The 456532-nt window shown below is 59.4% G+C and carries 422 protein-coding genes, 4 tRNA genes, 6 pseudogenes and 2 riboswitches (1 of these 434 only partly in view); of the genes and pseudogenes, 245 read left to right on the top strand and 187 right to left on the bottom strand.

Annotated features, from left to right (window positions below):
* Window positions 1–211: 211 nt before the first annotated feature.
* From LVY75_32930 to LVY75_32915, 4 genes and pseudogenes are all read left to right on the top strand, one after another.
* On the top strand, window positions 212–1159 hold the full coding sequence (locus LVY75_32930; protein XAZ23539.1) for an ornithine cyclodeaminase family protein: 948 nt from the start codon (window positions 212–214) through the stop codon (window positions 1157–1159).
* A gap of 5 nt (window positions 1160–1164) precedes the next feature.
* Window positions 1165–3621 carry an ATP-dependent helicase HrpB gene (hrpB, locus tag LVY75_32925; GenBank protein ID XAZ23538.1) on the top strand — a complete coding sequence of 819 codons (2457 nt, stop codon included), beginning with the start codon at window positions 1165–1167 and terminating at the stop codon, window positions 3619–3621.
* Window positions 3622–3681: 60 nt separating this feature from the next.
* Window positions 3682–4993, top strand: a pseudogene (locus tag LVY75_32920) (ActS/PrrB/RegB family redox-sensitive histidine kinase).
* Between the two features lie 68 nt (window positions 4994–5061).
* On the top strand, window positions 5062–5640 hold the full coding sequence (locus tag LVY75_32915; GenBank protein ID XAZ23537.1) for an ActR/PrrA/RegA family redox response regulator transcription factor: 579 nt from the start codon (window positions 5062–5064) through the stop codon (window positions 5638–5640).
* Here the strand turns inward: LVY75_32915 and LVY75_32910 are convergent, their stop codons facing one another.
* Both LVY75_32910 and LVY75_32905 read right to left on the bottom strand, forming a co-directional pair.
* Window positions 5641–6135: an MmcB family DNA repair protein gene (locus LVY75_32910; GenBank protein ID XAZ23536.1), complete on the bottom strand. Its 495-nt coding sequence runs from the start codon at window positions 6133–6135 to the stop codon at window positions 5641–5643.
* Between the two features lie 9 nt (window positions 6136–6144).
* On the bottom strand, window positions 6145–6315 hold the full coding sequence (locus LVY75_32905) for a hypothetical protein (protein ID XAZ23535.1): 171 nt from the start codon (window positions 6313–6315) through the stop codon (window positions 6145–6147).
* A 2-nt stretch (window positions 6316–6317) separates the two neighbouring features.
* Between LVY75_32905 and LVY75_32900 the strand changes: the two genes are divergently transcribed.
* Window positions 6318–6998, top strand: a complete 681-nt coding sequence (locus tag LVY75_32900) for a L,D-transpeptidase (protein XAZ23534.1) — start codon at window positions 6318–6320, stop codon at window positions 6996–6998.
* Window positions 6999–7076: 78 nt separating this feature from the next.
* On the opposite strand, the gene LVY75_32895 is transcribed toward LVY75_32900, so the two are convergent.
* The 6 genes from LVY75_32895 to hslV all read right to left on the bottom strand — a co-directional run bounded on the left by LVY75_32895 (window position 7077) and on the right by hslV (window position 14260).
* Window positions 7077–9248, bottom strand: coding sequence for a malate synthase G (locus LVY75_32895; GenBank protein ID XAZ23533.1), 2172 nt, complete (start codon window positions 9246–9248; stop codon window positions 7077–7079).
* A gap of 88 nt (window positions 9249–9336) precedes the next feature.
* The gene (locus LVY75_32890; protein ID XAZ23532.1) at window positions 9337–10749 is read right to left on the bottom strand and encodes a cytochrome P450; all 1413 of its coding nucleotides are present in this window, start codon (window positions 10747–10749) and stop codon (window positions 9337–9339) included.
* A 47-nt stretch (window positions 10750–10796) separates the two neighbouring features.
* The gene (locus LVY75_32885; protein ID XAZ23531.1) at window positions 10797–11744 is read right to left on the bottom strand and encodes a DUF1402 family protein; all 948 of its coding nucleotides are present in this window, start codon (window positions 11742–11744) and stop codon (window positions 10797–10799) included.
* A gap of 187 nt (window positions 11745–11931) precedes the next feature.
* A complete protein-coding gene (gene hslU / locus LVY75_32880) occupies window positions 11932–13239 on the bottom strand; it encodes an ATP-dependent protease ATPase subunit HslU (GenBank protein XAZ23530.1) in 1308 nt (435 codons plus the stop codon).
* Complete coding sequence (locus LVY75_32875) at window positions 13236–13739, bottom strand: acetyltransferase (protein XAZ23529.1); 504 nt, start codon at window positions 13737–13739, stop codon at window positions 13236–13238. The genes hslU and LVY75_32875 overlap by 4 nt, the downstream gene beginning before the upstream one ends.
* Window positions 13736–14260, bottom strand: a complete 525-nt coding sequence (gene hslV / locus LVY75_32870; protein XAZ23528.1) for an ATP-dependent protease subunit HslV — start codon at window positions 14258–14260, stop codon at window positions 13736–13738. The genes LVY75_32875 and hslV overlap by 4 nt, the downstream gene beginning before the upstream one ends.
* A 177-nt stretch (window positions 14261–14437) precedes the next feature.
* Between hslV and hisB the strand changes: the two genes are divergently transcribed.
* From hisB to coaA, 9 genes are all read left to right on the top strand, one after another.
* On the top strand, window positions 14438–15046 hold the full coding sequence (gene hisB, locus LVY75_32865; GenBank protein XAZ23527.1) for an imidazoleglycerol-phosphate dehydratase HisB: 609 nt from the start codon (window positions 14438–14440) through the stop codon (window positions 15044–15046).
* 20 nt (window positions 15047–15066) lie between these two features.
* Entirely contained in the window at window positions 15067–15537 is a 471-nt protein-coding gene (locus LVY75_32860; protein XAZ23526.1) for a DUF2628 domain-containing protein, read from the top strand.
* Entirely contained in the window at window positions 15537–16187 is a 651-nt protein-coding gene (hisH, locus tag LVY75_32855) for an imidazole glycerol phosphate synthase subunit HisH (protein XAZ23525.1), read from the top strand. The genes LVY75_32860 and hisH overlap by 1 nt, the downstream gene beginning before the upstream one ends.
* Window positions 16188–16255: 68 nt before the next feature.
* Window positions 16256–16438: a hypothetical protein gene (locus LVY75_32850; GenBank protein ID XAZ23524.1), complete on the top strand. Its 183-nt coding sequence runs from the start codon at window positions 16256–16258 to the stop codon at window positions 16436–16438.
* Complete coding sequence (locus LVY75_32845; protein ID XAZ23523.1) at window positions 16438–16992, top strand: hypothetical protein; 555 nt, start codon at window positions 16438–16440, stop codon at window positions 16990–16992. Before LVY75_32850 ends, LVY75_32845 begins: the two co-directional genes overlap by 1 nt.
* 5 nt (window positions 16993–16997) lie before the next feature.
* Window positions 16998–17744, top strand: coding sequence for a 1-(5-phosphoribosyl)-5-[(5-phosphoribosylamino)methylideneamino]imidazole-4-carboxamide isomerase (gene hisA / locus LVY75_32840; protein XAZ23522.1), 747 nt, complete (start codon window positions 16998–17000; stop codon window positions 17742–17744).
* On the top strand, window positions 17744–18532 hold the full coding sequence (gene hisF, locus LVY75_32835) for an imidazole glycerol phosphate synthase subunit HisF (GenBank protein XAZ23521.1): 789 nt from the start codon (window positions 17744–17746) through the stop codon (window positions 18530–18532). The genes hisA and hisF overlap by 1 nt, the downstream gene beginning before the upstream one ends.
* Window positions 18533–18548: 16 nt before the next feature.
* Complete coding sequence (locus LVY75_32830; GenBank protein ID XAZ23520.1) at window positions 18549–18872, top strand: phosphoribosyl-ATP diphosphatase; 324 nt, start codon at window positions 18549–18551, stop codon at window positions 18870–18872.
* Window positions 18869–19864 (top strand): type I pantothenate kinase, encoded by a 996-nt coding sequence (coaA, locus tag LVY75_32825; GenBank protein XAZ23519.1) that lies wholly within the window; start codon window positions 18869–18871, stop codon window positions 19862–19864. The genes LVY75_32830 and coaA overlap by 4 nt, the downstream gene beginning before the upstream one ends.
* Window positions 19865–19877: 13 nt before the next feature.
* Here coaA and LVY75_32820 read toward each other — a convergent pair whose 3' ends face one another.
* The 3 genes from LVY75_32820 to LVY75_32810 form a co-directional block, all read right to left on the bottom strand.
* Complete coding sequence (locus LVY75_32820; GenBank protein ID XAZ23518.1) at window positions 19878–20489, bottom strand: alpha-ketoglutarate-dependent dioxygenase AlkB; 612 nt, start codon at window positions 20487–20489, stop codon at window positions 19878–19880.
* 1 nt (window position 20490) lies between these two features.
* Window positions 20491–20928: an aminoacyl-tRNA hydrolase gene (arfB, locus tag LVY75_32815; protein XAZ23517.1), complete on the bottom strand. Its 438-nt coding sequence runs from the start codon at window positions 20926–20928 to the stop codon at window positions 20491–20493.
* Window positions 20929–21025: 97 nt separating this feature from the next.
* Complete coding sequence (locus LVY75_32810; GenBank protein XAZ23516.1) at window positions 21026–22636, bottom strand: phosphoenolpyruvate carboxykinase; 1611 nt, start codon at window positions 22634–22636, stop codon at window positions 21026–21028.
* A 336-nt stretch (window positions 22637–22972) separates the two neighbouring features.
* Between LVY75_32810 and LVY75_32805 the strand changes: the two genes are divergently transcribed.
* The 12 genes from LVY75_32805 to trxA (LVY75_32750) all read left to right on the top strand — a co-directional run bounded on the left by LVY75_32805 (window position 22973) and on the right by trxA (LVY75_32750) (window position 40581).
* Window positions 22973–23710, top strand: coding sequence for a response regulator transcription factor (locus LVY75_32805; protein XAZ25883.1), 738 nt, complete (start codon window positions 22973–22975; stop codon window positions 23708–23710).
* Between the two features lie 103 nt (window positions 23711–23813).
* Window positions 23814–25577, top strand: a complete 1764-nt coding sequence (locus tag LVY75_32800) for a sensor histidine kinase (GenBank protein XAZ25882.1) — start codon at window positions 23814–23816, stop codon at window positions 25575–25577.
* Window positions 25574–26014: a serine/threonine protein kinase gene (locus tag LVY75_32795; GenBank protein ID XAZ23515.1), complete on the top strand. Its 441-nt coding sequence runs from the start codon at window positions 25574–25576 to the stop codon at window positions 26012–26014. Before LVY75_32800 ends, LVY75_32795 begins: the two co-directional genes overlap by 4 nt.
* A gap of 153 nt (window positions 26015–26167) precedes the next feature.
* Window positions 26168–26569, top strand: coding sequence for a PTS sugar transporter subunit IIA (locus LVY75_32790; protein XAZ23514.1), 402 nt, complete (start codon window positions 26168–26170; stop codon window positions 26567–26569).
* A gap of 9 nt (window positions 26570–26578) precedes the next feature.
* Window positions 26579–26854, top strand: coding sequence for an HPr family phosphocarrier protein (locus LVY75_32785; GenBank protein ID XAZ23513.1), 276 nt, complete (start codon window positions 26579–26581; stop codon window positions 26852–26854).
* A gap of 166 nt (window positions 26855–27020) precedes the next feature.
* On the top strand, window positions 27021–28421 hold the full coding sequence (gene ahcY / locus LVY75_32780) for an adenosylhomocysteinase (GenBank protein ID XAZ23512.1): 1401 nt from the start codon (window positions 27021–27023) through the stop codon (window positions 28419–28421).
* 202 nt (window positions 28422–28623) lie between these two features.
* The gene (locus LVY75_32775) at window positions 28624–31209 is read left to right on the top strand and encodes an ATP-binding protein (protein ID XAZ23511.1); all 2586 of its coding nucleotides are present in this window, start codon (window positions 28624–28626) and stop codon (window positions 31207–31209) included.
* The gene (gene tsaE / locus LVY75_32770; protein ID XAZ23510.1) at window positions 31206–32717 is read left to right on the top strand and encodes a tRNA (adenosine(37)-N6)-threonylcarbamoyltransferase complex ATPase subunit type 1 TsaE; all 1512 of its coding nucleotides are present in this window, start codon (window positions 31206–31208) and stop codon (window positions 32715–32717) included. The genes LVY75_32775 and tsaE overlap by 4 nt, the downstream gene beginning before the upstream one ends.
* Before the next feature lie 12 nt (window positions 32718–32729).
* Window positions 32730–33461, top strand: coding sequence for a nucleotidyltransferase family protein (locus LVY75_32765; protein ID XAZ23509.1), 732 nt, complete (start codon window positions 32730–32732; stop codon window positions 33459–33461).
* A gap of 3 nt (window positions 33462–33464) precedes the next feature.
* The gene (gene addB, locus LVY75_32760) at window positions 33465–36644 is read left to right on the top strand and encodes a double-strand break repair protein AddB (protein ID XAZ23508.1); all 3180 of its coding nucleotides are present in this window, start codon (window positions 33465–33467) and stop codon (window positions 36642–36644) included.
* The gene (gene addA / locus LVY75_32755) at window positions 36637–40185 is read left to right on the top strand and encodes a double-strand break repair helicase AddA (protein XAZ23507.1); all 3549 of its coding nucleotides are present in this window, start codon (window positions 36637–36639) and stop codon (window positions 40183–40185) included. Before addB ends, addA begins: the two co-directional genes overlap by 8 nt.
* A gap of 75 nt (window positions 40186–40260) precedes the next feature.
* Entirely contained in the window at window positions 40261–40581 is a 321-nt protein-coding gene (gene trxA, locus LVY75_32750; protein XAZ23506.1) for a thioredoxin, read from the top strand.
* A 46-nt stretch (window positions 40582–40627) separates the two neighbouring features.
* Here trxA (LVY75_32750) and LVY75_32745 read toward each other — a convergent pair whose 3' ends face one another.
* The 10 genes from LVY75_32745 to LVY75_32700 form a co-directional block, all read right to left on the bottom strand.
* Window positions 40628–41980, bottom strand: a complete 1353-nt coding sequence (locus LVY75_32745; protein XAZ23505.1) for a bifunctional folylpolyglutamate synthase/dihydrofolate synthase — start codon at window positions 41978–41980, stop codon at window positions 40628–40630.
* 29 nt (window positions 41981–42009) lie between these two features.
* On the bottom strand, window positions 42010–42912 hold the full coding sequence (gene accD / locus LVY75_32740; protein XAZ23504.1) for an acetyl-CoA carboxylase, carboxyltransferase subunit beta: 903 nt from the start codon (window positions 42910–42912) through the stop codon (window positions 42010–42012).
* Window positions 42913–42951: 39 nt separating this feature from the next.
* Window positions 42952–43791 carry a tryptophan synthase subunit alpha gene (trpA, locus tag LVY75_32735; GenBank protein ID XAZ23503.1) on the bottom strand — a complete coding sequence of 280 codons (840 nt, stop codon included), beginning with the start codon at window positions 43789–43791 and terminating at the stop codon, window positions 42952–42954.
* Window positions 43792–43796: 5 nt separating this feature from the next.
* Complete coding sequence (gene trpB, locus LVY75_32730; protein XAZ23502.1) at window positions 43797–45017, bottom strand: tryptophan synthase subunit beta; 1221 nt, start codon at window positions 45015–45017, stop codon at window positions 43797–43799.
* Entirely contained in the window at window positions 45014–45688 is a 675-nt protein-coding gene (locus LVY75_32725; GenBank protein ID XAZ23501.1) for a phosphoribosylanthranilate isomerase, read from the bottom strand. Before LVY75_32725 ends, trpB begins: the two co-directional genes overlap by 4 nt.
* A 71-nt stretch (window positions 45689–45759) precedes the next feature.
* On the bottom strand, window positions 45760–46518 hold the full coding sequence (locus LVY75_32720; GenBank protein XAZ23500.1) for a M48 family metallopeptidase: 759 nt from the start codon (window positions 46516–46518) through the stop codon (window positions 45760–45762).
* A gap of 88 nt (window positions 46519–46606) precedes the next feature.
* Window positions 46607–47041: a DUF2852 domain-containing protein gene (locus LVY75_32715; protein ID XAZ23499.1), complete on the bottom strand. Its 435-nt coding sequence runs from the start codon at window positions 47039–47041 to the stop codon at window positions 46607–46609.
* Window positions 47042–47185: 144 nt separating this feature from the next.
* Window positions 47186–48460 carry a polyhydroxyalkanoate depolymerase gene (gene phaZ / locus LVY75_32710; GenBank protein ID XAZ25881.1) on the bottom strand — a complete coding sequence of 425 codons (1275 nt, stop codon included), beginning with the start codon at window positions 48458–48460 and terminating at the stop codon, window positions 47186–47188.
* Window positions 48461–48667: 207 nt separating this feature from the next.
* Window positions 48668–49510 (bottom strand): fumarylacetoacetate hydrolase family protein, encoded by an 843-nt coding sequence (locus LVY75_32705; GenBank protein ID XAZ23498.1) that lies wholly within the window; start codon window positions 49508–49510, stop codon window positions 48668–48670.
* A 92-nt stretch (window positions 49511–49602) separates the two neighbouring features.
* Entirely contained in the window at window positions 49603–50556 is a 954-nt protein-coding gene (locus tag LVY75_32700) for a glutathione S-transferase family protein (GenBank protein XAZ23497.1), read from the bottom strand.
* 193 nt (window positions 50557–50749) lie between these two features.
* Here LVY75_32700 and LVY75_32695 point away from each other — a divergent pair, with 193 nt between their 5' ends.
* Window positions 50750–51346, top strand: coding sequence for a nitroreductase family protein (locus LVY75_32695; GenBank protein XAZ23496.1), 597 nt, complete (start codon window positions 50750–50752; stop codon window positions 51344–51346).
* 61 nt (window positions 51347–51407) lie between these two features.
* Here LVY75_32695 and gyrB read toward each other — a convergent pair whose 3' ends face one another.
* The 5 genes from gyrB to LVY75_32670 form a co-directional block, all read right to left on the bottom strand.
* Window positions 51408–53843: a DNA topoisomerase (ATP-hydrolyzing) subunit B gene (gene gyrB, locus LVY75_32690; protein ID XAZ23495.1), complete on the bottom strand. Its 2436-nt coding sequence runs from the start codon at window positions 53841–53843 to the stop codon at window positions 51408–51410.
* A 133-nt stretch (window positions 53844–53976) separates the two neighbouring features.
* Window positions 53977–54354 (bottom strand): helix-turn-helix domain-containing protein, encoded by a 378-nt coding sequence (locus tag LVY75_32685; GenBank protein ID XAZ23494.1) that lies wholly within the window; start codon window positions 54352–54354, stop codon window positions 53977–53979.
* A complete protein-coding gene (locus LVY75_32680) occupies window positions 54351–54920 on the bottom strand; it encodes a Smr/MutS family protein (GenBank protein ID XAZ23493.1) in 570 nt (189 codons plus the stop codon). Before LVY75_32680 ends, LVY75_32685 begins: the two co-directional genes overlap by 4 nt.
* Window positions 54920–56035 carry a murein transglycosylase A gene (locus LVY75_32675; protein XAZ23492.1) on the bottom strand — a complete coding sequence of 372 codons (1116 nt, stop codon included), beginning with the start codon at window positions 56033–56035 and terminating at the stop codon, window positions 54920–54922. Before LVY75_32675 ends, LVY75_32680 begins: the two co-directional genes overlap by 1 nt.
* Entirely contained in the window at window positions 56028–56732 is a 705-nt protein-coding gene (locus tag LVY75_32670) for a Tim44/TimA family putative adaptor protein (GenBank protein ID XAZ23491.1), read from the bottom strand. Before LVY75_32670 ends, LVY75_32675 begins: the two co-directional genes overlap by 8 nt.
* Window positions 56733–56858: 126 nt before the next feature.
* Between LVY75_32670 and fxsA the strand changes: the two genes are divergently transcribed.
* Window positions 56859–57377, top strand: a complete 519-nt coding sequence (gene fxsA, locus LVY75_32665; protein ID XAZ23490.1) for a membrane protein FxsA — start codon at window positions 56859–56861, stop codon at window positions 57375–57377.
* 98 nt (window positions 57378–57475) lie between these two features.
* Entirely contained in the window at window positions 57476–57958 is a 483-nt protein-coding gene (gene secB, locus LVY75_32660) for a protein-export chaperone SecB (protein XAZ23489.1), read from the top strand.
* 59 nt (window positions 57959–58017) lie between these two features.
* Here secB and dnaQ read toward each other — a convergent pair whose 3' ends face one another.
* From dnaQ to LVY75_32635, 5 genes are read right to left on the bottom strand one after another with little or no spacing between them, the layout of a single operon-like run.
* Window positions 58018–58737 (bottom strand): DNA polymerase III subunit epsilon, encoded by a 720-nt coding sequence (gene dnaQ / locus LVY75_32655; GenBank protein ID XAZ23488.1) that lies wholly within the window; start codon window positions 58735–58737, stop codon window positions 58018–58020.
* A complete protein-coding gene (coaE, locus tag LVY75_32650) occupies window positions 58730–59341 on the bottom strand; it encodes a dephospho-CoA kinase (GenBank protein ID XAZ23487.1) in 612 nt (203 codons plus the stop codon). The genes dnaQ and coaE overlap by 8 nt, the downstream gene beginning before the upstream one ends.
* Entirely contained in the window at window positions 59341–60198 is an 858-nt protein-coding gene (locus tag LVY75_32645) for a shikimate dehydrogenase (protein ID XAZ23486.1), read from the bottom strand. Before LVY75_32645 ends, coaE begins: the two co-directional genes overlap by 1 nt.
* Window positions 60191–60790: a Maf-like protein gene (locus LVY75_32640; GenBank protein XAZ23485.1), complete on the bottom strand. Its 600-nt coding sequence runs from the start codon at window positions 60788–60790 to the stop codon at window positions 60191–60193. Before LVY75_32640 ends, LVY75_32645 begins: the two co-directional genes overlap by 8 nt.
* 34 nt (window positions 60791–60824) lie before the next feature.
* Window positions 60825–61646: a kinase/pyrophosphorylase gene (locus LVY75_32635; protein ID XAZ23484.1), complete on the bottom strand. Its 822-nt coding sequence runs from the start codon at window positions 61644–61646 to the stop codon at window positions 60825–60827.
* Between the two features lie 402 nt (window positions 61647–62048).
* On the opposite strand from LVY75_32635, the gene hemE reads away from it, so the two are divergent.
* The 8 genes and pseudogenes from hemE (at window position 62049) to LVY75_32595 (ending at window position 70826) form a co-directional block, all read left to right on the top strand.
* Entirely contained in the window at window positions 62049–63086 is a 1038-nt protein-coding gene (gene hemE, locus LVY75_32630; GenBank protein ID XAZ23483.1) for a uroporphyrinogen decarboxylase, read from the top strand.
* Window positions 63086–63622: a protoporphyrinogen oxidase HemJ gene (gene hemJ / locus LVY75_32625; protein ID XAZ23482.1), complete on the top strand. Its 537-nt coding sequence runs from the start codon at window positions 63086–63088 to the stop codon at window positions 63620–63622. Before hemE ends, hemJ begins: the two co-directional genes overlap by 1 nt.
* A gap of 197 nt (window positions 63623–63819) precedes the next feature.
* Window positions 63820–65085 (top strand): transcription termination factor Rho, encoded by a 1266-nt coding sequence (gene rho / locus LVY75_32620; protein XAZ23481.1) that lies wholly within the window; start codon window positions 63820–63822, stop codon window positions 65083–65085.
* Between the two features lie 103 nt (window positions 65086–65188).
* Window positions 65189–66511 (top strand): tRNA uridine-5-carboxymethylaminomethyl(34) synthesis GTPase MnmE, encoded by a 1323-nt coding sequence (gene mnmE, locus LVY75_32615; protein ID XAZ23480.1) that lies wholly within the window; start codon window positions 65189–65191, stop codon window positions 66509–66511.
* A gap of 64 nt (window positions 66512–66575) precedes the next feature.
* On the top strand, window positions 66576–68450 hold the full coding sequence (gene mnmG, locus LVY75_32610) for a tRNA uridine-5-carboxymethylaminomethyl(34) synthesis enzyme MnmG (GenBank protein ID XAZ23479.1): 1875 nt from the start codon (window positions 66576–66578) through the stop codon (window positions 68448–68450).
* 28 nt (window positions 68451–68478) lie between these two features.
* The gene (gene rsmG, locus LVY75_32605) at window positions 68479–69096 is read left to right on the top strand and encodes a 16S rRNA (guanine(527)-N(7))-methyltransferase RsmG (protein XAZ23478.1); all 618 of its coding nucleotides are present in this window, start codon (window positions 68479–68481) and stop codon (window positions 69094–69096) included.
* A 19-nt stretch (window positions 69097–69115) separates the two neighbouring features.
* Complete coding sequence (locus LVY75_32600; protein ID XAZ23477.1) at window positions 69116–69910, top strand: ParA family protein; 795 nt, start codon at window positions 69116–69118, stop codon at window positions 69908–69910.
* A 33-nt stretch (window positions 69911–69943) separates the two neighbouring features.
* A pseudogene (locus LVY75_32595) lies at window positions 69944–70826 on the top strand (ParB/RepB/Spo0J family partition protein).
* Here the strand turns inward: LVY75_32595 and holA are convergent.
* Genes holA through leuS form a run of 3 tightly spaced genes read right to left on the bottom strand, consistent with a single transcriptional unit; the run spans window position 70827 to window position 75024 of the window.
* Window positions 70827–71870, bottom strand: a complete 1044-nt coding sequence (holA, locus tag LVY75_32590; protein XAZ23476.1) for a DNA polymerase III subunit delta — start codon at window positions 71868–71870, stop codon at window positions 70827–70829.
* Window positions 71871–71882: 12 nt separating this feature from the next.
* Window positions 71883–72404: an LPS assembly lipoprotein LptE gene (lptE, locus tag LVY75_32585; protein XAZ23475.1), complete on the bottom strand. Its 522-nt coding sequence runs from the start codon at window positions 72402–72404 to the stop codon at window positions 71883–71885.
* A complete protein-coding gene (leuS, locus tag LVY75_32580) occupies window positions 72394–75024 on the bottom strand; it encodes a leucine--tRNA ligase (protein XAZ23474.1) in 2631 nt (876 codons plus the stop codon). Before leuS ends, lptE begins: the two co-directional genes overlap by 11 nt.
* Window positions 75025–75219: 195 nt before the next feature.
* Here leuS and LVY75_32575 point away from each other — a divergent pair, with 195 nt between their 5' ends.
* Window positions 75220–75879 carry a YggS family pyridoxal phosphate-dependent enzyme gene (locus LVY75_32575; protein ID XAZ23473.1) on the top strand — a complete coding sequence of 220 codons (660 nt, stop codon included), beginning with the start codon at window positions 75220–75222 and terminating at the stop codon, window positions 75877–75879.
* A gap of 413 nt (window positions 75880–76292) precedes the next feature.
* Window positions 76293–77228 (top strand): flagellin, encoded by a 936-nt coding sequence (locus LVY75_32570; GenBank protein ID XAZ23472.1) that lies wholly within the window; start codon window positions 76293–76295, stop codon window positions 77226–77228.
* A gap of 70 nt (window positions 77229–77298) precedes the next feature.
* On the opposite strand, the gene LVY75_32565 is transcribed toward LVY75_32570, so the two are convergent.
* On the bottom strand, window positions 77299–78000 hold the full coding sequence (locus LVY75_32565; GenBank protein XAZ23471.1) for a DUF1013 domain-containing protein: 702 nt from the start codon (window positions 77998–78000) through the stop codon (window positions 77299–77301).
* 232 nt (window positions 78001–78232) lie between these two features.
* Here LVY75_32565 and acs point away from each other — a divergent pair, with 232 nt between their 5' ends.
* Window positions 78233–80188 carry an acetate--CoA ligase gene (gene acs, locus LVY75_32560; protein ID XAZ23470.1) on the top strand — a complete coding sequence of 652 codons (1956 nt, stop codon included), beginning with the start codon at window positions 78233–78235 and terminating at the stop codon, window positions 80186–80188.
* A 32-nt stretch (window positions 80189–80220) separates the two neighbouring features.
* On the opposite strand, the gene LVY75_32555 is transcribed toward acs, so the two are convergent.
* Both LVY75_32555 and LVY75_32550 read right to left on the bottom strand, forming a co-directional pair.
* Window positions 80221–80664 (bottom strand): thermonuclease family protein, encoded by a 444-nt coding sequence (locus LVY75_32555; protein ID XAZ23469.1) that lies wholly within the window; start codon window positions 80662–80664, stop codon window positions 80221–80223.
* A 48-nt stretch (window positions 80665–80712) separates the two neighbouring features.
* Window positions 80713–80937, bottom strand: coding sequence for a DUF1674 domain-containing protein (locus tag LVY75_32550; protein XAZ23468.1), 225 nt, complete (start codon window positions 80935–80937; stop codon window positions 80713–80715).
* A gap of 110 nt (window positions 80938–81047) precedes the next feature.
* On the opposite strand from LVY75_32550, the gene htpX reads away from it, so the two are divergent.
* From htpX to purH, 4 genes are all read left to right on the top strand, one after another.
* Window positions 81048–82010 carry a zinc metalloprotease HtpX gene (htpX, locus tag LVY75_32545; protein ID XAZ23467.1) on the top strand — a complete coding sequence of 321 codons (963 nt, stop codon included), beginning with the start codon at window positions 81048–81050 and terminating at the stop codon, window positions 82008–82010.
* Window positions 82001–83392 (top strand): methyltransferase domain-containing protein, encoded by a 1392-nt coding sequence (locus LVY75_32540; protein ID XAZ23466.1) that lies wholly within the window; start codon window positions 82001–82003, stop codon window positions 83390–83392. The genes htpX and LVY75_32540 overlap by 10 nt, the downstream gene beginning before the upstream one ends.
* Before the next feature lie 102 nt (window positions 83393–83494).
* Complete coding sequence (locus LVY75_32535; GenBank protein XAZ23465.1) at window positions 83495–85162, top strand: heparinase II/III family protein; 1668 nt, start codon at window positions 83495–83497, stop codon at window positions 85160–85162.
* Window positions 85163–85257: 95 nt separating this feature from the next.
* Window positions 85258–86874 (top strand): bifunctional phosphoribosylaminoimidazolecarboxamide formyltransferase/IMP cyclohydrolase, encoded by a 1617-nt coding sequence (purH, locus tag LVY75_32530; protein ID XAZ23464.1) that lies wholly within the window; start codon window positions 85258–85260, stop codon window positions 86872–86874.
* 42 nt (window positions 86875–86916) lie between these two features.
* Here the strand turns inward: purH and LVY75_32525 are convergent, their stop codons facing one another.
* Both LVY75_32525 and LVY75_32520 read right to left on the bottom strand, forming a co-directional pair.
* The gene (locus LVY75_32525) at window positions 86917–88335 is read right to left on the bottom strand and encodes an MFS transporter (GenBank protein XAZ23463.1); all 1419 of its coding nucleotides are present in this window, start codon (window positions 88333–88335) and stop codon (window positions 86917–86919) included.
* Window positions 88332–93110: an NAD-glutamate dehydrogenase gene (locus LVY75_32520; GenBank protein XAZ23462.1), complete on the bottom strand. Its 4779-nt coding sequence runs from the start codon at window positions 93108–93110 to the stop codon at window positions 88332–88334. The genes LVY75_32525 and LVY75_32520 overlap by 4 nt, the downstream gene beginning before the upstream one ends.
* Window positions 93111–93386: 276 nt before the next feature.
* Here LVY75_32520 and pdxY point away from each other — a divergent pair, with 276 nt between their 5' ends.
* The 3 genes from pdxY (at window position 93387) to LVY75_32505 (ending at window position 96675) form a co-directional block, all read left to right on the top strand.
* Window positions 93387–94262: a pyridoxal kinase PdxY gene (gene pdxY / locus LVY75_32515; protein ID XAZ23461.1), complete on the top strand. Its 876-nt coding sequence runs from the start codon at window positions 93387–93389 to the stop codon at window positions 94260–94262.
* 60 nt (window positions 94263–94322) lie between these two features.
* Window positions 94323–94964: a carbonic anhydrase gene (locus LVY75_32510; GenBank protein ID XAZ23460.1), complete on the top strand. Its 642-nt coding sequence runs from the start codon at window positions 94323–94325 to the stop codon at window positions 94962–94964.
* Window positions 94965–95055: 91 nt separating this feature from the next.
* Window positions 95056–96675, top strand: a complete 1620-nt coding sequence (locus LVY75_32505) for a GGDEF domain-containing protein (protein XAZ25880.1) — start codon at window positions 95056–95058, stop codon at window positions 96673–96675.
* 52 nt (window positions 96676–96727) lie between these two features.
* On the opposite strand, the gene LVY75_32500 is transcribed toward LVY75_32505, so the two are convergent.
* The 3 genes from LVY75_32500 to LVY75_32490 form a co-directional block, all read right to left on the bottom strand.
* Window positions 96728–97549 carry a lytic murein transglycosylase gene (locus LVY75_32500; protein XAZ23459.1) on the bottom strand — a complete coding sequence of 274 codons (822 nt, stop codon included), beginning with the start codon at window positions 97547–97549 and terminating at the stop codon, window positions 96728–96730.
* A gap of 169 nt (window positions 97550–97718) precedes the next feature.
* A complete protein-coding gene (locus LVY75_32495; protein ID XAZ23458.1) occupies window positions 97719–98753 on the bottom strand; it encodes an aspartate-semialdehyde dehydrogenase in 1035 nt (344 codons plus the stop codon).
* Between the two features lie 112 nt (window positions 98754–98865).
* Window positions 98866–99012: a hypothetical protein gene (locus tag LVY75_32490; GenBank protein XAZ23457.1), complete on the bottom strand. Its 147-nt coding sequence runs from the start codon at window positions 99010–99012 to the stop codon at window positions 98866–98868.
* A gap of 153 nt (window positions 99013–99165) precedes the next feature.
* Between LVY75_32490 and LVY75_32485 the strand changes: the two genes are divergently transcribed.
* The 5 genes from LVY75_32485 (at window position 99166) to LVY75_32465 (ending at window position 105500) form a co-directional block, all read left to right on the top strand.
* Window positions 99166–100914, top strand: a complete 1749-nt coding sequence (locus LVY75_32485) for an alkaline phosphatase (protein ID XAZ23456.1) — start codon at window positions 99166–99168, stop codon at window positions 100912–100914.
* 94 nt (window positions 100915–101008) lie between these two features.
* Complete coding sequence (locus LVY75_32480; GenBank protein XAZ23455.1) at window positions 101009–101473, top strand: hypothetical protein; 465 nt, start codon at window positions 101009–101011, stop codon at window positions 101471–101473.
* A gap of 6 nt (window positions 101474–101479) precedes the next feature.
* Complete coding sequence (locus tag LVY75_32475) at window positions 101480–102169, top strand: ABC transporter ATP-binding protein (protein XAZ23454.1); 690 nt, start codon at window positions 101480–101482, stop codon at window positions 102167–102169.
* The gene (locus LVY75_32470) at window positions 102166–103419 is read left to right on the top strand and encodes an ABC transporter permease (protein XAZ23453.1); all 1254 of its coding nucleotides are present in this window, start codon (window positions 102166–102168) and stop codon (window positions 103417–103419) included. Before LVY75_32475 ends, LVY75_32470 begins: the two co-directional genes overlap by 4 nt.
* 194 nt (window positions 103420–103613) lie before the next feature.
* Window positions 103614–105500, top strand: a complete 1887-nt coding sequence (locus LVY75_32465; protein ID XAZ23452.1) for an MFS transporter — start codon at window positions 103614–103616, stop codon at window positions 105498–105500.
* An 83-nt stretch (window positions 105501–105583) separates the two neighbouring features.
* On the opposite strand, the gene lpxE is transcribed toward LVY75_32465, so the two are convergent.
* Both lpxE and leuB read right to left on the bottom strand, forming a co-directional pair.
* Entirely contained in the window at window positions 105584–106318 is a 735-nt protein-coding gene (lpxE, locus tag LVY75_32460) for a lipid A 1-phosphatase LpxE (protein XAZ23451.1), read from the bottom strand.
* A 196-nt stretch (window positions 106319–106514) separates the two neighbouring features.
* Complete coding sequence (gene leuB, locus LVY75_32455; protein ID XAZ23450.1) at window positions 106515–107627, bottom strand: 3-isopropylmalate dehydrogenase; 1113 nt, start codon at window positions 107625–107627, stop codon at window positions 106515–106517.
* A gap of 181 nt (window positions 107628–107808) precedes the next feature.
* On the opposite strand from leuB, the gene LVY75_32450 reads away from it, so the two are divergent.
* Entirely contained in the window at window positions 107809–108741 is a 933-nt protein-coding gene (locus LVY75_32450; GenBank protein XAZ23449.1) for a pyridoxal-phosphate dependent enzyme, read from the top strand.
* Between the two features lie 62 nt (window positions 108742–108803).
* Here LVY75_32450 and leuD read toward each other — a convergent pair whose 3' ends face one another.
* The 3 genes from leuD to LVY75_32435 all read right to left on the bottom strand — a co-directional run bounded on the left by leuD (window position 108804) and on the right by LVY75_32435 (window position 110320).
* Window positions 108804–109412, bottom strand: coding sequence for a 3-isopropylmalate dehydratase small subunit (leuD, locus tag LVY75_32445; protein XAZ23448.1), 609 nt, complete (start codon window positions 109410–109412; stop codon window positions 108804–108806).
* A gap of 146 nt (window positions 109413–109558) precedes the next feature.
* Window positions 109559–109978 (bottom strand): glyoxalase/bleomycin resistance/extradiol dioxygenase family protein, encoded by a 420-nt coding sequence (locus LVY75_32440; protein ID XAZ23447.1) that lies wholly within the window; start codon window positions 109976–109978, stop codon window positions 109559–109561.
* 111 nt (window positions 109979–110089) lie between these two features.
* A complete protein-coding gene (locus LVY75_32435; GenBank protein XAZ23446.1) occupies window positions 110090–110320 on the bottom strand; it encodes a hypothetical protein in 231 nt (76 codons plus the stop codon).
* A 113-nt stretch (window positions 110321–110433) separates the two neighbouring features.
* On the opposite strand from LVY75_32435, the gene LVY75_32430 reads away from it, so the two are divergent.
* Window positions 110434–111339, top strand: a complete 906-nt coding sequence (locus tag LVY75_32430; protein XAZ23445.1) for a CoA ester lyase — start codon at window positions 110434–110436, stop codon at window positions 111337–111339.
* Window positions 111339–111545, top strand: a complete 207-nt coding sequence (locus tag LVY75_32425) for a DUF1737 domain-containing protein (GenBank protein ID XAZ23444.1) — start codon at window positions 111339–111341, stop codon at window positions 111543–111545. Before LVY75_32430 ends, LVY75_32425 begins: the two co-directional genes overlap by 1 nt.
* Before the next feature lie 2 nt (window positions 111546–111547).
* On the opposite strand, the gene LVY75_32420 is transcribed toward LVY75_32425, so the two are convergent.
* Entirely contained in the window at window positions 111548–111985 is a 438-nt protein-coding gene (locus LVY75_32420; GenBank protein XAZ23443.1) for a metallopeptidase family protein, read from the bottom strand.
* A 162-nt stretch (window positions 111986–112147) separates the two neighbouring features.
* Here LVY75_32420 and LVY75_32415 point away from each other — a divergent pair, with 162 nt between their 5' ends.
* The 5 genes from LVY75_32415 to bfr all read left to right on the top strand — a co-directional run bounded on the left by LVY75_32415 (window position 112148) and on the right by bfr (window position 118962).
* Window positions 112148–113092, top strand: coding sequence for a hypothetical protein (locus LVY75_32415; GenBank protein XAZ23442.1), 945 nt, complete (start codon window positions 112148–112150; stop codon window positions 113090–113092).
* A gap of 40 nt (window positions 113093–113132) precedes the next feature.
* On the top strand, window positions 113133–114551 hold the full coding sequence (locus LVY75_32410) for a DNA polymerase Y family protein (GenBank protein ID XAZ25879.1): 1419 nt from the start codon (window positions 113133–113135) through the stop codon (window positions 114549–114551).
* Entirely contained in the window at window positions 114548–118027 is a 3480-nt protein-coding gene (locus LVY75_32405; GenBank protein ID XAZ23441.1) for an error-prone DNA polymerase, read from the top strand. The genes LVY75_32410 and LVY75_32405 overlap by 4 nt, the downstream gene beginning before the upstream one ends.
* 103 nt (window positions 118028–118130) lie before the next feature.
* Entirely contained in the window at window positions 118131–118511 is a 381-nt protein-coding gene (locus LVY75_32400) for a (2Fe-2S)-binding protein (protein ID XAZ25878.1), read from the top strand.
* Entirely contained in the window at window positions 118477–118962 is a 486-nt protein-coding gene (gene bfr, locus LVY75_32395; GenBank protein ID XAZ23440.1) for a bacterioferritin, read from the top strand. Before LVY75_32400 ends, bfr begins: the two co-directional genes overlap by 35 nt.
* An 86-nt stretch (window positions 118963–119048) precedes the next feature.
* On the opposite strand, the gene LVY75_32390 is transcribed toward bfr, so the two are convergent.
* The 6 genes and pseudogenes from LVY75_32390 to rsfS form a co-directional block, all read right to left on the bottom strand.
* Window positions 119049–119582, bottom strand: coding sequence for an RNA pyrophosphohydrolase (locus tag LVY75_32390; protein XAZ23439.1), 534 nt, complete (start codon window positions 119580–119582; stop codon window positions 119049–119051).
* A 12-nt stretch (window positions 119583–119594) separates the two neighbouring features.
* Window positions 119595–120794 carry a divergent polysaccharide deacetylase family protein gene (locus LVY75_32385; GenBank protein ID XAZ23438.1) on the bottom strand — a complete coding sequence of 400 codons (1200 nt, stop codon included), beginning with the start codon at window positions 120792–120794 and terminating at the stop codon, window positions 119595–119597.
* A 77-nt stretch (window positions 120795–120871) separates the two neighbouring features.
* Window positions 120872–122194: a S41 family peptidase gene (locus tag LVY75_32380; GenBank protein ID XAZ23437.1), complete on the bottom strand. Its 1323-nt coding sequence runs from the start codon at window positions 122192–122194 to the stop codon at window positions 120872–120874.
* The gene (locus LVY75_32375) at window positions 122184–123593 is read right to left on the bottom strand and encodes a murein hydrolase activator EnvC (protein XAZ25877.1); all 1410 of its coding nucleotides are present in this window, start codon (window positions 123591–123593) and stop codon (window positions 122184–122186) included. The genes LVY75_32380 and LVY75_32375 overlap by 11 nt, the downstream gene beginning before the upstream one ends.
* Window positions 123594–123747: 154 nt before the next feature.
* Window positions 123748–124230 carry a 23S rRNA (pseudouridine(1915)-N(3))-methyltransferase RlmH gene (gene rlmH, locus LVY75_32370; protein ID XAZ23436.1) on the bottom strand — a complete coding sequence of 161 codons (483 nt, stop codon included), beginning with the start codon at window positions 124228–124230 and terminating at the stop codon, window positions 123748–123750.
* Window positions 124231–124349: 119 nt separating this feature from the next.
* Window positions 124350–124794, bottom strand: a pseudogene (gene rsfS, locus LVY75_32365) (ribosome silencing factor).
* A 208-nt stretch (window positions 124795–125002) separates the two neighbouring features.
* On the opposite strand from rsfS, the gene LVY75_32360 reads away from it, so the two are divergent.
* Window positions 125003–125380, top strand: a complete 378-nt coding sequence (locus tag LVY75_32360; protein XAZ23435.1) for a winged helix-turn-helix domain-containing protein — start codon at window positions 125003–125005, stop codon at window positions 125378–125380.
* Here the strand turns inward: LVY75_32360 and modC are convergent, their stop codons facing one another.
* The 7 genes from modC to obgE all read right to left on the bottom strand — a co-directional run bounded on the left by modC (window position 125381) and on the right by obgE (window position 132655).
* On the bottom strand, window positions 125381–126451 hold the full coding sequence (gene modC / locus LVY75_32355) for a molybdenum ABC transporter ATP-binding protein (protein ID XAZ23434.1): 1071 nt from the start codon (window positions 126449–126451) through the stop codon (window positions 125381–125383).
* Window positions 126448–127149, bottom strand: coding sequence for a molybdate ABC transporter permease subunit (gene modB, locus LVY75_32350; GenBank protein ID XAZ23433.1), 702 nt, complete (start codon window positions 127147–127149; stop codon window positions 126448–126450). The genes modC and modB overlap by 4 nt, the downstream gene beginning before the upstream one ends.
* Window positions 127150–127224: 75 nt before the next feature.
* Window positions 127225–128016: a molybdate ABC transporter substrate-binding protein gene (gene modA, locus LVY75_32345; protein ID XAZ23432.1), complete on the bottom strand. Its 792-nt coding sequence runs from the start codon at window positions 128014–128016 to the stop codon at window positions 127225–127227.
* A gap of 493 nt (window positions 128017–128509) precedes the next feature.
* Entirely contained in the window at window positions 128510–129109 is a 600-nt protein-coding gene (locus LVY75_32340; GenBank protein XAZ25876.1) for a nicotinate-nucleotide adenylyltransferase, read from the bottom strand.
* 37 nt (window positions 129110–129146) lie between these two features.
* On the bottom strand, window positions 129147–130430 hold the full coding sequence (locus LVY75_32335) for a glutamate-5-semialdehyde dehydrogenase (protein ID XAZ23431.1): 1284 nt from the start codon (window positions 130428–130430) through the stop codon (window positions 129147–129149).
* The gene (gene proB, locus LVY75_32330; protein ID XAZ23430.1) at window positions 130423–131592 is read right to left on the bottom strand and encodes a glutamate 5-kinase; all 1170 of its coding nucleotides are present in this window, start codon (window positions 131590–131592) and stop codon (window positions 130423–130425) included. The genes LVY75_32335 and proB overlap by 8 nt, the downstream gene beginning before the upstream one ends.
* On the bottom strand, window positions 131585–132655 hold the full coding sequence (obgE, locus tag LVY75_32325; GenBank protein ID XAZ23429.1) for a GTPase ObgE: 1071 nt from the start codon (window positions 132653–132655) through the stop codon (window positions 131585–131587). The genes proB and obgE overlap by 8 nt, the downstream gene beginning before the upstream one ends.
* 83 nt (window positions 132656–132738) lie before the next feature.
* Here obgE and LVY75_32320 point away from each other — a divergent pair, with 83 nt between their 5' ends.
* A complete protein-coding gene (locus LVY75_32320) occupies window positions 132739–133605 on the top strand; it encodes an endonuclease/exonuclease/phosphatase family protein (GenBank protein ID XAZ23428.1) in 867 nt (288 codons plus the stop codon).
* Window positions 133606–133741: 136 nt separating this feature from the next.
* Here LVY75_32320 and LVY75_32315 read toward each other — a convergent pair whose 3' ends face one another.
* From LVY75_32315 to rplU, 4 genes are all read right to left on the bottom strand, one after another.
* Complete coding sequence (locus LVY75_32315) at window positions 133742–134329, bottom strand: GNAT family N-acetyltransferase (protein XAZ23427.1); 588 nt, start codon at window positions 134327–134329, stop codon at window positions 133742–133744.
* The gene (locus LVY75_32310; protein ID XAZ23426.1) at window positions 134326–134982 is read right to left on the bottom strand and encodes a GNAT family N-acetyltransferase; all 657 of its coding nucleotides are present in this window, start codon (window positions 134980–134982) and stop codon (window positions 134326–134328) included. The genes LVY75_32315 and LVY75_32310 overlap by 4 nt, the downstream gene beginning before the upstream one ends.
* A gap of 125 nt (window positions 134983–135107) precedes the next feature.
* Window positions 135108–135377, bottom strand: coding sequence for a 50S ribosomal protein L27 (rpmA, locus tag LVY75_32305; protein ID XAZ23425.1), 270 nt, complete (start codon window positions 135375–135377; stop codon window positions 135108–135110).
* Between the two features lie 34 nt (window positions 135378–135411).
* Window positions 135412–135729 (bottom strand): 50S ribosomal protein L21, encoded by a 318-nt coding sequence (gene rplU, locus LVY75_32300; protein XAZ23424.1) that lies wholly within the window; start codon window positions 135727–135729, stop codon window positions 135412–135414.
* Between the two features lie 304 nt (window positions 135730–136033).
* Between rplU and LVY75_32295 the strand changes: the two genes are divergently transcribed.
* The 3 genes from LVY75_32295 (at window position 136034) to LVY75_32285 (ending at window position 137993) form a co-directional block, all read left to right on the top strand.
* Window positions 136034–136123 (top strand) — tRNA-Ser (locus tag LVY75_32295).
* Between the two features lie 232 nt (window positions 136124–136355).
* Window positions 136356–136895 (top strand): ImmA/IrrE family metallo-endopeptidase, encoded by a 540-nt coding sequence (locus LVY75_32290; GenBank protein XAZ23423.1) that lies wholly within the window; start codon window positions 136356–136358, stop codon window positions 136893–136895.
* 39 nt (window positions 136896–136934) lie between these two features.
* Window positions 136935–137993 (top strand): hypothetical protein, encoded by a 1059-nt coding sequence (locus LVY75_32285; protein ID XAZ23422.1) that lies wholly within the window; start codon window positions 136935–136937, stop codon window positions 137991–137993.
* Between the two features lie 77 nt (window positions 137994–138070).
* Here LVY75_32285 and LVY75_32280 read toward each other — a convergent pair whose 3' ends face one another.
* From LVY75_32280 to LVY75_32265, 4 genes are all read right to left on the bottom strand, one after another.
* Window positions 138071–139090: a hypothetical protein gene (locus LVY75_32280; GenBank protein XAZ23421.1), complete on the bottom strand. Its 1020-nt coding sequence runs from the start codon at window positions 139088–139090 to the stop codon at window positions 138071–138073.
* Window positions 139091–139284: 194 nt separating this feature from the next.
* Complete coding sequence (locus LVY75_32275) at window positions 139285–140049, bottom strand: hypothetical protein (protein ID XAZ23420.1); 765 nt, start codon at window positions 140047–140049, stop codon at window positions 139285–139287.
* A gap of 9 nt (window positions 140050–140058) precedes the next feature.
* A complete protein-coding gene (locus LVY75_32270) occupies window positions 140059–141363 on the bottom strand; it encodes a PAN domain-containing protein (protein XAZ23419.1) in 1305 nt (434 codons plus the stop codon).
* Window positions 141364–141506: 143 nt separating this feature from the next.
* Window positions 141507–142079: a hypothetical protein gene (locus LVY75_32265; protein ID XAZ23418.1), complete on the bottom strand. Its 573-nt coding sequence runs from the start codon at window positions 142077–142079 to the stop codon at window positions 141507–141509.
* A gap of 138 nt (window positions 142080–142217) precedes the next feature.
* Here LVY75_32265 and LVY75_32260 point away from each other — a divergent pair, with 138 nt between their 5' ends.
* Complete coding sequence (locus LVY75_32260; GenBank protein XAZ23417.1) at window positions 142218–143210, top strand: site-specific integrase; 993 nt, start codon at window positions 142218–142220, stop codon at window positions 143208–143210.
* Between the two features lie 1117 nt (window positions 143211–144327).
* Window positions 144328–144822, top strand: a complete 495-nt coding sequence (locus LVY75_32255; GenBank protein XAZ23416.1) for a hypothetical protein — start codon at window positions 144328–144330, stop codon at window positions 144820–144822.
* Window positions 144823–145096: 274 nt separating this feature from the next.
* On the opposite strand, the gene LVY75_32250 is transcribed toward LVY75_32255, so the two are convergent.
* Entirely contained in the window at window positions 145097–145357 is a 261-nt protein-coding gene (locus LVY75_32250; GenBank protein ID XAZ23415.1) for a hypothetical protein, read from the bottom strand.
* 202 nt (window positions 145358–145559) lie between these two features.
* On the opposite strand from LVY75_32250, the gene LVY75_32245 reads away from it, so the two are divergent.
* Together LVY75_32245 and LVY75_32240 are read left to right on the top strand one after the other, a co-directional pair.
* On the top strand, window positions 145560–146228 hold the full coding sequence (locus LVY75_32245; GenBank protein XAZ23414.1) for a recombinase family protein: 669 nt from the start codon (window positions 145560–145562) through the stop codon (window positions 146226–146228).
* An 82-nt stretch (window positions 146229–146310) separates the two neighbouring features.
* Window positions 146311–147312, top strand: coding sequence for a restriction endonuclease (locus tag LVY75_32240; GenBank protein XAZ23413.1), 1002 nt, complete (start codon window positions 146311–146313; stop codon window positions 147310–147312).
* Between the two features lie 103 nt (window positions 147313–147415).
* Here LVY75_32240 and LVY75_32235 read toward each other — a convergent pair whose 3' ends face one another.
* Genes LVY75_32235 through LVY75_32225 form a run of 3 tightly spaced genes read right to left on the bottom strand, consistent with a single transcriptional unit; the run spans window position 147416 to window position 151480 of the window.
* On the bottom strand, window positions 147416–148696 hold the full coding sequence (locus LVY75_32235; GenBank protein XAZ23412.1) for a DUF3883 domain-containing protein: 1281 nt from the start codon (window positions 148694–148696) through the stop codon (window positions 147416–147418).
* Between the two features lie 3 nt (window positions 148697–148699).
* Window positions 148700–149860, bottom strand: coding sequence for a DNA (cytosine-5-)-methyltransferase (gene dcm, locus LVY75_32230; protein XAZ23411.1), 1161 nt, complete (start codon window positions 149858–149860; stop codon window positions 148700–148702).
* Window positions 149861–149863: 3 nt separating this feature from the next.
* Window positions 149864–151480, bottom strand: coding sequence for an Alw26I/Eco31I/Esp3I family type II restriction adenine-specific DNA-methyltransferase (locus tag LVY75_32225; protein ID XAZ23410.1), 1617 nt, complete (start codon window positions 151478–151480; stop codon window positions 149864–149866).
* A 182-nt stretch (window positions 151481–151662) separates the two neighbouring features.
* Here LVY75_32225 and LVY75_32220 point away from each other — a divergent pair.
* Window positions 151663–151752: transfer RNA gene (locus LVY75_32220), tRNA-Ser, on the top strand.
* A gap of 53 nt (window positions 151753–151805) precedes the next feature.
* On the opposite strand, the gene rtcR is transcribed toward LVY75_32220, so the two are convergent.
* On the bottom strand, window positions 151806–153413 hold the full coding sequence (gene rtcR / locus LVY75_32215) for an RNA repair transcriptional activator RtcR (GenBank protein ID XAZ23409.1): 1608 nt from the start codon (window positions 153411–153413) through the stop codon (window positions 151806–151808).
* A gap of 297 nt (window positions 153414–153710) precedes the next feature.
* Here rtcR and LVY75_32210 point away from each other — a divergent pair, with 297 nt between their 5' ends.
* On the top strand, window positions 153711–155129 hold the full coding sequence (locus tag LVY75_32210; protein ID XAZ23408.1) for an RtcB family protein: 1419 nt from the start codon (window positions 153711–153713) through the stop codon (window positions 155127–155129).
* Between the two features lie 75 nt (window positions 155130–155204).
* Here LVY75_32210 and LVY75_32205 read toward each other — a convergent pair whose 3' ends face one another.
* The 4 genes from LVY75_32205 to LVY75_32190 all read right to left on the bottom strand — a co-directional run bounded on the left by LVY75_32205 (window position 155205) and on the right by LVY75_32190 (window position 159750).
* Window positions 155205–156914 carry a flotillin family protein gene (locus LVY75_32205; protein ID XAZ23407.1) on the bottom strand — a complete coding sequence of 570 codons (1710 nt, stop codon included), beginning with the start codon at window positions 156912–156914 and terminating at the stop codon, window positions 155205–155207.
* Complete coding sequence (locus tag LVY75_32200; GenBank protein XAZ23406.1) at window positions 156911–157561, bottom strand: YqiJ family protein; 651 nt, start codon at window positions 157559–157561, stop codon at window positions 156911–156913. The genes LVY75_32205 and LVY75_32200 overlap by 4 nt, the downstream gene beginning before the upstream one ends.
* A 6-nt stretch (window positions 157562–157567) precedes the next feature.
* Window positions 157568–158713, bottom strand: coding sequence for a PspA/IM30 family protein (locus tag LVY75_32195; protein ID XAZ23405.1), 1146 nt, complete (start codon window positions 158711–158713; stop codon window positions 157568–157570).
* Between the two features lie 110 nt (window positions 158714–158823).
* On the bottom strand, window positions 158824–159750 hold the full coding sequence (locus LVY75_32190; GenBank protein ID XAZ25875.1) for a LysR family transcriptional regulator: 927 nt from the start codon (window positions 159748–159750) through the stop codon (window positions 158824–158826).
* 164 nt (window positions 159751–159914) lie between these two features.
* Here LVY75_32190 and LVY75_32185 point away from each other — a divergent pair, with 164 nt between their 5' ends.
* Complete coding sequence (locus LVY75_32185; protein XAZ23404.1) at window positions 159915–161444, top strand: MFS transporter; 1530 nt, start codon at window positions 159915–159917, stop codon at window positions 161442–161444.
* A gap of 177 nt (window positions 161445–161621) precedes the next feature.
* The gene (locus tag LVY75_32180; GenBank protein XAZ23403.1) at window positions 161622–161879 is read left to right on the top strand and encodes a DUF2934 domain-containing protein; all 258 of its coding nucleotides are present in this window, start codon (window positions 161622–161624) and stop codon (window positions 161877–161879) included.
* Window positions 161880–161959: 80 nt separating this feature from the next.
* On the opposite strand, the gene LVY75_32175 is transcribed toward LVY75_32180, so the two are convergent.
* The 4 genes from LVY75_32175 to LVY75_32160 form a co-directional block, all read right to left on the bottom strand.
* Window positions 161960–163471, bottom strand: coding sequence for an aldehyde dehydrogenase family protein (locus LVY75_32175; protein ID XAZ23402.1), 1512 nt, complete (start codon window positions 163469–163471; stop codon window positions 161960–161962).
* A gap of 41 nt (window positions 163472–163512) precedes the next feature.
* On the bottom strand, window positions 163513–164157 hold the full coding sequence (locus LVY75_32170) for a ThuA domain-containing protein (protein XAZ23401.1): 645 nt from the start codon (window positions 164155–164157) through the stop codon (window positions 163513–163515).
* 112 nt (window positions 164158–164269) lie between these two features.
* Window positions 164270–165307 (bottom strand): hydroxyacid dehydrogenase, encoded by a 1038-nt coding sequence (locus tag LVY75_32165; protein ID XAZ23400.1) that lies wholly within the window; start codon window positions 165305–165307, stop codon window positions 164270–164272.
* 113 nt (window positions 165308–165420) lie between these two features.
* Window positions 165421–166449: a LacI family transcriptional regulator gene (locus LVY75_32160; protein XAZ23399.1), complete on the bottom strand. Its 1029-nt coding sequence runs from the start codon at window positions 166447–166449 to the stop codon at window positions 165421–165423.
* Window positions 166450–166713: 264 nt separating this feature from the next.
* On the opposite strand from LVY75_32160, the gene LVY75_32155 reads away from it, so the two are divergent.
* The 6 genes from LVY75_32155 (at window position 166714) to LVY75_32130 (ending at window position 173633) form a co-directional block, all read left to right on the top strand.
* Window positions 166714–168054 carry an extracellular solute-binding protein gene (locus LVY75_32155; GenBank protein XAZ23398.1) on the top strand — a complete coding sequence of 447 codons (1341 nt, stop codon included), beginning with the start codon at window positions 166714–166716 and terminating at the stop codon, window positions 168052–168054.
* A gap of 91 nt (window positions 168055–168145) precedes the next feature.
* Entirely contained in the window at window positions 168146–169048 is a 903-nt protein-coding gene (locus LVY75_32150) for a sugar ABC transporter permease (GenBank protein XAZ23397.1), read from the top strand.
* On the top strand, window positions 169045–169929 hold the full coding sequence (locus LVY75_32145; protein ID XAZ23396.1) for a carbohydrate ABC transporter permease: 885 nt from the start codon (window positions 169045–169047) through the stop codon (window positions 169927–169929). The genes LVY75_32150 and LVY75_32145 overlap by 4 nt, the downstream gene beginning before the upstream one ends.
* Window positions 169930–169941: 12 nt before the next feature.
* A complete protein-coding gene (locus tag LVY75_32140; GenBank protein ID XAZ23395.1) occupies window positions 169942–170997 on the top strand; it encodes an ABC transporter ATP-binding protein in 1056 nt (351 codons plus the stop codon).
* Between the two features lie 130 nt (window positions 170998–171127).
* Window positions 171128–172111 (top strand): UDP-glucose 4-epimerase GalE, encoded by a 984-nt coding sequence (gene galE, locus LVY75_32135; protein ID XAZ23394.1) that lies wholly within the window; start codon window positions 171128–171130, stop codon window positions 172109–172111.
* Window positions 172089–173633: an alkaline phosphatase family protein gene (locus tag LVY75_32130; GenBank protein XAZ23393.1), complete on the top strand. Its 1545-nt coding sequence runs from the start codon at window positions 172089–172091 to the stop codon at window positions 173631–173633. Before galE ends, LVY75_32130 begins: the two co-directional genes overlap by 23 nt.
* Window positions 173634–173639: 6 nt before the next feature.
* Here the strand turns inward: LVY75_32130 and LVY75_32125 are convergent, their stop codons facing one another.
* On the bottom strand, window positions 173640–174143 hold the full coding sequence (locus tag LVY75_32125; GenBank protein ID XAZ23392.1) for a DUF1993 domain-containing protein: 504 nt from the start codon (window positions 174141–174143) through the stop codon (window positions 173640–173642).
* Between the two features lie 385 nt (window positions 174144–174528).
* On the opposite strand from LVY75_32125, the gene LVY75_32120 reads away from it, so the two are divergent.
* The 3 genes from LVY75_32120 to LVY75_32110 all read left to right on the top strand — a co-directional run bounded on the left by LVY75_32120 (window position 174529) and on the right by LVY75_32110 (window position 178131).
* The gene (locus LVY75_32120; protein XAZ23391.1) at window positions 174529–175458 is read left to right on the top strand and encodes a sugar ABC transporter substrate-binding protein; all 930 of its coding nucleotides are present in this window, start codon (window positions 174529–174531) and stop codon (window positions 175456–175458) included.
* Between the two features lie 69 nt (window positions 175459–175527).
* Window positions 175528–177069 (top strand): sugar ABC transporter ATP-binding protein, encoded by a 1542-nt coding sequence (locus tag LVY75_32115; GenBank protein ID XAZ23390.1) that lies wholly within the window; start codon window positions 175528–175530, stop codon window positions 177067–177069.
* 36 nt (window positions 177070–177105) lie between these two features.
* Entirely contained in the window at window positions 177106–178131 is a 1026-nt protein-coding gene (locus tag LVY75_32110) for an ABC transporter permease (protein ID XAZ23389.1), read from the top strand.
* A 53-nt stretch (window positions 178132–178184) separates the two neighbouring features.
* On the opposite strand, the gene LVY75_32105 is transcribed toward LVY75_32110, so the two are convergent.
* On the bottom strand, window positions 178185–178736 hold the full coding sequence (locus tag LVY75_32105) for an NUDIX hydrolase (GenBank protein XAZ23388.1): 552 nt from the start codon (window positions 178734–178736) through the stop codon (window positions 178185–178187).
* Window positions 178737–178947: 211 nt separating this feature from the next.
* Between LVY75_32105 and LVY75_32100 the strand changes: the two genes are divergently transcribed.
* From LVY75_32100 to LVY75_32065, 8 genes are all read left to right on the top strand, one after another.
* Entirely contained in the window at window positions 178948–180006 is a 1059-nt protein-coding gene (locus LVY75_32100) for a dipeptidase (GenBank protein XAZ23387.1), read from the top strand.
* A gap of 44 nt (window positions 180007–180050) precedes the next feature.
* Window positions 180051–181691: an ABC transporter substrate-binding protein gene (locus tag LVY75_32095; GenBank protein ID XAZ23386.1), complete on the top strand. Its 1641-nt coding sequence runs from the start codon at window positions 180051–180053 to the stop codon at window positions 181689–181691.
* Window positions 181692–181712: 21 nt separating this feature from the next.
* The gene (locus tag LVY75_32090; protein ID XAZ23385.1) at window positions 181713–182780 is read left to right on the top strand and encodes an ABC transporter permease; all 1068 of its coding nucleotides are present in this window, start codon (window positions 181713–181715) and stop codon (window positions 182778–182780) included.
* Window positions 182777–183712, top strand: a complete 936-nt coding sequence (locus LVY75_32085; GenBank protein ID XAZ23384.1) for an ABC transporter permease — start codon at window positions 182777–182779, stop codon at window positions 183710–183712. The genes LVY75_32090 and LVY75_32085 overlap by 4 nt, the downstream gene beginning before the upstream one ends.
* Window positions 183709–184542: an ABC transporter ATP-binding protein gene (locus LVY75_32080; protein ID XAZ23383.1), complete on the top strand. Its 834-nt coding sequence runs from the start codon at window positions 183709–183711 to the stop codon at window positions 184540–184542. The genes LVY75_32085 and LVY75_32080 overlap by 4 nt, the downstream gene beginning before the upstream one ends.
* Window positions 184539–185288, top strand: coding sequence for an ABC transporter ATP-binding protein (locus LVY75_32075; protein XAZ23382.1), 750 nt, complete (start codon window positions 184539–184541; stop codon window positions 185286–185288). The genes LVY75_32080 and LVY75_32075 overlap by 4 nt, the downstream gene beginning before the upstream one ends.
* 162 nt (window positions 185289–185450) lie before the next feature.
* A complete protein-coding gene (locus LVY75_32070; protein ID XAZ23381.1) occupies window positions 185451–185639 on the top strand; it encodes a hypothetical protein in 189 nt (62 codons plus the stop codon).
* A 132-nt stretch (window positions 185640–185771) separates the two neighbouring features.
* Window positions 185772–185936, top strand: coding sequence for a hypothetical protein (locus tag LVY75_32065; GenBank protein ID XAZ23380.1), 165 nt, complete (start codon window positions 185772–185774; stop codon window positions 185934–185936).
* A gap of 78 nt (window positions 185937–186014) precedes the next feature.
* Here the strand turns inward: LVY75_32065 and LVY75_32060 are convergent, their stop codons facing one another.
* The gene (locus LVY75_32060) at window positions 186015–186275 is read right to left on the bottom strand and encodes a hypothetical protein (GenBank protein ID XAZ23379.1); all 261 of its coding nucleotides are present in this window, start codon (window positions 186273–186275) and stop codon (window positions 186015–186017) included.
* A 217-nt stretch (window positions 186276–186492) separates the two neighbouring features.
* On the opposite strand from LVY75_32060, the gene LVY75_32055 reads away from it, so the two are divergent.
* The 4 genes from LVY75_32055 to LVY75_32040 all read left to right on the top strand — a co-directional run bounded on the left by LVY75_32055 (window position 186493) and on the right by LVY75_32040 (window position 197772).
* Complete coding sequence (locus LVY75_32055; GenBank protein XAZ23378.1) at window positions 186493–195030, top strand: protein ndvB; 8538 nt, start codon at window positions 186493–186495, stop codon at window positions 195028–195030.
* 82 nt (window positions 195031–195112) lie between these two features.
* Window positions 195113–196342 (top strand): OpgC domain-containing protein, encoded by a 1230-nt coding sequence (gene opgC / locus LVY75_32050; protein ID XAZ23377.1) that lies wholly within the window; start codon window positions 195113–195115, stop codon window positions 196340–196342.
* A gap of 233 nt (window positions 196343–196575) precedes the next feature.
* The gene (locus LVY75_32045; GenBank protein ID XAZ23376.1) at window positions 196576–197346 is read left to right on the top strand and encodes a hydratase; all 771 of its coding nucleotides are present in this window, start codon (window positions 196576–196578) and stop codon (window positions 197344–197346) included.
* A 186-nt stretch (window positions 197347–197532) separates the two neighbouring features.
* Window positions 197533–197772: a hypothetical protein gene (locus tag LVY75_32040; GenBank protein XAZ23375.1), complete on the top strand. Its 240-nt coding sequence runs from the start codon at window positions 197533–197535 to the stop codon at window positions 197770–197772.
* A gap of 135 nt (window positions 197773–197907) precedes the next feature.
* Here LVY75_32040 and LVY75_32035 read toward each other — a convergent pair whose 3' ends face one another.
* The gene (locus LVY75_32035) at window positions 197908–199671 is read right to left on the bottom strand and encodes a glucan ABC transporter ATP-binding protein/ permease (protein ID XAZ23374.1); all 1764 of its coding nucleotides are present in this window, start codon (window positions 199669–199671) and stop codon (window positions 197908–197910) included.
* A gap of 317 nt (window positions 199672–199988) precedes the next feature.
* Between LVY75_32035 and LVY75_32030 the strand changes: the two genes are divergently transcribed.
* The 3 genes from LVY75_32030 to LVY75_32020 all read left to right on the top strand — a co-directional run bounded on the left by LVY75_32030 (window position 199989) and on the right by LVY75_32020 (window position 205053).
* Window positions 199989–200729 carry a LuxR family transcriptional regulator gene (locus LVY75_32030; protein XAZ23373.1) on the top strand — a complete coding sequence of 247 codons (741 nt, stop codon included), beginning with the start codon at window positions 199989–199991 and terminating at the stop codon, window positions 200727–200729.
* Between the two features lie 120 nt (window positions 200730–200849).
* A complete protein-coding gene (gene pyc / locus LVY75_32025; protein ID XAZ23372.1) occupies window positions 200850–204314 on the top strand; it encodes a pyruvate carboxylase in 3465 nt (1154 codons plus the stop codon).
* Window positions 204315–204480: 166 nt separating this feature from the next.
* Window positions 204481–205053, top strand: a complete 573-nt coding sequence (locus LVY75_32020) for an NAD(P)H-dependent oxidoreductase (protein XAZ23371.1) — start codon at window positions 204481–204483, stop codon at window positions 205051–205053.
* 42 nt (window positions 205054–205095) lie between these two features.
* Here LVY75_32020 and LVY75_32015 read toward each other — a convergent pair whose 3' ends face one another.
* The 4 genes from LVY75_32015 to LVY75_32000 form a co-directional block, all read right to left on the bottom strand.
* Window positions 205096–205857, bottom strand: a complete 762-nt coding sequence (locus LVY75_32015) for an amino acid ABC transporter ATP-binding protein (GenBank protein XAZ23370.1) — start codon at window positions 205855–205857, stop codon at window positions 205096–205098.
* Window positions 205854–206534 (bottom strand): amino acid ABC transporter permease, encoded by a 681-nt coding sequence (locus LVY75_32010; GenBank protein XAZ23369.1) that lies wholly within the window; start codon window positions 206532–206534, stop codon window positions 205854–205856. Before LVY75_32010 ends, LVY75_32015 begins: the two co-directional genes overlap by 4 nt.
* Window positions 206535–206637: 103 nt before the next feature.
* Window positions 206638–207411: an amino acid ABC transporter substrate-binding protein gene (locus tag LVY75_32005; GenBank protein XAZ23368.1), complete on the bottom strand. Its 774-nt coding sequence runs from the start codon at window positions 207409–207411 to the stop codon at window positions 206638–206640.
* 152 nt (window positions 207412–207563) lie between these two features.
* Window positions 207564–208433, bottom strand: coding sequence for a DMT family transporter (locus tag LVY75_32000; protein ID XAZ25874.1), 870 nt, complete (start codon window positions 208431–208433; stop codon window positions 207564–207566).
* Window positions 208434–208642: 209 nt separating this feature from the next.
* Here LVY75_32000 and LVY75_31995 point away from each other — a divergent pair, with 209 nt between their 5' ends.
* The 3 genes from LVY75_31995 (at window position 208643) to ispG (ending at window position 212015) form a co-directional block, all read left to right on the top strand.
* Window positions 208643–209419: a DeoR/GlpR family DNA-binding transcription regulator gene (locus tag LVY75_31995; protein XAZ25873.1), complete on the top strand. Its 777-nt coding sequence runs from the start codon at window positions 208643–208645 to the stop codon at window positions 209417–209419.
* Between the two features lie 60 nt (window positions 209420–209479).
* On the top strand, window positions 209480–210673 hold the full coding sequence (locus LVY75_31990; GenBank protein ID XAZ23367.1) for an MFS transporter: 1194 nt from the start codon (window positions 209480–209482) through the stop codon (window positions 210671–210673).
* 94 nt (window positions 210674–210767) lie between these two features.
* Window positions 210768–212015: a flavodoxin-dependent (E)-4-hydroxy-3-methylbut-2-enyl-diphosphate synthase gene (gene ispG / locus LVY75_31985; protein XAZ23366.1), complete on the top strand. Its 1248-nt coding sequence runs from the start codon at window positions 210768–210770 to the stop codon at window positions 212013–212015.
* A gap of 21 nt (window positions 212016–212036) precedes the next feature.
* On the opposite strand, the gene LVY75_31980 is transcribed toward ispG, so the two are convergent.
* On the bottom strand, window positions 212037–212951 hold the full coding sequence (locus LVY75_31980) for a polyprenyl synthetase family protein (protein ID XAZ23365.1): 915 nt from the start codon (window positions 212949–212951) through the stop codon (window positions 212037–212039).
* Between the two features lie 134 nt (window positions 212952–213085).
* On the opposite strand from LVY75_31980, the gene mtgA reads away from it, so the two are divergent.
* The 5 genes and pseudogenes from mtgA (at window position 213086) to LVY75_31955 (ending at window position 216195) form a co-directional block, all read left to right on the top strand.
* Entirely contained in the window at window positions 213086–213823 is a 738-nt protein-coding gene (gene mtgA / locus LVY75_31975; protein ID XAZ23364.1) for a monofunctional biosynthetic peptidoglycan transglycosylase, read from the top strand.
* A gap of 95 nt (window positions 213824–213918) precedes the next feature.
* Window positions 213919–214642, top strand: a pseudogene (locus LVY75_31970) (DUF1868 domain-containing protein).
* Between the two features lie 12 nt (window positions 214643–214654).
* Window positions 214655–215302 carry a glutathione S-transferase family protein gene (locus LVY75_31965; protein XAZ23363.1) on the top strand — a complete coding sequence of 216 codons (648 nt, stop codon included), beginning with the start codon at window positions 214655–214657 and terminating at the stop codon, window positions 215300–215302.
* Between the two features lie 155 nt (window positions 215303–215457).
* Window positions 215458–215643 carry a 50S ribosomal protein L32 gene (gene rpmF, locus LVY75_31960; protein ID XAZ23362.1) on the top strand — a complete coding sequence of 62 codons (186 nt, stop codon included), beginning with the start codon at window positions 215458–215460 and terminating at the stop codon, window positions 215641–215643.
* Between the two features lie 144 nt (window positions 215644–215787).
* A complete protein-coding gene (locus LVY75_31955; GenBank protein XAZ23361.1) occupies window positions 215788–216195 on the top strand; it encodes a hypothetical protein in 408 nt (135 codons plus the stop codon).
* Here the strand turns inward: LVY75_31955 and phaR are convergent.
* Window positions 216190–216762 carry a polyhydroxyalkanoate synthesis repressor PhaR gene (gene phaR / locus LVY75_31950; GenBank protein ID XAZ23360.1) on the bottom strand — a complete coding sequence of 191 codons (573 nt, stop codon included), beginning with the start codon at window positions 216760–216762 and terminating at the stop codon, window positions 216190–216192. The two genes, LVY75_31955 and phaR, sit on opposite strands and share 6 nt — an antisense overlap.
* A 233-nt stretch (window positions 216763–216995) precedes the next feature.
* Here phaR and LVY75_31945 point away from each other — a divergent pair, with 233 nt between their 5' ends.
* Window positions 216996–218177, top strand: coding sequence for an acetyl-CoA C-acetyltransferase (locus LVY75_31945; protein XAZ23359.1), 1182 nt, complete (start codon window positions 216996–216998; stop codon window positions 218175–218177).
* Between the two features lie 65 nt (window positions 218178–218242).
* Window positions 218243–218968 carry a beta-ketoacyl-ACP reductase gene (locus tag LVY75_31940; protein XAZ23358.1) on the top strand — a complete coding sequence of 242 codons (726 nt, stop codon included), beginning with the start codon at window positions 218243–218245 and terminating at the stop codon, window positions 218966–218968.
* Between the two features lie 194 nt (window positions 218969–219162).
* Here LVY75_31940 and LVY75_31935 read toward each other — a convergent pair whose 3' ends face one another.
* From LVY75_31935 to LVY75_31925, 3 genes are all read right to left on the bottom strand, one after another.
* A complete protein-coding gene (locus LVY75_31935) occupies window positions 219163–219309 on the bottom strand; it encodes a hypothetical protein (GenBank protein XAZ23357.1) in 147 nt (48 codons plus the stop codon).
* 192 nt (window positions 219310–219501) lie between these two features.
* Window positions 219502–219756 carry a glycine zipper domain-containing protein gene (locus LVY75_31930; GenBank protein XAZ23356.1) on the bottom strand — a complete coding sequence of 85 codons (255 nt, stop codon included), beginning with the start codon at window positions 219754–219756 and terminating at the stop codon, window positions 219502–219504.
* 26 nt (window positions 219757–219782) lie between these two features.
* Entirely contained in the window at window positions 219783–219938 is a 156-nt protein-coding gene (locus tag LVY75_31925) for a DUF3309 domain-containing protein (protein XAZ23355.1), read from the bottom strand.
* A gap of 859 nt (window positions 219939–220797) precedes the next feature.
* On the opposite strand from LVY75_31925, the pseudogene LVY75_31920 reads away from it, so the two are divergent.
* The 5 genes and pseudogenes from LVY75_31920 (at window position 220798) to LVY75_31900 (ending at window position 227085) form a co-directional block, all read left to right on the top strand.
* Window positions 220798–223930, top strand: a pseudogene (locus LVY75_31920) (helicase).
* Between the two features lie 2 nt (window positions 223931–223932).
* Complete coding sequence (locus tag LVY75_31915; GenBank protein XAZ23354.1) at window positions 223933–224337, top strand: RNA-binding S4 domain-containing protein; 405 nt, start codon at window positions 223933–223935, stop codon at window positions 224335–224337.
* A gap of 196 nt (window positions 224338–224533) precedes the next feature.
* A complete protein-coding gene (locus tag LVY75_31910; protein ID XAZ23353.1) occupies window positions 224534–224872 on the top strand; it encodes a ferredoxin family protein in 339 nt (112 codons plus the stop codon).
* A gap of 397 nt (window positions 224873–225269) precedes the next feature.
* A complete protein-coding gene (locus LVY75_31905) occupies window positions 225270–225842 on the top strand; it encodes a CarD family transcriptional regulator (GenBank protein XAZ23352.1) in 573 nt (190 codons plus the stop codon).
* 379 nt (window positions 225843–226221) lie between these two features.
* Window positions 226222–227085, top strand: coding sequence for an RNA polymerase factor sigma-32 (locus LVY75_31900; GenBank protein XAZ23351.1), 864 nt, complete (start codon window positions 226222–226224; stop codon window positions 227083–227085).
* 53 nt (window positions 227086–227138) lie between these two features.
* Here the strand turns inward: LVY75_31900 and LVY75_31895 are convergent, their stop codons facing one another.
* Together LVY75_31895 and LVY75_31890 are read right to left on the bottom strand one after the other, a co-directional pair.
* Window positions 227139–228683, bottom strand: a complete 1545-nt coding sequence (locus LVY75_31895; GenBank protein ID XAZ23350.1) for a M48 family metalloprotease — start codon at window positions 228681–228683, stop codon at window positions 227139–227141.
* Window positions 228684–229065: 382 nt separating this feature from the next.
* The gene (locus tag LVY75_31890) at window positions 229066–230607 is read right to left on the bottom strand and encodes an MFS transporter (protein XAZ23349.1); all 1542 of its coding nucleotides are present in this window, start codon (window positions 230605–230607) and stop codon (window positions 229066–229068) included.
* 115 nt (window positions 230608–230722) lie between these two features.
* On the opposite strand from LVY75_31890, the gene LVY75_31885 reads away from it, so the two are divergent.
* The 6 genes from LVY75_31885 (at window position 230723) to LVY75_31860 (ending at window position 235831) form a co-directional block, all read left to right on the top strand.
* The gene (locus LVY75_31885) at window positions 230723–231250 is read left to right on the top strand and encodes a MarR family winged helix-turn-helix transcriptional regulator (GenBank protein XAZ23348.1); all 528 of its coding nucleotides are present in this window, start codon (window positions 230723–230725) and stop codon (window positions 231248–231250) included.
* Window positions 231251–231343: 93 nt separating this feature from the next.
* Window positions 231344–232009, top strand: a complete 666-nt coding sequence (locus tag LVY75_31880; GenBank protein XAZ23347.1) for an OmpW family protein — start codon at window positions 231344–231346, stop codon at window positions 232007–232009.
* Between the two features lie 66 nt (window positions 232010–232075).
* Window positions 232076–232726 (top strand): thiamine diphosphokinase, encoded by a 651-nt coding sequence (locus tag LVY75_31875; protein ID XAZ23346.1) that lies wholly within the window; start codon window positions 232076–232078, stop codon window positions 232724–232726.
* 3 nt (window positions 232727–232729) lie between these two features.
* Window positions 232730–234553 carry an ABC-F family ATP-binding cassette domain-containing protein gene (locus LVY75_31870; GenBank protein ID XAZ23345.1) on the top strand — a complete coding sequence of 608 codons (1824 nt, stop codon included), beginning with the start codon at window positions 232730–232732 and terminating at the stop codon, window positions 234551–234553.
* A 102-nt stretch (window positions 234554–234655) separates the two neighbouring features.
* A complete protein-coding gene (locus LVY75_31865; GenBank protein XAZ23344.1) occupies window positions 234656–235054 on the top strand; it encodes a VOC family protein in 399 nt (132 codons plus the stop codon).
* Window positions 235055–235201: 147 nt separating this feature from the next.
* A complete protein-coding gene (locus LVY75_31860) occupies window positions 235202–235831 on the top strand; it encodes a hypothetical protein (protein XAZ23343.1) in 630 nt (209 codons plus the stop codon).
* A gap of 52 nt (window positions 235832–235883) precedes the next feature.
* On the opposite strand, the gene LVY75_31855 is transcribed toward LVY75_31860, so the two are convergent.
* Window positions 235884–237725 carry an ABC transporter ATP-binding protein/permease gene (locus tag LVY75_31855; GenBank protein ID XAZ23342.1) on the bottom strand — a complete coding sequence of 614 codons (1842 nt, stop codon included), beginning with the start codon at window positions 237723–237725 and terminating at the stop codon, window positions 235884–235886.
* Between the two features lie 147 nt (window positions 237726–237872).
* A riboswitch (SAM riboswitch) is annotated at window positions 237873–237950 on the top strand.
* A 47-nt stretch (window positions 237951–237997) separates the two neighbouring features.
* On the opposite strand from LVY75_31855, the gene metA reads away from it, so the two are divergent.
* From metA to LVY75_31825, 6 genes are all read left to right on the top strand, one after another.
* Entirely contained in the window at window positions 237998–238921 is a 924-nt protein-coding gene (metA, locus tag LVY75_31850) for a homoserine O-succinyltransferase (protein ID XAZ23341.1), read from the top strand.
* Window positions 238922–239061: 140 nt separating this feature from the next.
* Window positions 239062–240084, top strand: coding sequence for a galactose mutarotase (locus LVY75_31845; GenBank protein ID XAZ23340.1), 1023 nt, complete (start codon window positions 239062–239064; stop codon window positions 240082–240084).
* Between the two features lie 114 nt (window positions 240085–240198).
* On the top strand, window positions 240199–240972 hold the full coding sequence (locus LVY75_31840) for a GntR family transcriptional regulator (GenBank protein XAZ23339.1): 774 nt from the start codon (window positions 240199–240201) through the stop codon (window positions 240970–240972).
* Window positions 240969–242000 (top strand): SIS domain-containing protein, encoded by a 1032-nt coding sequence (locus LVY75_31835; protein ID XAZ23338.1) that lies wholly within the window; start codon window positions 240969–240971, stop codon window positions 241998–242000. Before LVY75_31840 ends, LVY75_31835 begins: the two co-directional genes overlap by 4 nt.
* Window positions 242000–243151 (top strand): N-acetylglucosamine-6-phosphate deacetylase, encoded by a 1152-nt coding sequence (nagA, locus tag LVY75_31830; protein ID XAZ23337.1) that lies wholly within the window; start codon window positions 242000–242002, stop codon window positions 243149–243151. The genes LVY75_31835 and nagA overlap by 1 nt, the downstream gene beginning before the upstream one ends.
* 13 nt (window positions 243152–243164) lie before the next feature.
* Window positions 243165–243893, top strand: coding sequence for an SIS domain-containing protein (locus LVY75_31825; GenBank protein XAZ23336.1), 729 nt, complete (start codon window positions 243165–243167; stop codon window positions 243891–243893).
* Between the two features lie 111 nt (window positions 243894–244004).
* Here LVY75_31825 and efp read toward each other — a convergent pair whose 3' ends face one another.
* Window positions 244005–244574 carry an elongation factor P gene (gene efp, locus LVY75_31820; GenBank protein XAZ23335.1) on the bottom strand — a complete coding sequence of 190 codons (570 nt, stop codon included), beginning with the start codon at window positions 244572–244574 and terminating at the stop codon, window positions 244005–244007.
* A gap of 149 nt (window positions 244575–244723) precedes the next feature.
* Here efp and genX point away from each other — a divergent pair, with 149 nt between their 5' ends.
* The 9 genes from genX to LVY75_31775 all read left to right on the top strand — a co-directional run bounded on the left by genX (window position 244724) and on the right by LVY75_31775 (window position 257532).
* Entirely contained in the window at window positions 244724–245788 is a 1065-nt protein-coding gene (gene genX / locus LVY75_31815) for an EF-P lysine aminoacylase GenX (protein ID XAZ23334.1), read from the top strand.
* Window positions 245785–246837 (top strand): lysine-2,3-aminomutase-like protein, encoded by a 1053-nt coding sequence (locus LVY75_31810; protein ID XAZ23333.1) that lies wholly within the window; start codon window positions 245785–245787, stop codon window positions 246835–246837. Before genX ends, LVY75_31810 begins: the two co-directional genes overlap by 4 nt.
* A gap of 265 nt (window positions 246838–247102) precedes the next feature.
* Complete coding sequence (locus tag LVY75_31805) at window positions 247103–247354, top strand: acyl carrier protein (GenBank protein XAZ23332.1); 252 nt, start codon at window positions 247103–247105, stop codon at window positions 247352–247354.
* On the top strand, window positions 247354–248535 hold the full coding sequence (locus LVY75_31800) for an acyl-CoA/acyl-ACP dehydrogenase (protein XAZ23331.1): 1182 nt from the start codon (window positions 247354–247356) through the stop codon (window positions 248533–248535). The genes LVY75_31805 and LVY75_31800 overlap by 1 nt, the downstream gene beginning before the upstream one ends.
* Window positions 248536–248539: 4 nt before the next feature.
* Window positions 248540–249448, top strand: coding sequence for an amino acid--[acyl-carrier-protein] ligase (locus LVY75_31795; protein XAZ23330.1), 909 nt, complete (start codon window positions 248540–248542; stop codon window positions 249446–249448).
* A gap of 8 nt (window positions 249449–249456) precedes the next feature.
* Entirely contained in the window at window positions 249457–250419 is a 963-nt protein-coding gene (locus LVY75_31790; protein ID XAZ23329.1) for a DUF1839 family protein, read from the top strand.
* A gap of 16 nt (window positions 250420–250435) precedes the next feature.
* Entirely contained in the window at window positions 250436–252910 is a 2475-nt protein-coding gene (locus LVY75_31785) for a glycoside hydrolase family 2 protein (GenBank protein XAZ23328.1), read from the top strand.
* A 46-nt stretch (window positions 252911–252956) separates the two neighbouring features.
* Window positions 252957–254132: a glycosyltransferase family 4 protein gene (locus tag LVY75_31780; GenBank protein ID XAZ25872.1), complete on the top strand. Its 1176-nt coding sequence runs from the start codon at window positions 252957–252959 to the stop codon at window positions 254130–254132.
* An 88-nt stretch (window positions 254133–254220) separates the two neighbouring features.
* A complete protein-coding gene (locus LVY75_31775) occupies window positions 254221–257532 on the top strand; it encodes an oligosaccharide flippase family protein (GenBank protein XAZ23327.1) in 3312 nt (1103 codons plus the stop codon).
* Between the two features lie 15 nt (window positions 257533–257547).
* On the opposite strand, the gene LVY75_31770 is transcribed toward LVY75_31775, so the two are convergent.
* The 3 genes from LVY75_31770 to LVY75_31760 form a co-directional block, all read right to left on the bottom strand.
* Complete coding sequence (locus tag LVY75_31770) at window positions 257548–258714, bottom strand: glycosyltransferase family 4 protein (GenBank protein XAZ23326.1); 1167 nt, start codon at window positions 258712–258714, stop codon at window positions 257548–257550.
* A gap of 103 nt (window positions 258715–258817) precedes the next feature.
* Window positions 258818–259054, bottom strand: a complete 237-nt coding sequence (locus LVY75_31765) for an Lrp/AsnC ligand binding domain-containing protein (GenBank protein XAZ23325.1) — start codon at window positions 259052–259054, stop codon at window positions 258818–258820.
* 70 nt (window positions 259055–259124) lie between these two features.
* Window positions 259125–260033, bottom strand: a complete 909-nt coding sequence (locus LVY75_31760) for a LysR family transcriptional regulator (GenBank protein XAZ23324.1) — start codon at window positions 260031–260033, stop codon at window positions 259125–259127.
* Between the two features lie 105 nt (window positions 260034–260138).
* Here LVY75_31760 and LVY75_31755 point away from each other — a divergent pair, with 105 nt between their 5' ends.
* From LVY75_31755 to LVY75_31730, 6 genes are all read left to right on the top strand, one after another.
* Window positions 260139–261545, top strand: coding sequence for a VOC family protein (locus LVY75_31755; protein ID XAZ23323.1), 1407 nt, complete (start codon window positions 260139–260141; stop codon window positions 261543–261545).
* A 69-nt stretch (window positions 261546–261614) separates the two neighbouring features.
* Window positions 261615–262898: an FAD-binding oxidoreductase gene (locus LVY75_31750; protein ID XAZ23322.1), complete on the top strand. Its 1284-nt coding sequence runs from the start codon at window positions 261615–261617 to the stop codon at window positions 262896–262898.
* Between the two features lie 25 nt (window positions 262899–262923).
* Window positions 262924–264462, top strand: a complete 1539-nt coding sequence (locus LVY75_31745) for an aldehyde dehydrogenase family protein (GenBank protein ID XAZ23321.1) — start codon at window positions 262924–262926, stop codon at window positions 264460–264462.
* Window positions 264463–264668: 206 nt separating this feature from the next.
* Window positions 264669–265694, top strand: coding sequence for an iron ABC transporter substrate-binding protein (locus LVY75_31740; GenBank protein XAZ23320.1), 1026 nt, complete (start codon window positions 264669–264671; stop codon window positions 265692–265694).
* A gap of 63 nt (window positions 265695–265757) precedes the next feature.
* Window positions 265758–267425 (top strand): iron ABC transporter permease, encoded by a 1668-nt coding sequence (locus LVY75_31735; GenBank protein ID XAZ23319.1) that lies wholly within the window; start codon window positions 265758–265760, stop codon window positions 267423–267425.
* The gene (locus LVY75_31730) at window positions 267422–268459 is read left to right on the top strand and encodes an ABC transporter ATP-binding protein (protein ID XAZ23318.1); all 1038 of its coding nucleotides are present in this window, start codon (window positions 267422–267424) and stop codon (window positions 268457–268459) included. Before LVY75_31735 ends, LVY75_31730 begins: the two co-directional genes overlap by 4 nt.
* Before the next feature lie 2 nt (window positions 268460–268461).
* Here the strand turns inward: LVY75_31730 and LVY75_31725 are convergent, their stop codons facing one another.
* From LVY75_31725 to LVY75_31675, 11 genes are all read right to left on the bottom strand, one after another.
* On the bottom strand, window positions 268462–269793 hold the full coding sequence (locus tag LVY75_31725) for a hypothetical protein (GenBank protein XAZ23317.1): 1332 nt from the start codon (window positions 269791–269793) through the stop codon (window positions 268462–268464).
* Between the two features lie 255 nt (window positions 269794–270048).
* Window positions 270049–271887 (bottom strand): ABC transporter ATP-binding protein, encoded by a 1839-nt coding sequence (locus LVY75_31720; GenBank protein XAZ23316.1) that lies wholly within the window; start codon window positions 271885–271887, stop codon window positions 270049–270051.
* Between the two features lie 52 nt (window positions 271888–271939).
* Window positions 271940–272695, bottom strand: coding sequence for a DUF1028 domain-containing protein (locus LVY75_31715; GenBank protein ID XAZ23315.1), 756 nt, complete (start codon window positions 272693–272695; stop codon window positions 271940–271942).
* Window positions 272696–272697: 2 nt separating this feature from the next.
* On the bottom strand, window positions 272698–274482 hold the full coding sequence (locus LVY75_31710) for a gamma-glutamyltransferase family protein (GenBank protein ID XAZ23314.1): 1785 nt from the start codon (window positions 274480–274482) through the stop codon (window positions 272698–272700).
* Window positions 274483–274503: 21 nt separating this feature from the next.
* Window positions 274504–275388, bottom strand: coding sequence for an ABC transporter permease (locus LVY75_31705; protein ID XAZ23313.1), 885 nt, complete (start codon window positions 275386–275388; stop codon window positions 274504–274506).
* Window positions 275385–276332, bottom strand: coding sequence for an ABC transporter permease (locus LVY75_31700; GenBank protein XAZ23312.1), 948 nt, complete (start codon window positions 276330–276332; stop codon window positions 275385–275387). The genes LVY75_31705 and LVY75_31700 overlap by 4 nt, the downstream gene beginning before the upstream one ends.
* 63 nt (window positions 276333–276395) lie before the next feature.
* Entirely contained in the window at window positions 276396–277904 is a 1509-nt protein-coding gene (locus LVY75_31695) for an ABC transporter substrate-binding protein (GenBank protein ID XAZ23311.1), read from the bottom strand.
* A gap of 81 nt (window positions 277905–277985) precedes the next feature.
* A complete protein-coding gene (locus LVY75_31690; protein XAZ23310.1) occupies window positions 277986–278711 on the bottom strand; it encodes a FadR family transcriptional regulator in 726 nt (241 codons plus the stop codon).
* 207 nt (window positions 278712–278918) lie between these two features.
* Window positions 278919–280361 carry a M81 family metallopeptidase gene (locus LVY75_31685; protein XAZ23309.1) on the bottom strand — a complete coding sequence of 481 codons (1443 nt, stop codon included), beginning with the start codon at window positions 280359–280361 and terminating at the stop codon, window positions 278919–278921.
* Window positions 280362–280369: 8 nt separating this feature from the next.
* Window positions 280370–281503 carry an ROK family transcriptional regulator gene (locus tag LVY75_31680; GenBank protein ID XAZ23308.1) on the bottom strand — a complete coding sequence of 378 codons (1134 nt, stop codon included), beginning with the start codon at window positions 281501–281503 and terminating at the stop codon, window positions 280370–280372.
* An 89-nt stretch (window positions 281504–281592) separates the two neighbouring features.
* On the bottom strand, window positions 281593–281820 hold the full coding sequence (locus tag LVY75_31675; GenBank protein XAZ23307.1) for a hypothetical protein: 228 nt from the start codon (window positions 281818–281820) through the stop codon (window positions 281593–281595).
* 68 nt (window positions 281821–281888) lie between these two features.
* Here LVY75_31675 and LVY75_31670 point away from each other — a divergent pair, with 68 nt between their 5' ends.
* On the top strand, window positions 281889–283577 hold the full coding sequence (locus tag LVY75_31670) for an ABC transporter ATP-binding protein/permease (GenBank protein ID XAZ23306.1): 1689 nt from the start codon (window positions 281889–281891) through the stop codon (window positions 283575–283577).
* 91 nt (window positions 283578–283668) lie between these two features.
* Here LVY75_31670 and LVY75_31665 read toward each other — a convergent pair whose 3' ends face one another.
* From LVY75_31665 to LVY75_31650, 4 genes are all read right to left on the bottom strand, one after another.
* The gene (locus tag LVY75_31665) at window positions 283669–284988 is read right to left on the bottom strand and encodes a hypothetical protein (GenBank protein XAZ25871.1); all 1320 of its coding nucleotides are present in this window, start codon (window positions 284986–284988) and stop codon (window positions 283669–283671) included.
* Between the two features lie 95 nt (window positions 284989–285083).
* Window positions 285084–287522 (bottom strand): phosphoketolase family protein, encoded by a 2439-nt coding sequence (locus tag LVY75_31660; protein ID XAZ25870.1) that lies wholly within the window; start codon window positions 287520–287522, stop codon window positions 285084–285086.
* A gap of 104 nt (window positions 287523–287626) precedes the next feature.
* Entirely contained in the window at window positions 287627–288298 is a 672-nt protein-coding gene (locus LVY75_31655; GenBank protein ID XAZ23305.1) for a CBS domain-containing protein, read from the bottom strand.
* A 352-nt stretch (window positions 288299–288650) separates the two neighbouring features.
* Window positions 288651–288725, bottom strand: a tRNA-Gly gene (locus LVY75_31650).
* A 258-nt stretch (window positions 288726–288983) separates the two neighbouring features.
* On the opposite strand from LVY75_31650, the gene LVY75_31645 reads away from it, so the two are divergent.
* The 4 genes from LVY75_31645 to LVY75_31630 all read left to right on the top strand — a co-directional run bounded on the left by LVY75_31645 (window position 288984) and on the right by LVY75_31630 (window position 291492).
* Complete coding sequence (locus LVY75_31645) at window positions 288984–289493, top strand: prolyl-tRNA synthetase associated domain-containing protein (GenBank protein ID XAZ23304.1); 510 nt, start codon at window positions 288984–288986, stop codon at window positions 289491–289493.
* A gap of 56 nt (window positions 289494–289549) precedes the next feature.
* Window positions 289550–290521 (top strand): thioredoxin, encoded by a 972-nt coding sequence (gene trxA, locus LVY75_31640; GenBank protein XAZ23303.1) that lies wholly within the window; start codon window positions 289550–289552, stop codon window positions 290519–290521.
* A gap of 102 nt (window positions 290522–290623) precedes the next feature.
* Window positions 290624–291295 carry an LON peptidase substrate-binding domain-containing protein gene (locus LVY75_31635; GenBank protein ID XAZ23302.1) on the top strand — a complete coding sequence of 224 codons (672 nt, stop codon included), beginning with the start codon at window positions 290624–290626 and terminating at the stop codon, window positions 291293–291295.
* Window positions 291296–291303: 8 nt separating this feature from the next.
* Window positions 291304–291492 (top strand): Trm112 family protein, encoded by a 189-nt coding sequence (locus LVY75_31630; protein ID XAZ23301.1) that lies wholly within the window; start codon window positions 291304–291306, stop codon window positions 291490–291492.
* Window positions 291493–291501: 9 nt separating this feature from the next.
* On the opposite strand, the gene LVY75_31625 is transcribed toward LVY75_31630, so the two are convergent.
* On the bottom strand, window positions 291502–292716 hold the full coding sequence (locus LVY75_31625; GenBank protein XAZ23300.1) for a ubiquinone biosynthesis hydroxylase: 1215 nt from the start codon (window positions 292714–292716) through the stop codon (window positions 291502–291504).
* Window positions 292717–292800: 84 nt separating this feature from the next.
* Between LVY75_31625 and tesB the strand changes: the two genes are divergently transcribed.
* From tesB to LVY75_31595, 6 genes are all read left to right on the top strand, one after another.
* Window positions 292801–293685, top strand: a complete 885-nt coding sequence (tesB, locus tag LVY75_31620) for an acyl-CoA thioesterase II (protein ID XAZ23299.1) — start codon at window positions 292801–292803, stop codon at window positions 293683–293685.
* Window positions 293686–293910: 225 nt separating this feature from the next.
* The gene (locus LVY75_31615; protein ID XAZ23298.1) at window positions 293911–294249 is read left to right on the top strand and encodes a P-II family nitrogen regulator; all 339 of its coding nucleotides are present in this window, start codon (window positions 293911–293913) and stop codon (window positions 294247–294249) included.
* Window positions 294250–294277: 28 nt separating this feature from the next.
* Entirely contained in the window at window positions 294278–295711 is a 1434-nt protein-coding gene (locus tag LVY75_31610; protein ID XAZ23297.1) for an ammonium transporter, read from the top strand.
* A 238-nt stretch (window positions 295712–295949) separates the two neighbouring features.
* The gene (locus tag LVY75_31605) at window positions 295950–298622 is read left to right on the top strand and encodes a DNA translocase FtsK (GenBank protein ID XAZ23296.1); all 2673 of its coding nucleotides are present in this window, start codon (window positions 295950–295952) and stop codon (window positions 298620–298622) included.
* A 135-nt stretch (window positions 298623–298757) separates the two neighbouring features.
* The gene (locus LVY75_31600) at window positions 298758–299441 is read left to right on the top strand and encodes an outer membrane lipoprotein carrier protein LolA (protein ID XAZ23295.1); all 684 of its coding nucleotides are present in this window, start codon (window positions 298758–298760) and stop codon (window positions 299439–299441) included.
* Between the two features lie 99 nt (window positions 299442–299540).
* Complete coding sequence (locus tag LVY75_31595) at window positions 299541–300344, top strand: exodeoxyribonuclease III (GenBank protein XAZ23294.1); 804 nt, start codon at window positions 299541–299543, stop codon at window positions 300342–300344.
* Window positions 300345–300350: 6 nt separating this feature from the next.
* On the opposite strand, the gene LVY75_31590 is transcribed toward LVY75_31595, so the two are convergent.
* Entirely contained in the window at window positions 300351–300806 is a 456-nt protein-coding gene (locus tag LVY75_31590) for a cyclic nucleotide-binding domain-containing protein (protein ID XAZ23293.1), read from the bottom strand.
* Between the two features lies 1 nt (window position 300807).
* On the bottom strand, window positions 300808–301491 hold the full coding sequence (locus LVY75_31585; GenBank protein XAZ23292.1) for a response regulator transcription factor: 684 nt from the start codon (window positions 301489–301491) through the stop codon (window positions 300808–300810).
* Between the two features lie 141 nt (window positions 301492–301632).
* Between LVY75_31585 and LVY75_31580 the strand changes: the two genes are divergently transcribed.
* Entirely contained in the window at window positions 301633–302181 is a 549-nt protein-coding gene (locus LVY75_31580) for a L,D-transpeptidase (GenBank protein ID XAZ23291.1), read from the top strand.
* 146 nt (window positions 302182–302327) lie between these two features.
* Window positions 302328–303158, top strand: coding sequence for an aldo/keto reductase (locus tag LVY75_31575; GenBank protein XAZ23290.1), 831 nt, complete (start codon window positions 302328–302330; stop codon window positions 303156–303158).
* An 80-nt stretch (window positions 303159–303238) separates the two neighbouring features.
* On the opposite strand, the gene leuC is transcribed toward LVY75_31575, so the two are convergent.
* From leuC to ffh, 9 genes are all read right to left on the bottom strand, one after another.
* Complete coding sequence (gene leuC, locus LVY75_31570) at window positions 303239–304648, bottom strand: 3-isopropylmalate dehydratase large subunit (GenBank protein XAZ23289.1); 1410 nt, start codon at window positions 304646–304648, stop codon at window positions 303239–303241.
* A gap of 243 nt (window positions 304649–304891) precedes the next feature.
* The gene (locus LVY75_31565) at window positions 304892–305710 is read right to left on the bottom strand and encodes an amino acid ABC transporter permease (GenBank protein ID XAZ23288.1); all 819 of its coding nucleotides are present in this window, start codon (window positions 305708–305710) and stop codon (window positions 304892–304894) included.
* 17 nt (window positions 305711–305727) lie between these two features.
* On the bottom strand, window positions 305728–306525 hold the full coding sequence (locus LVY75_31560) for a basic amino acid ABC transporter substrate-binding protein (protein XAZ23287.1): 798 nt from the start codon (window positions 306523–306525) through the stop codon (window positions 305728–305730).
* A gap of 147 nt (window positions 306526–306672) precedes the next feature.
* Window positions 306673–307209, bottom strand: a complete 537-nt coding sequence (rplS, locus tag LVY75_31555; protein ID XAZ23286.1) for a 50S ribosomal protein L19 — start codon at window positions 307207–307209, stop codon at window positions 306673–306675.
* A 199-nt stretch (window positions 307210–307408) separates the two neighbouring features.
* Window positions 307409–308110 carry a tRNA (guanosine(37)-N1)-methyltransferase TrmD gene (trmD, locus tag LVY75_31550; GenBank protein ID XAZ23285.1) on the bottom strand — a complete coding sequence of 234 codons (702 nt, stop codon included), beginning with the start codon at window positions 308108–308110 and terminating at the stop codon, window positions 307409–307411.
* Between the two features lie 5 nt (window positions 308111–308115).
* Window positions 308116–308685 carry a ribosome maturation factor RimM gene (gene rimM / locus LVY75_31545; GenBank protein ID XAZ23284.1) on the bottom strand — a complete coding sequence of 190 codons (570 nt, stop codon included), beginning with the start codon at window positions 308683–308685 and terminating at the stop codon, window positions 308116–308118.
* Window positions 308686–308811: 126 nt separating this feature from the next.
* Window positions 308812–309180, bottom strand: coding sequence for a 30S ribosomal protein S16 (gene rpsP / locus LVY75_31540; GenBank protein ID XAZ23283.1), 369 nt, complete (start codon window positions 309178–309180; stop codon window positions 308812–308814).
* Between the two features lie 48 nt (window positions 309181–309228).
* Window positions 309229–309549, bottom strand: a complete 321-nt coding sequence (locus LVY75_31535) for a chorismate mutase (protein XAZ23282.1) — start codon at window positions 309547–309549, stop codon at window positions 309229–309231.
* Window positions 309550–309565: 16 nt separating this feature from the next.
* A complete protein-coding gene (gene ffh, locus LVY75_31530) occupies window positions 309566–311149 on the bottom strand; it encodes a signal recognition particle protein (protein XAZ23281.1) in 1584 nt (527 codons plus the stop codon).
* A 486-nt stretch (window positions 311150–311635) separates the two neighbouring features.
* On the opposite strand from ffh, the gene LVY75_31525 reads away from it, so the two are divergent.
* The 6 genes from LVY75_31525 to LVY75_31500 all read left to right on the top strand — a co-directional run bounded on the left by LVY75_31525 (window position 311636) and on the right by LVY75_31500 (window position 317037).
* Window positions 311636–311863, top strand: coding sequence for a hypothetical protein (locus tag LVY75_31525; protein XAZ23280.1), 228 nt, complete (start codon window positions 311636–311638; stop codon window positions 311861–311863).
* Between the two features lie 168 nt (window positions 311864–312031).
* Window positions 312032–312934, top strand: a complete 903-nt coding sequence (gene dapF, locus LVY75_31520; GenBank protein ID XAZ23279.1) for a diaminopimelate epimerase — start codon at window positions 312032–312034, stop codon at window positions 312932–312934.
* On the top strand, window positions 312931–314205 hold the full coding sequence (mtaB, locus tag LVY75_31515; GenBank protein XAZ23278.1) for a tRNA (N(6)-L-threonylcarbamoyladenosine(37)-C(2))-methylthiotransferase MtaB: 1275 nt from the start codon (window positions 312931–312933) through the stop codon (window positions 314203–314205). Before dapF ends, mtaB begins: the two co-directional genes overlap by 4 nt.
* A 15-nt stretch (window positions 314206–314220) precedes the next feature.
* Complete coding sequence (gene ftsY, locus LVY75_31510; GenBank protein ID XAZ23277.1) at window positions 314221–315750, top strand: signal recognition particle-docking protein FtsY; 1530 nt, start codon at window positions 314221–314223, stop codon at window positions 315748–315750.
* Window positions 315751–315808: 58 nt separating this feature from the next.
* The gene (locus tag LVY75_31505) at window positions 315809–316453 is read left to right on the top strand and encodes a septation protein A (protein XAZ23276.1); all 645 of its coding nucleotides are present in this window, start codon (window positions 315809–315811) and stop codon (window positions 316451–316453) included.
* Entirely contained in the window at window positions 316450–317037 is a 588-nt protein-coding gene (locus LVY75_31500) for a DUF2585 domain-containing protein (protein XAZ23275.1), read from the top strand. The genes LVY75_31505 and LVY75_31500 overlap by 4 nt, the downstream gene beginning before the upstream one ends.
* Here LVY75_31500 and LVY75_31495 read toward each other — a convergent pair.
* From LVY75_31495 to ccmA, 5 genes are read right to left on the bottom strand one after another with little or no spacing between them, the layout of a single operon-like run.
* On the bottom strand, window positions 317034–317642 hold the full coding sequence (locus LVY75_31495) for a DsbE family thiol:disulfide interchange protein (protein XAZ23274.1): 609 nt from the start codon (window positions 317640–317642) through the stop codon (window positions 317034–317036). The genes LVY75_31500 and LVY75_31495 overlap by 4 nt on opposite strands.
* The gene (gene ccmD, locus LVY75_31490; protein ID XAZ23273.1) at window positions 317639–317809 is read right to left on the bottom strand and encodes a heme exporter protein CcmD; all 171 of its coding nucleotides are present in this window, start codon (window positions 317807–317809) and stop codon (window positions 317639–317641) included. The genes LVY75_31495 and ccmD overlap by 4 nt, the downstream gene beginning before the upstream one ends.
* Before the next feature lie 2 nt (window positions 317810–317811).
* Entirely contained in the window at window positions 317812–318573 is a 762-nt protein-coding gene (locus tag LVY75_31485) for a heme ABC transporter permease (protein XAZ23272.1), read from the bottom strand.
* Between the two features lie 48 nt (window positions 318574–318621).
* Complete coding sequence (gene ccmB / locus LVY75_31480; protein XAZ23271.1) at window positions 318622–319281, bottom strand: heme exporter protein CcmB; 660 nt, start codon at window positions 319279–319281, stop codon at window positions 318622–318624.
* Complete coding sequence (ccmA, locus tag LVY75_31475) at window positions 319278–319922, bottom strand: heme ABC exporter ATP-binding protein CcmA (GenBank protein XAZ23270.1); 645 nt, start codon at window positions 319920–319922, stop codon at window positions 319278–319280. The genes ccmB and ccmA overlap by 4 nt, the downstream gene beginning before the upstream one ends.
* Window positions 319923–320182: 260 nt before the next feature.
* Here ccmA and acnA point away from each other — a divergent pair, with 260 nt between their 5' ends.
* From acnA to LVY75_31460, 3 genes are all read left to right on the top strand, one after another.
* Complete coding sequence (gene acnA / locus LVY75_31470) at window positions 320183–322873, top strand: aconitate hydratase AcnA (GenBank protein ID XAZ23269.1); 2691 nt, start codon at window positions 320183–320185, stop codon at window positions 322871–322873.
* A 232-nt stretch (window positions 322874–323105) separates the two neighbouring features.
* The gene (locus LVY75_31465; protein ID XAZ23268.1) at window positions 323106–323846 is read left to right on the top strand and encodes a thioredoxin family protein; all 741 of its coding nucleotides are present in this window, start codon (window positions 323106–323108) and stop codon (window positions 323844–323846) included.
* A gap of 273 nt (window positions 323847–324119) precedes the next feature.
* Window positions 324120–324521: a DUF2794 domain-containing protein gene (locus LVY75_31460; GenBank protein ID XAZ23267.1), complete on the top strand. Its 402-nt coding sequence runs from the start codon at window positions 324120–324122 to the stop codon at window positions 324519–324521.
* A 6-nt stretch (window positions 324522–324527) separates the two neighbouring features.
* Here the strand turns inward: LVY75_31460 and LVY75_31455 are convergent, their stop codons facing one another.
* The 4 genes from LVY75_31455 to LVY75_31440 all read right to left on the bottom strand — a co-directional run bounded on the left by LVY75_31455 (window position 324528) and on the right by LVY75_31440 (window position 329352).
* Window positions 324528–325085: an N-acetyltransferase family protein gene (locus tag LVY75_31455; GenBank protein XAZ23266.1), complete on the bottom strand. Its 558-nt coding sequence runs from the start codon at window positions 325083–325085 to the stop codon at window positions 324528–324530.
* A 111-nt stretch (window positions 325086–325196) separates the two neighbouring features.
* Window positions 325197–325925, bottom strand: a complete 729-nt coding sequence (locus tag LVY75_31450; GenBank protein ID XAZ23265.1) for a Bax inhibitor-1/YccA family protein — start codon at window positions 325923–325925, stop codon at window positions 325197–325199.
* A gap of 179 nt (window positions 325926–326104) precedes the next feature.
* Window positions 326105–328648, bottom strand: coding sequence for an ABC transporter permease (locus LVY75_31445; GenBank protein XAZ23264.1), 2544 nt, complete (start codon window positions 328646–328648; stop codon window positions 326105–326107).
* Window positions 328645–329352 carry an ABC transporter ATP-binding protein gene (locus LVY75_31440; GenBank protein XAZ23263.1) on the bottom strand — a complete coding sequence of 236 codons (708 nt, stop codon included), beginning with the start codon at window positions 329350–329352 and terminating at the stop codon, window positions 328645–328647. Before LVY75_31440 ends, LVY75_31445 begins: the two co-directional genes overlap by 4 nt.
* Before the next feature lie 73 nt (window positions 329353–329425).
* Here LVY75_31440 and LVY75_31435 point away from each other — a divergent pair, with 73 nt between their 5' ends.
* Window positions 329426–330070: an arylesterase gene (locus LVY75_31435; protein XAZ23262.1), complete on the top strand. Its 645-nt coding sequence runs from the start codon at window positions 329426–329428 to the stop codon at window positions 330068–330070.
* 68 nt (window positions 330071–330138) lie between these two features.
* On the top strand, window positions 330139–330732 hold the full coding sequence (gene thpR, locus LVY75_31430) for an RNA 2',3'-cyclic phosphodiesterase (GenBank protein XAZ23261.1): 594 nt from the start codon (window positions 330139–330141) through the stop codon (window positions 330730–330732).
* On the opposite strand, the gene LVY75_31425 is transcribed toward thpR, so the two are convergent.
* Window positions 330639–331139: a low molecular weight phosphotyrosine protein phosphatase gene (locus LVY75_31425; GenBank protein XAZ23260.1), complete on the bottom strand. Its 501-nt coding sequence runs from the start codon at window positions 331137–331139 to the stop codon at window positions 330639–330641. The two genes, thpR and LVY75_31425, sit on opposite strands and share 94 nt — an antisense overlap.
* A gap of 34 nt (window positions 331140–331173) precedes the next feature.
* Between LVY75_31425 and LVY75_31420 the strand changes: the two genes are divergently transcribed.
* Window positions 331174–331479, top strand: a complete 306-nt coding sequence (locus tag LVY75_31420; GenBank protein XAZ23259.1) for a 4a-hydroxytetrahydrobiopterin dehydratase — start codon at window positions 331174–331176, stop codon at window positions 331477–331479.
* A gap of 51 nt (window positions 331480–331530) precedes the next feature.
* Window positions 331531–331923 carry a DUF1232 domain-containing protein gene (locus LVY75_31415; GenBank protein ID XAZ23258.1) on the top strand — a complete coding sequence of 131 codons (393 nt, stop codon included), beginning with the start codon at window positions 331531–331533 and terminating at the stop codon, window positions 331921–331923.
* A gap of 82 nt (window positions 331924–332005) precedes the next feature.
* Here LVY75_31415 and LVY75_31410 read toward each other — a convergent pair.
* Window positions 332006–332567: pseudogene (locus LVY75_31410) on the bottom strand (sigma-70 family RNA polymerase sigma factor).
* Window positions 332568–332904: 337 nt separating this feature from the next.
* Here LVY75_31410 and LVY75_31405 point away from each other — a divergent pair.
* The 5 genes from LVY75_31405 (at window position 332905) to LVY75_31385 (ending at window position 337756) form a co-directional block, all read left to right on the top strand.
* The gene (locus LVY75_31405) at window positions 332905–333420 is read left to right on the top strand and encodes a DUF1176 domain-containing protein (GenBank protein XAZ23257.1); all 516 of its coding nucleotides are present in this window, start codon (window positions 332905–332907) and stop codon (window positions 333418–333420) included.
* A gap of 260 nt (window positions 333421–333680) precedes the next feature.
* A complete protein-coding gene (rlmN, locus tag LVY75_31400) occupies window positions 333681–334916 on the top strand; it encodes a 23S rRNA (adenine(2503)-C(2))-methyltransferase RlmN (protein ID XAZ23256.1) in 1236 nt (411 codons plus the stop codon).
* A 94-nt stretch (window positions 334917–335010) separates the two neighbouring features.
* The gene (locus LVY75_31395) at window positions 335011–335964 is read left to right on the top strand and encodes an ABC transporter substrate-binding protein (GenBank protein ID XAZ23255.1); all 954 of its coding nucleotides are present in this window, start codon (window positions 335011–335013) and stop codon (window positions 335962–335964) included.
* 122 nt (window positions 335965–336086) lie between these two features.
* Window positions 336087–336965, top strand: a complete 879-nt coding sequence (locus LVY75_31390; protein ID XAZ23254.1) for an ABC transporter permease — start codon at window positions 336087–336089, stop codon at window positions 336963–336965.
* Complete coding sequence (locus LVY75_31385; GenBank protein ID XAZ23253.1) at window positions 336962–337756, top strand: ABC transporter ATP-binding protein; 795 nt, start codon at window positions 336962–336964, stop codon at window positions 337754–337756. Before LVY75_31390 ends, LVY75_31385 begins: the two co-directional genes overlap by 4 nt.
* Before the next feature lie 48 nt (window positions 337757–337804).
* Here LVY75_31385 and LVY75_31380 read toward each other — a convergent pair whose 3' ends face one another.
* Together LVY75_31380 and LVY75_31375 are read right to left on the bottom strand one after the other, a co-directional pair.
* Window positions 337805–338446: a LysE family translocator gene (locus LVY75_31380; protein ID XAZ23252.1), complete on the bottom strand. Its 642-nt coding sequence runs from the start codon at window positions 338444–338446 to the stop codon at window positions 337805–337807.
* An 86-nt stretch (window positions 338447–338532) separates the two neighbouring features.
* Complete coding sequence (locus LVY75_31375; GenBank protein ID XAZ23251.1) at window positions 338533–339384, bottom strand: SDR family NAD(P)-dependent oxidoreductase; 852 nt, start codon at window positions 339382–339384, stop codon at window positions 338533–338535.
* A 189-nt stretch (window positions 339385–339573) separates the two neighbouring features.
* Between LVY75_31375 and LVY75_31370 the strand changes: the two genes are divergently transcribed.
* Both LVY75_31370 and LVY75_31365 read left to right on the top strand, forming a co-directional pair.
* Window positions 339574–340797, top strand: a complete 1224-nt coding sequence (locus tag LVY75_31370) for an argininosuccinate synthase (GenBank protein ID XAZ23250.1) — start codon at window positions 339574–339576, stop codon at window positions 340795–340797.
* Window positions 340798–340937: 140 nt separating this feature from the next.
* Window positions 340938–341579: a LysE family translocator gene (locus tag LVY75_31365; GenBank protein ID XAZ23249.1), complete on the top strand. Its 642-nt coding sequence runs from the start codon at window positions 340938–340940 to the stop codon at window positions 341577–341579.
* On the opposite strand, the gene LVY75_31360 is transcribed toward LVY75_31365, so the two are convergent.
* Window positions 341580–342026, bottom strand: coding sequence for a hypothetical protein (locus tag LVY75_31360; protein XAZ23248.1), 447 nt, complete (start codon window positions 342024–342026; stop codon window positions 341580–341582).
* Between the two features lie 204 nt (window positions 342027–342230).
* Between LVY75_31360 and LVY75_31355 the strand changes: the two genes are divergently transcribed.
* The 4 genes from LVY75_31355 (at window position 342231) to ppa (ending at window position 347689) form a co-directional block, all read left to right on the top strand.
* Window positions 342231–344318, top strand: a complete 2088-nt coding sequence (locus LVY75_31355) for a M3 family metallopeptidase (protein ID XAZ23247.1) — start codon at window positions 342231–342233, stop codon at window positions 344316–344318.
* Between the two features lie 160 nt (window positions 344319–344478).
* A complete protein-coding gene (typA, locus tag LVY75_31350; protein ID XAZ23246.1) occupies window positions 344479–346299 on the top strand; it encodes a translational GTPase TypA in 1821 nt (606 codons plus the stop codon).
* Between the two features lie 198 nt (window positions 346300–346497).
* Complete coding sequence (locus LVY75_31345; protein ID XAZ23245.1) at window positions 346498–347004, top strand: GNAT family N-acetyltransferase; 507 nt, start codon at window positions 346498–346500, stop codon at window positions 347002–347004.
* A gap of 148 nt (window positions 347005–347152) precedes the next feature.
* Complete coding sequence (gene ppa / locus LVY75_31340; protein ID XAZ23244.1) at window positions 347153–347689, top strand: inorganic diphosphatase; 537 nt, start codon at window positions 347153–347155, stop codon at window positions 347687–347689.
* A 58-nt stretch (window positions 347690–347747) separates the two neighbouring features.
* On the opposite strand, the gene LVY75_31335 is transcribed toward ppa, so the two are convergent.
* Together LVY75_31335 and LVY75_31330 are read right to left on the bottom strand one after the other, a co-directional pair.
* Window positions 347748–348059 (bottom strand): DUF167 domain-containing protein, encoded by a 312-nt coding sequence (locus LVY75_31335; protein XAZ23243.1) that lies wholly within the window; start codon window positions 348057–348059, stop codon window positions 347748–347750.
* Entirely contained in the window at window positions 348056–348445 is a 390-nt protein-coding gene (locus LVY75_31330; GenBank protein XAZ23242.1) for a YggT family protein, read from the bottom strand. Before LVY75_31330 ends, LVY75_31335 begins: the two co-directional genes overlap by 4 nt.
* 64 nt (window positions 348446–348509) lie before the next feature.
* On the opposite strand from LVY75_31330, the gene LVY75_31325 reads away from it, so the two are divergent.
* Window positions 348510–349754 carry an MFS transporter gene (locus LVY75_31325; GenBank protein XAZ23241.1) on the top strand — a complete coding sequence of 415 codons (1245 nt, stop codon included), beginning with the start codon at window positions 348510–348512 and terminating at the stop codon, window positions 349752–349754.
* On the opposite strand, the gene LVY75_31320 is transcribed toward LVY75_31325, so the two are convergent.
* The 6 genes from LVY75_31320 to hemC form a co-directional block, all read right to left on the bottom strand.
* Window positions 349735–350487, bottom strand: coding sequence for a glutamine amidotransferase (locus LVY75_31320; GenBank protein XAZ23240.1), 753 nt, complete (start codon window positions 350485–350487; stop codon window positions 349735–349737). The two genes, LVY75_31325 and LVY75_31320, sit on opposite strands and share 20 nt — an antisense overlap.
* Complete coding sequence (locus tag LVY75_31315) at window positions 350477–350962, bottom strand: TerB family tellurite resistance protein (protein ID XAZ23239.1); 486 nt, start codon at window positions 350960–350962, stop codon at window positions 350477–350479. The genes LVY75_31320 and LVY75_31315 overlap by 11 nt, the downstream gene beginning before the upstream one ends.
* Before the next feature lie 17 nt (window positions 350963–350979).
* On the bottom strand, window positions 350980–352587 hold the full coding sequence (locus LVY75_31310) for a heme biosynthesis protein HemY (GenBank protein XAZ23238.1): 1608 nt from the start codon (window positions 352585–352587) through the stop codon (window positions 350980–350982).
* A 2-nt stretch (window positions 352588–352589) separates the two neighbouring features.
* Window positions 352590–353864 (bottom strand): hypothetical protein, encoded by a 1275-nt coding sequence (locus LVY75_31305; GenBank protein XAZ23237.1) that lies wholly within the window; start codon window positions 353862–353864, stop codon window positions 352590–352592.
* 68 nt (window positions 353865–353932) lie between these two features.
* Complete coding sequence (locus LVY75_31300; protein ID XAZ23236.1) at window positions 353933–354640, bottom strand: uroporphyrinogen-III synthase; 708 nt, start codon at window positions 354638–354640, stop codon at window positions 353933–353935.
* Window positions 354641–354645: 5 nt separating this feature from the next.
* Window positions 354646–355575 carry a hydroxymethylbilane synthase gene (hemC, locus tag LVY75_31295; protein ID XAZ23235.1) on the bottom strand — a complete coding sequence of 310 codons (930 nt, stop codon included), beginning with the start codon at window positions 355573–355575 and terminating at the stop codon, window positions 354646–354648.
* Window positions 355576–355647: 72 nt separating this feature from the next.
* Between hemC and tsaD the strand changes: the two genes are divergently transcribed.
* The 5 genes from tsaD to LVY75_31270 are packed head-to-tail and all read left to right on the top strand — an operon-like array spanning window position 355648 to window position 359119.
* Complete coding sequence (gene tsaD / locus LVY75_31290; GenBank protein XAZ23234.1) at window positions 355648–356745, top strand: tRNA (adenosine(37)-N6)-threonylcarbamoyltransferase complex transferase subunit TsaD; 1098 nt, start codon at window positions 355648–355650, stop codon at window positions 356743–356745.
* Complete coding sequence (locus tag LVY75_31285) at window positions 356742–357725, top strand: NAD(P)-dependent glycerol-3-phosphate dehydrogenase (GenBank protein ID XAZ23233.1); 984 nt, start codon at window positions 356742–356744, stop codon at window positions 357723–357725. The genes tsaD and LVY75_31285 overlap by 4 nt, the downstream gene beginning before the upstream one ends.
* Before the next feature lie 9 nt (window positions 357726–357734).
* Window positions 357735–358028 carry a YciI family protein gene (locus tag LVY75_31280; protein XAZ23232.1) on the top strand — a complete coding sequence of 98 codons (294 nt, stop codon included), beginning with the start codon at window positions 357735–357737 and terminating at the stop codon, window positions 358026–358028.
* A 5-nt stretch (window positions 358029–358033) separates the two neighbouring features.
* Entirely contained in the window at window positions 358034–358465 is a 432-nt protein-coding gene (locus LVY75_31275) for an EVE domain-containing protein (GenBank protein ID XAZ23231.1), read from the top strand.
* Window positions 358466–358471: 6 nt separating this feature from the next.
* Window positions 358472–359119 (top strand): methyltransferase, encoded by a 648-nt coding sequence (locus LVY75_31270; protein ID XAZ23230.1) that lies wholly within the window; start codon window positions 358472–358474, stop codon window positions 359117–359119.
* On the opposite strand, the gene LVY75_31265 is transcribed toward LVY75_31270, so the two are convergent.
* Window positions 359116–359610 (bottom strand): hypothetical protein, encoded by a 495-nt coding sequence (locus tag LVY75_31265; GenBank protein ID XAZ23229.1) that lies wholly within the window; start codon window positions 359608–359610, stop codon window positions 359116–359118. The two genes, LVY75_31270 and LVY75_31265, sit on opposite strands and share 4 nt — an antisense overlap.
* 302 nt (window positions 359611–359912) lie before the next feature.
* Between LVY75_31265 and sdhC the strand changes: the two genes are divergently transcribed.
* The 19 genes from sdhC to LVY75_31170 all read left to right on the top strand — a co-directional run bounded on the left by sdhC (window position 359913) and on the right by LVY75_31170 (window position 378736).
* The gene (sdhC, locus tag LVY75_31260) at window positions 359913–360305 is read left to right on the top strand and encodes a succinate dehydrogenase, cytochrome b556 subunit (GenBank protein XAZ23228.1); all 393 of its coding nucleotides are present in this window, start codon (window positions 359913–359915) and stop codon (window positions 360303–360305) included.
* 11 nt (window positions 360306–360316) lie between these two features.
* Complete coding sequence (sdhD, locus tag LVY75_31255) at window positions 360317–360697, top strand: succinate dehydrogenase, hydrophobic membrane anchor protein (GenBank protein XAZ23227.1); 381 nt, start codon at window positions 360317–360319, stop codon at window positions 360695–360697.
* 7 nt (window positions 360698–360704) lie between these two features.
* Window positions 360705–362546, top strand: coding sequence for a succinate dehydrogenase flavoprotein subunit (sdhA, locus tag LVY75_31250; protein ID XAZ23226.1), 1842 nt, complete (start codon window positions 360705–360707; stop codon window positions 362544–362546).
* 15 nt (window positions 362547–362561) lie between these two features.
* Window positions 362562–363341: a succinate dehydrogenase iron-sulfur subunit gene (locus tag LVY75_31245; GenBank protein XAZ23225.1), complete on the top strand. Its 780-nt coding sequence runs from the start codon at window positions 362562–362564 to the stop codon at window positions 363339–363341.
* Window positions 363338–364162, top strand: a complete 825-nt coding sequence (locus LVY75_31240) for a nucleotidyltransferase domain-containing protein (protein XAZ23224.1) — start codon at window positions 363338–363340, stop codon at window positions 364160–364162. Before LVY75_31245 ends, LVY75_31240 begins: the two co-directional genes overlap by 4 nt.
* A 137-nt stretch (window positions 364163–364299) precedes the next feature.
* Window positions 364300–364806, top strand: a complete 507-nt coding sequence (locus LVY75_31235; protein ID XAZ25869.1) for an AprI/Inh family metalloprotease inhibitor — start codon at window positions 364300–364302, stop codon at window positions 364804–364806.
* A gap of 48 nt (window positions 364807–364854) precedes the next feature.
* Entirely contained in the window at window positions 364855–366018 is a 1164-nt protein-coding gene (locus LVY75_31230; protein XAZ23223.1) for an AFG1 family ATPase, read from the top strand.
* 174 nt (window positions 366019–366192) lie between these two features.
* Window positions 366193–367155, top strand: a complete 963-nt coding sequence (gene mdh, locus LVY75_31225) for a malate dehydrogenase (protein XAZ23222.1) — start codon at window positions 366193–366195, stop codon at window positions 367153–367155.
* Between the two features lie 36 nt (window positions 367156–367191).
* On the top strand, window positions 367192–368385 hold the full coding sequence (sucC, locus tag LVY75_31220) for an ADP-forming succinate--CoA ligase subunit beta (protein XAZ23221.1): 1194 nt from the start codon (window positions 367192–367194) through the stop codon (window positions 368383–368385).
* A gap of 8 nt (window positions 368386–368393) precedes the next feature.
* Complete coding sequence (locus LVY75_31215; GenBank protein XAZ23220.1) at window positions 368394–368885, top strand: DUF1579 domain-containing protein; 492 nt, start codon at window positions 368394–368396, stop codon at window positions 368883–368885.
* A gap of 13 nt (window positions 368886–368898) precedes the next feature.
* A complete protein-coding gene (gene sucD / locus LVY75_31210) occupies window positions 368899–369801 on the top strand; it encodes a succinate--CoA ligase subunit alpha (GenBank protein XAZ23219.1) in 903 nt (300 codons plus the stop codon).
* 167 nt (window positions 369802–369968) lie between these two features.
* Window positions 369969–372953, top strand: a complete 2985-nt coding sequence (locus LVY75_31205) for a 2-oxoglutarate dehydrogenase E1 component (protein ID XAZ23218.1) — start codon at window positions 369969–369971, stop codon at window positions 372951–372953.
* A gap of 19 nt (window positions 372954–372972) precedes the next feature.
* The gene (locus LVY75_31200; protein ID XAZ23217.1) at window positions 372973–373290 is read left to right on the top strand and encodes a YciI family protein; all 318 of its coding nucleotides are present in this window, start codon (window positions 372973–372975) and stop codon (window positions 373288–373290) included.
* A gap of 31 nt (window positions 373291–373321) precedes the next feature.
* Entirely contained in the window at window positions 373322–374572 is a 1251-nt protein-coding gene (gene odhB / locus LVY75_31195; protein XAZ23216.1) for a 2-oxoglutarate dehydrogenase complex dihydrolipoyllysine-residue succinyltransferase, read from the top strand.
* Window positions 374573–374587: 15 nt separating this feature from the next.
* Entirely contained in the window at window positions 374588–375328 is a 741-nt protein-coding gene (locus LVY75_31190) for a DUF4241 domain-containing protein (protein ID XAZ23215.1), read from the top strand.
* 14 nt (window positions 375329–375342) lie between these two features.
* A complete protein-coding gene (locus LVY75_31185) occupies window positions 375343–375855 on the top strand; it encodes a hypothetical protein (protein XAZ23214.1) in 513 nt (170 codons plus the stop codon).
* A complete protein-coding gene (locus LVY75_31180) occupies window positions 375852–376604 on the top strand; it encodes an SDR family oxidoreductase (GenBank protein ID XAZ23213.1) in 753 nt (250 codons plus the stop codon). Before LVY75_31185 ends, LVY75_31180 begins: the two co-directional genes overlap by 4 nt.
* 125 nt (window positions 376605–376729) lie before the next feature.
* Window positions 376730–378133: a dihydrolipoyl dehydrogenase gene (lpdA, locus tag LVY75_31175; protein ID XAZ23212.1), complete on the top strand. Its 1404-nt coding sequence runs from the start codon at window positions 376730–376732 to the stop codon at window positions 378131–378133.
* A gap of 102 nt (window positions 378134–378235) precedes the next feature.
* The gene (locus LVY75_31170) at window positions 378236–378736 is read left to right on the top strand and encodes a cytochrome b/b6 domain-containing protein (GenBank protein XAZ23211.1); all 501 of its coding nucleotides are present in this window, start codon (window positions 378236–378238) and stop codon (window positions 378734–378736) included.
* Between the two features lie 6 nt (window positions 378737–378742).
* On the opposite strand, the gene LVY75_31165 is transcribed toward LVY75_31170, so the two are convergent.
* The gene (locus tag LVY75_31165) at window positions 378743–379819 is read right to left on the bottom strand and encodes a TraB/GumN family protein (protein ID XAZ23210.1); all 1077 of its coding nucleotides are present in this window, start codon (window positions 379817–379819) and stop codon (window positions 378743–378745) included.
* Window positions 379820–379906: 87 nt separating this feature from the next.
* The gene (locus LVY75_31160) at window positions 379907–380842 is read right to left on the bottom strand and encodes a tyrosine recombinase XerC (protein ID XAZ23209.1); all 936 of its coding nucleotides are present in this window, start codon (window positions 380840–380842) and stop codon (window positions 379907–379909) included.
* 143 nt (window positions 380843–380985) lie between these two features.
* Here LVY75_31160 and LVY75_31155 point away from each other — a divergent pair, with 143 nt between their 5' ends.
* From LVY75_31155 to LVY75_31110, 10 genes are all read left to right on the top strand, one after another.
* Window positions 380986–381930, top strand: coding sequence for a GNAT family N-acetyltransferase (locus LVY75_31155; GenBank protein ID XAZ23208.1), 945 nt, complete (start codon window positions 380986–380988; stop codon window positions 381928–381930).
* Window positions 381931–381955: 25 nt separating this feature from the next.
* Window positions 381956–383101 (top strand): AAA family ATPase, encoded by a 1146-nt coding sequence (locus LVY75_31150; protein ID XAZ23207.1) that lies wholly within the window; start codon window positions 381956–381958, stop codon window positions 383099–383101.
* A gap of 54 nt (window positions 383102–383155) precedes the next feature.
* Complete coding sequence (locus LVY75_31145) at window positions 383156–385372, top strand: primosomal protein N' (GenBank protein XAZ23206.1); 2217 nt, start codon at window positions 383156–383158, stop codon at window positions 385370–385372.
* 78 nt (window positions 385373–385450) lie between these two features.
* The gene (locus LVY75_31140; GenBank protein XAZ23205.1) at window positions 385451–385840 is read left to right on the top strand and encodes a DUF4345 domain-containing protein; all 390 of its coding nucleotides are present in this window, start codon (window positions 385451–385453) and stop codon (window positions 385838–385840) included.
* Between the two features lie 255 nt (window positions 385841–386095).
* Entirely contained in the window at window positions 386096–386662 is a 567-nt protein-coding gene (locus LVY75_31135; protein ID XAZ25868.1) for a F0F1 ATP synthase subunit delta, read from the top strand.
* Complete coding sequence (gene atpA, locus LVY75_31130) at window positions 386662–388191, top strand: F0F1 ATP synthase subunit alpha (GenBank protein ID XAZ23204.1); 1530 nt, start codon at window positions 386662–386664, stop codon at window positions 388189–388191. Before LVY75_31135 ends, atpA begins: the two co-directional genes overlap by 1 nt.
* Window positions 388192–388218: 27 nt before the next feature.
* Window positions 388219–389103 (top strand): F0F1 ATP synthase subunit gamma, encoded by an 885-nt coding sequence (locus tag LVY75_31125; GenBank protein XAZ23203.1) that lies wholly within the window; start codon window positions 388219–388221, stop codon window positions 389101–389103.
* A gap of 23 nt (window positions 389104–389126) precedes the next feature.
* Window positions 389127–390563, top strand: a complete 1437-nt coding sequence (atpD, locus tag LVY75_31120) for a F0F1 ATP synthase subunit beta (protein ID XAZ23202.1) — start codon at window positions 389127–389129, stop codon at window positions 390561–390563.
* Entirely contained in the window at window positions 390563–390802 is a 240-nt protein-coding gene (locus tag LVY75_31115; GenBank protein XAZ23201.1) for a hypothetical protein, read from the top strand. The genes atpD and LVY75_31115 overlap by 1 nt, the downstream gene beginning before the upstream one ends.
* The gene (locus LVY75_31110; GenBank protein XAZ23200.1) at window positions 390802–391209 is read left to right on the top strand and encodes a F0F1 ATP synthase subunit epsilon; all 408 of its coding nucleotides are present in this window, start codon (window positions 390802–390804) and stop codon (window positions 391207–391209) included. Before LVY75_31115 ends, LVY75_31110 begins: the two co-directional genes overlap by 1 nt.
* 160 nt (window positions 391210–391369) lie before the next feature.
* On the opposite strand, the gene LVY75_31105 is transcribed toward LVY75_31110, so the two are convergent.
* From LVY75_31105 to LVY75_31075, 7 genes are all read right to left on the bottom strand, one after another.
* The gene (locus LVY75_31105; GenBank protein XAZ23199.1) at window positions 391370–392047 is read right to left on the bottom strand and encodes a sugar transferase; all 678 of its coding nucleotides are present in this window, start codon (window positions 392045–392047) and stop codon (window positions 391370–391372) included.
* A 243-nt stretch (window positions 392048–392290) separates the two neighbouring features.
* Window positions 392291–393481 carry an acyltransferase gene (locus LVY75_31100; protein ID XAZ23198.1) on the bottom strand — a complete coding sequence of 397 codons (1191 nt, stop codon included), beginning with the start codon at window positions 393479–393481 and terminating at the stop codon, window positions 392291–392293.
* 65 nt (window positions 393482–393546) lie between these two features.
* Window positions 393547–394554 (bottom strand): ABC transporter substrate-binding protein, encoded by a 1008-nt coding sequence (locus tag LVY75_31095; GenBank protein ID XAZ25867.1) that lies wholly within the window; start codon window positions 394552–394554, stop codon window positions 393547–393549.
* 7 nt (window positions 394555–394561) lie between these two features.
* Window positions 394562–395317 carry an ABC transporter ATP-binding protein gene (locus LVY75_31090; GenBank protein XAZ23197.1) on the bottom strand — a complete coding sequence of 252 codons (756 nt, stop codon included), beginning with the start codon at window positions 395315–395317 and terminating at the stop codon, window positions 394562–394564.
* Entirely contained in the window at window positions 395314–396105 is a 792-nt protein-coding gene (locus LVY75_31085) for an ABC transporter permease (GenBank protein XAZ23196.1), read from the bottom strand. Before LVY75_31085 ends, LVY75_31090 begins: the two co-directional genes overlap by 4 nt.
* Window positions 396106–396118: 13 nt before the next feature.
* Window positions 396119–396727, bottom strand: coding sequence for a Ykof family thiamine-binding protein (locus tag LVY75_31080; GenBank protein XAZ23195.1), 609 nt, complete (start codon window positions 396725–396727; stop codon window positions 396119–396121).
* A riboswitch (TPP riboswitch) is annotated at window positions 396718–396831 on the bottom strand. Its footprint overlaps the gene before it by 10 nt.
* A gap of 188 nt (window positions 396832–397019) precedes the next feature.
* Window positions 397020–397595 carry an NAD(P)H-dependent oxidoreductase gene (locus tag LVY75_31075; GenBank protein ID XAZ23194.1) on the bottom strand — a complete coding sequence of 192 codons (576 nt, stop codon included), beginning with the start codon at window positions 397593–397595 and terminating at the stop codon, window positions 397020–397022.
* An 81-nt stretch (window positions 397596–397676) separates the two neighbouring features.
* On the opposite strand from LVY75_31075, the gene soxR reads away from it, so the two are divergent.
* The 9 genes from soxR (at window position 397677) to LVY75_31030 (ending at window position 406522) form a co-directional block, all read left to right on the top strand.
* Entirely contained in the window at window positions 397677–398141 is a 465-nt protein-coding gene (soxR, locus tag LVY75_31070) for a redox-sensitive transcriptional activator SoxR (GenBank protein XAZ23193.1), read from the top strand.
* An 87-nt stretch (window positions 398142–398228) separates the two neighbouring features.
* Window positions 398229–398999, top strand: a complete 771-nt coding sequence (locus tag LVY75_31065) for an SDR family oxidoreductase (GenBank protein XAZ23192.1) — start codon at window positions 398229–398231, stop codon at window positions 398997–398999.
* A 101-nt stretch (window positions 399000–399100) separates the two neighbouring features.
* Window positions 399101–399442 (top strand): metalloregulator ArsR/SmtB family transcription factor, encoded by a 342-nt coding sequence (locus LVY75_31060; protein ID XAZ23191.1) that lies wholly within the window; start codon window positions 399101–399103, stop codon window positions 399440–399442.
* Window positions 399443–399513: 71 nt separating this feature from the next.
* The gene (locus LVY75_31055) at window positions 399514–400407 is read left to right on the top strand and encodes a LysR family transcriptional regulator (GenBank protein XAZ23190.1); all 894 of its coding nucleotides are present in this window, start codon (window positions 399514–399516) and stop codon (window positions 400405–400407) included.
* Between the two features lie 137 nt (window positions 400408–400544).
* Window positions 400545–401024 carry a formate dehydrogenase subunit gamma gene (locus tag LVY75_31050; GenBank protein XAZ23189.1) on the top strand — a complete coding sequence of 160 codons (480 nt, stop codon included), beginning with the start codon at window positions 400545–400547 and terminating at the stop codon, window positions 401022–401024.
* Window positions 401021–402577, top strand: a complete 1557-nt coding sequence (locus LVY75_31045) for an NADH-quinone oxidoreductase subunit NuoF (GenBank protein XAZ23188.1) — start codon at window positions 401021–401023, stop codon at window positions 402575–402577. The genes LVY75_31050 and LVY75_31045 overlap by 4 nt, the downstream gene beginning before the upstream one ends.
* A 3-nt stretch (window positions 402578–402580) precedes the next feature.
* On the top strand, window positions 402581–405460 hold the full coding sequence (gene fdhF / locus LVY75_31040; protein ID XAZ23187.1) for a formate dehydrogenase subunit alpha: 2880 nt from the start codon (window positions 402581–402583) through the stop codon (window positions 405458–405460).
* Complete coding sequence (gene fdhD, locus LVY75_31035; GenBank protein XAZ23186.1) at window positions 405460–406287, top strand: formate dehydrogenase accessory sulfurtransferase FdhD; 828 nt, start codon at window positions 405460–405462, stop codon at window positions 406285–406287. The genes fdhF and fdhD overlap by 1 nt, the downstream gene beginning before the upstream one ends.
* Window positions 406277–406522, top strand: a complete 246-nt coding sequence (locus LVY75_31030; GenBank protein XAZ23185.1) for a formate dehydrogenase subunit delta — start codon at window positions 406277–406279, stop codon at window positions 406520–406522. Before fdhD ends, LVY75_31030 begins: the two co-directional genes overlap by 11 nt.
* 104 nt (window positions 406523–406626) lie before the next feature.
* Here LVY75_31030 and LVY75_31025 read toward each other — a convergent pair whose 3' ends face one another.
* From LVY75_31025 to rocF, 5 genes are all read right to left on the bottom strand, one after another.
* Entirely contained in the window at window positions 406627–408387 is a 1761-nt protein-coding gene (locus LVY75_31025) for a PAS domain-containing methyl-accepting chemotaxis protein (protein XAZ23184.1), read from the bottom strand.
* 308 nt (window positions 408388–408695) lie between these two features.
* On the bottom strand, window positions 408696–409172 hold the full coding sequence (locus LVY75_31020; GenBank protein ID XAZ23183.1) for a chemotaxis protein CheW: 477 nt from the start codon (window positions 409170–409172) through the stop codon (window positions 408696–408698).
* Window positions 409172–410962 carry a methyl-accepting chemotaxis protein gene (locus tag LVY75_31015; protein XAZ23182.1) on the bottom strand — a complete coding sequence of 597 codons (1791 nt, stop codon included), beginning with the start codon at window positions 410960–410962 and terminating at the stop codon, window positions 409172–409174. The genes LVY75_31020 and LVY75_31015 overlap by 1 nt, the downstream gene beginning before the upstream one ends.
* Before the next feature lie 351 nt (window positions 410963–411313).
* Window positions 411314–412513, bottom strand: a complete 1200-nt coding sequence (locus LVY75_31010) for an ornithine--oxo-acid transaminase (GenBank protein XAZ23181.1) — start codon at window positions 412511–412513, stop codon at window positions 411314–411316.
* Between the two features lie 13 nt (window positions 412514–412526).
* A complete protein-coding gene (gene rocF, locus LVY75_31005; GenBank protein ID XAZ23180.1) occupies window positions 412527–413462 on the bottom strand; it encodes an arginase in 936 nt (311 codons plus the stop codon).
* 131 nt (window positions 413463–413593) lie between these two features.
* Between rocF and LVY75_31000 the strand changes: the two genes are divergently transcribed.
* On the top strand, window positions 413594–414022 hold the full coding sequence (locus tag LVY75_31000; protein ID XAZ23179.1) for an Lrp/AsnC family transcriptional regulator: 429 nt from the start codon (window positions 413594–413596) through the stop codon (window positions 414020–414022).
* Window positions 414023–414029: 7 nt separating this feature from the next.
* On the opposite strand, the gene LVY75_30995 is transcribed toward LVY75_31000, so the two are convergent.
* The 3 genes from LVY75_30995 to LVY75_30985 form a co-directional block, all read right to left on the bottom strand.
* Complete coding sequence (locus LVY75_30995; protein ID XAZ23178.1) at window positions 414030–420137, bottom strand: translocation/assembly module TamB domain-containing protein; 6108 nt, start codon at window positions 420135–420137, stop codon at window positions 414030–414032.
* Between the two features lie 109 nt (window positions 420138–420246).
* A complete protein-coding gene (locus LVY75_30990) occupies window positions 420247–422172 on the bottom strand; it encodes an autotransporter assembly complex protein TamA (GenBank protein ID XAZ23177.1) in 1926 nt (641 codons plus the stop codon).
* A gap of 173 nt (window positions 422173–422345) precedes the next feature.
* A complete protein-coding gene (locus LVY75_30985) occupies window positions 422346–422600 on the bottom strand; it encodes a glycine zipper domain-containing protein (protein ID XAZ23176.1) in 255 nt (84 codons plus the stop codon).
* 96 nt (window positions 422601–422696) lie between these two features.
* Between LVY75_30985 and LVY75_30980 the strand changes: the two genes are divergently transcribed.
* Together LVY75_30980 and hemA are read left to right on the top strand one after the other, a co-directional pair.
* The gene (locus tag LVY75_30980) at window positions 422697–422876 is read left to right on the top strand and encodes a hypothetical protein (protein XAZ23175.1); all 180 of its coding nucleotides are present in this window, start codon (window positions 422697–422699) and stop codon (window positions 422874–422876) included.
* Between the two features lie 57 nt (window positions 422877–422933).
* Window positions 422934–424148, top strand: a complete 1215-nt coding sequence (gene hemA, locus LVY75_30975) for a 5-aminolevulinate synthase (GenBank protein XAZ25866.1) — start codon at window positions 422934–422936, stop codon at window positions 424146–424148.
* Window positions 424149–424166: 18 nt separating this feature from the next.
* On the opposite strand, the gene dxr is transcribed toward hemA, so the two are convergent.
* Window positions 424167–425342, bottom strand: coding sequence for a 1-deoxy-D-xylulose-5-phosphate reductoisomerase (gene dxr / locus LVY75_30970; GenBank protein ID XAZ23174.1), 1176 nt, complete (start codon window positions 425340–425342; stop codon window positions 424167–424169).
* Window positions 425343–425720: 378 nt separating this feature from the next.
* Between dxr and LVY75_30965 the strand changes: the two genes are divergently transcribed.
* The 3 genes from LVY75_30965 to LVY75_30955 all read left to right on the top strand — a co-directional run bounded on the left by LVY75_30965 (window position 425721) and on the right by LVY75_30955 (window position 427607).
* A complete protein-coding gene (locus LVY75_30965) occupies window positions 425721–426368 on the top strand; it encodes a hypothetical protein (protein ID XAZ23173.1) in 648 nt (215 codons plus the stop codon).
* A gap of 57 nt (window positions 426369–426425) precedes the next feature.
* Window positions 426426–426716: a BON domain-containing protein gene (locus tag LVY75_30960; GenBank protein XAZ23172.1), complete on the top strand. Its 291-nt coding sequence runs from the start codon at window positions 426426–426428 to the stop codon at window positions 426714–426716.
* A gap of 102 nt (window positions 426717–426818) precedes the next feature.
* Complete coding sequence (locus LVY75_30955; GenBank protein ID XAZ23171.1) at window positions 426819–427607, top strand: class I SAM-dependent methyltransferase; 789 nt, start codon at window positions 426819–426821, stop codon at window positions 427605–427607.
* Here the strand turns inward: LVY75_30955 and LVY75_30950 are convergent, their stop codons facing one another.
* A complete protein-coding gene (locus tag LVY75_30950) occupies window positions 427608–427769 on the bottom strand; it encodes a hypothetical protein (protein XAZ23170.1) in 162 nt (53 codons plus the stop codon).
* A 104-nt stretch (window positions 427770–427873) separates the two neighbouring features.
* On the bottom strand, window positions 427874–428122 hold the full coding sequence (locus LVY75_30945) for a hypothetical protein (GenBank protein XAZ23169.1): 249 nt from the start codon (window positions 428120–428122) through the stop codon (window positions 427874–427876).
* A 144-nt stretch (window positions 428123–428266) separates the two neighbouring features.
* Here LVY75_30945 and LVY75_30940 point away from each other — a divergent pair, with 144 nt between their 5' ends.
* Window positions 428267–428776: a DUF2937 family protein gene (locus tag LVY75_30940; protein ID XAZ23168.1), complete on the top strand. Its 510-nt coding sequence runs from the start codon at window positions 428267–428269 to the stop codon at window positions 428774–428776.
* Window positions 428777–428781: 5 nt separating this feature from the next.
* Here the strand turns inward: LVY75_30940 and LVY75_30935 are convergent.
* Both LVY75_30935 and LVY75_30930 read right to left on the bottom strand, forming a co-directional pair.
* Window positions 428782–428858: transfer RNA gene (locus LVY75_30935), tRNA-Arg, on the bottom strand.
* A gap of 72 nt (window positions 428859–428930) precedes the next feature.
* Window positions 428931–430094, bottom strand: a complete 1164-nt coding sequence (locus LVY75_30930) for a M20 family metallopeptidase (GenBank protein XAZ23167.1) — start codon at window positions 430092–430094, stop codon at window positions 428931–428933.
* A gap of 156 nt (window positions 430095–430250) precedes the next feature.
* Here LVY75_30930 and LVY75_30925 point away from each other — a divergent pair, with 156 nt between their 5' ends.
* Window positions 430251–431384, top strand: a complete 1134-nt coding sequence (locus tag LVY75_30925) for a D-alanyl-D-alanine carboxypeptidase (protein XAZ23166.1) — start codon at window positions 430251–430253, stop codon at window positions 431382–431384.
* Window positions 431385–431393: 9 nt separating this feature from the next.
* Window positions 431394–432554, top strand: a complete 1161-nt coding sequence (locus LVY75_30920) for a GTP-binding protein (GenBank protein XAZ23165.1) — start codon at window positions 431394–431396, stop codon at window positions 432552–432554.
* Window positions 432555–432566: 12 nt separating this feature from the next.
* On the opposite strand, the gene LVY75_30915 is transcribed toward LVY75_30920, so the two are convergent.
* From LVY75_30915 to LVY75_30895, 5 genes are all read right to left on the bottom strand, one after another.
* Entirely contained in the window at window positions 432567–432791 is a 225-nt protein-coding gene (locus LVY75_30915; GenBank protein XAZ23164.1) for a sulfurtransferase TusA family protein, read from the bottom strand.
* Window positions 432792–432796: 5 nt separating this feature from the next.
* Window positions 432797–434023: a murein L,D-transpeptidase gene (locus tag LVY75_30910; protein XAZ23163.1), complete on the bottom strand. Its 1227-nt coding sequence runs from the start codon at window positions 434021–434023 to the stop codon at window positions 432797–432799.
* A gap of 194 nt (window positions 434024–434217) precedes the next feature.
* Window positions 434218–435171, bottom strand: a complete 954-nt coding sequence (locus LVY75_30905; GenBank protein ID XAZ23162.1) for an acetyl-CoA carboxylase carboxyltransferase subunit alpha — start codon at window positions 435169–435171, stop codon at window positions 434218–434220.
* Window positions 435172–435233: 62 nt separating this feature from the next.
* Complete coding sequence (gene xerD, locus LVY75_30900; GenBank protein ID XAZ23161.1) at window positions 435234–436187, bottom strand: site-specific tyrosine recombinase XerD; 954 nt, start codon at window positions 436185–436187, stop codon at window positions 435234–435236.
* Window positions 436188–436191: 4 nt separating this feature from the next.
* Window positions 436192–436368: a hypothetical protein gene (locus LVY75_30895; protein XAZ23160.1), complete on the bottom strand. Its 177-nt coding sequence runs from the start codon at window positions 436366–436368 to the stop codon at window positions 436192–436194.
* Window positions 436369–436516: 148 nt separating this feature from the next.
* Between LVY75_30895 and LVY75_30890 the strand changes: the two genes are divergently transcribed.
* The 4 genes from LVY75_30890 (at window position 436517) to LVY75_30875 (ending at window position 440088) form a co-directional block, all read left to right on the top strand.
* Entirely contained in the window at window positions 436517–437107 is a 591-nt protein-coding gene (locus LVY75_30890) for a shikimate kinase (protein XAZ23159.1), read from the top strand.
* Window positions 437104–438234, top strand: coding sequence for a 3-dehydroquinate synthase (gene aroB / locus LVY75_30885; GenBank protein XAZ23158.1), 1131 nt, complete (start codon window positions 437104–437106; stop codon window positions 438232–438234). The genes LVY75_30890 and aroB overlap by 4 nt, the downstream gene beginning before the upstream one ends.
* Window positions 438234–439544, top strand: coding sequence for an HlyC/CorC family transporter (locus LVY75_30880; GenBank protein XAZ23157.1), 1311 nt, complete (start codon window positions 438234–438236; stop codon window positions 439542–439544). The genes aroB and LVY75_30880 overlap by 1 nt, the downstream gene beginning before the upstream one ends.
* Before the next feature lie 64 nt (window positions 439545–439608).
* Window positions 439609–440088, top strand: a complete 480-nt coding sequence (locus tag LVY75_30875; protein ID XAZ25865.1) for a DUF2938 domain-containing protein — start codon at window positions 439609–439611, stop codon at window positions 440086–440088.
* Between the two features lie 3 nt (window positions 440089–440091).
* Here LVY75_30875 and LVY75_30870 read toward each other — a convergent pair whose 3' ends face one another.
* Window positions 440092–440373 (bottom strand): BolA family transcriptional regulator, encoded by a 282-nt coding sequence (locus LVY75_30870; GenBank protein XAZ23156.1) that lies wholly within the window; start codon window positions 440371–440373, stop codon window positions 440092–440094.
* Between the two features lie 105 nt (window positions 440374–440478).
* Here LVY75_30870 and LVY75_30865 point away from each other — a divergent pair, with 105 nt between their 5' ends.
* The 5 genes from LVY75_30865 to LVY75_30845 all read left to right on the top strand — a co-directional run bounded on the left by LVY75_30865 (window position 440479) and on the right by LVY75_30845 (window position 445983).
* Complete coding sequence (locus LVY75_30865; protein ID XAZ23155.1) at window positions 440479–441099, top strand: DnaJ domain-containing protein; 621 nt, start codon at window positions 440479–440481, stop codon at window positions 441097–441099.
* Window positions 441100–441410: 311 nt separating this feature from the next.
* The gene (gene cobS, locus LVY75_30860) at window positions 441411–442403 is read left to right on the top strand and encodes a cobaltochelatase subunit CobS (protein ID XAZ23154.1); all 993 of its coding nucleotides are present in this window, start codon (window positions 441411–441413) and stop codon (window positions 442401–442403) included.
* Window positions 442404–442415: 12 nt separating this feature from the next.
* Entirely contained in the window at window positions 442416–444317 is a 1902-nt protein-coding gene (gene cobT, locus LVY75_30855; GenBank protein XAZ23153.1) for a cobaltochelatase subunit CobT, read from the top strand.
* Between the two features lie 22 nt (window positions 444318–444339).
* Window positions 444340–445344: an esterase-like activity of phytase family protein gene (locus LVY75_30850; protein ID XAZ23152.1), complete on the top strand. Its 1005-nt coding sequence runs from the start codon at window positions 444340–444342 to the stop codon at window positions 445342–445344.
* Between the two features lie 75 nt (window positions 445345–445419).
* Complete coding sequence (locus LVY75_30845) at window positions 445420–445983, top strand: hypothetical protein (protein ID XAZ25864.1); 564 nt, start codon at window positions 445420–445422, stop codon at window positions 445981–445983.
* Between the two features lie 163 nt (window positions 445984–446146).
* Here LVY75_30845 and LVY75_30840 read toward each other — a convergent pair whose 3' ends face one another.
* Together LVY75_30840 and rpmB are read right to left on the bottom strand one after the other, a co-directional pair.
* Window positions 446147–446782 (bottom strand): VUT family protein, encoded by a 636-nt coding sequence (locus LVY75_30840; protein ID XAZ23151.1) that lies wholly within the window; start codon window positions 446780–446782, stop codon window positions 446147–446149.
* Between the two features lie 125 nt (window positions 446783–446907).
* On the bottom strand, window positions 446908–447210 hold the full coding sequence (gene rpmB / locus LVY75_30835) for a 50S ribosomal protein L28 (GenBank protein ID XAZ23150.1): 303 nt from the start codon (window positions 447208–447210) through the stop codon (window positions 446908–446910).
* A gap of 241 nt (window positions 447211–447451) precedes the next feature.
* Here rpmB and LVY75_30830 point away from each other — a divergent pair, with 241 nt between their 5' ends.
* Both LVY75_30830 and LVY75_30825 read left to right on the top strand, forming a co-directional pair.
* Window positions 447452–448225 (top strand): DUF3108 domain-containing protein, encoded by a 774-nt coding sequence (locus tag LVY75_30830; protein ID XAZ23149.1) that lies wholly within the window; start codon window positions 447452–447454, stop codon window positions 448223–448225.
* A 41-nt stretch (window positions 448226–448266) separates the two neighbouring features.
* Window positions 448267–449160 carry an EamA family transporter gene (locus tag LVY75_30825; protein ID XAZ23148.1) on the top strand — a complete coding sequence of 298 codons (894 nt, stop codon included), beginning with the start codon at window positions 448267–448269 and terminating at the stop codon, window positions 449158–449160.
* On the opposite strand, the gene LVY75_30820 is transcribed toward LVY75_30825, so the two are convergent.
* Both LVY75_30820 and gloB read right to left on the bottom strand, forming a co-directional pair.
* Entirely contained in the window at window positions 449157–449579 is a 423-nt protein-coding gene (locus LVY75_30820; GenBank protein ID XAZ25863.1) for a cupin domain-containing protein, read from the bottom strand. The two genes, LVY75_30825 and LVY75_30820, sit on opposite strands and share 4 nt — an antisense overlap.
* Window positions 449580–449597: 18 nt before the next feature.
* On the bottom strand, window positions 449598–450368 hold the full coding sequence (gene gloB / locus LVY75_30815; protein ID XAZ23147.1) for a hydroxyacylglutathione hydrolase: 771 nt from the start codon (window positions 450366–450368) through the stop codon (window positions 449598–449600).
* A gap of 54 nt (window positions 450369–450422) precedes the next feature.
* Between gloB and LVY75_30810 the strand changes: the two genes are divergently transcribed.
* The 4 genes from LVY75_30810 to LVY75_30795 all read left to right on the top strand — a co-directional run bounded on the left by LVY75_30810 (window position 450423) and on the right by LVY75_30795 (window position 453742).
* Window positions 450423–451199, top strand: a complete 777-nt coding sequence (locus LVY75_30810) for a class I SAM-dependent methyltransferase (GenBank protein XAZ23146.1) — start codon at window positions 450423–450425, stop codon at window positions 451197–451199.
* 100 nt (window positions 451200–451299) lie between these two features.
* On the top strand, window positions 451300–452397 hold the full coding sequence (hisC, locus tag LVY75_30805) for a histidinol-phosphate transaminase (GenBank protein XAZ25862.1): 1098 nt from the start codon (window positions 451300–451302) through the stop codon (window positions 452395–452397).
* Window positions 452376–453320, top strand: coding sequence for a prephenate/arogenate dehydrogenase family protein (locus LVY75_30800; GenBank protein ID XAZ25861.1), 945 nt, complete (start codon window positions 452376–452378; stop codon window positions 453318–453320). The genes hisC and LVY75_30800 overlap by 22 nt, the downstream gene beginning before the upstream one ends.
* A 2-nt stretch (window positions 453321–453322) precedes the next feature.
* A complete protein-coding gene (locus tag LVY75_30795) occupies window positions 453323–453742 on the top strand; it encodes a GNAT family N-acetyltransferase (protein ID XAZ23145.1) in 420 nt (139 codons plus the stop codon).
* On the opposite strand, the gene LVY75_30790 is transcribed toward LVY75_30795, so the two are convergent.
* The gene (locus LVY75_30790; protein ID XAZ23144.1) at window positions 453739–454755 is read right to left on the bottom strand and encodes a DUF2125 domain-containing protein; all 1017 of its coding nucleotides are present in this window, start codon (window positions 454753–454755) and stop codon (window positions 453739–453741) included. The two genes, LVY75_30795 and LVY75_30790, sit on opposite strands and share 4 nt — an antisense overlap.
* Before the next feature lie 49 nt (window positions 454756–454804).
* On the opposite strand from LVY75_30790, the gene LVY75_30785 reads away from it, so the two are divergent.
* Window positions 454805–455338 carry a gamma-glutamylcyclotransferase gene (locus tag LVY75_30785; protein ID XAZ23143.1) on the top strand — a complete coding sequence of 178 codons (534 nt, stop codon included), beginning with the start codon at window positions 454805–454807 and terminating at the stop codon, window positions 455336–455338.
* On the opposite strand, the gene LVY75_30780 is transcribed toward LVY75_30785, so the two are convergent.
* Window positions 455335–456132 (bottom strand): 1-acyl-sn-glycerol-3-phosphate acyltransferase, encoded by a 798-nt coding sequence (locus LVY75_30780; protein XAZ23142.1) that lies wholly within the window; start codon window positions 456130–456132, stop codon window positions 455335–455337. The genes LVY75_30785 and LVY75_30780 overlap by 4 nt on opposite strands.
* Window positions 456133–456220: 88 nt before the next feature.
* Window positions 456221–456532 carry the final stretch of a YdcF family protein gene (locus LVY75_30775; GenBank protein ID XAZ23141.1) on the bottom strand. 402 nt of this gene lie beyond the right edge of the window, so 312 of the gene's 714 nt are visible here — the last part of the coding sequence; the start codon falls outside the window, past its right edge; the stop codon is at window positions 456221–456223.

The raw sequence follows: 456532 nt of genomic DNA, 5'->3' as shown, positions 1-456532 counted from the left end.
CTTGCTGTTTTTGAGCGCTCGATCACACGCGCCAATTTGCCGGTCAAAATAGCCCGGTTTCGGGTCGGTTTTCGCTCGATACGGTCAAGCAGTCTCGATTTTCGGTGCCCTTCTTATATGGGAAGCATGGCCCCGAATTCCAACCGCTTGCCTCGACCGCCCCAATCGCTAGTCTGAAACAGTCATATCCAAGCCGATACGGAGTTTCAGAATGCTTGTCCTCGATGAAGAACAGACGCGATCCGCACTGCCCTGGGCGGAGCTTATCGACGCCATCGAGGCAATGTTTCGAAGCACCTGCGTCATGCCCGTTCGCCATCACCACGATATGGAGGTCCCCGGGGAAGAGAATGCCACTCTTCTGTTGATGCCGGCCTGGCTCCCCGGGCAATATACGGGCATCAAGACTGTTTCCGTCTTTCCCGGCAATGTTCGCCGAAGCCTTCCGGCGATTTTCGGAAGCTATCTGCTCTCCTCTGCAGCAACCGGCCAGATGCTGGCGGTCATCGAGGGCGGAGAGCTCACGGCACGCCGGACCGCAGCGACCTCGGCCCTGGCGTCGCGCTATCTTTCCCGGTCGGACGCCGAGGAAATGCTGGTCTGCGGTACCGGCCGACTTTCACTCAACCTCATGCAGGCACATGGGATAGCCAGACCGATCCGGCGCTACCATGTCTGGGGACGCAATAACGAAGCGGCGGAGAAGGTAGCCGAGGAGGCGCGAGCACTTGGGCTGCAGGCCGAAGCTGTGAGCGATCTTGGAGCGGCGGCGAAAACGGCCGATATCATTTCCTGTGCGACGCTCTCCAGCGAGCCGCTTATTCGTGGCGAGTGGCTTAAGCCCGGTGCCCATCTCGACCTTGTCGGCGCTTTCAAACCCAGCATGCGCGAGAGCGACGATGATGCCGTGCGTCGCTCCGCCGTATATGTCGATACGAGAGCCGGCGCGCTCAGCGAAGGTGGCGACATCGCGCAACCGCTGAAGAGCGGGGTATTAAAAGCAGACGATATACGCGGCGAGCTCGCAGAACTGATCGCTGGCACCTGCGGTAGACGGAAGGACGATGAGGAAATCACGCTCTTCAAATCCGTTGGTGCAGCGCTCGAGGATCTGGCCGCCGCCATCCTTGCCTATGAAATGGTGACGGGCGGAAAGTGAAGACCATGCCTTCTTTGCCGGAGCTTCCGGTTTCGCACATGCTGCCCGATATCAGCGCGGCGCTTGGCAAGGAGAAGCGCGCCGTACTTTCGGCTCCTCCGGGCGCCGGGAAGACGACGCTCGTACCGCTTCATCTGCTTGGCCAGGCCTGGCGCGCTGACGGGAAGATCATCCTGCTGGAACCCCGCCGGCTGGCGGCACGCGCCGCGGCAAGCCGGATGGCGTCTCTGCTCGGGGAGCAGGTGGGCGAAACGGTCGGCTACCGCATGCGCCTGAACAACAGGATATCGGCAAGGACGCGGATCGAGGTTGTCACCGAGGGAGTCTTCGCTCGCATGATCCTCGATGATCCCGAACTTTCAGGCGTCTCCACCGTCATCTTTGACGAATTTCACGAGCGGTCGCTGGATGCCGATTTCGGTCTTGCGTTGGCGCTTGACGTTCAATCGGCGCTTCGCGACGATCTTCGAATCCTTGTGATGTCGGCAACGCTTGATGTCGAGCGGGTGGCTGTGTTGCTTGAACATCCGCCTATCATCGAAAGCATGGGGCGAAGCTTTCCGATTGATATCCGCTATCAGGACCGACCAGGCGGCGAGCGAATTGAAGACGCAATGGTGCGGGCGATCGCGGGTTTTCACGCGAGCGAAACCGGATCGATCCTCGCTTTCCTTCCCGGTCAGGCGGAGATCACACGGACGGCAGAGCGACTCGAGGGGCGGTTCGGCGCCGAGACGCTGATTACACCGCTCTACGGCAATCTCAGCCAGAAGGAGCAGGATACGGCGATCCGCCCTGCGGCACCGGGTACCCGCAAAATCGTGCTTGCGACCTCGATTGCCGAAACCTCGATTACCATAGACGGGGTACGGATCGTGATCGACAGCGGGTTGCAGCGGCTGCCCGTTTTCGAGGCATCGACGGGCATCACGCGGCTGGAAACCGCGCGCGTTTCTCGTGCTTCGGCCGATCAGCGCGCCGGCCGCGCCGGAAGAACGGAGCCGGGCATCGCCGTCCGTCTGTGGCACCAGGGCCAGACGGCGGCGCTCCCGGCCTTCACACCACCACAGATCCTTTCGAGCGATCTTTCCGGTCTCGTACTCGATCTTGCCCATTGGGGCGTTCAGGACACAAAATCGCTGGCCTTTGTCGATCAGCCGCCGGAGACAACGATCAGGGAAGCCCGTGCGCTGCTGGTGCAGCTCGGGGCGCTGGACAAGGACGGCGCGTTGACAGCGCGCGGAAAGGTCATGCGCGACCTCGCCCTGCCGCCGCGGCTGGCTGCCATGGTGGTCTCGGCTGGTGAATCAGGTCATGCCAAGGATGCGGCGCTGATCTCCGTGCTTTTGACCGAGCAAGGGCTCGGCGGCACCAGCATCGATCTGGAAGAGCGCCTGCGACGGTTCAAAGGCGAAAAAGGCGAAAGGGCAGAGGCTTCGAGGCGGCTCGCGGGAAGGCTCTCGGAAGGCTTCAACAAGGTTTCAAGTGCTGAACCTGCGCTCGCAGGAAGGCTTCTGCTGCACGCTTTCCCGGATCGGGTCGCACTTCAGCGCGGCGCGCGCGGGCGATATGTCATGGCGAATGGCCGCGGCGCGGAGCTGGCGGAAACCGAGCGGCTGGCCGGCAGCCAGATGCTGGTCATTGCCGATCTGACGGGCCGGGCCGCGCAGGGGAGAATTCTGGCGGCAGCGGACATCTCCCGTGCCGACATCGAGGTTGAGCTGCCGAGCGAAATCCGGACGGACGACCAGACCTTTTTCGACAGGCAGAGCCGGCAGGTGCGGGCACGCCGGGCCACAAGGCTCGGAGCGATCATCTTCGAGGAAGCGCCGCTTCCGCGCCCCTCAGGCGAGGCGGTGGTGCGGGCGCTTGCGCAGGGATTGCAGGAACTAGGGCTCGATCAGCTTCCCTTTTCCAAGGAGGCCCTGCAACTTCGGGAGCGAATCGGCTTCCTGCACCGGACGATCGGTGAACCGTGGCCCGACATGAGCGATGAAGCACTACTTGACCGGATGGAAGACTGGTTCATCCCTTTCCAAACGGACGCGCGAGGGCTTTCGGATATTTCCGTCTCCGGGCTCTCCAACGGGCTGATGGCACTCGTGCCGCACGATCTGCAGCGCGATCTCGCACGGCTTGCTCCAACGCATTTCGAGGCACCAACGGGGCAGCGTCATCCGATCCAGTACGACGGCGAAGAACCAACGCTGACGATCCGGGTTCAGGAGCTCTTCGGTCTCAAGCAGCATCCGGCGGTCGCTGGGGGACGATTGCCCCTTCTTCTGGAGCTTACTTCTCCGGCCCATAGGCCGATCCAGACGACCCGCGACCTGCCCGGCTTTTGGGCGGGCTCATGGAGGGATGTGCGTGCCGACATGCGGGGGCGCTATCCGAGACATCCCTGGCCGGAGAGGCCTGACGAAGCGGCGCCAACGACAAGGGCAAAGCCCCGTGGTACATAATCTGCCGTCCTTGGAGCGCCGGCGTCGATGCTGTGAGAGTGTGGGCTGTAGGAGTATGGCGTGATCGAGAAGACCGAGATCCAGACACAAGAAGACAGGCTGAGCAGCCGCCGGCTGCGGTTGCAGACTTTGGTGCGATTGCGATGGCTGGCAGTTACCGGCCAGGCGGTAACGGTCGTCATCGTCGCCTTCCTCTTGAAATTCCCCCTGCCGCTGGTTGCCAGCTGCTCGCTGATTGCCGCACTCGCCTGGGTGAATTTCTATCTGATGATCCGCTATCCGCCGACCCACCGGCTTGAGCCGCCTGCCGCTTTCGCGCTTTTGGGTTTCGATCTTCTGCAGCTCTGCGCGCTGCTCTTTATTACCGGCGGCCTGGCCAATCCCTTTGCAGCACTGGTCTGCGTACCCGTCATCATTTCCTTCGCCTCACAGCCGATCCGCTACAGCACGGCATTGATCGGCTTTGCGATGGTCTGCATTACCGTGCTTGCCTTTTCGCCCTTCCCGCTTCCGTGGTTCGACGGGATGGAAATCAATGTCCACAATGTCATGCAGTTCGGTGTCTGGTGCTCGATCGCCTCGACGATGGCCTTTGCCGCCTTCTATGCCTACCGGGTGTCGATGGAAGCGAGCCAGCTTGCTGACGCGCTGGCGGCAACGGAGCTTGTGCTGCAGCGGGAGAAGCATCTTTCGCAGCTCGACGGGCTTGCCGCCGCCGCAGCCCATGAGCTCGGCACCCCGCTTGCCACGATCAGTGTCGTTGCCAAGGAAATGGAGCGCGAGCTCAAGAATAACGACCGGTTCCGCGAGGATGTGCAGCTCCTGCGCAGCCAGAGCGAGCGCTGCCGCGATATCCTTCGCCGGCTGACGACGCTCTCTGCCGAGGGCGATGCGCATCTGCGGCGGCTACCGCTCTCCTCGATGATGGAGGAGATCGTGGCGCCGCATCGAGAATTCGGTATCAAGCTGGAGTTGGTGGAGAAGAGCCCGCGCAGGGGCGAGCCTGTTACCGACCGCAATGCCGGCATCATGTACGGGCTTGGCAACCTCGTCGAGAACGCCGTCGACTATGCGCGGGAGAAGGTGACGGTCACGGTCGAACACGATCACGAAAAGGTGCTCATTGTCATCGAGGACGACGGCAAACGGTTACGCACCCGACATTCTGACGCGGATCGGCGAACCCTACGTCACCAAACGGCAGAAGGAAGATACGGCTGGAGGCCTTGGACTGGGGCTTTTCATCGCCAAAACGCTGCTGGAGCGCTCCGGTGCATCCTTGATTTTCGAAAACCGCGAACCGGAAAACGCCGGCGCTCGCATTCGAATCGAATGGCCACGCGTATTGATGGACGCAAATTCGACAAAATGACTTTGTGGGCATAAACAGGATATGAGCGGTTGACGCATTTCGGACATTCAACCGTCGGGACCGTAGCGATGACAGATCAGAATCACGAGATTTCCGCCGGCTCCAACGAGGAGCATATCGGGCCCGACCCGAGCCTGCTGATCGTCGATGACGACGGCCCCTTTCTGCGTCGCCTGGCGCGGGCCATGGAGGCGCGCGGCTTTCATGTGGAAACGGCCGAATCAGTGGCAGAAGGTGTAGCCAAGTCCAAAGGCAGGCCGCCGAAATATGCGGTGGTCGACCTAAGGCTCGGCGATGGCAACGGTCTCGATGTCATCGAAGCTATCCGCCAGCGGCGTGACGATACGCGAATCATCGTGCTGACGGGCTACGGAAATATCGCCACTGCCGTGACCGCGGTGAAGCTCGGGGCTGTGGATTACCTTGCAAAACCCGCTGATGCCGATGATGTGTTTGCCGCGTTGACGCAGCGGCCGGGAGAGAAGGCGGAACTGCCGGAAAATCCCATGTCGGCCGATCGCGTGCGCTGGGAACACATCCAGCGTGTCTATGAAATGTGCGAGCGCAACGTGTCCGAGACGGCACGCCGGCTCAACATGCATCGCCGCACACTGCAGCGCATCCTCGCCAAACGCGCTCCGAAATAATCAGACGTCGTCGACGTTGAAGGGCTTGCCGTTTGCCCATTCGGCCATCATCAGCCGCTGAGCAGCTGCGCGCGAGAAATTGAGCGTCACGGCCTTGCGGGTCGCTGGCGGCAGGCGGTGTTCAGGTGCTTCGCGCAGCATATGCGCCCCGTAACCATCTGAAAGAAAAAGGCCGCACTCTTCCGGGAAGATATCCAGGGGCACATCCTTATGTGTTGCAAAGAATAGCCTGTCGCAATGCAGGCGGTAATCCGGCCATTTGCGATCGACCTTGAAGTCTTCGATCGACGTCTTGATCTCGACGATCCAGACCTCTCCTTTTTCAGAGATCGTGATCAGATCGGCCCGGCGACCGCTCGCCAGCGGCAGCTCCGGCAGCACCGCGTGGCGCATGTCGTGAAGCAAAATCTGCATGCCACGACGCACCATCATGGCCCTGTCCGATTGCCGGCCATCGATTAACGGATTGTTATTGTAAACGCTCAAAATCGTCATGGATAACCATCAAGTGGGGTTGGCCGTTGTTGCAAAAAAGCCATGCGCTTTTAATTTGCGGCTCAGATGGATTTTGTCGCACCGCAGCAGCCTTGCAAAGGCAAAGTTAATCGAAAATAAACCATAAATAACGATGGTCGAAAGACTATCCTCCAATTGCCCAAAACCTTCACGAGTCATCCATGCGCATCCGCAATGCATTCCCTGTATTTGGCCTGCTGGCGACCCTGGCCCTGGCCGGCTGCTCCACGACGTCCGAAACCGCATCCACCGACACGGGCGCGGGTCCGACCGTTCAGACGGCACAAATCTTCAATGACGCCTATGGCGTAACGTCGGATGCCGGATACTCCCTGCCGGCGATCCCGATCGACCGCGTCAAGCCGGAATTCCGCCGCCAGATCGTCAGCTACCAGAGCGACGAACGTCCCGGCACGATCATCGTCAACACGCGCGAGCGTCACCTCTATTACATCCTGCCCAACGGCAAGGCTGTTCGCTACGGCATTGGCGTCGGCAAACAGGGCTTCGCTTGGTCCGGAACGGCCTATGTCGCCTGGAAGCAGGAATGGCCAAACTGGCACCCGCCGAAGGAAATGGCCGTCCGTCGTCCTGAAATCGCCAAGTATGTCGAAGACGGCATGGGTCCAGGACTCACCAATCCGCTCGGCGCACGCGCCATGTACCTCTTCAATGAAGAGGGCAAGGACACGCTCTTCCGTCTGCACGGCACTCCGGAATGGGCCTCGATCGGTACTGCCGCTTCGTCGGGCTGCATCCGGCTGATGAACCAGGACGTGATCGACCTCTACAGCCGCGTTCGTCCGGGCAAGACCACCTCCAAGGTCATCGTTATACAGTAAGCTAAAAGCCGAATTCGGTATAAAAAAGGCCGCCGGACCTTGGGTTCGGCGGCCTTTTTGCATCTGGCATGCTCAAGCTCAGGCGGTCTGTTTCGCCTTGAGCTCTATGCGGCGGCGATGCAGGACAGGCTCGGTGTAGCCATTCGGCTGCTCCCTGCCCTTCAGGACCAGATCGAGTGCTGCCTGGAAGGCGATCGAATCATCGAAATGTCCGGCCATCTGAATGTAGGCCGAATCGCCGGCATTCTGCTGATCGACGACGGCGGCCATGCGCTTCATGGTTTCGACGACCTGCTCCCTGGTGACGATCTTGTGGTGCAGCCAGTTCGCCATGTGCTGGGCGGAAATCCGCAGCGTCGCACGGTCTTCCATGAGGCCGACATTGTTGATGTCAGGCACCTTGGAGCAACCGATGCCCTGGTCGACCCAACGGACGACATAACCCAGAATGCCCTGAGCGTTGTTGTCGAGTTCACGCTGGATTTCTTCCGGAGTCCAGTTCGGCCGTACAACGACCGGCACCGAGAGAATATCGGAGAGCTTGGCGCGGGTGCGGTCCTTCAGACCTTCCTGTACCTTGGCGACATTGATTTTATGATAGTGCGTGGCATGCAGAGTGGCGGCCGTCGGTGACGGCACCCAGGCGGTGTTCGCCCCCGCCTTCGGATGGGCAATCTTCTGCTCCAGCATCGCGGCCATCAGATCAGGCATTGCCCACATGCCCTTGCCGATCTGCGCGTGGCCGGAGAGGCCGCATTCGAGACCGATATCGACGTTCCAGTTTTCGTAGGCGCCGATCCAGGCAGCCTGCTTCATGTCGCCCTTGCGGATCATCGGACCGGCTTCCATAGAAGTGTGGATCTCGTCGCCGGTGCGATCAAGGAAACCCGTATTGATGAAGACGACGCGTTCGCGGGCAGCGCGGATGCATTCCTTGAGATTGACCGTGGTGCGGCGCTCCTCGTCCATGATGCCCATCTTGATGGTGTTGCGCGCCATGCCGAGGGCATCTTCAACGCGCGAGAAGATCTCAACGGCGAAGGCGACCTCTTCTGGACCATGCATCTTCGGCTTGACGACATACATTGAGCCGGCGCGCGAATTCTTGCGGCGTCCGGAGGGGCCGACATCGTAAAGCGCAATCAAGCCGGTGATCATGGCATCCATGATGCCTTCCGGCACCTCGTTGCCATCCCGATCGACGACCGCCGGGTTGGTCATGAGGTGGCCGACATTGCGCACCAGCATCAGCGAGCGGCGATGCAGCTCAAAGGTCGCACCGCCGGGCGCTGTATAAGCGATATCAGGATTGAGCCTGCGGGTGAAAGTGGAGCTGCCCTTCGTCACGTCCTCCTGCAGGTCACCCTTCATGAGCCCCAGCCAGTTGCGGTAGACGGTGACCTTGTCCTCGGCATCAACAGCAGCAACGGAATCTTCGCAATCCATGATCGTGGTGATCGCCGATTCAAGCCAGACATCGGAAATGTGGGCGGGATCGGTCTTGCCGATCGGGGTAGACGCATCGAGCACGATTTCGATGTGAATGCCGTTATTCTTGAAAAGAATATGGGTCGGCGCGTTCGCGTCGCCGCGATAGCCGGCAAAATGCTCGGCATTCTTGAGCGCGAGAGCCATGCCATTGGTGGCGGCAATAACGAGAGCTCCGTTCTCCACGGCGAAAGAACCGGCATTCTTCCAGGAGTTGCCTTCAAGCGGAACCGCGGAATCGAGAAAATCACGTGCCCAGGCGATAACTTTCTCACCACGCCTGGGATTGTATCCCTTGCCCTTTTCGGCGCCGTCCGTTTCCGGGATAGCGTCGGTGCCATAGAGTGCGTCATAGAGCGATCCCCAGCGGGCGTTGGCGGCATTCAGGGCGTAACGGGCATTCATGACGGGAACGACGAGCTGGGGGCCGGCAATAGAGGCGATCTCGGCATCGACATTGGCGGTCGAAACCTGAAAATCCGGTCCTTCGGGCAGGAGATAGCCGATCTCCTTCAGGTAGGACTGATAGGCGTCCATATCCGTCGGTGCGCCGTTCCGGCGATACCAATCGTCAATCTTTGCCTGCAGCTGATCGCGCTTCAAAAGCAGTGCGCGATTCTTCGGCGCCAGATCATGCACAATCGCCGAGAAATCGGCGAAAAACTTGTCCGCATCGATTGCGAGGCCCGGCAACGCTTCCTTCACGAGGAAATCATGAAGGACGGCTTCGATGAAGAGACCATTCTTTTCAATGCGGCTCATGCGGTGTCTCCCTTGCAGTGGCAGCTTTTTCATGCTGCCACTTTGCCCGGCTTTCATTCACAGTCAATTCAGCAACAATTCGAAAGATTTATGCAGGCTTGGAAACAGTCCGGCGGGTCACGCGCATCGGAAGGCCGTTTTGGGGCTGCGTCGTCAGTTTCTGTACCGGCCAGGGATTCGTCTGATCGGTCGAATCGAACCGATAGCGATGCATCAGCACAGCCAATGCGATCACCGCTTCCTGAAGCGCGAATGTCGCGCCGATGCAAACGCGCGGACCGGCACCGAAGGGCAGGAACTGGAAGCGGCCAACGGAGGCGCGGTTTTCGGGAAGGAAGCGTTCCGGCATATAGGCGCGGGGCCGGTCCCAATGGAGCTCATGGCGGTGTAATGTCCAGGGCATGACGAGCACAGTAACACCAGCCTCGATCTCGACCCGCTCGCCCTTGGGGCTGGTCCAGGAATCATCTGCAATGGCCGCGCGATTGATCGACGGGGCCGGCGGATAAAGGCGGAGTGCCTCTTCGAAGGCGGCGCGGGTCTGCGGCATCAGATCCGGCCATTCGACCGGGTCTGCGCCTGAAGCGAGGATCCTGTCGATCTCTTCTTCCATCGCCTCGCGGATATGCGGGCTATTCGATACGCAATAGAGCGTCCAGGCGAGCGCGCGGGCTGTGGTCTCGTGGCCCGCACCGATAAAGGTCAGGATATTGTCCTCGATCTCCTCCTTTGTGAGACCATCAGGACCGGCCTGCTCCAGCAGCAGGGTCAGGAAATCGTTCGGCGCGGTACTGCGATCTGCCTTCATCTTGGCAAGCCGCATATCCATGGTGTTGCGCACGATCGCCCGGAATTTCTCCAGCACCTTCTGGCCGCCTATACGTGTCACACGTGGAACCCAGGACGGCGCCCGCAGCAGATCCATCGGATCGACGCGGCCCATGCGATGCAGCAGCTCATTGACATCATCGGCGAAGTGGCCGCTCGATGTGACGATCTCACCGGAAAACAACGTGTCTGCGAGAATGGCGAAAGTCAGCTCCGTCATGTCGGTGCTGATATCGAAAATCGTGCCGTCTTCGTCGACGTCGGCATATTTGCCGACGTATTCTTCCGACTGGCGCAGCATCTGGCTGGCAAAGCCCTTGGCATGGCGGGGCGTGAAAACAGGGGCGACAGCCTTGCGCGAGCGTTTCCAAACCGAACCTTCGGCGGTTAGAAGTCCGTCGCGCAGGATCGGGCGCAGCACAAGCTGGCGGACGTCGGACATGCGGTAATTATTGGCATTGTCGACCAGCACATGCTTGATCAGCCCGGGATCGTTGGCGATCAGCGTTCGCTGCCCAAAGAAATTGGTGTAGATCCAGGGTAGCGTATACGAGGGCTCGCCCCAAAGTTCGAGCGGGTTGCGGAAGATCGTCCTGATGATTTCGAGCCGCGATGGCGGCACGGTGCGCGGCAGCGGTGCCGGCGGTACGAAGGGGTCCGGACGCATGTCCATCAGCATAGCCTTTCCCGGGAGATATCGTCTTCCCGGCAGGCCTGAAGTTAGAGCAGGCCCTTGAGCTGGTCCAGTTTGTCGTTGATCAGCCAGCCGTAATAATTCTCTTCCGGCCAGACCATCGTGCCGGAGGAACGATTCTTGGCGGCAAGGGCTGCGGCGCGCTGGCGGGAATTGCCGACATTATAAAGTGTGGCTGTCACCCCCGGATTGCCGGAGATATCCATGCCGGCAATCTCCTTGTAGTCGTCGATCGACCGGCGGATCGAGGCCGCGACGAAGGCGAGCGAGATGTCTGGGTCCATGATCGCTTTGTAGACAGAGCCGGCATTCTTCTCGTTAAGCTTCGGATAGCCGGAAACACGGGATACGAGATCGGACAGCATCAGAGCGGTCAGCGGATTGACCTGGCCAAGACCGAAGGTCTGGCCGGCATAGAAAGGCTGGAAGAAGACAGCGCTGAACCGATTGTTGGGGAAGCTCTTGCCGTCGACCGTCTTGCCGCGGAAATCGCTTTCCCAGACATCCTCACGGCAGCTCCAGAGCGCGTAGGAATCGCTCTTGCCGTTGCAGGCGGCAAATTGCGGCCGGTCGACGAAATCATCGACAGTCTCGCCATCATAGGCAAAACGGAAGCTCTGACCGGCATAGGAAGCGGCCTTCACATAGTAGGACTGCAGGCGGTCATAGGCATCGACATTATAAGTATGTTCGCCGACGATCGCGCCGATCACATGAATGGGGTTGATACCATAGGCATTCGAAACCTTCTTGATCTTGCCCATGAGTTCATGGTCGGTCGACAGGAGGTCGTACACCTTCTCATATTTAATATCGAACGTCGTCTTGGTGCCCTTGGTGCGGCGGACCGAAGCGCCTGGAATATCCGGCTGCTCGGCATGACGGTTGCCGGGCGGGACTGCCTGCGCCGCAAGCGCAGGAACCGAGCCCACAATGGTCATCGCAATCACAAGGCTTGTCAAAAGGCGTCGCACGATCTGCTTTCCCGTCTTTCCCTGTCGTCTTCGTGTCGCGGCTGACTGGACCAGAATCTTGTCCGAATAAAGCCGTACAAAAAACAAAGCGGGCCTTTCACTAAAAAGTAAAAGGCCCGCTGTCGAGAGTTCAGATCGTCAAAGTTTCTGCGTTATCTGCGCAAAGACAGGAAACGATGTTTCCCGATCACAGGATGAAGCGCGACAGGTCGGTATTCTGCGCGAGATCGCCGACATGCTCGCGCACGTAGGCGGCATCGATCTTCACATCCGTGCCGGCGCGATCCGGTGCGTTATAGGAGATGTCGTCCAGCACCCGCTCCATGACCGTCTGCAAGCGGCGCGCGCCGATATTTTCGACGGAGGAGTTCAGATGGACGGCGACATCGGCGAGCGCATCGATCGCGTCATCGGTGAAATCGAGCGTCAGGCTTTCGGTTTCCATCAGCGCCTTATACTGGCGAATGAGACTGGCCTCGGTTTCCGTCAGGATGCGGCGGAAGTCTTCCTTGTTCAGCGGACGAAGCTCGACGCGGATCGGCAAGCGGCCCTGCAATTCGGGCAGCAGATCCGACGGCTTGGAAACATGGAAGGCGCCCGAGGCGATGAAGAGGATGTGATCCGTCTTTACCGGGCCGTATTTGGTCGAGACCGTCGTGCCTTCGACGAGCGGCAGCAGGTCGCGCTGCACGCCCTCGCGGGAAACGCCGGCGCCGGCGCCGCCATCGCGAGCCGCGATCTTGTCGATTTCGTCGAGGAAGACGATGCCGTCATTTTCAACCGAGCGCACGGCCTCGCGCTGAATGACCTCATTGTCGATCAGCTTGTCGGACTCGTCGCGGACCAGGTCGGTGTAGGAGGCCTTCACCGTCGTGCGCACCTTCTTGGTGCGGCCGCCCATCGCCTTGCCGAACATTTCCGACAGGTTCAGTACGCCGATATTGGCGCCCGGCATGCCGGGAATATCGAACCCGCCCATTCCGGAGCCGGTATCGGCTACTTCGATATCGATTTCCTTGTCGTCGAGTTCGCCATTGCGCAGCTTCTTGCGGAAGCTTTCACGCGTCGCGGGCGAGGCCGTCGCACCGACCAGCGCATCGAGAACGCGCTCTTCGGCGCTCATATGGGCCTTTGCCTGAACCTCCGTACGCTTCTTTTCGCGGATCAGGCCGATGCCGACCTCGACGAGATCGCGGATGATCTGCTCGACGTCGCGGCCGACATAACCGACTTCGGTGAATTTCGTGGCTTCGACCTTGATGAAAGGTGCACCGGCGAGCTTGGCGAGGCGACGGGATATTTCCGTCTTGCCGACGCCGGTCGGACCGATCATCAGGATGTTCTTCGGCATGACTTCGTCACGCAAGCTCGGATCGAGCTGATGACGGCGCCAGCGGTTGCGGAGCGCAATCGCGACAGCGCGTTTTGCCTCATGCTGGCCGATGATGTAGCGGTCGAGCTCGGAAACGATCTCGCGGGGAGAAAAAGTGGTCATTGTCTATCATTCTCCTGGCGGTCCAGGGCCATCAGAAGCGCCCGGCCGTAATTCGTAGTAGTTTCGCCAAGTCTTTGAAAGCCTGCCTTGGTATAGGCTCTGATTGCGAAAGCGTTGTCCGGATGCGGATCGACCAGCACGCGGTTCTTGCCCCTATCGAAAAGCGACTGGCAAAACTGCGCCATGAAGGCCGGGCCGTGACCCTTTCCCAGAAGCGCTGCGACCCCGATAAACTGATCGATGCCGCAGGTACCATCGGGCTGGCCGTCCAGTGCAGCATCGTCTTCACCATCGAGATCAGCCACCTGAATGAAGGCGAAATCCCTGCCGTCGAGCGTCACGATATAGGGCTCGACCGCCAGATCATGCAGATGCTCCTCGATCGAGGCCAGTGCCTCTTCCGGCTCGCTCCACCAGCGGCGGACATGCGGCTTCCCTAGCCATTCGGCCAGAAGGGGCAGATCAGCCACCGTGACGGAACGGAAGACATATTCCGTCATTCCGCGTCCAGCGTTTCCATGATGACATTGTGGTTCGTGTACACGCAGATGTCGGCAGCGATATCGAGCGCACGACGGGCAATGTCTTCGGCGGACTTGTCTGTGTCGGTAAGTGCGAGAGCCGCGGCAAGCGCGAAATTGCCGCCCGAACCGATAGCGGCAACGCCATGTTCGGGCTCCAGCACATCGCCATTGCCGGTAATGGCGAGCGTCACCGATTTGTCGGCGACCAGCATCATGGCTTCGAGATTGCGCAGGTAGCGGTCGGTGCGCCAGTCTTTGGCGAGCTCAACGGCGGCGCGCATCAGCTGACCCGGATATTGTTCCAGCTTCTTTTCAAGCCTTTCCAGAAGGGTGAAGGCATCGGCGGTCGCACCAGCGAAACCCGCAATCACTTCGCCCTTGCCGATTCGGCGGACCTTGCGGGCATTGCCCTTCATGACGGTCTGGCCGAGGCTGACCTGACCGTCGCCGGCCACCACGACCTTGCCGCCTTTTCGAACTGTAATAATTGTCGTCATCTAACACCTGTTGCCCGGCACGCGGGCGGTTCCAGCGGGCCGAACGCCGGCCCTGTTGAACCCTATGTAAGAGGGCCCGCGACGATTGCAAATGGCCTTCCTTTTCTGCCCCCACGCTTCTGGATATTTCGCAATCCGCCTGATAAGGAACCACCTTGATTTCAAGGAGAAAGCCATATGGCCGAGACCGCAGCAAGCCGCACGGGCAGTGTTTCCCGCAAGACCAACGAGACGTCCATTTCCGTTTCCGTCAATCTTGACGGCACCGGCAAATCGACGATTTCGACGGGCGTCGGCTTCTTCGACCATATGCTGGATCAGCTTTCGCGACATTCGCTGATCGACATGGAAATCGAGTCCAAGGGCGATCTGCATATCGACGACCATCATACGGTCGAGGATACCGGCATCGCCATCGGCCAGGCGATCGCCAAGGCGCTCGGCGACCGTCGCGGCATCACGCGTTATGCCTCGATCGATCTCGCCATGGACGAGACGATGACGAAGGCTGCCGTCGATCTCTCCGGCCGCCCCTTCCTCGTCTGGAACGTTTCCTTCAGCGCGCCGAAGATCGGCACTTTCGATACCGAACTGGTGCGCGAATTCTTCCAGGCGCTTGCCCAGAATGCCGGGATCACGCTGCATATTCTCAATCACTATGGTGCCAACAACCACCATATTGCAGAGACATGCTTCAAGGCCGTCGCCCGCGTTCTGCGCACTGCGACAGAGATCGATCCACGGCAGGCAGGCCGCGTTCCCTCGACAAAGGGCACGCTCGCCTGAGCCCCATCAGGGAGCGTCAGATGGCATCCAGCTACGTTTTTCTTGTTCCGCCTGACGGTCAGCGCGAGGATACGCGCACGATCCGTGACGGTTTCTCGTGGCTTGCCTTCCTCTTTCCCTGGATCTGGCTGCTTGCGCATCGCCTCTGGCTTCACGCAATCATTGCGTTCGCGCTGCAGGCGATCGGCGGCGTGCTGGCGGAAGAACCAGGCTTCGGGCCGGCGGGAATGGCTCTCGCCTTCGGCGTGAACCTGCTCGTCGGGTTCGAGGGACAGAATTTCCGTATCCGCGGCCTTGCCGCCCGCGGCTGGCGCGAGGAGGTCGCAATCAGCGCTTCCTCGATCGATCTTGCGGAAGAGATCTATTTTTCCAACATCGAGACCGGCGCCGATCTGAAGGTGCCCGAATGGAACCAGGCTTCCAGTCCGCAGATGCGGCCGGGTCATTCCACTTCGCTCGGTCTCTTCGGCTTTGACGGAGGGCGCAAATAATGCGCGTCGCGATTATCGACTACGGCTCTGGCAATCTGCGCTCGGCCACCAAGGCTTTCGAACGCGCCGCCCGCGAAGCCGGCATCGAGGCCGAGATTAATCTGACCGACAAGGCCGAGATCGTTGCCGCCGCCGATCGGATCGTGCTTCCCGGTGTCGGCGCCTATGCCGATTGCCGCCGCGGGCTCGATGCCGTGCCCGGCATGACGGAAGCTTTGCTTGAGGCTGTCGAGAAGAGGGCGCAGCCTTTCCTCGGGATTTGCGTCGGCATGCAGCTCATGTCTTCGCGCGGGCTCGAAAAGACGGTGACGCAGGGTTTCGGCTGGATTCCGGGTGACGTCGTCGAGATGACGCCTGCCGATCCCGAGCTGAAAATCCCGCAGATCGGCTGGAACACGCTCAATCTGAAATATGAGCATCCGCTTTTCGACGGCATTCCGACGGGGCCCGATGGCCTGCACGCCTATTTCGTGCACTCCTACCATCTGGCAGCCGAGAATGCCGGCGATGTGATTGCGACGACCGATTATGGTGGGCCGATGACGGCCTTCGTCGGTCGGGACAATATGGCGGGTTCGCAGTTCCATCCGGAAAAAAGCCAGAAGCTCGGACTGGCGCTGATCGCGAATTTCCTGCGCTGGGCGCCGTAAGGGCTGTCTTTTAATACGCGCGCCTTATTTCCCCTATAAGTGAAGGGGTGGATACAGGAGCGTGCTCAATGCCGGCTTCGCGGAAATCAGGCAAGATATTCTACAGGCTGCGGCCGGCCAGAGAGGGCCAGCCGCCGTTCGTCGATATCCGGCTGCCTGGCGGGGTGATCATCCGCCAGGTCGATGAGACCCTGCATCGCAAAGCACTCGTGAACGCATCAAAGGCGCTCAAAGAGAGGCTCGGCGGCTGATGCAGGAGACCTTTCCGGGAAAAGAGAACCCAAGACTGCGATCGGGCGAGGTAAGCGCCGGCGATCTCGCTGAAGCGGTGCTGGAATTCTACATCGAAGGCGAAGACGATCTGATCGGCCTGCTTGCTTATGCACTTTATGAGCGCCAGAAGCGGGACTTTATCGTCAGCCATCGCAAGCGCAATGCGGGCCGCTCACCAAACGACGCGGAAATCGCGGCTGTAACGAGCAACTACCTCTCCGCCGATCTGCGCAACACCTTGCGCGACCGCGCCTCGCAGATCCTGTCGAGCTATGCCGAAATCTATGTCGAAGCCATGGAGCCGCAAATCCAGCTCGTTGCCACCAATAGCGAGGCGTTGCGTCAGGTGCGCGATATCGAGAAGTCGGTGAAGAAACGCACCGGTTTCTGGCGCCAGGTGCGGGTCGGCTTCACTGTTACGTTGCTGCTGCTGGTGCTTTTTGCCGCTCTCACCATTGCCGCTGTCTTTTTTCGTTCGGATATCGTAGATGCGTGGAATGCACTGATGGTGCCCACGACGCTACGGACCTGAGACGAATGATCCTTTTTCCCGCGATCGACCTTAAGGGCGGACAATGCGTTCGCCTGAAGCTCGGCGACATGCAACAGGCAACGGTCTACAATACCGATCCGGCTGCCCAGGCGAAATCCTTCGAAGAGCAGGGTTTCGAATGGCTGCATGTGGTCGATCTCGACGGTGCCTTCGCGGGACATTCGGCCAATGGCGATGCGGTTGAGGCGATCCTGAAGGCCACGAAAAACCCTGTTCAGCTCGGCGGCGGCATCCGTACGCTCGATCATATCGAGAACTGGCTTTCGCGTGGGCTGCGCCGCGTCATCCTCGGCACCGTTGCCGTGCGTGATCCGGCACTTGTGATCGAAGCCTGCAAGAAATTTCCGGACCATGTTGCCGTCGGCATCGATGCCAAAGGCGGCAAGGTGGCCGTAGAAGGCTGGGCGGAGGCTTCCGAACTCGGCATCATCGAACTCGCAAAGAAATTCGAGGGTGCCGGCGTTGCCGCGATCATCTATACCGACATCGATCGTGACGGCATCCTGACAGGCATCAACTGGACATCGACGCTGGAGCTGGCGGACGCCGTTTCTATTCCGGTCATCGCATCAGGTGGCCTTGCGTCGATCGATGACATCAAGCGCATGCTGCAGCCGGATGCCCGCAAGCTCGAAGGCGCCATTTCCGGTCGGGCCCTTTATGATGGGCGGATCGATCCCAAGGAGGCGCTCGATCTCATCAAGGCCGCCCGGGCCAAGGAGAGTGCATAATGAGCCTGAAGGCCCGCGTGATCCCCTGCCTCGACGTCAAGGACGGCCGTGTCGTCAAGGGCGTGAACTTCCTAAATCTGGTCGATGCCGGCGATCCGGTCGAAGCGGCCAAGGCCTATGATGCGGCCGGTGCCGACGAGCTGTGCTTCCTCGACATCACCGCCTCTTCGGACAATCGCGAGACGATCTTCGATGTCGTGGCGCGCACGGCCGAACAATGCTTCATGCCGCTCACCGTCGGCGGCGGCGTTCGCACCATTGCCGATATCCGCAAGCTGCTGCTTTGCGGTGCCGACAAGATCTCGATCAATTCGGCGGCGGTCAACAATCCGGATTTCGTGGCCGAGGCAGCCGACAAGTTTGGCGACCAGTGCATCGTCGTGTCGATCGATGCCAAGCGGCGCCTGACGCAGCAGGTCGGCGGCGACAATCTCAGTGCCTGGGAGATCTATACGCATGGCGGCCGCAACGCGACCGGCATAGACGCCGTGGAATTCGCGCAGAAGATGGTTGCCCGCGGCGCCGGCGAGTTGCTCGTCACCTCGATGGACCGCGATGGCACGAAGATCGGCTACGATCTGGAGCTGACCCGGGCGATTGCCGATTCCGTCCGTGTGCCCGTCATCGCGTCTGGCGGTGTGGGTGATCTCGACGATCTCGTGGCCGGTGTGAAGGATGGCCATGCCAATGCGGTGCTTGCCGCATCAATCTTCCACTTCGGCACCTATTCTGTCGGCGAAGCCAAGCACTATATGTCTGAACGCGGCATCGCGATGCGGCTCGATTGAGATTGAAAGCAGTATCATGAGCGGATTTTCCCTTTCCGACCTCGAGCGGATCGTTGAAGAGCGGGCGAAGGCTTCACCGGATGAATCCTGGACAGCCAAGCTGGTGGCTGCAGGGCAACCGAAAGCAGCCAAGAAACTCGGCGAGGAAGCGATCGAAGCTGTGATGGCGGCCATCACCAACGATCGCGATAACCTCACCTATGAAGCAGCCGACGTTCTCTATCACCTAATGGTCGTATTGAAGATTGCTAAAATACCGTTAGAGAATGTCATGACCGAACTTGCGCGGCGGACCGCGCAATCCGGCCTCAAGGAAAAGGCCAGCCGGCAGAATTCATGAGTATCGCGACACAGATTATCGGAGTGGCGGAAAAGCTGGATCACTTCCAGACCGCCTCCTATTCCCCCTATCACTTCTTCACATCGGAACAGTGGGCGAAGTTTCGTGCCGATACGCCGATGACGCTGACGGCCGACGAGGTCAAACGGCTTCGCTCCATGGGCGACCCGATCGACCTCGACGAAGTCAGGCGCATCTACCTGTCGCTGTCGCGCCTGCTTTCCGCGCATGTGGAATCCTCGCAGCTGCTGTTCGAGCAGCGCAACCGGTTCCTCAGTCTCTCGAACGTGACGAAGACCCCGTTCGTGATCGGCATTGCCGGATCGGTGGCTGTCGGCAAATCCACGACGGCACGTATTCTGAAAGAGCTGCTTGGCCGCTGGCCGTCCAGTCCCAAGGTCGATCTCGTTACCACGGACGGCTTCCTCCATCCGAACGCCGTGCTGAAGCGCGAGAACCTGATGCAGCGCAAGGGTTTTCCGGAGAGTTACGACACCGGCGCAATCCTGCGTTTCCTGTCGGCGATCAAGGCCGGCCTGCCGGATGTGAGGGCACCCTCCTATTCGCACCTCGTCTATGACGTGCTGCCGGACGAGTACAAGATCGTTGACCGGCCCGATATTCTGATCTTCGAGGGCATCAACGTCCTGCAATCACGTGACCTGCCGGCGGACGGCAAGATCGTGCCGATGGTGTCCGACTTCTTCGACTTCTCGATCTATATCGACGCCGAGGAAACACAGATCCACAATTGGTACGTCACGCGTTTCATGCGCCTCAGGGAAACTGCCTTCCGGGATCCGAATTCCTACTTCCACCGTTATGCATCGATCAGCGAGGAAGAAGCCGTGGCGATTGCAGAAGACCTCTGGGCGAACATCAATCTCAAGAACCTGCGCCAGAACATCCTTCCGACGCGGCCACGCGCCGATCTTATTCTGCGCAAGGGCAAGGATCACCTGATCGAGCAGGTGGCACTGCGCAAGCTCTAGGGGTTTTCACGGGTCAAGGATTGACACGACGGAGCGTCAGGTTGATGCGTCCGCCGTTCTTCAGAAGCGTGGATGTTGCCGGATAGATGCGGTCGACGCCGTGGAAGCAGAGCCGCCCCTCCCCGCCGAGAATGACGAGATCGCCGCTCGACAGCTTGAAGGACATGGTCTTGTCGTTGCGGTTCACCCCACCGACACGGAAGAGGCAGGCGTTGCCGAGGGAAATCGACACGACCGGCGCCTTCAGATCGTTCTCATCCTTGTCCTGATGCAGGCCCATGCGCGCCTCGTCGGAATAGAAATTGACGAGGCAAGCTTCGGGCGGTTTGTCGTAACCCGAAACGTCACTCCAGATATCAAGCAATTCAGAAGGTATGACCGGCCACGGCCTACCGGTTGCCGGATGCATCGGTTGATAGCGATAGCCTCGCTCCTTGTCCGTGACCCAGCCGAGCGAACCGCAATTGGTCATCCGCACCGACATCGGCTTGCCGGTAACGGGCATGATCGGCACGTAGAGCGGCGCTTCTGCGACGATGGTCCTGATGATGCCGACCAGTGCCTCCTGGCGGGCACGATCCAGATATTCCGGAAGATGGCGAATGCCGCTCAAAAGTTCCGGCATGTCACTCCCCGCCGCCCAGGCGGCCACGCATCTTCTTGACTTCAGACCGGCCGGATTTTTCCTTCAGCCGTCGTTCGATCGAGCCCTTGGTCGGCTTTGTCTTCTTGCGTGGCGGCGGTGGCGGCTTGGCGGCCTCCAGGACCAGTTCCTTCAGCCGCTCGCGCGCATCCTCGCGGTTGCGGTCCTGGCTGCGGAACCGGCTTGCCTCGATCATCAATACGCCGTCCTTCGACATGCGCCTGCCGGCAAGCTTGATCGCATTAGCCTTCACTCGCTCGTTGAGTGAAGGCGAATTCGGGATATTGAAGAAAAGCTGGACGGCGGTCGACACCTTGTTGACGTTCTGACCGCCAGGACCGCCCGCCAGAACGAACTGTTCCGTCAGCTCCCATCCGGCGATGGTGATCCTGTCATTGATGTAGAGCGCGTCGCTGGCCATACCGCCTTCTAGCGCATAATCACTGCGAATTGAAAGCGGTGAAACCCGGCACAGGAGCGACCGGGTTTCACGTGAATCGACTGGTTCGGGTACCGAGTTACTCGGCTGCGACCTTGATGCCGGGCGCTGCATCGCGCACGCCGCCGTCGACATGGCTTTCGAACTTGGCGAAGTTGGCGATGAACATGGAGACCAGCTTTTCAGCCTGCGCGTCATAGGCCTGCTTATCGGCCCAGGTCGAGCGCGGATCGAGGATGCGCGTATCCACGCCTTCGACTGCGACCGGAACGGCAAAGCCGAAATTCGGATCGGCGCGAAGCTCGACCTTGGCAAGCTCGCCCGAAAGGGCGGCCGTCAGCAACGCACGGGTTGCCTTGATGGGCATCCGCTTGCCGATGCCATACGCGCCACCAGTCCAGCCGGTGTTGACCAGCCAGCATTCAACGCCGTGGCGGCCGATCAGCTCCTTCAGCAGATTGCCGTATTCAGCCGGATGACGTGGCATGAAGGGTGCGCCGAAGCAGGTCGAGAACGTTGCTTCCGGCTCGATGACCCCCTTTTCGGTGCCTGCCACCTTGGCAGTGTAACCGGAGAGGAAGTGGTACATGGCCTGCTCTGGCGTCAGCTTGGCGATCGGCGGCATGACACCGAAGGCATCGGCCGTCAGCATGATGATCGTCTTCGGATGAGGCGCAAGGCCGGTTTCGGATGCGTTCGGAATGAAATCCATCGGATAGGCGCAGCGCGTGTTTTCCGTCAGCGACGCATCGTCGAAATCCGGCTCGCGGTTTTCGTTGAGAACGACGTTTTCAAGGACGGTGCCGAAACGCTGTGTCGTGGCATAGATTTCCGGTTCGGCCTCTGCCGAGAGGCGAATGGTCTTGGCGTAGCATCCGCCTTCGAAATTGAAGATGCCGTTTTCGCTCCAGCCGTGTTCGTCATCGCCGATCAGGGTGCGTGCCGGGTCAGCCGAAAGCGTCGTCTTGCCGGTGCCCGAGAGACCGAAGAAGACAGCAGCATCGCCTGCCGGGCCGACATTGGCCGAGCAGTGCATCGGCATGACGCCCTTTTCCGGCAGCAGGTAGTTCAGCACGGTGAATACGGATTTCTTCATTTCGCCGGCATAGGAGGTACCGGCGATCAGCACGATGCCGTTGGTCAGATCACAGGCGATCACCGTTTCGGTGCGGCAACCGTAACGCTCCGGATCGGCCTTGAAGCTTGGCAGGTCGATGATCGTCAGCTTCGGCGCAAAGCCTGCGAGTGCATCAGCCTTCGGACGGATCAGCAGGTTGCGGATGAAAAGCGAGTGCCACGCGAATTCGGTCACAACGCGGGTCGGCAATGCGTGGCCCGCGTCGGCGCCGCCGACGAGATCCTGCACGAAGAGGTCCTTGCCGGCAGCATGGGCCAGCATATCCTTGTGCAGCAGCGCGAAATGCTCCGGCGACATCGGCTTGTTGTTATCCCACCAGATCTGCCCGTCGGTATTCCCATCGCGAACGACGAACTTGTCGCGCGGCGAGCGGCCCGTGTGTTGCCCAGTCGTGGCACGAAGGGCGCCTTGTGCTGTCAGTTCGGCTTCTCCCCGGCGAATCGCCTCCTCATAGAGAAGAGCTGCGGACAGGTTGTAACGTACGCTGCGTACGTTGCTGAAACCGATCGTCGCCAGCTCGATTGCCTGGTTATGAACTCCGAACGTCTCCATAGCTTTTTCCTTCGCTGAGGCGCCTTGGCCGTTAAATTATCGCGAAAGTAAAAGGAGAAATTTTAAATGGCAATAGGGATAATCTTAGAAAAGATAATGATATCAAATAATTAATCGATTTAAATTCCAATAATTCTTTTTAAATCGTTTGAAGACCTCCTGTTGAAACAACTTGTCGCACTACTGTCGATTGTGGCTTGCACTGGCTGGCAATCTACCCCTTTATCTTTGCCACAATTTGTTCCACCTTTATCCTCCATAAGCGCACCCGGTCACGAAGACCGCCTGGGGACGACCAATCCGGGAGATTGCGCACTGATGACGGAGACCAACACCATGCCGACAATCGCGCTCGTTGACGACGACCGCAACATCCTCACTTCCGTGTCGATTGCACTGGAAGCTGAAGGATATAAGGTCGAGACCTATACGGATGGCGCTTCAGCGCTGGATGGTCTGCTCGCTCGCCCGCCGCAGCTAGCAATCTTCGATATCAAGATGCCACGAATGGACGGCATGGAGCTGCTGCGCCGCCTTCGCCAGAAATCGGACATGCCCGTCATCTTCCTCACCTCCAAGGATGAGGAGATCGATGAGCTCTTCGGCCTGAAGATGGGCGCCGACGATTTCATTACCAAGCCTTTTTCGCAGCGTCTGCTGGTCGAGCGTGTTCGCGCCGTTCTGCGCCGCGCGTCGAGCCGTGAGGCAGCCGCAGCTGGCGGCGTCGCTACCGTCGGCACGCCGAAGGCGGGCGCGGTTCAGCAGGCCCGTTCGCTCGAACGCGGCCAGCTGGTCATGGACCAGGAACGCCACACCTGCACCTGGAAGGGCGAGGCAGTCACCCTCACCGTCACCGAGTTCCTGATCCTGCATTCGCTGGCCCAGCGTCCGGGTGTGGTGAAAAGCCGCGACGCCCTGATGGATGCCGCCTATGACGAACAGGTGTATGTTGATGACCGCACCATCGACAGCCACATCAAGCGGCTGCGCAAGAAGTTCAAGATGGTCGACACTGACTTTGATATGATTGAAACGCTTTACGGTGTGGGTTACCGCTTCCGCGAAGCAGCCTGACGCTTTAAAGCGCGGGAAGAGATGAATGAGGGCGGCGGGCCGGTCAAACTGGCCCCGCCCTCCGAAAGGGCCGTGATTGGCACAGTTGGTGCAGGAAAGGGATCTGGATGATGCGGAGGGCGTAAGCACCCGACGCGTCAGGGGTCGGCGTTGGTCGCATCCCTTCACCCTGATCCGTCGTATCTTCGGCAATGCCGTCTTTTCCAGCCTGACGCGCCGCATCGTCTTTTTCAACCTCGCGGCCCTGCTCGTCCTTGTCGGCGGTATTCTCTACCTCAACCAGTTCCGCGAAGGCCTGATCGACGCGCGCGTCGAGAGCCTGCTGACACAGGGCGAAATCATCGCCGGCGCCGTGTCGGCATCGGCCTCGGTCGACACGAACTCGATCACCATCGATCCGCAGAAGCTGCTCGAACTGCAGGCCGGCCAGAGCATTACACCGGTGCCAAACGACGAGGATCTCGAATTTCCGATCGACCCGGAAAAGGTGGCGCCCGTTCTGCGCCGGCTGATCTCGCCGACCCGCACCCGGGCCCGCATCTTCGATGCCGACGCCAATCTGCTGCTCGATTCCCGTCATCTCTATTCCCGTGGCCAGGTTCTGCGTTTCGATCTGCCGCCGGTGGAAGAGGAAAAACAGACCTGGGGCGAATGGTTCACGGCTCTCTTCAACAAGGCGCTGCAACCAGGCAATCTTCCTGTTTACAAGGAAGCGCCAGGTGGTGACGGCTCCATCTATCCAGAAGTGATGAATGCGCTGACGGGCGTGCGCGGCGCAGTTGTCCGCACGACGGAAAAGGGCGAGCTCATCGTTTCGGTTGCGGTACCGATCCAGCGTTTCCGGGCCGTACTCGGCGTGCTGCTGCTGTCGACGCAGGCCGGCGATATCGACAATATCGTGCATGCGGAACGCCTTGCCATCATGCGCGTCTTTGGTGTCGCAACGCTCGTGAACGTCCTCTTGTCGCTCGTTCTCTCTTCGACCATCGCGAATCCGCTGCGCCGGCTTTCGGCGGCCGCGATCCGGGTGCGCCGCGGCGCCAAGGAACGCGAGGAGATCCCTGATTTTTCCGTACGTCAGGATGAAATCGGCAACCTTTCCATTGCTCTGCGCGAGATGACGACCGCCCTCTACGACCGCATCGATGCGATCGAGAGTTTTGCGGCCGATGTCAGCCATGAGCTCAAGAATCCGCTGACCTCGCTGCGCAGCGCCGTCGAGACGTTGCCGCTCGCCAAATCCGACGATTCCAAGAAGCGGCTGATGGATGTCATCCAGCACGACGTCCGCCGCCTCGATCGCCTGATCAGCGATATCTCGGATGCATCCCGTCTCGACGCCGAGCTTGCGCGCGTCGATGCCGGATCTGTCGATCTGGAAGTATTTCTGCGCGATCTCATCGACGTGTCGCGCCAGATCCGCAGCACCAAGAAGAAAGTCGACATAGACTATGCGGTGGATCGCAAGCCGAACGTCAAGACGCGCTTTGTCGTCAAAGGGCATGACCTGCGCATCGGCCAGATCATCACCAACCTGATTGAAAATGCCCGCTCCTTCGTGCCGGAGCAGGACGGCAAGATCACGGTACGTCTGGTCCGTGCCCGCTCCCGTTGCGTCGTCTATATCGAAGACAACGGTCCGGGCATCCAGGCAGAGAATATCGACCGCATTTTCGAACGCTTTTATACCGACCGGCCGGAATCCGAAGGTTTCGGCCAGAATTCCGGCCTCGGGCTTTCCATCAGCCGGCAGATCGCCGAGGCGCATGGCGGTTCATTGCGGGCCGAAAACATCGTCGACGACGAGAGCGGCAAGCTGCTCGGCGCCCGCTTCATCCTGGCCCTGCCGGCCGACGCCGCAGCATGATCAACATCCACGCCACCGCAATCGTTATCGGAAAGACCGGCCTGCTGTTCACCGGCCCTTCGGGCTGGGGCAAGTCGATGACCGCTTTTACGTGCATGGCGGAGGCGCGGCGGCAGGGTGTTTTTTCTGTCCTCGTGGCCGATGATCAGGTGCTTCTTTCGAAACAGGACGGAGCAATCATTGCCGCCTGTCCGCCTGCCATTGCCGGGCTCATCGAGCTGCGCGGTACGGGCATCATAAGGCACGATCATATTGCCCAGGCGGCGATGCATTACGCAGTCCTGCCAGGCAGCGCCACGGGCGAGAACCGGCTTCCTGCGGAGGGGGAAACCGCCATTCTTGCCGAGGGTTTCGAGCTGCCTGCACTGCGATTGTTGCCCAACCTCCCTCTGCCTCTTGCAGTGTTGATGGCAAAAGCGCCGGAAATCGGAAGTTGAGGCCTTCCGGACGGCCCGTTACGGCCTATATATTTATATTTTTATCTTGCACTTCGGCTTTTGATCGCCAAGATGTGCCCCCACCGGTGGACGTAATTGCTGCATTGCGATATTGGGGCCACGGTTTGCGTATGCCATGGGAGCAGTAATATCATGATCGGACTTGTGCTTGTCACTCATGGCAAGCTGGCTGAAGAGTTTCGTCATGCCGTAGAGCACGTCGTCGGTCCTCAGAAATTCATCGAAACGGTCTGTATCGGACCGGAAGACGATATGGACCAAAGACGACAGGACATTCTCGAAGCCGTTTCCGGCGCAGACGACGGCCATGGCGTCGTCATTCTCACCGACATGTTCGGCGGTACACCTTCCAACCTCGCAATCTCCGTGATGAGCAGCGGCCACACCGAAGTCATCGCCGGCGTCAACCTGCCAATGCTGATCAAGCTCGCCGGCGTGCGCGGCGAGAACAATATGGAAAAGGCGCTTGCCGAGGCTTCCGAGGCTGGCCGCAAATACATCAACGTTGCGAGCCGGGTTCTGAGCGGAAAGTAAGAAACCTCCATGACACCGCTTTCCCGGGAACTCCTCATCATCAACAAGCGTGGTCTGCACGCGCGCGCTTCGGCAAAATTCGTCCAGACGGTCGATGCCTTCGATGCAACGATCACCGTTTCAAAGGACGGTATGACGGTCGGCGGTACCTCGATCATGGGTCTGATGATGCTTGCGGCTAGTCCCGGCTCTAGCGTCGTGGTCTCGGCGACCGGCAATCAGGCGGCCGAAGCGCTGAATGCCCTCGATGAGCTCATCCAGAACAAGTTCGGCGAAGAAATCTGATCTCTAGCGCCATATAAAGATATAAAGACTTCTTTATATCCCCGTTGCCTTCCCGACCGAAGCCTGCTAAACGGCGAGCATGACGTGCATTCCGCACGCGTTCGATCCGTTGCGGTCATCGTCGCGTCCTTGCGATGTTTTGAGACGTTTCAGCCTGGAGAGCCCTATGAGCATTGAAAAAGATTATGTCGTCGCCGATATCGGCCTTGCAGATTTCGGACGCAAGGAGATCACCATCGCTGAAACCGAAATGCCCGGCCTCATGTCCTGCCGTGCCGAATTCGGCGAATCCAAGCCGCTGAAGGGCGCACGCATCACCGGCTCGCTGCATATGACGATCCAGACCGCCGTTCTCATCGAGACGCTGGTTGCCCTCGGCGCCGAAGTCCGCTGGGCATCGTGCAACATCTTCTCGACGCAGGATCACGCCGCAGCTGCGATCGCCGCTTTCGGTGTTCCGGTCTTCGCTATCAAGGGCGAGTCGCTTGAAGATTACTGGGTTTACACCGACAAGATCTTCCAGTGGGCCGATGGCGGTTTCTCCAACATGATCCTCGACGATGGCGGCGACGCCACCATGTACATTCTGCTTGGCGCCCGCGCCGAAGCCGGTGAGAACGTTCTTTCCAACCCGCACTCCGAAGAAGAGGAGATCCTCTTCGCCCAGATCAAGAAGCGCCTTGCCGCTTCGCCCGGCTGGTTCACCAAGCAGCGCGACGCCATCAAGGGCGTGACCGAAGAGACCACGACGGGCGTCAACCGCCTCTACCAGCTCAGCCAGAAGGGCCTGCTGCCCTTCCCGGCCATCAACGTCAACGACTCCGTCACCAAGTCGAAGTTCGACAACAAGTATGGCTGCAAGGAATCGCTGGTCGACGGCATTCGTCGCGGCACCGACGTCATGATGGCCGGCAAGGTTGCCGTCGTCTGCGGTTACGGCGACGTGGGCAAGGGTTCTGCCGCTTCGCTTTCCGGCGCCGGCGCCCGCGTCAAGGTCACCGAAGCCGATCCGATCTGCGCCCTGCAGGCTGCCATGGACGGCTATGAAGTCGTTCTGCTCGAGGACGTCGTTTCCTCGGCCGACATCTTCATCACCACGACAGGCAACAAGGACGTTATCCGCATCGACCACATGCGTCAGATGAAGGATATGGCGATCGTCGGCAACATCGGCCACTTCGACAACGAGATCGAAGTTGCAGCACTGCGTAACCTGAAGTGGACCAACGTCAAGCCGCAGGTCGACCTGATCGAGTTCCCGAAGGGCAACCGCATCATCCTTCTCTCCGAAGGCCGCCTCTTGAACCTCGGCAACGCAACGGGTCATCCGTCTTTCGTCATGTCGGCCTCGTTCACCAACCAGACACTGGCGCAGATCGAGCTCTTCACCAAGCCCGGCCAGTACGAAAGCAAGGTCTACATCCTGCCGAAGCACCTCGACGAAAAGGTTGCCCGTCTTCATCTCGACAAGCTCGGCGTGAAGCTTACCCAGCTCAGCGAAGAGCAGGCTGCCTATATTGGCGTGAAGCCACAGGGCCCGTTCAAGGCCGACCACTACAGATACTGATTTCATCTTCGATATCCACAAGATGTGGTGGCCTCGGCATTGACAAATGCCGGGGCTTATTTTTTGGGCGCGCTCTTTCCGACGATTCCCTAACGAAGTATTGTTTTAAGACTTGATTCGTGGCTTCGGAGCTCTCCGTTTTCCGCGAAAATGGGATGTCTTGTCGTGATGCGGCACATTAAAGGACGGAGACATACCGCCGATGTCGGAAATGAAACACAGCCTGCACAGCCAGGCGGAAGGTCGCGCATATGCTGCTGACCGTCCGCTTCAGGCAGGCCAAAAATATGGGTTTGCCACGGTCACTGTGACCGCAAGGCAAAAGTGTTGGTCCTTGGCACGTATTGCAAAGCTGTGCGCTGCAAGCACTGCAGTCATCATACCGGCTTGGCCGGCTCTGGCGCAGGCGCAGCCGGGTATCGGCGCCTCTGCACATCTTTTCACGTCTTCGCAGGTTGTCGGACTTTCTGTCGTCATTGGTGTCATTTCGGCTGCATTGCTTTCCACGCTGTGGCTGGTGCGACAACGCGGCAATCTCGAAAATGAAAGCCGGGAGATTCGCTCGGCGCTTTCAGATGCACAGCAGCGTATCTCCCAATATCAGGCGCTGATTGCCGACAAGAACCGGCGCATCGTGATCTGGGACGGTGTCGCCCGGCCGGAGCTCCTCGGTCAGCTTCCACCGGAGACCGGCGCCCCACAGGATAATGAATTCCTTGCCTTCGGCCTCTGGCTGAAGGCGCGATCGGCTGCCGAGCTGGAGCGGGCGGTCGGCCGTCTTCGTGAACAGGCCGAGAGTTTCGACATTGTGATCGAGACCATCAGGGACGAGGTAATCGAAGCTCAAGGCCGGGTTTCCGGCGGCCGCGCCTTCGTGCGCTTCGTGGCGCTCAACAATCTGCGGGCCGAACTGGCAGAGTTGAAGATCGAGCGCGATCGGCTGATGACGTCGATCTCCGCCTTCCAGACCATGCTCGACGCCATCGATATGCCCGCCTGGCAGCGTGATACCGGCGGCCGCCTGACCTGGGTGAACCATGCCTATGGCGATGCCGTCGAGGCACAATCGCCCCAGCAGGCTGTCAATGAAGGCCGCGAAATCCTGACGACTGTCGCCCGTGAGCGTATCCGCGCCACGGCAACGCCGGAATCGCCTTTCCACGATACGATTTCGACAGTCGTTCGCGGCAATCGCACGTTCTTCGACGTAGTCGACGTAAAGGTCCCCAGCGGCTCCGCCGGCATTGCCGTCGATGTCTCCGATGTCGAAGCAGTTCGCGCCGAACTGGAGCGGACGCTCAAAAGCCATGCGGAAACGCTCGATCATCTGGCGACACCGGTCGCCATTTTCGACGGTGACCGCCGGCTGCAATTCTACAACCAGGCCTTCGTCGCGCTCTGGGAGCTCGACATCGCGTTCCTCGAGAGCAAGCCTGACAATAGCGAGCTTCTGGAACGCCTTCGCGCAGCCAAGAAACTGCCGGACCAGCTGAACTGGAAATCCTGGAAGGAAACGGCACTCTCTGTTTATCGTTCGCTCGATACGCAATCTGACCTCTGGCACCTGCCGAACGGGCAGACGTTGCGCGTCTTTGCGACCGCGCACCCACAGGGCGGCGCGACGTGGGTCTTCGAGAACCTGACCGAGCAGGTCGATCTCGAAACGCGCTACAATACGCTGGTAAAAGTACAGGGCGAGACGATCGATCACCTTTCGGAAGGTGTTGCAGTCTTCGGGCCTGACGGCCGTATCCGCCTCTCCAACCCGGCCTTCCGGGCGCTCTGGGGCATCACGGAGACTGAAGCCAAGCCCGGCACCCATATCCGCGGCATCGGCGAGGCTTGCGCCCCGTCCTATGACCAGCCCGATGGCTGGAAGACCTTTGCAGAGCTGATTACCAGCTTCGACGACGAGCGTCGTTCCAGCCAGGGAACGCTCGAACTGCTCTCCGGCCTCGTGCTCGACTTTGCTGTCATCCCGCTGCCGAACGCACAGACCATGCTGACCTTCGTCAACATGACGGACAGCGTTCGCGCCGAGCGCGCGTTGACGGAAAAGAACGAGGCGCTGCGCAAGGCGGACGAGCTGAAGAACGACTTCGTGCAGCACGTCTCCTATGAGCTGCGCTCGCCGCTGACGAACATCATCGGCTTCACCGATCTCTTGCGCACGCCGGGCGTCGGCCCGCTGAACGAGCGGCAGGCCGAATATATCGACCATATCGCCACCTCATCCTCGGTGCTGCTGACGCTCGTCAACGACATCCTCGATCTTGCGACCGTCGATGCCGGAATCATGCGGCTGAACTATGCGGAAATCGATCTCGCCGATCTTCTCGACGATGTCTCCATGCAGATCGCCGACCGGCTGCAGGAAAGTGGCGTTTCGCTGGAGATCACCGCTCCGGCCTATCTGGGCTCTATCGTTGCCGATCCGCAGCGGCTGAAGCAGATCCTGCTGAAACTTCTGGCCAATGCCGCCAATTTCTCGCCCGAGGGCGCATCGATCGCACTCGAATGCCGTCGCGAGGGTACTGATTTCGTCTTCTCCGTCCGGGATCGTGGCCCCGGCATTTCGCCTGATATGATCGCGACTGTCTTCGACCGCTTCGCAACCGGCGCGAAGAGCGGGAAGCGCGGTGGTGCCGGACTTGGTCTTTCCATCGTCGACAGCTTTGTCAGCCTCCACAATGGCGAAGTCAGCATCGACAGCGAACCCGGCAAGGGAACGACGGTGACCTGCCGCATCCCTTCCATCAACCTACCGCATTCCGTCGCCGCCGAATGACGCAAGGCGACATCATCTCGCTTTTTCTGGAAGACGATGCGGCAACCCTTCGCGTTGGCAATGATCTGGCTCTGGCGCTGAAAGCCGGCGATTGCCTAGCACTATCCGGCGATCTCGGCGCCGGAAAATCCTCTCTGGCGCGCGCGTTCTTGCGAAGCATTGCCGATGATGACGGGCTGGAAGTTCCGAGCCCGACTTTCACGCTGGTGCAATCTTACGATCTGCGCATTCCCGTTTCGCATTTCGATCTCTATCGGCTTGGCGATGCCTCGGAACTGACAGAACTCGGCTTCGACGAGGCGCTTGAGAGCGGCATCTGCATCGTCGAATGGCCCGAAATGGCAGAAGGCGACCTGCCTGCATCGCGCATCTCGTTGCGGCTGGAGCATGAAGGTGCCGGCCGGCGTGCGACAATCACGGCACCGGAGAAGGCCTTGGCCCGAATCCACCGTGTGCTGGCTATCCGCCGCTTCCTCATTGACGCTGGCTACGGCGATGCGGAACGGCGGTTCCTGACCGGCGATGCTTCACTTCGCGCCTATGAATATTTCCGCCTCAGCGACGGCTCACGGAAAATCCTCATGGATTGGCGGCCCCCTCCGGAAGGCCCCCCGATCTATGAGGGCAAGCCCTATCCCAAGGTCGCGCATCTTGCGCAGGACGCCTATCCTTTCGTTGCCATCGGCGAGACGTTGCGCGAGCGCGGTTTCGCGACCCCGGAAATCGAAAGGGTCGACTACGAGCAGGGCATCCTGCTGATCGAGGATCTGGGCACGGACGGTGTCCTCGATGACGAAGGCCGGCCGATCGTCGGGCGCTACCGCGAAAGCGTCGCCTGCCTTGCCCATCTCCACTCGATGAAAATCCCGCAGGATATCCCGGTTTCGGCTACGCACACGCACCACATTCCGGATTTCGACCGCGTCGCCATGACGATGGAGGTGCGGCTTGTGCTCGACTGGCATATGGCCTGGAGGCGCGGCACGGGACCGACGGATACCGAACGGGACGAGTATCTGGCAATCTGGGACAATCTGATCGAGGAGCTGCAATCGGCCGAAAAAAACCTGCTGTTGCGCGACTTCCATTCGCCCAATATCATCTGGCGCGAGCAGGCGAGCGGCATCCGCAAGATCGGCATCATCGACTTCCAGGATGCGATGATCGGGCCGACGGCCTATGACCTCGCCTCCATCGTTCAAGATGCCCGCGTCACGATCGAACCGGATCTCTGCCGACAGTTGATGGACGACTATCTTTCCTTGCGGCGCGCGCAGGGCGGTTTCGACGAAACCGGCTTCATGAAGGCATGGGCCATCATGTCGGCGCAGCGCAACTGCAAGCTCGCCGGTCTCTGGGTGCGGCTATTGCAGCGCGATGGTAAGCCCGGCTATCTCCAGCATATGCCGCGCACGCTTTCCTATCTCAAGGCGGCGCTGGAACACGAGGCACTTGCCCCCTTGCGCGAATGGTGCACAAGGGCTGGAATACTGCCAGTCGAATCATAAATCCGGACAAGCATGACCGTCAGACAAGCCATGGTACTGGCCGCGGGCCTCGGAACCCGCATGCGCCCGATTACCGACACGATTCCGAAGCCTCTGGTGAAGATCGGCGGAAAGCCGATGATCGACTATACGCTGGATTCGCTTGTCGAGGCCGGGGTCGAACAGGCTGTGATCAATGTCCATCATTTTGCCGATCAGATGGAAGCGCACCTCCAAAGCTATCGCGGGCTGGATATTCTCATTTCCGATGAACGCGATGCGCTGATGAACTCCGGTGGGGGCTTGGCAAAGGGCCTGAAACTGCTGGATCGAGAGCCAGTATTCGTCATGAACGCCGATCTCTTTTGGATCGGCGAGCCTGCAGACCGGCCGAGCAATCTACGGCGTTTAGCCGGATTCTTCGATGCCGAACATATGGACATGGCGCTGCTCTGCGTGCGCATTGAAGACACGACCGGCCATAATGGCAAGAACGATTTCAGCTTGGCCGCCGGCGGCAGACTGACACGATATCGCGACGATCCCTCAAATCCGGTCGTCTATGCCGGCGCTATCGTCATGAGCCCCACGCTGCTTGACGATGCGCCCCAAGATGCTTTCAACCTGAATATCTATTTCGACAAGGCGATCGCTCGCGGCCGGCTTTTCGGCATGATGATGGAAGGCCATTGGCTGACGGTCGGCACGCCTGATGCAATTGACGATGCGGAGGAGACGATCCGGCGGTTCCGGACGTTTGCGTGAGGCATGACGGAACGGCACAGGCCACGCATTCTGACAATTCCTTCTGGTCTTCCCTTTCTGAAGACGCTGGCAAGTTCGCTCTGTGATGGACGCCTGACACCGCTCTTCCGGCATGATCCATCCGATCCGTTGTCGCTTGCCAAGGTGACGATCTACCTGCCGACCCGACGCGCCGTGCGCGTGCTGCGCTCGGAATTCGTCGATCTGCTTGGCGGCCGTTCGGCGATCCTGCCGGTCATCCGGCCGCTCGGCGAAACGGACGACGACAGCGGCTACTTCGACGAGGCGCTGCCGGCGACGATCGATCTTGCGCAGCCGCTCTCCAATACCGCACGCTTGCTGGAACTGGCGCGACTGATCCTTGCCTGGCGCAACAAGCTGCCGGAAATCGTCCGGCATATCCATTCGGAATCGCCTCTTGTCGCGCCGGCAAGCCCGGCAGACGCCATCTGGCTTGCCCGCAATCTGGCAGAGCTGATCGATTCGATCGAGACCGAGGATCTGGCATGGTCGGAGCTCGGCAGGCTCGATACAGGCGACTATGCGGCCTGGTGGCAATTGACGGCGGAATTTCTGCAGATTGCCAGCGCCTTCTGGCCCGAACGCCTGATCGAGCTCGGCCGCTCTTCGCCGGCCCGTCACCGCAACGCCATCCTGCGCGCCGAGGCCGGCCGTCTCTCGACGATGAAACCCGCCGGTCCGATCATCATTGCCGGTTCGACGGGTTCACTTCCCGCCACGGCCGATCTCATCGGCGCCGTAGCACACCTTCCGGAAGGCGTGATCGTATTGCCCGGCCTCGACCTTTCCATGCCGGAGGAACATTGGCGTCTGGTCGCCCCTGATCTCCTGCCGGGTCAACGCGCCAATCCGGCAAGCCGTACACATCCGCAGTATGGTCTTTCGGTTCTCTTGAAGCGGCTGAAGCTCACCCGCGAGGATGTCCAACCGATCGAGGAGGCGGAAGCCGATCTGCGCTCTCGTGCGGAAGTACTCTCGCGCGCATTGACGCCATCGGACGCGACGAGCGGCTGGGGTGATTGGAAAAAGAACCTGCCGGAAGGAACCGTTGCGGCGGCATTCGCGGACGTATCGATGATCGAAGCCGCCAACGAACGCGAGGAGGCGACGGCCATTGCTGTCGCTCTGCGGCTTGCGCTGGAACGACCGGGCAGAGACGGCGAAAGTCGGGCTGCGCTTATTACGCCTGATCGCAATCTAGCGCGTCGGGTCATGGCGGATCTTTCCCGCTTCGGCATTCTCGCAGACGATTCAGCCGGTACGCCGCTGTCGGCGACACCGCAGGGCACATTGCTGCAGCTGCTCCTGGAAGCGACACTGCGACCAGGCGATCCTGTCGCCATCGTTTCGTTGCTCAAACATCCACTTGCCCATTTCGGGCTGGAGCGCGGCGTTCTGGTTGCAGCCGCGGAAGCGCTGGAATTGCTGGCGCTGCGCGGCGGCGTGGCGGAAGTGGGTATCGGATCGCTCGAAGCACTGCTTGACCACCAGCTTTCCGAACAGGCGCTCGACAGGCACTCGCCTATCTGGCGCAAATCGCTCCCATCCGGGGCGGCAGACATGGCCCGCACACTGGCACGGCAAGTGGAACGTGCCGTGGAGACGCTGGCGTCGGCACCTGGGCGGGACGGCGGCGGCCTGATGGCGGGCCTTACGCTATCGCAATGGGCGGAACGGACCGGTCGCGCGTTGGAGCGTGTCGCAGCCGATGAGCGCGGCAACCTGGCAAACCTCTGGTCGGGCGAGGCAGGCGATGCCCTGGCAAGCCTGCTTGGCGAAGTCATCGATACCGACGGCCAGATGGAAGCGGATGGGCCGCAATGGATCGATATCATGCAGGCACTTTCCGCCGGCCATGCCGTCAAGCCCGGTGCCCTCAGCCACCCTCGCCTCTTTATCTTCGGTACGCTGGAAGCGCGCCTGCAGAATGTCGATACGCTGATCCTCGGCAGCCTCAATGAAGGATCATGGCCGGGGCAGACCGCCAACAATCCCTTCGTCTCCCGCATGATGAAGACGGAGATCGGACTGGAGCCGCCGGAACGGCGGATCGGCCAACTGGCGCATGACTTCGAGATGGCGAACGGCACCCGCCACCTCATCTATTCGCGCGCCCTGCGTCAGGGTTCGACGCCGACGGTCGCCTCCCGCTGGCTGCAGCGGCTTCTGGCGCTCGGCGGAGAGGATTTCGAAGAGAAATTGCGCGAACGCGGAGCGCGCTTCGTTCATTGGGCAAACCAGATCGACCTCGGCGATAATCAGGCGCCGGCGCAGCGGCCTTCTCCGAAGCCGCCGCGGGACCTGCAGCCCAAATCCTACTCCTTCAGCGAGGTTGGTCGGCTGCGCCGCGACCCCTATGCGATCTATGCACGGCGCGTCCTGCGGCTTGATCCTGTCGACGCTTTCAATCGCGATCCAGGCGCGGCGGAGCGTGGCACGCTCTATCACAAGATCATCGATCGCTTCGTTCGCGAAGGCCACATTGCAGGAACGCCGGATGCGGCAGCGGCGATGGAGATCATCCTGACCGAGCTCTTCGACATGGAAAGCCTGCCGCCGCACATCGATGCCGTCTGGCGGCCGCGCTTCCGGGAAGTGGCACGGGCCTTCCTCAGCTGGGAAGCCGGACGTCAACCCGACGTGCAGAAGAGGCTGACGGAAGTGAGGGGTGGGGTCGAACTCGAGGGTATCGACATCCGGCTTACCGGCGTTGCCGACCGTATTGATATCAAGGGGCCGAATAGCGCCGATATCATCGACTACAAGACCGGCTACAACCCCTCTCCGACACAGGCCCGGGCCCTGCTGGATCCGCAGCTTGCGCTTGAGGCGGCCGCACTGCAGGCCGGCGCCTTTCGCGATGCCGGAAGCCTTGTCCCGAATGACCTTCTCTATGTCCGCCTCCGGCCGGGCACGCGCTTTCTGGTCGACAAGGTCAACAATGAGGAAGCCAACAGCGACAAGGCAAAATCTGCGATGCAGCTCGCCGAAGAATCGATCGACCAGCTGGTGAAATTCGTGGGCCTGCTGCAGTCGGGTGAAAAAGGCTTCACGTCGCGGCTGATCCCTGCCCAGCAATGCGATTTTGGCGGCGACTACGACCATCTCGCCCGCGTTGCCGAATGGGCAACCGCCGATCCTGAAGGTGGCGGCGATGATTGATCCGACCGCGCTTCCCGAGGGTGATGATCCCGGCACATGGATCAGCTGGACGACGATCCAGCAGGCGATTGCCTCCGATCCCGCCCGTTCGGCATGGGTGTCGGCGAATGCCGGATCCGGCAAGACCCATGTTCTGACGCAGCGGGTGATCCGGCTGCTGCTGGCGGGTGCGCGGCCTTCCGCGATCCTCTGCCTTACCTATACCAAGGCCGCCGCCTCCGAAATGTCGAACCGCGTTTTCGAGCGTCTGGCGGAATGGGCGATTTTTCCGGATGAAGAGCTGGCCGGACGCATCGCGCAGATTGAAGGTCATGAGCCGGATTCCCTGAAGCTTGCCGAAGCGAGACGGCTGTTTGCCAAGGCACTCGAAACACCGGGCGGGCTCAAGATCCAGACGATTCACGCCTTCTGCGAGGCGCTGCTGCACCAGTTCCCACTGGAAGCAAATGTCGCAGGGCACTTCTCCGTTCTCGATGACCGGGCGGCTGCGACACTGCTTGCCGATGCACGACGCTCGCTTCTGAGCGCAACGGCCCCAGAGAAAGATCGAGAGCTCGCCGATGCCTTCGCCTATGTGCTCAAACTCGGCGATGAATCCGGACTTGAAAATCTGCTCGGCGAGATCGTTGCCAACCGAAATGCCATCCGCCGCTTCATGCTCGCGGCCGAGTCGCATGGCAGCGTTGATCGCTTGCTTCGCAAGAAGCTCGGCCTCTCGCCTGACGATACGGAAGAAGGGCTGGCCGGCCGATATTGGCCGCTGCCGGGGCTCTCGGGTGCGACGCTGGAACTTTACCTGTCGCTTGCCGCGACAAAGGGGGGAGCGAAAGCGCATGATGTTGCCGAAGGCCTCCGTCGCGCCGGCCGCGAACAGGATGTGGCGGCGCGTTCGCAGATTCTGGAGAAGGTTTTCCTCACGTCAAAGGGTGAACCAAAAACGGACGGGCAATTCTTCGTCAAGGCAATGCTTGCCGAAGCGCCGCAACTTGCCGATGCGATTGCGTCGGCTCGCGCCTATGTCGTCAATTGCCGCGATCGGCTGAAAATGATGCGGATGTATGCCGCCACCCATGCTGCTCTCGTGCTTGCCGATCGCCTGAACCGGGACTACGAGGAACTGAAGAGGCAGCGTAGCCATCTCGACTTCGAAGACCTGATCACTCGCACCGCTGACCTGCTTACGAAGAGCGGCGTCGGCCCGTGGATCCATTACAAGCTCGATCAGGGTATCGATCACATCCTCGTCGACGAGGCGCAGGATACGAGCCCCATTCAATGGAGCGTCATCCAGTCGCTGGCAGAAGATTTCTTCTCCGGCGAAAGTTCACGACCCGTCGTCCGCACGCTCTTTGCGGTCGGCGACGAGAAGCAGTCGATCTATTCGTTCCAGGGTGCCCGACCCGAACGGTTTGCCGAGGAGAAGGAGCGGACTCAGCGGCGGGTACAAAGCAGCGGTCTTGATTTTTCGACCGTTCGCCTGCCGCTTTCCTTCCGCTCCACCTCCGATGTGCTGCTTGCTGTCGACCATATTTTCACACCGCCCGAAAATGCGCGCGGTCTGGGCCTCGAGCCCGTCGTACATCGTTCCAGCCGAATAGGTCATCCCGGCGCCCTCGACCTCTGGGACATAGTCGTGCCCGATGTCGTCGCGAAGGACGAGGATTGGACCGCTCCCTTCGACGCCACCCCCGAAAGCGCGCCGGCAGCGATCCTGGCGCGACGCATCGCCCATACGATCGGCACGCTCGTCGGCCGCGAAACCATCGTCGAGAAGGGCAAGGAACGCTTCATAGAAGCCGGCGATATCCTCGTTCTCGTTCGCAAGCGTGATGCTTTCGTCAATGCGCTGACCCGCGAACTCAAACGACGCGGCGATATACCGGTCGCCGGCGCGGATCGACTGGTATTGACCAGCCATATCGCCATACAGGATCTGATGGCGCTTGGCCGTTTTCTGCTTTTGCCGGAAGATGATCTCTCGCTCGCTGCAGTCCTGAAAAGTCCGCTTTTCAATCTCTCGGAAGAGGATATTTTCGCCGTTGCGGCACTGCGCGGCGATAATGAAAGCGTGTGGCATCATCTTCGCAAATATGCCGCCGACGGCCATGAGCGGCTTGGCGCCGCGGCTGCGAGGCTGGAGCTCTTTCTTGCTCAATCCCGAAGCCTTTCAGTCCATGACTTCTATGCGCGCGTTCTCGGCAGTCACGGCGGCCGGCGGCAGTTCCTGGCGCGCCTCGGCACTGAAGTCAGCGATATCATCGACGAATTCCTGACCTTTGCGCTCGACCACGAAACATCCGGTCTCCCGGGCCTGCAATCCTTTATCTCGACGCTGGAGCTAGAAGCGCCGGAAGTGAAGCGCGAGCAGGACAAGGGCCGCAACGAGGTGCGCATCATGACGGTGCATGCCTCCAAGGGCCTTGAGGCACCGATTGTTTTCCTGGTGGATGGCGGCTCCAAGGCATTTACGCACACGCATCTGCCAAAGCTTCGGCTGATCGATGCCGGGCCGGATGAGCCGCCGATACCGGTCTGGATTCCGGTCAGCGATCTCGGCAATTCGGTGACCTCGAACGATGCGGCGCGTATTCAGCTTCTTGCCGAAGAGGAATACCGGCGCCTGCTCTATGTGGCGATGACGCGTGCCGCGGATCGGTTGATCGTCTGCGGTTATCGCGGTGTCCGACTGAACAACGACACATGGCATATGATGATTTCCAGTGCGCTCAGCGAGGAACATCCGCATGTCCAGAAGACAACCTTCTCAACCCCGGATGGAGAGTGGGATGGCATGCGCTGGCGTGTGCCACAGGTCGAGCGCAGCTTTGAGCGGATGGATCAAGCTCCCGAGCAGGTGACCATTGAAACGGTCCCACCGAACCTTTTCCACCCTCTGCCCCCACAGAAGCAATTGCCACGGCCGCTCAGCCCTTCCGGTGCCGGAACCATTATCGACGAGGAGGCGGATGACCTGCTGGTGACCTCGCCACTCTTCAGTGATCCTGAAAGCAATGATCGTTCCCTTGAAAAAGGCCGCCTCATTCACCGGATGCTGCAGGCCCTACCCGATATTCCAGCGGAGGAGGAGCGGGCTGAGGCGGCAAAACGTTATGCAGAGCGCGCAGCGCGATTCTGGCCGGCGGCCGAACGGCAAGTCCTGATCGATTCGGTTCTGAAACTTTTAAAAGATCAACGGCTTCATGCGGTCTTCGCCGTTCATGCGCAGGCGGAAATCTCGATCATGGGAACGCTGACGCTCGAGGGCCGGGAGTATGCAGTTTCCGGCCGTATCGACCGTCTTGCCGTCCTGTCCGACAGCGTCGTCATTCTGGATTACAAGACAAACCGCGTGCCGCCGGCGAGCGAAGAGACGATTCCATTCTCCCACAAGGCACAGCTTGCCATCTACCGTGAAATCCTCAAACCGCTCTACCCGGCCATGCGGATCGATTGCATGCTGATCTACACCGAAAATGCGACCATCCATACGCTGAGTGAACAGGCTTTGGCTTCTGCACTTGCGGGACTCAACACAAAGTGAAATATCGGACATTGAAATTCCGGCACCGCACCCTCACATCTTGTTCAACAGCAAATTCCGGTAAAGGAGCAGCCTATGGCTACCGTTAAGGTCGATATCAACAATTTCCAGTCGGAAGTTCTGGAATCCGCAGAACCCGTCGTCGTCGATTTCTGGGCTGAATGGTGCGGTCCGTGCAAAATGATTGCTCCGAGCCTCGAGGAAATCGCCACGGAACTCGCCGGTAAGGTCAAGGTTGCCAAGCTCAACATCGATGAAAACCCGGAACTGGCCGCTCAGTTCGGTGTTCGCTCGATCCCGACGCTTGCAATCTTCAAGGGCGGCGAAGTTGCCGACATCTCCATCGGCGCAAAGCCGAAGACGGCGCTTTCCAACTGGATTTCCAGCGCAGCCTGATGATATCGACAGTTCAATACGAAAAGCCCGGCATCTGCCGGACTTTTCATTTGGGGGGTGTACCGTTTTCCGCCAGTACGTCGCCGACGAGATAAAGAGAGCCGCCAATAAGAATACGCGGTGGAGGGGCCCCAGGGTCGATGGTCGAAGCGATGGCATCCAGGGCATCGATGACTGATGACATCGGTTCGGCCACGAGGCCGGCGTCATACGCGGCATGGGCCAGGATCACCGGATCGATCATCGCTTCGCTGCCCCGGATCGGTACGCAATAGATCTTCTCTGCCAGGTCGGCGAAGGCCTTGAAATAGCCGACCGGATCCTTGGTATTGATCATGCCAGATATCAGGAACAGCGGGCGGGACTGGCGCTCTTCGAAATTCGCCATGGCTTCGGCGATCACTTCACCCGCACCCGGGTTGTGGCCGCCGTCGACCCAGATTTCCGACCGTGCCGGTGCATGGCTCAAAAGCCTGCCTTCCGTCAATTTCTGAAGACGGCCGGGCCACTCCACCGTTTCCATCGCCTTTTCCATCATCGGCTCAGTGACGGTAAAGCCCGCGGCCTTGACGGCGCGGATGGCGGCAGCGGCATTGGCATATTGATGGCGACCGGGAAGACGCGGCAAAGGCAGATCCGCCAGGCCGAACTCATCCTGATAGATCAGCCGGCCATATTCCTCATGGGCGATGAAATCCTGACCGAAGACGGCACTCGGGCAGTTCAGCCGCTCGGCGGTCGACATCAGCACGTCGAGCGCCGCGTCATATTCCTGATGGCCGATGACGACGGGATGCCCGCGCTTCATGATGCCGGCCTTTTCCGCAGCGATCAGCTCCACCCGGTCGCCGAGATAAGGCTGATGATCCAGCGAAATCGGCATGATGACTGAAACGGCAGGGTCTTCGATCACGTTCGTCGCGTCAAAACGACCGCCGAGGCCTACCTCGATAATGGCGGCATCGGCCGGATGTTCGGAGAAAAGAATGAAAGTGACTGCAGTCAGGATTTCAAAGACGGTGATCTTCTCACCATCATTGGCTTTCGCCACGCGTCTCAGAGCATCGGCGAAGACAGCATCATCGACCAACTGTCCACGCCCAGCTGGAACACCAAGACGGTAGCGTTCATGCCAGTTTACAAGGTGTGGAGAGGTGTGGACATGGACGCTGTGGCCTGCCGCTTCCAGGAGCGAACGGCAGAAAGCCGATGTCGAGCCCTTGCCGTTGGTGCCGGCAATATGGATGACGGGGGGAAGATTGCGTTCGGGATTGCCGAGCGCTTCCAGAAGGCGTCTGATGCGGTCCAATGACAAATCGTAGCCCTTGGGATGCAATCCCATGAGCTTCTCGATCTCCCGCGCCGCCTCACTCACCGCGATCTGGCCTCTGTCTGTCATCGGCCCGCCCTATTCTGTGAGAATGCTGCTCAGGCGCTCGCCGCCAGAGCAATCACACCATTGGCATCATTTGCTGCTGTCGCCGGCTTCTTCGTCAGGATCTTCAACAGGCGCGCCAGCGTCTCCGGGATATCGTGACGTTTGACGACCATGTCGACCACGCCGTGTTCCAGAAGATATTCCGATGTCTGGAAGCCTTCGGGAAGCTTTTCACGCAGCGTCTGCTCGATGACGCGCTTGCCGGCAAAACCGATTTCCGCACCTGGCTCGGCCAGATGAATATCGCCGAGCATCGCATAGGACGCCGTCACGCCGCCGGTAGTCGGATTGGTCAGAACCACGATATAGGGCTGGCCGGCTTCCTTCAGCAAATCGACGGCGACCGTCGTACGCGGAAGCTGCATCAGCGACAGGATGCCTTCCTGCATGCGCGCGCCGCCCGAAGCCGGGAACATCACGAGCGGGCACTTTTCCGCAATCGCGCGTTCGAAAGCTTTGACGATCGCTTCGCCGGCAGCCATGCCGAGCGAACCGCCAATGAAGTTGAATTCATGGACGACGGCAACGAGCTTCAGGCCCTGGACGCTGCCGAGACCAGCAACGATCGTGTCTTCCTGCTCGGTCTTGAGTCGGCTGTCGCGCAGACGATCGCTGTATTTCTTGGAATCGCGGAACTTCAGCGGATCCTGGGCGACCTTCGGCTGCGGCAAAGCTTCGTATTCGCCGTTGTCGAACAGGTCGGCAAGGCGCGCCTTTGCCGGCATCTTCATATGGTAGCCGGAAGCGGGGATGACCCACTTGTTGCTTTCCAAGTCCTTGTGAAAGACCATCTCACCCGTTTCCGGGCACTTGATCCAGAGGTTCTCCGGCACTTCGCGACGGCCCAGCATGGAATTGATCCGCGGGCGAACGTAGTTAGTGATCCAGTTCAACTCGAATACTCCTGATTGACTGGTGCCAATGTGGGGAAACTATTCGGCAGCAACAAGGCGCGCCGAACGCGTTCCTGTGGAAAGACCCCGAACCAGCGTCGCAACGGCCTGAACCGTATCCGCTGTCGCCTTCCCGTCAGCCGTCAGGCTGTTGGCCACCTGATTGACGATTGCGGTACCAACGACGACGCCGTCCGCCGAAGCACCGATGATCTTTGCGTGTTCAGCCGTTTTGACGCCGAAACCGACGCAGACGGGGAGATCGGTATGGTCCTTGATGCGCTCGACTGCGCCCGAAATCAGCGACGGATCCGGCAAGGCCGAACCGGTGATGCCGTTCATCGAGACATAGTAGACGAAGCCCGAGGTGTTCTTCAAAACGGTGGGCAGGCGCTTTTCATCTGTCGTCGGTGTAGCCAAACGGATGAAATTGATGCCCTTCTTCAGAGCCGGTACGCAGAGCTCGTCATCCATTTCCGGCGGCAGGTCGACGATGATCAGGCCATCGATGCCGGATGCCAGCGCATCATCGAGAAATTTCTCGACGCCGTAAATGTAGATCGGGTTGTAGTAACCCATCATGACGATCGGCGTCGTATCATTGGTCTTGCGGAAGTCGGCAGCGAGCTGCAGCGTCTTCTTCAGCGTCTGGCCGCCCTTGAGAGCGCGCTGGCCGGCGAGCTGGATCGCCGGACCATCGGCCATAGGATCGGAAAAGGGCATGCCGAGTTCGATGACGTCGGAGCCGGCTTCCGGCAGCGCCTTCATGATGCCGAGCGAGGTTTCGTAGTCCGGATCGCCGCCCATGAAATAGGTTACGAGCGCCGGGCGACCTTCCGCCTTCAGGTCGGCGAAGCGTTTGTCCATACGTGCGGTCATGTTTCTTACTGCCCCATTCCCAGGATCTTGCCGACGGTGAAGATATCCTTGTCGCCGCGGCCGGAGAGGTTCATCAGGATGATCTCGTCCTTGCCCATCTTGGGCGCGCGCTTGATGACTTCGGCAAGCGCATGCGAAGGCTCGAGCGCCGGAATGATGCCCTCAAGGCGCGTCAGCGTCTGGAAGGCTTCAAGCGCTTCATGGTCCATGATCGGCACATATTCGGCACGGCCGATATCGTTCAGCCATGAATGTTCCGGGCCGATACCGGGGTAGTCGAGGCCAGCCGAGATCGAATGTCCTTCCTTGATCTGCCCGTCATTGTCCTGCAGCAGATAGGTACGGTTGCCGTGCAGTACGCCCGGCGAGCCGGCCGTGATCGAGGCGCAGTGCTCGTCGCCCTGCAGGCCCTTGCCGCCAGCTTCGACGCCGACAATCTTGACGTCCTTGTCATCGAGGAAGGGATGAAAGATGCCGATCGCATTCGAGCCGCCGCCGACGGCCGCAATGACGAGATCCGGCAGACGGCCTTCGGCCTCAAGGATCTGCTGCTTGGCTTCCGTGCCGATGACGGCCTGGAAATCGCGGACCATTTCCGGATAGGGATGCGGGCCGGCGGCCGTGCCGATGAGGTAATAGGTGTCATCGACGTTGGTGACCCAGTCACGCAGCGCCTCGTTCATCGCATCTTTCAGCGTGCCGCTACCCGCCGTGACGGGCTTTACCTCGGCACCCAGCAGCTTCATGCGGAAAACGTTCGGTGCCTGACGCTCGACGTCGGTGGCGCCCATATAGACGACACAGGGAAAGCCGAAGCGTGCGGCAACGGTGGCGGAAGCCACGCCATGCTGGCCGGCACCGGTTTCCGCGATAATGCGGGTCTTGCCCATGCGCTTGGCAAGCAGGATCTGGCCGATGCAGTTGTTGATCTTGTGCGAGCCGGTATGATTCAGCTCTTCGCGCTTGAAATAGATCTTGGCGCCGCCGAGATGCTGGGTCAGGCGTTCGGCGTAATAAAGCGGGCTCGGACGGCCGATATAATGGGTGCCGAGATGCTTCAATTCCGCCTGGAATTCCGGATCTTCCTTCGCCTTGTTCCATTCTTCCTGCAGATCCAGGATCAGGGGCATCAGGGTTTCGGCCACGAAGCGGCCCCCGTAAATGCCGAAGCGGCCGTCTTCGTCCGGACCGGCGCGGAAGGAATTCGGTTTAGGCGTCTCGTTCAATTTACACTCCCTGTGGTCGTTTCAGGCATACATGCCTGATCAACCGCATCGAAAAACTCATCGATCATCTCCAGGCTCTTCACGCCCGGTGCACTCTCGACACCGGAGGCGGTATCGACACCCGGCGCCTTCGTCATTGCAAGAGCCTGGCCGACATTGGCCTTGTTGAGCCCGCCTGACAGCATGTAGTCGACATTACCGTCAAGCCAGGTGAGCAGGCCCCAATCAAAGGAAACGCCGTTGCCGCCTGGCAGTTCAGATCCTTTCGGCGGCTTGGCGTCGAAGAGGAAGCGGTCAGCTATGCCAATATAGGCTTCGACCTTCTTCAGGTCGTCGGTGGTGCGGACCGACAATGCCTTGATAACAGGGATGCCGTACATCGCCTTGATGGTCAGCACGCGCTCGGGGCTCTCGCTGCCGTGGAGCTGGAGCATGTCAGGGCGCAGAAGTGCAACGATTTCATCGAGATCATCATTGCTCGGATCAACCAAGACGGCAACGACTTTAGCCTTGCCGCGCACAGGTTCGGCCAGCTTGCCGGCAATGTCCGGCTCGACGTAACGCGGGCTTTTCTGGAAAAAGTTGAAGCCGATATGCGTCGCTCCGCGCTTCAATGCGCGCTCGACAGTTTCAGGCGTCTTCAAACCGCAGATCTTGATATCCGGTCTCATGGCAGCGAAGTGACACGAAACGGGCGAAGAGTCGAGCCAATTTGCAATGCCGGCCGCATTTAACGCGGCGCTTAATCGAACTCTATCGCGTGCAATTGACTGCCATGACGCTTCAGCCAGGATTTCGCCTCTTCCATGTGCGGGCAAAGCTTCTTGCAGAGCGCCCAGAAGTGCGGGCCGTGGTTCATTTCCTTCAAATGCGCAACCTCATGGGCGGCGAGGTAATCGATCACCGAAGGTGGTGCCATGACGATGCGCCAGGAGAAGCTCAGATTTCCTTCCGAGGAGCAAGAGCCCCAGCGGCTGCGGGTATCCTTCATGGAAATCGAGCGGATCGGTGCCTTGATGGAGCCGGCATGCAGGCGCGACAGTCTCTCGAGATCGCTGCGCGCCTCCTTCTTGAGGAAGGTCGCGATGCGTCGGCCGATATGTTCCGGCATGCCGCTGACGCGAAGCACCGGTTTGCCGTCCAGCACGACAGCCTCAGTCAGACCGCGCAGGCTGCCGGTGTGCTCGATGCGATGTCTAACACCGCGAAAGAGAATTTCGCCGCCGTCGTGCAGGCCCGTATCTGTCGAGAATTTCGCCAGCTTGGTCAGCAGCCAGCCCTGATGCCGATCAAGGAAGGCGTTGACTTCGCGGGCGGCAAGCCCTTTCGGAACCGTCATCTTCAGTGCACGGCCGCCTGGCTCGATACGAAGGGTGATCCGGGTCGCCCGATCATGCTGCTTGATCGTCAAGGGCATGAGGCGGCCGGCGACATCCAGCGTCCGCTTTTCAGGCGGGGCCGGTTTTTTCGTCGCACGGCGGATCTTCGGGAGCGGAAACATAGGAGTTTTCTATACGATTCGGCAGAAATCCGGGCAAAGAAAAACCGGCATCGGAAGCGATGCCGGCCGTAGATTTTCTGTGATCTGCTTACGGCGTCTGGTATTCGGCGACCGGTCCATTGTCGTCGCGTCGACCGTTCTTGCGATCGCGCATGAAGCGGTCGAACTCTTCCTGATCCTTGGCGCGGCGAAGCTCGCGCAGGTAGGAATCGAATTCCTCACGCATTTCATCTAGCTTGCGGCGCTCCTCCTCGATGCGATCGAGTTCGGCCTTGCGCCAATCGTCGAAGGCGACGTTGCCCGTCGAGAAATGCGGGCGGTGACGGCCATGCGAACGGCGGCAGCCTGCAAAGAAGCCATCCGTTGCCTGGTTGACGTCACGCTTGAAGCCACGCAGCCGCTCGCCGAAGATGATATAGGCAAGCATGGCCAGCCCCAGAGGCCAGAAAACCATGAAGCCGAGGATCATCAAGGCGACGGTAGCCGGAGTCCAATCCGGGCGAAGCAATGCTGACTGGTTCATCGTGCGGTATCCTCGCGTTCAGCACCCGACAGGATGCCGAGTGCTGAAAAAACAGATGGTTACCGCTGAACCGGCCTTCAAGACGATATCAGGTTAAATCGAGCAAAGCCTTGAATCGGCGGGATTAAATCAGCGTTTTCTAACTCACGCCGATTTGCCGCCCTTGATGACGCGCTGGACCGGCGGCTTCTTGGCACGGGAATGCTGCCGCGTGAAACTGACAATGCGCGGCGCGATCTCGCGGCGGAAGCGGGAACCGTTGAAAACGCCATAGTGGCCGACATCCGGCTGCAGGTAATGCATGCGCATGTGCTCGGGGATGTTTACGCAGATGGTCTGGGCTGCATGCGTCTGGCCGACACCGGAGATATCGTCGTTTTCGCCCTCTACGGTCAGCAAAGCGACGTTGCGGATTGCCGAAGGATCGACCCGCTTGCCGCGATGCATCAGCTCGCCCTTCGGCAGCGCGTGTTTCATGAAGACCTGATCGACCGTCTGGAGATAGAATTCCGCGGTCAGATCCATGACGGCCAGATATTCATCGTAGAAATCGCGATGCTTTTCCGGCTCGCCGTCGTTCTTCACGAGATGCATGAAGAATTCCTTGTGGGCGATCAGGTGGCGATCGAGATTCATCGACATGAAGCCGGAAAGCTGAAGGAAACCCGGATAAACGGGGCGCATGAAGCCCGGCTGCGGCCAGGGTACATTCATGACGACATTGTCGGCAAACCATTCGAGCGGGCGCTCCTTGGCAAGCTTGTTGACAGCCGTCGGATTGATACGGGTATCGATCGGGCCACCCATCAGCGTCATCGACGACGGAGCGAGCGGATCCTTGGCCTCTTCCATGATCGCAGCAGCTGCGAGGACCGGCACCGAGGGCTGACAGACGGCGATAACATGCGTGTCATGGCCAAGGAAATGCAGCATCTCGATGACGTAATCGATGTAATCGGAAAGATCGAAAGTACCTTCCGTCATCGGTACCATTCGGGCATCGACCCAGTCGGTAATATAGATATCAGCACTGGGCAAAAGAGCTTCGACGGTGCCGCGCAGTAGCGTCGCATAGTGGCCGGACATCGGTGCTACGATGAGGATGCGCGGGTCGCCGCTATGGCCGGCCGGCACATCGCGAGAGAAATGCAGGAGACTGCAGAAGGAACGCGTCCAGACCACTTCCTCGCGAACCGCAACCTTCTTGCCGTCGATGACGGTCTCGTTGAGCCCGAATTCCGGCTTGCCGTAACGGCGCGTCGTGCGCTCGAACATTTCGAGGCTAGCCGAAATGGTGCGACCGAGCGGTGTCTGCGAGAAGGGGTTCAGCGGATTGGCATAGGCAAAACGCATCATATCGGCTGCAGCGCGGAAGGGAGCCAACGCTGCATGGTTTAATTCATAAAGCTGGTAGAACATGGAGGGCGCCACCTTTCTCTATCCGGCAAAGACGGCGCCGATTGAAGGGCGCCGGACTCTTTCCGTTAACGCTGGCACATCAACGTAGGCTAACAGGTTTTTGTTGCACAGCAACATAACATTACAGTTCGAAAGAAAAATGCCGGGAAATTGATCCCCGGCAATATCTTGGTGCACAAAGTTTAAGCTTTTCAGCCGGAAAAACAGTTAACGATCCGCTACGAAGAGCTGCTTCTGAGTGCCGAGGCCGTCGATACCGAGTTCGACAACGTCGCCGTCCTTCAGGAAGCGCGGCGGCTTCATGCCCATGCCGACACCCGGAGGCGTGCCGGTGGAGATAACATCGCCCGGCTGCAGAGACATGAACTGGCTGAGATAGGACACGACGAAAGCGACGCCATAGACCATGGTCTTGGTGGAGCCGTCCTGCATCGTCTGCCCGTTGACCTTGAGCCACATGCCGAGGTCCTGCGGGTTCCCGACCTCATCCTTGGTGACGAGCCAAGGGCCGATCGGCCCAAACGTGTCGCAGGACTTGCCCTTGGTCCACTGGCCGGAACGCTCGGTCTGGAAGGCGCGCTCGGAGACGTCGTTGGAGACGCAGTAGCCGGCGACATAATCCAGGGCCTCGGCTTCGCTCACATACTTGGCGGTTTTGCCGATAACGACACCAAGCTCGACTTCCCAGTCGGTCTTTTCGGAACCGCGCGGGATCTGGACATTGTCGTTCGGGCCGACGATCGCCGACGTTGCCTTCATGAAGATGACGGGTTCGGGCGGCACAGTCGCGCCGGTCTCAGCCGCATGGTCTGAGTAATTCAGGCCGATGCAGATGAATTTGCCGGTGCCGGCAACGCAGGCGCCGATACGACCGGGCGACAGTTCCGGCAGGCTCTTCGGATCAAGGGCAGCTAACTTTGCAAGACCTGCCGGCGTGATCGCCTCGCCGCCGATATCGGCGACATGGGCAGAAAGATCGCGGATCTTGCCATCGGCATCAAGCAGGGCCGGCTTTTCGCGGCCCGCTTCTCCAACGCGCATCAGCTTCATGAATATCCTCCTCATGGAAAGCGGGGTGCGCCACCTATGAACGAATTATTCATCGGTGTCATTATGACTTTCCGCGGAAGCGGTACGCCTATCTAGAAAATTTCGGCGAGCTCCGGACCCATCGGGACGATCCGCGTGGGATTGAGGCTCTCGATCGAATAATAGCCGCGCTTGATGTGATCGAAATTCACGGTCTCGGCAATGCCGGGCCAATCCAGCATCCGCCGGCAGAAAGCCCGAAGATTGGCGTAATCCGACAGACGCCGCAGGTTGCACTTAAAGAGACCGTGGTAGGCGACGTCAAAACGCACCAGCGTGACGAACAGGCGGATGTCGGCCTCCGTTGGATGCTCGGCAAAGAGAAAGCTGCGTCCGTCGAACTGAGGTTCAATCCAGTCGAGGCAAGCGAAAACCTCAGCAAAAGCCTCTTCATAGGCGATCTGGGTCGTTGCAAAGCCGGTACGATAAACACCGTTGTTCAGGGACGGATAGATGCGCTCGTTGAAGGCATCGATTTCGTTACGCAGAGCGGCCGGATAGAGATCGATGTCACTACGGGCAAGATCACCAAAACCGCTGTTCAGCATGCGCAGAATATCGGAGGATTCGTTATTGACGATGGTGCCGCGCTTCTTGTCCCAGAGAACCGGCACAGTCGCGCGCCCGGTGAAGCCGGAATCCGCTTTCGTGTAGATCTCATGCATGTAGGCGGCGCCGTTCAGGTCATCGGCGGTAGCACCGGGATAATCGCCGAAACGCCAACCCTGCTTGCTGAGTGTCGGCTCGACGATTGAAACCGAGATGACGTCCTCCAGGCCCCTAAGCTTGAGGCCGATCAGCGTGCGCGAAGCCCAGGGGCAGATATAAGCGACATAGAGATGATAGCGGCCAGCTTCAGCGACAAAACCACCTTCACCCGTCGGGCCAGCGCTGCCGTCAGGCGTTACCCAGTTACGGAAGCTCGATATCTGGCGGACGAAACCACCCTTCTCATCTTTGGCCTGGACCGGCTGCCAGTCCTCGGTCCATTTCCCATTCACCAACATCCCGTATCTCCTGATCGATCGGATTGATGCTGCTTTACCGGCAGTTCTTCGCGCGCGTAAGATCAATTTCTGGAAACAGATTGTGCACTGGCCGCGATCAAACTTTGCTTGCCAAGCAAGCGGCTACGGAAATATCACTTGAGCGATATCCGCAATGGAATCCTCCATCCATCGCTAACTTCCGGAAGCCAGCATGACGAAAGCCAACAGCCGCGAATCCCAATATCCAATCGACCCCATGTTTCTCGAGCGTTGGTCACCACGCGCCTTTACCGGTGAGACTATCGAAGAAACCCAGCTTCTGACACTGCTCGACGCCGCGCACTGGGCACCATCTTCCGCGAATATGCAGCCCTGGCGGTTCCTTTACGCATTGAAGGGCTCGGAGCATTGGGAAGAGTTCGTGAGCCTGCTCGTCGAATCCAACCAGGAGTGGGCGAAGAATGCTTCAGCGCTGATCTTTGTGGTTTCGCGCAGTTTCAACGGCGCTCGCAGCGAGGGGCGGTCAAGCTATACGCACTCTTTCGATGCTGGCACAGCCTGGGGCCATCTTACTATGCAGGCCCGCATTTCCGGCTTCTATGCCCATGGCATGGGCGGCATCAAGCATGACGAGATCAAGGAAAAGCTTGGTGTTCCCGATGGTTACCGAGTCGAAGCGGGCATTGCCGTCGGTCGCATCGCCGATAAGAACACCCTTTCCGAGCGTAACCGCGATCGCGAATTTCCGAGCCAGCGCAAGCCGCTCTCGGAGGTCGTCTTCAACGGCCATTTCATCGGCAACGATTGATCGCCAAATAGAAAGCCCCGCAAGCTGATGGCTGCGGGGCTTTTTCGTGACCAGTTTCGGGTCAGATATCTAGGTTTGCAACGCTCAGCGCATTGTCCTGGATGAATTCGCGGCGCGGTTCGACTTCATCGCCCATCAGGCGGGCAAAGAGACCGTCGGCATCAGTCGCATCGGCGACCTTGACCTGCAACAGCGAGCGAACGTTCGGATCGAGCGTCGTTTCCCAGAGCTGCTCGGCATTCATTTCACCGAGACCCTTGTAGCGCTGCATCGTCAGCCCCTTGCGGCCGCTCGCAAAAATCGCATCGAGAAGAGCGCGCGGACCAGAAATTTCGACATCGCCATCACGCCGGCTGAGTGCCGGCGGCGTCTGATAGATTTCCTTCATGCGTGGTGTCAGCTGATCGATAAGACGGGCATCCTGGGAGCCGATCAGCGCCATGTCGAGCACAACAACTTCCTTGACGCCACGAACCATGCGTTCCAGGCGAATGCCGCCCTCGCTGGTGAGGTTGCCTTCCCAGCCGCGTTCGGTTTCCTCGGCGATGATGTCGAGACGCTTGGCCACCTCGGTTGCCAGCTCCTGGGCGCGCTCGGCATTGCTGACGGTTTCGGCATTGAGCGCGCCGGCGATGGCCGCCTGTTCGACGACCGCACGATTGTAGCGCGAATGCAGGTTGTCGAGCAGCGCGCGCAGGCGCAGGGCATCGTGAATGACCTCATTCAGATCCTGGCCGACACGGACTTCGCCGCTGGCGAGCTTCAACGCCGCATCTTCCAGACCCTGGCCGATCAGATAATCTTCCAGCGCCTTTTCGTTCTTGACGTACTGGACCGACTTGCCGCGCGAGACCTTATAGAGCGGTGGCTGGGCGATATAGAGATGACCGCGCTCGATCAGTTCCGGCATCTGCCGGAAGAAGAAGGTGAGCAACAGCGTACGGATGTGGGCGCCGTCGACATCGGCATCCGTCATGATGATAATCTTGTGGTAGCGCAGCTTCTCGGCATTGAACTCGTCCTTGCCGATACCGGTGCCGAGTGCAGTGATCAGCGTACCGATTTCCTGGCTGGAGAGCATCTTGTCGAAACGGGCACGCTCGACATTCAGGATCTTGCCGCGCAGCGGCAGGATCGCCTGATTTTCGCGCGAGCGCCCCTGCTTTGCAGAACCGCCTGCGGAATCACCCTCGACGAGGAAGACTTCTGACTTGGCCGGATCGCGTTCCGAGCAGTCGGCAAGCTTGCCGGGCAGCGAGGCGATATCGAGCGCACCCTTGCGGCGTGTCAGTTCGCGTGCCCTGCGGGCTGCTTCACGGGCGGCAGCGGCTTCGACGACCTTGCCGACGAGAATCTTGGCTTCGCTCGGATGTTCCTCGAACCAGGTATTCAAGGCCTCATTGACGAGGCTTTCTACGACAGGGCGAACTTCCGACGAAACAAGTTTGTCTTTCGTCTGCGATGAGAATTTTGGATCCGGTACCTTAACCGACAGGACTGCGGTCAGACCTTCGCGACAATCTTCGCCCTGCAGCGTCACCTTTTCCTTTTTCGTAATGCCGGAATTATCGGCATAGGAAACGACCTGACGCGTCAATGCGGCACGGAAGCCGGCCATATGCGTGCCGCCATCGCGCTGGGGGATGTTGTTGGTGAAGCAAAGCACGTTCTCGTGATAGCTGTCGTTCCACCACATGGCCACCTCGACGGTGATGCCATCCTTCTCGCCGCGGATCGCGACGGGCTTTTCGACAAGCGGCTTCTTGGCACGGTCGAGATAGGAAACAAAGGCTTCGAGACCTCCGTCATAGACCATCTCTTCCTGCTTGATGTCGGAGTGACGCTTGTCCGTCAGCAGAATGCGGACGCCGGAATTGAGGAAGGCGAGTTCCCGCAGGCGGTGCTCGAGCGTGCCGTAGTCGAACTCCGTCATCGTGAAGGTTCCGCTGCTCGGCATGAAGCTGACTTCCGTGCCGGTCTCGTTGCCCGCTTCGCCCGTCACCTTCAACGGAGCATCGGCTACGCCGTGGGTGAAGCTCATCTCATGAATCTTGCCCTGGCGACGGATTTTCAGCTTCAGCCAGACGGACAATGCATTGACGACCGAAACGCCGACGCCGTGCAGACCGCCGGAAACCTTATAGGAATTCTGGTCGAACTTACCGCCGGCATGGAGCTGGGTCATGATGACTTCGGCTGCCGATACGCCTTCACCGCTGTGAATATCGGTCGGAATGCCGCGGCCGTTGTCCGTCACGGTTACAGAGCCATCCGGATTGAGCGAAACGGTGACGATATCGGCATGGCCGGCCAGCGCTTCGTCGATCGCGTTATCGACGACTTCATAGACCATGTGGTGGAGGCCCGAGCCGTCGTCGGTATCGCCGATATACATGCCGGGGCGTTTGCGCACGGCATCGAGGCCCTTCAGGACCTTGATGGAATCTGCGCCATATTCGGTGTTTACGCCGTTTTCCGTCGCGGGTGCATCGGTCATTCTGTCGAGATTTTCCCTGTTGTCGTCAGCAACGGCGCGCCTTGCGAATCACCGGCTTTTTCAATGTCGAATATAGGTTTTTTGCAGCGAGTTCCCAATGGCAAGGCCCTAAAACAAGGCATAAATCAGGGGATTATGACGCTTTTCCGTCCACTTTGCCGCCATTTTCAAGAAGCGCCGATAACCGGGCGATATCGCCGCTGTCAAGGCTGCGGATTCGCTTGGCCAGACGATTGGCAAATTCGGTATATTCGGGCGGCAGGCCCGAGGTATCGACCACCACACGCGGATCGGAAGAGCCGGCAACGAGGAAGAGTTCCTCGGCCTCATCCCAAATGATGTTGAAGTAGCCTGCGATGCGCTGCAGCAGATCGAAGCTCGGCACACCGCGCTTTCCATGCTCGAGCGCCGAGAGATAGGCGGGCGAGACATTGAGCGCCGCAGCCATCTCTTTCTGCGTGACGCCCTTGCGGGCGCGCAGCTTGCGGACTGCTTCGGCAAACGGCGTCACGAGTTTTCCCCGGGTCGCCGTGAGAGGCGGATATAGAGGGCACCCGCCCCACCATGATGTTGGGCCGCAGGTTCATATGACGAAATCAGAAAACGAAATTCCGGCTTGGAAAACCAGAGCGGCACTGCGCGCTTCAAGGCGCCTTCGCTGCCCATTGAACTGCCTTTTCCAGTGATGACAAGGACATGCCGCATGCCGCGTTCATGCGCGCGGATCAGGAAATCGAGCAGAAATGAATGCGCCTCACTCTGGACCATACCATGAAGATCGATCCGAGCTTCCAGCGCCAGCTTACCCTTGGCAATCTTGCGCTTGACCGGACGCTCCAGCGGATGGTGGACGCCCGAGGGCTGTTTTGCGGGTATCTGGGCTGCTGCTTGCTGCGGGAGCGGTGTGGCCGCCCTCTGCTTTTCTACTTTTTCCTGTTCGGCGGCCGCTTCAGCCTCCGCCAAGAAGGCATCGAGGGCAGTCAATTCATTCGTCTTGCCGGGCATGGGCCGGGTACTGCGGGCGACCTTGCCCCAGAGGATCCTCTCGTCTGCACTGAGCTTGCGGTCCTTCGCCATCAGAGGAACCTCGCTGCAGCGCCATTGGGGATGAGAATTGCGAAATCGGCATCGTTGCGTACCGTTCCCGCCAACTCTCCTGCATCATAGCCCGAACCAGTGAAAATATCTCCGCGCGCGGGACCGACAATTGCCGAACCGGTGTCCAGCGCCAGCATCAGCCGTTGAAACGGCTTGCCGGCATCAAGGTGTGTCAGGGTTTCGGAGCGGATGAAAAATGGAAAACCGAATGTATGGATCAGGCGGTCGACGGCGAGCGAACGCCCTGCGGGCAGCGGCACTTTCGCTGCGGCGATCGGCCCTGCATTTACATTGTCAACCGCTGTTTCTCGAAAGAAAATATAGGACCGGTTATGCCAGAGGACTTCGTCGATCTGGTCCGGATGAGCGGCAAGCCACGCACGGATCGCCTGCATCGAAATTTTCGCGCGGTCGATCTCGCCGCGGTCGATCAGCAGCTTGCCGATCGCCGAAAACGGATGACCGGCTTTTGCGGCGTAGGTGATGCGGCCAAGTCTGCCATCCGGATAGCGTAGCCGGGCAGCGCCCTGCACATGGACAAAGAAAAGATCGACCTCCGATTTAACCCAGGCGATCTCGAGACCACGGCCTTCGAGATAGCCCTGATCGATGTCGCGGCGATCCGGATAGGCATCGATCAGTCCGTCACGCACACGCCCGAATGCGTAGGAACTATCGAGATTGCCAGGACGATTTTGATCGTCGAGGTCGACAAGATCGTCCGGTCGCCGGTAGATCGGAAACCGGTAGGTCGCGTCCCGTCTGTCGGAAACTTCGATTTCGGGTTCGTAGAAGGCGGTGACGAAACCGCTAGCACCGTCGGCCCGGACAATCCGAAACGGCTGACAGTGCTTCTCGAAAAAGGCGCGCGCTTCGTCGGCCGAAGACGGACGAAACGCCTCTGCTTCCTCCAGCAATGGAAGGAGGTCTGCTGAACTCAGCCCCAGCGACCCGCTACGATAGTGTTTCGTTTCGGAAATATGGCGGCGACAGGCAGCCATGACTTCAAAAAGGCTGGAGGGATCGTCATCCCTCCAGCCTTTCAATGCGTCGAAACTGACTGCCTGAAGGGTAAAGCCGGCTGCGTCACTCATGTTCCGATTCGGTCGCGACGAGTTTCCAGTTGGGGTCACGCGATCGCGTATCGCGAGCGAAGGTCCAGAGATCGTTGACCTCGGCGACATTTTCGGCATCGCCATCGATCAACACATCGCTCTTGTCGTAAGTCGCTGAGATCAGCTGGCTGATGATGCGCACAGTGATTTGCGCCTCGCTGCCCTTGGTCTCGGCATGGGTGATCTCGGCCTTGTCGATGCCCACGAAAGTGGACTTCATCTTCTCGCCCTTGCTTTCGCGATCGCTGATCGCCGCGTCGAAGCCGTCATAGACTTCCCGGGAGAGAAGATTCTTCAGCGTTTTGCGATCGCCATCGGCAAAGGCCATGACAATCATCTCGTAGGCCATCCGGGCGCCGTTCAAGAATTCCTTCGGGTCGAAGGAGGCATCGGCTCTGTTGAGCGCGCGCAGCGATTCGTTCAGCGGCGTGCCTGCCGGCGCGAAGGCGTCGATGGCGGAAAAGCGATCTTCCTCTTCTCCGTTCACATCGCGCCGCGGCAGGGTTACGACCTTGCCGGCATCGGCGCTATCGTTTTGCACAGCATCCCGTGGCGTATAGAGATCACGCGGCGGCTTCTCATTTCCGGTGCGGCGTCCAAGAACGGACCGAAGCTGAAAGAAAATCAGCACCGCCGCCACCAAGAAAAATAATGTGATGAAGTCGTTTGAACTCATATCCCGCCGTTCGCTGTTAACATCCCTGATTTCTAACCCCATATAGTCCGGCTATACGAATGATTCAAATCATGGCTGGTATCTTTGCCACTGCCAAGAGGAGCCCGGGCCACTCGGGATAAAGAGATGCGTTTTTCCATGCTGCCGGTTTTCGCGCTGCTTCTGCCGCTTGCCGAGATCGCCGGCTTCGTGATTGTCGGCCGCGCAGTCGGACTCGCCGCGACGCTGGCGCTTGTCCTGCTTGGCTTTGTCATCGGTTCGTTCCTCTTACGCCGGCAAGGTATCAGCACCCTGCGCCGCATGTCTGCCGAAGGGCGCGGCGGTACAATGCCCGGACGGGAATTGCTCAATCCGGCGATGAACGTGATCGCGGCGCTGCTCTTCATCATCCCCGGCTTTCTCTCGGATATACTGGCGATCCTGCTTCTTATCCCGCAGGTTCGCAACCTGCTCTGGCGGTCGATTGCGAAGCGTTTCGTCGTCGTCGGCACCAGCGGCGGAGGCTTCTCCGCATCGTCGCGTCCGGATTTTGAGAACCGGCCGGGCAAGCCGAGCGATTCAAAGGTGGTCGATCTCGATGAAGAGGACTATCATCGCCAACCGAACGAAAACTCACCTTGGTCCGGAAAAAGGCTCGGCGACTAGGGCCGAGGCACGTTAACTGCCCCGGAGGCCCAGGGTTGTAAGCCCCTCCCCGAAATGTTAGATGGCGGCACCATCCAATGCCCCTCGAGGAAAAGCCCATGGCAGACGACAACAACAGCAACGGCGCAACGAGCCCGACCCTTTCGATCCTTGCCCAGTACGTCAAGGATCTTTCCTTCGAAAACCCGGGCGCACCGCGCTCGCTTCAGGCCCGCGACAAGGCACCGGCGATCAACATCAATGTGAACGTCAACGCCAATCCGCTGTCCGACACGGATTTCGATGTCGTGCTTTCGCTGATTGCCGAAGCCAAGGAAGGCGACAAGACGGTCTTCCACACCGAGCTCGTCTATGGTGGCGTCTTCCGCGTTGCCGGCTTCCCCCAGGAACACATGCTGCCGGTTCTCTTCATCGAGTGCCCGCGCATGCTTTTCCCGTTTGCGCGCCAGATCATTGCCGACGTCACGCGCAATGGTGGCTTCCCGCCGCTGATGATCGATCCGATCGACTTCGCGCAGATGTTCGCGCAGCGTGTTGCTGAAGAGCAGGCCCGTTCCAAGGTTCAGGCCGTTCCGAACTAAGCCGCTCTTCACAGGCCCTCGAAATCAGATGCCCGGCTTTTGTCCGGGCATTTTTATTTTCAATTGAGCTGTTCGTATTTCGACCAAACCGCCTTTTGACCAAGCTTGGCGACCAGGGCCTCATGGGCCTCGGCTTCCGCTTCGCTCAATCGCGGCGCCAGGGGCCGCGGTCTCTCCATGATGGCTGCGACCACAACTTCGTCTGCCTCGGCATTGTCCTTGTTCTGGCTCGCAGATCCTGCGACGCCGAGCCCCAGTGCAGCCTGCCGGCCGCCGATCATTTCTATGTAGACTTCGGCGAGAAGTTCGGAGTCGAGGAGAGCACCGTGTTTGGTACGGTGCGAGTTGTCGATGCCATATCGGCGGCAGAGAGCGTCGAGCGAGTTCGGTCCCATCGGATGCTTGCGGCGAGCAAGAGAGAGCGTGTCGATCACGCGATCCGGCAGGATCGGCGGCTGGCCAAGCCTGGCAAGCTCGGCATTCACGAAGCCCATGTCGAAAGTGGCGTTGTGGGCGATCCACTTGCCGTCGTCGCCGAAGAATTCCAAGATCTCCTCGACGACATCGGCAAAGGGCGGCTTGTCCTTCAGGAACTCGTCTGTGATGCCGTGAACGGCGAGCGCATCCGGATGGACCTTCTGATCACCCGGATTGACGAAAAGGTGAAGCGTCCTTCCTGTCGGGAAATGATTGAAGAGTTCGATGCCGCCGATTTCGATGATGCGGTCCATGCGGTTGTCGAGGCCGGTGGTTTCCGTATCGAAAATGATCTCACGCATGTGGGACTTCTTCCTTCGCTATCCGCTTCTTCAAGTCGGCGACGATATCTGTCACCTGTTCTCTCGTCGTCTCTATGGCGTGGCTGCTATCCACGATGTAGTCGGCCCGACGGCGTTTTTCCTCATCCGACATCTGGCGGGAGAGAATCATATTGAATTTTTCTTCCGTCATGTTCGGGCGCGCAAGCACCCTCTCCCGCTGAATCTGTGGATCGGCGCTGACAACGACAATGACATCCACCCTGTTTTCCGCGCCGGTTTCAAAAAGCAGGGGGATGTCGAGCACGACCATATCTGCTCCCGCCTCTTTCTGCCGTGCCAGGAATTCACTCTCCCGCTTGCGCACCAGGGGATGAACAATCTCTTCGAGCCGCTTGAAGCCAGTTGGATCTCGAGCGAGTTGCCGACCAAGCTGCTCGCGGTCGACGACACCGTTCTTCATCGTACCGGGGAAAGCAGCGTTGACCAAAGGTGCTGCCTCGCCGGCATAGAGATCGTGTACGACAGCATCCGAATCGTTGACCGCGACACCGGCTTCGGCAAAGAGCTTCGCCGTTGTCGACTTGCCCATTCCGATGGAGCCGGTGAGGCCGATCTTCAGCATCAGTGTCTTTCCATATCGGCAATGATCAATGCGCGTAGCGTTTCATCGACGACGGGCCGCCTGCCGAACCATTTTTCAAATCCCGGAACCGCCTGATGCAAGAGCATGCCGAGGCCATCGACGATAGCAAAACCCTGTTCTTCTGCCTGTGCGAGGATCGGTGTTTTCAGCGGCACATAAACGATGTCGGTGACGACCGCGTCCGAGAGCATCGGAGAGAAATCGATGGCGGGCGCTGCCTCGCCGTCCATGCCGAGAGAGGTGGTGTTGATGAAGAGGCCTGCCCCCTTCATCACCTCGCCGAGAGCTGCGGTCGGGTGAGCGTGGACTTTCGAACCGAAGCGATCGGCCAGTTCTTGCGCCCGCTCTACGGTGCGGTTGACGACATGGATTTTCTTGAAGCCGCGGTCGCGGACCGCTTGGATGACGGCGCGACTTGCACCGCCGGCACCCAAGATGACGACCTGGTCATGCCGGTCCCATCCCGGATGGCGCTGATCGAGATTGGCGGTGAAGCCGCGACCATCCGTATTGGTCGCGAGTATTTGCCCGTCCTCCAGCCACAGCGTATTCGAGGCTCCGAGTTCTTCCGAAAGCTCATCCGGCCTGTCAGCGAGTTTGAACGCCATCTCCTTATGGGGAATCGTGACATTGCCTCCGACGAAACCGGCGCTGCCGGTTCTTAAAGAGACGATAAAATCTGCAAAGGTTTCCGGGGCGACCTCATGCGCGCGGTAGCTGCCGGGCAGATCGAGGGTCTTCAACCAATAGCCGTGGATCAATGGTGAGCGCGAGTGCTTGACGGGAAAGCCCGTGACAAACGCCTTCGGCCCATGTGTTTCACGTGAATCATCCATCGATCGCATCCAGTTCCCGGAGTTTTGCAAGAAGGGGCAGCATGGGTAGTCCGAGGATCGTGAAGTAATCTCCGTCGATCTTCTCGAACAGCTGGATCCCCTCTCCCTCAAGCTGATAGGCACCGACGCTTGCCAGCGCCTTTGATCCGACGCGCTTCAAATGGCGCGCAATAAAATCATCTGTCAGCGGGCGCATCGCCAGTTCGGCATGCGCCACATGCTGCCATAGGACCTCGCCGTCTCTGACGATGGCGACTGCGCTATTCAGGCGGTGCGTTTTGCCGCCTAGCATGCGCAGATGGTTGGCGGCATCCGCAATGTCCTTCGGCTTGTGAAAGACCTGGGTACCAAGTGACATCGTCTGGTCCGAACCGATGACGAGGGCACCACCGAAGCGCCGGCTGACTTCACCCGCTTTTGCCTCGGCTAGAACGAGTGCCACCTCATCCGGCGTAGCGCCCGATTTTTCCAGAGGTGCTTCGATTGCCCGTTCGTCAATGTGAGCGGCATGGGCTTCAAAAGCCAAGCCAGCATTTTTCATCAGCATCTGCCGGAACGGGCTCGATGATGCGAGAACGAGCTTCGGTGTCATCCAGGTCCTCGAGAGCGATTCAGTCGTTCAGCGCTTAACGCAGCTTTGGGCGCAGGGCAACGATTGCCGCTGCGGTTTCCTCGATCGAGCGCCGGGTGACGTCGATCATTGGCCAATTGTGGCGAGCGCAAAGGGAGCGCGCATATTTCAGCTCCTCCGAGATTGCGGCACGGTCGGTATAATGTTCCCGATCGAAACCAGGCGTTGAGCCGAGAAGGCGATTTTCCCGGACCTGAGAAATCCGGTCCGTCGTGGCGATGAGGCAGACGATCAAGGGTTTCGTCGCGGTGGCCAAAGCTTCGGGCAAAGGCACGCCGTAGACGATCGGGATATTCGCAGTCTTGATGCCACGGTTTGCGAGATAGATGCTGGTCGGCGTCTTCGACGTGCGGCTGATGCCGACGATGACGACATCGGCTTCATTATAATCCTCCGGCATCTGGCCGTCGTCGTGATCCATCGTGAAATTCAGTGCTTCAATGCGCGCGAAGTAGCCGGCATTCATGACGTGCTGCGCCCCGACCCGCCTTCTCGAGGGAGCTCCGAGATAGATCTGGAACGCGCCGATAACAGGTTCCAGCACATTGACGGAGGCAACGCCCATTTCCGAGCAGCGTTCATCAATGATGCTGGCAAGCTCGGGATCGACGATCGTGTAGAGAACAATGCCGGGTTCACTGTCGATCGCCTGAAGGACAGGCATCAGCTGCTTACGGTTTCGGATCAGCGGATAGACGTGCTCGATCGGCTGAGACGACTTGAACTGAGCCGAGGCGGCGCGGCCGGCGGAGATCAGAGTCTCGCCGGTCGAGTCAGAAATCAGATGCAGATGGAAGAAGTTCGTTCTGTTCTCCACGCTATTTTCCGCTGCCTGTTGAAAAGACTGGACAGCGAAGAGCTAATGGCGGGGCGGGGATCGAGGCAAGGGAAAACATGCCCGATTATCCACATCCGGAACTTTCGAGCGTCACTCGGGAGACGCTTGTGGACTGTGGGGATGATATTCATGCCTTCCGAGATGATGCACAGCTTGTCCACAAGTCGAGGGTCAAAGTGAAGGCTTGGAAGGCCTTGGAATCTTTGCCGGATTCGAAGCGATCACCATTTTCTTCAGAGGCAAAGGAATTTCGATCCTCGTCAGTGCCGCGGGCGTGACAAATCGCGCTGTCAGTGGATGGATTTTAATCCTTGATAGACACCGACTCTAAGAAATAGAAACCTTTTAAAATATCTTTGGATTTTTATAGGGAAGAAGCGCTTGACCGAAACGCGCCGGAAAATCATGCGGGTTCTCGACGGAGAAACCCTCTCGCCCCCTCCCCTCTGGCTCATGAGACAGGCAGGTCGCTATCTGCCCGAATACAGGGAAACGCGCGCGAAGGCAGGAAGTTTCCTCGATCTCTGTTATTCGCCTGACCATGCAGTCGAGGTGAGCCTTCAGCCGATACGGCGCTACGGTTTTGACGCCGCTATCCTGTTTTCGGATATCCTCGTCATTCCCGATGCGATGAAGCGCAATGTGCGTTTTACCGAGGGGCATGGCCCGGAGATGGATCCGATTGATGAGACAGGCATCGCTGGGCTCGACGGGGAAAATGTCGTCGATTACCTGCAGCCTGTGCTGGAGACGGTAAAGCGTCTGAGGAATGAGCTGCCTTCAGAAACGACGCTCCTCGGCTTCTGCGGCGCTCCCTGGACGGTTGCGACCTATATGATCGCTGGCCGAGGCACACCTGACCAGGCGCCTGCGCGTCTGTTCGCGTATAGGCATCCGCGTGCGTTCGAGCATTTGCTGATGCTGCTTGCGGATGTCTCTGCCGACTATCTCGTGGCCCAGATCGATGCGGGTGCTGATGCGGTGCAGATCTTCGATTCCTGGGCCGGTGTTCTCGGCGAGAAGGAATTTGAAGCTTTCGCAATCCGTCCGGTGGCACGCATGATCGCTTCAATCAGGTCGCGGCGACCGCAGGCGCGGATTATCGCTTTCGCCAAAGGTGCGGGCTACCTGCTCAAGACCTACCGGCAGAAGACCGGGGCTGATGCGATCGGGCTCGACTGGTCGGTGCCGCTTGCCTTTGCGGCCGAGCTGCAGAAGGACGGAGCAGTGCAGGGCAATCTCGATCCAATGCGTGTGGTGGCTGGCGGTCGCTCACTGGAGGAAGGTATCGACGATATTCTTCAGGTGCTCGGAAACGGACCGCTGATCTTCAATCTCGGGCATGGCATTACGCCGCAGGCGGATCCGGAGAATGTAAGCCGTCTTGTCGAGCGCGTGCGTGGCGCGAGGGTAGCGTAGTGGAGAAGCAAACGGATAAGCGACCAGGTGTCTATGCGCGCCGGCGCGCCCATTTTGCGCTGATCTTCTTTGCACTTCTGGCCGTCGGGCTTTTCGCCTGGAACCCTGATAATCTCTATCTGTGGATCAAGGCGCTTCACATCATCGCGGTGATTTCCTGGATGGCGGGGCTGTTTTATATGCCACGGCTTTTCATCTATCATACGGATGCGGAGCCGGGTTCGGCGCAATCCGAGACCTTCAAGGTGATGGAGCGGCGGTTGCTCAGGATCATCATGAACCCGGCCATGATGCTGACATGGATTCTCGGCCTTTATCTCGCCTGGTCAGTGTATGGTTTCCAGGGCGGCTGGCTGCATGCCAAGATTGGGCTCGTGGTTCTTCTGACGCTGGTCCATGTTTTCTTCAGCAGGGCCGTAAGCGCCTTTGAACGCGACGAAAACCGCCGTTCGGCCCGCTATTGGCGCTTCATGAACGAGGCTCCGACAGTGTTGATGATCCTCATCGTTATCCTCGTCGTGGTAAAGCCTTTTTAAGGTTGGAGGCGGCTGCGGTTAAATTTCAGTCATTTTAAGCAGCCCCCTTGCGGGCCGGGTTGTGACTCGCTATTTTCCGCGCATCTCATCTTCGTGGCATGTGTGTAGAGTTCAGTCGCCTGCGAGCCCCTTTCGCAGTACCGAATACGACCCAACATCGCCTTTCCCCTTCTAAAATAAAGAGTATTGGTCACTTCATGGCTGAAATGAAGCTTCAGGAACTTAAGAGTAAATCCCCGACGGATCTTCTGGCTTTTGCCGAATCGCTCGAGGTCGAGAATGCGAGCACGATGCGCAAGCAGGAGCTCATGTTCGCAATCCTCAAGGTTCTTGCCAGCCAGGACATCGAAATCATCGGCGAGGGTGTCGTTGAAGTCTTGCAGGATGGTTTCGGGTTTCTGCGTTCTGCAAACGCTAACTACCTGCCCGGCCCGGACGATATCTACATCTCGCCCTCCCAGATTCGCCGCTTCTCGCTGAAGACCGGCGACACGGTCGAGGGTCCTATCCGCGGTCCGAAGGAAGGCGAACGCTATTTCGCACTCCTCAAGGTCAACACGATCAATTTCGACGATCCCGAAAAGATCCGTCATAAGGTTCACTTCGACAACCTGACGCCGCTCTATCCGAACGAGCGGTTCAAGATGGAACTGGATGTTCCGACGTCGAAAGATCTCTCGCCGCGTGTCATCGATCTCGTAGCGCCTCTCGGCAAGGGCCAGCGCGGTCTTATCGTTGCTCCCCCGCGTACGGGTAAAACGGTTCTCCTGCAGAACATCGCGCACTCGATTACCGCGAACCATCCGGAATGCTATCTGATTGTTCTGCTGATCGACGAACGCCCGGAAGAAGTCACGGACATGCAGCGTTCGGTCCGTGGGGAAGTTATCTCTTCCACATTTGACGAGCCAGCGGTTCGGCACGTGCAGGTCGCCGAAATGGTGATCGAGAAGGCCAAGCGTCTCGTGGAACACGGCCGCGACGTTGTCATCCTGCTCGATTCCATCACCCGTCTCGGCCGCGCTTACAATACCGTCGTTCCTTCGTCCGGTAAGGTTCTGACTGGTGGTGTCGACGCCAACGCGCTCCAGCGCCCGAAGCGCTTCTTCGGCGCGGCCCGCAATATCGAGGAAGGCGGCTCGCTGACCATTATCGCGACGGCTCTTATCGATACCGGTAGCCGCATGGACGAAGTCATCTTTGAAGAGTTCAAGGGCACCGGCAACTCTGAAATCGTCCTCGACCGCAAGGTCGCGGACAAGCGTATCTTCCCGGCCATGGACATTCTCAAGTCCGGTACGCGTAAGGAAGACCTGCTCGTGCCGCGCCAGGATCTGCAGAAGATCTTCGTTCTGCGTCGTATTCTCGCTCCGATGGGCACGACGGATGCGATTGAATTCCTTATCGACAAGCTGAAACAGACGAAGAATAATGGTGATTTCTTCGACTCGATGAATACCTGATTATTAGCCGGATTCCTCAGATTGAGGCTGGTGAGTCGTTTATACGACCGCCAGCCTTTTCTGTTTCAGATAGATTCGGAAGCGAACCGATAGGCCGAGGTCCATGGAAGCGTGGAACGATACCATATTTGCTCTTTCGAGCGGTGCGGCGCCGTCAGGCGTGTCCGTTATTCGTGTCAGTGGCCCGCAAACCACTGTGATCTTGGAGGCATTGGCTGGTGAGATTCCATCGCCGCGAATGGCATCATACCGAACGATTCGGACTCGGAACGGTTTTCCCATTGATACCGGTCTGATCCTTTTCTTTCCCGGCCCGGCCTCTTTTACCGGCGAGGATTCAGCAGAATTTCAGATCCATGGCTCAAGAGCGGTTATATCGGCTCTGTCCCGGGAGCTGGCGGCGTTCCCAGATACCCGACTTGCACTGCAAGGCGAGTTCAGCCGCCGTGCTTTTGAAAATGGCAAGCTTGATCTTGTCGAAGTCGAAGGTCTGGCGGATCTTATCGCCGCCGAGACGGAGATGCAGCGCAGGCTGGCGCTCGAACAGAGTTCGGGAGGACTGTCGCGACTATACGATTCGTGGGCGGAACGAATTACGCGCTCTCGTGCCCTAATTGAAGCCGAACTCGACTTTCCGGACGAAGACGACGTTCCAGGCTCCGTTTCAGATCAAATCTGGATATCCCTCATAGAACTTCGCCGAGAGATCCAGGATCATCTTTCGCACGCGGATATTGGGGAAATCGTTCGCGACGGCTTCAAGGTTGTTATTGCGGGCGCACCAAACGCTGGCAAGTCGAGCCTGATGAACTGGTTCGCGCAGAGAGACGTGGCAATCGTCACCGAAATCGCCGGCACGACGCGCGACGTTCTCCATGTCGATATCAATCTGAACGGCTATCTAGTCAGGCTCTATGACACTGCCGGCCTGCGGGATACGGCCGATATCGTGGAGCAGGAAGGTATCAGGAGAGCGCAGGTAGCATTGACCAACGCGGATCTCGTACTTTTTCTGGCAGACATCGGATCATCGAATCCGATAGACGCCGCCGACTTGGAACGCGCACCTTCGCATGTTATTGTCGGGACCAAGCGAGATCTATATCCTTCGGCTGCTTCCTACGATCTTCAGATCTCGACATTGACGGGTGAAGGTCTTCCGGAACTTCGGGACTTCGTTTTCTCCTCTATTGAACAGAAGTTCGAGGGGTTGTCCCTTGCTGTTCCAACACGGGAGCGCCACAGGGATTCGCTTGCGAAGTGCCTGACTGCCCTCTCGGTGGCGATCGATCAGGCGGAGCAGAGTTTGGAGATCAGAGCGGAGTCGTTGAGGCTCTCAAGTGACTATCTGGGACGTATTACCGGACGAGTGGATGTTGAAGATCTTCTCGGCGTCATCTTCTCTGAGTTCTGTATCGGTAAATGATTCACGTGGAACACGGATCGCAGTAGATGCAGAGTTTCACGTGAAACCTTTTGTGGAGTAGCGCATGAGCGCCTGCAGTTATGACGTTATCGTAATCGGAGGCGGTCACGCCGGATCCGAAGCAGCTGCCGCGGCTGCTAGGATGGGTGCGAAGACTGCTTTGGTCACGCATCGACGCGATACGATCGGAATAATGTCCTGCAATCCAGCCATCGGCGGCCTTGGTAAAGGCCATCTCGTTCGCGAGATAGATGCGATGGACGGTCTTATGGGCCGTGTTGCCGATGCAGCTGGCATTCAGTTCCGGATGTTAAACAAGAAGAAGGGTGCCGCTGTTCGCGGTCCACGGACACAGGCCGATCGTAAACTCTATCGCCTTGCTATGCTGGATGCCATTGAAGCCATCGAGAACCTCGACGTGATCGAGGGCGATGCTTTTGATCTAGACATTAGGGACAATCGAGTCGCTGGCGTAATGATGAAGGACGGGAGGCTCATCGCAAGCCCATCTGTTGTCATAACGACCGGCACGTTCCTTCGGGGGCTCATCCATATAGGAAGCGTAAAGACACCAGCAGGCCGGACGGGAGAGCCGCCTTCGATGGGACTTTCGATGACCTTTCTCCGATTGGGTTTGAAACTGGGACGCCTTAAAACCGGGACTCCAGCTCGACTGAACGGAAAGACGATTGATTGGGAATCAGTCGGGCGACAGGCTGCGGATGATGAATTGATTCCGTTCTCCTTCATGACGGACCATATTACAAATCCACAGGTCGAATGCGGTGTAACGAGGACCACGGAAGCGACGCATCGGATCATCGTCGACAATCTGCAGAAATCGGCGATGTATTCTGGCCAGATCGAAGGTGTCGGTCCGCGCTACTGTCCATCGATCGAGGACAAGCTCGTCAAATTTGGCGAGAGAGACGGGCACCAGATCTTTCTTGAGCCAGAGGGGCTCGATGACGACACCGTTTATCCGAATGGAATTTCAACATCTCTACCGGCAGATGTGCAGGCCGCGTTTATTGGCACTATCCCAGGCTTGGAGCGCGTGGAGATATTGCACCCGGGCTACGCGATTGAATATGATCATGTCGATCCACGTGAGTTGACGGCCACGTTGGAAGTCAAGAAGCTTCCCGGACTCTTCCTGGCGGGGCAGATCAATGGAACGACAGGTTATGAAGAAGCAGCCGCCCAAGGCCTTGCCGCGGGCCTTAACGCGGCATTGTCGAGCGGGAACTCGAAGCCGTTCATATTCAGCCGTACAAACTCGTATATCGGCGTTATGATAGACGACCTGACGTCGAGAGGTGTTACGGAACCGTACCGAATGTTCACGTCTCGGGCTGAATATCGATTGACGCTTCGTGCGGACAATGCCGATGCGCGGCTTACGCCCGCAGCGATCGAACTGGGTTGTGTTTCCTCCGAACGCCGTGTTCGTTTTGCGGCATTCCAGAACGAACTGGAGAATGGGAGGGCATTGCTTCAGTCTCTGTCAGTTACGCCGAATGAGGCCCGAAAGTTTGGGCTTAACATTAACTTGGATGGCCAGCGCAGAACCGCCTATGAACTCCTGTCCTATCCCGAGTATACGTTCTCGGATTTGGGACATGTCTGGTGGGATTTGCACGCTTTCTCACGGAAGGTTTCGGAGGCCTTGAAGATTGAGGCGGGTTATTCGGTTTATATGGATCGTCAGGCCGCTGCCATAGAGGCGCAGCGGCGCGATGAGGCGCGAGCGATTCCTATGGACTTTGACTACAGTAGCCTGTCTGGACTTTCGAACGAGTTGAAGAACAAGCTGAACATCCAGAAGCCCGCGAATATAGCGCAGGCTCTGAAGGTGGAAGGCATGACACCCGCAGCGATCTCGCTTCTGTTGGTATATCTGCGCCGCGACGAAAGTGTTCGGACACAAGTCGCCTAATTGCTGCAAGGTTTGAGAGTCTTCGGGAATGGAATTAAACGGATTACGTGTTTCACGTGAAACACAAGAACGTCTGCAGCATTTTGCGGATCTCTTTACGAAATGGGCAAAGGCGATCAATCTTGTAGCGCCTTCCACAATGAGCGATATGTGGAGCCGGCATATTGCGGATAGCGCACAGATATTTCAGATCTCTCCTCAGCCTCAAACGTGGATCGATCTCGGAAGCGGCGGCGGTTTTCCTGGTGTGATTACTGCGATCTTTCTTTCGGAACACCAGCAGGGCTGGGTTCATTTGGTCGAGAGTAACAATAAGAAGGCAGCATTCCTGCGAACAGCGTTGCGAGAAACCGGCGCTCGCGGTGAGGTACATGCGACCAGGATAGAGGATGCGCCAGCAGCAATAGCTGCCTGCGACGCTATTTCCGCCCGTGCATTGGCCGATCTCGATAAGCTGATTGAATATGCGGCGCCCTGGATGGTTGGAACGGAAAATAATCACGCATATTTTCACAAAGGCCGGGATTACCAGAGAGAGATCCAGAAAGCACGTGGTCGCTGGGCTTTTGATCTGCTAGAACACAATAGCGCTGTCGAGCAAGATTCTGTTATTCTCGAAGTATCAAATCTCCGGCGCCTGGTTTAACAACGCGGATATTGCGGCAATGGCTGGCGAACGTAATCGGATTATCACCATCGCAAATCAAAAAGGTGGTGTCGGCAAGACTACCACGGCAATCAATTTGGCAACGGCTCTTGCCGCTATCGGCGAACGAGTACTGATTATCGATCTGGATCCACAGGGTAATGCAAGCACTGGTTTGGGTATTGATCGGCGCAATCGGAAGCTTTCTTCCTATGATCTGATGGTCGGCGAGGCTGGCGTCGTCGAAACCGCCTTGGAAACAGCGGTTCCCAATCTCTTTATTGTCCCCTCGACCATGGATCTTCTCGGCGTCGAGATGGAAATCTCCCAGCAGAGCGACCGTGTCTTCAAACTCAAGAAGGCATTGTCTTCAACCGAGGCGAAGTCCTTTTCTTATATCCTTCTCGACTGCCCGCCTTCCTTCAACCTGCTGACGATGAATGCCATGGCGGCTGCTCATTCGGTGCTGGTGCCTCTACAGTGTGAATTCTTTGCACTTGAAGGTCTGAGCCAGCTTCTGGAGACCGTCAACCAGGTCCGCGGGACGGTCAATCCACAACTCGACATTCAAGGCATCGTGCTGACGATGTTTGATGCTCGTAACAATCTGGCGCAACAAGTCGTAAACGACGTGCGGACCCATCTCGGTGAGAAGGTCTATCACACGCTTATCCCGCGGAACGTTCGCGTTTCGGAAGCGCCCTCTTACGGCAAGCCTGCGATTCTCTACGATCTCAAGTGTGCCGGCAGCCAGGCCTATCTGCAGCTCGCATCTGAAGTTATTCAGCGGGAGCGGCAGAGGCTGGCAGCCTGAACGCGTGCATGACAGAGTAAGCGAGTTTTGAACATGAATGATGATACATCGAAAAGACGGCTCGGCCGCGGTCTCGCAGCCCTTATAGGTGAAATGGATCAGCCTGTTCCGGCGGAAACGGAAAGACCTTCGGTCAGCGCAGACCGGATGATTCCGATCGAGTTCGTCACGCGCAATGCTCGCAATCCTCGCCGTTTTTTTCGATGACGCTGAACTTCACGATCTTGCGAGCTCGATCCGTCAGCATGGTATTGTGCAGCCAATCGTCGTCAGGACGCTCGCGCGGGATCGTTATGAAATTATAGCCGGCGAAAGACGCTGGCGTGCTGCCCAATTGGCAGGCTTGATTGAAATCCCCGTTATCATCCGGGATGTGGATGATAAAACGGCGCTGGAAATTGCGATCGTTGAGAACGTTCAGCGATCCGATCTCAATGCTCTCGAAGAGGCGCTAGGCTATGAGCAGCTCATTGCCGAGTACGGATATACCCAAAACGATCTCGGTGAGATCATCGGCAAGAGCCGCAGCCATGTCGCCAATTCGTTGCGCCTGTTGAAACTGCCTGATCCTGTTCGTGACATGCTGGCTGCCGGCAGCCTTTCTGCGGGACATGCGCGTGCGCTGGTGTCGACATCAGATCCCGCCGCGCTTGCACGTACAATCGTTTCCAAGGGCATGTCAGTCCGCGATGCGGAAAAGCTTGCGCAGAACGACATCAAGGCTCAGTCAGAGCCGCAGGTGGCTGTTCAGAAGAACCAGAAGGATTCCGATACGCTGGCTCTGGAGCGCACGCTGTCGGATACGCTTGGTCTCGACGTATCCATCAACCACAAGGCCGGTGGTGGTCAGATACGAATTTCCTATAAGTCTCTGGAGCAACTCGAGGAAGTCTGCCGGCTTCTGGAACGCCGCTGATCAGGCTTGTGGTCGCCGTGCCGACTGCAGTGTCGTGGAGAGCAATGTCTGGATAGCGATGCTGTCTTCCAATATTTGACGCTGCCTCGTTTGCAGGATGGCGGTCTGCAGGCGCTTCGTTTCACGGGTGATGGCGTCTGCGCTCCAGCTTTTTAGTGCCTGTTCGATGATCGGCTTACGTCGGAAATGAAGATGCCTGCCCTGCGTCTGCATGATCTGTGCGGGCGGCACTCTCTTTTCATCCATTTCGGCCCGCATTGTGTCGAGAAGCTGAAACTGCCGCAGGCAAGCCTGGAGAACCAGGAAGACCGAGGTCTTGGAACTGGTAATCTTCTGCATCGCATGCAGGAAATTGGTGCTGTTACCGCTTAATATCGCGTCAACTGCGTCGTCGACCGAAATCGCGCTGGCGTCCCCAATTATTTCGGTAACGTGATGATCGTCAACCGTTTCCATGCCCCTGCAATAAAGCGCCAGCTTCCGAATTTCGTTTCTGGAAGCAATTCTGTCGCCGCCGATCAGCGCCACGAGAGCTTGCCTCGCAGCAGGCGTTATGCCCAGCCCCTCGGCAGAAAGTTCATTGTCGATCAAGGCGTTTAGAGCGCGGCCGTCGTCGGCATAACAAGGGATTGCCATAGCTGTGCGAGCGGCTTCGACTGTCTTGCGTAACGCCGATCCCTTCTTCAGGTCACCCGCTTCGACGATGATGCTGGCTGCGTCAAGGGAAGCTCCGGACAGAAATGCGACAGCATCGACGAGATATTTCTCGTTTGCGGCTCCCCTCACCCATATCAGCTTTTCGCCGCCGAAAAGACCGATAGACTGGGCTTCATCGACCAGGCGACCGGGCTCTTTCTGCAGATCGCCGACGTCGAGCTTGGTGACGGAGAACGGATCATTCTGATCGATGCCAGTCTTTCCGGCGATCATACCGGCGCGCTCGGAAACAAGTCCGCGGTCGGGGCCATAGATCAGATAGATGCGGTACAGGCGTGCAGATTTCTGCAGGAATCCGTCGAATTCATGGGATTTGATTTCCGCCACGCCATGACTCCCCTAGCGACTGAGCGCGGCGGCGAGGTCTGCTCCCACGAATTCAGCGGCCTGGTTGGCGGCGCGATTTTCGGCATCGAGGATCGCGCGCTGCTTGGCGAATTCCTGACGCGGAAAGTCCACCAGGGACGTCGCGTCGCGTCTGCCCGCCTTGATAACCTGATTGTCTTTGGTAGTGCGCAAAATGAAGCTGACCGAAACATTCACGCGGCCCGCGCGAGACGTGTCCGATGACTGAACGAGCAAGGTATCTGCAACGTAGGACGAAATCTGCAATTCAACCATGTATTCCGGCTTCTCGACTTCGCCGGCGCCCCGGGAAGCCAGGAAGATCAGACGATTGCGAACTACCTGTCCGACACGCGTGCCCGCTTCGGAAAAGCCGACGGAGCCGAGCTTCTCGGTAACGCCGGTACTTTCGGAATAGAGCGGCCGAACCTGGCAGGCGGAAAGAAACGCCGTGGAGACAAGGATCGTGACGATGCCGGCGCGACGCGCAAGCTTGCGGGCGAAATCAGACGACAATGTTTACAATCCTCTGTGGAACCACGATGATTTTTTTCGGTGCCTGACCGTTCAAGACATTCTTCACCGCGTCCAATTCCAGCACGGCTTCGGTGACGGCATTCTGATCTGCGTCGCGAGAAATTGTCAATTCGGCGCGCTTCTTACCGTTGATCTGCACGGGAAGGATCACGTCGTTTTCAACGACCAGAGATGCGTCATAGTCCGGCCAGGCCGCGTGGGCGATGAGTTCCTTGTTGCCAAGGGTCATCCAGCATTCCTCGGCCAGATGCGGCGTCATGGGCGCGACGAGCTGGATCAGGATCTCGGCCGCGTTTCGGATGGCAGCCCGATAGGCTGCATCGCCCTCGCCGGCTGCCACCTTCGTCAGCGGGCCTGCCAGCGCGTTGACGAGTTCGTAGATGCGGGCAACTGCCTTATTGAACCAGAGCCTGTCATAGTCGTTCTGGACGGCCTTCAGCGTCTTGTGGGCGAGCTGCGAGATCGCCAGTGCTTCGCCTTCCTTTGCCGGCTTGGAGTCGACAACGGAAAGTGCTTCAGCGGCTTCGGAAATCAGGCGCCAGAGGCGCTGCGTGAAGCGATGAGCACCTTCAACACCGGCTTCGGACCAGATGACGTCACGATCGGGCGGAGAGTCCGACAGTACGAAGAAACGTGCGGTATCGGCGCCGTATGAGGCGATGATATCATCCGGGTCCACAACGTTCTTCTTCGACTTCGACATCTTTTCGATCGAGCCGATCGCGATTTCCTCGCCTCCATCAAGCAGATAGGCGCTACGCCTGCCGTCGATTTCCTCGATGCGGATATCGGCGGGCGAAATCCATTCGCGATGCATGCCGGCGCCGCGGCTGTAGGTTTCATGAACGACCATGCCCTGGGTGAACAGGCCCTTGAAGGGCTCCTTGACATCCACATGGCCGGTCTCGCGCATCGCCCTGGTAAAGAAACGCGAATAGAGCAGATGCAGGATCGCGTGCTCGATACCGCCGATATACTGGTCGACAGGTAGCCAGCGGTTTGCCGCAGTCGGATCTGTCGGCTGCTTCTCCCAGGGTGCCGTGAAGCGGGTGAAATACCAGCTCGAATCGACGAAGGTGTCCATCGTATCCGTCTCGCGGCGCGCATCCTTGCCGCATTGCGGGCAGGCGATGTGACGCCAGGTCGGGTGACGGTCCAGCGGATTGCCGGGCTGATCGAAAGTCACATCCTGCGGCAGCTCTACCGGCAGGTCCTTTTTTGGAACCGGCACGACGCCGCAATCATCGCAATGAATGACCGGAATCGGGCAGCCCCAGTAACGCTGACGGGAAATGCCCCAGTCGCGCAGACGGAAATTGACCTTGCGTTCGCCCTGCGGCTCATTGCCGAACAGGGTTGAGGACAGCTTGTCGGCAACGACCTGGAAGGCTTCGTCCGTCGTCTTGCCATCGAGGAAGCGTGAGTTGATCATCACGCCCTCGCCGTCATAGGCGACATCACCGACCGTGAAGCTTGCCGCATCGCCGTCCTTCGGCATCACGACGGGTACGACCGACAGGCCGTACTTGCGTGCAAAATCCAGGTCTCGCTGGTCGCCGGAGGGGCAGCCGAAGATGGCGCCTGTGCCGTAATCCATCAGAACGAAGTTGGCGACATAGACCGGCAATTCCCAGGAAGGATCCAGCGGATGCCTCACTCGGATGCCGGTATCCATGCCCTTCTTCTCTGCCGTTTCGAGGGCAGCAAGAGAGGTGCCGGCTCGGCGGCATTCCTCGCAGAAGGCCTCGATGTCCGCATTTCTTCCTGCCGCTTCCCTGGCGAGCGGATGATCGGCGGCGATTGCCAGAAAGGAGGCGCCAAACAGGGTATCCGGGCGCGTCGTGTAGACCACAACCTCGGTTTCGCCGGCAGGTGTGGTTTCCGGGACGATCTCCCAGCGGATCGTGAGACCTTCAGAACGGCCGATCCAGTTCTTCTGCATCAGCCGTACTTTTTCCGGCCACTGGTCGAGCGTATCGAGCGCGTCCAGCAGGTCCTGGCTGAAATCGGTGATCTTGAAGAACCATTGCGTCAGCTCGCGCTGTTCCACCAGCGCGCCGGAACGCCAGCCACGACCGTCGATGACCTGTTCGTTAGCGAGAACCGTATTGTCAACCGGATCCCAGTTCACCTTGGACTGCTTGCGGTAGACGAGACCCTTTTCCAGGAAGTCCAGGAAAAGATGCTGCTGTTGCTGGTAGTATTCGACGTCGCATGTCGCGAATTCGCGCGACCAATCCAGCGAAAGGCCCATCGCCTTCAGCTGTGCCTTCATCGAGCCGATGTTCTGATAGGTCCAGGACGCAGGATGCACGCCACGTTCCATCGCGGCATTTTCGGCCGGCATGCCGAAGGCATCCCAGCCCATCGGATGAAGGACGTTATAGCCGCGGGCGCGCTTATAGCGCGCCACGACGTCGCCCATGGCATAGTTGCGGACATGGCCCATATGGATACGGCCCGACGGATAGGGGAACATCTCTAGGACGTAATATTTCTCGCGCGGATCGGAGTTGTCAGTCTCGAAGACCTTCTCCTCGTTCCATTTCTGCTGCCAGCGGGGCTCAGCATCGCGCGGATTGTAACGTTCGGTAGCCATAGTATCAGAATTTCCGGAAAATCAGGGGAGGTTGGCCGAGACCTTCACCATGAAACCAACCAAGCGTCAAGTTTTGCGGGCGCTTCATGCGTTCGATCTTGGTATTGGGGCGATTTCAGAGATATCAGCCTTGGCAATGCCACGGCAGCCCAGTAGTGGATTGCCGGTGGATAAGCCGGATGTTGGGGCAGAGCGATGGAACTTCAAGAGCGGTTGAACGAAGTACGGTCCAGGATCGATGCGGCTGGGCGGGATGCAGGCCGTCAGGAACGCGCGGTGCAGTTGGTGGCCGTCTCGAAGACCTTTGAGGCCGATACCATTCGGCTGGCAATCGAAGCTGGCCAGCGCATCTTTGGAGAAAACCGCATTCAGGAAAGCCAGGGAAAATGGCCGGGGTTGAAGGCGGAAACGCCAGACATTGAGCTGCATCTCATTGGTCCGCTGCAATCCAACAAGGCTGCAGAAGCAGTTGCGCTCTTCGACGTGATCGAAACCGTGGACCGCGAGAAAATCGCACGCGCCATTGCCGAGGAAATGAAGCGGCAGGGCAAGGCATTGGGTCTCTATGTGCAGGTGAATACAGGCCTGGAACCGCAGAAGGCCGGCATCGCGCCTGACGATACGCCAGCTTTCGTCGACTTCTGCCGCGGTGAACTCGGCCTTGGCATTGAAGGATTGATGTGCATTCCGCCGGCGGATGAAAATCCCGGCCCGCATTTCGCCCTGCTCGCCAAGCTCGCAGAAAAGTGCGGTGTCAAGAAACTCTCCATGGGCATGTCTGGTGACTACGAGACTGCCATTGCCTTCGGTGCGACCAGCGTACGGGTCGGCTCGGCAATTTTCGGCGCGCGTTAACAAATAGCGGAAACTGTTTCTTCGAATCAGAGGATTCCTCATGATTCGGACAGGGATCTTGTGGCCGTTGTTTGGAAAGCGATAATATTTATTAATCCGAAAAAAGTTTTAAACGGGCGATTTTTCCCGTTAACGTTTGACTGTGGAGACTCGCTGTAATTCTCTAACCTATTTAAATTGCTAGATAATATTTGTCGCTTTCGAGCCTTATTCAAAACCCGGTCGGGAGCATTTAAAGGCCCTAACAAGAGCTTAAATTAAATTTTCCGCAACGCTAATTGAGGAATTATTAACTATGTTGGGCGCAACCATTCGTTAACGGCAATGACCTGGCTCTCGGGTTTTGCATGAAGCGTCGCCGTTACCGGACTCGTCCGGATGACCCCTTTCACTTTGATTGCGGAAAACGGAACATGACAAGCATCCTCACCAACAACGCTGCCATGGCAGCGCTGCAGACCCTGCGCGGCGTAAATGACAGCCTGAAGGACACCCAGGGCCGCGTCTCCTCGGGCTATCGTATCGACAAAGCTGCCGACAATGCTGCCTACTGGTCGATCGCGACGACAATGCGTTCGGACAACAAGGCTCTCGGCGCGGTTTCCGACGCCCTCGGCCTCGGTGCTGCAAAGGTCGACACTGCCTATACGGCCATGGACAACGCCATCGACGTCGTCACGGAAATCAAGGCGAAGATTGTCGCTGCCACGGAAAAGGGCGTCGACAAAACCAAGATTCAGGAAGAACTCGACCAGCTGCAGGAGCAGCTGGTGAGCATCGCCCAGTCGGCCTCCTTCTCCGGTGAAAACTGGGTTGCCGGCGCTTCGGGCACGAAGAGCGTCGTCTCCTCCTTCGTCCGTGACGGTTCCAATGCCGTTTCAGTCAAGATGACGGATTACATTCTCGATGCGGGTACGCTGGGTAATGTCCTGTTCGGCATGAACAGCAACGGCACGATCCAGACGACGAGCGGCATCATCGGCACCGCATTCAACGGGACCTATGGCAACACCGTTATCGTCATGCCATCGATTTACGCGCTCGATATCACCAACTTCACGCAAGGCCAGCTCGACGGGGCGCTTTCCGGCGTCGAGCTCGTGCTCCAGGCCATGACCAATGCAGGTTCGCAGCTTGGCTCGATTTCGACCCGAATTCAGTTGCAGGAAACCTTCGTCAGCGCCCTGACCGACTCGATCGACTCGGGTGTCGGCCGCCTCGTGGACGCTGACATGGAAGAAGAGTCCTCCAAGCTCTCGGCGCTGCAAACGCAGCAGCAGCTTGCAATCCAGTCGCTGTCGATCGCAAATTCTTCGGCACAGAACATTCTCTCGCTCTTCCGCAGTTAACGCCTGGCAGAAGAACGGAACAAAAAACCCCGCCATCGGCGGGGTTTATTCATTTCAGGAGATGGCGATCTCAGAACTGATCGTCTTCATCCTCGTCCTTCGGTGTCGAGCGCAGCGAGCTCAGCTTGCGGAAGACGGCATCGGCGTCGATTTCCTTTTCTTCCTCGCGCTCGTAGCTCGGCGTCAGGCGCTCGGTTTCCTGAGCAGACTGCAGCGTTGCACCGAGTTCTGCCGCGGTCGGCAGCGGACGGCCCTTGGAAGCCTTTTCCACTTCCATATCGAGATCGATCTGGCTGCAAAGGCCGAGCGTAACCGGGTCCATCGGTGCCAGGTTTGCCGAATTCCAGTGAGTGCGCTCGCGGATCTGCTCGATCGTCGATTTCGTGGTGCCGACGAGACGCGAAATCTGCGCATCCTTCAGTTCAGGATGGTTGCGAACCAGCCAGAGAATGGCGTTCGGGCGGTCCTGGCGCTTGGAAACCGGTGTATAGCGCGGACCGCGGCGCTTGGATTCCGGCACGCGGACCTTCGGCTCGGAAAGCTTCAGCTTGTAGTTCGGGTTGCCTTCGGCGCGGGCAATTTCATCGCGGGAAAGCTGGCCGGTGGCGATCGGGTCCAGGCCCTTGATGCCCTGCGCGGCTTCGCCATCGGCAATCGCCTTGACTTCGAGCGGATGCAGTTTGCAAAACTGAGCGATCTGGTCGAAAGACAGGGCTGTATTGTCGACGAGCCAGATGGCAGTCGCCTTCGGCATGAGCAGCTGTTGAGCCATGGATATAGTCCTTCTATCGTCCGCGCCGGTCGCGGTCCGTGGATTGTCACCACAATGTCCGGGAAATATGGCGGTATATAACCGCACTGTCGCAGAATTGCAATTCTTCAGAAATGAAATGACCTTTGTCTAATTGCCGTCATCAGACTACCTGATATGAATTGCGCAATTCGAGTCCCGGTCGATGCGTCGAAGCGTTGGCCGTTGCATAGCCTTGTGAGGAGGAGTTCCCATGTCGGAGAAGATCTATCCGGTTTCCAAACCGGTGAAGACCCGTGCGCTGATCGATCAGGCCAAGTACGAGCAATGGTACGAGGAAAGCGTTGAAAACCCGGACAAGTTCTGGGGCAAGCACGGCAAGCGCATCGACTGGTTCAAGCCCTATACCAAGGTCAAGAACACGTCCTTTACCGGCAAAGTGTCGATCAAGTGGTTCGAGGATGGCCAGACCAATGTTTCCTATAATTGCATCGATCGTCACCTGAAGACGAACGGCAACCAAACGGCCATCATCTTCGAAGGCGACAACCCCTATATCGATAAAAAAATCACCTATAACGAGCTCTACGAGCATGTCTGCCGCATGGCGAACGTGCTGAAGAAGCATGGCGTCAAGAAGGGTGACCGCGTCACCATCTATATGCCGATGATCCCGGAAGCGGCGTATGCGATGCTCGCCTGCGCCCGCATCGGCGCGGTGCATTCCGTCGTCTTCGGCGGCTTTTCACCGGAAGCGCTGGCCGGCCGTATCGTCGACTGCGAATCCACCTTCGTCATCACCTGCGACGAGGGCATTCGCGGCGGCAAGCCGGTTCCGCTGAAAGACAATACGGATACGGCCATCCACATCGCTGCCCGTCAGTATGTGGCGGTCAACAAGGTGCTCGTCGTGCGCCGTACCGGCGGCAAGACAGGCTGGGCGCCGGGGCGCGACCTCTGGTACCATCAGGAAATCGCCACGGTGAAGGCTGAGTGCCCGCCGGTGAAGATGAAGGCGGAAGATCCACTTTTTATCCTCTACACTTCGGGTTCCACAGGCAAACCGAAGGGTGTCCTGCACACGACAGGGGGGTACCTGGTCTATGCGGCGATGACGCATGAATATGTCTTCGATTACCACCCCGGCGACGTCTACTGGTGCACGGCCGATGTCGGCTGGGTTACCGGTCATTCCTATATCGTCTACGGGCCGCTCGCGAACTGTGCTACGACACTGATGTTCGAAGGCGTGCCGAATTTCCCGGACCAGGGCCGTTTTTGGGAAATCATCGACAAGCACAAGGTCAATATCTTCTACACGGCGCCGACAGCGATTCGCTCGCTCATGGGCGCCGGCGACGATTTCGTGACTCGCTCTTCGCGCGAGAGCCTGCGCCTGCTCGGCACGGTCGGTGAGCCGATCAATCCGGAAGCCTGGGAATGGTATTACAATGTCGTCGGCGACAAGCGCTGCCCGGTGATCGATACCTGGTGGCAGACGGAAACCGGCGGTCACATGATCACGCCGCTGCCGGGTGCGACCGACCTCAAGCCTGGTTCGGCCACGAAGCCGTTCTTCGGCGTCAAGCCGCAGCTCGTCGACAATGAGGGCAAGGTGCTGGAAGGTGCCGCCGACGGCAATCTCTGCATCACCGACAGCTGGCCGGGCCAGATGCGTTCGGTCTATGGCGACCATGAGCGCTTTATCCAGACCTACTTCTCTGCCTACAAGGGCAAGTATTTTACAGGTGACGGCTGCCGCCGCGATGAGGACGGTTATTACTGGATCACCGGCCGCGTCGATGACGTTCTGAACGTTTCCGGTCATCGTCTCGGCACTGCGGAAGTCGAATCTGCTCTCGTCTCGCACAATCTTGTTTCGGAAGCTGCCGTCGTAGGTTATCCGCATCCGATCAAGGGCCAGGGCATTTACTGCTACGTCACGCTGATGGCGGGCAATGAGGGCACAGACGAACTGCGCCAGCAGCTTGTCAAACATGTGCGCGCCGAAATCGGCCCGATTGCCGCACCCGACAAAATCCAGTTCGCGCCCGGCCTTCCGAAGACGCGTTCGGGCAAGATCATGCGCCGTATCCTGCGCAAGATTGCCGAAGACGATTTCGGTTCGCTCGGTGATACTTCGACGCTCGCAGATCCGGCTGTCGTTGACGATCTGATCGCCAACCGGCAAAACAAGGCTACGGCTTGAGACTAAGGGCCGCTCCGCTATCGGGAGCGGCCCTATTCATCCGCACAAACAACCTGTGGCTTGCGGCCGCCGTCATAGGCGCGGACCTTTCCTTCCGAAAGAAGATCCTGTGCAGGATTGCGCCCGTCCGCGAAGGTGACGTTGGCGAGAATTCGTCCGAAATATTTGTCACCGGCTATCTCCCTCAGCTGAATAGTGGCGGCGCCTGATATCATTTGTTCAAGTGCTACTCGTGCCTCGAGAGCGGCTTTCCGGACTTCAGCGCATTTCGAATGGATTTCGGGTGCGTCTATACCGCGAATGCGGACATAGACTTCCATGGTTTGCTGCGGCCAGGGTGTCGCCGCAACCAGCAGCGTATCGCCGTCAATGATCCGGATAATCTTCGCCGATACGGGACCTTCAATCTCGTCGCGTGCGGCAAAAGCCGGCACAGACGAAAGAACTAGCAGGACAATTGAAAACAGCTTGAGCATAACAGGAATAAATTCCGATCATGCTGGAAAGTCAATGGGAATATTTACCTAGAAATCGATCGCGCGGCCATTAATTTCATAATCGCCAAAGCGGGAGGGCTCAGCTCCGCCGCGTCCGCCGATCTCCGGCGGCAGTTCGGCAGACCTGGTGTTCTTCCGGCGTTCCTCAGCTTCGGCCAGCGCCCGCTTGGCAGCTGGAGAAAGCATCTTGCGCGGCGGCTCCGAACCTTCAGGCACCGGAATTTCCACATTGTCGTTATCGGCCGTCTGCATGCTGCACTCCCGCCTGAGAATATTGAAAATGGCTGGCGAATAACCAAATCATAGTGCGTCGGCGCCGGGATTTAAAGCATTACGCCGCAATCTGGAGATGGAGACCTCTGATGAACCTCATGCGTACTGCCATGTTGCTTGCCTTCATGACGGCGCTTTTCATGTTTGTCGGCTTTTTGATCGGCGGCCGGGGCGGCATGATGATCGCCTTTCTCATCGCTGCCGGCATGAATTTCTTCTCCTACTGGAATGCCGACCGGATGGTGCTGTCGGCCTATCGGGCGCAGGAGGTCGATGAGCGCAACGCGCCGGAATTTTACCGGATCGTGCGTGATCTCGCCCGCAATGCCGGCCTGCCGATGCCCAAGGTCTATCTCTATGACAGCCCTCAGCCGAATGCCTTTGCGACCGGCCGCAATCCGGAGAATGCTGCCGTCGCTGCCTCGACCGGCCTGCTTGCCGCTCTCTCGCCAGAAGAGGTTGCGGGCGTGATGGCGCATGAGCTTGCCCACGTCCAGAACCGCGATACGCTGACCATGACGATCACCGCCACGCTTGCCGGCGCGATCTCGATGCTCGGCAATTTCGCCTTCTTCTTTGGTGGCAATCGTGAAAACAACAACAATCCGTTGGGTTTCATCGGTGTGCTCGTCGCGATGATCGTGGCACCGCTTGCCGCCATGCTGGTGCAGATGGCGATCAGCCGTACCCGCGAATATTCGGCCGACAGGCGGGGTGCTGAAATCTGCGGCAATCCGTTATGGTTGGCCTCGGCACTCGGCAAGATCGCCCGCGGTGCGGCACATGTGCCGAACTATGACGCGGAGCGCAACCCGGCTACCGCCCACATGTTCATCATCAATCCGCTTTCCGGCGAGCGCATGGACAATCTGTTTTCGACCCATCCGAACACCGAAAATCGTATTGCTGCCCTGCAGGAAATGGCACGGGGAGGTTTCGACGTCTCGACGCCGCCGGTTCGCGCTGCTAATCCGACACGCAAATCGCGCTCGGTTCCCAATACCGGTTTCGGCCGCGATGACTCGCAACCGCCGAAGGGTCCGTGGTCTTGAATTCAGACGGCAAGAAGAAGCCAACGCGCAAACATAAACCTGCTGCAGAAGGCTCAGCAGCGGCGCCGGTGAAACCCGGCCTGCAGACGCGTGCGGCTGCCGCCAAGATCCTTGCGGCCGTCGTAGACAAAAAGCTGCCGCTCGATGGTGCGCTGGATCATGAGCATGGAAATCCGGCCTACAAGGCGCTTGGGGAAAGCGATCGCGCGCTGGTCCGCGCCATCCTCAACACGACGCTCAGGCATCTGCCGCGCATCGATGCCGCCATTGCCTCGCTGCTCGAAACGCCGCTGCCGGAAGGCGCCCGAGCTTTGCATCATGTGCTTGCCGTCGGTGCTGCGCAGATCCTCTATCTCGACGTTCCCGATCATTCCGCTGTCGACCTCGCCGTCGAGCAAGCCAACCAGGATCCTCGCAATCGGCGTTTCGCGAAGCTCGTCAACGCCATCCTGCGCCGTCTTAGCCGTGAGAAAGTGCGCATACTTGGCGAGATCGCCGACATTCCGCCAATGCCTCCGTGGTTCATCGAGCGGATGGCCAAAGCCTATGGAAAAGAGCGGGCACTCGCCATTTCCGAATCCCAGCTTGAACCGGCAGCCATCGACCTTACTGTCAAATCCGATGCCGCAGGCTGGGCGAAGCGCCTGAACGGCGCAGTGATACCCACTGGCGGCGTGCGGCTTTCCGCGTTTGAAGGCAGCATTCCCTCGCTTGACGGATTCGAAGAGGGGGAATGGTGGGTTCAGGACGCGGCTGCCAGCATTCCTGCAAAGCTCTTCGGTGACCTCACCGGCAAGCGCGTTGCCGACCTCTGTGCCGCACCAGGCGGCAAGACCGCCCAGCTTATCCTTGCCGGTGGCCGCGTGACGGCGATCGACCAGTCCGAAAACAGGCTGAAGCGCTTGCGCTCCAATCTCGAGCGGCTTGGTCTTGAAGCCGAAACCATCGCGGTGGATCTTACGAAATTCGAACCATCCGAGCGTTTTGACGCAATTCTTCTCGACGCGCCCTGCTCGTCGACAGGCACGACCCGCCGGCATCCCGACGTGCTCTGGACGAAAGGCGCCGGGGATATCGCCAAGCTCGCGACACTGCAGGAGCGCCTTCTGCGCCACGCAGTTACCTTGCTGAACCCGCGTGGCGTTCTTGTCTTTTCCAATTGCTCGCTCGATCCACAGGAAGGCGAAGAGGTTGTGGCTCGTGTTCTTGAGGATATGAAGAACCTGGAACGAGTGCCGATCGACGCCGCAAAATGGCCCGGCATGGAGCAGGCTATTACACCGATAGGCGAGTTTCGCACGCTCCCTACAATGCTGGATATGCCAGATGGCTTTGCGTCGGGCCTTGATGGCTTCTACGCTGCGGTACTCAGACGCATCTGATTGCTATTATATTCTAATTTCATCACAAAATAATACATCGTAGCTAATGAAATCGGTTTTGATTCATCTATTCTTAACCACGAGGGTCAATAGACAATTGATATGCAGTCCGGTCGGCGTCTTGCGAGCATATATGTTCGGGAAGCTTGGCGGCGCGGTACGCGCCGTGCCGCGCTTCTGCGTTTGCGCTTCTCGCGCCATGCCATATCGGTACCGGAACGCCTGATCGTCGCTCCGACGGATCTGAGGGGCATCGATTCCCACGTTGCCGAAGAGATCATGGACGGCCGGTTTCCGCTTGCCGGCCGTATGCTGGAAACCGACGGGAAATCGCCCTTCACGCTGACCCTTCCCTCGCGTGCGTTCGCAGTCAGGCTTCACAGTTTCGGTTGGCTACGGCACATGCGCGCCAACAAGAGTGAGCGCGGCTCGGCCGTCGCCCGTGTCATCGTCGATAGTTGGCTCTCGATCCATGGAGGCCGGATCGAAGGCATCGCCTGGGAGACCGACGTCGTTTCGCAGCGTGTCATTGCCTGGCTGGCGCATTCTCCAGTCGTCCTGCAGAACGCCGATCGCGGCTTCTATCGCCGCTTCATGAAGTCGCTCGCCTTCCACATCGGCTATCTGCGCCGCATGGCGCCCTATTCGACTGGCGAAGTCCGCTTCCGTCTGCGCATCGCGCTTGCAACGGCGTCTGTTGCCATGCCTGTGCGTGCTTCGACGGTGCGGCGGGCAGCCCAGGCGCTCGACCGCGAATTCGATAGCCAGATTCTCCCCGATGGCGGCCATATCTCCCGCAATCCACGCATCGGGCTGGAGCTGCTGCTCGATCTGCTGCCTCTCCGGCAGACCTACGTCAATCTCGGCCATGACCTGCCGCAGAAGCTGATCTCCGGTATTGACCGCATGTATCCGGCCCTGCGCTTCTTCCGCCATCAGGATGGCGATCTGGCACTCTTCAACGGTGCGACATCCACGCTGGCGGATGAGTTGATGTCCGTACTGCGCTACGACGAGACGGCGGGTCAGCCCTTCAAGGCATTGCCGCATTCGCGCTATCAGCGACTTGCAGCCGGCAAGACGGTGATCATTGCCGATACCGGACCGCCCGCGCCTGGCTGCTTCAGAACAGCTCATGCAGGCAGTCTCTCCTTCGAAATGTCCTCCGGCCGCTACCGCTTCATCGTCAATTCAGGATCTCCTAAATTCGCAGGCCAGCGCTATGTCCAGATGGCCCGCACCACCGCTGCTCATTCCACCGTGGTCCTGAACGATACATCCTCCAGCCGGTTCTCCCCCTCGGCTTTTCTGGCCCACATGATGACGGAGCCGGTGGAAACGGTTGCTGCCGAGCGCGTGGAAACCGAGGATGGCCGCGAAGGCATCAAGGCCAGGCATGACGGCTATCTCGATGCTTTTGGTGTCATTCATGAGCGAGAGCTGACGCTGAACGCGGCCGGCTCCATCGTGACCGGTATGGACCGTTTCGTGACCGACGACCGGTATCACAGCGAAGGACCGCTGCGCGCGGTTGCCCGCTTCCACATCCATCCCGCCATCGTGCCGCGGCAGAATGATACGGAATCGGTGCTGCTGACGGCCCCGGATGGCGAAAGCTGGCTGTTTTCCTCTCCCGGCAATGAAGTGCTGATTTCGGAGGATATTTTCTTCGCCGACAGTGCCGGCATCAGCAGCTCCGATCAGATAGAGGTGGATTTCGATCTGGCGGAAAAACCCGAAATTCGCTGGTTTTTGTCACGCAAGAGCTAGCGACTGTTTGCGCCGGCTCCAAGCTGTGCTAACGCGGCCTCATCAAAACGTCCCTCGCCCGGATGTCTCCCGCGAAGCCCGAACGGAGAAGGTTCATGGCCGTCATTTCCAAGAAAATCCCCGCCCCCGACAAGGTCGAGATCAAGACTGCGCTGCTTTCTGTCTTCGACAAGACCGGTATTATCGAACTTGCCCGCGCGCTTTCGGCGCGTGGCGTGCGCCTGCTTTCGACCGGTGGCACCTACAAGGCGATCGCGGCCGAAGGACTTGCCGTCACCGATGTTTCCGAAGTGACGCAGTTTCCGGAAATCATGGATGGCCGGGTGAAGACCCTGCATCCGAAGGTGCATGGCGGCTTGCTCGCGATCCGTGACGATGCCGAACACCAGGAAGCCATGAAGGCACATGGGATCGACGGCATCGACCTGCTGGTCGTCAACCTCTATCCCTTCGAGGATGTGCGTGCGGCCGGCGGCGATTATCCGACGACGGTGGAGAATATCGATATCGGCGGCCCGGCTATGATCCGCGCTTCTGCCAAGAACCATGCCTATGTCACCGTCATCACCGACCCGGCGGACTATTCCGAGCTGACCGAGCAACTGTCGGCCGATGCCGGCAAGACGGTCTATGCCTTCCGTCAGCGCATGGCGGCCAAAGCCTACGCCCGCACTGCCGCCTATGACGCCGCGATTTCCAACTGGTTTGCCGAAGCGCTTTCGATCGATACGCCGCGTCACCGCACCATTGGCGGCGTGCTGAAGGAAGAGATGCGCTACGGTGAAAACCCGCACCAGAAGGCCGCCTTCTACGTGACGGGCGAAAAGCGCCCGGGCGTTTCGACTGCCGTCCTGCTGCAGGGCAAGCAGCTTTCCTATAACAATATCAATGATACCGATGCGGCCTATGAGCTCGTTGCCGAGTTCCTGCCGGAGAAGTCGCCGGCCTGCGCCATCATCAAGCACGCCAATCCCTGCGGCGTCGCGACCGGTTCGACGCTTCTCGAAGCCTACAAGCGGGCGCTTGCCTGCGATTCCGTCTCGGCCTTCGGCGGCATTATCGCACTGAACCAGACACTGGATGCAGCGACGGCCGAAGAGATTATCCAGCTCTTCACCGAGGTCATCATTGCACCTGACGTCACCGAGGAAGCAAAGGCAATCGTCGCCCGCAAGCCGAACCTGCGTCTGCTCTCAGCTGGCGGTCTGCCGGATGCGCGTGCGGCCGGCATCACCGCCAAGACCGTTTCGGGAGGCTTGCTGGTCCAGAGCCGAGACAACGGCATGGTCGAGGATCTGGAGCTGAAGGTCGTTACCAGGCGTGCGCCGACGGCTCAGGAGCTTGAGGACATGAAGTTTGCCTTCAAGGTCGGCAAGCACGTGAAGTCGAATGCTGTCGTCTACGCCAAGGACGGCCAGACCGCAGGTATCGGTGCCGGCCAGATGAGCCGTGTCGATTCAGCACGCATTGCGGCGCTGAAGGCCGAGGAAGCGGCCAAGACGCTCGGACTCGCCGTTCCGATGACGCATGGTTCGGCAGTCGCCTCGGAGGCGTTCCTGCCCTTCGCAGATGGCCTGCTGTCGATGATTGCTGCCGGCGCTACCGCCGTGATCCAGCCGGGCGGCTCGATGCGCGACCAGGAAGTCATCGATGCGGCAAACGAACACAATGTCGCGATGGTCTTTACCGGCATGCGTCACTTCCGCCACTGAGCAGATAACGGATAGATCCCCGGCTTTGCGGCCGGGGAGTTCTCAGGCGCGGTCCGCCGGATAGGGGGTGCGGATCAGCAGCACCAGACCTCCGGCGAGGAACAGGATCAGCGTCGCCATGCCGAGATGAGCCGATCCGGTCAAATAGGTCACAATTGAAAACAGGAGCGTCGCCATGAAACTCGTGGCGCGGCCGGATAGAGCATAGATGCCGAAATAGCGGCCGGCCTCTTCGAGACTGACGCTGCGCGCCAGATAGGAGCGCGATGAGGCCTGCACCGGGCCAAAGGCAAGGCCGATCAACAAGCCATAGAGGATATAGGCCTTTTCCGCCATCGTGCCGAAAAGCCCGCCGCTGTCGGCAGTCGAAAGCGGCATCAGCCCGAAGAAAGTGTAGCCCGGGCCGGTGGAAATAATACCGATCGTGGCCAGCAACAGCATGGTCAGGCTGATGATGACGGTCACCTTTGAGCCTATCCCCCTGTCGACCCGTCCGGCGATCAGGCAGCCAAGGATCGCCACGATATTGAGGATGATCCCGTAAATGCCGATCTCGATCGTTGCCCAGCCGAACATGCCTGCCGCGAAGGCGCCACCGAGGATCAGCAGGCCGTTGACGCCATCCTGATAGATCATGCGGGCGATGAGGAAGGTCAGGATACCGCGACGCGTCCCGAGTTCGCCGAGCGTATTGCGCAATTCCCTGAGACCGAAGCGCACCGCAAAGCCGAAAGGCAGGCCTTTGCGGGCATCCGGCGTGAAGAAAAACATCGGCAGGATGAAGATCAGATACCAGACAGCCGAGATCGGGCCGGTGACGCGCGCGTCCTCGCCCGTATGAGGATCGAGACCGAAAAGCGGATCGAGACCCAGAATGGTCTTGCCGCTTTCGGGGCTGCCGGCCAGCAGAGCCACGACGGCGATCAGCACGATCATGCCGCCAAGATAGCCGAGACCCCAGGCGGTGTTGGAAAGCCTGCCAACGTCGTCCTTGCTGACGAGGCGCGGCATCATGGAATCGTTGAAGACGATCGAGAACTCTGCCGAAATCGAGGCGAGGATCATGAAGATGACGGGATAGATGATCGGCGAGCCCGGAGCAGCAAACCAGAGGCAGCAGAGGCTGACGATCTTGATGACCGCGAAGAAGGCGATCCAGGGTTTGCGCGCACCGGACTGGTCGGCGATGGAGCCCAGGATGGGGGACAGGATGGCGATGATAACAGAGGAGATCGTCGCCATGTTGCTCCACATCGTCTGCGCGGCGACCGGATCGGATGTCAGCCGCGAGACGAAGTAGGGGCCAAAAATGAAAGTCGTTACTACGGTGAAGAAGGGCTGGGCTGCCCAATCAAAGAGCATCCAGCCCCATATGCCTTTCTCCGTGGCTTTCGGCGGCTGCGTTCCTGTCCAGTCTATGCGATTCAAACGTCCGCTCCTTTTTGGGGCGGACTGTCTCATCTCGTCCGGTCGCGCGCAAGATCGGTCAGGATGCCTGCGGCAACAGTGATGCGGGCGAGGTTCGGATCGGCTCCATCGCTGAGGCTTGCAAGCTCCTCGACGATACGGTTGATGCGCACCCTGTCCTGCGCATGCCAGGCCTGGACTGGCTGCTTTTCCTTGCCGTGATCGGAAAGCGCGGAGATCACGATATCGCGACGGGCGCTAGCGATCTGGTCGATACTGCGGGCAAGAGCGAGGTTTTCATAGTGGTCGGAGGTGATGATGCGGTTGCCCGCAGCCAGCAGCCGGCCGACACGGAAAGTCTGGGTGACGGCAAAGTAGTTTTCGGCTGCGCGCGGCAGCGCCTCGCCGGTGCGAGCGGCGATCTGCATGATCTCCGGTACCAGAGCGAAGGTGGGCAGAGCCGCGATTTCGGCCGCCAGTTTTTCCGGCAGACCAGCCTGTTGGTACTCCTCCTGGCGCGCGGCGACGTCAGCTGCGGCCTGATCGGCGAAGGAGGGCCTGAGTTTCTTCAGCGTCAACTGAAGCCGGCTAATGATCTCGGCCATGTCGCCCTTGGTCATGCCGGTCTTTAGCAGCAGGCGTGTCAGCACCGTGAAGCTGTTGCCGATCTCTTCATAGATGCGGTTCTGGATCTGGCCGGAAACCTTGTTGTCCAGGGCATCCGTTTCGGCCCAAAGCCGGTTGAGATCGAAGCCGTCGCGGGCAACGATGGCGGCGCGCACGACTTCCGGAGCAGATGCTGCGGTCGCATCCATCATGCTGACGGCAAAGCCCGGCCCGCCGCGGTTGATCGCCTCGTTCGCGAGCACCGTCGCGACGATTTCCCGCTTCAGCCGGTGGCTGTCGATATCGGATGCGTTGGACTTCTGCATCTTCGCCGGGAAGTAATGGAAGAGCGTGTCGACGAAATAGGGATCGTCAGGCAGTTCGCTGGCGATCAGTGCATCGAAGAGTACGATCTTGGCATAGGAGAGCAGCACACCGATCTCGGGGCGCGTCAGTGGCCGGCCGGCAGTGTAGCGCTCGGACAGCGAGGCGTCGTCGGGAAGCGTTTCGACCTTGCGGTTCAGCTGTCCCGATGCCTCCAGGACGCTCATGAAGCGGCCGAGCTCAAGGCCGTTTGCCGTTCCCTTGCGGGCTGTCAGCGAGATTGCCAGGGACTGGAGGTAGTTGTTGCGCAGTACGAGCGCAGCCACCTCATCGGTCATGCTGCCGAGAAGCTGGTCACGTTTGGTGCGGCTGAGCCGCTGTTCGTGCATAGCGTTCGCCAGCGCGATCTTGATGTTGACCTCGACGTCGGAAGTATTGACGCCGGCCGAGTTGTCGATGGCGTCGGAATTGCTGCGTCCGCCCTTCAGGCCGTAGGCAATTCGGCCTTTCTGCGTGACGCCGAGATTGGCGCCCTCCCCGATCACCTTGGCGCGCACTTCGTCGGCCGTAATGCGGATCGGATCGTTGGCGCGATCGCCGACGTCGGTATCGGTCTCGGATGCCGCCTTTACATAAGTCCCGATGCCACCGAACCAGAGCAGGTCGACGGGGCTTTTCAGGATCGCGGTCATGATTTCGAAGGGCGTGGCGACAGCCTTGTCGATGCCGATTGCGGCCACGGCCTCCGGCGTCAGCGTAACCGACTTTGCCGAGCGCGAAATGATCATGGCACCTTTCGAGAGCACGGACTTGTCGAAGTCCTGCCAGCTCGAGCGCGGCAGGTTGAACAGGCGCTGGCGCTCGGCGAGGGTTTTTTCCATATCGGGATCGGGGTCGATGACGATATCGCGGTGATCGAAAGCGGCGACCAACCGGATCTTCGGCGAGAGCAGCATACCGTTGCCGAAAACGTCGCCCGACATGTCACCCACGCCGGCCACCGTAAAGGGCGTTGTCTGGATGTCGATATCCATCTCGCGGAAGTGGCGCTTTACGGTTTCCCAGGCGCCGCGTGCGGTGATGCCCATCTTCTTGTGGTCGTAGCCGGCGGAGCCGCCGGAGGCGAACGCGTCGTCCAGCCAGAACCCTGCTTCCTGAGCAAGCGCATTGGCGGTGTCGGAGAAGGTTGCCGTGCCCTTGTCCGCGGCGACGACGAAATAGGGGTCATCGCCATCCAGGCGCACCGTATTGTCAGGCGGGATGATATCGGCGCCGGAGATGTTGTCGGTGATGGAAAGCAGCGTGCGGATATAGGTTTTGTAAGCTTCACGACCTGCGTTGAAGAGCTCTTCGCGGCTGCCGCCGAGCGGGAGTTTCTTGGGATAGAAACCACCTTTGGCGCCAACGGGCACGATCACGGCGTTCTTGACCTGCTGCGCCTTGACGAGGCCCAGAACTTCGGTGCGGTAGTCCTCGGCGCGGTCCGACCAGCGCAGGCCGCCACGGGCGACGCGGCCGAAGCGCAGATGTACGCCTTCGACTTCGACGCCATAGACGAAGATTTCACGGAAGGGCCTGGGTTCCGGCAGGCCATCCACCAGGTGCGGGTCAAGCTTGAAGGCGAGCATCGCCTTCGGTGTTCCATCGGCATTGCGCTGGAAATAATTGGTGCGCAGCGTTGAATCGACGATATTGACATAGCGGCGCAGGATACGGTCGTCATCCAGGCTCGGCACGTCGGCAAGCTCGGCTTCGATTGCCTGATGCAGCTCGGCGAGCTTCTTGATACGTGCCTTTTCCGATAGCTTCGTATCGAGCGTGTCGTGGAACAAGCGGAAGATCGAAGCGGCGATCGCGGGATATTTGTCGAGGGTGGTTGCGATATAGTCCTGCGAATAGGCGATGCCGGCCTGGCGCAGGTAGCGCGCATAGGCGCGCAGCACATTCACCTCGCGAGCCGAGAGGCCGGCCGACAGGATCAGCGCGTTGAAGCTGTCATTGTCGATCGTGTCGCTGAAGGCTGCGACGAAGGCCTCTTCGAGCGGTGCGCCAAAACGTGCGAGGTCAATGTCCGCACCGCTGCGGGCCTCGAGTTCCATGTCGTGCAGCACGACGATGTTGATCGCGCCCTCGGCGGCCGGGACTTCGATATCGAAGGTCCGCTCGCTCAGGACGTTGAAGCCGAGGTTTTCGAGGAGAGGCACGCGGCGCGACAGCGGCAGCTGCTCGCCGCTATGGAAGATCTTCAGCGACAGGATGCGGCCGCGTTCGTCGTCCTGGCGATAGTAGAATTCGATGCGGATCGGCTCGCCGGCGGCGCATGCGGTGATGTCGGGCAGATCGCCGACCGCTTCATCCGGCGTGAAGGCTTCCTGGAAGGCGTTGCTGACGCCGAGCTTCGGCGCCTTGGGGCCGGCGAGCATCTCGAAACGGCTGTCCCAGCGCGCGGTGATCTGGCGGATCGTCTCCTCGAGCTTGGCCTGATGGATGCGCGGCGTCTTGCCGCCCGAGCGGCCGATGATGAAGTGAACGCGTGCGACACCGCCTTCCGGAAAGGCCGGATAGTAGGCGGAAACGCGGCCATCATAGACAGTCTTCAGATAAGTGCCGATGCGCTCTCGCACGATCGAGTCATATTCCTCTCGCGGCACGAAGACGATGACGGAGACGAAGCGGTCGAAATGGTCGATGCGGGGCAGCACGCGTACGCGCGGGCGGTCGGCGAGATCGTTGATCTGCTCGGCGAAGGTCGCAAGCAGCGGGGTATCGATCTGGAAGAGATCATCGCGGGGATAGGATTCCAGCGTATTGTCGAGCATGCGGCCGGAATGGCTCATCGGGTCGAAGCCGAAATGCTCCTTCACCTTCTCGATCTTGGAGCGCAGCAGCGGAATTTCAGATGCCGAGGAGGTGTAGGCAGTCGAGGTGAAGAGGCCGACAATGCGCAACTCGCCTGTCACATTCCCCTGGGAGTCGAAGCGCTTGACGCCGACATAGTCCATATAGGCGCGGCGATGGACTATGGATTTCACATTGGCCTTGGTGACGATCAGGAAGTCTGGACCGTCGAGGAATGCGAGGATTTCCGGCGTGGTCGTCACGGCGTCCTTGCCGGTGCGCAGCACGAGAACTTCGGGATTGGAGAGAATGCCGAGACCCGTTCCCTTGTCGCGTTCGACATTCGCATCCGGGCCTTTGCCGGAATAAACGTAGTCGCGCATACCGAGGAAAGTGAAGTTCTCGTCGCGCAGCCAGGTCAGGAAGGCGATCGCTTCGTCGCGGTCGACCTTCTTGCGGCTGGCGCTATAGTTCGAGAGCTCTGAAATCACCTCATCGACGCGGGCGAGCATTGGCTTCCAATCGGAAACGGCAAGTTCCACCTGCTCGAGCACTGCCTTGATCCGCTTGATCAGGTCGGCGGCCTGGGAGGGGCTGAGCGGCGAAACGTGAAGCTGGATGTGGCTAACGCGCTTAGCCGGGTCGCTCGCTACATCAGCGGAATAGAGTTCCGGGGCCTTGCCGTCCTCCAGGATCAGGATCGGATGAACTGCCATGCAGATGTCGCGATAAGTGCTGGTCACCTCGCCCATGACGGATTCGTACAGGAAGGGCTTGTTGTGATCGGTCACCGAAAGGATGGAGACTGCGATGCCATCGGGGGTGACATCGGCGACCGTGTCGATGCTGACACGCGGTGTCTTGCCGCTCCAGGCGGCGATTTCGGCTGCCGAGTGTACGGCGGAAAGCGCAAGCATTTCCGGCGTGTAGAGTTCGAGATCGTCGCCGCTTGCGCGGCCGAAGAGGATTTCGGGATCGAGATGGGGCTCACCGGTCGCGGCTGCGATCTTGCGCGCGCTCTCGATCTGCTTTTCCCGTTTCGGGTTGTTTCTGGCGGCCATGGATCATCCCCCCGATTGTTTTGATGTGGGCAAGTTAGCAGAAGGTTCTTCGAAAGAATCTCTAAAAGAGGGCCTCGAAAAGTCGTTTTCGTGCTTTTTTGGCTATGCTTACGAGAGATTTCGAAAGTTTTTGGGTCGTTTCATGCCGACGGACGGTAAAATCACTTTATCCGGCTTTTCCGTCCCGCCGCACATTTCCACGCTCGCATGAAGAATGGTTGACAGCGCCTTGTCAAAAAGATCATCAACGGCGGTCGAAATTCGGAACCGGATGCCATGTCGGAAAACGCAGCGGGCGCAGTCATCGTCATCTCCAGCCATGTCGTGCGCGGGTCGGTCGGAAACCGTGCCGCAGTCTTCGCGCTGGAAACGCTCGGCCATCAGGTCTGGGCGCTACCGACGATCGTGTTGCCCTGGCATCCAGGCCATGGCCGTTCGACACGGCTTACTTTCGCCGAGGCCGATTTCGAGGCGGCGATCGATGATCTCATCCGCGCGCCGTGGATCGGCGAGGTCAAGGCCGTCCTGTCGGGCTATTTCGGAAACGCGGCCCAAGCCCGTTCCGTCGCGAAGCTCGTTGCGTCGTTGCGCGAGAGGAATCCGGAACTGCTCTATGTCTGTGATCCGGTCATGGGCGATCTCGGTGGCCTCTACGTGCCCGAAGCTACAGCCGAGGCGATCCGTGATCACCTGATACCACTTGCTTCGCTCGCCACGCCCAACCGATACGAACTTGCCTGGCTGTCGGGCGCAGCCCTCGATGACAACAACGCGGTCATGGAGGCCGCCCTTTCGCTCGGTCCCTCGCGCATGCTGGTCACATCGGCGGTGCCGATGATGGCGGGCGGCACGGGCAATCTCTATCTCTCCGGTAAGCATGCTCTGCTTGCCGAACATCGTGTCGTCGAGAACCCGCCCAACGGTCTCGGAGATCTGCTGGCCGCTCTATTCCTCTCTCGTCTGCTCTCGGGGATGGAGGATGAGAAGGCGCTGCAGCTGGCGACCGCCAGCGTGTTCGAAGTGCTGGCGCGCGCCGTCAAGCGCGGCAGTAACGAACTGATGCTGGCAAGCGATGCCTCCAGCCTCTTGACACCCATGGCGATGGTGCAGATGCGTCATCTCTTCCATCCTGCGCAACGGCGGAAAAAATAGGGCCGATGCTTTTGCAGCGCAGCAGTTGATCTTGGCTCGCGCGCGCGCTAATCCAAGAGCATGACGAGATTTCCCAACTCCCTCCTGGACGGTTATCGCAACTTCATGAGTGGGCGCTATGCCGATGCCCGCGACAGGTATCGGCAACTTGCGGAAAATGGGCAAAGTCCGACAACGCTCATGATTGCCTGTTCCGACTCCCGCGCGGCGCCCGAACTGATCTTCGATGCCGGGCCAGGTGAACTCTTCGTCATCCGCAACGTCGCCAACCTGGTGCCGCCCTATGAGCCAGACGGCCATTTCCACTCTACGTCGGCAGCGCTTGAATTTGCCGTGCAGGCGTTGAAGGTCAAGAATATCGTCGTCATGGGCCACGGCCGCTGCGGCGGTATCCGCGCGGCACTCGACCCCGATGCCGAGCCATTGTCGCCTGGCGATTTCATCGGCCGCTGGATGTCGCTCGTGCGCCCTGCCGCCGAGCAGATCGGCAGCAACGACATCATGACGCCAGGCGAACGACAGACTGCGCTGGAGCGGGTGTCCATTCGCAATTCAATCAACAATCTCAGATCTTTCCCTGAAATCAAGACGCTCGAGGAAGAGGGCAAGCTGGAGCTTCATGGTGCCTGGTTCGACATCTCGACCGGCGAACTCTGGGTGATGGATTCTGAGACACTCGATTTCGTCCGTCCCGAAATCTAGGGATAGACCGCTTTATCGGTTTTTTAAGATATTCCACTAAGCTCGCCTACGAGGAGCAGCTGGACGTGGATTAAACATGAATTTCGAAGCGGTGAAATTCAAGAATATCAGAAGGGCTGTGCTCGCCGCCATTCTGCTGCCCTTCGTCTTCATGATTGTCGAAGGCGTCGTGTTGATCCGCTCCTCGCTCATGCAATACCACGCGCTCGAAAATGACCATCTCTTTGCCGATGTTCTTGCTCGCGGAGGATCGATTGCGGCCAATGAGATCCTAGCGGAACTCGTCGCAACGCGAGCCTATATCAACGATCGCGATGAGATCACCAGGGCGTCGATGATCGAAAGGCGAAACTCACTCGATAGCGAACTCGCGCGTTTCAACGCAAGTCTTCCAGCCGCTGGAGCAATGGATGTCGGTCTGCAGTCGCAGCTTTCCAATCTCCGTCTCGCTTATAGTCGTATCGTTGCGGCACGATCGGCAGTCGATCGCGGCTATTACGGCAAAGGCGGCAACCCCGTTCATATCTATGGGCAGGCTGGACTAAAGCAGCTTGGACTTGTCGAGTCGCTTTCGTCGAGGATCCATGATCCCGTGTTGATGCGCAAATCCAGCGAGCTGATGAGCATCCTTCTCACCTATTACGGCGAGCGGCTGATCGGCAGTCTTGGCCAGCGTTATCTCGACCGGACCGATTTTTCTGCCATGTCGCACGAGCAGCTTGTTCAAGGCGAAATGATGCTCGGCAACGGTATGGATCGCCTGCGCTTTCATTCTTCCTCGCCTGTCATCCAGGAGATTCTCGACTATAGGGCGCAGCCCGATGAAGTCTGGGCCGATACTTTCACCCAGGCAATGGTTTCCGGGGTGCTGCGACCGGACAAGGCGATCCGGGACAAATGGATCGGCATCCAGAACGAACGGCTGGATTTTCTGAGGCAGAAGATCGCGTCCGTCACCGATGACATTCATGTGACTGGGCAGAGGCTGTCGATGCGCTCTCATATCCACATGACGATCGTGCTTGCTCTGTCAGCCGGACTGGTGCTGCTCGTTGCCCTTATTGCAACGCTTGCGGTTCGCGGTATCCGTCTCGTTGCCCGCGTTACCGAAGAACGTGAACTGCTCGTCAACGAACTGCGCAATGCCGCCCAGACCGATCTTCTGACAGGCCTTTATAACCGGCGCGGTTTCGAGGCTGCTGCTTTAGCGCTTCTGATGCAGGCTGGTTCACGCTGGATTTCCGTCGTGCTGTTCGATCTCGATCACTTCAAGAAAATCAACGACGTGCATGGCCATGACGCGGGTGATGTCGTGCTGAAGCATGTGGCCGGCGTCGCAAGGGAAAGCTTCCGCTCCTTTGATCTATTGGTGCGCCATGGCGGCGAAGAGTTCATGGCGCTGCTCCCGGACTCGGCACCCGAGGATGCGGCCATCGTCGCGGAACGTGTCCGGTTGGCGATCGAGGCTGCCGACATCGAACTGCCCGGCGGCGAGCGCCTGCGGGTTACGGCAAGCTTCGGCTGCGCGGGGCGCACAAATGCCGTAAGCAATCGCAATTTCGATGATCTGGTAAAGCGCGCCGACCTGGCGCTTTATGCGGCCAAGGCCTCGGGACGCAATTGCGTTGTTGCCGGGCCGATTGTTCCTTCCACGGCACCGCAGGAAGAGCGGCGCAAGGCTGCCGGCGGGAGCCACGATATCCGCATATGAAAAACGCCGCATTCGCATGCGGCGTTCCTGACATTTCCTATCGAACGTCTCTTCAGTTGCCGTCGATCTGCTGGCCGATATAGGCGATTGCCTGCTGATAGACCGTTGCGGCATTCCATCCCTCGATGGCGACGAAGTTCGGCTCGCCCGGCTGGTAGCCTGCGCCGGCGCGCCAGCCGTGACCCTTGAGGAAATTGGCAGTCGAAGCCAGTGCATCAGCGCGAGAGCCGACCATGTCGACGCGTCCGTCGCCATCGCCATCAGCGCCGTAACGCACCACGTTGCGTGGCAGGAATTGCGTCTGGCCGATTTCGCCATGGGCAGCGCCTCGGGCTTGCGGGCTCAGATAACCCTCCGAAACGAGCTGCAGGGCTGCATAAAGCTGGTCGGTGAAATATTCCGAACGGCGGCAGTCATAGGCGAGGGTCGAGACTGCGGACATCGTATGCTGGTTGCCCATATAGCTACCGAAGCCGGTTTCCATGCCCCAGATTGCAATCAATGGGCCGGCCGGAACGCCGAAACGGCGCTCGATCGAAGCGAAGAGAGCCTGGTTGGCGGCCTTCATCGACCGTCCGCGAGAGATAACGGCAGCACCGCCGCGCTTCTTCATGAAAGCATCGAAGGAGAGCTTGAAGCTCTTCTGGCCGCGGTCGGCCGAAATCGTCGGCTTGTTGTAGCTGACATTGGCGAAGGCGCGGCTCAAGACGGACTGGCTCACACCATTTGCTGCCGCCGTCTGTTTGAAATCGGCGACCCAGGCCTCGAAACCGGCACTGGTGTTACCGCACTGGGCACCCTGCGCGAACGCCGGTACCGCATGGAGGACGCCCATTGCCGCGGCGGCCGCCAGAATCAATTTTGTCATGCGCATTGAGAAACCCCGCTCTCGATCTGCATAGCTTTCAGGCCAGGCAAGAGAATGCCAGTCACCGGCGATTTTGTCACGGTCGCCCTTTAGCGAACGCTCATACGGCGGTATTTGCCCGAAAAAGCCCCGCTCGTCGAGCAGGGCTTTAGCATATTATGGTTTACAAATGGTATCAGGCTGCCTGCTTGCGCGGCTTGACGAGGCCACGATTGACGAGCAGCTCGGCAATCTGGATGGCGTTGAGAGCCGCACCCTTGCGCAGGTTGTCGGAGACGACCCACAGGTTGAGGCCGTTCTCGACGGTCGCATCTTCGCGGATGCGCGAGATGTAGGTCGCGTCCTCGCCGGCAGATTCATACGGCGTGATGTAGCCGCCGTCCTCATGCTTGTCGATGACGAGGCAGCCCGGCGCTTCGCGCAGGATATCGCGGGCCTGATCTGCGGTGATCTCGTTTTCGAATTCGATGTTCACCGATTCCGAATGACCGATGAAGACGGGAACGCGCACCGCAGTGCAGGTCACCTTGATCTTCGGATCGAGCATCTTCTTCGTTTCAGCCAGAACCTTCCATTCTTCCTTCGTGTAGCCGTCTTCCATGAAGACGTCGATGTGCGGAATGACGTTGAAGGCTATGCGCTTGGTGAACTTCTTGTTCTCGATCGGATCGGCAACGAAGACGGCACGCGTCTGGTTGAAGAGCTCGTCCATGCCTTCCTTGCCGGCGCCGGAGACCGACTGATAGGTCGAAACGACGACACGCTTGATCTTGGCGAAGTCATGCAGCGGCTTCAGCGCGACGACGAGCTGGGCAGTCGAGCAGTTCGGATTGGCAATGATGTTGCGCTTCGTGAAGAGCGAGATCGCGTCCGGATTTACTTCCGGAACGATCAGAGGCACGTCGGCGTCGTAGCGCCAGGCCGAGGAATTGTCGATGACGACGCAGCCCTGCTGGCCGATCTTCGGGGAGACGCGCTTGGAAACCTCGCCGCCGGCCGACATCAGGCAGATATCGGTGTCAGAGAAATCGTAATTCTCCAGATTGGAGACCTTCAGCGTCCGGTCGCCATAGGAAACCTCGAGGCCCTGGGAGCGGGAGGAGGCGAGTGCTACGACTTCATCGGCTGGGAAACCGCGCTCGGAGAGAATGTTGAGCATTTCCCGCCCGACATTTCCGGTGGCTCCGGCAACTGCAACTTTGAAACCCATTTCTCAAGCTCTCTTTCTCTTCTCTCCTCTTGTCCGGTGAGGGGGGAAGCGCGACATCATCGCGACTTCCTGTCCCCGGCCGGGCCGGGGAGAGAGCGGCAGGCCAGAGACGTCAGACGGTTTTCGTCGTCGTTTTGGCCTTGGTTTTGGAAGAAACCGGAACGGCAAAATCCAGCCCGGCACTTCCTGCCAGGTTATTGCGCTCAGCGATGGCATGCTCGTGGCGAACCATGGATATTCCTTTTCCGTCGTTGCTCATAAAACGTTTTCCACAGGAGTCAAGGTTTTTGCGTATGTGGCGAGCGGAGGAGAGGGGGTTGCCATGCTGCGGCGTTTTGTCATCCCTCTGTCATTGCCGAGGGGTATCCCCGACCCGTTGTTGATGACTGCAACGAAAAACGGGGGTTTTTCCATGCGTATGCTTCTCGCCGCTTTTGCGGCCACCACGATTCTGGCTGGCGCTGCTCAAGCAGCTTCGATCTATCCGCTTGATCGTGCTACGATTCTCGCCGGTTCACCTTTCGACTTCAAGGTCGAGCTTTCCAAGCAGGTCAAGCCGGAAGACGTGAAGATCACGGTCAATGGCCAGGATTACAAGACTGTCCTCGGGGGTGAGGCACAGTTCGTCGAGCTGGAAAAGGGCAAGGAAGACAAGGCTCTCGGTTCAGCTCTCCTGCTGCGCGGCCTGAAGATTGCCGCTCCGGGCACCTACAAGGTTGAAGTCGCCGCCGGCGACGAAAAGAAGGCCGTGACCTGGGAAGTTTTCGGCACTTCCGCACAGCCGAAAGCCAAGAACATCATTTTCTTCCTCGGTGATGGTCTTTCCATTGCTCACCGCACCGCCGCCCGTATCATGTCCAAGGGCATGACCGAAGGCAAGGCGAACGGCCGCCTGAACATGGACGATCTCGATCATATGGCCTTTATCGGCACGTCCGCCACCGATTCGGTTACCACCGACAGCGCCAATACGATGTCGGCCTACATGACCGGCCATAAGGGCGCCATCAACTCGCTCGGCGTCTATGCCGACAGGACACTCGACACGCTGGACGACCCGCGCGTCGAAACTTTCGGCGAAGCCCTGCGCCGCCAGACCTCGAAGTCGATCGGCGTCGTTACGACCTCCGAACTTCAGGACGCGACGCCCGCTGCCGTCGTCTCCCATACCCGTCGTCGCGATGACAAAGCTGAAATCACCGGCATGCTGTTCGACGTGAAGCCGGATGTCATCCTCGGTGGCGGCTCGGCCTACTTCCTGCCGCAGGCGACTGCCGGCTCGAAGCGCAAGGACGACAAGGACTACGTCAAGATGTTCCAGGACGCCGGCTACAAGCTCGCGATCGACAAGACGGAACTCGCCGCTGCTGCCAGCACTAACGAAGGCAAGATCCTCGGCCTGTTCCACACCGGCAACATGGATACGACGCTCGACCGTGAATTCCTGAAGAAGGGCACTGTCGGTAAGTTCCCGGCCCAGCCCGGCCTTGTTGAAATGACCAAGGTCGCGCTCGACAAGCTCTCGAAGAATCCCGAAGGCTTCTTCCTGATGGTCGAAGCTGCCAACATCGACAAGATGTCGCATCCTCTCGATGGCGAGCGCGCTGCTATCGATACGATCGAATTTGACAAGGCGGTCGGTCTGGCGAAGGAATTTGCCGCCAGCAATCCCGACACGCTGATCGTCGTCACCGGTGACCATACGCACGGCATCACGATCGTCGGCACGATCGACGATACGATTGAAGGTACGGAGATGCGAGAGAAAGTCGCTGGCCGCAGCTTTACCAACTATGTCGATGCCAACAATGACGGCTATCCCGACAGCGTTGACGTCTCCAAACGTCTAGCCCTGTTCGTCAGTAACTATCCCGACCACTACGAAACTTTCCGCCCGAAGCTGGATAACCCATACACTCCGGCCATCCAGAACGAGAAGAAGGACTACGTCGCCAACGAAGCCTACAAGGATGTTCCTGGCGCCGTCTTCGTTCCGGGTAACCTGCCTAAGAGTGCGGCCACCGGCGCCCATACCGTCGATGACGTTGTCCTGCAGTCGACCGGCCCCGGATCGGAGGGCTTCAAAGGCTATATGGAACAGAGCGACGTCTACCGCGTTCTCGCCGACGCTTTTGCGCTCGGCGCCAAGCAGACGAACTAAGCACCTGTGTCCCAGGCCGCTTGCCGGTCTGGGACTTTTCATCGATCCTCATCCCGGTCGCTTTGCGGCCGGGTATCCGTTTCTGGAGACCGCTATGGAAAGGCTCGCTTTGGTGAATCTCAGCCGCCGTCGCCTCTTGGGCGTCATGGCCGCGGTTCCCTTCCTCGTCGCCCGGCCTGTGATTGCCGATGATTCCTTGATCAGCTTCGATGAACTCTACGGAAAATTTGGTGTGCTTGGTCTCGAATTTTCCGACAAGGTCAAGCGCCTTGCTGGCAAGGAAATCAGTATCAAGGGCTTCATGGCGCCGCCGTTAAAGGCTGAGGCGCAATTCTTCGTCCTGACGGAGATACCAATGTCACTCTGCCCCTTCTGCTCTTCCGACGCAGACTGGCCGGACAATATCGTCGTCGTTTATCTCGGCGAGAAGCAGACCTTCGTACAGCCGAGCCAGACTATCGAAGTGCGTGGCACGCTCGAGTTCGGGTCGTGGAAGGACCCGGAAACCGGCTTTGTAAGCCTGCTGCGTATCCGCCAGGCCGAATATTCCAGCGTCTGAGCATCGATGCTAGCTCTTGAAATCGAACAACTGGCCATGACGTTTCCTGGCCTTTCGGCACCTGCGCTCGCCGTCGATCATGTGTCGATCGCCGCGGGCAGCCGTGTCGTGGTTACCGGCGCCTCGGGATCCGGCAAAAGCACATTCGTCAATATCGTCACCGGACTGGAGAGGGTTTGCGAGGGCCGTGTCCGCTGGAACGGTGAGAATATTGCTGCGCTCTCCGAAAGTCGCCGTGACCGCTTTCGGGCTGCCAATATCGGGTTGGTCATGCAGGAATTTCACCTTTTCCCCGGCCTGTCCGCTGTCGAAAACGTGCTGTTGCCTGCGCGTCTCGCGCGTGCCGCGACGTCGACGATAATCGAGCGCGCCCACGATCTCCTCCACACTGTCGGTCTTGAGCGCGCCGCACAGAGGATCGAAACCATGTCGCGTGGCGAAATGCAGCGTGTGGCGATTGCCCGGGCGCTCCTGCGCAAACCTGGTGTCATCGTCGCCGACGAACCGACCGCGAGCCTCGATGCCGACAGCGGCGATGCCGTCGGTGATCTTCTGCTCGATCTTGCCATGGCCGAAGGCAGTACCCTGATCGTCGTGTCGCACGATCCCCGCCTCGCCACTCGTTTCGACCGACGCCTGACATTTCGTTCCGGCCGCATTATCGACGATTCCGCGATCAAGGGAGCGGCCGCATGATCCGCTTCATCCTTGCCGATCTGCGCCGTTTATGGGCCGGCTCTCTCGTTGTTGTACTGCTCGTGGCGCTTGCGACCGCGCTCGGCGTTTCCGTCATCCTGCAGGAGCGGGCTCTTCGTCTCGGCAGTGCGCGGGCGGCCGACAAGTTCGATCTCGTCATCGGCGCGGGCGGCAGCGAGACCCAGCTCGTGCTCTCGTCCGTTTTCCTGCAGCCGTCCGCGCTGCCGCTGATGTCCGGCGACATCCTGGCAAAACTTGCTGCCGATCCGCGCGTCGAATGGGCTGCCCCCGTTGGTTTCGGCGATTCCTTCTCAGGCTATCCGATCATCGGCACGACGACAGCGTTGACGGAAACGATTTCCGGCGGCTTTTCCGAAGGTCAAGGTTTCGCCAGCGAGGGCGAGGCTGTCATCGGCTCAAGCGTTAACCTGGCTATCGGCAGCGAGATCAAACCGATGCACGGCACGATCGAAACCGGCGGCCATACGCATACGGAACTTGCCTATCGCGTGATCGGGCGCCTACGACCGACAGGCACAGCATGGGACCGGGCCATTCTCGTTCCGATCCAGGCCGTCTGGCATATTCATGGGCTGGAAGCGGGCGAAGAGCACGACAATGACCACGCCGCCGCGGAAGGCGCTCATGAGGAAGCCGACCATCATGCGGAGGCTGAAACCCATGCCGGCCTGAATGAGAACTGGACTGCGGAAACGCCCGGTCTTCCGGCCATCCTCGTCAAGCCGAAGACGATTGCCGATGCCTACAAACTGCGGCAGGACTATCGTAATGGCACGACGATTGCCGTCTTTCCCGGCGAAGTCCTGACCAATCTTTATGCGACGCTCGGTGATGCCAAGCAGATTCTTGTTGCCGTTGCCTCTGGTGCGCAGGTGCTGGTCGCAGCCTCGCTGATCCTTGTGACTGTCATCCATATCGGCCAGCGCCGCAGGCAGATCGGTGCGCTGCGCGCCTTCGGTGCTCCCCGCAGTGCCATATTCGGTATTGTCTGGCTGGAGTTCTTTATTCTTGTTGCCGCTGGGATCGGGCTTGGTTTTACACTCGGCTACGGTGCCGCGCTCATTCTTTCCGGCTTCTTCTCGCAAAGCAGTGGCGTCAACCTGCCCGTCGGCTTCGCCCGTGAAGACGGAACGCTTGCTGTAATCCTACTTGCCTTCGCCACTGTCCTCGCCGCCTTGCCGGCGGTGCTCGCCTATCGGCAGTCTCCGGCCCAGGCTTTGCGGGGGTGAGCATTGCGGCAGGCCTGTTCCGCCATGCTGTGACCATCCATGCACAAAAAATTAGACTAAAGTCATAATCCCAAAGCATCCCTCTTTCTGACTCGTCTTTTCTGTCAAACTCTCGTCAGGCGTGTCGTGGCCAGGGGTATGCTTTGAGGAGAGTAGGCCGCGACCGTTGCTCATCACTCTGTGGAGGACAGACAATGGCAAATGTCGCAAGCGTCGACGGTGCGAAAGCCGGTCCGATGACGGGCGAGGAGAAGAAGGTCATCTTCGCCTCGTCGCTCGGCACGGTTTTCGAATGGTATGATTTCTATCTTTATGGTTCGCTCGCCACCTATATCGGCGCGACCTATTTCACCCAGTATCCGGAAGCAACGCGCAACATCTTCACGCTGCTCGCTTTCGCTGCGGGTTTCCTGGTGCGCCCATTCGGCGCGCTGGTCTTCGGCCGTCTCGGCGACCTCGTCGGCCGCAAATACACCTTCCTGATGACCATTCTCATCATGGGCTTCTCGACCTTCCTGGTCGGCATCCTGCCGGGCGCGGCCTCGATCGGCATTGCCGCTCCGATCATCCTGATCGGCTTGCGTCTGCTGCAGGGTCTGGCACTCGGCGGTGAATATGGCGGCGCGGCGACTTATGTTGCCGAACACGCGCCGAACGGCCGTCGCGGTTATTTCACGTCCTGGATCCAGACGACGGCAACGCTCGGTCTCTTCCTGTCGCTGATCGTCATCGTCTCGGTCCAGTCGATCATGGGACCAACTGCCTTCGCCGCCTGGGGCTGGCGTATTCCGTTCCTTGTCTCCGTCGTCCTGCTCGGCATCTCCGTCTGGATCCGGTTGAAGATGAACGAGTCGCCCGCCTTCCAGCGCATGAAGGCCGAAGGCAAGGCATCGAAGGCGCCGTTGACGGAAGCCTTTGGTCAGTGGCGGAATGCCAAGATCGCGCTGATTGCGCTTTTCGGTGCCACCATGGGTCAGGCGGTGGTCTGGTACGGCGGGCAGTTCTATGCCTTGTTCTTCCTGCAGAACGTGCTGAAGGTCGATCTTCAGTCGGCCAATATCATGGTCGCCATCGCACTCTTCCTTGGTACTCCGTTCTTCGTCATCTTCGGCGGACTGTCGGACAAGATCGGCCGCAAGCCGATCATCATGGCGGGTCTTCTAATTGCAGCGGTCACCTACTTCCCGCTGTTCAAGGCGATGACTTATACGGCGAACCCGGCCCTTTACGAGGCGCAGGCGACGATCCGGGCAACGGTTACGGCCGATCCGGCGGATTGCAAATTCCAGTTCAATCCGACCGGTACGTCGAAATTCACCAGCTCCTGCGATATTGCAACGGCGTTCCTGACCAAGAACTCTGTGCCTTATGACGTGGTGCCGGGTCCGGCCGGCCAGCCTGCAACCGTGAAGGTCGGTGACGATACGATCACCAGCTACGACTCCGTTGCAGCCGGTGCTGATGCGGCCAAGACCGGTGCCGCGTTCGAAAAGGGTGTCAATCTTGCCCTTCATGATGCTGGCTACCCGCTGAAGCGCGGTGCTGCCAAGGTTGCCGATGCCAAGCTCGATGCCTTCATCGCTGCCAATCCGGAGCTCACCCTCAATGCCGATGCGATACGTGCCGGCCAGAAGGAAACGCTGCCGGCCGACAAACTCGTTGCCGGCAAGCTGCTGACGGCGGATGAAGCAAAAAGCGTGACGGATATGGCGGTCTACACGATCCCCGGTGCCGGTTCGTTCGCAATGACGGCTGATCCTGCCCGCGTCAACTGGGTGGGGACGATTGCCATCCTCTTCGTGCTCGTGTTCTACGTGACGATGGTCTACGGCCCGATCGCGGCACTACTGGTCGAGCTCTTCCCGACCCGCATCCGCTATACCGGCATGTCGCTGCCCTATCATATCGGCAACGGCTGGTTCGGCGGTCTGCTGCCTGCTACGGCCTTCGCGATGAGTGCTGCCGCCGGCAACATCTATTATGGCCTCTGGTATCCGATCGTCTTCGCAGCGATCACGCTGGTCATCGGTATTCTGTTCCTGCCGGAAACCAAGAACCGCGATATTCACGCAATGGATTGAGACGCGGTGGATATCCTGAAATCAAAGACCCGGCGCCCGAAAGGCGCCGGGTTTTTCATGTGTCATTTTCTCATGCGCATCTCTTATGCGTCCGGGAAGTATCGCTTGGACATCGGCCAGCCGTCCGGCGCGAGCCTGAAAAGCAGGCCGTAGCGGGCATAGACGATCGCCGTCAGCAGCGAGAACCAGGCGCCGAAGGCGAGGCCGGCTATGACATCGCTCGGATAGTGCGCGCCGACCATGACACGCGTCATGCCGAGCCAGATGGCGCCGGCGATGAAGGGAACTCGGTAGCGCGGGAACAGCAACGCGAAGGCGGCAAAGAAAGCGCCTACCGTGGTCGAATGGCCTGACGGAAAACTCTCCAATGCAGCACGGCCGGAGAAGGGCGTGAAGGAAAGCACGCCGAGATCCTGGAAATGTTCAGGGCGCGCACGACCGATCGTGCGTTTCAGAAGATTTGCAAGCAGGCCGGAAAAGACGACAGTCGTGAACAGATAGGCGCCGATCCAGCTCACATAGAGCGCCTGGGCTCTTGCCTTTGCGCTTTTCAAGAGTTTGTAGCCGGCTCTGCCGTGAAAGAAGAGCAGGACGCTGGTAAGGATCAGCCAGGCGGAATCGCCGAAATCGGTCAACATTTCCCCAAAGCGCTGAATGGGTTCCGGTAGGTGACCGGCACCAATCGGTGCATCGAAGATCAGCATGGAAAGGATGACGGCATTCAGGGTAACGAAAAGGCATGCGCGCCAGCGCAATGGTGGCATGACGCATCTATTCCTGCGCCAGCGCCTGTCCAGGGAGACTAAAAGTGCCCGCATCCATACTACCCGTATAATCCTTTAGGAGTAGGAATAGGCAGTGAAGATGCACAGGATTACGACAGAGACCGGGTTTGCTCAGATAATTCTCTTCGATCCTGGCAATGACCGCTCTTGGCGCTGATGGATGAAACCGTGCCAAATAAAAGGCCCTCCGCACGGGTGCGAAGGGCCGAAAAGCGTTTCACGTGAAATATCAGGCGGAAAGCGCCTTGAATTCGGCGAGGATGGCTTCGCCCATTTCGACGGTGCCGACCTGGCGGCTGCCCGGTGCCATGATGTCGCCAGTGCGGATGCCCTTGTCGAGCACGTTTGCTATCGCCTTTTCCAGGTTATCCGCCTCCTTGACCATGTTGAATGAGTAGCGAAGGCACATGGCGAAGGAGGCGATCATGGCGATCGGGTTGGCGATACCCTTGCCGGCGATATCGGGCGCCGAGCCGTGCACCGGCTCATAGAGCGCCTTGCGCTTGCCGGTCTTGCCGTCCGGGGCGCCGAGCGAGGCAGACGGCAGCATGCCGAGTGAGCCCGTGAGCATGGCGGCCACGTCGGAGAGCATGTCGCCGAAGAGGTTGTCGGTGACGATGACGTCGAACTGCTTCGGCTGGCGCACAAGCTGCATGCCGCCGGCATCGGCCAGCATATGGTCGAGTTGGACGTCGGAATATTTCGCCTTGTGGGTTTCCGTCACGACCTGGTTCCAGAGCACGCCCGACTTCATGACGTTGCGCTTTTCCATGGAGCAGACGCGGTTGTTGCGGGTGCGGGCCATTTCGAAGGCGACGCCGGCAATGCGCTCGATTTCGTAGGTATCGTAAACCTGGGTATCGATACCGCGCTTCTGGCCGTTGCCGAGGTCGATGATTTCCTTCGGCTCGCCGAAATAGACGCCGCCCGTCAGTTCACGGATGATGAGGATGTCGAGGCCTTCGACCAGTTCCGGCTTCAGCGAGGAAGCGGAAGCAAGCGCCGGATAGCAGATTGCAGGGCGCAGGTTTGCGAAGAGTTCCAAGTCCTTGCGCAGGCGCAGCAGGCCGGCTTCCGGGCGAACTTCATAGGGAACGCTATCCCACTTCGGGCCGCCGACGGCACCGAACAGCACGGCATCGGCAGCAAGCGCCTTCTTCATGTCGTCTTCGGAGATCGCCGCACCATGCGCATCGTAAGCAGAACCGCCAACGAGGCCTTCATCGGTGACGAAACCGGCATTCATCGCTTCGTTCATGTAAGCGATGATCTTGCGGACCTCGCCCATCGCTTCGGGGCCGATGCCGTCGCCCGGCAGCAGGAAAAGATTGCGCACTGTCATGAAAGCCTCCGCGGAAAAACAAGCTGCGGTTTCTTAGACCCCGGAAATGGGCATTTCAAGCGAGAGAAGGGGTGAATCGGTACGCCTGGCTTCGTGTCATGTGATGTCCGACACGGTTGCTCCCGTGCTCGCAAACGGGCTAGAACGATAACTCTGCCCATTCTTTTTCGGATATTCGTCCATGTCTTTCGCGCCTCTCCATCTCGACACGCCTCTCTTCCAGACGGCACCTGATTATAGCATCAGTGACAAGCCGCTCTGGCTGAAGCTCGATGCGCTGCAGCCTTCCGGCAGCTTCAAGCTTCGCGGTGTAGGCCGGCTTTGCCAGCATGAGGTTCAAAACGGCGCGCGCGAGATCTTCTGCGCTTCGGGCGGCAATGCCGGCATTGCCGCGGCCTATGCCGGACGGGCGCTCGGCGTGCCTGTTACCATCGTCGTGCCCGAGACGACAGCGCCGGACGTGCGCCGGACGATTGCCGCAACAGGTGCCAAGGTGCTCGTCCATGGATCTGTCTTCGACGAGGCCAATGCGCATGCAATCGCTCTCGCTGAGAGCCGCAAGGCAACCTATGTGCATCCTTTCGATCATCCGCTCCTGTGGGATGGCCATGCCACGCTGATCGACGAGGTGGTGGCGAAAGGGGCCAAATTCGATTGCGTCGTTACCAGCGTTGGCGGCGGCGGGTTGCTTGCCGGAATCGTCGAGGGACTGAGGCGGAATGGGCTTTCCGACGTGCCTGTCATTGCCGTCGAGACGGAGGGAGCAGCATCATTTCATGCCAGCCTCAAGGCCAACGAGCGTATTTCGCTACCGGCCATTACATCGATTGCCACTTCACTCGGCGCACGGCAGGTGGCGCAGCATGTTTTCGATCTGCCAAAGCATCACCCGATTGAAAGTGTTCTCGTCAGCGATGCCGATGCCGTTTCCGCCTGCCGGAAATTTGCCGATGCGCAGCGCATCCTGGTCGAACCGGCCTGTGGTGCAGCACTTGCCGTTGCCGATGTCCACGCTGGCCTGCTGTCGCGCTTTAACAATCCGCTCATCGAAGTCTGTGGCGGTATCGGCGTGTCGCTCGAAAAGCTTGACCTCTGGAAAGGGAAATTTCTCTGAGACCCGGGCAAGAAAAAGCCGGGCAGCTAGCCCGGCTCGATCTAAAAGCAATTTGATAGGGCTCAGGCAGCCCAGGGGTGCGAAGCGGCGTTCTTCTTTTCGAATTCGTCGATCGCCTTGCCCTTTTCCATGGTCAGGCCGATATCGTCGAGGCCGTTCAGCAGGCAGTGACGCTTGAATTCGTCGAGATCGAACTTGATCGAGCCGCCATCCGGACCGGTGATTTCGAGGTTTTCGAGGTCGACGCTCAGAACGGCGTTGGAACCGCGTTCGGCGTCGTCCATCAGCTTGTCGAGGTCTTCCTGACTGACCTTGATCGGCAGGATGCCGTTCTTGAAACAGTTGTTGTAGAAGATGTCGGCGAAGCTGGTCGAGATCACGCAGCGGATACCGAAATCGAGCAGTGCCCACGGAGCATGTTCGCGCGAGGAGCCACAACCGAAATTGTCGCCGGCAACCAGGATCTTTGCCTCGCGGTAGGCCGGCTTGTTCAGCACGAAATCAGGGTTTTCGGAACCGTCTTCATTGTAGCGGGCTTCGGCGAAAAGGCCCTTGCCAAGGCCGGTGCGCTTGATGGTCTTCAGATAGTCCTTCGGAATGATCATGTCGGTGTCGATGTTGACGACCGGCAGGGGCGCTGCAACGCCCGTGAGCTTCACGAATTTATCCATGACCCATGCTCCATTTCAGCAAAACGTACTTTCTGATTTTGCATCTATTCCAGTTTTCCGCCGAAATGAAGAAGAATCTTTCGCCGATGGAGGCCACGCGACGTTTCGCGCGGCCTGCCGATTGCGAGCGTCCTCTTACTTGGCCTTTATTTGGATGGGGCGTTCAGGCCCCAGAGCACGCCGAACGGATCACGAAGCTGGCCGTAGCGGTCGCCCCAGAACATCAGTTCGACCGGCATGACGACTTCGGCGCCGGCAGCCACTGCGCGGTCCCACCAGAAATCGATATCGTCGATGACCAGCTGGATGGCGAAACCTTCATGGCCTTTGAAGGGATGGCCGTATTCCGGATAGGCATCAGACAGCATGAGGGAACTGCCGTTGATATAAAGGTGCACGTGCATCGTACGGCCACTCTCGTCGGGCGGCACGATATAGGCCTGTTCGGCGCCGAAAGCCTTCTTGTAGAATTCCGCAGCCTTTGCCGCGCCATCGACCGTCAGATAGGGAAGCAGGCCATTCTTGACCGGCGGCATCTTGGCTTGGTTGCTCTCCATCGCGTCCATGCTCGTCCTCCATTCGTTTTTTGAAGTGCCGGCTGAATGCTCGGCTGCTTCAAGGACGTAGCAAGGGAGTGTGAGCCGACAATGTCGGTCAGAATTTTCAGGGAAAAGCGATCAGAGATCGATGATGGTGCCGCGGCCGTCGTTCCAGATGCGCATTTCGCGCTTGCCGTCAGCGCGGGCGCGGACGGGAGCGGGCTTCATCTTCATCGAAAGGGCGCGACCGACCATGAGCACGGTCAGGATGCCGCCGACGGCGAGCGTGACCGAGAAGGTGAGAAGCAGCATGGCTACGAAAACCGTGGCGCCGGCAAGCATGAAGAAGATGGAGCGAATGTTCTGCATTGGTTAGAGACCTTTCTACGGAAAGGAATGTGGTCCTTCTTTTTTCTCTCTGCAAGCCAAGCATGGCTTTTTGTTGTCTTGCCGGGTTTTGCGAAGCTTGGCACTAATAATCCATGAGCCGAACACCACCTCTCCGTTCCCTGCGTCTGCGCCGTTCTGTACTGAGCGTGCCCGCCATCAATGCGCGGGCGCTTGAAAAGACCTATTCCCTTGATTGCGATGCAGTTATTTTCGATCTGGAGGATTCCGTAGCCCCCGATAAGAAAGCGGAAGCCCGAGACAATCTGAAAGCTTTTTTTGCCGGACCGCCGCTTGAGGGCAAGGAAAGGATCATCCGCATCAACTCTTTGTCATCCGGATACGGGCTGGCGGATCTGGAGCTGATAAAGACATTATCGCCCGATGCCGTTCTCCTGCCGAAGGTGGACGAACCGCAGGACGTCATGGCCATCGGTGATCTGCTTGCCGAAGCCTATGCGCCGGACGAATTGCGCATCTGGGCGATGATCGAGACGCCGCGCGGCGTGCTGAATGCCGCAGCAATCGCCGAATCCGGCCGCACACCGGGATCACGGCTCGATTGCCTGGTCGTCGGGCTCAACGATCTGCGCAAGGAAACGGGCGTCTTGCCGCAGCCGGGGCGGACCTATCTCGTGCCCTGGCTGATGCAGGTCGTTCTGGCAGTAAAAGCCTACGGTCTCGATGCGCTCGACAGCGTGTTCAACGATTTCCGGGATGGCGATGGCTTCGATGCCGAATGCGAGCAGGGGCGTGCCATGGGTTTTGCCGGAAAGATGCTGATCCATCCGGCGCAGATTGCAGCCGCCAACGTGCATTTCGGACCTGACGAGGAGGAGATCGCGGAGGCGGAGGCTATCATCGCCGCCTTTGCCGACCCGGCGACCGATGGGCTCAATGTCATCAATGCGAACGGGCGGATGATCGAGCGGCTGCATCTTGTCCAGGCGGAAGCTCTGGTCCATAAAGCGCACCTGATTTCCGCAAGAAAGCCCGCCTGATGAAACTCTACCGCTTCCTGACCGGTCCCGACGACGCTTCCTTCTGCCACAAGGTGACGGCCGCGCTGAACAAGGGCTGGTCGCTGTCGGGCTCGCCCACCTATAGCTTCAACGCTGCGACCGGCCAGATGCAGTGTGGCCAGGCCGTCGTCAAGGACGTCGAGGGTAAGGATTATCACCCGGACATGAAGCTGTCCGAGCAATAAGGTCAGCGTTCGGCCGCTTCTTCGGCGCTTGCCTCAATGCGTTCCATGTCATCGTCGCTGAGGCCGAAGTGGTGGCCGATCTCATGGATCAGCACATGGGTGATGATGTCGCCCAGCGTTTCGTCGTTTTCGGCCCAGTAATCGAGGATCGGACGGCGATAGAGGCGGATGCGGTTCGGCATCTCGCCGGTTTCCACGGTAAAGCGCTCCGAAATGCCGCGTCCCTCGAAAAGGCCGAGCAGGTCAAAGGGTGTTTCAAGCGCCATATCCTCGAAAACTTCGTCATCGGGGAAGTCTTCGATTTCGATGTTCAGATTGGTCGTCAGCTTGCGAAATTCGTCCGGCAGATGGCTGTAGGCCTCCATTGCCAGCGACTCGAAGGTGCTGATCGTCGGCGCATGGCGATCCCGCCAATCATCGCTCCGGTCTACGTGGGCCATGAATATTCCTTCCTTTGCCGGCCCATATAGAACCTTTATCGCCGATTTTCGAGTGCGGAATCAAAGGCAGGAATAAATTCTTATAAAATGACGGTTGACTCTTTATTAGAGCTCTGGAATCCATAGGAACATAACAGGAACAAGACGAATGGAGAGACCGCCATGGCGCAGACCGCCCTGGCGCGCGAGCGGCTTTTTGCGCTCCGCGAAACCATTGCCCGACTGGAGGGAAAGTCCGCGCCGGCGCTGGCCGCAGCGGAACGGGAAGCCTTGTCGGAAGGGCGCGAGAGGCTTCAGGAGCGCATTCTGCCGCGCCTGCCTTTCGGTGTGGAGCAGTTCGATGACGCCTTGGAAGGTGGCCTTCAGCTCGATGCAATTACCGAATTTCGCGCGGCGAGTTCTTGCGATGCAGGGGCGGCAAGTGGTCTGGCGATGGCCATTGCGGCGCGATTGCAGAAGCAGGAGGAGGAGACCAGCAGGCTGCTGCCGCTGCTCTGGATCGGTGATGTTGTCGGCACATTGGAGGCGGGGCGCCCTTATGCTCCGGGGCTGAGGGATTTCGGGCTGAAGCCGGAGAGGTTTTTCCATGCCGCGCCACGCAAGCTGGAGGATGCGCTCTGGCTGGCGGAAGCAGCCATCGAAAGTGCTGCCTTCTCGGCCGTCGTCTTCGAAGTGCGCGGAAATCCCCTGCATTTCGGCCTGACCGAAAGCCGCCGGCTCAGTCTCAGGGCGCGTGCGGTGCAGCGTCCGCTCTTTCTCCTCCGGCAGGCGGGAGAGGAGGAAGCGAGCAGTGCCGCCTTCCGCCTGCATGTCGAGCCGGCGCCGTCGGATCTGCGACCGTTGCCGGACGGATCAAAACTTTCCGGCAGCATCGGCAATCCGATTTTCCGTCTCACGCTGGAGAAGAGCCGCAATCCGGCCCCGCTCTCCTGTCTTCTGGAGTGGAATCCCCATGAACGCGAATTTCTCCCCGTCAACGAACCAAGCTTCGCTCGCCCTCCAGGCGAACAGTCCGCGCATTCTGTCGCTCAGCTTTCCGCATCTGCCAACGGACCGCATCGCCCGCAGGCGATGGGGGCTGTCCTGGCGTTCGAAAGGGCGTCCTGAAGCGGCCCCCCTCGTCTGTTCCGGCAAGCTCAACAATGCCATGCGGCTGACGGCGCTGGATGAATTCGCCGAGAAGCTGGGATTGCGGAAGGAGCAGGGCGTTGCCGAGGCGCGCGCCATGTATCCGGCGCTCGATGTCGTGGAAGAGGATCCTGCGGCCGACCGCCGGCTGCTGGAGGCGATTGCTGACTGGTGCGACCGCTATACACCGATGGTGGCGCTCGACGGCAAGGATGGGCTGTTTCTGGATATTACCGGCTGCGCTCATCTCTTCGGCGGGGAAAGGGCGCTGCTTCAGGATATCCTGTCACGGCTCTTTCATATGGGGCTTGATGCGAGAGGCGCGATCTCCTCGTCGCCTGGTCTTTCTTGGGCTGTCTCCCGTTTCGGACAGGGTGGCGTCGTGGACGACGAGGAGAGTGAGCGCATGCTGATGCCGCTGCCCGTCGCGGCCCTGCGGCTGGAAGGCCAGACTGTCGATGCCTTGAGGAAGCTCGGCCTCAAATATGTCGGTGACGTTATCCATGCGCCGCGGGCGCCGCTGACCCGCCGCTTCGGGCCGGCACTGCTGCTGCGCCTCGATCAGGCGCTGGGCCATGAAGAGGAGCCGATTTCGCCCCGGCTTCCCGTTGCCAGCCTCTCTTCCGAATGTCGCCTGGCCGAGCCGATCGGAACGGAGGAACAGATCCTCGCCGTTACCGGGCAGGTTGCCATATCACTGAAACCCTCTCTGGAAACGCGTGGCGCCGGCGGGCGGGTGTTCGAACTGGTGCTGTTTCGTGTCGATGGCCGGGTTTACCGCATTTCCGTCGGGGCCTCGCGGCCGCTTCGCGAACCGAAGCTTATAGCGGGACTATTTTTCGAGCGCCTACAGGTGATCTATGACGATATCGACGCCGGCTATGGTTTTGAGATCCTGCGCCTGAATGTATTGCGGCATGATCCGTTCAACGATGCGCAGGGTGATTTCGAGGGAGATCGACAGGGGGAAATCTCGCTTTCGAGTTTTGTCGACCGTGTCGCGGCCCGGCTTGGTGCGGATTGCCTGCAGAGCTTCCAGCTTCGGGAGAGCCACGTGCCGGAGCGCGCCGTCATCACGGTCCCGGCAATGGAGAACCTTCCGGCACGGCGCAAATCAGAGCAGAGGCGCGCGCTGCCTTTTCGTGAGGAACGTCCGCTGCGGCTCTTTGCAACGCCGGAGCCGGTCGAGGTCGCATTTGCCGAAGTACCTGACGGTGCGCCGCAGACTTTCCGGTGGCGGCGCCTGCAGCATCAGGTGGCAAGAAGCGAAGGCCCTGAACGAATTGCCATGGAATGGTGGATCGATGGCGATGATGCCGAAGCGCGGGATTATTTCCGGATCGAGGATGAGGCCGGCCACCGCTTCTGGATCTATCGCCGGGGTCTCTATGGAGACAGCCCCGATCCTCGATGGTTCATGCATGGGGTCTTTGCATGAGACCCGAACCGGCATTTTTCGAGATCGGCGCGAAGACGAATTTTTCGTTCCTCGAAGGCGCTTCGAAGCCTGAAGAGATGGTCGTACAGGCGGCCTGCCTGAAGCTCGGCGGCCTCGGCATCGCGGACCGGAATTCGGTTGCCGGCGTGGTGCGGGCCCATGCGCAGGCACAGCAGCTTGAGGAGAGATACAGGAACAGGGATGCGATTTTAGCCGAGGCGAAGAAGAAGGGAAAAACGGAGATCATTTTCGATCCTATCCGGGTTCAGCCGGGTGCCCGCCTCGTTTTTTCGGATGGAACACCTGATGTCCTTGCCTATCCGTGCAACCGGAAAGGTTGGGCAAATCTCTGCCGTCTGCTCAGTGCCGGCAATCTGAAGGAAGAAGCGGTCAAGGGAACCTGCATCCTGACGGAAGCGGAGCTTATGGAATGGGGTGACGAGATGATGTTCGCCCTCGTCCCCGACCGGGCTGTCGTAAATGATCCGGGTTGCCAGCCTGCTCTTGAAGAATATCTGGACCGGTTCCGCAAACGGTTCCGCAAGGCGTTTTTCATGGCGCTGTCACCAGCCTATGACGGCCGCGACCGGCAGGCCTTTGCGGTGCTTGCCATGCTTGCCGCCCGCAACCGGGTGCCTCTGATTGCGACCAATCAGCCGCTCTATCATGACACCGAGCGCCGGCCGCTTTCGGATATCGTGATCGCCATACGGGAGCATGTGGAGATATCGGAAGCCGGATTCCTTCTGGCACCGAATGCAGAGCGCTATCTCAAGGATTCACGTGAAATATCGAGGATCTTCCGGGATTATCCGGATGCGGTCGAGAATGCGCAGCTGTTCTTCGGGAAGCTGAGCTTTTCGCTGAATGAATTGAAGCACAATTATCCGCCTGAAAACGATCCTGGCGAAACACCACAGGAGACGCTTGAGAGGCTTACCAGAGCGGGTGCGATAAAGCGCTACCCTGATGAGATTCCGAAAAAGGTTGATGAACAGATCGCCTACGAGTTGGATCTGATTAAGCGCAAGAATTACGCCTCATACTTTCTGACGGTCCATAAGATCATTCATCACGCCCGCCATGTGCTCAAGATCCTCTGTCAGGGACGTGGTTCGGCGGCCAACTCAGTCATTTGCTACTGCCTTGAGATCACGGAAGTCGATCCCACAAAGACCACGCTTCTCTTCGACCGGTTCATTTCGATGGATCGGGACGAACCGCCCGATATCGATGTCGATTTCGAGCATGAACGGCGGGAAGATGTCATTCAGTCCATTTATAAAAGATACGGTCATGAGCATGCCGGTCTGACAGCAGCTGTTACCAGCTACCGCACCCGTTCGGCCGGTCGCGAGGTCGCCAAGGCCTTCGGTCTGTCGGAAGATGTCCAGTCGGCAATCAGCAGTCTGGTCTGGGGTTGGTCCGAGGACAATCTTTCGGAACGGGATGCGAAGGCGGCCGGCCTCGATATGAAGGATCGGGTGACGTGGAACGTGCTGAAATACGCCTCCGAGCTTTTGAGCTTTCCGCGTCACCTTACCCAGCATGTCGGCGGTTTCGTTATTACGCGAGACCGGCTCGATGAGGTGGTGCCGATCATGAAGACGGCAATGCCGGATCGCTACATGATCGAGTGGGACAAGGATGACCTCGATAATGTCCAGATCCTCAAGGTGGATGTGCTGGCGCTTGGTATGCTGACTTGCCTGCGAAGGGCCTTCACGCTGCTTGAACTACACTACGATGTAAAGAAGACGCTCGCTGATCTCGGCAATAAGGAGCACGGAGAGGAGGGTGAGCCTGTCTACGACATGATGGGCCGCGCCGATACGCTTGGCGTTTTCCAGATCGAAAGCCGAGCTCAGATGAGCATGCTGCCGCGCCTAAAACCACGCGTGTTTTATGACCTTGTCATTGAAGTGGCGATTGTCCGGCCAGGGCCAATTCAAGGCAACATGGTACATCCTTATCTGAAGCGTAGAGAGTTGCGGGATAAGAATCTTCCCATCGAATATCCAAGTGAGAAACTAAAAACTGTTCTTGAAAGAACCCTTGGGGTTCCCCTGTTTCAGGAGCAGGCCATGCAGATCGCCATTACCGCAGCAGACTTTGAACCAGCAGAAGCAGATCGGCTCCGACGGTCGATGGCGACATTCAAGAGAACCGGCACCATTGATAGTTTCCAAAAACGGTTCGTGGATGGAATGATTAAAAATGGCTACGACCCTGAGTTCGCGGAGCAATGTTTCAACCAGATCAAGGGTTTTGGTGAATATGGCTTTCCCGAGAGCCATGCGGCCTCATTTGCTCTGCTCGTCTATGCATCCTCGTGGCTGAAAGCCTATTATCCCGACGTCTTCTGCGCGGCGATGCTGAATTCGCAGCCGATGGGCTTTTATGCGCCGGCGCAACTGGTGCGGGATGCACGCGAGCATGGGGTGAAAATCCTGCCGGCAGATATCAATCTGTCGAATTGGGAGTGTACTCTTGAAGAGGCGGCTTTTGAGCCGGCAGCAATCGATTTTCGCCACGGCGAGATGCGGGATATCATCAAGACTCGCCATGCTGTTCGGCTTGGTCTTCTGCAGATCAAGGGTGTTTCCTCTAAAGATATGGGAAGGCTCATCGAAAACCGAGGTGAGCGTTACCATTCTGTACGTGACCTCTGGTTACGCTCCGGCCTGCAGAAATCTGTCATTGAGCGGCTGGCAGATGCAGATGCCTTTCAATCCATCGGACTATCACGACGTCAGGCGTTGTGGGCGGTGCGAGCACTGGATGTGAAAAGCGCGACTGAGGAACTGCCGCTCTTCGAGAAGGTTCGCCACATCGATCTTCAGCCTGAGCCGGCTGCCAAGCTCCCTGACATGCTGCCGGGCGAACAGGTCATCGAGGATTACCGCTACCTGTCGCTCTCTTTGAAAGGGCATCCCGTTTCCTTCCTGCGTGAAGAGCTAGGCAGGACAGGGGTGACGCGCAATGTCGATCTGCTTCGCGTTACGAATGGGAGGCGCGTGATCATCGCGGGATTGGTGCTGGTGCGCCAGCAGCCGGGTTCCGCGAAAGGTGTGATCTTCATGACGCTGGAGGACGAAACCGGCGTTGCCAATGCCATCGTCTGGAAGAAAGTCTTCGAAAAATACCGCGCCGTGGTCATGGGCGCCCGGCTCGTGAAAATCTATGGCAAATTACAAAGCCAGAGCGGCGTCATCCATACCGTTGTCGAACATATCGAGGATATGACGCCGCTGCTCGGTATCCTTCAGCGAGAGACGAAACGCTTCGGCGCCAGCGAACGCTCGGACGAGGTGTTGCGCGCGACACAGGATCACCGGCAGCGGAAGGAGGCGGATAGCCTGGCGCGGGACAACCTGCTCAGGAAGATCGGCGAGAAAAGGCCATCAGAGCGGGCGAAGGATGGCGACATCGCGGAGACCGCGAGCGTGATGCCGCGCGGGCGCAATTTCCACTGATGGGTCTTCGCAGCCTGGAAATTGATGCTTCTTAAGGACTTAAAGACAAGCTCGCCAGTGTGTGATGTCCCGCTGCCGAATCGTGATCGGATGAGGGTCGCGAATTTTCTTGACAGTCCCTATCTTCTTTTGCAGAAAACACGATAGTAAGTGTCATGTTTGGAATGAAGACGTGCTCGTCTGCAGTTGCAATTACATAACCGACAAGGAAATCCGGGACGTTATCAACAATCTTCTCGATGAAGATTGCTGGCAGCTTATCGTACCTGCGAAGGTCTATCACGCCATGGCCAAGCGCGGCCGTTGCTGCGGTTGCTTCCCGAACGTTGTCGATATCATCATCCGGACAACCGAAGATTATCATGCCCGTCGCCACTCGACGGAGGCCGAAATATTTGATTTCATGTCCCGCTTGAAACAATTCCACGAGGAAAACAGGAGAGCGGACATTGAAAGGCGACAAAAAGGTCATCGAGCGGCTTAACGAGGCCCTCTTTCTAGAACTCGGCGCAGTCAACCAGTATTGGGTTCACTATCGCCTTCTTGAGGACTGGGGTTATACCAAACTCGCCAAGAAGGAGCGCGCCGAATCGATCGAGGAAATGCACCATGCCGACCGCCTGGTCGCGCGTATCATCTTCCTCGAAGGCCATCCCAATCTGCAGACGCTTGCACCGCTGCGTATTGGGCAGAACGTCAAGGAAGTGCTGGAAGCCGATCTTGCCGGAGAATACGACGCCCGCACCGCCTACAAGAAGTCTCGCGACATCTGTCATGACGCCGGCGATTACGTTTCCATGAAGCTCTTCGAAGAGCTGCTGGCAGACGAGGAAGGCCATATCGATTTCCTCGAAACCCAACTCGATCTGCTCGAGAAGATCGGTGAAGCCAAATACGGCCAGCTCAACGCAGACTCGGCGAACGAAGCCGAGTAATTCACCATCGACATCCTATCTCGGCCGGTCGCCTTTCAGGCGGCCGGCTTCGTTTATTGCGCATCGATGACAGCTTCGTTTGACGCTCAGTCTTCCGGGATCAGGCCGGAAAGATGACGGAATTCCGCCACGACCCATTCATAGACAGTGCGCTTGAAGGGAACGATCAGGCCCGGCAGTTCCTCCATCGGCTTCCACTCCCAGGCGTCGAATTCCGCCTCATGGTCGCCGGGGGGCGGGTTGATGGCGACCTCGCTTTCATCGCCTTCGAAGCGGAAGGCAAACCAGCGCTGCGTCTGGCCGCGATACTTGCCCCTTAAGCCGATGCCGATCAGTTGCGGCGGCAGGTCGTAATTGATCCAGTCTTTCGCCTCGGCAAGCAGCGTCACGGTCCGGATGCCGGTCTCTTCGTAAAGTTCGCGATAGGCCGCTTCCAGCGGGTCCTCGCCCTTGTCGATGCCGCCTTGGGGCATCTGCCAGAGCTGCGGCGAGCCGTCATATTCAGAATTGCCGTCAGGGATGCGCCGTCCGGCCCAGACAAGGCCCTCGCGGTTCAGGATCATTACGCCGACGCAGGGGCGATAGGGCAGGTCCTCGGCTCTTACAGTCGCCTGGCTCATGGTTCTCTCCGCTCAGGGATTCTTGGGGTCGTTGACGAGTGCTGCAACGCCGACAATCTCAATGCCGCGCATGGCCGCTTCCTCGCTCCATTTGGAGATCGCGTCAATGCTCTCGTCGAAAGCCGAGGCAACCCCGATTGCCTGGCCGTTGCGGCGAGCGATACGCTCCAATTCGTCGAGTTTCTGCAGGATCGTGTTCACGTCGACCTGGCTGTCCAGTTGCAGATCGGCGAAAGCATAAGGAAGCTCCGTGCCTTTGGCGACCGCAGCTGTCTTGGATTGTGCCGAAGTGCCGTCGTCGAGGAACAGCAGCCCGCGCTTGCCGATATCGCGCATGACCGGCTCCATGGCCTTGGGATCGGAGAGGAAACGTCCGCCCAGGTAGTTCATGATGCCGGTATAATTCGTGATCTCGCCCATGGACCGGTGCAGGCTTTCGATATTGCGTGCCACTGGCTTCGAGGTCAGCAGCGTATCCGGGCCTGGATCATTCGCCGGGTAATCGAATGGTTCCAGCGGCACTTGCAGCAATATTTCATGGCCGCCGCGACGGGCATCCTGCATCCAGCGCTGCAGGCTGTTGCCGCTGGCGGCAAAGGCGAAAGTGATTTCTTCCGGCAATTGCTTGATGGCGCGCTGTGTGCCGGTCTGGCTGAGACCGAGGCCGCTGAGGACGATCGCGATGCGTGTGCCGCGCGTGCCGGACCAGGGACGCGCATATTGATCCATCGGCCGCTTGCCGTCGGGGCCTGTGATCGGCAGCCGGCCGAAGGGCGTATCTTCCAGCAGATTGTCGTTGGGGAGGGCGGCCATGCGGGGATCCTGGCCCATCTGCATGGCGTCGACCAGAACCGGGCCGTTGCCGTCGCGTGGGCGCGGACTGTACTTGGTTACGACGGAGCCGTCTCCGGTCACCATGCGTTCCACGTTGGCGCCTGAGCTCGGTTCTGAGCGTGGCATGCCGTTTGCTGTCTGATTGCCCGAGGCCGGCGGTTGCTGGATCGTGTCGGTCGGCGGAGCGGCCGTGACATCCTGCGATGCCGGCGGTTTCGACCGCTCGAGGCCGTCGTCGTGAAATGCCGTGTAAAGAGAAAACCCGCCGATCGCGACAAGACAGATGCTCGCGACTATCTGCCCGATCCGCAATATGCCGGGGCGTTTGCGCGCAGCCTTACGGTTGCGGCCTAGGGGTGCATGCAGGTCCGTTCCCAATTCCTTGCCCGCTCCAAAACCGGGAAACAGCAGAAAGCTTCAAGGCCGGACAATCGCCCGGCCTTGAAATCGAAGAATTACTTGGCGACCACGGCCTTTTCAGGGTCCGGCGGGAAGGACGGATCGGTCTTCTTGCCGCGCAGCAGGTCGAGTGCGTAGTTGAGCTGGACGTCGTCCTTTGGATCCGGCGGGACATAGGCGACCGAGCCCGAACCTTCCTCAGTCTCGCTCTGGCCCTTGATGTGGCCGCGCAGGGCGGATTCGCCCTCGGTCACCATCTTGCCCTGGAGATCGGCCGGAAGGGGCTCTTCCACCTTGATGTCAGGCGTAATGCCGGTGCCCTGGATCGAGCGACCCGATGGCGTGTAGTAGAGCGCCGTCGTCAGGCGCAGCGCGCCGTTTTCGCCGAGCGGAATAATCGTCTGGACGGAGCCCTTGCCGAAGGAGCGGGTGCCGAGAACGGTGGCACGACGCAGATCCTGCAGGGCGCCGGCAACGATTTCCGACGCGGAAGCCGAACCGCCGTTGATGAGAACGATGAGCGGCTTGTGGTCGGTCAGGTCACCGGGGCCGGCATTGAAGCGGCGCGTCTCATCCGGATTGCGGCCGCGGGTGGATACCACTTCGCCGCGCTCCAGGAAGGCATCGGATACGTTGATCGCCTGATCGAGCAGACCGCCGGGATTGAGACGCAAGTCAAGAACGAAGCCCTTGAGTTTGTCGGCAGGAACGGTCGCCTTGATCTTCTGGATCGCCTTTTCGAGATCCGGATAGGTCTTTTCGGTGAAGGAGATGACACGCAGGTAACCGACATCATCCTCGACGCGCGACTTGACGGCCTGGACGGCAACGACGTCACGCACGATCGTCAGTTCGATCGGCTTGTCAGCGCCCTTGCGGATCAGCGTCAGCTTGATCGGCGTGTTGACGGCGCCGCGCATCTTCTCGACGGCGTCTTCGAGCTTCAGGCCGCGGACGGACTGGCCGTCGATCTCGGAGATATAATCGCCGGCGAGAACGCCAGCCTTGGCTGCGGGAGTGTCGTCGATCGGGGTGATGACCTTGACGAGCTCGTCTTCCATGGTGACTTCGATACCGAGGCCGCCAAACTCACCCTTGGTCTGGGTGCGCATGTCTTCGGCGTCCTTCGCATTCATGTAGCTGGAATGCGGATCGAGCGAGGACAGCATGCCGTTGATGGCGCTCTCGATGAGCTTGTCCTCTGCCGGCGGCGTTACGTATTGCGCACGCACGCGTTCGAAGACGTCACCGAATACCGAAAGCTCCTTATAGGTCGATGCTCCCGCCGCCTCTGCAGGCACGCCTGCGGAGTAAATGACGCTCATCGCGGTCGCGCCCATCAGTGCGCCGACCAGAACAAGAGAAGCCCTACGAATCATTGCGTGCCTTTCCAGTGTCTTTGGCGGTCCACCACGGTCGGGAATCGACCGGTTTACCGTCCTTTCGAAACTCAATGTAAAGCGTTGGCCGATCTGTTTCCAGCGCCAATGCGGTTGCGCTTGCCACTCTTTTAGCACCCATCACGGCCAGCGGTTCGCCGGAGAAAACGAATTTTCCCTGACGAGTGCTGATCGTATCCATGCCTGAGATAACCAGGTGGTATCCGTCGCCAGCGTCGAGGATGATCATCTGGCCATAGCTGCGGAAAGCGCCGGCAAAAACCACCAGCCCGTCAGCAGGCGCAGTCACCACCGTTTCCGGATTGGTCGCAACAGTCATTCCCATGGCCTCGTGTCCGGTGCCATCGGCATCTCCGAACTGGCGCAGAATATCGCCCGCCACAGGCAACTCCAGCTTCGCCTTCAATTCTCCGAAGGGATATGCGGGCGCAATGCGGTTTTTATCGGGCACTCCGCTGTCGGCCAGGGCCTTTGCCTGGGCGCGCTGCTCGTCGGTCAGGAGCTTGCGGTTTTCCTCTGCCTGCCGGGCGGCAGCGGCGGCGTCGCGCACGGAGGCGATCTCCGTTTCCATCGAGGCAACGAGGCTTTCGAGCGTCGTCGCCTTGCTTGCCAGTTCCTGGGATCGGTGCTTCTCGGCTTCCAGTTCGGCGGTATTGGTGCGGCTCAGCTTGTCGTTTTCGGCAAGCAGCAAGTCCATGCGCCGCTCCTCCTCCAGGCTGTTTGCCATGGTGATGGTCAGATCTTCCTTCTCCTTGGCGCTTGCCGTCTGCAATGCTGAAAGATTGGCAAGATCGGCCGCCAGCTTTTCGGTCTCCTTGCGGATGCCCGGAACGACGGCGCCGAGCAGAATAGCGCTGCGGACCGAGGCAAGGGCGTCGTCGGGTGTGACGAGAAGGGCGGGCGGCGGGTTGCGGCCCATACGCTGCAAGGCGGCAAGGACCTCGGCCAAAACGCCGCGGCGCTCGTGCAGCGAACGGCGAATGCCGTCTTCCTTGACGCCGATGTCAGCGAGCTTCTTTTCGCTGTCGAGAATCTTGCCTTCCAGGGATTTCCGGCGGGCGGCGGAATCGATCAGCGCCTGTCGAATGCTTGCGGTGCTCTTTTCCAGATTGTCGATGCTGCTTTGAAGCTCGCTCACCTTGTCCGAGGAGAGGTTGATCGTCTTCGACAGCTTGTCGAGTTCGGCCCGCGTCTCGTCGCGCTTCTTCGCCAGTTCGGCCGCGGGGTCAGGTGGCGGTTGCTCGGCTGACGTGACCGGGGCGGTCTGTTCGGCTGCTGCGGGCGGAGGCGGCGCGTCCTGCGCCTGTACGGCAAAGGGGTTTCCCGAAATGGCAATGACGGTCGCACCGAGCCCTGCGGCAACGGCCGGCAAAAACAGGCGGGATCGCTTGGGGGCAGCTCTCGTCATGCGTGTCGGGGTTTACTCGTTCAAATCGCCCGGAACCTAAGCTGATTTGGGGCCGTTGGCCAGAAAGTTTGAAGGAGAAGAGGTCGTCACGCAAAACACGGCTGCGTGAGTGTTTTTGGCTGCGTCAGACACGATGGTAGGGGTGGCCGGAAAGGATGGTCACCGCCCGATAGAGCTGTTCGGCAATCAGCGTGCGGACGATCTGATGAGGCCATGTCATCTTGCCAAGGCAAAGGGTCGTGTCGGCCCGGTCGTAGAGGGAAGGATCGAGGCCATCGGCGCCGCCGATCGCGATCGTCAGGTCGCGTTTGCCCTGATCGCGATAGGTGCCGAGGAGATTGGCGAAAGCCTCGCTGTCCAGCGCCTTGCCGCGTTCATCGAGGAGAATGAGGATGCTGCCTTCAGAGAGCGACTTCTGCAGCATGGCCGCCTCCTCACGCTTGCGGGTCTCCGCATTGGAGGCGCGGCTTTCAGCCACTTCGGCGATGCGAGAGAATTCCAGGCCAACCGCAGGGCCGGCCTTGGCAAAACGGTCGAAATAGCGGGCCGCAAGATCCTTTTCGGGGCCGGACTTCAGCCGACCCACCGCAAAAAGACCAATCCGCATTCATCCACTCCTGCTATGCCGCGCTTCAAGAAGCGCAATGTGGACTTACCGGCCAGCGATCGAAAGCTGGCCCGGCCAGTTACCACGTCTCAGGCGCCGGGCGAATGCCGGGCTGCCTGTCAGTGCCGCGTTTCCTCGTCCATATCCGGAGCCGCCCACATCTTTTCGATGTTGTAGAACTCGCGAATTTCGGGACGGAACACATGCACGATGATGTCACCGGTGTCGATGAGGATCCAGTCACCGCCTTCCTGACCCTCGACGCGGGCTGTACCGAAACCCTCGTCCTTGAGATCAGTCAGAAGATGATCGGCGATCGCCATGACGTGCCTGTTCGAGCGGCCGGAGACAACAACCATGTAGTCTCCCAGCGCCGATTTTCCGGCAATGTTGATGGTGACGATATCTTCAGCTTTGGAGTCCTCGAGGCTGACGAGGACGGCTTCCAGAGCACGGGCGGCGGCATCGGCGCCACGTTCCGAACCCTTCGGGAGAACGGCAAGCGTTTTTTCCCTTGGCGTGTACTGTTGTCAGTGCTTTCCCTTTCCTGGAATGACAAACCATGCACAACACAGATCCGGCGTCACCGGATCATGGTTAAGATAGGCATCAAACCATTAACGTTTCAAGACGCGGCGCACCGCGCGAACGGCCAAAAGCCGCATTTGGCGTCACGAAATCGAGATTTCGACCCCAGGTCGAATGGAGTTGCGATGTACAGCGTCTGCGGTCGGGCGTAAAGTGCCGATAATGTCTCCAAATTCCGACCGATATGACCGAACCCGCCAAAAATTCCCTTACGCCCGTCCTGCGAATCACCTTTCCCGATGACGATCGCCTCGGCCGCGGCAAGATGGAGCTGCTCGAGCATATCCGCGAGACAGGTTCGATCTCGGCTGCCGGCCGCGCAATGGACATGTCCTATCGCCGCGCATGGCTGCTTGTTGCCGAGATGAATCGCATGTTCAAGGCTCAGGTGGTTGAATCACAGCGCGGCGGCCAGAAGGGCGGCGGTGCGGCATTGACGCCATTCGGGAACCAATTGCTAGCGCGCTTTCGCAACATGGAAAAAACCGTGCGCAGCAGTCTTGCCGACGATCTCACCTGGCTGGAAAATAACCGTAACCCGCAGCCGGACGACCGGCGTTGATCAGGCTTCCAGCGCGACAGTCTTGATAACGGCGAAAGCGGGCATGCCCGGATTTAGCCCCAGGCGCTCGCAGGACAGTGCGGTGATGCGCGAGAGTACGGCATCACCGGCGCAATCGAGGCGGATCTCGACGGTTCCATCCTCCGCCGGTGAAACCTGCGAGATGGTCCCTTCCAGAATGTTGAGAGCGCTCAACCCTTCGGGCTTTAGTGTTGCCAGCATCACGTCTCGGGCGGGGATGCGGATGCGCACGGCTCTGCCCGCAGGCGGCGAGGCACCCGGAACATAGAGCCTGCCCGCCTTCAGCAGCACCACCGAAATTCGATTGGTCAAATCGATGCTCTCGACTGTCCCTTCCAGCACGGCGCCCGCCTCTCTTCGGTCTTCCGGCAGCAGCGAGAAGCGACTGAGGACTTCTGTCGCAGGACCTGCCGCTTCCACCTTGCCGTCACGCATGACGACGACCTGATTTGCGAGGCGCGCGACTTCGGCGATCGAATGGCTGACATAGACGATCGGAATATCCATCTCGTCGCGCAGACGCTCGAGATAGGGCAAGATCTCGCCCTTGCGGGCTTCATCCAATGCGGCCAGGGGCTCGTCCATCAGCAGCAGGCGCGGCGAAGCAAGCAACGCGCGACCGATCGCGACACGCTGCTTCTCGCCTCCCGACAGCTTTGAAGGGCTGCGGTCGAGCAGCTGGCCGATGCCGAGCAGATCGACGACGCGATCGAAATTTTCAGTATGTGCGGATTTCGGCGTGAACCACCGGCCATAAGCGAGGTTCGAGCGGACGCTCAAGTGCGGAAAGAGGCGTGCTTCCTGGAAGACATAGCCGAAGCGACGGCGATGCTGGGGAATGAAGATGCCCTTTGCCGTATCCGTCAGCGCCTCGCCGTCGAGCAGGACCCGGCCATCAGTCGGTCGAGTGAGGCCGGCAATGATACGGATCACGGAGGTCTTGCCGGAGCCGGAACGGCCGAAGAGAGCGGTCACCCCGCGTTCGGATGTAAAGGCGGCATCAAGCCCGAAGGCACCGAGGCGATGTCTTGCTTCGACGATGAGTGTCATTCCGGATCGATCCTCCGGCCGGCGAGATAGGCGAGAAATTCCGAAGCGAGAAGGGCCAGCATGGAGATGGCGATGGAAATAAGGGTAAGCCGCATGGCGACGGCATCACCGCCCGGCACCTGGGTAAAGGTGTAGATGGCGGTCGATAGTGTCTGCGTCTCGCCCGGGATGTTGGAGACGAAGGTGATGGTGGCGCCGAACTCGCCCATCGCTTTGGCAAAGCAGAGGATCATGCCGACGATGACACCGGGAATGATCAGCGGCAGCGTGATGGTCAGGAAAACCCAGGCCGGGCTCGCGCCGAGCGTCCCGGCAGCTTCCTCCAGTTTCCGGTCGACGGCTTCGATGGAGAGACGAATGCTACGCACCATCAGGGGGAAGCCCATGACGCCGCAGGCGAGTGCCGCACCGGTCCAGCGGAAGGCCAGTACGATGCCCAGATATTGATCCAGGAGGCTGCCGATCGGGCCACGGCGTCCGAAAAGGACGAGGAGGATAAAGCCGGTAACGACCGGCGGCAGGATCAGTGGCAAGTGGACGATGCCGTTCACTACGGACTTTCCCCAAAAGCGACCGCGCGCGAGCAACAGGGCGACCAGGATGCCGAGCGGCAGGCTCGCCACAGTGGCGACGGAGGATATACGCAGGCTCAACAGGATCGCTGTCCATTCCTCATCGCTCAAACCGAACATATCCAAGCGTCATCTTCTCCGAAACAGTGAAGGCCCGCCGAAGCGAGCCTTCACGCTAAGCTCTGGGCGCCAATTGCGCAATTATTTCAGGATGGTGAAGCCCTGTGCAGTGAAGAACGGAGCAGCCTTGTCCGACTTCAGGAAGTCGAGATAGGCAGCAGCATCCGGGTTCTTGCTCTCGGCAAGCAGGGCGATCGGATAGATGATCGGCGGGTGGGAATCAGCCGGGAAGGTGCCGACGATCGCAACGCCCTTATCGGCGGCCGCATCGGTCTGATAGACGATGCCGTAAGGCGCTTCGCCGCGGGAAACGAGGGCGAGGGCAGCACGCACGCTTTCAGAATACGCAACCTTGCTTTCCACGGATTTCCAGACCCCGAGCTTGTCGAGCGCTGTCTGGGCATACTTGCCGGCCGGAACCGACTTCGGTTCGCCCATTGCGAGCTTGCCATCCCCGATCAGGCCGGCGAGATCGAAGCCCGATTTGATCTCGACCGGCTTCTGCTTGCCGTTTTCGGCGACCAGGACGAGTCGGTTGCCGAGCAGGTTGGAGCGCGTGTCGGCCTTGATCAACTTCTTGTCGGCGACGTAGTCCATCCAGTTGAGGTCAGCGGAAATGAAGACGTCGGCCGGGGCGGCGTTTTCGATCTGCTTGGCAAGCGCACCGCTTGCGGCATAGGAGGCGACGGCTTCCTTGCCGCTTTCCTTCGCCCAGGCGGCGTTGGCTGCGTCGAGCGCATCCTTCAAGCTTGCAGCTGCGAAGACGGTGACCTTTTCGGCGGCTTCAGCGGGCGCGGAAAGCGCTGCTGCGCCAAGCCAGATCGCCGAGATTGCGGCGGTTGCCAGTTTCATCCAGCGGCGGCGATTGTGCATGATTTTCTCCCCAAGAACGAAATATCTAGACGGATATAACGGCAGGTAAGGTTTGGCTAGGGCTGCGTTTCATAAAATATATCGGCAGCAAAAAGGCGTAGGTTTCACGCACGGCCCCTCACGCATTCGTGAGATGCATGGCTCATGGCGAGCCAAAAATTGCCGAGGCGTAAATGTGGCAGTTCAGCCTTGCAAATGACAAGCTGATAGAATGGAAGGCTTAAATCAATCTGTTTTTGCTGATTAAAATGGCAGCCGTCGTCGTCGTATGTCGACGAGGCTTGCATGATATGCATTGCTGCAATGCACTTGTATATATTCACCTTCTGAACAAATGTGCTAAAAGACAATCATCCGACGGCTTCTCCTCCTCCCATAGCCGTCCGATAGGATCGACAACACTCCTCCTCCCAGTTGTCGATCAAGTTTTAAGCCCGACGCACCTCCTCCCGCGTCGGGCTTTTCATTTCTGGAAACTTCCAAAACAATCCGATTATTCCGCGGCCTTGTGCTGGTCGCCGTTGCGGATGGCTGTCGAGCTCAAGGTGGAGCGTGGACCGTGAATGAAGGTCCAGGCGGGCGCCGGCTTCTTCCAAAGCACACGGGCGTCATCTTCGTCGATGCGCGCAAAGGCAAAGGTCTTGGCCATTTTCGAGGAAAGGTAGGAGAGCGTCGAGCCTGGCCGGTCGATGACGGCGATCGGGAAGGTGCGTGCGATATTCTGCCATTTCTGCCAGCGATGGAAATTTTCCATGCTGTCGGCGCCCATGATCCATATGAAATGCACATGCGGATTGCGCGCCTTTACGCGGGCGAGCGTACTGGCCGTGTAGCTCACGCCAAATGCCTGTTCGAAGGCCGTGACCTTGATGTGCGGGTCGGTGGCGATCGCCTCGCTGCGCGCTATACGCTCCGCAAGCGGTGCCAGATGATATCGGCTTTTAAGCGGATTGCCCGGTGTCACCATCCACCAGAGCTGGTCCAGCCCCAGGCGGCGGATGGCGATTTCGGCGACCAAGGCATGGCCTTCATGCGGTGGATTGAAGGAGCCGCCGAATAGGCCGACGATCATGCCGCGTTCGCAATGCGGCATGCGCAGATACTGCCGGCCTATATGCTCCGTGGTCACGTCAGGGCCGCGTCTGTCCGTTGCCGCGAACGCGGTATTTGAAAGAAGTAAGCTGCTCGACGCCTACAGGGCCGCGCGCATGCATCTTGCCAGTGGCAATGCCGATCTCCGCACCCATGCCGAATTCACCGCCATCAGCGAATTGGGTGGAGGCGTTGTGCAGCAGGATGGCCGAGTCGATCTCGGTGAAGAAGCGCTCGACGACTTCTGGGTCTTCGGCAAGCACGGCTTCGGTATGGTTCGACGAATATTTCTGGATATGGCCGATCGCGCCGGAGATGCCGTCGACGATAGCAACGGAAATGATGGCATCCAGATATTCGGTCGACCAGTCTTCTTCAGTCGCAGGCTTCAGGCCCGGCACGACGTCGATAACGGCGGCCGAGGCGCGAACCTCGCAGCCGGCCCGGCTCAGAACCTCGATCAATGGTTTTAGATGCGTGCCAGCGACGGCCCAGTCAACCAGCAGGGTTTCGGCTGCACCGCAGACGCCGGTGCGGCGCATCTTGGCATTGACGATGATATCCTTCGCCATTTCGAGATCGGCGGAGGCGTCGACATAGATATGGCAGAGGCCTTCGAGATGGGCGAAAACCGGCACGCGCGCTTCGCTCTGCACGCGGGCAACAAGGCTCTTGCCGCCACGCGGCACGATGACGTCGATTGTGCCATCAAGACCGCGCAGCATGGCGCCGACGGCGGCGCGATCGGTGACAGGTACGAGCTGGATCGCATATTCCGGCAAGCCGGCTGCCTTCAGGCCCTCGACCATGCAGGCATGGATCGCAGCCGAGGAACGGCGCGAATCCGAACCGCAGCGCAGGATCACCGCATTGCCGGCCTTCAGGCAGAGCGCACCGGCATCGGCCGTGACGTTCGGCCGGCTTTCAAAGATGACGCCGATGACGCCGAGCGGTGTTCGCACACGCTCGATCTTCAGGCCGTTCGGCCGGTCCCAGGCGGCGATGACTTCCCCTACAGGATCGGGAAGAGCGGCAATCGCGCGAATACCCTCGGCCATTTCCGTGACGCGCTTGTCGTTCAGCGTCAGGCGGTCGATGAAGGAGGCGAGCATGTCCGTGCCCTCCACATCCTTCAAATCCCTGGCATTTTCCGAAAGGATATGGGCCTTGTTCGCAAGGATGGCATCCGCCATCGCGTTCAGAGCCTTGTTCTTGGCATTGGTGGAAGCGAAGCCCAATGGTCGCGCGGCGGCCTTGGCCTTGCGGCCGATGTCGTTCATCAGCACGTCAATGTCAGGGCTTAGCGCAACAGTATCAAGCATAGCTTGCGTCCTTCTTCTGCCTTTCCGATTTCGAGCCGATCTGCGCCGTCATGACCATATCGTCGCGATGGACCATGGCAGCGCGGCCGGGATAACCGAGGATTGCCTCGATCTCTGCCGATTTGCGGCCGGCGATCTGGCGGGCTTCCTCTGCGTCGTAGCTGACGAGCCCACGGGCAATCTCGCGTCCGGAGGGAGCGATGATCGCAACTGTATCGCCGCGGGCGAAATTGCCGGAGATACTGCGCACGCCAGCGGGCAATAGGCTCTTGCCGGCGCCGAGGGCCGTGACGGCACCCTCATCGAGCTGCAGCATGCCGGCCGGCTGAAGCTGGCCGGCGATCCAGGTCTTGCGGGCGGTGACGGGCGTGCCCGAAGGTGCAAACCAGGAGGAGCGCGCACCGTTTTCGATTGCCGACAGCGGACTTTCCGTCTTGCCTGACGCGATGATCATGGCGCAGCCGGAGGTCGTCGCGATCTTGCCGGCATCGATCTTGGTGCGCATGCCGCCGCGTGAGAGTTCCGAGGCCGCACCACCGGCCATGGCCTCGATCTCGGGCGTGATTTCCGCAATGGTCTCAAGGAATTGCGCATCCGGATCGAGATGCGGCGGAGCTGTGTAGAGACCGTCGATATCGGAGAGAAGGATCAGCAGGTCAGCGCCGGTCATGGTGGCGACACGGGCAGCGAGGCGATCATTGTCGCCATAGCGGATCTCGCTGGTCGCGACCGTGTCGTTCTCATTGATGATCGGCACGGCGCCGATCTTCAGAAGTTGATTGATGGTGGCGCGGGCGTTGAGGTAACGGCGGCGCTCTTCGGTATCGCCTAAGGTCAGCAGGATCTGTCCGGCGACGGTGTCGTCGCGTGAAAGGCTTTCCGACCAGGCACGTGCCAGCGCAATCTGGCCGACCGCCGCTGCCGCCTGGCTTTCCTCCAGCTTCAGGGCGCCCGAGGGAAGATCGAGCACAGAGCGGCCGAGCGCGATAGCGCCTGACGATACCACGAGAATATCGACGCCTTTGGACTTCAGCGCCGCAATATCGGCGCACATGGCATCGAGCCAGGTTTTCTTCAGACCGGTCTTGCGATCGACCAAGAGCGCCGAGCCGATCTTGATGACGACGCGGCGATAGCGATCCAGCGGTTTACGGCTACTCATCGCTCTCGTCCTCGTCGCTGAGGATCATGTCGCGATGGCGCAGCTTGGGGGTCTTGGCCGGCTTTTCCTCGGTATTGGCTTCGACGATGATGTCGCGCAGCGCGCGCAGCACTTCCGTCATTCCCTTGCCGGTAACGGCCGAAATCAGGAACGGCGTCTTGCCGCAGGCCTTTGCAAGTTCCTTGGCCTTCTTCTTCAGCGTCGCGTCGTCGAGGACGTCGATCTGGGATAGCGCAACGATTTCCGGCTTGTCGGTAAGGTCGTTGCCATAGGCTTCGAGCTCGTGCTTGACCGTCTTGTAGGCCTTGCCGACCTTTTCCTCCTGGGCAGAGACGAGATGCAGCAGTACGCGCGTGCGCTCGACATGGCCGAGGAAACGGTCGCCGATGCCCACGCCCTCATGCGCACCTTCGATGAGACCGGGAATATCGGCAAGGATGAATTCCCGCTCGTCGATAGTCGCGACACCGAGGTTGGGGTGCAGCGTGGTGAAGGGGTAATTGGCGATCTTCGGCCGGGCGCGGGTCACGGAAGCGAGGAAGGTGGACTTGCCGGCATTCGGCAGGCCGACGAGGCCGGCATCCGCAATCAGCTTCAGGTGCAGCCAAATGGTCTTTTCTTCGCCCTCGAGGCCGGGATTGGCCCAGTCCGGCGCCTGATTGACCGAAGACTTGAAGTGGGAATTGCCGAAGCCGCCATTGCCGCCTTTTGCGAGGCAGAAGCGCTGGCCTTCCTCGGTCAGGTCGCAGATGAGGCTTTCCTGATCCTCCTCGAGGATCTGCGTGCCGACGGGAACCTTGAGTGTCACGTCATCGCCATTGGCGCCGGTGCGGTTCTTGCCCATGCCGTGCATGCCGACCTTGGCCTTGAAGTGCTGCTGGTAACGAAAATCGATCAGCGTGTTGAGGCCATTGACGGCCTCAACCCAGACATCGCCGCCGCGCCCGCCGTCACCTCCGTCGGGCCCGCCGAACTCGATGAATTTCTCACGGCGGAAGGAGACGCTGCCCGCGCCACCATCACCCGACCGGATATAGACCTTTGCTTCATCGAGAAATTTCATTTTACTTCCAGTACTCAGTGCGTTTGGGCGACCCCTCTTGGCCCATTCGATATAGGCGGTTCAGGCGGAGGTCAAAGAATATCGTGATTTTTGCGAGCTATAACATACAGTACGGCTTCGGTCTCGACGGCAGATACGATCCGGAACGTATCGCCGGAAGCCTCGAAGGTGCTGATGTCATCGCGCTCCAGGAGGTGACGAGAGGCTTCGTTCGGAACGATTATGCCAATATGCCGGATATTATCGCGGCTCTGTTTCCCGACCATTTCTGGGTCTATGGACCGGCCTGCGACATGCATGTCGAGGCGCCGAAGGGCCGGATTTCGCTGCCGCGCGATACCCGTTTTCAGTTCGGCAATATGGTCCTGTCGCGCTGGCCTATTCTGTCGACGCGCACGCTGCTTCTGCCGCGCAGCCGTACGATCGACAAGATAAACCTGCAGCGTGCTGCTACGGAAACCGTTATTGCGACCCCCGGCGGCGCTGTCCGCGTCTATTCCGTCCATCTCGATCATGTCTCTATCGACGAACGCCTTGCGCAGCTTCGCCATCTCCGCGAGCGCATCAATGCCTTCGTTCAGGAGGGCGCATCGCTGAGCGGGGGCAGCGAATTCGGGCTTCCAGAGCTGCCGCTGCCGGAGGATTACGTCATCATGGGCGATTTCAACATGGAGCCGGAATCGCCGGAATACTGCGCCTTCGCCGGATCCGTCGACGGATTTTACGGCCGTACGGCGCGGATCGGCACGCCGATCGACGCCTTTGCGGCGCTTGGAGCCTATACGCCCGGAAGCTACAGCTGGATGGATCCGGAAGATCACGGCAAGCGGATGCATATCGATTACTGTTTCGTCAGTTGCGGCCTCAAGGACCGGTTGAAATCCGCTGTCATCGATACGGATTCGCCAGGGTCCGATCATTTTCCCCTGCGGGTCGAGATCGGCGATTGAAAGGACGCCGCCCTTAAAGCGTGCCGCGATCTTTCAGATCGCTCACTCGCCTTAAGGTCTTTGTTTCGTGCATGCCGTTACCGCAAAACCACTGCACGCTTTTGCGCGACAGGCATCATAGCGGCGTCCTTCTATATCAGGCGACCTTTTTCTGCTGCAGAGCGCCAGGCTGCAGCACGGTTTCGATATGGGCGACCATGGTGTTGCGGGCGAAAGAGTAGATTTCGCTGCAGCCGGTCATCCGGAAACCGAGCTTTTCCTGCAGCCGGAGGGATGCAGGATTGTCGGCAAAGACGCCCGAATGAACGGGGACGTCAGGCATGCGCCGCGAGAAACGTTCCAGCACGGCTTCCGCCGCCTCGCTCATATAGCCGCGCTGCCAGTAGTAGCGGTTCAGCCAATAACCGAGGTGCCAGCGGCCGTGACGAAGTTCGATCGACACATTGCCGATATGAACATCATCACTGCCGGTGATCGCCAAACTCCAATCAGGCATTACGCCTGACGTAACCGGGATCAGCCAGTCCAACGCATCCTGCCGGTCGTAGGGGGCGGGAACGCGGGCCAGCATGCGGGTGACCGCGAAATCGGAAAGCGATTCCGCGATCGCCGGAGCGTCACTCAGCCTGTGCGGGCGAAGCGTCAGCCTTGCCGTGGTGACGACCGGCGCAGGGCCGGGCATCATGGGCTTGCTCTTGGGCCGCTGAAGGGTAACCGAACTCATGAGATTGCCCCCCAGCTTCTCAGCGACATCCAGGTCTTGCGGTCGAGCCGGTACCATTCGACCGGCACATTGCTGCCGAGCGCCAGCGATGCGGCAAGGCCGGACCCCTGGAACTGGAAGCCGCACTTCTGGATGACGCGGCGCGAAGCGACGTTCATGACCCGGCAGCGGGCATCGATCTGCTCGACCTGCTGCCGCGTCCTGAACACCATGTCGACGAGGGCATGGCATGCCTCGGTCATATAACCCTGGTTCCAATAGGGTTCGCCCAGCCAGTAACCGATCTCGACGGTCTTCTCGTCGGTATGCGGCTCCACCCCGCAGCACCCCATGAAGGCACCGTTTTCGGCTTTGGTGATGGCATAGACGCACTTGCCAATCTCGCCATTTCGCGTACGCCAAACAAAGTCGGCGGCATCATTGGCGGTATATGGGTGCGGCATACGCGATACCATGGTGGCGACTTTGGCGTTGTTGGCGAGATGGGCAAGGGCGTCAATGTCTTCCTCGTGGGGCGCGCGCATGACGAGCCTTTCCGATAACAAGACAGGGCAATCGGTCCTTAACCGCTCCGGCCTCAGCCGTTCCATGGGAGACTTTTGGTCCTCCCTGGTCGACCGTGATTGGTCAACCCTTATCAATTCGCCTTGCATGTTCAGTCCTCCTGTTTGGACAAAGAAAAAGGGGAGATGGCGCCCCATCTCCCCTGTTTTCTGGACTGAACCTGGTACGGTCAGCCGGGTCGATGAGACGCCGGCTGTTTTAGAGCGCTACCGGCTTATTCCGCTGCTTCCGCTTTCGGCATTACAGACACGTACACGCGACCATTGGCCTTCGTTCGGTAGTCCACATTGCCAGCCGTAAGCGCAAAAATAGTATGATCCTTGCCGAGGCCGACATTGGCGCCCGGATGCCACTGCGTACCGCGCTGGCGAACGATGATGTTGCCTGCTACGACATTTTCGCCGCCGAACTTCTTCACGCCGAGGCGCTTGGAATCGGAATCGCGACCGTTACGCGAGGAACCGCCAGCTTTTTTATGTGCCATTGGAGTTCTCCTTTAAACCTGAAACCCGTTGATCTTACTTGGCGGCCACGATGTCCGTGATACGGACAACCGTGTGATGCTGGCGATGGCCGCGCGAACGCTTCGAATTCTGACGACGACGCTTCTTGAAGGCGATAACCTTCTTGCCGCGGGTCTGGTCGACGACTTCCGCCTTGACGGAGGCGCCGGCTACGAAGGGCGCACCGATCGCTGCGTCGGCACCTTCGCCGATCACGAGGACTTCGGTGAATTCAATGGAGTCGCCAGCGGAGGCTTCAAGCTTCTCGATGGTCAGCACGTCATTGGCTGCCACACGGTACTGCTTACCGCCGGTCTTGATGACTGCGAACATTATTTTATCCTTTCATGTTCGATCCAGCTCTCCCCGCAAAGCGCAGGTGGCTGTCTTCTTATCAGTCGAAGTTAAGCAGGGATTTCAGGGAACTAGCCCGGAACTCTGGTCTGCCGGTGAAACCCCGCGCGAGCGCGAGGCTGGCAAGGGGCGGATTACTCCGCTCCTATTGCGGATGCGGGATACGCGAGTGACAGAAAGGTGTCAAGGCAAAAGGATGGAAAAGCTTGAGATTTCGGCTTGCCAGTCTGTCATTTGCTCGTTATGAGAACGCCCGCGCCGAACAAGCGCCGACCAAATATGCGGAGAGGTGGCAGAGTGGTCGAATGCACCGCACTCGAAATGCGGCATACCTGCAAGGGTATCGTGGGTTCAAATCCCACCCTCTCCGCCATTATTTACCTTTCGCCACAAGGCCTTTTGCCGGTCTGCTGATATCTCTGAATACAGAATGACATCATGCGAAATTGCTGGGGCCACAGTCCCGGCGCATCCTCGCAGCGCAGTCGCGATTCGCTCCGACAGACTCTCGATGAGGGGCATGTCAAGTATTCTTTTGAAGTTATCTTCGAATCAGTTACAATCATGAGGTGATCACAAGTCAACGAGAATGTGCGAAACTGGAAATGTCAGACGCCAAGCTTAGCCCGACGCGAGCGTCCAAAGATCGGATACATAGCTTTGCTGAGACTATTGCTCAGCAGCTAGGGTTTGGACCTGGCGATGATGTTGAGCCGTTGATTCGGCGGTTGGGTGGCAGGATCGAAGTCAAAAATCCGCTCAACTATCCGGGACAATTTCCTGAATCGATCGTTATTCGAGCATCCACGGACTTTACTATATTTGTTCCCAGCCTGACGTCAGTGGAGCGCGATCGTTTTACAATAGCCCACGAACTCGGACACCTAGCCCTTCATTATCCAGCATTTTCGCAGAAATATCCGAACACTCCGATGGTTGCCACCAGGTGGGTGGACGAGACAGATCAAGATCAAAGACGCGCTGAATGGGAAGCAAATTGGTTCGCGGGAGGCTTCTTGATGAATGGAGGGATCTTCCGTGACGCGTATAACGAGTATAATAAGAATCTAGCGCTGGTTGCTCTTCGATTTGGTGTGAGTAAGCAGGCAGCGGAGATAAGGGCAAAGAATCTAAACCTGTTGTAAATGACCGCGACATGTCCGGAATATCGCCTGCGATTATTTATGTCTGTAGATCTCGTCGGTTCTACGGCCTTCAAGGCGAGCCATGGCAGCCCAAAATCAGACGGGGACTCTCCTAACCCTGTTTGGGTCGACGAGATCCGTCATTTTTACCGTGACTTCCCAGATAAACTAAATCGAGCATACGAGAGAATCGCAAAACCGGTTGGCTGGACTGACGGTCCGTTGCCGCCTCAGGTTTGGAAAACAATAGGCGACGAGATAGTTTTTTGTTGCCGTCTCTCATGCCTGTCTCATTTGGTTCTATGCGTGAGCGCGTTCGTAAATGCACTTGAACAATACGGCAGATATCTCGATTCCCAGGAAAGTGTGAAGTTGGATGTGAAAGGCTACGGCTGGATCGCTGCCTTTCCTTTCCCGAACGTCACAGTGCGTGTTTTTGATCCCACAGATTCAGACACCATCACTGCGCTTCCTCCGCAGGAAATACCCGACGAAGCAATTGAGTTAGCCGCCGATTCAAAGCCCGCGCAATTTGATTTTCTAGGCCGTGAAATCGACTCTGGTTTTCGAACAGGTAAGTTTTGCTCAGCGGACAAGTTTTCCATGTCTGTCGAACTTGCGTGGCTTATCTCGCGGTATGGAGACGAAGCACCAATGAAGGGTGTCGAGTTTGCCTATAGTGGTCGACAGGAACTAAAAGGCGTCCTTAACGACCGGCCCTACCCCATCGTGTCCATCGATGTCGAGCGAAGCGCAGCTCGCCGCAAAGTTCGAGATCGCGAACGTGAATTGATATCCGGCAAAGCTCTTAAGGCTATGCAGATACATGACTTCCTCGAGTCGTTTATCGATGATGAAGGTATCCCGCGGCTGTGGTTACGACTGACAGCGCAAGACTCTTCTGTTCCATCGCTTCCGGCCGATTATCTTCGCTTCAGAGCGACCTGGGAATCCATTGCGCTGGAATTGGTCAACCGATCACTTAGCGAGCGAGAATCAGCGGATGAAGATAACCAGGCAGATGACGCAGATGAACTCAACGATTCCATTGTCGCTGCCGGTCAGGCGATGATTGACCACGCTCAAGCTGAGGATTGAGAGCTCTGAGGTCAGCCGCTGGTCCCGTTTAATCGACTGCGGATATCACACACGACGATTCAGATGCTCGACGAGGCTCAATTCCCACGTCGCCTTCTGTGTCTTAGGTGCCGGCCGATACGAACTCGGATACCTCGATCTTGGAGTTCCTGTTGCATTAACGCAGCGAATTTCTGCTCCCAGCCGGTAATGTGAATAATTCGATCGAACTGTGAGTGTGGAAGCTTGAGCAACTCGTTCCGCGGGCGCCGCGACAATTCTTCCCAGTTCGCATAAAGCACGTAAAGAGCATTACCATATCGGAGGTTCTCGAACGCGACCAAGTCATCCGCGAACTTAGCACCGATATAGTGATCGTTGCCGCCCATTCCTCGCAAGTATTCGCTTGGCTTGAACTGCTCAAAAAGGCTGAGTCTCTCCAATACAGTATCGTGCTGCACACCGTTAGTTTTTTCGCCTAACCAGGCTGCTGCTAGTCTATCGATATCTCCCGGTGGAAAAACACTCCAGTCCAAAGCCGTAGTAAATACGAACTCCGGGTTTTCTGCACTGGAGATACCGACCACGCCTGTGTTCTCCTGGAGTAGATTCAGAGCAAACAGAAGGTCGTCTCGAAATGAAGGAGCTTGGCGGTCGAAAACCTGATCTATCGAGAAAACGATCCCATACTTAGACTCTTCTAGCTGCTCTTGAATGAAAACGTTCAGTTGCAAAAGATAAGGAGGAATCTGATCACGATGGTATACGTCACGGGGGATCGCTGCCGTCGTCCACCCATTTCGCGCTCCATTGCCGTAGATGGGAATGTCTTGGTAGAAATACTTTTTGTATTTTGGAAGGTCCTTTCGCACGATCTCCCAGCCATCCACGTTTCGAGCTGAGGTTTTACCCACATCAGCTCCAGGAACGAGTTCCCAACGGTTGCCTACATTTAGCCTGTCTAATGTTAATCCAAGATGAGCGTAGTCCCCGGACCTGATGTCGTCCGATGCGATTTTCTTTCCAGCAAGAACCTGGACGTTTCTCGACTGGATCTTCCTCAGCTCAGATTCGATAGCCGCTGGAATGTTTCTAAGCGACTTTTTCCACGAATTCACGATCACCCCCACGCACAAATAACAGTGCTACTCCGATGGTAGTGAACACGATAAACTACAACCGAAGCAATGACCTGATCGTTGTTTCCAGGAGTTTCTTTTGAGGAGAAGCATAGTTGTTCTGAGACGAATGGACCTCGGATAAAGACTGGATGATCTGAACTTGGCTCAGCGTGGCTCGATCGGCCTCATCTTCAGCACTTCCAAAACCGGACAGGATTTTGAGCGTGCTTGAGCTCGGGGGTCGTTATCCGCTTCCCTCTCGCGCCAACGTAGAGATCCCATATCTCTTTCGGTGCCTCCCTCCCGACGAAGCCGAACCTATTTGCCTCAGATCCGTCGGCATAAAGGATGTCAGGAAAGTTGTCGGTGGTTGCGGCCATCCACGTCTCGGCCTCAAACGCTCCTACAACCACACCTCGGACAACAGCGAGCACATACTGAGCATTCTCAGCACGTGACCTTGAAATTCTCCAGCAATAGCGGACGAAATTGTAGATTGCTCGACGATCGAATCTATTATCAAGCTTGTTGATGTTGATCAGCACAAGGCGATGTTCCGGGTTCGAAGGAAATGCCGGCAGACTGTATTTGTCGACTATCTCGACATGGTTCATGGGACCACGGTCGCTGCTGGCGTGGCCGCCCTGGCTGTTGGTGAGGCCTGGATAGGCATCTATCAATGCAGCTTCTACTTCAAAGATCGCTGCCTCAGGTATCTCATGACGATGGATGACATGTAGCACTTCAAGCCCAGCGTTCTTTATCGCCCGGATACGATCGAGCTTTGATCCAAGTGTTTGGCTATCGTCATCTGCTAGGTCTGCGACGCCGGCGGCATGATCGAATACACGATTGTTACGACCTTTGCCGACGTAAAACGTCTCGCCGTTCCGCGGATCGATAAGGCGATAGACGTAATTGCCAAGCCGTTCACATACTTCTTCAGAAAATTGCACGGCTGTCCCTTAGTTCAAGCTGATGATTTTCGCGGGCGAGAAGTTCTGAAACTTCTTAAGCCCGCTGACAATTCCCTTGCCCGGTATGGGTGTGCCAATGGATCCTTTCAGCCAGCACTGCTTCTTCGAGTAATTGTAGGAAAATGCCATGCAGCGATTGTCGTCAACGCAGGCGAGGCGACAGTCGAGTGGCGTCTTGGCAGTGCTATGAGGGCGCGGGGAGAGATCGCCGCCTCGAAAGTCAACATCGTGAAAGAGTGCACTCTGGGGATCGATCGTTCCAAGAGCGAATGTGGGCGGGTCGGCGTCGGCGCCGCTGAGGAATCGGCCTGAGAATGCGACACTGTTACCATCTGCCCGGCCCGCACTGGATTTGAGGAAGCAGTTCGGCCCTCTTGTAATCTTTGGGTTGGCGTTGAAGGTGAACGCCTTGCATTGACCGTTCATGACCAGGCAACTCTGAGCACATTCGGCAGCGTCGCTTGCTCGGGTAGAAGAAATGTCGTCGCCGAAGAGATCTAAGCCGGTATAGATGGCGATCCGGTTTGGACGCTTTGTGAACTCTTCGATCGGTGAGAGTTTCGCTTGTGTCTGCGGCGTCGGCGTTGTGCTTACCGTTGTCTCTGTCGAGTGCGGCTGCTCCGGCGTCACCGGCTGCGTAGTTGATCCCGTTGTGCTCGTCGTGTTTGGGGCGGGCAGAGATGTATCTGGTGCTGCCGATGTGCCCGCGGCAGAGGGCTTTGACCCATCCCCAGTTCGATTGAGCCTATACTGCTCAATCTCTTCTGGCGTGAAGACATGCATGTCATTCGGCGGCGTCTTGAACATGACGCTCAACACGTCCACAGGAGTGTCGAAGCGGTTGAGGACGTCAATGATGTCGGAAATCGTGAGCTGCGCTCCCACAAGATCAGAGGTATCAGAGGAAATCTGATGCACGCCCAGCTTGCCGTCGACCCTGCGCTCGACACCGGCAAGAAACATATAAGCACATGCGGATAGGCATGCACTGTCTTTCGGGATGTAGGTCGCGAGCTTTCGCTCATGAATGTCGTCTGCCATTAGCAGACCCATCTGCACGGCGCCGCCTGAGCTGTTCAAGGTAACAAGTTTAGCGCCGGGGGCTGCGTGAAGAGCCCGCCGGAAGTTGAGTGCTGAGCCGACGTCGATATCGCCGTTCATCGATATGACATCTGGCTTGGCGTCATCCACGACAAACGGACCAAAGACTTTCTCAGACGCGGCTGCAGGGCTGACCATTGTTGTTACACATAGCGCAGCGCTCACCGCGGCAGATTGAAGCAATTTACGCATGAACAAGCTCCCAGCCCAAGATAATCAATCTACATACGCCTGAATCTGACAAGGTTGTTGGAGGCTCGGCACTGCATATTCTAGATTGCGGTTAATCGACGGCGTCTGTGCCGGGATAATCCTTGGCTCCCTCCTCGGGCATTCTACTCGTCATCTTCACCGTCGATGGAGATCACATGGGGACGATCAGAAAGCTCTGATGGCTCTAACAAGCCCAGGGCGTCGTGGTGGTGTGCTGTGAGCGCTGAGAAGTCGTTCGGCGTGATCAGGCGCCTGACCTCGGGTGGGTAGCAATTTCCACCACCGATGTAGTCTCGAAAGGTCGCGCGCGCCTGGGCGTTAGTCAGCACATAAAACGTTGGCGTGAGAGTTCTGAGATCCAGCTCGATGAAGATGAAGAAGTCGGCGTCGCCCTTCGTTGCCATGTCCACTGGCCAGCGGGTGATGTCCTGCGCTGGGCTTGATCGGAATTGCCTTGTCTTCACCTCAATTGATTTAGCCACGCCATCGATAACTATGATGACATCGTGACCGGGTGCGCCTTCGGGGCTGATGTATGCTGCGTGTCCGAGGCTGTTCAGCTTTGCTACGGTAAGCAGTTCGCCGAGTGTTCCGGCCTGTAGCCTCGAAAGTAAAGTTAGCATGCTGTGAAGTTCCCCCTTTTCCTGGCTCAGACCGAAAGCAAAGCCTGGAACCTGCGCGACATCAAACGACATTGGCTTCGAAGGAGCAAGAGCCCACTAACACCCGCGAGATCGATCTCGGACCGCCGCCTCTTCGCGTGCCGGAATGATCCTTGGCACCCTTTGCGGGGAATCCTACGCATTGATCGACGACATCAAAAGAGGAACAAAATGCCGACGATCAGAAAACTCAGAGGCCGCTGGCAAGCACAAGTGCGGCGACGCGGTATGAAGCCTCGGGCAAAGAGCTTTGATAGTAAGACCGAGGCCGAGAAGTGGGCGCGCGAGCTGGAAAGCCAGGTCGATCGTTTTGGTGCCGCGCCCGACACCAAGATATTGGAGACCACTACGCTCGGCGACTTGCTCAAGCGTTACAAGATTGAAGTATCACCGACAAAGCGCGGCTGCGTGCAAGAAATCCAGCGCATTGACGTGCTTGAACGTCATGAGATCGCGCACCGGACATTGGTCGGGCTTTCACAGCCTGACATCGCATCTTTCCGCGACGAGCGCCTTAGCAGTGTGGCTCCATCTACCGCGGTTCGCGAAATGGCGATCCTTAGTCACGTAATCGAAGTCGCGATGCGCGACTGGGGCTTTCCTCTCAGCCGCAACGTGGTCAAGCTGGTTCGACGGCCCATCATTCGGAACGAGCGCAAGCGCCGCTTGGAAGGCGACGAGGAGCAGCGCCTGCTCGACGGGTGCGACGGCGGCAAGATCGCGTTCATGAAGACGCTGCTTATTGTTGCCATTGAGACCGGGATGCGCCGCAGCGAGATCCTCGGTTTGAAATGGAATAACGTCTCTCACAACCGCCGCGTCATCACGCTGGAGATGACGAAGAATGGGTCCGGTCGGGAGGTGCCGATGTCGCAGCGTGCGTTTGATGCAATAACGGATTGGAAGTCGCGGGCGGATTCGGACCAGCCTCGTGTGTTTCCGATGGCTCCAGGGTCGCTGGAGCAAGCTTGGTATCGTCTTCTTGTCCGGGCCAAGGTCACAGGGCTGAGGTTTCACGATCTTCGCCACGAGGGCGTTAGCCGTCTATTCGAACGTGGGCTGAACATCATCGAGGTAAGCAGCATCTCGGGTCACAAAGAACTTCGGATGTTGAAGCGCTACACCCACCTGTCTGCCGACGATCTTGTCACTCGCCTCGGATGATGCGGCGGTAACCTTGACAGACCTTTACATATGCCGGTTCGAAGCAAGGTCGATGTAAAGGTCAGGACCGCAAAACCTTTACAATTGTATATCTTTGGTTGTCTCCAAAAGCGCCGCGAAGCCCGAGATCCCTGCGAAAACGACCGCGACCTTTACACTAAGTTTACATAATCTTTACAAAACTGCCTAAAATCAGCAAATTCGCTTGTGATGTAAAGGTCACGTGACGCGCAGCGGTTGCACCGTATCTCTCGCATGCGTCGACCGTCGTATTGCCCCGTGCCAACAGTGGAGACAAATCACGTTCGGCGTGTTCCGAAGCTCACCTTCGTGCCGGAGCCCTTGATTGCCAGCACCGAAAACATATCCAGCGCATGGGTATGTCTGGCTCGCGCATTGATCGACGGCACGGCGCCTGGTTCATCTGCGGCTTCGATCTAAGCTCCAATTGATCTCAGAGCGATCAGATCCTCCTCGCTGGCGCTGTAAACGGATGATGACCAGAAGCGCGCGATCTTTTTTTCCGCATCAATTCGGTGCCGGGAAGCCTCCTATGCCGGAGGAAGCGACGGCGCCATTCATACTAGCCGCATATCGAAGTCCTAGAGAAAATCAATGCAGTCGATGGGGATGCCTTTTGCGCCGGCGATGATCCGGTTGACCTAACCTCCTCAGCCAAGATCGACACAGAAGCTCGCGGGCGAGCGCCATGTTCAGAGCAGCACTTCGTGTCATTTGCGAAGGGGATCGCGCCAGTGCGAATCCTCGGGTCGAAGGTCAGACGGGTGAGCGCTGAGACGTCTGGGGAGGATCGTGCCTAAACGAATCCTCAGCTCGCTGGCAATCCGTTACATGATGATCTCCCGGGAGGGAAATCTCGACGTGAGACGCCGAAGGCGTCTGGCAAGGCCCGCAGGGCCGCGCAGTGCGAGCGAAGCGAGCTGAACTGCTGGAAAAGTTTGCCAGCGTCACGTTTTGTGCACTCTCTTACTATGTATCTAATATCTAAAGTAATGCGTATACATAGGGAGAAAACGCACAAAGCGTGACGCTTTCGGCATATGCGCTCCGATCGCGGTCCCCGCTATAAGTGCAATATCATCGTGAGGAAAAGACCATGAGCAAGGACACCGAGGCCAATTGCCCGGAAACGAAAATGCGGCATGAAGCTCGATCGGCTTTGCGCCAGCTGGAGATCGAATGGCGTGCACACCAGAAAGAGGACATGAGCCGGCGAGTAGCCGAAAATTCCGCAAGCCACTCTCGGTTTCGGTATCGGCTTGCACGTGCGGCTGAAGGGAAGAAAGTGCGCTCCTACATATTTCATAACCACGCGCCGCAGCTTCCGGGTGAGTGGCACGCCGCCTACCAGAAGCGAATCCATCGTGATCGAATGCGCACTAGGCGCGGTGTTACAGCAGCCACTGTGCGGCCTTGGACTGATCTCTCTGAACTAAGCGATCAGGAGAAAGCTGACCATATTCGAACAAAGAACCGCGATCGCCAGGCTCGTCGCCGCGCAATGAAAGCAAAACTGGAAATGGACCTATTTATGGCGGACTTTATCGAGGAGTTTCAAAATAAGGCGGAAGGAACCGACAATGCTGAGTGAGGAGTTGAAAGCCTTAGTCAAAGCGCTGGCTGATAAGTATCGACAGCGGCCCAGCAATGTAATCTGGGCCGCAAACCGTTTTCCTCACTTCCCCCATGCGCGCCAAAAGCCTCGCTTTCGCGTGAAGGCGATCTCGCAGAGGTGGTCTCCGTTGTCCAAGGATATAGATCGAGAATGCCGCGAAGGTTAGATCTGACCGGCGATATTACGCACACAATTCGGTTAAGGTTGATCGACTTTCGTTGGCGAAGACAGTCTCCTACAAGCTGAGCACTCAACCGAGCCAGGGACGCTCGGGATCTTTTGGGTTCGCTGCAAATTCATTCGGCGTGCCTCCTCGTCGGGATGCCTTGCGATCTGCGTTTAATGGTTCTTTTGCTGGAGACAACGCAGCGATCACAATCAACGCAATGAGGTTGAAGAAGAAGCCCAGGGCAAACCAACCTAAGGGATCTCGGTTTTTGTTCGCCGCGATGATGGCGCACGCGCCACCGAGAACGATGCCGGATACGAAAATGATTAATGAAAAGTCCATGCACCCCTCGCTCAGTGCCGAGCCTATACATGACCCGAGGAGAGCGAAAGGGAACCTTTGTCCGATAGAGGTCAGCCGTAACTGCTGATCCGGTCGCATTCTATAGTTTCAAGGGCTTCCGGAGTAGCACCATTTAATGACCGACAGAGCGAAATGGTTCCTTTATGTCAATGGCTTAGCTGCCATCTAATGGATCATTGCGATGAAACTGATCGGATATGCTCGTGTCTCAACGGTCGAGCAGAACCTGGATTTGCAGATCTCGGCCCTTCAGGTGGCTGGATGCTTGGAGATCTTTACGGACCAAGGATTGTCGGGTGCGGATTTCCAGCGTCCAGGCTTGAGAAAAGCGCTTCGAAAGATACAACATGGAGACATGCTCGTAGTCTGGCGGCTCGATCGCTTGGGGCGTTCTCTGGTCGACTTGATCCAGACCGTGAGCGCGCTTTCGAAGCGCGGCTGCGAATTCCGTTCATTGACGGAGAACATCGACACCTCTTCGTCGGGTGGCAGACTGTTGTTCCACGTCATGGGTGCCATGGCCGAGTTCGAGCGCTCGATCATCAGTGAGCGCACCAAAGCAGGGATGGAAGCCGCGAGAGCACGAGGATCTCGGATCGGGCGCCGTCCGTCAATGACCGACGCGCAAACCGCTGATGCCCGGCGCGCTGTCGAAGTCGACCTGGAGCCGATCTCTGAAGTGGCGGCACGATACAAGGTCCATCCCAAAACGCTGGCTCGCGTCATTCGCGTAACCCAAGCCGAACAGCATTCCAGCCCAATCCTCGAAGAGACTCATGGGCGCGTGGGGCAAGCCAAATGCTGGGATGTAACGTCAGCGTCGGTCGAGCCAGCCAGCGAGCGTCTGTGAGTCAACGAAGATCATCTCGCATCATGACCTTGCGGTAGCCGCTTCCTTCGGCAATGTTCAGCTGCGAGATGAAGGGTAGGGCATGAGCAAAGCATGGATGGTGCGCGCTGAGCGCGATGGACGGCTCTTCGATGCGTTCAAGGAGAAATCGGCCGTCGCAATCGGCTGGAATAAGGTTGGCGATCTTTCGAGCGTCAAATCGCGAAAAGCAATCGCGGATCTTGTCAGTGCGTCCTGGCCCGAAACGAAGCCGCAGTCGGTCGCCATGGCTGCCGGGCAGTTGCACCGCTTCGTGAATGAGATCGAGATCGGCGACATGGTCGTCACTTACAATCCTTCTCGCCGTGTTTATTTGCTTGGTGAGATCGCTGGTCCATACCGCTACGATACGTCGGTAGACCCGGAGGATGCCCAATATCGGCCCGTGCGGTGGCAAGGTGAGGTCAGTCGCGATCTTCTTTCTGTCGAGAGCCGCAACAGCCTTGGCGCCATTTCTACTCTCTTCCGGATATCGAATGAGGTTGCTGCTGAGTTGAGAAAAGCGCTTATCTCTGGTCACCCGGCAAAGCCAGAGATCATTGCGGCGGCAACTGAGTCCACCGAGGGGGACCTCTTCAAATCGATGGAGAGCCGCGCGCATGAGTTCATTAAGGACAAGGTCAGCGCACTCCCATGGGATGACATGCAGGAGCTAGTCGCCGGCATCTTGCGCTCGCTGGGCTACAAGACACGCGTTTCGGAAGCAGGCCCCGATCGCGGGAAGGACATAGTTGCTTCGCCAGATGGTTTCGGTTTTGAATCGCCACGCATTGTGGTTGAAGTGAAGCACCGAAACGGCGCTATGGGCGCCCCAGATGTCCGAAGCTTCCTCGGCGGGCGCCATCCACAGGATAAAGGGCTGTATGTCAGCACTGGCGGATTCACGCGTGAAGCGCGCTACGAGGCAGAGCGGGCGAACATACCGCTCGCTTTGATGGACCTAGACGATCTCGTGAAAAGTCTTCTTGAACAATACGATAAACTGGACCTTGAAACGCAGCAATTAGTGCCATTGAAGCGAATTTTGATACCGGCGTGGACATGACAGTTGAACCACAGGCTGCCTTTGCGGAGAGACGATACTGCTTCGCTATTTGGCCACCTCACGATGTCCGTCGCCGCCGACATGTGCTAGAGATCAAAGCTCTTTAAATATCGCTCAATCCGCGGACCTCTCCGATCCATGAACTTCGGGTGACGCTATGCATCATAACATTTCGCTCCCTACCTCGGCAGCTAACTGTTGGATCGACAACCCAATAAATCATGTTGCTGTTGGTCGGATTATATTTTTCAATTATGGCAAGGATATAGTTTTCACCATGTGAGGCCGCCTGCTGCCATTCGCGAGCCGTGAATGTTGGCGAGCAATAACCGACGGAGCTCTTCACCTCGACATATATCGTCCGGCGTCCTTTGTGAGCCAATATATCGTAACCAACCTGCTGTCTGCTAACGTCATGAACGTCCCACCCATCATCTCGCAAGGCAGCATAGACGAACTGTTCAGCATCCCATCCGTGATGGGATCGAGGTGGTGAAGTCAGAGTTCCGGTGAGTGTTGGTGTTCTTAACCTGGATGTTCTCGGTCGCGATCCGAGCCTGGTGGTTGAGATTGTTGCGACCGCGGCGGGAGCAAAAGCGAGCGACGGAAACTCTTGCAGGAAAGACCTATTTTGCGGGTTGTTCAAGCTTTGATCAAAATAAGCGTCGAATTCGCGTTCGGTAAAATTGAAGTCAGAACAAAAATCTTCTACTGAAACGTCAGTTGCTGCTCCAATAGAGAGAGCTGGATTGCTGTCATGATACAATGTGTATATCAATGGAATCAGCGGTATGCGATCGCCGTTAGGCGCCACGTAGGGCAGGAAGTTATCGAGATTCATTAAATCGACTGCAGCGAAGCCGTTTCCACCTGGATCTATCCGTAGCCATTTGCGGTGCTCTTCGCGTCTGTAACTTGCGCCGGACTCACAAAGCTCGCAACTACCCCCTTCTAAATTGCCGACCAGATGGCGACAATCAGACCGGTCCTGATCAAGGAAGGTTTGACTAGCTAATTCATTAGGCGATGCATAGCATCCTATGCCTTTTTGCAGGTGAAGATTGTTTCGCCAAATATTAGAGCTAGTCTTTCCGCCAATCGGAATGACGCCAGTCCGGGCGAGGTGGTTATTCTCAAAAATAGAGACTACGCAGGCGTTCAATGGACGGGACGACTTCGAATACAAATCATCAAGCATTGATTGTAATACATCAGATTGTATAAATGTTCCCGAATGAATACTTGGGATATACTGCTCGTAGAATTTCAAGGCAAGAAATATTTGAACGAATCGACCTTTGTAGCTCCGCCCTACAACTTCACGCTTGAACGCATTGAGCGCGCGTAACGCGCCTTCATACGGCTCCGGACTTCCAACTTCCATTGCTCACCTAACATTTGAAGAGTATTCGTCGGGTGATATAACCCCTCGCATAAGTTGTTGGAATGGTGAGTTTGGAGGGGTAAAATAATCGAGCGAGCTTCCATCCGTTCCGGGTTCGAGCGGCGGTAAGTCAGAAATTGCGTCGACGACAGTAGGCGGCGGAGGAAGAAGCATATCCGATTTCCCCCAAGCCGAGATTGGCGGTGGTGGAAAAAGTGGCTGCGTCCCGGCCCTGGTGCCTGCAATGATCACCCTTGTCCGGCGCTGGGGAACTCCAAACTGTTCAGCTTTGACTGTCCAAACGCTTGTCGCATATCCGGCTTGTTCCAGAGTAGCTAATACCATCTGGAGCACACGACCGCCTTCCATGCTTTTCAGCCCCTGCACGTTTTCAAAGAGAAATCCATCAGGTTGAACGTGAGTTAGAATATCCGCGTAGCGCTTAAATAGGTGGTTCCGCTGGTCCTCCATGCTTCTCTTGTTGCCGGCCGTAGAGAAGCCCTGACATGGCGGGCCGCCAAGAACCAATCTTTTAGTGTCGTGCTTCTGGCCTGTGTTCTTGGCGTATTTGACTATTTCCGAGAATACATCGTCGCTCTCGACGTCTCCTAATACGGTGTTACCGCCAAGGTTTTTTTTATAAGTTTCCAGCGCTGATGCATCGATGTCATTACCGACCACCTGTTGCCAGCCCGCCCAGTGAAAACCGAGTGAGAGGCCTCCGGCTCCAGCAAATAAATCGATAAATTCGCCCTTTTCGCCTAAATGTTTGGCAATTTGGAATGCGAGAAGCGGTGGGACTGCGTTGCCAATTTGCTTGTTTACAGCGCTCTTACTTCCGTAGAATTCAAAGCTATCGGGGAACGTCTGGAGCCGCGCAGCTTCCCGCTGAGATATCATCCTGTCCTGTAAATAATGGACAAATGATCCATTTCCTGGCCTGTTGAAGTAAGTCGAAATAGTGTGAGAAGGGGATTCTGGTTGCATCCTCCCATAATAAGTCGAACGGCTTCCTTCGCCGCGGCGGAAACTTTCTCTGATCTGCTGGAGACGTTTGGAAGGGATAGATTCCGGGATATCTTTCCAATTTCCACCGGGTGGCACTGCGCGGACAATGTCTAAGTCTAGGCAGCTGAGGGCTGGTGTATAGTGGTTCGGAATCATAGTTTATATTTTTGCCCATGCAGATTTAGACATCAGAAATTCTCTTTTTTTCTCAGGAATCCATTTGAAAAATTCAAGAATTTTTGAAAAGTTACTTCTATCAAACCCATATGCTTTCGCGCAAGCCACTTCGAGAAGATCTTCAACGGCAGCGTCTCCAGCAAGTCGCCTTTCGCAGAGAGTGTCGATCAAGCAAAGCCCGCTCAGCGCAGGAACGCGCACTTGGCGAATGACACCAAGCGACACATGAGACGTTGATAGAACTGCCCTGGCTTGTAATTCAAAAACTAGGGAGTTCATAATGGCTAACAATCGTCTTAACTTGCTGATGTCGCCATCTCTGAAATATGCCACGTGAAGCGAGTTGCCGGTTACCCATCCGCCTGGAATGATCGTCGCTTGAACGCGTCGCTTTTGCGTTGGGCGAGATACATCACGCCAGGCAATGCGCTGGAAATTCGCGCTTGATGGGATTATCGGGCCCGAGGTCGATACATAGGAGTTAGGAGGATTGTGAACGGCGTATTGGCCGATCATTCGACCCTTAATGAAATGATATTCACCGCTGCGAGCTAAGAAATTTTGATAACCAGTTTCATCTAATTCACGGCCTGCCCACAATCCGTCGGGATGCCCCTCAAGCTCCTTGAAAGTTTCGTGATGCAGGAAGGTTTCGAAGAGAGCCAAGGCTCCGTGGCCTAGCTCAAATGGTATGGTTTGCCCGGGACGTGCTTTCAGGCGTTCAACAGCGACGTGGCTTCGCTCTTTTAAGGAAAGGTCATTGTTGAAGATTGAGAGTTCGATGTCCTTGCTAGGTGTCCCTCGATTGGCTGTAAAATAAAGGCATGATTGGTCTACACGATCGAAAAGGCGGGCCTCAGCGGGAAAAAAAGACATCGTCCGTATATCGAGATCTTGCCAAAGCCACTCTCGCAATTTCTCAGAATTTTGGTCTGCAAACAGTGCAGCGGGGCAAATGATGCCGACGGACCCCCCTTGCCGAACTAGTTTAACTGCCAGCTCAGTGCCAACACGAGAAAGATTCGTTCCCCATCCGGAGAATTTCCTACTTGGTTGAGACATGGGATACATAGAGGCCAAGTCAGCATCAAAGCGCCTCAAATGTTCAATGACCTGCGCTTGCTTAGATGAGCTTAGCAGCCTCAGTTCTCTGCGATCCGGCTTCAGGGCCTCCCATGGAGGATTGGTGATGCACAGATCGAATGTGCCGTGATGCGACGATGCTAGATGGAAGCTATCGCCCGCTCTCACGTCGATGTCGGCCGTCAGACCATGTTTTTGTAATGCGACTTTGACGTTTTTCTCCGCCAGCTTCAGCGCTGACTCATCGCAGTCCCACAGAGAGATGTTGAGGTGCTGGCCCCGAAGTGATGCATTAGCGTTGCTCAAAAACTTGACAACAAGGCGCCCGTCACCTGCAAACGGATCCACCAGTGAACGAGTTGTCTTTTTTTTGCGAGCGCCTGCGAGATCAATCGCAACTAATTCGGAGATAAAATCGGGGGTATAGAATTTTCCGGTATACCGCTCGTGGAGCGATTTTCTCGAAAATGCGCCGCTGCCATCCGTGATATCGCGCAGATTTACGACGAGGTTCATGAGAGCCTGCATAACGATGATTCGAATCTACACTTATGCCGATTGGTTGCCCTCCATTCAAGGACCACGACGCCACACTCCTGGTAAAAAAGGCCACGTCATCGGCACATCAGCGACTCACCCAGCCTGTCATTTGCTCGTTATGAGAACGCCCGCGCCGAACAAGCGCCGACCAAGACCGCGGAGAGGTGGCAGAGTGGTCGAATGCACCGCACTCGAAATGCGGCATACCTGCAAGGGTATCGTGGGTTCAAATCCCACCCTCTCCGCCATTACAAAATCCGGCGATCCGATCACACCGAAAGCCTGCCCAAGGTCCCGGCATTCAGCGCGCCGTGCGGACGTCTTCAAATCTCAATCCGAAGCGCGCCAGATATTTCGACAGGCGATCTGCGTCGTTAATGCTCTTTTTCTCAAGGCGTGAGCTTGCGAACAGGGCTCGGCCTGCGGCGCTGATATTGGCATGTTCTCGGCATATGCGGACGACGGCTGAAAGCTGGGCCGAATCGAAAAGGTCGAGCCCGGCGACCGCGTCTCGGCCGAGGATCTCGATGAGAATATCGTCATTCGACAGGCTCTGGGCCGAATTCCTCCATGAGGCTTTCAGTCGGCGAATTTCGTCCTCGACCGCTTCCACGGTGATCCGTCCTTGTGGGGCGAGCGTCGCCATGCGGGTGATCGAGGCGGAAAGATCGCGGAAGTTGGCGCTCCAGAGAGCCTCTGGGCTGTTTGCGAAGGAAAGGTAGCGCTGGCGAGCCTCCTTGTTGAAGGTGATGTTCTGACCTTCCAATTCTAGAAAACGCCGCAGCTCGAATTCGAGGTTGGGCTCTATGTCTTCCCGGCGCTCGCGCAGGGCAGGAAGCCCGAATGTCCAGAGGTTCAATCGCGCAAGGAGATCTTCGCGAAACTGCCCCTTCTGCACGGCTTCGCCCAGATCCCTGTTCGTGCCGGCGAGGAGCTGGAAGTCGGCAGACACTTCTCGGTCCGCGCCAACCGGCAGGAAGCGCTTTTCCTCGATGGCACGCAGGCACATGGCCTGTTCATCTGCACCCAACTCACCGATCTCGTCCAGAAAGAGAACGCCCTTGTCGGCGGACTTCAGGAGACCTGCTCGTTCGCCGGCGGCACCGGTAAAGGCGCCTTTGACGTGGCCGAAGAGGGTGGACATGGCCTGGTCGCCGCGTAACGTTGCACAGTTCACCTCGACGAAAGGTCCGGTTACCTTGCGCTGGGCCTTTTTCAGTTCGTAAATCCGCTTGGCAAGCTGCGATTTACCGGCGCCTGTCGGCCCTGTGAGCAGCACAGGTGCGCTCGAGCGGATAACGACGCGTTCGATTTCATCGATCATCCGGTTGAAGGCGGCATTGCGCGTAGAAATACCGGATTTCAGGAAGGATCTGGCATCGTCCCTTTCCGAGGCAAAGCGCTTAGCGATTTCATCGTATCGTGAGAGATCAAGATCGATAATGGCGTGCGTGCCTGCAAAGTCCCGATCCGGTTCGCGGCCGCGCGGCGGCGAGAGCTGTAAAAGGCGGCCGGGAATGATCCGCGCCTCAGTCAGCAGAAACCAGCAGATCTGGGCGACATGCGTGCCGGTAGTGATATTGACGAGGTAGTCCTCGCTCTCCGGATCGAAATTATAGTTGCGGGCAAAGTCTCGTAGGCTCGTATAGACCTCGGAGAAATCCCAGGGATCCTTGAGATTGATGATGTTCTGGCGGACTTCGGTTGCCGGTGAGACGGTTTCGATATCCGCAATAATCCCTTTTGCCAGCCATTCCGAATGGTTGTCGTGAATGAGATCAAGGCGATCGATGAACATTCCGGGCTGCCGGCACAGACCAACGTTCGGCCGCCATCGGTTCCAGCGTTCTTCGTGGCGGCCGAGATCAAGCGTCGTCCCAAGGATGCTGATGGCAACTCGACGTTTCATGGGTTATCCAATTATATAAGGCTTATATTTTAAGATACGATATGAAAACTCGAATGAAATCGCAATTCTAGGCTGAAAGTTCTTTTCGAAGTTTTTATCCGTTTTAAAACAATTGGATAGAAATAAATTTCTGCTGTTTCTGTGCTTTGGGCGTCCAATTGGCACACCACTTGAATTGTATCCGGCGTCACAAAATTTGCGTGACACGCCTTTGGCAAAAGTCTGATGCGAAAAGATCGTCGCCTGGGTGGTGTGGAAAAGCGAACGAATAGAAGGACTGCAGAAGCAGAAAAGACCATGGTTAAAGTCGTAAGCGGACAGGATCTGATCGACGCAGGCATGCTGCAGGGCAAGTGGTTTCGCCCGGCGCTCGATGCTGCCAATAAGGTTCTGAGCGAAAATGGTTCGATGGATGAGGCGATGGCGGCTGCGCGGACATTCCAGCCGGGGCCGACGCTCGCGCTGCGCACGTCTGGCGACATCGAGATCTATTCGAACATCCGCGCTGAAAACTCTTTCGAGCAAGACAATGTCGAGAAGGTGAATGCGACGATGCGCGAGCTTGTCCGCACGCCCGTCATCCGTGCGGCAGCAATCATGCCGGATGCCTGCCCGGCCGGGCCTGTTGGAACCATTCCGGTCGGCGGTGTCGTCGCATCGGAAGGAATCCATCCGGGCATGCACTCTGCGGATATATGCTGCTCGATGGCGATCTCTATCTTTCCGAGCGTCGATCCGAAATCGCTGCTGGATGCCGTTCATGCCGTGACGCATTTCGGTCCGGGTGGCCGTCCACGCGGTGCGCAGATCAAGCCGTCTGAAGCCACGCTTTCTGCTTTTCAGCAGAATCCGTATTTGAAGGATGGTGCGTTCAGCGCGGGAATTGAACACTTCGGGACGCAGGGTGACGGAAACCACTTTGCCTATGTCGGAACGATGAAATCGACCGGCGAGACGGCTCTCGTGACCCATCACGGTTCACGGGCCCCGGGTGCGCGTCTCTATGATCGTGGGATGAAGGTTGCAAACCGCTTCCGCGAACAGATCTCGCCGGAAACGCTGCGCGATAATGCCTGGATTCCCAGCGATACCGAGGAGGCAGAACTCTACTGGGCGGCACTTCAGACGGTGCGTCAGTGGACGAAGGAGAACCATTATGTCATCCATGATATGGCGGCGGAAAATCTCTCTGCCAAGGTCGCTGATCGCTTCTGGAACGAGCACAACTTCGTTTTCAGGAAGTCCGATGGCCTCTTTTATCACGGGAAAGGTGCGACCCCGGCGTTCGACAAATGGGCGGCAGATGCAACGGATCTGACGATCATTCCGCTCAACATGGCGGAACCGATCCTCATCGTTCGCGGTTCGAATGCCGCGCATGGCTTGGGCTTCTCACCGCACGGTGCCGGCCGTAACTTCTCGCGCAGCGCCCATCTGCGGCGTCTTGCAGAAGAATACGGTGCCGACTCCCGCGGGCTCAGCCCGAACAACATCGCCGATATTCTGGCGAAGGAAGCGGCTGGGATCGACGCGCGTTTCTTCTCCGGCTTCGCGGATATTTCCGAATTGCCGGGTGCCTACAAATCGGCTGCCAATGTCCGGGCGCAGATCGAACAGTACGGTCTTGCCGAGGTGGTCGACGAGGTGATTCCTTACGGAAACATCATGGCGGGCGACTGGCAGAAAAACGCGCCTTGGCGGAAGAAGCGCCGGTAGTCCGGATGTGCGCAGATGTGGCCTGTACAAAGAAAGGGCGGAGTAATCCGCCCTTTTGGGTTTTGGATATTAGATTTATCTCGGCGGATATAGGTCCTCGATTTTTAGATCAACATTGAGGTCAGCGGGTTCCTGCCGGGCAGCCGAACTCGGTTGGAGGTTTCCGAGCAGCGAAGAAACCGCGTTGTCTCCAGCAAAGCCCGCTTCTTTCAGAAGCTGGTCGAGGACGGGCTTGTTGGCCTGATAATTCAGCAATTGGCCCGCAAGTCCGTCACCGAGCCCTATGTTTCCGCTTCGGGCGTCGCCGCCGCGTCCCAGCATGCCGCCGGTGTCGAAAATACGGATATCGGAAATCTTCTCGATCGGCTTCACCGCCTCAGCCAGCGCCTGCGGGATGATACGGATACGCTCGCGCAGGATTTCGTAGTCGATGATCGCCGCACTCAACCGGTTGCGTGCTTCGTTCAGCAGGGCTTCGCTTTCGGCCGCCGCCTTGCCGGTCTCCAGAACGCCCTTCGCTTTGATGACTGCGGCGTCTGCCTCTGCCACCGCGAGCGTCTTGATGGCGTCCGCCTGGTCGACGGCGGCCTGTTTTTCAGCTTCGGCACCGACGGTCACGGCCGTCGCTTCGGTTTCCGCCTTCTTGCGGGCGTCGATGACGGCGATCTGACGTTCGCGTTCGGCAATTTCGACGGCTTTTGCGGTCGAAACCTTTTCCTCCGCTGCGATAGCCAGGGCCCTTGCCTGTTCCGCTTTAGCCTTGGCTTCGGACTCCTCGCGGCTCTTGGTGGCGACGGCAATGGCGCTTTCCTGTGAAACGATCTGCAGGTCGCGGCGGGCTTCGGTATCGCGCTGCTGCACGGCGCGGGATGCGTCGATATTCGCGCTTTCGCGGACCTGCTTGGCGAGGGCCTCACGCTCGGCAATCGCCTGCTCGGTGGTGATGCGGGCCTCTTCTTCCGCGCGCTTGGCAGCCTGCTCCTGCTGGGCGGTTTCTGCGCGCGTTGCGGCCGACTTATTGGCGATGTCACGCTCCTGGTTGAGCTCGGCTTCGCGCTTGGTGCGCTCGATTGCCAGTGACTGCTGGCGCGCTTCGAGATCTTTCTGGGCGATGGCGACTTCCGTATCGCGGACGATCTCGTTGCGTTCCTTCTTGCGGCTTTCGGTGATGCGGGTCAGCGTTGCGAGGCCCTGCGCATCGAAGAAGTTGTTGGCATTGAAATGCTTGATGTCGGTCTGGTCAAGGCGGGTCAGGGAAACCGATTCGAGCTCGAGGCCGTTCGATTGCAGGTCAGCGCCGACGGCCTCCTGCACGGCCTTGACGAAATCCATGCGCTGTTCCTGCAGCGCATCGAGGTTCATGGTGGCGGCGACAGAGCGAAGACCGTCCACGAATTTCGCCTCGATCAAAATCCGAAGCTGTTCCGCATCGTTGGTGCGATTGCCGAGGGTCTGCGCAGCGAGCGCGATCGATGAGGCGTCGGGTTTGACGCGCACGTAGAATTCCGCACCGATATCGACCCGCATACGGTCCTTGGTAATGAGTGCGTCACCTTCGCCGCGCCGTACCTCAAGCCGCAGCGTCTTGAGATTGACGCGCGCTATCGATTGAAAGATCGGAAGGACGACCGAGCCGCCATCAAGGACGACCTTCTGGCCGCCGAGACCGGTGCGAACATAGGCCTCGTCCCGGCTGGATCGAGTGTAGAGTGTTGCGAAAACCAGGCCGATGCCCAGGATCAGTACAAGGCCGATAATGGCCGGCAATAGCAGATCGAATATCATGGTGACTCCCCGGTATATGTATCTGGCGCCTTCAGCATGTTTGACGGCGGAGTGATGGCTATGAAAACATTGGATTTATGGTCGACAATGAGGACCTGGGCGCCGATCGCCATGGGCCGTTCGTTCGGCGCGGCCCTAGCCCTGAACGTATGCCAATTGCTGTGCCGGTCCTTAATGCGAACACAGCCGGGCAGCCCTTGATCCAACGGGCCGACTGTCACTTCGCCAGTCCTTCCAATGAATTCGGCGAGGTCAACGGCATAGGTCTCATCACGTGGTACGAGCCGCCCGACGATCCTGGTCAGGGATCGGACTTCAGGGATCGCAACAAGAAAAGCAGGCACCGCGGCCACGAGTGTCGGCAAAGGCAACCAAAGGGTTCGGGCAATCGCCTGGAAAACAAAGCCGTTTATGGCAAACATGCCGAGAAACAGCATCAGCAGCACCAGAACCGGAACTCCACCATAGTTGAGCCATGACAGAAGCCCCGACACGCCGCTGCCGTGATCGTCGGGTAATGCCTTTCCGATCAGCTCGCTGAGCGAAAACCCAATCAAAAGGCAGCACATTTCCAGAAAGGTCAGTGCAGCCAGTATGATTGCCGCAACCGCAAAGGGGGTGGAGTGAGGGTCGAGGAAAAGATCCATCTGCGTTTAATTCTGACCGGCCTTGAGCTGGGCGAGCCGGGCTTCGATCGCCTGTTCCCGATGCAGACGGTCAAGTTCATCCAGCTCTGCGCTTGCAGCCTTATCCTCTGACGGAACTCCTGTGAGGCGTGAAACGGCCGCGGCCGCGCGGGCTGCCCCGTCAGTCGGCCGGCTTCGGCCGGCTGCAGTGTCGGAAGCCTCATGCAGATGCTGAAGACTACGCTTCAAAGCGGCCAGCTTTTCTTCTGCCTCACGGCGTGTCGCCAGGATTGCCTGAAGCGCTTGCTGGCCCTCATCCAGCTGTGTTCTGGCGGCCGATAGGGCATTGTCGAGTGCAGCAAGCTGCGCCTCCAGATCGATCTGTCTTGCCACGCCCGCCTTCGCAAGGTCATCTCGATTGGCCGACATGGCTGTGCGGATCTTGTCATCAAGGGCGCGCCGATCAGCTTCGATCTCGCTGCGTCGGGTCTGGATGCGATATTCTTCTGCCCGTGATTTGCCGAGGTCCACACGGGCCTCGTCGGCAGCAGAATCGATGTCACGAAGCGCTTGTTCGACGACCGCGATTTTGTTTGCTCCTTCGGCCTTGTCGACGGCAGCATTCGCAAGTCCGGCGATAAGGCGACCTACGCGCGACAATATCCCTTCACTTGTCATGATATTGATCTCCCTTCGGTTTGCATGCGGAGTGACGCCGATATCGATCTGAAAGGCACCGTTGTTGGCAACGAGTTGAGCCGCAAAGATGTTGATCGACCCGTTCGAATAGCCTGCGACGTCGTAAGGAACGATCATTCGGCCACGAACGGTCGCGAGTGACAGCGTTGCGGGTCCCTTTATCGAGAACAGTTTTTCATCCAGAGGCAGTTTTGCCGGTGATATCGGATGGTTGCGATTGGATGCGAAGTCGCGCAGACCGAGGGTGACCAGCCTGGCCGGCAGTCCCGTTTTCTCCCGAACGGTCTCATAAGCCAGTTCGTGAAGCGTAACGAGATTGGCTCCGTCTTCTTCCGTCAGCATCTCGTCGAGCATGGCGAGCATTTTTGCGTAGGCGGCAAAGGTCTCGTCCAGAGCCTGTTTTGCCTCAGGGTCAGGCGAAAGGTCATAGCGCAAAATCGATGTGTGAGCGGTTTGGGCCATGCCTTTAAACATAAAGCACTGCTTTTGTGCTTTCAAGTCCAGGTTTCAGTTTTTAGTTGAAATTTTATCCGGCGGATGAATCCCTAGGTATGTATGGCGCATTCAGGACATAAATGATTTTCTCAAGCGTGGCGTGCAATAGGGACGCTCTCGCAACGATCGGAAAAGAGCTTTTCGCTGAGGAAATCGACAAGCACGCGGACCTTGGGCGAAAGGTGCCGGTTGGATGGCCAGAGCAGGTGGAACTGGGCGGGGGCATCGATATGGGCATCGAGCACCGTGCGCAGCCTGCCATCTGCAAGAGGATCGCGGGCGAGGAAATCCGGCATGCAGCCGATGCCCATGCCACTGACAGTGGCGCCGCGAAGGGCTTCCATGTTGTTGCAGGTCAGCACCGTGCGGGTTCTGATTTCCGGATGATCGGGAGAGAGGCTGAGCGGCCAGGGCTGCAGTTTTCCGGAATTCGGGAATCGGAAGCGGACGCCTAAGTGACCTTCCAGGTCACGTGGGCAATCCGGAGTGCCGTGTTTTTCCAGATAGGCGGGAGCCGCGCATAGCAGAAGCTGGAACGGGCGAAGTGCACGCGACATCAGCCGCGAATCCGGCAAGGTTCCGCTGCGGATGGCGACATCGACGCCCTCTTCGATCAGATCGACAATCCGGTCGTTGAAGTCGAGATCGAGTTCGACCTCCGGGTAGAGGTTCACGAATTCCGGCAGGATCGGCAGGATCAGATGGTAGCTGACCAGCGGTACGCTCACGCGCAACCGCCCCCGAGGGATCGCAACCGCCTGAGCGAGCGAGGCTTGGGCGTCTTCCAGGTCATCAAGGATGCGCCGGCAGCGCTCATGGAACAGGCGGCCTTCTTCCGTCAGTCGCAAGCTCCGCGTCGAGCGCTGGAACAGGCGGACGCCGAGCTGTTGTTCAAGCGCGGTTACGGCCTTGCCGACAGCGGAGGCGGAAAGGCCGAGAGCACGGCCGGCGGCGACGAAACTTCCAAGATCCGCCGTTCTGACGAATGCCGTGAGGCCACCCAGAGGCTGGTCCATATACAGATCCATTCGAGCGGTTTCTTCCTTTATATGCGGAACAAACCATAGGTTATCGAAGCATTATCCTCAATTTATGCTGCTTTCCGCATTCGAAGTCCAGGCGTTTCAGCGCCGCCCGTGCCCTCCCAATCGCGTCCCACCCTCGAACCAGCGGATATCTGATGACCGTTCCCCACAAATCCAAACCTGCAAGTATCGCGGAGAAAATCTTCGTCTTGATCGCCATCTGCTCCGCAGCGGCGGCTATGCCTCTTACCTTTACAGGTCCCGCCGTGGCCCTGCCGGCAATCAGTGCCGAACTCGGCGGCAGCCCCATTGCCCACAACTGGGTCACCAATGCCTTCATGCTTACCTTTGGCAGCACGCTTATGGCCGCCGGTGCGCTCGCGGACAGCTATGGCCGCAAACGCATCTTCCTGTGCGGCCTTGCCGCCTTCATCCTGTTTTCCGGCGGGCTTGCCTTTTCGCCTGATATCGTCTGGTTCGACGGCCTTCGCGCGCTCCAGGGTTTCGGCTCGGCCGCGGCTTTCTCTGGCGGGATGGCATCGCTAGCGCAAGAGTTCGACGGAAAGGAACGCATGCGTGCCTTTAGTCTCGTCGGCGCGAGTTTCGGTATTGGCCTGGCCTTCGGACCGATGGCGTCGGGCATGATGATCGAAGCCTTCGGTTGGCGGGCGATCTTCGCACTCGTTGTTGGCCTCGCCATCATCGCTTTCATATTCGGTGCGGTATTCCTGACGGAAACCCGCGATCCCGAGGCAAGGGGGCTCGATTGGCCGGGCGCAATCAGCTTCACGCTCGCTCTCTCGCTTTTTACTTATGGCGTGCTGCGGGCACCGGAGAGCGGCTGGGGCGATGCCCTTACGCTTGGGCTCCTTCTGGGCTCGGCGCTGCTGATGGCTCTCTTCTGCTTCATCGAGCACCTCGTAAAGCGGCCCATGCTCGATCTGACGCTTTTCCGGTATCCCCGTTTCGTCGGCGTGCAACTCCTTGCGGCTGCTCCAGCCTATGCATTCGTTGTCCTGCTGATCCTGCTGCCGGTGCGTTTCGTCGGTATCGAGCGTTTGAGTGCGGTTGCTGGGGGACAGATGATGATCGCGCTTTCCGGCCCGCTCCTCATCCTGCCGATCGCGGCCGGGTTGCTGACCCGGTGGTTGCCGGCAGCGACGATCTGCAGCGCCGGTCTCGTCATCTCGGCTGTCGGTCTCTTCTGGCTCGCCCATATTCCCGTCGGTTCGGACCATGTGGCGCTTGTTGCACCCCTGCTGACGATCGGTATCGGCATCAGCCTGCCTTGGGGCCTCATGGACGGGCTTGCCGTCAGTGTCGTGCCGAAGGAGCGCGCCGGCATGGCAACCGGGATTTTCAGCACGACCCGCGTCGCCGGCGAAGGGGTGGCACTCGCCATCGTGAGTGCGGTCCTCTCCGCGCTGACGCAGTCCTATCTTGGGACAAGCCATGAAGCGATCGTGGCGGCACAGCGTCTGGTGACGGGCGATCTCAAGGGTGCGGGCCAGGCTCTTTCCGGAATAGGCGAACTGGAACTCATCCATGCCTATAATGATGCTTTCGGCCTGCTTCTGTGGTTTCTAACCGGCATCACGGTTCTGACGGCAATCGTCATTTTCACTTTCATGGGACGAGGCGTCGGCAAAGCCGGCGAAGCGGCTGAAGAGTCTGTTGCTGTTTGAACGGAGAAGGGCGGACAAACGTTTCCGCCCTTTTAACTATAGCCACTGAAAAACTATTCTTTCCGACGCAATTTATCCTGCAATATTACATCCCGCAGTAACGACTCCTAAAGTCCGGGCTGTCACTTTTATTTCCATTGGCATTGCGTGAACATATTTACTGGCTGGGGTTTTGAGATGAATCGTAATCGGGATGATTGGGTCAACCAGCGGGCATATGCCATCTGGGAAGAGGAAGGCCGGCCGCACGGTCGGGGCGAGAGCCATTGGGCGCAGGCGCTCAGGGAGTTCGATCAGCTCGAAGCTACCAAGGCTTCCGCCGACGGCAGTGATCTCATCGAAAAACTGAAGGCAGCCGGGCGCTTGATGCGGACCTATGACGAGGCCGAGGCACAGGATAATCAGAGCAGCCGGCGCCAGACGGCAGGCCGCTAGATTGAATCCCGCCACGCGGCAAAAGCCATTTCTGTGCGAGCTTGTATAAGCCGCCGACCATCAGGCCGGCGGCTTTTGCATTATCGCGCCAGGCTATCCGCAAGCGTGATGTGAACGTTCTTCAGCTCCGAATATTCATCGAAACCATGACGGCCGAGTTCGCGGCCGATCCCGCTTTGCTTGTAGCCGCCGATCGGCATTTGCGGCGTGCCGTCGCCCATGCCGTTGATCCAGGTACGGCCGGCCTTGATGCGGCGGATCGCCTGCAGGGCAGTCGATAGATTGTTCGACCAGACGCAGGCAGAAAGGCCGAAAGGTGTATCATTGGCCAAGCGGATTGCCTCTTCGGGATCCCTGAAGCGGAAGCTGGCAAGAACCGGGCCGAAGATCTCCTCACGAGCAATCGACATATCCGGTTTCACGCCGGTGAAGATCGTCGGCGCGTAGAAGGCGCCGCCTTCGCCGAGAATGGTGCCACCGCTATAGATCTGTGCACCATCCGCCTTGCCTGCGGCCACGTAGCCGGAGACCTTCTCGAGATGGGCTTTGTGGATCAGCGCGCCGACGGTGCTGGAATCGTCGAGCGGATCGCCGGTGACGATGCTTGCCGCCAGAGCCTCGACCTTTTCCAGAAGCTTGTCAGCGACAGACTCATGAACGATCAGGCGACTGCCGGCGATGCAGACCTGACCCGAACAATGAAAGGCGCCGCCTGAAATCTTCGCGGCGGCGGCATCGAGATCGGCATCGGCGAAGACAATCTGCGGACCTTTGCCGCCGAGTTCCAGGCCGACCCTTTTGATGTTCTGGCCGGCAATCGCGCCGATGATGCGGCCGACGCGCTGCGAACCGGTGAAGGTGACCATGTCGACATCGGGATGCTCGGCGAAGATCTGGCCGACATCGGCGCCATAGCCTGTTACGACATTCAACACACCGTCCGGCAAGCCAGCCTCGCGGGCAAGTTCTGCGAGGCGGATGGTCGAGCCCGAGGTGAATTCGCTGGGTTTGATAACGACGGTGCAGCCTGCGCCAATCGCCCAGGGAATGCGCTCGGAGCCGATCAACAGGGGGAAATTCCAGGGCGTGATGATGCCGACGACGCCGGCTGGCTCGCGCAGCACGAGACCGAGCGTATTGGCACCCATATCATTATGCGTTTCGCCTTCGAGGCCCTGTGCATGGCCGGCGGCATAATGCCAGAGCGACGCGGAAAAGCCCATTTCGTCGCGCGCCTGGTTGATTGCCTTGCCGACCTCCAGCGCCTCGATGGTGGCAAGCTCCTCGATATTCGCTTCGATGAGATCGGCGACGCGGCGCATGATGCGGGCACGCTCGCCACCGGTCATTTTCGGCCAGGGGCCATGGTCGAAGGCTTTGCGGGCAGCCGCAATTGCAGCCTCGGCGTCGGCACGCGAACCTTTCGGAATGGCGCCGACGATATGGCCGGGGTGAGCAGGACTTTCGCGGTTGATCGTCTCTCCTGACTGGGCGGGAACGCTCCTGCCATCGATCAGCATGGAATAGCGGCGGTCCTGCAGAAGGCGCGGATCGTCTAGGCGCGGCGCGATGAAGCGATATTGGACGGTCATGACTTTGTCCTCGATTGCTGAATGGGACTGCTGATGGGCGACTACTGTCGGGCGGCCCAACTGAGGCCGCGCCGGAGAATGAGAGGCATGTAGGGATGGTTGAATTCGGCGGCGACATGGCCGAGTGCCGAATAGAAGATGCGGCCCTCGCCGAAGTGCCGCTTGAAGACTACCGGCATCGCGATATTGCGCGCGGCCGGATCGTACTGGCCGGTAAAGGTTGTGGTGGCGAGGATTTCGACCGAAGGATCGTAGTGCAGGTAATATTGCTCCGAGCGGTAGTCGAAATCCGGGATGCCTTCCATCAGCGGATCGTCCTGCCGCGTCACCGCGACCCGGAAGTCGATGATATTGCCGGGATGGGCGACCCAGGTGACGCCTGAGACGTAGCGGAAGGGGGCGCTTTCCTTGAAGGACGTGGCAAGGCAGCCATGATGGCCGCCGAGGCCAAGCCCGCCACGTACCGCTTCAACCAGCGCATTGGCATGCGGTTTTTCCAGCGTCTCGCCGGTGATGACAGGGACCAAAAGGTCGGCTTTTTCAAGCTGCGGAGAGCCGAAGATGTCGAGATCATTGGTGATCTCGACCGCAAAGCCGTCTTCACGCAGCAACTCGCCGACGATATTGGCGCATGGTTCAGGCTCATGGCCTGCCCAGCCGCCCCAGACGATGATGGCCTTCCTCATCCTTCCTCCTTCAGAGCGTTTCCGTTTCTCTTCGAACTACGAAAATTCTCTATCTCTTTGTCTTCACGCAATTCCGGAGGCAAAACCGCTGCCTGTTTTCGCCGGAATTGCTCTAGGCCTGATGCAGCAGACCTTCGATGGTAACACTATGGCGCAACGGCTCGCCGGCCAGATAGCGTTCTATCTCTTCGACCACGAGGCGGCCAAGACGATGGCGCTCGCGTCCGATGGCGCCAGCAATATGTGGCGTCATCAGTACATTCTCCAGCGTATAAAGAGGGGAATCGACCGGCGGTGTTTCCGGCTCCGTCACATCGAGAATTGCCCAGAGCCGGCCACTGACGAGTTCGGCCTCCAGTGCTGCGCTATCGACAATGCCGCCACGGGCGGTATTGATCAGCGTTGCGCCGTCGGGCATGCGGGCCAGCATGCCGGCGTCGATCATGCCGCGGGTGGATGCGAGCAACGGCGCGTGGATGGAAATCGTGTCGCAGCTTCTCATCAGTTCCTCGAGAGGAACAAGCGTTGCGCCCATGCGGCGCGCCTCTGACGCATCGACCAACGGATCGTGCAACAGGATTTCGATGCCGAACGGTCGCAGAAGCTCAATGACACGACGGCCGATGCGCGAGGCGCCGATGATGCCGACACGCTTTTCCCAATTGCCGGCGTCGCCGTCATATTGCTGGGAAACGCCGATGAAGCTGCGCTTCGACGTATAGTCCCGGCGAAACCGGAAAACCTGCTTGTTCGCAAAAAGAATGGCGGCAAGTGTAAATTCGGCGACAGGAACGGCATTCGCATCCGCAGCATTGGTAACGACCACGCCACGCTCGAAAACTTCCGGCGCGACCAAATGCTTCACCGACCCGGCCGCATGAGCGATCAGCCGCAGTTTGGGTGCAGTGTCGAGGACCGCTGCATCGATCATCGGGCAGCCCCAACCGGTTACGAGGATCTCCGCATCCGCGAGAATCTGCCTTGCTGCAGCGGCAGAGAAATCGCGGATCGGCAATTCGCCCGGCATTCGGCAGGCCTGCTTCAGCCTGGCAGTATCAGCAGTGGCAAAGAGCTTTTCAATGCCAAAGGGTCCGAAGGCGAAAGCAAGGGCCGGGCGGGCTTTCTCTGCGATCGAAGCATCCTGAAGCAATAGCACTCTCCCTTGCGCCAAGAAGAACTTCGCGCAGTACCGGGGCGGTCAAGCCGCCTCCCGCATCAGATCGCATGGATGCGCAAGTTGCGCAAGTTAATTGCGCATGTTTCTCACGTTTGCGCAATTTGCGCAACGGTCTCACCGCGCTGCAGGTTGACGCCGCATTCGATCTGCAGGGGCGTGGCACTGGGATCTGCAAGCCGCCGCTGTACAAGGCCAATGGCCTGCCGGGCCATCTCGGCACAGTCGACGCGCATTGTCGTCAGCCTTGGATGCATGAGCGCGGCATAGGGAAGGTCGTCGAAACCAATGACGGAGATCTTTTCCGGCACGGGAATGCCGGCCGCCCCGAGGGCGTTCATGAGACGGAAAGCACCCATATCGTTGGCGCAGAAAACGCTCGTCCACCCGGCTTCGCCGCGGGCACGCTTCTCCACCTCAGCCAGCAATTCCGCATCGGTGCCGCCAGCAACGCTGATTGCCGTAGAGACCGCATCGGGACAGGCCTCCAGCGCTGAATAGAAACCGCGGCGGCGCTGGGTCGTCGTCCAGCGCGTATGATCATGGATATAAAGAAGATTCCGGTGACCCGCGTTTAGCAGGGTGCGGCCTGCGAGTTCGGCTCCAAAGAAATTGTTGGGCGCCACGCAGTCAAAGCGCATGGCGGGATCATAACCATTGACCAGCACGGCGTGGCGCGTGCCATCGAGGAAATGCGATGCAAGATTTTCGGATAGGTCGATGCCGACAAAGATCGTCATGTTCGCTTCTTCATTCTCCTGGTCGCGCAGCATGCGCTCTGGACCAAGGGAGGTCTCGTCCACCATGCGGATGGAGAGCGTGAAGCCGCCGTCTCGGGCGCTGCTCTTCAGGCCGGCGATGACAGCTTCGTAGAAGGGCGCAAGGCCGCCCGTGGCAAGGCTTCCCGTCACATAGGCGCGCAGGTGGCGCATTTGCGCGGCCGGCTGGCGTCCGCGTCCGAGATAACCGGCATCCTGCGCAAGTTTGCGGATTTGCATGCGGCGCTCGTCGCTGATGCCTCGCGCATCGGACAGTGCGCGCGAAACAGTGCTGACGGAAACGCCCGCTGCTTTTGCGATCGCAATTTGGTTCGCGTCGGGCTTGCCTGATTTCTTCACTACCTGTCCTCCTGAACCCTTCGATCAAACGAGGATTCCCGCGACAAATCCACCCTTTGCCACGCATTTTCAATAGCTCTTCGCAGCTTATCGCAGCGCAAGAGACGGTATGTTGCGCAATCAAATTTGCACAGAACTGAAATTTGCGCAATTGACAACGCAAATTGCGCATGCAGAATTGCGGCCCTGTAGAAGGACGGTCCCGCGGCCGCGCATTGCGTTTGCGCTCAGTCCGGTGCCGTCGGTTTCGGGAGGAGGAGTTCCATGACAAACGACATGAAACGCGAATTCATTCAGGCGATGATCAGTCGCCGCCAGCTTCTGCAGGCTGCCGGCGCCGGTGCTACGGCTGCCGCCATGTCCGGCTTCGGCTCGATTGCGAGCGCGCAGGAGAAGGTGGAGCTGACCATCTGGGCCTGGACGCCCAACACGCAGAGCGAGATCGACCTCTTCACCAAGGCCTTCCCGAATATCGGCGTGAAGCTCGAGAATGCCGGCCAGGGCCCGGATGAATATGTGAAACTGCGCAACGCTATCCAGGCCGGCAGCGGCCTGCCCGATGTCGGCCAGGTCGAATTCACGAACATTCCGGGTTTCCGCCAGCTGCAGGCGCTGCTTGATATGGGCCAGCATGGCGCTAACGAGGTCAAGGACAAGTTCATCGACTGGACTTGGGCCTCTGCTTCGGATGGCGATGCCGTCTACGGTATTCCGTGGGACTCCGGCCCGATGGGTATTCTTTACCGTGCCGACGTGCTTGACCAGCACAAGATTGCGGTTCCGAAGACCTGGGCCGAATTTTCCGCCAACTCCAAGGCGCTCTCCAAGGCCGCGCCCGGCACTTACCTTACCAATTTCGGCGGCACGGCCGACGGCGGCTGGGTGATTGCACTTCTCGCGCAGGCCGGCTGGAAGCCCTTCGAGCTCAAGGGCACGGATCTCAAGCTGAACCTCAACGATGCGATCGCCAAGAAATGGGCCGTCTTCTGGCAGGACCTGATCGATGCCGACGCCGTCGGCGTCAAGACACCGGTCTGGACGACCGACTGGTTCACCGGGCTCGATGAAGGCACCTATGCCTCGTGGATGACGGGTGCCTGGGGCGCCGTCTTCATTCCGCAGTTTGCCAAGAAGAGCAACGGCCACTGGCGCGCAGCACCTCTTCCGCAGTGGGAAGAGGGCAAATATGTCTCCGCCAATCTCGGCGGTTCCACCTTCGCCGTCTTCAACACGACCAAGCATCCGAAGGAAGCCACGCAGCTTGCCGTCTTCCTCGGCAGCAATCCGGAAGTGGCGCGCATGTGGACGACCAAGCAGTTCCTCTTCCCGGTTCTGAAGGAGCTTACCTCCGATCAGGAGCTGATGGGCCACAAGTACGATCTCTATGGCGGCCAGGCCGTCAACGAGGTCTTCGCCGAAAGCGCCAAACACGTCGACTCTTCGTTCCAGTATGCGCCGTTCCAGGATTATCTCGCTGCCCAGGTGCAGCAGGAATTCTCGGCCTCCATCGGCGGCAAGGGCTCGCTCAGCGATGCCTTCGATCGCTTGCAGGAAGGGGTCAGCGCCTATTGCTCCGACCAGGGCTACACCGTCTCCCAAGGATGAGCCGCGGGGATGCGGGATTTTCTTCCCGCATCCTTTTGCATCACGCGCGCCATGCCGGCGCCTTTCGCATTGAACTGCCGGAGACGGATACATGGCCGGTTTGAAAAGCCGCAAGCGGCGATACCGGGTGAGCAAGGGAATTGCGCCCTATCTCTTCCTCGCGCCTTTCGCACTGCTTTTCATCGCCTTCCTGATCGCGCCGATGGCCTATGCCTTCACGCTGGCAATCTACAAGACAACAGTGGTTGCCGGGACGAAATTCGTCGGCGCGGAGAATTTCGTGCGCGCGCTCGGCGATCCCAAGTTCTGGCAGGGCGTCATCGTGCTGGTGAAATTTGCCCTGATCCAGATCCCCGGCATGGTGGCAGCGGCGCTACTTATCGCTCTCATTCTCGATAGCGGCACGGTTTATGCAAAGAGTTTTTTCCGCATCAGCTTCTTCATTCCCTATGCCGTGCCGGCGGTTATCGCGACGTTGATCTGGGGCTATCTCTACGGCCCGTCGTTTGGACCGTTCACACAGCTTGCCACGGCCATCGGTCTGCCGCCGCCGAATTTTCTCGGGCCGAGCACGATATTGCCGTCGATCGCCAATATCGCGAACTGGGAATATACCGGCTATCAGATGATCATCTATTACGCCGCCCTGCAGGCCATTCCGGCCGATCTCGAAGAGGCGGCCTCCATGGACGGGGCGAACAGCTTTACCTATGCGATGCGGGTGAAATTGCCGCTGATCGCTCCGATGGTCGTCGTCACCATCATCTTCTCGATCATCGGCTCGCTGCAGCTCTTCTCCGAGCCCTATTTGCTGCGCAATCTGGCGCCGACTGTCATCAACAATGCCTTTACGCCGAACTACTACGCCTACACGCTCGCCTTTACCAACCAGCAGTACAACTATTCGGCTGCGGTTTCCTTTGTGCTCGGCGGCGTCACGGCAGTGATCTCCTATGCCTTCATGCTGATCGTCAACCGCGGAGGCCGCAAATGACCATCGTCGGCAAATCGAAACGCTCTTCCGCCTTTCGCCGCAATCGCTGGACGCTGACGGCAATCCTCGCCGTGATCTGGCTTTATACGGCGCTGCCGCTGTTTTACGTCCTGGTGGCGGCGTCCAAATCGAACAACGACCTCTTTACCACCTTCGGGCTGTGGTTCTCGGGCGACTTTCGGCTTTTCGAGAATATCCGCCAGGTCTTTTCCTATCAGGGTGGCATCTTTGCCCGGTGGCTGCTCAATACCGTTTTCTATGCAACGGTTGCCGGCATCGGCGCGGCACTCTTTTCAACCATGGCCGGCTATGCGCTGGCAAAATATGACTTCCGCGGCAAGCGCCTGATCTTTGCGATCATCCTCGGCGCCGTCATGATCCCGCAGACGGCGCTCGTCGTGCCGCTCTTCCTGCTCATGTCGAAGGTAGGCATGGTCAATACGCCGTGGGCGGTCATCCTGCCGTCGCTGGTCTATCCCCCGGGCGTCTTCCTCATGCGGGTCTATGCCGACGATGCCATTCCGAATGAGCTGATCGATGCCGGTCGAGTCGATGGCGCCGGTGAATTCCATATCTTCTCGGCGCTGACGCTCAGGCTTCTGATGCCGGGCTTTGCCACCGTGCTGATCCTCTCCTTCGTGGCGACCTGGAACAACTACTTCCTCCCGCTCGTGGTGCTGAGTTCGGCCGAATATTTCCCCGTCACGGTGGGGCTGGCGCAATGGTACGCGACGGCGACCGTCGGTTCGGGCGGCGGGGCGGCTCTTTTCACGCTGGTACTGGCCGGCGCACTCATCAGCATCGTTCCCGTCATCATCGCATTCATCGTCATGCAACGCTTCTGGCAAGGCGGCCTCGGCGCCGGCGGCGTCAAGGCGTGAGGAGACTGGCACATGGCCGTCATTGAACTTCGCAAGATCCGCAAATCCTTCGGTGCACTCGACATCATCGGCGGACTGGACCTCCATATAGAAGACGGCGAATTCGTCGTTTTCGTCGGTCCGTCGGGCAGCGGCAAGTCAACGCTGCTGCGCCTCGTCGCCGGTCTGGAGGAGGCCACCTCCGGCCAAATCCTGATCGACGGCGAGGATGTTACGGAGCTCGGCCCGGCAGACCGCAGCCTGTCCATGGTCTTTCAGTCCTATGCTCTCTATCCACACAAGACCGTGCGCGCCAATATGGCCTTCGGGCTGGAGGTGGCGCGCACGCCGAAGACGGAGATTGCGCGGCGCGTGCAGGCGGCGGCGGCGTCGCTGAGGCTCGAACCGTATCTCGACCGCAAACCAAAGGAGCTTTCCGGCGGCCAGCGGCAGCGCGTGGCGATCGGCCGTGCCATCGTGCGCGATCCCGTCGCCTTCCTGTTCGACGAGCCGTTATCGAATCTCGATGCGGCACTCCGAGCGGAAATGCGCATCGAGATCGCCAAGCTGCACCAGCGGCTGAAAGCGACGATGATTTACGTCACCCATGACCAGGTCGAGGCGATGACGCTTGCCGACAAGATCGTGGTCTTGAAAGACGGTGAAATCCAGCAGATCGGCTCGCCGATCGATCTCTATGAGAGGCCGGCCAATCTTTTCGTCGCGCAATTTCTCGGCTCGCCGAAGATGAACGTCTTCGACGCGGAACGCGTGAATGGTGGACTACGCGTGGCCAGTTCGGGGCGCCTCGACCTCGCTTCGGCGCCCGCCAATGCAGCCAAGCTTGGCGTACGGCCGGAAGACATTACCGTGACCGCTGTCGGCCAGGGTAATCTCGACGGCAAGGTGGACGTGGTGGAGCGACTGGGCTCAGATACTTACGCCTATGTCGCCCTTTCCGACGGTGCGCTGGTAACGGTGCGGCTTGCCGGAAATGCCCGGCTCACCGTCGGCGAGGCCATCAGCCTTCAGTTCGACAGGAATGAACTGCATCTTTTCGACGGGACCGGCCAAGCAATCGCCCTGTAAACACGTGCATTTTCATATACAAGCCGCCTCTAATCTTCTTATTTTTGCAGATATGTAACCGAGATAACTTTTTACTGACGTGTAACTTGGCTAAGGTCCGCGCATCTGTGGCTTGCAAAAGGTGAGATGCATGGCAGGTGAAACGGTACTCGTCGTCGGCGGTGCGGGATATATTGGCTCGCATACGTGTCTTGATCTGGCGAACAAGGGTTACAAGCCCGTCGTCTTCGATAATTTTTCCAACGGCCATCGCGAATTCGTCAAATGGGGACCGGCGGAAGAGGGCGATATTCGCGATAGGGCCCGTCTCGATGAGGTGCTGGCAAAGCATAAGCCGTCGGCAATCCTGCATTTCGCGGCGCTGATCGAAGTCGGCGAATCGGTCAAGGATCCGGTCTCGTTCTATGAGAATAATGTCATCGGCACGCTGACGCTGTTGTCGGCGGCGCAGGCCGCCGGCATCAATGCCTTCGTCTTCTCGTCCACCTGCGCGACCTATGGTCTGCCGCAGAGCGTGCCGCTCGATGAGACGCATCGCCAGGTGCCGATCAATCCCTACGGCCGTACCAAATATATCGTCGAACAGGCGCTTGCCGATTACGACCAGTACAAGAGCCTTCGCTCCGTCGTGCTGCGTTATTTCAATGCCGCCGGTGCCGATTTCGAAGGCCGGATCGGCGAATGGCACCAGCCGGAAACGCATGCGATCCCGCTGGCGATCGATGCAGCGCTCGGCCGTCGCCAGGGGTTCAAGGTTTTCGGCAGCGATTACGAGACGCGCGACGGCACCTGCGTGCGCGACTATATCCATGTTCTCGATCTTGCGGACGCACATGTGCGCGCCGTCCAATATCTGCTTGATGGCGGTGAATCCGTCGCGCTCAATCTTGGCACGGGCACCGGCACGACGGTGAAGGAACTGCTCGGCGCCATCGAAGACGTCTCCCGAAAGCCGTTCCCGGTCGAGTATATCGGTCGTCGCGAGGGCGATTCGCATACGCTGGTTGCCAATAACGACAAGGCGCGGGACGTGCTGGGCTGGGTGCCGCAATATGATCTCTCGCGGATCATCCAGTCGGCCTGGAACTGGCATGCGCGATCAAACCATCACTGAACGCGGCTCAAAGCCCAACGTTCTCGTCATCACTGCGGACCAATGGCGCGGCGATTGTCTCTCTTCTGTGGGGCACGCCTGCGTCAGGACGCCCAATGTCGATGCCCTAGCTAAAGACGGGACGCTCTTCCGGCGGCATTATGCCGGTGCCGCTCCCTGTTCGCCGGCGCGGGCCACGCTCTATACCGGCCTCTACCAGATGAACCACCGGGTCTGCCGGAACGGTTCGCCGCTCGACCGGCGTTTCGACAATCTGGCGCTGGCAGCAAGGCGGGCGGGTTACGACCCGACGCTGTTCGGCTATACGGATACGGCGCCCGATCCGCGCGATATGGATGCCAATGACCCGCATTTGACGACCTATGAAGGTGTGTTGCCGGGTTTCACTGTCCGCCAGCTTCTGCCGGAGCATGAGAGGCAGTGGCTCTCATGGCTACGCTCACGCGGCCGCGCGGATGCCACCAGCCGCGATGTCCATATTCCGGTCGGGACTGTCGCAGGGGAAATCTCGAATGCGGCGCCAGCCTATTCACGCGAAGAAACGCAGACCGCTTTTCTGACAGGGGAATTCATCCGCTGGATGGGCGAGCAGGATGCGCCATGGTTCGCGCATATTTCCTTCCTGCGGCCGCACCCGCCTTTCTCGGTGCCGGAGCCCTTCAACCGGATGTTCGGGCCTGGGGAAGGCCCAGCTTTTGCGCGTGCGACGGACCGTGAAAGGGAACAGCAAGGCCATCCCTATCTCGCCTATGCCATGCCGCGAACTCAAAAAGGCAGCTTCATCCATGGAGCGGAGGGACCGCTCAGCGATTTGAGCGCTGCCGACTTCGACGCCATCCGGTCGATCTACTATGGGATGATCGCCGAGGTAGATGACCAGCTCGGTCGGATCTGGCAGGCGCTGAAGGATGCGGACGCATGGGACAACACGATCGTCGTCTTCACGTCCGATCATGCCGAGATGGCGGGTGATCACTGGACGCTCGGCAAGGGCGGCTATTTCGAGGGCAGTTATCATATTCCTCTCGTCATCCGCGATCCTCGCGCGGCTTCAGCCGGCGGTATCGTCGAGAGTTTCACCAGTGCTGCCGATGTGTTCCCGACGCTCTGCGATCGGCTCGGCATCAGACCTGCCAACAATATCGACGGGCGCTCGCTTGCGCCTTTCCTCGATGACGGTATGGCGCAGGGCTGGCGGGATGCGGCGTTCTGGGAATTCGATTTCCGGGATATCGCCCATGGCGAAGCGGAACGGCATTTCGGCCTTCGGCCGAACGAGCTGAATCTTGCCGTCATCCGCGACGAGCGATTCAAATATGTACATTTCACTTCATTGCCAGCACTGCTCTTCGATCTCGTCAAGGATCCGATGGAACTGCGCAATCTTGCCGATGACCCGGCCTATGCTTTGGTGCGGCTCCACTATGCCGAACGGCTGCTGTCGCTCAGAGCGCGACATCTGGATCAGACGCTTGCCTATACCGAGCTGACGGAAAAAGGGCCGGTGATGTACCGGCCCTGAGCGGCGTCAGAAGTTTCCGAGGAAGTCCCGCTTGCCGACCGGCGCACCCTGATTGCGCAGGATGGCGTGTGCCGTCGTCACGTGAAAATAGAAGTTCGGCAGCGCGAAGAGCGCGACATATTCGATGCCGGGAACGACAGAGCCGTTGCGGCCCGGAACCGTGATTTCCCTTAGACCGCTGCCATCAAGAGCTTCGGCAGAAAAGCTCGCAAGGTAAGCTTCGGTCTTGGCCATACGCTCCCGCAGGTCGGCGATCGTCGTTTCATTATCTTCGAACTTCGGCGCCTCAGTTGCCGTCAGGCGGGCGAGCGCGAACTTCGCGCTATCGCTGGCGCGCTGATACTGGCCGGAAAGCGGCAGCATATCCGGGGCAAGGCGTGCATTTATGAGGATGGCCGGGTCGATTTTCTTTTCCTCGGCATAGGCTTCCGCCTTGTCGAGATAGGTCTTCAGACTGGCAATGCCGCGCTGGAACATCGGCACGGTCAAACGATACATCGAAATGGACATTGGTCCTCTCTCCAAATTCTCTAAAAAACGGCTGTGTGCGCAGGCCGTTGGGGCTCCGCCTAGATGGGGATCTCTACGGCTTTCGCAATACGCGCCTGTGACGGTCCTTTCCCATGATGGCCAGATTGCAACAGACCAATCATGCACAATTCACCTTGGCAGAATGGCTTCTACTCCGCAGCGACAGCGGAAATCGGCAAAGAGACTTGACGTCGTTTCGATAAAATGGAATGAATATTCCGCGAAACAAATTTTACGGTTTGTTTGTTCCGTTTTAACGGAACCGCCACGGGAGAGGCGGCATGGGATTGAGGTTCGCAGACGGATGTCTGGGACCCCGGCGTGAGGAGGGTGCAGCCGGGCACCGCTTTGTGGAGGAAATGCAATGAAAAGATTTATCCTGGGCACCGCGATGGCGCTCGTCCTGTCGACGGCCGCACATGCGGAAACCGTTGGCGTTTCGATGGCGAAATTCGACGACAACTTCCTGACCGTTCTGCGCAACGGGATGACCGATTATGCAAAGACGCTGAATGGCGTGACCCTGCAGGTTGAAGACGCGCAGAACGACGTTTCCAAGCAGCAGAGCCAGATCCAGAATTTCATCGCCTCCAAGGTCGATGCAATCATCGTCAACCCTGTCGATACCGATGCGACGACTGCAATGTCGAAGCTCGCTGCCGATGCCGGCATTCCGCTGGTTTACGTCAACCGTCAGCCGGTCAACGTCGACACGCTGCCCGAAAAGCAGGCTTTCGTCGCTTCCAACGAACAGGAATCCGGCACGCTGGAAACCAAGGAAATCTGCCGTATTCTCGGCGGCAAGGGCAAGGCCGTCGTTATCATGGGCGAGCTTTCCAACCAGGCTGCGCGCATGCGCACGCAGGACGTTCATGATGTCGTCAAGACAGACGAATGCAAGGGACTGGAGATCGTGGAAGAGCAGACGGCCAACTGGGATCGTACCCAGGGCGCCGACCTGATGACCAACTGGCTCTCCAGCGGCATCGAGTTCGATGCCGTGATCTCCAACAACGACGAAATGGCGATCGGCGCCATCCAGGCGCTGAAGGCAGCCGGCAAGGATATGACCAAGGTCGTCGTCGGCGGTGTCGACGCCACGCAGGACGCGCTTGCCGCAATGCAGGCCGGCGACCTCGATGTCACCGTGTTCCAGGATGCCGCGGGCCAAGGCAAGGGCGCGCTCGACACGGCACTCAAGATTGCCAAGGGCGAAAAGGTCGAGAAGAAGGTCTACATCCCCTTCCAGCTCGTCACGCCTGCCAACGTCAAGGACTTTGTCTCCAAGAACTGAGGCAAACGCCAAGCAGGATGCGGGTTCTGCCCGCATCCTTTCAGCCTGTCCGTATCCGGAGGAGATGATATGGTCGTCAGCCCGTCAACCATGGCCGCAGTGCGCGCAAGCGGCGCAGTTCCGAATGCGGAATATCTCTTGAGCGCAGAGGGCGTTCGCAAGGAATTTCCGGGGGTCGTCGCGCTCGACGATGTGCAGTTCCGGCTGAAGCGCGCTTCCGTGCATGCGCTGATGGGTGAAAACGGCGCCGGCAAGTCGACTCTGATGAAAATCCTCGCCGGCATCTACACGCCCGACAAGGGCGATATCCGCCTGAAAGGGGCGGAAATCCGGTTGAAATCTCCGCTCGATGCGCTGGAGAATGGGATCGCCATGATCCATCAGGAGCTGAACCTGATGCCGTTCATGACGGTCGCCGAAAATATCTGGATCCGCCGCGAGCCCAAGAACCGCTTCGGATTCGTCGACCACGGCGCGATGCATCGCATGACCGAGGCGCTGTTTGCCCGGCTCAATATCGCGATCGACCCAGATATCGAGGTCCGCTACCTCTCGGTCGCAAACCGGCAAATGGTCGAGATCGCCAAGGCAGTTTCCTACAATTCCGACGTCCTCATCATGGACGAGCCGACCTCGGCGCTGACGGAGCGCGAGGTCGAGCATCTTTTCCGCATCATTCGCGACCTGAGATCCCAGGGCATCGGCATCGTCTACATCACCCACAAGATGAACGAACTCTTCGAGATCGCCGACGAGTTCTCCGTTTTCCGTGACGGCAAATATATCGGCACGCATGCCTCCACTGATGTTACCCGCGACGACATCATCCGCATGATGGTCGGCCGCGAGATCACCCAGATGTTCCCGAAGGAAGAGGTGCCGATCGGCGAGGTAGTACTGTCGGTGAAGGACCTCAGCCTGTCCGGCATCTTCCGCGACGTTTCCTTCGAGGTGCGCTCGGGCGAAATACTCGGTGTGGCAGGCCTCGTCGGCTCCGGCCGATCGAATGTCGCCGAAACGCTGTTCGGCGTGACACCGGCAAGCTCCGGCACGATCGAGCTTTTCGGCAAGCAGGTACAGATCACTTCGCCGACGGCAGCGATCCGCAATCGCATGGCTTTCCTCACGGAAGACCGCAAGGATACGGGCTGTCTTCTGATCCTCAACGTGCTCGAAAACATGCAGGTCGCCGTGCTGCACGACAAGTTCGTCAAGGGCGGCTTTGTTCAGGAGGGCGCGATTGAGGAAACCTGCGAGGACATGGCGCGCAAGCTGCGTGTCAAGACCCCGACCCTCTATGAGCGGGTCGAGAACCTCTCGGGCGGCAATCAGCAGAAAGTGCTGATCGGCCGCTGGCTGCTCACCAATCCGAAAATCCTGATTCTCGACGAGCCGACACGCGGCATCGATGTCGGGGCCAAGGCGGAAATCCATCGGCTGGTCACGGAAATGGCGCGCAACGGCGTCGCCGTCATCATGATCTCTTCGGAGATGCCCGAGGTTCTCGGCATGAGCGACCGTATCATGGTGATGCACGAGGGGCGCGTCACCGGTTTTCTCAATCGCGACGAAGCAACGCAGATCAAGGTGATGGAACTCGCCGCGCAGTGATTGCGCGTGACAACGATCGCCAAAGGGAGGTTTGACATGACTATCAAGGCAGCAGAGGGCACAGCACCCCTCGCAACCCGGCCGAGACGGCGGCGTGTGCCGCCGGAACTCAGCATCTTCCTCGTGCTGGTCGGTATTGCGCTCGTTTATGAAATTCTCGGCTGGATCTTTATCGGCCAGAGCTTTCTTCTGAACTCGCAGCGCCTGACGATCATGATCCTGCAGGTCTCCGTCATCGGCATCATCGCTGTCGGCGTCACCCAGGTCATCATCACCGGCGGCATCGATCTTTCGTCGGGCTCGGTCGTCGGCATGACGGCGATGATCGCAACCAGCTTCGCCCAGTCCTCTACCTGGGGACGAGCCGTCTTCCCCTCGCTGACCGACCTGCCCGCTCTCGTGCCGATCATGATCGGCCTGCTGATCGGGTCGGCTGCCGGTCTCATAAATGGCGCGCTCATCGCCTATACGAAGATCCCTCCCTTCATCGCAACGCTTGGCATGTTCGTTTCGGCGAGAGGCGTGGCGAAGTGGTATACGAAGGGGCAGCCGGTTTCCGGGATCACCGAGCAATTCCATTTCATCGGAACCAAGGCGTGGCCCGTCGTCGTTTTTCTGGTTGTTGCGCTGATCTTTCACATTGCGCTGCGCTACACCCGCTACGGCAAGTTCACATACGCCATCGGTGCGAACCCGCAGGCCGCGCGCGTCTCGGGCATCAATATCGAGGCGCATCTCGTCAAGGTTTATGTGATTGCGGGATTGCTTGCCGGTCTTGCCGGTATTGTTACGGCGGCTCGCGCTGAAACCGCCCAAGCCAGCATGGGTGTCGGATATGAACTCGACGCGATTGCCGCGACCGTCATCGGCGGCACTTCGCTCACCGGCGGCGTCGGACGCATCACTGGCACCGTCATCGGTACCGTCATTCTCGGCGTCATGACGTCAGGCTTCACCTTTCTCAGGATCGACGCTTACTACCAGGAAATCGTCAAGGGCGTCATCATCATCGCGGCCGTCGTTATCGACGTCTACAGGCAGAAGAAACGAACCAAGCACTGAACCGGGAAAAGGGGGCTTCGGCCCCCTTCACTGTTTATGGAGAACGGCTGTGGTCACAACGAAGGATCCAGGGCTCCGGATATCTTCAGATGGTGCACGAGTTTCTGGCGATCCCCCAAAATCATCTCGGGAGGGATATCGGCCGGATAGAAGAGATCGATTTCCAATCCCTCGGCGAGAGCGTCATCTGTCGGTCCGGGCAATTGTCTCTCACCTATGCGCGCTTCGAAGACCGCAAGCAGGAAGTCGAAGGTTTCGCCTTTCGGTGAAATAAACTTTTTTCGCTCGAGTTCGATCAGATCCACGCGATCCAGGGAAACGCCAATCTCCTCTGATATCTCGCGGCGAAATGCGACCGAAAAATCCTCGCCTTCTTCGACCGTTCCACCCGGCAGGGACCAGCCCGCGTGCATGCCGCTTCTCTTCGCGAGGACGATTTGACCGCTGGCATTGTGGATGATGCCGATCGCTCCGCCCCGCGCCCGTCGGGAAAAGTGCTTGTGTTTCTGTGCCTCAAAATCAGCTTCCGGTAGGGGCTGATCGGTCGCCGTCAGCCTGGCATTCGGGTGTCGTCGGGTAAGCGCGTGGAAAATTTCCTCACTCATGGAGTTCTTTCAGATCATTGGCAGAAAAGACCGTCTGCGCTGATTGAGGCTGCGGATCGCAGGATGCAAGGTATCTGCGGCGCCGCCCTTTTGCATCGCAAAATTGCATGGTTTCCACATTGCGCATTTGTAAAAAAAGAGGTGGCGCTTTCTGTCAGCTTTTCTATTGTTGCCGCTTCGGTCCGCCCGTTCGGGCAGTGCAGGAAAGCAGATGCAACTCGTATTCGACGGTCATAACGACGTTCTCCTTCGACTCTGGTCCCATGCGAAAGACGGAAGCGATCCGGTCGCGGAATTCGCAAACGGTACGACGGCAGGCCATATAGATGCCATCAGGTCTAAGGCTGGCGGTCTGGCGGGTGGCCTTTGTGCCATTTACGTCCCATCGGGCGATCTCGTGTTTGCCGATCCTGATGTGAACGGCCATTACGCGACGCCGCTTGCTGCTCCCCTCGACCCGCTGCCCTCGCTTGCCATCGCCACGGAGATGGCGGCGATCGCGCTCAGGCTCGACCGTGCCGGCGCCTGGCGGCTCTGCCGAACGGTGAAAGATATCCGCAAGGCGATGGTATCAGGCGTTTTTGCTGCTGTCCTGCATATCGAGGGCTGTGAAGCAATCGGCGCCGATCTCGCTGCTCTGGATGTTCTTTATGCCGCCGGGTTGCGTTCGCTCGGCCCGGTGTGGAGCCGGCACAATATCTTTGGGCATGGCGTGCCCTTTGCCTTCCCGAGCTCGCCGGATACGGCGCCGGGTTTGACGGAAGCCGGCTTCGCGCTCGTGCGCGAGTGCAATCGTCTCGGAATCATGATCGATCTTGCCCATATCACCGAGAAGGGTTTCTGGGATGTGGCGGAGACGAGCGACCAGCCGCTCGTCGCCAGCCATTCCAACGCCCATGCGCTGACACCGGTCGCCCGCAACCTCACCGACAGGCAGCTCGACGCGATCCGTGAGCGTCGCGGTCTTGTCGGTGTGAACTATGCGACGGCGATGCTTCGTCCGGATGGCCGCTCCGATGCCGATACGCCGCTTTCCGACATGATCCGCCATATCGATTACCTCGTGAACCGGGTCGGGATCGATTGCGTGGCGCTCGGTTCGGACTTTGACGGTGCTACCATTCCGGAAGAAATCGGTGATGCCTCGGGCAACCAGAGGCTGATTGCCGCTCTCCGGCAAGCTGGCTATGGTGCGGAGGACTTGACCAAAATGGCCAGCGAAAACTGGCTTCGCATTCTGGCTTCGGCGTGGAGGGAAGAGGACGCCTGAGACCAAATAATACTTAGTAATCAATCAAAACAGGGGAACAAACCATGATGATTACCAAACTGAACCGTAGCTTCCGCCTTCTTTCCGCAGGGGCGGCCCTTTCGCTCCTGATGGTAGCAGCGCCTGCTGCCTTCGCAGAGACGCCGAAGGACACGCTCGTCGAAGGTTTCGCCATCGACGACATCATCTCGATGGATCCGGGCGAGGCTTTCGAGCTTTCGACGGCCGAGGTTACCAGCAACACCTATAGCCTGCTCGTTCGTCTCGACATGAACGACACCTCGAAGATCAAGGGTGACCTCGCCGACAGCTGGACGGTTTCCGATGACGGCCTGACCTACACCTTCAAGCTGAAGCCGGATCTGAAGTTTGCGTCCGGCAATCCGATCACCGCCGAAGACGTTGCCTGGTCCTTCGAGCGCGCCGTGAAGCTCGACAAGAGCCCGGCCTTCATTCTCACGCAGTTCGGCTTGACCGGCGACAACGTCGCCGAGAAGGCCAAGGCTGTCGACCCGACCACCTTCACCTTCACTGTCGACAAGGCCTATGCGCCGAGCTTCGTGCTGAACTGCCTGACGGCAACGGTTGCTTCCGTTGTCGACAAGAAGCTGGTGGTGGACCACGTGAAACCGGTCACCGTCGATGCCGACCACAAGTACGACAACGATTTCGGCAATGACTGGCTGAAGACGAATTATGCCGGTTCCGGCGCTTACAAGCTGCGTGAGTGGCGCGCCAACGAAGTTGTCGTCATGGAGCGCAACGACAATTATTACGGCGAGAAGGCGAAGCTTAACCGCGTCATTTATCGCTACATGAAGGAAAGCTCGGCTCAGCGCCTGGCGCTTGAGGCCGGTGATATCGATATCGCCCGCAACCTCGAGCCCAATGATCTCGACGCTGTTGCCAAGAACGCAGATCTGGCGACGACCAATGCGCCGAAGAGCACCGTCTATTACGTCAGCCTCAACAGCAAGAACGAGAACCTGAAGAAGCCTGAGGTCCAGGAAGCCTTCAAGTACCTCGTCGACTATGACGCGATCGGTGCGACCCTCATCAAGGGCATCGGCGAAATCCACCAGACCTTCCTGCCGACCGGCCAACTTGGCGCATTGAACGAGAACCCTTACAAGCTCGACGTTGCCAAGGCGAAGGAACTGCTTGCCAAGGCCGGCCTGCCGGACGGTTTCTCGGTTACCATGGACGTGCGCAACACGCAGCCGGTCACCGGTATTGCCGAATCCATGCAGCAGACGCTCGCCCAGGCCGGCGTGAAGATGGAGATCATCCCCGGCGACGGCAAGCAGACGCTGACGAAGTACCGTGCCCGCACGCACGACATGTATATCGGCCAGTGGGGCTCGGACTATTTCGACCCGAACTCCAACGCCGATACCTTCACCTCCAATCCGGACAATTCCGACGCTGGCACGGTGAAGACCCTTGCATGGCGCAATACCTGGGAAGCGCCCGAGCTTGACAAGGAAACCAAGGCTGCCCTGCTCGAACGTGACGCCGCCAAACGCGCCGGCATGTATGAGGACGTGCAGAAGAAGTTTCTCGCCAACAGCCCCTTCGTCATCATCTTCCAGCAGATCGAAGTGGCCGGCTATCGCAAGAGCCTTAAGGACTTCAAGTTGGGTCCAAGCTTCGATACCAACTATGTAGGCCCGATCTCGAAGTGATGAGCCGGTCAGGCTGATCCAGTGAGTATTGTCGAAACAAGACAGGAGGCGCGGCCCCGCAAGGGCCGTGCACTCTCCTTCGCAAAGGCGTTGGGGCGTTTCCTCTTCGCCGCAGTCACCACCTATCTCGGCCTTCTGGCCGTCACCTTCTTCATCGGCCGCGTCGTGCCGATCGATCCCGTGCTCGCCATACTCGGCGATCGCGCGCCGACCCATGTCGTGGAGCGCGTTCGCCGCGAGATGGGATTTGACCTGCCGCTTTACGAGCAGTTCTACATCTATCTGAAAGGCATTCTCTCCGGGGATTTCGGCAATTCCGTCCTGACCACCAATCCGGTCATGGTCGATATCCGCCGCGTTTTCCCCGCTACTCTGGAGCTTGCGACCGTCGGCACGATCATCGGTTCGGTCATCGGTGTTCCGCTTGGCGTACTCGCTGCCGTGCGCCGCGGCAGCATTGTCGATCAGATCGTGCGCGTCATCGGGCTTGTCGGATATTCGGTGCCGATCTTCTGGCTGGCGCTGATCTCGCTCGTCGTCTTTTATGCGCAGCTGCGCTGGGTAGCGTTCCCTGGTCGCATCGACATCGTCTACGAATACAGCTTCACCCCGGTTACCGGCTTCTACCTTCTCGACAGCGCCTGGCAGGGCCAATGGGATGTCTTCTACGACGTCTTCCGTCACATCATCCTGCCGGCCTCGCTGCTCGGTTATTTCTCGCTCGCCTATATCAGCCGTATGACCCGCAGCTTCATGCTGAACGAGCTGTCGCAGGAATATGTGGTGGCGGCCCGCGCGAAGGGACTTTCGGAAACGCGGGTGATCTGGGGCCATGCATTGAGGAATGCGGCGGTGCCACTCGTGACGGTGATTGCGCTTTCCTATGCAGGCCTGCTTGAGGGCTCGGTGCTGACGGAGACGGTCTTTTCCTGGCCCGGGATCGGCTTCTACATCACCAACTCGCTGCAAAGCGCAGATATGAACGCCGTGCTCGGCGGCACGATCGTCATCGGCACGGTTTTTGTCGGCATCAATCTCATTTCCGATCTTCTCTATCGGATACTCGACCCGAGGACGCGAAACCGATGACGGTTCCGACCACGCCTTCCACGCCGATCAGCCGCCGTGAGTGGCTACTGTCGGATCGACCGCAGTCGCGCACGCAGGCCCGGCTCGGCCGCGCCTATGTTACCTGGCGGCAGTTCACCGCCAACAGGCTCGCCGTCGTCGGTCTGCTCATCATTTTGGCGCTGCTGCTTGTCGCTGCTTTTGCCGATGTCATCGCCACGCATAATCCGGTCATGGGGGACTTGAAAAATGCCCGCCTGCTGCCGCCCGGCAGCGCCGGTTATCTGCTCGGCACCGACGACCAGGGTCGCGATATCTTTTCGCGCCTCGTCTACGGCTCCAGGCTGACGCTCCTCGTCGTCGTGCTGGTCGCCATCATTTCCGCGCCGATCGGACTCATCGTCGGTACGGTATCGGGTTATGCGGGCGGATGGGTGGATGCGACGCTGATGCGCATCACCGATATCTTCCTTGCCTTTCCGAAGCTCGTGCTGGCGCTCGCCTTCGTCGCGGCCCTCGGGCCTGGCATCCAGAACGCCATCATCGCGATCGCCATCACCTCCTGGCCCCCTTATGCGCGTATCGCCCGCGCCGAGACCCTGACCGTGCGGCGGTCCGACTATATTTCGGCGGTTAAGCTGATGGGCGCCTCGCCCCTGCGCATCATTGTGCGGCACATCATGCCGCTCTGCATTTCCTCGTTGATCGTGCGCGTGACGCTCGACATGGCCGGCATCATCCTGACGGCCGCCGGCCTTGGATTCCTCGGTCTTGGCGCTCAGCCGCCGCTGCCGGAATGGGGCGCGATGATTGCTTCCGGCCGCCGCTTCATCCTCGACCAATGGTGGGTCGCGGCCATGCCCGGCATCGCCATCCTCGTCGTCAGCCTCGGCTTCAATCTCCTGGGTGACGGCCTGCGCGATGCGCTCGATCCGAAGGAGGCTGGTCAATGAGTTCGCTTCTAACCGTGAAAAACCTGCGCGTCAGCTACCCGACCCGGACCGGTGTCATCGAAGCCGTGCGTGGCGTCTCCTTCACGCTCGGCAAGGAGCGGCTCGGCATCGTCGGCGAATCCGGTTCCGGCAAGTCGCAGACGGGCCGCGCCATCATGGGCCTGACGCCGAAGCACGGTGTCGTCACGGCCGACACGCTGGATTTCAGCGGCATCGATCTGCTGAAGGCGTCGGCGGCCGAACGGCGCAAGCTGCGCGGCAAACGTATCGCGATGATCCTGCAGGATCCGAAATATTCACTCGACCCGGTGATGACCATCGGCAAGCAGATCTGCGAAACCCTGCGCACGCATGAGAGGATCGGCAGAGGCGAGGCACGAGACCGTGCGCTCGACATGCTGCAAGCGGTGCAGATCCGCGATCCCCAGCGCGTCTTCGATCTGTATCCCCACGAAGTTTCGGGCGGCATGGGTCAGCGCGCAATGATCGCGATGATGCTGATCGCCGGGCCGGAACTCCTGATCGCCGACGAGCCTACCTCGGCGCTCGACGTAACAGTCCAGCTCGATGTCCTGAGGATCATGGACCGGCTGGTGTCCGAGCGTGGCATGGGATTGATTTTCGTCTCTCACGACCTGAGGCTCGTTTCCTCCTTCTGCGACCGCGTCATCGTCATGTATGCTGGCCGCATTGTCGAAGAGATAGCCGCATCTGAGCTTCGCAATGCGAAGCATCCCTATACGCAGGGCTTGTTGAACTGCATGCCGCAGATCGGTGAAGATCGGCATCCGCTGCCGGTCCTTGACCGTAAGTCGGAGTGGGCGGCATGAGTACAGCGCTGTCTGCAGACCATCTCGGTGTCGTCTATGACCATTTCCATGCGTTGAAAGACGTGAGCGTTTCCATCGAGAGCGGCGAATCCTTTGGCCTCGTCGGTGAGTCCGGCTCGGGCAAGTCGACGCTGCTGCGCGCGGTCGCCGGGCTTGCGCCGGTCAGTGAGGGAACGATCCACATCCATGGCGAGGTGCTTAAAGGCTCGAAGCGAAGCAGAAGCTTCTACCGAGGCGTCCAGATGGTCTTTCAGGATCCCTATGGCTCGCTGCATCCCCGCCAGACCGTCGACCGGCTGCTTCTGGAGCCGCTCGCCATCCACGGTATCGGCGACGGCGAGAAGCGCATTGCCAGGGCACTCGACGAGGTCGGGCTCGGCAACGGCTTTCGCTTCCGTTACCCGCATCAGCTTTCCGGAGGCCAGCGGCAGCGTGTGGCGATCGCCCGCGCCCTGATCGTCGAGCCGTCGATCCTGCTGCTCGATGAGCCGACGTCGGCGCTCGACGCCTCCGTCCAAGCCGAAGTCCTCAACCTTCTGGAACAGATCCGCCGTGACAGGAAACTGACGTTCGTCATGGTCAGCCACGATCTCGGGGTCATCACCCACATGTGCGAGAGGCTTGCCGTGATGCGCGGCGGCGCTGTTGTTGAACGGCTGACATCGGCCGAACTTGCCGCCGGGAGCGTTCACGAGGAGTACACGCGAAATTTGATGATCGCGAGCAAGGGTTTCGTGAAGGCTTGAAAGCCAATGTTTTCAAGCCTTTGAAAAACTTCGCAAGGCATCGGCGTTAAGGATAATGTTTTCCTAAAACACGACCATTCGACTAGACTATTGACAGCTGCCTTGGTTCTGTCATGATCCCGTTAACGACCGTTAGCTTTCGTGATCGATGGAGGTTGAGGCATGTTCTTTCTCGGTGGGATGACCATGGGTTACCTCGATCCTCCGGTTAAGGCGGAGCGGAGGGATACCTCCTCCGTGACCATCCCGGCGGAAAAGGATCGCCGGTTGATCGAAACATCTCCCAATGCACCCCAGAGCGATGGTGCCGTTGAGCGCTCCTGGATCTGGGCATGGCGCACGCTCTGCTAAGTTGACGCCTGGGTGGATTTTCTCTTCCGTCTGCTCTGGACGGAATTTTATCTCTACCTACCTTATAGGGAATATAAGAATATAAATGCGAGCCAGCAATTCGGCCGCAAAACAAACAGACGGAGGCGACACATGGCAAATCTGGGTATTTCGCATACTCATGTGAACCAGTACGGATCCGTACCGGCGAAGAAGCCGGTCACCACGCGGCACAGAATCCAGACCGCGATCCATGCAACACTTTTCACGGCGGCTTTCCTTTTCGTTGTCGCCATGGTTTGCGGCGTCGTCGGCTGATGCCGGCACGTCCTCGAGCGCCACTTTGATGGTGCTCGCCTGATCGAGCATATGTCCGTCCGGAACAATTAGGATGCATCAGCATTCTCCTGACACTTCGGTGTTCATAGGAGAATGGTCATGAAAGGCATCCTGCTGTGGTTGCTCGGTATACCGATCCCCATCATCATCCTTCTTTACCTGTTCCACGCAGTCTAGCCCATTGCCGAAAGTAGGCGTGGGGCGCGGATCGCGCCGGGAACGCCGCGCAGGCGCATGGATATGTCCATGCGCCTTTTTCATGCCGACGGCGGAAAGCGCGAGGTGGTCATTGCCTTGAATTATTTCGATCGTGTCCAAGTTTCCCCAGTGGCTTCGCAGGGGCGTCGGATAGCCATGACCATCCGCAAAGTCATGCCATGGAGCCGGACGATTTATCGCCGAAAACTGTGCGAACCGTCTGATGATCCTGCTTTTGCCGGCCGTCGAAGATGACTGACCCGTTCACGCGACAGTCATCGCAAGCAGTGCAGACCTAGCCAAAATCGCAGAGTTGTTTGGATCCAGAACCGAACCCATGAACATTTCCAGCCCGTCTCCAAGCCCGTCGCGCGAGTCCGACAAGAAGCAGATCGACCAAAGCGACTCGATCCGCTCGACCTATCTGTCCAACGAAGACATCAGGGTGCTGGGCGAAGATGTAGCCCGCAATGCCGTCAGCGCGCTGCCTGCCTTCGCACCTTTCGACTTCTTCGCGCGCAACAGGGAGAACGAGAAGGAAATCCTGCGCGTCTACCGCACGACCGCAACCGATGTCGAAGCCGGAGAGACGATTACGCCAGCGGCGGAATGGCTGCTCGACAACCATTATATCATCGAAGAGGCCATTCACGAGGTCCGCCGCGATTTCCCGCGCCGCTTCTATCGCGAACTGCCGTTGATGAAGGTCGACGGTGTCGGGATTCCACGCACGCTTGTCCTCGCCTGGCTCTATGTCGCCCATACCCACAGCACCGTCTCAGAGGAAAGCCTGACGGCGCTGGTCGAAGGCTTCCAGCAGCATGAGACGCTGAAGATCGGCGAGCTTTGGGCTTTGCCGACGCTGGTACGCTTCGTGCTCGTCGAAAATCTCCGGCGTATTTCGAGCCGCGTCGAGCGTAGCCGCCGCCTGCGCCGCCGTGCCAATGAGGCCGCGGACGAGCTGGTGCGCCTTGCCGATACGGCAAAGGCCGCTGCCTATCTGAAGACGCTCGAGGAGTTTGCCGAGGACAATACGTTTTCGACGCAGTTTCTCTATCGCATGCGTGATGGCTCGCGGACTTCGAGCCTCGCCCTTTCATGGCTCGATGAGCGGCTCGAGAAACTCGGTCGTGACAGCGAAGAAACGCTGATGGCGGAACACAGCCGGCTCTCCTCCGGCAATGTCATGATGGGTAACATCATCCGCAGTCTGCGGGAGATAAACGATGCGGACTGGTCCGTCTGGGTCGAGCAGGTCAGTCATGTCGACAGGCTGCTCTGGGATCATTCGGATTATGGCGATCTCGATTCCGGCTCGCGCAATACCTATCGCAAACAGATCGAGAAGCTTGCCATGCACTCGCCGCTGAGCGAAGTGGAAATCGCCAAGCTTGCCGTGGACATGGTCGCGGAATCGAGGCTTTCCGATGAGCGACCACTGCAGCAGCCAAATGTCGGCGAGTTCATAGCAGGCACTCAACGCCTGAAGCTCGAGGCGCGCGCAAACTATCGTCCAACGCTGGCGCAACGTCTCGCCCGCTCGGTGCGAAAGTTCAACTGGATGGCTATCGCCGTTCCGATCGTGCTCGTCACCATCGCCGCCATGACCGTCATTGGAAGCTTCATGGTCAGTGCCGGCATGGGGCCGATTGAAATCGCCTTGCTGCTGATCCTCTTCTCGCTGCCCGCTTCCGATGGAGCGAGCGGCCTGTTCAATACCGTCCTCTCTTTCTTCGTCACGCCGGCGCGGCTTGTCGGCTATGAATTCAAGCAGGGCATTCCCGAGGATGCACGCACGCTCCTCGTCGTGCCGTGCTTGATTTCCAATCGCGATAGTGTCGACGAGATGGTACGCAATCTCGAGGTCCACTATTTCGCCAATCCGCGCGGTGAGATCTATTTTGCGCTGCTGAGCGACTGGCCGGATAGCGAGGTTGAGGAAACTTCAGCCGATCTCGAAGTGCTGGAATATGCGCGCCGGGAAGTCGCCAATCTCTCGGCCCGTTATGCCCATGACGGCAAGACGCGCTTTTATCTGCTGCACCGCCGCCGCCTCTATAATCCCTCTGAAGGCGTATGGATGGGCTGGGAGCGCAAGCGCGGCAAGCTGCACGAGCTGAACCTGCTATTGCGTGGTGATCGCGATACGACCTATCTGCCGGGCGCCAACACCGTCCCGGCCGATGTCGAATATGTCATGACGCTCGATGCCGATACGCGCCTGATGCGTGACAGCGTCACCAAACTCGTCGGCAAGCTCCACCACCCGATCAATCGCCCTGTCATCGACCCGGAAAGCGGACGCGTCGAAAGCGGCTACGGCGTCCTGCAGCCGCGCGTGACGCCGTCACTGACGACAGGCAAGGATGCGTCGGTCTTTCAACGCATCTTTTCGATCAATCGCGGTCTCGATCCCTATGTCTTTACGGTTTCGGATGTCTATCAGGATCTTGTCGGCGAAGGCACGTTCACCGGAAAAGGGCTCTATCACGTCGATGCCTTCGAGGGTTCACTGAAGGGGCGGATCGAAGAGAATTCGGTGCTCAGCCATGATCTTCTCGAAGGTTCAATGGCGCGTTGCGCGCTCGTCACAGATCTCGAACTCGTCGAGGACTTTCCCATACGCTACGAAGTCGAAACCTCGCGCCAGCACCGCTGGGCGCGGGGCGATTGGCAGCTCCTGCCCTACCTTTTCAATCCGAAATACGGCGTCACCGCGCTTGGGCGCTGGAAAATGTTCGACAATCTGCGTCGGTCGCTGACACCGATCGCTTGGTTTCTTGCATCGGTGCTCGGCTGGTATCTGATGGAGCCTTTCGGGGCATTGATCTGGCAGATCCTTTTGATCTTCTGCCTGTTTGTGGCCCCGACCCTGTCGCTCATCAGTGGCATCATGCCGCGCAGCAGCGATACAGTCGCCAGCGCCCATCTTTATACTGTCTGGTCGGATATCGCGGCCGCCAATGCTCAGGTGGCTTTGCGCATCATCTTCATCGCCGACACCGTCTGCATGACGGTGGATGCGATCGGCCGATCACTCTACCGCCTCTTCGTCAGCCGCAAGCTTCTCTTGCAATGGCGTACCGCTGCCAGTGTCGGGGCCGGGAAGCAGGGCACCATCCTCTCCTATTACAGAGCGATTTGGCACGCTCCGGTTCTGGCGATTTTGTCGGTCGCCCTCGCCGCATTGTCCGGCAGTGACTCTTTCCTTGTCGGCATTCCCTTCGCGCTGCTCTGGATCTTTTCGCCGGCTGTCGCCTGGTATGTGAGCCAGTCGGCCGAGACGGAAGACCGGCTTGACGTGCCGGATGCAGTTTCCAGCGAGTTGCGCAAGATCGCGCGCCGCACCTGGCGCTACTTCGAGACTTTCACGACGGCGGAGCAGAACTATCTGCCGCCCGACAACGTGCAGGAAACGCCCCACGTCATCGTCGCGACGCGCACTTCGCCCACAAATATCGGCGTTTATCTGCTGTCCGTCATTTCGGGACGCCATTTCGGATGGTTCTCCTTCCAGGAGACGATCGAGCGCCTGGAGCAGACCATCTCCACGGTCGACCGCATGGAGAAGTTCCGTGGCCATCTTTTCAACTGGTATCACACCGATACGCTTGAGGCGCTTGCACCTCGTTATGTCTCTGCAGTCGACAGCGGAAATCTCGCCGGTCACCTGATTGCCATTTCCTCAGCGTGCCGCGATTGGGCGGAAGCACCTTCGGCGCATGTCCAGGGCAATCTCGACGGTGTGGGTGACACCGTCGGCATTCTCGGTGAAGTGCTGGCCGACCTGCCTGATGATCGCAAGACCGTGCGGCCGTTGCGTCGCCGTCTGGAAGAGCGCATAGCCGGCTTCCAGAATGCGCTTGCTGCCGTCAAACGCGAGCATGAATTTGCCTCCATCCGTGTGATCAACCTTACGGTCCTGGCGCGCGACATTCAGAACCTCGCCGGCAACCTGCATCACGAAGTGAAGTCGAAGCAGACGGAAGAAGTCACGGCCTGGGCGGTGTCACTGGTCAAGGTCTGTGAGGCACATATCGCCGACAGTACCTTCGACCTTTCCAATATCGACGCATTGCGGCCCCGCCTGATAGCGCTCCGCGACAAGGCTCGCGATCTCGCCTTTTCGATGGATTTCGGCTTTCTGTTTCGTCCGGAGCGTCGCCTTCTGTCGATCGGTTACCGCGTGGAAAGCGGCGAGCTCGACGCGGCATGCTATGATCTTCTGGCTTCGGAATGCCGTCTTACGTCGCTCTTCGGTATCGCCAAGGGCGATCTGCCGACGGAGCATTGGTACAAGCTCGGCCGCCAGGTCGTACCGGTTGGTGCTCGTGGCGCGCTGGTCTCCTGGTCGGGCTCGATGTTCGAATATCTGATGCCGCCACTCGTCATGCAGGAGCGCGGTGGAGGCATCCTCAACCAGACCAATAATCTCGTCGTTGTCGAACAGATGAACCATGCCCGCAAGCTCGGCACACCATGGGGCATCTCGGAAGCGGCCTTTAATGCCCGCGACCGTAACCTCAACTATCAGTACACGAACTTCGGCGTGCCGACGCTTGGCCTGAAGCGCGGTCTCGGCCACAATGCCGTCATCGCACCCTATGCTTCGCTGCTCGCCAGCCAGTACTATCCGGAAGCATCGCTCGAAAACCTGCAAAGGCTTCGCAAGCTTGGCGCTCTCGGCAAGTTCGGCTTTCACGACGCCGTCGACTTCACGCCGACCCGCGTACCCGAGGGCAAGAAGTGTGCGGTCGTCTACAATTACTATGCCCACCACCACGGCATGTCGATCGCGGCTGTCGCCAACGTTGCCTTCAACGGCCACCTGCGTGAACTCTTCCACTCTGATCCGGTCATCGAAGCGGCTGAACTGCTGCTGCAGGAAAAAGCACCGCGCGACATTCCGGTCATGAGCGGCAAGGATGAATCCAATACGCCTGCCAGCATCCAGGACGATCTGATGCGCCCCGTGATCCGCAAAGTCGACGATCCGGCTTCGCGCGAACGAGAGCTCGTTTTCCTGTCGAACGGTCATTATTCCCTAATGTTGACGGCAACAGGTGCGGGTTACGCCCGTTGGAACGGCCTATCCGTTTCCCGTTGGAAGCCAGATCCGACCGAAGACCGCTGGGGTAATTTCATTTTCCTGCGCGATACGGCGACCAATGAATGGTGGTCGGCGACAGCGGAGCCGAAGAGCGTGGAAGGTGAGGCGGTCAGAGTGGAATTTGCTGACGAGAAGGCCGTGTTCACAAAGGTTCTTGGCGAGCTCCTGAGCGAGGTCGAATGTATCGTTGCCACCGAGCATGATGCGGAGGCCCGCCGCCTGACATTGTTCAACATGGGTGCCGAAGATCGCTTCATCGAAGTAACCTCCTATATGGAGCCGGTCATCACATCCGACGAGACGGACAACGCGCATCCGGCTTTCGCTCGCATGTTCGTCAGAACGGAGATCGATAAGCGCGGTGACGTCATCCGCGCCGAACGCAACAAGCGTGATCCGAACGAGCCGAACATGAGTATCGCGCATCTGATCGTCGACAACGCCGGCGACACGCGTCACACCGAATTCGAAACCGAGCGGCGGGCGTTCATCGGTCGTGGTCGCAGCCTTTCGAATGCCGCTGCCTTTGATCCGGGTGTCCGCCTTTCCGGCATTGACGGTTTCACGCTGGATCCTGTCCTGTCGTTGCGCCGGACAGTGCGCGTGCCGGCCGGCAAGAAGATCAGCGTGATCTTCTGGACGATTGCAGCACCTGATCGTGCCGAGGTGGACAAGGCGGTCGAACGCTACCGCCATCCGGATGCCTTCAATCATGAGCTCATCCAGGCCTGGACGCGCACACAGGTGCAGATGCGCCATGTCGGTGTCAGTTCGCAGCAAGCGGTAGCATTCCAGCATCTCGGCCGTCATCTCGTCTATCCCGACATGCAGCTTCGCGGCGACTACCGCGCCGTCAGTGCGGGCATGCAGTCGCAGTCGGCGCTCTGGCCGCTGGCGATTTCGGGCGATTTCCCGATCTTCACGCTGCGCATCGATGACGACATGGATCTTGAAGTCGCCCGCGAAGCGCTGCTGGCGCAGGAATATCTGCGTTCGCGCGGGGTGGCCGCCGATCTTGTCATCATGAATGAGCGCGCCTCGTCCTATGCGCAGGATATGCAGCACGCTCTCGACGCCATGTGCGAGAACGTGCGGCGCCTCGGGCAGGCCGACGGGTTGCGTCAGCATATTTTTGCGGTCCGCAAGGACTTGATGGAAGACAGTACCTATGAGGCGCTGATCGCCGCCTCGCGCGTGACGCTACATGCAAAGAACGGCAAAGTGGTCGACCAGATCAACCGTGCCCGCGTCCTGTCTGTGCCCCTTAAGGAAATGCCGGAGATCGCGGAAAAAGCCGAGCGTGCCCTAACGCCGGTCAAGCGCATACCGCCACTGCCGGCTCCGTCCATCAAGACCGTTGCCATCGAGGAGGAGGGCGATCTCGACTTCTGGAACGGTATCGGCGGCTTTGCCCACGACAGCAATGAATATGTCGTGCGCCTGCCGGGTGGACAGGCAACGCCGCAGCCTTGGATCAATGTCATCTCGAACGAGCGGTTCGGCTTCCATGTCTCGGCGGAAGGTGCCGGTTTCACCTGGAGCGTCAATTCGCGCGATTACCAACTCACTCCCTGGTCGAATGACGCAGTCATCAACCGTCCCGGCGAGGCTCTCTACCTAACGGATCTCGAAAGTGGCGCGGTTATGACGCCATTTGCGGGCCTTTCCCGTCGCAACGATATTCGTTTCGAAGCGCGTCATGGTCTCGGTTATTCCACCTTCTCCACCACGCAGCACGAGATCGCGCTCGAGGTGACGCAGACCGTAGATCGCGAAAAGCCGGTGAAGCTGCAGCGCCTGCGCCTGCGCAACGCCGGTTCTGCAAGCCGCAAGCTCAGGCTCTACGCCTATGTCGAATGGATCCTTGGGAATAATCCGCAGAAGACCGCTTCTTTCATCCTGTCGAAACTTGACGAGGAGACAGGGGCGCTGTTTGCGACGAACCCCTACAGCATCGACTATTCGGGTCGCACCGCTTTCTTCGCCGCAAGCGAGACGATTTCGAGTTTCTCGGCAAGCCGTCGCGAGTTTATAGGCAGAAGCGGGAGGATTGAGGCGCCTGTTGCCGTGACGACAGCTACTGCTCTTTCCGGCTCGGTAGGCCTCGACGGCGATCCGGCGGCGATCCTCGCGATCGATATCGAACTCGGTGCCGGTGAGGAGCGCAACATCACTTTCTTCCTGGGCGATGCGTCCACCGAAGAGGATGCTCGCACCCTGCTTACCAATATCAGAGAGTCCTCGTTCGATGAGGCGGTGAAGGCAAACCGGGATTTCTGGCAGGAATTCACCGGCAAGCTGCAGATCTCGACGCCGGATCAGGGTATGAACAAGCTCATCAACATCTGGCTGCCCTATCAGAGCCTCGGCTGCCGCATCATGGCCCGCACGGCCTTCTACCAGGCAAGCGGGGCCTTCGGCTTTCGTGACCAACTGCAGGATACGCTGGCCTTCGTGCTGCAGGAGCCTGAGCTTGCACGAAGACAGATTATCAATGCGGCCTCCCGACAGTTCCGCGAGGGCGACGTGCAGCATTGGTGGCTGCCGGGGACTGGAGCCGGCGTACGCACCACTATCTCCGATGATGTCGTTTGGCTCGCCTATGCGATTGATCATTATTGCAGCGTCAGCAGCGACAAGAGCGTGCTCGACGAACAACTCGCCTTCCTCGAAGGTCCGGCGCTGCTGGAAGGCCAACATGACTCCTTCTTCAAACCGGAAGTATCCGAGGATACGGCAAGCATCTATGAGCATGCGGCTCTGGGGCTCGATCTTGCCATTGCACGCAAGGGGACGAATGGCCTGCCGCTCTTCCTCGGCGGCGACTGGAACGACGGGATGAACCGTGTCGGTATAGACGGCAAGGGTACGAGTGTCTGGCTCGGCTGGCTGCTTGCCGGCACGCTGCGCTCCTTCATTCCTTATGCCGAGGAGCGGGGCGACAAACCCCGTGTCGAGCGTTGGAACGCGCATCTCGTCGACCTCAAAAAAGCGCTCGAAACCGTTGCCTGGGACGGCGACTATTATCGTCGCGGCACTTTCGACGACGGTACGCCGCTCGGCTCGACGGAGAGCCTGGAATGCCAGATCGATTCGATTGCACAATCCTGGAGCGTGCTCTCAGGTGAAGGTGATCCGGGGCGGGCTGCCAAGGCGATGGATGCGGTGCTCGAGCGGCTGGTTGACGAAGATGCCCGGATCATTCGCCTTTTCACACCGCCTTTTGAAAGATCGCTGAAGGATCCAGGCTATATCAAGGCCTATCCGCCCGGCGTTCGCGAGAATGGTGGCCAGTATACGCATGCCTCGACCTGGGTGGTCATGGCGCTGGCGGAATTGAAGCGGGGCGACGATGCCTTGCGTTGTTTCCAGATCCTCAACCCGATCACCCATTCGCTGAATAAGGCGGCCGCCGAACGCTATCGCGTCGAGCCATATGTCGTAGCGGCCGATGTCTATGGACATGCCCCCTATGTCGGGCGCGGCGGCTGGACCTGGTACACCGGCTCGGCCGGATGGCTCTACCGCGCGGCTGTGGAAGGTATCCTCGGTATCCGGCTAAAGGGTGGACAACTTTTTGTGAACCCGTCGCTCCCTTCCAATTGGGACGGGTTTGCGGCAGAGATCGAACGCGACGGAGGCAAATACCGCATTTCGGTCTCAAAAGCGTCCAATGCTGGCGGCTACAGTGTGTCGATAGACGGCAGCGAAGTCGCCAATCCCCAGGAGGGATATCCGGTCGGGCAACAGCAATCTCCAAGCTGATTTTCCGGCGATTCGTGCGGCCAAACGGGGAACCCTTTTGGCCGGCGTAGCGTTTGCAAAACGGATAACAGGAGAGACACCCATGGCAGGTATGCCGACCAAAGCCATTGGCGCCCAACGAACTTCCATGTCAGTAGCGGCGTCCAAGCGTGATACGAGGCTCGACGTCATTCGTGGTCTTGCACTCATAACGATCTTCATCAATCACGTTCCGGGGCAAATTTTCGAATATATTACGACCAAGAATTTTGGTTTTTCAGATGCCGCCGAAGCCTTCGTGCTGATCTCGGGCATCGCAGTCGGCCTTGCCTATGGTTCGCGCTTCAAGGCGGGCAAGCGGCTGGAGGTGGCGATCAAGGCGGCAAAGCGTGCCTTCACGCTTTATCTTGCCCATATGATCACCACTTTCGTGACGCTCGCGCTCTTCATCTGCGGCGCCTGGCTGTTTCACCGGCCGGGCCTGTTGGTCGAGATCAACATTCTGGCGGTGCTCATGAACCTGAAGGAGGGCATTCCAGCGCTGCTCCTGCTCGGCCATCAGATCGGCTACAACAATATCCTGCCGATGTACGGTGCGCTTATGCTGATGGTGCCGCTGATCCTGCTTCTGAACGAGAAAAGCACGTTGCTGGCGCTTGCCGTTTCCGGAACGGTCTGGCTTCTTGCAGGTATCTATCAGATCGCGCCGCAGAACATGCTGTTCGAGGGAGACTGGTTCCTCAATCCCTTCTCCTGGCAGTTCCTTTTCACGATCGGCATCGTCTCGATGATGCATATAAAGCGCGGCGGCACGCTTCCCCACCATCCGCTGCTTTTCGCGTTGTCGCTGGGCTATGTCGTGCTCTCTTTCATCTGGGTGACGGCACGTCTCTGGGATCTCGGCAACTATCTGGCCGCGCTTGGCCTGCCTGCAGTGCTGACCGGTTTCGACAAGACATTTCTGTCGTTGCCACGTCTTCTGCACATACTGGCGCTGGCCTATCTGGTGATCAACATTCCAGCGGTGTCACAGGCTTTCCGTCGCCCGGCCGATCACCCCCTGACAATCCTCGGCCGCCACTCGCTGAACATCTTCGTCGCCGGCACCATCCTTGCAATGGTCGGCCAAGTGCTGCTCTACATCACCAATCGCGACCAGATCATCGGCCCGATCTTCGTGCTTGCCGGCATCGCAGCGCAGTTCGCCTATGCCTATTATCTTGAATACAAGCGCGAACAGGAAAAGGCCCGGCCACTCGCCGGCGGCGCCATCCCAGTGCCGGTCCGCGTCAACCGCGCCGTGGATACTTACGGCCACAACAAACGGAAATAGGCAAGGCTTCCTGGGGTCTGAGTAAGCCGGCAGTCGAGAGGCTGCCGGTTCGATGCAGACGGCCACGGGCCTGCCGCGAGACGCGTGCAAGGCTACGATAGAAACCGTGACGACGATCCCTCGGCGATCACTATGAGATTTTGATTTTTTCGCTGTTCATCAGGAATGGAACGGCTACGAGCCTCGATCCATCTTTGCTCCCAAAGGCAATGCCAATGATAGGGAGCACGACGATGTACTTCGAACTCAAGGACGCCACCGCCGACATTCTCGCCAAGAGCCGTTGGCGCAACGAACTCTGCGACCTTCCGCTTGACCTGATCTCCTCCGAACGTGAAGCTTACGACATTCAGGCGATTGCGCAGGATGCGCTGGGCTTTGAGCGCAAGGGCTATGCGCTTGTCGGCACCAGCGAGGAATCGCGCCGCGTCCTCGGCCTTGAGAGGTCGATCTACTCCGAGATTCCCGCTTCCGCTCTGCTTGCCGCTACCAAGGAATTCCGGCTTCCGACCGGCACAATCGGTGTCCAGTGCGAACTGGTTTTCAAGATGTTGCGGGCCTATCCGGAGGCCGGAGAACCGATCAATCTCGATACCGCTGCCGACGCCGTGCTCGACTGCCGGCCGGCCATAGGCATCCTCGGGCGGCGGACGCGGCGTGTCTTCGTGGGAGACAACGCCGCGATCGCCGATTTCGGCCTGCATGTCGCGACCATCTGTGGTGATCATACCGGAACGTTGTCGCCCGCTGACCTTGCTGCCATCGAGATTACGACTTTCCTATTCAAGCAGACGGTCTTTGCCGGGACAGCAGCTTCAGTCATGGGCAATCCGCTCAATGCAATTGTCTGGCTGGCAGACCGGCTCTCTGCAAACGGCAGGCAGATTCAAGCCAACGATATTGTCGCCACGGGATCGTGCACCGCCATTCTCCAGGTCTGGCCCGGCCAGCATCTGGCCGCCGATTTCGGGCCACTTGGACAGGTCGAATGCATCTTCGGGTGACACTCACTTCAAACTGAAAGGACAGATCATGAGGCCGCAGCGAAAGCCGTTCGTTGTCGAGATCAAGAAGACGAAACAGTTTGTCCGCAAGCCCGCTTCGACTGAGACTGGACGGGTAGATGTCGTGCTGCACGCGGGAACCAAGACGACCGCGAGCACGATCATCCGGGGCGGGGGCCGGTCCTGATGGTCAGCCGTAATGTCCCACACGAATATTTCCTGATAGACGCGGCCAAGACTGACGGGCCTGTGGTCGGCCATCTTCGCGGCAAACCGATTTCCGCTCTGGTTATAGACAGGAACGGCAGCCGCTACCGCTTCGTTGGCGTCGCTGCGAGAGACGGCCGCGGCAGACTGGATGTCCTGTCTCTCAAGCAGGGTGAATGGATCGTCGCGCCCGATCTTGTCTATGAAGAGGCAGCCTAGGTCAGCTCGGTACTGCGATCGGCGTCGCATATGACGAGTGGGCCTGACGTCAGTGTTTCACGTGGAATTTCCAACCAACAAAAAAGCCGGAAGAGCGATGCCCTTCCGGCTTTTTGTCATTCGCTTGCGAGCCGATCAGGCTGCTTCCGTCGCATGAGCCTTGCGGACTTCGTCGTCCGTCAGGATGCCACTTGCGCGGAGCAGAGCAGCGAAGCGGCCGTTCGAATGGCTGAGCTCATCGAAGCTGCCGTGCTCGACGATGCGGCCATTGTCGAGGAACAGCACCATATCCGCCTCGCGGACCGTCGAGAGACGGTGAGCGATGATGAAGGTGGTGCGGTTCTGGCGCAGGTTGTCGATTGCGGCCTTGACGCGCGCTTCCGTCTCGACGTCGAGGGCGGAAGTCGCCTCGTCCAGCACCAGGATCGGCGCATCCTTGAGGATGGCGCGGGCAATCGCAATACGCTGGCGCTCACCACCGGAGAGCTTGTTGCCGCGCTCGCCGACATGGGTTTCGTACTGCTCGTCGCGGTTCTCGATGAAGTCGGCAGCGGCAGCAGCTTCTGCGGCACGGCGCATATCCTCTTCCGAAGCGTTCTCGCGGCCGAGGCGGATGTTGTCGCTGATCGAGCGGTTCAGAAGGCCGGCGTCCTGGAAGACGGTAGCGATATAGCGGCGCAGCGACTTGCGCGTGACCTTGCTGATATCATGGCCGTCGACGAGAATCTGGCCGCCCTGCGGGTCGTAGACGCGCTGGAGCAGGTTGACCAGCGTCGTCTTGCCGGCGCCGGTCGGGCCGACGATCGCAACCGTCTGGCCGGCCTTCACCTTGAAGGAGACGTTGTGCAGGCCCTGCGAGCTGTTGGCGAAGCCGAAGGAAACGTCGTTGAATTCGACATCGCCCTTGACGTCCTTGATCTCGCCGTTGCCGGCCGGTTCCTCGCGTTCACGAACGGAATCTTCCAGATTGTAGAAGTCTTCCAGCTTCGAACGGGCTTCGAAGATCTGCGTGGCGAACTGACGCATCAGGTCCAGGCGGGCGATCAGCAGGTTGGCAAAGCCGATGAAGGCAATGACGTCGCCGACACGCAGTTCGCCGTTCTGAACCAGCACGGTGCCGATGACGAGCACGATCATCATGGCGATCGTGGAGGCCATGCGGTTCAGCGCACTCGCAAGCGCCCACCAGTCGAGAACCGGATACTGCGCCTGCAGCAGGCGGTCGGCAAAGGACTTCAATGCACGCGTTTCAGCATCGATGCGGTTATAGCTATGCAGCACCGATACGTTACTGATGGAATCGCTGACATGGCCGAAGACGGTATGATAGTGGTTTTCGACCGAAGCCTGGCCGTCCTTGGTGCGGCTCATGACCACGCGGCCGATGATCCAATAGGCGATACCGAGTACGATCAGGACTGCGGAGAGGCGCAGATCCATGGACATTGCAGTCGGGATGAGCAGGCCAAGCGCAATGACCGTCGAAAGATGGTTGCGCATGAATTCCAGCCACAGGCCGAACAGGGTTTCACAAGCGCGCAGCAGCGTATGCAGCGCGTTGGATGTGCCGCGCTGGTGGTGCCAGGAAAGCGGCATGGAGATGATGCGACCGAAAGCCTCCGTCAGAAGCGTTGCGCGGCGGCCATGGGCCAGCCTGTCGGCTTCACGCGCCACGAGAACGAAAGCTATGGTGTTGAAGACGGCAAATGCCGCCCACATCATCAGGATCGGCTTGACTTCACCCTTGCCGGAAATCGCGTCAATGATACGACCGAACAGGATCGGCTCGGCGATGGTGATGGCCGCCAATACGATATTCGCGATAACGACGAGGGATACGCGGAGCTTGTAGGCGCCAAGATAGCGCAGAGCCCTTGCATAGACCTTGAATAACGACACGTCGGGACCTCTTTTGCATCTGCGAAAAACGGGATGGTGCGATGCTACAGAAATCTACCTGAACCGACGATTAACAGGATATTCAGGTTTGGGGTCCGGCTTCGAAATTCGCCTTCTGGCGCAGTCGCCAGTGCGATAACTGGCCATAGTTTCGAAATTGTTGCTTAGGCTTAGATCGTAACAATTTGCGCTTGCATTCCCTGGAGCGTCTAGCGCACCATCCAGTTTGTGAACTGTAATTTTTTGTAAAGACCGTTCTGTGGCGGGTTATCAAGGCCTGCTTCGGCGGCCTCATTGGTCCGGGCAAGGGGCATTTTGTGCAAATTCATTCTTTAATTCAATTGCTTGTCACGCTAGAGGAACATTCCGACAGCGAAGGTGCTGTCGACGAACTCGACAAGGTGATCCGCGCGAGCGGATTCGATTTCTATGGGCTGCTTCGCCATCCCAAGCAGGGAGACAACCCATGGAGTGTGACTATGGCCAGTCGATGGCCGGACAGGTGGTCACACGTTTATGCGGTAAAAAAATATGTGCTCGTCGATCCGACCGTACGGTATCTTGCTCGCGCGCAACGGCCCTTCCGCTGGCGTGACAGCATGGCTGCCTTTCGCGATGATCCGCATCAGCGCCGCATGGAGCAGATGATGGTCGATGCCTTCGGCCATGGTCTGGAAGACGGCTATGTCTTCCCGATCTACGGACGAAACGGCATCCTCGGCAGCCTCAGCCTCGCTGGCAAGCCCGTGGAGTTCTCACCAGCGGAAATCTCACTTTTCGAGGCGATTGCCCGCAAAGCCTTCTGGCGGCTGCTCGATCTGCAGGGAGAGGCTGCAGCACTGGAAACGGTGCCGATAACCGATACGCAGCTGACCCGGCGCGAAATGGAAATCCTGCATTATCTCGCCGAAGGCATGACCTCGATGGAAATCAGCAAACATCTGAAGATCTCCAACCATACGGTCGACTGGTACATGAACGGCCTGCAGGATAAGCTCAGGGCCAAGAACCGGCAGCAGGCCGTGGCACTTGCTTTCCGATATGGTCTGATTACCTGAGATCTGGAGAAATTCTATTTCCTCGAGATGAGGGAAATTGAACTTTCTGTAACAGCACGTTAAGAATTCTCTTCGCGGGTGCAGCATTGCCCGTTTTTTTCGTGCTTTGAGGAGAGTACATTGCCCATATCGAAGATCCTTGTCGCCAACCGTTCCGAAATCGCCATCCGCGTCTTCCGCGCGGCCAATGAGCTCGGAATAAAAACGGTCGCGATATGGGCTGAGGAAGACAAGCTAGCGCTGCACCGCTTCAAGGCCGACGAGAGCTATCAAGTCGGCCGCGGCCCGCATCTTTCCCGCGATCTCGGACCGATCGAAAGCTACCTGTCGATCGACGAAGTGATCCGTGTTGCCAAGCTTTCCGGCGCTGATGCCATTCATCCCGGCTACGGCCTGCTTTCGGAAAGCCCCGAATTCGTCGATGCCTGCAACGCTGCGGGCATTACCTTCATCGGTCCGAGGGCCGATACGATGCGTCAGCTCGGCAATAAGGTGGCGGCACGCAACCTTGCCATTTCCGTCGGCGTTCCCGTTGTTCCGGCGACCGAGCCGCTACCGGACGACATGGCGGAAGTTGCCAAGATGGCCGGTGTGATCGGTTATCCCGTGATGCTGAAGGCATCCTGGGGCGGCGGTGGCCGTGGCATGCGCGTCATCCGCTCCGAAGCCGATCTGGCCCGTGAGGTAACGGAAGCCAAGCGCGAGGCGATGGCCGCATTCGGCAAGGATGAGGTCTATCTCGAAAAGCTCGTCGAGCGCGCTCGTCACGTCGAGAGCCAGATCCTCGGCGACACACATAACAATGTCGTGCATCTCTTCGAGCGCGACTGCTCCATCCAGCGCCGCAACCAGAAAGTCGTCGAACGCGCCCCTGCCCCGTATCTTTCGGAAGCGCAGCGTCAGGAGCTTGCTGCTTATTCATTGAAGATCGCGCAGGCGACCAACTACGTCGGCGCCGGCACCGTGGAATACCTGATGGATGCCGATACCGGCAAATTCTACTTCATCGAGGTCAATCCGCGCATCCAGGTCGAGCACACAGTCACCGAAGTCGTCACCGGCATCGATATCGTCAAGGCGCAGATTCATATCCTCGACGGCTTTGCGATCGGCACTGAGGAATCCGGCGTGCCGAAGCAGGCGGATATCCGGCTCAACGGCCACGCGCTGCAGTGCCGTATCACGACGGAAGACCCGGAGCACAATTTCATTCCGGATTACGGCCGCATCACCGCCTATCGCTCGGCATCGGGCTTCGGTATCCGTCTTGATGGCGGCACCTCCTATACGGGCGCGATCATCACGCGTTACTACGATCCGCTGCTGGTGAAGGTGACGGCCTGGGCGCCGAATCCGCTGGAAGCAATTTCGCGCATGGACCGCGCACTGCGTGAATTCCGTATCCGTGGCGTTGCTACCAACCTGACCTTTCTCGAAGCGATCATTACGCATCCGAAGTTCAGGGATAACAGCTATACGACCCGCTTTATCGACTCGACGCCCGAACTTTTCCAGCAGGTCAAGCGTCAGGACCGCGCCACCAAGCTTCTCACCTATCTCGCCGATGTCACCGTCAACGGCCACCCGGAAGCAAAGGACCGCCCGCGCCCGTCGGAGGACGCTGCCAATCCGATCGTGCCCTATATTGATGGCGGCAAGATCCCCGATGGCACGAAGCAGCTTCTCGACCAGCTCGGCCCGAAGAAATTCGGCGAGTGGATGCGCGAGCAAAAGCAGGTGCTGCTAACGGATACGACAATGCGCGACGGCCACCAGTCGCTGCTCGCCACCCGCATGCGCACCTATGACATTGCCAAGATCGCCGGCACCTATGCGCATGCGCTGCCGAACTTACTGTCGCTGGAATGCTGGGGTGGTGCCACCTTCGACGTCTCGATGCGGTTCCTGACCGAGGATCCGTGGGAGCGCCTGGGGCTGGTCCGCGAGGCGGCACCGAACCTGCTTCTGCAGATGTTGCTGCGTGGCGCAAACGGCGTCGGCTACAAGAACTATTCCGACAATGTGGTCAAATATTTCGTCCGTCAGGCCGCCAAGGGCGGCATCGATCTCTTCCGCGTCTTCGACTGCCTGAACTGGGTGGAGAACATGCGCGTGTCGATGGATGCGGTGGCCGAGGAGAACAAGCTCTGCGAGGCAGCGATCTGCTATACGGGCGATATCCTCAATTCGGCCCGCCCGAAATATGACCTGAAATATTATACGGACCTTGCCGTCGAGCTCGAAAAGGCCGGCGCACATATCATCGCACTGAAGGACATGGCAGGTCTTCTGAAGCCGGCCGCAGCCAAGGTGCTGTTCAAGGCGCTGCGCGAAGCGACCAGCCTGCCGATCCATTTCCACACGCATGATACGTCGGGCATTGCCGCGGCCACTGTTCTTGCTGCCGTGGATGCCGGTGTCGATGCTGTCGATGCGGCGATGGATGCGCTGTCAGGCAATACCTCGCAGCCCTGCCTCGGCTCTATCGTCGAAGCGCTGCGCGGTTCCGAGCGGGATCCGGGCCTCGATCCGGAATGGATCCGCCGCATCTCCTTCTACTGGGAAGCGGTTCGCAACCAGTATGCAGCCTTCGAGAGCGATCTGAAGGGCCCGGCATCGGAAGTCTACCTGCACGAAATGCCGGGCGGTCAGTTCACCAACCTCAAGGAACAGGCCCGCTCGCTGGGGCTGGAAACCCGCTGGCACCAGGTCGCACAGGCTTATGCCGATGCCAACCAGATGTTCGGCGATATCGTCAAGGTAACGCCATCCTCCAAGGTTGTTGGCGACATGGCGCTGATGATGGTGAGCCAGGACCTGACGGTCGCCGATGTGGTCAGCGCCGAGAAGGAAGTTTCCTTCCCGGAATCGGTCGTCTCCATGCTGAAGGGCGATCTCGGCCAGCCGCCGTCAGGATGGCCGGAAGCGCTGCAAAAGAAGGCTCTGAAGGGTGAACAGCCTTATACGGTGCGCCCCGGATCGCTGCTTGATGATGCCGATCTCGATGCGGAGCGCAAGACTATCGAGACCAAGCTGGAGCGTGAGGTCAGCGACTTCGAGTTCGCCTCCTATCTCATGTATCCAAAGGTGTTCACCGATTTCGCGCTGGCTTCGGACACTTATGGCCCCGTGTCGGTTCTGCCGACGCCTGCCTACTTCTACGGTCTCGCCGATGGCGAAGAGTTGTTTGCCGATATCGAGAAGGGCAAGACGCTCGTCATCGTCAACCAGGCAATGAGCGGCACCGACAGCCAGGGCATGGTCACCGTCTTCTTCGAGCTCAATGGCCAGCCGCGTCGCATCAAGGTGCCGGATCGGGCCCATGGCGCTTCGGGCGCTGCAGCCCGTCGCAAGGCGGAGCCGGGCAATGCCACCCATGTGGGTGCGCCGATGCCAGGCGTCATATCACGCGCCTTCGTTGTACCGGGCCAAGTCGTCAGTGCCGGTGACGTACTCGTCTCCATCGAGGCGATGAAGATGGAAACGGCACTGCATGCGGAGAAGGACGGGACCGTTTCGGAAGTCCTCGTCAAGGCCGGCGACCAGATCGATGCCAAGGATCTGCTCGTCGTCTACGCGGGATGAGCTCGGAACGCGCGACCGTTTCCGCGATCACCCGAATGTGTGCGATCAGCCGGTCAAAAGGCTGATTTTTCGATAAGTTAGCAGCCTTCTCGCCTTGTCGGGCGGGGAGGCTTTCTCATAGACTTCGGCTCCCCTCACCGCCCCCAAGACCAATCAGGATCATTTCATGAGCAAGTTGAAGATTGCCGTCATCGTCGGCAGCACGCGTATTGGCCGTTTTGCCGAGCATCCGGCCAAGTGGATCGCCGAGCTCGTCGGCCAGCGTTCCGATCTCGAAGTCGAAGTTCTCGATCTTCTCGACTACCCCATGCATTTCTTCGGCGAAGAGCGCGCCACTACGGCGGAAAGCGAAACCGCCGAGCGCTGGAAGAAGAAGCTGCGCGAATTCGACGGCTTCATCTTCACGGTCGCCGAATATAACCATGCTCCGACGGCCGTTCTGAAAAACGCGATCGATCTCGGCGAATTCATCCAGAAGCCGGTCGGCTTCGTCGGTTACGGCGGCGTCGGCGGCGCACGCGCCGTCGAGCAGCTTCGCCTGGTCTTCGTCGAAATGAGTGCAGCTTCCGTCAGGACGGGGGTTCACATCGCATTCAGCGAATATCTTGCCGTTCTGAAGGAAGGCAAGAGCCTCGGCGATTACGCGCATCTGAATGAAGCCGCCAAGAACCTGCTCGATCAACTGACCTGGTGGGGCAATGCGCTGAAGGCAGCGCGTGCCGTCGTCACGTCCGCCTGACCGGAATTCCGTATGCCGGGATGCCAACATCCCGGCATTGGCTCAGATATCGTAGGTATGAGCGGCGTTGATGGTGGAGATGAAGCGCTTGGTGCGTTCCTTCTCCGGTGTATTGAAGATCGCCCTGGCGCTGCCGGTTTCGACCACGCTACCGGCCTCGAGAAAAACCACGTCATTGGCGATCTTGGAGGCGAGGCGAAGATCATGGGTCGCCATGACCATGGTCGTGCCCTCGCGGGCGAGCTGGCCCAGCACGTCTACTACTTCGGCCGAAAGTTCCGGATCGAGCGCGGATGTCGGCTCGTCACAGAGCAGGACACGCGGTGACGGCGCAAGCGCGCGGGCGATTGCCACGCGCTGCTGTTGGCCGCCGGAGAGTGTCGAGGGCCAGGCGTCGGTCTTGTGCGCCATGCCGACCTTGGTCAGCAGCTCCATGGCGCGTTCGCGCGCCCTTTCCTTTGGCCATTTCAGGACCGTGACCAGACCTTCCATGACGTTTTCGATCGCCGTCTGGTGCGGAAAGAGCTGAAAGTTCTGGAACACCATGCCGGTCTGGCGACGGATCTTCTGGATCGCCTGCCAGCCGACACGCTTGCCGGGCGTGAAAGAGAGCGTTTCTTCGCCGAGGCGGATGGTGCCGACGGTGGGGATCTCCAGGAGATTGATGCAGCGGAGCAGGGTGCTCTTACCGCCGCCGGAGGGGCCGACGAGGGCGGTGACGCTGCCTTCGGGGATGCGGATACTGATATCCTTCAGGATGACCGCGTCGCCGAAGCGCTTTTCGATATTGGAAAGCTCGATCATGCATTTGCCTCCAGCATCCCACCATAACGCGCGAAGCGGCGCTCCAGCCGCTGCTGCAGCGCCGAGAGTACGGAGCTCAAGGCGAGATAGATCAGCGCCGCTTCAATATAGAGGATCAGCGGTTCGTAGGTGGTCGCGACGATGCGCTGGGCGGCCTGGAAAAGCTCCGGCACGGTAATGGCGGCAGCGAGCGAGGTGTCCTTCACCAGCGAGATGAAAGTATTCGAGAGCGGCGGCACTGCGACACGGGCGGCCTGCGGCAGGATGGTGCGGCTCATGGCCTGGCGCCAGCTCATGCCGATCGAATAGGCTGCTTCCCATTGACCCTTCGGCACGGAAGATATGACAGCACGGATGATTTCGGAGCTATAGGCGCCGATATTCAGCGTGAAGCCGATGAGTGCTGCCGGAAAGGCGTCAAGCAGGATGCCGATGCTCGGCAGGCCGTAAAAGATCACGAAGAGCTGGACGAGCAGCGGCGTGCCGCGGATGACCCAGACATAGAAGCGGGCAATGGCTGCAACGGGTCCAGGGCCGAACAGGCGGGCAATCGCAGTGATCAGGCCCAGGATCAGCCCAAAGGCAAAGGAAAGCAGAGTGAGGGGAATGGTGAAGATCAGCCCGGCCCAAAGGAGCGAGGGAAGCGATTCCGCCATCAGTTGGAGCCAGTGCGGCAAGGGCGTATCCTCAAGAAAAGATGCGTCCGGCGAGGGTTCGCCGGACGCTTTTCATGCAGCTATAAAGGATATGGCGGCGGCGGGAAACCGCGTGTGTCGCGACTTACTTGGAAACGTCCTGACCGAAATACTTGTCAGCGATCTTCTTGTAGGTGCCGTCGGCCTTGATGTCGGCGAGCGCCTTGTTGATCGCTTCGACCAATTCCGGTTCGCCCTTGCGGATGATGATGCCGGAGTAATCGGCATTTTCCTGCTGAGCCACGATCTTTACGGGAGCGTCCGGCTTGTGCTTCTTGAAGTCGAGGAAGGAGAGGCTGTCGTTGATCGTTGCGTCGGCGCGCTTTGTCAGCACGAGCTGGATCGACTGGTCGAAACCGTCGGTGCCGACAAGTTCTGCGCCGGCTTCGGTCGCCAGCTTGCCGAAGTTGCTGGTCAGCGACTGGGCGGACTTCTTGCCCTTGAGATCGGCAAAGGACTTGATGCTGTCGTCGCCGTCGCGGACGATCAGAACGGCCTTGGAGGCGATGTAAGGCTCGGAGAAGTCGTATTTCTGCTTGCGCGCATCGGTGATGCCGACCTGGTTGATAACCGTGTCGTAGCGGTTGGCGTCGAGGCCGGCGATCAGACCGTCCCACTTGCCTTCGACGAACTGGGCCTTAACGCCGAGCTTGGCAGCGACCGCTTCGCCGATCTCCACGTCGAAGCCAACCAGCTTGCCGCTTTCGTCATGATAGGTGAACGGGGCGTAGGTGCCTTCCGTCCCGATCTTGAAGACACCGGCAGACTTGATGGCGCTGAGGTTTTCGCCGGCATGGGCGGGAATAAGGGCTGCGGCCTGAATAAGGGCTGCGGCGGCGACGGTCTTCAACCAGTTCATTGTTCTTTCCATCCTTGGGAAAAGCTGTTCGGATGGCGATACATCGCAGAAAATTGCGGCGACGGAAGCGTAGAAAACTGCAAATAAAAGCGGCAACTGCGAATATTTTTCTCAAGCAGTCGTTCTAGTCCCGAATTCCGCAGAAACCGGTCTCAAACCGCGACGCGGCGGCGCAGTCTCTCGCTGACGATAATGATGAAACCCGCGCCAAGGATCATGATCGCTCCGACGATAACGTTGTGCGTCGGAATGTCGGCCCAGATCAGATAGCCAAGGATGAAGGCCCAGACGAGCGATGTATATTCGAATGGTGCAAGCACCGAGACCGGTGCCTGACGCATGCCTTCAAAGAGGGCGAATTGGGCACAGCCGGCCACGACACCGGTGCCGACGAGCAAGCCGAGTTGCGTCAAGGTTGGTGTCTGCCAGGTGTAGACGACAGCGGTGCCCGTCATAATGAGAAAGAAAACATTGGAGACCACAAGCTGGATGATCGTCTTTTCATGCAGCGAGGTCTTGCGCAGCAGCACCATGGCGGAGGCCCAGAGTACGGCTGCCTGCAGCGCCAGATAGACGGACCAGGAGATCGTGAGGCCGGCGGGATTGCACGCAATGAGAACGCCCACGAAGCCGATGCCAACGGCGAGCCAACGCGCGGGCGTCACCTCTTCTCTCAGGATGAACCAGGCAAGTACGGTGCCGACGACGGGAGCGGCGTAATAAAGTGTGGTGACTTCAGCGAGCTGCAGATGGCTTGCGGCGGTATAATAGGAAAGCCACGCGCAAAGCAGCAGAATGCTTCGGGCGATCATCGGCTTGATGATCGGTGAGGTAATTGTCTTATGGACAAGCTGGCCGCGGCCATAGGCGAGGCAGCCGACGAGAATAGTTAGGCTGCGGAAAAACAGGATCTGCCAGACGGGAATGCTCGCCGTCAAAACCTTGACGATCGCATCATGGAAAGTGAACGCCATGTAGGCTGATGTCGTGAGCAGAATGCCCAGGCTGATGGAGTTTTTCACGGAGATGTACCAGAGGCGGGTGACGCCGGCGGGAATCGAGGATGCCCGATCGATAATCCCGCGCTCGGAGGCGGTCAATATGCGAGATTTCGCCTGCCGGCGGCACTTTGTTTCAGAGCGTCAGAAAATGTGTGGCTGTGCATGTTGCATGCACGATTATCAGTGTTTATGCATGATTTCAGATTGTGAGAAATTGATCCGGTATGAACATGCAAGATTTCCTGTTGCGGGAACGCCAGACTGTGATTTCCGAGCGGCTCAAGACGCATGGTCGGGTGCTGGCCGCGGAACTGGCGCTCGAATTCGGCGTCTCGGAAGATACGGTGCGGCGCGACCTGCGCGAGATGGCTGCAGCAGGGCTCTGCGAGAGGGTATATGGCGGAGCCTTGCCGATTTCGCCGGCGCACGGAAGCCTGACCCAGCGCATGAGCTTTGCCACTGAGCGAAAGCAGGCACTGGCCCGTGCTGCTGCGGAGGAAATCGTCGCAGGGACGACTGTGTTCTTTGATGCGGGCAGCACCAATCTGGCGATTGCCAACGCTTTGCCGACTGATCTTGCGCTGACGGCGGCAACCAATGCCCCTGCGATTGCTGCCGCGTTGATCGAGAAGCCCGGTGTCAATGTCATCCTGATCGGTGGTCTGGTGGACCGCCAAACCGGCGGTTCGCTTGGCGCCAAAGCATTGCGGGACATGGAGCAGCTGGCACCCGATCTCTGCATCCTGGGCGCCTGCGGCGTCGATATCGAGGCGGGATTGACGACATTCGGCTTCGAGGATGCGGAGTTCAAGAGATTCGCTACCTCCAGAAGCAAGCGGGTCATGGTCGCTGCGACATCGGAAAAATTCGGCACGGCTGCACCACACAGCGTCCTGCCGGTCGCTCATTGCGAATGCCTGATCGTCGAGCACGATGCGGATGCCACCATGCTTCGGGAATACCGTGCACGCGGGTGCCGGACGATCATTGCGGACAAGACTGGCTGAGGCCGTTCCGCCTGTTATGGGGATCGGGCACGCTGCCCGATCAAGAGGAAAGACAAGGAAATGGATAGTAGCGTGGGTGCAGTGCCGAGGGCACGGAGCGGTTTCATCACCAAGAGCAGAGCGGCGGTCTCGCTGCTCTTTCTCATGAATGGTTTCGTCGTCGGCTGCTGGGCGCCAAAGATTCCCGACTTTGCCGAGCGGCTGGGACTGACCAAGTTCGAGCTCGGGCTGATGATCCTCGTCTTTGGTTTCGGCTCGCTGGTCATGATGCCGATCGCCGGTGCGCAGATCGCCAAACATGGTTCGCGCGTTGTCGTGCGGGTGCTGGCCCTCTGCGTGCTGCCGCTGCTTCTGGCGCTGACGCTTGCACCGAACGTCATATCCGGGGCGATCTCGCTCTTCCTTTTCGGCGGTTTCATCGGGGCAATGGACGTGGCGATGAATGCCAATGCTGTGGCAGTGGAAAAATCCATGCGCCGCGCTATCATGTCGTCCTGCCACGCTTTCTGGAGCCTTGGCGGCTTGATCGGCTCCGGCCTCGGCGGCCTGGTGATTTCCAAACTCGGTATTCTTGGTCACGCGGAACTGGCAACCGTGCTTGCCGCGATCTTCGTTGCTATCGCCTGGCCGATGATCCTGGCCGACCCGCCGCATCCCGAAGACAAGAAGGAAAAGACGCGGTTGCCGATGGTGCCGCTCCCTTGGCTGCTCGGTCTGATGGCCTTGTTCTGCATGGTACCGGAAGGCGCGGTGCTCGACTGGGGTGCGCTTTATCTCCGGCAGGAAATGGACGCATCGGTCGCGCTGTCCGGCCTCGGTTTTGCGGCCTTCTCGGCGACCATGGCGATTATGCGCTTTGCCGGCGACCTGGTCCGCGATCGTCTCGGTGGTGTGAAGACGCTGCGTATCTGCACGCTGTTCGCGATTGCCGGCATGCTGCTTGCAAGCCTTGCGCCTGACGCCGAGATCGCCATCCTCGGCTTCGCACTCTGCGGCATCGGTATTTCCAACATGGTGCCGATCGCCTTTTCGGCAGCGGGCAACATCCCCGGCTTGAAGCCTGGCATCGGTATCTCCGTCGTCACGACCATGGGCTATTCCGGCATGCTGGTGGCGCCCTCGGTAATCGGCTTCGTCGCCGAGCATGTGGGTTTTGCTGCCGTCTTTATGGCGCTGCCGGTGCTGCTGCTCGTGGTTCTCGCATTCTCCAAACTTGCGCACTATGCCGACGGTGTCTCGGGTGGCGGCCACTGAGCCGCCTCCAAACAAAAGTGATATACGGGGCGGTTGACAAGCTCGCGGGCTTGATCCACCTGAAAGGCTCTGTTTTCCGGGTGTAGAGCTCTTCATGTCTGCTTTCGATTTCGATCCGAAACCGCGCCGCGCCTCCGTTGCTGTCGATGTTGGCGGCGTCATTGTCGGCGGTGGCGCGCCGGTCGTCGTGCAATCCATGACGAACACCGATACGGCTGACGTGGATTCCACCGTCGCCCAGGTGGCCGCACTTCATCGTGCGGGTTCGGAGCTCGTCCGCATCACCGTCGATCGCGACGAAAGTGCTGCCGCCGTGCCGAAGATCCGCGAGCGCCTCTTGCGCCTCGGCATGGATGTGCCGCTGATTGGCGACTTCCACTATATCGGCCATAAGCTGCTTGCCGATCATCCGGCCTGTGCCGAAGCACTGGCGAAGTACCGCATCAATCCTGGCAATGTCGGCTTCAAGGACAAGAAGGACAAGCAGTTCGCCGAAATCATCGAGATGGCGATCCGCTATAACAAACCGGTGCGCATCGGCGTCAATTGGGGTTCGCTGGACCAGGAACTGCTAACGCAGCTGATGGACAAGAACCAGGCCGAGGGTTCGCCGCTTTCTGCCCGGCAGGTGACGCACGAGGCGATCGTGCAATCGGCGCTACTGTCGGCACAGCTTGCCGAAGAGATCGGCCTGCCGCGCAATCGTATCATCCTGTCGGCCAAGGTCAGCCAGGTTCAGGACCTGATTGCCGTCAATTCCATGCTCGCCGAGCGCTCAAACCACGCGCTGCATCTCGGCCTGACCGAAGCCGGCATGGGCACCAAGGGCATTGTCGCGTCCTCGGCCGCGATGGGCTATGTGCTGCAGAACGGTATCGGCGATACGATCCGCATTTCCCTGACGCCGGAGCCGAATGGCGACCGCACCCGCGAGGTTCAGGTGGCGCAGGAACTGCTTCAGGTCATGGGCTTCCGTCAGTTCGTGCCCGTCGTTGCGGCCTGTCCCGGTTGCGGGCGTACGACCTCGACGGTGTTCCAGGAGCTCGCACAGAACATCCAGAACGACATCCGCAAAAACATGCCAATCTGGCGTGAGAAATATCCGGGCGTGGAAGCGCTTAATGTCGCGGTCATGGGCTGCATCGTCAACGGACCGGGTGAAAGCAAGCACGCTGATATCGGCATCTCGCTCCCCGGCACCGGAGAGACGCCGGCTGCCCCCGTCTTCATCGACGGCAAGAAGGCCCTGACGCTGCGCGGCCCGAATATCGCTTCGGATTTCGAAGCGCTCGTCATCGACTATATCGAGAAGCGCTTCGGCCAGAAGACAGCAGCGGAATAATCACTCCGCCTTTCATCAGCCTCAGCTCTTGCGCTCGGCTATGAAGTGGGCCGCCGTAATCAATAATGCGGCGTGCTCGCCATAGGGGGCGAGCAGTTCTTCCGCGTCCTCGACATGCCGGCGCAGCTGTTTTTCTGCCCATTCCATGCCGTGAAGCGCCACGAGCGTTCCCTTGCCGCGGGCCGCATCCTTGCCAGTCGCTTTGCCCATGGTCAGGGAATCGGAAGTCAGATCGAGAATATCGTCGGCAAGCTGGAAGGCGAGGCCGATTTTTTCACCGAAGCGGCGTAGGCGCTGACGGTTCTCTGCAGATGCTCCGGCGATGATGGCGCCGGCCTCGCAGGCAAAGCGGATCAGCGCCCCTGTCTTCATCGCCTGCAGGCGGACGATGCCTGCTTCGTCCGGCGCCTGCTTTTCTGCTGCAAGATCGAGCGCCTGGCCGCCGGCCATTCCGCCGAGACCGGCCGCGCGGGCAATTGCCAGCACGAGTTCCGTCTTGCTGCGGTCCGGCAGATCGGTTTCCGGTGCGGCGATGATGTCGAAGGCGTAGGTCAATAGACTGTCGCCGGCCAGAATGGCAGTCGCTTCGTCGAATTTGATGTGTACGGTCGGCTTGCCGCGGCGCAGATTGTCATCATCCATGGCCGGCAGGTCATCGTGAACAAGCGAATAGCAATGGATGCACTCGAGGGCCGCACCGACGCGCAGCGCCGCCTGCCTGTTGCCGCCGAGAAGCGTGGCGCTTTCGACGACAAGAAAAGGACGCAGTCGTTTGCCTCCGTTGAGCACTGCATAGTGCATCGCATTCCGCAGCAGGTCCGGGCGGGCAATCTCGTCAGGTAACACGGCGGGAGAGAGCAGGAGATCAAGCAGCGCCTCGATCTCGGCGGCGCTGCTTTTCAACCGTGTCTCGAATGTTTCCCGTTTGGCGTCCATGCGCGCTCTTTGGCACGGCGGAATGGTTGCTGGCAACGGAATTGTCGATCACTGAGCCAAGATTTCCGCTGCACTCTGGCAATGCGGGTTTTCAGGCGGTATGACAGCGAAGAGGGCGAAAACGGACTGGGACATTGGATATAGCGCCGCAGACAGAGGAGAGCGTCGAGGCGCCGGTTCGCCGGCGCTGGCTTGGAGACCGCCAGGTGCTGAAGCGCGTTGTTCTTGCCGTTCTGGCGGTGCTGCTTTTGCCCTATGTGCTGATTTTTATCTATCTGCTGCCCTTCATCCATCCCGTTTCGACGCTGATGCTGCGCGATCTGGTGCTTCTGCGCGGCTACGATCGGCAGTGGGTGTCGATCGACGACGTTGCGCCCGTTCTCGTGCAGTCGGTGATGATGTCGGAAGACGGGCAGTATTGCTTCCACGGCGGTGTCGACTGGGACGAGATGCGCATGCTGGTCGAAGACACGCTGAAGGGCCAGGAGACGCGCGGCGGCAGCACGATCCCCATGCAGACTGCAAAGAACCTCTTCCTCTGGAACAGCCGCTCCTTCATCCGCAAGGGATTGGAATTGCCGCTGGCTGTCGGTTCCGACTTCGTCTGGTCGAAGCGACGGCTGATGGAGATCTATCTCAATATCGCCGAATGGGGGCCAGGCATCTACGGCATCGAGGCGGCGGCACAGTATCACTTCAAGGTGCCTGCCTCGAAGCTGACACGCCGGCAGGCATCGCTGCTTGCGGTTTCGCTGCCGAACCCGATCGACCGCAATGCCGGAAAACCCGGGCGAGGGCTGCGCAGGCTGGCGGCGATCATCGAGCGGCGGGCACAGGGTTCGGGCGATTACATCAAGTGCATCCATGAATGATATCAGAACTTGTCGTTGGAAGCGGCAAGCGTCATCTGACATTCTTGGTTCTGCCATATGGGCGATGCATCAGCAACCAAAGCCCCGAGTCGCCCATGACATCTACGACGCTTTCGCCCGAGCTTCTCCACTATTCGAAGACGCACAATCCCGCTCCGCCAGTGCATCTCGGCTCCCGCTACCACAAACTTGGGGGCTTCCTGCCGGAGCAGGGCAACACGATTGTCTGCCATCCCCCGAGGAGCTCACAAACGCTGCAGGTGCTCACCGAAGCGCGTGAAAAAATATCTGGCGATGCCGGAGGCCGCGCAATTCATCTTCACGCCGATCACCAGCCTCCATATGACGCTTTTCGAAGGCGTGATCGAGACCGGCCGCAAGAAGAACCACTGGCCCGATGACATTCCACTCGATGCGCCGATCGACGACATGACGGAGCTCATGGCGGCGCGGCTCGAAGGCTTCACGATGTTCGATCCCTTCAAGGTGGCAATCGTCGAAGCTCGTCCGTCCGGCCTGCTTCTCGAGGGGGCGACAGAGGGTGACCGCAAGGTGATGCGCGCCTGGCGCGACGCATTCGCAAATCTCCTGGGTTATCGTCAGCCCAACCATGAGAACTATAAGTTCCATATGACTTTTGCCTACCCGATCGAGCGGCTGGAAGACGAGGCGCTGCCGCGCTGGCAGGCGATGCTTGACGAGGTGACAGATCATATCCGCACCAGGGCGCCTGTGCTGGAGCTCAATCCGCCCGCCTTCTGTGTGTTCGAGGATATGAACCACTTCCACGAAGTGCTGATTTTCGATTTCGAACCCTGACAGGAAAACACCATGGACAAGCTGACGCTTTACATCGCCAACAAGAACTACTCTTCCTGGTCGTTCCGGCCGTGGATGGCGCTAGCGGGCGTCGGCATTGATTTCGAGGAGGTGTTGATCCCCTTCGACTATCCTGATGGTAATCCCAAAATCAAGGCGGTCTCGCCGAGCGGCCATGTGCCCCTGCTGCAGCATGGTTCCCTTAAGATCTGGGAATCCTTCGCGATCATCGAATATGTGGCCGAGCTTTATCCCGAAGCAGGATTGCTGCCCGGCAATCGTGCCGAGCGGGCGCTTTCCCGCTCGGTTTCCATGGAGATGCTTTCGAGCTTCCGGGCATTGCGCAGTGCCTGCCCGATGAATATCCGCCGGCCGAAGGGTAAAATCGCGCTTCCCGACGGGGTTTCCGCCGATATCAGCCGTATCGAGACGATCTGGCGCGATCTTCTGCAGAAATCCGGTGGGCCGTTCCTCTTCGGTGAATTCAGCGGGGTGGATGCGATGTTTGCGCCTGTCGTCAACCGCTTCGACATCTATGATCTCGTCAGCAGTGCCGATATACTGCCTTACATGAATGCGATGAAGGCGCATCCCGCCTGGCGGAAGTGGGAAGAATCTGCCCGTGCAGAGCCGTGGATCGTCCCGGAAGACGAAGTCTGAGCGGAGAATCAGAGGCATCGCAAAAAATACATATGGGGACTGGTCAAGGCGGCCCCTTGCATGTATAAGCGCGCAAAATTCCGAAATCGCGACATGTCCGTTTCGGCCGCCAGTCTGGCCGCGGATATGTTTTGCCCGCAAGTGGAGTAAGAGAAATGGCTGTACCGAAGAGAAAAACGAGCCCGTCCAAGCGCGGCATGCGCCGTTCGGCCGATGCGCTGAAGGCTCCGACCTATGTCGAAGACAAGAACTCCGGCGAACTGCGCCGCCCGCACCATATCGATCTGAAGACCGGTATGTACCGTGGCCGTCAGGTTCTGACGCCGAAGGAAAGCGCATAATTCTTTATGCGGCTTGTCCGATGAAGTTTTGAAGGCCGGCTCAACGCCGGCCTTTTTCTTTTCGAGATATTATAATCTTCGGTGTCTTGAAGTGAGACGCTGATATCAGGCAGTATTCCCGCGAGATCGGGGAGATATTTCTGCATGATTAACACAATACCGCTGATGGTTATTCCATTTATTCTTTACAATCTGGCGATGTTGGGCCTGATGGGCGGTGGCGGCATTCCGTCGCTCCAGCATGACGTGATCGTACTGTCGATGCTTTCGGGCGCAATCTGGAGCATGGCGCTCGGCGACCTCTTTATCGTCGTAGCGCTCGTCGTCCTCTTCTTCGAGATCCTGAAGGCAACCCGGAACGGTTCCGGCAACCTCATCAACCATATGCTGTCGATGTTGGTCTTCATCGCCTTCCTGGTCGAGTTTCTCCTCGTCCAGGACGCGGCGACCCAGGTCTTCTTCATCCTGATGACCATTGCGCTGATCGATGTGATTGGCGGCTTTGCGGTATCGATCCGCAGTGCCAACCGGGACGTTTCGATCGGCCTATAGGCTGTCGAGCTTGTTCTGCAGCGCGCGAAGCTGTTCCTTCAGCTCATCGATATCCTTGGCTTCCGCCTTGCGGGTTTCCTTGGGCGGTGGCGTCATGAAGGGCGAGAACATCTGCATGGCCTGCTGAAACATCTCGGTATTCCGGCGGACCTGATCTTCGACCATCTGCATGGGAAGCTGCAGGTTCTTGCCGAGCGGTGTTTCGCCAAAGGCGCGGTTTACCTGCTCGCGGATCTGTGACTGCTGCTCCGTGAAGGCGCGCATGGAATGTTCGAGGAAGCTCGGTACAACCATCTGCATCTGGTCGCCGTAATAGGTGATCAGCTGACGCAGGAAAGAGATCGGAAGCAGCGTGTTGCCGGTCTTCGATTCCTGCTCGAAAATAATCTGGGTCAATACCGAATGCGTGATGTCGTCACCGCTTTTGGCGTCCTGAACGACAAAATCCTCCCCCTTCTTCACCATCTCCGCCAGGTCTTCCAGCGTCACATAGGTGCTGGTGCCCGTATTATAGAGGCGGCGATTGGCATATTTCTTGATTACGATCTGACCCTCAGTCTTCGCCATATCAGTCTCCCAAACCCCGTCTGATTGTATGGATACTCCCCCGCCAGAGACTGTAGACGCAAAAGAAGGGCGGTGACAATCTCTTTGTGCGATGCGGCAAGCCCTTTCCCTGTACGGATAAATCCATTCGAGGGCGCTGCAGCAAAAGGTGGAACGGTGTTGGCATTTGACTTGCGCCTGCAGCTTTGTCAGTTTCCACTTATATGTGTGACGAGAAACGAGGAAACCACCCCATGAGCAGTTCATCCGTCGTCATCGCCTCTGCAGCGCGCACCGCTGTCGGTTCCTTCAACGGTGCTTTCGGCACAATTCCCGCTCACGAGCTCGGCGCAGCCGCCGTCAAGGGCGCGCTCGAGCGGGCAGGTGTTTCCCCTGAAGATGTGGACGAGGTCATTCTTGGCCAGGTCCTGCAGGCCGGCGAAGGCCAGAACCCCGCTCGTCAGGCAGCAATGAAGGCAGGCGTTCCCAAGGAGGCGACGGCCTGGAGCGTCAACCAGCTCTGCGGTTCAGGTCTGCGTGCCGTTGCCCTCGGCATGCAGCAGATTGCGCTCGGTGATGCGAAGATCATCGTCGCCGGCGGTCAGGAATCCATGTCGATGGCGCCGCATGCGGCGCATTTGCGCGGCGGCGTGAAGATGGGCGACATGAAGATGATCGACACCATGATCAAGGATGGTCTGACCGACGCCTTTTACGGCTATCACATGGGCGTTACCGCCGAAAATATCGCACGCCAGTGGCAGCTTTCGCGTGACGACCAGGACCAATTCGCCGTCGGCTCGCAGAACAAGGCCGAAGCCGCGCAGAAGGCTGGCCGCTTCAAGGACGAAATCGTTCCCTTCATCATCCAGGGCCGCAAGGGTGACGTAACCGTTGATGCCGACGAATATATCCGCCACGGCGCGACGCTGGAGGCGATGACGAAGCTGCGGCCGGCGTTCGACAAGGACGGCACGGTGACCGCGGCAAATGCCTCCGGCCTCAACGACGGCGCTGCTGCAGCCGTCCTGATGAGCGAAGCGGAAGCGTCGCGACGCGGCATCCAGCCGCTCGCCCGCATCGTTTCCTGGGCAACAGCAGGTGTCGATCCCCAGGTCATGGGCACTGGCCCAATCCCTGCTTCCCGCAAGGCGCTGGAAAAGGCCGGCTGGTCTGTCGCCGACCTCGACCTTGTCGAGGCCAATGAGGCCTTTGCGGCCCAGGCCTGTGCCGTGAACAAGGATCTCGGATGGGATTCTGATATCGTCAACGTCAATGGCGGTGCGATCGCGATCGGTCATCCGATCGGTGCTTCGGGTGCCCGCGTTCTCAACACACTGCTCTTCGAGATGAAGCGCCGCGGCGCCAAGAAAGGCCTTGCCACACTGTGCATCGGCGGCGGCATGGGCGTCGCCATGTGCTTCGAAGCAATGTAAATAGCACACGATGTATGTTCATCGAGTGCGACTGAGGGCGAGTTGACAACAAGAGGGAGCGAAGCATGAGCAGAGTGGCTTTGGTCACTGGGGGTACGCGCGGCATTGGCGCGGCGATTTCGATGGCTCTAAAGAATGCCGGCTACAAGGTTGCTGCCAACTATGCCGGCAATGATGAAAAGGCCAAAGCATTTCATGGTGTTACCGGCGTGCCCGTCTTCAAGTGGGACGTCTCAGACTATGTTGCCTGCGGCGAAGGCATAGCAAAGGTCCAGGCCGATCTCGGCCCGGTCGAAATCCTCGTCAACAATGCCGGCATCACTCGTGATGCTATGTTTCACAAGATGACGGCCCAGCAGTGGCACGAGGTGATCAATACCAACCTCACCGGCCTCTTCAACATGACGCACCATGTCTGGAGCGGCATGCGCGACCGCAGCTTCGGCCGCATCGTCAATATCTCCTCCATCAACGGCCAGAAGGGCCAGATGGGGCAAGTGAACTATTCTGCCGCGAAAGCGGGCGACCTCGGATTTACCAAGGCACTTGCCCAGGAAGGGGCGGTCAAGAATATTACCGTCAATGCTATTTGCCCCGGCTATATCGGGACGGAGATGGTGCTTGCGGTGCCCGAAAAGGTACTGAACGAGAAGATTATTCCGCAAATTCCGGTCGGGCGCCTCGGCGAACCCGAGGAGATCGCGCGCTGCGTGACCTTCCTCGTTTCCGACGATGCCGGGTTCATTACCGGTTCGACTTTGACCGCCAATGGCGGTCAGTTCTTCGCTTAAATTATTACTTGTGGCTGTGAGCGCAGTTGCTCGGGAAGCTGCCGGTTCCGTCATAGGGGCCGGCAGATGCGCCATAGGCGGCAAGCACAATGGTGACGAGGGCGGCGATCGCGATGATCCTGTTCATGGTGATGTCTCCCCGCGGACGAGCGCTCGGATAGTTGCCGTCCGCGGCTTCGGTTTCGTTGATGCTGTCAGGCGTTTGGATTGTGCCGTTTATTGGCTCTGGCGGGCACTTGCTGAACGGCGCGGTCGTGGCTGCGGAGAGCGGCGATTGCCGTCGTCAGGAAGGCTGAGGCGAGCAGGATAGCGACGGCGGAATTCAAGAAAATCTGGGCCATGGTAAGCGCTCCTATCCATTCGCGGGCGGCACATGCTCTGCCTGCGATCTTGAAAGGAATATGGGCTCAGGTCTGCCAAGGCGGTAGATTTGACTTCAGCGACCGATTGTCAACGCCGCGTTGACGACAATAGCGGGCAACAAAAACGGGCGCCGAAGCGCCCGTCCAAAATTTCCGATGGGCCAGGATCGATCAGCGGCAACGCGCTTCGTAGCGGCGACCGTAACGGTCGCGATAGATGCAGTAACCCTGACGTTCGACCGAATGGCCGATCAGCGCGCCTGTCAGACCGCCGGCGACTGCGCCAACTGCCGCGCCACCCCAGCTGTTGGTGACAGCGCCACCGATGATTGCGCCCGTGCCGGCGCCAATCGCCGTGCCCTGCTCCGTCGGGGTGCAGGATGCGAGAGCGCCAATGAGAGCGCAGCTAAGGATGATCTTCTTCATGTCTAAACTCCCCAGGTTATCGGCCTTTAAATTCGGCCCATCAGCACAAGAATGATAATGATGACGAGAACTAACCCCAAACCACCTGAAGGTCCATAGCCCCATCCGCGGCTATAACCCCAATTCGGCAAGGCGCCGACCAATAACAGTATAAGGATAATAAGAAGTATCGTGCCAAGCATGGTATTTGTCCTGCCTCATCCTCATTTCGACTGGACTAGAAACCCACATCGGCGAATTTTGTTCCCGGCTAAGCTCTCAGAATATCACGGCGGCGTTATCAGCTGTTGCAACGGAAGCCGACTTTAGCCGGTTTCGTGGAAAGCAAGTCGGCGAAATGCCATCGGGCATTTTCTAAGTATGGTTAAAAATATCTTTTAATACAATATGTTGCGGTGAACAAAGCGGGAAAATGGAGATGTCTCCGATTCGTCAGCGATTCGTTCCGGCTTTGATCGGCCATGACCTTTTACCGGATCGTCGGCACCGGCCGGTTTAATGCTCCGTAAATTTTGCATGTCAAAGATTAATGGCTTCCGGCGGTTCGGAGTGGCCATAGCAAATCCGGAATCCGTATCTTGGGATCGGTGCGAAAATGCGCACAAGATCTCGCCGTGAACGAAAAGGGAAAGCCTCGACTTTAGCGATTCGTCTCCGGTTCGTTCCGGCTTTGGTCGAAGCGTTAATTTCAGGCTTGACCTTTGCGCTTTTACGATTCGGCAACAAGCGTTAACGGCAGCTGCCGCCACCAGTTCTCAGGTAATGCTGCAGATTCAGTATCTAGTGTAAAAAAGCGATTCAAAATCAATACTTAGCCGTGAACAAAAGCTGAATCAGCCGGAGTCAGCGATTCGTCTCCGATTCGTTCTCAAGCTGTTCCGAATCTTAAATCAAGGACTTAGCGGGCTGTGACTTCTGTGCTCAATCCAAAGTCTATTTCAAATCCGCCCTTGCGTTTGGAGCTTTGGCTGTCCATGTGTTCTCTGCCTCATCCGAAGCTCCGACTTGACCCTGGGCGCTATCGCCTCACTTGCATGGACCATGACCCTGACTTCGCAGCCGATGATACTGAGCGGGCGCGGTGTGACCGCGGTGCTCGGACCGACCAATACCGGCAAGACCCATTATGCAATCGAACGCATGGTGGCGCATGGCACTGGTGTGATCGGCCTGCCGCTCCGATTGCTGGCGCGTGAGGTCTATACGCGCGTGGTCGAAAAGGTCGGCGCCCAGAACGTGGCGCTGGTGACCGGCGAAGAAAAGATCTCGCCGCCGAACGCGCGTTTTTTCCGTTTGTACAGTCGAGGCGATGCCGCGGGAAACCAAGGCTGCCTTCGTCGCCATCGACGAAGTGCAGCTTGCGGGCGATCTCGAGCGCGGTCACATCTTTACGGACCGGATCCTGCATCTGCGCGGCCGCGAGGAGACGCTTCTATTGGGCGCCGGCACCATGCGGCCGATCCTGCAGCAGCTCCTGCCGGGAATTATGGTCACGGAGCGGCCGCGGCTTTCTCATCTTCTCTATGCCGGGCAGAAGAAGATTACTCGGTTGCCGCAGCGTTCGGCGATCGTCGCCTTCTCGGCTGATGAAGTTTATGCGATCGCGGAGCTGATCCGGCGCCAGCGCGGCGGTGCGGCCGTCGTGCTCGGAGCGCTCAGCCCGCGTACCCGCAATGCCCAGGTAGCGCTTTATCAGGCGGGCGACGTCGAATATCTCGTTGCGACCGATGCGATCGGCATGGGCCTCAATCTCGATGTCGATCATGTGGCCTTCGCGCAGGATCGGAAGTTTGACGGCTATCAGTTCCGTAATCTCAATCCAGGAGAACTCGGCCAGATCGCCGGCCGCGCCGGTCGCCATGTGCGCGATGGAACCTTTGGTGTTACCGGCCAGGTTTCACCCTTCGACGAGGAGCTCGTGCAGCGCATCGAGGGCCACGAGTTTGACAACGTCAAGGTTCTGCAATGGCGGACCAAGGATCTCGATTTCTCGACGATACAATCCCTGCGGGCAAGTCTTGAGACCGGTCCCCGCGTGCCGGGCCTGACGCGGGCGTTGCCCGCTGTCGACCAACAGGCGCTTGAACATTTGTCGCGTTATCCGGAAATCGTCGACCTCGCCAATACGCCTGCGCGGGTCGAAAAGCTCTGGGAGGCTTGCGCTTTGCCGGACTATCGGCGCATAACGCCTGCGCAACATGCCGATCTTATTTCTACCCTCTTTTCCGATCTGGTGCGCTATGGCACGGTGAATGAACAGTTTCTCGCCGAACAAGTTCACCGTTCGGATCGGACAGATGGAGAAATTGACACGCTTTCGGCGCGAATCGCGCAGATAAGAACCTGGACCTATGTATCGAATCGGCCCGGCTGGCTTGCCGATCCGACACACTGGCAGGAAAAGACGCGGGAAATCGAAGATCGATTGTCCGATGCGTTACATGAAAGGTTGACGAAACGCTTTGTTGATCGCAGGACATCTGTGCTCATGAAGCGCCTGAGAGAGAATGCGATGCTGGAAGCTGAAATCAGTGTGAATGGCGATGTCTTTGTTGAAGGACATCATGTGGGGCAGTTGACCGGGTTCCGCTTTACGCCTGTCGGTGGAACGGACGGGCCGGACGCCAAGGCGGTTCAGGCTGCGTCGCAAAAGGCGCTTGGGCTCGAATTCGAAGCTCGCGCCGCGCGCCTGCATGCCGCGGGCAATGCCGATCTGGCGATCGGCTCGGATGGACTCGTGCGTTGGCTCGGCGATCCCGTTGGCCGTCTTTCGGGCAGCGACCATGTGATGCGTCCGCGCGTCATCCTGCTTGCCGACGACCAGCTTACGGGCAACGCGCGCGACCATGTCGCCGCCCGTATCGAACGTTTCGTCAATCATCATATCAGCACGGTCCTGAAGCCGCTCGACGATCTGTCGCGTGCCGAAGACCTGCAGGGCCTTGCCAAGGGGCTTGCCTTCCAGCTCGTCGAGAATCTCGGCGTGCTCTTCCGCCGCGACGTGACGGAAGAAGTGAAGTCTCTGGATCAGGATGCGCGCGCCTCCATGCGTCGCTATGGAATCCGCTTCGGCGCTTATCATATCTTCGTGCCGGCGCTTCTGAAGCCGGCACCGGCAGAGCTCATCACCCTGCTTTGGGCGCTGAAGAACGATGGCCTCGACAAGGCAGGTTATGGCGACCTCATTCCGGTGCTCGCTGCCGGCCGCACCTCAGTGGTCACGGATCCGAGCTTCGAGCGCATGTTCTACAAACTGGCGGGCTTCCGGTTCCTCGGCAAGCGCGCCGTGCGCATCGATATTCTCGAGCGTCTGGCCGACCTCATCCGTCCGCTCCTGCAATGGAAGCCGGGTCAGGGCACGCGCCCGGAAGGCGCATATGACGGTCGCCGCTTCACGACGACGACGGCGATGCTGTCTATTCTCGGCGCGACGCTCGAAGACATGGAAGAGATCCTCAAGGGTCTCGGCTACCGCGCCGATGCCGTGAAGGCTGAGGAAGCGGCCGCATTCCTTGCAACACAGGATGCATCGTCTGCCCCGGCGGCGACGGCGGAACTCGCGGCAGAAGAAACGGCTGAAAAGGCCGACCATGACGACGCAGACGGTGCTTCGGAAGAAACGCCGGTCGTCGAAGCTGCATCTGTGGCTGCGGAAACGCCTTCTGTCGCCGAAGGTTCGGCAGAAGCCGGCGAGACCGAGGCTGCAGAACCGAAGCCGGTTCTCCTGTGGCGCCTTGGTGGCCGCAACGAGAACCCGCGGCAGGCACGCGGCCATGGCGATCGCCGTGGCGGACAGAGCCAGGGCCAAGGCCAGGGTCAGGACCGCGGTGAGCGCAACAATCGCCGTCAAGGTGGTGAAGGCGGCGAGGGCCGGGACGGCAATCGCAATCAAAACCGCAACCGGGATGGCGGCAATCGCGACGGCAACCGGGACGGCGGCAATCGTGATGGGGGCAGGCCTCAGAACGCGCGTAATGACCGCAACGAGCAGCGCGGCGATCGCCAGGACCGTGGTGACCGCAAGGATCGCGGTGATCGCAACGACCGTAACAACAATCGCGGCAATTCGCAGCCGCTGCGCTTCGAAGCCAAGCCGCCGCGCAAGGAGAAGCCGATCGATCCGGATTCACCCTTCGCCAAGCTTGCAGCTCTCAAGGAGCAGATGAAGAAGTAATCATGGGCGCAGAGACACAGCCAGGAAGCGGTTCGCGCCAGCGCATCGACAAATGGCTGTTCTTCGCGCGAATGGTGAAATCGCGCTCGCTGGCGCAGAGCCACATCCAGTCCGGGCACGTCAGCATCAACGGTACGCGCTGTGGGCAGCCGAGCCAGACGGTCAAGGTAGGCGATCGGGTGGAGCTGACGCTGGAGCGAAGGGACATCATTCTCGTCGTTCGCCTGCCGGGCGACCGGCGCGGACCCTATGAGGAGGCGAAGCTGCTCTATGAGGATCTGTCGCCGCCTCCGGATGAGGCAAAACGCCTCACCCCCTATGAGCAGGCCATTCGTGCCACCGGCTCCGGAAGACCGACGAAAAAGGAACGGCGCGCAATTGACAGGCTTATGTCGGATGAGGATTAGAAAACTCTTCCTGCCGTGGGCTTTTCGAAGATCGTTTGTCCTTGAAATCCTGCCGTAAAGTCGATACGTCACACACAACCTGCCGGGTAGCGTGCTTGCCTCCCAAGCCTGTACACGCTTTATCTCCGGCTTAGGGGACAGGCGCGACGTTCCAGGTTGCCCGGCCCCGCCCGCATGGAAAATCCTGGAGTTCTTCATGACCTATGTCGTGACCGACAATTGCATCCGCTGCAAATACACCGATTGTGTTGAAGTCTGCCCCGTCGACTGTTTCTACGAGGGCGAGAATTTCCTCGTCATTCATCCCGACGAGTGTATCGACTGTGGCGTTTGCGAGCCGGAATGTCCCGCTGAGGCGATCAAGCCCGATACCGAGCCGGGTCTCGACAAATGGCTGAAGATCAACGCCGAATATGCGAGCATCTGGCCGAACATCACCGTCAAGAAAGAGCCGATGGCCGAGGCCAAGGAACTGGACGGCGAGGCTGGAAAATTCGAGAAATACTTCTCGGAAAAGCCTGGCAGCGGCGACTGAAAATCGCGGCGTGCAATGCTGTTGAAACCGGGTTCAGCGGCAGGTTAAACGTTTCAGATTACGCGTGAGTCACATGGAGGCTATGTGTTGCCGACATGACTCACGTTAAGCAAATTATTGATTTCCTCATATTTTTGTGATACGTTCACCACACTGTTCCATTTGTGGCATGACGCATGCCCAAAACCATCACGAAAGTAAAACAAATCCGCACGCGGTTTCCGTGACATATCAATAACTTGAGCTGTCGGATCCCAAGATCGCGCGCAAGGAGACCTTTTGCTTCTGTCTGGTGGAACCAGAGTGAAGTCACCCGACGGATTTAACCGTCTCATCCGGGCCTGACTGACCCGGCTCCGGCCGCCGCCGGAAGCGTAACAGGGAGTTTTTGATTAGAATGACCACCCAGCAGAAAAAACCTTCTACCGCACGTCACGGCTTCAAGACTGGTGAATCGATCGTGTACCCCGCACACGGCGTCGGTACCATCACGGCTATCGAAGAGCAAGAAGTCGCCGGCATGAAGCTTGAACTTTTCGTCATCGATTTCGAAAAGGACAAGATGCGTCTGAAGGTTCCGGTCGCGAAAGCCATGAGCATCGGCATGCGCAAGCTTTCCGAGACCGATTTCGTCGAGCGCGCTCTCAAGGTCGTGCAGGGCAAGGCTCGCGTCAAGCGCACCATGTGGTCCCGCCGCGCCCAGGAATATGATGCCAAGATCAATTCCGGCGACCTGATTTCCATCGCAGAAGTCGTTCGTGACCTCTACCGTGCTGAGAACCAGCCGGAGCAGTCCTATTCCGAGCGCCAGCTTTATGAAGCAGCTCTCGACCGCATGGCTCGCGAAATCGCTGCCGTCAACAAGATGTCTGAAACCGAAGCTGTTCGCCTCGTCGAGACCAACCTCAACAAGGGTCCGAAGCGTGGCAAGGTAATCGAGGAAGACGACTCGCAGGACGAAGCCGCTTGATAGAGCTTTGTTTTTGCTGACAAAAAAACCCGGCCTTGGAGCCGGGTTTTTTATTGGAACTTTTTTGCCGTTGCGACGTTCATACACAGTAATGCGGACTCACCAGAGCTCATGAAGCTCGGTCTGAAGCCGCTGGAGCTGTCAGCGTTCGATGAGGAGCGGATCATGATTTCCAGAATTTGCCTTTGCGGCAACCTCAAGAAACAGATCCAACCCTGCCGTCTTGCCGGCACATGAAGAGAGATAGGGCCTCCTCCTGAAAAGTCCAGGAGGAGGCCTTTATGCATTCAAGACCCTGTTTTGCTCTGGTTCAGTGATGTTCCGGAAACGGTGTTTGCTTGTTCATTTTTAGGCACGTGGCCCATTTAGGAGAGCGATTATGAAGAACATGTCTGCAGATCGGCGCATGATCAAAATAGCAATGGCGGCTCCCTATCTTGCCCGTGAAGAAGAGCACAATCTGGCGATCCGCTGGAAGGATCACGAAGACCGGGGCGCCCGCAACCAGATTGCCATGGCGCATATGCGCCTCGTCATTTCCATGGCAGGCAAGTTCCGCAATTTCGGCCTGCCGATGAGCGACCTCGTACAGGAAGGTTATGTCGGGCTTCTGGAGGCAGCAGCTCGTTTCGAACCGGCACGCGATGTTCGCTTTTCCACCTATGCAAGCTGGTGGATCCGCGCCTCGATCCAGGACTATATCCTGCGCAACTGGTCGATCGTGCGCGGTGGCACGAGTTCGGCTCAGAAGGCGTTGTTCTTCAATCTGCGCCGTCTGCGCGCCAAGCTTGCCAAAGGCGACACGCAGCTGACGCTGCAATCCATTCATCAGGAAATTGCCGCTGCCCTCGGTGTCAGCCTCGCCGACGTGCAGACCATGGATGCGCGCCTTTCCGGAAACGACGCCTCGCTGCAGGCGCCTTCTGTTTCGGGCGATGCCGACAGTGCCGAGAAGATGGATTTCCTCGTCAGCGACGAACCGCTGCCGGATGAGCAGGTCTCCAACATGATCGATGGCGAACGTCGCCGGATCTGGCTTGCATCTGCCCTCAAGCATCTCAACGAGCGTGAAATGAAGATCATCAGCGCGCGCCGGCTGGCCGAAGACGGGGCGACACTCGAAGAACTCGGCGCTGACCTTGGCATTTCCAAGGAGCGCGTGCGCCAGATCGAAAGCCGGGCGATGGAAAAGCTTCGTACGGCACTCGTCAGCGCCGATCCGCACATGGCAGCCTATGCCTGACCAGGAATTACTCCCCAGCAGCACAGACTGGCCCGGCATAAGCCGGGCCTTTTTTATTCGGAGATGATCTTCACGCGGTCGCCAGGGGAAACGGCAGCGCCCGTCGGCAGGGCGTTGATCAGCTTGAAGAGATCGAGCTTGCGATCGGTGCCCATCATGCGGGAGGCGAGCGTTGTAATATTGTCGCCGGGGCGGACCGTGACCACCCGCACGCGCAGGGGTTTCAGCGAAGCTGCCTCATCCGGCGTCATACGACGGAAGCTCGTGCGCAGAACGTTTGCCGTCGGCTCCAGTGAAGGGTTTCCCTTCGGCACTGCTGTCAGAAAGCGGAAGATCTGGTTGTTGTTTCTGATGACAGTGACGTCGAAGTCCCAGCGGTCGGCAGTGGCGCGCGCGGTCGCAGCCTCCATGCCATTGACGTTGATCGGCTGGATGGTCGAAGGATCGAGGCCGGTAACCCAGCCGCTGGAAATGTAATTCGTCAGGCTCTGGTTCTGGTTGTCCGCCACGCCGTCAAAGCGGATGGCGATATCGTTCGGGCCGGTTGCCATTACGGCCTCGACCTTGTTGTCGATGCTGAAGTCGGGCGGCACGTCAAAGCGGATGCCGAGGCCGCCGTGCAGGAATGTCTGGCCGCGCACATATCCCTCTTCCGGGCTGTCGCCATAGAGAAGGCCATCTATGCCATCGAGATAGTAGTCACGGCCCTTGTCGCCGACCGAGCCCTCCTGGCCGAAGGCGCGGGCATGGCTGCGGGCAAGCTCGATGCGCTGGGCGGAGTTCGGATGGCTCGACAGGAAGTCCAGGCTCTGGTCGGCCTCGGGATCGACCGACATGAAGCGGCTATAGGCAGCCATGGAATCAAGGAATCGGGCTGCGGCATAGGGATCATAGCCGGCTTCGCCGAGCATGCGTACACCGATAACGTCTGCCTGCAGTTCCTGCTGACGGGAGAATGCGGCGAGACGCAGCTTGCCGCGGGCAAGCGCCTGTTTGCCGGCTATATCACTCGATAGCACTTCGGCGACGACGCGGCTGGCGATGACTTCCGCCTCTTCGCGCTTTTGCCGTTCGATGCCGTGGTTTGCAGTGACGTGGCCCATTTCGTGCGACAGCACGGCCGCGACTTCCGAGGCGTCGTTGGCGAGCGCCAGCAGGCCGCGGGTGACGTAGAGATAACCGCCTGGCAGCGCGAAGGCGTTGATGGCGGGTGAATTCAGGATGGTGATACGGTAGGACTGGCTCGGATTTTCCGACACCGCCGTCAATGCGCCGGCGATGCGGGCAACAAGACGTTCGGTCTTGGCATCCTTGTATTCGCCGCCATAGCTCGCAACGATGCGCGGATGCTCGCGGGCGCCCATGGCGGCCCGCGGGTCATTCTTCTGCACTTCATCGACGATTTGCGGATTGGACGAAGGACCGACGGTCGGCTGATAGGATTGTTCGATCAGCGATTCGCAGCTGTTCAGTGCGACTGCACAGGCCGACAGCAACAGAAGACGGCGCCCCCAACGGAGCGCCGCAAAAATGGCATCACTGGAAAGCGCGGGCGATTTCCACGTCGTCATGCTGTCCAGTCTGTCTCTCCGCACCATCTTAAGTCGCCGGTCTGCCGCGTCTTCGGGCCGGCCGTTGCCAGGAAAATTCAATAGGCTTCCGCCTCGGTTCTCGCACTGCACAATCGGCCCATCCAAGTCTTTGCTGTAGCCGATTTCCGCATGGGTTGCATAGCGAGACTCTATCTAAATGTGGCGCCGTTGCATTTCGGCAATGCCTCGCTTGTCGAGGCACTTCTGGCTCCGATGAAATTATGGCGAAAGTTCCATCGCAAGTGCAGATTCCGGCCGCACTGCGGAAAAAATCGGTCAGTACGGCGACCGATACGGGCAACTATAACGCCTGCGCGAAGAATGCAATTAATGGTTGCTATGATTTGACTGAGTTGAGCAGACCCAGGGGTGGTCGTGCGCCTCCTGCTTATTCCGCAGCTTCGGCGGTGGCGCTGGCCGGGCTGGCCTTCTGTTCGCCGGCGCGGGGCAACTGTACAGGCTTCAGCATGATGGCGGCGACCAGACCGATCAAAGCAATGCCGCACGAGGTCATGAACAGCGGCGAGAAGGCGGAGGCATAGGCGTCAGCCACGGCCTGACGGCTGGCGTCGGGAAGCGCTGCCATCATTTTCGGCGTCAGTTCCTCGATATTGGCTACACCCGGTATGGAGGAGCCGAGTCTGCCGAGCTGCGATGCAATGATCGCACCGTAGATGGAGATGGCAATCGATGCGCCGCCCATGCGCGACAGCGTCACCGAGCCGGTCGCAGCACCCACATCGCGGGCCGGTGCGGCGTTCTGAACGCCGATGACTGGAACCTGCTGGGCAAGACCGATGCCAATGCCGTGCAGCAGCATGATCGCGCCGATGAAGACAATCGGCGTACCGGCATGAACCTGAGAGATCAGCGCAAAGGCGATGGCGCTGCAGGTCATGCTGGCGATCGCAAAAGGCTTGTAGCGGCCGGTCTTCGAAATGATGCGGCCGGCATTCAAAGAGCCGACGACGAGACCGCCCGTCAGCAGGATGAAGAGCAGACCAGCGCCCGAGGGTGATAGACCCGTCGTCGTCTGCAGGAAAAGGGCGAGGTAATTGACCATGCCGATGGCAATGCCACCACCCATTATCGAGATCACCAACAGCAGACTGAACGTGGAATTGCGGAAAAGCGGCAGCGGCACGATCGGCTCCGGCGCGCGGCGCTCGACGAAAACCCAGGTGATGGCGCAGATCACGCCGAAGGTGACGATACCAATGCTCTGCGGCGAGATCAGCGCACCGAAAAGCTCGCTGCTGTCGGTCGCAAGTACGATGCTGGTTGTCGTCAGCGCCAGCAGGAGCGCGCCGGCATAGTCGATCTTCGGTCGGCGATGCGGCTTGCGGTAGGGCAGCATGAAGGCGAGGCCGGTAAGCACGATGAAGCCGATCGGCACGTTGACGAGGAAGATCGAGCGCCAACCGAAGAGATCGCTCATCGTGCCTCCGAGGACCGGGCCGATCGCGCCTGAAGCCATCAGTACAAGGCTGGAATAGCTTTGATAACGGGCGCGTTCGCGTGGCTCGAAGAGGTCGGCATTGACGGCGAAGATCGAAACCATGATGCCGCCGCCGCCGAAACCTTGCAGCACACGCGCAGCGATCAACGTGTTCATGGATACAGCGAGACCGCAGACCGTCGACCCGATCGTGAAGATCGCGATTGCCGTCATCATCACATATTTGCGGCCGAAGAGATCACCGAGCTTGCCATAAAGAGGCATAACGGCACTCAGTGAAAGCAGATAGGCCGAACCGACCCAGCCGAAGCGATCCAGGTGACCGAATTCGCCGACGATGGTCGGCAGTGCGGTGGACACGATCTGATTATCCAGCGTGGCCATAAACATGGCGGTCATCAGGAAGAAGAAGAGGATGAGCCGTCGACGGGGATCCGTTACGAGCGGTGCGGGGGTGAGTTGCATATCCATGGGATGCCATTTTCATTAGGTCGGCTTTTTATGTGCTAATGTCATGTATTTGTCAATGGCACGTTATTGACATTGGCATATTTTAATTTTGATTCCCGTCTGTTATGGTTCCGTCATGAATGAAACCTTGACCAAGACAAGACCGACCGAGCTTGATGATCCTTCCATGGATAGCGTGCCGCGCATCGGCCGCACCATGACGCGCATGCGTATGATGACAGGCCGCCGGCTGATTGGCCGGCTGGCGATTCAGAGCGTGGCGCCCGATCTGGAGCTCTCGCATCTCGACGTGCTCGATGCCGTGAGGCGGGCTCAGGCAAACGGCGAAGCAACCGTTGGTGCCATTGCCGAGACGCTGCGCATCGATCCATCGCGGGCGAGCCGGGTCGTGTCGGACATGGTCGGCCGCAACGTCCTGCGCCGCGAGGCCTCACAGGCGGATGCACGCCGGATCGTCGTCGTCATGACGCCGGTCGGGCAGAATTTGCTGGCAGAAATCCAGGCTCAGAAACTCGCCTTCGTTTCCGAAGTCGTGCGGGACTGGCCACAGGAAGAAATCGACAGTTTCTCGCGGCTGTTCGAGAAATTCATCGGCGGCTACGAGACGATCTTCCTTTCCCGCGACAAGGATACGCCGGGCTGAAGAAAATAGTCCGGGCGTTTGATCTCGCTCAAGCTGACCCGTCCGAGGCAAGCCTAAGTCTCTCTCCGTTCGACGAGATCAGGAGAGATTCACATGAAACATCATCCGCTTCGGCTGCGGGGTATTTTCGCCGCCATCGTTTTCGTGTCCTTCGGGCATGCGGCGCTTTCCGCCGATCTGGCGCCTCCATCGGCTTCTGTACAAAGCGCATGGCAGATACGCCTGCGTGCGCTCGGCGTGATCACGCGCGACAATGGTTCGGTCGATGGCATTTCCGGATCCGGTCTGTCCTATTCGGACACAGTGGTTCCGGAAGTGGATATCTCCTATTTCTTCACCGACAATATTTCGGCGGAGCTCATTCTCGGCACGACCTATGCCAATGTGCAAGGCGAAGGCTCGATTGCCGGCCTCGGAGAAATCGGCAAGGCGTGGCTTTTGCCGCCAACGCTGACGCTTCAATATCATTTTACCGATTTCGGTGCCTTCCAGCCCTATCTCGGTGCCGGTGTGAACTATACGGTCTTCTACAACCAGTCCGGCAAAAGCGCCGACAGGCTCGACGTGAAGAACACGTTCGGCGTGGCGCTGCAGGCGGGCTTCGACTACATGTTCGATGAACACTGGGGGGCGAACCTGGACGTGAAGAAGATATTCCTGCGCCCGGATTTCGATGCGACAGTCGGCGGCGCCGATGTCAGCGGCAAGGCAAAACTCGATCCCTGGCTGATTGGCGCCGGTGTAACCTACCGCTTCTAAACTGAAGGCGCCGGATTCGCGCCGCCTCTTCCCCTTCACCCCCCGTTTGCGCTATGGGCAATGCCCATGAGCCAATCCACCTTCACCATCCTGCTCGGCGGGGCACTCAGCCTGACGGATCGTCTGCGTGACGCCGTGCGGGACAGCCGCTTCATCGCGGCTGACGGCGGCATGCGCCACGCAGCGGCGTTGGGGGTGGTGCCGGAATTGTGGGTTGGCGATTTCGATTCCACACCGCCGGATCTCGACGGTGCATTTCCTGACGTGCCGCGCCAGCCCTATCCGGCCGCAAAGGCCGCGACTGACGGTGAAATCGCCGTTTCCGAGGCGATCGAACGTGGCGCCAAACGCCTGATCCTTGCCGGCGCCCTGGGTGGCGAACGCACCGACCATGCGCTTCAACATTTGCTATATGGCGTCGAACTGGCCCAGGAAGGCTTTGACGTCCTGCTCACGTCGGGCAGCGAGGAGGCAGTGCCTTTGCTTCCCGGCTCGTTCGAGATCGATCTTCCCCAAGGCAGCCTGTTTTCCGTGCCAGGGTTCAGCGAATTGAAGGGGCTATTCATCGAGAATGCCCGCTATCCGCTCGCGGACTTCCATTTGCCCTTCGGCTCGTCGCGCACCATTTCCAACGTGGCGGAGGGCCCTGTGCGCTTTTCGCTCGCCAGCGGCAGGGCCATCGTGCTCGCGCGGCCTTATGATCTTTCCGGAGTCTGATACTTGGCGCCCCCCATTCTGAAACTTGACGACATCTTCCTGAGCTTCGGCGGCACACCGCTCTTGGCAGGCGCCGCCCTGCAGGTGGAAGCCGGCGACAAGATCTGCCTTGTCGGCCGCAACGGCTCGGGCAAATCGACGCTTCTGAAGATCGCTGCCGGCCTCGTCGACGCACAGTCGGGCGACGTTTTCCGCCATCCGGCGTCGACGGTGCGCTACCTGGAGCAGGCGCCGGATTTTGCCGGTTTCCAGACCGTGCAGGCCTATGCCGAGGCTGGGCTCGGACCGGGCGACGATCCCTATCGCGTTACTTACCTGCTATCGCATCTCGGACTGACCGGGGAAGAGAACCCGAATAACCTTTCCGGCGGCGAGGCGCGCCGCGCGGCCCTCGCTCGCGTGCTGGCGCCGGAGCCCGATATCCTGCTGCTTGACGAGCCGACCAACCACCTCGACCTGCCGACCATCGAATGGCTGGAAGGCGAGCTGCAGAAGACGCGCAGTGCGCTGGTCCTGATTTCGCATGACCGTCGCTTCCTCGAAAAAGTCTCGACGGCGACAGTCTGGCTGGATCGCGGTACATCGCGGCGGCTCGACAAGGGCTTTGCGTTTTTCGAAGCCTGGCGCGATCAGGTGCTGGAGGCGGAAGAGCTGGAACAGCACAAGCTCGGCAAGGCGATCGAACGTGAGGAGCACTGGCTGCGCTACGGCGTAACCGCGCGGCGCAAGCGCAATATGCGCCGCCTCGGCGAATTGCAGACGATGCGGGCGCAATATCGCGGTCACAAAGGGCCGCAGGGAACGGTCCAGGCGAGTGCTTCCGACGCGCAGGAATCAGGCAAGCTGGTCATCGAAGCGGACAAGATCACCAAGAGCTACGATGACAGGCCGATCGTCACGCCATTTTCGATCCGCGTGCATCGTGGCGATTGCATCGGTCTCGTCGGGCCGAACGGCGCCGGCAAGACGACGCTCCTGAAGATGCTGACGGGACAGCTTTCGCCTGACAGCGGCACGGTGAAACTCGGCACCAATCTCGAAATCGCCACCCTCGACCAGAAGCGCGAGGATTTGAATCCTGACGATACGCTTGCCAATTACCTGACGGACGGGCGCGGCGAGAATCTGCTGGTCAATGGCGAGCAGCGGCATGTGACCGGCTATATGAAGGAATTCCTGTTCCAGCCGGAGCAGGCGCGTACGCCGATCAAGAACCTCTCCGGCGGCGAGCGCGCCCGCCTGATGCTGGCGCGCATCCTGTCACGACCGGCAAACCTGCTCATTCTCGACGAACCGACCAACGACCTCGACATAGAGACGCTGGATCTGCTGCAGGAGATCGTCACGGGCTTTGTCGGCACCGTCATCCTCGTCAGCCACGATCGCGATTTCCTCGACCGCACGGTGACCTCGACGATTGCGCCTGCCAATCCGGAAACACCGGATGGGCGCTGGATCGAGTATGCCGGCGGTTATTCCGACATGCTGGCACAGCGCAAGGGTGCGGCCGAGGAGCGTAGGCGGGCCGAGAAAGCCGCGGAAAAGCCGAAAGCGCAGGAGGCTGCGGCTGCCGCTCCTTCGGCTTCAAAGGGCAAGCTCTCCTATAAGCAGAAATTCGCGCTCGAAAACCTGCCGAAGGAAATGGCCAAGGCAGAAGCGGAGATTGGCAAGCGGGAAGAGAGGATGGCTGATCCGAACCTCTTCACCAAGGATCCGGCGGCCTTCAATCGGCTGGCTGGCGAGATGGAGAAGCTGCGCGAAAGTCTGGTCAAGATGGAAGAGGAATGGCTGGAACTCGAAATGTTGCGCGAGGAACTGGAAGGCTGATCCGAAAAAATTCTTCCGTTTGTCGGATCGGGTGGTTTTCGTCCGTCCTTGAGCCGAACGTGATCAACGGCATGGCGCCGTTACACCAAAGGGAGATTTTTCATGCGCATGATTTTCGTGAACCTGCCGGTCAAGGATCTCGTCAAGTCGAAGGAATTCTTCTCGGCGCTCGGCTTTTCCTACAATCCGAATTTTACCACTGACGATGCCGCCTGCATGATCGTCGAGGAAAATATCTATGTGATGCTGCTGACCCACGCCCACTTCCAGCAGTTCATCGAAGGCGATATCGCCGATACGTCGAAGGGTAAGGAAGTCCTAACCTGCCTTTCGGCCGGCAGTCGCGGCGAAGTGGATGACTACTTGAAAAAGGCATTGGCGGCCGGCGGCAAGCCCTGGAAGCCGATCCTCGATATGGGGCCAATGTATGGATGCAGCTTCCAAGACCCCGACGGCCATGTCTGGGAAATCATGTATATGGATATGTCCGCGGCCGGCTGAGGCGGTCTCTGCGGACTCCGGCAACGACCGGTTTGCCGGGGTCCGCTTCCTCACTTTTCCTTGATTCGCACGTGTCGCGACACGCGGCATACACTGCTTTCCGGCAGCCGGGGATTGTGCCGATCAATGGCGATAAGGAAGAGTCACATGTCTCGCAAATCCTATACCAGAATAGTCATGGCGCTTGCAGCCAGCAGCTTCCTCGTGCTTGGCCTTTCGCAGGCGGCGAGTGCGCAGGAAAGCCAGCGCTTGCGCGTGCGGGGCACGATCGAGAGCCTCAACGGCGATACGCTTGTCGTCAAGACCCGCGAAGGCAGCGATGCGACGGTTGCGCTCAAATCGGGCTGGAAAGTCGCCGGTATCAAAAATGCATCGGTCGACGACATCAAGGTCGGCGATTTCGTCGGAGTTGCCTCGCTGCCGAAAGGCACCGGTCCCGATGGTGCCATCGAAGTACTGATCTTCCCCGCGTCGATGAAAGGCACCGGAGAAGGCAACCGTCCGTGGGATCTGCAGCCGAATAGCTCGATGACGAATGCGACCGTCAGCAACGCGGTGAAGGCCGTCGATGGACATACGATCACGCTGACTTATCAGGGCAAGGAAAAGACCGTCTCGATTGCCGACGGCACGCCGATCGTCACCTTTGCTCCGGCGACGAAAGCTGATCTGAAGCCGGGTGCCGGTGTCATCGTCATGGCGGAAAAGGCAGCCGACGGGGCCATCTCGGCTTCGCAGGTCACCGTCGGCGTGAATGGTGTGACGCCGCCAATGTGAGCTCGTCCGGAGCACCCGGACACCAAACGCCGCACATTTTGCAGGAATTTTGCTAGAGCGCCGGGGCAGGAGCTGCCGCGGCGCTCGATCCGGCCGCAGTTGCCGCTGATTGCTCCTCCGGTTTGGAAGGCAATGCCTGCAGGTGCAGCGTGCGCGGATGCAGTGCCTCCATATAGGTTTCCGAACGGCCGATATAGATCATGCTGGTCTCCGGCATGGTGGTGAGCAGCCTGGTCATCGTGTGCTGCCATTCGGGCTCCATGCCTTCGAGCACCTCGTCGAAAACGACCCAGCGCGGCTTCACGAGCAGCAGGCGGGCAAAAGCGATTGCCTTCTGCTCATCGGCATCGAGAAGCTTGTCCCAGCGTGCGCGGCTATCAAGGCGGGCTACAAGCGAATGCAAGCCCGCAGCCTCAAGTGCGGCTTCGATGGCCGTCCTATCAAAGGCCTCGGGTTTTCCCGGGAAAGCGATCGCCTCGCGCAGCGTGCCGCCCGGTACATAGGCGACCTGGGGGATGAACAGAATGTCGTCAATCGGGGGCAGGCCGATCGTGCCCTTGCCGCAGGGCCAAAGGCCTGCCATGGCCTGGAAGAGCAGGCGGCGGTTCACGCTGTGATCGCCGTTGATCATGACCTTTTCCCCGGCCTTGATCACCACGTCCGTCTCACGCAAGCGGAAGCCGCCGCAATCATCGATCTCCTCGCCAAGCTTGGCGACGATGACGATATCCTTCAGCGTCAACGTATCAGGTGCGGTTTTCTCATAGACGATGGAATCCTTCAAATCGAAGCCATCATCCATCTCCTGAAGCGCCTGGCGGAAGTCGGTGACACGCATCAATGTCGCGCGCCATTCGGCGATCGGGCCGAAATTCGCTACATACCAGCGCAACGCGGTATTGACCTGGTTGAACGCGCCGACCGACATCATCAGCTGCCCGAAGGTCAGGCCGCCGGAAAAATAAGCGGGCGCGGCGACGATGATCGGAATGACGATGACCAGCCAGCCATAGCCTGCCGAAACCCAGGTCAGGTTGGTATTGGCCATGGCGAGCCGCTTGATGACCGCGAGAACGTTGCTGATATCGTTGTTGATCCGCTTGCGCTCGTTCTCTTCGCCGCGCGCTACTGTGATCGCCGGCATATTTTCGTTGGCATGCATCAGCGCAAAGCGCAACTCGGCTTCCTTGGAAAACCGGTCGGCATTGAGCTTGACGAGCTTGCGGCCGACGACCTGGCTCAATACCGAGGCCGATGCAGCATAAAAGATTGCCGCCCAGACCATATAGCCGGGGATGGTGAAGTTGTAGCCGCTGATCCGGAAGATGAAGCCGCTCGAAAGCTCCCACAACACGCCGATGAAGCTGACGAGCAGAATGGTCGACTGCAGGAGGCCAAGGGCGAGGTTGGTCGTGCTTTCAGCGAGATTGCGAGAATCTTCGTGCAGGCGCTGGTCGGGATTAACGCCGAGGATGCCGATGGTGGAGAGTTTGAGGGCACGCTTGCGCTCCAGCCACTGATCGACGAGATCGCGCGAAAGACCTTCGCGCATGTAAAGCGCCGTCATCTGGTTCAGCCATGCCTGCAGCACGTTGAGCAGCAGCAGCGCACCGGCGATCATCGCGAAGACTTCGAGCTGGCGGAAAAATTCGCCAAGATCACGACGCTCAAGGGAATCGTAGAAAGGGGCGTTCCATTCGTTGAGGATCACCTGTCCATAGGCGGTCGCCAGGATGATGACCACCAGCAGGATCGCAAGCGCGACGACCTTGCCGCGGACCTGCGAATTCCAGAATGCGGAGAACATCACTCCAAGCCGATATGTCAGGCTGAGATCGTATCCCACCCGGTCCTGATTCTGGATGCCCTTCCCCCCTTTGACGTCAGTTTTCATTATTTTTTCCAAAATCGCCCATCACACCATTAATACCATGGGGGCGTTACTGGTCCATCAACAGATTCCACCACCCATAAAGAAAGCGTGATGGATTGGACAGTTGTTCTTATTGACAGTTGATTCGCGGGCGCACTGGCGTTAATTATGATGTCTCGTGGTGATTTGGCCGGCCGGCTTGCAGCCACGTTAAATAAGTCGCTAAAGGGCCGCGTGCGGACCGGTAGCGATTCTTTCGCCGCCGGTTTTTTATTTTGATCGAGTTGACCGCAATGCCCATCAAGATCCCCGATACGCTGCCAGCCTTCGAAACCCTCGTCAACGAGGGCGTGAGGGTGATGACCGAAACGGTGGCGATCCGTCAGGATATCCGCCCGCTGCAGATCGGGCTGCTCAACCTCATGCCGAACAAGATCAAGACCGAAGTGCAGATGGCGCGCCTCGTCGGCGCTTCGCCGCTGCAGGTGGAATTCTCGCTGATCCGCGTCGGCAACCACAAGGCCAAGAACACGTCTGAAGAACATCTGCTCGCCTTCTACCAGACCTGGGAGGAAGTGAAGCACCGCAAGTTTGACGGCTTCATCATCACGGGCGCGCCAATCGAGACGCTGCCTTACGAGGACGTTACCTATTGGAAGGAAATGCAGCAGATTTTCGACTGGACGCAGACAAATGTCCATTCGACCATGAATGTCTGCTGGGGCGCGATGGCGGGGATCTATCATTTCCACGGCGTGCCGAAGTATGAGCTGAAGGAAAAGGCCTTCGGCGTTTACCGCCACCGCAATCTCAAGCCGTCCTCGGTTTATCTCAACGGTTTCTCCGACAATTTCGAGGTTCCGGTGTCGCGGTGGACCGAGGTGCGCCGGACCGACATCGAGAAGATCGACGGCCTCGAGATCCTGATGGAATCGAGTGAGATGGGCGTCTGTCTCGTGCACGAGCCGAAGGGCCGGCGGCTTTATATCTTCAATCACGTCGAATACGATTCCACGTCTCTTTCGGACGAATATTTCCGCGACGTGAATGCCGGCGTGCCGATCAAAATGCCGCACAACTATTTCCCGCATAACGACCCGGCGATCGCGCCGCAGAACCGCTGGCGCAGCCATGCGCATCTGCTTTTCGGCAACTGGATCAACGAGATCTACCAGACGACATCCTACGATATCGAAGAGATCGGCTCGGACATCTGAGCGTCACCAGTCAGGTTTAGAAATGACGCCGTCGCATTTCTGCGGCGGCGTTTTGTTTTCCGGCCCTGCCCGGTTGCGGTTTGCGGCGAATGGGGGCAGGTTCCGGTTCCTGAATCCTAGGGATGGAGTGAGCGTCGATCATGGCGGACAAATTGGAACGGGAAGTTTTCGGACAGACGAAGGACGGAGAGACCGTCCATCGTGTCGTCATCCGCGGCGGCGGACTGACGGTCAAGGTATTGAGCTGGGGCGCGGTCATCCAGGATGCGCGGCTGGAGGGTCATGACGCATCGCTCGTGCTCGGCTTCGAGGATTTCGAAGGCTATCTTGCTCATTCGCCCTTCTTCGGCGCGACGCCGGGACGCTTTGCAAACCGCATCGGCGACGGAAAGTTTTCGCTCGACGGCAAGAACTACCAGCTCGAACTGAACGAGAAGGGCGTTACGCATCTTCACGGCGGCAGCAACAATATCGGTACGCTCGTCTGGACGATCGTCGAGCACGAGACCGACCGTGTCGTACTGAAGATCGTCGATCCCGATGGCCGCGCCGGTTATCCCGGCAACTGCACGATCCAGGCGACCTATCGCGTGCATGGCAACGGCGAGCTTTCTGTCAACTACGAGACGGTGACGGATCAGCCGACGATCGCCAATGTCTGCCAACACTCCTATTTCAATCTCGACGGCCGGGAGGATGCACTGGCGCATGACATCATGATCGCCGCCGACCACTACCTGCCGACCAACGAGAAGCAGATACCGACCGGCGAGATCCGCTCCGTCGAGGGCACCGCGTTCGATTTCCGGGTGATGGCGCCGATGAAGCGTTTCGACGGTCAGGAGCAGGCGCTCTATGACCATAATTTCTGCTTCTCGCGCGAGCGCACGGCCAAGCGCTCGGTCGTGCTTGCCCGCAGCCTGCACTCCGGCGTCTCGCTGGAGGTGCGCACGACCGAGCCGGGCGTACAGTTCTATGCCGGTTTCAAGCTCGGTGTGCCCGTGCCTGGTCTTGGCGGCCGGAAATATGGTCCTTTCGCCGGCTTTTGCCTCGAGACCCAGATCTGGCCTGACGCCATCAACCATGCGGCCTTTCCGAACGCGGTTCTGCGTCCCGGTGAGGTGCTGCGGCAGGAAACGGACTACATCTTCACGAAGAGCTGAGCTCAGCGTCCGGCCTAGATCAATGAAACCCTCGCGGTGTCTCGCGAGGGTTTTTCTTTTCGGCGGAATGAATCTGCTTGCCGATTGGTTCTAAATAGGTTCTATTGTGTGTCCATGGATAGAACCAGTCTGATAGCGGAACTGAATGGCCGTGGGCTGCGAGACGAGGCGGCAACTGGACCGCTTTACAAGCGGCTGGCGCAGGCCCTCACCGGTCTCATCCAGGAAGGTCTGCTGAAACCCGGAACAGCGCTGCCCGGCGAACGCGACCTGGCGGAAGCCCTGAAGCTTGGCCGGGTGACGGTTCGGACAGCCTATCGCGACCTCATGACATCGGGCGCGCTGGAATCGCGCCATGGCAGCGGCACTTTCGTTTCCAGCAGGGTGGAGCGCATGGAGCAGTCGTTGTGGCGGCTTTCCTCCTTCTCGGCGGACATGCGCTCCCGCGGGCGCTCGCCGGCGGCGAAGATCCTGTCGCGCACCATCAACAATCCCTCCCCGGAAGAATCCTTCCTGCTTGGTCTCGGTGTGGATGAGCCGGTTTTGCGGCTCGATCGCCTTCGTCTGGCCGACGGGCTGCCGCTCGCGATCGAACGCGCCGTCGTGCCGGTCAAATTTCTCGGCGAGGATGCCGGCGGCGAAGGCTCGCTCTATGATGCGCTTGCCCAGAGCGGCCACAAGCCGGTGCGCGCCATGCAGCGCCTGACCGCCGTCACGCTCGATCCTTCATCGGCGGCTATTCTTGCCGTGAAGGCCGGTGCGCCGGCGCTTCTGATCGAACGCGTTTCACGCCTGGAAGACCAGCGTGTCGTCGAATACACCCGCTCGCACTATCGTGGTGACGCCTATGATTTCGTTGCCGAATTGAGAATTGGAGATGACCTATGAGTGAGAACCAGTCGCTGATGCTGCAGGAAGCGGGCGAGTCGCCCGAGGTGGTCGCCACCCTGCTCGAAAAGGAAAAGCCGGCTTTTGCCGAAATCGCCCGGCTGTTCTCCTCCGCTCGCCCGAGCGTCGTGACGACGGCGGCGCGCGGTTCTTCCGACCATGCCGCGACCTTCTTCAAATATCTGTTCGAGATTACTTGCGGCGTGCCGGTCGCCTCGATCGGCCCGTCTATCGCCTCCGTCTATAACGCGCCCCTGCATCTGAAGGGCGGCATCCATTTCACCGTCTCACAGTCGGGCGCGAGCCCTGACATCGTGGCGCTGCAGGATGCGGCCAAGAAGGGCGGCGCAACGACGATTGCCGTGGTCAACGTCACAGACAGCCCCCTTGCGAACCAGGCCGATATCGTCCTCGGCCTCAACGCCGGCGCCGAAAAGAGCGTTGCAGCTACCAAGTCCTTCATTGCATCTGTCGCAGCCCTCACCGGTGTGACGGCTGCGATCGGCAGCAAGGCCGATCTGCAGGCGGCGCTCGAAAAACTGCCGGCCGCACTCGCTGCGACATCGGGCATCGATACGGCTGCTGCCGAGGAAGTTCTGTTCAACGCCGCCTCGCTCTATACCGGTGGCCGCGGCACGGCTTTCGCCATTGCTCTCGAAGCTGCGCTGAAGGCCAAGGAGACTGCCGGCCTTCATGCCGAAGCCTTCTCTCTTGCGGAACTGATGCACGGGCCGATGCGCCTGGTGCAGCCGGGCTTCCCGATTGTCGGCTTCGTGCCTGAAGATGCGGCCTTCGACAACAACGTGAAGGCCCTCGATCGGCTGCAGAAGCTCGGCGCTACCACCGTGCCCTTCTCGACGAGGCCTCTTGCCGGCGCTAATCTGCAGGTTCCGACGACCGGCAACGGTCTCGTTGATCCCCTGGTTTCGCTGCTCGTCTATTACCGTCTGATCGAGTCCGTCACACGTCGCAAGGGGTTCGACCCTGACAAGCCGGCAAACCTGCTCAAGGTGACGGAGACCGTCTGATGCCCCACAAGATCTTCACCGGCGCTCGTATCTTCGATGGCGAACGCTTCCATGACGAGCGGGCGCTGATCGTCAAGGACGGACGCGTCGAGGCGATCGTCGGCCTGAATGATCTGCCCGAGGGCGATGTCGTGACGTTGGCAGGCGGCATATTGTCTGCCGGTTTCATCGATGCGCAAGTCAATGGCGGTGGCGGCCGCATGCTGAACGACGAGCCGTCGCCGAACTCGATGTACATGATTGCCGACGGACATCGGCCGTATGGAACGACGGCGCTGCTGCCGACGCTTATTACCGATACGGCAGAAGCGACGGCTGCCGCGATCGCGGCGGCAAAGATTGCGGTGAAGACGAACCGGGGCGTTGCCGGCCTGCATCTCGAAGGTCCGCATCTGGCGCCGGCGCGCAAGGGTGCGCATCTCGCCGAGCTGATGCGTCCGGTCGAAGACAGGGATGTCAAATCGTTCATCGCCGCGCGCGAGGAAATCGGCACACTGCTCGTCACCATGGCGGCGGAGCAGGTGACGGTTTCTCAGGTGCGCGAACTCAGCGAAGCCGGGGTCATCGTCAGCATCGGCCATTCCGACAGCACGAGCGAGGCAGCCGAGGCGCGTTTCGATGCGGGCGCACGTGGTGTCACGCATCTTTTCAACGCCATGAGCCAGCTGGCGCACCGCGCGCCGGGTCTTGTTGGTGCTGCAATCGATCATCCGTCCGTCTGGTGCGGCATCATTGCCGATGGACATCACGTCGATCCGAAGGCGTTGCGAACGGCACTGCGTGCCAAGCGCGGCGAAGGCAAGCTTTTCTTTGTGACCGATGCCATGTCGCTGGTCGGCTCCGAGATGGATACGTTCACACTGAACGGCCGTACCGTGCGGCGCGAAAGGGGCGGTTTCTGCTCCAAACTCGTGCTGTCGGACGGCACGCTGGCGGGTTCGGATGTCGATATGGCTTCGACGATCCGTTACGGCGTCACCTATTTGGAGCTGACGCTTGCCGAGGCACTGAGGATGGCGACGCTGTATCCGGCGCGCTTCCTGAAGCTTGCCGATCGTGGTCAGCTTTCGCCGGGCGCGCGCGCTGATCTCGTGCATTTCACCGATGCGATAGAAGTGACGGCAACCTGGCTCAACGGCGAAATGGCGTGAAGGAGAGTGGCCGATGACTGACATTACGGACGCCTATTTCACCAATCTCATCGGCCGGCTTGAGGAGCTGAAGCGGGTGCTTGCCGCCCCGATGGCGCAGGCTGCCGCTGTAATCCTCGAGGCGGCCCGTGGCGACAAGCGCGTCTATGTCTTCGGCACCGGCCATTCGCATATGCTGGCGGAAGAGGTGCATTATCGGGCTGGTGGGCTCGCCTTCACGGTGCCCATTCTCGTCGGCTCGGCCATGCTGCATGAGGGGGCGGTCATCAGCTCGGTCTATGAGCGCACGCAGGGCCTGGTGCGGCCGATGCTGGAGCGTTACGGCATGCAGCCGGGCGATGTCATCATCATCGCCTCCAATTCGGGCGTGAATGCCGCGCCGATCGAGGCGGCCGACTACGCGCGCGAGATCGGCGCAAAGGTGATAGCCATTACCTCGATCGCCTATTCGACAGCGATTGCCAATGGCCGCCGGCGGCTTGCCGATGTGGCCGACGTGGTTCTGGATAACGGGCTGCCGCCGGGTGACGCTGTCCTCGATCTCGAAGGCACGGGTCTTCGTGTCGGTCCGGTGTCTACGGCGGTCGGGGTGACGGTCATCAACGCCATCTTCGCAGATGTTGCTTCGCAGCTTTCGAAATCCGGTGACGCGCCCGTCTATCTCAGCGCCAATATGCCGGGTGCGGCTGAGATCAATCAGAAGCTGGTGAAGAAGTACCGGCCGCGTAATCCTCATCTCTGAGTAAATAGGCCGGCATGCTGCTGGCCTATTTGCTGTCTGGCCATCGGGCAAAAATGAAAACGGCCCGAAGCGGTTGCTTCAGGCCGTTTTAAACTCTGAACACTGATGCAATCAGTCCTTGGCACGCTCGACGTAGGAATTGTCTTCCGTCGCGATGACGACGCGGGTGCCGGCATCGATATGCGGCGGAACCGAGGTGCGGATGCCGTTCGACAGCATGGCCGGCTTGTAGGAAGAAGACGCCGTCTGGCCCTTGACGACCGGTTCGGTCTCGACGATCTCAAGCGTGACGTGACGCGGCAGTTCCAGCGCCAGCGGATTGCCTTCGTGGATCGACAGGATGCAGGTCATGCCCTCCTGGAGGTAAGCCTTCTGGTCGCCCATGGTTTCGGCGCTGACGACGACCTGGTCGTAGGTGGCCGGGTTCATGAAGTGGAAGCCTTCGCCATCTTCGTAGAGGTACTGGAAATTGACGTCTTCCACGAAGGCGCGCTCGACCTGTTCGGTCGTACGCCAGCGTTCGGAAACCTTCACGCCGTCGACGATGCGACGCATGTCGACCTGGGTGACCGGCGTGCCCTTGCCCGGGTGGAAATTCTGAGCCGTGAGAACGACGTAGAGCTTGCCGTCGACATCGAGAACGTTGCCCTTGCGGACCGAAGAGGCGATGACCTTGACCATAAGACTTCCTTGTAAGTCGGCTTTCGGCGTCGTAGAGGACAGTCAGAATAGTCCTGAAGACGCAAAATGTTTTTTCTTCGGGGCGGCACTAACCTAAAATCGCGGAAATAGCCACCCCATCCCCGCCGAATCCGGCAAGGAAGCGTTGTATGAACCTCACGAGCGCCAAGGCGTCTCCCTGGTGGACACCATCAGTGCATGCCGATCGCCGTCCGTTCCTCATCGGGCGCAACGCGATCCAGTCAGCGCTGCGGGGTTATTTTGCCCGTGAGGACTTCATTGAGGTCGATACGGCGACGCTGCAGGTGTCTCCCGGCAATGAGGCGCATCTGCATGCCTTCGCAACGCAGGCGCTGACGACGGACGGACAGGCTGCGCCCTTTTACCTACACACATCGCCGGAGTTTGCCTGCAAGAAGCTTCTGGCCGCCGGTGAAGAACGCATCGCCTGCTTTGCGCATGTCTACCGCAACCGCGAGCGCGGGCCGCTGCACCATCCGGAGTTCACTATGCTCGAATGGTATCGGGCGGGTGAAAGCTATGAGAGCCTGATGATGGATTGCGTGCGCATGCTGGCGCTCGCTGCCGAGACGGTCAAGACCGCAATGCTTGCCTATCGCGGGACCGAGTGCGATCCCTTCGCCGGGCCGGAGCGTATCAGCGTCGCAGAAGCGTTCGCCCGCCATGCCGGCATCGATCTTCTGGCTTCTGTATCTGCTGACGGCTTGACCGATCGCGCGCATCTTGCCGCCGAAATGCGGCGGATCGGCATGCGCGTTGCCGATGATGATCATTGGGCCGATCTTTTCAGCCGGGTACTGGTGGAAAAGGTTGAGCCGCATCTCGGCTTCGGCCGCGTCACCATTCTCGACGAATATCCTGTTTCGGAAGCGGCTCTCGCGCGACCTTCGGCAGGCGATCCGCGCGTGGCGGAGCGCTTCGAGCTCTATGCTTGCGGCGTCGAGCTTGCCAACGGCTTCGGCGAACTGACCAATGCCGCAGAACAGCGGCGGCGTTTCGAGATCGAGATGACCGAGAAGATGCGCGTCTATGGTGAGACCTATCCGCTCGACGAGGATTTTCTGGCTGCGCTGGCGATCATGCCGGAAGCGAGCGGGATCGCGCTCGGCTTCGACCGGCTTGTGATGCTGGCGACGGGAGCGTCGCGGATCGATCAGGTGCTCTGGGCGCCTGTTGCGGAGTATGGTCGATGAACGTCTTGCGGCCGATCAAGAGTGTCGACGATCTCGTCAGATCAGGCCTGATCGAGGAGGCTGAGCGACTGGCGCTCGATGAGGTTGCTGCCCGCTATGCCATTGCGCTGACGCCTGCCATGGCAAGGTTGATCGATCATGCCGATCCGGCCGACCCGATTGCCCGGCAGTTTGTGCCCGATGCGGCGGAACTGGTGACCACGCCGGAGGAACGGGCCGATCCTATCGGCGACCATGCGCATAGCCCGGTGGAAGGGATCGTGCATCGCTATCCGGACCGCGTGCTGTTGAAAGCCGTGCATGTCTGCCCGGTCTATTGCCGCTTCTGCTTCCGGCGCGAGATGGTGGGGCCGCAGGGGCTTGGCACTCTCGAGCCGGCGGCGCTGGCTGCCGCCTTCGACTATATTCGCGGCCACAGCGAGATCTGGGAGGTGATCCTGACCGGTGGCGATCCGCTGGTTCTTTCACCACGTCGTCTCGGCGACATTCTAAGCGAGCTTGCGGCACTCCAGCATGTGAAAATCGTGCGCTTCCACACGCGGGTGCCGGTTGTCGACCCACAGAAGATCGATGCGGAACTGATCGCCGCACTGAAGGCGAGCGGCAAGACAGTTTATGTCGCGCTGCACGCCAACCATCCGCGCGAGCTGACTGCGGAAGCGCGCGCCGCCTGTGCCCGTCTGGTGGATGCCGGCATCGTCATGGTCAGCCAGTCGGTGCTTCTGAAAGGCGTCAACGATGATCCCGAAGTTCTGGCGGAACTGATGCGAGCCTTCGTCGAGGCACGGGTGAAGCCCTATTATCTGCACCATCCGGATCTTGCACCCGGCACCAGTCATTTCCGGCTGTCGATAGAGGAGGGGCAGAAGATCGTCTCCTCGCTTCGCGGTCGTATCTCCGGCCTTTGCCAGCCCACTTATATTCTCGATATTCCCGGCGGCTACGGCAAGGCCGTGATCGGCGAAAGCACCGTGCAGGCGACCGGCGAGGGTTGTTATTCGATTTCGGATTATCGTGGCAACGAGCATCCCTATCCGCCCGCAGATTGACGCACGAAACGCGCTCTTGGCGTACCATTTCTGCACTTCGCACGGCTTGAGCGACTTGCTGCCGGATTTCTCGGGCTATATCAAACTATTGATAGAAATGAAGTATTAGGCCTCAACTAAGCATGATCCGTAAAATGCAAAGTATGAGTCTTAGTCATATTTAACTAATTGTATTAGCGGAATGTTCTGTTTTCCCTACTAAAAGCACTCCCATGAAAAGGCGATGCATGCCGGCTCAGGATCATGAAAATCTGGAGTGAATGGGATGAACAAGACAGTCCGCGACCTCGTAGCCAAGTTCGGTAAGCTTCCTGTGCCCGTTGATCAGGTTGCCGACGATGCGGATCTCTACGCCGCGGGTCTGACGTCCTTTGCTTCCGTGCAACTCATGCTCGGCATCGAAGAGGCCTTCGACATCGAGTTTCCCGATAATCTCCTGAACCGCAAGTCCTTCGCGAGCATCTCGGCGATCGTCAAGACGGTCGATCTCATCCAGGATAGCCGAAAGGTCGCCTGATGAATTTCCCGGTCAAGATCACGGAAGACAGCCTGGTCGCAAGGGCTGCCCGCGTCGCCGAAATTGCGGCAAGACATGCGGATGCCGTCGATTTCGAAGGCCGGTTCCCGCAGGAAGCCGTCAACGCGATGAAGGCCGAGCGGCTGCTCGGTATCCAGATCCCCCGCCATCTTGGCGGCGAGGCTGCTTCCACGACCGATATTGCCGAATTGTGCTCGATGCTCGGCCAGACCTGTGCGGCAAGCGCGATGGTCTTCGCCATGCACCATATCAAGCTTTCGAGCCTCGTCGAACACGGCGTCGACAGCGAATGGCATAGTGCCTTCATGTGCCGCATCGCCGCCGAACAGCTTCTGATCGCTTCCGCCACCACCGAAGGGGGGATCGGCGGCAACCTGCGCAACAGCATCTGCGCGATCGAAATCGACGGCGATATCTGCAGGCTGCAAAAGGACGCGACCGTCATTTCCTATGGCTCGCATGCCGACGCTATTCTCATCACTTCACGCAGCCATCCGCAGGCCGCCTCTTCCGATCAGGTCCTGACCGCCTTCCTGAAAGATCAGTACACGCTCGAAAAGACGCATGCCTGGAACACGCTCGGCATGCGCGGTACCTGCTCCGACGGCTTCCTGTTCAAGGGCGAAGCACCGGCTAAACAGATCCTGCCCAAACCCTTTGCTGAGATTGCTGCCCAATCGATGCTTGCCTCTTCGCATCTGCTCTGGAGCGGCGTGTGGTATGGTATCGCGGTTGACGCCGTTTCCCGCGCGCAGGCTTTCGTGCGCGCTGCTGCCCGCAAGTCTCCCGATGCTACCCCGCCCGGCGCGCTTCGCCTCGCTGAGGTTTCCAACCTCCTGCAGATGGTGAAGTCGAATGTGGTTGCCGGCCTCAAGGCCTATGAGGACGCCAAGGCTGACGGCGACAAGCTTTCCTCGATGGGCTTTGCCGTGGCGATGAACAACGTCAAGATCGCTTCCTCGGAAACGATCCTGGAGATCGTCAATCATGCCATGCTGATATGCGGCATCATGGGCTACAAGAACGGTACGCCCTTCAGCCTCGGACGCCATCTGCGCGATGCGCATTCCGCGCAGCTCATGATCTCGAACGACCGCATCCTCGGCAATACGTCGAGCATGCTCCTTGTCCATAAGCAGGACACTAGCCTACTGGGGTAAAGCCATGGATATGCAGACTTCGTTTCTGGACCGGCTCTTCGAGTCCGGCCTGCTGATCGATACCGGCGTTGACGGTCTTTATGGCCGCAGCGGCCAGTTCGAAGACGTCATCGCCGCTTTTGAACGGCTGATCGACAGGTTCGGTGGCGCCGATGGCGCCGAAGCGATGCGTTTCCCGCCCGGCATGAACCGTGCGCTCTTCGAAAAGAGCGGCTACATGAAGAGCTTCCCGCAGCTTGCCGGCACGGTGCACAGCTTCTGCGGCAGCGAACTCGACCATATGAGCCTGCTGCAATGTATGGAAGTCGGCGAGGACTGGACCAAGGATCAGAAGGCGACCGATATCGTTCTGACGCCTGCCGCCTGCTACCCGCTTTATCCGACAGTTGCCAAGCGCGGCAACCTGCCGGCCAAGGGTGGCCTCTTCGATCTCCAGTCCTACTGCTTCCGCCATGAACCCTCGAAGGATCCGGCCCGCCAGCAGCTTTTCCGCATGCGCGAATATGTCTGCATGGGCACAGAGCAGCATGTAACCGATTTCCGTCAGAGCTGGATGGACCGCGGCGTCGAAATGATGAAGCAGGTCGGCCTCGATGTGACGATCGATGTTGCCAACGACCCGTTCTTCGGCCGAGCTGGCAAGATGATGGTCAACAACCAGCGCGACCAGAACTTGAAGTTCGAGCTACTGATCCCGATCACCTCGTCGGCAAACCCGACCGCGTGCATGAGCTTCAACTACCATCAGGACTCTTTCGGTGTGAAATGGGGCCTGAACCTCGAAGATGGCAGCGTGGCTCACACGGCTTGCGTCGGCTTCGGCCTCGAGCGCATCGCGCTCGCGCTCTTCCATCACCACGGCCTCGACGTCAAGGAATGGCCGGCCAGCGTACGGAAAGTCCTGTGGGGCTGAGCGGTTCCATGACCTCGGTTTTTGCGGGTATCGATCCCGATACCTACAAGCCACATGCGCTGCATTCCGGCGAGCGCATGTGGCCGGAGACCAATTGTTATATCGATCTCTGGATCGAGGTGCTCTCGACTTTCGGCGTCGCACCCGAAGCGATGCTCGGCTTTACGCTGACGCAGGATTTCGAGGGCGACCAGTTCACCTTCTTCAAGGTGCCGCTGGAGGATCTCGAAGCGCTCTATGGCATCCGCACGACCGAACTTGCGATCTACGACCGCGTGGAGCGGCACGCCGAAGCGCAGATCGCTCGCGGGCGGCTCTGCCTGATCGAGATGGATTCCTTCTATATGCCGGATACGCGCGGCACCGCCTACCGGCAGGAGCACGGCAAGACCACGGTTGCGATCAACCGGCTGGACTTTGCCGGCAAGCGCGTCGACTATTTCCACAATGCCGGTTATTTCCGTATCGAGGGCGAAGATTTCGACGGGCTGTTCCAGTCGCATCTGACAGCTCAGGATGCGCCATTCCTGCCCTACACGGAATTCGCCAAGTTTCCGGAGCAGCCGGTAGGTGAAACGCATCTGCGTGAGGTTTCTCGCCGACTCCTTCACTTCCATTTCGCCCGCCGCCCGGGTGCCAATCCAATCCGCGCCTTTGCAGAAGTCTTCCCGCTGCAGGTTGAAGCGCTGGCTGATCGGCCCTTCGGCTTCTTCCACAAATATGCCTTCAACACGCTCAGACAGGTGGGGGCGAATTTCGAATTAGCGGCCGATCATCTGGCCTGGCTTTCGGCCGGCGAGTTCGGAGTCGCGATCGAGGAAGCACGCCGCATCTCGGAGGTGGCGAAGTCTGTTCAGTTCCAGCTGGCGCGTGCTGTCACCCGCCGCAAGTTCGAGCCGTTGAAAGCGGCCCTTGATCCGGCTGCCGATGCATGGGATTCGATGATGGCATCGCTCGCGGAGCGGGCCTGAAGCCGGAGATCTGACCATGCGGGGGCGGTTGGCAAGCATAGGGGCTGAGGAAAGCCTTCTTACCGAAGGCTGGAATCTGGTTCTGACCGAGCCTGATGCTTGTGCGACGCCGCACGATATCCATCTGTCGGCGCAGTTCATTCCGGCACCCGTTCCGGGCACTGTCGCAGCTGCGCTGGAAAGAGCCGGGCTTTTCGATCGGGAAAATCCTCAGGCGCTCAACACCAGGGACGCCTGGTATCTGACCCGCCTCTTCGATGCGGAGCCGGGCGAGGCGCTCCTGCGTTTTCAGGGGCTGGCGACGATCTGCCATGTTTTTCTGAACGGCGTTGAGATCCTTTTCTCCGAGAGCATGTTCACCGTCCATGAAATACCGGTGACGCTCGCAGGCGGTGATGAACTGGCGCTCTGCTTCCGGGCGCTCGCCCCGCGCCTTGGAGAACCCGGACCGCGAGCCCGCTGGCGCCCGCAGATGATCACGCCGCAAGGGCTGAAGAACATCCGCACGACGCTGCTCGGGCATATGCCCGGCTGGTGCCCGGAGATCCATGCGGTCGGGCCATGGCGACCGATCTCGCTCGTGCGCCGAAGCGTTGCCTCTGTCGACAATGTCACGGTGCGTGCCGTTCTGGAGGAAAACGGAACAGGACGGCTCAGCGTTTCTCTTCATGCCGATGGCGAAGAGCCTGTGATGCTGCTGCGCTGCGCCGGTATCGAGCAGGGTTTCGAGAAGATCGGTGACAGGCATTATTCGGCAATCCTCAAGCTGCCCGAGGTCGAGGCGTGGTGGCCGCATACGCATGGCGCGCCGCATCTCTATGATGTGACGCTGGTTCTTGACGGCGAGGAACAGTCGCTCGGCAGGACGGGATTTCGGCGTATCGAGGTCGACCACGGCGCTGACGGCAGTGATTTCGCGCTTTGCGTCAACGGCGAACGGATCTTCTGCCGTGGCGCAGTCTGGACGACTGCCGACATAGCGCGGCTGCCGGGCGAGCGCGCCGATTATGAGCCCTTTCTGCGGCTTGCTGCCGAAGCCGGCATGAACATGATCCGCATCGGCGGGACCATGGCGTATGAGACGCCGGAATTCTTCGCGCTCTGCGACGAACTTGGGCTGATGGTCTGGCAGGACTTCATGTTCGCCAATTTCGACTATCCGAAGAACGACAAGGCCTTTATCGGCCATGTGCATGCCGAGGTGGAGGAATTCCTCCACGGCGTACAGCTTTCGCCGTCGCTCGCCGTGCTCTGCGGCGGTAACGAAATCCACCAGCAGGCGGCGATGTTCGGCCTGCCCTCGGATTTCTGGAGCGGGCCGATTACCGACGAGATCATCCCGGCGATCTGCCAGCGCATGCGGCCTGACGTCCCTTACGTGCCGAATTCGCCTTATGGCGGAGCGATGCCCTTTTCGCCCAATGTGGGCGTCACGCATTATTACGGCGTCGGCGCCTATATGCGGCCGCTTGAGGATGCGCGCCGCGCGGAGGTGCGCTTTGCGGCGGAAAGCCTCGCCTTCGCGCATGTGCCGCAGCAGAAGACCTTGCAACGGCATCTCGACGTGCCCTCAGTTCACACTCCGCTCTGGAAAGAGCGGGTGCCGCGCGACCGCGGCGCTTCCTGGGATTTCGAGGATGTCAGGGATTTCTATCTCGGGCTTCTCTATGACGTCGACCCCGCCAAGCTTCGCCGTGAAGATCCCGAACGTTATCTCGACCTGTCGCGCGCCGTCACAGGTGAGGTGCTGGAGGAAACCTTTGCCGAATGGCGCCGCAAGGGATCGACCTGCAACGGGGCGCTTGTCTGGACCCTGCAGGATCTGTTGCCTGGTCCCGGCTGGGGCGTGATCGATTCCACTGGCGAGCCCAAACCTGTCTGGCATGCGATGCGCCGGGCCTTCCGTCCTGCGCAGGCAGTCTTTACGGACGAGGGGACGAATGGCCTCTATGTTCATGTCATCAATGAAACCGACAAGGTGGTGGCTCTCGAACTCGATGTCGCCTGCCTCCGTGAGGGGCGCCAGCAGGTCGCGAGCGGTAGCAAGGCCTTCAATCTCGATCCAAGAAGCGTGGAGCGGATTGCCTGCACCGATCTCTTCGGCGGCTTCTTCGATGCCACTTATGCCTTTCGTTTCGGTGCGCCATCGCATGACGTCAGCGTTGCCTGGCTGCGCTCGGCGATGGACGGCGCGCTGCTGGCGCAGGCTTTTCATTTCCCGCGTGGCCGGGTGAAAGCCTTCCACGACGCGACGATCGAGGCGTCCTTCCTGCGTGAGGGCGATGATTGGTTTATCACGCTTACGACCGACAGGCTTGCCCAGTCGGTGCATATCGACGTCGAAGGCTACCGGGCCGAAGAGGACTGGTTCCATCTGGCACCAGGCCCTGCCAAGCGAGTGAAGCTCATCGCCGCTGCGGGCATTGATCGCGATGCATTGCCGGCAGGCGAAATCAGGAGCGTCGGCGCCTTGCGCCGTTTCGCGCTTTAGGGACCAGGGAGCGGTCATGACGATCAGGGTGCAGGCGGAAGAGGCTTTGCGGGGCGTCTATCGAAGCGTGCGCGGGCATCTGTTGCAGCGGCTGATTGTCAAATCGCGGCTTGCCTTCAATCCGCGCCGACCGGTCGAGATTGTCGGTTATCTGTCGATGGCGGCAGGTGTGGGCGAATCCGCACGGCTTTGCGCTGCCGCGCTCTCCCAGGCAGGCCGTGAGATCATGCTTGCGGATGTAAGCACACATCCGGATGAAGGCAAGCTGATCGAATGGACGTCCGAGCAAATCGCCGGCGGACAGCCGGGAAGCCGCATATGGCATCTCAATCCGCCCATGCTGCCGCGCGCGATCCTTAAGAAGGGTCTCGGCAATTTCACCCGTGCCTTCAATATCGGCTATTGGGCCTGGGAGCTGGAAGTGGTGCCGGCGGAATGGCGCAATGCCATGCACTATATGAACGCTGTCTTCGTTCCCTCGGAATTCACCAGGCGGGCAATCGCGCCGCATACGACTGCACCTGTCATTGTCGTGCCGCACCCGGTGACGGAGCGGCCGGCTGCTGACGGCATCAGGCAGAAGTTCGGGATTGCCGCGGATGCTTTCCTCGTCTCGTTCGTCTTCAGCGCCGGTTCCTCGATCAACCGCAAGAACCCGCAGGCGGCGATCGAGGCCTTCAGGCTCTTCAGCGCCGAATGCCCCCATGCCTTCCTGCTGATGAAGGCGAGTGGCAATCCGGTCCGGGACGAGGCACTCCGCACGCTCATGCAATCCGTGGAAGGCGACCGCAACATCAGGATCGTTACAGACAATCTGGCGCGTTCGGAGATCAACGGCATCATCCGCGATTCCAATGTCTATCTTTCGCTGCATCGTTCGGAGGGTTTCGGCCTGACGGTGGCTGAAGCGATCATGCATCGCACGCCCGTCATCTCGACCGGTTGGTCAGGCACGGCTGATTTCTGCGATCCCGACAATACATGGCTGGTCGAGCCGTCGCTTATTCCCGTCGTCGACAGCCATCCGGAATTTGCCGATCTCACTGCCGTCTGGGCCGATCCTTCACCCGCGACCGCGGCGGCGCATTTGAAGAGCATCTATTCCAATCCCGAGGCTGCGAAGCAGAAAGCAGAGGCGGCGCGGACCTATCTGGTGCGCCACCTCGCCGAGCACAGCTACGACAAGGCGCTTTCACGGCTTTCTGCGATGCAGGCGAGCTAAGCTGAGCGCTTTACTCCCCTTTATTTTAACATTTCCAATCTAGTGATGACTTGTTTCGGCCGCGGTGCGGCTTCTGGCGGATGGACGGATGTCGAAGGGCATTATTGCAAATTCGGTGATGAATGCAGCGGCGGGCATGCTGCTTCTGGTAACGGGGTTCGTTTCCTCGATCATAACCGCGCGTCTGCTCGGTCCGGAGGCGAACGGCATTGTTGCCTTTTCGCTCTGGCTCGTCGTCACCGGCGCCTCGATTGCCGAACTCGGCTCCAGCATCACGCTGCTGAAGACGCTGCCGCAGCTTTCGGCACAGGGCTACAGTTTCGAGCAACGCAAGGGGTTTGCCTCGATCCTGGTCGCCTTCATGGTCTGTTCCACGTTGGTGCTGCTCGGGCTCTACGCCCTGTTCTTCCTGACATCGGAGGAAATGCACTGGGCCGACACCGCGCCGTCGGTGGCGCTTGTGACAGGTATGCTCTTCTTCATCCAGGCGATCGGCTCCTTCGTCAAATTCTACCTCATCGGTGAAAAACGGCTCGGCACGTTCTTCCAGCTGACGCTGATCGTCTCGGTTTTCCAGCTTGCGGGCGTGGCGGTCGGTGCCGTCTTCTACGGGGTGGAGGGCGTGCTCGTCGGCTACGCGCTCGGCCAGTTGGTGCTTTTCGTTGCTACTTTGCCGATTCTTTTTGCCCGGCGCGATCGCTGCGGCGTATCGCTCAAATATCTGGCCTCGTCGTCCGTGATCCTGTCGATGCAATTCATCATCGACTCGATCTTCCTCAATCGTATCGAACTGCTTTTCCTGCAGCAGTTCTGGTCGGTGGAAATGGTCGGCTTCTATGCGGCGGGTCTGTCGATCGCCAATATAGCATTGCAGCTTCCGATCCAGATGAGCGGCAGCCTGCTGCCCTATTATTCGGAACGGCGGCACACCAGCGCCGACTCGAAGTTCCCGGTCGAGGCCTTTGCAGCCGTCATCCGCAGCATGGCCTATATCGTGCTGCCCATGAGCCTCGGGCTCGCCGCAATCTCCAGCGAACTGGTGCATGTGGTCTTCGGCGAAGCCTTCGATCGAAGCGGCGGAGTTGTTGCGCTGCTTGCGCTCGTCGCGCCAGCCTACACGCTCATGCAGGTTCTCAGCCTATACCTGCTTTCAATCGACAAGGCCAATGTACGGTTGAAAATCAGTGTGATAGGTGGCCTTCTTATGGTAGTGGGTTGTTTACTCATCGTACCTAGGCTGGCCGCCGAGGGTGCCGCACTTGTGCGCATCGCCGTATTTGTTGCGATGTCGGTAATGATGGTCAGACAAACGGGCTTCGGAACTCAGCTTTCGGGTCTTTATCTCAGCCTTGCGAAGATTGCGCTTGCGGCGGTATTTTGTGCTTGCGGCGCCATCACTGCGCTTGAGGTCATCCAGGGTCCGATCGGTCTTGTTGCTGCGATGATCGCCGGCGCGTTTGCTTACTTCGCTGCGTTGAAAGTCCTCCGTGCCGTTCCGGTCGAAGATATCCAGGTGCTGCGCTCGATCCTCGACAAGATACCGGCTCTCCTGCAGGGACCAGCAAGGCGTGTCGTCAATTTCATCTCTACGCCGACCCCCGAACGTGGGGAGAAGAAGCCCGATAACGAAGAGTTCTCGCGCGAGCCGGCCGAAGGTGCCGGCCGTGCCGCTGCCCTTCCTGTCGTGTTCGACGGGACGATCGGTCTCTTCATGCCGGAAAAGGCTGATGTTGAAAAACGCTCGGCTGCCGTTCTTTTCGTGAGCCCCTGGGGCTTCGAAGAAATGTGCACGCGGAAATTCTATCGCGTCGCGGCGGAGCATTTCTCTGACATTGGCGTGCCGAGCCTGCGTTTCGACTATACCGGGACGGGTGACGCGCTCGATTTCGGCGATCAGGCACCCGGTCTGGAAATCTGGAAGAATTCCATCCGCGCGGCAGCTGGAAAATTGAAGACGCTCAGCGGTTGCTCGCAGGTCATTCTTGTCGGCCAGGGTCTCGGCGGCACGCTTGCTCATCTGACCGGCCACACGATCGAGGGCGTCGACAGCATCGTGCTGCTTGCGCCTGTCCTCAGCGGCAGGGGGCATCTGCGCGAAATCAACATGTGGTCGCGGATCATTCATGCCGACCTCGGTCTCGGCAAGGAGCATGCGCAAAGCGCCCAGGTTCAGATCGCGGGCCTGAGCCTGCCGGACACGATTGCTGCCGAAATCGGCAAACTCAATATCGGTTCGCCGCAGGAGCTTGCGTCGCCGAATTACCTTATCCTCGAACGCCCGGCTAGGGTTGACGACACGAGTTTCGCTGACGCCCTGAAGGCACTCGGCGGCAATGTCGAGCAGCGCGTTTTCGAAGGTTATGACGAGCTGGTCACGAACCCGCTGTTTGCCAAGACGCCAATGGCAGTCATCAAGCTGCTTGCCGAATGGCTTGTCGAGACAACCGCGCCCGCCCCGTCCGTCGGTCACTCATCGCAGGCGGTCGAAAACCGGCCGCTCGCAGGTGACGGTTTTGAGGAGATCCCGGTTCGTTTCGGCGCCTTCCAGCATCTGATCGGCGTCGTCAGCCGGCCGCAGGGCGAGATCAAGGGTAACGCCGTGCTCTTCATGTCGACGGCCTATGACCGCCATGCCGGCTGGGGGCGGACGACTGTCGATATGGCGCGCGAGCTCGCTCGCCAGGGCGTCGTTTCGCTGCGCTTCGATTCTGCCAATGTCGGCGACAGCGTTCCGCGTCCGGATGCCCCGGAACAGGTTCTCTATTCAGTGACACAGACGGACGATGCACTGGCCTCCATCGATTTGCTGGAGAGCTTCGTCGCCGGCCCGATCATGGTCGCGGGTCGCTGCAGCGGCGGTTATGTGGCTTTTCGCGCGGGTATCGAGGACGAGCGCCTGAAGGCGATCGTTTCCATCAATCCCTTTGTTTACTACTGGGATCCGGAAATGCCGGTGCGGCGCGAGCACGTCGTCTCGGTTCCACGCAGCGTCGATGATTACGGCCAGCGGATGATGCGGCTCGACACGGTCAGGCGGCTGTTCCGCGGGGAGGTCGATGTCTTCGCTGCTCTGCAGAATATCTTTATCGCGGTCGGCCGCCGGCTTTCGCCGCGCATCGCGCCGCTCGTGGAACTCATTCCGGGCCGTCGTCATATCGCACGCCAGGTGCGTCAGTCCTTTGCGGCGCTTGGCAAACGCAAGGTGCCGCTGACGCTGATCTACAGCGAAGGCGATGTCGGTCTCGACCACATGTATTTCCACTTCGGTCCGCGTGGCCACAAGTTCGCCCGGCATCCGAACGTGCGTCTGGTGATGCTGCAGGATGCAGACCACAATCTGACGCCGCCGGAATCGCGCAAGCTGGTACTGGACGAGATCGTCCGGCTGGCGAAAGCTTAGGAATTTCCGGATTTTTTAAGTGGCAATGCCGATTGAGCGGTAGAGGTCGATATAACGTTCCGCAACGGCATTCCACGAATAGGCGTGGGCGGCCTGCATGAGGCTCTCCCGCAAGGACGAACCCTCGACGGTGACGTCGCGATAGGCTTTCTCGATCGCATCCGCCGCGAGTTCCGGCTTCGTGAAGTCGGCGAGGATGATTTCCTCATGCCGTCCTGCGAGCGCGCGATAGGCCTCGTTGGTGTTGAGGACCGGCTGCAGGCCAGCGCTCATCGCTTCCAGCGCAACGATGCCGAAGCCTTCATATTCCGATGCCGAAGCCATGAGTGATGCCTTGGCAATGATGCCGCGGATCGCGTGATTGTCCGGTGAAATGGTCAGGGTTACGGATGTTTCCAACGATCTTGCGGCAATCTTCCGCCTGACGTCAGCAGCATCAAGATCGGATTCGGCGCCGATAACGTCCAGATGCCAATCGGGATTGCGTTTTACGAGTGCGGCCATCGCATCCAGCAGAAGATCGAGCCGTTTGTTTACCGAGAAGCGCCCGATCGTGATGATGCGTCGCTCGGGCGTGCGCGAGGCGGCATCGGCGAATTTGCCGATATCGGCGCCATTCTCGATCGTTATGCCATCGGGGACGATCTGGATGAACTGGCTGAGGTCCGACGCGCTGCAGCAGACGACGCGGCGATAGGCGATCGCCGAGAGGCGTGTCAACGTTCGGAACCATATCTTCTTGATAACAAGAAATTTCTTCGTGTGAAAGAAACCGCCATGGGTCGTGACGACCATGGGCTTGCGGTGCAGGAACCTGCCCCAAGCGAGCGCGTCGAAGAAGAAGTCGATCGCATGGACATGGATAAGATCGGCGTCGCCGATATGGCGGAAGACCTGTGGTGCTACCGGATAGCGACTGCTGCCGGACCAGGGGATACGGACAACCTCGATGCCGTCGATGGTTTCGCGCGCGGGAAGCTTGTCGTCGGGAGCGGTGAAGAGGGAATCAAGCGTGACAACACGGACGCGGTATCCGCGTTTCAACGTTTGCCGGGCAAGATTGGCGACCACATCCTCAAGGCCGCCACGGTTGGGCAGAAACTGCCGTACGACGTGCACGATGAGGGGCGCAGCTTTCGGCTGCGGGATGTTCTCGACGGTCTCTACCACGGAGAGGGACATTTCCCACCTGTTCTCTATGGGAATGACCAGCCATACCGAGCCTTAAGGTGCGGTATATGAGGAAGTGACCCTTCCGGCTTTATTGGGGGGATGGTTAATCGCTTCAGAATGCCTTGAAGGTCAATGTCGTCAGCGAGCGAACGATGCCGGGGATATTGGCGATGTTGTCGTTGATGAATTTGCCGATATCCTGGCCTTCCTCGATGTAGACCTTGAGCAGCAGGTCGTAGTTGCCTGATGTCGAATAGAGCTCCGAGACCAGCTCGGTCTTGTAGATGGCGTCGGCGACCTCGTAGGTCTTGCCGGGGGCGCACTGGAGCTGGACGAAAATCGGCTTCATGGGAATTTCCTGCATCGAATTCTGATGGCGCGCATAATGGTCGAAAGCGCGTCCGCGATGCAAGCCTTCCTTACGTGTCGGAACCCGAATGGGCTTCGGAGACGATCCAGTCGCGAAAAGCGGCAAGCGGAGCGTAATCGGCGCGCTCCGGAGGAAAGGCGAGATAATAACGCTCGCGGCTCTCCATCTCGCGGTCGACGGCAGCAACGAGATCGCCGCGCTCCAGCTCATCCTGGATGAGGAAAGTTGGCAGAAGGGCGACGCCTAGGCCGGCGATGGCCGCCTGTGCTGCGGTGGCAAACTGGTCGAACAGCATGCCATGCACGCTTTCGAAGGCAACGCCGTTATCGGCAAACCAGCGCTCCCAGGCGTCGGAACGGGTCGTCAGATGCAGGAGCGGCACCGAGAGCAGATCTTCCGGCCGGGTGATCTCATTGCGCTTGAAGAAATCCGGACTGCAGGCGGGCAGCGTGCGCTCCGACATCAGGAAGGCGAGTTCGGCGCCCGGCCAGTGCGGATGGCCGAAGTGGATGGCTGCATCGATGGAATCGAGACGGAAATCGAAGGAGGAGAGCCGGGTGACGAGGTTGATCGTGACACCGGGGTTGGCACCAAGAAAACGGCCCAGGCGTGGCGCCAGCCAGCGTGTGCCGAAGGTTGGCAGGATCGCAAGGTTCAGCGTGCCGCCGTGCGGGTTGGCGCGCAGGTTCAGCGAGGCGCTGGAGATTCGTCGCAGCGCTTCCCGGATTTCGCGGGCATAGGCATCGCCGGCAAGGGTAAGGCGCACGGTCTGGCGCTCGCGCAGGAACAGTTCGACCCCAAGATGTTCCTCAAGCGCCTTGATCTGGCGGCTGACGGCGCTCTGTGTCAGGTCAAGCTCGCGGGCGGCAGATGTTACGCTGCCGGTGCGGGCGACCGCTTCGAAGGCGGCAAGATGAGCAATCGATGGCAGAAAGCGCCTTGGTGCAAGCATGATCATTCCATTTTAGAATGAGCTGTTTCCGAAACGTCGATATTCACGGCCTAAGAGCCCTTGTAAAGAACTTCATCCTGCAAAATCGGAATGAACGCGGAGTTTTCTTCAATGCCCGGCGCTTTCGTCTCCACGGACCGCATCCGTTCGCTTTTCACCGAAGCCATGTCACAGATGTACCGGACGGAGGTGCCGCAATACGGGACGCTGATCGAGCTTGTGGGGGAGGTCAACGCCGAAGTCCTCGCGAAAGACCAGGAACTTAGCGAGCGGCTTCGGCGTGCAGGTGAGCTCGAGCGCATCGATGTCGAGCGCCACGGTGCGATCCGGCTCGGAACGGCTGAGGAGCTCTTCACCATCCGACGGCTCTTTGCCGTCATGGGGATGCAGTCGGTCGGTTATTACGATCTCTCGGTCGCCGGTGTTCCCGTGCATTCTACCTGCTTCAGGCCTGTCGAAGAAAAGGCGCTGAACATCAATCCGTTCCGCGTCTTTACCTCGCTGTTGCGGCTGGAATTGATCGAGGACGCGGAATTGCGCGCCGAAGCCGCTGATATCCTGGCCAAGCGGCAGATCTACACGCCCCGCGCCATCAAACTCATCGAGCAGCATGAGAAGGCTGGTGGACTGACGGAAGCGGAAGCTGCAGAATTTGTCGCCGAGGCGCTGGAAACCTTCCGCTGGCATGGCGAGGCAACCGTCAGTGCCGAGACCTACAAGCGCCTGCATGACGCACACCGCCTCATTGCCGATGTCGTCAGCTTCAAGGGCCCGCATATCAACCATCTCACTCCGCGCACGCTCGATATTGATGAAGTGCAGCGGCGCATGCCGGAGCGCGGCATCACGCCGAAGGCCGTCATCGAAGGACCGCCGCGGCGCAGTTGCGATATCCTGCTCCGGCAGACGAGTTTCAAGGCACTGGAAGAGCCGATTGCCTTCACGGATGCTGCCGGCACGAAGGCAGGCACGCATACGGCTCGATTTGGCGAGATAGAACAGCGTGGCGTTGCGCTGACGGCCAAGGGCCGGACGCTCTACGATCGTTTGCTCGCCTCGGTGCGCGGCGAAGTGCAGGTCGGCGCATCCGGTGCCAAGGCCGGTGACTATGGCGCCGAGCTCGCGGAACGATTCAAGGCATTGCCGGACGGTTGGGACGAGTTGCGGCGCGAAGGACTGGCCTTCTTCCACTATTCGGCGACGCCTGAAGGTCTTGCTGCGAAGGGCCAATTGCCGTCCGATCCGGAGGCCCTGATCGCCAAAGGTTATCTGCGTTTCGATCCTGTCATCTACGAGGATTTCCTGCCCGTCAGCGCGGCCGGTATCTTCCAGTCGAATCTCGGCACGGACCAGCAGCAGAATTATGCGACACGTTCGAACAGGGCGGCTTTCGAGCAGGCGCTTGGCGCCGACGTGCAGGACGAGCTCGCGCTTTATGCCGAGCGGCAGGCCGCATCGCTTGATATGGCCATGGAAGAGCTCGGCCTTTCGGGCCTGAAGCTGAAGACGGTCGCCTGACAATCGGCCGCTTCCGCAGGGGCGGGAGCGGCGCTAGAGTACCGATTTCGATCCAGACTGGACTGTCCGATGCTCAATGATCCGCGCTCCCACGGCCTGTGGGAAAAGACTGCTCCCCAGCCACCCGTCACGTCTGTACTGTCAGGCGCCGTCGATGCCGATGTTGTCATTGTCGGCGGCGGCTATACCGGCCTTTCTTCCGGCCTGCATCTGGCCGAGGCCGGATCGCGGGTTGTGCTCCTGGAGGCGAAGGAGATCGGCTTCGGCGGCGCAGGCCGCAATGTCGGGCTCATCAATGCCGGCATGTGGGTCATGCCTGATGATCTGCCCGGCGTGCTCGGCCCCGTCTATGGCGAGCGGCTGCTCGACCTGCTCGGTAATGCGCCGCGGCTGGTGATGGAGCTGATCGAAAAGCACGGCATCGCCTGCGAGCTCGAAAAGCAGGGTACGCTTCATTGCGCCGTCGGCGCCGATGGTCTGAAGGAAGTCGAGGAGCGCTTCAAGCAGTGGTCGGCGCGGGGTGCGCCTGTCGCACTGCTCGATGCCGATGAGACTGCAAAACGCATTGGCACGAATGCCTATGCCGGCTCGCTGCTCGACATGCGGGCCGGCACGCTGCAACCGCTTGCCTACGCGCGCGGGCTGGCGCATGCCGCCCAGAAGGCGGGCGTTGTGCTGCACACGGCAAGCTCCGTCATTGCGACCGAGCGGCAAGGCAGCCGGTGGGTGGTGAAGACGGAGCATGGGCAGGTAACGGCTGATTGGATCATCGTGGCGACGGATGCCTACAGCACCGGCCCGTGGGAACAGGTGCGCAACGAACAGGTATTTCTGCCCTATTTCAATTTCGCCACTGTCCCGCTCGGCCATAATCTGCGTCAGTCGATCCTGCCCAATCGCGAGGGCGTATGGGATACGAAGGAAATTCTCTCGTCCTTCCGGATGGATCAGGCCGGCCGCCTGGTCTTCGGAAGTGTCGGGGCGCTGCGCAATACTGGCCTATCCGTGCACAAGGGCTGGGCCAAGCGCGCGCTGAAGCGGCTCTTCCCCGAGATCGGCGACGCCGAATTCGAGTGCGAATGGTACGGGCAGATCGGCATGACTGACAACGCCCTGCCGCGCTTCCACAAATTCGCCCCCAATGTCATCGGCTTTTCGGGCTATAATGGCCGCGGGATTGCGCCTGGCACGGTGTTCGGCCGCACCCTGGCGGAGCATATTCTTGGCCGGATTGGCGAAGCGGATCTGCCTTTGCCGCTGACCGACCCCCGTGAGCAGAGCTTCCGCGCGCTTAGGGAACTATGGTACGAAGCCGGCGCTCAGGTCGCCCATTTCGCCGATGCCCGTTTCTGAGAACAACAAGACTGGAACCACGACAATGAACATCGCCGTCCTCGATCTCGCCACCGAAACTGCCAAGCTGCTCGCCGATCTCGGCGTCGATGCCAGGAGCTATACGGGCGGTACGCTGTCCGTCACCTCGCCGATCACAGGCAAGGAAATCGGCAAGCTGAAGGAGCATTCCGTCGCCGACGCCAAGGCGGCGATCGATGCGGCACACAAGGCTTTCCTCGAGTGGCGGGCCATTCCGGCACCGAAGCGCGGCGAGCTGGTCCGTCTGCTCGGCGAGGAACTGCGCGCCTCCAAGGTCGCGCTCGGCCGCCTGGTTTCGATCGAAGTCGGAAAGATCACCTCCGAAGGTCTCGGCGAAGTACAGGAAATGATCGATATCTGCGATTTCGCCGTCGGTCTTTCCCGCCAGCTTTACGGGCTGACGATTGCTACCGAGCGGGCCGAGCACCGCATGATGGAAAGCTGGCATCCGCTTGGCGCCATCGGTATCATTTCGGCCTTCAACTTCCCGGTTGCCGTCTGGTCGTGGAATGCGGCTCTCGCCCTCGTCTGCGGCAATTCCACCGTCTGGAAGCCTTCCGAAAAGACGCCGCTGACGGCTCTTGCCGTGCAGGCCCTGTTTGAGAAGGCGTTGAAGCGTTTCGTCGCCGAAGGCGGCAAGGCACCGGCAAATCTCTCTACTCTGTTGATCGGTGGCCGCGAGATCGGCGAAGTGCTGGTCGACCATCCGAAGATCCCGCTGGTTTCGGCCACCGGCTCCACCGCCATGGGCCGCGCCGTCGGCCCGCGCCTGTCGCAGCGCTTTGCCCGCGCAATCCTGGAACTTGGCGGCAACAATGCCGCGATCGTCTGCCCAACGGCCGATCTCGACCTGACGCTGCGCGGTGTTGCCTTCGCGGCCATGGGCACGGCCGGCCAGCGCTGCACGACGCTACGCCGTCTCTTCGTGCATGAGAGCGTCTACGACCAGCTCGTTCCGCGGCTGAAGAAGGCCTATGGCTCGGTGACGATCGGCAATCCGCTGGAAACCGGTACACTGGTCGGCCCGTTGATCGATGGTCTGGCCTTCGAGAAGATGCAGACGGCCCTCGGCCAGGCAAGGGCTGCCGGTGGCGCCGTCGTCGGTGGTGAGCGTGTCGACAATGGTTCGGCAGAAGCCTTCTATGTTCGCCCCGCGCTCGTCGAAATGCGGGAGCAGACCGGCCCGGTGGAGCACGAAACCTTCGCGCCGATCCTGTACGTCATCAAGTACAGCGATTTCGATGCCGTGCTGGAACTGCACAACGCTGTCCCACAGGGCCTGTCGTCCTCGATCTTCACCAACAATATGCGCGAAGCGGAAACCTTCCTCTCCTCGCGTGGCTCGGATTGCGGAATCGCCAACGTCAATATCGGTCCATCCGGTGCTGAAATCGGCGGAGCCTTTGGCGGGGAGAAAGAGACGGGCGGCGGCCGTGAATCGGGTTCGGACGCCTGGAAGGCTTACATGCGCCGTTCCACCAACACCGTCAATTACGGCAAGACCTTGCCGCTGGCGCAGGGCGTCAAGTTCGACGTCGAATAAGCTGACGCATTGGAACCACAAAAGCGACGCCTCACCGGCGTCGCTTTTTTTTGACGAAATCCGGATTTATTCCCTGCGAAGATGAAAAATTGAGTCAAGATAATGTGATGATTTTTTTGACTTCGAAACTTGAACTAAGCAGTCAACAAAAATATACGCCTGCCATCACCCTTGGGAGCTCGGGTGACATCGCCACGGAGGCCATCATGAAAATTGCTCTTAACCGTCTTTCCGGCGCGTTCGCGCTTGCCGCTTCACTTCTCGCCGCCACCGCGCTCGCAGGCAGCGCCTATGCGCAGGAGTCCGAAGGTATCGTCGTTTACAATGCCCAGCACGAAAGCCTGGGCCGTGAATGGATCGACGCCTTCACCAAGGAGACCGGCATCAAGGTCACCATGCGCCAGGGCAGCGACATGCAATTCGCAAACCAGATCATCCAGGAAGGCGATGCTTCACCTGCCGATGTATTCCTGACGGAAAACTCGCCGGCGATGACGCTGGTCGACGGTGCCGGCTTGTTTGCGCCGATCGAGAAGGACACGCTGGATCAGGTTCCCGAGCAGTATCGACCGGCTGACGGCATGTGGACCGGCATTGCTGCCCGCACCACCGTTTTCGCCTATGACAAGACGAAGCTGACGGAAGACAAGCTGCCGAAGTCGATGCTCGACCTGCAGGATCCGGCCTGGAAAGGCCGTTGGGGCGCGGCTCCCGCCGGCGCCGACTTCCAGGCCATCGTTGCCGCTCTGCTGCAGCTGAAGGGCGAAGACGCCACCAAGGCCTGGCTAAAGGGTCTCAAGGACAATGCCACGCCTTACAAGGGCAATAGCGTCGCCATGAAGGCCGTCAATGCCGGCGAAGTCGAAGGCGCGATCATCTATCACTACTACTGGTTCGGCGATCAGGCCAAGACCGGCGAAAACAGCAAGAATGTCGGCCTGCATTATTTCAAGAACCAGGATCCGGGCGCTTTTGTTTCCGTTTCCGGCGGCGGTGTCCTGAAATCCACGCAGCACATGAAGGAAGCTCAGGCTTTCATCAAGTATCTGACCAGCAAGGCCGGTCAGGCGGTTCTCAAGGATGGCGATTCCTATGAATACGCCGTCGGCAAGGACGCCGCTTCCAACGACAAGCTCACTCCGCTTGCCGACCTTGACGCGCCGAAGGTCGAAGCCTCGACGCTGGACAGCAAGAAGGTCGTGGAGCTGATGACGGCCGCCGGCCTCATCTAACCTTTCTGCCGCAGGCTTCTTCCGGCCAAAACTATTGCTTTTGGCTCAAGAAAACCTTAGGGCATGACGAAATCCGGCAACCGCTCTTCAAAAGCGGTTGCCTTCCTTTTTCAGCGTGTGAAGGCATCGGCCTTGCTGCAGGACAATAGATTGCTTGCATCCGGCAAGAAGGCGCCGGTGACGCCAGGGGCCGCGCGAATGAGTTTGCCGCGCGGACGCATGCCGCACGCTTCCGTCGTTCTCCTCGCCTCCATCGTCGCGGTCTTCAGCCTTGTGCCGCTCGGCTTCATTGCCTGGGTGACCTATGATGTCGGCTGGGAAACGGTGAAGACGCTGGTCTTCCGCCCGCGCGTCGGCGAGCTTCTCGTCAATACGGTTCTCCTGGAATCGATCACCATTCCGCTGTCGATCGTGCTTGCCGTCACCCTCGCCTGGCTGACGGAACGGACGGACATCCCTTTCGCACGGTTCTGGGCATGGCTGGCGATCGCTCCGCTCGCCGTGCCCGCCTTCGTGCATTCCTATGCCTGGGTGAGCCTGCTTCCGGGCATGCGCGGGTTGCAGAGCGGCGTTTTCGTTTCGGTGCTCGCCTATTACCCTTTCCTCTACCTGCCGGTTGCCGCCGCCCTTCGCCGGCTTGATCCGGCAATCGAGGATGCTGCGGCCTCGCTTGGCCTCGATCCGTGGCGCGTCTTCTTCCGCACGATCCTGCCGCAGCTGCGCCTTGCCATCTGCGGCGGCTCGCTACTGATCGCACTGCACTTGCTGTCGGAATACGGGCTGTTCGTGATGATCCGCTTCGACACGTTTGCAACCGCGATCGTCGACCAGTTCCAGTCCTCCTACAACAGCCCGGCTTCCAACATGCTCGGTGGCGTGCTCGTCGCCTGTTGCCTGTTCCTGCTCGGCCTCGAGATCCTGTTGCGCGGCAATGAGCGATATGCGCGCGTCGGCTCCGGTTCGGCGCGCCCTGTCGATCGCCGCCGGCTCGGCTGGTTCGTGGCGCCTGCCTTGGCACTGCCGATCATCCTCGCAGTGCTGACGCTCGGCGTGCCGCTGATTACGCTCGGTCGCTGGCTTTATCTCGGTGGGCTCGCCATCTGGCGTCTCGAGGTCGTGAGCGCCTTTGTGCAGACGATCGTTCTCGCCATTGCCGGCGGCGTGCTGACGACAATCGCCGCTGCCCCCATGGCCTGGCTCTCGGTGCGCGCGCCGGGCCGCCTCCAGCGTATTCTCGAAGCCTGCCACTATTATGTCGGTTCGTTGCCGGGCGTCGTCGTGGCTCTCGCGCTGGTTTCCATCACCGTTCGGCTTATTCTGCCGCTCTACCAGACCTTTGCAACGCTGCTCGTTGCTTATGTGCTGCTGTTCCTGCCGCGCGCCATGGTGGGCTTGCGCGCCAGCATCGCGCAGGCGCCTGTCGAACTGGAGCGCGCGGCAATGGGGCTTGGCCGCACGCCGGGACAGGCAGTGCGCCAGATCACCATGCGTCTTGCAGCGCCTGGAGCTGCCGCCAGCATGGCCCTTGCCGCGCTCGGCATCACCAATGAATTGACGGCCACGCTGATGCTGTCGCCGAACGGCGTCGATACACTCGCGACGAAATTCTGGTCGCTGACCAGCGAGATCGATTATGTCTCGGCAGCACCCTACGCCTTCATGATGGTCGTGTTGTCGCTGCCGCTCACCCTCATGCTCTATGCCCAATCGAAACGGACTGCCGGCCAATGACGCTGCTTACCATCGACACTATCAGCAAGCGTTATGGCCCGGTTCAGGCCCTGAAGGATATTTCGCTCGAAGTTCAGGCAGGCAGCCGCACGGCGGTCGTCGGTCCCTCCGGTTCCGGCAAGACGACGCTGCTGCGCATCATCGCCGGTTTCGAACAGCCTGATGTCGGCAGGGTGATGCTCGATGGTGAGGTGCTCGCCGACGGGCCGGCCTGTGTTCCCGCCCACAAGCGCGGCATCGGCATCGTTTCGCAGGATGGCGCTCTCTTTCCACATCTGAGTGTCGCTGAAAATATCGGCTTCGGTTTCGAGCGCGGGGCGCCCGATCGCGAAAAGCGTATTCGCGACCTTCTGGAAATGGTGGAGCTGGAAAACAGTATGCTGGATCGCCGGCCGCATCAGCTTTCCGGCGGCCAGCAGCAGCGTGTGGCGCTTGCCCGCGCTCTCGGTCGTCGTCCGCGGCTCATGCTACTCGACGAACCCTTTTCCGCGCTGGATACAGGCCTTCGGGAAAATATGCGCAAGGCGGTTGCCCGCGTCCTGCAGACGGCTGGAATCACTGCCGTTCTCGTGACCCATGATCAGGGCGAGGCCCTCTCCTTTGCCGATCAGGTTGCGGTACTGCGCGAGGGCAAGCTGGTGCAGGCCGGCACGCCGCAGACGCTCTATCTTAAACCGCGGGATCGCGAGACGGCGCTTTTCCTTGGTGATGCGGTGATGCTGCCCGCTATCATCAAGAACGGCTTTGCCGATTGCGCGCTTGGCAGTGTGCCGGTTGAGGGGGCCCATCAGGGCAAAGCGGAAATCATGTTGCGGCCGGAGCAGATCCGTGTCGTCGTCGACGAGGCCAACGCGAAATACGGCGGGCGTGTCGTGGATGTCGAATTCGGCGGCGCGACTTGCACGGTGGCAGTGTCGCTTGCGGCTGTCGCCCTGCCGCCGATCCTGATCAAGACATCAAGCGTGGCATTGCCGACGCGAGGCGATCTCGTTCGCCTCGATATCGCCGGCAAGGCGCATGTCTTCGTGCGGTAAGTTCAGCCCGCCTTCAGAACCAGCTCCTCAGATCCCTCACCGGCCAGCCAGCCACCGGTAAAGCCGGCACGCTCGAGACCGAGACGGATGACCGGGTTCTTGCGCATCAGCTTCCAGATGAAGTCGGAGCGGTCGTTCTCGACCGTCATGACGAGGAGGCCCTGGTCGATAGCCACGGTGCGGTCGTCGACCCAGCCTTCCGGCCGCTTGGTCTGGACCGTCGGGTTGAAGCCGCCGGGGAAGCCGCCTTCCAGAAGCAGGTTCGGATAGGTGGTCAGCAGAGCCTTGGTGCCATCGAGGGCGGCCTGCCGGTCGTAGGGCAGGCAGCCGAGTGGCGCCCAGGGTGCGATCGTGCCGTCATCGGGGCCGAGCGGAGCACCGCGTGCGGCGTAACCCAACACTTTCGGGCTACGGCCACCGCGCATGCGGCGTGTCGGCGGCGGGCCATCGCAGGCCGTGAAGCCCCAGATGTCCTTGCTATAGCCGACGAACTGACCGGGATTGCGTTCCGCATAATCGCGCTGGACGTTGATGACGACCTGCGTATTACGGAAATAATCCCAGTTCCGCTCGGCCATCGGCTTGTCCTGGATGCCGCGGAAATCGATCCAGGCATGGGAGAAGAGATGAATGAAGAGCGGGCCGGCATAGAGATAGGGCTGTTCGTTGAAGATCATCCACGAATAGCTTGCCGTGAAGGCATCGTAAGACGACTGCGGGATCGGATGCGTCGGCGATGCCAGCGCCAGCGTATAGAGGATGATCGCCTCGTCGAAACCGTGATAGCGCCAGCGCAGGAAGCCGGAAGAAGGCTTCCAGCCCATCGAGATGCAATCGCCCTTGTTCAGAGCCCAGCGCCAATCGACGCGCTCGTAGATGAATGTTGCGAGCGCGCGGATTTCGGTCTCGGTTTGATCCTCGCCGTCGAAATATTGGGCGGCGGTCAGGATGCCTGCAATGAGCAGAGCAGTGTCGATCGTCGAAAGCTCGCTGTTCCAGGCGCGGTTGCCGGTATCCACGTGCAGGAAGTGATAGAAGAAGCCGCGATGTCCGGTCGCGTGACGTTCCGTACCCTGCTTGGCATTGGCAAAGAAATGCAGCGTATTGAAGACGCGCTCGGCGGCTTCCTCACGGCTGATCCAGCCGCGTTCCACACCAACGGGATAGGAGGAAAGCCCGAAGCCGACCGCGGCGATGCTTGCCGGCACGCCAGGGATCGAGGTATCCGGCACGAGGCCGTTTTCGGGATTGGAATATTTCAGGAAATACTTGAACGCTGAGTGCTGCAGCCTGTCGACTAGCGCGGCATCAATGTCTTCAATCCGTTGCAGCATGTGCTCCTGCCCAACTGTTTGATCGCCCCATGCTTCAACATGGTGGCTGTCCCCATGCAAATCAAACCTTTTTGATTCGCAGGGATAAGAGATCACAAACGGCCGCAGTTGGCGTTAATAATCGTCAGTGAAATAATATCTGGAATAAATAATATAAGCGATGCAGCAAAATGGATTAACCGCACCCCCTCGGATGCTATCCACTTCCTGCAATACTTGCGCGCTTTGGCCGTCGCCTAAACCTCCCGGACTAGCTCAAGCGGCTTGCTCTAGGCGCACCAGATGGCCTGCAGCGACCTCGCGATATTGACGCTTGGGCGGAATATAACCCACAGGGCGGACCGGGCTTTTCAATTCGTCGGTGCCGAGGTTGCGGCGGATCCCGCGGCGAGCAGGATCCGGCACGGGCACAGCCGCCATCAGCTTCCTGGTATAGGGATGCTGGGGATTGCGGAAGAGCTCTTCGCGCGGACCGATCTCGACGATCTCGCCGAGATACATGACCGCGACGCGATGACTGACTCGTTCGACCACCGCCATGTCGTGAGAGATGAAGAGGAAGGCGAGGTTCAGACTCTGCTGCAGATCCATCAGGAGATTGCACACCTGCGCCTTGATGGAAACATCGAGTGCCGACACGCTCTCGTCGGCGACGATCACCTTCGGGTCGAGGGCAAGGGCGCGAGCGATGCAGATGCGCTGGCGCTGGCCGCCTGAAAACTCGTGCGGGTAGCGCTTCATCATATCAGGTTTCAGGCCAACACGTTCGAGCAGGTCGGCGGCCTTTTCACGGGCCTGGGCGCGGCTGCCAAGCCCATGTTCGGTGAAGGGCTCGGCGACAGCGGCACCAATCGTCATACGCGGATTGAGGCTTGCGAAGGGGTCCTGGAAGATCATCTGGATGCTGCGGCGCATATTGCGCAGGCTGACCGCATCGAGGTTCAGGACATCATAGCCATCAAGGCTCACGGAGCCTGCATTTGGTTGCACCAGACGGGTGATCGAGCGGCCCGTCGTGGATTTGCCGCAACCGGATTCGCCGACGAGCGACAGGGTCTCGCCCTGAAAGAGTTCGAAGGAGACGTCCTCAACAGCATGGATGGCGCCAGTTCTGCGGCCGAAGAGACCGCCGCGAATATCGAAGCGGGTGACGAGGTTCTTTACTTCGAGGATCGGCGTCTTTCGGCGATCGACGGTTTCGGCGACTTCCACCGGATCGCATCGTTCGCCGGTCATCGTGTCGATGACGGGGAAACGCAGCGGCCATTTGCGGCCATCCATCGAGCCCAGGCGCGGCACGGCGGAGAGCAGGGCACGCGTATAGGGGTGTTTGCCGCGATTAAAGATATCGTCCGTCGTGCCGGTTTCGACGGCTTCGCCGCGATACATGACGATGGTGCGGTCGGCGATCTCGGCGACCACACCCATATCATGGGTGATGAAGAGAACGGACATGCCCTCTTCTTCTTGCAGCACTTTGATGAGATCGAGGATCTGGCCCTGAATGGTGACGTCGAGCGCAGTGGTTGGCTCGTCGGCAATCAACAGCTTGGGCCGGGAGGCGAGCGCCATGGCGATCATGACGCGCTGGCGCATGCCACCTGAAAACTGGTGAGGATATTCGTCGAAACGGGATGCAGCATTGGGAATGCGTACCTTCTCGAGAAGGCGGATTGTTTCGGCGCGCGCGTCGGCCTTGCTGATATCGCCATGGCATGTCAGCGCTTCGGAAATCTGCCGGCCGATGGTGAAGATCGGGTTCAGGCTGGTCATCGGCTCCTGAAAGATCATCGCGGCATCCTTGCCGCGCACGGCCCGCATCTCCCGATCAGAGAGGGAGAGGACATCGCGGCCGGTCAACGTGATGCTGCCTTCGACGCGGCTTGAGCCCTTGGCGAGCAGGCGCATGATGGAAAGCGAGGTGACACTTTTGCCGGAACCGCTCTCTCCGACGATGGCGACCGTTTCCCCCGGCATGACATCGAAGGAGACATTACGAACAACCGATCTCCATTCGCCATCGGAGAGAAAGGATGTTGTCAGGTTCCGGACGGAAAGGACCGGAGAGACGGATGCTGCAGGCTGATCACTCATATCGTTCCCGTGTTCTTTTTGTGCCGGAGGCAGGTTCTTTGCCGGAGAGGCTTCAAATCTTCAAAGGCGTGGCAAGTGAGGCGGACGGTCGTCCTTCCGCAATGCGCGCGGCTTCCAGCGCCGCGATCTTTTCATCGATCTCGCGCCTGTCGATCATTCCATTGGGATTGGCCTTCGTCGCCATCGTCTCGGCGACGTGCATGTAGCGTTCCTGCGCTACTGCATGGAGCCGGCGCAATTCCGCGAGCGGATCGGGATGATCGTCTGCCCTGATGCTGAGCCAGGGATAATCCTGATCACGGTGGACGAGGAGGGCGGCAGACTGTTTGCCACGCTTGTCGCCACCGGCATCCTCGCCGGCCTGCATGGATTCCAGCAGGCGCTCGATGAAAGGCTTGTCCATTGCCTTCTTGTAGGTCGCAAGCGTCTCGGCGACGACTTGAGGACCTGCCAGCATATTGCCGGCGACGGAAACACTATCGTCGACCAGGTGACCGGCCCAATCGATGCATTTGGCGCCGGTGAAGGCCGCGTTACGGCCCTGGGCATCGATCAGATGAAGCTGGCGCTGATCGTGGCCGGCGTCACGGCCGGTCAGTTCGGCGATGATCTCATCCGGCGCCTTGCCCTCGGCAAGCATGGCAAGCCCGTCGGTGCCGTAGAGCGGGCTGACGAAGGCCTGGGTGGCGACCGCGCCGATAGCGCCGCGGATATGCGGCACCAAGCCGCCGACCGCAAAGAAGCGGGTGGCGACGGCAATGCCGAGATAGCCTGTGCCGGGATCACGGGCGACGATGGACCATGTCATGCCTATCTCCCGATCGCATAGGCCTGCATGAGGCGTGGCGTTGCAGCTGCACGCAGCAGTCCATCTGCATCGCGGCGCGCGGCGGTCAGGCGGCCGATACTCCAGGGGTCGGAGACAGTGAGCGCGTGGCCGCGGGCGCGCAGGTTCTCGAGCACATCGGCGCTGAAATTGCCTTCCACCATCAGACCGCCCGGCTCACGTGTGCGCGGATAGAAGGAACCAGGGAAATGCGAGGTGTGGAAGAGCGGCTGGTCGATCGCCGCCTGCAGGTTCATCTTGTGGTGCACATAACGCAGGAAGAAGGAAAGCTGCCACTGTTCCTGCTGGTCGCCGCCGGGGGTGCCGAAGGCGAGTGTCGGCCGGCCTTCGTAGAGGGCAAGTGAGGGCGTCAGTGTCGTGCGCGGGCGTTTGCCGGGAGCAAGGGAGGTCGGCAGGCCGGGCTTCAGCCAGAACATCTGGGCGCGCGAATTCAGGCAGAAACCAAGACCCGGGATGATCGGCGAGGACTGCAGCCAACCGCCCGAGGGCGTGACAGACACCATGTTGCCTTCGCGGTCGATGACGTCGATATGAACAGTGTCGCCGCGCTTTTCCCTCAGGTGCGCCATGGTCGGCTCGTAGACGGCCCCGGTCTTGGAATCGGCGCCGAGCATGTCCATCGTCACATCGTATTGCTGCTCGAAGCCGGGCAGCTTCCCGGGACGCAGGTCGAAGGAGGCCTCGTCTGTGATGAGTTTGCGGCGGGTGGCGGCGTAGGTGTCAGACAGAAGCTGATCGACCGGCACCTCGGCGAATTTGGGATCACCATAGTAGATCTCTCGATCGGCGAAGGCGAGTTTCATGGCTTCGGTCACGGTATGGACGAAGTCGGCTCCATCAGGCGCCATTGCGGCGATGTCCATGCCCTTGAGGATCGACAGGGTCTGCAGGAAGACCGGACCCTGGCCCCAGGGGCCGATCTTGGCAACCGTCCAGCCGTGATAGTCGTAGGTCTGCGGTTCTTCGATCGTTGCCGACCAATTCGCCATGTCGTCGGCCGTCAGCACCGCCTTGTGGCTGTTGCCGCTCGCATCCATCACTTCGGCGGTCTTCAAGTAGTTTGCGATCTTTTCGGCGACGAAACCGCGGTAGAAGGCGTCGCGGGCGGCTTCAATCTGGGCCTCGCGACCCTGCTTGGCTTCGGCCTCGGAAATGATGCGCTTCCAGGTCTCGGCCAGAACCGGGTTCTTGAAGTTGGAATTGGGTTCGGGAACGGACCCTCCGGGTACCCAGGTTTCGTAGGAGGTCGGCCATTCCTTTTCAAAGAATTCGGCAAGACCCTTGATGGTTGCGGAGACGCGCGGCAGCAGCGGATGGCCGTTTTCGGCGTAATAGATCGCCGGTTCCAGAACGTCACGCACGCTCAGCCGGCCGTAATCGCGTAGCATCAGCATCCAGCCATCGAAGGAGCCGGGAATGACAGTTGCCAGCAGGCCGTCGCCTGGGATCAGTTTCAGGCCCTCGGACGTATAGTGTTCGATAGTGGCGCCGGCGGGCGCAGGGCCTTGGGCACAGATAACCTCGACCCTGTCCTTTTTCTTGGAATAGATGATCGCCGGCATGTCGCCGCCCGGGCCGACGAGATGCGGCTCCAGGATCTGCAATGTGAAGCCGGTAGCAACCGCCGCATCGAAGGCGTTGCCGCCCTTTTCCAGGATGCTCATGCCAACGGCGGAAGCGATCCAGTGCGTTGAGGTAACGACGCCGAATGTGCCCAGAATTTCGGGGCGGGTCGTGAATACGGTCATTTCATATGTCCTTTCGAGAGGTCATGCTTCGCGCGGATCGAGCGCATCGCGCAGGCCGTCGCCCAAGAGATTGAAACCGATAACGACGAGGAAGATGGCAATGCCTGGCCACATCGCCATCCACGGTGCCTGGCTCAGGAAGTTCTTGGCAACGTTCAGCATCGAGCCCCAGCTTGGTGCCGGTGGCTGCTGGCCGAGGCCGAGGAAGGAGAGACTGGCTTCGGCGATGATCGCGGTTGCGATCGTCAACGTCGCCTGTACGAGGATCGGCGCGAAGACATTTGGCAGGATGTAGCGGGTGATGATGCTGGAGTGACGCAGACCGATGGACCGCGCACCTTCGATATATTCCTCGGTCTTGACTGCCAGCACCTGCCCGCGCGTCAAGCGTACGAAGATCGGCATGGCCGAAAGGCCGATCGCGATCATAGCATTGCTCAGGCTCGGGCCGAGAAAGGCCGCGAGCGCAATCGCGGTGATCAGGAAAGGCATTGCCAGAAAGGCCTCGGTGATGCGGGAGATGATCATGTCGATCCAGCCGCCGAAATAGCCTGAGATCAGGCCAAAGGGTACGCCGATGAGGACGGCAATCGCTACGGAAAAGACGCCCGCCATCAACGAGGCCTGAGCGCCCCAGATCATTCGGGAGAGGATGTCGCGACCGATGTCATCCGTGCCGAGCCAGTGGGCGGCTGACGGGGCCTTGCGGATTGTCGACCAGCTTGTCGCATTCGGGTCGGGAAGCGGCAGGAGTGGCGCGATGATGGCAAGGATTGCGAAGAAGGCGATGATGGCGAGGCCGACGAGCGCGCCCTTGTTGGCCTTGAGCTTGCGCCAGGCGCGGCTTGGCGAGCGTTGCTCGGTCGAGACAACGGGTGTGGCCGCGACTTGATCGATGGCGGTCATAGCGAAGCCCTCATGCGCGGATTGAGGAGAACGTAGAGGATGTCAGCGACGAGGTTCATCAGAATGAAGCCGATCGCCGTGCAGATGACGACGCCCTGGACGACGGCGTAATCGCGATTGAAGACGGCATCGACAATAAGCTTGCCGAAACCGGGAATGGTGAAGATCTGCTCGGTCAGAACCGCACCAGCGAGCAACTCGCCGAATAGCAGGGCGCTGAGCGTTACGATCGGCAATACGGCATTGCGAAAACTATGCTCCAGCACCACCGAACTCTCCGACAGCCCCTTGGCGCGTGCCGTGCGGATATAATCAGCACTCAGGACGCTCAGCATGGCCGAACGGGTGTGGCGCATCAAGGTGGCGGCGAGCGCATTGCCGAGCACGAAGGAGGGCATGATCATGGTTTCGATCGAGCGCAGCGGGTTGGAGAAGAAGGGCTCGTAGCCCGAAGCCGGAAGCCAGCCGAGGTTCACCGAGATCAGCAGGATCAGCATGATGCCGAGCCAGAAATTGGGGATCGACAGGCCTGAGAGAGCGATGATGTTGGCGAGATAATCGATGATGGTGTTCTTCTTGACGGCGGCCAGAATGCCCATCGGCACGCCGATCACGAATGCGAAGATCATCGACATGATCGCGAGCTGAATGGTGACCGGCAGTTTCTCGGCCACGAGCTCGAGAACCGGCTGGTTGGTACGCAGCGATATGCCGAGATCGCCCTGAAGCGCGGAGCCCAGCCAGTAGAAATACTGATAGGGAACAGGGTCGTTGAGATGATATTTTTCCCGCAGGAATTCCAGCACCTGCGGATCGCGCTCTTCGCCAGCCATGGCCAGAACCGGGTCGCCCGGCAGAAGTTTCTGCAGGGAGAAGACGAAGACCGAAATGATCAGCAAAGTTGGAATGGCGACCAGCAGCCGCTTGGCGATGAACCTGTACATAGGCGCTCCGATACCATCAGCGGTACGCGGCGAGGGGCGCCGCGTACCTGACGCGTGTGGCTGTCAGCCTTCCTTCTTCACGCCGACGAGGCGGATCATGCCGTCGGGAGAAGCAACGAAGCCGGTGATGTTTTTGTGCAGCGCCCAGATCCAGGACTGGTGGCCAATGAAGATGATCGGCAAATCGTCGTTGAGGATTGCGGTCGCGGCATCGTATTTCTGCTTGCGCACGGAGTCATCCGTGGACTGGCGCGCTTCGGTCAGAAGCTTGTCGACGTCAGCGTTGCAATATTTGCTGTCGTTCAGGCCCGCGCCGCAGGTGACGAACTGCTGGATATTGCCATCCGGATCGACGCGGCCGGACCAGTCCGAGCGGCTGAGCTGGTAGTTGCCGGCGGTCTGCTCATTGAGCAGGGTCGCAAATTCCGTCGCTTTCAGGCTGACATCGAAACCGGCTTCGGCAACCATCGACTGGATGATCTGCATCATCTGCATCGTGACCGGGCTGTTCGGAACCTGCATTTCGACCGGCACACGGTCGAAGCCTGCAGCCTTGACAAGGGCCTTCGCCTTTTCGACGTCACGAGCGGGTACCGGGACATCCTTGTCGAACCAGGGGCTGCTCGGCGGGAAAGGCTGGTTACCGGCAACGCCCGTGCCTTCGAAAACGATCTGCATGGCGGCTTCACGATCGATTGCCAGCGAGAAGGCCTGGCGCAGGCGCTTGTCCTTGCCGATCGGATTGTCTGCACGCGCGCCATTGCCGACATTGGCATAGATGCCGAGCCAGCCGGTGTTGACAACATCCTTGTAAACGAGGTTCGCGTCGCTCTTGACCGTCTCGGCATCGGTGGCGGCCAGGCGTTCGATCATGTCGAGATCGCCCGAGCGCAGGTTGGCCAGGCGTACGGTCGAATCCGGGATCGGCAGGTAGGTCAGCTTGTCGATGAAGACATTGTCCTTGTTCCAGTAGTCCTGGAACTTCTCGAGCACGATACGGTCCTGTTGGATACGTTCGACAAATTTGAACGGGCCGGCGCAAACAGGATGGTCGCCGAACTTCGCGCCGAGTTCCTTTGCAGCCTTCGGCGAGACGATCATGCCCGCGCGGTCAGAAAGCTGGGCGAGCAAGGTGACATCTGGGCTCTTCAGCGTGAACTTGACTTCATATTCGCCTGACGCCTCGACCTTCTGCACGGAGCTCAACTCGCTCTTGCGACGCGATTCCGGCAGGGTCATGTTGCGCTCGATGGTGGCGACGACGGCTTCGGCGTTAAAGGGCGTTTCGTCCTGGAACTTCACGCCCTGGCGGAGCTTCATTGTGAGCTCCTTGCCGTCAGCCGACCAGTTCCATTCGGTTGCGAGCTGCGGCACGATCTTCAAGTCCGGCGAGACGTCAACGAGCTTGTCGCACATCGCGGTATAGACGATGCGACCGACGAAGGTGCGCGACTGTGCGGGATCGAGCACGTCGGCGTCGTCCTGGAGGCCGATCTTCAGTTCGACCGCGAAAGCGGGAAGCGCAAAAAGCGCTGCTGCTGCGGCGGTCGTCAGCAATTTGGCGAGTTTCATTCCATTCTCCTCTTTTATGTTTTTTGTTTCACGTCTGTCGTGTCGAGCCGGCGGTTATCTCTGCCGTGCCGATTTCTCCGCTCAGCTGGGCTCCTTCTCGGCCACCAATTCGCCATGGTCGAGAGAGGTGATGCGGACGAGGCTTTCCTGCAGCGTCAGCAGGTGTTGGCGCATGGCTTCGCCGGCCTTTCCTGGGTCACGCGCGGCGATAGCGTCGACGATGGCCGTGTGCTGGCCATGGGTGACTTCGCGCGTCCGGCTGGCGCTGCGGGCGCGCTCGCGGATCGCCTGCCAGGCTTCGTCCTGGCGCACGCGGTTGATGACGTCGAAGATCGTGAGAAAGAATGAGTTGCCGGCGCATTGGGCAATCTGGCGATGCAGCGCGCCGTCCCAGAGTTCGCGGCCGTCGGCATCCGTGCTTTCGTAGATCTTTTTCACCAGATCATACATGCGCTCCATATCGGCTGCCTTGGCGCGTATGGCGGCAAGCTGCGCGAGCTGCGGCTCGACGCGCAAGCGCACTTCCATGATCTCCATGAGATCGGTGTCGGCGATGATGGAATCGACATGGTTGCTCCAGCCATCCGGCCGCTTGCCGGCAAAGGTGCCGGAGCCTTGCCGGCGCCAGATGCGGCCTTCGGCTTCCAGTACTTCCAGTGCACGGCGGATGGAGCGGCGGCTGACCCCGAGGATTTCGGAGAGCGTACGTTCGGTTGGCAGCTTGCCATCGGCATCGAGACTATCCGACTGCAGGAGAGCCCTCAGCTTCTCCAGCGCATAGTTCGAATTGCCTTGTGCTTCGTCCATGGCTGTCTGAACCAATTTGATATTGGTTCAATGCAAACCAAATCCATTGCATCGTCAAGCGCTTTTTTGTGCAGATAAATACCTGCACGTTTTTTGATCGCATCGCGCAGATTTAGAACAGACATAAGGAGTGGATGCACGTTTTCCTGCGTGCTGGATGCTGAGCAAGCCCCGATACCAAAAATCAATTGGTTCGCTTGTCGTGGTTCAGCGGTTCATGGAGCGCGCGGAAAGGAAGGCCTGCGGGTCGAAGCTGAAATCCTTGTCGAAAGGATAGGTCGGGTGCGCTTTGCGCAGGCGCGGAAGTCGCTCGACGAACTGATCGACGACGCCGGGGGACAATGCCATGAGGCTCGGATTGGCAATCGGCGCGATTTCCGGCGACAGGTAGCCTGACTTGACGACAACGATGCTTGCCGTGCGCGGCTCGAGCCCGAGGCGGGTGAAATCGACGATATTGTGGTAGGGGCGGCGCTTGGCGGAGAGGACCAGATCGATGCCGCCGATGGAGACGACAGCCTGGCGGTCGGTAGCGTCGGTGGTCTCGTGCAGGAACTTCACCGTGAACTGTCCCGTCACCGGCTTGCTGTCTTTGGCATCGAGCGAAGCGCCGACAGTCAGCTCCAGCGTCGTGCCGATCCCTGCCGCATAACATCTCTCCGTTGCAGTCTTGTCGGCGATGCCGGCAAAAACCACACCGGTGGCGCCTCTTGCGACCAGTTCGGCCAGTACGTCCGCTCGGTCGCCGACGCCGCCGCCGGTCGGATTGTCCCCGGATTCGGCGAGCACGACGGGGCCGGTCGGGCTGGTGATCGCCTTGGCGACGCATTCCTCGGCCGAACCGGTTTCGCAGCCGAAGACGAATTCTTCGCGCACATCCCAATAAGCCTTTGCCAGACGTTTTGCCTCGCGCTCCAGTATCGCGCGGTCCGTGCCGGTCATGATGGCGGCAGCCGTGGCCCGCGGCTCGTCGGCCCAGACATAGCCGACCATCAGCGAGGCATCCCAGACGCCGTCGAGCGCATCGATGCCGGGCAGTTCGGCATAAAGGCTCTTTGCCGGTTCATCGACGGTGCTGGTGCGTTCACCCGGCAGGACGACCGGGATCGGCGCCCAGAGCAGGGTGGGTTTTTCCCCCGACTTCAGGCTCTTCACCAGCATGGAGACAGAGCGGCGCATCGTTTCTTCGACATCGATATGCGGCGCAGTGCGGTAGGTGGAATACATGTCGAGCGCGTCGATGATGCGCTGGGTAACATTGCCATGCAGGTCGTAGCTTGCCGAGACCGTACAATCATCGCCAACGAGCGCACGGGCTGCGCTGATCCAGTCGCCTTCCGCATCTTCCATGCCTTCGACATACATGGCGCCATGCATTGCCAGATAGAGTCCGTCGAGCGGCAGGAGCGGCTTCAAGCGCTCCAGGAATTCAGCCTTGAAGGCTTCGTAGGTGTGACGGGCGACAGGGCCGCCGGCAATGGCGCGGGCATGGATCGTCGGCAGGAATTCAGCCTCGTAATCCTTTAGAAAGGCAAAATAGGGGGCTGCCAGCAGGTCCTCGCCGCGTACCACCCGGAAGTCTGCCTCTTGGTTCAGGACGGGGTTGTACGTGCTGCATTCGATGTGAATGCCACCGACAGCGATGCGCATGGGAAACCTCAGCTTATATTGGGACCAATCAGAAAATTGTGAGCGGCAATGCTGGCTGCGCCGCGCGACCAGACGTCGCTATCCACGCGACGGGTGCGGATCGGGGTCTGACCTGCATAACGCGGAAGAACATTGGCTTCGATCGCCTGCTGCACGACCGTGCCGAACAGGCCGTCGAACGAGCCATCGACATGGGTCACCAGGATCATGCCCGGGTCGTTCATCTGGATCAGGTGCGAGATAGCAAGGCCGAGGGCTGCCCCGGCTTTGTGGATGATGGAGATCGCCTCGGCTGTGCCAAGCGAGGCTTCCGCTTCCAGATCGGATAGCGACGTGCATTTCAGGCCGGCGGCCCGCGCCATCTCCTTGATCGCCTTCATGGAGGCGATCGTATCCAGGCAGCCGCGCTTGCCGCAGCGGCAGGGGGCGCCGCCGGGCTCGATCGTCGCATGAGCGATTTCGCCCGCACCGCCATGATTGCCGCGATAAAGCCTGCCGTCGATGACGTGGGCGCAGCCGATGCCGTCTCCGAGCGACACGACCGAGAAATTCGGGGTGTCGCGAGCAATGCCGAAGAGCTTTTCGCTGACGGCAACCGCCTTGGCATCGTTCTCGATAAAGGTATCGACGCCGCTTGCGTGGCGGATGATTTCGGCAAGCGGCACATCCTGCCAGCCGAGCAGGGTCGACTGTACGCAGGTTGCCTGCCTTTCATCGACGAAGCCCGATAGCGCCACACCGATGCCGGCCAGTTTCGAGCTTGCCTGAGGATGGGCCCTGAGGATTTCCGGCAAGCCATAGGCGATCGCGTTGGCAATGACCTTGGGATCCCGGGAGTAGGGCAGCTGCTGACGGGCGATAATGTTGCCGTTAAGATCGCTGAGGATCATCGGGGCCGGATCTTCCAGAAGCGAAATGCCGATGAAGAACGCGCATTCCGGTTTCAGGTCGAGCAGCACGGAGGGCCGGCCCTGACCGTAGACGGTTTCCGTCTCGTGCAGAACGCCGCGATCAATGAGCTCGCGGGCAATGCCGCTCATCGCCGCTTTGCTGAGCCCGATCGCAGAGGCAAGATCGGTCCGGCTGAGGGGACCGGACTCACTTATGACCCGCAGAAGCTCGCGCTGCGATGAATTGAACATAAAAATCCTGATCCTGTCGCCCGTGATCTCACACTGACAATAAGTTCACAAAATGAACTAATCAACTGAAATAAATTACGAAAAATTGATCAAGCCATCGATTGGCCGGTTTCAAGAATCAACGACAGAGTGAACCAATGGAAATCATTCGCAAGAGATTTGTTCACACGCCAATTCATATTGAGCTGTGCCGTCGCTGGAGCGCGGACATCAAGCGGCATGGTGGGTTGAACGTCGGCGCGATCTGCTTGAGACGCGAAATAGCAAATAGATGCAGCGCGTAACATGTCGCTGGATTGGTCGCCCGCGCGCGCCATCCTGACGTCTCTCCGTCGCCTGCATTTCACGCTATAATTCGTTCCAGGGGCAAGCGGGGGAGACGAGCATGGGCCAGCAGCAAATTCCGCTCAGGGTGACGGCAACACGGTTCGTCCGCGCGATCAAATTGTTCATGACATCCGATGTCGCCGGGAGCGCCCGGTTCCTTCTCGTCTCTCTGATTGTTCTTTTTGGCAGTATCAGTGCTTTGAATGTCGTCAACAGTTTCGTCGGCCGGCACTTCATGACTGCGATCGCGGAACGGCAGACTGCCGAATTTGTTCGCCAGGCTATCCTCTACACTGGTGCTTTTGCTGCTTCGACGATCGCGTCGGTGTTTGCCCGCTTCGCCGAAGAGCGACTGGCCTTGCTTTGGCGACAATACCTCACCCGTCGTGCGGTCGGCGTTTATATGGCCGACGGTACTTTCTACCGGCTCGGCATTCAGGGCAAAGTCTCCTATCCTGATCAGCGGATTGCGGAGGATATCAAAGCGTTTACGACGACGACGCTCTCCTTCCTGCTCATGCTGCTCAGCAGCGTGCTGACGGTCTTCACCTTTTCGAGCGTCTTGTGGCTGATCAGTCCGCTTCTTTTCTTCACGGCTGTTATCTACGCGGCTTGCGGATCGTTTATGACGATTGTGTTGGGACGGCCCTTGATCCAGTTGAACTATAGTCAGCTCGACAGTGAAGCCGCCTTCCGGTCCGGGCTGATCCAAGTCCGGGAAAACGCAGAATCGATCATGATCGAGGGCTCCCAGCAACGCCACGCAGATCGGCTGCTGAGGCAGTTTGATAGCCTTGCCACTAACTTCAGGCGGATCATTGGCATCAATCGCAATGTCGGCTTCTTCGCCACCGGCTACAACTGGATGATACAGATCATTCCGGTCGTCATTATCGCACCTGCCTTCATGCGCGGTGACATGGAATTTGGCGTCATCACGCAGTCGGCGGCAGCATTTGCCATGCTTGTCGGTGCATTCTCGTTTATTGTCGCACAATTCAACTCGATCTCGAACTTCGCGACCGTCGTCGCGCGTATCAGTTCCTTTTTGGAAGCGGTCGAGGAGACCCGCCGCCAGTCCGATCACAGTGTCGAACTCATCGAGGCTGAAGGGAACCTTGGCTATGAACGCCTGACGCTGACGTCGCGGACAGGAACGGTACTGGTGAAGGATTTGTCCCTTGTCATCCCGCCCGATACACGAGTGATCGTCGCCGGAGAAGACGATGCTGCGGGCGCTGCTTTGTTTCGGGCCACGGCAGGACTGGGTACACCGGGGACTGGGCGCATCGTCAGCCCACCTCGTCAGCATGTGCGGTTTCTCGGCCAGCGGGCCTGTGCGGGTCCGGGAACTCTCCGCCAGATTCTTGCGCCACCGAAGCGCTCGATCGAGACAACGGATGAGCAAATCCTGGCTTTGCTGAGAGATCTCGGCCTTGCACACGATTTGACACTCAGCGACCTGGATAGCGAGCAGGACTGGTCCACATTGCTGTCACCGCGCGAACAGCAACTCGTCATACTTGCAAGCGCAATCATAGCCGCTCCGTCACACATTGTTCTGGAAAAGGCCGATACCATTTTCGGTCACGAGCTTCTGCTCGCAATCCTCGGGCTCTTGGCTGAAAGAAGGATCGCGTGCGTCAACTTCGCCGAGCCGGGTGCGCCGCGCTCGGCCTACGATGCAGTTCTCGAATATGGTTCTGACGGCTCCTGGACGTGGACCGATCAAAAACAGAAGGCCTGACTGCAACGCAGTTGAAGACCTGAGCCGCCCTAGACCTGTCGTTCACGGCAAGTCCGTTGCGCGTCGGGAAGCTCGGGCGACTGTACGGCCGTCACAACCAGCCGCCTGAGAACCCTGCTCGTCTTAGTCCGACGACCACCGGCTCGCATCGACGCATAATGTTCCACAGCAAGCCGGTTCGATAGTTTTCGATCATCAGGACGACGGGGCCTTGGTCGATCCCGAAATGGTAGGGGCTGACCCACCACCCTTCGTTCCTGTCTTCCATCGAAAAGGTCTGGTTGAACGATGGCCTGAAGCCATAAAGGCGCGTCATGCCAAGCTGCATTCGAGCGAAATTTCGTACCGTCGGGATGACGATTTCCGGAGCGAATGGCAGTGAGGCGACCACGGCCCAGGGAGATACGGTTCCGTCATCCGGCCCATAAGGTGCGCCACGCGCAACATAGTCGAAGAATTCCCTGTCGATCCCGTCGACAGTCCGCTTCGTCCAACCCGGCCCGTCACTTGCCGTGAAACCCCAGCAATATTCGCCGTAGCCTTTGAAGTTCAGCGGATTGCGGATTGCGTATTCCTGCTGAACGAAAGTGGCGTGGCGGCTGTTGCGAAAATAGTCGCTGTCATGCTCGCGCATGAATTCGTCGCGAATTTCACGGAAATCGATCCACATATGCGAGAGCTGGTGTGTAAAGAGCGGCCCGGAATAAAGTAGTTCGCGACCAAAGATATTCCGCCATTCGTAGCTCTCTGTATACGCTTTGAAGCTTTCCGGAGGCAGCGGGTGGCTCGGTGAGCCCAGACCAAGAATGTAAAGAAGCAGGCCTTCGTCATAGCCGCGCCAACGATAGGGAATGAAGCCGTTTTCCGGTCGCCAGCCGTGGGTAAGCGTGGCGCCGTTGTCGCGCGCCCAGTTCCAGTCCACGCGCTCGTAGAGCGACATGGCAAGTGCGCGTACCTTCGCCTCGTCCTCGGTGTCCGCATCGAAATATGCCGCGACGGTCAAAGCGCCGGCAAAGAGAAAGGCAGAATCGATCGTCGACAATTCGCACTGCCAGACCCGCCGTCCCGTTTCGATGTCCAGGAAATGGTAGAAGAAGCCCTTGTAAACTGATGCGTCCGGTTCCGGCCCTTGATGGCAGGAGATCAGGAATTCCAGTCGCCGCCGGGCGATCTTGGCGGCAAACTCACGAATGACGATACCGCGTTCCACGACGACGGGAATGGTGGCAAGCGCCATACCTACAGCCGCGATGCTTGCCGGGGCGCCGGCCTGCGTCTTGTCGCGCACCAATCCGTTATCCGGATTCGTGCATTGCAGATAGTAGAGCAACGTCGTGAACTGAAGGCGGCCGAGATCTTCATCCGTCGGCATCCGGTTCAGTTCGGGATCGATGGACAGCAGTTCCGACATCATAGGCAAACCGAAGAAGTCAGATGGTTTCGTCGAGCATCCGGAGGCGCCTCTGATAGGACGCCTGCCGGCATGATTTGTGCGCAACGTGTCGTCTAGGCATTGTCTCCCTCAGTGGAGGTCGCTGCCTTCACTTTTCCCGTGCTCTTAACGCCCCATGTCCAGCCGCTGATCTGTGGCATGTCATCGCCATGCGCCTCGATATATTGCCGGTGCTCGATCAGCCTGCCGCGGATTGCCTGCTTGAAATAGGCCGCACGGGCTCCGAGCTGTGGCAACCGATCGATGACATCCTCAACGAGATGAAAGCGATCGAGCTGGTTCAGAACGACCATGTCGAATGGGGTCGTGGTCGTTCCCTCTTCCTTGTATCCCCGGACATGCAGATTTTTGTGGTTGGTTCGCCGGTAGGTCAGCCGGTGGATCAACCAGGGATATCCATGGAATGCGAAGATGATCGGTTTGTCCTTCGTGAAGAGCGCATCGAAGTCGGGATCCGAAAGCCCGTGGGGATGTTCGCTCGAGGGCTGGAGCTTCATCAGATTGACGACATTGATGACGCGCACCTTCAAGTCAGGAAGGTGCTCACGGATCAGCTGCACAGCGGCGAGCGTCTCCAGGGTCGGCACATCGCCGCAGCAGGCCATAACCACATCCGGTTCCGAGCCGCGATCATTGCTTGCCCATTCCCAGATGCCCAGACCTTCGGCGCAATGTTTGATCGCCTCATCCATCGTCAGCCATTGCGGTGCCGGCTGCTTGCCTGCGACAACGACGTTCACATAGTTGCGGCTGCGCAGGCAATGATCGGTAACGGACAGGAGCGTATTGGCATCCGGCGGTAGATAGACCCGGATGACCTCCGCCTTCTTGTTGATCACGTGGTCGATGAAACCCGGATCCTGGTGAGAGAAGCCGTTATGATCCTGCCTCCACACATGCGAACTCAGGAAATAATTGAGCGATGCGACCGGCCGTCTCCAGGGAATGTGGTTGCACACTTTCAGCCATTTGGCGTGCTGGTTGAACATCGAGTCGATGATGTGAATGAAGGCTTCGTAGCAGGAGAAGAAGCCATGCCGCCCCGTCAACAGATAGCCTTCGAGCCAGCCCTGGCATTGATGCTCGCTTAGCACCTCCATGATGCGTCCGTCGGGCGACAGGTGATCGTCCTCTGGATAAATCTCGGCCATGTAGCAGCGATCCGTCACTTCCAGCACGTCCTGCCAGCGATTGGAATTGTTCTCGTCAGGGCTGAACAGCCGGAAGTTCTTGCTGTTAAGATTGAGCTTCATCACATCGCGCAGGAACTTGCCCATGACACGAGCGGATTCCGCGGTCACCGATCCGGGTTTGGGCACCGAGACGGCATAATCGCGGAAATCCGGCATCTTGAGGTCGCGAAGCAACAGGCCGCCGTTGGCGTGCGGATTGTCGCTCATCCGTCTATGTCCTGCCGGCGCCAGCGAGGCCAATTCAGCTCGCAGCCTGCCTTCGTCATCGAAAAGCTCTTCGGGTCTATAGCTCTTCATCCAGTGCTGAAGCACCTTGATATGCTCCGGCTTGTCCATGTCGCCCATCGGGACCTGGTGGGAGCGCCAGTAGTCTTCGCATTTCTTGCCGTCGATTTCGGAAGGGCAGGTCCAGCCCTTCGGTGTGCGGAAAACGATCATCGGCCACGCCGGACGGCGGACAATCTTCTTATCCCGCGCTTCTGCCCAGATCTTCTTGATCGTCGCGACGGCAGTATCCATGGCTTCGGCAAGCTGCTGCTGTACCTGATCGGGCTCATGGCCCTCCACGAAGAGGGGTGCATACCCCATGCCCTCGAAGAATTTCATCAATTCTTCCTTGGGAATACGCGCAAGGAAGCAGGGATTGGCGATCTTGTAGCCATTGAGGTGCAGGATCGGCAGAACACATCCGTCGCGGGCCGGATTGAGGAATTTGTTGCCATGCCATCCGGTGGCAAGAGGGCCGGTTTCGGCCTCGCCGTCACCGACGACGCAGGCGACGATCAGATCGGGATTGTCGAAGGCTGCACCATAGGCATGGCTGAGCGCATAACCGAGTTCACCACCTTCATGGATGCTCCCCGGTGTTTCCGGAGCGACGTGGCTCGGGATGCCGCCTGGAAAGCTGAACTGTTTGAACAGCCTTTTCATGCCTTCTTCGTCCTGGGCAATATTCGGGTAGAATTCGCTGTAGGTTCCCTCCAGATAGGCATGCGCAACGAGGGACGGTCCGCCGTGGCCAGGGCCGATCACATAGATCATGTTGAGATTGTCGCGCTTGATCACCCGATTGAGGTGCACGTAAAGCATGTTCAGGCCGGGAGACGTTCCCCAATGGCCGAGCAACCGCGGCTTGATATGCGCGCGCGCCAGAGGCTTTTTGAGCAAGGGATTGTCGAGCAGATAGATTTGTCCGACCGACAGATAGTTCGATGCCCGCCAGTAGGCATCCATCAGGCGGAGTTCCTCGGACGAAAGCGGTGCTTTTCCATGCGCTGCCGCCGAGGCGGTTTTTTTCATCACTGCCGTTTCAGGTGAAGCCATCTGAGTCTCCGATCAAAATGACATTGCTGAATTCGCCGGCCCGTTTCGGGCCGGTGCAGTCTCCGGTCGTTACGGCTGCACTATTGAGGAGGAGATTCCGGGAAATGCTCCACCACGCCGCGGACACCGTTGACGCCCTCCGCCAGGATCCGCGCGGCCCTGCGGCGAGCTGCCGTCTCGAGGTTGCCCCAAAAATGCACGATACCGTCAGCCACCGTGACGGACAGATCCAATCCCTCCAGGCCGGTGTTTTCGCCGAGCCGAACGAGAATGCTGCGTCGAATCGCTTCGTCACCAGTTGCCGTATCGTCCGGCTTTGCCGAATAAATCACCTGCAGGAGATCGGCGCGGCTGACGATGCCGATCAGCTTGCCGGCCCGAAGAACCGGAATGCGCTTGATGTTGCGGTTCTGCATGAGCTCGGCAACACGGGAAAGGGGGGCATCTTCGTCGATCGTGACAGCGTCGGGTGTCATGACATCCCCCACTCTCCATGCGCATCGCTTAACGAAAGCGTTTGCCCTGTCGTCGGGACCAAGTTCCATGTTCGCATTCGGGGCGAACGCGCCGCTTGAGAGTTCCGTTCGACGGATCAGATCACCCTCGCTGATGACGCCTGCCAAGCGCCCTTCATTGTCGACCACGGGAAGACCGCTCACCCGCTGGTCGGACATCAGCTTGGCCGCATGCCGAACGCTATTGTCAGGCGACAATGTGACGACCGCTGTCGTCATGACATCTTTGACAAGCATGTCGATCTAGCTCCGGCTACATTAAACTCATCTCGGCGATCTGGCAAAAATGTCTGCAACGCCTCTCGAGGCCGAACGATGTGAACCTCATTCGCCAGCGCCAGGAAAACCTAGCCAGATACTGGCGTGGTTTGCATTGAGTAAGATCAATCGGGCGCCGCAACTTGTACCGGGAGCGATAGTCGATAACGCGATGAGGAGTGATTTGGCCGGACGCTGTCAGGGAGATCGGCGTCGCCAGTATCTCACGAAGGCAGAAGCGGACCGCCGGGTGATGAAAATACCGGATGCACTCGTGATGCATCACAAGATCTTGTGACGCAACAGCACTTACTGACGTAAAAGGAGAAACTGGAGCGGGCGAAGGGATTCGAACCCTCGACCCCAACCTTGGCAAGGTTGTGCTCTACCCCTGAGCTACACCCGCTCAAATCCGCGCCGGTCCGGGGTAGTAAGTAGCGGACCGTGGGCGCCACCTTGCGGCGACGGGCGCTATATCGCCCAAACGATTTTCAAATGCAACAGGGAAATGACGGAAAAACGAAGAAAAGTTCTGGCGGTGGAAAACAGGCTTCGAAAACGCCGCGAATGCAGGGCAAAGCGTCGGTCCTGATGATTGCCAAGCGCATGAGGCGGACGTAAGCAGACAGTCCAATCTGCTTTTCTCCTGTCTGACGGAATGACGATGACCGAAAACAAGCCCAGGACTCGCCAGGATCTTCTCGCTTTTCTCGATGGCCTCGGCATCGTCCACACCACCAAAGACCATGCACCAGTATTTACGGTGGCCGAATCGGTTGCGCTGCGGGACGAGATTCCGGGCGGCCATACCAAGAACCTGTTCGTGAAGGACAAAAAGGACCGTTATTTCCTGCTGACGGTGGAGGAAAATGCCGTTGTCGACCTCAAGCAGGTCCATACTCTTATCGGCGCTTCCGGTCGCGTCTCCTTCGGCAGGGCCGAGAAGCTGATGGAATATCTTGGTGTCATTCCGGGCGCTGTCACCGCGCTCGGCGCGATCAATGATACCGGCAATAATGTCACCTTCGTGCTCGATGCGGATCTGATGCATGACGAGATCATCAACTGCCATCCGCTTTCCAACGATGCGACGACTTCGATCGCCGGCGCCGATCTGATACGATTCATGGAAGCGACAGGGCATAAGCCGCTTGTCTTGAAAGTGACGTCCTGACATACGATTTTAGCGCTATCAGAGACGCCGGCAGATCGGCGCGGCGGGAGATACCTATGAGCGGCAGCGACAATCCTTACAACGGTTCCTTCGGCAACCAGATGTCGGCAACGGCAAGTTATGGCGCAGTATCCCAGCCTGAGGCGGGCGGCAGCCATATCAAGGACACGACGACGGCGAATTTCGGGAAGGACGTCCTAGAGGAATCGCGCAATCAGCCGGTTCTGGTCGATTTCTGGGCGCCATGGTGCGGCCCGTGCAAGCAGCTGACGCCGGTTCTGGAAAAGGTCGTCAATGAAGGTCAGGGCCGCGTCAAGCTGGTCAAGATGAACATCGACGATCATCCCTCAATCGCTGGCCAGCTCGGCATCCAGTCCATTCCGGCCGTCATCGCCTTCGTCAACGGCCGTCCGGCCGACGGCTTCATGGGTGCGGTGCCCGAAAGCCAGGTTCGCCAGTTTATTGATCGGCTCGCAGGTCCTGCGGATGCCGACCAGACCGCAGAGATCGAGGCTTATCTGACGCAGGCTGGCGAATTGCTCGCTGCCGGAAACATCAATGAAGCGGGCCAGCTTTATGGTGCCGTCATGCAGGCCGATCCGGAAAATGCCAAGGCCCTTGCCGGCATGGCCGAATGCCTGATCGCAGCCGACCAGCACGGCGAGGCGCGCCAGATGCTGAGCGAACTGCCGGGGGAGCTTGGCAAGGATGCCGGCATCCAGGCGGTCCTGAAGAAGCTCGACCAGATCGAAGAAGCCCGCAAGCTCGGCGATCCCGTCGCGCTGGAGCGCGAGCTGGCATCGAACCCCGATCATCACGAGGCTCGGCTGAAGCTTGCCAAGATCCTCAATGTCGAGGGCAGGCGTGAGGAGGCGGCTGAACACCTCCTCACCATCATGCGCAAGGATCGTGCCTTCGATGATGACGGTGCGCGGCGCCAGCTTCTGCAGTTCTTCGAGGTCTGGGGCTTCAAGGACCCGGCGACCGTTTCTGCCCGCCGGAAGCTGTCCTCGATCCTGTTTTCCTGACTTTGCCGCATCCGCCCTTGCGTTTTTACGCAAGGGCACCACATTTCTCGTGAGGACGGGCGCCGAAGATGCGCCCGCCGAAAGAGTGCGGGACTAGTGTTCATGCAAGTCGGCAATGCGAGATACCTGAAGCCCGGCGATCTACCGGATGAAATTGCAGTTTTTCCCTTGACCGGTGCGCTCCTCCTGCCCGCCGGCCAGTTGCCGCTCAATATCTTCGAGCCGCGTTATCTTTCGATGTTCGATTCCGCCCTGACTGGAAACCGTCTGATCGGCATGGTGCAGCCGGCACACGGCGAGCATGAAGACAAGACGCATGCTCCGGAGCTTGCGGCTGTGGGTTGCCTCGGCCGGATTACCTCTTATGCCGAAACCGGTGACGGGCGTTATATCGTCTCGCTGACGGGCGTCTGCCGCTTCCGGCTGCTGGAGGAGCGATCGCATGGCCAGCCGTTCCGCAGCTTCCGTATCGCGCCGTTCATATCGGATCTTTCTGCCGAGAATGAAGAAGAAGCCGTCGACCGCGGCGCGCTGCTGACGGCCTTCAAGGCCTATCTCGACGCCAACAAACTCGAGGCGGACTGGGAGAGCGTGGAGCGGGCAAGCAACCTTACGCTCGTCAATTCGCTCGCCATGATGTCGCCATTCGGCCCGGCCGAAAAGCAGGCGCTGCTCGAAGCGCCGGACCTCAAGACGAGGGCGGAAACCCTGATCGCCATCACCGAAATCGTGCTTGCCCGCGTCTTCGGCGATTCCGATACCGTGCTGCAGTAGAGGGCGGGATGGACGAAAAACTCAGTCGGGTCGATCCCAAGCTTCTCGAACTTCTCGTCTGCCCGCTCACCAAGGGACGGCTTTCCTACGACCGCGAGCATAATGAGCTGGTCTCGGAAAAGGCGCGTCTTGCCTATCCGATCAGGGACGGCATTCCGATCATGCTGGTCTCGGAAGCCAGAAGCCTCGAAGACTAAGCTTCAGCTCTAGATCGCCTCACCTGCGAGCAGCTTCGGATTGTCCTTGGCAGTCGTTCCTGCCGCTTGGCCGATGAAGAAGGACTTCAGGCCGGGCAGGCGATCGACAATGCCGAGGCCGAAATCGCGGGCGATGCGGATCGGCGTCGCGTCATTGGAAAACAGCCGGTTCAATACGTCCGTGGTGACGCCCATGCGGAACGTGTCGAAACGGCGCCAGCTCTGGTAACGCTCCAGGATGTTGATGGCGCCGATATCGAGCCCAAGGCGATCAGCTTCCACGATGGTTTCAGCAAGGGCGGCCACATCCTTGAAACCGAGATTGAGACCCTGGCCGGAGATCGGGTGAATGCCGTGTGCGGCATCGCCGGCAAGCGCAAAGCGCGGGGCGACGAAGGAGCGGGCGAGTGTGAGACCGAGCGGGAAGGCGCGCTTGCCGCCGACCACCTTGAGGGGGCCGAGTTTGTGACCGAAGCGGCGTTCCAGTTCCTCCTCGAAAACCAGATCGTCGGCGGCAACAAGGCGGTTTGCGTCATTTGTCCGCTCGGTCCAGACCAGCGACGAGCGGTTGTTGCGCAGCGGCAGGATGGCAAAGGGGCCGGATGGGAGGAAATGTTCTTCGGCACAGCCGTGGTGCGGGCGCTCGTGCTCGACGGTGGTGACGATGCCGGATTGGCCGTATTCCCAGGTCACTGTCTTGATACCGGCAAAATCGCGCAGCCTGGAACGTACACCGTCGCAGGCAACCAGCAGGCGCGATTGCAACGCGCTGCCATCGGACAGGCTGACTTCGATATCGATATCGCTCGTCTTCAGGCCGGTGGCGCTCAGGTCATGGCGAATCTCGACGCCGAGCCGCTCGCAGGCGCTGCGCAGCGCGCCGACCATAACAACATTCGGGATCATGTGGGCAAAGGGCCGGCCATCGGCAACTTCGCCGTCGAAGGTCAGGAAGATCGGGCGAACAGGATCGGACATCTTGGAATCTGTCACGATCATCTTGGTGATCGGCTGAGCCTCCGGCTGGATCTCGTCCCAGATGCCGAAGACTTCGAGCATCTTTGTCGCGGCCGCGATAATGGCGGAAGCGCGCATATCTTTCTTCCAGGCATGTTCGGGAGCGGCCTCCACGACCGCGACAGCGAGATGCGGCGCCGCCTGCTTGACCGCCACTGCCACGGACAGGCCGACATAACCTCCGCCTACAACCAGCATGTCCAGCATAGCCCGCTCCTCTTACATTCTACGATCAGATGCGATCTATATAGAGCATCAGGTTACCACTTCCTACCGCCGGGAGCCGAACAAATGACGGAGCAAACGGGCAAGTCCACCGCCATGGAAACATTGATTTCGACGCTCGATATCGAGCCGATCGAGGTCGATATCTTCCGCGGCCGTAGCCCGCAGGTGGGGTGGCAGCGGGTGTTTGGCGGGCAGGTGATCGCACAGGCGCTGATGGCGGCGCAGCGCACTGTGGACGGCGAGCGGTTCATTCACTCGCTGCATGCCTATTTCATGCGTCCCGGCGACCCCTCCGTGCCGATCATCTACCAGGTCGAGCGCATCCGGGATGGGGCGAGCTTCAACACACGCCGGGCCGTCGCGATCCAGCACGGCAAGGCGATCTTCGCGCTCTCTGCCTCATTCCAGGTGGAGGAGCCGGGATTCGACCACCAGATCCCGATGCCGCCTGTACCGATGCCGGAAACGCTGCTCGGAGAACAGCAGATCAAGGAGCAGTATCTTGCTCACGCTCCGGCGGCGGTGCGAAAATATTGGGAGCGAGAAAGGCCTATCGAAATCCGTCCGGTCTCGCTGAAGCACTATTTTACGCGTGAGAAGCTCGAACCGCGGCAGGACGTCTGGGTTCGCGCCACCGGGCCGGTGCCGGACAGCAGGCTCTATCAGGCTGCGGTGCTTGCCTATCTCTCGGACATGACGCTGCTTGATGCATCGCTGCATGCCCACGGAACGTCCATCTTCGACCAGAACCTTCAGGTTGCAAGCCTCGACCATGCCATGTGGTTCCACCGTCCCGACAAGCTCGATGACTGGCTGCTCTACACGCAGGACAGTCCTTCGGCTTCGGGCGCACGGGGATTGACCCGCGGCAGCCTGTTTACCCGATCCGGTGTCCTGATCGCGTCGGTGGCGCAGGAGGGCCTGATTCGGAAAAAGGCAAATGAATAAATAATGTGCATATTTATAAATTTGCGCATTATTTGTGCGCTTATTGGCCAATCATTTGCCTGTTTATTGGCGTCTTCAATTATAGTCTTTATATTTCAATAACTTATGTAGTTGTCACGAATCTGGCACGCCCTTTGAATGTCTATCGCCGGTCGCTGGTCAGGAAACCGTCAGCGGCAAGGAGAGTCGGCTCCGCGCCGAGGATAACGAAGGATGGGAAACCAGATGAAAATTGTGATGGCCATTATCAAGCCGTTCAAGCTCGATGAGGTCCGCGAAGCCCTCACGGCGATCGGCATCCAAGGCCTGACTGTGACCGAAGTGAAGGGCTACGGTCGTCAGAAGGGGCACACTGAAATTTATCGCGGCACTGAATATGCGGTCAGCTTCCTGCCGAAGCTCAAGATCGAAATCGCGGTCGCATCGGAGATCGTCGACAAGGCGGTCGAGGCCATCGCAGCATCTGCCAAGACCGGCCAGATCGGTGACGGCAAAATCTTCGTCTACTCGATCGACCATGCCGTGCGCATCCGTACGGGCGAGACCGATTCAGAAGCGCTGTAAAGAACGGCAGATCAAGGAGCCATTTCCAATGTCAATTTCGAAGTTTTCCTCCAACATCGCACGGATAGGCGCCCTTTCGGCCGCCCTCCTGGCGCCGGTCGTCGCTTTCGCGCAGGAAGCCGCCCCGGCCGCCGCCGATGCTGCAGCCGCTGCTGCTCCGGCCATGACGATGGATAAGGGCGACAATACGTGGATGCTCATCTCCACGGTGCTCGTTCTGCTGATGACCATCCCGGGCCTTGCGCTGTTCTACGGCGGTCTCGTCCGCGCCAAGAACATGCTGTCGGTGCTCATGCAGGTCTTCATGATCACGGCTGTCGTCATGATCATCTGGGTTACATACGGCTATTCGCTCGCCTTCACCGATGGCGGCTCGCTGAACAGCTTCGTCGGCGGCTTCTCCAAGGCTTTCCTGGCCGGCGTCACACCGTCTTCGCTGGCTGAAACCTTCACGAAGGGTGTAGCCATTCCGGAACTCACCTTCATCTGCTTCCAGATGACCTTCGCCTGCATCACGCCGGCCCTGATCGTCGGCGCGTTCGCCGAGCGTATCAAGTTCTCGGCTGTCATGCTCTTCGTCATCCTGTGGGTCACCTTCGTCTACTTCCCGATGGCGCATATGGTCTGGTTCTGGGGCGGTCCGAGCGCTTACACTGCTCCGGCTGGCTTCATTTACTCGCTTGGCGCGATCGACTTCGCGGGTGGCACGGTCGTTCACATCAATGCCGGTATCGCTGGCCTCGTCGGCGCTATCATGCTCGGCAAGCGCACGGGCTATAAGAAGGAAATCATGGCTCCGCACTCCATGACCCTGACCATGGTTGGTGCCTCGCTCCTGTGGGTCGGCTGGTTCGGTTTCAACGCCGGCTCCAACCTAGAAGCCAACGGCTATGCATCGCTCGCCATGATCAACACCTTCGTCGCAACGGCTGCTGCCGCTGTTTCCTGGTGCATTGTTGAAAGCTTCTCTCGCGGCAAGGCTTCCATGCTCGGTGCTGCTTCTGGTGCCGTCGCCGGTCTCGTCGCCGTCACCCCGGCAGCCGGTTTTGCCGGTCCGATGGGTTCGATCGTTCTTGGCCTCATCGTCTCGCCGGTCTGCTACTTCTTCGTCGATGTCGTGAAGAACAAGTTCAACTATGACGACTCGCTCGATGTCTTCGGCGTCCATTGCGTTGGCGGCATCTTTGGCGCCATCGGCACCGGCATTCTCGTCAACCCGGCTCTCGGCGGCGCTGGTATCGTTGACTATGGGACACCGGACTTTGCGGCAACCTATCTCGGCACCGGAGCTCAGGTATTCAAGCAGCTTCAGGGCGTTGTGGTCACGCTCCTGTGGTCGGGCATTGGCTCTGCGATCCTCTACAAGGTCGTCGATGTCATTATCGGGCTGCGCGTTTCGGTCGAAGCCGAGCGCGAAGGTCTTGACCTCGCAACGCACGGCGAAGCTGCCTATCACGCCTGATCAAAGGGTTTGCGGCGCCCGGCACAAGGGCGCCGCCGAACAGCCCGTCGCGGCCTATCTAACCATAAGCCGCTCTTGGCCCGGACCCCTCAAGGTTCGGGCCCTTTTCTTTTTAGCGATCCGGCATATGCATGGTTAACATCGCTTTAACCCTACTTTGATTAGGTAGAGCGGACGCATTTGGCGCAGCGAAGCATTGGCGATTCGCGTGCCCCCAGGCATTGGACGGGTTTGACATATGGCAAGAAGCACGTCGCCGGCGATGGACGGCCGTCCTGACCGGTTCTCCTTCTCGGCATTCATGCTGCGACAGATCCAGGCTCTCGCCGGCTTTGCGGTCTTCCTCGTCTTGGCGCTCGCGGTTGCGGCGCTTGCAACATGGAACGTCACCGATCCCAGCTATTCCTACGCCACCGGCAACCTGCCGACCAACATTCTCGGTTATAGCGGCGCTGCCTTTGCGGATGTCGCCATGCAATTCCTTGGGCTTGCCAGTGTCGTTTCGATGCTGCCGATCGTCGCCTGGGCGCTGGCGCTGATTTCCGGCCGTCGCATCAGCCGCATTCCGGCGCGCGCCGGCGCCTGGCTTCTAGGCACCGTACTTTCCTCCGCCGTCATCGGCTGTTTTCCACCGCCGCTCACCTGGCCGATCCCGAATGGCATCGGCGGTGTCATCGGCGACATGATCCTGCGTTTTCCGGCACTCTTCGTCGGCGCCTATCCGACCGGTGTCTTCGCAACCGCCGTCGGCTGCATCTTCTCTGTCCCGACTGCGTGGATGATGCTCTTTGCGGCCGGTATCGTCGGCCGCAGCGAGCTCGATGAAGAGGACGAAGAAGAGGATTATGTCGAGACGCGCAGCAAGGTGCGTGTCGTCGGCGACGAGGATGAAGACGACGATGGATCCCGCTGGATGGCCTTTAGCGGTGCCATGACGCATGCCTGGTACATGAACCAGGCGCGTTTCCGGCGGCTCTTCGGCATGGGACCGCGCAAGCGGCGCCAGAGCGACTTCGAATCGCCCTATGATTTCAACGATGACGAATTCGGCACGTTGAACGAACCGGTGCGCGCCAAGCCCGCAGCGCGTGGCGAGCGCACGGATCCTTCCATGGAGCCGCGTGCCGTATCCGCCCGCCGCGTCGTTTCTGCGCCTTCCATCTCGCTGAACGACGATGAGGACGAGGATGACGATCCGCCGTTCGATACCGACTTGCCTCCGCGTCCGGCCGATATTCTGCCAGATGACGATGATGACGACTGGATGATCCGCGCGCCGGCCAAGTCGGCCGGTAAACCCGAGCCGCGCGTCATTCCCGCTTCATCTCGTCCGAAGCCCGGCGCCCGCGTCGAACGCGAGGCGCAAGGCTCGTTCATCCGGCCGGAGGGCTTCCAGCTTCCCTCCATGCATCTGCTTGCCGAGCCGAAAAACGTGGTGCGCGATTCCACACTCTCGGCTGATGCGTTGGAGCAGAATGCCCGCATGCTGGAAGGCGTGCTCGAGGATTTCGGCGTCAAGGGCGAGATCATCCACGTTCGCCCCGGCCCCGTCGTCACGCTTTACGAACTGGAACCGGCACCCGGCATCAAGTCATCCCGGGTCATCGGTCTTGCCGACGACATCGCCCGCTCGATGAGTGCGATTGCTGCCCGCGTTGCCGTCGTGCCGGGCCGCAATGCGATCGGCATCGAGCTGCCAAACCAGTCACGCGAGACCGTCTATCTGCGCGAACTCATTGCCTCGCGTGATTTCGAAAGCTCCAAGGCTAAGCTCGCCATGGCGCTCGGCAAGACGATCGGCGGCGAGGCCGTGATCGCCGATCTTGCGAAGATGCCGCATCTGCTCGTTGCTGGTACCACCGGCTCGGGCAAATCGGTCGCCATCAACACGATGATCCTGTCGCTGCTCTACCGCATGACGCCGGAGCAGTGCCGCCTCATCATGATCGACCCGAAGATGCTCGAACTCTCCGTCTATGACGGCATTCCGCATCTGCTTTCGCCTGTCGTCACCGATCCCAAAAAGGCTGTCGTCGCGCTCAAATGGACCGTCCGCGAGATGGAAGAGCGCTACAAGAAGATGTCGAAGATCGGCGTTCGCAATATCGACGGCTTCAATACGCGTGTCGAGCAGGCACTTGCTAAGGGGGACACGATCTCGCGCACGGTACAGACCGGCTTCGATCGGCAGACCGGCGAAGCAGTCTACGAGACCGAGGAATTCGATCTGCAGCCGATGCCCTATATCGTCGTCATCATCGACGAAATGGCCGACCTGATGATGGTCGCCGGCAAGGATATCGAAGGCGCCGTGCAGCGTCTTGCCCAGATGGCGCGTGCGGCCGGTATTCACGTCATCATGGCAACGCAGCGTCCGTCGGTCGACGTCATCACCGGCACGATCAAGGCGAACTTCCCGACCCGCATCTCCTTCCAGGTCACGTCGAAGATCGACAGCCGCACGATCCTCGGCGAGCAGGGTGCTGAGCAGCTGCTCGGCATGGGCGACATGCTCTATATGGCCGGTGGCGGCCGCATTCAGCGCGTCCATGGTCCATTCGTATCCGACGTCGAGGTCGAAGAGATCGTCTCCTATCTGAAGACGCAGGGCTCGCCGCAATATCTCGATGCCATCACTGCTGATGACGACGAAGATGGTGATTATGGTGGCGGTCCGGCCGGCACAGCAAATCTCGCCGATTCGGAGGATCCCTACGATCAGGCCGTTGCCATTGTCTTGCGCGACGGAAAGGCCTCCACTTCCTATGTTCAGCGCAGGCTCGGCATCGGTTATAATCGTGCTGCTTCGCTGATTGAACGCATGGAGCAGGAGGGCATCATCGGCCCTGCCAACCATGCCGGAAAACGCGAGATTCTCGTGCCCACGGACGGGGATATTCTCGACCGCTGATACAGGAAAATTTTGCAGCGCCGCCCGTCCGACGGAAACCCTGGGCCGTGTAATCCGTTACCTTTCACCGGGTGATCGCGGCGCCTTGAAGACGCCGCCTTTCGGCGGCATGCAGATCGCATACAGGAGGTTCATATGACCAACTCCGCATCCATTTTTTCCGGCCTGCCGGTAAGCCGCCGCGACGTCCTCGGCGTCTTTGCCGCTGCGGCCGTTGCAAGCGCCGTCCCGTTTCCCGCTCTCGCTCAGGTCGCACAGGCGGCCGCACCCGCTGGCAACAACGCTACGGCACAGGCGATCGCCGATCATTTCTCCGCCGTTGCCACGATGCAGGGCGAGTTCGTGCAGTTTGGCCCTCGGGGTGAACAGACCGGTGGCAAATTTTTCATCGAGCGTCCCGGCAAGCTGCGCTTCAACTATGACGATCCGTCGCCGATGCGCGTCATTGCCGACGGCAGGAATGTCGCGATCGGCAACATCAAGCTGAAGACCTGGGATCTCTATCCGCTTTCCAAGACGCCGCTCAGCCTGCTGCTTGCGCCGCGTATCGACCTTTCCGCTGGCATGGTGAAGGGCGTGAAGCAAGAGTCCGATCTGACGACGATCTCGCTCGGCAACAATACGGTGTTCGGCAACTCGACCATCACCATGATGTTCGACCCGAAGACCTATGACCTGCGCCAGTGGACGATCACCGATAATCAGGGCAAGGATACGTCGGTCATGATCTTCAACGTAAAAACCGGCATGGCCTTCGACGAGCGCGTCTTCCGTGTGCCCTACGAGGATATCAAGGGCACCTCGGCGAACCGCGACTGATCCTTTTCGGTTGATCGCCGGTCGCTTTTGCCTGTGGCCGGTTTTCTCGCTTACACCTTTGCTCTAAAGCCTTTTCAGAGGGATCTGAAAGGGCATGGCATGAGCTTTTCCATTACCACCTGGAACATCAATTCGGTGCGGCTGCGCATGCCGATCGTCGAGCAGTTGGTGCTGAAGCACCGGCCCGACATTCTCTGCCTGCAGGAAACGAAGGTTACAAACGATCTCTTCCCGTTGGCACCGCTGCGCGCCATGGGCTACGAGCACATCATCATCCACGGCCAGAAGGGCTATCATGGCGTTGCCATCGCTTCTCGCGTGCCGCTGACCGAGGATCACCGGCAGGATTACTGCAATGTCGGCGATGCGCGCCACATCTCGGCGGTCTTCCAGCGCGGCAACCGGCGCATCCGCCTGCATAATTTCTATGTTCCTGCCGGCGGCGACGAGCCGGACCGCACGATCAATCCGAAATTCGGCCACAAGCTCGATTTCATCGAGGAGATGAAGAACCTCAAGGCGAGCGCCGAGCCGAACACGTCTGCCATCCTTGTCGGCGATCTCAATATCGCGCCGCTGGAGCATGATGTCTGGTCTCACAAGCAGCTTCTGAAGATCGTCAGCCATACGCCTGTCGAAACCGACGGACTGCTCGAGGTGATGAAGCGCGGCGGCTGGCATGATCTCATGCGCCAGCACGTGCCTGCCAATGAGAAGCTTTATACCTGGTGGAGTTACCGCGCGAAGGATTGGGAAGCTGCCGACAAGGGCCGGCGTCTCGACCACATCTGGTCCTCGCCCGACCTTGGTCCGCTTCTGCAGCGCATCGAGGTGCTGAAGGAAGCACGCGGCTGGGACCGGCCGTCCGACCATGTGCCGGTGACCGTGCATCTCAATCTCTGAGAAGCTTCAACTGAACCGGTGAAATTGGCTTGCGGCCTGCGCCGCAAGATCGGCAATGCTATCGCGGATGCGGTTTTCGATAATGCGTGCCGCCGAGGGATATTCTTCGATCAGGCGGTGAAACAGGGCCCGCGTGATGCGGATGATGCCGGTATCTTCGCGCGCGATAGCGGTGAATTTGCGCTCTACCTGCGTCACCAATGCAAGTTCCGATATCAGCGATCCGGATTCGGCAATGGCTTCGGTCCGCCCCATGCCATCCGAGCCCGTCACGCTGAGTTCGAGACTGCCGCTGGTGATCACATAAGCACTTTCGGCGGGCGAGCCCTGACGGAACAGCATCTGCCCCGCCGCAATCACACGACGGTCCGCGGCGAAGGCAATAAGGCGCAGCTGGTCGTCGTTCATGTCCTTGAACAGCGGCAGCTGCGCCAGCAGGAGAATATCGTCGGAAAGAGACATTCTACGGGATAATCTTGTAGCCGCCGTTTTCCGTCACGAGGATCTCGGCGTTGGATGGATCCCGCTCGATCTTCTGGCGCAGACGGTAAACGTGGGTTTCCAGCGTGTGTGTGGTGACGCCGGAATTGTAGCCCCAGACCTCTTCCAGCAGCACGTCGCGGGTGACCACCTTCTGTTCGGCGCGGTAGAGGTAGCGAATGATCGCCGCTTCCTTTTCCGTCAGGCGGATCTTCTGGCCGTTATCGGTGGTCAGCAGCTTCTGGCTCGGCTTGAAGAGATAGGGACCAACGGTGAAAGTCGCATCTTCGCTCTGCTCGTGCTGGCGAAGCTGTACGCGGATGCGGGCAAGCAGCACGGCGAAGCGGAAGGGTTTGGTGATATAATCGTTGGCGCCGGCCTCAAGGCCGAGGATCGTGTCGGAATCCGTATCATGGCCGGTGAGCATAATGATCGGCGCCTTGAAGCCGCCCTTGCGCAACAGCTTCACCGCCTCGCGGCCGTCCATATCGGGCAGGCCGACGTCCATGATCAGAAGATCGACAGGGTTGGAGCGGGCGGCCTGGACGCCCTTGCCCGCGGTCGCTTCCTGCAGGACCGTGAATTCCTCATACAACGACAATTGCTCCGTCAGTGTCTGGCGAAGGTCGTCGTCGTCATCCACCAGAAGAATGGTGCGTGCGGTCATGCGGGTGCGTCCTTGCGTTGGTCAGATACTCCTACGCCAAATTCCACATTTGGCAAGGATTGGCGATCTGCTGCTGTTGCTGCCTAAGGCTTCATATGGTTTCAATCGAAGCCCAAGGCAATTCAAGAACATGCGAGAAAAATGGAAAAAGCAAGGCGAGAGCGAAACGGCAGGCCTCCTACGCTCGTTGTGCGTGCCGCTCCGGGCAAAAAGAGCAGGGCTATCATCCGTTGCGGCCCGCTTGCCCTGCCTGCCGCTATCGGCCGCAGCGGCCGGACCGTGATCAAGCGGGAAGGTGACGGGGCAACGCCGATTGCTGCCATGCGACTTCTTTACGGTTTCAGGCGCGGCGAACGAAACGGGCATCTTCCCTCGGAATTGCCGATCCGGCGCATCCGCACCGATATGCTGTGGTGTGATCAATCGGACGATCCAAACTACAACAGGCTGGTGAAGGCGCCGTTCAAGCCGAGCCATGAAGAGATGAGGCGTGAGGACGGGCTCTACGATATCTGTCTGGTGCTCGACTGGAACATAACCTCCCGGGCGCGCAATCGCGGCTCGGCGATCTTTTTCCATCTCATCCGGCCCGGATATGAGCCGACTGCGGGCTGCGTTGCGATCAGCGCCCGCGACATGCGCCGTCTTCTGCCCCATCTCAGAAAGGGAACGATCGTCCGCGTTCTCTGATTGTATTGCCGACAACCTGTCCTATATGGATTTTTGACCGGACGCGAGGGCTTCGATGTGTCCAGGGAAAACCGCTTCGCGGCTTCAATTCATGCCCCATTCAATTCATGTCTTTGGCCAATTCTTCAAACTTCCGGAGATCTACTGTGACCACTCAGCCCATCATTACTTTTCACGACGGACACTCCATTCCACAGGTCGGTCTTGGCGTCTGGCAGACGCCGCAGGATATCGCGGCTCCGACCGTGCGCACCGCACTTGCCGCAGGTTACCGTCACATCGATACGGCGTCCGGCTACGACAATGAAGAGGGCGTCGGGGAAGGCATCCGGTCCTCCGGAACCGATCGCAAGGATATCTTCGTCACCACGAAACTGCGTAATACCGACCAGGGCTACGACAATGCGCTGCGTGCCTTCGAGGTCAGCCTGAAGAAGCTCGGAACCGATTATATCGATCTCTATCTCATCCACTGGCCGTCGCCGCACCGTGGGCTTTATCGCGAAACCTGGAAAGCTTTCGTGCGGCTGCGGGAAGAGGGCCGCGTACGATCCATCGGCGTTTCCAACTTCTATCCCGACCATCTCGATCACATCGTCGGCGATACAGGTGTGGTTCCTGTTATCAACCAGATCGAGCTGCATCCGGACTTCCAGCAGAAGGCGGCCCAGGAAGCCCACAAGAAACTGAACATCGTCACGGAATCCTGGAGCCCGCTCGGCCAGGGCCGCTTCATTTCCAACCCGGTCATCGGCCAGATTGCTGCCAAGCATGGCAAGACGCCGGCGCAGGTCATCATTCGCTGGCACATCGATACCGGCCTTGTCGTCATTCCGAAGTCGGTGACGCCCTCGCGCATCGAGGAGAACTTCAATGTCTTCGATTTCAAGCTTGATGGTGAAGACATGGCAGCGATTGCCAAGCTTGACAATGCCGGCGCCCGCATGGGGCCCGATCCCTACACCGCAACGTTCTAAGCGGCGTTCCTTTGCCCATGCGCAATAAAAAAGCCCGGCGATTGCGCCGGGCTTTTGTCATTCTGGATGGGAGCGAAAGATCAGTTCCACTCGCGGATGTCGACGAAGTGGCCAGCGATCGCGGCTGCGGCGGCCATGGCCGGCGAGACGAGATGCGTGCGGCCCTTGAAGCCCTGGCGGCCTTCAAAGTTACGGTTCGAGGTCGATGCGCAACGCTCGCCCGGCTTCAGGCGGTCGTCGTTCATGGCGAGGCACATGGAGCAGCCCGGTTCACGCCAGTCGAAACCGGCTGCCTTGAAGATCTTGTCGAGGCCTTCCTGCTCCGCCTGTTCCTTCACGAGGCCGGAGCCCGGAACGATCATGGCGTTGACGGTCGAGGCGACGGTCTTGCCTTCAACGACCTTGGCGACAGCGCGCAGGTCTTCGATGCGGCCGTTGGTGCAGGAGCCGATGAAGACACGGTCAATGTTGATATCAGTCATCGGCGTGCCCGGCTTCAGGCCCATATAGTCGAGCGCACGCCACTTGGAGGCGCGCTTGGTTTCGTCCTGGATATCGTCCGGGTTCGGAACGATGCCCTGAACCGAAATTACGTCCTCGGGCGAGGAGCCCCAGGAGACGATCGGCGGCAGTTCGGCAGCGTTGAGCGTGACGACGCGGTCGTAATGCGCGCCTTCGTCGGTCTTCAGGGTCTTCCAGTAGGTGATCGCCTGCTCGAGCGCTTCGCCCTTGGGTGCACGGGGCTTGCCCTTGATATATTCGAAAGTGATCTCGTCGGGCGCGATCAGACCGGCGCGGGCGCCGCCTTCGATCGACATGTTGCAGATCGTCATACGGCCTTCCATCGACAGCGCGCGGATTGCTTCGCCGGCATATTCGATGACGTAGCCGGTGCCGCCGGCAGTGCCGATCTCGCCGATGATGGCAAGGACGATATCCTTGGCGGTAACACCCGGCGGCAGCTGGCCGTCGACCTGCACCAGCATGTTCTTGGCCTTCTTCTGGATCAGCGTCTGGGTGGCGAGAACGTGCTCGACTTCAGACGTGCCGATACCATGAGCCAGTGAGCCGAAGGCGCCATGCGTGGAGGTGTGGCTGTCGCCGCAGACGATCGTCATGCCCGGCAGAGTGAAGCCTTGTTCCGGTCCGATGATGTGGACGATGCCCTGGCGCTTGTCGTTCTCTGAATAATATTCGACGTTGAATTCGGCGGCATTCTTGGCGAGCTGCTCGACCTGAATGCGGCTTTCCTCGTTCTTGATGCCAAGATGGCGGTCAGCGGAGGTCGGAACGTTGTGGTCGACGACGGCAAGCGTCTTTTCCGGCGCGCGAACCTTGCGGCCGGTCATGCGCAGACCTTCGAAAGCCTGCGGCGAGGTAACTTCGTGGACCAGGTGACGGTCGATGTAGAGAAGACAGGTGCCGTCAGGCTGTTCGTCTACCAGGTGGTCGGCCCAGATCTTGTCGTAAAGGGTACGCGGTGCGCTCATGGCTAATCGTCCGTTTTGGCTGGAGCGTGGAATAAAGAATGTGGCGGAGAGGCTCCGCAGGCCGTCATTCGATCAACGAAGTCGGCTGTTGAGCGCACCGGAAACGGACGCAAAGAAACGTGCGGGCAGGCGATAATGGTCCTGCAGCACGAAAATATGCGCACCGATGCATCTGAACTTGGATTCCATGGCGCTGGATATAGCGATTTTTGATCGAAACGGCAATTCGAATCGTCATGCGCTCTAGCGCCGCGGCATCTGCTTCATCTTCTTCTCGATCCGTCGCAGGAAGAGCGACAGACCGATCGTCAGGATCAGATAGATGTAGGTGACGATCGAATAGGTCTCGAAGAAGCGAAACGAGCCAGAGGCATAAACCTTGCCCATCTGCGTGATGTCGGCGACCCCGAGAACGGAGACCAACGATGAATCCTTTACCATCGAGACGAAGTCGTTCGAAAGCGGCGGAAAGATCACCCGGATCGCCTGCGGAAAGACGACGAGACGGAAGCGGCGGTAACGCGACAGGCCTAGCGACTTGGCCGCCTCGATCTGGCCGATATCGACCGACTGGAAGCCGGCGCGGAAGATTTCGGCGATGAAGGAGGAATAACCGATCATCAGGGCAATGATGGCGCGCCACATCAGCGACAGATCACGCACGAGGATAGGCTCGGCAATACCTGCCTGCACCAGGGGTGTGATCAAGAAATTATAGGCTGCGACAACGCCCGGCGCGCCGACGAAGGCGATGTAGAACAGCAGCACGAGGATCGGAATGCCTCGGATGATCTCGATGTAGAAGCGGGCGATCTGGCGCAGTACGATATTGTCGGAGAGACCCAGCAGCGCGATGCCCAGACCGAGCACGGTCGCCAGCACAAAGGCGACGAGCGTCACGAACACGGTAATACCGGCACCATTCACGACGGTCCGGAAGACCTGCGCGTAGATATCATTGGTGACGATGACGACGGCGAGAACGATGCCGATCAGAACAAGGACGACCAGCCACCAGGGACGGTCGTCCTTTTCGTGTCGCGGGGATGGGGGTAATGCCATCTGCGATCGCTCGGGGACTATTGGCCCATCTTGTAGTCGAGGAACCACTTCTTGTTGAGCGCATCAAAGGTGCCGTCCGCCTTCAGGTCGGCGATGGCGGCATTGACGGGGGCGACAAGATCGGAGCCCTTCGGGAAGATAAAGCCGAAGTCTTCGGTGCCGAGCGGTTCGCCAACGACCTTCAAACCGCCATTCGAGGAATCGACATAACCCTTGGCAGCGACGCTGTCGGTGAGGACCAGATCGACGTCACCGGTCTTCAGGGCCTGTACGGTTGCGCCGAAGGTTTCGAAGAGTTTGATGCGCGGGTTCTGTTCGTTGCCGTCGAGGATTTCGTAGACGGCGGTATAGAAAGGCGAAGTGCCGGGCTGGGCGCCGATCAGGCCATCGCTGAGGGCGCCGAAGCTCTTGGCGTCGGTGAAGCGCTTTTCGTCGCCACGAACCAGCATGAACTGCTGCGAGCGCATGTAGGGGTCGGAGAAGTCGACCTTCTGCTTGCGGTCGTCCTTGATGGTGATGCCGGTCATGCCGATATTGTACTGGCCGTCGGACACGGCCTGGATCATCGCGTCCCAGCTGGTGTTCTGGTACTCGACCTTGAAATTCAGCCGCTTGGCGATCTCGTTCATCGCGTCATATTCCCAGCCAATCGCCTTGCCGGATTTGGGATCGACGAACTGCAGCGGCGGATAAGCATTTTCCGTCACCACGACAACCGTCTTGCCGCCGAGGTCCGGCAGGCTGGTGGCGAAGGCTGCGAGCGGCGAAAACATGACGGCGGTCAGGCCGGCAAGAACGGTGCGGCGAAAGAACATAATGTGGCTCCCCAATATTTGAGTGGCAGAATTGTCATGGAAGATGTGCTCATGGCAAGGCTGCAGGCATCGCCGACCCGCGCAAAAAAGAAAAGGCGGCCCAAAGACCGCCTTCCCCATGCAATGATTTTCGCTTTCGCGAGAAGCTTACTCAGCCGAGCCTTCAGCAGCGGCTGCTGCTTCTGCGGCGGCCTTTGCTTCAGCGGCTTCGGCTGCTGCCTTTTCGGCGGCGAGAGCTTGAGCTGCTGCAACCTTTTCAGCTTCGATCCGTGCCTTTTCCTCGGCAAGGGCCTGACGCTCGGCATCGTTGAGCTTGCGGGCGCGGGTGCCGGTGTTCTCGACGATACGAGCCGACTTACCGCGACGGTCGCGCAGGTAGTAGAGCTTGGCGCGACGGACCTTACCGCGGCGAACGACTTCGACGCTTTCGATCAGCGGGGAGTAAACCGGGAATACGCGCTCGACGCCTTCGCCGTAGGAGATCTTGCGGACCGTGAAGTTTTCCTGCAGGCCGCCGCCGGAGCGGGCGATGCAGACGCCTTCATAGGCCTGAACACGGGTACGGTTGCCTTCCGTGACCTTCACGTTGACGCGGACGGTATCGCCCGGGGAGAATTCGGGAAGCGTACGCTTGGCTTCGATCTTGGCGGCCTGTTCGGCCTCAAGCTGCTGAATGATGTTCATCGTCTTAACCTTTGGTTATTCTGAAACAGCCAGAGCGCTCACACTGTCCTTCGGTCTATGCCTCCGGAGTTTGCCCTTGCGGGCGGGAGCGGGTTCGCCATTCTTTGTTTGCTGGCAGACAGGGTTAAACCCCATTTCCGCGTGCGCCAATACACGAAAGACTTCCGCTTGTCATCCCTTGGACGACAAATTTATGAAATCAGCCGCCTTTTCCGGACTTCTGCGCTGCAAGAAGATCGGGGCGTCTTTCCTTCGTCAGGGAGACGGCCTGTTCGTGGCGCCATTTCTCGATCGCGCCGTGATTGCCCGACGTCAGGATCGCCGGAATCTCGCGGCCTTCCCATTGTTGCGGACGGGTATAGTGCGGATGTTCCAGCAGCCCGCCTTCGAAACTTTCATGCAGGCCGGAGAGGTCGTTACCCATGACGCCCGGCAGGATACGGACGATCGCGTCGAGCACGATCAGCGCCGCCGGCTCGCCGCCTGACAGTACGTAGTCGCCGATCGAGACTTCCTCGAGCCCGCGCGCGTCGATCACCCGCTGGTCGACGCCCTCGAAACGGCCGCAGATGATGATAACGCCATCGCCGGCCGCCAGTTGCCGCACGCGCTCCTGCGTCAGCGGTTTGCCGCGCGGGCTCATCAGCAGTCTCGGACGGGTGTCGCTTTCAGAAGTGCTGTCGATGGCGCGGGCGAGCACGTCGGGCTTCAGCACCATGCCGGCGCCGCCGCCGGCCGGCGTGTCGTCGACGGTGCGGTGCTTGTCAGAGGCAAAATCGCGGATCTGCACGGCATCAAGCGACCATTGTCCGCGCTCTGCCGCCTTGCCTGCGAGCGAAAATCCCAGATGACCCGGAAACATTTCCGGGTAAAGTGTCAGAACGGTCGCCCGGAAAGCCATGGCGCCTACTTCTTTTTCTTCGGCTTGGCGGGAGTGAGGCCCTTCAGATCATCGGGATCGTCGATGAGGCCGGCGGCAAGCGGATCAATGAGCAGCTTGCCGGCTTCAAGGTCGATTTCAAGCACGGAGGCTTCCGAAAAGGGGATCAGCACCGGACGCTTGCCGGGGCCCTTGAGTTCCAGAAGATCGCCGGCGCCGAAATCGAAGACTCCGGTCACGGTGCCGTAACTGATGCCCTGATCGTCGAAGGCTTCGAGCCCTTCCAGATCGGCATAGAAGAACTCGTCGTCCTCCAGTTCCTCGTCCGACAGGTTGTCGCGTTCGATGTAGAGTTCCAGGCCGTTCAACGCCTCAGCGGCGTTGCGGTCATTGACGCCGCGGAAGCGGACGACGACCATATTCTTCATCTCGCGCAATTCGAGAACCTCGAAAATGCGCCCATCCATGCTGTGCAGGTGGCCATAATCGCCGAGCGCGGTCGGGTCGGCCGTGTAGGCTTTTACACGCACCTCGCCGCGAATGCCCTGGGCGCCACCGATGGTCGCCATCAGCACCGGGTTTTCAAGCTTGGTCATGGGGTCCTTCATTCGAACGCAGGCAAGAAGCCGAGATCACGCTTCTCATAAACGAAGTGCGCGGGAATGGAAACGAAAACGGGCGGCATGTCGCCATGCCGCCCGTTCAGATGGGATCGAAACCGATTATTCGGCGGAAGCAGCAGCTTCAGCGGCGTCAGCAACCTTCTGAGCCTTTTCGGCAGCGCGCTCCTGAGCCTTCTTGCCCGGCTTTGCCTTTTCCGGGTTGTTGCGGGTTTCGCGCTTGGAGATGCCGGCTTCGTCGAGGAAGCGCAGGACGCGGTCCGTCGGCAGGGCGCCCTGATCGAGCCAGTGCTTGATCCGCTCGCCGTTCAGCTGAACGCGCTTTTCGTCGTCCTTGGCGAGCATCGGGTTCCAGGAACCGAGGTTCTCAAGGAAACGGCCGTCGCGCGGGCTGCGGGCGTCAGCGAGAACGACGTGGTAGTACGGGCGCTTCTTGGAACCACCGCGTGCGAGACGAATTTTCAATGCCATGTTTTTACTCCTTAGGCTTTTCTTGAACCGCTTCGTTGAGCGGCATGGTTATCGGGCTGCGGCGCTCTGTTCAGCGTGGTCCGCAGCGATCTGCTCATGATGCCGGATGACTTCCTTGATGACGAAGTTCAGGAACTTCTCGGCGAAATCCGGATCCAGATGCGCATCTTCGGCAAGCTGACGAAGACGCGTGATCTGGTATTCCTCGCGCGCCGGATCGGCCGGCGGCAACTTGTACTTGGCCTTGAGAACGCCGACCTCTTTGGTGCAGCGGAAGCGTTCGGCCAGGATATGAACGAGTGCCGCATCGATATTGTCGATCGACTGGCGGTAGCTCGAAAGCTGGGCTTTGACGTCTGGATCAATCATGGGGCAGGCGATCCTTTCACTTCTTCTTCGGCAATCCGGGCAGGCCCGGGAAACCACCACCGAGGCCCGGCAGCTTCGCGCCGCCCAGACCGGGCAATCCGCCCGGCAGACCTCCGCCTAGACCGGGCATACCCCCACCCGGCTTTCCGAGACCCGCGGCTTCTGCCTGCTTCTGCAGCGCTTCAAGCTGCTTCGGGTCGATATTCGAGAGATCGGGCATGCCGCCCATGCCACCGAGGCCCCCCAGCCCCATCTTGCCGGCAAGGCCGCCCATCATCTGCTTCATCATGCCGCCTTTGCCCTTGCCGCCCATCATCTTCATCATGTCGGCCATCTGCCGATGCATTTTCAGAAGCTTGTTGATGGCAGCCGCATCCGTGCCGGAGCCGGCAGCGATGCGCTTCTTGCGCGAATGCTTGAGCAGGTCGGGATTGGCGCGCTCGGCCTTGGTCATCGACTGGATGATGGCGATCTGGCGGCCGAACAGCTTGTCGTCCAGGCCGGCAGCGGCCATCTTGTCCTTCATGCCGGCCATGCCGGGCATCAGGCCCATGATGCCGCCCATGCCGCCCATCTTCTGCATCTGACGCAGCTGGTCGGCGAGGTCGTTCAGGTCGAACTTGCCCTTGGCCATCTTGGCGGCCATGGCAGCCGCCTTTTCGGCGTCGATGTTTTCTGCAGCCTTCTCGACGAGCGAAACGATATCGCCCATGCCGAGGATACGGTCGGCGATACGACGGGGATGGAATTCCTCCAGCTCGCCCATTCGTTCGCCGACGCCGATCAGCTTGATCGGCTTGCCGGTGACGGCGCGCATGGAAAGGGCCGCACCGCCGCGGCCATCGCCATCCATGCGGGTCAGCACAAGGCCGGTGATGCCGACACGCTCATCGAAACTGCGAGCGAGATTGACGGCGTCCTGGCCGGTCAGGCTATCGGCGACCAGCAGGATTTCGTGCGGGTTCGACTTCTTCTTGATATCGGCCATTTCGACCATCAAGGGTTCATCGATATGGGTACGGCCGGCGGTGTCGAGAATGACGACGTCATGGCCGCCGAGCCTGGCTGCCTGAACGGCGCGGGCGGCGATATCGGTCGGAGACTGACCGGCAATAACGGGCAGGGTGTCGATGTTTGCCTGAGCGCCGAGCTGGCGAAGCTGCTCTTGCGCTGCCGGACGGCGCGTGTCGAGCGATGCCATCAGCACCTTCTTCTTCTCGCGCGTCGTCAAGCGATTGGCGATCTTTGCCGTGGTCGTCGTCTTACCGGAGCCCTGCAGGCCGACCATCATGATGACGACCGGGGCGGCTGCATGAAGGTCGACACCGACACCTTCGCCGCCGAGCATCTCGATGAGCTCGTCATGGACGATCTTGACGACCATCTGGCCTGGTTTGATCGACTTCAGGATCTCGGCGCCGACAGCCTTTTCACGCACACGATCGGTGAAGGAGCGCACGACTTCCAGCGAAACGTCGGCTTCCAGAAGCGCACGGCGAACCTCGCGCAGCGCTGCGGAAACATCACTTTCCGAAAGCGCGCCACGGCCTGTCAGTCCATTCAGGATGGAACCAAGACGGTCCTGGAGGTTCTCAAACATCGGCTCTTCCTTGATACGTTTCGGGGAGTTTTGGGATGTCCCGAACGTCGTGCTTTTCCTTGACGAAAACAAGACGCAAAGCCAAAAAGCACCCGAGGGCGCGACGCGCTGTCGGGTGTTGACCTCCGGAATCCAATGTCCCGGTCGGCGGCTCGGAGTCTTTTACTCGTCGCGGATTTGGGGCGATAAACAGGAAAGCTGCCGGAATGTCAAGGCGAATGCGTCCGGCGGCGCTGTGGCGGGCTTTTCCAAACCCGAACGGCAGGCGTGGTGCGGGACAATACGCCATGCGACCGGTCGCGACGACGGAAGTATATATCTATATATACTAACATATTCACCTTGGAATTCACCGATGTCTGGTAGAATATTTCTAACGCAGACCCGAATTCGCTCTAAAAGCCAGTTGCAAAATATTCCGCTTCTGATTCTACTTTCTACTTAAGTAAATTCTGTAAAATGATTCGTGAATATCCTTGATGTCGAATGAATCGGCGGAGATATCAAATGATAAACCCAGATATAGAAAGCTGGGCGCTGGCACGCGCCCATAATATAGTTCTGAAGGAAGGCCTGAATCTGGCGAAGGCGGCGCAGGACCTGGATCGCAAGCGGTCTCGCTTGTTGGTCTATGAGCTCAGAAAGGTCATTACTGCCGCTATTGTTGAAGCGCATGCGGCGTCCCTCAGTTCCGACGGCCCGGCGGCGCGCTAGATCCAGATTCTGTCTGGTTTCCATAGGTTGGCTTTGCCGTATCCGCCCTGATTTCGCGGGCTTCGCCTTTGCGCGTAGGAAGAAGGACGAAGCTCGCCTGGCGCTCACCCACTGGTAATCCCTGAGCATTTCCGCCATATACAGCCGAAACGCAGCGGAAACAGTCAGATGAGCAACACGGTCGAATTCGCGAAGATGAACGGGCTTGGCAACAAGATCCTGGTCGTCGACATGCGCGGGCGGAGCGACAGGGTGACGTCACAGGCTGCCATCGCGCTCAATGCCGATACCGAGACGCAGTTCGACCAGATCATGGCGATTCATGATCCGAAGGCGGATGGCACCGATGCCTATATCGACATCCTCAATTCCGACGGATCCAAGGCGCAGGCCTGTGGCAACGGAACTCGCTGTGTCGTGCAGGCGCTCGCCACCGAGACCGGTAAGAAGGCTTTCACCTTCCAGACGGTTGCCGGCATCCTGAATGCCGTCGAACATGAGGACGGCACGATATCCGTTGACATGGGGCGGCCGGTCTTCGACTGGAACCGGATCCCACTTGCGGAAGAATTCCACGATACGAGCCGTATCGAACTGCAGATCGGGCCGATCGATAATCCTGTCCTGCATTCGCCCTCGGCCCTGTCGATGGGCAACCCGCATGCGATCTTCTGGGTCGATCGCGATCCGATGAGCTTCGATCTCGAACGGTTCGGTCCGCTGCTCGAAAACCACCCGATCTTTCCGGAAAAGGCCAATATCACGCTGGCGCAAGTCATCTCGGACTCGGCGCTGCGGACACGCACCTGGGAGCGGGGTGCGGGGCTGACGCTTGCTTGCGGTTCGGCCGCCTGTGCATCTGCCGTCAGTGCGGCGCGTACCGGCCGCACCGGTCGCAAGGTGACGATCGACGTCGCGTCCAGCCCGATCCGCCAGCCACTGACGATTGATTGGCGCGAAGACGACCATGTCGTCATGACCGGTCCTGCCGAATGGGAATGGTCCGGCACGGTCGACCCGACGACCGGCTCATGGTCACGCGATGCTGTACCCGGAGCGGAAGTGCGGTGAGCGGCGTCGAGGTCATTACCTTCGGCTGTCGTCTCAATATCTATGAATCCGAAGTCATGAGATCGCAGGCCGAAGCGGCCGGGCTCAACAATGCCATCCTGGTCAACACCTGCGCTGTGACCGGCGAGGCCGTGCGTCAGGCCCGTCAGGCGATCCGCCGCGCGCGTCGCGACAATCCACATGCCCGCATCATCGTTACCGGTTGTGCCGCCCAGACCGAAAAGCAGACCTTTGCCGAAATGGCGGAGGTCGATGCCGTGCTTGGCAACGAGGAGAAGCTGAAGGCAGCCTCCTATCGTGCGCTTCCGGATTTCGGTGTTTCAGCCGAAGAGAAGCTGCGCGTCAACGACATCATGAGCGTGCGCCATACGGCGCCACAGATGGTGAGACATATAGACGGTCATGTCCGGGCCTTCATCCAGGTGCAGAATGGATGCGATCACCGCTGCACTTTCTGCATCATCCCCTATGGTCGCGGCAATTCGCGTTCCGTGCCAATGGGTGCAGTGGTCGATCAGGCGCGCAACCTCGTCGACAGCGGTTATCGCGAAATCGTGCTGACCGGGGTCGATGCCACGAGTTATGGCGCCGATCTTCCGGGTGAGCCAACGCTGGGGCTGCTTGCAAAGACGCTCCTGAAGCAGGTGCCCGATATTCGTCGACTGCGACTGTCTTCCATCGACAGTATCGAGGTCGATCGGCATCTCATGGATCTGATCGCAGACGAGCCGCGCTTCATGCCGCATCTGCATCTTTCCCTGCAGCATGGCGACGACATGATCCTCAAGCGCATGAAACGCCGACATCTCCGGGCCGACGCTCTGCGTTTCATCGAAGACGTGCGCCGGCTGCGGCCGGAGATCAGCTTTGGCGCGGACATGATCGCCGGCTTCCCGACAGAAACCGAAGATATGTTCGAGAATGCCGTGCGGCTGGCCGAAGAAGCCGAGATCGCGCATCTGCATGTCTTTCCCTATAGCCCGAGAGCCGGCACACCTGCCGCGCGCATGCCGCAGCTCGATCGCGCTCTCATCAAGGACCGCGCCGCCCGGCTGCGCGCCACTGGACAGATGCTGCACCAGCGCCATCTGGACAAGATGGTTGGAACGCGGCAGTGGCTGCTGGTGGAAAACAACGGTCTCGCGCATACGGAAGACTTCACGCTCGTCACGGTTCCCGGTCTTCGCCCGCGCGATATCGTCGAAGTGAAGATCACCGGCCACGATGGCAAGTATCTTGATATGCAATTGACGGCTGCTGCGGCAGCCTGACTTCACGGACAACTCATGGCGCTCAGTTTCATCAAAAAGGTCTTCACCTTCGGCAAGCCGACGGACGAGCCCGTGCCGGAGGTCGTGGAAAGGGAGCTGGAGCCGCGCTCGCGTGACGAAGATCTGCCGCTTGCTGCCGATCCAGTTCTTGCCGAAGAAATGGAAACCGCCGGCGGTCCGGCCGCAGATGTCGGGCAGGATGGCGCGATGGAGCCGGAGCCCGTTGAGGCCGAGCCGGAATTACTGCCGCCCGTCGATGATCTCGGTGACATGGGCGTCGTACCTTTGTCGCTGCTGGAGGCCGAGGCGGAAGCAAATGCCGATGACGATGCGTCGGCGCCCTCCTCTGTCGTGTTGGATCATCTCCCGCACACGGAGGGAGATCGTTTTGAGGATGCCGCTGCCCCTGTAGAGGAAGGCCGAGTCGAGCCCACGGAGGTGTTCCCGGAAGAGATTCCTGTTCGAGACGCGCAGGAGGCTTCGCTTGAGGTAGAGCCAAGTTCCCGATCCTTGCCAGAGGGGGAAGGTATCGTGTCCGACGAACAAGTCGCGGACCCTGTTCTTCCCAAAGGCTTCGCCACCGGATCCCTCGCCGAACCCGAGCCTCTGGTCACTCCGCAGCCGAGGCTTTCGTGGTTTCAGCGCCTGCGCAATGGTCTGGCGCGGACCTCCTCGCAGCTTACCGGTCAGATTGCAGCACTCTTCACCAAGCGTAAATTGGATGACGACACGCTGCAGGATCTCGAAGATCTGCTGATCCAGGCCGACCTCGGCGTCGAGACTGCAATGCGCGTCACCGATACGCTCGCTTCCGAACGTTATGGCAAGGACGTCACCGGCGAGGATGTGAGCCGCATTATGGCAACCGAAATCGCCAAGGTGCTGAAGCCCGTCGCCAAGCCTCTGCAGCTCGATCTGTCGCACAAGCCGCATGTCATCCTTGTTGTCGGCGTCAACGGCACCGGCAAGACGACAACGATCGGCAAGCTTGCGGCGAAGCTCTCTGGTGCTGGCCTCAAGGTGATGCTGGCCGCCGGCGATACATTTCGCGCCGCTGCCATCGAGCAGCTGAAAATCTGGGCCGATCGCACCAAATCCGAATTCATCGGTACCAAGCTCGGCGCGGATGCGGCGGGCCTTGCCTATGATGCGTTCGAGCAGGCAAAGGCCAGGAAATGCGATGTTCTGATCATTGATACGGCTGGGCGCCTGCAGAACAAGGCGGAGCTGATGGCAGAACTGGAGAAGATCGTGCGCGTGCTCGGCAAGCTTGACCCCGATGCGCCACACACTGTTCTCCAGACACTGGATGCGACGACGGGCCAGAATGCGCTCAACCAGGTCGAGATCTTCCGCAATGTCGCCGGTGTCAGCGGGCTGATCATGACCAAGCTTGACGGCACGGCGCGCGGCGGCATTCTGGTGGCGATCTCCGCCAAGCACAAGCTGCCGGTCTATTTCATCGGTGTCGGGGAAGGGGTCGACGATCTCGAACCTTTCGAGGCCGAGGATTTTGCGCAGGCTATTGCCGGCATCGGCCAGTGATGCCACAGATTAGCCGTTGATGGCTTGCATGCATTGCAAAAAGCAGGTTTGAAAGAGCATGACGACTGAAAGCGATATTACTCCGAGCGCCGCAGACCGGCATCATCCGCTTCTGAAACTGGCGCTGGAACTCGGGCCGCTTATGGTCTTTTTCTTTGCCAATCTGCGTGGGGAATGGCTCGTCGCCCGTTTTCCGGCGTTGGCTGAGCTCGGCGGTCCGCTCTTCGTGGCGACCGGGCTTTTCATGGGAGCAACCATTCTCTCGCTGGTGGTTTCCAAGGTCGTGCTCGGCCATCTGCCGATCATGCCCTTCGTTTCCGGCATCGTCGTGTTGATCTTCGGTTCGCTGTCGATCTGGCTGCAGAATGAAACCTTCATCAAGATGAAGCCGACAATCGTCAATGCGCTTTTCGGCTTTACCCTGCTTGGCGGTCTCGCCTTCGGCAAGTCGCTGCTCGGTTATGTCTTCAACGCGGCCTTCCAGCTCGATGCAGAAGGTTGGCGCAAGCTGACAATTCGCTGGGGCATCTTCTTTCTGTTCCTTGCAGTGCTGAACGAAGTCGTCTGGCGTAATTTCTCTGACAATTTCTGGATCGCCTTCAAGGTCTGGGGCACGATGCCGATTACCATCATCTTCACCATGGCGCAGATGCCGCTGGTGCTGAAGCACAGCATTTCCACCGAGGCTGAAAGCGAGAAGTGACTGTCATCGACGGCGCCGACCGGTCACGGCATCAGATATTCTGGTTTTCCGCCTGTTTCGCGGTTCTGATCCTCCAGATCATTGCCGAATATATGATGGGCCGGGTGCCGATCTGCACTTGCGGCTACGTCAAGCTGTGGGAAGGCACGGTCAATTCCAGCGGCAATTCCCAGCATCTGTCCGACTGGTACACGCCGTCGCATATCATCCATGGATTCCTGTTTTACGGGCTGGCGCATCTCGTGCTTCGCGGCAAGCCGCTTGCGGCGCGCCTGTTTCTAGCCGTTGTCATCGAATCCGGCTGGGAGCTTCTGGAGAATTCGCCTCTGATCATCGATCGCTACCGAACCGCGACGATCTCGCTCGATTACTACGGCGACAGCATCATCAATTCGGCGATGGATACGATCTTCATGGCCGTCGGCTTCTTTTTCGCTTCAAGAGCGCCGGTGGCGTTGACGGTGGCAATCGCGATCTTCTTCGAGATTTTCACCGGCTACGTGATCCGCGACAATCTCACGCTGAACGTGATTATGCTGATCTGGCCCGTCGAGGCGATCAAGATATGGCAGGGCGGCGTCTAGGAAACAGGCTTGCCCAGCGCCTTTTCGATTGCTGGAAAGAGGCCTTCCCTGAGGCTGATATCGTCGAAGGGGCCGACACGCTTATAAATGATCGTGCCGTCCGGCGCGACGAGATAGCTCTCCGGAATGCCGTAGACGCCCCAGTCGATCGCGGCCTTGCCGTTCGGATCGATCCCGATGGCGTGGTAGGGATTGCCGAGCTCACCGAGGAAACGCAAGGCGTTCTCGTTCTTATCCTTGTAGTTGATCGCGACAATGTTCAGTCGCCCATCCTCGGCAAGCTGCTTGAGAAGGGGATGCTCGTCACGGCAAGGGATGCACCAGGATGCAAAGACGTTGACGAGTGTGAGCTTGCCCTTGATTGCTTCATCCGTCAGTGCCGGCAGGTTGGAGCCCTCGAGCGGCGGCAGGTTCAGTGACGGCGCTTTGGTACCGATCAATGCGGAGGGGATTTCGGCGATGTTCTTGCCATGGAAATCCTGGTCGTAGAGCATTTTAGCAGCCGTTGCGGCGATGCCGCCGAAGACGACGAGCGGGATCAGTGCAAAAGCATAGCGGCTGAAGCCGCCGCTCCGCGGCCTACTTTCTTGCGGGGTTTCGGTCATTCGGCGTCCTTTGGTCGGGCGGAACGGCGGCGGATGCCGGCGGCTTCGAGTGCTGCCAGTTCCTTCTGACGCGCGCGCCCGTCAGCCCAGGTCCAAAGCGTCACTGCAAGTGTCACCAGGGCGGCGAAACCATAAGAGCCGTAGACGTAGAAAGCGTAGGAACCCACCGCTATTCCTCCCGGTTTGCCATACGCGCGGCCATGCGACGCTGGGAGGCGATACGGCGTCGCCAGATCTCGTTTCTCATTGCCATCAGATGCAGCGTGAAGAAGAGCAGGGTGAAAGCGATCGCCATGACCAGCAGCGGGCGCAGGAATTCCGGATCGATTGCCGGTCCGTCGAGGCGCAGAACGCTTGCCGATTGATGCAGCGTATTCCACCAGTCTACCGAAAACTTGATGATTGGAATGTTGACGAAGCCGACGAGGATGAGGACGGCAGTGACGCGAGCAGCCTTGGAAGGCTCGTCCATGGCGCGGTTGAGCGCGATCAGGCCGAGATACATCAAGAAGAGAATAAAGACGGACGTGAGCCGCGCATCCCAAACCCACCACGTACCCCACATGGGTTTGCCCCAGAGGGAGCCGGTAACCAGCGCAAGCAGCGTGAAGGCGGCGCCGAGTGGAGCGGCAGCCTTGGCCGCAACATCGGCCAGCGGATGGCGCCAGACCAGCGTGCCGATCGCCGAAATGCTCATGATCGTATAGCACATCATGGAAAGCCAGGCGGAGGGAACGTGCACATACATGATGCGTACCGTTTCGCCCTGCTGGTAGTCGCCCTCGGTCGAGAAACTCAGATAGAGACCAATGATGAAACAGAGGGCCGTGATGCCGGCCAGCCATGGAATGACGCGCGATGCCAGCGCCAGAAACCGCGTCGGGTTGGCGAGATCGCTGAATTTGCTGATGGCAAGGCTCGTTTCGCTCATATCCGCTTCCTTACCTTGATCCGCTGGGAGCCGCAATCGAAGCGCGGATCAATCCGCCGTGTTTCTAAGTGCCAGTGCGGCGGCAGCCGGGCCTATCACCGCAAAGAAGAGTGTCAGGGCAATGAGTATCAGAAACGGCGGCAGAAAGGGTGACGGTCCAACCACCGCCGCGTAGGTGGCGCTGACACCGAAGATCAGTACCGGGATCGTCAGCGGCAGGATGAGTACCGAGACCAGCAGTCCGCCTCGGGGCAGCGCGACGGCAACGGCTGCACCGACGGCACCGATAAAGGTGATTGCCGGCGTGCCGACGAGGAGGGTGAGCATGGTGGCGCCGATCGCCGTCTCATTCATATTCATGAAGAGCCCGAGCAGCGGCGAGGCAATGACCAGCGGCAGGCTGGTTGCCGTCCAGTGAGCGGCGCATTTGACGAGCACCGTCAGAACCAGGGGTGTGTCCTGCATCAGCATCAGGTCGAGTGAGCCGTCGTCTCGCTCCGCCTGGAACAGGCGATCGAGCCCGAGAAGGGCGGCGAGCAGTGCGCCAATCCAGACGATGGCAGGCCCGATGCGCGAGAGAAGCGCGAGATCCGGGCCGACACCGAAGGGAATGACAGCAACGACAGTAAGGAAGAAAAGAATGCCGATGAGCGCGCCGCCGCCGGCGCGGACGGAAAGCTGGAGGTCGCGGAGAAAGAGGGCGATCATCCCCACACTCCCTGCTCGACGCCGGCAAAGCCGGTCATTCTCATTTCCCTGGCCCTTTCCAGTCCAAGAGGCTGATGCGTCGCGGCGACGACAATCCCGCCTTCCGTCAAATGCGCTTCGATCAATTGCGCAAACAGCCTGTCCGCATTCGCATCCAGCGCTGCGGTCGGCTCGTCCAGGATCCAGACTGGGCGATGGGAAACCAGAAGCTTGGCGAAGGCGAAGCGGCGCTGCTGGCCGGCTGAGAGGTAGCCGAAGGGCAAGTGCGTGATGCCGGACAGGCCGACGGCTTCCGCGGCCTCTTCGGTGCCCAGGCCAGTTCTCGTGCCAGAACTCAGGAAGGACCGCCAGAAATCCAGATTTTCTGCAACCGTAAGTTCCGTCTTCATTGCATTCCGATGGCCAAGGTAGTGGCTCGCTTCAGCTGCCGGACGACTTTCGCCGGCTGGCGAATCACTGACTGTAACGGAGCCTTTTTCAGGCCTCAAAAGACCGGCCACCACGCGCAATAAAGTGGACTTTCCCGATCCGTTTTTGCCTGTCAGGATCAGTGCCTCGCCGGGCTGCAAGTGAAAGGAAACGTTAACGAAAATCAGATCTTCCCCGCGCCGGGCCGCCAGATTTTCAGCGATGAGATGCATGCATCGGCTCTTTCTTCGTTGGTGCTCTCGGGCGGGCTCAAAAAATGTCCAATTTTGACCTTGTCGCTATGGCAAGTCTTTACGAAATTATCTATAAGACCTGCAACCACGCCAGCGGTCGGCGTGAATATCATCCTTGCGCCGAACTTGAGGTTTCTCCTCACGTGCGGACAGCGGAAATGGCCGTACCCGCATCCTGATGTGCATTAAGTGCATAGGCGTTCGCACGACTGTGTTGGCTATCAGAAACGGGGTCTCTCGTGTCTAAATCTCTTGACAGTTTCAATTGTCGGTCCACGCTTTCCGTTGGTGGAAAGGACTACGTCTACTACAGCCTGCCGAAGGCTGAGGCAAACGGCCTGCCCGGCGTTTCGAAGCTCCCCTATTCGATGAAGGTGCTACTGGAAAACCTGCTGCGCTTCGAAGACGGCCAGTCGGTTACCAAGGAGCACATCCTCGCCGTCGCCGAATGGCTGAACAACAAGGGCGCCGTCGAGAACGAGATCGCCTATCGCCCGGCCCGCGTGCTGATGCAGGACTTCACCGGCGTTCCCGCCGTCGTTGACCTTGCCGCAATGCGCGACGCGATGGTTTCCCTCGGTGGCGATCCGGAAAAGATCAACCCGCTCGTTCCCGTCGACCTCGTCATCGACCATTCCGTCATCGTCGACGAATTCGGCACGCCGCAGGCTTTCGCCAAGAATGTCGAGCTGGAATACCAGCGCAACGGCGAGCGTTACCGCTTCCTGAAGTGGGGTCAGCAGGCGTTCAAGAATTTCCGCGTCGTTCCTCCGGGCACCGGCATCTGTCACCAGGTCAATCTCGAATATCTCGGCCAGACCGTCTGGACGAAGGAAGAGGACGGCGAGACGATCGCCTATCCGGACACCTGCGTCGGTACCGACTCGCATACGACGATGATCAACGGACTCGGCGTTCTCGGCTGGGGTGTCGGCGGTATCGAAGCTGAAGCCGCCATGCTCGGCCAGCCGGTTTCGATGCTGCTGCCTGAGGTTATCGGCTTCAAGCTGACTGGCAAGCTCAAGGAAGGCGTCACCGCGACCGACCTCGTTCTGACCGTCGTGCAGATGCTGCGCAAGAAGGGCGTCGTATCCAAGTTCGTCGAATTCTTCGGCCCGGGCATGGACAACATGCCGCTCGCCGACCGCGCGACGATCGGCAACATGGGTCCGGAATATGGCGCAACCTGCGGCTTCTTCCCGGTCGATGGCGAAACCATCAACTACCTCACGATGTCCGGCCGTACGCATGACCGGATCGCACTCGTCGAAGCCTATTCGAAGGCACAGGGCATGTGGCGCGACGGCGACGGTTCCGACCTCGTCTTCACCGACACGCTGGAACTCGACCTCGGCGACGTCGTTCCCTCGATGGCCGGCCCGAAGCGTCCGGAAGGCCGAATCGCACTCGAAAACATCGCCACCGGTTTCGCCGGCTCGATGGATGCCGACTACAAGAAGCCCGGCCAGCTCAATAACCGCTATGCGGTCGAAGGCACGGATTTCGATCTCGGCCATGGTGACGTGGCGATTGCCGCCATCACCTCCTGCACCAACACGTCCAACCCGTCGGTTCTGATCGCTGCCGGCCTTCTCGCCCGCAACGCCGTTGCCAAGGGCCTTAAGACCAAGCCGTGGGTCAAGACCTCGCTTGCTCCCGGATCGCAGGTCGTCGGCGAATATCTCGCCAAGTCCGGCCTGCAGGCCGATCTCGACAAGCTCGGCTTCAACCTCGTCGGCTTCGGCTGCACGACCTGCATCGGCAATTCCGGTCCGCTGCCGGCACCGATCTCCAAGACGATCAACGACAAGGGCCTGATCGTTTCCGGCGTGCTCTCCGGCAATCGCAACTTCGAAGGCCGTATCTCGCCGGACGTTCAGGCGAACTACCTCGCTTCGCCGCCGCTGGTCGTCGCCTACGCGCTCGCCGGCACGGTGCAGAAGGATCTGACCAAGGAGCCGATCGGTGAAGACCAGAACGGCAACCCGGTCTATCTGAAGGACATCTGGCCGACCTCGCACGAAGTGCAGGACTTCATCCAGAAGTACGTCACCCGCGAACTCTACGAAACGAAGTATGCCGACGTCTTCAAGGGCGACGAAAACTGGCAGGCCGTTCAGGTTCCTCCGGGCCAGACCTATGCGTGGGACGACGATTCGACCTACGTCCAGAACCCGCCGTACTTTGTCGGCATGGGCAAGAAGGGCACCGGCACATCCGACATCAAGGGTGCACGTGTTCTCGGCCTCTTCGGCGACAAGATCACCACCGACCACATTTCTCCGGCCGGTTCGATCAAGGCTGCGTCGCCGGCAGGCGCCTACCTGCTCGGCCATGACGTCGCCGTCGCCGACTTCAACCAGTACGGAACGCGCCGCGGCAACCATGAAGTCATGATGCGCGGCACCTTCGCCAACATCCGCATCCGCAACTTCATGCTTGGCGCGAACGGCAAGGAAGGTGGCTACACCATCCACTACCCGTCCAAGGAAGAGACCTCGATCTACGATGCGGCCATGCAGTACAAGGCCGAAGGCGTTCCGCTCGTCATCTTCGCTGGCGTGGAATATGGCAATGGCTCGTCGCGTGACTGGGCTGCGAAGGGTACGAACCTGCTCGGCGTCAAGGCCGTGATCGCCCAGAGCTTCGAGCGTATTCACCGTTCGAACCTCGTCGGCATGGGCGTCATCCCCTTCGTCTTCGAAGAGGGCACGACCTGGCAGAGCCTCGACCTGAAGGGCGACGAACTCGTCACCATCGAGGGCCTCGAAAACATCAAGCCGCGCGAAAAGAAGATCGCCAAGATCACCTATGCCGACGGCACGGTGAAGGACGTTCCGCTGGTGTCGCGCGTCGACACGCTGGACGAGGTTGTCTACCTCAACAATGGCGGCATCCTGCAGACGGTTCTGCGCGATCTCGCAGCCTGATTTTTAAGATACTTGACTGATAATGACCGCCGGAGAGCAATTTCCGGCGGTTTTTCTTTGCGCAAAACAGGTCGGTATCACCGCTCACGCCGATGTGTTTCAGCAGCCTGCGGCCTGGGGCTTCGTCTCACCCGTTCGTGACTTTGCGTTTGGAGCCGGAAGGATTATTCGTACGTTCATATCTCAGAGCCGGCGGTCAGGATTGCCGGCACTGAAAAAGAGGTGCTGGTGAATGTCCCCGCGTTTTATGATCCCGCTGATCGTCGGGCTTGCTTATGCAGGTCCTCTCATGGCTGAAGACGGCGCGCCGAAAGGCGTCGTCGAACTGTTCACGGCGCAGGGCTGCGCCTCCTGTCCGCCTGCCGATGCCGCATTCCGCAAGCTCGTCAGCCAGGGCAACGTCATCGCGCTCGCCTATCACGTCGACTATTGGAATTATCTCGGTTGGGCCGACACGCTGAGCTCGAAGGAAAATACCGAGCGCCAGTACGGCTATGCCCGTATGATGGGGCGCAGCAACGTCTATACGCCCCAGGCCATCGTCAATGGCCGGGACCATCTCGCAGGTGCCGATCTTGCCGGTATCAACGGTAAGATAAATGGCTACGCCAACGACGGCAAAGGCCTGACCGTTCCTGTCAGTGCCCACATGCGTGGTGACGAAATGGAGATCAAGCTGGGTGCTGGCCAAGGCAAGGCCAATGTCGTCATGGTCTATTTCGACAAGGAAAAAACGATCGACGTCGAGAAGGGCGAAAACAGCGGCCAGAAGATCTCGTACCTCCACAGTGTCACCGACGTGGAGACGGTCGGCATGTGGGATGGCAAGGCGACGACGCTCACTCTGCCGGCGAGCGTCATGGAAAAACCGGATCTCGAGGGATCAGCGATTCTCTTGCAGTCTGTGACTGACAACGGCGATCCGGGAGCGATCCTCGGCGCGACGGTCGTCATGGCAGGAAAAAATATATAAGGATTTCATTCGCTTGCGGATGAAAGTTAGGCGGCCCGGCAAAGCGTATTCGGGGCTGGGGTTAAGGTCGATACGCTCCGCCGGGCCCTTTGGCGCGCTGGCGCCAAACTGGAGCCTATAGTTCTCTTGCAAATGAGGCGCTGTTTTGTCTGAATTGCGGCACCGCCGAGAAAGCCGGTTTCGTCCCCAGTGTGATAGTCGGCGCCCTTGCAATTTGTCGTGGCTCGGGCAAACTGTCACTCTCCTGTCACACGTGGAGGTCTTGGGAGTCTGATGACAGATACGCCGGATTTGCGACACGGCGAAAGCCGCTCCGTCGACAATAGCTCTTCAACCGTCGTTGATCTCAAGGAATACAGACAAAACAAGGACCCGATGCCGGTGACATTTCACCGGCGGGAACTCGACCAGATTCTGTGGATCTACGGCCGCATGGTCGGCGAGGGCGAGTGGAAAGACTACGCGATCGACCATACCAGGGAGAAGGCGGTATTCTCCGTCTTCAAGCGTTCAGGCGAAATGCCGCTATTCCGCATCGAGAAGAACCCGAAGCTTGCCGCCAAGCAGGGCGCCTATTCGGTGGTAAACTTCAACGGCGTGATCCTGAAACGCGGCCACGAACTTGGGCCTGTTCTGAAGGTTTTCGACAAGTCGCTGAAGCTCGTCGACAAATAGGCCATATCATCCCTTGAACAGGGTGCCTGGATAGGCCTCGGGATCGGGATGGGTTTCTGTTGCTTCGCCAAGCCTGCGCTGCATCAGCATCGTATCCAGCCAACGGCCGTGCTTGTAGCCGGCACCTTTCATCAGACCGATCTCTTCGAAACCCAGCGACCGGTGAAGCGCGATCGATGCCGGGCTCGCGCCGCCGATGACGGCGGTCATCTGGCGGAAGCCAGAGACGGTGCAGCGTGAAATCAGCTCTCCGAGGAGCAACTTGCCGATGCCCTTTCCGCGCGCCTCCGTGCCGAGATAAATCGAATCCTCGACCAGCCAGCGATAGGCCGGACGGGTGCGGAATGCCGATGCATAGGCATAACCGAGCAGCGTGCCGTCCTCGGCCGTTGCGGCAATATAAGGATAGGACTGCTCCCTGATAGCGCAGTAGCGTGCCGTCATTTCCGCTTCGGTCGGCGGCACGATCTCGTAGCTCGACGTGCCGTTCAGTACGGACTCGCGATAGATTTCGGTAATGACAGGAAGATCGGAGGGAAGAGCGTCGCGCAGGAGAGGGGGCATTTCGGATCGATCGGCACGGTTGGATGACAGCCCACGTTGAAGCATTCCAGCGAGGTGCCCGCAACAAAAAAGGCGGCCGAAGCCGCCTTTTCGTGTTTCAGTCCAGCCTGCTTACTTGCGGTTGCCCATGAACTGCAGCAGGAACATGAAGAGGTTGATGAAGTCGAGGTAGAGCGTGAGGGCGCCCATGATGGCCTTGCGACCAGCGACGTCATAACCGTCTGCTTCATAATACATTTCCTTGATCCGCTGGGTATCGTAGGCGGTGAGGCCTGCGAAGATCAGCACGCCGATCACGGAGATTGCGAACTGCAGGGCCGACGAAGCCAGGAAGATGTTGACCAGCGAAGCGATGATCAGGCCGAAGAGACCCATGATCAGGAACGAGCCCATCGCCGACAGGTCACGCTTGGTCGTGTAGCCGTAGAGCGACAGCGCACCGAAGGAGGCCGCGGTCACGAAGAAGGTCTGCGTGATGCTCGACTGCGTGTAGATCAGGAAGATCGACGACAGCGACAGACCGACCAGTGCAGCATAGACCCAGAAGGTTGTCTGAGCCGCAGCCACGCTCATGCGGTTAATGCGGAAGCTCAGGAAGAAGACCGCCGCAAGAGGCGCAAGAATCACGACCCAGCGCAGGGGCGACTGGTACAGGACCTGGCCGAACTGGGTGAGCTGGCCGTCCTGGACGGCGAAGGTGAAGGCGAAATAGGCGGCCAAACCAGTGATCGCCAGACCCAGCGCCATCAGGTTGTAGACCTTGAGCATATAAGCGCGGAGGCCTTGATCAATCACTTCGCCGGTTTGTGCACGGCTTTGGTAGTTACGAAGATCAGCCATAATTTCCTCTTACAAGCTCCGATGGAAATACGGTGTCGGGTTTACGACCCGGGCGCCGCTGCGGAGCTTCCAGCATGCCTGCTGACAATATGAGGCTTTCGCCCTTTTCAAACAAGGCCTTTGCAATCTGCCGTTCGGTTAAATCGCCGTAAGGTGAAGGGATTTGGGCCCCTTGTCCGTCACAGCTCGCGCAAAACGGGTGCTGCCTTCTGTCCAAGGATGCGCCAGGTGCCGATCAGGCCGATGCCGACGGTCAATACAAGGGCGGTGACAAGCGTGAGACCCGCGACATCAGGCATGAAGCTGGAGGGCAGGCGCATGATGCGACTGACGATGAACCAGGCAGCAACGCCACCGGCAAAGAGCGCGAAAATCGCAGTGGCCACACCAAGGATGAGATATTCGTAGCTGAAGGCACGGATCAGCATGGCTCTCGTCGCGCCAAGCGTTTTCAGCACGACAGCATCATGAGTGCGCGCTCGATTTCCGGCAGCAAGTGCGCCGGCCAGCACGAGAACGGAGGCGATGAGTGCAACGGATGCTGCAGCGCGGATGGCGGTCGCAAGCTCGCCGACCAACTGGTTGACGATATCGATCGCGTCCTTGACACGCACGCTGGTGATGGTCGGATAGGCATTGGTCACGGATTTCAGGATCGCGGCGTCCTCCGCCTCGGTCGAGGCAGGGTCGGTCAGTGTCGCCAGCCACGCATGCGGAGCACCACGGAAGGTGTTCGGCGAGAAGACCATGACGAAGTTGATCGACAGCGATTCCCACTCGACCCGCCGCAGATTGGCGATCTTGGCCGTGATGTTGCGGCCGAGGACGTTGACAGTCACGGTATCGCCGACCTTGAGGCCGAGTTCATGCGCCTCTTCCGCGGAAAAGGAAACGAGCGGCTCGCCGCTGTAATCCTTTGCCCACCATTGACCTTCGACAAGTGTCGAATTTTCCGGCGCGCTTTCCTCGTAGGTGATGCCGCGGTCGCCGTTGAGCACCCAGCGGCCAGCCGCCGGAACATTCATCTTGGTCACGTCCTGGCCGTTAAAGGCGATGATGCGGCCGCGCAGCATCGGCACTTCCACCAGTTTGCCATTTGGTGACCGGGTGTGGATCAGGTCGCGAAAGGTATCGAGTTCGGCGCCCTGGATATCAACGAAGAAGAAATTCGGCGCGCCTTCGTTCATACGGCCGGTCAATTGCTGGCGCAGATTGCCGTCGATCAACGTCAGCGTCACGAGCAGCGCAAGGCCGAGACCGAGCGAGAGAACGACGGAGGGCGTCAGTGCTCCGGGGCGATGGATGTTGCCGATCGCAAGCCGCAGCGCCGGCGAGTTGACGCGCGGGCTTCTACGCGCCACCCAGGCGATCAAAGCCGCGACCAGCCGCAGGATGACGAAGGCGAAAATGATGGCGCCGACAAAAACCACAGCGATGAAGCGATCATAGGCGGTAAAGATGGCAAGGCCTGCGAGTGCTGCCATGAAGAGCACGGCCAGCAGCACATAGGGCCAGGAGGGCAAGCGACGTGCTTCGAACCCCTGTTCGCGGAAGAGTGCGGTTGCCGGCACCTCGCGTGCATGGCCGAGCGGCAGGATGGCAAAGGCAAGCGTCGTGAGCATGCCGAACAGGGCCGCAAGAAGCAGAGCGCCGGGATAGAGCGTCGGATCGGTGGAAACCGGCAGGAACTGGGCAAGGAACTGCGCAGCCAGCATTGGTGACAATGCGCCGAACACGAGACCGATCAGGATGCCGGCTGCCGCGATAATGCCGATCTGGAAGAGATAGATCCAGACCACGACGGCGGCGGGCGCGCCCAGGCATTTGAAGGTAGCGATCGTCGTCCGTTTGGCATCAAGGAAGGCGCGAACCGCGTTGGCGACGCCGACACCGCCGACGATCAATGCGGTGAGGCCGACCAGCGTGAGGAACTGCGAGAAGCGGGTGATGTTTTCCGTCAGTGACGGGGCGGCGCGATCGCTGGTCCGGATCGACCAGCCGGCTGACGGGAATTCCCTGGTGGCGCGCGCCTGGATGCCGCTCATCGTGCTGCGGTCTTCCAGCTTGATCTTGTAAACATGTTCCACAAGGCTGCCCGTCTGGATCAGGCCCGACGCCTGCAGTGCGTTTCGGCTGATGAGCATGCGAGGGGCGAAGCCGAAACCTTCCGAAAGCGCATCGGGCTCGGTCTTGACCGTGCCTGTGATGCTGAGCTTGACGTTGCCGAGCAGTAGTTCGTCGCCGATCTGCAATCCCAACCGCTCCAGCAACAGCGGGGCAACGACCGCGCCGTATGTGCCGCCTTCTCCTGACAGCAGGGAGGAGAGCGGATAATTCGGCTGCGCTTCAAAAGTGCCGTAGAGCGGATAGGCGCCGTCGACGGCCTTCACCTCGACCAGCGCCTGATCCGAACCGTCGGGCTTGCGGGCCATTGAACGCAGACCGGTGGAAACGGAGACCTCGCCGAGGCCGCGGAGGAAATTCATTTCCTCCGGCGTCGCTTCGCGGTTGTTGAGTTCGAAGCGGACATCACCTGCCAGAAGCTCCTGCCCCTGCGAGGCTATCGTATCGGTGATCGATTGCGAGACCGAGTTGACGGCAGCGATTGCGGCGGTGCCGAGTGCGATGCAGGCGAGGAAGATGTAGAAACCCTTCAGGCCGCCGCGCAGCTCGCGCAGGGCCAGACGGAAGGCGAGCGAGATATGCGGCGTGACGATCGTCATGCAATCGCCGCCTCGGACTGGCGGACGGCGCTGTCGCCTTCGATGCGTCCGGAGCGGACGCGGATCTGGCGCGAGCAGCGATTGGCGAGACCAATATCGTGGGTGACGAGCAGCAAGGTCATGCCGCGTTCGGCCTGTTTGGAAAACAGGAGATCAGCGATCTGCCGTCCGGTATCGGTATCGAGATTGCCGGTTGGTTCGTCGGCGATCAGCAGGGCAGGTGACGGCGCGAGCGCACGGGCGATTGCAACACGCTGCTGTTCACCGCCGGAGAGCTGACCAGGATAGTGGTTCAGACGTTCGGCGAGCCCCACGGATGCCAACTCACGGCGAGCGATCTCGAAGGGATTGGGTACATTGGCGAGCTCGAGGGGGACCGCGACATTTTCCAGCGCCGTCATATTGGCGATCAGATGGAAGGACTGGAAGACGATGCCGATGTTGCGGCCGCGGAAATCGGCGACCTGATCCTCGCTCAGCGCGTGCAGGGGCGTATCGTTGATATTGATTTCGCCGCTGTCGAGTTTCTCAAGGCCTGCAAGCACCATCAGCAGCGTGGACTTGCCGGAGCCCGAGGGGCCGACGATACCGACGGATTCGCCGGCGCTGATCTCCAGATCGATGCCTTTCAGCACATGCACGGAGGCAGCAGCATTACCGAGCGTCAAATCGGCGTGTTTCAGATCGATGATGGTTTTGGCCAACAGAAATCGCCCTATATAAGTTCCGTAACCGAATGGCCGCATAACGGCACCTAGCCAATCTAGGGAAAGCATTATGAGATTTAAAGTTGCCGCCCTTCACTTCGCTGTCATCGTCTTCTCCCTGATTTTCTCGACGGTTGCGCAAGCACGCACGATCAATCTGGTCGGTTTCGGCGACAGCCTGATGGCGGGCTACCAGCTGCCGCCGGGCGACGGCTTTCCTGAAAAGCTGCAGGCGGCTCTGAAGGCCAAGGGGATCGACGTTTCGATCACCAATGCCGGCGTCTCCGGCGACACAACCACGGGCGGGCTTGCGCGAATCGATTGGTCCATTCCTGACGGAACCGATGGGGTGATTCTCGAACTCGGGGCCAATGATGCGCTTCGCGGCATCCCGCCGGATCAGAGTGAAAAGAACCTCGACCAGATGATAAGCCGGTTAAAAGAGCGCGGCATTGCTGTATTGCTCGCCGGCATGATGGCCCCGCCGAACATGGGTGCGGACTATGCCGAACGCTTCAACCCGATCTACCAGAAACTTGCGGAAAAACATGGGGTTGAACTCTATCCATTTTTTCTCGACGGCGTGGTCCTGGATGCTGGCCTGAAACTCGACGATGGCATGCATCCAAACGCCAAGGGGGTGGACGTGATGGTGGAAAAGATGGAACCAGCTGTCACGAAATTCGTTGGAACGATTTCTTCTGTGAAGAAATAGGGGCTTGCACAGGTTTGTAATGCGTGATTCCGTGTGAGCACCTGCAAAAGATTCGGGGAGTGCTCGTTATGCCGAGACTATTTACCGCCCTCGAAATTCCGCGCAATGCGGCGATGAGCCTGTCATTGTTGCGCGGTGGTCTTCCCGGAGCTCGATGGATCGATGTGGAGAATTACCACATCACACTTCGCTTCATCGGCGATGTCGACGGACGCACGGCAGACGAAATCGTCGAGCGCCTCGATCGTATCGACCGGCCGGAATTCCAGCTCCGGCTTGAGGGCATCGGCTCCTTCGGCTCCAAAAAACCCCACTCGATCTGGGCGGGAGTTTCTCCTTCGCCGGAAATGTACGCCCTGCAGGGCGAGATCGAGCGGATTTGCCAGCGAATCGGCCTGCCGCCGGACCCGCGCAAGTTCACGCCGCATGTCACCCTTGCCAGGCTGAAATATTCCCGTGTCGATGATGTCGTCCAGTACCTCGCCGGCCGCGGCAACTTCCAGACCTCGACCTTCACCGTACCGCGCTTCGTGCTTCTGTCGTCGCGCGAATCGGTTGGCGGCGGACCCTACCTCACCGAGGAGGTGTTCCCACTCCACGAACCGCTGATGGCACCGAGCCTCTCGACCAGCGTGCTGCAGCCATTGAAGAGCCTGGCGTAAACGAACTCGAAGTCTTCCCGGTCGCCATAATAGGGATCGGGAATATCTTCCCCGGTGTTGAGCGCGAAATCGCCGAAAAGGTGGATATTTTCCCGGTCGGGGAAACGCCGGTGCAGTTCAGAGACATTCGACCGGTCCATGGCGAGGATCAGATCGAAACCGTCAAAATCCTCGAGCAATATCTTGCGGGCGCGTTGCCCCGAAATGTCGATGCCATGTGCGCTTGCGGTGGCGATCGAGCGTCGGTCGGGAAGTTCTCCCTGATGCCAGCCGCCGAGGCCGGCGGAATCAATGCGGAATGCATCGCCAAGGCCTGCCTCATCCGCGATATGGCTGAATATTCCCTCGGCAAGCGGAGAGCGGCAGATATTGCCCATGCAAACAAAGAGGATGCTGATACGTTTCATCTGAGAACCTGGCGAAGGATGGAAGGAGCATGGCATGAAAAAGGAAAAGCTGGAAAGACCGGTGATCAGCCAATTGCTTGGCGAGCTCAAGGGCTGGACACTCGATGATGCGGCGGGCTCGATTTCGAAGACGTTCAAATTCGGCAGCTTCGTCGAAGCTTTTGGCTTCATGGCCGAATCGGCACTTGCTGCGGAAAAACTCAACCATCATCCGGAATGGTTCAACGTTTATTCCCGAGTCGAGGTCAAGCTCAACACGCATGATGCCGGCGGTCTGACTGAGCTGGATTTCAAGCTTGCAAAGGCCATGGACAAGGCTGCAGCGCCGCGAGTTGATTGAAACGGTTTCGGTCGTCACCATATGTTCGGAGCGACCACAAGGGATATCGGGATGGACGAGGTCAAATACGGAGAAATCCTGTTGCCGGGCGACGAGGATACGCAGAACCGTCGTGAAAAGACGGTGCGGCAGAAATTCTGGCCGACCTTTCGCCGTGCCGTACGTCAAATTCCATTCTCACGCGATGTGGTTGCCGGTTTCTATTGCGCGCTTGATCCGCAGACGCCAACCAGGGTGCGCGGCGTTCTCCTGGCAGCGCTTGCCTATTTCGTCATGCCGGTCGATATCATCCCCGATATCTTCGCCGTAATCGGCTTTTCGGATGATGTCGCCGTCCTGTCGGCAGCCTTTGCCATGGTGAGGGGCAATATCCGGCCAAGCCATTACGAGGCGGCCGATCGCGTTCTCGCCGACCGTTCCGAAGACGGGATGAAGACGATTTAAATCGCGTCCCGATTTTTCAGATGCGCCTGCTCCGCCGGACCTTTGTTTTGACGCCTGTCGTCATCGCAAACCGCCGCACGCTTCAGACCTCTTCCCGCTCCAGCAGGTTTCTCAGCTTGCCGAAGGCGAGCCTGATGCGCGATTTTACCGTGCCGAGTGGCAGGCCGGTCGCGTCAGCGATTTGCGAATGCGACTGGCCGAGAAAGAAGGCAGCCTGGAGAAGTGCCCGCTGCTCCTCGGGCAATTGACTGACGGCGTCGCGCACCTGCGCATCGCGATCGTCATTGGCGATGATTTCGTCGGCACGCATTTCCTCCGGCGGCTGCAGCGTCGGATCCTCGCCATCGAGAACACGAACCCGGGCGCGGCGCTGCTGATCGATGCGGCGGTTCCGCGCGATGCGGAAAAAGCCAGGTCGAAAGCGAGGAGCGGCTGGGATCGTAGAGAGCGGCCTTGTGCCAGAGAACGATCATGATCTCCTGAACCAGTTCCTCGGCCTCGCCTGATGTCATCTTCTGGCGCATCAGCCATGATTTCAGGCGCGGTGCGAAATAGTCGAACAGAACGGAGAATGCGGACTCGTCGCGCTGATCGGCAACGGCCTTTGCGAGGGCAGCGAAACGCTGTCTTTCCTCGGCATCCATATCCCCTCACGCACTCCCTAAGACACAGATTTCGTCCTGAATTTCCACACCTTAATGAGGTACAACGGATTTGAGAAAGGTCAAACTCTTGCCTGAATCTTTGTGTCTTAAATTCACCCGAACCGATGGCTCAGCCCATCACGACAGAGCGTGACACAGGCGCCGCTGTCGGGTTCAGACGTTAACGGTCGGGCGAAAATGAAACAGGCAGATACAATTCGCAGCCATTGTTGACCATTTGGTAACCTGAATTAAGTCAAAATAAAGCAGATCGTGATTATGCGCCGCCCGCAATGATCGCTTCGGGCCTTGAACCGCAAGAACCGGCAGGAATTCCATGTTCGTAAAAAGTATCGTATCCGCTTTCGCCCTCACAGTTGCTATGACCGGAGTGGCGGCAGCGCAGCAGGCGGCAGCAGCACCGACCCGCATCCAGCAGTTCCAGGCATGGGGCGCCTATTCCTACAAGTCCGGTGCATCCACCGTCTGCTACGTGCTTTCGGTACCGACTGCAAAGCAGCCGGCAAGCGTCGACCACGGCGACAATTTCTTCATCGTGTCGCAGCGCCCGGGCCAGAACATCTCCTATGAGCCGCAGGCTATGATGGGCTATTCACTGCAGGAAAACTCCAAGGTGAATGTTGTCATCGACAACAAGACCTTCGTGATGTTCACCAAGGACAAGGCTGCATGGGTCGAGAACGCCGCGCAGGAGCCGGCGCTCGTTGCAGCCATGAAGACGGGCCATTCGATGACCGTCAACGCTGTCTCGCGCAAGGGCACCGGCACGTCCTACAGCTATTCGCTCTCTGGTATTTCGGCTGCACTGAAGCAGATCGAAAGCTGCAAGTAAGTTCGATTGCTTGAGGCAATGTTTCGAAGGCCGGCCTTGTGCCGGCCTTCGTCGTTTCCATCTATAGGGACGCTTCCACCTCTCGTGACGCGGGTCTAGTGACGTGGAGGCAAAATGATGCTAAAGCGGCGCGCAACTGCGGAAGGATGGCGAATTCATCGCCGCTCCGCCCATTCATTTCTGCAATCATGCGTCAACGGCCCCGCAAGTCTTCCGGCTTTCCGGGATGGTTGCCATGTTGAGTTCGGGATTAGAAGATTATGTCCGTTATGGATGCGATGACCGTTGCCAAGCCCGCCGGGCGGGCGCCTCTCGGTACTGAGCTTTCGCCAAAACCCTCGCTGATCGGATTGACGCGCGAGGAAATGGGTGCGGCGCTGCGCGAAAAAGGTGTGCCGGACAAGCAGATCAAGATGCGCGTGTCGCAGCTCTGGAACTGGATCTATGTGCGCGGCGTCTCCGATTTCGACCACATGACGAATGTCGCCAAGGACATGCGCGAGATGCTGAAGCAGCATTTCACCATCGCCCGGCCCGAAATTGTCGAAGAGCAGATTTCCAATGACGGCACGCGCAAGTGGCTGTTGCGTTTTCCGCCGCGGGGTGCCGGTCGTCCGGTCGAGATCGAGGCTGTCTACATCCCCGAGGAAGGGCGCGGCACGCTCTGCATTTCCAGCCAGGTCGGCTGCACGCTCACCTGTTCCTTCTGTCACACCGGCACGCAGCGGCTGGTGCGCAACCTGACGGCCGAGGAAATCCTCTCCCAGCTTCTGCTCGCCCGCGACCGGCTCGGCGATTTCCCTGACCGCGACGTGCCTGTCGGCGCCATGGTACCGTCGGAAGGCCGCAAGGTCAGCAATATCGTGATGATGGGCATGGGCGAGCCGCTCTATAATTTCGATGCCGTCAAACAGGCGCTGCTGATCGCTACCGACGGTGATGGTCTTTCACTGTCCAAGCGCCGCGTAACGCTTTCCACGTCTGGTGTCGTGCCCGAGATCCTGCGCACCGGAGAAGAAATCGGTGTGATGCTGGCGATCTCGCTGCATGCGGTGCGTGACGACCTGCGCGACATTCTCGTGCCGATCAACAAGAAGTATCCGCTGAAGGAGCTGATCGAAGCCTGCAGGAACTATCCCGGTCTTTCGAATGCGCGGCGCATTACGTTCGAATATGTGATGCTGAAGGACGTCAACGACAGCCTGGAAGACGCCAAGGGGCTGATCCAGCTCCTGAAGGGCGTGCCGGCGAAGATCAACCTCATCCCCTTCAACCCCTGGCCGGGCACGAACTATCAGTGTTCCGACTGGGCGCAGATCGAGAAATTTGCCGATTTCATCAATTCGGCGGGTTACGCTTCGCCGATCCGCACGCCACGCGGCCGCGATATTCTCGCCGCCTGCGGTCAGCTGAAGTCGGAATCCGAACGCATGCGCAAGACCGAGCGTCTTGCCTTCGAAGCCATGATGATCGCCAACCACGGCGCAGACGACTGATCAGCAAGTTTGATCGTCGCAACAAATCTCCGCGATTGATTAACGGGGGCGCTTTTTCTAAAAGTGCCCCCAAAATCACTCTGGAGGACACCCCATGCGTTCAATTCTTCTGGCCTGTGCTGCAACTTTGGCCCTTACACTGCCGGTCAAGGCCGCTGACGTCACGGTTGCCGTCACCGCAATCGTCGAACATCCGGCGCTCGATGCCGCGCGTAAAGGCGTGCTCGATGCGCTGACTGCTGCCGGCTATAAGGAAGGCGAAAACCTCAAGTTCGTCTTCGAATCCGCGCAGGGCAATCCGGCAACGGCAGCCCAGATCGCCCGCCAGTTTGCCGGTGACGAACCCAACGTCATCGTGCCGATCTCCACGCCGTCGGCCCAGGCCGTCGTTTCCTCGACGCGCGATATCCCTGTCGTCTTCACGGCCGTTTCCGACCCGCTCGGCGCGCAGCTCGTCAAGAACATGGACAAGCCGGGCGGCAACGTGACGGGCCTTTCCGATATGTCGCCGGTCGGCGAACACATCGCGCTCATCAAGGAAATCCTGCCTAATGTGAAGACAATCGGCTACCTCTACAATTCCGGCGAGGCCAACTCGGTCTCGCTTCTGGCGGCACTGAAGGCTGAAGCCGAGAAGGCCGGCATCACCGTTGTTGAATCGGCCGCGACGAAGTCCGCCGAAGTGCAGGGCGCTGCCCGCGCGCTCGTCGGCCGCGCCGATGCGATCTACATCCCAACCGACAACACGATCATCTCGGCGCTGGAAGGTGCGGTTGCCGTTGCAGAAGAAAGCAAGCTGCCGCTCTTCACCGCCGATACGGATTCCGTTTCTCGCGGCTCGATCGCAGCGCTTGGCTTCAATTACTATGATGTCGGCAAGCAGACCGGCGAGATCGTCGTTCGCGTGCTGAAGGGTGAAAATCCCGGTGATATCGCGGTGAAGACCGCGGCCGGCAGCGATCTCGTCATCAACAAGGCAGCTGCGGCCAAAATGGGTGTCACTCTGCCGGAAAGCGTTGTCTCGCGCGCCAACAAAGTCATCGAATAATCGACTGTCGTTCCAAGGTCTTAGCTACGATCAGCCGCTCCCGTTTGCACGGGGGCGGCTGAATATATTAAAAGGCTCCCGTTTCGCGACGGGCGGAACGGAAACAAAAGGGGCTGAAAGCCTTGAGCCAAATTGCATTCTGGGGGGCCGTCGAGCTCGGTCTGGTTTATTCCTTCGTCGCGCTCGGCGTCTATCTTGCGTTCCGCGTTCTCGATTTTCCGGATCTGACGGTGGACGGTTCGTTCCCGCTCGGTGCAGCCGTGACTGCGGTGCTGATAATCGCCGGCGTCAATGCGTGGCTCGCAGCACTGATCGCGATGGCAGCGGGGGCCGGAGCCGGAATGGTGACGGCGCTCCTCAACGTGCGCTTCAAGATCCTCAACCTGCTCGCCTCGATCCTGACGATGATCGCGCTCTTTTCGGTCAATCTACGCGTCATGGGCAAGCCGAATGTCGCGCTCATCAATGCCGATACGATGATCAGTCCCTTCTTCGGGCATGGGCTCAGGGATTTCTACGTTCGGCCGCTCTTCGTCGGCACTCTCGTCGTTATCGCCGTCATCGTCGTCTGGCGCTTCCTTGAAAGCGATGCAGGGCTTGCGATGCGTGCCACGGGCGCCAATGCCCGCATGGCCCGTGCCCAGGGTGTTGATACCAGCCGGCAGATCTATCTGGGCATGGCGATTTCCAATGCGCTGGTGGCGCTTGGCGGCGCGCTCTTTGCGCAGACCAACGGGTTTGCGGACGTCACCTCGGGTGTCGGCACCATCGTCGTCGGCCTTGCTGCAGTCATTATCGGCGAGACGCTGCTTGGGCGGCGGGGGCTGCTGATTGCGCTTATCGGATGCGTGTTCGGCTCGATCATATACCGCATCGCCATCCAGCTTGCGCTGTCGAGCGACGTCATCGGCCTGCAGGCCTCCGACCTCAATTTCGTGACGGCGGTTCTCGTGACTGTCGCGCTCATTCTTCCCCGCCTTCGCGGAGGTGCCGCATCATGATCAGCGTCAAGGACATCAAGGTTGTTTTCGGGCGTGGCACGCCGCTGCAGAAACAGGCGCTGAACGGTGTCAGCCTGACAATCGAGGAAGGCTCTTTCGTCACCGTCATCGGCTCCAATGGCGCCGGCAAATCGACACTGCTCGGCGTGCTCGCCGGTGATGTCATGCCGAGTGAAGGCTCGGTTCTGATCGGCAAGACCGACGTGACGCGCAAGTCTACATCGGCCCGCGCCGGTCTGGTGGCGCGCGTTTTCCAGGATCCATTGACCGGAAGCTGCGGCGCGTTGTCGATCGAGGAGAACCTTGCTCTGGCCGCCCGGCGTGGTGAAAAGCGCGGGCTTGGCGCAGCTCTCGGTGGAAGCCGCCGCGACTATTTCAAGGAGCGGATCGCCGAGCTTAATCTTGGGCTGGAAAACCGGCTGAAAGACCGTATGGACCTGCTGTCCGGCGGTCAGCGGCAGGCCGTTTCGCTCGTCATGGCGACGCTTGCCGGCTCCGAAGTGCTGTTGCTCGACGAGCATACGGCAGCGCTCGATCCCGGTATGGCCGAGTTCGTCATGAACCTGACGCAGAAGATCGTTTCCGAACGCAAGCTGACGACCATGATGGTGACGCATTCCATGCGTCAGGCGCTGGACTACGGCCACCGCACGATCATGCTGCATGGCGGCGAGATCGTGCTCGACGTGGCTGGGGACAACAGGAAGAACCTGCAGGTCGAAGATCTGATCGCCATGTTCCGCAAGATGCGTGGCCAGACGCTCGACGACGATGCGCTGCTGATCGGTTAGGCCGACAGCGTGCTGATCGGCTAAGGTGACAGCGTGCTGATCGGCTGATCAGCGCGCCTGTGTGAGCAGGATCTTGGCGGCGAAGACCGATAAGACGCCAGCGAAGGTATAATCCATGCCGCGCAGCACCTTCCTGTTGCTCTGCAGCCAGCTCGACAGCCAGTCGGCGGCCATGACGACCGCCGCGTTAACCGGCATTCCGACCAGGATGAAGCAGAAGCCGAGGAAGAGCAGCTTGTGCGTCACGGCGGGATCACTCGCATCGACGAACTGCGGCAGGAAGGTCATGAAGAAGATGATGACCTTCGGGTTCAGCAGGTTGACCCAGAAGCCCGAGGAAATGTTCGAAAGGATCGTGCCCCTTGGGCCTTCAACCTTAGCGACCGTCAGCTTCGAGCCGTAGCGGATTGCCTGCATTGCCAGCCAGAAGAGATAGGCGGCGCCGCCGGTCTTCAGGATCAGGAAAGCGGTCGGAGAAGCGGTGATCAAAGCCGATATGCCGAAGGCGACCAGCATCGTGTGGACGACGATGCCGAGGCTGGTGCCAAGAACAACGAAAAGGGCTGCCTTCTTGCCCTGTGCCAGCGCACGGCTGATCGACAAAGTCATGTCAGGGCCGGGGGTTGCCGCAAGCAACAAAGTGGCGGCGGCGAAGGCAATAAGCGTCGGAAGGCTTGGCAGGAACTCCATGGTATACTCTGAAAGCCGGAGAAAGATCCGACGATCTCCTACGCGGCTTTCAGAAATTTACCAATCAAACCTTGTGATGGCACCGATTACTTCTGTTCGAGATAGGCCTTGAATTTGTCAGCGTAATCCTTGTGCCAGCGTGACAGCGGCGGGCGGTTCTCGATGATATCGCCCATCGCCCAGGCCATGCGGCGTTCATCGACAGGACGGGTTACGTCGTTATCGGGGCATAGGATGTAGAAATCGCCGCGCTCCAGGCTTTCGACCATGAAATCGACCGTCTGCTCCGGCGTCCAGGCCGCGGCAGGCTTTTCCTGGCGATCGCCTTTGGTGAGGCCGGTAAAGACGAAGCCGGGGATCAGCAGATGCGCTGAAATTCCCGCACCTTCGGTATTGCGCAGCTCATGCTCGAGCGCTTCAGTGAAGACCTTCACACCGGCCTTGGAAACATTATAGGCGGGGTTGCCAGGCGGGGTGGTGATGCCCTGCTTGGAGCCGGTATTGATGATCAGGCCGGGTTCGTTATGGGCTATCATCCCCGGGCCGAATGCCCTGACGCCGTTGACGACGCCGAGAAGATTGACGGCAAGAATATTGTCCCAGCCGGCCTGCGGACTGAAGATCGAGGTTTCCGGGCCAATGCCGGCATTGTTCATCAACACATGCACGCGGCCGAAGCGTTGGATGACAGCGCGCTCGAGGGCTTCGATCTGCTCCTTCTGCGAGACGTCGGTCTCGACAGCCATCACATGTTCCTGGCCCGCGATCGCCTCCAGTTCGGCGCGGGCGCTGGCGAGCCTGTCGCCACCGAGATCGGCGATCACGACGCTCATGCCGGCCCTGGCGAAATATTTTGCGGCGGCAAGGCCGATGCCGGATGCGCCGCCGGTGATGACGGCAACATTGGATTGTTTGAAAATGTCTTGAATATTCGTCACGGGACTGGCCTCTCCTCGGAGCATTGTTCGGACGGTGCCGAATATGGGCTCTGCTTTTGCGCTGTCAAACCTTATCGGGGTACCGCTGGCGCCTCGTTGCCCTTGCGTCACGCGCCAATCTCGCTAAAAGTGCCGCGATACCGGGCTCTGCGGGTGTGCCGCGGCCTTCATGCAACGGACCTCATCATCATGGCATCATACAAAGACGTGAAGAAAGTCGTGCTCGCTTATTCGGGCGGTCTCGATACCTCGATCATCCTGAAGTGGCTGCAGACCGAACTTGGCGCTGAAGTCGTCACCTTCACCGCCGATCTCGGCCAGGGCGAAGAGCTGGAGCCGGCGCGCAAGAAGGCCGAGATGCTCGGCATCAAGGAGATCTATATCGAGGACGTGCGCGAAGAATTCGTGCGCGATTTCGTCTTCCCGATGTTCCGCGCCAATGCCGTCTATGAAGGTGTCTACCTGCTCGGCACGTCGATTGCCCGTCCGCTTATTTCCAAGCACCTCATCGATATCGCCCGCAAGACCGGCGCCGACGCGATCGCACATGGCGCGACCGGCAAGGGCAACGACCAGGTTCGCTTCGAGCTTTCTGCCTATGCGCTGAATCCCGACATCAAGATCATCGCGCCGTGGCGCGACTGGTCCTTCAAGAGCCGTACCGATCTGCTCGAATTCGCCGAAAAGCACCAGATTCCGGTCGCCAAGGACAAGAAGGGTGAGGCTCCCTTCTCGGTCGATGCCAACCTGCTGCACTCCTCTTCCGAAGGCAAGGTTCTGGAAGATCCGGCGCAGGAAGCGCCGGAATATGTGCATATGCGCACCATCTCCCCGGAAGCAGCGCCCGACAAGGCCACGACCATCAAGGTTGGTTTCCGCAAGGGGGATGCCGTCTCGATCAACGGTGTCGAGATGTCGCCGGCAACATTGCTCGCGACCCTCAACAATTATGGCCGCGACAATGGTATCGGTCGCCTCGATCTCGTCGAGAACCGCTTCGTCGGTATGAAGTCGCGCGGTGTCTACGAGACCCCCGGCGGCACGATCCTGCTGGCAGCGCATCGCGCGATCGAGTCGATCACGCTCGATCGTGGCGCGGCACACCTCAAGGACGAGCTGATGCCGCGTTATGCCGAGCTCATCTATTACGGCTTCTGGTTCTCGCCGGAGCGCGAAATGATGCAGGCCCTCATCGACAAGAGCCAGGAACATGTCGAAGGCGAAGTGACGCTGAAGCTCTATAAGGGCAATGTCATGGTCACCGGCCGTGAGAGCGAAAAGTCGCTCTATTCCGACAAGCTCGTCACCTTCGAAGACGATCAGGGCGCCTACGACCAGAAGGATGCCGCCGGCTTCATCAAGCTCAATGCGCTGCGTCTTCGCACGCTCGGCAAGCGTAACCTGCAGAAGTAACGCTCGTCGGACCGATCCGAAAGAGCCCGCCGGCCTCGCCGCGCGGGCTTTTTTCTTTCACGGCTTATACACCGTAGACGAGTGTCTTGACGGGACGAGGTCATGGCATAAGCTGCACCGGTTACCATCGGAGCCTTTCCATGCCGCTTTCCCTGCTTATCGGCGCCTTTCTGGCGGCGCTTTTCTATGTGCTCATCCCCGGTCCGGCTTTTCTGCAGCTTCTCGGTATTGGCGCCGGGCAGGGTCGCAAGGCGGGCGCCTTCTTCATGATGGGCCATCTTGTTGGCGATCTCGTCTGGTCGGGTCTGGCGCTGGTTGCGATCGTCGGTGCCAAGACGATCGGCACGTTCGTTTTCGACCTGCTGGGGCTTGCCTGCGGCTTCTATCTCGCTTGGATCGGCTGGAGCGCCGTCAATGCGAAGCCGAAGGCCGAGGGACAGGCGCTGCTCGTCGTGGAGCGGCCGTTCCGCCGCGGACTGATTTTCGGGGTCACCAACCCGAAGGGCTATCCGGTGGCGCTCGCCACGTTCACGGCGCTGGTCGCAGGCTCTGCAAGTGCGCTCGACTTTCAGGCCCTGCCGATGCTGCTCAGCGTGTCCTTCGTCGGTTTCATCACGGCCGACATCATCCTGATCGGGATCATCGGTGCCGGCGTCGTACGCCGCTTCTACCGCGCCCATGAAAGGCTGATCGTACGTTGCTCGGGCGTGCTCTTCATGGGTTTCGCCGTTCAGGCCCTGTGGCATGCCACGCCTGGTCTGCTCGGTTGGCGGAAAGCCTGATCAGGTCTCGCTGGCAAGGAAGCCGACGACTGATCTCAGCGTCTGAACCTCATTCGGGTCGCCAATCGACATGGCGATCTGAAGCTGGTCCTTGTAGTAGTCCAGGAAGTTGAAACTGGTGCCGTCGGTGACATTGGACAGATCGATGACGTTGCCGAGCGGATCGATCGCGTGCATGGGCAATGGTTCGGATATTGCGGCAAAGGTACTCTGATCAATCAAGCCATTGTCAAGGCTCTGACGGGCATAGCTGCGCAATTCGCCTGCACTGACGGCCGTGAAATCGATCGCCTGGCGATTATCAAAATCTTCGATCTGGAATGAGCCTTGAGCAATGCCGTGCTTAGGCTCGATTACAATATCAGCGGTCTTCGAACTTTTTGCGTTATTGTTTGTATTATTTTTGAATAGCAAACTCTGAGAAGACCGCAGGGAAAAAATTTCCATGCGCATGTCCTCTTACTTGAAGATAAGGCGAAACTAGCGTCTCGAGCCGATTCGCGTCAATCGTTAACGATTGGTTAATTTTTATGTATCAATTCTTGCCCACAAGAATTAGCCGGGCGGACAAAAGTCACGGCCGGCCACATATCAATTCCGTGGCGACCTTCCTATATTATCGATCCACTTGCCGGCATAAAGGACTTTCATATGTCTTCTTCCACTCAATTCAATCAGGCACTTGTCAACTGGAATGGCCTTCATGGCCTGCCGCGTTTTGACGCCATTGCCGATAGCGATTTTGCCGCGGCCTTCGAGGCCGCGCTCGCCTTGCACGAAAGAGAGATCGACGCGATCGCCGGCAGCAAGGAAGAGCCGAGTTTCGACAATACAGTCGTCGCACTCGAGATTGCCGGGGATGAACTATCGCGCATTTCCTCTCTCTTCTGGAACCGGGCCGGCGCGCATACCAATGATGTCATTCAGGCGCTGGAGCGGGATATTTCGCCCAAAATGTCCCGGCATTATTCGAAGATCGGCATGAATGCCGACCTCTTCAAGCGTATCGACGCACTCTGGGAAAAGCGTGAAAGCCTTGGCTTGACGCTGGAGCAGACACGCGTGCTGGAGCGGCATTGGAAAGGCTTTGTCAAATCGGGCGCCAAGCTGCCGAAGGCAGAGCAGGAGAAACTTGCTTCGATCAACGAAAAGCTTGCCGGCCTCAGCACCGGCTTCGGCCAGAACGTGCTTGCCGACGAAAAGGGCTGGTCGCTGATCCTCTCCAGCGAAGAGGAACTTGCCGGCATTCCCGATTTCCTGCGCGACGCAATGGCAGCTGCTGCCCGCGAGCGCGGCGAGGGCGGCAAATATGCTGTAACGCTGTCACGCTCGATCATCGAGCCGTTCCTCACTTTCTCCGAGCGCCGGGACCTTCGCGAGCAGGCCTTCAAGGCCTGGGTGGCGCGTGGTGAAAATGTTGGCGAGACGGATAACCGCGGCATTATCAGAGAGACCCTTGCGTTGCGTGACGAGGTGGCGAAGCTTCTCGGCTACGCCAACTTCGCCGAGCTGAAGCTCGACAACACCATGGCGAAGACGCCAGAGGCCGTGAATGATCTGCTGCGCGCCGTCTGGGCAAGGGCGGTGAAGCGCGCTCACGAGGAAGAAGCGGATATCGCCGCGCTGATCACCGCGGAAGGCAAGAACCACGACGTCATGCCGTGGGATTGGCGTCACTATGCGGAGAAGATCCGGGCGCAGCGGTTCAATTTCTCGGAAGCGGAGCTGAAGCCCTATCTGCAGCTCGAAAAGATCATCGACGCCTGCTTCGACGTTGCTGGTCGCCTGTTCGGCATTCATGCCGTCGAGAAGAAGGGCGTTGCCGCCTATCATCCGGACGTCCGGGTCTTCGAGATTCGCGACCGGGACGACAAGCTGGTCGCGCTTTTCCTCGGCGACTATTTCGCCCGCAGCTCGAAACGTTCGGGCGCCTGGATGAGCTCCTTCCAGTCACAGCACAAGCTGACGATGAAGAACGGCCACCATGGCGAGATGCCGATCATCTACAATGTCTGCAATTTCGCAAAGCCCGCGGAAGGAAAGCCGGCGCTGCTTTCGCTCGACGACGCGCGTACGCTGTTCCATGAATTCGGCCATGCGCTGCACGGCATGCTCTCCAACGTCACCTATCCCTCTGTATCGGGAACGGGGGTCTCGCGCGATTTCGTCGAGCTTCCTTCCCAGCTCTACGAGCACTGGCTGACGGTTCCTGCCATCCTCAAGGAATATGCCGTGCATTTCGAAACCGGAGAGCCGATGCCCCAGGCGCTGCTTGACAAGGTGCTCGCTGCCCGCACCTTCAATTCCGGCTTCAACACCGTGGAGTTCACCTCTTCGGCGCTGGTCGACATGGCCTTCCATACGCGCGACAAGGTGGAGGATCCGATGGCCGTTCAGGCCGAGGTGCTCTCGGAGATCGGCATGCCGAAATCGATCGTCATGCGTCACGCCACGCCGCACTTCCAGCATATCTTCTCCGGCGGTTATTCGGCGGGCTATTATTCCTACATGTGGTCGGAAGTGCTCGATGCCGATGCCTTCGCCGCCTTCGAAGAGACGGGCGATGCCTTCAACGGCGAAATGGCCGCAAAGCTTCGGAACAATATCTACTCCACGGGCGGCTCCGTCGATCCGGAAGACGCCTACAAGGCTTTCCGCGGCAAGCTGCCGAGCCCGGACGCGATGCTGGTCAAGAAGGGCCTTGCGACCTTCGAGGAATTGACAGGCAGTGACGCTTAAGACAGTTTGATGACATAGAGCAAAGCGGCATGGTGATAGCCATGCCGCAGCTTTCGCGTGCCACCCCCTTTCGCAATCGCGAAAAAAAACGGTATGAGCGCGCCAAACATAAATGGCGCGTCCACTAAGCGTAGCGCCCCAGCCTCAGAGATTATGACAAATGGCACTTCGCAACATCGCGATCATCGCGCACGTTGACCATGGCAAAACGACCCTCGTCGACGAGCTTCTGAAACAGTCCGGTTCGTTCCGCGAGAACCAGCGCGTTGCAGAGCGCGTGATGGACTCGAACGACCTCGAAAAGGAACGCGGCATCACCATTCTCGCCAAGGCAACCTCGGTGGAATGGAAGGGTGTCCGCATCAATATCGTCGACACCCCCGGCCACGCCGACTTCGGCGGTGAGGTCGAGCGCATCCTGTCGATGGTGGATGGTGCGATCGTTTTGGTCGACTCTTCCGAAGGTCCGATGCCGCAGACGAAGTTCGTCGTCTCCAAGGCGCTGAAGGTCGGCCTTCGCCCGATCGTCGCGATCAACAAGATCGACCGTCCTGATGGCCGCCATGAAGAAGTCATCAACGAAGTCTTCGACCTCTTTGCCAATCTCGACGCGACCGACGAACAGCTCGACTTCCCGATCATGTATGGCTCGGGCCGCGACGGCTGGATGAACGTCAATCCTGAAGGCCCGAAGGACGAAGGTCTTGCGCCGCTTCTCGATCTCGTGCTCAAGCACGTTCCGGAGCCGAAGGTCGAAGAAGGCCCGTTCCGTATGATCGGAACGATCCTTGAAGCCAACCCCTTCCTCGGCCGCATCATCACCGGCCGTATCGCATCGGGCTCGATCAAGCCGAACCAGGCCGTCAAGGTTCTGGGCCAGGATGGCAAGCTGATCGAAACCGGCCGAATTTCGAAGATCCTCGCCTTCCGCGGCATCGAGCGTACCGCGATCGAAGAGGCCCATGCGGGCGATATCGTCGCGATTGCCGGCCTGTCCAAGGGTACTGTCGCTGATACGTTCTGCGATCCTGCCGTCTCAGAAGCCATGAAGGCGCAGCCGATCGATCCGCCGACCGTCACGATGTCCTTCATCGTCAACGACAGCCCGCTGGCGGGCACTGAAGGCGACAAGGTGACGAGCCGCGTCATCCGCGACCGTCTCTTCAAGGAAGCCGAAGGCAACGTCGCCCTGAAGATCGAAGAAGCCGAAGGCAAGGATTCGTTCTACGTGTCCGGCCGCGGTGAACTTCAGCTCGCCGTTCTCATCGAAACCATGCGTCGCGAAGGCTTCGAGCTCGCCGTGTCGCGTCCGCGCGTCGTGATGCACAAGGATGAAAGCGGCCAGGTTCTCGAGCCGATCGAAGAAGTTGTCGTCGACGTCGACGAAGAACATTCCGGTGTGGTCGTGCAGAAGATGTCCGAGCGCAAGGCCGAGATGGTCGAGCTGCGTCCGTCCGGCGGCAATCGTCTTCGCCTGCGTTTCTACGCACCGACCCGCGGCCTCATCGGCTACCAGTCGGAGCTGCTGACCGATACGCGCGGCACGGCGATCATGAACCGCCTGTTCCACGACTACCAGCCCTACAAGGGCGTGATCGGTGGCCGCGTCAACGGCGTGCTGCTCGCCAACGGTTCCGGCGAAGCCGTCGCCTATGCGATGTTCAACCTGGAAGACCGCGGTCCGATGATCATCGAGCCGGGCGAAAAGGTCTATGCCGGCATGATCATCGGCATCCATTCGCGCGACAACGACCTTGAAGTGAACGTCCTGAAGGGCAAGCAGCTCACCAACATCCGCGCCGCCGGCAAGGACGAAGCCGTGAAGCTTACCCCGCCGATCCGCATGACGCTCGATCGTGCTCTTTCCTGGATCCAGGACGACGAGCTGATGGAAGTAACGCCGAAGAACATTCGCCTGCGCAAGATGTATCTCGACGCCAACGACCGCAAGCGTTTCGAAAAGTCGAAGGCAGCTCTCTAAGAGCCTCGCCTACTCCTTTAAAACCCCGGCCTTCGCGCCGGGGCTTTTTATTGTGCGCTGCGTCGATTCCGTCTTGTGACAATCGTTAAAAAAGCGTTAAATTTTCTCTGTCGTCCACATATCAAGTCTGTGGGCAATCGATCACGATGCGGCTGCCGCATATGGTTAATTGTCGCCAGCGGGACCAGAGTAAGCGTTATGAAGACGTTGTCGATCGATGTCCGGCGGGCTGAACCGCATGATGCCCGAGCCATTTCGGAAGCCCACCGGCTTTCATGGCAGCATACCTATGCCGGCATCATTCCGCATCGTGCTCTGACGCAGATGATCGAGCGCCGCGGCGAAAACTGGTGGCGCAAGGCGACGCGCGGTCCGGCGACATTGCTTGTTCTGGATGTGGCAGGAACTGTCGCGGGTTATGCGACCCTCGGCCTCAATCGCGCTCGCGCATTGCCTCAGGAAGGCGAAATCTACGAGCTTTATCTGCGCCCGGAATATCAGGGTATCGGCCTCGGAAAATTGCTTTTCGGTGAAGCCCGGCGGTTGCTGAAATCTCTCGGCTGTAACGGTATGGTCGTCTGGTGCCTGGAAGAAAATGAGACCGCAGCCGGCTTTTATCGCGACCATGGCGGTGTCGATTTCTGCGAAGGCATGGAAAATTTCGACCATAAGCAGATCAAAAAGATCGGCTTCATCTGGAACTGATTGCGGTACCGCAATCGCTGCATCTTTCATTAGAAAAATTATATATTTTGACGCCCGCGCGCATTAAGCATTGCTTGCGAGGCATGTTGCGTTGCGTCATGAAACCGATTAACTGGCTTCGAGCAATTCAACCTCCCGGGAGTTTCCTATGCGCATCGACGCCGTTTCAATCGGTAAGAATCCACCTGAAGACGTCAACGTTATCGTCGAGGTTCCGGTCGGCGGTCATCCGATCAAGTATGAAATGGACAAGGAAGCCGGCACGCTGGTCGTTGACCGTTTCCTCTATACGCCGATGACCTACCCGGGCAACTACGGCTTCGTGCCGCATACGCTTTCCGAAGACGGCGACCCGATCGACGTGCTGATCGCCAGCACCCGTCCGCTGGTTCCGGGCTGCGTTATCAACGTGCGCCCTATCGGCGTTCTGAAGATGGAAGACAATTCCGGCAAGGACGAGAAGATCATCGCCGTCCCTTCGCCGAAGCTGACGATGCGTTATGACAAGGTGAAGGATTATACCGATCTTCCGGACATCACGCTGAAGCAGATCGAGCATTTCTTCGAGCACTATAAGGATCTGGAGCCTGGCAAGTGGGTGAAGATCTATGGCTGGGGCGACTCCAAGGAAGCAGGCGAGCTGATCCTCGAAGCAATCGAGCGCGCCAAGAAAGAAAAGGCCTGATTCCGGCCATTCCGCAATTGCGGATGCAAGACCGCTGCACATCCTCGCCGGGATTGCTCTAGCCGAATAGCGTTTCGAGCTTGTTGATCAAATCCTCCGGATCGCCATCGATCCGGAGGATTTTTTTGCGCGACGTATCGCCGGCAGCAAGGCTGACCAAGGACTTTCCAATACCCAAAGACTTGGCGACGAGCGCTATGAGGGCCTTGTTGGCTTTTCCCTTTTCCGGGACGGCGGTGACACGCGCCTTCAAGAAGACGCCGCCTTCGCCATCTGGTTCGATACCGTCGATGGCATTCTGCCCGCCATTCGGCGTCAGCCTTACGGCAAGACGGACGTGATCACCGGAAAGCCTCCAGGGACGGCTCAAACGACCAGCGAAAATAGGAAAGGCTTGATCGGATTGTTGAGTATGGCCTGGATGAACAGGATGATCAGCAACAGAACAATCGGAGAGATGTCGATGCCACCCAGGTTGGGCAGAAAACGTCGTATCGGCCGCAATGCAGGTTCGGTGGCGTTATAGAAGAACATGCCCAGTTGGCTGACAAACTGGTTATGCGAATTGATGACGTTGAATGCGTACAGCCACGAGAAAATGGCGCTGGCAATGATCACGTACCAATAGAGGTTCAAAGCCACATTGATAATCAAAAAAATGGCTTCAAGAATTCCCGCCATTACCGTCTCCAGTTCGTTGTTGACAGATATGTAGACATTGGCGATTAAACGAGCAAGGGCCGTGTGGAGACGCATGGCAAATCATGTTTAACGGGCCGCTTCGCAGGCAATTCTGCGCCCGCTCTCTCGGAAAAGCTTCATGTCGCTTTCGCCCACCGGAGACCGTTTTGCCGCGTTCCGGCATCCGTCCTACACCCGCTTTTTCTTCGCGCGGTTTCTGCTTTCCTTCTCGCAGCAGATCGTCAGCGTCGCCGTCGGCTGGCAGATGTATGACCAGACCGGCAGCGCCATTTATCTCGGCCTGATCGGGCTCGTGCAGTTCCTGCCGTCTCTCGCATTGATCCTCGTTACTGGATCGGTGGCCGACCGGCACAATCGCCGTGCGATCGCCTCGATCTGCTCGCTCGTCAGTGCGCTCTGCACGCTTGCGCTCCTGGGGATGACGATTACCGGCAGCTTTTCACCAGTTCCGGTTTTCGCGGTGCTGCTGATCTTCGGCATAGAACGCGCCTTCATGACGCCGGCCGTGCAGTCGCTTGCGCCGAACCTCGTACCGGAGAAGGACCTTTCGAACGCGATCGCCTGGAATTCCTCCTCATGGCAGCTTGCGGCCATCACCGGCCCCGTGCTCGGCGGTCTGCTTTACGGCGTCAGCGCTTCGACGGCCTATATGGTCGCAGTCATCTTTTCTGCGCTGGGCGCGATCCTGCTCTACACGATCCCGAAACCGCCGCAGAAGACGACGGGTGAAGCCAAGAACTGGGACATGATCCTCGGCGGTTTCCGTTATATAAGGGAAGAGAAGGTGGTGCTTGGGGCCATCTCGCTGGATCTCTTCGCCGTTCTCTTAGGCGGCGCCACCGCGCTGATGCCGATCTTTGCGCGTGATATCCTGACGCTCGGGCCCTGGGGCCTCGGCCTGCTGCGTTCGGCGCCGGGCGTGGGCGCCATCATCATGGCGATCTTCCTTGCCGCCTATCCGCTGAAGCACAAGGCCGGCCTGTATATGTTCATCGGCGTGGCGATTTTCGGCGTTGGTACGATCGTGTTCGGATTCTCGACCAATATCGAGGTTTCCATCGCAGCGCTCGCGATCATGGGCGCTGCGGATATGATTTCCGTCTATGTTCGCGAGAGCCTGATCGCGCTCTGGACGCCGGACCATCTGCGCGGCCGCGTCAACGCGGTCAATACGGTCTTTGTCGGCGCATCCAACGAGCTCGGGGAATTCCGCGCGGGTACGATGGCATCGGTTTTCGGCGCCGTCCCGGCCGTCATCATCGGCGGGGTCGGTACGCTTGCGGTCGCTGCGCTCTGGGCAAGCGGCTTTCCGAAGCTCAGGAATATCGATACGCTCGACGCGCCTATACGAGAAGCGCCCTAGTCGTCCTGGCCACGGTCGACTTGCCTTCGAAGACGACATCAAGAAATTCGTCGAGCCAGGCTCTCAGCGGCGCATCGAACAACATGCGGCCTTCGAGATGTTCGCGTCCCTGCTGTGCATTCGGCAGGATGAAGCGATGGGCGCCGTGCACGACCCAGCGGTGCATCATCACCCGCGTCAGCTCCGCATGGAATTGCAGGCCCCAGGCGTTGCCATTGTAGCGGAAAGCCTGGTTGGGGTAAGCGTCGCCGGATGCCAGCAGCTCGGCGCCATGCGGCAGTTCAAATCCTTCCCGGTGGAAGTGATAGACCATCTTCGGCCAGCGCATCAGCAGCCGGCCCTTCTCCGTCGTATGGAGTGGATACCAGCCAATCTCGGTAGACCCGTCGCAATTGGCCGCGACCTTGCTGCCGAGTTGGCGCGCCAGCATCTGTGCGCCGAGGCAGATGCCGAGATAGGGACGGTTTTCCCTGAGGGGGATTTCCAGCCAGTCGATCTCCGCCTTGACGAATTCATCGGGATCGTTGGCGCTCATCGGGCCGCCGAACACCACTGCACCCGCATGGTCGTCGAGCGTCGAGGGCAGCCGGTCGCCAAGCACGGGGCGCCGGATATCGAGGTCGTAGCCTTTCTCGACAAGAAGTTGGCCAACACGGCCGGGGCTTGAGCGCTCCTGATGAAGAATGATGAGAATGGGACGCTTGTCGCGTCTCACTATCCTGTCAGTCGCCATCGTCCTGCACCACCTGTGCGTTTGTCACTCGTGCTGCCGCCTCCTGCCGCTTCTGAATACGCTCACGGGAGGAAACCCCCAGGAGATCGGCGATCCGCCAGATCACATGGTCTTCCATTTCGCTGCGCTCGCCGTCGGCATAGACGATATCCCAGAGAATGCCGATCAGCTCCAGACGCTGCTCGGTATTGAGATGTCTCTTCAGATCGGAGGTGAAGCGGAAATAATCAACTGCCGTGCTTTCGGCTTCCAGCCCCGCGGCCATCAAGGCGTCGAGCTGTTTGCCATCAAGCGCGTATTGCTCCTTCAGAAGCTTGCGCAGCCGTTTCTTCTCGCTGTCCTTGATCTGACCGTCGGCCTCCATGACCTGCATACAGAGCGCGGCCACCGCGATGCGCGGGTCATCGGGCGCAAAGCCTGATTTCGGGCGGTCGGCGGTCAGATTTTGGAAGAATGCCTGAAAGCGTTCGAACATGCGGTTTTTGTTCCATTTCAGAAAAGGCGGAGTCGCGTCTTGGTTTCCGGCTCCATCTTGGGATCGCGCACGCCGGGGTCATCCGGCAGGCCACCAAAGAAGGGTTTTGGTTCAGACGCAGCAGGAGCCGGTCGGGAGGTGGACGGTTCATTGGCTTTTGCCGGTGCGGGGGCCGGAGTTGCTGGCCGCACGGCTTCCGCAATGGTTGCGGCTCGTTCCAGTTCGATAATGCGGTGGTCGTTGACCACGCTTTCCGGCTTGGTATGGCGCAGCGGTGGCAATGTCTTCAGCGCCGTTTCGATCGGGGCGGTCGACCCTTCCTCGACTGGTCCTTCTAGCTGGCCGAAAGGTGCCTTCCACTCGAAGGCGTCGAGACGGCCGGTCACCGGCGAGACCGGCAACCATTTGTCGGAAACGAAACCATCGGCAACCCAGGCCGGATCGCGCGGCGCTTTCAGCGCCTGTGCCAGCCAATGGCGCACGCGACCCTGATCGCCGGTCTCTGCTTCCTCGATGTCTGCAAGCAGCAGAAAGGCTGCCTCGCGGGGTTCGATACGGGCGGCTGCTTCCGCCTTTGCACGCGCCTTGGCGAATTGCTGTGCATCGAGTGCGGCCTGTGCGACGACGAGGAGAGATTCGACATTGTTCGGCCGCATGCCTTCCAGCCGCTCGGCGCGCTTCAGGCGATCGAGTGTCGAATCGCCGCTGCGGGCGCGGACATAGACGCGACCGATCTCGGGATGTGGCGCGGCCTTCCATGCCTGTTCGAGAATGGAGGCAGCCTTGCGTATGCCGTTCTCGCGGAACAGCGCCTTTGCGGCGATAAGTGCGGCGGGCACGAAATCGGCTGAAAGCTTCAGCGCCTGGAGGGCATCGTCACGAGCGCCGGCGGCATTGCTTTCCAGCTTGTCATCGGCGCGCGCCGTAAGCAGCACTGAATGCAGACGGTTGGCCTCTGCCTTTTCGACAACCTTGGCGGCCTTCTGCTGTTCCAGCAGGCGGATGGCGTCGTCCCAGCGGCCGGACTGGCTGCGATATTCGAGCGTTGCCTGTGCTGCCCATGGCAGGTATGGCGCATTGTCGGCCGCTTTTTCCGCGTATTGGCGGGCGGCTTCGTTTGCGCCGAGACGCCTGGCCTCCAGGTAAAGGCCGCGCAAGCCAAGCTCCCGAGTCTCGGGATCGTTGGCCATCGCTTCGAACTTGGAGCGTGCCTCGTCGTAGCGGCCTTCGATGAGCGCCGCCTGTGCTTCCAAAAGATTGATCAGCGGTTCCTGATCGGCGCGGATAAGACCGCGCGAGCGGGCCGCCATCTTGCGGGCGAGCAGGGCATTGCCGGCGCCGGCTGCAATGAGGCCGGTCGACAGCGCCTGGTAACCGCGGTCGCGTTTACGGGCGCGAAAGAAGCGCGTCACCGAATGCGGAGAGGTCCATATCAGTCGGACGAACCACCAGGCCACCATGACGGCAGCGATCAGCGCAATGATGGCGCTTGCCGCCACGATCAGCTTGGTCTGGTAGATCTGGCCTTCCCAGATCAGCGACAGATCGCCGGGACGATCGGCAAGCCAGGAGAAACCATATGCGAGAACGAGGACGAGGAGCGCGAAGATAACCAGGCGGACCATACTCATCCTTCCTTGCCGGTGCCGGAAACGGCCTTCGAGAGAGCGCCGCCAACGAGATCCTCGACGCGGATACGAGCTTCGAGCGACTGCTTGAAGGCGGCGGAAGCCTGCTTGGCAGCAGCAGGCAGGCTGTTCCATTCAGTAGCTGCACCGGGCAGATCGCCGTTCTTCACTTTGTCCTCCATACGCGCGGCGATCGCCTCAACGCTTTCGCCTTCGACATTTCCGACGGGGCGGACCGAAACCAGGGATTTGGCGCTCGACATCAGCCGGTCGGACCAGCTCTGGTTGGGATCGGGCTGGTTGACGGACTCGACGATTGCTGCGGCAACGTCGGGAACCTGACGGATGAGCTCGGCGCGGGAGGGCACGCCGGTTTCGGCAAAGCCGCGCAGATCGGTTGCAGCGGGATCGTCGGGTGCTACGCCGGCAAATGTATCAAGTTCGGCGATGAAGGGGCCGCCGCGGTCGATCGCGGCCTTCAGCGCTGCGGCTGCGATAGCCCGGGCGACGGCGACATCCTCGCGCGGTTCATTCAGCTTCTTTTCGGCTTCGGCAAGGCGGCTGGAAATATCGGCACCGTTGGAGGCCTGCTGTTCGGTGGTCTGCGTAAGGTTCGTCTTCAACTGCTCGATCTGAGCAGTCAGATCTGCAATCTTCTGGTTGAGCGCTTCAACACCGCCAGGCTCGGTCGCTGTGCCGGATGCCGGTGCCTGGGGAGCCGCTTCGAGAGCCGCGACGCGCTTTTCGAGAGCACTTGTATCGGCGGCCGGCGGCGGATTGGCGGCAAGGCTTGCGACCGATTGCTTGAGGCCTTCGATCTCGCCGGCGAGATCGGCCATATCGGCTGAATTCGTCTGCGAGGTTGAGGAACCCGGCAGATAACCGGCATATTGAATGGCTCCGGCGCCGAGCAGTGCGACAAGGCCGCCGAAAATGCCCGCGGCGATCAGACCCGATGTGACCGCTCCCTTCTGCGGCGGCGGCGGTTGCAGCGGTTCCGAGAGCGGGGGTTCCTTGGAGAAGGACCCATCCCGCGCGCCGGCGGCGCGTTCGCTTTCGTGTTCGGACAGCGGTTCACCCGCGGCTTCTGCAGCGGAAACGGCCTCGGCGACAGGCGCATCATCGATGGCTTGTGCGGCTTCTTCAGCAGGCTTTTCAGGATCAGTCGCCGAGGCGAAGTCCTGCGCGTCCAGGTCAATCGTGACCGGCTTGTCGGAGCTCTTCGAGTGGCGTGGCGGATTTCCCGATACCATGAGGTCCTCATTATCCTGCATTGCAACGAAACTAGACAGGGACGGCAGTTAAGGGAAGAGGTTAGATCAAATTTGGGCGGCTAAAGCCTTCAAAGCAGCGACAAAAGGCTTTTTTCATCCGGCATCGGCGAAATCTCCAAGGCTGTGCTCAAAAGAGATGGAACAGCTTCCGCTACAGTGTTGCTGAGACAAATGAGACGGATTTTCGGCAGCTGCAATAAAAGGGACTCTACCTGCGGGATCTGAAAGAAATTTGCGGCCGTTTGGCGGGAGTAGAAAAGAACAGCATCAGGAGGATTGCGCATGAGGAAGGTGGCGACCGTCCCGGGGTCGAGAGCGATAGATTCCATCCGATAACATTCGGCCACTGAGAACTGACGCCCCAGCTCGGTCAGCCGCGTCTCGAAGGCCTCGGCACGCGGAAGGCCGGCGAGATAGACAAGCCGGCCGATATTGTTTGCCGCGATCAACTCGGCCAGTTCGCGGCCGCTGCCGGACGATGTCGTGACGGAGCGGAATCCCAGCTTGCGGGCCTCCTCAGCCGTCGTCTCGCCGACGGCAAAGAGACGGCGCGAAAGGTGGGGTGTCAGCGCGTCATCCAGAGATTGTAACGTGCGCACCGCCTCCGCGCTCGTTATCGCTATCGCCCCAATGGTTGTGTCCAGAGCCTGACGAGCGGCTGCCGCGTCATGAATGGGACGGGTCAGCGGCAGCAATAGTGGCTCGTGGCCTAGCTCGCGTAAACGTTGAGCGGTTCGCTCGCCCGAATGTGCCGGACGGGTGACGAGCACGCGCATGCCGGCTAGCTCCAGTCCTCAAAGAAGCTGCTTCCTGCTCTTGCGCGGACATCCTGTCCGGCGCGGGTGCCGAGTGCAGCGGCATCGCGGCGATTGCCATCTATGGTGATCGCATGCTGATGGCGGCCGTCAGGGGTAATGATGAGACCCGAGAAGCGGATCTGATCACCCTCGCAGACGGCGTAACCGCCGATCGGCGTGCGACAGGAGCCATCGAGGGCGGCAAGGAATGCGCGTTCGCAGGAGACCGTGTCGAAGGTCGGCGGATCGTTGATCGGCGTCAGCAGTTCGTCGATCCTGTTGTCGTCGATACGGCTCTCGATACAGATCGCGCCCTGTGCGGGTGCCGGCGGGAAGCTATCGGGGTCGAGGATATCGGTGATCACCTCGACCTTGCCAAGACGCTTGAGGCCCGCAAGCGCCAGAAGCGTCGCGTCGACCTGACCTTCCTGCAGCTTGCGCAGGCGCGTGTCCACAAGGCCGCGGAAAGTGATGACGTTGATATCCGGCCGCATGCGGCGAATGAGCGCCTGACGGCGAAGCGAGGATGAGCCGACGGTTGCGCCATGGGGCAGGTCGATCAGCTTCGGAGCGGTGCGGCCGACAACCGCGTCGCGAATGTCTTCGCGCGGCAGATAGGCGGAGAGGTAGAGACCTTCTGGCAGGTTGGTCGGCATGTCCTTGCTCGAATGCACGGCAAAATCGAGATCGCCGGCCGCAAGCTGCTGCTCGAGCTCTTCCGTGAAAAGTCCTTTGCCGCCGATCTCGGCCAGCGAGCGGTCGGTGATACGGTCGCCCTTGGTCGTCAGAACGACGATTTCGAACATTTCCTCCGGCAGATTGTGGGCTGCCATCAGCCGATCGCGGGCTTCGTGCGCCTGTGCAAGCGCCAGCGGGCTGCCACGCGTGCCGATACGGAAAGGTTTTGTTTGCATCCGCTTTGTTCCGTTGTTACCGGAGTTCTCGTAAACAGGTTTAACCCCTATCGCAATCAACGAACAGATTTCATGGCTCCCTTTCTGCGCATCCTCGGCATCGAGACAAGCTGCGACGAGACCGCCGCTGCGGTCGTCGAGCGCGATGCCGAAGGCCGCTCCAATGTCCTGTCGGATGTCGTTCTTTCCCAGCTTGACGAGCATAGCGCCTATGGTGGCGTGGTGCCGGAGATTGCGGCCCGCGCCCATGTCGAGGCGCTGGACGACCTGATCGACGAAGCCCTGAAGCGCGCCAATGTGTCGCTCTCGGATGTCGACGCGATTGCCGCGACATCGGGGCCCGGCCTGATCGGGGGGCTGCTTGTCGGGCTGATGACCGGCAAGGCGATCGCCAAGGCGGCGGGCAAACCCCTTTATGCCGTCAACCACCTGGAAGGCCATGCGCTGACGGCGCGGCTGACGGATGGTCTTTCCTTTCCATATCTGATGCTGCTCGTTTCCGGCGGCCATACGCAGCTCATCCTCGTGCGGGGCATCGGCGAGTACGAGCGCTGGGGCACGACGATCGACGATGCGCTGGGCGAAGCTTTCGACAAGACGGCGAAATTGCTCGGCCTTCCCTATCCCGGCGGGCCGGCGGTGGAGAGGACGGCGCAGGGTGGCAATGCCGATCGCTTCAATTTCCCGCGGCCGCTCGTTGGCGAAGCGAGGCTCGATTTTTCCTTCTCGGGCCTGAAGACGGCCGTGCGCCAGGCGGCGACCGAGATCGCGCCACTGACGGACCAGGACGTCGCCGATATCTGCGCCTCCTTCCAGAAGGCGATTTCCCGCACGATGAAAGATCGCATCGGCCGCGGCCTGCAGCGATTCAAGGCGGAATTTCCGGACCTTCCCGAAAAGCCGGCGCTGGTGGTGGCCGGCGGCGTCGCAGCGAACCAGGAGATCCGCAGCACGCTTCAGGCGCTCTGCGACAAGAATGGCTTCCGTTTCATCGCGCCGCCTCTTCACCTCTGCACCGACAACGCCGTTATGATTGCCTGGGCCGGACTTGAGCGCATGGCGAAGGGCGTAGTGCCAGACGATCTCGATGTGCAGCCGCGCTCGCGGTGGCCGCTCGATTCCAAGGCCGGGACCGTGCTCGGATCCGGAAAGCGGGGAGCCAAGGCATGAGCGAACGGATCGCTGTGGTCGGATCGGGAGCTTTCGGTACGGCGCTTGCATCCGTCATCGCGCTCACAGGGCGCAATTCGGCAATTCTCGTCGGCCGCGATCCCGCGCTGATCGAAGATCTCAGGTCGCAACGGCTTCATGACGCTGTTCTGCCTGGCATCCCACTGCCGGAAACGCTGGAATTCTCCGCTGAGGCAGATGCGATCGCCGATGCGGGCATCGTCCTCTTTGCCATGCCGTCACAAGCGCAGGCGGATGCCACACGGCAATATGGTCCTTATCTGGCCAAGGATGCCGTCCTGGTCACCTGCGCAAAGGGCATCGAACGGCAAACAGGCGCGCTTTTGACTGACATGCTGGAGCGCGAATTGCCCGATCATCCGGTTGGCGTTCTCTCCGGCCCGGGCTTTGCCGCCGATATCGCCAAGGGGCTGCCGACCGCCATGGCCATCGCCGCGGCCGACATGCAGGTTGCCGAACGGCTGGCACAGGCGATCTCCGGCCGCACCTTCCGCCTCTATGCCTCGGCAGACCGCATCGGTGTGCAGCTTGGCGGTGCGTTGAAGAATGTACTGGCGATTGCCTGCGGTATTGTCGAAGGCGCCGGCATTGGCGATTCGGCGCGGGCGGCACTGATTGCCCGCGGGCTTGCCGAGATGTCACGCTTCATCGTCGCCAAAGGCGGCAATGCCGATACGGCGCGCGGGCTTTCCGGCCTCGGCGATCTGGTGCTGACGGCAACCAGCCATCAGTCGCGTAACCTGCGTTTCGGCATTGCGCTCGGACGCGGCGAAAAGGTCGATCCTTCGCATGGCGAGTTGGTGGAAGGGGCCTTTGCTGCCGCAGTTGCCGCACGACTTGCCGAGGAGCTCGGCGTCGAGATGCCGATTACCGACGCCGTTTCCGCAATCATAGACGGCAGGCTCGGCATTTCTGAAGCCATCGAACAATCGATGACACGTCCAATTACGACCGAATAGGAGACAGACATGCTTTTCGCCCTTCTCTGCAAGGACAAGCCCGGCCATCTCAATGTGCGCATGGAAACGCGCGCGACCCATCTCGATTATCTCAACAAGCTGAATGCCGAAGGCAAGCTTGCCATGGCTGGCCCGTTTCTCGATGCGGAGGGCAAGCCGAATGGCAGCCTCGTGATCGTCCATGCCGAAACGGCTGATGATGCCACGGCGCTCGGCGCTGCCGACCCCTATGCACTGGCCGGCCTTTTCGAAAGCGTCGAGGTAAAGCCCTTCAACTGGGTCTTCAACAAGCCGGAGGCTTGAGGGCGATGGCGCACTGGCTTTACAAATCCGAGCCCGCGGCCTGGTCCTGGGAGCAGCAGAAGGCGGCCGGCGAGAAGGGCACAGAATGGACCGGTGTGCGCAACTACCTTGCGCGGAACAACATGCGGGCCATGCAGATCGGCGACAAGGGTTTCTTCTACCATTCCAATGACGGGCTGGAGATCGTCGGTATCGTCGAAGTCTGCGCCCTCTCGCATCCGGATTCGACAGCGAAGGGCGACGATCGCTGGGATTGCGTCGATATCCGCGCTGTCATGGACGTGCCGAAGCCGGTGACGCTGAAGGACATCAAGGCAAACGAGAAACTGTCCAAGATGTCGCTGGTCACCTCGATGCGGCTTTCCGTGCAACCGGTGACCGACGACGAATGGGCCGAGGTCTGCCGCATGGGCGGTTTCGACAACCCGCCGCGCTGAGCAGCTTTGAAAACCGATCCGGAAACCTTCATCCGCGCCAATACCAGCCTGCTTGCGCCGCCGCATGTGCCGGAAATCCAGCTTTATCTGGCCAGCGAAGCCCATGAGCTCTGGCTGAAGACGGAAGAGGAGCTGGAGGCGATCGGCCTGCCCCCGCCTTTCTGGGCCTTTGCCTGGGCGGGTGGTCAGGGGCTGGCGCGCTACGTTCTCGATCACCCCGAAACGGTCAAAGGAAAGCGCATATTGGATTTCGCGAGCGGTTCCGGATTGGTGGGAATTGCCGCAAGCAAGGCTGGCGCGGCCAAGGTGACGGCCGCCGATATCGATCCGTGGTCACAGACGGCGGTGCAGCTGAATGCGGCCGCCAATTCGGTCTCGCTGGACTTCAACGAGACCGATCTGATTGGTCAGAACGTCGATGCTGATGTGGTTCTCGCAGGCGACGTTTTCTACGACAAATCCTTCGCCAGTGCGCTGGTGCCTTGGTTCGAGACGCTCGCGGCCGAGGGCAAGGACGTGCTGGTCGGCGATCCCGGGCGCACCTATTTGCCAAAGGATAGGCTGGAATTCTGCGCCGTCTATGAAGTGCCCGTCACCCGGGCGCTTGAAGACAGCGAGGTCAAGAAGACGACTGTCTGGCGGTTCAGACCTTAGGGTCTGATGACGCAGACATTGGCTTCATAAGAGCAGGGATCGTCGGCAATTCCGACATCGATCACCTTGGCCTTCGGGGCAAGGTTGCGCTCCGGCCCGGCCAGACGATAGTACCCGTCGCCGCCGACATAGGTCCCGCCATCCGCCTGATAGGCATAGGACGATCCGGCGTAGACGCCGTTGCTCCCGTAATTCTGATCATAGTTCTGGGGCTGGGGTGCGATGACGACGATGTTGTTGCGGCCGTAACGGTTTGTCCCCGGATAGTTGAACTGCCTGAGAAAAGGGGTGCGCGGGCGATAGCGGATGACGTTGTCGCGTGTGAAATGCAGGCCACTGTCCCAGTGAGTGCGCCTGCCGAGGAAGACGCCGTCGTTAAAACCGTTGTGGCGCGGAAAGCGATGATCGAAGTGGCGCTCTCCAGCTGCGGCTGGCAGTGCTGCCAGCACCGCGATAAGAGCAAGGGCAGTCTTGGGCAGACTGGGAAACATGGACCAAACTCCGAAACGCTAACAAATCGTTAACGCCAGATTGCGCCAAAAGGCCGATGTTGTCCACGCAGGCGTGCAGTCAGGTTAAAAATAGAGCGAAAGAGACGAGTTTCGCGGCCGTGAAAACTTCCCGGTAACGCGAATCGATTAAATTAAAAGCAGGCAGCAATTATGCTTGTCGTCAGGGGTTTCGGTGATTAAACGTCGAGATTGATGCAACGCACACAGAATTTTGTCATTCGTGTGGTTGACTGAGAATGCCCCTGACATCAAGGGCAAAGAGAAGACGCCGCGAGGTTCTGATGGCGAATGTGACAAACCGGCCCCTGTCGCCGCATCTGCAAATTTACAAGCCAATCCCCACAATGGTCATGTCGATCGTTCACCGTATCACCGGTGGCGCTCTCTATTTCGGCACGCTGCTGATTGCCTGGTGGCTGATCGCGGCCGCCACCGGCCAGGCCTATTACGACTGGGCCAACTGGGTGCTTGGCAGCATTATCGGCAAGCTTGTCCTGCTCGGTTACACCTGGGCATTGATCCACCACCTGCTCGGCGGCTTCCGCCACTTCATGTGGGACCTTGGACATGGCTTCGAGAAGGAATTCTCGACCAAGCTCGCAATCGCCAATATCATCGGATCGCTCTGTCTGACCGTGCTGGTCTGGGTGATCGGCTTCATCATTCGCTTCTGAAGGTCGCACTCATGGATATGCGCACTCCTCTGGGCAAGGTTCGCGGCCTCGGCTCCGCCAAGGAAGGCACCGATCATTTCTGGCGCCAGCGCCTGACGGCCGTCGCCAATGTGCCCCTCATCATCTTCTTCGCCATCTTCATGATCGTCTATGCCGGCGCGCCTTATGCCGACGTGGTTCGAGCGCTGTCGAACCCGTTCGTCGCCGTCATCATGGGCCTGATGGTCATCTCCGGCACTATCCACATGAAGCTCGGCATGCAGGTCATCATCGAGGACTACGTTCACGGCGAGATCGGCAAGTTGCTGCTGCTGATGCTGAATACGTTCTTTGCGGTGCTGATCGCAGGCCTCTGTCTCTTCGCCATTCTGAAAATCGCATTCGTAGGATAACCGTATCATGGCAACGTCTTCACCCGCTCAGAATGGGAAGGCCTACACCTATGTCGACCATTCCTATGACGTAATCGTCGTCGGCGCCGGCGGCGCTGGCCTGCGCGCCACGCTCGGCATGGCCGAACAGGGCTTTCGCACGGCCTGCATCACCAAGGTATTCCCGACCCGCTCGCATACGGTTGCCGCCCAGGGCGGCATTGCCGCCTCGCTGCAAAACATGACGCCCGATAGCTGGCAGTGGCATCTCTACGATACCGTCAAGGGTTCCGACTGGCTCGGCGACGTCGATGCCATGCAGTATCTGACCATGGAAGCGCCGAAGGCGGTCTATGAGCTCGAGCATTACGGCGTGCCTTTCTCGCGTAACGAGGAAGGCAAGATCTACCAGCGCCCGTTCGGCGGTCACATGCAGAATTTCGGCGAAGGCCCGCCGGTACAGCGCACCTGCGCCGTTGCCGACCGTACCGGCCATGCCATCCTTCATACGCTCTACGGCCAGTCGCTGCGCAACAATGCCGAGTTCTTCGTCGAATACTTTGCGCTTGACCTGATCATGTCCGACGACGGCAGCCGTTGCACCGGCGTTGTCGCCTGGTGTCTCGACGACGGCACGATCCATCGCTTCGCCGCCAAGATGGTGGTGCTGGCGACCGGCGGTTACGGCCGTGCCTATTTCTCGGCAACCTCTGCCCATACGTGCACCGGTGACGGCGGCGGTATGATCGCGCGTGCGGGCCTGCCGCTGCAGGACATGGAATTCGTGCAGTTCCACCCGACCGGCATCTACGGCTCAGGCTGTCTGATCACCGAAGGCGCTCGTGGCGAGGGCGGCTACCTCGTCAACTCCGAAGGCGAGCGCTTCATGGAGCGTTATGCGCCGTCGGCCAAGGACCTCGCCTCGCGCGATGTCGTTTCGCGCTGCATGACGCTGGAAATCCGTGAAGGCCGCGGTGTCGGCAAGAACAAGGACCACATCTTCCTGCATCTCGACCATCTCGATCCGGCCGTACTGCACGAGCGCTTGCCGGGTATTTCCGAGAGCGCCAAGATCTTCGCCGGCGTCGATGTGACCCGCGAACCGATTCCGGTTCTGCCGACCGTTCACTACAATATGGGCGGTATTCCCACGAACTATTGGGGTGAGGTGTTGAACGCCGACAGTTCCAACCCGGAACGCATTATCCCCGGCCTGATGGCCGTCGGTGAAGCCGGCTGCGCCTCGGTTCACGGCGCAAACCGTCTTGGCTCCAACTCGCTGATCGACCTCGTGGTCTTCGGCCGTGCTGCGGCGATCCGTGCCGGCGAGATCATTGATCGCGACGCACCGGTGCCGGCGCTGAACAAGGCTGCCTGCGACAAGATCATGGACCGTTTCGACGGCCTGCGTTACGCCAGTGGCGGCACGCCGACGGCGGTGCTGCGCGAGAAGATGCAGCGCGCCATGCAGGAAGACGCAGCCGTGTTCCGCACCCAGGAATCGCTGGAATCCGGCTGCCGCCGTCTTTCGGAAATCTGGGGCGAACTCAAGGATATCAAGGTCACCGACCGCTCGATGATCTGGAATTCCGACCTCGTCGAGACGCTGGAACTGCAGAACCTGATGGCAAACGCCATCACGACGATCTATGGCGCCGAAGCCCGCAAGGAAAGCCGCGGTTCGCACGCCCGCGAAGACTACACGTCAGGTCCGTTCGCAGGCCGCGACGACGTCAACTGGCGCAAGCACACGCTGGCCTGGGTGAACGAGGCGGGCGACGTGAAGCTCGACTACCGGCCTGTCCACACCGACCTCATCGCAGACGGCATCGATCCCCACAAGATCGAGCCGAAGGCCCGCGTATACTGATCAGAGGAACCTGACATGGTTGAACTCGCTCTCCCTAAAAACTCTCAGATGCGCGAAGGCAAGGTGTGGCCGAAGCCGGCGGGTGCCAAGAACACCCGCGAGTTCCGCGTCTATCGCTGGAGCCCGGATGACGGCCAGAACCCGTCGATCGACACATTCTACATCGATGTCGATGATTGCGGACCGATGGTTCTCGATGCGCTTCTTTACATCAAGAACAAGATCGATCCGACGCTGACGCTGCGCCGTTCCTGTCGTGAAGGCATCTGCGGATCCTGCGCGATGAACATCGACGGCACGAACACGCTCGCCTGCACCAAGGGGATGGACGACATCAAGGGCACGGTGAAGATCTACCCGCTGCCGCATATGCCTGTCGTCAAGGATCTGGTTCCCGATCTCAGCAATTTCTATGCCCAGCATCGTTCGATCGAGCCTTGGCTGAAGACGGTTTCGCCGACGCCAGCCAAGGAATGGAAGCAGAGCCACGAAGACCGTCAGAAGCTCGACGGCCTCTATGAGTGCATTCTCTGCGCCTGCTGCTCGACCTCCTGTCCGAGCTACTGGTGGAACGGCGACCGTTATCTCGGACCGGCCGTCCTGCTCCAGGCCTATCGCTGGCTGATCGACTCCAGAGACGAAGCGACCGGCGAACGCCTCGACAATCTCGAGGATCCGTTCCGCCTTTATCGTTGCCACACGATCATGAACTGCGCGCAGACCTGCCCGAAGGGTCTGAACCCGGCCAAGGCGATCGCCGAAATCAAGAAGATGATGGTCGAGCGTCGCGTGTGAGTGCTGACGCTTCAGCCGGCATCGAAGGTTTTGATTCCGAGGCGGTCGCCGAAATCCGTTCGCGGCTTGCCTCTGTCAAACAACAGGGTATCCGCATCGGTTTTGCGATCGAAAGCGGAAGCCGTGCCTGGGGCTTTCCCTCACCCGACAGCGATTATGATTGCCGTTTCGTCTATGTCCGTCCGGTCGCCGACCATATCGGACTGATCTCGCATCGAGATGTGATCGAGTTTCCGATCGTGGGTGATATCGACACTGGCGGTTGGGATCTGCGCAAGGCGCTGCTGCTCGCCCTCAAAGGCAATGCCGTTGTCGTCGAATGGGTAAAATCGCCAATCGCCTATGAAGAGGAGCCCGGATTTCGCAGCCGTCTTTCCAACGTGCTTGACGAGATCATGTTGCCGCCGAAGGTCGCACTGCACTATGTCGGTCTGCTGCGCAGTCACTGGCAGACGCATGGGGGCGGTCCGATAAAGCTCAAGAAGCTGCTTTATGCGATCCGTCCGGCAATTGCGCTCGAATGGATGCACTCGAATGGCTTTCAGAAGCTGCCGCCGATGAACATGATGCAATGTCTGGCCGCAGTCACCATCGATGAGGACTTGCGCAAAGCGATTCATGAATTGGTGATCGTCAAAGGCCGGACGCGCGAGATGGGCGAGGGCCTGCCGCCCAAGCGCATCCAATCCTTTCTCGCGGCATCAATTGAGCGTTATCAGGACCTCGCCGAGCAAATCAAACTTGATCAGGGAGCGGACGCCCGGGCACAACACCTTGCTGACATATTTTACCAGCAAGAAGTCCGGCGAGCGGTTGGTTGAATTGTGCCGGCTTCGCCATAGGTGTCTCGAAGGCTGATTTGTATTGTGCTGACTTGATTAACCAAAGTGAAATACGGTAATTCGAACCCAGAATTGAAATATCTCTGCGGTTGAGGCGGACATTCGGGAGCTTGATGATGCAGTTGCGATATGTGGTGACGGGTCTAACGGCCGCTCTGGCCTTGGCGGGATGCCAGCGCACCTCATATGATTACAGCAGTAACAGTGCGCCTCCGCCGCTGACGGCGCAGCCGGTACCTTCCGTACAGGGTGGCCAGCTGCCTCCTCCGGCCGGGCAGTTTCCTGCCGCCCCGACCTCGACGGCGCCGATGGCGGGTGTCCAGCCGGGTGGTGCTGCACCAGCGACTTCGCTTGATGTCACCAAGGAATCGATGGTCGGCAGCTGGCGTGTCAACGGCACCTGCGACATGTTCCTGACGCTCACCAATCTCGGCAGCGGATCGCGCGGCGGTACGCGCGGTTGCGTCGGCGAGTTGACAGCCATGGGCTCCTGGGAAGTGTCCGGCAAGCAGGTTCTGCTCAAGGACCGCAGCGGCAACCAGATCGGTTCCGTCTACAAGGTTGCCGACAACAGCTTCAATGGCCAGACCTCGACCGGGCAGCCGATCACCCTCAGCCGGTAAGTCAGTCCGGCGGGGTTCCGCCGGTTACGCATAGGCGGACAAGCCCTCATGCAGCCAATGCCAGACTATTCGCTCAGCGTCACCGAGCAGCTCAAATCGCTGACCGCATCGGGGACGTTGCAGGTTGATTCTGCCCAGATGGATGTGGCCAAGTGCCTCGACCGGATACTTGCCGCTCTCAAGCAGAAGCGGCCTGCGGCCAAGAGCAGCGCACTCGGTTGGTTATTCGCATCCAAGAAGAAGGCGGAGGCCGGCATCAAGGGCCTCTATATCCATGGCAGCGTCGGGCGCGGCAAGACGATGCTCATGGACATGTTCTTCCAGATGGCGCCATGCCGGAAAAAGCGGCGCGCGCATTTTCATGAGTTCATGGCCGATGTGCACAATCGCATCGCCGCCCATCGGCAGAAGCTGAAGAACGGCGAAACGAAGCAGGCCGATCCTATGCCGCCTGTCGCCGCCGCTCTTTTCGAGGAAGCGGAGCTGCTCTGCTTCGACGAATTCACCGTCACCGATATCGCCGATGCGATGATCCTGTCGCGGCTGTTTTCCGAGCTCTTTGCGCGCGGCTGCGTGCTGGTGGCGACCTCGAATGTCGAGCCTGACAATCTCTACAAGGATGGCCTCAATCGCGGCCTCTTCCTGCCCTTCATCGATCTCCTGAAGAAGCATGTCGAGATCGTCACGCTCGATTCGCCGACCGATTACCGGATGGAGAAGCTGAACAGCCAGCCGGTCTATCTCGTGCCGATCGATGAGCGCACCGACATGGCGATGGATGCGTCGTGGACGCAGGCGCTGCACGGCCGCAAGGCCTTGCCGACGCAGATCGCTATGAAGGGACGAGCGATCGATGTGCCGCTCGCCGTCGATCGCATGGCGCGCTTCTCCTTCTCGGATCTCTGCGAAAAACCGCTGGGCGCTGCCGATTTCCTGGCCATCGCCGAACGCTTCGATACGATCTTCCTTGATCACATTCCCTTGCTCGGCCCTGAAAAGCGGAACCAGATCAAGCGCTTCATCATTCTGATCGATACGTTCTACGATCACGGCGTCCGCCTTTGCGTTTCCGCTGCCGCCATGCCTGAAGATCTGCTCGCCGAAAGGCGCGGAACCGAAGGTTTTGAATTCGATCGCACGGTGTCTCGTCTTTTCGAAATGAGAAGCGCCGAATATCTCGCAGCGCATCATCAACAGCGGGCTGCCGAGTAACACTTTGGTGACAATTGATCTTACGTTTACGTAAGAATTTTGATATCTAAACGATTGAAATTGCTGCACCAAAAATAATGCATTGCCATTTTTTGGCTTTAGGTCTATGCGATTGCGACATTGGGCGATGCCCGCGCGTCGCCCGACGGATTTTGATCGCAAAGGAAAAGCGAAATGGCGCGTAACAAGATCGCACTCATCGGTTCTGGCATGATTGGTGGCACGCTGGCGCATCTCGCCGGCCTGAAGGAGCTGGGCGATATCGTTCTCTTCGACATTGCCGACGGCATTCCCCAGGGCAAGGGTCTCGATATCGCACAGTCCTCCCCGGTCGAAGGCTTCGACGCCAACCTGACCGGCGCCAGCGACTATTCCGCCATCGAAGGCGCTGACGTCTGCATCGTCACTGCCGGTGTTCCGCGCAAGCCGGGCATGAGCCGCGACGACCTTCTCGGCATCAACCTCAAGGTCATGGAGCAGGTCGGCGCCGGCATCAAGAAGTATGCCCCGAATGCTTTCGTCATCTGCATCACCAACCCGCTCGACGCCATGGTCTGGGCGCTGCAGAAGTTCTCCGGCCTTCCGGCGAACAAGGTTGTCGGCATGGCCGGCGTTCTCGACTCCTCGCGCTTCCGTCTTTTCCTCGCCAAGGAATTCAACGTTTCCGTCCAGGACGTCACGGCCTTCGTTCTTGGCGGCCACGGCGACACGATGGTGCCGCTTGCCCGTTATTCGACCGTCGGCGGCATTCCGCTGACCGATCTCGTGACGATGGGCTGGGTCACCAAGGAACGCCTCGAAGAAATCATCCAGCGCACTCGTGACGGCGGCGCCGAAATCGTCGGCCTCTTGAAGACTGGTTCGGCCTATTACGCTCCGGCTGCTTCTGCGATCGAAATGGCTGAATCCTACCTCAAGGACAAGAAGCGCGTTCTGCCCTGCGCTGCTCACCTGACCGGCCAGTACGGCGTCAAGGACATGTATGTCGGCGTTCCCACCGTTATCGGTGCCGGTGGCGTCGAGCGCATCATCGAGATCGACCTCAACAAGACCGAGAAGGAAGCCTTCGACAAGTCCGTCGGCGCTGTCGCCGGTCTTTGCGAAGCCTGCATCAACATCGCGCCCGCTCTCAAGTAATCGGTGCGCTGACGTTATCGAAATAGGGATAAACCCATGAACATTCATGAATATCAGGCCAAGGCTCTGCTGAAGGGCTATGGCGCGCCGGTCGCGCAGGGTGTGGCTATCCTCAAGGTTGAAGAAGCCGAGGCTGCCGCCAAGTCGCTTCCCGGTCCGCTTTATGTGGTCAAGAGCCAGATCCATGCGGGCGGCCGCGGCAAGGGCAAGTTCAAGGAACTCGGCCCGGATGCCAAGGGCGGCGTTCGTCTCGCCAAGTCGATCGACGAAGTCGTTGCTCATGCCAAGGAAATGCTCGGCAATACGCTGGTGACCGCACAGACCGGTGAAGCCGGCAAGCAGGTCAACCGCCTCTATATCGAAGATGGCGCCGACATTGCCCGCGAACTCTATTGCTCGCTCCTGGTCGACCGCTCGGTCGGCAAGGTGGCCTTCGTCGTGTCGACCGAAGGCGGCATGGACATCGAAGCTGTCGCCCACGACACGCCTGAGAAGATCCACACGATTGCGATCGATCCGGAAGCAGGCGTTACGGCTGCCGACGTTGCCGCGATCTCGAAGGCGCTGCAGCTCGATGGCGCGGCCGCAGAAGATGCCAAGACGCTCTTCCCGGCGCTCTACAAGGCGTTCGGCGAAAAGGACATGGCCCTGCTCGAGGTCAATCCGCTGATCGTCATGAAGGACGGCCATCTGCGCGTCCTCGATGCCAAGATGTCCTTCGATGGTAACGCGCTGTTCCGTCACGACGACGTCAAGACGCTGCGCGACGAGACGGAAGAAGACGCCAAGGAAATCGAGGCCTCCAAGTGGGATCTCGCTTACGTGGCGCTCGACGGCAATATCGGCTGCATGGTCAACGGTGCTGGCCTTGCCATGGCGACGATGGACATCATCAAGCTCTACGGCAAGGAGCCGGCGAACTTCTGCGACGTCGGCGGTGGTGCCGGCAAGGAGAAGGTTGCTGCGGCCTTCAAGATCATCACGGCAGACCCCAAGGTCGAAGGCATTCTCGTCAACATCTTCGGCGGCATCATGAAGTGCGATGTAATTGCCGAGGGCGTCATTGCCGCAGTCAAGGAAGTCGGTCTCAAGGTTCCGCTCGTCGTGCGCCTCGAAGGCACCAATGTCGAGCTCGGCAAGAAGATCCTGAACGAGTCGGGTCTGGCCATTACGGCTGCCGACGATCTGGATGACGCGGCCAAGAAGATCGTCGCTGCGATCAACGGTTGAGAACGGTCATGGCTTCCCAGTCCACGCCCAGTGCTGCTCATTTCCGCCTGGAGGCCTTTGCCGGCCTCTGGGAAGGGGAAGAGCATGTCGCGGCTTCGGCCTGGACGAAGGAAGGCAAGGCCAGCGCTTCGCTCTCTGGCGAGGCGCTATTCGGCGGCTTCTTCGTCGAGCAGTCCTACCGCCAGATGCGTGACGGAGAAATTTCCTTCGAAGCCCGCAATGTTTTTGGCTTCGACGGTTCGGACCAGAGCTACAAGCTCTACCAGTTCGACAGCGTCGGTTTTGCTCCGCCCTCACCGGCTTCCGGCGCGTGGAATGGCAATGAACTGGTGCTGATGAAGGCTTCGCCGCGCGGCAGACAGCGCACCGTATTCACATTTGAAAATGAAGACTGCTACCGGATGGGCGTCAGCTTTTCGCCTGCAGGCAGCGATACTTGGCAGGAGGTCGTCAGCGGCACCTATCGTCGCGCGTCCCTCACGTCTTCCAACCTCTCCTAAACAAAGGCCTCGCATGTCCATTCTCGTCAACAAAGACACCAAGGTTCTGGTTCAGGGCCTCACCGGCAAGACCGGCACGTTCCACACCGAACAGGCGCTCGCTTACTACGGCACGCAGATGGTCGGTGGTATTCACCCGAAGAAGGGTGGCGAAACCTGGACCGGCTCCAAGGGCGAAAGCCTGCCGATCTTCGCAACTGTTGCCGAGGGCAAGGAAAAGACCGGCGCCAACGCGTCCGTCATCTATGTTCCGCCGGCAGGTGCCGCCGATGCGATCATCGAAGCGATCGACGCCGAGATCCCGTTCATCACCTGCATCACCGAAGGCATCCCGGTCATGGACATGGTTCGCGTCAAGGCCCGCCTCGACCGTTCCAAGTCGCGTCTGCTCGGACCGAACTGCCCGGGCATCCTGACGCCGGAAGAATGCAAGATCGGCATCATGCCGGGCTCGATCTTCCGCAAGGGTTCCGTTGGTATCGTTTCCCGCTCGGGAACGCTGACCTACGAAGCAGTCTTCCAGACCTCCAATGAAGGTCTCGGCCAGACGACGGCTGTCGGCATCGGCGGCGACCCGGTCAAGGGCACCGAATTCATCGACGTGCTCGAAATGTTCCTGGCAGACGAAGCCACGACCTCGATCATCATGATCGGCGAAATCGGCGGTTCGGCCGAAGAAGACGCGGCACAGTTCCTCAAGGACGAAGCCAAGAAGGGCCGCAAGAAGCCGATGGCCGGCTTCATCGCAGGCCGTACCGCGCCGAAGGGCCGCACCATGGGCCATGCCGGCGCTGTGGTTTCCGGCGGCAAGGGCGACGCGGAATCGAAGATCGCGGCAATGGCATCGGCAGGCATCAAGGTGTCGCCATCTCCGGCTCGCCTCGGCAAGACGCTGGTTGAAGTCCTCAAGGGCTAATCCAACTTATATACCCCGGGCGGAGGGACGGCATCCCGGCCTCCGCCCGGCTCTTCATTTCAAAGCGGATGCGCCGCGGACAGGCGGCAATCGGAATGCGGCAGCCGGCGATGAAGCCGGCAAATTCATCTAAGTCAGGAGGCGGGCGGAAGCGTCCGCGTAACACCATGGCACGGCAAGAAGCCAACGAGCAATTTCAGATCACCTCGTTTTTGGATGGCGCCAACGCTGCCTATATCGAGCAGCTCTACGCCCGTTATGAAGACGATCCCAACTCGGTAGACGACCAGTGGCGGTCTTTCTTCAAGGCGCTTGAAGAAGACCCCGCTGATGTGAAGAAGGCGGCCAAGGGCGCTTCCTGGCGCAAGAAGAACTGGCCGCTGCAGGCAAGCGGCGATCTGGTCTCGGCGCTGGATGGCGACTGGGGCATCGTCGAAAAGGTCATCGAGACCAAGGTCAAGGCGAAGGCCGAAGCCGCTGGCCAGCCGGCAAATGCCGCCGATGTGCTGCAGGCGACGCGCGATTCCGTCCGCGCCATCATGATGATCCGCGCCTATCGCATGCGTGGCCACCTGCATGCCAAGCTTGATCCGCTCGGCATCGCCGCCCCGGTAGATGATTATCACGAGCTTGCGCCTGAAAATTACGGTTTCACGGCTGCAGACTACGATCGCAAGATCTTTATCGACAACGTGCTCGGTCTCGAATACGCGACCATTCGCGAGATGATCGAGATTCTCGAGCGCACCTATTGCTCGACGCTCGGCGTCGAATTCATGCATATCTCCAATCCGGAAGAAAAGGCATGGATTCAGGAACGTATCGAAGGTCCGGATAAGGGCGTTGCCTTCTCGGCCGAAGGCAAGAAGGCGATCCTCGCCAAGCTCGTTGAAGCCGAAGGCTACGAACAGTTCCTCGATGTCAAGTTCAAGGGCACCAAGCGCTTCGGCCTCGACGGCGGTGAATCGCTGATCCCGGCGCTCGAACAGATCCTGAAGCGCGGCGGCCACCTCGGCCTCAAGGAAGCCGTCTTCGGCATGGCCCATCGCGGTCGCCTGAACGTGCTCTCCCAGGTCATGGGCAAGCCGCACCGCGCGATTTTCCACGAATTCAAGGGCGGTTCCTACGCGCCGGACGAAGTCGAAGGTTCTGGCGACGTGAAGTACCATCTCGGCGCTTCCTCCGACCGCGAATTCGATGGCAACAAGGTGCACGTCTCACTGACGGCAAATCCGTCGCATCTCGAAATCGTCGACCCTGTCGTCATGGGCAAGGCCCGCGCCAAGCAGGACATGAGCGCTACGGTATGGGACGGCGACATCATCCCGCTGTCCGAGCGCGCCAAGGTTTTGCCGCTCCTGATTCACGGCGACGCGGCCTTTGCCGGCCAGGGTGTCATTGCTGAAATCCTCGGTCTTTCCGGGCTTCGCGGCCACCGCGTTGCCGGTACGATGCACGTCATCATCAACAACCAGATCGGCTTCACGACGAACCCGGCCTTCTCGCGCTCGTCGCCCTATCCGTCCGACGTTGCCAAGATGATCGAGGCGCCGATCCTGCACGTCAACGGCGACGATCCGGAAGCCGTCGTCTACGCAGCCAAGATCGCGACCGAATTCCGCATGAAGTTCCACAAGCCTGTGGTGCTCGACTTGTTCTGCTATCGCCGCTACGGCCACAACGAAGGCGATGAGCCGTCGTTCACGCAGCCGAAGATGTACAAGGTCATTCGCGGCCATAAGACGGTTCTGCAGCTCTATGCTGATCGCCTCGTCCGCGAAGGCCTGCTTACGGACGGCGAAGTCGAAAAGATGAAGGCCGACTGGCGCGCGCATCTCGAGCAGGAATTCGAGGCCGGCCAGCACTACAAGCCGAACAAGGCCGACTGGCTGGACGGCGAGTGGTCGGGCCTGCGCACGGCAGACAATGCCGACGAACAGCGCCGCGGCAAGACCGCCGTGCCGATGAAAACGCTCAAGGATATCGGCCGCAAGCTGTCGGAAATTCCTGATGGCTTCAACGCGCACCGCACGATCCAGCGCTTCATGGAAAACCGCGCCAACATGATCCAGAGCGGCGAAGGCCTCGACTGGGCGATGGCGGAAGCGCTTTCCTTCGGTTCGCTCGTCGTCGAGGGCCACAAGATCCGCCTCTCCGGTCAGGATTGCGAACGCGGTACCTTCTCGCAGCGCCATTCGGTTCTCTACGATCAGGAAACCGAAGAACGCTACATCCCGCTCGCAAACCTGTCGCCGACGCAGGCCCGTTACGAAGTCATCAACTCGATGCTTTCGGAAGAAGCCGTTCTCGGCTTCGAATACGGCTATTCGCTCGCTCGTCCGAATGCGCTGACACTCTGGGAAGCCCAGTTCGGCGACTTCGCCAACGGTGCGCAGGTCGTGTTCGACCAGTTCATCTCGTCCGGCGAACGCAAGTGGCTGCGCATGTCGGGCCTCGTCTGCCTGCTGCCCCACGGCTATGAAGGCCAGGGTCCGGAACACTCTTCCGCCCGTCTGGAGCGCTATCTGCAGCTTTGCGCCGAAGACAACATGCAGGTCGCCAACGTCACGACGCCGGCGAACTACTTCCACATCCTGCGCCGGCAGCTGAAGCGCGACTTCCGCAAGCCGCTGATCCTGATGACGCCGAAGTCGCTGCTGCGCCACAAGCGCGCGGTCTCGACGCTTGCCGAAATGGCCGGTGAATCCTCCTTCCACCGTCTCCTGTGGGACGATGCCGAGGTCATCAAGGACGGCCCGATCAAGCTGCAGAAGGATGCCAAGATCCGTCGCGTCGTCATCTGCACCGGCAAGGTCTATTACGACCTTCTGGAAGAGCGTGAAAAGCGCGGCATCGACGACATCTACCTGCTGCGCATCGAACAGCTCTATCCGTTCCCGGCCAAGGCGCTCATCAACGAGCTGTCCCGCTTCCGGAACGCGGAAATGGTCTGGTGCCAGGAAGAGCCGAAGAACATGGGCGCCTGGTCGTTCATCGACCCGTATCTGGAATGGGTTCTTGCTCATATCGATGCGAAGTATCAGCGCGTTCGCTACACCGGCCGCCCGGCCGCCGCTTCGCCGGCAACGGGCCTGATGTCCAAGCACCTGTCGCAGCTCGCAGCATTCCTCGAGGATGCGCTGGGCGGCTAACAAAAAAGGGGGAAGCGCGATGGCATATTTCTTCATGAAACTTGTGCCGCCGCGCTCCACGTTCCCGCACGACGGGACCGGGGAGGAGATGGCGGCGATGAAGCGCCATGCCGAATATTGGCACCAGAACGCTCTTGCGGGATCGGCGATTGCCGTCGGCCCCGTCTTCGCGGGCGAAGGGGCATTCGGCATCGCGGTCGTCGAGGCTGCGGACCAGGTGGCGGCACAGGCGCTTGCCGATGCCGACCCGATCGTCTCTTCCGGCCTCGGTTTCCGTTTCGATGTCTCGCCAATGCCCTCAATCATTCTCCGGCCGCAAACCGGGACCGCTATCTAACACGATAACAAGCACAATCAGGATTTGAACAATGGCCACAGAAATCCGCGTTCCAACACTCGGTGAATCCGTCAGCGAGGCAACCGTCGGCACCTGGTTCAAGAAGGTCGGCGACGCCGTCAAGGCTGACGAGCCCATTCTCGAGCTTGAAACCGACAAGGTGACCATCGAAGTTCCGGCGCCGGCATCCGGCACGCTCTCGGAAATCGTCGCCCAGGCTGGCGAGACGGTTGGTCTCGGCGCGCTTCTCGGCCAGATCGCCGAAGGTGCGGCTGCCGCCGCTGCGCCTGCTGCCGCCGCCCCGGCTGCAGCACCTGCGGCTCCGGCCCCGACGCCGGCTGCTCCGGCAGCAACTGCCGCTGCGCCCGCCGCGTCGGTATCGTCCATGCCGCCGGCTCCGGCTGCGGCAAAGATGCTCGCAGAAAACAATCTGTCGGCCGAGCAGGTCGATGGCAGCGGCAAGCGCGGTCAGGTTCTGAAGGGTGATGTCATCGCTGCCGTCGCCAAGGCTGCCGCCGCTCCTGCCGCTGCTGCTCCGGCGGCACCCGTTGCCGCGCGCGGCCCGTCGACGGTCGAAGATGCTGCCCGCGAAGAGCGCGTGAAGATGACGCGCCTGCGCCAGACGATCGCCAAGCGCCTGAAGGATGCACAGAACACGGCTGCCATGCTCACCACCTATAACGAGGTGGACATGAAGGCCGTCATGGACCTGCGCAACAAGTACAAGGATGTCTTCGAGAAGAAGCACGGCGTGAAGCTCGGCTTCATGGGCTTCTTCACCAAGGCCGTCACGCATGCCCTGAAGGAACTGCCGGCCGTCAACGCCGAAATCGACGGCACCGACATCATCTACAAGAACTACTGCCACGTCGGCATGGCTGTCGGCACGGACAAGGGCCTCGTCGTCCCGGTCATCCGCGACGCCGACCAGATGTCGATTGCCGAAGTCGAGAAGGAACTTGGCCGTCTCGCCAAGGCAGCTCGTGACGGTTCGCTCTCGATGGCTGAAATGCAGGGCGGCACCTTCACCATCACCAATGGTGGCGTTTACGGTTCGCTGATGTCCTCGCCGATCCTCAATGCACCGCAGTCGGGCATTCTCGGCATGCACAAGATCCAGGAACGTCCGGTCGCCATCGGCGGTCAGGTCGTCATCCGCCCGATGATGTATCTGGCGCTCTCCTACGATCACCGCATCGTTGACGGCAAGGAAGCCGTGACCTTCCTCGTGCGCGTCAAGGAAAGCCTGGAAGATCCGGAACGTCTGGTTCTGGACCTCTAAGCGGAGCGATCTGCCATGCGAGACCGGATCATGCGAGCGGCAGGCGCAGCATTCTGTGCCATGGTTGCCTTCATGCCGGTCTCGGCTCTCGCTTTCGACGTGAACAAGGCGAGCAGCAATTTCGACCTCGTGTCGCTTAGCGATGCGGAGCTTTCCGCACGCTCTCTCAAGACGGTTGATATGGGCAATGTCGAGCTCATGTCCGGCCATATCGTCGCCGCTGATCCGCTGGCGCAGCCGGACCGGCCACCCTTCGCAAGAACGGTTCCTGCAGGCGACTATCCGGTGCGGCTCTATGAGGCCTTCGGGCGTGTTGCCGCCGCCAGCATGCGTTTCGGCGAAGGCAAGCCCGATCATTGGGAGCTTGCGACCGTTCCGGGGCAGGATATCGCGACGCTCAAGGATGACGAGATCTTCGGCTACCCCGTCGATGCAGGCCTCGGCAGCTACATGGATGCTGATACGCTCGACCTGATCGGGGAGCGCGAGCAGCAGGTGCAGACCCAGAAGCCCGATTCTGACGCGAATTACTATAACGACGTGCTCGCCCCGGAGCTTGACGCCAACAAGGGTGTCTATGCCCTGCACCGGCCAGTGACCGGCAAGAAGGGCAATGTCGCGATCTTCTGGAGCGGCTCGGGCGACGGCTTCTATCCGGTGTTCTGGGGCATGGACAAGGAAGAGCATCCACTGGTGCTGCTGACGGATTTCCAGGTCATCGAAAACGCCGACGGGCGCAGAAAGCCGAACTTATAATGAGTGGGGAGCACATGGCGACGAAACAGAAAGGTCTGGCAGGGATCCTCATCGCCGCACTGTCCTGCGCGCCGGTTTCCGCCACCGCTGCCGAGTGCAAGCAGGCCAGCGCGATCTATGGAGATCGTGATGGTGCCTATGAACTGCGCTTTTCGCCGATTACCTCCGAGGCCATGACCTCGACCCATCAGTTCAAGCTCAGCGCCTTGAAGAGCCCGGTCGTCATGAATGGCTATGTCATGTCCTCCGACGATCCGGAGCGGACCATGGGCATGGTGATGTTCAACTGCCCGGATGGCGATGTCACCGGTGCCGATCTCGATGCCTGTATGGTCTGGCAGGGCTTCGTTTATCGCGCAAGCGCCAATGGCGGGCTCGATAACCTGCAGCCCGGCGACAGCCCGGCTGCGGAGAAGATCGTCTTTCCCGGCCTTGGCCCGGCGATACGCCAGTCTTCGGCCTGGGGTGACGGCAAGGCAAAGGTCGCGCCGTGGGATGTTCTCGATTTCAAGGGATGTGCACAATGACTGATGGTCCCGTTCTGCTCGTGACCGGCGGCAGCCGCGGCATTGGTGCTGCCGCTTGCCTGGTTGCTGCGCGCCATGGCTGGCGTGTTGCGGTGAACTACGCCTCGAACGAGGCTGCGGCAAATGCCGTCGTTTCCGAAATCAAGAAGGCCGGCGGCGACGCGATCGCGATCAGGGGTGATGTCGGCAATGCCGCCGATATCGTCTCGATGTTCGAGGCGGTCGACAAGCATTTTGGGCGACTGGACGGGCTGGTGAACAATGCCGGCATCGTCGACTACACCGCGCGTGTCGATGAAATGTCGGCCGATCGTCTCGAACGGATGATGCGGATCAATGTAACCGGCTCCATCCTTTGTGCCGGTGAGGCGGTGAGGCGCATGTCCTCCAGGCATGGCGGGCAGGGCGGCGTGATCGTCAATATCTCCTCGATGGCGGCTGTCATTGGCGGGTCCACACAGTATGTCGACTATGCCGCCTCCAAGGCAGCCATCGACACCTTCACGATCGGGCTCTCCAGGGAAGTCGCGGCCGAAGGCATCAGAGTGAATGCGATCCGCCCCGGCATCATCGAGACGGATATCCATGCCTCCGGCGGGCAGCCGGACAGGCCCAAAGAAATGGCTTCATCGATCCCGATGAAGCGAGCCGGAGAGGCGGAAGAGGTGGCCGATGCAATCGTCTACCTGCTGTCGCCGTCGGCATCCTACATAACAGGCGCGATCCTCAATGTGAGCGGCGGGCGCTAAAGCACGTCGCGCAAAAGTGCGCAGCGGTTTTGCGGTAACGACATGCGACAACAAGAACTTAAAGCGCGGCAAGCGAATCTGAAGGATCGCGACACGCTTTAATCAATAACGTAAAGGGAAAAGCAATGTCCTATGATGTGATTGTTATTGGAACCGGCCCCGGCGGCTATGTCGCGGCAATCAAGGCCGCGCAGCTCGGCCTCAAGGTCGCAGTCGTGGAAAAGCGCGCGACCTATGGCGGCACCTGTCTGAATGTCGGCTGCATTCCATCCAAGGCATTGCTGCACGCTTCGGAAATGTTCCACGCAACACATCACATGGAAGAGCTCGGCATCGAAGTCGCTGCTCCGAAGCTCAATCTCGACAAGATGCTGGCGCACAAGGATGCGACCGTGAAGTCCAACGTCGACGGTGTTGCTTTCCTCTTCAAGAAGAACAAGATCGATGCGTTCCATGGCACCGGCAAGATCGTCTCCGCCGGCAAGGTTTCCGTGACCGCCGAAGACGGCTCGGTTCAGCAGATCGAGGGCAAGAACATCGTCATCGCCACCGGGTCCGACGTCGCCGGCATTCCGGGCGTGAAGGTCGATCTCGATGAGAAAATCATCGTATCCTCCACCGGCGCCATTGCGCTGGAAAAAGTGCCTGAAACGATGATCGTCGTCGGGGGCGGTGTCATCGGTCTCGAGCTCGGTTCGGTCTGGTCGCGCCTTGGCGCAAAGGTGACCGTCATCGAGTTTCTCGACAAGATCCTCGGCGCGATGGATGCCGATGTCTCCAAGCAGTTCCAGCGCATGCTCGGAAAGCAAGGTATCGATATCAAACTGAGCTCCAAGGTGACCGGTGTCGAAAAGGCTGAAAAGGGCGCCAAGGTGACGTTCGAGCCGGTCGCAGGTGGTGCGGCCCAGACGCTCGAAGCCGACGTCGTGCTGATCTCGACCGGCCGCATTCCCTACACGGCGGGCCTTGGCCTGGAAGAAGCCGGCGTCAAGCTCGACAATCGTGGCCGCGTCGAAATCGACGGCCACTTCAAGACCAATGTCGAGGGTATCTACGCCATCGGCGACGTTGTGAAGGGACCGATGCTGGCGCACAAGGCCGAAGACGAAGGTGTGGCGCTTGCCGAAATCCTCGCCGGCCAGCACGGCCACGTTAATTACGACGTCATTCCGAGCGTCGTCTATACGCAGCCGGAAGTCGCTTCCGTCGGCAAGACCGAGGAAGAGCTGAAGGCCGCCGGTATCGCCTACAAGGTTGGCAAGTTCCCGTTTACGGCAAACGGCCGTGCCCGTGCGATGCTGGCAACCGATGGTTTCGTGAAGATCCTGTCGGACAAGGAAACCGACCGCGTGCTCGGCGGCCATATCGTTGGCTTCGGTGCTGGCGAGATGATCCACGAGATTGCCGTGCTGATGGAATTCGGCGGTTCAGCCGAAGACCTCGGCCGCACCTGCCATGCGCATCCGACCATGTCTGAGGCCGTGAAGGAAGCAGCACTCGCCGCCTTCTTCAAGCCGATCCATATGTAAGATTAAATATCAGCAATCATTCATAATGCCGCTTGCCTTCGGGCGGGCGGCATTTTCATTTGGTGGGCAAGATCTGCCGACTACTTAATGAGAGACAAGAAAATGAGTGATCGTGTCGTTGTCGGTTACAGCCTCTCCCAACGATTCCTCCACTGGGTGACCGTACTCCTGGTCCTCTTCAATCTTCTATTTCCTGACGGCATGAATACGTGGCGGCGGCTTGTCCGCCATGGCGGCACGCCGTCGCCGGAACAGATCGCTTCAGCCAACATCCATGCCTATGTCGGTATCGCGATCCTGATCGTGACGATCCTCAGGCTCGCCTTGCGCTTCGTGCAGGGTGTACCGCCTGAAGCTGCGGAGGAGCCGGCGATCTTTCGGCTCGCTGCGCGGCTGGTGCATGCGAGCCTCTATCTGTTGTTGCTCGCTCTGCCTGCTTCAGGCATTGCGGCCTATTATTTTGGTGTCGAGGCACTGGGCTCACTGCATGCCGACGTCCTGAAGCTCGTTCTCTGGATCGTCATCGTCACGCATGTCTTCGGCGCGCTGGTCCATCAGTTTTACTGGAAGACTGATGTCTTGCGGCGAATGACTGCCGGCTAAAGGCGGTCAGTTAACCGCGGTGACGGTGAAGCCCTGCTGGCGCAGCAATTCGATGACGCCTTCCTTGCCCGGCAGGTGAAGGGCGCCGACGGCCATGAAGACGTTGCCGTTGGCGAGGATCGGTGCGGCACGTTCGGCCATCACCTTGTTGCGGTCGAGGATGATGCGTTGCTCGAAGGCGGCATAATCGCTGTCTTCTTCGCTGCCTTCGGGCGTGACGGTCTTCAGCATGGGCATGGTCATGCCGATATCGCCGGAGAGATAGATGTCGGTCATGGTCTCGACGACATCATTCATCTTGGCTCCGAGTTCCAGGGTTTCGATCAGCGACTTCAGATGAAACTCGGTCGGCAGCTCGGCCATGGCCTGCAACTGTTCCGCCAGGGTTTCGAGCCCCTTGACCTGTTTACCCTCCGCGGCCGCATCGGCCGCGATCTTCTGGTCGAGAAACTGCACGCCCTTGGCCTTGCGGGCCATCTCACAGGCGGGAAGTGCGACGGCGCTTGCGATCATCCAGGGACGCATGCGCGAAACGGCCGAGAGCGGGATGCCGCGCTGCTTCAGTCCGTCTTCGAGGCGGGTATAGTCTTCGGGCGAAAGAAGCTTTTCGATAGTCGTGCCGTCCGTGAACATCATCAAGTCCGGCCTCATCAGAAGCGATGCCGTGGCCTTCTTCTCATCGAGGATTTCGTCGGATTCAATGACGATCGTGTCGGCGCCATCATGGGCCTCCTGCGCGCGGGGCGGCAGGCTCAGGACGCGTGGATCGGTGACGTGCATGGTGCCGAGCAGCCAGGAGGGCTTAAGACCGGGCTTCTCGATCTGCCAGAAAATACCTTTACCGTTCGGCGTGGCATCTGCCTCTTTCACCGCTTCGGCATAGCGGGCCGGTTCGTTCTGCCGCAGCTCGCTGAGAAGGTCTTTTCCGTTGCAGTTGTCTTCAGCAGCATCGGCCGGCGTGACCGAGAAGATGACTGCGAGCAATGCGGCGGCGAGCAGCATGTGAAAGGCGGCGATCAGCCAGAGCAGGATATTGCCCGACTGCGCGATATGGAAAGTGCGGTGGCCGATGGAGATCGTCATGATGGTAATCCGGTCACATGTGCTTCAAGCCTCATGCTCTACGCCGGGCTTGCGCATATTCCTTTAAGAGACAGCGTTAACGAAGGCTTATGCGCGTGGATGCGCCCTATCATATACCTCCAGGAGCCTTGACGCATCGACACCGGTATAGACCTGTGTGGTGGAGAGACTGGCATGGCCGAGCAGTTCCTGGATGGTACGCAGATCGCCGCCACCGGCCAGCAGATGTGTGGCAAAGGAGTGGCGCAGCGCATGTGGGGTGGCAGTCTCGGGCAGGCCAAAGGCGCCGCGCAGCTTCTGCATGGCACGCTGAATAATCGCTGGCTGTAGTTTGCCGCCGCGGGAACCACGAAAGAGCGGCTCGCCTTCGTCAAGATGAATGGGGCAGAGCTGCCGGTATTTAGCGACAGTTTCCAAGACGACGGGCAGCAGCGGCACGAGGCGCGTTTTGTTGCCTTTACCGGTAATGCGCAGCGTGGTGGTGCCGGTCCTGACATCGGCGGGCGTCAGGTCGAGCGCTTCAGAAATGCGCAGGCCGCAGCCGTAAAGCAACATCATGACGGCGGCGTCGCGCGCGGCAATCCATGGCTCGTCATGGAGCTGCGATTCATTGCTGACCGCGGTGATGGCCTGTTTGTCCGACAGAGGCTTTGGGAGAGATTTCGGTTGCTTCGGTGAGCGCACGGCGCTCGCCCCTGCTGCATTGACGAGACCCTTCTTTTCAAGGTGACGCAGGAAAGAGCGAATGCCGGCGAGATTGCGAGCCACGGAACGGGCACCGGAACCTTCCTTGCGGCGGGCGGCCAGAAAGGCGCGGAAGTCTGCCGGGCGCAGCGCCTCGACGTCGCGCAGAGTCGTCGGGCCGCCGAGGTGACCGGTCATGAAGGTCAGGAACTGACGCGTGTCGCGCTCGTAAGCATCGAGCGTATGTCCGGAAAGACGGCGTTCGCGGGCCAGGTTTTCGAGCCAGGCACTGCGTTCCGTCATCAGGTGCGGATCGGCGATGATCAGGAGTTCATTCATGGCCAGGGCTCTTGAATTTGATTTCCATAATGCCAATTCTGGAACAGTGGCGTTATGGAATTGCTAATGCTTGCCAAACCCTTGTCATGTATCGATCATAATTCGCTGAGATAGCTTACAGCTCCTATAAGACAGGAATTTTTATGGCACGGCGCGACTCCATGACGGCTTTCGGACAGCTTGCGGAAGCGATCGCCCTGGTCTCACACGGAAAACCCGGCCATATCGTCGATACGCTGATTGCCGAGCGTGGACAGAAGATCGTCCGGCATCCGCTCTGGCCGGTCCTCCGGCCGTTTCTCTACACGCTGCTGCGCTATAACAGGGCGATCGAATTCGCCAGTGACGTTGCCAATATGCCGGGCTTTCAGTCGTTCGAATATATGAGCAACCTGCTGAAGCTCGACATCAATGTCACCAATGGCGAGCGCATTCCGGCGTCCGGCGGTTTCATCCTCGTCAGCAACCATCCGACCGGTATTGCCGATGGCGTGGCTGTCTTCGATCTCCTGAAGACGCGCCGGCCGGATATGATGTTCTTTGCCAATCGTGATGCGGTGCGCGTCAATCCGCGCTTTGCGGAAATAATCATTCCGGTCGAGTGGCGCGAGGAATTCAAGAGCAAGCTCAAGACGCGCGAGACGCTGCAGCTGACCAACCATGCCGTGAAGGAAGGCAAGGCGACGGTGCTGTTTCCTTCCGGCCGCATCGCCTACTGGGCGAACGGAAGGCTGAACGAGCGGCCGTGGAAAACCTCTGCTGTCGGTCTCGCCCGCAAATACGGCCTGCCGATTCTTCCCGTTCATGTGACGGCGCGCAATTCCGGTCTGTTCTACTGGTTTGCCAAATGGTCGACCGAGTTGCGCGATATGACTGTCTTCCACGAGCTTCTGAACAAGAAGGGCGATCGCTTCGATTTCGTCATCGGCAATCTCATTCCTGCCGAACAGCTTGAGGGCGACCTGACCGAGGTGACGAAGGCGCTGGAAAAGCTCACGGTCTACGATATGGCGGCTGATGGGAATGCGCAGTTTGTGCCCGTCTCCGCTCAGCCGTTGCCGGAGCCCGTTGCCGCCCATTCTTTTTAGCGTTGCTTTGCGATAAAGCGAAGACATGCGTCTTCGCTCCATGTTTGCCAAGAATTACCGGTCGCTGCGCTCGATCCGCATGGATCTTGCGGATACCACGCTGTTCCTCGGCGAAAACGGCGCCGGCAAGTCCAATCTCTATCGGGCGCTGCAGCTTGTACAGGCGGCGGTTCGCGGGCGGTTGGGCTACGAACTAGCGGCAGAGGGCGGGATGTTATCGGCCCTCTGGTCAGGATCACGCCGCACGTCCGATGGGCCTGCTCGAATCCGTCTCGAGGTTGAGATCGTCGACGAGGAGCGCGCCGTCACATTCCGATATCATGTCGAGGCAGGGCTGCGTCCGCCGGCGGCGGCCGGATTCGCGCTGGAGCCGCAGATCAAAGCCGAAGAACTGTCCGTCGAAACCGGTCGACGCGCTGTGACGATGATGAGACGTGCCGGTCCTGGCATCTCCGTCCGCGACGCTGCAGGACGGATGCAGGATTATCCGGACGAAGCCCTGACCTCTGAAACCGCGATCGCGCTCCTTGGGGATGCCGGCCATTTCCCCGAGGTTGCTGCCTTCCGCCGCATTGTCAACAACTGGCGCTTCTTCCACGGTTTTCGTACCGACAGGGCGTCTCCGCTTCGCCACCCCTGTCTCCCGGTCACCAGCCCGATTCTGGATGAGGACGGATCCAATCTCGCCGCCGTCTTTGCAACGCTTGCACATATCCGGCAGGATACGGTCGAGCTTGACCGTATCCTGGCATCTGCGCTCGGTGGGGCGAGGCTTGTCGTGTCGGAACCGGGCGAGACGGCCGAGTTCGGGTTGATGCTTCCGGATTTCCCGCACCGCGTCTTCCATCCGCGCGAGCTGTCCGATGGCCAGATTCGCTTCCTTGGTCTTGCGGCCGCATTGCTCTCTTATCGTCTGCCGGCGCTCATCGCGCTGAATGAGCCGGAGGCGAGCCTGCATCCCGATATGCTGGTGCCGCTTGCCGATATGATCGCCGAGGCGTCGAAAAGCAGTCAGGTCTGGATTGTCACCCACTCGGTGCAACTGGCCGAGGCGGTGCGCGAACGCTGCGGCGTTCGCCCGCGAAAGGTTATCCGTGAGAATGGCGCCACCTGGATCGAAGGCATGCGGCTGACGGGAGCGATTGCCGGTGACGACGATGATGACGAATAAGCCTCATCGTCGGCGGGTTCCATTTTTCCGCCGTTGCGGGCATGGTCTGCCGCGATGAGCACAGATTCGTCCGATCTCTTTGGCGCGCTTTTCGAGGCCCCGCCCGTGAACCGCACGGTTCCGGTACTGGTGCCGATGCCGGCGCCAAAGCCCTATTCCTACTCGGTGCCTGAAGGCATGGCGGTTGAGCCCGGCTCGGTCGTGCAGGTGCCGCTTGGCCCGCGCCAGGTGATCGGCGTCGTCTGGGACGGTGGCGAAGATGGTGTCGATCCCAAGAAGCTTAGACCCATCACGCACGTCTTCGACTGCCCGCCACTCAACAAGGAGATGCGGGATTTCATCGACTGGGTGGCCGCCTATACGCTTTCGCCGCCGGGACTTGTTGCGCGCATGGCGCTGAGGGCGCCGAATGCCTTCGAGCCGGAGCCGATGGTGGAAGGATTGCGCTTCGTCGGCGGCGAGCCGGAGCGGATGACGCCAGCGCGCGCCCGCGTGCTCGATACCGCTGCGGACGGGCTATCCTGGACACGCATCGGCCTTGCGCATGCTGCCGGTGTTTCCACCAGCGTCGTTGACGGGCTGATTGCGCAGGGCATTTTCGAGACCATCTTCCTGCCGCCGCCACCTGTCGTTGCCACACCCGATCCGGATTTTATCGGCTCCCGCCTCGAGGGGCCGCAGAAGGAGGCGGCCGACGAAATCCTGGACGAAGTGCGCAAGGGGGAATTTGCGGTATCGCTGATCGATGGCGTAACGGGTTCCGGAAAGACGGAAGTCTATTTCGAAGCGATTGCCGAGACGCTGAGGCGGGGCAAACAGGTGCTGATCCTGCTGCCGGAAATCGCGCTCACTGCCAGTTTTCTCGAACGCTTCCAGGATCGGTTCGGTGCGAAACCGGCCGAGTGGCATTCCGATCTTGCACCGCGTATGCGTGAAAAGGTCTGGCGGCAGGCGGTGACCGGCGAGGTGCGGGTCGTGGCCGGTGCGCGCTCGGCACTGTTTCTGCCTTTCGAGGATCTCGGCCTCATCATCGTCGATGAAGAGCACGATCCTGCCTACAAACAGGAAGACCGCGTCTATTACAATGCGCGAGACATGGCGGTCGTGCGGGCGCGGATCGGCGATTTTCCACTGGTGCTCGTTTCGGCGACGCCGTCGGTCGAAAGCCAGGTCAACGGCCAGAGCGGACGCTACAGCACGATCCATCTGCCGACTCGTTTCGGCGATGCCGCACTGCCCGACCTGCATCTTGTAGACATGCGGCGCCATGCGCCGGAGCGCGGCGGATTCCTGTCGCCGGTTCTGATCCGGGCGATCGGCAAGACGGTGGAGAAGGGCGAGCAGGCGCTGCTCTTTCTCAATCGCCGCGGTTATGCGCCGCTGACGCTCTGCCGTGTCTGCGGCCATCGTTTCCAATGCCCGCAATGTTCGAGCTGGCTGGTAGAGCACCGCTTCCGTCGGCAGCTCCAATGCCATCAGTGCGGTTATTCCCAACCGACACCCGAAGCCTGCCCGGAATGCGGAACGCTCGACCATCTCGTCGCCTGCGGTCCGGGCGTGGAACGTATCGCCGAAGAAGTAGAACGACATTTTCCGGATGCGCGCACCATAGTGCTCTCTTCAGACATCATGGGCGGGGTGAAACGGCTGAGGCTGGAACTCGACGCCATCGCCAAGGGCGAGGCGGATATCGTCATCGGCACGCAGCTTGTTGCAAAGGGCCATAACTTTCCGCTGATGACACTGGTTGGCATCGTCGATTCGGATCTTGGCCTCGCCAACGGCGATCCGCGTGCTGCGGAGCGGACTTTCCAGCTTCTTTCGCAGGTCACTGGACGCGCCGGGCGAACCGGCCTTAAGAGCCATGGGCTGCTTCAGACCTATCAGCCGCAACATCCGGTCATGCAGGCAATCGTCTCCGGCGACGCGCGAGCCTTTTACGAACGCGAGATCAGCGAGCGCGAGCGCGCAATCCTTCCGCCCTTCGGCAGGCTCGCCTCCATCATCGTTTCAGCCGATACGCGGCACGATGCGGAAAACCATGCGCGCGGCATGCGCAATGCCGCACCGCAGGTTGCGGGCATTTCCGTTCTCGGCCCAGCAGAGGCGCCGTTGGCGCTGGTGCGCGGACGCCATCGTTTCCGGCTGCTGGTCCATGGGCGCCGGAACTCGGACATGCAGGCCTATCTGCGGGCAATGTTGTCGCAATCACCGAAGGAGCGAGGTTCGATTCAGGTGCAGCTTGACATCGATCCGCAGAGCTTCCTGTAGATCGTTACAGTCTCAGCGTTTCCGGATGCCGTCGATCATGGCATAAACGCCGAATCAACTGGCGATTAGGGGCGCGGCATGGAATTCTACTTCCCGACGGAATTTAGCGAACAGCTTGCCTTTGGTGCAGCGGCCTTCACCGCCCTTGCCGGCTTCGTCATCATGTTCGCGCCCGGTCTTGCCATGCGGGCTTTCGGGCTCGCACCGCGCGGCGAACGGCGCGAGGGCTTCGGCGAAATGCGATCGATGGGCGGCCTCTATCTCGGCCTCGGCATTGCCGCGATCATGCTGGCGCAGGACTGGACCTATCTGGCGCTCGGAGCAGCCTTCGCGATGGCGGCTTTCGCGCGCATCATTTCCATCCTGTCAGATAAGGGGAGCACGCTCCTCAACTATTTACTTCTGGTTGCGCAGGCGGCCGTGGCCGCATTGTCGCTGCTACACGTATTCGGCTTCCTGCAGGGCTAATCCAAAGCCGAAATTATAGCGTTTCGCGGGCCACTTCAGGACGTTTCAGTAATTTTGCTGACAGAAAATCATGCGAAACACGTATTCGGGCGTTACGCGTGTTGCGAGTCCCGATATCCTATGTTAGACGGACCCCGAATTTCGGAAGAAGCAAGAGGCTTCTCTTGCGATTTCTGGGGGAAATCAAAACGAATTCAAGATCATAGACTCGGCGCCCGTCGGAAGTCGGATTTTGAATTGAAATCAGGGAAATTTGTGCCCGTGGCAGACACGTCCCAGCTTACTTCTGGTGTTGCCGAGCGCTATGCCTCGTCGCTTTTCGAGCTGGCGCTCGAAGAACGCGCAGTCGACAGCGTTACCGCCGATCTTGACCGTTTCCAGGCCATGCTGGACGAAAGCGAAGACCTGAAGCGCTTTGTCCTGAGCCCGGTCTTTTCCGCAGAAGATCAGCTCAAGGCGATCGTCGCTCTTAGCGAAAAAGCTGGCATCTCGGGTTTCTTTGCCAATTTCCTGAAGGTCGTGGCGCGTAACCGCCGCCTGTTTGCCCTGCCGGGCATGATCAAGGCCTTCCGCATCATTGCTGCCAACCAGCGTGGCGAAATTTCTGCCGAAGTCACTTCGGCACATGCTCTCTCGGCAGAGCAGGAAAATGAATTGAAGGCGGCGCTCAAGGGCGTCACCGGCAAAGACGTGGCGATTGCTGTCACGGTTGATCCGTCAATTCTTGGTGGTCTGATCGTCAAGGTCGGGTCCCGTCAGATTGACACGTCTCTTGGTACCAAACTCTCTACCCTTAAGCTTGCATTGAAAGAGGTCGGCTGATGGATATCCGCGCTGCGGAAATTTCCGCAATTCTTAAAGACCAGATCAAGAACTTCGGCAAAGAGGCAGAAGTCTCGGAAGTCGGTCAGGTTCTCTCCGTTGGTGACGGCATCGCTCGCGTTTACGGCCTGGACAATGTTCAGGCTGGTGAAATGGTCGAGTTCCCCGGCGGCATCCGCGGCATGGCGCTCAACCTTGAATCCGACAATGTCGGTGTCGTTATTTTCGGCGCCGACCGCGACATCAAGGAAGGCGACACCGTCAAGCGCACTGGCGCTATCGTTGACGTTCCGGTCGGTCCGGAACTGCTCGGCCGTGTTGTCGACGCTCTCGGCAACCCGATCGACGGCAAGGGCCCGATCAATGCGACCCGCCGTTCGCGCGTCGACATCAAGGCTCCGGGCATCATTCCGCGCAAGTCGGTTCATGAGCCGATGTCGACCGGCCTCAAGGCCATCGACGCCCTCATCCCGGTTGGCCGCGGCCAGCGCGAACTCGTCATCGGCGACCGCCAGACCGGCAAGACCGCGATCCTGCTCGATGCCTTCCTCAACCAGAAGGCCATTCACGAGAGCGGTCCGGAAGGTGAGAAGCTTTACTGCGTTTACGTCGCCATCGGTCAGAAGCGTTCGACCGTCGCGCAGTTCGTCAAGGTGCTCGAAGAGCGCGGTGCGCTGAAGTATTCGATCATCGTTGCCGCCACGGCTTCCGATCCGGCTCCGATGCAATATCTGGCACCGTTTGCCGGCTGCGCCATGGGCGAATATTTCCGCGACAACGGCATGCACGCGCTGATCGGTTACGACGACCTGTCCAAGCAGGCCGTTTCCTACCGCCAGATGTCGCTGCTGCTGCGCCGCCCGCCGGGCCGCGAAGCCTATCCGGGCGACGTTTTCTACCTGCACTCGCGTCTGCTCGAGCGCGCTGCGAAGATGAACGACGACCAGGGCGCCGGCTCGCTGACCGCTCTTCCTGTCATCGAAACGCAGGGTAACGACGTTTCGGCCTTCATTCCGACCAATGTGATCTCGATCACCGACGGCCAGATCTTCCTTGAAACCGACCTGTTCTATCAGGGTATCCGCCCGGCCGTTAACGTCGGTCTGTCGGTTTCCCGCGTCGGTTCCTCGGCTCAGATCAAGGCCATGAAGCAGGTTGCCGGCTCGATCAAGGGTGAACTCGCCCAGTATCGTGAAATGGCTGCCTTCGCCCAGTTCGGTTCGGACCTTGACGCTGCTACGCAGCGTCTGCTGAACCGCGGCGCACGCCTGACCGAACTCCTGAAGCAGCCGCAGTTCTCGCCGCTGAAGACGGAAGAGCAGGTCGCCGTGATCTTCGCGGGCGTCAACGGTTACCTCGACAAGCTGCCGGTCGCTCAGGTCGGCAAGTTCGAACAGGGCCTGTTGTCCTATCTGCGTTCGGAAGGCTCTGCCATCCTCGATGCGATCCGCACGGAAAAGGCTATCAGCGACGCGACGAAGGGCAAGCTCACTGCTGCTCTCGACAGCTTCGCCAAGTCTTTCCAGTAACGGGCCCTAGGTTAGGACGGATAACGGATGCCTTCACTTAAGGATCTGAAAAACCGGATCGCCTCCGTCAAGGCGACGCAGAAGATCACCAAGGCGATGAAAATGGTCGCCGCGGCGAAGCTTCGGCGTGCGCAGGAGGCGGCCGAGGCCGCCCGGCCTTACTCGCAGCGTATGAATGCGGTCCTGGCGAATATTGCCAAGGCTGTTACCGATGCGGACGGTGCCCCGGTTCTGATGACCGGCACCGGCAAGGACCAGGTGCACCTGCTCGTCGTCTGCACGGCCGAACGCGGCCTGTGCGGCGGCTTCAATTCGCAGATTGCGCGCTTTGCTCGCGATCACGTTCGCAAGCTAGTCGCCGAAGGCAAGACGGTGAAGATCCTCACCGTCGGCAAGAAGGGCTATGACATCCTGCGTCGCGATTTCGCGTCGCTGATCGTCGAGCGCAAGGAACTGCGCGAAGTCAAGAAGATCGGCTTCGAGAATGCCGACCAGATCGGCAAGCGCATCATCGAAATGTTCGAAGCCGGCGAGTTTGACGTCTGCACGCTGTTCTACTCCGAGTTCAAGTCGGTCATCAGCCAGGTTCCGACCGCACAGCAGCTCATCCCAGCCAAGGCTCCGGAAGCCGTTGCCGTAGATGAAGAGCATGCTGGTGCCGTTTATGAATACGAGCCGGATCCGGCGTCGATCCTCGACGAGCTGATCCCGCGCAACATCTCGGTCCAAATCTTCCGCGCTCTCCTCGAGAACGTCGCGGGTGAAATGGGCGCCAAGATGAGCGCGATGGACAATGCGACGCGCAATGCTGGTGAGATGATCAACAAGCTGACGTTGAGCTACAACCGTCAGCGTCAGGCTCAGATCACCAAGGAACTGATTGAAATCATTTCGGGCGCGGAAGCGCTCTGAGGTTAGGAAAAGAGGGTCAGAAAATGGCTGAGGCAGCTACCCCCAAGACCGGCTCTGTCGGCAGAGTCACACAGGTTATCGGCGCCGTCGTCGACGTTGCTTTTGAAGGCGAACTGCCGAAGATCCTGAACGCGTTGGAAACCGACAATAACGGTAACCGTCTGGTTCTCGAAGTTGCTCAGCACCTCGGCGAAAACGAAGTTCGTACCATTGCGATGGACTCGTCCGAAGGTCTCGTTCGCGGCCAGCAGGTTACCGATACCGGCGCTCCGATCTCGGTTCCGGTTGGAAACGAAACGCTCGGCCGTATCATGAACGTCATCGGCGAGCCGGTCGACGAAGCTGGTCCGCTGAACACCGCTCACAAGCGCGCCATCCACCAGGACGCTCCGGCTTATGTCGAGCAGTCCACGGAAGCGCAGATCCTCGTCACCGGCATCAAGGTGGTCGATCTTCTTGCTCCCTATGCAAAGGGCGGCAAGATCGGCCTGTTCGGCGGCGCAGGCGTCGGCAAGACCGTTCTCATCATGGAACTGATCAACAACGTCGCCAAGGCGCACGGTGGTTACTCGGTCTTCGCTGGCGTGGGTGAACGTACCCGCGAAGGCAACGACCTCTACCACGAAATGATCGAATCGGGCGTCAACAAGCATGGCGGCGGCGAAGGCTCGAAGGCTGCGCTCGTTTACGGCCAGATGAACGAACCGCCGGGCGCCCGCGCTCGCGTCGCTCTGACCGGTCTGACGGTTGCTGAACACTTCCGCGACCAAGGTCAGGACGTTCTGTTCTTCGTCGACAACATCTTCCGCTTCACGCAGGCTGGCTCGGAAGTGTCGGCTCTGCTCGGCCGTATCCCTTCTGCTGTGGGCTATCAGCCGACGCTCGCAACCGACATGGGGCAGATGCAGGAACGCATCACCACGACGACGACGGGCTCGATCACCTCGGTTCAGGCCATTTACGTTCCGGCCGACGACTTGACCGACCCGGCGCCGGCAACCTCGTTCGCCCACTTGGACGCAACCACGGTTCTGTCGCGCTCGATCGCTGAAAAGGGTATCTATCCGGCCGTCGATCCGCTCGACTCCACCTCGCGCATGCTCGATCCGCTGGTCGTCGGCGACGAACATTACGAAATTGCCCGTAAGGTTCAGTCGACCCTGCAGCGCTACAAGGCCCTACAGGACATCATCGCCATCCTGGGCATGGACGAACTGTCCGAAGAGGACAAGATCGCTGTTGCCCGCGCCCGCAAGATCGAACGCTTCCTGTCGCAGCCGTTCTTCGTTGCCGAAGTCTTCACCGGTTCGCCGGGCAAGCTGGTTGCTCTCGAAGACACGATCAAGGGCTTCAGGGGCCTCGTCAACGGCGACTACGACCACCTGCCCGAAGCTGCTTTCTACATGGTTGGCTCGATCGAAGAAGCCATCGAGAAGGCCAAAAAGCTCGCTGCCGCTTGATGAGCGACGCTCAGGACGAGATATTCTGCTGCGACACGCTCAAAAGTGTCGTGGCAGAGCTTCCTGAACCAGCCGCGCCGACCATCTACCGGGCCGATAATGGCGTGATGATGATGGTTGTCGGACTGGCTCAGACCGAGGAAGGCCTCGGTTATCTCGATCATGCGATGATGCACTGCCCGTTCTGCGGGACCAAATTGCAAGATGCAAAGGCCATAGCCGAGAAGGTAAGTCACTGATGGCTGACAATTTCAACTTTGAGCTCGTTTCGCCGGAGCGCCTGCTGCTGTCGGAGATGGTGACCGAGGTCGTCATTCCCGCCACTGAAGGTGAGATGACGGTCATGGCCCACCATGCCCCGACGATGACGACCATCAAGCCGGGCATCGTGAGTGTTCGTTCTTCTTCAGGCTCGAAGCAGGATTACGTGGTGTTCGGCGGTTTTGCCGACATCCTGCCGACGGGATGCACGCTCCTTGCTGAATCTGCCCTTCCGGTGGAGGAACTCAACAAGGACGAACTGACCCGCCGCATCGAAGCTGCGAAGCAGGAACTTGAGGATGTCGTGCATCATGAGCACAAGTCCAAGCTTGAGCATTTCATCATGGAAATGACCCGTCTGCAGGGCATGGTCGGTCAGGACTGATCGGTTCAGGTAGACATTCTGGATTGAACAAGAAAGCGGCCTTCAAGGCCGCTTTTTTTATCCGGAAACAAGATGCATTTATGCTGAGGCGTGCTTGCAAAAACAAAAGGCGGTGTTTCGCCGCCCGCCTGATCGATCTGGTCTGTGGAAACTCGGTATCTCAGAAACCGGTGCCGCCGCGCAGCTCGGAGAGCAGCGTGCCAAGCAGGATCTTCATATCCAGCCAGAGGCTGAAATTCCTGATGTAATAGATATCGCTGGCGATGCGGGCGCGTGCCTCCGTCGGGCGTTCCGTCGGACCACGCCAGCCGCGCGTCTGGGCAAGGCCGGTAATACCTGGCCGCATCAGATGGCGGTAATGATATTCAGGCACCAGTTCCTCGTAGAGCATACCGGCCGCGCGCATGTTGATGGCGTGGCAACGGGGACCGACGAGCGACATATCGCCCTTAATGACGTTGAGAAGCTGGGGCAGTTCATCGATATTGGTCTTGCGCAAGAAGGCGCCGATCCGCGTCACGCGCCGATCACCCTTGACGGTTTGTTCGACGCCGGTGGGATCGCAGAGATCCGCCCGCATGGAGCGGAACTTGTAGACAGTGATCTTGCTACCCTTACGCCCCCAGCGAATCTGTCGGAAAAACACCGGGCCGCCATCGTCGATCACGATGAGGAGGGCGATCGTCAGAAGGACGGGGAACAGGATGATCAGCGCGCTCGCCGCTCCAAAAATGTCGAAAGCTCTCTTCAAGCCAAGCTGAAGCCAGCCTCCGCCATCCAATGAGGCAAAGCTCTCCGGCTGGCGAATATTGGAATTCGCTGCGTCGGGAGCCTTCATCTTCACTGTCTTTACTGAGAAAGCCGTGTCTTGAAGCTTATTTGAAGTAAACACGTTCATTAAGCAACGTCCGTGGAAATACTGGAATAGTGCGTCGCGCTGGCACAAATACATGGACCGGGTCGGTTTGTCACCCGCTTCTTTAATGTTTTCCTTACCCTAATTGAGCCAAATTTGGGAGTATTTCGAAATATGTCCCTGATATTTTTGGCTGGTTAGGAATTAACTATATTGCGTAAAGGCTTAATTCTTGCGCGTTATGCGTGCGGCGCGTCGTATTGCCTGCCGCTCGAGAGCGAAATAACTGAGGCTTGCGAGAAGAAAGACAATCGTCGTCGCAAGGGCACAGCCAATAAGCCAATCGCGCAGGGGGTTGTCCTTACCGATCCCGAATATGGCCGGTGAGATCGTCTGCATCGTGGTCAGTACGATGTCCTGCCAGATGTAGATGCCGAATGAGACGGTTGCCGTGAAGCGCACGAAGGCGTTGTCGAGCAACGCCGCAAGCAGGGTGGAGCGCGAGAGGGCAACGAGCGCAAGCGCGGTCATAAGTGGGAACAGCGGAAAGACGTAAGGGATGCCGAGCCATCCATAGGCTTCCCACGGGCCTCCCGTCGAAAGCGGCAGCTGGAGGCCGGCGATGACCAGGCAGGCGAAGGCAATGATGTCGAACAGGATCTGACGCTTTCGCGGCAGTATCGTGTGAAGGCCTGCCGCGAGCGCACCGAGCGCAAAAATCGCGAAGAAACCGAAGGGATTGTAGTTTGGCATCCACTCCTTTGCGCCGCCCTGCATGCCATATTGCCAGCCACGATCAATCTCATTGGGAGGAACAACCGTGCGGAAAGTCTCGTGGGCAAGCAGCGCCACAGCAATGATGGCGAGCCAGGCAAGGCGCGTGATCAGCGGAGTGCGGCGTTTTTCCGGGATAGCGAAAAGCCAGAAGAAACCAAGCGGCAGCAGCACATAGCTCGTTACTTCGAAGGATATGGACCAGAGCGGGCCGTTGCCTTCGACAGGAAAGAAGGTGCGCCAATGCCACTGGCTCATGAACAGGAGACCGCTCACATAACGCATGACGAGTTCCGGCGTCAGCGCATGCCCAAGCAACGTGATGCTGAGGATAAAACCTGCGGTCAAAGCTACCCAATAGCCGGGCACGATGCGGGCCGCTCGACGCAGCACGTAGGTGCGCAGGTCAGGCATTGCATAACCGGCATCAAGGGAATGCCAGAACGGCAAGGCCAGCAGAAAGCCGCTGAGGATAAAGAAGATTGAGACGCCGAAATTGCCGAAGCGCAGGGCGGTCAGCGCCGGCTGAAACCCTTCGGTCTTGTTAAGGTCGATGCGCAGAACAAGGTGGTGGATGAGGACAAGCAGGCAAGCGGTTGCACGCAAGAAATCTGCTCCGGCTACCCGGTCCTGCTGCTGCATGTCACTCCCTCGCTCCTTGCCGGACTTTGCAGCGGAAAGCTGCTGCCGGCAAGGGCGGGGTCATCTCAGCCAAGCAGATCGTTCGTGTAATAGGCGGAAAAGTCGGGCTTTTCCTTCAGCGCCGCACCATTGGCATCGAGCAGGATGCCATGGTCGAACAGGAACGTGCCGATCGCTTCGGCCTTGGCCGGATCGATGATGCCGATCGCGCCGTTGTCACCCTTGAGGAAACGACCTTCGACCAGGGCCTTTTGCGATGCCTTGACCAGTTCGGTATTCAGCAGCGCGCCGTTGCTGCCGGCAATCAGGAGATCGCAGGCCTCGTTCTGATTGTCGACCGAATAGGCATAACCTTTGAGTGTTGCCTGGACAAAGGCGCGGGCATTTTGCGGATTGGCCGAAAGATAGGCATCGCTGGAAGCGATTGCGGTCGTCTGTTCGTCGGGAATTCCATGGTCGCTATAGCGCCAGCGTCCGACCTGCCGGTTCTCCAGCTGGGCGGCAATACCCTCCCAGGTGTAGATTTCCAGTGTAAAGTCCACCGCGCCGTTGTCGAGCGCCTCATAGGCCGAGGTGCCGAGCGTGACATTCTGGAAGGTGCCCTTGCCGCCGTCGTTGCGGATCATCGCAGAGACGAGTGCCTCCTCCCATGCGCCGCCAAAGCCGCCATAGGTCTTGCCATCAAGATCTTTCGGACTCTTGATGTCGTTGCGGCCGCCCTTGAAGATCAACCTGCCGGTTTCCGTCTGCACGACAGCATAGACGAGTTTCACATCGGCGCCCGCGGCGCGCTGGGTAAAGGTCTCGATCTCTCCGCAAATCCCGAAATCGGCAACACCATTTGCGACCAACGTGCCGGCACTCGTATCGGCATAGGGCAGGATCTCGACATCGATGCCGGCTGCCTCATAGAAGCCCTTCGCCTTGGCGACATAGATGCCGATATGGTTGGTGTTCGGTGTCCAGTCGAGCGCGATACGCACCTTTGGGGAGGATTGCGCGAAGGCGGTGCGGCCGGCAAGGCTTGCGGCCATGGCGGCAAAAAGGGTCTGTCGGCGGGTGAGAAGCATCAGGACCTCCTCAGGTTCTTTGCGGATGCAGCAATGTTTGAAGAATTTCAGTTTCGATCGCCTGAGCGGCCGGGGAGCCGAGATCTGCAAGCGTCCGCGGTCTTGCGAGCGGCACCTCGAATTCCCTGATCACGGCAGCCGGACGGGCGGACAACACATAGATACGATCGGACAGGAAGACGGCTTCCCGTACGTCATGGGTAATCAGCAGGGCCGTCCATCGATGACCGGTCCACATGCCCTGCAGCCATTCCTGCATCTGGGTGCGGGTAAGCGCATCGAGTGCTCCGAAAGGCTCGTCGAGCAGCAGCATGTCTTGCCGCTGGATCACCGTGCGCAGCAGAGCCGCGCGCTGGCGCATGCCGCCCGAAAGGGCCGCGGGATAGTGATTTTCGAAGCCAGCAAGGCCGAAGCGTTCAAAGAGGGGGGCGGCCACGGCGCGCGCCTGGCTGCGGCGCATGCCGTGCACTTCGAGGCCGAGGATCGCGTTGTCGATGACGCTTCGCCACGGCATCAGCGCATCGCGCTGAGGCATGAAGGCGAATGCATGCTCGGCCTGCGACAGCTGCATGCCGTCGAAGACAATCTCTCCCTTATCGGCCTGCAGCGCCTGTGTCAGCAGCCGCAGGATCGTCGACTTGCCGGAGCCGGACGGGCCGACGATCGAGACGAATTCACCTCTGGCGATATGAAGAGAAATGTCCCTCAGCACTTCCATGCCGTCGAAGGACTTCGACACATTCTTCAGCTCGAGCATCCCGTTCATCGGCGTTTCTCCGCAGGGGATTGCCAGGGCATGACGAAACGCTGCACCGCCAGGGTGAGACCGAAGAGGCAAAGGGTCAGAAGGGCGCTGACGACGACGGCGGCGAGGACGAGATCCGGCCGGAAATTGTTCTTGGCATTGAGGATATAGATCCCGAGGCCGCGCGCGGCGCCTGCATATTCGGCGAAGATGGCGCCGACCACGGCATAGGTGATCGAAATACGCAGGCCGGCAAAGAAGAAAGGCATGGCGGAAGGGAGCCGTGCCAGGCAGAAGATGCGCCAGCGACTTGCCTTCATGGAACTCAGAAGCTCGGCAATATCCCGGTCCGTCGCTTCATAGCCCTGAAGCAGGGCGACCAGCAGCGGAAAGAAGGTAACGAGAGCGACGAGCAGAAGCTTCGGCAGCAGCCCGAAACCGAACCAGAGTACGACGAGGGGGGCGATCGCGACCAGCGGCAATGTCTGGCTGACGATGAAGAGCGGCAGCAGCGCACGGCGCATGAATGGCACGAAATCCATCAGGACCGACGAGGCGAAGGCGAAGACGAGCGACAAAGCAAAACCGCCGAGCGTCGCGCCGAGCGTCGGCCAGGTATTGTCGAGCAGTGCCTGCCTGTTCAGCCAGCCCTGCGTAAGGATGCGCGAGGGTGAGGGCAGGATCGAGGGCTTGATGCCGGAGAGATCGACATAGAGCTCCCAGACAGCCAGGAAGGCAAGCATGGCGAGAATGGCGGGCAAGGCCCGCCTCAGTGGCGCAAATGTCGAATCCGGTTTCGATAGGGTCATGCCGTCAGGCGTCTCAGGCTTTGCTCGGGCTGTTCGCGGAGACCGTGATATCCAGTGTCACGTGACCTTCGGGATCGCCAAAGCGATAGAAAGCTTCATGGATGGTCGCGAAGATCGCGCCGGCGTCGCCGCGCAGCTTGGTGCAGAAATTCTTCGAGCGGTCGAATGTGCCCGAGCGCTTCAGGAAATCGATGCAGCCGTAAATCTCGTCCATATGGGTGCCAGTTCCCATGACATAGAGAGAAAATTGGGCCGCCGTTGGTTGACCAGTCTCGGTCGTATCCCTGACTGCTGCGATCGCGGCCTCCACGCGCTCGGCGAGCGGCTCGGAGCGGCTTGAGGACAGGCCGGCGCCGCAGATTGCATCATCCGGTTCGCCGGGGCAGCCGCGCGAGATCGCGGCGGACAATACGCAATGCTCGCCACTTGCGGCAGCCGAGACGAAGAGGTCGCGCATGGCGGCAAACAGCACGTCGGGCGGGCCGACCATCAGCGTGGAAATATCATCGGTTTCGATGCGAAGATGATCGCGATAGGGCTCGAGAGCCTTGATCGCGTCAAGGATGATGCCGACGAAATTGCCGGACATCGGATATAGAGACACTTGTGCGCCGGAAAACAATTGGACCTCGCTCCGCTGGCATTACCCAGATCAGCTTTAAAGGGTCCGGAGGCATGCGCCTCACATCTCAGCCCCGGCAATTCGGAGCTCCCCCGTGAAATTGTGGCGGAAGCTATCACCCGGCCTGCGGTACCGCAACCGTAAAATTCCTACCCGGCTATGCGGTCGCCAAGAGGCGCGTGCAGTTCAGGCGCACTTTGTAAGGTGCCCGAGGGGAAACACCCGGACGGAGGTCCTGTCCGGGTGTCCAGCCGGTCCGTACCTGCCAGAGACGGAGCCGGATGTCTTTGTCTCAGGCGGCGACGCCGGCATAGGGCGTGTCGCTGCGGGCGGCGACCAGGGCCTCAGTCCACCATTGCAGCTGGGACATCATTCGGGAAAGCCTGCGCAGAGCTTCCTGCGGATCCTGCAGCCGGCCCTCATTGTCGAAACGGCGCCAGGGGGAATTGAAACTCACGGCATCGCAGATCGTGACGGCGTGAAGCTCCGCAAAAACGAGGCGAAGTTGTTCGACTGCCCGCAATCCGCCGGATATGCCGCCATAACAGACGAAGGCGATCGGCTTTCCGTGCCAGGGTTCGGCGAAGAGATCGATGAGGAATTTCAGGGAAGCGGTGAAGCTGTGGTTGTATTCCGGGGTGACGAGGATGAAACCATCGGCCTGATGAAGCCTGTCCGCAAGCCGCCTTGCCTCCGGATGATGCGGTAAATGCTCTCGCGGCAGTGAAAATGCCAGCGGGTCGATGATGTCGATCTCGAATTGCGGAAAGCGGGCCAGCTCTCTTTCGAGCCACTTCACCACCCTGTCGCAGATGCGTCCCTCGCGCGTGCTGCCATAGATGACGGCAAGCCTCATGGGTTTGTGCATGCATTACTCCTTCTTATCTCGGCTTTACGGCCTCGGGAGCGCAGTCTATAAAACCTAAACTAATATTGAGGTCAATGGGTCATGCAGCAGAATCCGGGATTCTCCTTGAGCAAACTTCTGACGGTGGGCGAGGTGGCAGAGCGCAGCGGACTTGCGGTTTCCGCCCTGCATTTCTACGAAGCGAAAGGGCTGATCTTCAGCATTCGCACCCGCGGCAACCAGCGGCGCTACGGCCGCGACGTGCTGCGGCGTCTCGGCATCATCAAGGTGGCGCAACGCGTTGGCATTCCGCTCTCTGAAATTCAGACTGCGTTCGAAACCCTGCCGCAGAGCCGTACGCCGACAGTCGAGGACTGGCAGAGGTTATCAAGGCTCTGGAAGGACAATCTCGATATCCGCATCAGGCAGCTCAGCCTGTTACGCGATCATCTGACGAGCTGCATCGGCTGCGGTTGCCTCTCTATCGACGCCTGCCCGCTGCGCAATCCCTTCGATGTACTTGGCAGACAGGGCGCCGGTGCGCGGCTGCTCGACCCGGGTGCCTAGATCTTCGAACTTTCTTTTGGCTGATGCCCGCATATGTTAGGCGTGATAGCGCAAGCGGCGGACCGGCCCGCAAATGAGGAGAACTTCGTGTTTCATCCCAAGTTATTCGAAAACCGCAATGTCGTCGTGACGGGTGCCGGCCGCGGTATCGGCCTCGAAGTTGCCCGACAGTTTCTGGATTGCGGTGCGCGCGTGCTTGTCCATACCGGGCGCGACGGGGAGCGCGAACTGCCGGATTTTCTGCTGACTGCCGAATCGGAACGCCGGGCCCTGCTTTTGCCGGCGGATTTCCTGCAGCAGGGCGGGGCTGCGAAGTTTGCGCAAGAGGCGCTCGATTTCTTCGACAAGGTGCATGTGCTGGTCAACAATGCCGGCACGATGCATGGGCGTTTTCCCGCCGGTGAACTGACCGATGCCGATTATGAGACCGTCGTGCGCCTCAACCAGACGTCGGTGGTGGAGCTCACCCGGGCCCTGCTTCCCGCGCTCCGGGCCGCGCAGGGTGCCGCCATCGTCAACACGGTCTCGATTTCCGCGATAACGGGCGGTAGTCCCGGTTCGGCGATCTATTCCGCATCAAAGGCCTTCGTCGCGACCTATTCGAAGGCGCTTGCCCGCGAGCTCGCGCCTGACGATATAAGGGTCAACTGCGTCTCGCCCGGTACGATCGATACCGATTTCCATGCACGCTATTCATCCCGCGAAAAACTGGAACAGACACGCAAGTCGATCCCGCTGCAGCGGCTCGGAACGTCGGAAGATTGCGCCCCGGCCTATCTCTTCCTGGCCGCGCCATCGTTGTCCGGCTACATCACCGGTCAGGTTCTGGAGATCAATGGCGGCCAGCTTATCTGCTGATTTGGTTGGACTTTTTTTGGTATTTGACGACTTTTGACCAATTCGCTTCTGCGAATATGATATTGTACTGATCTACCCTATTACCTCCTTCCGAGAAGCAAATGCCATTGCCTAAACCGAAGCTGGGCATGACCAGCCAGGACTTGCAGAAGCTTGCTGATAAAGCCCACGAGGCGAGTGATCTCCTGAAGGCGCTAGCCCATCAGACCCGGTTGCTCATCCTCTGTATCCTTTCGGAAGGGGAAAAAACGGTTGGCGAGATCGAGGATATCCTTGGTATACAGCAGGCTATGGTGTCTCAGCAGCTTGCGCGACTGAGGCTCGAAGGCCTCGTCAACACGCGTCGTGAAGGACGGCTCGTCTATTACAGCATGGGAAATGAAAGCGTTCTGGCTTTCCTCGAATCACTGTTCAGTCTCTTCCCGGTTGTTGAAAAGGTCTGAAGCCGCGGCTCTTGCGAAGCGGCCTTCAAGTCGCAAAGATAGGCCTCATCCCGAATTCGGCAGGAGGCCGGATGATCGACAAGCTGGAATTCTTCATCGCACTCGCCAACGAGAAACATTTCGGTCGTGCGGCAGAGGAATGCGGCGTTTCCCAGCCCACGCTCTCGGCCGCCATTCGCCAGCTTGAAGATCAGCTGGGGGTCATGCTGGTGCAGCGCGGCTCCCGCTTTCAAGGGTTGACGCCCGAGGGCCAGCGCGTGCTCGAATGGGCCCGGCGCATTGTCGGTGACACGCGTACCATGCGCGAGGAAATGCGCGCCGCCCGCACGGGTCTCTCCGGCCATCTGCGCCTGGCTTCCATTCCGACCGCGCTCGCCATGCTGTCGCGAATCACGACGCCCTTCCAGGAACGGCATCCCGACGTCACCTTCTCCATCGTCTCGCGCAATTCACTGCAGGTGCTGAGCATGCTCGAAAATCTCGAGATCGATGCCGGCATCACCTATCTGGAAAACGAGCCGCTCGGACGCGTCACCTCGGTGCCGCTCTATGCGGAACGCTACAATCTCATCACTGCCGCCGGCAGCCCGCTCTCGGATCGCGAGAGTGTGACGTGGCGTGAAGTGGGAGATCTTCGGCTTTGCCTATTGACGGCTGACATGCAAAACCGGCGTATCATCAACCGACATCTGGCCGAAGCAGGCGCGACAGTCCATCCGACGCTCGAATCAAACTCGATGATTGTGCTTTTTTCACATGTGCGGACCGGCCGCTGGGCGAGCATCATGCCGCATAACGTCGCGAAATCATTCGGGTTTCCTGTGGAGATCCGGATGATTCCGATCACCGAGCCGGAGGCGCACCATCTTGTTGGCCTTGTCGCTCCTTTTCGAGAACCTTTTACGCCGCTCGTCTCCGCCTTGTTGCACGAAGCAAGAACACTCGTTGAAGACGCCGAATTTTGATAGAAAAAAGCTATCAATCAACGAGACTGCTTTATTGATTGCGACCAGCTTCCCTGAGACAGTTCGACAGAATTCGCAATGACATGGGGAGTTTTGCGGTTTTCAAGGAATTCGCAGGTCGTAAGGGAGAGCTGCTGATGAACATACGTGTCGCTCAGGGCGATATCACCGGACGTATCCGCTCGATCGTTGACGATCTTCGATCCCTCGAAGGACCACTCCTTCCTATTGTGCATGAAATCCAGGAGCAGTTCGGATACGTGCCGCAGGAAGCCTTGCCGGTTATCTCCGAGGAGCTCAACCTTTCCCGCGCCGAGGTCCACGGCGTTGTCACTTTCTATCATGATTACCGCGATCATCCTGCCGGCCGGCACGTGCTGAAACTCTGTCGCGCCGAGGCTTGCCAGTCGATGGGCGGCGATGCACTGGCCGAGCGTATCAAAACCCTGCTCGGCATCGATTTTCATCAGACGACACTCGACGGCAGCGTCACGCTTGAGCCGGTCTACTGTCTTGGCCTCTGTGCCTGTGCGCCAGCCGCCATGCTGGATGGCGAAGTGCATGGCCGGGTCGATGGCGAACTGGCCGCTGAGCTCGTTGCGGAGGCACGTCGATGACTGTGAAGATTTATGTTCCGCGCGATGCCGCAGCGCTCTCGCTCGGGGCCGAGAAGGTGGCAACGGCGATTGCCCAGGAGATCGTCGCCCGCGGCCTTGATGCGACAGTCGTGCGCAACGGCTCGCGCGGAATGTTCTGGCTCGAGCCACTGGTTGAGGTCGAGGTTTTCGGGAAACGGATCGGCTATGGGCCGGTCAGGACGAAGGATGTCGCCGATCTCTTTGATGCGGGGTTGATGGAAGGCGGGATGCATGCGCTCTGTCTGGGGGAGGTCGAGGACCTCCCGTTCCTGAAAGGCCAGACCCGTCTCACCTTTGCCCGCTGCGGCATTACCGATCCGCTTTCGCTTGACGATTATGAGGCCCATGGCGGGCTTGCCGGCCTTCGCCGCGCCATTTCGATGCAGCCTGCCGATGTCGTCAAGGAAGTGACCGATTCCGGTCTTCGTGGTCGTGGCGGCGCGGGCTTTCCGACCGGCATCAAATGGAAGACGGTGCTCGATGCGGCCGGTTCTCGCAAATATATCGTTTGCAATGCAGATGAGGGCGACAGCGGCACCTTCGCCGACCGGATGATCATGGAAGGCGATCCTTTCGTGCTCATCGAAGGCATGGCAATTGCCGGGCTTGCGACGGGAGCCACGAAAGGCTTCGTCTATACGCGCTCGGAATATCCGCATGCGATCGCCACGATGACGGAGGCGGTGGAGATTGCCCGCAAGGCCGGCATTCTGGGCGCTTCGGTGCTCGGCTCCGGCAAGACCTTCGACATGGAGATCCGCACCGGTGCAGGCGCCTATGTGTGCGGCGAGGAAACGGCGCTGCTCAACAGCCTGGAAGGCAAACGGGGCATCGTGCGCGCCAAGCCGCCGCTGCCGGCCCATAAGGGATTGTTCAACTGTCCGACCGTCATCAACAACGTGATCTCGCTCGCATCCGTGCCCGTGATCATGGACAAGGGGGCGGCCTTCTATCGCGATTTCGGCATGGGCCGGTCGCGCGGCACCATTCCGCTGCAGATTGCCGGTAATGTGAAATATGGCGGGCTCTATGAAACCGCCTTCGGCCTGTCTCTCGGCGATATCGTCGAGAAGATCGGCGGTGGTACGGCATCGGGACGGCCGGTGAAGGCGGTGCAGGTGGGCGGGCCGCTTGGTGCCTATTTCCCGCGGGCTCTCTTCGACACGCCATTCGACTACGAAGCTTTTGCGGCCAAGGACGGATTGATCGGCCATGCCGGCCTCGTCGTTTTCGACGATACCGCCGATATGTTGAAACAGGCGCGCTTCGCCATGGAGTTCTGCGCGGTGGAAAGCTGCGGCAAGTGCACGCCCTGCCGCATAGGCTCGACGCGCGGCGTCGAAACGGCGGACAAGATTGCCCATGGCATAGAGCCTGAGAAGAACCGGGAACTGCTCGCCGATCTCTGCAATACGATGAAGTTCGGCTCGCTCTGCGCGCTCGGCGGGTTCACGCCCTATCCTGTCATGAGCGCCATGACGCATTTTCCGGAAGATTTTGCTCCGGTCCCTCTCATTGAAGCGGCGGAATAGGCCATGTCTCTCATTCATGAAATCGACTACGGAACGCCGGCTTCGAAATCCGAAATGATGGTGACGCTGACCATCGACGGCCGGCAGGTGACGGTTCCCGAGGGAACCTCGATCATGCGCGCCTCCATGGAGGCCGGCATTCAGGTGCCGAAGCTCTGCGCGACCGATATGGTCGATGCCTTCGGTTCCTGCCGTCTCTGTCTGATCGAAATCGACGGCCGCAACGGAACGCCCTCCTCCTGCACGACACCGGTGGCGTCCGGCATCGTCGTCCATACGCAGACGGAGCGGTTGAAGAATATCCGCCGCGGCGTCATGGAGCTTTATATCTCCGACCATCCGCTCGACTGTCTGACCTGCGCGGCCAATGGCGATTGCGAGTTGCAGGACATGGCGGGCGCCGTCGGCCTGCGCGATGTGCGCTATGGCTATGAGGGCGACAACCACGTCAAGGCGCGCAACAGCGGCGAGATCAATCTGAAATGGATGCCGAAGGACGAGTCCAATCCGTACTTCACCTATGATCCGTCGAAATGCATCGTCTGCTCCCGTTGCGTTCGTGCCTGCGAGGAGGTGCAGGGCACCTTCGCGCTGACGATCGAAGGGCGCGGGTTCGGCTCGCGTGTTTCGCCCGGTATGCACGAGCATTTCGTCGATTCCGAATGCGTCTCTTGTGGTGCCTGCGTGCAGGCCTGTCCGACCGCGACGCTGACCGAAAAATCAGTCATCCGCATCGGTCAGCCGGAACATTCGGCTGTCACGACCTGTGCTTATTGCGGCGTCGGCTGCTCCTTCAAGGCGGAAATGCGCGGCGAAGAGCTGGTGCGCATGGTGCCGTGGAAGGATGGTCAGGCAAACCGCGGCCATTCCTGCGTCAAGGGCCGCTTTGCCTATGGATATTCGACCCACAAGGACCGCATTCTCAATCCGATGATCCGCGAGAAGGTGACGGATCCCTGGCGCGAGGTGACCTGGGACGAGGCCTATGCGCATGTCGCTTCCGAGTTCCGCCGCATCCAGTATCAGTATGGCCGTGAAGCGATCGGTGGCATCACATCGTCCCGCTGCACCAACGAAGAGACTTACCTTGTCCAGAAGCTGATACGCGCCGGCTTCGGCAACAACAATGTCGATACCTGCGCCCGCGTCTGCCATTCGCCGACAGGTTATGGACTGGGCCAGGCTTTCGGCACCTCGGCCGGCACACAGGATTTCGACAGCGTCGAACATTCCGATGTGGTCATTATCATCGGTGCCAATCCGACCGATGGCCATCCAGTCTTCGGGTCGCGCCTGAAGAAGCGGTTGCGGCAGGGCGCCAAGCTGATCGTTATCGATCCGCGTCGCATCGATATCGTCCGCTCGCCGCATGTCGAGGCCTCCTTCCATCTGCCGCTGAAGCCTGGCACCAATGTTGCCGTCATGACGGCGCTGGCGCATGTGATCGTGACCGAAGGCCTTTACGACGAAAGGTTCATCCGCGACCGTTGCGACTGGTCGGAGTTTGAGGATTGGGCGGCTTTTGTCTCCGAGCCGCAGCATAGTCCGGAAGCCGTCGAGAAATTTACCGGCGTCAATCCGGAAGATCTGCGCGGCGCTGCACGGCTTTTTGCGACCGGCGGCAATGGCGCCATTTATTATGGTCTGGGCGTCACCGAACACAGTCAAGGTTCCACGACGGTCATGGCGATCGCCAACCTTGCCATGGCGACCGGCAATATCGGCCGCCCCGGCGTCGGTGTGAATCCACTGCGCGGCCAGAACAACGTGCAGGGTTCCTGCGACATGGGATCCTTCCCGCATGAGCTGCCGGGCTATCGCCACATCTCCGACGATGCGACGCGCGATATTTTCGAAAAGCTCTGGGGCGTGAAGCTCAACAACGAGCCGGGCCTGCGTATTCCGAACATGCTGGATGCTGCCGTCGATGGCTCCTTCAAGGGCCTCTACATTCAGGGTGAGGATATCCTTCAGTCCGATCCGGACACGAAGCATGTCGCCGCCGGCCTTGCCGCCATGGAATGTGTCGTGGTGCAGGATCTCTTCCTGAACGAGACGGCGAACTACGCGCATGTCTTCCTGCCGGGCTCTACTTTCCTGGAAAAGGACGGCACCTTCACCAATGCCGAGCGCCGCATCAACCGCGTACGAAAGGTCATGACGCCACGCAACGGCTATGCGGACTGGGAAGTGACACAGAAGCTTGCTCAGGCAATGGGCCTCGACTGGCACTATACGCATCCGTCCGAGATCATGGACGAGATCGCCGCAACGACTCCGAGCTTCGCATCCGTCTCCTACGACTATCTCGAAAAGATGGGCTCGGTTCAGTGGCCCTGCAACGAGACACATCCGCTCGGGTCGCCGATCATGCATGTGGATGGTTTCGTGCGCGGCAAGGGCAAGTTCATCCGTACGGAATATGTCGCGACCGACGAGCGTACCGGCCCGCGCTTCCCGCTGCTTCTCACGACCGGCCGCATTTTGAGCCAGTATAATGTCGGTGCGCAGACACGCCGCACCGATAACGTTGTCTGGCACTCGGAGGACCGGCTGGAGATCCATCCGCATGATGCCGAACAGCGCGGTATCCGGGATGGCGACTGGGTGAAGCTCGGCAGTCGCTCGGGCGATACCACACTTCGCGCATTGATTACGGACCGCGTGGCGCCCGGAGTCGTCTATACGACCTTCCATCATCCGGATACGCAGGCAAACGTCATCACGACAGACTTCTCCGACTGGGCGACGAACTGCCCAGAATACAAGGTGACGGCGGTGCAGGTTTCGCCCTCCAACGGCCCGTCGGAATGGCAGGTCGAATATGACGAGCAGGCCCGCCAGTCCCGCCGCATCGCCGGCAAGATGGAGGCGGCGGAATAATGACGGAACGGCCGACCCGTATAAGCGTGACGGAAGTCGCCCGGAGAGGCGGTATCATGGCACGGGGCGAGCGTATCGTGCCCGAGGAGGTGCCGATCGCCTTTTCCTATGGCGGCAGTTCGCACGCGGTCATGATGGGCACGCCTGATGATCTCGAGGATTTCGCTGTCGGCTTCAGCCTGACCGAGGGCATTATCACTGATCGCAGCCAGGTCGCCGGTATCGAACTCCTGGAAGACGAGAAGGGTATCGACGTCCAGGTGACCCTCCTCGACGACGTCGAGGATGCACTGCGAAGGCGCAGGCGGAGCATGGCGGGACCCGTCGGTTGCGGCCTCTGCGGTATCGAGTCGATCGAGCAGGCGGTCCGCACCGTACCGGACGTGTCCAAGGCTGAGCTGTCGCTGTCGCATGCCGATATCGTGCAGGCGGTTGCGTTGCTCAACGAATCTCAGCCGCTGCATCGCGAGACGCGGGCCGTTCACGGCGCCGGCTTCTACATTCCTGGCAAGGGATTGATCGCCGTGCGCGAGGATGTCGGCCGGCATAATGCGCTCGACAAGCTTTGCGGCGCTGTTATCAGAGCTGGTGAAACAGGCGCTTCAGGCGCCGTTGCCGTCACAAGCCGCCTGTCCGTCGAGATGGTTCAGAAGACGGCGATCCTTGGTGCTCCCGTGCTGATCGCCATATCCGCGCCGACAGCACTTGCCATCCGCACGGCTGAGGAAGCCGGCATGACGCTTGTCGCTCTCGTGCGCGGAGAGGATTTCGAGATTTTCACCCACCCACATCGCTTGTCGCCCGGAAGCATCGCCGATGTCGCATGATACCAAGACCAAGCTTGTCTATATGGCAAACCAGATCGCAACCTTTTTCAAGACGCAACCCGAAAGCGAAGCTGCGCAAGGGGTTGCGACGCACATCAACAAATTCTGGGAGCCGCGCATGCGGCGGCAACTCTTCGAAATTCTGGAAAAGGAAGAGAACGGCCTCGACGCACTCGTGCTGCAGGCCGTGCCCTTGATTCGCAAACCGGAACCGGCGGAACAGTCAGTTCGATAGGCCAATATCAGAGGGGCCGTTCTTCCCGGCGTCGGCCAAAGGTCATGATCGTACAGAGCTCGTGCCGCTCTTGCGGCGGCACGAGCTATCCGAATGAGGCCTGATCAGAATTCTACCCAGCTTTCGGCAGACGTCACCGCTGCGCCACGGGTTCTTGCAGTGCGGGCGACAAGATGCAGGGCCGGAGAAGTAGCTGGCTTCGTCAGATGCCTTGTCGCGGCGATATTGCCGCCGGGGAGCTGGAACTGCGAGACCAGCGTTCGCAGTGCATCGGCTTCCGCGGCAAGGTTCTGGCTGGCGGCCGTGCTCTCCTCCACCATGGCGGCGTTCTGCTGCGTTGCCTGATCGAGGCTGTTGACGGCCTGATTGATCTCCTTGAGGCCGGTCGCCTGTTCCCGGGAGCCTTCGACGATCGCTGCGACGTTTGAATTGATGCTGGCAACCTGAACGACGATTTCCTCCAGCGCCCTGCCGGTCTGTCCTACCAGTTCGACGCCGTTTTTCACCAATTCGCTCGATGTATTGATCAGCGCCTTGATCTCCTTCGCTGCTCTGGCAGAACGCTGTGCGAGTTCGCGGACCTCCTGGGCGACGACGGCAAAACCCTTGCCGGCTTCACCGGCACGAGCCGCTTCGACGCCGGCGTTAAGTGCCAGCAGGTTGGTCTGGAAGGCGATATCGTCGATGACGCCGATGATATTGGTGATCTCGCGGGAGGATTGCTCGATCTGGTCCATGGCCGAAACTGCCTTGCGCACGACCGTGCCGGATTGTTCCGCACTGTGTTTTGTCTGTCCGACCAGGCGGCCCGCCTCGTCGGCACGCTGGCTGGAATCGTTGACCGTGGTGGTGATCTCCTCCAGAGCTGCCGCCGTTTCTTCGACCGAAGCGGCCTGCTGTTCCGTCCGCTTGGAGAAAGAGTCTGCCGAGGAACCGATCTCGCGGGAACTGTCGGCGATAGCGGTGGCATTCTCACCAATGGTCTTCATCGTCCTGGAGAGTTTGTCGATCGTCGCATTAAAATCGTGGCGCAACTGCTCCATCGAAGGGACGAAGGCCGTGTCCAGCGTCCGCGTCAGATCGCCTTCTGAGAGCTGCCGCAGGGCCGTGCCGAGAAGGGAAATTGCGCTCATGCGCTGTGTCACGTCGGTTGCGAACTTAACGACCTTGTAGATCCTGCCATCCGCGTCGGCGATCGGATTGTAGGCGGCCTGGATCCAGATTTCCTTGCCGCCCTTACCGTAGCGGACGAATTCGTTGGCGATGAACTCGCCCTTTGCCAGCCGCGGCCAGAACTGATTGTATTCGTCGCTTCGCGCATAGGCTGGATCGCAGAACATGCTGTGATGCTTGCCAACGATCTCGGACAGCGAATAGCCAAGACCATTGCAGAAGTTCTCGTTGGCCGTGAGGATGTCGCCTGCGGGGGTAAATTCGATGACGGCCTGCGAACGTGAAATTGCCTCGAGCTTGCCGGCGTCCTCGACGGCGCGTTTCTTGGCCTCGGTGATGTCGGAGGCGATTTTCACGACCTTGAAAGGTTTGCCATGCTTGAAGACAGGGTTGTAAGAGGCCTGTATCCAGATCTCGCGACCGCCTTTTGCCAGGCGTTTATAGGCGCCGGCATCATATTCGCCACGGCCGAGGCGGGCCCAGAAATCCCGGTAGCTGGCGGTTGCCGCGTAGGCCGGTTCGCAGAACATGCTGTGATGTTTGCCGGCAATCTCGTTGAGATCGTAACCGAGCGCTTTGCAGAAATTCTCATTTGCCGTGAGAATGGCTCCGGTCAGGTTGAATTCGATAATCGCCTGTGACTTCGAGATAGCATTGAGAACATATTTCGAATTGGGTGATAGACCAAGCATTCCCGTCCCCTCTGAAATAGGACGCGTATATTCGCGCCCAACCCCTGAATTGAAGACCAAACAAGCATGGGTCCGCGGCGTGAAAATACGGCCGGGCAACAACCGTTATTTTCACCTATCACAAATCGTATCTTCTTGATGCTTCACAACCGATGATGATCGTGGACGGTAAATTTTCTGTATAAAAGTCAATACTAATAAATATATATTTCCGGAAGAAAATTACACGTTCAGATCACCTAGACTGAACAAAAAAAACCGCCCTTGTGGGGCGGTTCTTGCCTCGGTCAAACTGCCTGGCGTGGCGCTCAGGCGGCCAGTTCGTCCGTCTCGTTTTCCTTGAACATTTTTGCAAGGTTCAGGAAGCAGATCATGCCATTTTCGGAAGCGATGATACCTTCGCAGAAAGCGCGGTCGAAGGACGCGGTCACTTCAGGAACGGGTTGCACCTGGCTGGAAGAAATCGTCAGGATGTCGGAAACCCGATCGACCAGCATGCCGATGACCATATTGTGCACTTCGGCAACGACGATGGCGCTGCGCTCATTGGCAACAGTGCTCTTCATGCCGAGCTTGTAGGCGAGGTCGATGATCGGGATGACCGAACCGCGCAGGTTCATGACACCGATGACGTCGGCCGGAGAGTGCGGGATCGGCGTCGACGGCGCCCAGCCACGGATTTCGCGGATGGTCGTGGTCTTGACGCAGAATTCCTGATCATGGAGGCGGAAGGCAATGATTTCGAGCGTATCGCCGCTGAAGCTAGTGGAATTGATTGTGGCCATTAGAATTCTTCCCAACTGTCATAAGCCAGGGCAGAAGCGGATGCGCCCCCATTAGCGCGGACGAGCTTTGCCTTCACACCATACGATGGCTTTGCGCCTTGCGAAGCATCGTTGCGGTTATGGATGACATTAACGGAAGAGTGTTGCGCAAATCTAAACTGTGCAACGAGATTGCGGAGGTTTTCAGTCTCGGACGAAAGTCGGGCACTTGCCGCCGTCGTCTCCTCCACCATGGCGGCATTTTGCTGCGTGCCCTGATCCATGATGTTGACGGCCTTGTTGATTTCGACAAGTCCGGTCGACTGCTCTCGGGAGGACTCGACGATCGCTGCGACATTGATGTCGATATTGCCGACCTGGGTAACAATGCGTTCCAGCGACTGGCCGGTCTGACCGACCAGGTCGACACCACTCTTCACATGCTCCGAGGAAGCAGTGATGAGCGCCTTGATTTCCTTGGCGGCGCTGGCCGAGCGCTGTGCAAGTTCGCGCACCTCCTGGGCGACGACGGCAAAACCCTTGCCGGCCTCACCGGCGCGCGCCGCCTCGACGCCGGCATTCAGTGCCAGCAGGTTGGTCTGGAAGGCGATCTCGTCAATCACGCCGATGATATTGCTGATCTCGCGTGAGGATTTCTCGATCTGGCCCATGGCATCGACCGCCTTGCGGACGATGCTGCCGGAATGTTCCGCACCGCGCTTCGTTTCCGCAACGAGGCTGCCCGCATCGGCGGCGCGTCCGGCACTGTCGGCAACGGTCTGGGTGATTTCATCGAGTGCGGCAGCGGTTTCCTCTACTGTCGCAGCCTGCTGTTCGGTGCGTTTGGACAGCACGTCGGCTGCTTCCTTCGTTTCGCGCGCACCGCTGGCGATCGCCTCGGCATTGAGGAGGACCGTACGCATGGCGCTGCCGAGCTTGTCGATCGCGGCGTTGAAATCGGTGCGGACCTTTTCCAGCGCGGGCGGGAAAGGATTTTCGACCCGCTTCGTCAGATCGCCTTCGGCAAGTGCGGTCAGGCCAGTGGCCAGATCATCGACGGCGCGGACACGCTCGGTGACGTCGGTCGCGAATTTGACGACCTTGAAGACGCGGCCGCTCATGTCGAAGATGGGGTTATAGGATGCCTGGATCCAGACGACCTTGCCGCCCTTGCCGATGCGCATAAACTCCGCGGCGACGAACTGGCCGGCGGCTAGCTTCTTCCAGAATTCCTTGTAGGCGTCCGAACGTACATAGGCCGGGTCGCAGAACATGCCGTGATGCTTGCCGCGGATTTCCTCCAGCCGGTACTCCATGACCGAGAGGAAATTCTCGTTCGCCTCCAGGATCTCTCCATCAGGCGTGAACTCGATGACGGCCTGAGCCCGCGAGAGAGCGTCGATCTTGCCTTCGGCATCAGCGGCTTTCAGCTTGGCGGCGGTCACGTCGCTTGCCAGCTTGACGATCTTATAGGGTTTGCCGCCCGACATCAGCGGGTTGTAGCTCGCCTGGATCCAGACTTCGCGGCCATCCTTGCCAATGCGCTTGTATTCACCGGTATCGAATTCGCCTCTGCCGAGCTTCTGCCAGAATTCCCGGTAGGCCGGGGAGGCAACATAGTCCGGCTCACAGAAAATACTGTGATGCTTGCCGACAATGTCGCTTAGCTTGTAGCCCAGCGCTCGGCAGAAATTCTCGTTCGCATTCAGGATCTTTCCCTGCAGGTCGAATTCGATCGTCGCCTGCGACTTCATGAGAGCTGTGACAATCGCGCGTGAATCCGGCGTCGCACCCAGCGAAAACAATGACATTCCGACCCTCCGATGTGTGGTTGCTACCAGCCGATCTCTCGGAGAATGGACCGGATTTGAGTAATGCGGACCTGCCACAACATTGCAGTATATCCGACAATACTTGAAGTCTGTCCTGCTTCACAAACGAGGTGAATCGGTATCAATGTTATCGTGAATCTCGATCTGTGGCTCCAAGGCTCAGGATTAGCGACATTCACATCGATTAAGTATGATTTTCAGGATTAATAATGAGTAACCAAATCCAGATTTAATCGGATTATTGCGCCACTTTTACAAATTTTTATGGAGGAGAATTAGTTTTTCTCCTCCGGTAGATAGTAATGGTTGTAAGATAAATCTGGTTTTACTTTAGGTTATCGACTTTTCGATTTGCGAGACGGCCCAATCGACCTCTTCCCTGGTGATGACCAGCGGCGGCGCGAATCGTATCGTATGGTCGTGCGTATCCTTGGCGAGCAGGCCGCGATCTTTCAAGGCGTAGCAATATTGCCGGGCGCCACCGGCTTCCGGCTCCAGTTCGATCGCGAGCATAAGACCACGTCCGCGCACCTCCTTGACGATGTTGGAGCGGATCGAGCGAAGACCTTCGAGGAAATAGTTGCCCATCGTCTCGGCGTTCTCGATCATCCCTTCTTCGGTCAGCACTTTCAGTGCCGCGCGGGCGACCGCGCAGGCCAGCGGGTTGCCGCCGAAGGTCGAGCCGTGCTGGCCGGGCTTGAGCACGCCGAGGACTTCCGAATTCGAAAGTACGGCCGAGACCGGATAGAAGCCGCCGGAAAGCGCCTTTCCGATGAGCGTCACGTCGGCTTCAATGCCTTCGTGTTCTTCGGCGAGCAGCTTGCCGGTGCGCCCGAGACCAGTCTGGATTTCGTCGAGGATGAGCGTGACGTTGTTTGCCGTGCAGAGTTCACGTACGCGGGTGAAGTAACCGGCCGGAGGGATGATAACGCCAGCCTCGCCCTGGATCGGCTCGATCAGTGCCGCGACGGTATTCGCATTGATGGCCGCTTCGAAGGCCTCGGCATCGCCGAAGGGAACGACGCGAAAGCCCGGCGTATAGGGCCCGAAGCCGGTACGGGCATCAGGGTCCGTCGAAAAGCTGATGATGCTCAGCGTACGGCCATGGAAATTATTGGCGCAGACGATGATCTCCGCCCTGCCTTCCGGCACACCTTTTACCTCATAACCCCATTTGCGAACCGCCTTGATGGCGGTCTCCACGGCTTCCGCGCCGGAGTTCATCGGCAGGATCTTGTGGGAGCCTGTGAGTGCAGCCAGCTCCTCATAGAGATAAGCGAGCTGGTCGTTGCGGAAGGCGCGCGAGGTGAGCGTCAGACGGCCGGCCTGCTCGACCATGGCGGCAAGGATCTTCGGATGGCAATGGCCTTGGTTGACGGCGGAATAGGCCGAGAGGCAATCGAGGTAGCGCTTGCCATCCGTATCCCAGACATGAACACCTTCTCCTCGCGTCAGCACGACATCGAGCGGCTTGTAGTTATTGGCTCCAAGACGCTGTTCGGTGGCGATGAGGTTCGACGAGATGTTCATGGCCGGTGCTCCCTTATGCGGCGCGTGTAGGACGATCGAAGATGCGGCGACCGAAGAGGCTTGCCGTCATCTCCACCATGATGCGGGCGCTCTTGCCGCGATCATCAAGGAAAGGATTGAGTTCGACGAGGTCGAGCGAGGAGACGAGGCCGCTGTCGGACAGCATCTCCATGATGAGGTGCGCTTCGCGGAAGGTGGCGCCGCCGGGAACGGTGGTGCCTACGCCGGGCGCAAAATCCGGATCGAGGAAATCGACATCGAAACTGACATGCAGCAGGCCGTTCGCCTTCTCGACCGTTTCCAGAATCTGGCGAAGGATCACGGCCACGCCCTGTTCGTCGAGTGAACGCATATCGAAGACATTGACGCCGTGCCTGCGGATTTCGACCCGCTCGGCCGCATCGACTGAGCGGATGCCCACCTGAAAGATCTTCTCCGGATCGACGAATGCGCGGTCCCTCGGCAGGATCTCTGCAAAATCCGCCAGGCCGCAGAAGAAGGCGACGGGCATGCCGTGAATATTGCCTGACGGCGAGGTCTCGGGCGTATTGAAATCCGAATGGGCGTCGAGCCAAAGGACGAAGAGCGGGCGGCCCTTTTCGGCGGCATAACGCGCCATGCCTGAGACGCTACCCATGGAAAGGCTGTGGTCGCCACCGAGGATCAGCGGGAAATGGCCGGCTTTCGCTGCGTCATATGTGGCTGCTTCGAGCGCGCGCGTGTAGGCGCCGACCACGCGGAGATTATGCGCTTTCGGATGATTGGGAAGGTCCCTGGCCGGGACGACGCTGAGATCGCCCGTATCGACGACTGTGTGGCCGAGCTCGGCCAGAGCCTTGTCGATGCCTGCGATACGCAATGCTGTCGGGCCCATGCCCGCGCCTCTGCGGCCGGAACCCTCCTCAAGGGGAACACCGACGAGGGCGACAGATTGAGATTGTACTTCCATTCGTAGGGCTCCGTTGTGAGGCCTGTTTTGGCCGATAGTGGGATAAAGACGCGGCGGCAAATAGATGGAAAAGTGTCAGAAATGGATTATGATTGCGCAGATTGATAAGGCTAATTTGACAAAGTGAAATCATGGACGACCTCGACAACGAGCTTTTGAGTGCGCTTCGGCACAATGCGCGAATCTCCGTTTCGTCGCTTGCGGCGCTGACCGGCGCTTCGCGTGCAACGGTGACTGCCCGCATCGACCGGCTCGTGGAAAACGGGACGATCGCCGGCTTTACCATCCGCACCGGTCACGAGACACGTTCGGCCGGCGTTCGGGCGATCGTCATGATCGAAGTGCATGGCAAGCTTGCCGACAAGGTTGCTGCCCAATTGCGTGGCCTGCCCCAGGTACGCGCATTGCACAGCACCAACGGCAAATGGGATTTCGTCGCCGAGCTCGAGGATCGGGACCTCGCCTCTTTCGATGAAACGCTGCGCCGGATACGTCTCGTCGACGGTATCAACACGACCGAAACCAACATTCTGCTCAAGACCAGCAAGACGAGCTTCTAGCCCGGCCTCAATACTCGTGCTCGTAGACGATCCCGGCTTCGCCCGATCCGTTGCCGCCGGCGGCACCGCGCAGCTTCACGCCGCGGCCGACATCGAGATTGATAATCGCCTTGGCACCGGCTTCTCCGCCCTGTTGCAGCTCGAAATAGGTCCGCTCGTTGAGATAGCGGCCGACGCTGACACTGGTCTGGCCCTTCGAGTCGGTGCTGATGTCGAGATCATCGACGCCGAGTTGGTTGCGCAGACCTTCGAAGAGCGAGGTCGAGCGGTTGCCGGCGAGCTGGCTGACGGCATCGGCAAGCTGGGCGATCTGCACCGGAGAAAGGCGTGACATGGACTGGCCGAAGATCAGCTGGGCCAGCACTTCATCCTGCGGCAGGGCCGGCGAGGAGGAGAAGGTGATAGCGGGGTCAGTCGCAAGGCCGGCAACATCGACTGTCAGCGTCGTGCTGCCCGAGGTGGAGGTTGCTTCCATGTCGAGGGCGGGCGTCAGGTCACCGGCGAAAGTGATGCGGCTGCGGTCGGAGAAATCGAGGCGGCGGTTGAGGATCGTCAGACGCCCGCGGCGCATGGTGAAGGCGCCGGCAACTTCGGGTGCTGCGGCCGAGCCGCGGATCGTAATGTTGCCGCCGACTTCCGCGTCGATGCCACGGCCGCGCACGAAGATCTGCGAGGGCGCGTCGAGCTGGATATCCAGCATTATGGTCGAAGACTTTTCCCGTGGCTGCTGCTGCGCATTGTTTTTGAGCTGGGCAAGTACTGCAGGCGGCGCGTGGATGTGGCGTATATCGATTTCGCGCAGGGACGTCGGCAACCTCTCCGGCACGGTGATCGACGCCTTGTCGATGTGGAGCTTACCATTAAGCATGGGATTGGAGAGCAACGGTCCCTTTAGTCCGAGCGCCCCGTCCACGGTTGCGACAACCAAAGTGCCGTCGACATAGACTGCATGATCCAGACGAATGGAAAGGTCGGCGGGGAAGGTGCCGCTGATGCCGACCGAGCCGCTGGCCGAAATAGAGCCGCCGCTTGCGAGCCTGCCGTTCAGCCGAGAAATGACGGCCTGCTGGCCGTTGAAGGTAATGGTCGCGCCGAGGCCTTCGAGGGCGAGGTTGCGGCGCACGTCGATCAGCTTTGCGCCATCCGTGGTGACCGTGCCGTTGATAACAGGGGCAGCCGTCGTACCGCTGACTTCCAGGTTCACATTGGCGACGCCTTCGGCAACGAGACCTTGCTGGGCGAGTTGTGCGCCGAGAACGGCGAAGGGAAGGCTGCCGTTGAAACGCATCGACATGGCGCGGTTGCCTGTCATTGCGAGATTGCCGCCGCCTCTCAGCGACAATCCGCCGTCGCCGGCAAGGCTGGTGTCGACCGTCAGGCGGTTGTCGGCCAGCTTGCCGCTTGCGCCGATGGTGAGCGGGGCAAGGCCGGCGCTCCTCGTCTGGCTCGTTTCGGCATTCTTCCAGTCGACCTTGAAATCAACCGAGGGAAGGGGAAGTGCGCCGGAAGCAGTTGCGGTTGCGGAGATGGCTCCGGCCGCACCAAGGTTCGGAACAAAACCGTTGGCTACGGCAGCCGGGAGATTGGTGACGTCGGCCTTGGCGTTGACGCCCTTGATGGTCGTTCCGGCTATATCGAGATTGCCGGATGCCTTCAGCGAGACGCCGCCGCTGCCGTTGAGATTGGCATCGAAATCCAGCCGATCCTTATTGAGTTTGCCCGAAGCGGCGAGCGCCAGGCCGGAGAGGCCGGCAGTTCTCGTCTGTTTCGTCCCGGCGTTTTTCCAGTCGATCTTGAAATTGGCCGTCGGGGCGGTCAGTGATCCTGAGGCCGTGGCCGTCGCTGTGATGATGCCTTCGGCTCCAATATCGGGGACGAAACCATTGGCGACGGCGGCCGGCAGGTTGGTGATATCGGCCTTTGCATCGATGCCCTGGATCGTGGTGCCTGCCAGCGCGAGATTGCCGGCGGCTTTCAGCGACACGCCACCCTTGCCATTGAGATTGGCGTCGAAATCCAGACGGTTGGTGACATATTTGCCGGAAGCGGCAAGCGCGAGGCCAGAAAGACCGGCGGTCTTGGTTTGGCGCGTTGCCGCGTTCGTCCAGTCGAGCTTGAAATCGACCACCGGCTCCGTCGGCGTGCCTGAGGTGACTGCAGTGCCGGAGATTATGCCCTCGGCGCCAAGACCGGGCACGAAGCCATTGGCGAGGTTTGCGGGCAGTCCGGCAATGTCAGCGTTGACGGCGAGGTCGCGAATGGCGGTGCCGTCGATCGTTACCCCGCCGTTCGCCTTCAGCAGCGCGCCATTGCCACTGCCGAGATTGGCGTCGAAATCGACTCTGTTATTTTCATATTTGCCGGTGGCCCGGGCGGAAAGATCGGTGAGGCCATTACTCTTTGTCTGGCGCGTTGCCGCATTGGCCCAGGCGAGATCGAAGGTGACAGCCGGTGTCGGCAACGAGCCCGAGGCCGACGCCTTGCCGGAAATCGTTCCTTCAGCGCCGAGATCGGGAACGAAGCCGTTGGCGAGATTGGCAGGAAGGTTTGCGAGATCGGCATCGACCTTGAGATTGCGCACCGCCGTCCCCACAAGCTCGATATTGCCCGCCGCCTTCAGCGACAAGGTTTTCGGTCCGGTGAGGCTGGCATCGAAATCGAGTTTCTGGTCGGCAAAATGGCCTGTTGCCGCAAGATCCAGTCCGGTCAGGCCGGCGGTCTTGGTGTGCCGTGTCGTGGCATCCTGCCAACTGAGCTTGAAATCCGCAGCCGGTGCGGCAAGCGTCCCCGATGCCGAGGCGGTGCCTGAAATCGTTCCGCCGGCGTCCAGATCCTTCACGAAACCATTGGCGACATTCGCGGGGACATTCGCAAGCTCGGCATCGACCTTGATGTTGCCGATCGTGGCTCCGGTAATCGCGACGTTGCCGAGAGCTTTCAGCGATAATTTGCCCTTGCCGGTGAGTGCCGTATCGAAATCGAGCTTGTTATCCGCAAACCTGCCGGATGCGTTGAGCGACAGACCGGCAAGTCCGGCGCTCTTTGTCTGGCTTGTCGCGGCGCCTTTCCAGTTCAGCTTGAAATCGGCCGCTGGTGCCGCCGGCGTGCCCGTTGCGTTGACCGTCCCCGAAACCGTGCCTTCGGCAGCAAGATCGGGAACAAATCCGTTGGCGAGCTTTGCCGGCAGACTGACGATGTCGGCGTTGATATTGAGAGTTGGACCGTTCGGATCCGCCAGGCCAACGTCACCCCCAGCCTTCAGGGAAAGACCGTCAGCGCCGCTAATGCCGCCGTCGAATGTCAGCTTGTTTTCGGCGAAGGTACCTGATGTGGAGACACCAAGAGGGGCGATGCCGGCACCCTTCGTATGACTGGTGGCTGCATCCTTCCAGTCGAGCTTGAAATTGACGACGGGAGCGGCTGATGTGCCGGTCACGTTGACCGTCCCTGAAATCGCGCCGTCAGCGGCGAGATTGGGGACGAAGCTGTTGGCGAGACTTGCGGGCAGGTCGGTGATGACGGCGTCGAGCTTCAGTGTCTCACCGGCAGAACCGGTAACCGATACCGAGCCGCTGCCGGTCTTCACGGTCAGACCGTTCAGACTGGCAACTCCCTTGGTGACGTTGACCTGCGCCGGCGATGCCAGTTCGACCGGAATGTTGCGTGGCTTTGCGGCGAAATGGTCAAGGCTGAGATCAATCATGCCGCCTGCAGACTGCACGCTGCCGCCCGCCTGCAGCGGATTGCCGTCATAACCGGCATTCAGATTGAAGTCGGTGCGGGTTTGCTGCTGGGCGAAATCAAGCGCAATGCCGGTAAGCTTGTTGGTACCGATGCCGAATTCGTCGGCCCGTATCGTGCCGTTGGCGGCAAAAGCCTGGATATCGCTGACGGTCACGTCGATCGCAGGCTTTGCGATCGTCAGCGTGTCGCGGCGAATGCCATTGCCGTTGGCGGCAATCTTGAGGGCGATCTTGCCATCATTGCCGGTGATATCGACAGAGCCCTTGAGGTCGCCTTCCGCCTTCTGGCCGCCGAGGGCGGCAAGCAGGCCGATATCCGGGAAGTCAAAGGTCAGCACACCCGCCGGTGTCATGCCTGAGGAAAGCGTGAGATTGCCCGTCAGGCGATTGCTGCCGACATCGGCTGTCAGCGCGGGGATAGAAATCGTTCCGTTTTCGGATCTGACATCGCCGTTGATCCCAATCGGCTGGCCGTCGATCGTGCCCGTTCCGGCTACGCGGCCCTGCGGAGCGGCGGGATCGGCAGAGCCCGTCAGGTCGATGTTGAGATTGCCCACCTTGCGATCGGCCATCTGCAGGCTGGCGGCTTTTACATTGGCGGTGAGCGCAAGCGCCGGAAGCGTGCCGCTGGCTCTGACGCTATAATCTGCTTCCCCGCTCGTGCCTGAGAGCAGCTTGCCGATGTCGGGAAGCTTGCCGGCGAGATCGGCTGTCAGCACGTCATCCTCGAGCGCAACGTTGCCGCCTGCCTCGATGGTCGGAGATTTGATTGTGATGTTCGACAGCGCCACCTTTGAGGGGATGGTGCCGGCGACCTGGGTTTCGAGATTGATCGGCGCATCGAACTTTTCAGCGACGGCCGGCGGCAGCGCGGCGGGCTGTACGACAAATTTCGCATTGCCGGTCAGTGTATTGTCAGCCAGGCGATAGGAGCCATTGAGATCGGCGCCGATATTGGCGCTTTCGATCGTCGTGCCGTTGAAGCCGATGCCGTTGCGTGAAATCTGAAGCGGAGCGACGAGTGTGATCGGGCCGCGAACGGCGCGGTTGAGGTTGGGCTCGGTGAATGTCGCGTCGCCGGCTACGAGACGCAGCTGGATATCGCCGGCGCCATTGGCGAGATTGAAGGCATCGCTCTTGGCCGTCAGCTTGACGTTGCCGATGTCGGCTTGCGGCATTGTGGCGGAATCCAGCGATCCGCTCGCATTGATGCGCACGGCCTGCGCCTGTCCGGTCATCGCCAGGTTGAGGCCTGAAATCATGAAGCGTGCTTCGCCATCGGCAAGCGGCCAGCGGAAATCGACAGGACCCGAGGTGCCCAGCACATTGGCATTCAGGCTGTTGTTGCCGGCAGGATCGAGTGTGCCGGATGCGGCGATGACGACGCTGCCGGTGGCGAGATTGCCGGTCTGAATATCGATCTTGCCGTGATCGTCGAAGGTGGCGGATACATCGATATTCGTCTGGCCTGCAAAAAGCGGCCGGAATGCCATGGGGAGCAACGAGCTCACATCGCCGCCGCCCTTGAGGTCGAGATGATGCAAGCCGTCGGCCGTAATCGCATGCTTGCCTTCCAGTGAGGCGCGCTGCTGGCCATCGAGGGCTGCCTGCAGCTTGCCGTTCCAATCCGAAATCGGGCCTTCGCCATTGAGCGCTATGTTAACGGCCGGGCTGCCGGGCAGACCGAGAAAGCCAGCGAGCAGGCCGCCCTGCGGTTCGGCAAGCTGGGCATTCAGCCGCAGGTGGCTGTTTGCCGGGGTAAAGGCAACATCGGCGGAGAGTTTGGCGTCGGCAACCTGATGGCGGTTGACGTTGATAATTGCCTCGCCGCCGTCGCCATCAGCTCTGAGATTGCCGGTGGCGGCAAGCGAGAAGGCGCGGCCGGTCAGGGGCGCCGCGAGCGAAATATCCGGCAGGGCGATATGCTCGATATCGACCTTTATGGGCAGCCGGAAACCACTGCTGCCTTGTTCCTCCGGGGGCGCCGGTCTGGAAGGCAAGGTGCGTACCGGTTTACGGCGCACATCGATAGAGGCAACGGAGACCTGTTTGGCGCTGAATGTTCCGGTCAGCAGCGCTAGGGGATTCCAGTCGATGGCAATACCACGGACTTCTGCGAATGTGCCGCGCGTGTCCGAGAGGGTAATCTCGGCAGCGCGCAGTCCACCGGTCAGCAGGCCCTCGGGCTCGCGTACCGAGATCGTCATATCGCGGTTGGAAAGTGCCGAAGCGACATTTTCGGTGATGATGCGGGCGCCGAATGAGGTGAAGCCGAAAATCGCCAGAGCAATGACGGCAAGGATGAGCACGGCGCCAAGGCCGTAGCCGACGAGCCGCATTATCCAGTTCATGATTTTCGCCAACATTTGCATAAGAGCGGACACTATCCCGTTTTCATGACAGCTCACAGGTCGGAAAACACTGCGAAATCGGCATTCCAAAGGCATTCCCGTTTCCGGTCACGGAAATACTCCATCATTTCTAGAATGACTGGCCTATGCCGGCATAAATTCCATATTCAGTTCCACCGTCGTACTTGTTCAGCGGTACGGCAAAATCAAGCCGAAGGGGACCGAAAGGCGTTGCATAGCGGATACCGGCGCCCGCACCGGCCCTGATATCGGAAAAATCAGGCGCAATACTGTCCGAAACCGTGCCGACATCGATAAAGGGCACGACGCCGATCGTATCGGTAATCCTGATGCGCGCTTCGAAGGAGCCGATTACATAGGAGCGGCCGCCAGTCGCCTCGTCGTTTTCGTTGTAGGGCGAGATTTCCTGATAACCGTAACCACGCACGGAACCGCCACCGCCGGCGAAGAAACGCTGGGTGGCGGGAATATCCTGAACGCCGTCGCCGCCGATCAGCGTGCCGGCTGCAAGCTTGCCGGCAAGTACGACGCCGTCTTCGGCACCGAGACCGAGATAGCCTGATATCGAGCCCTCGAAGGCCGAATAGACCGTGCCGTTCATGAACTCATAGCCCGGCTTTGCCGACAGCGTGGCGTGATAGCCCCCGGTCGGATTGAATTTGTCATCACGGGCATCGCGATCATAGGTGATCGGCAGCGTGAAGGTCAGATAATTGTTGTTGCCGAAAGCGTCGTCGTCATTCTCGAAGCTCACCTCGCCGGCTGCCGAGATGGTGTCCTGATCCGTCAATTCATAAGAGAGGCCAAGCGAGGCGGTGATAAGCTTTGCATTATAGGCATCCGGATTCTGCGTCTTGGCGACGATGCCGGCCTTCAGCGTGGCGGACGGATGGATGAAGCCCGGTTTCGTGAAGAGGATGCCGGCGGAGTAATCGAGATCGCCGAGGTCGGACGCTTCGCCAAGGCGCGAGACGGCGCCTTCGATGCGCAGCGATTCGGCCCCGCCGAACAGGTTGCGATGGCCCCAGTAGCCGTTGACCCCGAAACCGTCGATCGTCGAATATTGCGCGCCGATGCCGAGGTAGCGCCGCTTTCCTTCGGAAACCTCGATTGTCATGGGCAAGGTACCATCGGAAGCCAGTGCGTCGCTTTCGTGGATCGTCACGCTGGAGAACACGCCAAGCGCGCGCAGGCGCTCGCCTGCCTTCCTCAGCGCCTCCGGCGAATAGGCTTCGCCCTTCTGCAGACGGGAGTAGCGCTGGATGAATTCCGGCTTGACCCTTTCCTCCCCGGTCACGCCGACGTCGCCGATCGGAGCAACCGGACCACCTTCGGCAGCGAGAACGATATCGACGGTGTTCTTGCTGTGGTCGGCGACCACGCGCCGCTCGGTCAGCTTGGCAAAGGGCCTTCCTTCGCTCTTCAACTGGTCGACGATCGTATCGCCAGCCTTGATGATGGCGAGCGAGCCGGCTTGCTCGCCCGGTGCGAGATCGTAATCGGCGGGATTGCGGTGCGCAGCATCGCCGCCGAATTGGACCTCATCCACGGTGAAGACCGGACCAGGGGCTATATCCACTTTGACCGGAACCGGCTTCGAGCGATCAAAAGTCGGGTTGGGCGGGAGATCGTCTATGTTGCGGCCATCGATGGTGATCGTCACAACGCCGCCGTAACGCGCCTTTTCGTAAAGTGTCGCGATCAGCCTCTCGCGGTCGTCACGGGCTTTGACGACAATGCCAAGATCGCCTGAAACCGGCCTGCTCTTGTCACCGACAAGGCGAGAGCTGTTTTCCAGCGCCTCTTTCAGGTCGCTATCAGCTGTGCCGGTCTCAAGGTCGATGTCATAGCGCACCGGATCGGGGACCTGCAGGTTTTCGTCCTCGTCCTTGCCGAATATGGTGATGCCGAAAAGCTTGAATGCGTAAGCATTGCCCACGAGAACTGGTGAAAATGCAGCCGCCGCTGCGACCACCACCATGGCGCCTGCTCGATACGCAATACCCGTTCTCAGGCCCGTCCCTCTAATCCGCATCCGCCGCTTTTTGGTTACATTAAAATGAAGCTCTGCGTTGCCCAGCCGATAACAAGCTTAGCGGCAAAATCGCGCCACGTGTACCGATTTAAACTGTTGGCGCACTAATTTAGTACAAAAAAATCCCGGACGAGGGTCCGGGATTTCCATTTTTCCCATTCTGATTGCAGATCTCAGCGGCAATCATCGATGTAGCGGCGACCATACCGATCTCGATAGTAGCATTGGCCGGGCTGCTCTGCGACCCTGCCGATCAATGCGCCTGAAACGCCGCCGATTGCTGCGCCGACTGCCGCGCCGCGCACGTCGCCGGTGACCACGCCGCCGATAACGGCACCAGACGCTGCGCCGATGCCGGCACCTTGTTGCGTGGGTGTGCAGCTTGCGATCGAAAGGCCGATCAATGCGAGTACGAGGACTTTCTTCATTCTTCTCTCCGAGGTTTTTGGCGCCCCAGCGGGCGGATGTCGTCCCTAACCTGTTTTTTCGCCAGGCTAGCCCGAAAACTATGTCGCAAGAAGGTCTTGTCCACCATCATCGAGCTTTTTTCGAAAGGCGCGGGTTTCTTTCCACGATTAAAAGCGAATTTATTTGCCGGAATTGACGCCGATCAATTTCCCCGATCATGGCTCGCATATTTTTTATCTGGAATCATTCAAAAGTCTGCGCCTTTTGCCGCAGTTGATGTTAAATCAGGGACGTAAGGGTTGACGTGCGGTTGCGGTCTCAGCAAGAAACAGCCGTACGAACTGGAGCATATGATGGATTTCGAAGCGTTTTTCAAAAGCGAGCTGGACGGGCTTCACGCTGAGGGCCGTTACCGCGTTTTTGCCGATCTGGAGCGCCATCGCGGTAACTTTCCGCGGGCTACCCGTCACACGGCGAACGGCGAACAGGAAGTGACCGTCTGGTGCTCCAACGACTATCTCGGCATGGGCCAGCACCCCAAGGTGATCGAGGCGATGAAGGAAGCCATCGATCACTGTGGCGCGGGTGCGGGAGGCACCCGGAATATCTCTGGCACCAACCACTACCATGTTCTGCTTGAGCGGGAGCTTGCCGATCTGCACGGCAAGGAAGCCGCGCTGACCTTCACGTCAGGCTATGTTTCCAACTGGGCAGCACTCGGCACGCTCGGCGCCAAGATCCCCGGCCTCATCATCTTCTCCGATGCCTTCAACCATGCCTCGATGATCGAGGGCATTCGCTACGCCAAGTGCGAGAAGGTCATCTGGAAGCACAATGACGTGGCCGATCTCGAAGCCAGGCTCGCTGCCGCCGATCCCAAGGCGCCGAAGCTCATCGCCTTCGAATCCGTCTATTCCATGGATGGCGATATCGCGCCGATCAAGGAAATCTGCGATCTCGCCGACAAGTATGGCGCGATGACCTATCTCGACGAAGTGCATGCCGTCGGCATGTACGGTCCGCGCGGCGGCGGCATCGCCGAGCGCGAAGGCCTGATGGATCGTGTCACGGTTATCGAAGGCACGCTCGCCAAGGGTTTTGGCGTCATGGGCGGCTACATCGCTGCATCTGCGGCGCTCTGCGATTTCATCCGCTCTTTTGCATCGGGCTTCATCTTCACGACGTCGCTGCCGCCGGCGCTTGCTGCCGGCTCGGTCGCGTCGATACGGCATCTCAAGGCAAGCCCGTTCGAGCGTGCTCGCCATCAGGATCGGGTGCGGAAGCTGCGCATGCTGCTTGACCAGCAGGGCATTCCGCACATGCCGAACCCGAGCCATATCGTGCCGGTCATGGTCGGCGATGCCGCCAAGTGCAAGTGGATCTCGGATCTGCTGCTCGACAATTTCGGTGTCTACGTGCAGCCGATCAACTATCCGACGGTGCCGAAGAAGACAGAGCGCCTGCGCATCACGCCCACACCGCTGCATTCGGACGCGGATATCGAGCACCTCGTCAGCGCGCTGCATTCGCTCTGGTCGCGCTGCGCGCTTGCCCGCCACGTCGCCTGATTTTTCAGGAACAGCTTTTTATTGGATGAGCCCGGCAGCCCGCTGCCGGGCTTCCTTGTCTGCGGCGAAGACATCGTCCATCGTCGCGGCCGCAGGCAGGCTAATGAGATCGTCCATCACCTTTTCGGTGATCTCGGCCATCGCGAGGAAGGGAAGGCGGCCGTCGATGAAGGCTTCGAGCGCCACTTCCTTGGCCCCGTTCAGCACCGCTCCCTGGACGCCGCCGCGCGTCATCGCCAGCCGTGCGAGCCGCAGGGCAGGGAAACGTTTTTCATCCGGAGCCTCGAAGTCCAGCCGCGCGAGCTTGGCGAAATCCAGCCGTTCGATCGGTAGATTCGCCCGGCGTGGATGGGAAAGGGCGTAGCCGATTGCGGTGCGCATATCGGGTGCACCGAGCTGCGCCAGCACCGAGCCATCCGTATAGCCGACCATCGAATGGATGACCGATTGCGGATGGACGATCACCTCCACCTGCTCGGGGCGCAGGCCGAAAAGATGCTTCGCCTCGATCATTTCAAGCGCCTTGTTGAACAGCGACGCACTGTCGATGGAAATCTTCAGGCCCATCGACCATCTCGGATGAGCGCGTGCGCTTTCCACCGTAACATTGGCCATCTCCTCCAGCGAGGAGGTGCGGAAGGGGCCGCCCGATGCCGTCAGGATCACACGCTCCACGGCATGGCGCTGGTTTTCCTCCAGCACCTGGAAGATCGCATTGTGTTCGCTGTCCACAGGCAACAGCTTGCCGCCGCCGTTCCTCACGGACTCGATGAAAAGATCGCCGGCCGAAACAAGACATTCCTTGTTGGCGAGCGCGATATCGGCGCCACGGCGTGCCGCGGCAAGGGTGGGTGCGAGCCCGGCCGTGCCGACGATGGCCGCCATTACCCAGTCAGCTTCGCAGTCTGCTGCTTCCATCAGGCCGGATTTGCCGGCAGCGACTGCAATGCCACTGCCGGAAAGTTCGCTCTTCAGTGATTCGTAGTGCCGGTCATTTGCGATGACCGCCAGCCGCGCGCCTGATGATTTCGCCTGTTGGGCCAGCAATTCCACATTGCCGTGGCCGGTCAGAACGGAAATTTCGAAATTGTCCCGGCCGCCCATATGGTCGATGACATTCAGCGTATTCTGGCCGATCGAACCTGTCGAACCGAAGATACTGAGGCGCCGAGGCGCGATTTTGCCCGTCATCATGGTCGATTTCGCAAGAAATTGCATATTCGGCATCGGCTCTACAGGGGATCGCGGGAGGCAGCAAGTGTGCGGTGCAGCAAATTTCAACCCCAGAGGGGTTTACATGCCCCTGCCATGATGTGATCCTGATAACAGTCCCCAAGGGGATGATCATTTGCTGCGGCTGATTACGGTCGAAAAAGGCAAATCCGCTGGGCACTGATGTGTCCGACGAGCAACCGGCAATTTATGCCACTGGCCACGGGCCAAACAAAAATCGAAGACTGAACCGGGATTGCGTGTCCACGCCATCCTTCATTGCGTTCGATGCGAGCGCTTCCACGTCTGCTCTGCGCCTATCGGCGCGCCCGGCGTGCTAGTTCAAAACGATGCGATATTATGATGAAGATAAAGATTGCCTGCTTTGTTTTTGCCCTTCTGCCGCTGGCCAATCCGGTATTTGCGGATGATCTGCTGATCTGGTCGCCGGTGAAGGTGTCCACCCGTTCCTACAAGACGACGGTCGGGTTTCGCCTGCCGATGGAATGGGAGACAAGTGCCGGCGCCGATCTCGCGCTCGCCTCCAACAAGGGCGGCGCGCCGCTGCCGGATTCCGGCCAGGCAATGCTCTGGGGCAAGCTGCAGAAGGTGAGCGTTACACCGGCCGGCCGCGCACAGCAGGATGTGACGCTGCAGGTCGATACCTTGCGCGGCAGCGGTGCGCTTATGCTCAGCCGCTCGCGGAGCTGGATATTGTCTGACACACTCGACATGCAGACGACACGTGCGGTGAGCTTCGGTTACAACGCCGTCGATGCACGGCAGGCAACAGTATCTGCCTCGCAGGCGGTCAAGCTGATCTATCCATGGACCGGCACATCGATTTCGGCCGGCAGCAGCATCGGGGATGCGAGTGGCGACTTTTCCAGCACGGTTGCCGTCAGCCAGAATATCCTGCCCAACCTCGGGCTGAGTGCGTCCGTATCCGATCCGCTTTCGACGGGCCGGACAGGAAATGTCAATTTGAATTATCAGCTTCGCTGGTAGGCGAAACCAAAGCTCCTTCCTCTGCGTTTCTTCCTCACAGTCAAGGAGGAGAGAACGATGGTGTTCAAGGAGCAGACATTTCATGGCCAACAGCCCGAAGCTGAGGCAGAATACGCCAACCGCGCGACGCTGGAATCTGCGGTCGCCAATGCGCTGGCGGTCGCAGGCGGTATCGACGCATCCGATGTCGAAGTTACTGCCGAAGGCGACGAAATCGTTTTGAGCGGCAATGTCGGTACTGTTGATGAAATCGAGCGGGCAACAGTCATCGCAAGAACAGTCGCGGGCGTGCATACGGTTCGCAACCGTATTTTGCTTGCGAACTCGATGGTTAACGTTCGCCATTAACTATTAACCGAACATTAACTTTATGTAAGTTTATCCGTGCCGACCCCTGACCTAGGTTTGGACCTATTCCAGCCCCCGAAGTCAGGTATTTCGATGCATCAGATGGAAATGATCAATCGCCGAACGTGGAGCAGCCCGCTCTCCCGGCGCGACTATCGCAATAGCAGCGGGTTCATCAATGAAGGCGAGCGTATGGTGCTTGGTATTGGGCTTGCCAATGCCAGGGGCGGTCGTGTGCTCGATATCGGTGTCGGCGGCGGCCGTACGGCTGCACTTCTCGCCGGGGAGGCCAGCGAGTATGTCGGCGTCGACTATACGGCAGAGATGGTGACCCTCGCACGCTCCAACCACCCGGGTTTTCGTTTTGAGAATATGGATGCGCGCAATCTTTCGGCCTTTGCCAACGGCTCGTTCGATCTCGTCGTGTTCAGCTATAATGGCATCGACTCTGTCGATGCCGATGGACGCAGATCGGTCCTTCGTGAAGTCTCGCGCGTTTTGAAGGCCGGTGGCACGTTTGCTTTTTCGACCTTCAATCGCAACTGGCATGGTTTCGGTGAGAACCGCGCCCGCTCGTCCATTCTCTGGTCCAACCATCCGGTGAAGCTGAGTTTTCGGCTTCTCAAACATGCAATGGGTCTGGTGCGGGAGCGTCGCTTTGCGCCGCTGGAGCAGCGCGACGGCGAACATGCAATCCTGCTGCATCGCGCCCATGATTTCGGCATCATGGTCTACGCCACGACACCCGGCCAGCTACGCTCACAACTTACCGAAAGCGGTTTTAACAGCGAGCCACTGCTCTTTTCGGTCGATGGACGCCCGCTTGGCGGCGAGACGCTGGCAGACGAGGAATATTTCCACGTCGTGGCGCGCAAACCGTCGCTCAGTTGATCAGCCGAAACGTTCGGTCAGGAACCCGGCTGGAGCCTTTTCGCCAACGAGCCGATCGGTCTTATGTGCGGTGATGGAGCCTTGCGGCTGATAGCTGATGGCGATGAGCAGACCGCAAACGATTGCACAGCCAATTGCAAGCAGGGTCATTCGAATATGCATGACGGATACTCCTGTTTACCGGTAAAACGCGGGAAAAATTCCGAAGTTCCTCATGCTTCAGAACTCAAGACCCCAGCCGGTTTTCCGGCCGGGGTCGTCACATCTTAGCGGCAGACACGGGTCTTCTTGATCACGGTCTCGCCGTGGCTATGGATGCGTTCCGTGCGGGTGAAGCAATCATGCGAAACGCGGCGCGGCGGCAGGTGATGACGATAGTAAGGACGGTCCGCCATGCGATGGTGCCCGTATCCACCGTTGTCGGTTGTGATGGTAACGCTGGCAGCCTGGGACGGCAGAGCGCCGGCGAGAATCGTGGCCGCAGCAAATGCGGAAGCAATGATAATATTCTTCATGACAAGCCTCTCTTTCTAAGTGGGTCGGGAGATGAACTCGGACGAAGCGTAATCAGTTCAATCACATAGCGTTACCAATTGTGTCACGGGCAACCTTTGCCCGTTCGAAATCGTTGTCGTGTCGGAACAGCCGGAGACATCGTGATGGGACAGATTGGAAGGGGCGTCATACTGGCCGTTGGACTGGCCGGCGGCACGCTTTTCTCGCAGGCGCCGGAATTCGCCCAGCAGTATCGGCAACGCATCGGCGGGGCGATCGACGAGCTCAGGATCATCGTCGACGATTTCACGAAACAGGCTGCCGACCATCATCTCGATCGCCAGCAGGCACTCGATGTCTATGCCCGTTCCCCCGACGATTTCCTGCGTGATCGCGGCCTTTCCATGCGCAGCACATTGGAACGCTACGAGCGCCTTGTGACCCAGCAGTCAGATCTCGGCCGCGCAGCGCCAGTCGCAAAGCCCTTCATTCTCATGCGCAATGCCGATGACGGTATCCTTGCCAGTACCTGGCAAGACTTCGTACCGGGGGTCCCCGTCAGCGTCGCCGGTTTTGTATGGGCGGCAATCGGGTTCGTCGGCGGATGGATCGTCGCGGCACTGCTGCGGGTTGGCGCAAAACGCGCTGTGCGGTGGCGACCTGGATATCGGTGAGAGAATGGTGATCCCGACGCGATTCGAACGCGTGACCCCCAGATTAGGAATCTGGTGCTCTATCCTGCTGAGCTACGGGACCACTTGGATGCCATGCATACAAAAGGCTTGGCATTAAGCCAAGCCTTTTTGCAGTCTCTCATGTCGTTTCGTTTCAGGCGCCGAGGCGCTGTTCGGCAAGGCGCACCCAGTAGGAAATGCCGTGGGCAATTGCCTCGTCGTTGAAGTCGTAGGCGGGGTTATGCAAGCCGGCGGTATCGCCGTTGCCGATGAAGATGAAGGCGCCTGGGCGGGCGTTCAGCATGTAGGAGAAATCCTCGCCGCCCATCATCGGATCAAATTCGGGATCGACGTTGGCTTCGCCGGCAATGTCGGTGGCGATGGCGACAGCGTGTTCCGTTTCATCCGCATGATTGAAGGTCACGGGATAGTTGCGGTGGAAATTGATGTCGGCTTCTGCGCCGTGGGCGGCGCAAATGCCTGTCACGACTTCGCGCAGGCGCGCTTCAGCCTGATCACGCACCTCGTCATCAAGCGTGCGGATCGTGCCGGCGAAGGTCGCATCGTTGGGGATGACGTTATGGGCGAAACCGGCATTGAACTTGGTGACGGAGACGACGACCGAGCGCAGAGGATTGACGCTGCGCGAGGCGATCAGCTGCAGGTTTGTCACGATCTGCGAGCCGATGGCGATCGGATCGATTGTACGGTGCGGCTGTGCCGCGTGGCCGCCGCGGCCCTTGATGGTGACGGTGAACTCGTCGGTCGCCGCCATGATCGGCCCCTTGCGAGTGGCGAACTGGCCGACGGGAAGACCCGGCAGATTGTGCATGCCGTAGACCTCTTCGATGCCGAAGCGCTCCATCATGCCGTCCTTGACCATCAGGTTGCCGCCACCGCCGCCTTCTTCGGCCGGCTGGAAGATGACAGCGACATTGCCGTTGAAGTTGCGGGTTTCCGCAAGATATTTTGCTGCGCCGAGCAGCATGGCGGTGTGGCCATCATGGCCGCAGGCGTGCATTTTGCCAGGTGTTTTCGAGGCCCAAGGCTTGCCGGTGATTTCGGTGAGCGGCAAAGCGTCCATGTCGGCGCGCAGGCCAACCGTGCGGCTGCCTTCACCCTTGCCCTTGATGAGGCCGACGACGCCGGTGCGGCCGATGCCGGTGACGATTTCGTCGACGCCGAATTCCTTAAGCTTTTCAGCAACGAAGGCAGCCGTATTTTCGACCGCGAAGAGAAGTTCCGGCCGCGCATGGATGTGGCGGCGCCACTCTGCAACTTCGTCCTGAAGTTCGGCGGCTCTATTCAGAATCGGCATTCTTGGCTTCCTGTGAATGAAATGCGTGGGGCCCGTCTGAAAGCATCACAAGGGCGTGATGCCTTGGAAATAACTTAGTCAATGACCTTTGCCATGTCATAGCCATATAGGGTAAATAGGGGAAGGTTTCGAGATAATTCCCTGAAGGACGAGCACTTGTCGACGCGCCACGATCGTTTGTTCGCCGCTTTGCGGCCCTTTTCTTTTATAGCGACAGCAACAGCGGTTCTTGTCTCGTCCGTTACACTTGCTCACGCCAATCCGCATATTCTCGTCGACGTGCAGACCGGCCGGGTGCTGGAGCACGAGGAGGCTTTTCGCAAGTGGTATCCGGCTTCGCTGACCAAGCTGATGACCGTCTATACCGTGTTCGATGCGATCCGCTCCGGCCAGATCAGTCTCGACACGCCCGTCGTCATGAGCAAGCGGGCCGCGTCCGCGCCACCGGCCAAGATGGGCTTCAAGCCGGGCCAGAAATTCACGCTCGACAGCGCGTTGAAGATCCTGATGGTGAAGTCGGCCAATGACATCGCCGTTGCCGTTGCGGAAGCGGTCGGCGGCACCCAGGAAGCTTTCGTCGTGCGCATGAATTCCGAGGCGGCGAAGCTTGGCATGTCGGATTCGCATTTCGTCAATCCGAACGGCCTGCCGGGTAACGGCCAGTATACGACGGCCCGTGACCTTGCGATTCTGACGGTGGCGCTGCGCCGCGACTTCCCGCAATATGCCGGTTATTTTTCGCTGGAAGGCTTCACGAATGGCAAGCAGAACGTCCCGAACATCAACATGCTGATCGGCCGCTTTGCCGGCGCCGACGGCATGAAGACCGGCTTCATCTGCGCTTCGGGCTTCAACCAGATTGGTTCTGCGACGCGTAACGGCCGGACGCTGGTTTCCGTCGTGCTCGGCACCGACAGCCTTGCGGCTCGCGCCGACGCCACTGCCAATCTGCTGCAGAAGGGCTTCACCACGCAGTTTGCGGCAAATGATACATTGGGTTCGCTGAGGCCTTATGGTCCGGGGCAGGACCAGGTGAATGACATTACAGCCGACATCTGCAGCGCCAAGGGCGCGAAGATACGCAGCGAAACGCGTGACGAGGTCGGCCGCATGAAGGTGCAGTCGCCCTTTATTCACGAAATGGACCACGAGCCGCAATTCGTGTTTGCCGGCCTCATTCCGGGGCAGGATCCGCAGCCGGTTGCGCAGAACGACAAGATCGCCAAGGGCGACGCGGTCGAGGCGCTTGCCAATGTGCCGGTGCCGCTCCCGCGGCCGAAATCCTTCTGAGGAAACATCATGAGCACGTTCAGCGACAAGATCCCGGTCACCATCCTGACCGGCTTCCTCGGTGCCGGTAAATCGACGCTTCTGAACCGCATCCTCAAAGATCCTGCCATGAAGGATGCGGCCGTCATCATCAACGAATTCGGCGATGTCGGCATCGACCATCTGCTGGTCGAAAGCTCCGGTGATTCCATCATCGAGCTCTCCGATGGCTGCCTCTGCTGCACTGTGCGCGGGGAACTGGTCGATACGCTGGCGAACCTCATAGATGCCGTGCAGACGGGCCGGGTGAAACTGGTCAAGCGCGTGGTCATCGAGACCACCGGCCTTGCCGACCCGGCTCCCGTCATGCAGGCGATCATGGGCAATCCGGTCATTGCGCAGAATTTCGAGCTCGACGGCGTCGTCACCGTCGTCGATGCGGTGAACGGTCTGCAGACGCTCGATAATCATGAGGAGGCGCGCAAGCAGGCGGCTGTTGCCGATCGACTGATCGTCTCGAAGCAGAGCATAGCCCGCGGCACGGATGCACTGATGGCACGTCTGCATGGCCTCAATCCGCGCGCCGCCATCATGAATGCCGACAGCGATGAGGCAGGCTCAGCGCGTATTTTTGTCAACGGGCTTTATGATCCCGGTACAAAGATCGCCGATGTCCGCCGATGGCTTCATGATGAAGACGAGCATGAGCACGAGGGGCATCATCATCACGACCATGGGCACGATCACGGTCATCACCGCCATCATCATGATCATGGCCACGAGCATCAGGACCCGCACGATGTCAATCGTCACGATGCTTCGATCCGCTCTTTCTCGATCATCGAGGAGAAGGCAATCGATCCGATGGCGCTCGAAATGTTCATCGATCTCCTGCGTTCGGCGCACGGGGAAAAGCTTTTGCGCATGAAGGCGATCATCGCGACGTCCGACCGGCCGGAGCGACCGCTGGTGCTGCATGGCGTTCAGAGCATCTTTCATCCGCCGGTGCGGCTTCCAGCCTGGCCGGATCCCGAGGACCGGCGCACGCGCATGGTGCTGATCACGAAGGATCTGCCTGAGGCTTTCGTGAAGGATCTTTTCGATGCGTTCGTGGGCAAGCCGCGGATCGATACGCCGGATCGGGCAGCGCTCAGCGACAATCCGCTCGCCATTCCGGGGGTGCGGATCTAACTGCGAAAAACCCTATCCCTTGCGGATCAGGAAACGGTGGCCGCGTTCGGTCTTTTCTGTGCTGACCAGTTCGTGGCCGTCCTCATTGCAGAAATGCGGGATGTCAATGACGGCGAGCGGGTCGGTCGTGTCGACGAGGATCAGCGCACCGCTCGGCATGGCCGTCAGTTTCTTGCGGGTCCTGATAACGGGAAGCGGGCATTTCAGCCCGCGCAGATCGTAGAGAACGGCGTCCAAGCCGGTCAGTTCCTGGCCCAGAACTTCCAGAACGGCTTCTTGGTTGCGTCAGCGGTTTCTTGCGGCGCGGGTTCGGGCGCTGCATAGGCCAGCGGGTTCTGCATCGGCACCGGAATATTGGCCGGCAGCGCGGCGGCAACGGTCGTGGCCTGCGCCTGTGTCGTCGGCGTCGCAGTCGCTACGGTCTTTGCAGCAACGCTCTTTGCGGCCTGATTGGCCATCATGTCTTCGAGTTCGGCAACCTTGACCATGCGGCCGGCCTCAAGCGACGTGCCGGTTGGAGCATAGGCGAGTTCACGACCCTTGCGCTGCTTGGCGACCACAGCCTTGCGTTCTGCTTCCGTCGGGTCGTACCAGGCAAGCCCGTCATATTTCTTCAGCGCCGTCTGATAATCGGCATCATAGGTCTTGCCATAGGAGGCGAGCGCTGCCGTCAGCGCCGGCGGCGTCGACATGGCCGGGCAGGCGCCGGCCGGATTGAAGCTGCCGCCGTTCGTGGCCTGCTGGTTGAAGACGTATTTCTTCTCGCAGACATTCACTTCCGGCGGACGCTTGGTAACTTCGAAATTGTCGTAGCCGACCTTCAGCATCTTCCAGAAATCGTAATTCTGATCGAGACGGTGCTTGACCATGTTCTCGGCGGTCATGCGGAAGGGGAAGGCCTGAAGCTGCACGCTTTCCTGGCCGCCCTTGAAGGCGTCACGGGCGAAGGCGTAGATCTCCAGAACCTGCTGGTCGGTCATCGAGTAGCAGCCGGACGACGAGCAGGCACCGTGGATCATCAGGTCGCTGCCGGTGCGGCCGTTGACGGCATCATAGCGGTTCGGGAAACCGGTGTTGATCGCCAGATAATATTTGGAATTGGGGTTCAGGTTGGCGCGGCTAAGGTTGTAGAAGCCTTCCGGCGCCTGCCGGTCGCCGGTCTTGACCTTCGGACCGAGCTTGCCGGACCAGGCGCAGATCTTATAACCGGCGATCTTCTCGAACCGATTGTCCGTCTTCGCCTTCCAGACTTCCAGCGCACCTTCTTCCTTGAAAATGCGGATCATGATCGGCGAGTTGCGGTCCATGCTCTTGGCGGACATGTCGGCAAGGATATGGGCGGGAAGCGGCTGCTCCACCTTGTTCTTGACGGTCGAAAGGTCGATGCCTTGAGCCGATTCCAATGCATCATTGCAGCCGGTCAGAGCCAGCGCCATGAGCGAAACATAGGCAAAATGACGTATGCGCATTCAATCAGCCCATTCAATAATGCGACCCAACCCGCTTACGGAAACCGGGCGTAGCGCGGAATCATAGGCGGCTTATACTTGATAAATCCTTACCAGCCTATGACTTGCGCGGACGTGTCCCGCAAGCGCAATGTTACAGATAACATTATTGTGGCCAAGATTTGGCCCCAATCAGCTCTATCGGCCTGTGGAATTTACAGATTGCGGCCCATGGCGAGGAATTTCTGGCGGCGGTCGTTGCGCAATTGTTCGCCGGAACGGGGAGCCATTTCGGCAAGCGCATTGGCGATGACGTCGCCGGTTGCGGCGATAACGCTGTCGGGATCACGATGCGCGCCGCCGAGTGGTTCGGGGATGATGCCGTCGATGACACCGAGCCCCTTCAGGTCCTCGGCGGTGATCTTCATATTGGTTGCGGCTTCCTTGGCGCGGGTGGAATCGCGCCAGAGGATCGAAGCGGCGCCTTCCGGCGAGATGACACTATAGATCGAATGCTCGAGCATGTAGACGCGGTTGCCGGTGGCGATCGCAATCGCGCCGCCCGAGCCGCCTTCGCCGATGACGATGGAGATCAGCGGTACCTTGACGCCGAGGCACATTTCCGTCGAGCGGGCGATGGCTTCGGCCTGGCCGCGTTCTTCGGCGCCGACGCCGGGATAGGCGCCTGCGGTGTCGACGAGGGTGATGACAGGAAGCTGGAAGCGGTCAGCCATCTCAAGGATGCGGATCGCCTTGCGGTAACCTTCCGGACGGGCGCTGCCGAAATTGTGCTTCAGGCGGCTCTTGGTGTCGTTACCCTTCTCCTGGCCGATGACGGCGACCGGCTGGCCGCGGAAGCGGGCAAGACCGGCCTGGATGGCGGCATCCTCGGAAAACTTGCGGTCGCCGGCAAGCGGCGTGAATTCCTGGAAGAGCGTCTTGGCATAGTCGACAAAATGCGGACGCTGCGGATGGCGCGCGACCTGCGTCTTCTGCCAGGCATTGAGCTTGGAATAGATCTCGACGATCGCCTCGCGGACGCGGACTTCGAGCCTGCCGACTTCGTCGGAGGTGTCGATGCTTTCGTCTTCCGTCGCCAGCTTCTTAAGCTCGATGATCTTACCTTCGAGGTCGGAGATCGGCTTTTCGAAGTCGAGATAGTTGTGCATGAGGTGCGTTTCCGTTCCTTGTGCTCGGGGCAATTTCCTGGTTCCGCCCCTTGTCGCCGGTCCTATTCGTGCTTTTTCGCCTGTTTTGCAAGGGGGTGGTGCGTATGGACGAGCTGCTGCAGACGTTCTTCCAGAACATGCGTATAGATTTGTGTCGTCGAAATGTCCGAATGGCCGAGGAGTTCCTGCACGACACGCAGGTCCGCACCATTTGCTAGAAGATGGCTCGCGAAGGCGTGTCTCATGACGTGCGGCGAAATCATCGACGGTGTGAGGCCCGCGCGGATTGCCAGATTTTTGAGATCGCGGGCGAAGACCTGGCGGGGCAGGTAACCTTCCTTCGAGGCGGCAGGAAAAAGCCAGGGACTGTCCTGAGGCTGTTTTGATGCTGCGTTCTCGGCTGCCAGCAGGCGACCGTAGGCTTTCAGCGCGGCAATGGCGGATTGGGAAAGGGGTACCAGCCGCTCCTTGTTTCCCTTGCCGCGGATCATCAGAAAGCGGCCCTCCTGATCGAGAACGCGGGCGGGCAGCGACACGAGTTCGCTGACGCGCATGCCGGTGGCGTAGAGCAATTCCAGCAGCGCCAGCATGCGCAGGCGATGAAGCTGGCCGGGGGCTGGGTCAGCTGCTTCGGCCTCCGCCTGGGTGAGCAGCTTTGTTACCTCGCCGACACCCATGGTCTTCGGAAGCGCCCGGCCTTTCTTCGGCGCATCAAGAATGCCGGTCGGATCGTCTGTGCGCAGGCCCTCGGCATAGAGGAACTTGTAGAACTGGCGCATGGCGGCAAGCCGGCGAGCCTGCGAGGAGGGCTTGAAACCCTGCGCGGATAGCGAGGCGAGATAGGCGCCGAGATGACCCGAACCTGCCTCGGTCAATCGGATGCTGCGACCGTGCAGAAAAGAGCGTAGGTCATCCAGATCGCGTTCGTAGGATTGCAGCGTATTGACCGCAGCACCCCGCTCGGCGCTCATCATTTCCAGAAATGATTCCACATGGACGCGGCCGAGATCCTTCATCGCGTCATTTCTTCGTGGTGTTAATCGTGCCGGTCGAAGGCGGGTTCACCCGTTCGGAGGGAATGCGGATCGTCACGTCTCGCTCCTGCGGTTCGACGAAGGTGACGAGCGCCCACATCGCTCCATAGATCAGTCCGGCAATGACCGCCAGGACGGACAGGAAACGGATCAGGGTCGGCATCCGACTACTCCTTAGAACTCTGCTTCTGTTATAAGAAGCATATTTGCAAGCGCAAGAAGCGGCATGGGTGTCATGATTCCCTTGTCCGCGACTTGACGCTACACCCGCATTTGTCGATACCGTTTGCAAACAAAGTGTGAATGGACCGATGAGTGAACCGCCAGTTTCCGTTGCAGACAGCCTGAGAGACAGAGCTCGCGCCGCGCTCGGTTCACGCAATCTGATCCTCGTCGGCCTTATGGGAGCCGGAAAATCCTCGGTGGGCCGCCTCGTTGCGCACCAGCTCGGCGTTCCCTTCATCGACAGCGATATCGAGATCGAGCGCGTTTCGCGCATGACGATCACGGAACTTTTCGCTGCCTATGGAGAGGAGGAGTTCCGGGCGCTCGAAGCGCGGGTCATGAAGCGCCTGCTCAAGGGCGGTCCGCGCGTCGTCTCCACCGGCGGCGGCGCCTTCATCAATGCCCGGACGCGCAGACATATCAAGAAGGGTGGCCTTTCGGTCTGGCTGAAGGCCGATCTCGAGGTCCTCTGGGAACGGGTCAACAAGCGTGACACACGCCCGCTCCTGAAGACTGAAAATCCGAAGCAGACGCTCGAAAATCTGATGAATGCCCGCTACCCCGTTTATGCCGAAGCCGATCTGACGGTGCTTTCGCGCGACGTACGCAAGGAAGTCATGGCCGATGAGGTGCTGAGAGCCGTGGTCGAGGCGCAGAAGGAAAGTGCAGTATCATGAACGCGATAACCCCCGGTTCCGCTGTCCGCAAAGTGCATGTGCCGCTTGGCGAACGGGCCTATGATATCATGATCGGGCCGGGGCTGATCGCCGGCGCAGGTGCCGAGATTGCCTCGCGGCTCAAGGGGCGCAAGGCCGCCATCATCACCGACGAGCATGTGGCTCCGCTTTATCTCGACGCTTTGGAGGCAAGTCTAAATGCTGCAGGCATCGCCTCGGCGGCAGTCGTCTTGCCGGCCGGCGAGAAGACCAAGAGCTTCGAGCATCTGATCAATGTCTGCGACAAGGTTCTGGAAGCGCGCGTCGAACGCAATGACTATGTCATCGCACTCGGCGGCGGCGTCATCGGCGACCTCTCGGGTTTTGCTGCCGGTATTATCAGGCGGGGTGTGCGATTCGTGCAGGTGCCGACCTCGCTGCTGGCCCAGGTGGATTCCTCCGTCGGCGGCAAGACCGGGATCAACAGCCGCCACGGCAAAAACCTCATCGGCGTTTTTCATCAGCCGGACCTAGTTCTCGCCGATACCGATGTTCTGAATTCCCTGAGTGAGCGCGAATTCCGTGCCGGCTACGCCGAAGTTGCCAAATACGGCCTGATCGACAAGCCGGATTTCTTTGCCTGGCTGGAGAACAACTGGCAGGCAGTCTTTGCCGGTGGCTCTGCGCGCATCGAAGCGATTGCCGTCAGCTGCCAGGCAAAGGCGGATGTCGTCGTCGCGGACGAGCGTGAAAACGGCCAGCGGGCACTGCTCAATCTTGGCCATACGTTCGGCCATGCGCTGGAGGCTGCGACCGCCTATGACAGCAGCCGGCTTGTTCATGGCGAAGGGGTTTCAATCGGCATGGTGCTGGCGCATGAATTTTCGGCGCGCATGAACCTTGCGAGCCCGGACGACGCCCGCCGGGTCGAGGCGCATCTGAAGGCGGTCGGCTTGCCGACCCGCATGTCGGAAATTCCGGGCGCCCTGCCGCCGGCCGAAGTGCTGATGGATGCGATCGCGCAGGACAAGAAGGTCAAGGGCGGCAAGCTCACCTTCATTCTCACCCGCGGCATCGGGCAGTCTTTCGTCGCCGACGACGTGCCGGCTTCCGAAGTGGTCAGCTTTCTCAAGGAAAAACATCCCTAATGTCAGTCGAGGGCACCCTGGCGTTTTTGTCGGTCTACTGGCCGGAGATCGTTTCGATCGTGGCCCTGGTGTTGATGTCTGCCTTCTTTTCAGGATCCGAGACCGCGCTGACTGCCGTTTCGAGAAGTCGGATCCATACGCTGGAAGCCAATGGCGATGAGCGTGCCGGTCTCGTCAGAACCCTCATCGAGCGTCGTGACCGGCTGATCGGTGCGCTGCTGATCGGCAATAATCTCGCCAACATCCTGTCGTCGTCGCTGGCGACAAGCGTGTTTCTGGGGATCTTCGGCAATTCCGGCGTGGCACTGGCAACGCTTGCCATGACCATCATCCTCGTAATCTTCGCAGAGGTTCTGCCGAAGAGCTGGGCGATCTCCAAGCCGGAGCGCTTTGCGCTCAACGTTGCAATACCGACGCGGCTCTTCGTCGCCGTGGTCGGCCCAATCTCTTCCTTCGTCAATGCGATCGTGCGCAAGATCCTTGGTCTTTTCGGGATCAACCTGTCGCGCGAAGTCTCGATGCTGTCAGCCCATGAAGAGCTGCGCGGCGCCGTCGACCTGCTGCATCGCGAGGGTTCCGTCGTCAAGGCCGACCGTGACCGTCTCGGGGGCGTACTCGATCTCGGCGAACTCGAGCTTTCGGATATCATGGTCCACCGCATGGCGATGCGGGCGATCAATGCCGACGATCCGCCGGAAGCGGTGGTCCGGGCGATCCTCGAAAGTCCCTATACGCGCATGCCGCTGTGGCGCGGTACGATCGACAACATCATCGGCGTCGTACACGCCAAGGATCTGCTCAGGGCGCTGGCCGAGCCGAACATGGAACCGCAGCAGCTCGATATCGTGAAGATCGCCCAGAAGCCCTGGTTCGTGCCCGACAGCACCAATCTCGAAGACCAGCTCAATGCCTTCCTTCGCCGCAAGCAGCATTTCGCAGTGGTCGTCGATGAATATGGCGAGGTGCAGGGCATCGTGACGCTCGAGGATATTCTCGAAGAAATCGTCGGCGATATCTCCGACGAACACGATATCGACATGCAGGGCGTAAGACAGGAGGCCGACGGTTCGATCGTCGTCGATGGCGGCGTACCGATCCGCGATCTCAACCGCGCACTGGACTGGAACCTGCCGGATGAGGAGGCGACGACGATTGCTGGCCTCGTCATCCATGAATCGATGACCATTCCCGAGGAGCGGCAGGCCTTCACCTTCTACGGCAAACGCTTCGTCGTCATGAAGCGGGAGAAGAACCGCATCACCAAACTTCGCATTCGTCCCGCCGAGGAAGACGAAACGAAACCCGCATGACCAAGTTTTCCGTTGCCGGGCGTCAGGAGATCTCCTGATGCCGGCTCATTCCGCAGGATCTGACATGTTCGACATCATCTGGCGCTCGGTCGTCATCGGCATCGGGGCAACCGTCCTCATGGATCTCTGGGCGATCCTGCTCGCAAAGCTCGGCGTGACGCCGTCGCCGAACTGGGCGCCGGCCGGCCGCTGGTTCTGGCATCTCGGCAAGGGCAAGGTCTTCCATGACAATATCGGTGATGCCGCGCCCTATGCCAGCGAGCTGGCTCTTGGCTGGATCGGCCACTATGTCGTCGGCATCCTCTACGGCATCCTGCTGGCGATCTTTGTTGGCCCGGTCTGGTTTGCCGCCCCGACGTTCCTGCCGGCCTGGATCCTCGGTATCGTCACCGTCGGAGCGGGCTGGTTTCTGATGCAGCCTGGCCTCGGCCTCGGATGGGCGGCTTCGAAGACGCCGAACCCTACCAAGGTTCGCGTGCTCAATTTGCTGGCCCACACCGTGTTCGGTTTCGGCCTTTACGCGACCGCTCTGATTATTCGCTAAGGATTACCAGCGCGTCGGTTCGCCTGGCGCTGCCGGTTCGACGGCCAATGCGTGAAGCCCGGCATCCAGTTCGGGCTTCAGGAGGTCGGTGATCGCCCTATGCCGTTGCAGCCGAGACATGCCGACGAATTTTGCAGAGACGATGCGCACACGCATATGTGTCTCGCCGGCGCCTGTGATGTCCGGCTGGTGGCCGGCATGCAGATGGCTCTCGTTGATGACGGAAAGGCGTTCGGGTGCGAAGGTCGCCTTGAGCTTCTCTTCGATGCTGGTCTGGAGTGTCATCACCGGGTCTTCTGAGTTCACGAAAAAGGTTCCCACCAAGCCAGCAACATTCCCGTTTGTCAATTCTTGTTGTCATCGGTCTGCAGCCCCATAATTAGCGCCGTCATGAGACTTGATTCCAAATACTTCGACCGTATCCGTACGCGCCGCAGGCGAGAGCAGGAGCCCGAGCAGGCGCCTCCAACTTGCCAGTGGGACGGCTGCGACAAAAAAGGCACGCATCGCGCTCCTGTGGGACGCAATGCGGAAGGCCAGTTCTTTTTGTTCTGTTTCGAGCACGTCAAGGACTACAACAAGGGATACAATTATTTCTCCGGCCTCTCGGACGGCGAAATCGCGCGCTACCAGAAGGAGGCGATAACAGGTCATCGCCCCACCTGGACGGTCGGCGTCAACAAGGATGCCAAGAACAGCCCGCTGCATGCCGAAGTTCGCTCCGGCTCCTATTCACGCGTGCGTGATCCCTTCGGCTTCGTGAAGGAAGGTGGCGGCAAGGGCAGCGGCCCGCGTTTCCCGCAGGCCCGCAAGCTGAAATCGCTGGAAGCCAAGGCTTTCGATACGATGGGACTTGCGGCGAACGCCACCTCCGCCGAGATCAAGAGCAAGTACAAGGAACTGGTCAAGAAGCATCACCCCGATGCGAATGGCGGCGATCGCGGCTCGGAAGAGCGTTTCCGCGCCGTCATCCAAGCCTATCAATTATTGAAGCAGAACGGTTTTTGTTAATTCCCGTCCTTGCTCTTAAGCTTCAATCGGGTATGGTCCTCATCGGCTGAGGCCGCAGGCAACCGCGGCATACATATTTGTGCGTTTTCCCGACATCGCCTCTGCCGACCTTCCGGACGCGGCGTTTCTTGTCCGGGACTCTTTCAAGAATGCTCGCCAGCGGTCATCATCCCGCCGAGGTTTCGTTTCAGTCCCGGAGAAGTATCGCCGACGTTCCAACCTGACGGGCGCGGGACAAATATCGCGGCGTCGCGGTTGTGAAATGGCCTGAGACAGTATGGTCGGGTGCCACCGCCCGCCTTGGAGACATGATGAGCAAGATCGAACTTGATATTTCCGAACTGCCCGATACCACCGTTTCGGTCCGTGAGGCCTTCGGCATCGATTCCGACATCCGCGTTCCCGCCTACAGCAAGGGCGACGCCTATGTGCCTGATCTCGATACCGACTACCTCTTCGACCGTGAGACGACGCTCGCGATCCTCGCAGGCTTTGCCCATAACCGACGCGTGATGATTTCCGGCTACCACGGCACGGGCAAGTCTTCGCATATCGAGCAGGTCGCCGCGCGCCTCAACTGGCCGTGCGTGCGTATCAACCTCGACAGCCATGTCAGCCGTATCGATCTCGTCGGCAAGGATGCAATCGTCGTCAAGGATGGCTTGCAGGTCACCGAATTCAAGGACGGCATCCTGCCCTGGGCCTACCAGCACAATGTCGCACTCGTTTTCGATGAGTACGATGCCGGCCGCCCGGACGTGATGTTCGTTATCCAGCGCGTGCTGGAATCCTCTGGTCGCCTGACGCTGCTCGACCAGAGTCGCGTCATTCGCCCTCACCCGGCCTTCCGCCTGTTTGCGACTGCCAACACGATTGGCCTTGGCGATACGACGGGCCTCTACCATGGCACGCAGCAGATCAACCAGGCGCAGATGGACCGCTGGTCTATCGTCTCGACGCTTAATTATCTGCCGCACGACCACGAAGTGAATATCATCGCCGCCAAGGTGAAGAGTTTTGGCAAGGACAAGGAAGGCCGTGATACGGTTTCCAAGATGGTCCGCGTCGCCGACCTGACACGCGCTTCGTTCATGAACGGCGATCTGTCGACCGTCATGAGCCCGCGTACCGTCATCACCTGGGCCGAGAATGCCGAGATCTTCGGCGACATCGCCTTCGCCTTCCGGGTAACCTTCCTCAACAAGTGCGACGAGCTTGAGCGTCCGCTGGTGGCCGAGCATTATCAGCGCGCCTTCGGTGTAGAGCTGAAGGAAAGTGCAGCCAACATCGTGCTGGGGGCATAAGGCCAGTCGATCATGGCATCTCGTGGTGACAATTCGAAAGCAAAGCCCGGCGCGCCTGTCGATGTCGAGCCGTTGCGGCGTGCAATAACCGGTTGCGTGCGCGCAATCGCCGGTGACGACCAGGTCGAGGTGGCTTTCGCCAATGAGCGTCCCGGCATGACGGGCGAGCGTATCCGTCTGCCGGAGCTTTCCAAGCGGCCGACAGCGCATGAGCTGGCGGTGACGCGTGGGCTTGGCGATTCCATGGCGCTTCGTATCGCCTGCCACGACGAGAAGGTCCATTCGTCCATGGCGCCGCAGGGCTCCGATGCTCGGGCGATCTTCGACGCTGTCGAGCAGGCGCGGGTGGAATCGATCGGTTCGCTGCGCATGGAAGGCATGGCTGCAAACCTGCGTTCCATGACGGACGAGAAATACGCGAAGGCGAATTTCACCGGCATCGAACGACAGGAAGATGCGCCGATCGGCGAGGCTGTCGCCATGATGGTGCGCGAGAAGCTCACCGGTCAGAAGCCGCCGGCCTCGGCTGGCAAGGTGCTCGACCTGTGGCGTTCCTTCATCGAAGACAAGGCCGGTAGCGAGCTCGACAATCTCTCCGGCGTCATCAACGACCAGCAGGCCTTCTCGAAGGTCATCCGCAACATGCTCTCGGCCATGGAGATGGCTGAGGAATATGGCGATGACGACAGCAATTCGGATGACGACGATCAGTCCAACGACAATGATCAGCCGACCGGTGACGAGCAGAACGAGGATGAAGTCGACGAGGATGCCGGCAGTGATGCCGCGCCTGTCGAGGACAGCGAAGTCTCCGATGAGCAAATGGAGGACGGCGAGACTGAAGGCGCCGAAATCTCCGACGACGACATGATGGAAGAGGGCGAGGACGATTCCGAGACGCCGGGCGAAACCCGCCGTCCGAATACGCCGTTTGCCGATTTCAACGAGAAGGTCGATTACCACGTCTATACGGAAGAGTTCGACGAAATCATCACGGCCGAAGAGCTGTGCGATGCCGCCGAACTGGAGCGCCTGCGCGCCTTCCTCGACAAGCAACTGGCGCACCTGCAGGGAGCTGTCGGTCGCCTTGCCAACCGTCTGCAGCGCAAGCTGATGGCGCAGCAGAACCGTTCCTGGGATTTCGATCTCGAGGAAGGCTATCTCGATACGGCCCGTCTGCAGCGCATCATCATCGACCCGACGCAGCCTCTCTCCTTCAAGATGGAGCGCGATACGCAGTTCCGCGATACAGTCGTGACGCTGCTGATCGACAATTCCGGCTCAATGCGCGGCCGACCGATCACTGTTGCGGCGACCTGCGCTGATATCCTGGCGCGCACGCTCGAGCGGTGCGGCGTCAAGGTGGAAATCCTCGGCTTCACGACGAAGGCCTGGAAGGGCGGTCAGGCGCGCGAGAACTGGCTTGCGAATGGCAAGCCGCAGACACCAGGCCGTCTCAACGACCTGCGCCATATCGTCTACAAGTCTGCCGACGCTCCGTGGCGGCGGGCACGCAGCAATCTCGGCTTGATGATGCGAGAAGGCCTGCTCAAGGAAAACATCGATGGCGAGGCGCTGATCTGGGCGCATAATCGCCTGCTGGCACGGCGCGAACAGCGCCGCATCCTGATGATGATTTCGGATGGTGCGCCGGTCGATGATTCCACGCTGTCGGTCAATCCGGGCAATTATCTGGAGCGGCACCTGCGCGCCGTGATCGAGCAGATCGAGACGCGTTCTCCGGTCGAGCTTCTGGCAATCGGCATCGGCCATGACGTCACGCGCTACTATCGCCGTGCCGTGACGATCGTCGATGCCGACGAGCTTGCCGGCGCCATGACCGAGCAGCTAGCCGAATTGTTTGAGGATCATGCCACACAGCCGCGCGGTGGCCGTCTGCGCCGCGCCGGTTGATATAGTCTCGGGGAAGCTCCGTATGGCGTTTGAAAACCTGTCTCGCGTGGCTCTGGTCGCCCTCTGCCTCGCGACAGGGTTCTCAAGCGCGCAAGCGGGCGCGGGCGAGCCTGCGAAGATCGTCAGCCGCAAGATTTCGGATTTCCATATCGGCCGCGACGAAACCCGTTTCGGTCCGCTGGAGTTTATCGGCGGGCTGGAGATGGTGTCGAGCAATTCGCTCTTCGGCTCGCTTTCTTCCATCCGCATGCGCCCTGACGGCAAGAGTTTCGTTGGCGTTCTCGATACCGGGCACTGGCTGACGGGCAGCATCGAACGTGATGCCAATGGCAGGCTCTCCGGTCTTTCCGGTGTCGAGATCACGCCGATGCGGGATCGGGTCGGCCGGACCTATGAGGGTAAGGGACATATGGATGCCGAGGGCCTCGCGCTGGATGGCGACCGGCTTCTTGTGTCCTTCGAACAGTACCATCGCGTCGACGTCTATCCGGATCCAGGTTTTCTCGACTCACGATCCCTGTCGACGGTCGGGATCCTCGTTCCCCGCGATGAGATGCGGTCGAACCGTGGAATTGAAACTGTCGTCGTGGCTCCTGCCTCAAGCCCACTGAAGGGCGCGCCTCTGATCGTGACCGAGCGTAGCCTGGACGAGGACGGTAACCGGCTTGCGGCTATTCTGGATGGGCCGTTGAAGGGGCAGTTTACCGTCGAGAAGGACGGCAGCTTCGATGTGACTGACGGCGCCTTCCTGCCGGATGGCGATCTGCTTCTTTTGGAGCGGCGCTTCAACATGGCCGAAGGCATCGGCATGCGGATCCGCCGTATCAAGGGGGCGGATATCAAACCTGGCGCCATTGTGAATGGGGAACTGCTCGTCGAGGGCAATTTCAACTACAATATCGACAATATGGAAGGGATCGATACCTTCCAGGCGGCCGATGGCACGACGCATGTCATCCTGGTGTCTGACGACAATCACTCCATCCTTCAGCGCAATCTGATGCTGGAGTTCAGACTCATCGATTGAGTGGCCGTCGAATGGCTGTCACAACTCTGCGCTATTCGGTCCGTCCCTTGCGGATATCACCCCTTACGAGAGCGTATCATGCACATCCATATCACGGGCGCTTCGGGCTCCGGCACGACCACGCTCGGCCTGGCGCTGGCCGACATACTCGGCATCCGCCATCTCGATACCGACCATTTCTTCTGGATGCCGACCGATCCGCCCTTCACGACGCAGCGCGAAGTGAGCGCTCGCGTCGCGATGCTCCAACAGGAAGCGCGGCCCGATGCTGGCTGGGTACTTTCCGGCTCGGCCCTGAAATGGGGTGCGGACTTCGAGCCGCTTTATGATCTGGTCGTTTTCCTGACGATCGATCCAGTCTTGCGCATGGAGCGCATCCGCATGCGCGAGGATACCCGCTATGGCGAGCGGATCAGGCCCGGCGGCGACATGGCCGTGCAGAGCCGCGCCTTCATGGAATGGGCCCAGAGCTATGATACGGCCGGACCGGACCACCGCAGCCTCGTTGGGCATGAAGAGTGGCTAAGGACGGTGACGAGGCCAGTCCTGCGCCTCGACTCATCGCGTCCCCTGGGAGATCTTGTTGCTGACGTACTGAACCACCCGGCGGTGATTGCAAAGCGCCCTCGGGCTTCGTGAATCCGTGGCCGGTGCTGGTTGCTATCGGCGCTCGGACTGGCTGCAGCAAAGCCTGCAGCCAGTCCGTCCAGCATTCATGGTCAGAGCGTTTTCCTGGGTCGCTCGACCAGAAACAATGTCCATCCAAGCGGGAGCAAGGTGACGGCTGATTGTGCGGCGGTATTTACCGTGCCGCAGCGGACTGCATCGGACGCAGCACGTTCATGAGTGCGCCGTAGGGCAGCAGCATCACCAGGCCGACAAGCATCTTCACCAAGAAATCACCCAGTGCCCAGGAGATCCAGCGTGGGGCTTCCGTTGAAAGGACACCGAGGATCGGCGCGTTTTCCAGCGCGAACGGTTCGTTCGGGCCAAGGAAGACAAAGAAGGCGGCGAAGGACAGCGAGAAGAACATCACCGTGTCCAGCGCCGAACCGATCAACGAGCCGACGAGCGGGGCGCGCCACCAGGCCTGACGGCGTAGACGGTTGAAGACGGCGATATCGAGAAGCTGGCCAGCAAGATAGGCCGAGCCGGAGGCGATCGCGATACGCGGAACCGAGGTGAAGAAGGAAAGGGCGACACCGACGACAAAGCCGGCGAAAACCACTTTACGCGCAGCCTGTGGGCCGAACTGGCGGTTCGTCAGGTCGGTGATCAGGAAGGCGATCGGATAGGAGAAGGCGCCCCAGGTCAGAATGTCGGCAAGATTGATACCGGCAATCGTGGCGTTCAGCGGAAACTGGACGAGAAAATTGGAGGCGACGACGACAAGCGTCATCAGGGCGACATAGGCCAACGTATAGCGGGTCTTCAGCATTTTTTTATCCTGGGTGATGCCACCAGTTGGAGTAAAATTTAGGCTTAAAGGCTGGCAAAGCAAAAGGCCTGTCCGGATGTTATCCGTGCAAGCCTTTTGAAGCTTTCGAAAGACGTGGCCGAAGCTTAGGCTGCTACAGCAGCGGCTTCAGCGGTCTTCTTGACGATCTGACGGCGCAGCAGACGAGCGCGCATCGAAAGTTCGTTTTCGCTAGCCTTCAGCAGGAAGGCATCGAGGCCGCCACGGTGCTCAACGGAACGAAGAGCAGCAGCCGAAACGCGAAGACGGTAACGCTGACCGAGCGCGTCGGAGATCAGCGTAACCTGGCACAGGTTCGGGAGGAACCGGCGCTTGGTCTTGTTGTTGGCATGGCTGACATTGTTACCAGTCAGGACTGCCTTGCCGGTCAATTCGCACATGCGGGACATGGAACACCTATTCTTGTTTTTCTCGGGCCATTGGATGACAATCCGGCAACAACCAGCTGCGCAATCCATCAGGCCATGATTGGAAAGTTGCGGTTCTATAGTCAGACAGGCCGCGCCCGTCAAGCCAAACCTTGGCCTTTCCCGCAATTCTGTCAAAAAGCTGCTGTTTTCTTCGCGTTGCGGCAGGAGTATAGACCGCAATGCAAGGGCGCAAGCGGCCCAGCAAGACAAGGCTCTCACTATGGCTCATCTCGGCAGACGAATAACGGCTTCGGCATTTGCGGCGCTCCTGGCCTTGCCAGCGGGTGCAAGCGAGATACAGCACCGTACGGAGTACAAGGTCGCCCTTGCAGGGCTGACGATCGCGCGGGCAGCCTTCCTGACCAAGATCGAAGACGATCACAGCTACAATATTGACGGCGATATCAAATCGGCCGGTCTAGCCGATCTCGTCACCGATATCCTTGCTAAGACCAGTGTCAGCGGCGTGGTGCGAAACGACCGCCTGCAGGCAGCAAAATACGTTCTCTATTACAAGACCGGCAAGAAGGTGCGGACCTATGAGGTCAGCTATCGCAACGGCAATATCGTCTCTGCTACCACCACACCCGAGCCGCGGCGGCCAAAGAACTGGATTCCGGTGACGCAGGGCGACATGCGCTCCGTGCTCGATCCGATTTCGGGCCTGATCTTCACTGGCGATACCAATGTGTGCGCTCAGAAATTGCCCATCTTTGACGGCGAGACGCGGATGGACCTCGTGCTTTCGCCGAAAGGTGACGAGGATTTCTCGACGGATGGGTTCAAGGGCAAGGCGACCGTCTGCAGCGTGCGCTTCATTCCGCGCTCCGGCTACAAGAAGGGCCGCAAGGATCTCGACTATCTCAGCAAGAGCAATCGTATGGAGATCTGGTTTGCCAAGGCTCAGGCGGCGAATGTATATGCTCCGGTCTACGTCCGCATTCCCACGGAATACGGAACGGTGACAATCACTGCCGTGAAATACGGCGTGTGAGCAGCTGACGGAGCTTTGACAAGTCTCCGCAAGGGGGACAGGTGAAACTTCGGGCAACGCTGATCGGTTTTACGGCCATTCTGATGTGGTCGTTCCTGGCACTCTTTACGGCCGCCTCCGGCAAGATGCCGCCATTCCAGCTTTCCGCCATCTGCTTTGCCATCGGCAGTATTCCCGGCATTCTCGTGCTCGCCTTCAACCCGTCGCGCATCGCGCTCCTGAAGCAGCCGGCAAAGGTCTGGATAACAGGCATTGCCGGTCTGTTCGGCTACCACTTCCTCTACTTCACTGCACTGAGAAATGCGCCGGCGGTTGAGGCTGGGCTGATTGCCTATCTGTGGCCGCTGCTGATCGTCGTCGGTTCGGCGCTGCTGCCGGGCGAGAAGCTGCGCTGGTACCACATCGTCGGCGCTCTGGCGGGGCTGTGCGGCACATTCCTGATCGTTGGGCGCAACGGCATCGATTTCGACGGCGCATATACGGTCGGTTATGGCGCGGCCTTCCTCTGTGCCTTCACCTGGTCCGGCTATTCACTGCTGACGCGGCGTTTCGATGCTGTCTCGACCGATGTGGTCACCGGCTTCTGCCTTGCGACATCAATTCTTTCGCTGCTCTGCCATCTGGGACTGGAGACGACGGTGTGGCCGGAAACGGGCTTCGAATGGATTGCGGTGGTCGGTCTCGGTCTCTTTCCGGTCGGCGCGGCTTTCTATGCCTGGGATCACGGGGTCAAGAACGGTGATATCCAGATTCTCGGCGCTGCAAGCTATGCCGCACCGCTGCTTTCGACGCTGATACTGACAGTCTTCGGAATTGCCGAACCGAGCTGGCGTATTGTGCTCGCCTGCCTGCTGATCACGGGTGGCGCGGTGCTCGCCGCACAGGAGATGTTCCGCCGCAAGCCACAAATGCAGCCTGTGGCGGAGCAGATCTAGGAACCGGGTTTCCAGTCGGGCGGCGCCATTTCGAATTTGGAGAATTCGAAGCCGGGCGCAACCGTGCAGCCGACCAGCGTATAGTCGCCCAGGGTTTCGGCCGATTGCCACCAGTTGGCGGGAATGATTGCCTGCGGCCGCTCGCCGCCGGCGATATCCGTGCCGAGTTTCAGCGTCTCGCTGCTGTCACCATCTTCGGAACGATGGAGAGCCAGCGGCGCGCCGGCATAGTAGTGCCAGACCTCCGCAGCGTCGTGCACGCGATGCCAATGCGAGCGCTGCCCTTTGGCCAGCAGATAATAGATTGCCGTCGAATGGCCGCGCTCGCCGCCATTCGTGTCGCGGAAAGTCTGGACATACCAGCCGCCTTCGGGGTGCGGCTGCATACCGAGCTCGCGGATAATCTCCTCGGGTGACAGGTCCGTGCCAGCCATATCCTAGAAATTGTCCTTGCGCTTGCGGATTTCGGCGAAGACCTCTTCGTTGGTCTTTCCTTCCATCAGCAGATTGCGGCGGATGGCAGGATCGGCGGCGCGCAGGAAAGGGTTGGTTTCCTTTTCGAGCCCCAGCGTCGTCGGAATGGTGAACTTGCCTTCGGCCCGCAGCGCTTCGATTTCTGCGGCGCGGCTCTTCAGGCGCTCGTTGTCAGGGTCGATGGTGACCGCAAAACGGGCGTTCGAGAGCGTATATTCGTGGCCGAAATAGACGGTGGTCTCATCCGGAAGGACGGCAAGCTTCTGCAGTGAGTGCCACATGTCGGCGGCCGGCCGTTCGAACAATCGGCCACAGCCGAGCGCAAAGAGCGTATCGGCTGCGAAGAGCAGCTTGTCGTCGGGGAAGTGGTAACAGATATGGCCTGCCGTGTGGCCGGGCGTTTCGATGACATTGACCGTGTGGTCGCCAAAGAGGAAGCTGTCGCCGTCGCCCATCGTCTTGTCGAGGCCGGGAATGGCTACAGCCTCGTTGATCGGGCCGATGATCTCAAGGCCGTATTGTTCTTTCAGCGCCAGATTGCCTTCCACATGGTCGATGTGGTGGTGGGTCGTGAAGATATGGGTGATGTTCCAGCCGCGGCGCGCAGCAGCGGCTTCGACAGCTGCCGCATCGGGCGCGTCGATCGAAGCGGTCTGCCCAGTCTCCGTGTCATGGATCAGAACACCGAAATTGTCGCTGCGGCAGAGAAAAACATCTAATTCCAAAGGTTTCATCGCTCAAATAGTCCCTTATCCCTCGAACTGACCGGGAATGTAGAGGTTCCGGCCTTGAAGTCCAACCGGTCATTGATAACATTTGAGATAATGCACGCCGATATCGTCGATCTTCGCCAATTCTATCATTCCGAGCTTGGGCGCATGGCCGAGCAGTCGATTGCCATGGCGCTATCATCGCTGTGGGTCCGGCTGCCGCAGGAGCGGCTTGTGGGCATCGGTTATTCCGTGCCCTTCCTCGACCGGTTCCAGGCCGATACGGAACGCACCTTCGCCTTCATGCCGGCGGGGCAGGGGGCGGTGAACTGGCCTGTCGGCTCGCTCTCCTCCACTGCGCTGATCTTCGACGAGGAGTTGCCGCTGCCGGATTCTTCGATCGATCGCGTGCTGATGGTGCATTCGCTGGAATTTGCGGAAAGTCCGCGCGAGACCCTGAAAGAGCTCTGGCGGGTGCTGGCGCCCGGCGGACGGCTCGTTATCGTCGTGCCGAACCGGCGCGGTGTCTGGGCACGGATGGAACATACGCCTTTCGGTTCGGGCCGACCCTATTCGCGCGGTCAGCTGACCCATCTGCTGCGCGAGACCAATTTCACGCCAGGCGCCACGGCAGAGGCTCTGTTCTTTCCGCCGTCTAAACTGCGCGCCGTCTTGCGCCTGCGCCGCGGTTTCGAGCGGATCGGCCGCGCACTCTGGCCGGCTTTTTCCGGTGTCATTATCGTCGAGGCACAGAAGCGGCTTTATCAGGGCCTGCCGGTTGCTGCCCGCGCGTCCCGACGTGTCTTCGTGCCGGTGCTCGCGCCGCACGGCGTGCCGACGACGCGCAGCCGCTAGCACACCGCAGTACTCGACAAAAACGCCATTCCGCTTTAATGCCACTCGAGTCTTTCGCCGGCTTTCCGGCGATTTCGAAGGTCGATCCATGAGCATTGAGATGAGCAAACCCGTTCCGCGTCCCGGTATTCTTGATATCGCTGCCTACGTGCCGGGCAAGGAACATGCGCCGGGTGTCGCCCGCGTCTACAAGCTCTCCTCCAACGAGACGCCGCTCGGCGCGAGCCCCAAGGCAATCGAGGCATTCAAGGCAGCCGCAGGCAATCTCGAGCGTTATCCGGATGGACAGGCTCGTGAGCTGCGCGAGGCGATTGCTTCAGTGCATGGCCTCAACCCGGCAAATATTCTGTGCGGCAACGGCTCCGATGAGCTGCTTGCGCTGCTCTGCCATGTCTATCTCGGCACAGGCGACGAGAGCATCGTCACCGAACACGGTTTCCTCATCTACAAGATCCAGACCATGGCGGCTGGAGCGACGCCTGTCGTGGTCAAGGAAAAGGATCATACGGTCGATGTCGACGCGATCCTTGCGGCGGTGACCGAGAGGACGAAGATCGTCTTCATCGCCAATCCCGGCAATCCGACCGGAACCTATGTCCCGGTCAGCGAAATCCGCCGTCTGCAGGCTGGGCTGCCGCAGCATGTCATGCTCGTGCTCGATGCGGCTTACGCGGAATATGTCCGCCGCAACGAGTACGAATCCGGTATCGAAGTCGTTTCCTCGAATGCCAATGTCGTGATGACCCGCACATTCTCGAAGGCTTATGGCCTTGCTTCCTTGCGTATCGGCTGGATGTACGCGCCGGCGGCGATCGTCGATGCACTGGACCGCGTGCGCGGGCCGTTCAACATGAATGCGCCGGCCATTGCTGCAGGGGCCGCGGCGATCCGCGACCAGGCTTTCATTCAAGAGGCCGTGTCCTTCAACCGGATGTGGATCGAGAAGCTGACGGATGCATTTCAGGCGCTCGGCCTCAAGGTTACGCCCTCGGTGACCAATTTCGTTCTCATCCATTTTCCCGATGTGGATGGAAGGCGCGCAGCGGATGCCGATGAATTCTTGACCAGCCGCGGTTATATTCTGCGTGCGGTGCGCGGCTATGGCTTCGCCAATGCGCTGCGCATGAGCGTCGGTCCGGAAGAGGCCAATCGCGGCGTCATCGAAGCACTTGGCGAATTCATGGGACGCAAGGCATGACTGTGCAGTTTGATCGCATCACCCTCATCGGCATCGGCCTGATCGGCTCTTCGCTCGCCCACGACATCAAGCGTCTGGGCTTGGCCAAGGAAGTGGTCATCGCCACGCGCAGTGCAGAGACGCTGAAGCGGGCCGAGGAGCTTGGTCTTGGAAACCGCTATACGACCTCCTCGGCCGAAGCGGTCAAGGATGCCGATCTTGTCATCGTTTCGGTGCCGGTCGGTGCCTCCGAAAGTGTGGCGAAGGAAATTGCCGGCACGTTGAAGCGCGGCGCCATCGTCACAGATGTCGGCTCGACCAAGGCGTCTGTTATCGCGCAGATGCAGCCGCACATGCCTGACCACGTGCATTTCATTGCTGGTCACCCGATTGCCGGTACGGAAAAGTCCGGTCCGGACGCCGGATTTCCGGGCCTTTTCGAAGGGCGCTGGTGCATCCTGACGCCGCTCGAAGGAACTGATCCGACAGCGCTGAAGACGCTGCGCAATTTTTGGGAAACACTTGGCTCCCGAGTAGACGAAATGGACGCCCAGCATCACGACAAGGTGCTCGCTATCGTCTCGCATCTCCCGCACCTCATAGCCTACAATATCGTTGGCACGGCCGACGATCTGGAGACGGTGACGGAATCGGAAGTCATCAAATATTCCGCCTCCGGCTTTCGCGATTTTACCCGACTTGCCGCATCCGACCCGACGATGTGGCGCGATGTCTGCCTGCATAATCGCGACGCGATCCTGGAAATGCTGGCACGATTCTCGGAAGACCTCGCCTATCTGCAGCGGGCAATCCGCTGGGGTGAAGGCGACAAGATTTTCGAATTGTTTACTCGCACCCGCGCCATCCGCCGCTCGATCGTCCAGGCAGGCCAGGATGTGGATGCGCCGGACTTCGGCCGCCCGCACCCGCTGGAAAAGAAATAGTCATGGTGGAGATCGCCAAGGCTGGCCAGTCGGACAAGGAGTGGCTGCTTCGCGAGGATCATCGCGTTGGCGAAACCTGGGTTTCGCGTTGCATCGACCTCGGCGAATATCTGATTGCCCGCGAAGAGGGCGAGATCGTCGGCTTCCTGCGCTTCTCCCGCTTCTGGGGCAGGATCCCCTATATGGAGATGATCCGCGTCCTGGATGGCCATCGCCGGTCTGGCGTCGGCACGGCGCTGTTTCTCATCTGGGAAAAGGAAATGCGCGACAGCGGTGCGCGCCTTTTGATGACCTCGAGCGAGTGCGATGAAAGCCGTCCGCAGGATTGGCATCGCCGTAACGGCTTTTCTGAAACCGGTTCGATCGAACTGCCCGGCATTCAACTGGTGCCCGAGGTCTTCTTTCTCAAGAAGCTCGATTAAACCGGTGGGATCTTGCCGAGAGGGATAAAGCCGCTCACCGTCGCATTTCCGTGATCGACGACGAGATCGACCGACACCTTGTCGCCTCCGCCGGCAAGCGCCTTCAATAGCTTGGTTGCCGTATCGACCGTCGAGGCGATATCGGGGAAGGCCTCTTTGATGGTTTTGCCCCAGGGCCCGAGCTGTTCGATCTCCAGCTTGAACTTGCCGGACAGGAAGCCGTTCTCGTCGAAGGTGAAGGGGCCGGAGACGGTCATCACCTTGCCATCGCCGATGTCGGCGACGATGCGGCGGAGTTGGCCCTGAGTGCCGTGGATGCCTTGTTCGTCAGTGCCGTCGATCATGCCGGCCTTTCCAATCAGCGTCAGGTCGGCGCTGGCGGAGAATTTCGGGAAGATCTGCGGCCAGTCCTTGAGGATCGCATTGGCGTTTTCGACCGAGATCGCGCCGTCAAGATCCGCTCCGTTCTGCCGCAGGTGGATTTCGGTGCGGGCGGCATCGAAATTGACGGTCTGTCCGGTAAAGGACGAGATGGTGACGGCCTTCAGCCCGTTGATAACGGTCGAGGTGCGGTCGATGCCCTGCGCCTTGGTGACGAGGCTCGATTGCAGATTGTCCCATTGGGCATTGATGGTCAGGCCCTGCGCGGTACGGATTTCAGCCGGCGAGTCGAGTTCCCAGACGATATGGCCGGGGGCATAGACCTGGGCAGCAGAACGAAGCGCGCCGAAGGTGGCCGAGATGCCGTTGACGTTGTCGTCCACATCCACCTTGGAGCAGAAAAGTCCGATGCGGAAAGGAAAGCCGCGGAATTCGATATCGGAGCACTCGCCGCTGACGCCGGTGTCTGCGCGGGGAGCAATCGCGCTCAGCACTGTCTGTTTCAGCGCAGAGGCTGCGTAGAACCAGCCGCCCGTATAGAGAGCGATCACTAGAAGGATAGCGCCGCCCAGCAACCAGAATTTCTTACCGCTGTTATATTGGCCGCTGCCGGATTGGCTTGACGCTGCCATGATGTTCTCCAATGGTGAGAGCGAAATCTGATTTGATCTGGCGTGCGATATGGACGAATTTTGGGTATTTGGCTACGGCTCGTTGATGTGGAATCCGGGCTTCGAATTCGTCGAGCGATCGCAAGCCCTGGTTTACGGCTATCGGCGCTCTCTTTGCGTCCGCTCCTTCGTGCATCGCGGCAGCCGGGAAACCCCCGGTCTCGTTCTCGGCCTCGACAGAGGCGGTGCCTGCCGCGGCATGGCTTTTCGCGTGGCGCCGGATAAGTGGGATGAAGTGATCGACTACCTGCGCGCCCGCGAACTCGTCACCAATGTCTATCTCGAACGGCATCTGCCGCTGCAGCTTCCGGATGGCCGCAGCGCGCGCGCTGTCGCCTATGTGGTCGATCGCGCCCATGAGCAATATGCCGGCGCACTTGACGCATTTGCTGCGGCACGTGTCGTCAACGTCTCGGTCGGCCAGTCGGGGCCGAACGATGCCTATGTGTTCAACACGCTCGCGCATCTCAAGGAGATGGGCATTCGCGACCAGTGGCTGGAGCAGGTGGCAGAGGAAGTCACGCGGCTGCGGGCTGCGGCTTAAGCCGTGGCCGCTTTTTCCTTGCGCAACTCGGCCAGCCGTTCTGCCGCTGTCGGCGGCAACGGCACATGCGGGTTGCGTTCGACCGTGTCGATCAGGAGCTGATCGCTGGCGCTTTCCGTCACGTCGATCAGATGGGCGAAAAAGGCGTCGGGATCCATGCCGGGCATGATGGGCGGCAGGATCTGTACCTTGAAGTGGCCGGGGTAGCGCATGGTGCTGCGGCGCGGCCAGAACAGACCAGGATGCATCACGATGGGTACGACCGGGAGCTGCAGGTCGCGGTACATGCGGGCGATGCCGTATTTGTATAGTGGTTCGGCACCTGGCGGGCGGCGTGTGCCCTCGGGGTAGATGATGAGCTGGCGGCCGGTGGCAAGCTCTTCCTTGGTGCGTTTCAGGACCTCGACCATCACCTTGCCGCGGGCGCCACGGTCGACCGGAATCATTCGCTGCTTCTTGGCGTACCAGCCGAAGAGCGGGATCCACATGAGTTCGCGCTTGAGGATGTAGACCGGATCGTCGAGGTTGGGCAGCAGCGCATATGTATCCCAGAAGGACTGATGCTTCGGCGAAATGATGTAGCTGCCATGAGGCAGGTTCTCGATGCCCTCGATCTCGAAGGTCGTTCCCACGATCACCCGCATCAGCCAGTGGTTCGAGCGCGCCCAGTTCTTGGGAACGCTGTAGGCGAGCTTGCGCGGAATGATGAAGTAGATCGGGGAGAGCACGATCATCCGCAGGATGAGGTTTGCATAGAAGATCGTGTTGAACAGAACGGAACGCAGGGCGATCATGAAACTTTCCCGAGGCACGGTCACGGGACCGGCCTACACGATATTGCCCGTCGGAAAAAGCGTCTGATTGCCTGAGCGCGCAAAAGTCTCAGCTTTGGCCCGCCAGGCTGGCGGAACGCAGGCCCGTATGGCGCAGGCCGACAATGTTGCGTGCACCGGCCAACAGTACCTTGGCGTATTCGGCCAGCATGACGCGCAAGGCGTTCGGATCAGTGAACCAATCGCGTGTCTTCAGATCGGAATTGACGACGGGATAGGCGATGAATTGGGTGTCGGGATCGACATAGGCGAGTTCGGCGAGGCTGCGCGGCATGTGGTAGTTGTTGGTGACGACGAGGATGCTCTTATAGCCCCTGGCATGAATCCAGTTCGACGCCTCCTCCGCATTGCCGATCGTATC

The sequence above is a fragment of the Sinorhizobium sp. B11 genome (genome assembly GCA_039725955.1).
Lineage (GTDB): Bacteria > Pseudomonadota > Alphaproteobacteria > Rhizobiales > Rhizobiaceae > Rhizobium.
Note: the sequence above shows the minus strand (reverse complement) of the source record. Positions and strands in the feature narration are given on the sequence as shown.

What these genes read in the sequence shown, in the direction of transcription:
- LVY75_32930 (XAZ23539.1), top strand. Translation starts at nt 212, where the DNA reads ATGCTTGTCCTCGATGAAGAACAGACGCGATCCGCACTGCCCTGGGCG.
- hrpB (XAZ23538.1), top strand. Translation starts at nt 1,165, where the DNA reads ATGCCTTCTTTGCCGGAGCTTCCGGTTTCGCACATGCTGCCCGATATC.
- LVY75_32915 (XAZ23537.1), top strand. Translation starts at nt 5,062, where the DNA reads ATGACAGATCAGAATCACGAGATTTCCGCCGGCTCCAACGAGGAGCAT.
- LVY75_32910 (XAZ23536.1), bottom strand. Translation starts at nt 6,135, where the DNA reads ATGACGATTTTGAGCGTTTACAATAACAATCCGTTAATCGATGGCCGG.
- LVY75_32905 (XAZ23535.1), bottom strand. Translation starts at nt 6,315, where the DNA reads ATGACTCGTGAAGGTTTTGGGCAATTGGAGGATAGTCTTTCGACCATC.
- LVY75_32900 (XAZ23534.1), top strand. Translation starts at nt 6,318, where the DNA reads ATGCGCATCCGCAATGCATTCCCTGTATTTGGCCTGCTGGCGACCCTG.
- LVY75_32895 (XAZ23533.1), bottom strand. Translation starts at nt 9,248, where the DNA reads ATGAGCCGCATTGAAAAGAATGGTCTCTTCATCGAAGCCGTCCTTCAT.
- LVY75_32890 (XAZ23532.1), bottom strand. Translation starts at nt 10,749, where the DNA reads ATGGACATGCGTCCGGACCCCTTCGTACCGCCGGCACCGCTGCCGCGC.
- hslU (XAZ23530.1), bottom strand. Translation starts at nt 13,239, where the DNA reads ATGACCACTTTTTCTCCCCGCGAGATCGTTTCCGAGCTCGACCGCTAC.
- LVY75_32875 (XAZ23529.1), bottom strand. Translation starts at nt 13,739, where the DNA reads ATGACGGAATATGTCTTCCGTTCCGTCACGGTGGCTGATCTGCCCCTT.
- hslV (XAZ23528.1), bottom strand. Translation starts at nt 14,260, where the DNA reads ATGACGACAATTATTACAGTTCGAAAAGGCGGCAAGGTCGTGGTGGCC.
- hisB (XAZ23527.1), top strand. Translation starts at nt 14,438, where the DNA reads ATGGCCGAGACCGCAGCAAGCCGCACGGGCAGTGTTTCCCGCAAGACC.
- LVY75_32860 (XAZ23526.1), top strand. Translation starts at nt 15,067, where the DNA reads ATGGCATCCAGCTACGTTTTTCTTGTTCCGCCTGACGGTCAGCGCGAG.
- hisH (XAZ23525.1), top strand. Translation starts at nt 15,537, where the DNA reads ATGCGCGTCGCGATTATCGACTACGGCTCTGGCAATCTGCGCTCGGCC.
- LVY75_32850 (XAZ23524.1), top strand. Translation starts at nt 16,256, where the DNA reads ATGCCGGCTTCGCGGAAATCAGGCAAGATATTCTACAGGCTGCGGCCG.
- LVY75_32845 (XAZ23523.1), top strand. Translation starts at nt 16,438, where the DNA reads ATGCAGGAGACCTTTCCGGGAAAAGAGAACCCAAGACTGCGATCGGGC.
- hisA (XAZ23522.1), top strand. Translation starts at nt 16,998, where the DNA reads ATGATCCTTTTTCCCGCGATCGACCTTAAGGGCGGACAATGCGTTCGC.
- hisF (XAZ23521.1), top strand. Translation starts at nt 17,744, where the DNA reads ATGAGCCTGAAGGCCCGCGTGATCCCCTGCCTCGACGTCAAGGACGGC.
- LVY75_32830 (XAZ23520.1), top strand. Translation starts at nt 18,549, where the DNA reads ATGAGCGGATTTTCCCTTTCCGACCTCGAGCGGATCGTTGAAGAGCGG.
- coaA (XAZ23519.1), top strand. Translation starts at nt 18,869, where the DNA reads ATGAGTATCGCGACACAGATTATCGGAGTGGCGGAAAAGCTGGATCAC.
- LVY75_32820 (XAZ23518.1), bottom strand. Translation starts at nt 20,489, where the DNA reads ATGCCGGAACTTTTGAGCGGCATTCGCCATCTTCCGGAATATCTGGAT.
- arfB (XAZ23517.1), bottom strand. Translation starts at nt 20,928, where the DNA reads ATGGCCAGCGACGCGCTCTACATCAATGACAGGATCACCATCGCCGGA.
- LVY75_32810 (XAZ23516.1), bottom strand. Translation starts at nt 22,636, where the DNA reads ATGGAGACGTTCGGAGTTCATAACCAGGCAATCGAGCTGGCGACGATC.
- LVY75_32805 (XAZ25883.1), top strand. Translation starts at nt 22,973, where the DNA reads ATGCCGACAATCGCGCTCGTTGACGACGACCGCAACATCCTCACTTCC.
- LVY75_32795 (XAZ23515.1), top strand. Translation starts at nt 25,574, where the DNA reads ATGATCAACATCCACGCCACCGCAATCGTTATCGGAAAGACCGGCCTG.
- LVY75_32790 (XAZ23514.1), top strand. Translation starts at nt 26,168, where the DNA reads ATGATCGGACTTGTGCTTGTCACTCATGGCAAGCTGGCTGAAGAGTTT.
- LVY75_32785 (XAZ23513.1), top strand. Translation starts at nt 26,579, where the DNA reads ATGACACCGCTTTCCCGGGAACTCCTCATCATCAACAAGCGTGGTCTG.
- ahcY (XAZ23512.1), top strand. Translation starts at nt 27,021, where the DNA reads ATGAGCATTGAAAAAGATTATGTCGTCGCCGATATCGGCCTTGCAGAT.
- LVY75_32775 (XAZ23511.1), top strand. Translation starts at nt 28,624, where the DNA reads ATGTCGGAAATGAAACACAGCCTGCACAGCCAGGCGGAAGGTCGCGCA.
- tsaE (XAZ23510.1), top strand. Translation starts at nt 31,206, where the DNA reads ATGACGCAAGGCGACATCATCTCGCTTTTTCTGGAAGACGATGCGGCA.
- LVY75_32765 (XAZ23509.1), top strand. Translation starts at nt 32,730, where the DNA reads ATGACCGTCAGACAAGCCATGGTACTGGCCGCGGGCCTCGGAACCCGC.
- addB (XAZ23508.1), top strand. Translation starts at nt 33,465, where the DNA reads ATGACGGAACGGCACAGGCCACGCATTCTGACAATTCCTTCTGGTCTT.
- addA (XAZ23507.1), top strand. Translation starts at nt 36,637, where the DNA reads ATGATTGATCCGACCGCGCTTCCCGAGGGTGATGATCCCGGCACATGG.
- trxA (XAZ23506.1), top strand. Translation starts at nt 40,261, where the DNA reads ATGGCTACCGTTAAGGTCGATATCAACAATTTCCAGTCGGAAGTTCTG.
- LVY75_32745 (XAZ23505.1), bottom strand. Translation starts at nt 41,980, where the DNA reads ATGACAGACAGAGGCCAGATCGCGGTGAGTGAGGCGGCGCGGGAGATC.
- trpA (XAZ23503.1), bottom strand. Translation starts at nt 43,791, where the DNA reads ATGACCGCACGTATGGACAAACGCTTCGCCGACCTGAAGGCGGAAGGT.
- LVY75_32725 (XAZ23501.1), bottom strand. Translation starts at nt 45,688, where the DNA reads ATGAGACCGGATATCAAGATCTGCGGTTTGAAGACGCCTGAAACTGTC.
- LVY75_32720 (XAZ23500.1), bottom strand. Translation starts at nt 46,518, where the DNA reads ATGTTTCCGCTCCCGAAGATCCGCCGTGCGACGAAAAAACCGGCCCCG.
- LVY75_32715 (XAZ23499.1), bottom strand. Translation starts at nt 47,041, where the DNA reads ATGAACCAGTCAGCATTGCTTCGCCCGGATTGGACTCCGGCTACCGTC.
- phaZ (XAZ25881.1), bottom strand. Translation starts at nt 48,460, where the DNA reads ATGTTCTACCAGCTTTATGAATTAAACCATGCAGCGTTGGCTCCCTTC.
- LVY75_32705 (XAZ23498.1), bottom strand. Translation starts at nt 49,510, where the DNA reads ATGAAGCTGATGCGCGTTGGAGAAGCGGGCCGCGAAAAGCCGGCCCTG.
- LVY75_32700 (XAZ23497.1), bottom strand. Translation starts at nt 50,556, where the DNA reads ATGTTGGTGAATGGGAAATGGACCGAGGACTGGCAGCCGGTCCAGGCC.
- LVY75_32695 (XAZ23496.1), top strand. Translation starts at nt 50,750, where the DNA reads ATGACGAAAGCCAACAGCCGCGAATCCCAATATCCAATCGACCCCATG.
- gyrB (XAZ23495.1), bottom strand. Translation starts at nt 53,843, where the DNA reads ATGACCGATGCACCCGCGACGGAAAACGGCGTAAACACCGAATATGGC.
- LVY75_32680 (XAZ23493.1), bottom strand. Translation starts at nt 54,920, where the DNA reads ATGGCGAAGGACCGCAAGCTCAGTGCAGACGAGAGGATCCTCTGGGGC.
- LVY75_32675 (XAZ23492.1), bottom strand. Translation starts at nt 56,035, where the DNA reads ATGAGTGACGCAGCCGGCTTTACCCTTCAGGCAGTCAGTTTCGACGCA.
- LVY75_32670 (XAZ23491.1), bottom strand. Translation starts at nt 56,732, where the DNA reads ATGAGTTCAAACGACTTCATCACATTATTTTTCTTGGTGGCGGCGGTG.
- fxsA (XAZ23490.1), top strand. Translation starts at nt 56,859, where the DNA reads ATGCGTTTTTCCATGCTGCCGGTTTTCGCGCTGCTTCTGCCGCTTGCC.
- secB (XAZ23489.1), top strand. Translation starts at nt 57,476, where the DNA reads ATGGCAGACGACAACAACAGCAACGGCGCAACGAGCCCGACCCTTTCG.
- dnaQ (XAZ23488.1), bottom strand. Translation starts at nt 58,737, where the DNA reads ATGCGTGAGATCATTTTCGATACGGAAACCACCGGCCTCGACAACCGC.
- coaE (XAZ23487.1), bottom strand. Translation starts at nt 59,341, where the DNA reads ATGCTGAAGATCGGCCTCACCGGCTCCATCGGAATGGGCAAGTCGACA.
- LVY75_32645 (XAZ23486.1), bottom strand. Translation starts at nt 60,198, where the DNA reads ATGGATGATTCACGTGAAACACATGGGCCGAAGGCGTTTGTCACGGGC.
- LVY75_32640 (XAZ23485.1), bottom strand. Translation starts at nt 60,790, where the DNA reads ATGACACCGAAGCTCGTTCTCGCATCATCGAGCCCGTTCCGGCAGATG.
- rho (XAZ23481.1), top strand. Translation starts at nt 63,820, where the DNA reads ATGGCTGAAATGAAGCTTCAGGAACTTAAGAGTAAATCCCCGACGGAT.
- mnmE (XAZ23480.1), top strand. Translation starts at nt 65,189, where the DNA reads ATGGAAGCGTGGAACGATACCATATTTGCTCTTTCGAGCGGTGCGGCG.
- mnmG (XAZ23479.1), top strand. Translation starts at nt 66,576, where the DNA reads ATGAGCGCCTGCAGTTATGACGTTATCGTAATCGGAGGCGGTCACGCC.
- rsmG (XAZ23478.1), top strand. Translation starts at nt 68,479, where the DNA reads ATGGAATTAAACGGATTACGTGTTTCACGTGAAACACAAGAACGTCTG.
- LVY75_32600 (XAZ23477.1), top strand. Translation starts at nt 69,116, where the DNA reads ATGGCTGGCGAACGTAATCGGATTATCACCATCGCAAATCAAAAAGGT.
- leuS (XAZ23474.1), bottom strand. Translation starts at nt 75,024, where the DNA reads ATGGCTACCGAACGTTACAATCCGCGCGATGCTGAGCCCCGCTGGCAG.
- LVY75_32575 (XAZ23473.1), top strand. Translation starts at nt 75,220, where the DNA reads ATGGAACTTCAAGAGCGGTTGAACGAAGTACGGTCCAGGATCGATGCG.
- LVY75_32570 (XAZ23472.1), top strand. Translation starts at nt 76,293, where the DNA reads ATGACAAGCATCCTCACCAACAACGCTGCCATGGCAGCGCTGCAGACC.
- LVY75_32565 (XAZ23471.1), bottom strand. Translation starts at nt 78,000, where the DNA reads ATGGCTCAACAGCTGCTCATGCCGAAGGCGACTGCCATCTGGCTCGTC.
- acs (XAZ23470.1), top strand. Translation starts at nt 78,233, where the DNA reads ATGTCGGAGAAGATCTATCCGGTTTCCAAACCGGTGAAGACCCGTGCG.
- LVY75_32555 (XAZ23469.1), bottom strand. Translation starts at nt 80,664, where the DNA reads ATGCTCAAGCTGTTTTCAATTGTCCTGCTAGTTCTTTCGTCTGTGCCG.
- LVY75_32550 (XAZ23468.1), bottom strand. Translation starts at nt 80,937, where the DNA reads ATGCAGACGGCCGATAACGACAATGTGGAAATTCCGGTGCCTGAAGGT.
- htpX (XAZ23467.1), top strand. Translation starts at nt 81,048, where the DNA reads ATGAACCTCATGCGTACTGCCATGTTGCTTGCCTTCATGACGGCGCTT.
- LVY75_32535 (XAZ23465.1), top strand. Translation starts at nt 83,495, where the DNA reads ATGCAGTCCGGTCGGCGTCTTGCGAGCATATATGTTCGGGAAGCTTGG.
- purH (XAZ23464.1), top strand. Translation starts at nt 85,258, where the DNA reads ATGGCCGTCATTTCCAAGAAAATCCCCGCCCCCGACAAGGTCGAGATC.
- LVY75_32525 (XAZ23463.1), bottom strand. Translation starts at nt 88,335, where the DNA reads ATGAGACAGTCCGCCCCAAAAAGGAGCGGACGTTTGAATCGCATAGAC.
- LVY75_32520 (XAZ23462.1), bottom strand. Translation starts at nt 93,110, where the DNA reads ATGGCCGCCAGAAACAACCCGAAACGGGAAAAGCAGATCGAGAGCGCG.
- pdxY (XAZ23461.1), top strand. Translation starts at nt 93,387, where the DNA reads ATGTCGGAAAACGCAGCGGGCGCAGTCATCGTCATCTCCAGCCATGTC.
- LVY75_32510 (XAZ23460.1), top strand. Translation starts at nt 94,323, where the DNA reads ATGACGAGATTTCCCAACTCCCTCCTGGACGGTTATCGCAACTTCATG.
- LVY75_32500 (XAZ23459.1), bottom strand. Translation starts at nt 97,549, where the DNA reads ATGCGCATGACAAAATTGATTCTGGCGGCCGCCGCGGCAATGGGCGTC.
- LVY75_32495 (XAZ23458.1), bottom strand. Translation starts at nt 98,753, where the DNA reads ATGGGTTTCAAAGTTGCAGTTGCCGGAGCCACCGGAAATGTCGGGCGG.
- LVY75_32490 (XAZ23457.1), bottom strand. Translation starts at nt 99,012, where the DNA reads ATGAGCAACGACGGAAAAGGAATATCCATGGTTCGCCACGAGCATGCC.
- LVY75_32485 (XAZ23456.1), top strand. Translation starts at nt 99,166, where the DNA reads ATGCGTATGCTTCTCGCCGCTTTTGCGGCCACCACGATTCTGGCTGGC.
- LVY75_32480 (XAZ23455.1), top strand. Translation starts at nt 101,009, where the DNA reads ATGGAAAGGCTCGCTTTGGTGAATCTCAGCCGCCGTCGCCTCTTGGGC.
- LVY75_32475 (XAZ23454.1), top strand. Translation starts at nt 101,480, where the DNA reads ATGCTAGCTCTTGAAATCGAACAACTGGCCATGACGTTTCCTGGCCTT.
- LVY75_32470 (XAZ23453.1), top strand. Translation starts at nt 102,166, where the DNA reads ATGATCCGCTTCATCCTTGCCGATCTGCGCCGTTTATGGGCCGGCTCT.
- LVY75_32465 (XAZ23452.1), top strand. Translation starts at nt 103,614, where the DNA reads ATGGCAAATGTCGCAAGCGTCGACGGTGCGAAAGCCGGTCCGATGACG.
- lpxE (XAZ23451.1), bottom strand. Translation starts at nt 106,318, where the DNA reads ATGCGGGCACTTTTAGTCTCCCTGGACAGGCGCTGGCGCAGGAATAGA.
- leuB (XAZ23450.1), bottom strand. Translation starts at nt 107,627, where the DNA reads ATGACAGTGCGCAATCTTTTCCTGCTGCCGGGCGACGGCATCGGCCCC.
- LVY75_32450 (XAZ23449.1), top strand. Translation starts at nt 107,809, where the DNA reads ATGTCTTTCGCGCCTCTCCATCTCGACACGCCTCTCTTCCAGACGGCA.
- leuD (XAZ23448.1), bottom strand. Translation starts at nt 109,412, where the DNA reads ATGGATAAATTCGTGAAGCTCACGGGCGTTGCAGCGCCCCTGCCGGTC.
- LVY75_32440 (XAZ23447.1), bottom strand. Translation starts at nt 109,978, where the DNA reads ATGGACGCGATGGAGAGCAACCAAGCCAAGATGCCGCCGGTCAAGAAT.
- LVY75_32435 (XAZ23446.1), bottom strand. Translation starts at nt 110,320, where the DNA reads ATGCAGAACATTCGCTCCATCTTCTTCATGCTTGCCGGCGCCACGGTT.
- LVY75_32430 (XAZ23445.1), top strand. Translation starts at nt 110,434, where the DNA reads ATGAGCCGAACACCACCTCTCCGTTCCCTGCGTCTGCGCCGTTCTGTA.
- LVY75_32425 (XAZ23444.1), top strand. Translation starts at nt 111,339, where the DNA reads ATGAAACTCTACCGCTTCCTGACCGGTCCCGACGACGCTTCCTTCTGC.
- LVY75_32420 (XAZ23443.1), bottom strand. Translation starts at nt 111,985, where the DNA reads ATGGCCCACGTAGACCGGAGCGATGATTGGCGGGATCGCCATGCGCCG.
- LVY75_32415 (XAZ23442.1), top strand. Translation starts at nt 112,148, where the DNA reads ATGGCGCAGACCGCCCTGGCGCGCGAGCGGCTTTTTGCGCTCCGCGAA.
- LVY75_32410 (XAZ25879.1), top strand. Translation starts at nt 113,133, where the DNA reads ATGCGGCTGACGGCGCTGGATGAATTCGCCGAGAAGCTGGGATTGCGG.
- LVY75_32405 (XAZ23441.1), top strand. Translation starts at nt 114,548, where the DNA reads ATGAGACCCGAACCGGCATTTTTCGAGATCGGCGCGAAGACGAATTTT.
- LVY75_32390 (XAZ23439.1), bottom strand. Translation starts at nt 119,582, where the DNA reads ATGAGCCAGGCGACTGTAAGAGCCGAGGACCTGCCCTATCGCCCCTGC.
- LVY75_32380 (XAZ23437.1), bottom strand. Translation starts at nt 122,194, where the DNA reads ATGATTCGTAGGGCTTCTCTTGTTCTGGTCGGCGCACTGATGGGCGCG.
- rlmH (XAZ23436.1), bottom strand. Translation starts at nt 124,230, where the DNA reads ATGCGGATTGGTCTTTTTGCGGTGGGTCGGCTGAAGTCCGGCCCCGAA.
- LVY75_32360 (XAZ23435.1), top strand. Translation starts at nt 125,003, where the DNA reads ATGACCGAACCCGCCAAAAATTCCCTTACGCCCGTCCTGCGAATCACC.
- modC (XAZ23434.1), bottom strand. Translation starts at nt 126,451, where the DNA reads ATGACACTCATCGTCGAAGCAAGACATCGCCTCGGTGCCTTCGGGCTT.
- modA (XAZ23432.1), bottom strand. Translation starts at nt 128,016, where the DNA reads ATGCACAATCGCCGCCGCTGGATGAAACTGGCAACCGCCGCAATCTCG.
- LVY75_32340 (XAZ25876.1), bottom strand. Translation starts at nt 129,109, where the DNA reads ATGCCGCATTGCGAACGCGGCATGATCGTCGGCCTATTCGGCGGCTCC.
- LVY75_32335 (XAZ23431.1), bottom strand. Translation starts at nt 130,430, where the DNA reads ATGCTTGATACTGTTGCGCTAAGCCCTGACATTGACGTGCTGATGAAC.
- proB (XAZ23430.1), bottom strand. Translation starts at nt 131,592, where the DNA reads ATGAGTAGCCGTAAACCGCTGGATCGCTATCGCCGCGTCGTCATCAAG.
- obgE (XAZ23429.1), bottom strand. Translation starts at nt 132,655, where the DNA reads ATGAAATTTCTCGATGAAGCAAAGGTCTATATCCGGTCGGGTGATGGT.
- LVY75_32315 (XAZ23427.1), bottom strand. Translation starts at nt 134,329, where the DNA reads ATGAGTTCGGTTACCCTTCAGCGGCCCAAGAGCAAGCCCATGATGCCC.
- LVY75_32310 (XAZ23426.1), bottom strand. Translation starts at nt 134,982, where the DNA reads ATGCAAGGCGAATTGATAAGGGTTGACCAATCACGGTCGACCAGGGAG.
- rpmA (XAZ23425.1), bottom strand. Translation starts at nt 135,377, where the DNA reads ATGGCACATAAAAAAGCTGGCGGTTCCTCGCGTAACGGTCGCGATTCC.
- rplU (XAZ23424.1), bottom strand. Translation starts at nt 135,729, where the DNA reads ATGTTCGCAGTCATCAAGACCGGCGGTAAGCAGTACCGTGTGGCAGCC.
- LVY75_32290 (XAZ23423.1), top strand. Translation starts at nt 136,356, where the DNA reads ATGTCAGACGCCAAGCTTAGCCCGACGCGAGCGTCCAAAGATCGGATA.
- LVY75_32285 (XAZ23422.1), top strand. Translation starts at nt 136,935, where the DNA reads ATGTCTGTAGATCTCGTCGGTTCTACGGCCTTCAAGGCGAGCCATGGC.
- LVY75_32270 (XAZ23419.1), bottom strand. Translation starts at nt 141,363, where the DNA reads ATGCGTAAATTGCTTCAATCTGCCGCGGTGAGCGCTGCGCTATGTGTA.
- LVY75_32265 (XAZ23418.1), bottom strand. Translation starts at nt 142,079, where the DNA reads ATGTCGTTTGATGTCGCGCAGGTTCCAGGCTTTGCTTTCGGTCTGAGC.
- LVY75_32260 (XAZ23417.1), top strand. Translation starts at nt 142,218, where the DNA reads ATGCCGACGATCAGAAAACTCAGAGGCCGCTGGCAAGCACAAGTGCGG.
- LVY75_32255 (XAZ23416.1), top strand. Translation starts at nt 144,328, where the DNA reads ATGAGCAAGGACACCGAGGCCAATTGCCCGGAAACGAAAATGCGGCAT.
- LVY75_32250 (XAZ23415.1), bottom strand. Translation starts at nt 145,357, where the DNA reads ATGGACTTTTCATTAATCATTTTCGTATCCGGCATCGTTCTCGGTGGC.
- LVY75_32245 (XAZ23414.1), top strand. Translation starts at nt 145,560, where the DNA reads ATGAAACTGATCGGATATGCTCGTGTCTCAACGGTCGAGCAGAACCTG.
- LVY75_32240 (XAZ23413.1), top strand. Translation starts at nt 146,311, where the DNA reads ATGAGCAAAGCATGGATGGTGCGCGCTGAGCGCGATGGACGGCTCTTC.
- LVY75_32235 (XAZ23412.1), bottom strand. Translation starts at nt 148,696, where the DNA reads ATGGAAGTTGGAAGTCCGGAGCCGTATGAAGGCGCGTTACGCGCGCTC.
- dcm (XAZ23411.1), bottom strand. Translation starts at nt 149,860, where the DNA reads ATGATTCCGAACCACTATACACCAGCCCTCAGCTGCCTAGACTTAGAC.
- LVY75_32225 (XAZ23410.1), bottom strand. Translation starts at nt 151,480, where the DNA reads ATGAACCTCGTCGTAAATCTGCGCGATATCACGGATGGCAGCGGCGCA.
- rtcR (XAZ23409.1), bottom strand. Translation starts at nt 153,413, where the DNA reads ATGAAACGTCGAGTTGCCATCAGCATCCTTGGGACGACGCTTGATCTC.
- LVY75_32210 (XAZ23408.1), top strand. Translation starts at nt 153,711, where the DNA reads ATGGTTAAAGTCGTAAGCGGACAGGATCTGATCGACGCAGGCATGCTG.
- LVY75_32205 (XAZ23407.1), bottom strand. Translation starts at nt 156,914, where the DNA reads ATGATATTCGATCTGCTATTGCCGGCCATTATCGGCCTTGTACTGATC.
- LVY75_32200 (XAZ23406.1), bottom strand. Translation starts at nt 157,561, where the DNA reads ATGGATCTTTTCCTCGACCCTCACTCCACCCCCTTTGCGGTTGCGGCA.
- LVY75_32195 (XAZ23405.1), bottom strand. Translation starts at nt 158,713, where the DNA reads ATGTTTAAAGGCATGGCCCAAACCGCTCACACATCGATTTTGCGCTAT.
- LVY75_32190 (XAZ25875.1), bottom strand. Translation starts at nt 159,750, where the DNA reads ATGGACCAGCCTCTGGGTGGCCTCACGGCATTCGTCAGAACGGCGGAT.
- LVY75_32185 (XAZ23404.1), top strand. Translation starts at nt 159,915, where the DNA reads ATGACCGTTCCCCACAAATCCAAACCTGCAAGTATCGCGGAGAAAATC.
- LVY75_32180 (XAZ23403.1), top strand. Translation starts at nt 161,622, where the DNA reads ATGAATCGTAATCGGGATGATTGGGTCAACCAGCGGGCATATGCCATC.
- LVY75_32175 (XAZ23402.1), bottom strand. Translation starts at nt 163,471, where the DNA reads ATGACCGTCCAATATCGCTTCATCGCGCCGCGCCTAGACGATCCGCGC.
- LVY75_32170 (XAZ23401.1), bottom strand. Translation starts at nt 164,157, where the DNA reads ATGAGGAAGGCCATCATCGTCTGGGGCGGCTGGGCAGGCCATGAGCCT.
- LVY75_32155 (XAZ23398.1), top strand. Translation starts at nt 166,714, where the DNA reads ATGACAAACGACATGAAACGCGAATTCATTCAGGCGATGATCAGTCGC.
- LVY75_32150 (XAZ23397.1), top strand. Translation starts at nt 168,146, where the DNA reads ATGGCCGGTTTGAAAAGCCGCAAGCGGCGATACCGGGTGAGCAAGGGA.
- LVY75_32145 (XAZ23396.1), top strand. Translation starts at nt 169,045, where the DNA reads ATGACCATCGTCGGCAAATCGAAACGCTCTTCCGCCTTTCGCCGCAAT.
- LVY75_32140 (XAZ23395.1), top strand. Translation starts at nt 169,942, where the DNA reads ATGGCCGTCATTGAACTTCGCAAGATCCGCAAATCCTTCGGTGCACTC.
- galE (XAZ23394.1), top strand. Translation starts at nt 171,128, where the DNA reads ATGGCAGGTGAAACGGTACTCGTCGTCGGCGGTGCGGGATATATTGGC.
- LVY75_32130 (XAZ23393.1), top strand. Translation starts at nt 172,089, where the DNA reads ATGCGCGATCAAACCATCACTGAACGCGGCTCAAAGCCCAACGTTCTC.
- LVY75_32125 (XAZ23392.1), bottom strand. Translation starts at nt 174,143, where the DNA reads ATGTCCATTTCGATGTATCGTTTGACCGTGCCGATGTTCCAGCGCGGC.
- LVY75_32120 (XAZ23391.1), top strand. Translation starts at nt 174,529, where the DNA reads ATGAAAAGATTTATCCTGGGCACCGCGATGGCGCTCGTCCTGTCGACG.
- LVY75_32115 (XAZ23390.1), top strand. Translation starts at nt 175,528, where the DNA reads ATGGTCGTCAGCCCGTCAACCATGGCCGCAGTGCGCGCAAGCGGCGCA.
- LVY75_32110 (XAZ23389.1), top strand. Translation starts at nt 177,106, where the DNA reads ATGACTATCAAGGCAGCAGAGGGCACAGCACCCCTCGCAACCCGGCCG.
- LVY75_32105 (XAZ23388.1), bottom strand. Translation starts at nt 178,736, where the DNA reads ATGAGTGAGGAAATTTTCCACGCGCTTACCCGACGACACCCGAATGCC.
- LVY75_32100 (XAZ23387.1), top strand. Translation starts at nt 178,948, where the DNA reads ATGCAACTCGTATTCGACGGTCATAACGACGTTCTCCTTCGACTCTGG.
- LVY75_32095 (XAZ23386.1), top strand. Translation starts at nt 180,051, where the DNA reads ATGATGATTACCAAACTGAACCGTAGCTTCCGCCTTCTTTCCGCAGGG.
- LVY75_32085 (XAZ23384.1), top strand. Translation starts at nt 182,777, where the DNA reads ATGACGGTTCCGACCACGCCTTCCACGCCGATCAGCCGCCGTGAGTGG.
- LVY75_32080 (XAZ23383.1), top strand. Translation starts at nt 183,709, where the DNA reads ATGAGTTCGCTTCTAACCGTGAAAAACCTGCGCGTCAGCTACCCGACC.
- LVY75_32075 (XAZ23382.1), top strand. Translation starts at nt 184,539, where the DNA reads ATGAGTACAGCGCTGTCTGCAGACCATCTCGGTGTCGTCTATGACCAT.
- LVY75_32070 (XAZ23381.1), top strand. Translation starts at nt 185,451, where the DNA reads ATGTTCTTTCTCGGTGGGATGACCATGGGTTACCTCGATCCTCCGGTT.
- LVY75_32065 (XAZ23380.1), top strand. Translation starts at nt 185,772, where the DNA reads ATGGCAAATCTGGGTATTTCGCATACTCATGTGAACCAGTACGGATCC.
- LVY75_32055 (XAZ23378.1), top strand. Translation starts at nt 186,493, where the DNA reads ATGAACATTTCCAGCCCGTCTCCAAGCCCGTCGCGCGAGTCCGACAAG.
- opgC (XAZ23377.1), top strand. Translation starts at nt 195,113, where the DNA reads ATGGCAGGTATGCCGACCAAAGCCATTGGCGCCCAACGAACTTCCATG.
- LVY75_32045 (XAZ23376.1), top strand. Translation starts at nt 196,576, where the DNA reads ATGTACTTCGAACTCAAGGACGCCACCGCCGACATTCTCGCCAAGAGC.
- LVY75_32040 (XAZ23375.1), top strand. Translation starts at nt 197,533, where the DNA reads ATGGTCAGCCGTAATGTCCCACACGAATATTTCCTGATAGACGCGGCC.
- LVY75_32020 (XAZ23371.1), top strand. Translation starts at nt 204,481, where the DNA reads ATGAGCAAGTTGAAGATTGCCGTCATCGTCGGCAGCACGCGTATTGGC.
- LVY75_32015 (XAZ23370.1), bottom strand. Translation starts at nt 205,857, where the DNA reads ATGATCGAGCTTTCCAATATCGAAAAGCGCTTCGGCGACGCGGTCATC.
- LVY75_32005 (XAZ23368.1), bottom strand. Translation starts at nt 207,411, where the DNA reads ATGAACTGGTTGAAGACCGTCGCCGCCGCAGCCCTTATTCAGGCCGCA.
- LVY75_31995 (XAZ25873.1), top strand. Translation starts at nt 208,643, where the DNA reads ATGCAAGATTTCCTGTTGCGGGAACGCCAGACTGTGATTTCCGAGCGG.
- LVY75_31990 (XAZ23367.1), top strand. Translation starts at nt 209,480, where the DNA reads ATGGATAGTAGCGTGGGTGCAGTGCCGAGGGCACGGAGCGGTTTCATC.
- ispG (XAZ23366.1), top strand. Translation starts at nt 210,768, where the DNA reads ATGTCTGCTTTCGATTTCGATCCGAAACCGCGCCGCGCCTCCGTTGCT.
- LVY75_31980 (XAZ23365.1), bottom strand. Translation starts at nt 212,951, where the DNA reads ATGGACGCCAAACGGGAAACATTCGAGACACGGTTGAAAAGCAGCGCC.
- LVY75_31965 (XAZ23363.1), top strand. Translation starts at nt 214,655, where the DNA reads ATGGACAAGCTGACGCTTTACATCGCCAACAAGAACTACTCTTCCTGG.
- rpmF (XAZ23362.1), top strand. Translation starts at nt 215,458, where the DNA reads ATGGCTGTACCGAAGAGAAAAACGAGCCCGTCCAAGCGCGGCATGCGC.
- LVY75_31955 (XAZ23361.1), top strand. Translation starts at nt 215,788, where the DNA reads ATGATTAACACAATACCGCTGATGGTTATTCCATTTATTCTTTACAAT.
- phaR (XAZ23360.1), bottom strand. Translation starts at nt 216,762, where the DNA reads ATGGCGAAGACTGAGGGTCAGATCGTAATCAAGAAATATGCCAATCGC.
- LVY75_31945 (XAZ23359.1), top strand. Translation starts at nt 216,996, where the DNA reads ATGAGCAGTTCATCCGTCGTCATCGCCTCTGCAGCGCGCACCGCTGTC.
- LVY75_31940 (XAZ23358.1), top strand. Translation starts at nt 218,243, where the DNA reads ATGAGCAGAGTGGCTTTGGTCACTGGGGGTACGCGCGGCATTGGCGCG.
- LVY75_31935 (XAZ23357.1), bottom strand. Translation starts at nt 219,309, where the DNA reads ATGGCCCAGATTTTCTTGAATTCCGCCGTCGCTATCCTGCTCGCCTCA.
- LVY75_31930 (XAZ23356.1), bottom strand. Translation starts at nt 219,756, where the DNA reads ATGAAGAAGATCATCCTTAGCTGCGCTCTCATTGGCGCTCTCGCATCC.
- LVY75_31925 (XAZ23355.1), bottom strand. Translation starts at nt 219,938, where the DNA reads ATGCTTGGCACGATACTTCTTATTATCCTTATACTGTTATTGGTCGGC.
- LVY75_31915 (XAZ23354.1), top strand. Translation starts at nt 223,933, where the DNA reads ATGGGCGCAGAGACACAGCCAGGAAGCGGTTCGCGCCAGCGCATCGAC.
- LVY75_31910 (XAZ23353.1), top strand. Translation starts at nt 224,534, where the DNA reads ATGACCTATGTCGTGACCGACAATTGCATCCGCTGCAAATACACCGAT.
- LVY75_31905 (XAZ23352.1), top strand. Translation starts at nt 225,270, where the DNA reads ATGACCACCCAGCAGAAAAAACCTTCTACCGCACGTCACGGCTTCAAG.
- LVY75_31900 (XAZ23351.1), top strand. Translation starts at nt 226,222, where the DNA reads ATGAAGAACATGTCTGCAGATCGGCGCATGATCAAAATAGCAATGGCG.
- LVY75_31895 (XAZ23350.1), bottom strand. Translation starts at nt 228,683, where the DNA reads ATGGTGCGGAGAGACAGACTGGACAGCATGACGACGTGGAAATCGCCC.
- LVY75_31890 (XAZ23349.1), bottom strand. Translation starts at nt 230,607, where the DNA reads ATGGATATGCAACTCACCCCCGCACCGCTCGTAACGGATCCCCGTCGA.
- LVY75_31885 (XAZ23348.1), top strand. Translation starts at nt 230,723, where the DNA reads ATGAATGAAACCTTGACCAAGACAAGACCGACCGAGCTTGATGATCCT.
- LVY75_31880 (XAZ23347.1), top strand. Translation starts at nt 231,344, where the DNA reads ATGAAACATCATCCGCTTCGGCTGCGGGGTATTTTCGCCGCCATCGTT.
- LVY75_31875 (XAZ23346.1), top strand. Translation starts at nt 232,076, where the DNA reads ATGAGCCAATCCACCTTCACCATCCTGCTCGGCGGGGCACTCAGCCTG.
- LVY75_31865 (XAZ23344.1), top strand. Translation starts at nt 234,656, where the DNA reads ATGCGCATGATTTTCGTGAACCTGCCGGTCAAGGATCTCGTCAAGTCG.
- LVY75_31860 (XAZ23343.1), top strand. Translation starts at nt 235,202, where the DNA reads ATGTCTCGCAAATCCTATACCAGAATAGTCATGGCGCTTGCAGCCAGC.
- LVY75_31855 (XAZ23342.1), bottom strand. Translation starts at nt 237,725, where the DNA reads ATGAAAACTGACGTCAAAGGGGGGAAGGGCATCCAGAATCAGGACCGG.
- metA (XAZ23341.1), top strand. Translation starts at nt 237,998, where the DNA reads ATGCCCATCAAGATCCCCGATACGCTGCCAGCCTTCGAAACCCTCGTC.
- LVY75_31845 (XAZ23340.1), top strand. Translation starts at nt 239,062, where the DNA reads ATGGCGGACAAATTGGAACGGGAAGTTTTCGGACAGACGAAGGACGGA.
- LVY75_31840 (XAZ23339.1), top strand. Translation starts at nt 240,199, where the DNA reads ATGGATAGAACCAGTCTGATAGCGGAACTGAATGGCCGTGGGCTGCGA.
- LVY75_31835 (XAZ23338.1), top strand. Translation starts at nt 240,969, where the DNA reads ATGAGTGAGAACCAGTCGCTGATGCTGCAGGAAGCGGGCGAGTCGCCC.
- nagA (XAZ23337.1), top strand. Translation starts at nt 242,000, where the DNA reads ATGCCCCACAAGATCTTCACCGGCGCTCGTATCTTCGATGGCGAACGC.
- LVY75_31825 (XAZ23336.1), top strand. Translation starts at nt 243,165, where the DNA reads ATGACTGACATTACGGACGCCTATTTCACCAATCTCATCGGCCGGCTT.
- efp (XAZ23335.1), bottom strand. Translation starts at nt 244,574, where the DNA reads ATGGTCAAGGTCATCGCCTCTTCGGTCCGCAAGGGCAACGTTCTCGAT.
- genX (XAZ23334.1), top strand. Translation starts at nt 244,724, where the DNA reads ATGAACCTCACGAGCGCCAAGGCGTCTCCCTGGTGGACACCATCAGTG.
- LVY75_31810 (XAZ23333.1), top strand. Translation starts at nt 245,785, where the DNA reads ATGAACGTCTTGCGGCCGATCAAGAGTGTCGACGATCTCGTCAGATCA.
- LVY75_31805 (XAZ23332.1), top strand. Translation starts at nt 247,103, where the DNA reads ATGAACAAGACAGTCCGCGACCTCGTAGCCAAGTTCGGTAAGCTTCCT.
- LVY75_31800 (XAZ23331.1), top strand. Translation starts at nt 247,354, where the DNA reads ATGAATTTCCCGGTCAAGATCACGGAAGACAGCCTGGTCGCAAGGGCT.
- LVY75_31795 (XAZ23330.1), top strand. Translation starts at nt 248,540, where the DNA reads ATGGATATGCAGACTTCGTTTCTGGACCGGCTCTTCGAGTCCGGCCTG.
- LVY75_31790 (XAZ23329.1), top strand. Translation starts at nt 249,457, where the DNA reads ATGACCTCGGTTTTTGCGGGTATCGATCCCGATACCTACAAGCCACAT.
- LVY75_31785 (XAZ23328.1), top strand. Translation starts at nt 250,436, where the DNA reads ATGCGGGGGCGGTTGGCAAGCATAGGGGCTGAGGAAAGCCTTCTTACC.
- LVY75_31775 (XAZ23327.1), top strand. Translation starts at nt 254,221, where the DNA reads ATGTCGAAGGGCATTATTGCAAATTCGGTGATGAATGCAGCGGCGGGC.
- LVY75_31770 (XAZ23326.1), bottom strand. Translation starts at nt 258,714, where the DNA reads ATGTCCCTCTCCGTGGTAGAGACCGTCGAGAACATCCCGCAGCCGAAA.
- LVY75_31765 (XAZ23325.1), bottom strand. Translation starts at nt 259,054, where the DNA reads ATGAAGCCGATTTTCGTCCAGCTCCAGTGCGCCCCCGGCAAGACCTAC.
- LVY75_31760 (XAZ23324.1), bottom strand. Translation starts at nt 260,033, where the DNA reads ATGATCATGCTTGCACCAAGGCGCTTTCTGCCATCGATTGCTCATCTT.
- LVY75_31755 (XAZ23323.1), top strand. Translation starts at nt 260,139, where the DNA reads ATGCCCGGCGCTTTCGTCTCCACGGACCGCATCCGTTCGCTTTTCACC.
- LVY75_31750 (XAZ23322.1), top strand. Translation starts at nt 261,615, where the DNA reads ATGCTCAATGATCCGCGCTCCCACGGCCTGTGGGAAAAGACTGCTCCC.
- LVY75_31745 (XAZ23321.1), top strand. Translation starts at nt 262,924, where the DNA reads ATGAACATCGCCGTCCTCGATCTCGCCACCGAAACTGCCAAGCTGCTC.
- LVY75_31740 (XAZ23320.1), top strand. Translation starts at nt 264,669, where the DNA reads ATGAAAATTGCTCTTAACCGTCTTTCCGGCGCGTTCGCGCTTGCCGCT.
- LVY75_31735 (XAZ23319.1), top strand. Translation starts at nt 265,758, where the DNA reads ATGACGAAATCCGGCAACCGCTCTTCAAAAGCGGTTGCCTTCCTTTTT.
- LVY75_31730 (XAZ23318.1), top strand. Translation starts at nt 267,422, where the DNA reads ATGACGCTGCTTACCATCGACACTATCAGCAAGCGTTATGGCCCGGTT.
- LVY75_31725 (XAZ23317.1), bottom strand. Translation starts at nt 269,793, where the DNA reads ATGCTGCAACGGATTGAAGACATTGATGCCGCGCTAGTCGACAGGCTG.
- LVY75_31720 (XAZ23316.1), bottom strand. Translation starts at nt 271,887, where the DNA reads ATGAGTGATCAGCCTGCAGCATCCGTCTCTCCGGTCCTTTCCGTCCGG.
- LVY75_31715 (XAZ23315.1), bottom strand. Translation starts at nt 272,695, where the DNA reads ATGACATGGTCCATCGTCGCCCGTGATCCCGGCACAGGCTATCTCGGC.
- LVY75_31710 (XAZ23314.1), bottom strand. Translation starts at nt 274,482, where the DNA reads ATGACCGTATTCACGACCCGCCCCGAAATTCTGGGCACATTCGGCGTC.
- LVY75_31705 (XAZ23313.1), bottom strand. Translation starts at nt 275,388, where the DNA reads ATGACCGCCATCGATCAAGTCGCGGCCACACCCGTTGTCTCGACCGAG.
- LVY75_31700 (XAZ23312.1), bottom strand. Translation starts at nt 276,332, where the DNA reads ATGTACAGGTTCATCGCCAAGCGGCTGCTGGTCGCCATTCCAACTTTG.
- LVY75_31695 (XAZ23311.1), bottom strand. Translation starts at nt 277,904, where the DNA reads ATGAAACTCGCCAAATTGCTGACGACCGCCGCAGCAGCAGCGCTTTTT.
- LVY75_31690 (XAZ23310.1), bottom strand. Translation starts at nt 278,711, where the DNA reads ATGGACGAAGCACAAGGCAATTCGAACTATGCGCTGGAGAAGCTGAGG.
- LVY75_31685 (XAZ23309.1), bottom strand. Translation starts at nt 280,361, where the DNA reads ATGCGCATCGCTGTCGGTGGCATTCACATCGAATGCAGCACGTACAAC.
- LVY75_31680 (XAZ23308.1), bottom strand. Translation starts at nt 281,503, where the DNA reads ATGTTCAATTCATCGCAGCGCGAGCTTCTGCGGGTCATAAGTGAGTCC.
- LVY75_31675 (XAZ23307.1), bottom strand. Translation starts at nt 281,820, where the DNA reads ATGGCGCGCGCGGGCGACCAATCCAGCGACATGTTACGCGCTGCATCT.
- LVY75_31670 (XAZ23306.1), top strand. Translation starts at nt 281,889, where the DNA reads ATGGGCCAGCAGCAAATTCCGCTCAGGGTGACGGCAACACGGTTCGTC.
- LVY75_31665 (XAZ25871.1), bottom strand. Translation starts at nt 284,988, where the DNA reads ATGTCGGAACTGCTGTCCATCGATCCCGAACTGAACCGGATGCCGACG.
- LVY75_31660 (XAZ25870.1), bottom strand. Translation starts at nt 287,522, where the DNA reads ATGAAAAAAACCGCCTCGGCGGCAGCGCATGGAAAAGCACCGCTTTCG.
- LVY75_31655 (XAZ23305.1), bottom strand. Translation starts at nt 288,298, where the DNA reads ATGCTTGTCAAAGATGTCATGACGACAGCGGTCGTCACATTGTCGCCT.
- LVY75_31645 (XAZ23304.1), top strand. Translation starts at nt 288,984, where the DNA reads ATGACCGAAAACAAGCCCAGGACTCGCCAGGATCTTCTCGCTTTTCTC.
- trxA (XAZ23303.1), top strand. Translation starts at nt 289,550, where the DNA reads ATGAGCGGCAGCGACAATCCTTACAACGGTTCCTTCGGCAACCAGATG.
- LVY75_31635 (XAZ23302.1), top strand. Translation starts at nt 290,624, where the DNA reads ATGCAAGTCGGCAATGCGAGATACCTGAAGCCCGGCGATCTACCGGAT.
- LVY75_31630 (XAZ23301.1), top strand. Translation starts at nt 291,304, where the DNA reads ATGGACGAAAAACTCAGTCGGGTCGATCCCAAGCTTCTCGAACTTCTC.
- LVY75_31625 (XAZ23300.1), bottom strand. Translation starts at nt 292,716, where the DNA reads ATGCTGGACATGCTGGTTGTAGGCGGAGGTTATGTCGGCCTGTCCGTG.
- tesB (XAZ23299.1), top strand. Translation starts at nt 292,801, where the DNA reads ATGACGGAGCAAACGGGCAAGTCCACCGCCATGGAAACATTGATTTCG.
- LVY75_31615 (XAZ23298.1), top strand. Translation starts at nt 293,911, where the DNA reads ATGAAAATTGTGATGGCCATTATCAAGCCGTTCAAGCTCGATGAGGTC.
- LVY75_31610 (XAZ23297.1), top strand. Translation starts at nt 294,278, where the DNA reads ATGTCAATTTCGAAGTTTTCCTCCAACATCGCACGGATAGGCGCCCTT.
- LVY75_31605 (XAZ23296.1), top strand. Translation starts at nt 295,950, where the DNA reads ATGGCAAGAAGCACGTCGCCGGCGATGGACGGCCGTCCTGACCGGTTC.
- LVY75_31600 (XAZ23295.1), top strand. Translation starts at nt 298,758, where the DNA reads ATGACCAACTCCGCATCCATTTTTTCCGGCCTGCCGGTAAGCCGCCGC.
- LVY75_31595 (XAZ23294.1), top strand. Translation starts at nt 299,541, where the DNA reads ATGAGCTTTTCCATTACCACCTGGAACATCAATTCGGTGCGGCTGCGC.
- LVY75_31590 (XAZ23293.1), bottom strand. Translation starts at nt 300,806, where the DNA reads ATGTCTCTTTCCGACGATATTCTCCTGCTGGCGCAGCTGCCGCTGTTC.
- LVY75_31585 (XAZ23292.1), bottom strand. Translation starts at nt 301,491, where the DNA reads ATGACCGCACGCACCATTCTTCTGGTGGATGACGACGACGACCTTCGC.
- LVY75_31580 (XAZ23291.1), top strand. Translation starts at nt 301,633, where the DNA reads ATGGAAAAAGCAAGGCGAGAGCGAAACGGCAGGCCTCCTACGCTCGTT.
- leuC (XAZ23289.1), bottom strand. Translation starts at nt 304,648, where the DNA reads ATGAGCGCACCGCGTACCCTTTACGACAAGATCTGGGCCGACCACCTG.
- LVY75_31565 (XAZ23288.1), bottom strand. Translation starts at nt 305,710, where the DNA reads ATGGCATTACCCCCATCCCCGCGACACGAAAAGGACGACCGTCCCTGG.
- LVY75_31560 (XAZ23287.1), bottom strand. Translation starts at nt 306,525, where the DNA reads ATGTTCTTTCGCCGCACCGTTCTTGCCGGCCTGACCGCCGTCATGTTT.
- rplS (XAZ23286.1), bottom strand. Translation starts at nt 307,209, where the DNA reads ATGAACATCATTCAGCAGCTTGAGGCCGAACAGGCCGCCAAGATCGAA.
- trmD (XAZ23285.1), bottom strand. Translation starts at nt 308,110, where the DNA reads ATGGCTTTCCGGGCGACCGTTCTGACACTTTACCCGGAAATGTTTCCG.
- rimM (XAZ23284.1), bottom strand. Translation starts at nt 308,685, where the DNA reads ATGACCAAGCTTGAAAACCCGGTGCTGATGGCGACCATCGGTGGCGCC.
- rpsP (XAZ23283.1), bottom strand. Translation starts at nt 309,180, where the DNA reads ATGGCATTGAAAATTCGTCTCGCACGCGGTGGTTCCAAGAAGCGCCCG.
- LVY75_31535 (XAZ23282.1), bottom strand. Translation starts at nt 309,549, where the DNA reads ATGATTGATCCAGACGTCAAAGCCCAGCTTTCGAGCTACCGCCAGTCG.
- ffh (XAZ23281.1), bottom strand. Translation starts at nt 311,149, where the DNA reads ATGTTTGAGAACCTCCAGGACCGTCTTGGTTCCATCCTGAATGGACTG.
- LVY75_31525 (XAZ23280.1), top strand. Translation starts at nt 311,636, where the DNA reads ATGAATCGGCGGAGATATCAAATGATAAACCCAGATATAGAAAGCTGG.
- dapF (XAZ23279.1), top strand. Translation starts at nt 312,032, where the DNA reads ATGAGCAACACGGTCGAATTCGCGAAGATGAACGGGCTTGGCAACAAG.
- ftsY (XAZ23277.1), top strand. Translation starts at nt 314,221, where the DNA reads ATGGCGCTCAGTTTCATCAAAAAGGTCTTCACCTTCGGCAAGCCGACG.
- LVY75_31505 (XAZ23276.1), top strand. Translation starts at nt 315,809, where the DNA reads ATGACGACTGAAAGCGATATTACTCCGAGCGCCGCAGACCGGCATCAT.
- LVY75_31495 (XAZ23274.1), bottom strand. Translation starts at nt 317,642, where the DNA reads ATGACCGAAACCCCGCAAGAAAGTAGGCCGCGGAGCGGCGGCTTCAGC.
- LVY75_31485 (XAZ23272.1), bottom strand. Translation starts at nt 318,573, where the DNA reads ATGAGCGAAACGAGCCTTGCCATCAGCAAATTCAGCGATCTCGCCAAC.
- ccmB (XAZ23271.1), bottom strand. Translation starts at nt 319,281, where the DNA reads ATGATCGCCCTCTTTCTCCGCGACCTCCAGCTTTCCGTCCGCGCCGGC.
- ccmA (XAZ23270.1), bottom strand. Translation starts at nt 319,922, where the DNA reads ATGCATCTCATCGCTGAAAATCTGGCGGCCCGGCGCGGGGAAGATCTG.
- LVY75_31465 (XAZ23268.1), top strand. Translation starts at nt 323,106, where the DNA reads ATGTCCCCGCGTTTTATGATCCCGCTGATCGTCGGGCTTGCTTATGCA.
- LVY75_31460 (XAZ23267.1), top strand. Translation starts at nt 324,120, where the DNA reads ATGACAGATACGCCGGATTTGCGACACGGCGAAAGCCGCTCCGTCGAC.
- LVY75_31455 (XAZ23266.1), bottom strand. Translation starts at nt 325,085, where the DNA reads ATGCCCCCTCTCCTGCGCGACGCTCTTCCCTCCGATCTTCCTGTCATT.
- LVY75_31450 (XAZ23265.1), bottom strand. Translation starts at nt 325,925, where the DNA reads ATGGCTGATCTTCGTAACTACCAAAGCCGTGCACAAACCGGCGAAGTG.
- LVY75_31445 (XAZ23264.1), bottom strand. Translation starts at nt 328,648, where the DNA reads ATGACGATCGTCACGCCGCATATCTCGCTCGCCTTCCGTCTGGCCCTG.
- LVY75_31435 (XAZ23262.1), top strand. Translation starts at nt 329,426, where the DNA reads ATGAGATTTAAAGTTGCCGCCCTTCACTTCGCTGTCATCGTCTTCTCC.
- thpR (XAZ23261.1), top strand. Translation starts at nt 330,139, where the DNA reads ATGCCGAGACTATTTACCGCCCTCGAAATTCCGCGCAATGCGGCGATG.
- LVY75_31425 (XAZ23260.1), bottom strand. Translation starts at nt 331,139, where the DNA reads ATGAAACGTATCAGCATCCTCTTTGTTTGCATGGGCAATATCTGCCGC.
- LVY75_31420 (XAZ23259.1), top strand. Translation starts at nt 331,174, where the DNA reads ATGAAAAAGGAAAAGCTGGAAAGACCGGTGATCAGCCAATTGCTTGGC.
- LVY75_31415 (XAZ23258.1), top strand. Translation starts at nt 331,531, where the DNA reads ATGGACGAGGTCAAATACGGAGAAATCCTGTTGCCGGGCGACGAGGAT.
- LVY75_31405 (XAZ23257.1), top strand. Translation starts at nt 332,905, where the DNA reads ATGTTCGTAAAAAGTATCGTATCCGCTTTCGCCCTCACAGTTGCTATG.
- rlmN (XAZ23256.1), top strand. Translation starts at nt 333,681, where the DNA reads ATGTCCGTTATGGATGCGATGACCGTTGCCAAGCCCGCCGGGCGGGCG.
- LVY75_31395 (XAZ23255.1), top strand. Translation starts at nt 335,011, where the DNA reads ATGCGTTCAATTCTTCTGGCCTGTGCTGCAACTTTGGCCCTTACACTG.
- LVY75_31385 (XAZ23253.1), top strand. Translation starts at nt 336,962, where the DNA reads ATGATCAGCGTCAAGGACATCAAGGTTGTTTTCGGGCGTGGCACGCCG.
- LVY75_31380 (XAZ23252.1), bottom strand. Translation starts at nt 338,446, where the DNA reads ATGGAGTTCCTGCCAAGCCTTCCGACGCTTATTGCCTTCGCCGCCGCC.
- LVY75_31370 (XAZ23250.1), top strand. Translation starts at nt 339,574, where the DNA reads ATGGCATCATACAAAGACGTGAAGAAAGTCGTGCTCGCTTATTCGGGC.
- LVY75_31365 (XAZ23249.1), top strand. Translation starts at nt 340,938, where the DNA reads ATGCCGCTTTCCCTGCTTATCGGCGCCTTTCTGGCGGCGCTTTTCTAT.
- LVY75_31360 (XAZ23248.1), bottom strand. Translation starts at nt 342,026, where the DNA reads ATGGAAATTTTTTCCCTGCGGTCTTCTCAGAGTTTGCTATTCAAAAAT.
- LVY75_31355 (XAZ23247.1), top strand. Translation starts at nt 342,231, where the DNA reads ATGTCTTCTTCCACTCAATTCAATCAGGCACTTGTCAACTGGAATGGC.
- typA (XAZ23246.1), top strand. Translation starts at nt 344,479, where the DNA reads ATGGCACTTCGCAACATCGCGATCATCGCGCACGTTGACCATGGCAAA.
- LVY75_31345 (XAZ23245.1), top strand. Translation starts at nt 346,498, where the DNA reads ATGAAGACGTTGTCGATCGATGTCCGGCGGGCTGAACCGCATGATGCC.
- ppa (XAZ23244.1), top strand. Translation starts at nt 347,153, where the DNA reads ATGCGCATCGACGCCGTTTCAATCGGTAAGAATCCACCTGAAGACGTC.
- LVY75_31330 (XAZ23242.1), bottom strand. Translation starts at nt 348,445, where the DNA reads ATGCGTCTCCACACGGCCCTTGCTCGTTTAATCGCCAATGTCTACATA.
- LVY75_31325 (XAZ23241.1), top strand. Translation starts at nt 348,510, where the DNA reads ATGTCGCTTTCGCCCACCGGAGACCGTTTTGCCGCGTTCCGGCATCCG.
- LVY75_31320 (XAZ23240.1), bottom strand. Translation starts at nt 350,487, where the DNA reads ATGGCGACTGACAGGATAGTGAGACGCGACAAGCGTCCCATTCTCATC.
- LVY75_31315 (XAZ23239.1), bottom strand. Translation starts at nt 350,962, where the DNA reads ATGTTCGAACGCTTTCAGGCATTCTTCCAAAATCTGACCGCCGACCGC.
- LVY75_31310 (XAZ23238.1), bottom strand. Translation starts at nt 352,587, where the DNA reads ATGGTCCGCCTGGTTATCTTCGCGCTCCTCGTCCTCGTTCTCGCATAT.
- LVY75_31305 (XAZ23237.1), bottom strand. Translation starts at nt 353,864, where the DNA reads ATGCAGGATAATGAGGACCTCATGGTATCGGGAAATCCGCCACGCCAC.
- LVY75_31300 (XAZ23236.1), bottom strand. Translation starts at nt 354,640, where the DNA reads ATGCGCGTGCTCGTCACCCGTCCGGCACATTCGGGCGAGCGAACCGCT.
- hemC (XAZ23235.1), bottom strand. Translation starts at nt 355,575, where the DNA reads ATGCAAACAAAACCTTTCCGTATCGGCACGCGTGGCAGCCCGCTGGCG.
- tsaD (XAZ23234.1), top strand. Translation starts at nt 355,648, where the DNA reads ATGGCTCCCTTTCTGCGCATCCTCGGCATCGAGACAAGCTGCGACGAG.
- LVY75_31285 (XAZ23233.1), top strand. Translation starts at nt 356,742, where the DNA reads ATGAGCGAACGGATCGCTGTGGTCGGATCGGGAGCTTTCGGTACGGCG.
- LVY75_31280 (XAZ23232.1), top strand. Translation starts at nt 357,735, where the DNA reads ATGCTTTTCGCCCTTCTCTGCAAGGACAAGCCCGGCCATCTCAATGTG.
- LVY75_31275 (XAZ23231.1), top strand. Translation starts at nt 358,034, where the DNA reads ATGGCGCACTGGCTTTACAAATCCGAGCCCGCGGCCTGGTCCTGGGAG.
- LVY75_31265 (XAZ23229.1), bottom strand. Translation starts at nt 359,610, where the DNA reads ATGTTTCCCAGTCTGCCCAAGACTGCCCTTGCTCTTATCGCGGTGCTG.
- sdhC (XAZ23228.1), top strand. Translation starts at nt 359,913, where the DNA reads ATGGCGAATGTGACAAACCGGCCCCTGTCGCCGCATCTGCAAATTTAC.
- sdhD (XAZ23227.1), top strand. Translation starts at nt 360,317, where the DNA reads ATGGATATGCGCACTCCTCTGGGCAAGGTTCGCGGCCTCGGCTCCGCC.
- sdhA (XAZ23226.1), top strand. Translation starts at nt 360,705, where the DNA reads ATGGCAACGTCTTCACCCGCTCAGAATGGGAAGGCCTACACCTATGTC.
- LVY75_31245 (XAZ23225.1), top strand. Translation starts at nt 362,562, where the DNA reads ATGGTTGAACTCGCTCTCCCTAAAAACTCTCAGATGCGCGAAGGCAAG.
- LVY75_31235 (XAZ25869.1), top strand. Translation starts at nt 364,300, where the DNA reads ATGCAGTTGCGATATGTGGTGACGGGTCTAACGGCCGCTCTGGCCTTG.
- LVY75_31230 (XAZ23223.1), top strand. Translation starts at nt 364,855, where the DNA reads ATGCAGCCAATGCCAGACTATTCGCTCAGCGTCACCGAGCAGCTCAAA.
- mdh (XAZ23222.1), top strand. Translation starts at nt 366,193, where the DNA reads ATGGCGCGTAACAAGATCGCACTCATCGGTTCTGGCATGATTGGTGGC.
- sucC (XAZ23221.1), top strand. Translation starts at nt 367,192, where the DNA reads ATGAACATTCATGAATATCAGGCCAAGGCTCTGCTGAAGGGCTATGGC.
- LVY75_31215 (XAZ23220.1), top strand. Translation starts at nt 368,394, where the DNA reads ATGGCTTCCCAGTCCACGCCCAGTGCTGCTCATTTCCGCCTGGAGGCC.
- sucD (XAZ23219.1), top strand. Translation starts at nt 368,899, where the DNA reads ATGTCCATTCTCGTCAACAAAGACACCAAGGTTCTGGTTCAGGGCCTC.
- LVY75_31205 (XAZ23218.1), top strand. Translation starts at nt 369,969, where the DNA reads ATGGCACGGCAAGAAGCCAACGAGCAATTTCAGATCACCTCGTTTTTG.
- LVY75_31200 (XAZ23217.1), top strand. Translation starts at nt 372,973, where the DNA reads ATGGCATATTTCTTCATGAAACTTGTGCCGCCGCGCTCCACGTTCCCG.
- odhB (XAZ23216.1), top strand. Translation starts at nt 373,322, where the DNA reads ATGGCCACAGAAATCCGCGTTCCAACACTCGGTGAATCCGTCAGCGAG.
- LVY75_31190 (XAZ23215.1), top strand. Translation starts at nt 374,588, where the DNA reads ATGCGAGACCGGATCATGCGAGCGGCAGGCGCAGCATTCTGTGCCATG.
- LVY75_31185 (XAZ23214.1), top strand. Translation starts at nt 375,343, where the DNA reads ATGGCGACGAAACAGAAAGGTCTGGCAGGGATCCTCATCGCCGCACTG.
- LVY75_31180 (XAZ23213.1), top strand. Translation starts at nt 375,852, where the DNA reads ATGACTGATGGTCCCGTTCTGCTCGTGACCGGCGGCAGCCGCGGCATT.
- lpdA (XAZ23212.1), top strand. Translation starts at nt 376,730, where the DNA reads ATGTCCTATGATGTGATTGTTATTGGAACCGGCCCCGGCGGCTATGTC.
- LVY75_31170 (XAZ23211.1), top strand. Translation starts at nt 378,236, where the DNA reads ATGAGTGATCGTGTCGTTGTCGGTTACAGCCTCTCCCAACGATTCCTC.
- LVY75_31165 (XAZ23210.1), bottom strand. Translation starts at nt 379,819, where the DNA reads ATGACGATCTCCATCGGCCACCGCACTTTCCATATCGCGCAGTCGGGC.
- LVY75_31160 (XAZ23209.1), bottom strand. Translation starts at nt 380,842, where the DNA reads ATGAATGAACTCCTGATCATCGCCGATCCGCACCTGATGACGGAACGC.
- LVY75_31155 (XAZ23208.1), top strand. Translation starts at nt 380,986, where the DNA reads ATGGCACGGCGCGACTCCATGACGGCTTTCGGACAGCTTGCGGAAGCG.
- LVY75_31150 (XAZ23207.1), top strand. Translation starts at nt 381,956, where the DNA reads ATGCGTCTTCGCTCCATGTTTGCCAAGAATTACCGGTCGCTGCGCTCG.
- LVY75_31145 (XAZ23206.1), top strand. Translation starts at nt 383,156, where the DNA reads ATGAGCACAGATTCGTCCGATCTCTTTGGCGCGCTTTTCGAGGCCCCG.
- LVY75_31140 (XAZ23205.1), top strand. Translation starts at nt 385,451, where the DNA reads ATGGAATTCTACTTCCCGACGGAATTTAGCGAACAGCTTGCCTTTGGT.
- atpA (XAZ23204.1), top strand. Translation starts at nt 386,662, where the DNA reads ATGGATATCCGCGCTGCGGAAATTTCCGCAATTCTTAAAGACCAGATC.
- LVY75_31125 (XAZ23203.1), top strand. Translation starts at nt 388,219, where the DNA reads ATGCCTTCACTTAAGGATCTGAAAAACCGGATCGCCTCCGTCAAGGCG.
- atpD (XAZ23202.1), top strand. Translation starts at nt 389,127, where the DNA reads ATGGCTGAGGCAGCTACCCCCAAGACCGGCTCTGTCGGCAGAGTCACA.
- LVY75_31115 (XAZ23201.1), top strand. Translation starts at nt 390,563, where the DNA reads ATGAGCGACGCTCAGGACGAGATATTCTGCTGCGACACGCTCAAAAGT.
- LVY75_31110 (XAZ23200.1), top strand. Translation starts at nt 390,802, where the DNA reads ATGGCTGACAATTTCAACTTTGAGCTCGTTTCGCCGGAGCGCCTGCTG.
- LVY75_31105 (XAZ23199.1), bottom strand. Translation starts at nt 392,047, where the DNA reads ATGAAGGCTCCCGACGCAGCGAATTCCAATATTCGCCAGCCGGAGAGC.
- LVY75_31100 (XAZ23198.1), bottom strand. Translation starts at nt 393,481, where the DNA reads ATGCAGCAGCAGGACCGGGTAGCCGGAGCAGATTTCTTGCGTGCAACC.
- LVY75_31090 (XAZ23197.1), bottom strand. Translation starts at nt 395,317, where the DNA reads ATGAACGGGATGCTCGAGCTGAAGAATGTGTCGAAGTCCTTCGACGGC.
- LVY75_31085 (XAZ23196.1), bottom strand. Translation starts at nt 396,105, where the DNA reads ATGACCCTATCGAAACCGGATTCGACATTTGCGCCACTGAGGCGGGCC.
- LVY75_31075 (XAZ23194.1), bottom strand. Translation starts at nt 397,595, where the DNA reads ATGCACAAACCCATGAGGCTTGCCGTCATCTATGGCAGCACGCGCGAG.
- soxR (XAZ23193.1), top strand. Translation starts at nt 397,677, where the DNA reads ATGCAGCAGAATCCGGGATTCTCCTTGAGCAAACTTCTGACGGTGGGC.
- LVY75_31060 (XAZ23191.1), top strand. Translation starts at nt 399,101, where the DNA reads ATGCCATTGCCTAAACCGAAGCTGGGCATGACCAGCCAGGACTTGCAG.
- LVY75_31055 (XAZ23190.1), top strand. Translation starts at nt 399,514, where the DNA reads ATGATCGACAAGCTGGAATTCTTCATCGCACTCGCCAACGAGAAACAT.
- LVY75_31050 (XAZ23189.1), top strand. Translation starts at nt 400,545, where the DNA reads ATGAACATACGTGTCGCTCAGGGCGATATCACCGGACGTATCCGCTCG.
- LVY75_31045 (XAZ23188.1), top strand. Translation starts at nt 401,021, where the DNA reads ATGACTGTGAAGATTTATGTTCCGCGCGATGCCGCAGCGCTCTCGCTC.
- fdhF (XAZ23187.1), top strand. Translation starts at nt 402,581, where the DNA reads ATGTCTCTCATTCATGAAATCGACTACGGAACGCCGGCTTCGAAATCC.
- fdhD (XAZ23186.1), top strand. Translation starts at nt 405,460, where the DNA reads ATGACGGAACGGCCGACCCGTATAAGCGTGACGGAAGTCGCCCGGAGA.
- LVY75_31030 (XAZ23185.1), top strand. Translation starts at nt 406,277, where the DNA reads ATGTCGCATGATACCAAGACCAAGCTTGTCTATATGGCAAACCAGATC.
- LVY75_31025 (XAZ23184.1), bottom strand. Translation starts at nt 408,387, where the DNA reads ATGCTTGGTCTATCACCCAATTCGAAATATGTTCTCAATGCTATCTCG.
- LVY75_31020 (XAZ23183.1), bottom strand. Translation starts at nt 409,172, where the DNA reads ATGGCCACAATCAATTCCACTAGCTTCAGCGGCGATACGCTCGAAATC.
- LVY75_31015 (XAZ23182.1), bottom strand. Translation starts at nt 410,962, where the DNA reads ATGTCATTGTTTTCGCTGGGTGCGACGCCGGATTCACGCGCGATTGTC.
- LVY75_31010 (XAZ23181.1), bottom strand. Translation starts at nt 412,513, where the DNA reads ATGAACATCTCGTCGAACCTCATCGCCACCGAACAGCGTCTTGGAGCC.
- rocF (XAZ23180.1), bottom strand. Translation starts at nt 413,462, where the DNA reads ATGGAAGTACAATCTCAATCTGTCGCCCTCGTCGGTGTTCCCCTTGAG.
- LVY75_31000 (XAZ23179.1), top strand. Translation starts at nt 413,594, where the DNA reads ATGGACGACCTCGACAACGAGCTTTTGAGTGCGCTTCGGCACAATGCG.
- LVY75_30995 (XAZ23178.1), bottom strand. Translation starts at nt 420,137, where the DNA reads ATGCAAATGTTGGCGAAAATCATGAACTGGATAATGCGGCTCGTCGGC.
- LVY75_30990 (XAZ23177.1), bottom strand. Translation starts at nt 422,172, where the DNA reads ATGCGGATTAGAGGGACGGGCCTGAGAACGGGTATTGCGTATCGAGCA.
- LVY75_30985 (XAZ23176.1), bottom strand. Translation starts at nt 422,600, where the DNA reads ATGAAGAAAGTCCTCGTACTCGCATTGATCGGCCTTTCGATCGCAAGC.
- hemA (XAZ25866.1), top strand. Translation starts at nt 422,934, where the DNA reads ATGGATTTCGAAGCGTTTTTCAAAAGCGAGCTGGACGGGCTTCACGCT.
- dxr (XAZ23174.1), bottom strand. Translation starts at nt 425,342, where the DNA reads ATGATGACGGGCAAAATCGCGCCTCGGCGCCTCAGTATCTTCGGTTCG.
- LVY75_30965 (XAZ23173.1), top strand. Translation starts at nt 425,721, where the DNA reads ATGATGAAGATAAAGATTGCCTGCTTTGTTTTTGCCCTTCTGCCGCTG.
- LVY75_30960 (XAZ23172.1), top strand. Translation starts at nt 426,426, where the DNA reads ATGGTGTTCAAGGAGCAGACATTTCATGGCCAACAGCCCGAAGCTGAG.
- LVY75_30955 (XAZ23171.1), top strand. Translation starts at nt 426,819, where the DNA reads ATGGAAATGATCAATCGCCGAACGTGGAGCAGCCCGCTCTCCCGGCGC.
- LVY75_30950 (XAZ23170.1), bottom strand. Translation starts at nt 427,769, where the DNA reads ATGCATATTCGAATGACCCTGCTTGCAATTGGCTGTGCAATCGTTTGC.
- LVY75_30945 (XAZ23169.1), bottom strand. Translation starts at nt 428,122, where the DNA reads ATGAAGAATATTATCATTGCTTCCGCATTTGCTGCGGCCACGATTCTC.
- LVY75_30940 (XAZ23168.1), top strand. Translation starts at nt 428,267, where the DNA reads ATGGGACAGATTGGAAGGGGCGTCATACTGGCCGTTGGACTGGCCGGC.
- LVY75_30930 (XAZ23167.1), bottom strand. Translation starts at nt 430,094, where the DNA reads ATGCCGATTCTGAATAGAGCCGCCGAACTTCAGGACGAAGTTGCAGAG.
- LVY75_30920 (XAZ23165.1), top strand. Translation starts at nt 431,394, where the DNA reads ATGAGCACGTTCAGCGACAAGATCCCGGTCACCATCCTGACCGGCTTC.
- LVY75_30910 (XAZ23163.1), bottom strand. Translation starts at nt 434,023, where the DNA reads ATGCGCATACGTCATTTTGCCTATGTTTCGCTCATGGCGCTGGCTCTG.
- LVY75_30905 (XAZ23162.1), bottom strand. Translation starts at nt 435,171, where the DNA reads ATGCACAACTATCTCGACTTCGAAAAGCCGATCTCCGACCTCGAAGGT.
- xerD (XAZ23161.1), bottom strand. Translation starts at nt 436,187, where the DNA reads ATGAAGGATCTCGGCCGCGTCCATGTGGAATCATTTCTGGAAATGATG.
- LVY75_30895 (XAZ23160.1), bottom strand. Translation starts at nt 436,368, where the DNA reads ATGCCGACCCTGATCCGTTTCCTGTCCGTCCTGGCGGTCATTGCCGGA.
- LVY75_30890 (XAZ23159.1), top strand. Translation starts at nt 436,517, where the DNA reads ATGAGTGAACCGCCAGTTTCCGTTGCAGACAGCCTGAGAGACAGAGCT.
- aroB (XAZ23158.1), top strand. Translation starts at nt 437,104, where the DNA reads ATGAACGCGATAACCCCCGGTTCCGCTGTCCGCAAAGTGCATGTGCCG.
- LVY75_30880 (XAZ23157.1), top strand. Translation starts at nt 438,234, where the DNA reads ATGTCAGTCGAGGGCACCCTGGCGTTTTTGTCGGTCTACTGGCCGGAG.
- LVY75_30875 (XAZ25865.1), top strand. Translation starts at nt 439,609, where the DNA reads ATGTTCGACATCATCTGGCGCTCGGTCGTCATCGGCATCGGGGCAACC.
- LVY75_30870 (XAZ23156.1), bottom strand. Translation starts at nt 440,373, where the DNA reads ATGACACTCCAGACCAGCATCGAAGAGAAGCTCAAGGCGACCTTCGCA.
- LVY75_30865 (XAZ23155.1), top strand. Translation starts at nt 440,479, where the DNA reads ATGAGACTTGATTCCAAATACTTCGACCGTATCCGTACGCGCCGCAGG.
- cobS (XAZ23154.1), top strand. Translation starts at nt 441,411, where the DNA reads ATGAGCAAGATCGAACTTGATATTTCCGAACTGCCCGATACCACCGTT.
- cobT (XAZ23153.1), top strand. Translation starts at nt 442,416, where the DNA reads ATGGCATCTCGTGGTGACAATTCGAAAGCAAAGCCCGGCGCGCCTGTC.
- LVY75_30850 (XAZ23152.1), top strand. Translation starts at nt 444,340, where the DNA reads ATGGCGTTTGAAAACCTGTCTCGCGTGGCTCTGGTCGCCCTCTGCCTC.
- LVY75_30840 (XAZ23151.1), bottom strand. Translation starts at nt 446,782, where the DNA reads ATGCTGAAGACCCGCTATACGTTGGCCTATGTCGCCCTGATGACGCTT.
- rpmB (XAZ23150.1), bottom strand. Translation starts at nt 447,210, where the DNA reads ATGTCCCGCATGTGCGAATTGACCGGCAAGGCAGTCCTGACTGGTAAC.
- LVY75_30830 (XAZ23149.1), top strand. Translation starts at nt 447,452, where the DNA reads ATGGCTCATCTCGGCAGACGAATAACGGCTTCGGCATTTGCGGCGCTC.
- gloB (XAZ23147.1), bottom strand. Translation starts at nt 450,368, where the DNA reads ATGAAACCTTTGGAATTAGATGTTTTTCTCTGCCGCAGCGACAATTTC.
- hisC (XAZ25862.1), top strand. Translation starts at nt 451,300, where the DNA reads ATGAGCAAACCCGTTCCGCGTCCCGGTATTCTTGATATCGCTGCCTAC.
- LVY75_30795 (XAZ23145.1), top strand. Translation starts at nt 453,323, where the DNA reads ATGGTGGAGATCGCCAAGGCTGGCCAGTCGGACAAGGAGTGGCTGCTT.
- LVY75_30790 (XAZ23144.1), bottom strand. Translation starts at nt 454,755, where the DNA reads ATGGCAGCGTCAAGCCAATCCGGCAGCGGCCAATATAACAGCGGTAAG.
- LVY75_30785 (XAZ23143.1), top strand. Translation starts at nt 454,805, where the DNA reads ATGGACGAATTTTGGGTATTTGGCTACGGCTCGTTGATGTGGAATCCG.
- LVY75_30780 (XAZ23142.1), bottom strand. Translation starts at nt 456,132, where the DNA reads ATGATCGCCCTGCGTTCCGTTCTGTTCAACACGATCTTCTATGCAAAC.